Annotated in this window: 421 protein-coding genes, 3 tRNA genes, 10 pseudogenes and 2 riboswitches (2 of these 436 cut by a window edge); of the genes and pseudogenes, 247 read left to right on the forward strand and 187 right to left on the reverse strand. The window is 64.5% G+C overall.

Features of this window, described 5'->3' with window-relative positions; translation table 11 throughout:
* Positions 1-463, forward strand: the 3' portion of a protein-coding gene (locus AC50X7_RS00290; RefSeq protein WP_494977254.1) for a DUF4233 domain-containing protein. 5 nt of this gene lie to the left of the window's left edge; only the last 463 of its 468 coding nucleotides appear in the window; its start codon lies beyond the left edge, outside the window; the stop codon is at positions 461-463.
* Positions 464-516: 53 nt separating this feature from the next.
* Complete coding sequence (ndk, locus tag AC50X7_RS00295) at positions 517-936, forward strand: nucleoside-diphosphate kinase (RefSeq protein WP_104045198.1); 420 nt, start codon at positions 517-519, stop codon at positions 934-936.
* Positions 937-1029: 93 nt separating this feature from the next.
* Here ndk and AC50X7_RS00300 read toward each other — a convergent pair whose 3' ends face one another.
* Positions 1030-1713 carry a vitamin K epoxide reductase family protein gene (locus AC50X7_RS00300; protein ID WP_494977255.1) on the reverse strand — a complete coding sequence of 228 codons (684 nt, stop codon included), beginning with the start codon at positions 1711-1713 and terminating at the stop codon, positions 1030-1032.
* Between the two features lie 450 nt (positions 1714-2163).
* Between AC50X7_RS00300 and AC50X7_RS00305 the strand changes: the two genes are divergently transcribed.
* The 13 genes from AC50X7_RS00305 to AC50X7_RS00365 all read left to right on the forward strand — a co-directional run bounded on the left by AC50X7_RS00305 (position 2164) and on the right by AC50X7_RS00365 (position 15796).
* Positions 2164-5658 (forward strand): Rne/Rng family ribonuclease, encoded by a 3495-nt coding sequence (locus AC50X7_RS00305; protein WP_494977256.1) that lies wholly within the window; start codon positions 2164-2166, stop codon positions 5656-5658.
* A gap of 167 nt (positions 5659-5825) precedes the next feature.
* Positions 5826-5923: riboswitch (TPP riboswitch) on the forward strand.
* Positions 5924-5930: 7 nt separating this feature from the next.
* Complete coding sequence (thiD, locus tag AC50X7_RS00310) at positions 5931-7454, forward strand: bifunctional hydroxymethylpyrimidine kinase/phosphomethylpyrimidine kinase (RefSeq protein ID WP_494977257.1); 1524 nt, start codon at positions 5931-5933, stop codon at positions 7452-7454.
* Positions 7455-7716: 262 nt separating this feature from the next.
* Entirely contained in the window at positions 7717-8025 is a 309-nt protein-coding gene (gene rplU, locus AC50X7_RS00315) for a 50S ribosomal protein L21 (protein ID WP_091422877.1), read from the forward strand.
* Between the two features lie 59 nt (positions 8026-8084).
* Positions 8085-8348 (forward strand): 50S ribosomal protein L27, encoded by a 264-nt coding sequence (gene rpmA, locus AC50X7_RS00320; RefSeq protein ID WP_009372867.1) that lies wholly within the window; start codon positions 8085-8087, stop codon positions 8346-8348.
* Between the two features lie 116 nt (positions 8349-8464).
* Complete coding sequence (gene obgE, locus AC50X7_RS00325; RefSeq protein WP_307094835.1) at positions 8465-10054, forward strand: GTPase ObgE; 1590 nt, start codon at positions 8465-8467, stop codon at positions 10052-10054.
* Positions 10044-11195, forward strand: coding sequence for a glutamate 5-kinase (gene proB, locus AC50X7_RS00330; protein ID WP_494977258.1), 1152 nt, complete (start codon positions 10044-10046; stop codon positions 11193-11195). Before obgE ends, proB begins: the two co-directional genes overlap by 11 nt.
* A 26-nt stretch (positions 11196-11221) precedes the next feature.
* A complete protein-coding gene (locus tag AC50X7_RS00335; RefSeq protein WP_494977259.1) occupies positions 11222-12601 on the forward strand; it encodes a glutamate-5-semialdehyde dehydrogenase in 1380 nt (459 codons plus the stop codon).
* 78 nt (positions 12602-12679) lie between these two features.
* Entirely contained in the window at positions 12680-12910 is a 231-nt protein-coding gene (locus tag AC50X7_RS00340; RefSeq protein ID WP_163164071.1) for a hypothetical protein, read from the forward strand.
* A 1-nt stretch (position 12911) separates the two neighbouring features.
* Positions 12912-13580: a nicotinate-nucleotide adenylyltransferase gene (gene nadD / locus AC50X7_RS00345; protein ID WP_373461673.1), complete on the forward strand. Its 669-nt coding sequence runs from the start codon at positions 12912-12914 to the stop codon at positions 13578-13580.
* A gap of 7 nt (positions 13581-13587) precedes the next feature.
* A complete protein-coding gene (locus tag AC50X7_RS00350; RefSeq protein WP_494977260.1) occupies positions 13588-14901 on the forward strand; it encodes a hypothetical protein in 1314 nt (437 codons plus the stop codon).
* 48 nt (positions 14902-14949) lie between these two features.
* On the forward strand, positions 14950-15351 hold the full coding sequence (gene rsfS, locus AC50X7_RS00355; RefSeq protein WP_494977261.1) for a ribosome silencing factor: 402 nt from the start codon (positions 14950-14952) through the stop codon (positions 15349-15351).
* 115 nt (positions 15352-15466) lie between these two features.
* Positions 15467-15539, forward strand: a tRNA-Ala gene (locus tag AC50X7_RS00360).
* Between the two features lie 184 nt (positions 15540-15723).
* Positions 15724-15796 (forward strand) — tRNA-Ala (locus AC50X7_RS00365).
* Positions 15797-15883: 87 nt separating this feature from the next.
* Here the strand turns inward: AC50X7_RS00365 and AC50X7_RS00370 are convergent.
* The gene (locus tag AC50X7_RS00370) at positions 15884-17200 is read right to left on the reverse strand and encodes a class I SAM-dependent methyltransferase (protein WP_494977262.1); all 1317 of its coding nucleotides are present in this window, start codon (positions 17198-17200) and stop codon (positions 15884-15886) included.
* Positions 17201-17267: 67 nt separating this feature from the next.
* Here AC50X7_RS00370 and AC50X7_RS00375 point away from each other — a divergent pair, with 67 nt between their 5' ends.
* The 6 genes from AC50X7_RS00375 (at position 17268) to AC50X7_RS00400 (ending at position 24174) form a co-directional block, all read left to right on the forward strand.
* On the forward strand, positions 17268-18350 hold the full coding sequence (locus AC50X7_RS00375; protein WP_494977263.1) for an FAD-dependent oxidoreductase: 1083 nt from the start codon (positions 17268-17270) through the stop codon (positions 18348-18350).
* A 50-nt stretch (positions 18351-18400) separates the two neighbouring features.
* Entirely contained in the window at positions 18401-19555 is a 1155-nt protein-coding gene (locus AC50X7_RS00380; RefSeq protein WP_494977264.1) for a class I SAM-dependent methyltransferase, read from the forward strand.
* A 193-nt stretch (positions 19556-19748) separates the two neighbouring features.
* Positions 19749-20951: an ROK family transcriptional regulator gene (locus AC50X7_RS00385; protein ID WP_494977803.1), complete on the forward strand. Its 1203-nt coding sequence runs from the start codon at positions 19749-19751 to the stop codon at positions 20949-20951.
* A gap of 107 nt (positions 20952-21058) precedes the next feature.
* The gene (locus tag AC50X7_RS00390; protein ID WP_494977265.1) at positions 21059-22411 is read left to right on the forward strand and encodes an extracellular solute-binding protein; all 1353 of its coding nucleotides are present in this window, start codon (positions 21059-21061) and stop codon (positions 22409-22411) included.
* A 3-nt stretch (positions 22412-22414) separates the two neighbouring features.
* Complete coding sequence (locus AC50X7_RS00395) at positions 22415-23296, forward strand: carbohydrate ABC transporter permease (RefSeq protein ID WP_494977266.1); 882 nt, start codon at positions 22415-22417, stop codon at positions 23294-23296.
* A complete protein-coding gene (locus tag AC50X7_RS00400; RefSeq protein WP_494977267.1) occupies positions 23293-24174 on the forward strand; it encodes a carbohydrate ABC transporter permease in 882 nt (293 codons plus the stop codon). Before AC50X7_RS00395 ends, AC50X7_RS00400 begins: the two co-directional genes overlap by 4 nt.
* A 43-nt stretch (positions 24175-24217) precedes the next feature.
* On the opposite strand, the gene AC50X7_RS00405 is transcribed toward AC50X7_RS00400, so the two are convergent.
* Entirely contained in the window at positions 24218-24421 is a 204-nt protein-coding gene (locus AC50X7_RS00405) for a hypothetical protein (RefSeq protein WP_494977268.1), read from the reverse strand.
* A gap of 408 nt (positions 24422-24829) precedes the next feature.
* Between AC50X7_RS00405 and AC50X7_RS00410 the strand changes: the two genes are divergently transcribed.
* Both AC50X7_RS00410 and metE read left to right on the forward strand, forming a co-directional pair.
* Positions 24830-25795 carry a methylenetetrahydrofolate reductase gene (locus tag AC50X7_RS00410; protein WP_494977269.1) on the forward strand — a complete coding sequence of 322 codons (966 nt, stop codon included), beginning with the start codon at positions 24830-24832 and terminating at the stop codon, positions 25793-25795.
* Between the two features lie 57 nt (positions 25796-25852).
* Complete coding sequence (gene metE, locus AC50X7_RS00415; RefSeq protein WP_494977270.1) at positions 25853-28192, forward strand: 5-methyltetrahydropteroyltriglutamate--homocysteine S-methyltransferase; 2340 nt, start codon at positions 25853-25855, stop codon at positions 28190-28192.
* A gap of 52 nt (positions 28193-28244) precedes the next feature.
* Here the strand turns inward: metE and AC50X7_RS00420 are convergent, their stop codons facing one another.
* Both AC50X7_RS00420 and AC50X7_RS00425 read right to left on the reverse strand, forming a co-directional pair.
* A complete protein-coding gene (locus AC50X7_RS00420) occupies positions 28245-28748 on the reverse strand; it encodes a DUF2004 domain-containing protein (protein WP_307094849.1) in 504 nt (167 codons plus the stop codon).
* A gap of 45 nt (positions 28749-28793) precedes the next feature.
* On the reverse strand, positions 28794-29711 hold the full coding sequence (locus AC50X7_RS00425) for a LysR family transcriptional regulator (protein ID WP_307094850.1): 918 nt from the start codon (positions 29709-29711) through the stop codon (positions 28794-28796).
* A 127-nt stretch (positions 29712-29838) separates the two neighbouring features.
* On the opposite strand from AC50X7_RS00425, the gene AC50X7_RS00430 reads away from it, so the two are divergent.
* From AC50X7_RS00430 to AC50X7_RS00475, 10 genes are all read left to right on the forward strand, one after another.
* Positions 29839-31239 carry an NAD(P)/FAD-dependent oxidoreductase gene (locus tag AC50X7_RS00430; protein ID WP_494977271.1) on the forward strand — a complete coding sequence of 467 codons (1401 nt, stop codon included), beginning with the start codon at positions 29839-29841 and terminating at the stop codon, positions 31237-31239.
* Positions 31236-31961 (forward strand): DUF1365 domain-containing protein, encoded by a 726-nt coding sequence (locus AC50X7_RS00435; RefSeq protein ID WP_494977272.1) that lies wholly within the window; start codon positions 31236-31238, stop codon positions 31959-31961. Before AC50X7_RS00430 ends, AC50X7_RS00435 begins: the two co-directional genes overlap by 4 nt.
* Positions 31958-33355 carry a class I SAM-dependent methyltransferase gene (locus tag AC50X7_RS00440; protein ID WP_494977273.1) on the forward strand — a complete coding sequence of 466 codons (1398 nt, stop codon included), beginning with the start codon at positions 31958-31960 and terminating at the stop codon, positions 33353-33355. The genes AC50X7_RS00435 and AC50X7_RS00440 overlap by 4 nt, the downstream gene beginning before the upstream one ends.
* 127 nt (positions 33356-33482) lie before the next feature.
* Complete coding sequence (locus AC50X7_RS00445; RefSeq protein WP_494977274.1) at positions 33483-34670, forward strand: FAD-dependent monooxygenase; 1188 nt, start codon at positions 33483-33485, stop codon at positions 34668-34670.
* Positions 34671-34947: 277 nt separating this feature from the next.
* Positions 34948-35193 (forward strand): glutaredoxin-like protein NrdH, encoded by a 246-nt coding sequence (gene nrdH / locus AC50X7_RS00450; protein WP_013601222.1) that lies wholly within the window; start codon positions 34948-34950, stop codon positions 35191-35193.
* 128 nt (positions 35194-35321) lie between these two features.
* Positions 35322-35774, forward strand: a complete 453-nt coding sequence (gene nrdI, locus AC50X7_RS00455) for a class Ib ribonucleoside-diphosphate reductase assembly flavoprotein NrdI (RefSeq protein WP_494977804.1) — start codon at positions 35322-35324, stop codon at positions 35772-35774.
* Between the two features lie 20 nt (positions 35775-35794).
* Positions 35795-37915, forward strand: coding sequence for a class 1b ribonucleoside-diphosphate reductase subunit alpha (gene nrdE / locus AC50X7_RS00460; RefSeq protein ID WP_104045168.1), 2121 nt, complete (start codon positions 35795-35797; stop codon positions 37913-37915).
* A 92-nt stretch (positions 37916-38007) separates the two neighbouring features.
* Positions 38008-38982 (forward strand): class 1b ribonucleoside-diphosphate reductase subunit beta, encoded by a 975-nt coding sequence (gene nrdF / locus AC50X7_RS00465; protein ID WP_387546623.1) that lies wholly within the window; start codon positions 38008-38010, stop codon positions 38980-38982.
* A 236-nt stretch (positions 38983-39218) separates the two neighbouring features.
* The gene (locus AC50X7_RS00470) at positions 39219-40259 is read left to right on the forward strand and encodes an MsnO8 family LLM class oxidoreductase (protein WP_494977275.1); all 1041 of its coding nucleotides are present in this window, start codon (positions 39219-39221) and stop codon (positions 40257-40259) included.
* Between the two features lie 11 nt (positions 40260-40270).
* Positions 40271-40492, forward strand: a complete 222-nt coding sequence (locus AC50X7_RS00475; RefSeq protein WP_494977805.1) for an aldo/keto reductase — start codon at positions 40271-40273, stop codon at positions 40490-40492.
* Positions 40493-40503: 11 nt separating this feature from the next.
* Here the strand turns inward: AC50X7_RS00475 and AC50X7_RS00480 are convergent, their stop codons facing one another.
* The 6 genes from AC50X7_RS00480 to AC50X7_RS00505 all read right to left on the reverse strand — a co-directional run bounded on the left by AC50X7_RS00480 (position 40504) and on the right by AC50X7_RS00505 (position 44863).
* Positions 40504-41271, reverse strand: coding sequence for an SCO1664 family protein (locus AC50X7_RS00480; protein WP_494977276.1), 768 nt, complete (start codon positions 41269-41271; stop codon positions 40504-40506).
* A complete protein-coding gene (locus AC50X7_RS00485; protein WP_494977277.1) occupies positions 41271-41825 on the reverse strand; it encodes a DUF3090 domain-containing protein in 555 nt (184 codons plus the stop codon). The genes AC50X7_RS00480 and AC50X7_RS00485 overlap by 1 nt, the downstream gene beginning before the upstream one ends.
* A gap of 24 nt (positions 41826-41849) precedes the next feature.
* Positions 41850-42542, reverse strand: coding sequence for a histidine phosphatase family protein (locus AC50X7_RS00490; protein ID WP_494977278.1), 693 nt, complete (start codon positions 42540-42542; stop codon positions 41850-41852).
* An 84-nt stretch (positions 42543-42626) separates the two neighbouring features.
* Positions 42627-43793, reverse strand: a complete 1167-nt coding sequence (locus AC50X7_RS00495) for a cytochrome P450 (protein WP_494977279.1) — start codon at positions 43791-43793, stop codon at positions 42627-42629.
* Positions 43794-43807: 14 nt separating this feature from the next.
* Positions 43808-44170, reverse strand: coding sequence for a UBP-type zinc finger domain-containing protein (locus AC50X7_RS00500; protein ID WP_494977806.1), 363 nt, complete (start codon positions 44168-44170; stop codon positions 43808-43810).
* 111 nt (positions 44171-44281) lie between these two features.
* Complete coding sequence (locus AC50X7_RS00505; protein WP_494977280.1) at positions 44282-44863, reverse strand: dihydrofolate reductase family protein; 582 nt, start codon at positions 44861-44863, stop codon at positions 44282-44284.
* Positions 44864-45012: 149 nt separating this feature from the next.
* Here AC50X7_RS00505 and AC50X7_RS00510 point away from each other — a divergent pair, with 149 nt between their 5' ends.
* Entirely contained in the window at positions 45013-46779 is a 1767-nt protein-coding gene (locus AC50X7_RS00510; RefSeq protein ID WP_494977281.1) for an NAD(P)/FAD-dependent oxidoreductase, read from the forward strand.
* The gene (locus tag AC50X7_RS00515) at positions 46763-47647 is read left to right on the forward strand and encodes a hypothetical protein (protein WP_494977282.1); all 885 of its coding nucleotides are present in this window, start codon (positions 46763-46765) and stop codon (positions 47645-47647) included. The genes AC50X7_RS00510 and AC50X7_RS00515 overlap by 17 nt, the downstream gene beginning before the upstream one ends.
* Before the next feature lie 42 nt (positions 47648-47689).
* On the opposite strand, the gene AC50X7_RS00520 is transcribed toward AC50X7_RS00515, so the two are convergent.
* The 3 genes and pseudogenes from AC50X7_RS00520 to AC50X7_RS00530 form a co-directional block, all read right to left on the reverse strand.
* The gene (locus AC50X7_RS00520) at positions 47690-49555 is read right to left on the reverse strand and encodes a vWA domain-containing protein (protein ID WP_494977283.1); all 1866 of its coding nucleotides are present in this window, start codon (positions 49553-49555) and stop codon (positions 47690-47692) included.
* 430 nt (positions 49556-49985) lie between these two features.
* Positions 49986-50066 (reverse strand): annotated as a pseudogene (locus AC50X7_RS00525) (short-chain dehydrogenase); the annotation flags it as partial.
* A gap of 166 nt (positions 50067-50232) precedes the next feature.
* Positions 50233-50712, reverse strand: coding sequence for a DUF2087 domain-containing protein (locus tag AC50X7_RS00530; protein WP_494977284.1), 480 nt, complete (start codon positions 50710-50712; stop codon positions 50233-50235).
* Positions 50713-50954: 242 nt separating this feature from the next.
* Between AC50X7_RS00530 and AC50X7_RS00535 the strand changes: the two genes are divergently transcribed.
* Positions 50955-51227 (forward strand): hypothetical protein, encoded by a 273-nt coding sequence (locus AC50X7_RS00535; RefSeq protein WP_494977285.1) that lies wholly within the window; start codon positions 50955-50957, stop codon positions 51225-51227.
* On the opposite strand, the gene AC50X7_RS00540 is transcribed toward AC50X7_RS00535, so the two are convergent.
* Both AC50X7_RS00540 and AC50X7_RS00545 read right to left on the reverse strand, forming a co-directional pair.
* A complete protein-coding gene (locus AC50X7_RS00540; protein WP_494977286.1) occupies positions 51228-52124 on the reverse strand; it encodes an HNH endonuclease in 897 nt (298 codons plus the stop codon). It lies immediately after the preceding gene.
* A 239-nt stretch (positions 52125-52363) separates the two neighbouring features.
* Positions 52364-53212 carry a universal stress protein gene (locus tag AC50X7_RS00545; protein ID WP_494977287.1) on the reverse strand — a complete coding sequence of 283 codons (849 nt, stop codon included), beginning with the start codon at positions 53210-53212 and terminating at the stop codon, positions 52364-52366.
* Positions 53213-53355: 143 nt separating this feature from the next.
* On the opposite strand from AC50X7_RS00545, the gene AC50X7_RS00550 reads away from it, so the two are divergent.
* The 6 genes from AC50X7_RS00550 (at position 53356) to AC50X7_RS00575 (ending at position 59212) form a co-directional block, all read left to right on the forward strand.
* Positions 53356-53538 (forward strand): hypothetical protein, encoded by a 183-nt coding sequence (locus tag AC50X7_RS00550; RefSeq protein WP_494977288.1) that lies wholly within the window; start codon positions 53356-53358, stop codon positions 53536-53538.
* A gap of 935 nt (positions 53539-54473) precedes the next feature.
* Positions 54474-54902: a hypothetical protein gene (locus tag AC50X7_RS00555; RefSeq protein ID WP_494977289.1), complete on the forward strand. Its 429-nt coding sequence runs from the start codon at positions 54474-54476 to the stop codon at positions 54900-54902.
* Between the two features lie 120 nt (positions 54903-55022).
* On the forward strand, positions 55023-55211 hold the full coding sequence (locus tag AC50X7_RS00560; protein ID WP_494977290.1) for a hypothetical protein: 189 nt from the start codon (positions 55023-55025) through the stop codon (positions 55209-55211).
* Positions 55212-55279: 68 nt separating this feature from the next.
* On the forward strand, positions 55280-56209 hold the full coding sequence (locus AC50X7_RS00565; RefSeq protein ID WP_494977291.1) for a ribonuclease Z: 930 nt from the start codon (positions 55280-55282) through the stop codon (positions 56207-56209).
* Between the two features lie 88 nt (positions 56210-56297).
* Positions 56298-57740, forward strand: coding sequence for an APC family permease (locus tag AC50X7_RS00570; RefSeq protein ID WP_494977292.1), 1443 nt, complete (start codon positions 56298-56300; stop codon positions 57738-57740).
* A complete protein-coding gene (locus AC50X7_RS00575) occupies positions 57737-59212 on the forward strand; it encodes a protein adenylyltransferase SelO (RefSeq protein WP_494977293.1) in 1476 nt (491 codons plus the stop codon). Before AC50X7_RS00570 ends, AC50X7_RS00575 begins: the two co-directional genes overlap by 4 nt.
* 100 nt (positions 59213-59312) lie before the next feature.
* Here the strand turns inward: AC50X7_RS00575 and AC50X7_RS00580 are convergent, their stop codons facing one another.
* Positions 59313-60179 (reverse strand): LysM peptidoglycan-binding domain-containing protein, encoded by an 867-nt coding sequence (locus AC50X7_RS00580; RefSeq protein ID WP_494977294.1) that lies wholly within the window; start codon positions 60177-60179, stop codon positions 59313-59315.
* A 3-nt stretch (positions 60180-60182) separates the two neighbouring features.
* A riboswitch (cyclic di-AMP (ydaO/yuaA leader) is annotated at positions 60183-60355 on the reverse strand.
* Positions 60356-60652: 297 nt separating this feature from the next.
* On the opposite strand from AC50X7_RS00580, the gene AC50X7_RS00585 reads away from it, so the two are divergent.
* From AC50X7_RS00585 to AC50X7_RS00600, 4 genes are all read left to right on the forward strand, one after another.
* Positions 60653-61636: a dienelactone hydrolase family protein gene (locus AC50X7_RS00585; RefSeq protein ID WP_494977295.1), complete on the forward strand. Its 984-nt coding sequence runs from the start codon at positions 60653-60655 to the stop codon at positions 61634-61636.
* A gap of 123 nt (positions 61637-61759) precedes the next feature.
* A complete protein-coding gene (locus tag AC50X7_RS00590) occupies positions 61760-62116 on the forward strand; it encodes a TraR/DksA family transcriptional regulator (protein ID WP_494977296.1) in 357 nt (118 codons plus the stop codon).
* Positions 62113-62682 (forward strand): DNA alkylation repair protein, encoded by a 570-nt coding sequence (locus AC50X7_RS00595; protein WP_494977297.1) that lies wholly within the window; start codon positions 62113-62115, stop codon positions 62680-62682. The genes AC50X7_RS00590 and AC50X7_RS00595 overlap by 4 nt, the downstream gene beginning before the upstream one ends.
* On the forward strand, positions 62666-63109 hold the full coding sequence (locus tag AC50X7_RS00600; protein WP_494977298.1) for a DUF1810 domain-containing protein: 444 nt from the start codon (positions 62666-62668) through the stop codon (positions 63107-63109). Before AC50X7_RS00595 ends, AC50X7_RS00600 begins: the two co-directional genes overlap by 17 nt.
* 81 nt (positions 63110-63190) lie before the next feature.
* On the opposite strand, the gene AC50X7_RS00605 is transcribed toward AC50X7_RS00600, so the two are convergent.
* Positions 63191-64084, reverse strand: a complete 894-nt coding sequence (locus AC50X7_RS00605) for a glucose 1-dehydrogenase (RefSeq protein WP_494977299.1) — start codon at positions 64082-64084, stop codon at positions 63191-63193.
* 119 nt (positions 64085-64203) lie between these two features.
* On the reverse strand, positions 64204-64710 hold the full coding sequence (locus AC50X7_RS00610; RefSeq protein ID WP_494977300.1) for a metallophosphoesterase family protein: 507 nt from the start codon (positions 64708-64710) through the stop codon (positions 64204-64206).
* Between the two features lie 100 nt (positions 64711-64810).
* Here AC50X7_RS00610 and AC50X7_RS00615 point away from each other — a divergent pair, with 100 nt between their 5' ends.
* Positions 64811-65002, forward strand: a complete 192-nt coding sequence (locus tag AC50X7_RS00615) for a DUF1918 domain-containing protein (protein WP_494977301.1) — start codon at positions 64811-64813, stop codon at positions 65000-65002.
* A gap of 42 nt (positions 65003-65044) precedes the next feature.
* Positions 65045-65554, forward strand: coding sequence for an NUDIX domain-containing protein (locus AC50X7_RS00620; protein WP_494977302.1), 510 nt, complete (start codon positions 65045-65047; stop codon positions 65552-65554).
* Positions 65555-65566: 12 nt separating this feature from the next.
* On the opposite strand, the gene AC50X7_RS00625 is transcribed toward AC50X7_RS00620, so the two are convergent.
* The gene (locus tag AC50X7_RS00625; protein ID WP_494977303.1) at positions 65567-66244 is read right to left on the reverse strand and encodes an endonuclease/exonuclease/phosphatase family protein; all 678 of its coding nucleotides are present in this window, start codon (positions 66242-66244) and stop codon (positions 65567-65569) included.
* Between the two features lie 170 nt (positions 66245-66414).
* Between AC50X7_RS00625 and AC50X7_RS00630 the strand changes: the two genes are divergently transcribed.
* A complete protein-coding gene (locus AC50X7_RS00630) occupies positions 66415-67218 on the forward strand; it encodes a thioesterase family protein (protein WP_494977304.1) in 804 nt (267 codons plus the stop codon).
* A gap of 18 nt (positions 67219-67236) precedes the next feature.
* Here the strand turns inward: AC50X7_RS00630 and AC50X7_RS00635 are convergent, their stop codons facing one another.
* Positions 67237-67629, reverse strand: a complete 393-nt coding sequence (locus AC50X7_RS00635; protein WP_494977305.1) for a DUF2177 family protein — start codon at positions 67627-67629, stop codon at positions 67237-67239.
* Between the two features lie 16 nt (positions 67630-67645).
* Between AC50X7_RS00635 and AC50X7_RS00640 the strand changes: the two genes are divergently transcribed.
* The gene (locus AC50X7_RS00640; protein WP_494977807.1) at positions 67646-68392 is read left to right on the forward strand and encodes a lipoate--protein ligase family protein; all 747 of its coding nucleotides are present in this window, start codon (positions 67646-67648) and stop codon (positions 68390-68392) included.
* A gap of 127 nt (positions 68393-68519) precedes the next feature.
* Here AC50X7_RS00640 and AC50X7_RS00645 read toward each other — a convergent pair whose 3' ends face one another.
* Positions 68520-68777, reverse strand: coding sequence for a mycoredoxin (locus tag AC50X7_RS00645; RefSeq protein WP_387546736.1), 258 nt, complete (start codon positions 68775-68777; stop codon positions 68520-68522).
* A 129-nt stretch (positions 68778-68906) separates the two neighbouring features.
* Here AC50X7_RS00645 and AC50X7_RS00650 point away from each other — a divergent pair, with 129 nt between their 5' ends.
* Positions 68907-69668 (forward strand): SOS response-associated peptidase, encoded by a 762-nt coding sequence (locus AC50X7_RS00650; protein ID WP_494977306.1) that lies wholly within the window; start codon positions 68907-68909, stop codon positions 69666-69668.
* 39 nt (positions 69669-69707) lie between these two features.
* On the opposite strand, the gene AC50X7_RS00655 is transcribed toward AC50X7_RS00650, so the two are convergent.
* Complete coding sequence (locus AC50X7_RS00655; RefSeq protein WP_494977307.1) at positions 69708-70130, reverse strand: VOC family protein; 423 nt, start codon at positions 70128-70130, stop codon at positions 69708-69710.
* A gap of 19 nt (positions 70131-70149) precedes the next feature.
* On the opposite strand from AC50X7_RS00655, the gene AC50X7_RS00660 reads away from it, so the two are divergent.
* Positions 70150-70470, forward strand: coding sequence for a chorismate mutase (locus AC50X7_RS00660; RefSeq protein WP_307094919.1), 321 nt, complete (start codon positions 70150-70152; stop codon positions 70468-70470).
* Between the two features lie 18 nt (positions 70471-70488).
* On the opposite strand, the gene AC50X7_RS00665 is transcribed toward AC50X7_RS00660, so the two are convergent.
* On the reverse strand, positions 70489-70878 hold the full coding sequence (locus AC50X7_RS00665; RefSeq protein ID WP_307094920.1) for a hypothetical protein: 390 nt from the start codon (positions 70876-70878) through the stop codon (positions 70489-70491).
* Between the two features lie 133 nt (positions 70879-71011).
* Here AC50X7_RS00665 and AC50X7_RS00670 point away from each other — a divergent pair, with 133 nt between their 5' ends.
* The 6 genes from AC50X7_RS00670 (at position 71012) to pdxS (ending at position 79251) form a co-directional block, all read left to right on the forward strand.
* Complete coding sequence (locus tag AC50X7_RS00670; RefSeq protein WP_494977308.1) at positions 71012-71350, forward strand: DUF6504 family protein; 339 nt, start codon at positions 71012-71014, stop codon at positions 71348-71350.
* On the forward strand, positions 71347-74835 hold the full coding sequence (locus AC50X7_RS00675) for a DNA polymerase III subunit alpha (protein ID WP_494977309.1): 3489 nt from the start codon (positions 71347-71349) through the stop codon (positions 74833-74835). Before AC50X7_RS00670 ends, AC50X7_RS00675 begins: the two co-directional genes overlap by 4 nt.
* A 116-nt stretch (positions 74836-74951) precedes the next feature.
* Positions 74952-76961: a threonine--tRNA ligase gene (gene thrS, locus AC50X7_RS00680; RefSeq protein WP_494977310.1), complete on the forward strand. Its 2010-nt coding sequence runs from the start codon at positions 74952-74954 to the stop codon at positions 76959-76961.
* A 17-nt stretch (positions 76962-76978) separates the two neighbouring features.
* A complete protein-coding gene (locus AC50X7_RS00685; protein WP_104044569.1) occupies positions 76979-77566 on the forward strand; it encodes an HIT family protein in 588 nt (195 codons plus the stop codon).
* Positions 77556-78179, forward strand: a complete 624-nt coding sequence (pgsA, locus tag AC50X7_RS00690; protein ID WP_494977311.1) for a phosphatidylinositol phosphate synthase — start codon at positions 77556-77558, stop codon at positions 78177-78179. The genes AC50X7_RS00685 and pgsA overlap by 11 nt, the downstream gene beginning before the upstream one ends.
* A 145-nt stretch (positions 78180-78324) precedes the next feature.
* On the forward strand, positions 78325-79251 hold the full coding sequence (gene pdxS / locus AC50X7_RS00695) for a pyridoxal 5'-phosphate synthase lyase subunit PdxS (RefSeq protein WP_307094926.1): 927 nt from the start codon (positions 78325-78327) through the stop codon (positions 79249-79251).
* A 73-nt stretch (positions 79252-79324) separates the two neighbouring features.
* Here the strand turns inward: pdxS and AC50X7_RS00700 are convergent, their stop codons facing one another.
* From AC50X7_RS00700 to AC50X7_RS00710, 3 genes are all read right to left on the reverse strand, one after another.
* The gene (locus tag AC50X7_RS00700; RefSeq protein WP_494977312.1) at positions 79325-81337 is read right to left on the reverse strand and encodes a M3 family metallopeptidase; all 2013 of its coding nucleotides are present in this window, start codon (positions 81335-81337) and stop codon (positions 79325-79327) included.
* A gap of 154 nt (positions 81338-81491) precedes the next feature.
* Positions 81492-82244 (reverse strand): type 1 glutamine amidotransferase, encoded by a 753-nt coding sequence (locus tag AC50X7_RS00705; RefSeq protein WP_494977313.1) that lies wholly within the window; start codon positions 82242-82244, stop codon positions 81492-81494.
* Positions 82241-83533 (reverse strand): MurT ligase domain-containing protein, encoded by a 1293-nt coding sequence (locus AC50X7_RS00710; RefSeq protein ID WP_494977314.1) that lies wholly within the window; start codon positions 83531-83533, stop codon positions 82241-82243. The genes AC50X7_RS00705 and AC50X7_RS00710 overlap by 4 nt, the downstream gene beginning before the upstream one ends.
* Positions 83534-83624: 91 nt before the next feature.
* On the opposite strand from AC50X7_RS00710, the gene pdxT reads away from it, so the two are divergent.
* From pdxT to AC50X7_RS00755, 9 genes are all read left to right on the forward strand, one after another.
* Positions 83625-84335 (forward strand): pyridoxal 5'-phosphate synthase glutaminase subunit PdxT, encoded by a 711-nt coding sequence (gene pdxT, locus AC50X7_RS00715; RefSeq protein WP_494977315.1) that lies wholly within the window; start codon positions 83625-83627, stop codon positions 84333-84335.
* A 3-nt stretch (positions 84336-84338) separates the two neighbouring features.
* Positions 84339-85094, forward strand: a complete 756-nt coding sequence (locus AC50X7_RS00720; protein WP_494977316.1) for a YebC/PmpR family DNA-binding transcriptional regulator — start codon at positions 84339-84341, stop codon at positions 85092-85094.
* Positions 85095-85180: 86 nt separating this feature from the next.
* The gene (gene ruvC, locus AC50X7_RS00725) at positions 85181-85759 is read left to right on the forward strand and encodes a crossover junction endodeoxyribonuclease RuvC (RefSeq protein ID WP_104044563.1); all 579 of its coding nucleotides are present in this window, start codon (positions 85181-85183) and stop codon (positions 85757-85759) included.
* A gap of 100 nt (positions 85760-85859) precedes the next feature.
* Entirely contained in the window at positions 85860-86504 is a 645-nt protein-coding gene (gene ruvA / locus AC50X7_RS00730; protein WP_494977317.1) for a Holliday junction branch migration protein RuvA, read from the forward strand.
* Positions 86497-87585 (forward strand): Holliday junction branch migration DNA helicase RuvB, encoded by a 1089-nt coding sequence (ruvB, locus tag AC50X7_RS00735; protein WP_494977318.1) that lies wholly within the window; start codon positions 86497-86499, stop codon positions 87583-87585. Before ruvA ends, ruvB begins: the two co-directional genes overlap by 8 nt.
* 241 nt (positions 87586-87826) lie before the next feature.
* Positions 87827-88222, forward strand: a complete 396-nt coding sequence (gene yajC / locus AC50X7_RS00740) for a preprotein translocase subunit YajC (RefSeq protein WP_494977808.1) — start codon at positions 87827-87829, stop codon at positions 88220-88222.
* 103 nt (positions 88223-88325) lie between these two features.
* Positions 88326-90086 (forward strand): protein translocase subunit SecD, encoded by a 1761-nt coding sequence (secD, locus tag AC50X7_RS00745; protein ID WP_494977319.1) that lies wholly within the window; start codon positions 88326-88328, stop codon positions 90084-90086.
* Complete coding sequence (gene secF / locus AC50X7_RS00750) at positions 90086-91108, forward strand: protein translocase subunit SecF (RefSeq protein WP_307094935.1); 1023 nt, start codon at positions 90086-90088, stop codon at positions 91106-91108. The genes secD and secF overlap by 1 nt, the downstream gene beginning before the upstream one ends.
* A gap of 131 nt (positions 91109-91239) precedes the next feature.
* Positions 91240-93630 (forward strand): RelA/SpoT family protein, encoded by a 2391-nt coding sequence (locus AC50X7_RS00755; RefSeq protein ID WP_494977320.1) that lies wholly within the window; start codon positions 91240-91242, stop codon positions 93628-93630.
* Here AC50X7_RS00755 and AC50X7_RS00760 read toward each other — a convergent pair.
* The 3 genes from AC50X7_RS00760 to AC50X7_RS00770 form a co-directional block, all read right to left on the reverse strand.
* Positions 93511-94248, reverse strand: coding sequence for a hypothetical protein (locus tag AC50X7_RS00760; RefSeq protein WP_494977321.1), 738 nt, complete (start codon positions 94246-94248; stop codon positions 93511-93513). The genes AC50X7_RS00755 and AC50X7_RS00760 overlap by 120 nt on opposite strands.
* 111 nt (positions 94249-94359) lie before the next feature.
* Positions 94360-95949, reverse strand: a complete 1590-nt coding sequence (locus tag AC50X7_RS00765; protein WP_494977322.1) for a DUF349 domain-containing protein — start codon at positions 95947-95949, stop codon at positions 94360-94362.
* Positions 95950-96015: 66 nt separating this feature from the next.
* Entirely contained in the window at positions 96016-96828 is an 813-nt protein-coding gene (locus AC50X7_RS00770; RefSeq protein ID WP_494977323.1) for a peptidylprolyl isomerase, read from the reverse strand.
* A gap of 229 nt (positions 96829-97057) precedes the next feature.
* Between AC50X7_RS00770 and hisS the strand changes: the two genes are divergently transcribed.
* On the forward strand, positions 97058-98431 hold the full coding sequence (gene hisS / locus AC50X7_RS00775; protein WP_494977324.1) for a histidine--tRNA ligase: 1374 nt from the start codon (positions 97058-97060) through the stop codon (positions 98429-98431).
* A gap of 23 nt (positions 98432-98454) precedes the next feature.
* Here the strand turns inward: hisS and AC50X7_RS00780 are convergent, their stop codons facing one another.
* Positions 98455-99699, reverse strand: a complete 1245-nt coding sequence (locus AC50X7_RS00780; RefSeq protein WP_494977325.1) for an APC family permease — start codon at positions 99697-99699, stop codon at positions 98455-98457.
* 110 nt (positions 99700-99809) lie between these two features.
* On the opposite strand from AC50X7_RS00780, the gene aspS reads away from it, so the two are divergent.
* Together aspS and AC50X7_RS00790 are read left to right on the forward strand one after the other, a co-directional pair.
* Positions 99810-101588 (forward strand): aspartate--tRNA ligase, encoded by a 1779-nt coding sequence (aspS, locus tag AC50X7_RS00785; RefSeq protein ID WP_494977326.1) that lies wholly within the window; start codon positions 99810-99812, stop codon positions 101586-101588.
* A gap of 72 nt (positions 101589-101660) precedes the next feature.
* Positions 101661-102446: a GNAT family N-acetyltransferase gene (locus AC50X7_RS00790; protein ID WP_494977327.1), complete on the forward strand. Its 786-nt coding sequence runs from the start codon at positions 101661-101663 to the stop codon at positions 102444-102446.
* 111 nt (positions 102447-102557) lie between these two features.
* Here AC50X7_RS00790 and AC50X7_RS00795 read toward each other — a convergent pair whose 3' ends face one another.
* Positions 102558-103235 carry an acVLRF1 family peptidyl-tRNA hydrolase gene (locus tag AC50X7_RS00795; protein ID WP_494977328.1) on the reverse strand — a complete coding sequence of 226 codons (678 nt, stop codon included), beginning with the start codon at positions 103233-103235 and terminating at the stop codon, positions 102558-102560.
* A 72-nt stretch (positions 103236-103307) separates the two neighbouring features.
* Between AC50X7_RS00795 and AC50X7_RS00800 the strand changes: the two genes are divergently transcribed.
* From AC50X7_RS00800 to nusB, 14 genes are all read left to right on the forward strand, one after another.
* Positions 103308-104717 carry a replication-associated recombination protein A gene (locus AC50X7_RS00800; protein WP_494977329.1) on the forward strand — a complete coding sequence of 470 codons (1410 nt, stop codon included), beginning with the start codon at positions 103308-103310 and terminating at the stop codon, positions 104715-104717.
* A 168-nt stretch (positions 104718-104885) separates the two neighbouring features.
* Positions 104886-105512 carry a 30S ribosomal protein S4 gene (rpsD, locus tag AC50X7_RS00805; RefSeq protein WP_142031347.1) on the forward strand — a complete coding sequence of 209 codons (627 nt, stop codon included), beginning with the start codon at positions 104886-104888 and terminating at the stop codon, positions 105510-105512.
* Positions 105513-105657: 145 nt separating this feature from the next.
* The gene (locus AC50X7_RS00810) at positions 105658-106032 is read left to right on the forward strand and encodes a DUF948 domain-containing protein (protein WP_050054932.1); all 375 of its coding nucleotides are present in this window, start codon (positions 105658-105660) and stop codon (positions 106030-106032) included.
* Positions 106033-106049: 17 nt separating this feature from the next.
* A complete protein-coding gene (locus AC50X7_RS00815) occupies positions 106050-106292 on the forward strand; it encodes a hypothetical protein (protein ID WP_494977330.1) in 243 nt (80 codons plus the stop codon).
* Positions 106293-106420: 128 nt separating this feature from the next.
* The gene (gene alaS, locus AC50X7_RS00820; RefSeq protein WP_494977331.1) at positions 106421-109099 is read left to right on the forward strand and encodes an alanine--tRNA ligase; all 2679 of its coding nucleotides are present in this window, start codon (positions 106421-106423) and stop codon (positions 109097-109099) included.
* Positions 109100-109106: 7 nt separating this feature from the next.
* Positions 109107-109703, forward strand: coding sequence for a Holliday junction resolvase RuvX (gene ruvX, locus AC50X7_RS00825; RefSeq protein WP_494977332.1), 597 nt, complete (start codon positions 109107-109109; stop codon positions 109701-109703).
* The gene (gene mltG, locus AC50X7_RS00830; RefSeq protein ID WP_494977333.1) at positions 109700-111391 is read left to right on the forward strand and encodes an endolytic transglycosylase MltG; all 1692 of its coding nucleotides are present in this window, start codon (positions 109700-109702) and stop codon (positions 111389-111391) included. The genes ruvX and mltG overlap by 4 nt, the downstream gene beginning before the upstream one ends.
* Positions 111388-112248 (forward strand): shikimate dehydrogenase, encoded by an 861-nt coding sequence (locus AC50X7_RS00835; protein WP_494977334.1) that lies wholly within the window; start codon positions 111388-111390, stop codon positions 112246-112248. Before mltG ends, AC50X7_RS00835 begins: the two co-directional genes overlap by 4 nt.
* 26 nt (positions 112249-112274) lie before the next feature.
* Entirely contained in the window at positions 112275-113474 is a 1200-nt protein-coding gene (gene aroC, locus AC50X7_RS00840; RefSeq protein WP_494977335.1) for a chorismate synthase, read from the forward strand.
* A 57-nt stretch (positions 113475-113531) separates the two neighbouring features.
* Positions 113532-114041 (forward strand): shikimate kinase, encoded by a 510-nt coding sequence (locus AC50X7_RS00845; protein ID WP_494977809.1) that lies wholly within the window; start codon positions 113532-113534, stop codon positions 114039-114041.
* Positions 114038-115129 carry a 3-dehydroquinate synthase gene (aroB, locus tag AC50X7_RS00850; protein ID WP_494977336.1) on the forward strand — a complete coding sequence of 364 codons (1092 nt, stop codon included), beginning with the start codon at positions 114038-114040 and terminating at the stop codon, positions 115127-115129. The genes AC50X7_RS00845 and aroB overlap by 4 nt, the downstream gene beginning before the upstream one ends.
* Positions 115129-115647: a tetratricopeptide repeat protein gene (locus AC50X7_RS00855; protein WP_494977337.1), complete on the forward strand. Its 519-nt coding sequence runs from the start codon at positions 115129-115131 to the stop codon at positions 115645-115647. The genes aroB and AC50X7_RS00855 overlap by 1 nt, the downstream gene beginning before the upstream one ends.
* A 173-nt stretch (positions 115648-115820) precedes the next feature.
* Complete coding sequence (gene efp / locus AC50X7_RS00860; RefSeq protein WP_066276200.1) at positions 115821-116384, forward strand: elongation factor P; 564 nt, start codon at positions 115821-115823, stop codon at positions 116382-116384.
* On the forward strand, positions 116384-116794 hold the full coding sequence (gene nusB / locus AC50X7_RS00865; protein WP_494977338.1) for a transcription antitermination factor NusB: 411 nt from the start codon (positions 116384-116386) through the stop codon (positions 116792-116794). The genes efp and nusB overlap by 1 nt, the downstream gene beginning before the upstream one ends.
* 58 nt (positions 116795-116852) lie before the next feature.
* Here nusB and AC50X7_RS00870 read toward each other — a convergent pair whose 3' ends face one another.
* Positions 116853-118133 (reverse strand): PrsW family intramembrane metalloprotease, encoded by a 1281-nt coding sequence (locus tag AC50X7_RS00870; RefSeq protein WP_494977339.1) that lies wholly within the window; start codon positions 118131-118133, stop codon positions 116853-116855.
* Between the two features lie 178 nt (positions 118134-118311).
* Between AC50X7_RS00870 and pyrR the strand changes: the two genes are divergently transcribed.
* The 13 genes from pyrR to AC50X7_RS00935 all read left to right on the forward strand — a co-directional run bounded on the left by pyrR (position 118312) and on the right by AC50X7_RS00935 (position 133463).
* Complete coding sequence (pyrR, locus tag AC50X7_RS00875; RefSeq protein ID WP_159825916.1) at positions 118312-118899, forward strand: bifunctional pyr operon transcriptional regulator/uracil phosphoribosyltransferase PyrR; 588 nt, start codon at positions 118312-118314, stop codon at positions 118897-118899.
* On the forward strand, positions 118896-119921 hold the full coding sequence (locus tag AC50X7_RS00880) for an aspartate carbamoyltransferase catalytic subunit (RefSeq protein ID WP_494977340.1): 1026 nt from the start codon (positions 118896-118898) through the stop codon (positions 119919-119921). Before pyrR ends, AC50X7_RS00880 begins: the two co-directional genes overlap by 4 nt.
* Positions 119921-121267 (forward strand): dihydroorotase, encoded by a 1347-nt coding sequence (locus AC50X7_RS00885; protein WP_494977341.1) that lies wholly within the window; start codon positions 119921-119923, stop codon positions 121265-121267. The genes AC50X7_RS00880 and AC50X7_RS00885 overlap by 1 nt, the downstream gene beginning before the upstream one ends.
* Positions 121267-121788, forward strand: coding sequence for a PH-like domain-containing protein (locus AC50X7_RS00890; protein ID WP_494977342.1), 522 nt, complete (start codon positions 121267-121269; stop codon positions 121786-121788). The genes AC50X7_RS00885 and AC50X7_RS00890 overlap by 1 nt, the downstream gene beginning before the upstream one ends.
* The gene (gene carA, locus AC50X7_RS00895; protein ID WP_494977343.1) at positions 121769-123088 is read left to right on the forward strand and encodes a glutamine-hydrolyzing carbamoyl-phosphate synthase small subunit; all 1320 of its coding nucleotides are present in this window, start codon (positions 121769-121771) and stop codon (positions 123086-123088) included. Before AC50X7_RS00890 ends, carA begins: the two co-directional genes overlap by 20 nt.
* Positions 123088-126402 (forward strand): carbamoyl-phosphate synthase large subunit, encoded by a 3315-nt coding sequence (carB, locus tag AC50X7_RS00900; protein ID WP_494977344.1) that lies wholly within the window; start codon positions 123088-123090, stop codon positions 126400-126402. Before carA ends, carB begins: the two co-directional genes overlap by 1 nt.
* Positions 126395-127255: an orotidine-5'-phosphate decarboxylase gene (pyrF, locus tag AC50X7_RS00905; RefSeq protein ID WP_494977345.1), complete on the forward strand. Its 861-nt coding sequence runs from the start codon at positions 126395-126397 to the stop codon at positions 127253-127255. Before carB ends, pyrF begins: the two co-directional genes overlap by 8 nt.
* Positions 127256-127366: 111 nt before the next feature.
* Complete coding sequence (gene mihF, locus AC50X7_RS00910) at positions 127367-127684, forward strand: integration host factor, actinobacterial type (protein ID WP_494977346.1); 318 nt, start codon at positions 127367-127369, stop codon at positions 127682-127684.
* 48 nt (positions 127685-127732) lie between these two features.
* Complete coding sequence (gmk, locus tag AC50X7_RS00915; RefSeq protein WP_494977347.1) at positions 127733-128329, forward strand: guanylate kinase; 597 nt, start codon at positions 127733-127735, stop codon at positions 128327-128329.
* 14 nt (positions 128330-128343) lie between these two features.
* On the forward strand, positions 128344-128604 hold the full coding sequence (rpoZ, locus tag AC50X7_RS00920) for a DNA-directed RNA polymerase subunit omega (protein ID WP_003800778.1): 261 nt from the start codon (positions 128344-128346) through the stop codon (positions 128602-128604).
* Between the two features lie 35 nt (positions 128605-128639).
* The gene (coaBC, locus tag AC50X7_RS00925) at positions 128640-129881 is read left to right on the forward strand and encodes a bifunctional phosphopantothenoylcysteine decarboxylase/phosphopantothenate--cysteine ligase CoaBC (protein WP_494977348.1); all 1242 of its coding nucleotides are present in this window, start codon (positions 128640-128642) and stop codon (positions 129879-129881) included.
* Between the two features lie 87 nt (positions 129882-129968).
* A complete protein-coding gene (metK, locus tag AC50X7_RS00930) occupies positions 129969-131204 on the forward strand; it encodes a methionine adenosyltransferase (RefSeq protein WP_307094966.1) in 1236 nt (411 codons plus the stop codon).
* A 126-nt stretch (positions 131205-131330) separates the two neighbouring features.
* Positions 131331-133463, forward strand: coding sequence for a primosomal protein N' (locus AC50X7_RS00935; protein WP_494977349.1), 2133 nt, complete (start codon positions 131331-131333; stop codon positions 133461-133463).
* 28 nt (positions 133464-133491) lie between these two features.
* On the opposite strand, the gene AC50X7_RS00940 is transcribed toward AC50X7_RS00935, so the two are convergent.
* From AC50X7_RS00940 to AC50X7_RS00955, 4 genes are read right to left on the reverse strand one after another with little or no spacing between them, the layout of a single operon-like run.
* Entirely contained in the window at positions 133492-134601 is a 1110-nt protein-coding gene (locus tag AC50X7_RS00940) for a glycosyltransferase family 4 protein (protein ID WP_494977350.1), read from the reverse strand.
* On the reverse strand, positions 134598-135527 hold the full coding sequence (locus AC50X7_RS00945; RefSeq protein ID WP_494977351.1) for an alpha/beta fold hydrolase: 930 nt from the start codon (positions 135525-135527) through the stop codon (positions 134598-134600). Before AC50X7_RS00945 ends, AC50X7_RS00940 begins: the two co-directional genes overlap by 4 nt.
* 7 nt (positions 135528-135534) lie before the next feature.
* Positions 135535-136404, reverse strand: a complete 870-nt coding sequence (locus tag AC50X7_RS00950) for an aldo/keto reductase (protein WP_494977352.1) — start codon at positions 136402-136404, stop codon at positions 135535-135537.
* A 10-nt stretch (positions 136405-136414) separates the two neighbouring features.
* The gene (locus AC50X7_RS00955; RefSeq protein ID WP_494977810.1) at positions 136415-137347 is read right to left on the reverse strand and encodes a sugar-binding transcriptional regulator; all 933 of its coding nucleotides are present in this window, start codon (positions 137345-137347) and stop codon (positions 136415-136417) included.
* A 165-nt stretch (positions 137348-137512) separates the two neighbouring features.
* On the opposite strand from AC50X7_RS00955, the gene AC50X7_RS00960 reads away from it, so the two are divergent.
* The 3 genes from AC50X7_RS00960 to glpK all read left to right on the forward strand — a co-directional run bounded on the left by AC50X7_RS00960 (position 137513) and on the right by glpK (position 141732).
* Positions 137513-139324: a glycerol-3-phosphate dehydrogenase/oxidase gene (locus tag AC50X7_RS00960; protein ID WP_494977353.1), complete on the forward strand. Its 1812-nt coding sequence runs from the start codon at positions 137513-137515 to the stop codon at positions 139322-139324.
* An 89-nt stretch (positions 139325-139413) separates the two neighbouring features.
* Entirely contained in the window at positions 139414-140163 is a 750-nt protein-coding gene (locus AC50X7_RS00965) for an MIP/aquaporin family protein (protein WP_494977354.1), read from the forward strand.
* Between the two features lie 54 nt (positions 140164-140217).
* Positions 140218-141732: a glycerol kinase GlpK gene (glpK, locus tag AC50X7_RS00970; RefSeq protein WP_494977355.1), complete on the forward strand. Its 1515-nt coding sequence runs from the start codon at positions 140218-140220 to the stop codon at positions 141730-141732.
* Positions 141733-141936: 204 nt separating this feature from the next.
* On the opposite strand, the gene AC50X7_RS00975 is transcribed toward glpK, so the two are convergent.
* Positions 141937-144342 (reverse strand): PEP/pyruvate-binding domain-containing protein, encoded by a 2406-nt coding sequence (locus tag AC50X7_RS00975; protein ID WP_494977356.1) that lies wholly within the window; start codon positions 144340-144342, stop codon positions 141937-141939.
* Between the two features lie 293 nt (positions 144343-144635).
* Between AC50X7_RS00975 and leuS the strand changes: the two genes are divergently transcribed.
* The 5 genes from leuS (at position 144636) to holA (ending at position 152278) form a co-directional block, all read left to right on the forward strand.
* Positions 144636-147161 carry a leucine--tRNA ligase gene (gene leuS, locus AC50X7_RS00980; protein ID WP_494977357.1) on the forward strand — a complete coding sequence of 842 codons (2526 nt, stop codon included), beginning with the start codon at positions 144636-144638 and terminating at the stop codon, positions 147159-147161.
* Between the two features lie 56 nt (positions 147162-147217).
* A complete protein-coding gene (locus AC50X7_RS00985) occupies positions 147218-148198 on the forward strand; it encodes a DegV family protein (protein ID WP_494977358.1) in 981 nt (326 codons plus the stop codon).
* A gap of 67 nt (positions 148199-148265) precedes the next feature.
* Positions 148266-149174, forward strand: a complete 909-nt coding sequence (locus tag AC50X7_RS00990) for a ComEA family DNA-binding protein (RefSeq protein ID WP_494977359.1) — start codon at positions 148266-148268, stop codon at positions 149172-149174.
* A 45-nt stretch (positions 149175-149219) separates the two neighbouring features.
* The gene (locus tag AC50X7_RS00995; RefSeq protein ID WP_494977360.1) at positions 149220-151328 is read left to right on the forward strand and encodes a ComEC/Rec2 family competence protein; all 2109 of its coding nucleotides are present in this window, start codon (positions 149220-149222) and stop codon (positions 151326-151328) included.
* Positions 151262-152278 carry a DNA polymerase III subunit delta gene (gene holA / locus AC50X7_RS01000; protein ID WP_494977361.1) on the forward strand — a complete coding sequence of 339 codons (1017 nt, stop codon included), beginning with the start codon at positions 151262-151264 and terminating at the stop codon, positions 152276-152278. The genes AC50X7_RS00995 and holA overlap by 67 nt, the downstream gene beginning before the upstream one ends.
* Positions 152279-152405: 127 nt before the next feature.
* Here the strand turns inward: holA and rpsT are convergent, their stop codons facing one another.
* Together rpsT and AC50X7_RS01010 are read right to left on the reverse strand one after the other, a co-directional pair.
* Complete coding sequence (rpsT, locus tag AC50X7_RS01005) at positions 152406-152666, reverse strand: 30S ribosomal protein S20 (protein ID WP_011692086.1); 261 nt, start codon at positions 152664-152666, stop codon at positions 152406-152408.
* Positions 152667-152835: 169 nt separating this feature from the next.
* Positions 152836-153156 (reverse strand): type II toxin-antitoxin system PemK/MazF family toxin, encoded by a 321-nt coding sequence (locus AC50X7_RS01010; protein WP_494977362.1) that lies wholly within the window; start codon positions 153154-153156, stop codon positions 152836-152838.
* 382 nt (positions 153157-153538) lie between these two features.
* Here AC50X7_RS01010 and lepA point away from each other — a divergent pair, with 382 nt between their 5' ends.
* On the forward strand, positions 153539-155392 hold the full coding sequence (gene lepA / locus AC50X7_RS01015; protein WP_307094982.1) for a translation elongation factor 4: 1854 nt from the start codon (positions 153539-153541) through the stop codon (positions 155390-155392).
* 36 nt (positions 155393-155428) lie between these two features.
* Positions 155429-156658 carry a radical SAM family heme chaperone HemW gene (hemW, locus tag AC50X7_RS01020; protein ID WP_494977363.1) on the forward strand — a complete coding sequence of 410 codons (1230 nt, stop codon included), beginning with the start codon at positions 155429-155431 and terminating at the stop codon, positions 156656-156658.
* Between the two features lie 2 nt (positions 156659-156660).
* Here hemW and AC50X7_RS01025 read toward each other — a convergent pair whose 3' ends face one another.
* The 3 genes from AC50X7_RS01025 to AC50X7_RS01035 all read right to left on the reverse strand — a co-directional run bounded on the left by AC50X7_RS01025 (position 156661) and on the right by AC50X7_RS01035 (position 158656).
* Positions 156661-157164, reverse strand: a complete 504-nt coding sequence (locus AC50X7_RS01025; protein ID WP_494977364.1) for a 2'-5' RNA ligase family protein — start codon at positions 157162-157164, stop codon at positions 156661-156663.
* Between the two features lie 60 nt (positions 157165-157224).
* The gene (locus AC50X7_RS01030; RefSeq protein WP_494977365.1) at positions 157225-157644 is read right to left on the reverse strand and encodes a DUF4870 domain-containing protein; all 420 of its coding nucleotides are present in this window, start codon (positions 157642-157644) and stop codon (positions 157225-157227) included.
* Between the two features lie 157 nt (positions 157645-157801).
* Complete coding sequence (locus AC50X7_RS01035; RefSeq protein ID WP_494977366.1) at positions 157802-158656, reverse strand: DUF3097 domain-containing protein; 855 nt, start codon at positions 158654-158656, stop codon at positions 157802-157804.
* A gap of 176 nt (positions 158657-158832) precedes the next feature.
* Here AC50X7_RS01035 and hrcA point away from each other — a divergent pair, with 176 nt between their 5' ends.
* The 3 genes from hrcA to AC50X7_RS01050 all read left to right on the forward strand — a co-directional run bounded on the left by hrcA (position 158833) and on the right by AC50X7_RS01050 (position 161838).
* Positions 158833-159846 carry a heat-inducible transcriptional repressor HrcA gene (gene hrcA, locus AC50X7_RS01040; protein WP_307094987.1) on the forward strand — a complete coding sequence of 338 codons (1014 nt, stop codon included), beginning with the start codon at positions 158833-158835 and terminating at the stop codon, positions 159844-159846.
* 79 nt (positions 159847-159925) lie between these two features.
* A complete protein-coding gene (gene dnaJ / locus AC50X7_RS01045; RefSeq protein ID WP_494977367.1) occupies positions 159926-161053 on the forward strand; it encodes a molecular chaperone DnaJ in 1128 nt (375 codons plus the stop codon).
* Positions 161054-161055: 2 nt separating this feature from the next.
* Positions 161056-161838 (forward strand): 16S rRNA (uracil(1498)-N(3))-methyltransferase, encoded by a 783-nt coding sequence (locus AC50X7_RS01050; protein WP_494977368.1) that lies wholly within the window; start codon positions 161056-161058, stop codon positions 161836-161838.
* 19 nt (positions 161839-161857) lie between these two features.
* On the opposite strand, the gene AC50X7_RS01055 is transcribed toward AC50X7_RS01050, so the two are convergent.
* Positions 161858-162817 (reverse strand): GerMN domain-containing protein, encoded by a 960-nt coding sequence (locus tag AC50X7_RS01055; RefSeq protein ID WP_494977369.1) that lies wholly within the window; start codon positions 162815-162817, stop codon positions 161858-161860.
* 359 nt (positions 162818-163176) lie between these two features.
* On the opposite strand from AC50X7_RS01055, the gene AC50X7_RS01060 reads away from it, so the two are divergent.
* The 5 genes from AC50X7_RS01060 to AC50X7_RS01080 all read left to right on the forward strand — a co-directional run bounded on the left by AC50X7_RS01060 (position 163177) and on the right by AC50X7_RS01080 (position 168677).
* The gene (locus AC50X7_RS01060) at positions 163177-164265 is read left to right on the forward strand and encodes a PhoH family protein (protein ID WP_307094991.1); all 1089 of its coding nucleotides are present in this window, start codon (positions 163177-163179) and stop codon (positions 164263-164265) included.
* On the forward strand, positions 164262-164735 hold the full coding sequence (ybeY, locus tag AC50X7_RS01065) for an rRNA maturation RNase YbeY (RefSeq protein WP_494977370.1): 474 nt from the start codon (positions 164262-164264) through the stop codon (positions 164733-164735). The genes AC50X7_RS01060 and ybeY overlap by 4 nt, the downstream gene beginning before the upstream one ends.
* The gene (locus tag AC50X7_RS01070) at positions 164732-166063 is read left to right on the forward strand and encodes a hemolysin family protein (RefSeq protein ID WP_494977371.1); all 1332 of its coding nucleotides are present in this window, start codon (positions 164732-164734) and stop codon (positions 166061-166063) included. Before ybeY ends, AC50X7_RS01070 begins: the two co-directional genes overlap by 4 nt.
* The gene (gene era, locus AC50X7_RS01075) at positions 166047-167006 is read left to right on the forward strand and encodes a GTPase Era (protein ID WP_307094994.1); all 960 of its coding nucleotides are present in this window, start codon (positions 166047-166049) and stop codon (positions 167004-167006) included. The genes AC50X7_RS01070 and era overlap by 17 nt, the downstream gene beginning before the upstream one ends.
* 216 nt (positions 167007-167222) lie before the next feature.
* A complete protein-coding gene (locus tag AC50X7_RS01080; RefSeq protein WP_494977811.1) occupies positions 167223-168677 on the forward strand; it encodes an LCP family protein in 1455 nt (484 codons plus the stop codon).
* A gap of 72 nt (positions 168678-168749) precedes the next feature.
* Here AC50X7_RS01080 and AC50X7_RS01085 read toward each other — a convergent pair whose 3' ends face one another.
* The gene (locus AC50X7_RS01085) at positions 168750-170702 is read right to left on the reverse strand and encodes a M13 family metallopeptidase (RefSeq protein WP_494977372.1); all 1953 of its coding nucleotides are present in this window, start codon (positions 170700-170702) and stop codon (positions 168750-168752) included.
* Positions 170703-170953: 251 nt separating this feature from the next.
* On the opposite strand from AC50X7_RS01085, the gene leuA reads away from it, so the two are divergent.
* From leuA to AC50X7_RS01100, 3 genes are all read left to right on the forward strand, one after another.
* A complete protein-coding gene (gene leuA / locus AC50X7_RS01090) occupies positions 170954-172693 on the forward strand; it encodes a 2-isopropylmalate synthase (protein WP_494977373.1) in 1740 nt (579 codons plus the stop codon).
* A gap of 100 nt (positions 172694-172793) precedes the next feature.
* Positions 172794-173546 carry a DNA repair protein RecO gene (gene recO, locus AC50X7_RS01095; RefSeq protein ID WP_494977374.1) on the forward strand — a complete coding sequence of 251 codons (753 nt, stop codon included), beginning with the start codon at positions 172794-172796 and terminating at the stop codon, positions 173544-173546.
* A gap of 2 nt (positions 173547-173548) precedes the next feature.
* Entirely contained in the window at positions 173549-174391 is an 843-nt protein-coding gene (locus tag AC50X7_RS01100) for an isoprenyl transferase (protein ID WP_494977375.1), read from the forward strand.
* 22 nt (positions 174392-174413) lie between these two features.
* Here the strand turns inward: AC50X7_RS01100 and AC50X7_RS01105 are convergent, their stop codons facing one another.
* Positions 174414-175424: an alpha/beta hydrolase gene (locus AC50X7_RS01105; RefSeq protein ID WP_494977376.1), complete on the reverse strand. Its 1011-nt coding sequence runs from the start codon at positions 175422-175424 to the stop codon at positions 174414-174416.
* Between the two features lie 91 nt (positions 175425-175515).
* On the opposite strand from AC50X7_RS01105, the gene AC50X7_RS01110 reads away from it, so the two are divergent.
* The gene (locus AC50X7_RS01110; protein ID WP_494977377.1) at positions 175516-176586 is read left to right on the forward strand and encodes a quinone-dependent dihydroorotate dehydrogenase; all 1071 of its coding nucleotides are present in this window, start codon (positions 175516-175518) and stop codon (positions 176584-176586) included.
* Between the two features lie 115 nt (positions 176587-176701).
* Here AC50X7_RS01110 and AC50X7_RS01115 read toward each other — a convergent pair whose 3' ends face one another.
* A complete protein-coding gene (locus tag AC50X7_RS01115) occupies positions 176702-177304 on the reverse strand; it encodes a DUF3043 domain-containing protein (protein ID WP_307095001.1) in 603 nt (200 codons plus the stop codon).
* 91 nt (positions 177305-177395) lie between these two features.
* Here AC50X7_RS01115 and AC50X7_RS01120 point away from each other — a divergent pair, with 91 nt between their 5' ends.
* The 5 genes from AC50X7_RS01120 (at position 177396) to AC50X7_RS01140 (ending at position 182624) form a co-directional block, all read left to right on the forward strand.
* A complete protein-coding gene (locus AC50X7_RS01120; protein ID WP_494977378.1) occupies positions 177396-178835 on the forward strand; it encodes a dipeptidase in 1440 nt (479 codons plus the stop codon).
* 202 nt (positions 178836-179037) lie between these two features.
* Positions 179038-179427 (forward strand): HesB/IscA family protein, encoded by a 390-nt coding sequence (locus AC50X7_RS01125; RefSeq protein ID WP_104044002.1) that lies wholly within the window; start codon positions 179038-179040, stop codon positions 179425-179427.
* Positions 179428-179615: 188 nt separating this feature from the next.
* Entirely contained in the window at positions 179616-180488 is an 873-nt protein-coding gene (gene ctaC / locus AC50X7_RS01130) for an aa3-type cytochrome oxidase subunit II (RefSeq protein ID WP_307095003.1), read from the forward strand.
* Positions 180489-180498: 10 nt separating this feature from the next.
* Complete coding sequence (ctaD, locus tag AC50X7_RS01135; RefSeq protein ID WP_494977379.1) at positions 180499-182226, forward strand: aa3-type cytochrome oxidase subunit I; 1728 nt, start codon at positions 180499-180501, stop codon at positions 182224-182226.
* Positions 182223-182624, forward strand: coding sequence for a cytochrome c oxidase subunit 4 (locus AC50X7_RS01140; RefSeq protein WP_494977380.1), 402 nt, complete (start codon positions 182223-182225; stop codon positions 182622-182624). The genes ctaD and AC50X7_RS01140 overlap by 4 nt, the downstream gene beginning before the upstream one ends.
* Positions 182625-182761: 137 nt before the next feature.
* On the opposite strand, the gene AC50X7_RS01145 is transcribed toward AC50X7_RS01140, so the two are convergent.
* Positions 182762-183055 (reverse strand): HPr family phosphocarrier protein, encoded by a 294-nt coding sequence (locus tag AC50X7_RS01145; protein WP_494977381.1) that lies wholly within the window; start codon positions 183053-183055, stop codon positions 182762-182764.
* Positions 183056-183216: 161 nt separating this feature from the next.
* Here AC50X7_RS01145 and AC50X7_RS01150 point away from each other — a divergent pair, with 161 nt between their 5' ends.
* The gene (locus AC50X7_RS01150; protein WP_494977382.1) at positions 183217-183987 is read left to right on the forward strand and encodes a GntR family transcriptional regulator; all 771 of its coding nucleotides are present in this window, start codon (positions 183217-183219) and stop codon (positions 183985-183987) included.
* A 124-nt stretch (positions 183988-184111) separates the two neighbouring features.
* Here AC50X7_RS01150 and qcrB read toward each other — a convergent pair whose 3' ends face one another.
* The 4 genes from qcrB to ctaE all read right to left on the reverse strand — a co-directional run bounded on the left by qcrB (position 184112) and on the right by ctaE (position 188448).
* Positions 184112-185782: a cytochrome bc1 complex cytochrome b subunit gene (gene qcrB, locus AC50X7_RS01155; protein ID WP_494977383.1), complete on the reverse strand. Its 1671-nt coding sequence runs from the start codon at positions 185780-185782 to the stop codon at positions 184112-184114.
* A complete protein-coding gene (gene qcrA / locus AC50X7_RS01160; RefSeq protein ID WP_307095009.1) occupies positions 185760-186833 on the reverse strand; it encodes a cytochrome bc1 complex Rieske iron-sulfur subunit in 1074 nt (357 codons plus the stop codon). The genes qcrB and qcrA overlap by 23 nt, the downstream gene beginning before the upstream one ends.
* Positions 186834-186934: 101 nt before the next feature.
* Complete coding sequence (gene qcrC / locus AC50X7_RS01165) at positions 186935-187723, reverse strand: cytochrome bc1 complex diheme cytochrome c subunit (RefSeq protein ID WP_494977384.1); 789 nt, start codon at positions 187721-187723, stop codon at positions 186935-186937.
* An 86-nt stretch (positions 187724-187809) separates the two neighbouring features.
* Entirely contained in the window at positions 187810-188448 is a 639-nt protein-coding gene (ctaE, locus tag AC50X7_RS01170; protein ID WP_461190231.1) for an aa3-type cytochrome oxidase subunit III, read from the reverse strand.
* A 148-nt stretch (positions 188449-188596) separates the two neighbouring features.
* Here ctaE and trpD point away from each other — a divergent pair, with 148 nt between their 5' ends.
* Positions 188597-189655 carry an anthranilate phosphoribosyltransferase gene (gene trpD, locus AC50X7_RS01175; protein ID WP_494977385.1) on the forward strand — a complete coding sequence of 353 codons (1059 nt, stop codon included), beginning with the start codon at positions 188597-188599 and terminating at the stop codon, positions 189653-189655.
* A gap of 7 nt (positions 189656-189662) precedes the next feature.
* On the opposite strand, the gene AC50X7_RS01180 is transcribed toward trpD, so the two are convergent.
* Together AC50X7_RS01180 and AC50X7_RS01185 are read right to left on the reverse strand one after the other, a co-directional pair.
* A complete protein-coding gene (locus AC50X7_RS01180; RefSeq protein WP_139029459.1) occupies positions 189663-189944 on the reverse strand; it encodes an Lrp/AsnC family transcriptional regulator in 282 nt (93 codons plus the stop codon).
* A gap of 120 nt (positions 189945-190064) precedes the next feature.
* The gene (locus tag AC50X7_RS01185) at positions 190065-190466 is read right to left on the reverse strand and encodes a DUF3054 domain-containing protein (RefSeq protein WP_494977386.1); all 402 of its coding nucleotides are present in this window, start codon (positions 190464-190466) and stop codon (positions 190065-190067) included.
* A 103-nt stretch (positions 190467-190569) separates the two neighbouring features.
* Between AC50X7_RS01185 and AC50X7_RS01190 the strand changes: the two genes are divergently transcribed.
* From AC50X7_RS01190 to AC50X7_RS01200, 3 genes are all read left to right on the forward strand, one after another.
* Complete coding sequence (locus AC50X7_RS01190; protein WP_494977387.1) at positions 190570-190968, forward strand: VOC family protein; 399 nt, start codon at positions 190570-190572, stop codon at positions 190966-190968.
* A gap of 69 nt (positions 190969-191037) precedes the next feature.
* Positions 191038-191511, forward strand: coding sequence for a VOC family protein (locus AC50X7_RS01195; RefSeq protein ID WP_494977388.1), 474 nt, complete (start codon positions 191038-191040; stop codon positions 191509-191511).
* Positions 191512-191592: 81 nt separating this feature from the next.
* The gene (locus AC50X7_RS01200; protein ID WP_494977389.1) at positions 191593-191742 is read left to right on the forward strand and encodes a hypothetical protein; all 150 of its coding nucleotides are present in this window, start codon (positions 191593-191595) and stop codon (positions 191740-191742) included.
* On the opposite strand, the gene AC50X7_RS01205 is transcribed toward AC50X7_RS01200, so the two are convergent.
* Positions 191675-192064: a glycoside hydrolase family 95-like protein gene (locus tag AC50X7_RS01205; RefSeq protein ID WP_494977390.1), complete on the reverse strand. Its 390-nt coding sequence runs from the start codon at positions 192062-192064 to the stop codon at positions 191675-191677. The genes AC50X7_RS01200 and AC50X7_RS01205 overlap by 68 nt on opposite strands.
* On the opposite strand from AC50X7_RS01205, the gene AC50X7_RS01210 reads away from it, so the two are divergent.
* A complete protein-coding gene (locus AC50X7_RS01210; RefSeq protein ID WP_494977391.1) occupies positions 192029-192469 on the forward strand; it encodes a DUF1016 N-terminal domain-containing protein in 441 nt (146 codons plus the stop codon). The genes AC50X7_RS01205 and AC50X7_RS01210 overlap by 36 nt on opposite strands.
* A gap of 190 nt (positions 192470-192659) precedes the next feature.
* Entirely contained in the window at positions 192660-192932 is a 273-nt protein-coding gene (locus AC50X7_RS01215) for a hypothetical protein (protein WP_494977392.1), read from the forward strand.
* A 457-nt stretch (positions 192933-193389) separates the two neighbouring features.
* On the opposite strand, the gene AC50X7_RS01220 is transcribed toward AC50X7_RS01215, so the two are convergent.
* Together AC50X7_RS01220 and AC50X7_RS01225 are read right to left on the reverse strand one after the other, a co-directional pair.
* Positions 193390-193977 (reverse strand): DUF1349 domain-containing protein, encoded by a 588-nt coding sequence (locus AC50X7_RS01220; protein ID WP_494977393.1) that lies wholly within the window; start codon positions 193975-193977, stop codon positions 193390-193392.
* Positions 193978-194210: 233 nt separating this feature from the next.
* Positions 194211-195296, reverse strand: a complete 1086-nt coding sequence (locus tag AC50X7_RS01225) for an ATP-binding protein (protein ID WP_494977394.1) — start codon at positions 195294-195296, stop codon at positions 194211-194213.
* 105 nt (positions 195297-195401) lie between these two features.
* On the opposite strand from AC50X7_RS01225, the gene AC50X7_RS01230 reads away from it, so the two are divergent.
* Positions 195402-195596: a hypothetical protein gene (locus AC50X7_RS01230; RefSeq protein ID WP_494977395.1), complete on the forward strand. Its 195-nt coding sequence runs from the start codon at positions 195402-195404 to the stop codon at positions 195594-195596.
* Between the two features lie 297 nt (positions 195597-195893).
* Here AC50X7_RS01230 and AC50X7_RS01235 read toward each other — a convergent pair whose 3' ends face one another.
* The 5 genes from AC50X7_RS01235 to AC50X7_RS01255 all read right to left on the reverse strand — a co-directional run bounded on the left by AC50X7_RS01235 (position 195894) and on the right by AC50X7_RS01255 (position 199972).
* A complete protein-coding gene (locus tag AC50X7_RS01235; RefSeq protein ID WP_494977396.1) occupies positions 195894-196037 on the reverse strand; it encodes a hypothetical protein in 144 nt (47 codons plus the stop codon).
* A gap of 185 nt (positions 196038-196222) precedes the next feature.
* Complete coding sequence (locus AC50X7_RS01240) at positions 196223-196501, reverse strand: hypothetical protein (protein ID WP_494977397.1); 279 nt, start codon at positions 196499-196501, stop codon at positions 196223-196225.
* A 138-nt stretch (positions 196502-196639) separates the two neighbouring features.
* Entirely contained in the window at positions 196640-197353 is a 714-nt protein-coding gene (locus AC50X7_RS01245) for an ANTAR domain-containing protein (protein ID WP_494977398.1), read from the reverse strand.
* A gap of 9 nt (positions 197354-197362) precedes the next feature.
* Complete coding sequence (locus AC50X7_RS01250) at positions 197363-198106, reverse strand: GAF domain-containing protein (RefSeq protein WP_494977399.1); 744 nt, start codon at positions 198104-198106, stop codon at positions 197363-197365.
* A 492-nt stretch (positions 198107-198598) separates the two neighbouring features.
* On the reverse strand, positions 198599-199972 hold the full coding sequence (locus AC50X7_RS01255) for a protein kinase domain-containing protein (RefSeq protein WP_494977400.1): 1374 nt from the start codon (positions 199970-199972) through the stop codon (positions 198599-198601).
* A gap of 655 nt (positions 199973-200627) precedes the next feature.
* Between AC50X7_RS01255 and AC50X7_RS01260 the strand changes: the two are divergent.
* Positions 200628-200807: pseudogene (locus AC50X7_RS01260) on the forward strand (IS3 family transposase); the annotation flags it as partial.
* 159 nt (positions 200808-200966) lie between these two features.
* Here the strand turns inward: AC50X7_RS01260 and AC50X7_RS01265 are convergent.
* The gene (locus AC50X7_RS01265) at positions 200967-201650 is read right to left on the reverse strand and encodes a TetR/AcrR family transcriptional regulator (protein WP_494977401.1); all 684 of its coding nucleotides are present in this window, start codon (positions 201648-201650) and stop codon (positions 200967-200969) included.
* Between the two features lie 78 nt (positions 201651-201728).
* Between AC50X7_RS01265 and AC50X7_RS01270 the strand changes: the two genes are divergently transcribed.
* Positions 201729-202022: a hypothetical protein gene (locus AC50X7_RS01270; RefSeq protein ID WP_494977402.1), complete on the forward strand. Its 294-nt coding sequence runs from the start codon at positions 201729-201731 to the stop codon at positions 202020-202022.
* A gap of 414 nt (positions 202023-202436) precedes the next feature.
* Here the strand turns inward: AC50X7_RS01270 and cspE are convergent, their stop codons facing one another.
* Positions 202437-202640 (reverse strand): transcription antiterminator/RNA stability regulator CspE, encoded by a 204-nt coding sequence (cspE, locus tag AC50X7_RS01275; RefSeq protein WP_104046164.1) that lies wholly within the window; start codon positions 202638-202640, stop codon positions 202437-202439.
* 283 nt (positions 202641-202923) lie between these two features.
* Positions 202924-205548 carry an AMP-binding protein gene (locus AC50X7_RS01280; protein WP_494977403.1) on the reverse strand — a complete coding sequence of 875 codons (2625 nt, stop codon included), beginning with the start codon at positions 205546-205548 and terminating at the stop codon, positions 202924-202926.
* 183 nt (positions 205549-205731) lie between these two features.
* Between AC50X7_RS01280 and AC50X7_RS01285 the strand changes: the two genes are divergently transcribed.
* The 9 genes from AC50X7_RS01285 to AC50X7_RS01325 all read left to right on the forward strand — a co-directional run bounded on the left by AC50X7_RS01285 (position 205732) and on the right by AC50X7_RS01325 (position 213302).
* Positions 205732-206034, forward strand: coding sequence for a DUF4193 domain-containing protein (locus tag AC50X7_RS01285; RefSeq protein ID WP_494977812.1), 303 nt, complete (start codon positions 205732-205734; stop codon positions 206032-206034).
* 350 nt (positions 206035-206384) lie between these two features.
* Positions 206385-207575 carry a type III polyketide synthase gene (locus AC50X7_RS01290; protein WP_494977404.1) on the forward strand — a complete coding sequence of 397 codons (1191 nt, stop codon included), beginning with the start codon at positions 206385-206387 and terminating at the stop codon, positions 207573-207575.
* A gap of 17 nt (positions 207576-207592) precedes the next feature.
* Complete coding sequence (locus tag AC50X7_RS01295; protein WP_494977813.1) at positions 207593-208276, forward strand: class I SAM-dependent methyltransferase; 684 nt, start codon at positions 207593-207595, stop codon at positions 208274-208276.
* A 1-nt stretch (position 208277) separates the two neighbouring features.
* On the forward strand, positions 208278-209483 hold the full coding sequence (locus AC50X7_RS01300) for an FAD-dependent oxidoreductase (protein WP_494977405.1): 1206 nt from the start codon (positions 208278-208280) through the stop codon (positions 209481-209483).
* Positions 209480-210160 carry a peptide deformylase gene (locus AC50X7_RS01305; RefSeq protein WP_494977406.1) on the forward strand — a complete coding sequence of 227 codons (681 nt, stop codon included), beginning with the start codon at positions 209480-209482 and terminating at the stop codon, positions 210158-210160. The genes AC50X7_RS01300 and AC50X7_RS01305 overlap by 4 nt, the downstream gene beginning before the upstream one ends.
* A gap of 58 nt (positions 210161-210218) precedes the next feature.
* On the forward strand, positions 210219-211106 hold the full coding sequence (locus AC50X7_RS01310) for a putative RNA methyltransferase (protein ID WP_494977407.1): 888 nt from the start codon (positions 210219-210221) through the stop codon (positions 211104-211106).
* A gap of 158 nt (positions 211107-211264) precedes the next feature.
* A complete protein-coding gene (locus AC50X7_RS01315; protein ID WP_494977408.1) occupies positions 211265-211729 on the forward strand; it encodes an NfeD family protein in 465 nt (154 codons plus the stop codon).
* A 33-nt stretch (positions 211730-211762) separates the two neighbouring features.
* Positions 211763-212707 (forward strand): SPFH domain-containing protein, encoded by a 945-nt coding sequence (locus AC50X7_RS01320; RefSeq protein ID WP_494977409.1) that lies wholly within the window; start codon positions 211763-211765, stop codon positions 212705-212707.
* A 247-nt stretch (positions 212708-212954) separates the two neighbouring features.
* Positions 212955-213302: an RNA polymerase-binding protein RbpA gene (locus AC50X7_RS01325; protein WP_013600997.1), complete on the forward strand. Its 348-nt coding sequence runs from the start codon at positions 212955-212957 to the stop codon at positions 213300-213302.
* Positions 213303-213392: 90 nt separating this feature from the next.
* Here the strand turns inward: AC50X7_RS01325 and AC50X7_RS01330 are convergent, their stop codons facing one another.
* From AC50X7_RS01330 to AC50X7_RS01415, 18 genes are all read right to left on the reverse strand, one after another.
* Entirely contained in the window at positions 213393-214136 is a 744-nt protein-coding gene (locus tag AC50X7_RS01330; protein ID WP_494977410.1) for a polyprenol monophosphomannose synthase, read from the reverse strand.
* 95 nt (positions 214137-214231) lie between these two features.
* The gene (locus AC50X7_RS01335) at positions 214232-215887 is read right to left on the reverse strand and encodes an amidohydrolase (RefSeq protein WP_494977411.1); all 1656 of its coding nucleotides are present in this window, start codon (positions 215885-215887) and stop codon (positions 214232-214234) included.
* Positions 215888-215938: 51 nt separating this feature from the next.
* A complete protein-coding gene (locus AC50X7_RS01340) occupies positions 215939-218878 on the reverse strand; it encodes a DEAD/DEAH box helicase (RefSeq protein ID WP_494977412.1) in 2940 nt (979 codons plus the stop codon).
* A gap of 20 nt (positions 218879-218898) precedes the next feature.
* Positions 218899-219693: a twin-arginine translocase subunit TatC gene (gene tatC, locus AC50X7_RS01345; protein WP_494977413.1), complete on the reverse strand. Its 795-nt coding sequence runs from the start codon at positions 219691-219693 to the stop codon at positions 218899-218901.
* A gap of 48 nt (positions 219694-219741) precedes the next feature.
* Positions 219742-220014 carry a Sec-independent protein translocase subunit TatA gene (tatA, locus tag AC50X7_RS01350; RefSeq protein ID WP_307095033.1) on the reverse strand — a complete coding sequence of 91 codons (273 nt, stop codon included), beginning with the start codon at positions 220012-220014 and terminating at the stop codon, positions 219742-219744.
* A 32-nt stretch (positions 220015-220046) separates the two neighbouring features.
* Complete coding sequence (locus AC50X7_RS01355) at positions 220047-220394, reverse strand: hypothetical protein (protein ID WP_494977414.1); 348 nt, start codon at positions 220392-220394, stop codon at positions 220047-220049.
* Positions 220395-220404: 10 nt separating this feature from the next.
* Positions 220405-222411 (reverse strand): helix-turn-helix transcriptional regulator, encoded by a 2007-nt coding sequence (locus AC50X7_RS01360; protein WP_494977415.1) that lies wholly within the window; start codon positions 222409-222411, stop codon positions 220405-220407.
* A gap of 106 nt (positions 222412-222517) precedes the next feature.
* On the reverse strand, positions 222518-222913 hold the full coding sequence (locus AC50X7_RS01365) for an FKBP-type peptidyl-prolyl cis-trans isomerase (protein ID WP_307095040.1): 396 nt from the start codon (positions 222911-222913) through the stop codon (positions 222518-222520).
* 77 nt (positions 222914-222990) lie between these two features.
* Positions 222991-223953 (reverse strand): FKBP-type peptidyl-prolyl cis-trans isomerase, encoded by a 963-nt coding sequence (locus AC50X7_RS01370; RefSeq protein WP_494977416.1) that lies wholly within the window; start codon positions 223951-223953, stop codon positions 222991-222993.
* Between the two features lie 113 nt (positions 223954-224066).
* A complete protein-coding gene (gene pafA, locus AC50X7_RS01375; RefSeq protein ID WP_494977417.1) occupies positions 224067-225431 on the reverse strand; it encodes a Pup--protein ligase in 1365 nt (454 codons plus the stop codon).
* Between the two features lie 8 nt (positions 225432-225439).
* On the reverse strand, positions 225440-226150 hold the full coding sequence (gene prcA / locus AC50X7_RS01380; protein WP_494977418.1) for a proteasome subunit alpha: 711 nt from the start codon (positions 226148-226150) through the stop codon (positions 225440-225442).
* A 1-nt stretch (position 226151) separates the two neighbouring features.
* Complete coding sequence (prcB, locus tag AC50X7_RS01385; protein ID WP_307095045.1) at positions 226152-226973, reverse strand: proteasome subunit beta; 822 nt, start codon at positions 226971-226973, stop codon at positions 226152-226154.
* An 81-nt stretch (positions 226974-227054) separates the two neighbouring features.
* On the reverse strand, positions 227055-227258 hold the full coding sequence (locus AC50X7_RS01390; RefSeq protein ID WP_015937113.1) for a ubiquitin-like protein Pup: 204 nt from the start codon (positions 227256-227258) through the stop codon (positions 227055-227057).
* Between the two features lie 84 nt (positions 227259-227342).
* Positions 227343-229016 (reverse strand): depupylase/deamidase Dop, encoded by a 1674-nt coding sequence (gene dop / locus AC50X7_RS01395; RefSeq protein WP_494977419.1) that lies wholly within the window; start codon positions 229014-229016, stop codon positions 227343-227345.
* A complete protein-coding gene (gene arc, locus AC50X7_RS01400) occupies positions 229013-230764 on the reverse strand; it encodes a proteasome ATPase (RefSeq protein ID WP_458782030.1) in 1752 nt (583 codons plus the stop codon). Before arc ends, dop begins: the two co-directional genes overlap by 4 nt.
* Before the next feature lie 82 nt (positions 230765-230846).
* Entirely contained in the window at positions 230847-231911 is a 1065-nt protein-coding gene (locus AC50X7_RS01405) for a tRNA (adenine-N1)-methyltransferase (protein WP_494977420.1), read from the reverse strand.
* Between the two features lie 97 nt (positions 231912-232008).
* The gene (locus tag AC50X7_RS01410) at positions 232009-233175 is read right to left on the reverse strand and encodes a site-2 protease family protein (RefSeq protein ID WP_494977421.1); all 1167 of its coding nucleotides are present in this window, start codon (positions 233173-233175) and stop codon (positions 232009-232011) included.
* Complete coding sequence (locus tag AC50X7_RS01415; RefSeq protein WP_494977422.1) at positions 233168-233908, reverse strand: HAD family hydrolase; 741 nt, start codon at positions 233906-233908, stop codon at positions 233168-233170. The genes AC50X7_RS01410 and AC50X7_RS01415 overlap by 8 nt, the downstream gene beginning before the upstream one ends.
* Positions 233909-234058: 150 nt before the next feature.
* Between AC50X7_RS01415 and AC50X7_RS01420 the strand changes: the two genes are divergently transcribed.
* Positions 234059-234964 (forward strand): PAC2 family protein, encoded by a 906-nt coding sequence (locus tag AC50X7_RS01420; protein ID WP_494977423.1) that lies wholly within the window; start codon positions 234059-234061, stop codon positions 234962-234964.
* A gap of 84 nt (positions 234965-235048) precedes the next feature.
* Here the strand turns inward: AC50X7_RS01420 and mshC are convergent, their stop codons facing one another.
* Positions 235049-236326, reverse strand: coding sequence for a cysteine--1-D-myo-inosityl 2-amino-2-deoxy-alpha-D-glucopyranoside ligase (gene mshC, locus AC50X7_RS01425; RefSeq protein ID WP_494977424.1), 1278 nt, complete (start codon positions 236324-236326; stop codon positions 235049-235051).
* A 15-nt stretch (positions 236327-236341) separates the two neighbouring features.
* Positions 236342-237175 (reverse strand): undecaprenyl-diphosphate phosphatase, encoded by an 834-nt coding sequence (locus AC50X7_RS01430; protein WP_494977425.1) that lies wholly within the window; start codon positions 237173-237175, stop codon positions 236342-236344.
* A 52-nt stretch (positions 237176-237227) separates the two neighbouring features.
* Here AC50X7_RS01430 and AC50X7_RS01435 point away from each other — a divergent pair, with 52 nt between their 5' ends.
* The gene (locus tag AC50X7_RS01435; RefSeq protein ID WP_494977426.1) at positions 237228-238163 is read left to right on the forward strand and encodes an aldo/keto reductase; all 936 of its coding nucleotides are present in this window, start codon (positions 237228-237230) and stop codon (positions 238161-238163) included.
* 33 nt (positions 238164-238196) lie between these two features.
* Here AC50X7_RS01435 and AC50X7_RS01440 read toward each other — a convergent pair whose 3' ends face one another.
* Positions 238197-238469 carry a hypothetical protein gene (locus tag AC50X7_RS01440; RefSeq protein ID WP_494977427.1) on the reverse strand — a complete coding sequence of 91 codons (273 nt, stop codon included), beginning with the start codon at positions 238467-238469 and terminating at the stop codon, positions 238197-238199.
* A gap of 40 nt (positions 238470-238509) precedes the next feature.
* Here AC50X7_RS01440 and AC50X7_RS01445 point away from each other — a divergent pair, with 40 nt between their 5' ends.
* Positions 238510-238743: a DUF5703 family protein gene (locus AC50X7_RS01445; RefSeq protein ID WP_104043961.1), complete on the forward strand. Its 234-nt coding sequence runs from the start codon at positions 238510-238512 to the stop codon at positions 238741-238743.
* 28 nt (positions 238744-238771) lie between these two features.
* Here AC50X7_RS01445 and AC50X7_RS01450 read toward each other — a convergent pair whose 3' ends face one another.
* On the reverse strand, positions 238772-239929 hold the full coding sequence (locus AC50X7_RS01450; RefSeq protein WP_494977428.1) for an acyl-CoA dehydrogenase family protein: 1158 nt from the start codon (positions 239927-239929) through the stop codon (positions 238772-238774).
* 10 nt (positions 239930-239939) lie between these two features.
* Positions 239940-241244 (reverse strand): M20/M25/M40 family metallo-hydrolase, encoded by a 1305-nt coding sequence (locus tag AC50X7_RS01455; protein WP_494977429.1) that lies wholly within the window; start codon positions 241242-241244, stop codon positions 239940-239942.
* Positions 241245-241411: 167 nt separating this feature from the next.
* On the opposite strand from AC50X7_RS01455, the gene AC50X7_RS01460 reads away from it, so the two are divergent.
* A tRNA-Leu gene (locus tag AC50X7_RS01460) sits at positions 241412-241494 on the forward strand.
* Between the two features lie 139 nt (positions 241495-241633).
* On the opposite strand, the gene AC50X7_RS01465 is transcribed toward AC50X7_RS01460, so the two are convergent.
* The 3 genes from AC50X7_RS01465 to AC50X7_RS01475 all read right to left on the reverse strand — a co-directional run bounded on the left by AC50X7_RS01465 (position 241634) and on the right by AC50X7_RS01475 (position 244408).
* Positions 241634-242215 carry a hypothetical protein gene (locus AC50X7_RS01465; RefSeq protein ID WP_494977430.1) on the reverse strand — a complete coding sequence of 194 codons (582 nt, stop codon included), beginning with the start codon at positions 242213-242215 and terminating at the stop codon, positions 241634-241636.
* Positions 242216-242477: 262 nt separating this feature from the next.
* Positions 242478-242843, reverse strand: a complete 366-nt coding sequence (locus AC50X7_RS01470) for a hypothetical protein (RefSeq protein ID WP_494977431.1) — start codon at positions 242841-242843, stop codon at positions 242478-242480.
* Between the two features lie 224 nt (positions 242844-243067).
* Positions 243068-244408: a glutamyl-tRNA reductase gene (locus AC50X7_RS01475; RefSeq protein WP_494977432.1), complete on the reverse strand. Its 1341-nt coding sequence runs from the start codon at positions 244406-244408 to the stop codon at positions 243068-243070.
* Positions 244409-244603: 195 nt separating this feature from the next.
* Between AC50X7_RS01475 and AC50X7_RS01480 the strand changes: the two genes are divergently transcribed.
* Complete coding sequence (locus AC50X7_RS01480; RefSeq protein ID WP_494977433.1) at positions 244604-245305, forward strand: SGNH/GDSL hydrolase family protein; 702 nt, start codon at positions 244604-244606, stop codon at positions 245303-245305.
* 326 nt (positions 245306-245631) lie between these two features.
* Here AC50X7_RS01480 and AC50X7_RS01485 read toward each other — a convergent pair whose 3' ends face one another.
* On the reverse strand, positions 245632-246603 hold the full coding sequence (locus AC50X7_RS01485) for a glycosyltransferase family 9 protein (RefSeq protein ID WP_494977434.1): 972 nt from the start codon (positions 246601-246603) through the stop codon (positions 245632-245634).
* Entirely contained in the window at positions 246600-247742 is a 1143-nt protein-coding gene (locus AC50X7_RS01490) for a glycosyltransferase family 9 protein (protein ID WP_494977435.1), read from the reverse strand. Before AC50X7_RS01490 ends, AC50X7_RS01485 begins: the two co-directional genes overlap by 4 nt.
* A gap of 209 nt (positions 247743-247951) precedes the next feature.
* On the opposite strand from AC50X7_RS01490, the gene AC50X7_RS01495 reads away from it, so the two are divergent.
* On the forward strand, positions 247952-248254 hold the full coding sequence (locus AC50X7_RS01495; protein ID WP_104043953.1) for a DUF4193 domain-containing protein: 303 nt from the start codon (positions 247952-247954) through the stop codon (positions 248252-248254).
* A gap of 88 nt (positions 248255-248342) precedes the next feature.
* Here the strand turns inward: AC50X7_RS01495 and AC50X7_RS01500 are convergent, their stop codons facing one another.
* Complete coding sequence (locus tag AC50X7_RS01500; protein WP_494977436.1) at positions 248343-248807, reverse strand: GatB/YqeY domain-containing protein; 465 nt, start codon at positions 248805-248807, stop codon at positions 248343-248345.
* A gap of 131 nt (positions 248808-248938) precedes the next feature.
* Here AC50X7_RS01500 and AC50X7_RS01505 point away from each other — a divergent pair, with 131 nt between their 5' ends.
* From AC50X7_RS01505 to AC50X7_RS01520, 4 genes are all read left to right on the forward strand, one after another.
* Positions 248939-249679, forward strand: a complete 741-nt coding sequence (locus AC50X7_RS01505) for a M50 family metallopeptidase (RefSeq protein ID WP_494977437.1) — start codon at positions 248939-248941, stop codon at positions 249677-249679.
* 9 nt (positions 249680-249688) lie between these two features.
* Complete coding sequence (locus AC50X7_RS01510; RefSeq protein ID WP_494977438.1) at positions 249689-250780, forward strand: glutathione S-transferase family protein; 1092 nt, start codon at positions 249689-249691, stop codon at positions 250778-250780.
* A gap of 30 nt (positions 250781-250810) precedes the next feature.
* The gene (locus tag AC50X7_RS01515) at positions 250811-251920 is read left to right on the forward strand and encodes a serine hydrolase domain-containing protein (RefSeq protein WP_494977439.1); all 1110 of its coding nucleotides are present in this window, start codon (positions 250811-250813) and stop codon (positions 251918-251920) included.
* An 81-nt stretch (positions 251921-252001) separates the two neighbouring features.
* Positions 252002-253135: an FUSC family protein gene (locus tag AC50X7_RS01520; protein WP_494977440.1), complete on the forward strand. Its 1134-nt coding sequence runs from the start codon at positions 252002-252004 to the stop codon at positions 253133-253135.
* On the opposite strand, the gene AC50X7_RS01525 is transcribed toward AC50X7_RS01520, so the two are convergent.
* Genes AC50X7_RS01525 through AC50X7_RS01535 form a run of 3 tightly spaced genes read right to left on the reverse strand, consistent with a single transcriptional unit; the run spans position 253077 to position 256765 of the window.
* Positions 253077-254057, reverse strand: coding sequence for a MaoC family dehydratase (locus AC50X7_RS01525; RefSeq protein WP_494977441.1), 981 nt, complete (start codon positions 254055-254057; stop codon positions 253077-253079). The genes AC50X7_RS01520 and AC50X7_RS01525 overlap by 59 nt on opposite strands.
* Positions 254054-255391, reverse strand: coding sequence for a 3-oxoacyl-ACP reductase (locus tag AC50X7_RS01530; protein WP_494977442.1), 1338 nt, complete (start codon positions 255389-255391; stop codon positions 254054-254056). Before AC50X7_RS01530 ends, AC50X7_RS01525 begins: the two co-directional genes overlap by 4 nt.
* Before the next feature lie 9 nt (positions 255392-255400).
* A complete protein-coding gene (locus tag AC50X7_RS01535; RefSeq protein WP_494977443.1) occupies positions 255401-256765 on the reverse strand; it encodes an acetyl-CoA C-acetyltransferase in 1365 nt (454 codons plus the stop codon).
* On the opposite strand from AC50X7_RS01535, the gene AC50X7_RS01540 reads away from it, so the two are divergent.
* Both AC50X7_RS01540 and AC50X7_RS01545 read left to right on the forward strand, forming a co-directional pair.
* Positions 256764-257513 carry a TetR/AcrR family transcriptional regulator gene (locus AC50X7_RS01540; protein ID WP_494977814.1) on the forward strand — a complete coding sequence of 250 codons (750 nt, stop codon included), beginning with the start codon at positions 256764-256766 and terminating at the stop codon, positions 257511-257513. The genes AC50X7_RS01535 and AC50X7_RS01540 overlap by 2 nt on opposite strands.
* 60 nt (positions 257514-257573) lie before the next feature.
* Entirely contained in the window at positions 257574-259697 is a 2124-nt protein-coding gene (locus tag AC50X7_RS01545) for an acyl-CoA dehydrogenase family protein (protein ID WP_494977444.1), read from the forward strand.
* 83 nt (positions 259698-259780) lie between these two features.
* On the opposite strand, the gene glgA is transcribed toward AC50X7_RS01545, so the two are convergent.
* A complete protein-coding gene (gene glgA / locus AC50X7_RS01550; RefSeq protein WP_494977815.1) occupies positions 259781-260986 on the reverse strand; it encodes a glycogen synthase in 1206 nt (401 codons plus the stop codon).
* Between the two features lie 103 nt (positions 260987-261089).
* Between glgA and glgC the strand changes: the two genes are divergently transcribed.
* Both glgC and AC50X7_RS01560 read left to right on the forward strand, forming a co-directional pair.
* Positions 261090-262499, forward strand: a complete 1410-nt coding sequence (gene glgC, locus AC50X7_RS01555) for a glucose-1-phosphate adenylyltransferase (RefSeq protein ID WP_494977445.1) — start codon at positions 261090-261092, stop codon at positions 262497-262499.
* A 94-nt stretch (positions 262500-262593) separates the two neighbouring features.
* On the forward strand, positions 262594-264045 hold the full coding sequence (locus AC50X7_RS01560) for an SDR family NAD(P)-dependent oxidoreductase (RefSeq protein WP_494977446.1): 1452 nt from the start codon (positions 262594-262596) through the stop codon (positions 264043-264045).
* Positions 264046-264160: 115 nt separating this feature from the next.
* Here AC50X7_RS01560 and AC50X7_RS01565 read toward each other — a convergent pair whose 3' ends face one another.
* Genes AC50X7_RS01565 through AC50X7_RS01575 form a run of 3 tightly spaced genes read right to left on the reverse strand, consistent with a single transcriptional unit; the run spans position 264161 to position 267552 of the window.
* Positions 264161-265012 carry a transglutaminase family protein gene (locus AC50X7_RS01565; protein WP_494977447.1) on the reverse strand — a complete coding sequence of 284 codons (852 nt, stop codon included), beginning with the start codon at positions 265010-265012 and terminating at the stop codon, positions 264161-264163.
* The gene (locus AC50X7_RS01570) at positions 265009-265935 is read right to left on the reverse strand and encodes an alpha-E domain-containing protein (RefSeq protein ID WP_102975536.1); all 927 of its coding nucleotides are present in this window, start codon (positions 265933-265935) and stop codon (positions 265009-265011) included. The genes AC50X7_RS01565 and AC50X7_RS01570 overlap by 4 nt, the downstream gene beginning before the upstream one ends.
* 60 nt (positions 265936-265995) lie before the next feature.
* On the reverse strand, positions 265996-267552 hold the full coding sequence (locus tag AC50X7_RS01575; RefSeq protein WP_307095089.1) for a circularly permuted type 2 ATP-grasp protein: 1557 nt from the start codon (positions 267550-267552) through the stop codon (positions 265996-265998).
* Positions 267553-267665: 113 nt separating this feature from the next.
* Here AC50X7_RS01575 and AC50X7_RS01580 point away from each other — a divergent pair, with 113 nt between their 5' ends.
* Entirely contained in the window at positions 267666-268718 is a 1053-nt protein-coding gene (locus tag AC50X7_RS01580) for a YeiH family protein (protein WP_494977448.1), read from the forward strand.
* 33 nt (positions 268719-268751) lie between these two features.
* On the forward strand, positions 268752-271388 hold the full coding sequence (gene pepN / locus AC50X7_RS01585; protein ID WP_494977449.1) for an aminopeptidase N: 2637 nt from the start codon (positions 268752-268754) through the stop codon (positions 271386-271388).
* Between the two features lie 73 nt (positions 271389-271461).
* On the opposite strand, the gene lplAB is transcribed toward pepN, so the two are convergent.
* Together lplAB and AC50X7_RS01595 are read right to left on the reverse strand one after the other, a co-directional pair.
* A complete protein-coding gene (gene lplAB, locus AC50X7_RS01590) occupies positions 271462-272553 on the reverse strand; it encodes a lipoate-protein ligase LplAB (protein ID WP_494977450.1) in 1092 nt (363 codons plus the stop codon).
* Between the two features lie 114 nt (positions 272554-272667).
* Positions 272668-272925 (reverse strand): type B 50S ribosomal protein L31, encoded by a 258-nt coding sequence (locus AC50X7_RS01595; RefSeq protein ID WP_307095092.1) that lies wholly within the window; start codon positions 272923-272925, stop codon positions 272668-272670.
* Between the two features lie 522 nt (positions 272926-273447).
* Between AC50X7_RS01595 and sbnA the strand changes: the two genes are divergently transcribed.
* From sbnA to AC50X7_RS01625, 6 genes are read left to right on the forward strand one after another with little or no spacing between them, the layout of a single operon-like run.
* Positions 273448-274524, forward strand: coding sequence for a 2,3-diaminopropionate biosynthesis protein SbnA (gene sbnA, locus AC50X7_RS01600; RefSeq protein ID WP_494977451.1), 1077 nt, complete (start codon positions 273448-273450; stop codon positions 274522-274524).
* A 2-nt stretch (positions 274525-274526) separates the two neighbouring features.
* Positions 274527-277640, forward strand: coding sequence for a Pls/PosA family non-ribosomal peptide synthetase (locus AC50X7_RS01605; RefSeq protein ID WP_494977816.1), 3114 nt, complete (start codon positions 274527-274529; stop codon positions 277638-277640).
* Positions 277637-280261, forward strand: coding sequence for a non-ribosomal peptide synthetase (locus tag AC50X7_RS01610; RefSeq protein ID WP_494977452.1), 2625 nt, complete (start codon positions 277637-277639; stop codon positions 280259-280261). Before AC50X7_RS01605 ends, AC50X7_RS01610 begins: the two co-directional genes overlap by 4 nt.
* Complete coding sequence (locus AC50X7_RS01615) at positions 280261-281265, forward strand: TauD/TfdA family dioxygenase (protein ID WP_494977453.1); 1005 nt, start codon at positions 280261-280263, stop codon at positions 281263-281265. Before AC50X7_RS01610 ends, AC50X7_RS01615 begins: the two co-directional genes overlap by 1 nt.
* Positions 281262-282332 carry a 2,3-diaminopropionate biosynthesis protein SbnB gene (sbnB, locus tag AC50X7_RS01620; RefSeq protein ID WP_494977454.1) on the forward strand — a complete coding sequence of 357 codons (1071 nt, stop codon included), beginning with the start codon at positions 281262-281264 and terminating at the stop codon, positions 282330-282332. The genes AC50X7_RS01615 and sbnB overlap by 4 nt, the downstream gene beginning before the upstream one ends.
* A 52-nt stretch (positions 282333-282384) precedes the next feature.
* Positions 282385-283527 (forward strand): LuxE/PaaK family acyltransferase, encoded by a 1143-nt coding sequence (locus AC50X7_RS01625; RefSeq protein WP_494977455.1) that lies wholly within the window; start codon positions 282385-282387, stop codon positions 283525-283527.
* Between the two features lie 29 nt (positions 283528-283556).
* Here the strand turns inward: AC50X7_RS01625 and AC50X7_RS01630 are convergent, their stop codons facing one another.
* From AC50X7_RS01630 to AC50X7_RS01640, 3 genes are read right to left on the reverse strand one after another with little or no spacing between them, the layout of a single operon-like run.
* Positions 283557-284390: a TrmH family RNA methyltransferase gene (locus tag AC50X7_RS01630; RefSeq protein WP_494977456.1), complete on the reverse strand. Its 834-nt coding sequence runs from the start codon at positions 284388-284390 to the stop codon at positions 283557-283559.
* Between the two features lie 7 nt (positions 284391-284397).
* The gene (locus AC50X7_RS01635) at positions 284398-285183 is read right to left on the reverse strand and encodes a sulfite exporter TauE/SafE family protein (protein ID WP_494977457.1); all 786 of its coding nucleotides are present in this window, start codon (positions 285181-285183) and stop codon (positions 284398-284400) included.
* 16 nt (positions 285184-285199) lie between these two features.
* Entirely contained in the window at positions 285200-285985 is a 786-nt protein-coding gene (locus tag AC50X7_RS01640) for an ABC transporter ATP-binding protein (RefSeq protein WP_307095105.1), read from the reverse strand.
* A 369-nt stretch (positions 285986-286354) separates the two neighbouring features.
* Here AC50X7_RS01640 and serB point away from each other — a divergent pair, with 369 nt between their 5' ends.
* A complete protein-coding gene (gene serB / locus AC50X7_RS01645; protein WP_494977458.1) occupies positions 286355-287248 on the forward strand; it encodes a phosphoserine phosphatase SerB in 894 nt (297 codons plus the stop codon).
* Positions 287249-287395: 147 nt separating this feature from the next.
* Here the strand turns inward: serB and AC50X7_RS01650 are convergent, their stop codons facing one another.
* Together AC50X7_RS01650 and AC50X7_RS01655 are read right to left on the reverse strand one after the other, a co-directional pair.
* On the reverse strand, positions 287396-288160 hold the full coding sequence (locus tag AC50X7_RS01650; RefSeq protein WP_494977459.1) for an SDR family oxidoreductase: 765 nt from the start codon (positions 288158-288160) through the stop codon (positions 287396-287398).
* A 127-nt stretch (positions 288161-288287) separates the two neighbouring features.
* Entirely contained in the window at positions 288288-289013 is a 726-nt protein-coding gene (locus AC50X7_RS01655) for a beta-ketoacyl-ACP reductase (protein WP_163163647.1), read from the reverse strand.
* Positions 289014-289165: 152 nt separating this feature from the next.
* Between AC50X7_RS01655 and AC50X7_RS01660 the strand changes: the two genes are divergently transcribed.
* Genes AC50X7_RS01660 through AC50X7_RS01670 form a run of 3 tightly spaced genes read left to right on the forward strand, consistent with a single transcriptional unit; the run spans position 289166 to position 290742 of the window.
* Entirely contained in the window at positions 289166-289600 is a 435-nt protein-coding gene (locus AC50X7_RS01660; protein ID WP_494977817.1) for a DUF3099 domain-containing protein, read from the forward strand.
* Positions 289597-289866, forward strand: a complete 270-nt coding sequence (locus AC50X7_RS01665) for a hypothetical protein (protein WP_494977460.1) — start codon at positions 289597-289599, stop codon at positions 289864-289866. Before AC50X7_RS01660 ends, AC50X7_RS01665 begins: the two co-directional genes overlap by 4 nt.
* The gene (locus AC50X7_RS01670; protein WP_494977461.1) at positions 289867-290742 is read left to right on the forward strand and encodes an SURF1 family cytochrome oxidase biogenesis protein; all 876 of its coding nucleotides are present in this window, start codon (positions 289867-289869) and stop codon (positions 290740-290742) included.
* 7 nt (positions 290743-290749) lie between these two features.
* On the opposite strand, the gene AC50X7_RS01675 is transcribed toward AC50X7_RS01670, so the two are convergent.
* A complete protein-coding gene (locus AC50X7_RS01675) occupies positions 290750-292348 on the reverse strand; it encodes an ABC-F family ATP-binding cassette domain-containing protein (RefSeq protein WP_494977462.1) in 1599 nt (532 codons plus the stop codon).
* A 367-nt stretch (positions 292349-292715) separates the two neighbouring features.
* Between AC50X7_RS01675 and AC50X7_RS01680 the strand changes: the two genes are divergently transcribed.
* From AC50X7_RS01680 to AC50X7_RS01700, 5 genes are all read left to right on the forward strand, one after another.
* Positions 292716-293399 carry a hypothetical protein gene (locus AC50X7_RS01680; protein WP_494977463.1) on the forward strand — a complete coding sequence of 228 codons (684 nt, stop codon included), beginning with the start codon at positions 292716-292718 and terminating at the stop codon, positions 293397-293399.
* Between the two features lie 124 nt (positions 293400-293523).
* Positions 293524-293946, forward strand: coding sequence for an alternative ribosome rescue aminoacyl-tRNA hydrolase ArfB (arfB, locus tag AC50X7_RS01685; RefSeq protein ID WP_494977464.1), 423 nt, complete (start codon positions 293524-293526; stop codon positions 293944-293946).
* An 83-nt stretch (positions 293947-294029) separates the two neighbouring features.
* Positions 294030-295094 carry a spore photoproduct lyase family protein gene (locus AC50X7_RS01690; RefSeq protein ID WP_494977465.1) on the forward strand — a complete coding sequence of 355 codons (1065 nt, stop codon included), beginning with the start codon at positions 294030-294032 and terminating at the stop codon, positions 295092-295094.
* Between the two features lie 155 nt (positions 295095-295249).
* The gene (locus AC50X7_RS01695; protein ID WP_494977466.1) at positions 295250-296068 is read left to right on the forward strand and encodes a hypothetical protein; all 819 of its coding nucleotides are present in this window, start codon (positions 295250-295252) and stop codon (positions 296066-296068) included.
* Positions 296069-296335: 267 nt separating this feature from the next.
* A complete protein-coding gene (locus AC50X7_RS01700) occupies positions 296336-296872 on the forward strand; it encodes a hypothetical protein (RefSeq protein ID WP_494977467.1) in 537 nt (178 codons plus the stop codon).
* A gap of 295 nt (positions 296873-297167) precedes the next feature.
* Here the strand turns inward: AC50X7_RS01700 and AC50X7_RS01705 are convergent, their stop codons facing one another.
* Positions 297168-297605: a VOC family protein gene (locus AC50X7_RS01705; RefSeq protein WP_494977468.1), complete on the reverse strand. Its 438-nt coding sequence runs from the start codon at positions 297603-297605 to the stop codon at positions 297168-297170.
* Positions 297606-297859: 254 nt separating this feature from the next.
* Positions 297860-303286, reverse strand: a complete 5427-nt coding sequence (locus AC50X7_RS01710; RefSeq protein ID WP_494977469.1) for a peroxidase family protein — start codon at positions 303284-303286, stop codon at positions 297860-297862.
* Between the two features lie 499 nt (positions 303287-303785).
* Here AC50X7_RS01710 and AC50X7_RS01715 point away from each other — a divergent pair, with 499 nt between their 5' ends.
* The 6 genes from AC50X7_RS01715 to AC50X7_RS01740 all read left to right on the forward strand — a co-directional run bounded on the left by AC50X7_RS01715 (position 303786) and on the right by AC50X7_RS01740 (position 307841).
* On the forward strand, positions 303786-304517 hold the full coding sequence (locus AC50X7_RS01715) for a hypothetical protein (protein ID WP_494977470.1): 732 nt from the start codon (positions 303786-303788) through the stop codon (positions 304515-304517).
* 203 nt (positions 304518-304720) lie between these two features.
* Complete coding sequence (locus AC50X7_RS01720) at positions 304721-304954, forward strand: hypothetical protein (protein ID WP_494977471.1); 234 nt, start codon at positions 304721-304723, stop codon at positions 304952-304954.
* Between the two features lie 222 nt (positions 304955-305176).
* Positions 305177-305593 (forward strand): CBS domain-containing protein, encoded by a 417-nt coding sequence (locus AC50X7_RS01725; protein ID WP_494977472.1) that lies wholly within the window; start codon positions 305177-305179, stop codon positions 305591-305593.
* A 240-nt stretch (positions 305594-305833) separates the two neighbouring features.
* A complete protein-coding gene (locus AC50X7_RS01730) occupies positions 305834-306478 on the forward strand; it encodes a biotin transporter BioY (protein ID WP_494977473.1) in 645 nt (214 codons plus the stop codon).
* An 11-nt stretch (positions 306479-306489) separates the two neighbouring features.
* Positions 306490-307221 carry an energy-coupling factor ABC transporter ATP-binding protein gene (locus AC50X7_RS01735; RefSeq protein WP_494977474.1) on the forward strand — a complete coding sequence of 244 codons (732 nt, stop codon included), beginning with the start codon at positions 306490-306492 and terminating at the stop codon, positions 307219-307221.
* Positions 307218-307841: an energy-coupling factor transporter transmembrane component T family protein gene (locus AC50X7_RS01740; RefSeq protein WP_494977475.1), complete on the forward strand. Its 624-nt coding sequence runs from the start codon at positions 307218-307220 to the stop codon at positions 307839-307841. Before AC50X7_RS01735 ends, AC50X7_RS01740 begins: the two co-directional genes overlap by 4 nt.
* 15 nt (positions 307842-307856) lie before the next feature.
* On the opposite strand, the gene AC50X7_RS01745 is transcribed toward AC50X7_RS01740, so the two are convergent.
* The gene (locus AC50X7_RS01745; protein WP_494977476.1) at positions 307857-309035 is read right to left on the reverse strand and encodes a thiolase family protein; all 1179 of its coding nucleotides are present in this window, start codon (positions 309033-309035) and stop codon (positions 307857-307859) included.
* The gene (locus AC50X7_RS01750; protein ID WP_494977477.1) at positions 309025-310431 is read right to left on the reverse strand and encodes a class I adenylate-forming enzyme family protein; all 1407 of its coding nucleotides are present in this window, start codon (positions 310429-310431) and stop codon (positions 309025-309027) included. The genes AC50X7_RS01745 and AC50X7_RS01750 overlap by 11 nt, the downstream gene beginning before the upstream one ends.
* A gap of 59 nt (positions 310432-310490) precedes the next feature.
* Here AC50X7_RS01750 and ypfJ point away from each other — a divergent pair, with 59 nt between their 5' ends.
* Positions 310491-311369, forward strand: coding sequence for a KPN_02809 family neutral zinc metallopeptidase (gene ypfJ, locus AC50X7_RS01755; RefSeq protein ID WP_494977478.1), 879 nt, complete (start codon positions 310491-310493; stop codon positions 311367-311369).
* Between the two features lie 63 nt (positions 311370-311432).
* On the opposite strand, the gene AC50X7_RS01760 is transcribed toward ypfJ, so the two are convergent.
* From AC50X7_RS01760 to AC50X7_RS01785, 6 genes are all read right to left on the reverse strand, one after another.
* Entirely contained in the window at positions 311433-311765 is a 333-nt protein-coding gene (locus AC50X7_RS01760) for a metal-sulfur cluster assembly factor (RefSeq protein ID WP_104045508.1), read from the reverse strand.
* A 14-nt stretch (positions 311766-311779) separates the two neighbouring features.
* Entirely contained in the window at positions 311780-312568 is a 789-nt protein-coding gene (gene sufC / locus AC50X7_RS01765; RefSeq protein WP_307095136.1) for a Fe-S cluster assembly ATPase SufC, read from the reverse strand.
* A gap of 80 nt (positions 312569-312648) precedes the next feature.
* Entirely contained in the window at positions 312649-313008 is a 360-nt protein-coding gene (locus tag AC50X7_RS01770) for a non-heme iron oxygenase ferredoxin subunit (RefSeq protein ID WP_494977479.1), read from the reverse strand.
* 23 nt (positions 313009-313031) lie between these two features.
* Positions 313032-314315 carry a Fe-S cluster assembly protein SufD gene (gene sufD, locus AC50X7_RS01775; RefSeq protein ID WP_494977480.1) on the reverse strand — a complete coding sequence of 428 codons (1284 nt, stop codon included), beginning with the start codon at positions 314313-314315 and terminating at the stop codon, positions 313032-313034.
* A gap of 2 nt (positions 314316-314317) precedes the next feature.
* Positions 314318-315781 (reverse strand): Fe-S cluster assembly protein SufB, encoded by a 1464-nt coding sequence (sufB, locus tag AC50X7_RS01780; RefSeq protein WP_494977481.1) that lies wholly within the window; start codon positions 315779-315781, stop codon positions 314318-314320.
* Positions 315781-316623 (reverse strand): helix-turn-helix transcriptional regulator, encoded by an 843-nt coding sequence (locus AC50X7_RS01785; protein WP_494977482.1) that lies wholly within the window; start codon positions 316621-316623, stop codon positions 315781-315783. Before AC50X7_RS01785 ends, sufB begins: the two co-directional genes overlap by 1 nt.
* Before the next feature lie 106 nt (positions 316624-316729).
* On the opposite strand from AC50X7_RS01785, the gene AC50X7_RS01790 reads away from it, so the two are divergent.
* The 3 genes from AC50X7_RS01790 to AC50X7_RS01800 are packed head-to-tail and all read left to right on the forward strand — an operon-like array spanning position 316730 to position 319468.
* The gene (locus AC50X7_RS01790; RefSeq protein ID WP_494977483.1) at positions 316730-317698 is read left to right on the forward strand and encodes an ABC transporter ATP-binding protein; all 969 of its coding nucleotides are present in this window, start codon (positions 316730-316732) and stop codon (positions 317696-317698) included.
* Entirely contained in the window at positions 317695-318516 is an 822-nt protein-coding gene (locus AC50X7_RS01795; RefSeq protein ID WP_494977484.1) for an ABC transporter permease, read from the forward strand. Before AC50X7_RS01790 ends, AC50X7_RS01795 begins: the two co-directional genes overlap by 4 nt.
* Before the next feature lie 7 nt (positions 318517-318523).
* Entirely contained in the window at positions 318524-319468 is a 945-nt protein-coding gene (locus AC50X7_RS01800) for a COX15/CtaA family protein (RefSeq protein WP_494977485.1), read from the forward strand.
* Positions 319469-319690: 222 nt separating this feature from the next.
* Here AC50X7_RS01800 and AC50X7_RS01805 read toward each other — a convergent pair whose 3' ends face one another.
* The gene (locus tag AC50X7_RS01805) at positions 319691-320650 is read right to left on the reverse strand and encodes a heme o synthase (protein WP_494977818.1); all 960 of its coding nucleotides are present in this window, start codon (positions 320648-320650) and stop codon (positions 319691-319693) included.
* Between the two features lie 517 nt (positions 320651-321167).
* Between AC50X7_RS01805 and tkt the strand changes: the two genes are divergently transcribed.
* The 6 genes from tkt to pgl are packed head-to-tail and all read left to right on the forward strand — an operon-like array spanning position 321168 to position 329402.
* Complete coding sequence (gene tkt, locus AC50X7_RS01810) at positions 321168-323285, forward strand: transketolase (RefSeq protein ID WP_494977819.1); 2118 nt, start codon at positions 321168-321170, stop codon at positions 323283-323285.
* A 28-nt stretch (positions 323286-323313) separates the two neighbouring features.
* Positions 323314-324429 (forward strand): transaldolase, encoded by a 1116-nt coding sequence (gene tal / locus AC50X7_RS01815; RefSeq protein WP_494977486.1) that lies wholly within the window; start codon positions 323314-323316, stop codon positions 324427-324429.
* A gap of 6 nt (positions 324430-324435) precedes the next feature.
* Positions 324436-326070, forward strand: coding sequence for a glucose-6-phosphate isomerase (locus AC50X7_RS01820; RefSeq protein ID WP_494977487.1), 1635 nt, complete (start codon positions 324436-324438; stop codon positions 326068-326070).
* A 14-nt stretch (positions 326071-326084) separates the two neighbouring features.
* Entirely contained in the window at positions 326085-327656 is a 1572-nt protein-coding gene (gene zwf / locus AC50X7_RS01825) for a glucose-6-phosphate dehydrogenase (RefSeq protein WP_494977488.1), read from the forward strand.
* Positions 327653-328594, forward strand: a complete 942-nt coding sequence (locus AC50X7_RS01830) for a glucose-6-phosphate dehydrogenase assembly protein OpcA (protein ID WP_494977489.1) — start codon at positions 327653-327655, stop codon at positions 328592-328594. The genes zwf and AC50X7_RS01830 overlap by 4 nt, the downstream gene beginning before the upstream one ends.
* On the forward strand, positions 328584-329402 hold the full coding sequence (gene pgl / locus AC50X7_RS01835) for a 6-phosphogluconolactonase (RefSeq protein WP_494977490.1): 819 nt from the start codon (positions 328584-328586) through the stop codon (positions 329400-329402). Before AC50X7_RS01830 ends, pgl begins: the two co-directional genes overlap by 11 nt.
* Here the strand turns inward: pgl and AC50X7_RS01840 are convergent.
* The 17 genes from AC50X7_RS01840 to AC50X7_RS01920 form a co-directional block, all read right to left on the reverse strand.
* The gene (locus AC50X7_RS01840) at positions 329355-329750 is read right to left on the reverse strand and encodes an RNA polymerase-binding protein RbpA (protein WP_494977491.1); all 396 of its coding nucleotides are present in this window, start codon (positions 329748-329750) and stop codon (positions 329355-329357) included. The genes pgl and AC50X7_RS01840 overlap by 48 nt on opposite strands.
* Before the next feature lie 111 nt (positions 329751-329861).
* Positions 329862-330119, reverse strand: coding sequence for a preprotein translocase subunit SecG (gene secG, locus AC50X7_RS01845; RefSeq protein ID WP_307095161.1), 258 nt, complete (start codon positions 330117-330119; stop codon positions 329862-329864).
* Positions 330120-330169: 50 nt separating this feature from the next.
* On the reverse strand, positions 330170-330985 hold the full coding sequence (gene tpiA / locus AC50X7_RS01850; protein ID WP_494977492.1) for a triose-phosphate isomerase: 816 nt from the start codon (positions 330983-330985) through the stop codon (positions 330170-330172).
* 99 nt (positions 330986-331084) lie between these two features.
* A complete protein-coding gene (locus tag AC50X7_RS01855) occupies positions 331085-332311 on the reverse strand; it encodes a phosphoglycerate kinase (RefSeq protein WP_494977493.1) in 1227 nt (408 codons plus the stop codon).
* A gap of 10 nt (positions 332312-332321) precedes the next feature.
* A complete protein-coding gene (gap, locus tag AC50X7_RS01860; RefSeq protein ID WP_307095167.1) occupies positions 332322-333332 on the reverse strand; it encodes a type I glyceraldehyde-3-phosphate dehydrogenase in 1011 nt (336 codons plus the stop codon).
* A 262-nt stretch (positions 333333-333594) separates the two neighbouring features.
* Complete coding sequence (locus AC50X7_RS01865; protein ID WP_307095169.1) at positions 333595-334221, reverse strand: superoxide dismutase; 627 nt, start codon at positions 334219-334221, stop codon at positions 333595-333597.
* A gap of 99 nt (positions 334222-334320) precedes the next feature.
* On the reverse strand, positions 334321-335301 hold the full coding sequence (gene whiA / locus AC50X7_RS01870; protein WP_163163529.1) for a DNA-binding protein WhiA: 981 nt from the start codon (positions 335299-335301) through the stop codon (positions 334321-334323).
* Positions 335302-335310: 9 nt separating this feature from the next.
* Complete coding sequence (locus AC50X7_RS01875) at positions 335311-336327, reverse strand: gluconeogenesis factor YvcK family protein (RefSeq protein WP_494977494.1); 1017 nt, start codon at positions 336325-336327, stop codon at positions 335311-335313.
* Positions 336327-337250 carry an RNase adapter RapZ gene (gene rapZ / locus AC50X7_RS01880; protein WP_494977495.1) on the reverse strand — a complete coding sequence of 308 codons (924 nt, stop codon included), beginning with the start codon at positions 337248-337250 and terminating at the stop codon, positions 336327-336329. The genes AC50X7_RS01875 and rapZ overlap by 1 nt, the downstream gene beginning before the upstream one ends.
* A gap of 112 nt (positions 337251-337362) precedes the next feature.
* Entirely contained in the window at positions 337363-339420 is a 2058-nt protein-coding gene (uvrC, locus tag AC50X7_RS01885; RefSeq protein ID WP_494977496.1) for an excinuclease ABC subunit UvrC, read from the reverse strand.
* A 95-nt stretch (positions 339421-339515) separates the two neighbouring features.
* The gene (locus AC50X7_RS01890; protein WP_307095176.1) at positions 339516-340184 is read right to left on the reverse strand and encodes a lysophospholipid acyltransferase family protein; all 669 of its coding nucleotides are present in this window, start codon (positions 340182-340184) and stop codon (positions 339516-339518) included.
* Complete coding sequence (locus tag AC50X7_RS01895; RefSeq protein ID WP_494977497.1) at positions 340171-340887, reverse strand: HAD hydrolase-like protein; 717 nt, start codon at positions 340885-340887, stop codon at positions 340171-340173. The genes AC50X7_RS01890 and AC50X7_RS01895 overlap by 14 nt, the downstream gene beginning before the upstream one ends.
* A 79-nt stretch (positions 340888-340966) precedes the next feature.
* Positions 340967-343891 carry an excinuclease ABC subunit UvrA gene (gene uvrA / locus AC50X7_RS01900; RefSeq protein ID WP_494977498.1) on the reverse strand — a complete coding sequence of 975 codons (2925 nt, stop codon included), beginning with the start codon at positions 343889-343891 and terminating at the stop codon, positions 340967-340969.
* A gap of 47 nt (positions 343892-343938) precedes the next feature.
* Positions 343939-344319: a GntR family transcriptional regulator gene (locus tag AC50X7_RS01905; protein WP_494977499.1), complete on the reverse strand. Its 381-nt coding sequence runs from the start codon at positions 344317-344319 to the stop codon at positions 343939-343941.
* Entirely contained in the window at positions 344316-346133 is a 1818-nt protein-coding gene (locus AC50X7_RS01910; RefSeq protein ID WP_494977500.1) for an ABC transporter ATP-binding protein, read from the reverse strand. Before AC50X7_RS01910 ends, AC50X7_RS01905 begins: the two co-directional genes overlap by 4 nt.
* Positions 346130-347887 carry an ABC transporter ATP-binding protein gene (locus AC50X7_RS01915; RefSeq protein WP_494977820.1) on the reverse strand — a complete coding sequence of 586 codons (1758 nt, stop codon included), beginning with the start codon at positions 347885-347887 and terminating at the stop codon, positions 346130-346132. The genes AC50X7_RS01910 and AC50X7_RS01915 overlap by 4 nt, the downstream gene beginning before the upstream one ends.
* A 159-nt stretch (positions 347888-348046) precedes the next feature.
* Positions 348047-348826 carry a trans-aconitate 2-methyltransferase gene (locus AC50X7_RS01920; RefSeq protein WP_494977501.1) on the reverse strand — a complete coding sequence of 260 codons (780 nt, stop codon included), beginning with the start codon at positions 348824-348826 and terminating at the stop codon, positions 348047-348049.
* 95 nt (positions 348827-348921) lie between these two features.
* On the opposite strand from AC50X7_RS01920, the gene AC50X7_RS01925 reads away from it, so the two are divergent.
* The 3 genes from AC50X7_RS01925 (at position 348922) to AC50X7_RS01935 (ending at position 353418) form a co-directional block, all read left to right on the forward strand.
* Positions 348922-351468, forward strand: coding sequence for a DEAD/DEAH box helicase (locus AC50X7_RS01925; RefSeq protein WP_494977502.1), 2547 nt, complete (start codon positions 348922-348924; stop codon positions 351466-351468).
* 116 nt (positions 351469-351584) lie between these two features.
* Entirely contained in the window at positions 351585-352085 is a 501-nt protein-coding gene (locus tag AC50X7_RS01930) for a GNAT family N-acetyltransferase (RefSeq protein ID WP_494977503.1), read from the forward strand.
* A gap of 67 nt (positions 352086-352152) precedes the next feature.
* Positions 352153-353418, forward strand: coding sequence for an alpha/beta fold hydrolase (locus AC50X7_RS01935; RefSeq protein WP_494977504.1), 1266 nt, complete (start codon positions 352153-352155; stop codon positions 353416-353418).
* Between the two features lie 12 nt (positions 353419-353430).
* Here the strand turns inward: AC50X7_RS01935 and AC50X7_RS01940 are convergent, their stop codons facing one another.
* The 4 genes from AC50X7_RS01940 to coaE all read right to left on the reverse strand — a co-directional run bounded on the left by AC50X7_RS01940 (position 353431) and on the right by coaE (position 359558).
* Complete coding sequence (locus AC50X7_RS01940) at positions 353431-354807, reverse strand: MFS transporter (RefSeq protein ID WP_494977505.1); 1377 nt, start codon at positions 354805-354807, stop codon at positions 353431-353433.
* 105 nt (positions 354808-354912) lie between these two features.
* Positions 354913-355941 carry a TerC family protein gene (locus AC50X7_RS01945; protein ID WP_494977506.1) on the reverse strand — a complete coding sequence of 343 codons (1029 nt, stop codon included), beginning with the start codon at positions 355939-355941 and terminating at the stop codon, positions 354913-354915.
* A gap of 202 nt (positions 355942-356143) precedes the next feature.
* Complete coding sequence (gene uvrB / locus AC50X7_RS01950) at positions 356144-358240, reverse strand: excinuclease ABC subunit UvrB (RefSeq protein WP_494977507.1); 2097 nt, start codon at positions 358238-358240, stop codon at positions 356144-356146.
* A gap of 97 nt (positions 358241-358337) precedes the next feature.
* Positions 358338-359558: a dephospho-CoA kinase gene (gene coaE, locus AC50X7_RS01955; protein WP_494977508.1), complete on the reverse strand. Its 1221-nt coding sequence runs from the start codon at positions 359556-359558 to the stop codon at positions 358338-358340.
* Between the two features lie 52 nt (positions 359559-359610).
* Here coaE and AC50X7_RS01960 point away from each other — a divergent pair, with 52 nt between their 5' ends.
* Complete coding sequence (locus tag AC50X7_RS01960) at positions 359611-360300, forward strand: IMPACT family protein (protein ID WP_494977509.1); 690 nt, start codon at positions 359611-359613, stop codon at positions 360298-360300.
* On the forward strand, positions 360284-360832 hold the full coding sequence (locus tag AC50X7_RS01965; RefSeq protein ID WP_494977510.1) for a GNAT family N-acetyltransferase: 549 nt from the start codon (positions 360284-360286) through the stop codon (positions 360830-360832). The genes AC50X7_RS01960 and AC50X7_RS01965 overlap by 17 nt, the downstream gene beginning before the upstream one ends.
* A gap of 111 nt (positions 360833-360943) precedes the next feature.
* On the opposite strand, the gene rpsA is transcribed toward AC50X7_RS01965, so the two are convergent.
* The 3 genes from rpsA to polA all read right to left on the reverse strand — a co-directional run bounded on the left by rpsA (position 360944) and on the right by polA (position 366803).
* Positions 360944-362425 carry a 30S ribosomal protein S1 gene (gene rpsA, locus AC50X7_RS01970; RefSeq protein ID WP_104045544.1) on the reverse strand — a complete coding sequence of 494 codons (1482 nt, stop codon included), beginning with the start codon at positions 362423-362425 and terminating at the stop codon, positions 360944-360946.
* Between the two features lie 216 nt (positions 362426-362641).
* Complete coding sequence (locus AC50X7_RS01975) at positions 362642-363940, reverse strand: GNAT family N-acetyltransferase (protein WP_494977511.1); 1299 nt, start codon at positions 363938-363940, stop codon at positions 362642-362644.
* A 220-nt stretch (positions 363941-364160) separates the two neighbouring features.
* Positions 364161-366803 carry a DNA polymerase I gene (polA, locus tag AC50X7_RS01980; RefSeq protein WP_494977821.1) on the reverse strand — a complete coding sequence of 881 codons (2643 nt, stop codon included), beginning with the start codon at positions 366801-366803 and terminating at the stop codon, positions 364161-364163.
* Positions 366804-367023: 220 nt separating this feature from the next.
* Between polA and AC50X7_RS01985 the strand changes: the two genes are divergently transcribed.
* Together AC50X7_RS01985 and AC50X7_RS01990 are read left to right on the forward strand one after the other, a co-directional pair.
* Positions 367024-367500, forward strand: a complete 477-nt coding sequence (locus tag AC50X7_RS01985; RefSeq protein ID WP_494977512.1) for a hotdog fold thioesterase — start codon at positions 367024-367026, stop codon at positions 367498-367500.
* Between the two features lie 56 nt (positions 367501-367556).
* Entirely contained in the window at positions 367557-368954 is a 1398-nt protein-coding gene (locus tag AC50X7_RS01990; protein WP_494977513.1) for a DUF222 domain-containing protein, read from the forward strand.
* A 28-nt stretch (positions 368955-368982) separates the two neighbouring features.
* Here the strand turns inward: AC50X7_RS01990 and AC50X7_RS01995 are convergent, their stop codons facing one another.
* The 6 genes from AC50X7_RS01995 to AC50X7_RS02020 form a co-directional block, all read right to left on the reverse strand.
* Entirely contained in the window at positions 368983-369528 is a 546-nt protein-coding gene (locus AC50X7_RS01995) for a dihydrofolate reductase family protein (protein ID WP_494977514.1), read from the reverse strand.
* 73 nt (positions 369529-369601) lie between these two features.
* On the reverse strand, positions 369602-369823 hold the full coding sequence (locus AC50X7_RS02000) for a hypothetical protein (protein WP_307095205.1): 222 nt from the start codon (positions 369821-369823) through the stop codon (positions 369602-369604).
* Positions 369820-371175, reverse strand: coding sequence for an inorganic phosphate transporter (locus tag AC50X7_RS02005; RefSeq protein ID WP_494977515.1), 1356 nt, complete (start codon positions 371173-371175; stop codon positions 369820-369822). The genes AC50X7_RS02000 and AC50X7_RS02005 overlap by 4 nt, the downstream gene beginning before the upstream one ends.
* Before the next feature lie 152 nt (positions 371176-371327).
* Positions 371328-371837 carry an HAD domain-containing protein gene (locus AC50X7_RS02010; RefSeq protein WP_494977516.1) on the reverse strand — a complete coding sequence of 170 codons (510 nt, stop codon included), beginning with the start codon at positions 371835-371837 and terminating at the stop codon, positions 371328-371330.
* A 16-nt stretch (positions 371838-371853) separates the two neighbouring features.
* A complete protein-coding gene (locus AC50X7_RS02015) occupies positions 371854-372540 on the reverse strand; it encodes a hypothetical protein (RefSeq protein WP_494977517.1) in 687 nt (228 codons plus the stop codon).
* 55 nt (positions 372541-372595) lie between these two features.
* Positions 372596-373021 carry a VOC family protein gene (locus AC50X7_RS02020; RefSeq protein WP_494977518.1) on the reverse strand — a complete coding sequence of 142 codons (426 nt, stop codon included), beginning with the start codon at positions 373019-373021 and terminating at the stop codon, positions 372596-372598.
* 162 nt (positions 373022-373183) lie between these two features.
* On the opposite strand from AC50X7_RS02020, the gene AC50X7_RS02025 reads away from it, so the two are divergent.
* Positions 373184-373804, forward strand: a complete 621-nt coding sequence (locus AC50X7_RS02025) for an L-threonylcarbamoyladenylate synthase (protein WP_494977519.1) — start codon at positions 373184-373186, stop codon at positions 373802-373804.
* A 24-nt stretch (positions 373805-373828) separates the two neighbouring features.
* Here the strand turns inward: AC50X7_RS02025 and ligD are convergent, their stop codons facing one another.
* Positions 373829-374851: a non-homologous end-joining DNA ligase gene (ligD, locus tag AC50X7_RS02030; RefSeq protein WP_494977520.1), complete on the reverse strand. Its 1023-nt coding sequence runs from the start codon at positions 374849-374851 to the stop codon at positions 373829-373831.
* A gap of 69 nt (positions 374852-374920) precedes the next feature.
* On the opposite strand from ligD, the gene AC50X7_RS02035 reads away from it, so the two are divergent.
* Positions 374921-375598, forward strand: a complete 678-nt coding sequence (locus tag AC50X7_RS02035; protein ID WP_494977521.1) for an alpha/beta hydrolase family protein — start codon at positions 374921-374923, stop codon at positions 375596-375598.
* Between the two features lie 46 nt (positions 375599-375644).
* Here AC50X7_RS02035 and AC50X7_RS02040 read toward each other — a convergent pair whose 3' ends face one another.
* The 5 genes from AC50X7_RS02040 to AC50X7_RS02060 form a co-directional block, all read right to left on the reverse strand.
* Positions 375645-375797 (reverse strand): hypothetical protein, encoded by a 153-nt coding sequence (locus tag AC50X7_RS02040; protein WP_494977522.1) that lies wholly within the window; start codon positions 375795-375797, stop codon positions 375645-375647.
* A 152-nt stretch (positions 375798-375949) separates the two neighbouring features.
* Positions 375950-378583, reverse strand: a complete 2634-nt coding sequence (hrpB, locus tag AC50X7_RS02045) for an ATP-dependent helicase HrpB (protein ID WP_494977523.1) — start codon at positions 378581-378583, stop codon at positions 375950-375952.
* A gap of 25 nt (positions 378584-378608) precedes the next feature.
* Positions 378609-379226 carry a hypothetical protein gene (locus tag AC50X7_RS02050; protein ID WP_494977524.1) on the reverse strand — a complete coding sequence of 206 codons (618 nt, stop codon included), beginning with the start codon at positions 379224-379226 and terminating at the stop codon, positions 378609-378611.
* On the reverse strand, positions 379216-379527 hold the full coding sequence (locus AC50X7_RS02055; protein WP_494977525.1) for a hypothetical protein: 312 nt from the start codon (positions 379525-379527) through the stop codon (positions 379216-379218). Before AC50X7_RS02055 ends, AC50X7_RS02050 begins: the two co-directional genes overlap by 11 nt.
* Positions 379528-379681: 154 nt before the next feature.
* The gene (locus AC50X7_RS02060) at positions 379682-380197 is read right to left on the reverse strand and encodes a flavin reductase family protein (protein WP_494977526.1); all 516 of its coding nucleotides are present in this window, start codon (positions 380195-380197) and stop codon (positions 379682-379684) included.
* A 261-nt stretch (positions 380198-380458) separates the two neighbouring features.
* Between AC50X7_RS02060 and AC50X7_RS02065 the strand changes: the two genes are divergently transcribed.
* The 5 genes from AC50X7_RS02065 to AC50X7_RS02085 all read left to right on the forward strand — a co-directional run bounded on the left by AC50X7_RS02065 (position 380459) and on the right by AC50X7_RS02085 (position 385329).
* A complete protein-coding gene (locus AC50X7_RS02065; RefSeq protein WP_494977527.1) occupies positions 380459-381286 on the forward strand; it encodes a DUF4397 domain-containing protein in 828 nt (275 codons plus the stop codon).
* 504 nt (positions 381287-381790) lie between these two features.
* A complete protein-coding gene (locus AC50X7_RS02070; RefSeq protein ID WP_494977822.1) occupies positions 381791-382189 on the forward strand; it encodes a class F sortase in 399 nt (132 codons plus the stop codon).
* Complete coding sequence (locus AC50X7_RS02075) at positions 382186-382869, forward strand: RNA polymerase sigma factor (protein WP_494977528.1); 684 nt, start codon at positions 382186-382188, stop codon at positions 382867-382869. Before AC50X7_RS02070 ends, AC50X7_RS02075 begins: the two co-directional genes overlap by 4 nt.
* Positions 382856-383593, forward strand: a complete 738-nt coding sequence (locus AC50X7_RS02080; protein ID WP_494977529.1) for an anti-sigma factor domain-containing protein — start codon at positions 382856-382858, stop codon at positions 383591-383593. Before AC50X7_RS02075 ends, AC50X7_RS02080 begins: the two co-directional genes overlap by 14 nt.
* Positions 383594-383631: 38 nt before the next feature.
* Positions 383632-385329 (forward strand): alkaline phosphatase D family protein, encoded by a 1698-nt coding sequence (locus AC50X7_RS02085; protein WP_494977530.1) that lies wholly within the window; start codon positions 383632-383634, stop codon positions 385327-385329.
* Positions 385330-385365: 36 nt separating this feature from the next.
* Here AC50X7_RS02085 and AC50X7_RS02090 read toward each other — a convergent pair whose 3' ends face one another.
* The 4 genes from AC50X7_RS02090 to AC50X7_RS02105 all read right to left on the reverse strand — a co-directional run bounded on the left by AC50X7_RS02090 (position 385366) and on the right by AC50X7_RS02105 (position 389407).
* A complete protein-coding gene (locus tag AC50X7_RS02090; RefSeq protein ID WP_494977531.1) occupies positions 385366-387546 on the reverse strand; it encodes an elongation factor G-like protein EF-G2 in 2181 nt (726 codons plus the stop codon).
* A 33-nt stretch (positions 387547-387579) separates the two neighbouring features.
* Complete coding sequence (locus AC50X7_RS02095) at positions 387580-388005, reverse strand: ChaB family protein (RefSeq protein ID WP_494977532.1); 426 nt, start codon at positions 388003-388005, stop codon at positions 387580-387582.
* A gap of 112 nt (positions 388006-388117) precedes the next feature.
* Complete coding sequence (locus tag AC50X7_RS02100; protein WP_494977533.1) at positions 388118-388258, reverse strand: hypothetical protein; 141 nt, start codon at positions 388256-388258, stop codon at positions 388118-388120.
* Positions 388259-388462: 204 nt separating this feature from the next.
* On the reverse strand, positions 388463-389407 hold the full coding sequence (locus AC50X7_RS02105) for a 5'-3' exonuclease (RefSeq protein WP_494977534.1): 945 nt from the start codon (positions 389405-389407) through the stop codon (positions 388463-388465).
* A 128-nt stretch (positions 389408-389535) separates the two neighbouring features.
* Between AC50X7_RS02105 and AC50X7_RS02110 the strand changes: the two genes are divergently transcribed.
* Both AC50X7_RS02110 and map read left to right on the forward strand, forming a co-directional pair.
* A complete protein-coding gene (locus tag AC50X7_RS02110; RefSeq protein ID WP_494977823.1) occupies positions 389536-390819 on the forward strand; it encodes an MFS transporter in 1284 nt (427 codons plus the stop codon).
* 71 nt (positions 390820-390890) lie between these two features.
* Positions 390891-391673, forward strand: a complete 783-nt coding sequence (gene map / locus AC50X7_RS02115) for a type I methionyl aminopeptidase (RefSeq protein ID WP_494977535.1) — start codon at positions 390891-390893, stop codon at positions 391671-391673.
* A gap of 37 nt (positions 391674-391710) precedes the next feature.
* On the opposite strand, the gene AC50X7_RS02120 is transcribed toward map, so the two are convergent.
* The 3 genes from AC50X7_RS02120 to AC50X7_RS02130 all read right to left on the reverse strand — a co-directional run bounded on the left by AC50X7_RS02120 (position 391711) and on the right by AC50X7_RS02130 (position 396432).
* Entirely contained in the window at positions 391711-393717 is a 2007-nt protein-coding gene (locus AC50X7_RS02120) for a vWA domain-containing protein (protein ID WP_494977536.1), read from the reverse strand.
* Between the two features lie 65 nt (positions 393718-393782).
* A complete protein-coding gene (locus tag AC50X7_RS02125) occupies positions 393783-395171 on the reverse strand; it encodes a sigma 54-interacting transcriptional regulator (RefSeq protein ID WP_494977537.1) in 1389 nt (462 codons plus the stop codon).
* 592 nt (positions 395172-395763) lie between these two features.
* Entirely contained in the window at positions 395764-396432 is a 669-nt protein-coding gene (locus AC50X7_RS02130; protein ID WP_494977538.1) for a cyclodeaminase/cyclohydrolase family protein, read from the reverse strand.
* 207 nt (positions 396433-396639) lie between these two features.
* Between AC50X7_RS02130 and AC50X7_RS02135 the strand changes: the two genes are divergently transcribed.
* Positions 396640-396891, forward strand: a complete 252-nt coding sequence (locus AC50X7_RS02135; protein WP_494977539.1) for a hypothetical protein — start codon at positions 396640-396642, stop codon at positions 396889-396891.
* A 151-nt stretch (positions 396892-397042) separates the two neighbouring features.
* Here the strand turns inward: AC50X7_RS02135 and AC50X7_RS02140 are convergent, their stop codons facing one another.
* On the reverse strand, positions 397043-399418 hold the full coding sequence (locus AC50X7_RS02140; protein ID WP_494977540.1) for a beta-galactosidase: 2376 nt from the start codon (positions 399416-399418) through the stop codon (positions 397043-397045).
* 105 nt (positions 399419-399523) lie between these two features.
* A complete protein-coding gene (locus tag AC50X7_RS02145; protein WP_494977541.1) occupies positions 399524-400153 on the reverse strand; it encodes a dihydrofolate reductase family protein in 630 nt (209 codons plus the stop codon).
* Positions 400154-400420: 267 nt separating this feature from the next.
* Here AC50X7_RS02145 and AC50X7_RS02150 point away from each other — a divergent pair, with 267 nt between their 5' ends.
* A complete protein-coding gene (locus tag AC50X7_RS02150) occupies positions 400421-401017 on the forward strand; it encodes a dihydrofolate reductase family protein (protein ID WP_494977542.1) in 597 nt (198 codons plus the stop codon).
* A 17-nt stretch (positions 401018-401034) separates the two neighbouring features.
* Here AC50X7_RS02150 and AC50X7_RS02155 read toward each other — a convergent pair.
* From AC50X7_RS02155 to AC50X7_RS02175, 5 genes and pseudogenes are all read right to left on the reverse strand, one after another.
* Positions 401035-401362 (reverse strand): annotated as a pseudogene (locus tag AC50X7_RS02155) (aldo/keto reductase); the annotation flags it as partial.
* A gap of 86 nt (positions 401363-401448) precedes the next feature.
* Positions 401449-402342, reverse strand: coding sequence for an SMP-30/gluconolactonase/LRE family protein (locus AC50X7_RS02160; protein ID WP_494977543.1), 894 nt, complete (start codon positions 402340-402342; stop codon positions 401449-401451).
* Positions 402343-402531: 189 nt separating this feature from the next.
* Positions 402532-403098, reverse strand: coding sequence for an HNH endonuclease family protein (locus AC50X7_RS02165; RefSeq protein ID WP_494977824.1), 567 nt, complete (start codon positions 403096-403098; stop codon positions 402532-402534).
* Positions 403099-403368: 270 nt separating this feature from the next.
* On the reverse strand, positions 403369-404103 hold the full coding sequence (locus AC50X7_RS02170) for an HNH endonuclease family protein (protein WP_494977544.1): 735 nt from the start codon (positions 404101-404103) through the stop codon (positions 403369-403371).
* A gap of 588 nt (positions 404104-404691) precedes the next feature.
* A complete protein-coding gene (locus AC50X7_RS02175; RefSeq protein ID WP_494977545.1) occupies positions 404692-405285 on the reverse strand; it encodes a lytic transglycosylase domain-containing protein in 594 nt (197 codons plus the stop codon).
* A 259-nt stretch (positions 405286-405544) separates the two neighbouring features.
* On the opposite strand from AC50X7_RS02175, the gene AC50X7_RS02180 reads away from it, so the two are divergent.
* Complete coding sequence (locus AC50X7_RS02180; RefSeq protein ID WP_494977546.1) at positions 405545-406282, forward strand: hypothetical protein; 738 nt, start codon at positions 405545-405547, stop codon at positions 406280-406282.
* A 332-nt stretch (positions 406283-406614) separates the two neighbouring features.
* Here AC50X7_RS02180 and AC50X7_RS02185 read toward each other — a convergent pair whose 3' ends face one another.
* Positions 406615-408528 carry a coiled-coil domain-containing protein gene (locus tag AC50X7_RS02185; protein ID WP_494977825.1) on the reverse strand — a complete coding sequence of 638 codons (1914 nt, stop codon included), beginning with the start codon at positions 408526-408528 and terminating at the stop codon, positions 406615-406617.
* A 513-nt stretch (positions 408529-409041) separates the two neighbouring features.
* On the opposite strand from AC50X7_RS02185, the gene AC50X7_RS02190 reads away from it, so the two are divergent.
* Complete coding sequence (locus tag AC50X7_RS02190) at positions 409042-409563, forward strand: alpha/beta fold hydrolase (RefSeq protein ID WP_494977547.1); 522 nt, start codon at positions 409042-409044, stop codon at positions 409561-409563.
* A gap of 231 nt (positions 409564-409794) precedes the next feature.
* On the opposite strand, the gene AC50X7_RS02195 is transcribed toward AC50X7_RS02190, so the two are convergent.
* Positions 409795-410184: a heavy metal-responsive transcriptional regulator gene (locus AC50X7_RS02195; RefSeq protein ID WP_494977548.1), complete on the reverse strand. Its 390-nt coding sequence runs from the start codon at positions 410182-410184 to the stop codon at positions 409795-409797.
* A gap of 522 nt (positions 410185-410706) precedes the next feature.
* Between AC50X7_RS02195 and AC50X7_RS02200 the strand changes: the two genes are divergently transcribed.
* From AC50X7_RS02200 to AC50X7_RS02215, 4 genes and pseudogenes are all read left to right on the forward strand, one after another.
* Positions 410707-411483 (forward strand): DUF695 domain-containing protein, encoded by a 777-nt coding sequence (locus tag AC50X7_RS02200; protein WP_494977549.1) that lies wholly within the window; start codon positions 410707-410709, stop codon positions 411481-411483.
* 107 nt (positions 411484-411590) lie between these two features.
* Positions 411591-411740, forward strand: a pseudogene (locus AC50X7_RS02205) (MFS transporter); the annotation flags it as partial.
* Positions 411740-411889: pseudogene (locus tag AC50X7_RS02210) on the forward strand (transcriptional regulator); the annotation flags it as partial. The pseudogenes AC50X7_RS02205 and AC50X7_RS02210, both read left to right, overlap by 1 nt.
* Positions 411890-412122: 233 nt before the next feature.
* The gene (locus tag AC50X7_RS02215; RefSeq protein ID WP_494977550.1) at positions 412123-412794 is read left to right on the forward strand and encodes a response regulator transcription factor; all 672 of its coding nucleotides are present in this window, start codon (positions 412123-412125) and stop codon (positions 412792-412794) included.
* Here the strand turns inward: AC50X7_RS02215 and AC50X7_RS02220 are convergent.
* A complete protein-coding gene (locus AC50X7_RS02220) occupies positions 412781-414031 on the reverse strand; it encodes a sensor histidine kinase (protein ID WP_494977551.1) in 1251 nt (416 codons plus the stop codon). The genes AC50X7_RS02215 and AC50X7_RS02220 overlap by 14 nt on opposite strands.
* Positions 414032-415541: 1510 nt before the next feature.
* Between AC50X7_RS02220 and AC50X7_RS02225 the strand changes: the two genes are divergently transcribed.
* From AC50X7_RS02225 to AC50X7_RS02250, 6 genes and pseudogenes are all read left to right on the forward strand, one after another.
* Positions 415542-415691, forward strand: coding sequence for a hypothetical protein (locus AC50X7_RS02225; protein WP_494977552.1), 150 nt, complete (start codon positions 415542-415544; stop codon positions 415689-415691).
* 1228 nt (positions 415692-416919) lie between these two features.
* Positions 416920-417093, forward strand: coding sequence for a hypothetical protein (locus AC50X7_RS02230; protein ID WP_494977553.1), 174 nt, complete (start codon positions 416920-416922; stop codon positions 417091-417093).
* An 11-nt stretch (positions 417094-417104) separates the two neighbouring features.
* Entirely contained in the window at positions 417105-417701 is a 597-nt protein-coding gene (locus AC50X7_RS02235) for a class F sortase (RefSeq protein WP_494977554.1), read from the forward strand.
* Positions 417702-418916: 1215 nt separating this feature from the next.
* Positions 418917-419084 carry a hypothetical protein gene (locus AC50X7_RS02240; protein WP_494977555.1) on the forward strand — a complete coding sequence of 56 codons (168 nt, stop codon included), beginning with the start codon at positions 418917-418919 and terminating at the stop codon, positions 419082-419084.
* 445 nt (positions 419085-419529) lie between these two features.
* Positions 419530-419727, forward strand: a complete 198-nt coding sequence (locus AC50X7_RS02245) for a hypothetical protein (RefSeq protein WP_494977556.1) — start codon at positions 419530-419532, stop codon at positions 419725-419727.
* Between the two features lie 110 nt (positions 419728-419837).
* Positions 419838-420106 (forward strand): annotated as a pseudogene (locus AC50X7_RS02250) (transposase); the annotation flags it as partial.
* Positions 420107-420126: 20 nt separating this feature from the next.
* On the opposite strand, the gene AC50X7_RS02255 reads toward AC50X7_RS02250, so the two are convergent.
* Positions 420127-420264, reverse strand: coding sequence for a hypothetical protein (locus AC50X7_RS02255; RefSeq protein WP_494977557.1), 138 nt, complete (start codon positions 420262-420264; stop codon positions 420127-420129).
* Between the two features lie 343 nt (positions 420265-420607).
* On the opposite strand from AC50X7_RS02255, the gene AC50X7_RS02260 reads away from it, so the two are divergent.
* From AC50X7_RS02260 to AC50X7_RS02275, 4 genes and pseudogenes are all read left to right on the forward strand, one after another.
* A complete protein-coding gene (locus AC50X7_RS02260; RefSeq protein ID WP_494977558.1) occupies positions 420608-422197 on the forward strand; it encodes an FG-GAP-like repeat-containing protein in 1590 nt (529 codons plus the stop codon).
* A 30-nt stretch (positions 422198-422227) separates the two neighbouring features.
* Positions 422228-422332, forward strand: a pseudogene (locus tag AC50X7_RS02265) (IS481 family transposase); the annotation flags it as partial.
* Positions 422333-422722: 390 nt separating this feature from the next.
* Positions 422723-423198: pseudogene (locus AC50X7_RS02270) on the forward strand (DDE-type integrase/transposase/recombinase); the annotation flags it as partial.
* A gap of 2642 nt (positions 423199-425840) precedes the next feature.
* A complete protein-coding gene (locus AC50X7_RS02275) occupies positions 425841-426266 on the forward strand; it encodes a hypothetical protein (protein ID WP_494977559.1) in 426 nt (141 codons plus the stop codon).
* Between the two features lie 1211 nt (positions 426267-427477).
* Here AC50X7_RS02275 and AC50X7_RS02280 read toward each other — a convergent pair.
* The 4 genes from AC50X7_RS02280 to AC50X7_RS02295 form a co-directional block, all read right to left on the reverse strand.
* Positions 427478-427942 carry a hypothetical protein gene (locus AC50X7_RS02280; RefSeq protein ID WP_494977560.1) on the reverse strand — a complete coding sequence of 155 codons (465 nt, stop codon included), beginning with the start codon at positions 427940-427942 and terminating at the stop codon, positions 427478-427480.
* Between the two features lie 584 nt (positions 427943-428526).
* Positions 428527-430035, reverse strand: a complete 1509-nt coding sequence (locus AC50X7_RS02285; protein ID WP_494977561.1) for a tripartite tricarboxylate transporter permease — start codon at positions 430033-430035, stop codon at positions 428527-428529.
* The gene (locus tag AC50X7_RS02290) at positions 430035-430682 is read right to left on the reverse strand and encodes a tripartite tricarboxylate transporter TctB family protein (RefSeq protein WP_494977562.1); all 648 of its coding nucleotides are present in this window, start codon (positions 430680-430682) and stop codon (positions 430035-430037) included. The genes AC50X7_RS02285 and AC50X7_RS02290 overlap by 1 nt, the downstream gene beginning before the upstream one ends.
* Complete coding sequence (locus tag AC50X7_RS02295) at positions 430679-431659, reverse strand: Bug family tripartite tricarboxylate transporter substrate binding protein (protein ID WP_494977563.1); 981 nt, start codon at positions 431657-431659, stop codon at positions 430679-430681. Before AC50X7_RS02295 ends, AC50X7_RS02290 begins: the two co-directional genes overlap by 4 nt.
* Before the next feature lie 264 nt (positions 431660-431923).
* On the opposite strand from AC50X7_RS02295, the gene tcuA reads away from it, so the two are divergent.
* The 3 genes from tcuA (at position 431924) to AC50X7_RS02310 (ending at position 436320) form a co-directional block, all read left to right on the forward strand.
* Positions 431924-433417, forward strand: a complete 1494-nt coding sequence (gene tcuA, locus AC50X7_RS02300) for an FAD-dependent tricarballylate dehydrogenase TcuA (RefSeq protein ID WP_494977564.1) — start codon at positions 431924-431926, stop codon at positions 433415-433417.
* Between the two features lie 59 nt (positions 433418-433476).
* A complete protein-coding gene (locus AC50X7_RS02305; protein WP_494977565.1) occupies positions 433477-434166 on the forward strand; it encodes a GntR family transcriptional regulator in 690 nt (229 codons plus the stop codon).
* Positions 434167-435555: 1389 nt separating this feature from the next.
* The gene (locus AC50X7_RS02310; RefSeq protein WP_494977566.1) at positions 435556-436320 is read left to right on the forward strand and encodes a DUF1206 domain-containing protein; all 765 of its coding nucleotides are present in this window, start codon (positions 435556-435558) and stop codon (positions 436318-436320) included.
* A 253-nt stretch (positions 436321-436573) separates the two neighbouring features.
* Here the strand turns inward: AC50X7_RS02310 and AC50X7_RS02315 are convergent, their stop codons facing one another.
* On the reverse strand, positions 436574-437026 hold the full coding sequence (locus AC50X7_RS02315) for a hypothetical protein (protein ID WP_494977567.1): 453 nt from the start codon (positions 437024-437026) through the stop codon (positions 436574-436576).
* Between the two features lie 480 nt (positions 437027-437506).
* Here AC50X7_RS02315 and AC50X7_RS02320 point away from each other — a divergent pair, with 480 nt between their 5' ends.
* The 3 genes from AC50X7_RS02320 (at position 437507) to AC50X7_RS02330 (ending at position 439202) form a co-directional block, all read left to right on the forward strand.
* A complete protein-coding gene (locus tag AC50X7_RS02320; RefSeq protein WP_494977568.1) occupies positions 437507-437644 on the forward strand; it encodes a hypothetical protein in 138 nt (45 codons plus the stop codon).
* A 506-nt stretch (positions 437645-438150) separates the two neighbouring features.
* Positions 438151-438717 (forward strand): uracil-DNA glycosylase, encoded by a 567-nt coding sequence (locus AC50X7_RS02325; protein WP_494977569.1) that lies wholly within the window; start codon positions 438151-438153, stop codon positions 438715-438717.
* Positions 438718-438821: 104 nt separating this feature from the next.
* Positions 438822-439202, forward strand: a complete 381-nt coding sequence (locus AC50X7_RS02330; protein ID WP_494977570.1) for a VOC family protein — start codon at positions 438822-438824, stop codon at positions 439200-439202.
* A 1167-nt stretch (positions 439203-440369) separates the two neighbouring features.
* Here AC50X7_RS02330 and AC50X7_RS02335 read toward each other — a convergent pair.
* Positions 440370-440669, reverse strand: coding sequence for a DUF4193 domain-containing protein (locus tag AC50X7_RS02335; RefSeq protein ID WP_461189098.1), 300 nt, complete (start codon positions 440667-440669; stop codon positions 440370-440372).
* Between the two features lie 252 nt (positions 440670-440921).
* Between AC50X7_RS02335 and AC50X7_RS02340 the strand changes: the two genes are divergently transcribed.
* A complete protein-coding gene (locus AC50X7_RS02340; RefSeq protein ID WP_494977571.1) occupies positions 440922-441392 on the forward strand; it encodes a hypothetical protein in 471 nt (156 codons plus the stop codon).
* Between the two features lie 199 nt (positions 441393-441591).
* Here the strand turns inward: AC50X7_RS02340 and AC50X7_RS02345 are convergent, their stop codons facing one another.
* Positions 441592-441795, reverse strand: coding sequence for a helix-turn-helix domain-containing protein (locus AC50X7_RS02345; protein WP_494977826.1), 204 nt, complete (start codon positions 441793-441795; stop codon positions 441592-441594).
* A gap of 91 nt (positions 441796-441886) precedes the next feature.
* Between AC50X7_RS02345 and AC50X7_RS02350 the strand changes: the two genes are divergently transcribed.
* Positions 441887-442345: a hypothetical protein gene (locus tag AC50X7_RS02350; protein WP_494977572.1), complete on the forward strand. Its 459-nt coding sequence runs from the start codon at positions 441887-441889 to the stop codon at positions 442343-442345.
* Between the two features lie 108 nt (positions 442346-442453).
* Here AC50X7_RS02350 and AC50X7_RS02355 read toward each other — a convergent pair whose 3' ends face one another.
* Entirely contained in the window at positions 442454-443017 is a 564-nt protein-coding gene (locus AC50X7_RS02355; protein ID WP_494977573.1) for an AMIN-like domain-containing (lipo)protein, read from the reverse strand.
* Positions 443018-443512: 495 nt separating this feature from the next.
* Here AC50X7_RS02355 and AC50X7_RS02360 point away from each other — a divergent pair, with 495 nt between their 5' ends.
* From AC50X7_RS02360 to AC50X7_RS02370, 3 genes are all read left to right on the forward strand, one after another.
* A complete protein-coding gene (locus AC50X7_RS02360) occupies positions 443513-443767 on the forward strand; it encodes a hypothetical protein (RefSeq protein ID WP_494977574.1) in 255 nt (84 codons plus the stop codon).
* Between the two features lie 60 nt (positions 443768-443827).
* A complete protein-coding gene (locus AC50X7_RS02365; protein WP_494977575.1) occupies positions 443828-444025 on the forward strand; it encodes a helix-turn-helix domain-containing protein in 198 nt (65 codons plus the stop codon).
* Between the two features lie 605 nt (positions 444026-444630).
* Positions 444631-445272 (forward strand): class I SAM-dependent methyltransferase, encoded by a 642-nt coding sequence (locus AC50X7_RS02370; protein WP_494977576.1) that lies wholly within the window; start codon positions 444631-444633, stop codon positions 445270-445272.
* An 860-nt stretch (positions 445273-446132) separates the two neighbouring features.
* Here AC50X7_RS02370 and AC50X7_RS02375 read toward each other — a convergent pair.
* Positions 446133-446594 carry a hypothetical protein gene (locus AC50X7_RS02375; RefSeq protein WP_494977577.1) on the reverse strand — a complete coding sequence of 154 codons (462 nt, stop codon included), beginning with the start codon at positions 446592-446594 and terminating at the stop codon, positions 446133-446135.
* A 360-nt stretch (positions 446595-446954) separates the two neighbouring features.
* Between AC50X7_RS02375 and AC50X7_RS02380 the strand changes: the two genes are divergently transcribed.
* Complete coding sequence (locus AC50X7_RS02380; protein ID WP_494977578.1) at positions 446955-448151, forward strand: AI-2E family transporter; 1197 nt, start codon at positions 446955-446957, stop codon at positions 448149-448151.
* Positions 448152-448582: 431 nt separating this feature from the next.
* On the opposite strand, the gene AC50X7_RS02385 is transcribed toward AC50X7_RS02380, so the two are convergent.
* Both AC50X7_RS02385 and AC50X7_RS02390 read right to left on the reverse strand, forming a co-directional pair.
* Positions 448583-448990: a DUF302 domain-containing protein gene (locus AC50X7_RS02385; protein ID WP_494977579.1), complete on the reverse strand. Its 408-nt coding sequence runs from the start codon at positions 448988-448990 to the stop codon at positions 448583-448585.
* Positions 448991-449025: 35 nt separating this feature from the next.
* Positions 449026-449283 (reverse strand): metal-sensitive transcriptional regulator, encoded by a 258-nt coding sequence (locus tag AC50X7_RS02390; RefSeq protein ID WP_011777016.1) that lies wholly within the window; start codon positions 449281-449283, stop codon positions 449026-449028.
* A gap of 122 nt (positions 449284-449405) precedes the next feature.
* Between AC50X7_RS02390 and AC50X7_RS02395 the strand changes: the two genes are divergently transcribed.
* The 11 genes and pseudogenes from AC50X7_RS02395 (at position 449406) to AC50X7_RS02445 (ending at position 458767) form a co-directional block, all read left to right on the forward strand.
* Complete coding sequence (locus AC50X7_RS02395; RefSeq protein ID WP_494977580.1) at positions 449406-450026, forward strand: rhodanese-like domain-containing protein; 621 nt, start codon at positions 449406-449408, stop codon at positions 450024-450026.
* Positions 450026-450925 carry a sulfite exporter TauE/SafE family protein gene (locus AC50X7_RS02400; RefSeq protein WP_494977581.1) on the forward strand — a complete coding sequence of 300 codons (900 nt, stop codon included), beginning with the start codon at positions 450026-450028 and terminating at the stop codon, positions 450923-450925. The genes AC50X7_RS02395 and AC50X7_RS02400 overlap by 1 nt, the downstream gene beginning before the upstream one ends.
* A 28-nt stretch (positions 450926-450953) precedes the next feature.
* Entirely contained in the window at positions 450954-451295 is a 342-nt protein-coding gene (locus AC50X7_RS02405; protein WP_494977582.1) for a rhodanese-like domain-containing protein, read from the forward strand.
* Between the two features lie 32 nt (positions 451296-451327).
* On the forward strand, positions 451328-451624 hold the full coding sequence (locus AC50X7_RS02410; RefSeq protein WP_494977583.1) for a rhodanese-like domain-containing protein: 297 nt from the start codon (positions 451328-451330) through the stop codon (positions 451622-451624).
* Between the two features lie 51 nt (positions 451625-451675).
* Positions 451676-452040, forward strand: a pseudogene (locus AC50X7_RS02415) (thioredoxin family protein).
* Positions 452018-452446 (forward strand): rhodanese-like domain-containing protein, encoded by a 429-nt coding sequence (locus tag AC50X7_RS02420; RefSeq protein ID WP_494977584.1) that lies wholly within the window; start codon positions 452018-452020, stop codon positions 452444-452446. Before AC50X7_RS02415 ends, AC50X7_RS02420 begins: the two are co-directional and overlap by 23 nt.
* A gap of 123 nt (positions 452447-452569) precedes the next feature.
* On the forward strand, positions 452570-453982 hold the full coding sequence (locus tag AC50X7_RS02425; protein WP_494977585.1) for an MBL fold metallo-hydrolase: 1413 nt from the start codon (positions 452570-452572) through the stop codon (positions 453980-453982).
* A gap of 113 nt (positions 453983-454095) precedes the next feature.
* Positions 454096-455373: an MFS transporter gene (locus tag AC50X7_RS02430; RefSeq protein WP_494977586.1), complete on the forward strand. Its 1278-nt coding sequence runs from the start codon at positions 454096-454098 to the stop codon at positions 455371-455373.
* A 286-nt stretch (positions 455374-455659) separates the two neighbouring features.
* Positions 455660-455887 carry a hypothetical protein gene (locus AC50X7_RS02435; RefSeq protein ID WP_494977587.1) on the forward strand — a complete coding sequence of 76 codons (228 nt, stop codon included), beginning with the start codon at positions 455660-455662 and terminating at the stop codon, positions 455885-455887.
* 48 nt (positions 455888-455935) lie between these two features.
* Positions 455936-457750, forward strand: coding sequence for a glutaminase A (gene glsA, locus AC50X7_RS02440; protein ID WP_494977588.1), 1815 nt, complete (start codon positions 455936-455938; stop codon positions 457748-457750).
* 552 nt (positions 457751-458302) lie between these two features.
* On the forward strand, positions 458303-458767 hold the full coding sequence (locus AC50X7_RS02445; RefSeq protein ID WP_494977827.1) for a glycosyltransferase: 465 nt from the start codon (positions 458303-458305) through the stop codon (positions 458765-458767).
* On the opposite strand, the pseudogene AC50X7_RS02450 reads toward AC50X7_RS02445, so the two are convergent.
* A pseudogene (locus AC50X7_RS02450) lies at positions 458743-459417 on the reverse strand (Lrp/AsnC family transcriptional regulator); the annotation flags it as partial. The gene AC50X7_RS02445 and the pseudogene AC50X7_RS02450 overlap by 25 nt on opposite strands.
* Before the next feature lie 772 nt (positions 459418-460189).
* Positions 460190-461373, reverse strand: the 3' portion of a protein-coding gene (locus tag AC50X7_RS02455; RefSeq protein ID WP_494977589.1) for an FAD-binding monooxygenase. It continues 724 nt past the right edge of the window; only the last 1184 of its 1908 coding nucleotides appear in the window; its start codon lies off the right edge, out of view — the gene reads right to left on this strand; the stop codon is at positions 460190-460192.

Genomic DNA, 461373 nt, shown 5'->3' on the forward strand with positions numbered 1-461373 from the left:
CAAGCTGACCAAAGCCCAGCGCGAATGGCGGCCGGGGATGCCCAAGAAGCGTCGCTCCACCAAGGTGATGTTCGCTTCCACTGTGTTGCTCCTGGAAGCCTTCGTGATGTTCTTCGCCACCCTCGCGGTGTTCGGGTTGCGCCGCGGTGAGTTTCCGCCGGCACTGATCCTCGGCGTCGGCATCGGCATGAGCGTAGTAATGATTGTCGCCTGCGCCTTCCTCACCAAACCCTGGGGCATCGGGCTCGGGTGGATCCTGCAGCTTGTCCTCATCCTCACCGGGATCTTCGAGCCCGCCATGTTCCTGGTGGGCGCCCTGTTTGCACTGGCCTGGTGGTACGGGATCCGCACCGGAATCCGCCTCGACCGGGAAGCCGGCGAGCGTGCCCGCGAGCAGGCTGCCTGGGAAGCCGCCCATCCGGACCAGGCCGCCGGCCCCGGCCAGCAGCCCCCGTCCCCGTAAATAAGTCCCCGTAGACTTGACCCGAAACCCCATACCAACGCATTGGAGCAGTTGTGACTACTGAGCGCACCCTCGTCCTGATCAAGCCCGACGGCGTCGCCCGCAACCTCACCGGCGCCATCCTGGCCCGGATCGAAGCCAAGGGCTATACCCTGGCCGAGCTGAAGAAGGTGGACGCGTCCCGGGAGCTGCTGGAACAGCATTACGAGGAGCACGTGGGCAAGCCCTTCTACGAGCCCCTGGTCGAGTTCATGCTCTCCGGCCCCGTGGTGGCAGCAATCTTCGAAGGCCACCGCGTCATCGAAGGCTTCCGCTCCCTGGCCGGCACCACCGACCCCACCACGGCAGCGCCCGGCACCATCCGCGGCGACTTCGGCCGTGATTGGGGCCTGAAGGTGCAGCAGAACCTGGTGCACGGCTCCGACTCCACGGACTCCGCCGAGCGCGAGATCAAGATCTGGTTCCAGGATTAAGCAGTCCGGGATGCCAGATCCCAGATGACAGATAAGGCCGATGTTCCCGAGGAACATCGGCCTTATCTGTGATCTCGCGGGGCGTGTGGAAGCTTAGAACCCCGAGGTTCCGGCGAAAACCTGGATGAAGGCGAAGAAGATGGTGGCGATGACGGCTACGTAGAGCAGCGCAGTGATGATCCAGCCGGACTCGCCCGCGATGCGGGCTGCGTTCGCCGGCACCGGAATGACCCCCGCCGTGATGTTCCGGATGGTCACCCAGACGAACAGGGGAATCATGGCGGCCCAGACGATCATGCAGAACGGGCACAGGACGTGGATGTCGTAGAGCGCCTGCGACCACAGCCACACCACAAAGATGAAACCCAGCGTGACGCCTGCCTGCAGCCCTGCCCAGAACCAGCGCGCAAAGGTTGCCCCTGCCAGCAGCGCCATGCCTACCGTGATGATGACGCCGAACGCCACGATGCCGATAAACATATTGGGGAAGCCAAACAGCGAGCTCTGCCACGTCTGCATCACCTGGCCGCAGGAGATCCACGGGTTCACATCGCACACCGTGGTGTGGTTGGGGTCCTGAAGCACCGCGAGCTTCTCCAGGACCAGTGTTCCCGAAGCGAGCCAGCCGATGACCCCCGTGACCACCAGCAGCCAGCCGAAGGGCCGGTTCCGGGTCACCGCAGGGACAGTTTCTGCTGTCCTGCCGGCCGGGTCGCTGTCTTGGTTCAGGCTCCGTTCCTGGGCCGGGGTGCCGCTGAGGGGGGAGATGCTGGGCATTGGTGTGGCGTCCTTTTCATCCGGTGCTCCTTGCCTGATTGTAACGCCGGAGGCTGGAAGCACCGTCCAGAAGAGGGGAAGAACCCATGGAATTCGCGCTGCCTCCGACGTGATTTAGCTCGGGTATGAGAGAATGAACATGGCTGGAAGCCGATCCACATTCGGACTCCGGTCCGGTGGCTTGTTCCCAAGACCGCCAATGACGAGCAGGGCAGGCATCGGTCTCACCGAGGCAGTCTCCCGCGACTCCATTGAGCGGCACCTGGTTGTGGCATGTAGAACAACGGGTTTCAGAACATCCCGCCGGCCCCCACGGGCTGCCGCACCCCACTGCCGGTGCGAACCTGGGGGTATCCACTTGACTTCTGTCAACGCCTGCGGGTTTTGACAATATGTGCCCCAATGGGTGCCGGATGTGGCGGTACGTCAGGGGCAGGAGTGTTGCCACATATGGATAATGAACAAGTTTTTGCCGTTAACGACGAAGCAGCGGCCACGGAGGCCGACGCTGCCCCCAAGAAGGCCACGAGGACCCGCCGTAAGGCCGCTCCCAAGGCGGAGGTCTTGATCCCCGATGCAGGCCTTCCCGAAGCCGGTACTGCAGAAGGCACCCCCGCCGCCGCCGAGGCTTCCGCCGCCAGCGCTGCCGCAACCGGTGTTGCTGAATCCGGTGCAGTGGAATCCGGCGCCCCGGAGGCCAAGGCTCCCGTCCGGCGGACCCGCGCCCGGAAGAAGGCAGAAACCGCTGTGCCCCTCCCGGCTTTCGCGGAAGATGCAGAGTCCGAAGCAGTGTCTGGCCCGGATGCCGCTGCCGGCGCTGATGCCAGTGCAGGTGCCGACACTCTCGATCTCCCGGCCGCAGAGCCCGCAGTCGAGGCAGCCGAGACGAAGCCGGTCCGCCGCCGTCGGGTTGCCACCCGGAAGACCTCGGCACCGGCCGCCGCAGCGGAGCCTGCAACGGAACCGACAGATCTCCAGGCAGCTCCTGTTGCGGCCGAAGCGGTTGAGGCAGCTGCCGTGCCCGCAGCAGCCACCCAGCCGGCATCAGCCACCCAGCCGGCATCAGCCGAGGCTGCTGCTGAAGAAGCTCCCGCAGCAGAAGCTCCGTCAGAAGAAGCCCCGTCAGCACCGGCTGCAGAGGCGGCTCCGAAGGCGGAAGCCCCGCAGGCAGCAGCTTCCGGGGAGCAGGCACCGGCCGCGCCTTCCAGCCCCTTCGGCTCCTTGTTCATGGAACCCGCTTCCCCCACCTCCGTGCTGTTCCAGGCGCCGGACCTGAGCACCGTGGTGCGTCCGGTTCCCGCCGCCGTGGAAGAGGCACCGGAGGACGACGCCGATGAGGTCGATTCGGAGGACGCCAACGGCCGCCGCAAGCGCAGGGGCCGCGGCCGCCGCGGACGCAGCCGCATTGGTGAGCGTGAGGCCGGCGCCGGCCTCGAGGGCAGCGAAGATGCTGACGGCGATGCTTCCGACGACGCCGACGAAGAGTCGGCCGGGCAGGTCGAAGACGGCGTAACGTCCCGCCGTCGCCGTCGCCGCCGCCGTGGCGACCAGGACCTCGAACTGACGGGCGGGGGAGACGACGATCCGCCCAACACGGTCACCCGCGTCCGCGCGCCGCGTGCCGTGAGCGAACCGGCCGTCAGCAACCGCGTCACCAGCGTCAAGGGATCCACCCGTCTGGAGGCGAAGAAGCAGCGCCGGCGCGAGTCCCGTGACACCGGCCGCCGCCGCACCGTCATCACCGAAGCCGAGTTCCTGGCCCGCCGCGAGTCTGTCGACCGGCAGATGATCGTGCGCCAGCGCGACGACAGAATCCAGATCGCCGTCCTCGAAGACGGCGTCCTGGCCGAGCATTTCGTGTCGAAGACCCAGCAGGACTCGCTGATCGGCAACGTGTACCTGGGCAAGGTCCAGAACGTGCTGCCCTCCATGGAAGCCGCCTTCGTGGACATCGGACGCGGCCGCAACGCCGTCCTGTACGCCGGTGAAGTGAACTGGGAAGCCGTCAACCTTGAGGGCAAGCAGCGCCGCATCGAAAACGCGCTCAAGTCCGGTGATACCGTCCTGGTCCAGGTGACCAAGGACCCCGTGGGACACAAGGGCGCCCGCCTGACCAGCCAGATCTCCCTGCCCGGCCGCTACCTGGTGTTCGTGCCCGGCGGCTCCATGACCGGCATCTCCCGCAAGCTGCCCGACGTCGAACGCAACCGCCTCAAGCGCATCCTCAAGGACCGCCTGCCCGAGCAGGCCGGCGTCATCGTCCGCACCGCCGCCGAAGGCGCTTCCGAGGAAGAGCTGACGCACGACATCAACCGGCTGCGCGCCCAGTGGGAAGGCATCGAGAGCCAGTCGAAGTCCACCAAGATCCTCGCCCCGGAACTGCTTTACGGCGAACCGGACCTCACCATCAAGGTGGTCCGTGACGTCTTCAACGAGGACTTCTCCAAGCTGATCGTCTCGGGTGAGGAAGCCTGGGACACCATCGAGGCGTACGTTACCTATGTGGCGCCGGACCTGGTGGGCCGCCTCGAGAAGTGGACCAAGGACCAGGACATCTTTGCTGCCTGGCGTATCGACGAGCAGATCCACAAGGCCCTGGAGCGGAAGGTATTCCTGCCATCCGGCGGTTCGCTGGTGATCGACCGCACCGAAGCCATGACCGTGGTGGACGTCAACACCGGCAAGTTCACCGGCAGCGGCGGCAACCTCGAAGAGACGGTGACCAAAAACAACCTTGAAGCTGCGGAAGAAGTGGTCCGCCAGCTCCGCCTCCGCGATATCGGCGGCATCATCGTCATCGACTTCATCGACATGGTCCTCGAATCCAACCGTGACCTCGTTCTCCGCCGCATGGTGGAGTGCCTGGGACGCGACCGCACCAAACACCAGGTTGCCGAAGTGACGTCCCTCGGCCTGGTGCAGATGACGCGCAAGAGGATGGGCACCGGGCTGCTGGAAGTATTCGGCGAGCAGTGCGAAACGTGCGCCGGCCGCGGCATTGTCACCCACGACGACCCCGTGGAGCACCGGCGGGCCAACATCGTGGCGGCTGAGCACCACGTCCAGCGGTCAGACAGCCGTCCCGAAGCCCGCAGCGAAAGCCACCGCAACGACGCCCCGCGCATCGACAGCAGCCAGCCCGGTGTACGTCCGGACCGCAAACGGCGGCGGGGCCGCGGCGGCCAGCAGCCGGACATTGCCCCGGCTGTTGCCGTGCACGTCCACACGGTCCAGCCCGACCCCACGGACGCTGAGCGGCACGCCAAGGCGGAGGCTACCCGGTTGGCCCTAGCCAACATCGCCGCCGCAGCACATGCAGCCCACCTGCACGACGACGAAGTGGCGGCAGCCAGGCAGGCGGCTGCGGAGCAGCCCGCCCCTGCAGTGGAAGCTGCAAGGCGCGATGACGATACGCGTCCGGCTGCCGTGCTCACCTTCGGCGGTGAGAAGGTGGTGTTGCCCTTCGTTGAGCACGCTGAAGAGCAGCAGCCGAAACCGGCTCTGACCCTGGACCGGCTCGCTGAAGCCTTCGCCCACCTGGGCCAGCCGGCGGCAGCGGAAGCGCAGCCCGAGCAGGCAAAACCGGAGGAGAAGCCGGCGGAGCGCGGGGAACCGGTCCAGCCCGCACAGGTGCCGGTTGCTTCAGCCGCTGCTGCAGCACCCGCCAAGGACTACACGGACCACACGCTGGAGCAGTCCCGGCAGCGCCGGCCGCGGCGCAACCGCAGTGCGAGCCGTGCCCAGGGAGCTGCCAACGAAACCACGGTGCAGCACCATGAAAGCGTGGCGGCAGCCAGCACAGGCCATACCCACGAGGCAAAGGCCCCGGCGGCGGCCGGTACCGCTGACTCCAGTGGAGGAAGCGCAGGCACAGAAAAACCGGCAGCAAAGCCGGCGGAGGCGCCGATCATCCTGGGCGTAGGGGTGCCTGCCTCCGAGCTCTAGGAGCCACCAGTACGGAATGCCCGGTCAGCCACTGCAGTGGCCGGCCGGGCATCCTGCGTTAACTCCAGTAGATGAAGTGCAGTCTGGGCCTAAAGCAGGGAACGAAGAACAGGTGGCGGTCGCAATGTGTCACCTTCGGACTGCGCCTGGCAAAAAAGCTAGGCTGGGGAAACGACACGGGGTGCCGCGCAGAGAGCCGGCTGAGATCCACACCCGTTGAACCTGTCCGGTTAGCACCGGCGAAGGGATGTCTCTTGTCTGCGACTCTTGTAATGCCCACTGCCTCCCCGGCAACCTTCACTGCGGCACCAACAACACCAGGCCGGGAAATACCCCGGGTCCTCTCCATCGCCGGCTCCGATCCTTCCGGCGGCGCCGGCATCCAGGCCGACCTGAAGAGCATCGCAGCGCTCGGAGGCTACGGGATGGCTGCCATTACTGCCCTCACCGCCCAGAACACGCACCGTGTCCGGTCCGTTCACGTGCCCCCTGCCGCGTTCCTGGCTGAGCAGCTGGATGCCATCAGTGACGACATCGGCATAGATGCCGTGAAAATCGGCATGCTGGGCAACGCCGAGGTGATCGAGGCGGTGGGGGCGTGGGTCCGGAAGGTGCGTCCCGCCGTCGTGGTCCTGGACCCAGTGATGGTTGCCACCAGTGGCGACCGGCTCCTGCAGGAGTCCGCGGAAGCGGCACTGCGCGCGCTCCTGCCACTTGCCCACCTCATTACCCCCAACCTGGCGGAGCTCGCCATGCTCGTTGGCGGGGACCTGCAGGACAGCTGGGCCGGGGCAGTGGAACAGGGCCGCGCCCTTGCCGCTGCCACCGGCGCAACAGTGCTGGTCAAGGGCGGCCACCTGGAGGGCAACGAGTGCCCCGATGCGCTGGTCAGCACCACGGGCCTGCTCTCCAATGAAGTGGTAGTGGTGCTGGGGGAGCGGCTGGAAACCCGCAACAGCCACGGCACCGGCTGTTCGCTCTCGTCCGCAATGGCAACCGCACAAGCGCGGCTGGGGAACTGGGAAGCGTCCCTCCGGGAGGTCAAGCCCTGGCTCGCCGGCGCTCTTGAGGCATCCGAAGCGCTGGAGGTGGGAACGGGCAGCGGGCCCGTGCACCACTTCCATCACCTCCGGCCGCAGCCTTCCGAAGGGAGCTTCGCGGCACAACTCCGGGGCGAGGCGCAGCAATACCTGGATGACATCCATGCCTTGGACTTCATCCGCAACCTGGCTTCAGGCAGGCTGGAGGAGCATAAGTTTGCGTATTACCTTGCACAGGACGCCATCTACCTCAACGGCTATTCGCGCGTACTGGCCAGGGCGAGTGCGCTTGCACCCACCGAGGCAGAACAGCTCTTCTGGGCGGCCTCAGCAGGGCAGTGCCTCGAGGTCGAGTCGGAGCTCCACCGCTCGTGGTTGGCCACGCGGAAGGTCCAGCCCCGACTGGGCCCGGTGACCAAGTCCTACGTGGACCACCTGACCGCGGCATCGGCGTCGGGCAGCTACGCGGTTCTGGCGGCGGCCGTCCTGCCCTGCTTCTGGCTCTACGCGGAGGTGGGGGCAACGCTGCACGCCCAGTTCGTTGCCGCCGGCGAAGCTCCGGCGCACCCCTATGCCAACTGGCTGCGCACCTACGCCGACGAAGACTTCGCAGCTGCCACCCGAAGGGCCGTAGCAATAGTGGATGAAGCGGGGCGCAAGGCCTCCGCCGCGGACCGGGCGGCCATGGTCACGGCCTTCAAGCAGTCCTGCCGGCTGGAGGTGGACTTCTTCGACGCGCCGCGCCTCCACTCCTGACCACTCGCGGGCGGGTTGGCCGGTACTATGGTGGGGCATGGTGCGGACGCCGGAGTTGAACTGTGGTACCTATCGCAGACAACCGGCCGGGACCAGCCTCATTTGCGGCCGGAGACAAAATTAGCGTATTCTGGATCTTCGGTGCTTACGCCAACACTTGGGTTATGACCCCACGGCGTTGAGGCACAGCGAGAAACCAGGCTTTCATGGCCGGTTCCGCACGCAAATTTAGTAATAAACGTCGAGAGAAGTGAGTTCCCAAGTGGTGTACGCGATTGTCCGCGCAGGCGGCCGCCAAGAGAAGGTTTCCGTTGGAGACTTCGTTACCCTGAACCGCGTCGCCGGTGGAGCTGGCAGCACCATTCAGCTGCCCGCGCTGCTCCTGGTTGATGGTGACAAGATCACCACCGCCGCTGCTGACCTGGCCAAGGTAACTGTTACGGCTGAGATCCTGAACGACCTCCGTGGTCCGAAGATTGTGATCCAGAAGTTCAAGAACAAGACCGGTTACAAGAAGCGCCAGGGTCACCGCCAGGAACTGACCAAGGTCAAGATCACTGGTATCCAGTAACCTTCGTTACTGTTCAGGTTTTTCAGCAGATCCCCAGAATTTAGAGGCAGGCATTTCAAATGGCACATAAAAAGGGCGCGAGCTCCACTCGCAACGGTCGTGATTCCAACGCTCAGTACCTCGGCGTAAAGCGCTTCGGCGGCCAGGTTGTTTCCGCAGGCGAGATCATCGTCCGCCAGCGCGGCACCCACTTCCACCCGGGCGCCGGCGTTGGCCGTGGCGGCGACGACACCCTGTTCGCACTGACCCCGGGAGCCGTTGAATTCGGAACCCGCCGCGGTCGTCGCGTCGTCAACATCGTTGCTGCTGCAGCTGCAGAGTAACAAATAGTTCTGAAGCGGTGGAGCGGGCCAGATGGTCCGCTCCACTGTTCTTTTAACCGCATTACAATCGTCTTGGCGCCCCACGGCGTCCAGGAAACAGCACTGAGGAGATCCACGTGGCCAGCTTTGTAGACCGGGTAGTACTGCACGTATCCGGCGGTACCGGCGGCCACGGATGCGTTTCCGTCCACCGCGAGAAGTTCAAGCCGCTTGGCGGTCCCGATGGCGGCAACGGCGGCAACGGCGGCGACGTGATCCTTCGCGTGGACCACCAGACCACCACCCTCCTTGACTACCACCACGCTCCCCACCGCCACGCCACCAACGGCGGCCCGGGCATGGGCGACTGGCGCGGAGGCAAGAACGGCGAAACGCTCATCCTCCCCGTTCCGGACGGCACAGTGGTCAAATCCAAGGACGGCACCGTCCTCGCGGACCTCGTCGGCGAAGGCGCCGAGTACGTGGCCGCAGCAGGCGGCATCGGCGGCCTCGGCAACGCCGCGCTGTCGTCGCAGAAACGCAAGGCTCCCGGGTTCGCACTGCTCGGCATCGAGGGCGAATCCAGCGACATCGTGCTGGAACTCAAGTCGATCGCCGACATCGCCCTGGTGGGCTTTCCGTCCGCCGGCAAGTCCAGCCTCATCGCGGCCATGTCCGCGGCCAGGCCCAAGATCGCCGACTACCCCTTCACCACCCTTGTTCCCAACCTTGGCGTGGTCCAGGCCGGTGACGTCCGCTTCACCATCGCCGACGTTCCCGGCCTCATCGAAGGCGCCAGCGAGGGCAGGGGCCTGGGCCACCACTTCCTGCGCCACGTGGAGCGCTGCGCCGCGCTGGTGCACGTCCTGGACTGCGGCACCCTCGAATCGGACCGCGACCCCCTCGCCGACCTCGCCATCATCGAGGCGGAGCTGGAAAAGTACGCCGTGGACATGAGCTATGCGGGGCAGGACGGCGAAGTTGTTCCGCTCAACCACCGCCCCCGCCTGGTCGCGTTGAACAAGGTGGACCTGCCCGACGGCAAGGACATGGCCGAGTTCGTGCGCCCGGAACTTGAATCCCGCGGCTACCAGGTGTTCGAGGTGTCCGCTACCAGCCACGAGGGCCTGCGTCAGCTCGGCTTCGCCATGGCGGGCATCGTCAAGGCCGCCCGCGATGCTGTGGCCGCCGCGCCGCCCAAGGTCCAGCCGGCCGTGCTGCGGCCCCGGGCGGTCAACGAATCCGGCTTCAAGATCCGCCGCGAGGAGAAAGGCCTCGAGCCGCTGTTCCGCGTCCTTGGCGAGAAGCCGGAGCGCTGGGTCAAGCAGACGGACTTTACCAACGAGGAAGCCATCGGCTACCTGGCTGACCGCCTCGCCAAGCTGGGCGTTGAGACGGAGCTGTTCAAGCAGGGCGCCAAGCCTGGCGACACCGTGGTCATCGGCGGGGAAGACGGCGTCGTCTTCGACTGGGAGCCCACCATGATGGCCGGCGCGGAACTCCTTGCCTCGCCGCGTGGCACGGACATCCGCTTCGCCGATATCGGTGACCGTCCCACCCGCGGCCAGAAGCGCGAAGAGCAGCAGGAACGCAAGGACGCCAGGGCGGCCGCCCGTGCGGAGCTGGAAGCAGAACGCAAGGCCGGCATCTGGACCGAGTCCGTCAGCAGTCGCAGGGTCGCCAAGCCCCTCAAGGAGAGTGGGCTGGACGCAGGCGATGAATTCTAGGCCTGCAGCTGCGGAACCGCTTACCCGGTCCGTGGACAGGAGCGTCCTCGCCAACGCCGGCCGCGTTGTGGTCAAAGTGGGTTCGTCGTCGCTGACCAGCATCAAGGGCGGCATTTCGGAAGAGTCACTGACGGCTCTGGCAGACGCGCTGGCCGCCAAGCGGAATACGGGAACCGAGATCATCCTCGTGTCCTCCGGCGCTATCGCCGCCGGCCTCGCCCCACTGGGCCTCGCTAAACGTCCGCGCGACCTGGCCACCCAGCAGGCTGCCGCGAGCGTTGGGCAGGGCCTGCTGATGGCCCGCTACACCCAGGCCTTTGGCGCGCACGGGGTAACCGTGAGCCAGGTCCTGCTCACCGCTGATGACCTGATGCGGCGGAGCCAGCACACCAATGCATTCCGCGCCCTGGACCGGCTGCTCAACCTTGGCGTGGTGCCGGTGGTGAATGAAAACGACACCGTAGCCACCCACGAAATCCGGTTCGGCGACAACGACCGCCTCGCCGCCCTGGTGGCCCACCTGGTGCGGGCGGACGCGCTGGTGCTGCTGTCCGACGTCGACTCCCTGTACGACGGACCGCCGTCGCTCGGTGCAAAGAGGATCCCACTCGTTGAAGGCCCCCAAGACCTGGAAGGCGTGTCCATCGGCAAGACCGGCAAAGCCGGCGTCGGAACCGGCGGGATGCTGACCAAGGTGGAGGCAGCAACCATGGCCGCCGGCTCGGGCATCCACGCCCTGGTCACGTCAACGCCCAACGCTGCTGCGGCGCTGAACGGTGAGGACGTGGGCACCTGGTTCACCGTCAACGGAGCCCGCAAACCCGTCCGCCTGCTGTGGCTGGCACACGTGGCGTCCGTGCAGGGCCGCCTGGTCCTGGACGACGGCGCCGTGAAGGCTGTGCGGCACCACCGCACCTCCCTGCTGCCTGCCGGGATCTCCGCTGTGCACGGTGACTTCGAAGCGGGCGACGCCGTCGAGATCGCCAGTGCCGACGGCACCGTGGTGGCCCGCGGACTGGTGAACTACTCTTCGGGCGAGCTGCCCCAGATGCTGGGCAGGTCCACCCGGGACCTTGGCGAGGCGCTGGGGAGCGGCTATGACCGTGAAGTTGTTCATGTGGATGACCTCGTGCTGGTTTGAGCTCCGGGCTCGCCTAAACTTGGAACATGACTGAGGCCCTGATCCACACCACCGCCGAAAACTCCGGAAATACCGCTGCGCCTGCCGGCGCGCCGACCGTTGAGTCCCCTGCGCCAGCGGTTTCGGCTGAGGTTCCGCTTTCGTCCGGGGACGTCGAAGCAGCAGTCCACGCCATCGCTGACCGTTCCCGCCACGCCGCGCGCCGGATGGCAATGGCGAACCGTGCCTGGAAGGACCGCGCACTCCGGGCCGTAGGTGCCGCCCTGCAGGAGAGCACCGCTGCCATCCTGTCCGCAAACGCAAAGGACGTGACAGCAGGAAAGGCCAACGGCACCTCCGCCGCCATGCTGGACCGGCTCACACTGACCGAAGCCCGGATCGCAGGGCTCGTTGCGGCACTGGAGAACCTCGCCGGCCTGCCCGATCCGGTGGGCAATGTGGTCCGCGGACAAACCCTCCCCAACGGTTTGCGCCTACGGCAGGTCAACGTACCCATGGGCGTTGTGGCTGCCATTTACGAGGCACGCCCGAATGTCACCGTGGACATCGCCGGGCTGGCCCTCAAGAGCGGCAACGCCGTAATCCTGCGTGGAGGAAGTGCTGCGGAGGCCACCAACAAGGTCTTGGTGCGCCTGTTGCGCGAGGCACTCGAATCCGTCGGCCTGCCCGCCGACGCCGTCCAGACAGTTGACCAGTACGGCCGCGCCGGGGCCAACGTCCTGATGCGCGCCCGCGGCAGGGTGGACGTACTGATTCCCCGCGGCGGCCGTGAGCTGATCCAGGCTGTCGTGACCAACTCCGCCGTTCCTGTCATTGAGACGGGGGAGGGGAACGTGCATATCTTCATTGACGAGTCCGCCAATGAGGACATGGCCGTGGAGATCCTCCTGAATGCCAAGACGCAGCGGCCCAGCGTCTGCAATACCGTTGAGACCCTGTTGGTCCACTCCGGCTCAACGGTGCTGCCCGCCGTTGCCGCGGCCCTGCGCAAGGCCGGTGTCCGGCTGCACGCCGACGAGCGCATCCGGGCCTCGCTTCCCGCCTCGATTGAATCGGAACCGGCCACGGACGAGGACTGGGGCAGCGAGTACATGGACCTTGACCTTGCTGTTGCCATGGTGGACAGCCTGGACGAGGCTGTAAAGCACATCCGCACCTGGTCAACGGGGCACACCGAGGCGATCCTCACCAACGACCTCTCCAACGCCGAGCGGTTCATTGCCGAAGTGGATTCCGCCGCCGTCATCGTCAACGCCTCCACCAGGTTCACCGACGGCGGGGAACTTGGCCTGGGCGCCGAGGTGGGAATCTCCACCCAGAAGCTGCACGCGCGGGGTCCAATGGGCCTGACTGAACTCACTACCACCAAGTGGATCGTGCAGGGCGAGGGCCAGGTCCGCGGGTAGCAACGCGGTAACATAGACCAGAAGTCAGAAACGGCGGAGCTTTCCGCTGCCACAATCGTTTGAACCCAAGGGGAGAAAATGCTGTTCCAGCAGATTGCCACGACCATCGCCGAAGGCGAAGAACACGAACTCGCCCCGCTGTGGGCTGAGCCGTGGGTCTTCGGAGTGGTCATCTTCGCCATCCTGCTGGTGATGATGTTCATCACGCTGTCCTACTCGAACCTTGGCAAGCGCCACGCTGCCACGGAGGAGCACGCGGATCCGCACCGCCAGCACCCCAACAAGCACGATCACGGGCAGGGCCACTAACATTTCCCGCGTTCTTCACCACAACGGAGCCAACGGCAGGCTGCGCCTGGGCGTCATGGGCGGGACGTTTGACCCCATCCACCATGGCCACCTGGTGGCAGCCAGCGAAGTGGCGGCCGAGTTCGACCTGGACGAAGTGGTTTTTGTCCCCACCGGCCAGCCCTGGCAGAAGTCCCACAAACAGGTCAGCGAACCCGAGCACCGCTACCTCATGACTGTCATCGCCACAGCCTCCAACCCGCGGTTCACGGTCAGCAGGGTGGACGTTGACCGTCCCGGGCCCACCTACACCATCGATACCTTACGTGACCTTCGGGCCCAGCGCCCGGACGCAGATCTTTTCTTTATCACCGGCGCCGACGCACTGGCGCAGATCCTGTCGTGGAAGGACATCGACGAGTTGTGGTCACTGGCCCACTTCGTAGGAGTGACCAGGCCGGGGCACGTACTGGATGGTATGGGCCGGAAGGACGTCAGCCTCCTTGAGGTGCCCGCCATGGCCATCTCGTCGACGGACTGCCGTTCACGGGTGGCCGCGAACAACCCTGTGTGGTACCTCGTGCCGGACGGGGTGGTCCAGTACATCGCCAAGTACGGCCTGTACCTGGACGCCCCGGCGGCTGCCAATGCTCCAACCTCCGAAGCAAGCGAACCAGCCAGCACTGAATGAGTTCTCTATGAGTCAGGAACAGCCCCCCATCCGCAGCCGCCGGGAACTCCGGAAGGCCAGGGATGCGCAACAGCCATCCGTGCCCACGGCCACGGATCAGCTTTCGCCTGCCACGAAAAAGCCCGCCGCAAACCGCCCTGCACCGGGCACTGCAGCGCCGGCTCCTGAACAGACACACACCCAGCGTTCCTCGCAGATCCGCGCACGGGACCGGGCGGCGCTGCGCACCATCAAGGAATTGGAAGAAAAAGAGGGCCAGCTGGCAGCCGGAGGTCCCCCCACACGGCGCCAACTTCGCCTGCAGCAGCTCAAGGAACAGGCGCTGACCGCGGCCAACCCGGTCGTTGCTCCTGCCGGGCCCGCTGACCCGGGTGCCGGGGGTCCCGTCCTGCCGGCCCCCGGGAAGAGCGCGGCGGGGGAGCAGGATCCCCAGGAGGCAAAGGGAGCGCCTTCCCCGAGTACTGTGCCTGCCCGTAACAACGTGCCTACCCCCGGCGCGGCTCCTTCCCCGGCGTCGGCCGTGCCTGATGGAATGACCGTCGAACAGGCCTTGGCGGCAAGGTCCCTGATCGCGGAACAGGCCAAAAACCAGATCGCGAAGATGCAGCACATCGCTTCCCTCGATCCGGAAGCCGTGGATCCGGAGATTCTGGCGGAGCAGATTGCCCTGGCGGAACGCGCGGCGGTGATGAACCGGCGGGCCATGGCCAAACAGAAGCTGGCCGAGCAGACCGGCGTCCCTGCACCAACCACCGAGCCTTCGTCCGCCGCAGGACCTGCAGCCCAGCAGCAGGGACCGAAGCCACCACCCGTTCCGGCGCAGCGGCCGGCACCCTCCACCGCCAGCAACCTGGCAATGGTCACGCCTCTGGAATTCGTCCAGGTGCCGGGCGTGGACCGGCCGGTTATGAAGCCGCCGGCAACGAGCCACGTTCCGGTCACCACCCGTCCCGGTACAAAGGTCCCGTCGTCCGGCACCAGGAAGCGGCGCCCGGTCGGCGGCCAGCCGGCCACGTCCGACGCCGGATCCGGCCGTTCACAAATGATCGCCCGGGCTGAGGCTGCGGCCAAGGCTGCCGTACGCCCCAAGCCTGCTGTCCTGGCACCGGCTGTGGTGGCGGAGAACCACGCCGAGGAGGCATTCGAGGATCTGCCCCGCGTCCCGGCCCGGCAGGCCCACGGACTGGATCCGCTGGACGCTGCGACGGCAGGGCTGGCCCGTGCCACGCGGAACCGCATCCTCCAGTTCTGTGTCCTGGCTTTCGGGATCCTGGCCCTTGTCGCCGGCATTTTCCTGATCATCAGCGGAATGTCCCGCTAACCGGCACTGCCGGCACCACAAAGCGTTTTTAACCCAACAAGGAGTCCCGTGACTGCGTCAGATTCATCCATCAACACAGCCCGCGCCGCCGCCAAGGCAGCTGCGGACAAGATTGCCCAGGACATTGTGGCGCTGGACGTGAGCGAACGCCTCGCCCTGGCAGACGTTTTCCTCATCGCCTCCGCCCCCAGCGAGCGGCAGGTCAACGCCATCGTCGACGGCATCGAAGAAGAACTGGCGAAGCAGGATTTGCGCCCGATCCGGCGCGAGGGCCGTTCCGGCGGCCGTTGGGTCCTGCTTGACTACTCGGACATCGTCATCCACGTCCAGCATGAAGAAGACCGCGTCTTCTACGCATTGGAGCGCCTGTGGAAGGACTGCCCCGTCGTGGACCTCCAGCTGGGCGACGACGCCTCGGCGAAGGCTGCTTCCTCCACCGAGACGGAGTAATTGCGCGGGAACAAGCCGAATATGCCCGATTTGGAATTTTCGGAATTGCTGTTCTAAGATATTTGAGTTGCTTCGGGGAAACCCGAAATAAAAGCTCATCGAGCGGCAATAATTAGGGGCTGTGGCGCAGCTGGTAGCGCACCTGCATGGCATGCAGGGGGTCAGGGGTTCGAGTCCCCTCAGCTCCACCGACTATCCGCCGGAATCATCAGATTCCGGCGGATTTTTGTTTTGTCCCTGTGCCTGGCGGACCGGATTTGATGATAGTGACCGCACGGCCGTGGCAGAAGGCGCCGATTGGCGCACAGCACGAAATTGCATTAAGCTGATCAGGTTGCTTCGGCGGGACATCCTCCCACCGCAGCAAGGTCCGGGGCTGTGGCGCAGCTGGTAGCGCACCTGCATGGCATGCAGGGGGTCAGGGGTTCGAGTCCCCTCAGCTCCACCGGTCATCCTCCCCGCAGGAGGAAGCAAAAAGGAACCATCCTTCGGGACGGTTCCTTTTTGCTTACCCAAGAGTTATGGGACAGGTCTATAGCCATTGCGTCCGGCGCAGCGGAGGCGGGTCACCGCCGGGCCGCTGGACAAGAACCTGGTAGACGCCTGTCAGCCCGTTCTCGAAGCCCAGAGCACTGGACGCCATATACAGCCGCCACACCCTTGCCCGTCCAGGGCTGGTCAGCTTTGCCGCCTGCTCCCAATGTTCCTCCAGCCGGCTGACCCATGCCCGCAGGGTGAGCGCGTAGTGTCGGCGCAAAGCCTCCACGTCCACGATTTCGAAGCCTGCGGATTCCAGGGCGGCGGACATCTCGCCCAGGCTGATCATCTCGCCGTCGGGAAACACGTACCGGGGAATGAACGAATCAGGGTCCGGCGCGGTGGGGCCGGCATTCCAGGAAATGGCGTGGTTCAGCAGTCGTCCGCCGGGGCGCAGCAGGTTGAACAACGCCGCTGTGTAGCGGGGCATCTCCGCGCGTCCCACGTGCTCCGACATTCCGATGGAGCTGATGGCATCAAAGGGCCCATCCTGAATATCGCGGTAGTCCTGCACCCGGATGTCAACACTTTCGGTAAGTCCTGCGTCGGCTGCGCGTTTGCGTGCCATGATGGCTTGCTCCTGCGACAACGTGACGCCAACTACCGTGACGCCGTACTTTCCGGCAGCGTGCAGGGCGAAGCTTCCCCAGCCACAGCCAACGTCCAGCACACGCATGCCGGGCTTGAGGCCCAGCTTGCGGCACACCAGGTCCAGCTTTGCCTCCTGCGCGGCCTCCAGGCCGCGGGCAAGCCGGTGGCCATCGGGAACCAGTCCGTCCTCCTCTTCGGGCCACACGGCGCATGAGTACACCAGCGACGGGCCCAGGACCATTTCGTAGAAGTCGTTGCCCACGTCGTAATGGTGCGAGATGGCGGCGGAATCCCGTCGCCGGGAGTGGAGTCTGCCCTTTCGGGCAATTTGCGCTTCTTCCAGTGGAGGAGCAGGGTTAGGGCCGATGGCTCCCAGCCTCACGGCAGTCCGGACCAGCGTCCAGAGCTCAGCTACGGTGAGCGGCTTGAAGGGCCCCGGTTCTGCAAACTTGCCGGCCGAGCTCAAGGCCGTGAAGGCGGCAAAGACATCCCCCGGCGCGTTAATGTCGCCGGAGACGTACGCCCGGCTCAGGCCCAGCTGACCTGGCGACCAAAGTATGCGCCGCAGGGCACGCCGGGAACCGAACTCCAGCAGCGGTGCTTCTTCCGGCCCGGCTTCTGAGCCGTCCCATGCCCGCAGACGGAGTGGGATGTCATCAGTGCCCAGCACGATGGCAATGGCCTTTGCGAGTCGTGCGGCGTTCCCTTTGCTGGTGGTCATGGCAGTCCTCCCTGTGTCCTTGGGCCAAGACTAAGGTAGGCAGCCCCTGCACGACTATCATGGGTGGGTGAATTCTGCCCGCGCCGACGTAGTGGTCATTGGCGCGGGCCAGGCCGGTCTGTCCGCTGCCTATCACCTTCAGCGCCGGGGGCTGGACTTCACCGTGCTCGACGCCGAGGAAGGTCCAGGCGGTGCGTGGCGGCACCGGTGGAAGAGTCTCCGGATGGCAACCGTCAACGGCATCAGCGACCTCCCCGGCATCGCCCAGCCCGCCGTGGACCCCAGGGAACCGAGCTCGGAGTTCCTGACACGCTATTTCCGTACGTATGAGGAGGAACTGGGCCTGTCCGTCCAGCGTCCCGTCAAGGTAGCGTCGGTCAGCCGCGAAGACACGGACCCTGCCGGCAGGCTGCTGGTCAGCACCTCCGTGGGTGACTGGAGCGCAGCGGCGGTAATCAATGCCACCGGCACCTGGACCCGGCCGTTCTGGCCCATCTATCCCGGGCAGGCGACGTTCCGGGGCCGCCAGCTCCATGTGGCCGACTACGTTTCTGCCGCGGAGTTCGCGGGGAAGCATGTCATCGTGGTTGGCGGCGGAATCTCCGCCGTCGGGCTCCTGGACGAAATTTCGCGGGTCACCTCCACCAGCTGGTTCACCCGGCGGGAGCCGGTGTGGCGGGATGCCGACTTCGACGCCAGGGCCGGCCACGACGCCGTGGCCCTGGTGGAGGAGCGGGTGCGCCAGGGCCTGCCTCCGCAAAGCGTGGTGTCCGTGACCGGGCTCATCTGGACACCTGCCCTCCGTGCTGCGGCAGCACGCGGTGCCCTCAACCGGCAGCCCATGTTCACGGCGATTGAGCCCGACGGCGTCCGGCTGGCAGACGGGCGCTTCCTGGCAGCAGACGTCATCCTTTGGGCCACCGGCTTCCGGGCGGAACTCGAGCACCTCGCGCCGCTGCACCTTCGGGGACCGGGAGGAGGGATCGCGATGGAGGGAACCCAGGTGGCAGCCGAGCCGCGGGTCCATCTGGTGGGCTATGGACCGTCGTCGTCAACCATCGGCGCCAACCGGGCAGGCCGCGCCGCAGTAGCGGCGATTCTGAAGCTGCCGGGAATCAGGCCCACCGCGAGGACGGTAAATTGGGGCTGACGGCGGGAGTCGGACAAACTTTGCAAACAGGACAGGGCGGCAGGGACCAAGTGGCACCACAGACTCTCGAGGACGTTCTTCCGGCACTTCGGCGGCGGCCGGACGTGGAAGCACCCAACCTGCAGGCCTGGGATGCCACCGACCGCCTGCTGCTCGATTCCGCAGCCGCCCACGTGTCTGCCGGAAGCAGACTGACGGTCATCGGTGACCGCTACGGCGCGCTGACCCTGGGTTCCCTTGCAGTCCTCAACCCCGGTACGGTGCGCGTGCACCAGGACCTCATCACCGGCGAGCAGGCGCTCCGCCTCAATGCCGCGGAGGCATTCGGAAGCAGAGCCGAAAGTGGCCTGCCGTTTGTCCAGCTTCCCCTCGGACCCGAACTCCTGGAGGATGCGGGGACCGTCCTGCTGCAGCTGCCCAAGACCCTCGCCGAGCTCGACGAGATTGCGGCGGCAGTGGCCCAATACGCCTCCCCGGACGTGGTGCTCCTGGCCGGCGGCCGGGTCAAGCACATGTCCCTCGGCATGAACGCGGTTCTGGGGCACCACTTCAAATCCGTCACGCCGCAGCTCGCCCGCCAGAAGTCCCGGGTGATCGTGGCCACCGGCCCACAGGGGAGCGGCGCCCCGGAACCATTTCCCGTCGTTGAGCACCTGGCCGAAATCGATCTGGACGTCGCAGCCCATGGTGCCGTCTTTGCCGGATCCAGGCTGGACATCGGCACCCGGTTCCTGCTGACATTCCTGCCGGCCATGCGGCCCGTGCAGCACGCCATCGACCTGGGCTGCGGCACCGGAATCCTTGCAGCGATGTACGCCCGGCAGTATCCAGGCTCAACAGTGACCGCCACGGACCAGTCAGCCGCCGCCGTCGCATCCGCCCGCGCAACTGCAAAAGCGAACGGCCTGTCTGAGCAGATCCGCACTCTGCAGGACGACGCCATGGGCACCCTGCCGGACGGGACCGCAGACCTGATCCTCCTTAATCCGCCCTTCCACGTGGGCGCCGGCGTCCATGCGGGAGCGGGCCTGAAGCTGATAGAAGCGGCCGGGCGGGTTCTGGCGCCCGGTGGCGACCTATGGACCGTCTACAACCGCCACCTTGCCTATCTGCCGGCGCTTGAGCGGCACGTCGGCCCCACCGTTGTGAAAGGCCAGAACCCCAAATTCACTGTGACCCTCAGCACCCGCCGCGGCCCGCGGTGACCCTGCCCGGCGGGCAGGCACGGCAACGGGGGACGGCCGGGCGGCGCTGCGCCGCGCCGTCGGCCGCTCCTATGGGTCTGCGCCCATGCGTAACGTACGATTCAGACATCAGTAACTATGTGCCGGAGACGAAGGGGACGCCGTGACTGAGATCCGCCAATCCTCACCACGACGCGGCACCAACCTGCCCCGGATGGGGGACTTCAACCTCACGGTGATCCTCGACGCCATCCGCAGGACGGCCGGTGGGCTCAGCAGGGTGGAGCTCGCCCAGATAGTCGGTCTTTCGCCGCAGACCATCTCCAACATCTCCCGCCGCCTCCTGGACCAGAACCTCATTGTTGAGGCAGGCAAGGAGGGCAGTGGCCCCGGTAAACCTCGCACCATTCTCCGCCTCAACCCCGGCGGCATGTTCGCCGTTGGCGTCCACCTCGATCCCGCGGTGACCACCTTCGTGGTCCTGGATCTGGTGGGCGCCGTGGTACAGCACTCACGGATCAAGACACCCGGCGGAAATGATCCCGCCGCCGTCATTGCCACTATCGCGGCCGAGATCTCCCAGCTCGTGGCCGATTCCGGGGTGGACACGGACAGGATCGCAGGCCTTGGCGTGGCGGCTCCCGGCCCCATCGACGTGGACAACGGCACCGTGGTTGACCCGCCGCTCCTTCCGGGCTGGGACAGGGTGGAACTGCGCAACGCGCTCTCAGAAGCCACCGGCTACTCGGTCCTGATGGACAAGGACGTCACCAGCGCGGCGGTGGCGGAAACCTGGGCCGGCGGCCCCAGCGGAGCCGGCAGCTTCATCTTTATGTACATGGGCACCGGCATCGGGTGCGGAATCGTGCTGAATGACGAGGTGGTCCGGGGCACTTCGGGCAACGCCGGCGAAATCGGGCATATCGTGGTGGATCCCGACGGGCCCCCCTGCGACTGCGGCCTCCGCGGCTGCGTGAAGTCTTCCTGCATCCCGCAGGTGCTCGTGGCCGAGGCCGAGGCCGCCGGGATCCTGGACGGCTCCCGGTCCGGCAACAGCGGGGCTGAAATCCAGCAGAGTTTCTCCGCGCTGTGCGACCTCGCCGACGAGGGGAATGAACAGGCGCTGGCCATCATCGACAAGTCTGCGCTGCTGGTGGCGCGGGCAGCGTCCGTGGTGACCAACACGCTGGACGTTGAGCGGGTGGTGTTCGGCGGACCGTTCTGGAGCCGCCTTGCCGAACGCTACCTCGAGAAGATCCCGGCGCTGCTCGACGCCAACAGCGACACCCGGCTGATCCACCGTATCGAGGTGGTGGGGACCGGCGTGGGCGAGGATGTGGGGGCTATCGGCGCAGCCTCCCTGGTTCTGGAACACACTCTCGCGCCCCGCGCCCAAAGGCTCCTGCTGGAGAGCTGAGACGGTGGCCTTGCCTGGCGCCGGGCACCGATCTAGCATTTGCGTATTGCCGCGGCTGGGGCCCGCTGACAACGGGGGACCGCAGCCATTGATGGAAATGGAGCACCATGCGTCGGCCGGCCCTGAAGACCATGTCCCTGATCGCTTCCGCACTGATCGTCCTGACGGCCTGCACGCCGGCTTCTCCCGAGGACGGATCGAAGACGCTGAAGGTGGTCTATCAGAAGACCGATTCCTTCACCGCCCTTGAGACGATGTTCCAGGCGGCCAAACAGGAGTTCGAGGCCGCAAACCCGGGGGTCGCGGTGGAGCTGCAGCCCATCCAGGGCAACGACGACGACTACGGCACCAAGCTGGCCCTCGCGCTGAGATCGCCCTCCACCGCGCCGGACGTCTTCTACGAGGACACCTTCAAAGTCCGCTCCGACGTCGACGCCGGCTACCTCCTCAAGCTGGACAGCCACCTCGAGGGCTGGGAGGACTGGTCCAAATTCGACGACGGCGCCAAGGCGGCAGGGCGGGCGGATGACGGCGGGACCTACGCAGTGCCGCTGGGCACCGACACCCGGGCCATCTGGTACAACCGGAAGGTCCTCGAAGCCGCCGGGATCAGCGTCCCCTGGGAGCCGCGCAGCTGGCAGGACATCCTGGACACCGCACGCAAGATCAAGGCGAACGATCCCTCGGTGGTCCCGTTCAACATGTACGCGGGCAAGGGAACTGGTGAAGGAACCGTCATGCAGGGCTTCTACGAACTGCTGTACGGAACCGGGTCCACGCTGTACGACGAGGAAACCAAAAAGTGGGTGGTGGGGTCCGCCGGCTTCAAGGACTCCCTGGCCTTTCTCAAGACGCTCTACGACGAGGGGCTCGCCGTGACGCCGGCCCAGGCACTGGATGCGAACGTCTGGAAGAAGGTGTTCGGCGAATGGTTCCCGAAGGGAAAGCTGGGCGCCACCGTGGAAGGCTCCTACGCGCCGTCGTTCTGGCAGGACGGCGGCAGCTACGAATGGCCCGGGTATGAGCAGGAGATGGGCGTTGCCCCGTTCCCGACGCAGGACGGCCGCGCCCCGGGAGCCGTGAGCATGTCCGGCGGCTGGACGCTGGCCATCGGTGCCGGAACAAAGGAGCCCGACCTCGCGTTCAGCTTCCTCAGCACAGCGATGAACCGGGAAAATTCCCTTGCCTTCACGCTCGACAGCTCGCAGATCGCCGTCCGCAGCGACGTCGCCGACGATTCCGGCTACCAGGCTGGAAACCCGTTCGTGAAGGACGTCTCCGAACTCGTATCCGTTACCCGCTATCGCCCGGCAACGTCCGACTATCCACGAATTTCGGCCGCGGTCCAGGAGGCAACGGAGGCCGTGATCACCGGCGCCCGGGCGCCCGAACAGGCAGCAGCGGACTACGACGCAGCGGTGACGGACATCGTAGGTGGCGACAACACCGTCCGGAAGTAAGCGGTGCCGGCCCAAACCGGGGGACGCGGGCTGCTGCGCTACCTGCCCGTCCTGCCTGCCGTCCTGCTCCTGCTGGTTTTCCTCGCCGGTCCTGTGTTGTGGGCTTTCCACGCGTCCTTCACCAACGCCGGCCTGACAGGCCGCAACGCGCGCAGCCCGCAATGGATCGGGCTGGAGAACTACCAGCGGCTGCTGGTGGATCAGGTGTTTCCCCTGTCGCTGGGGCTGACGGTGCTGTTTCTTCTTGGTTCTGCTGTGCTGGGGCAGAACCTGCTGGGGCTGGCACTTGCCGTCCTCATGCGCCGTGCGCGCCGGACTGTGTCTGCCGTGGTTGGCACAGCGGTGGTCGCAGCCTGGGTGCTTCCCGAGATCGTTGCTGCCTTTGCCGCCTATGCCTACTTCAGCCGCGACGGGACGCTTAACCAACTGCTGGGCGGCCTGGGGCTGGACCAGCCGGACTGGCTCTATTCCTGGCCCATGGCAGCGGTGGTGCTGGCCAACATCTGGCGCGGCACTGCCTTCTCCATGCTGGTATACCGTGCGGCGCTGAACGATGTTCCCACGGAAGTGTCCGAAGCCGCCCAGATGGACGGTGCCGGGGGCTGGCAGCGGCTTGCCTTCATCACGTTGCCCATGATCCGGGGGAGCATCGCCACCAACCTGATGCTGATTACGCTGCAGACCCTCGCTGTCTTCACCCTGATCTGGGTGATGACCGCCGGCGGCCCGGCCAACGCCAGCACCACGCTGCCCATCCTGGCTTACCAGGAGGCGTTCAAGTTTGGCGACATCGGCTACGGGACTGCCGTTGCTACCGTGCTGATCCTCATTGGAGGCGTCTTTGGTGCTGTCTACATCCGGCTGCTGCGGGAGGCGAAGCCATGACCGCGCCCGTAAAAGCGTCCAGGGCTGTGCCTTCCGTCGAAACCCGCGGCCGGAGCCGCGGGCGGTCCCGCACCAGTACTCCCGCAGATGTGTCCCTGCTGCTGCTCGGCGCCTGCTTCGTGCTGCCGCTTTTCTGGCTGGTCCTGGCCTCCTTGGACGCCGAGGCAAGCCACGAAACGAGGGTTCCGGCACAGGCAAGCCTTGAAAACTTTGCCGCCATCATGTCGCCCGGGCTGCTGTTCCAGCCACTGTGGAACAGCCTGATGCTCTCCGCCGGCACGGCCGCCGTCACCCTCGCTGCAGCAGTGCTGGCGGCTTACCCGCTGTCCCGCTACCGGTCCCGGTTCAACACCCCGTTTATGTACGCCGTCCTCTTCGGCACCTGCCTACCCGTGACGGCCATCATGGTGCCGGTGTACGGATTGTTCGTCCAGCTCAACCTGCTGGACTCGATGCCGGCCACCATCTTCTTTATGGCCACCACCACCCTGCCCATGGCCATCTGGATGACCAAGAACTTCATGGACGGCGTGCCGCTGTCCCTCGAGGAGGCTGCCTGGGTGGACGGGGCGTCGAGGATGACCGCGCTGCGCACCATCGTCCTGCCGCTCATGCGCCAGGGCATGGGCGTGGTGTTCATCTTTGTGTTCATCCAGGCCTGGGGCAACTTCTTTGTCCCGTTCGTGCTGCTCCTGTCCGAGGCCAACCAGCCCGCTGCCGTGTCCATCTTCAGCTTCTTCGGACAGCATGGGGCAGTTGCCTACGGCCAGCTGGCCGCGTTCTCCATCCTGTACTCACTGCCGGTCCTGGCCCTCTACGTCATCGTGGCCAGGGGCGCCGGAAGCTCGTTCGCCCTCTCGGGCGCAGTGAGGGGCTGAACTGTCGCAACCGTGCAAGCAACCCGTCCGGTCCCGTGACCTGTCAGTCGATGTCCTCGAAGATCACGCCGTAGGGGAGGCTGTCATCGAGGTGGGCTTGGTGGCCGGTGGAGCCGGGGTTGTAAACAACGCGGACGCCGTGCAGCTTGTCCGCAGCTGACTGCTGAAGGACAGGCTTAACAGTGTTGATGAACATCTCGCTTTTATCGGCGAGAAACTCCTTGTAACTGGCTGGAAGCTCGCTCATGTCAAAAAGGATAGACCCGGGGAGGCCCCTGTGGGGAGGGGTAGATCCGCGGAGCTTGGACGCCAAAAGCGTGGGCCAGGACCACTGCCGGGGCGAACAATGTTCTGCACAGCAACGAAACAAGTCGTAAGACTGCGTCTTAATTCGGCGGGGAACTTGAATGCTTCTCCGGCCGCTCCTAGAGTTCTATACAAGTTACCGCGGTAACGTGTCAGCGATCCTCCGTTGCGGAGGGTGTGGGTGCCCCCATGTGGGCCTGACATTTGCTCACGGACAACTTCATTCCAGGCGTAACAGTCGCGGCTGCGTCCTTGTGGAGTTCTTCCGTGTTCCCCAAACTCAAATTCATTGCCGGTGTCCTGTCACAACTGACAGGCAGCCCTCAATGGCCCAAAGCCAAGGACGCAAATGTCGCCACCCAGCCTTATTGACACACATCCGAACCTCTCCGACGCCGCCCCGGTGGCGCTCTCCTACGAGCTGTTCCCGCCACGGTCGCCGAAAGCCGCGGAAACGCTCTGGACTACCATCCGCGAACTGGAAAGCACCGAGCCGGACTACGTCTCGGTCACCTATGGTGCCAGCGGCTCCAACCGGGACACCGCCGTCGAACTCATCAACCGGCTCCTGCTGGAGACCACCCTCCGGCCGTTGGCCCACCTGACCTGCGTGGGCAACACCCCGCAGGAACTGGCAGGGATCATCGGCGAGCTGCTGGATACCGGCGTGCGGGGCATCCTCGCTCTGCGCGGTGACCTTCCCCAGGACGGCGGTGAACCTGCTGCAGGCTCGCTGCGCTACGCCCAGGACCTGATCGAACTCATCCGCCGCGTGGAGCAGCGCCGGTCGGCACTGCTGTGCGCCGGAAAGATCGCGGTGGGCGTTGCGGCGTATCCCACCCGGCATCCGGAATCACCCAGTGAGGAGCACGACGTCGAGGTGCTGCTCGCCAAGCAGCGTTCCGGCGCCGATTTCGCCATCACCCAGGTCTTCTTCCACACCGACCAGTACGCGGACCTGCTCACCAGGGCCCGCCGTGCAGGGGTTACCATCCCCATCATCCCCGGCGTCATGCCGTTCACCAGCCTCCGCCGCCTGAACCGACTGGGCGAACTGGCAGGCGTGGAACCGGCTCCGGAACTGATGGCGCGCCTCGCCGCGGCAGACACCGACCTCGAACGCCTCCACATCGGTGTCAGCGCCACCGTGGACCTGGCCAAAGCAGCACTGGAAGCCGGCGCCCCCGGCATCCACATCTACACCTTCAACGAGCACCAAAGCGCGCTGGAGGTGCTGGACAAGCTGGCCCTTCCGCGGCGCAGCCGCACCGGCATCCGCCAGGCAACGGCCGCCAGCCGCCAGCTCGCCAGCTGAACACCTCTTCCATCCTCACTGCCGTAGACGCTACGGCCCACATACCTAGGAATTGTCATGCCTGAAAACAGCACACCCGTTACTCCATTCCCCACAGCTTCGGTCCTCGGCTACCCCCGCATCGGCCGCCGCCGCGAGCTGAAGAAGGCCGTTGAGGCCTACTGGGCCGGCAAGATCGACGGCGCCGCTTTGGACGCCGCCGCCAAGGACATCCAGCTGACCACCGCCAGGCGCCTGCAAGAACTCGGCCTCACCGAAGCCGCGGCCGTTCCCGGCACCTTCTCCTACTACGACCAGGTCCTCGACACCACCGCGCACCTCGGCGCAGTCCCGGCCCGCTTCGGCAAGCTCCTCAACGCAGAGGGACAGCTCGACGTCGACGGCTACTTCACGCTTGCCCGCGGCAACAAGGAACAGCAGCCGCTGGAGATGACCAAGTGGTTCGACACCAACTACCACTACCTGGTGCCGGAGATCGGTCCCGAAACCGCGTTCACCCTCGCCTCCACGGCCAAGGTTGACGAGTTCGCCTTCGCCCTGGCCAACGGCATCGAGACCCGCCCGTACATCGTTGGCCCGGTCACCTACCTGCTGCTGTCCAAGGCTTCCGACGGCGCCCCGGCAGGCTTCGCTCCGCTGTCACGCCTCGAGGACATCCTGCCCGTCTACGTCCAGCTGCTCGAGAAGCTTGCGGCCGCCGGCGCCGGCTGGGTCCAGCTCGACGAGCCCGCCCTGGTGGTGGACCAGGACACCCCGTCCGCAGAAATCGAAGCAGCCGTTGCCCGCGCCTACGAGGTCCTCACCGCTGCAGCCAACCGCCCGCAGATCCTGGTTTCCACTCCGTACGGCTCGCTGGACGGCCAGCTCGGCACGCTCGCAGCCACCAACATCGACGCCCTGCACATTGACGTCTTCAAGGGCGCAGTTCCTTCCGCCGCGGCGCTCGCCGGCCTGGGCAACAAGACCTTGGTTGCCGGTGTGGTTGACGGCCACAACATCTGGCGCAACGACCTCGCCGCGTCCGCCGCAAAGCTGGAGGAACTTAAGGCCGCAGCCGGCAGGCTCGCCGTCTCCACCTCCACCTCCACCCAGCACGTCCCGCACGACGCCGCCGAGGAGACGCAGCTCTCCGACCAGCTCCGCAGCTGGCTGGCTTTCTCCGACCAGAAGGCGGCTGAGGTCAAGACCCTCGCGTCCTACCTGGCCGACCCCGCCTCGGCCAAAGCGGCCATCGACGAAGCAACCGCAGTGATCGCCTCCCGCGCCACCGCCGAAGGTGTCCGCCGTTCAGACGTCCGTGCCCGCACCGGGGCCCTGACTGCCGCTGACTTCAGCCGCTCCGAATACGCGGTCCGCGAAGCCGCCCAGGAAGAAGCACTGCACCTTCCGCCGCTGCCCACCACCACCATCGGTTCCTTCCCGCAGACCCCGGAGATCCGTTCGGCCCGCGCCCGCAACAACAAGGGCGATCTCACCAACGAGCAGTACGAAAAGCTCATGAAGGACGAAATCAAGCGCGTTGTGGACCTGCAGGAGGAGCTCGGCTACGACGTCCTGGTGCACGGCGAGCCCGAGCGCAACGACATGGTGCAGTACTTCGCCGAGAACCTCGAAGGTTTTGACGTCACAGTCCACGGCTGGGTCCAGTCCTACGGCTCACGCTGCACCCGTCCCTCCATACTGTGGGGCGACGTCACCCGCAGCGCCCCCATCACGGTGGAGTGGGCCAAGTACGCACAGTCCCTCACCAGCAAGCCCATGAAGGGCATGCTCACCGGTCCGGTCACCATCCTGGCCTGGTCCTTCGTCCGCGACGACCAGCCGCTGGGCGAGACCGCCAACCAGGTGGGACTGGCACTGCGCGACGAAATCGCCGACCTTGAAGCCTCCGGCATCAAGGTCATCCAGGTGGACGAGCCCGCACTGCGCGAACTCCTGCCGCTGCGCAAGGCCGACCACGCCGCCTACCTGAAGTGGTCCGTGGACTCATTCCGGCTGGCCACCGCCGGCGCGGCAGACGCCACCCAGATCCACACCCACCTCTGCTACTCGGAGTTCGGAGTGATCATCGACGCCATCGACGGCCTGGACGCAGACGTCACCTCCATCGAGGCCGCGCGGTCCCGCATGGAGGTTGTGCATGACCTTGAGGCCCACGGCTTCGGCCGCGGCGTTGGCCCAGGCGTTTACGACATCCACTCGCCGCGCGTCCCCGGCACAGGAGAAGTCACCGAGCTCCTGAGCACTGCCGTCAAGCACGTGCCCACCCGCCAGCTCTGGGTGAACCCGGACTGCGGCCTGAAGACCCGCGGCTACACCGAGACCGAGGAGTCCTTGCGGAACCTGGTGGAGGCCACCAAGACGGTCCGCGCCAGCCTGCTGGCAACCGCCGGGTAAGACAACAAAAAGCGGTGGTTGAGCCTGAGGCCCAACCACCGCTTTTGCTTTATCAGGACCAGACGATCTCGTCGTCCACCACGCCGTCCTCGTCGGCTGACGCCACCAGGACCTCGTCGGTGAAATGCTCGCCCAGGGTGAAGTCCATCACGAAGTAGCGCTCAGGCTGGCCAGGGTAGATCCCCACATGGCCAAGCTTCAGTGCCTTCAGGAACACCGCATTGGTGAGCTGGCTGCGCTCCGTTACGCCGAAAACCTTCTGCAGGTGCTCGTCCTTGAGGGCGTTGCAGTGGAAGTGGAGGTACTCCTGGGGGCTGGTTCCTTCCTGCTCCAGCTCCTCGGCGATCATGTCCCGCACCTCATCGACAAGCTCGGGCAGGAAACGCAAACGGTAGTCCACCTTGCGCAGGGCTGCCTCGTCGAAGTGGTCATGGGCGGTGACGTTCAGGTCGATTTCCAGCGGATGGCCGCGTAGTTCATGCTTGGCGGCGATCGAGTGATCCTTGCCGTGGTTGAGCTCGATCTCTCCAAAGTGCTGGCTCGCTACCTTGTTCATACTTTCAACATAGACCCGAACTGCGGTGCATTCCAGCGTTCGGGCCTAATTCACCGCGGTGCGCATGCCAGCGAGAGTTTCTGCCAGCAGGTCGACAAACAGCTGAACCCGGGCGGTTTTCCTGTCATTGATCAGCAGCGCGAATACGTTGCGGGCCAGCCGGATCTCGGGAACGTCGAGCACCACCACGCCCTCGGGCCGGTGCCGCAGTGCCAGTTCGGGAACCAGCGCAGCGCCGAGCCCTGCCGCGGCCATCTCGAGGCTTGCGTGGAAGTCGTCACTGTGGGCCACCACGCGGGGATGCAGGTTGCAGCCCGCGAAGAGGCGTTCGATGACCATGGCATCGCTGGTCCCGGGGTGGTGCATGATCCACGGCATTTCGGACAGATGGTCCGCTGCCACCTTCGCGTCGGACCGGAAACCCCACCCGGCCGGCAGGACTACCCGGAAGTTGTCGTCCCCGATCCACTGCCGGTTGATGGTGTTCGGCCACGCGAATCCTGTCTGACCCACCTGGAAAACCACGGCAAGGTCCAGGTCGCCGCCGGTACGCAGCCCCTGGATGGTTTGGCCGGGTTCCGCCACGGATACTTTCAGGTCAATGCCCAGGTTCTTCCATGCCGGGTTCTTCAGGATCCGGGGCAGGACATAGGTTGCCAGGCTGGGAAAAATGCCCAGCCGAAGTTCCTGGTTGGCCGTGTCCTGGGTTTTGGAGGCAGCGGCCATCAGTGCCTCCATGTCCGTGAGCACTTTGGCAGCGTGCCGGGTCATCACGACGGCGGCTTCCGTAGGTACCACGCTGCGCGCGGAACGTTGGAAGAGGACCACGCCGGTGTCCCGTTCCAGCGCAGACATCTGCTGCGAGACTGCCGAGGCCGTGTAGCCCAGCGTTGACGCGGCGGCCGCGAACGAGCCAAGCCGCGTGACCTCCAGAAGGGTCTTTAGGTGTACCGGATTTACCACCTGCCCACAGTACTCCGCCGCCCAGCGCTCAAGAAGCTGCCGGGCCGGGACCCATCCGCTGCTACTGCTGCCCCGAATTGCCCTCTGTATATCCACCCTTGGCAAATGTTCAGCAGAGGAGCATAAATTGTCACCTGACCCAGCAGTAAACAGAGGCGAAAGACGGCGGGTTGCCGTCGTCGGCAGCGGCGTGGCCGGTCTAACGGCAGCCTACGTCCTCAACCGGCAGGATAACGTCACCCTGTTTGAGGCAGACGCCCGGCTGGGCGGGCATGCCCACACGCACGACATTCCGCAACCGGGCGGGACGGCCATCGGCGTCGATACCGGCTTCATCGTCCACAACGAGCGGACCTACCCCACCCTGCTGCGGCTGTTTACCGAGCTGGGGGTGGAGACCCAGGACTCGGAAATGAGCATGTCCGTCCGGTGCGATGGCTGCGGGCTGGAGTACGCAGGGGCGCGCGATGGCGGCCGCGGAATTATTGCCCGCCCGTCCAGCCTGCTGCGGGGCCGCTACCTGCTGATGCTGCTCGAGGTCACCCGCTTCTACCGCAAGGCACGGGCCCTCCTGCGCAGTGCACCCGTTTCAGCGGTCAGCCCGGACGCCGCCCCGCCTGAGCTGACGCTCGGCGAGTTCCTGGAACGGGAAAACTTCAGCCCGTACTTCATCTCGCATTTCATGACCCCGGTAGTCAGTGCCGTCTGGTCCTGCGACCCCACCACTGCGCTGGCCTACCCCGCACGCTACCTCTTCACCTTCCTGGATCATCACGGGATGCTGGGCGTGAAGGGCTCACCGCAGTGGCGGACCGTCACCGGCGGCTCCGCCCGCTACGTGGAGAAACTTGCAGCCACCCTGTCGGATGTCCGGGTCAGCACCCCTGTCACTGCCATCCGACGCCTGCCGGATGGTGTGGAGCTCGCGACTGAGCACGGGCTGGAAGACTTTGACGCCGTCGTCATTGCCACCCACCCGGCCCAGGCACTCGGGTTCCTGGCAGATGCCACGCCCGCTGAGAAGCAGGCACTGGGTGGAATGCCTTACTCGGTAAACCACACCGTGTTCCACCAGGATACGGCGGTCCTTCCTACGGCCGGCAATGCGAAGGCGTCGTGGAACTACCGCCTGCCGTCGTGCGACGCCCGGCCGGACAAGGTGCTGGTCAGTTACGACCTCAGCCGGCTGCAGCGGCTGGACCCCGTTGGGGGCAGGCCTTACCTGGTGAGCCTGGGGGAGTCTGAGCTGATTGCTGACGACGCCGTGCTGGAGCGCATGGTGTACGAGCACCCGCAGTACACCCCTGAATCCCTGCAGGCGCAGCAGGCGATCGCAGGACTCAGCGACAGCCGCATCGCCTACGCCGGAGCGTACCTGGGCTGGGGCTTCCATGAGGACGGCGCACTGTCCGGCGTCCGGGCGGCGGAATCTTTAGGCCGTTCCTGGAGTCATGCCGTAGCTGGTGATCCGCTCGAGTCCCCGAATGGCGGGAAGCGGGAACTCCTTTCCGCAACGGACTTTTCATGAGCGCGGCCATCTACCGCACGTCAATTTCCCACGTGCGGCGCACACCGTTGAAGAACGCATTCACGTACCGCAGCTACAGCTGGTTCGTGGACGTCGACAGGCTCCCGCGGCTTCCGTTCCTGCTGCGGCCGCTGGCCGTGTTCCGCGCGGGCGACCACCTCGGCGATCCGGACGCCACCATCCGCAGCAACGTGGAACGGTACCTGCAAGCCGAGGGGATAGAGCCCGACGGCGGCCCCATACGCATGCTGACCAGCGCCAGGGTCTTCGGTTACGTCTTCAACCCGCTGACCCTCTTCTGGTGCTACCGGTCCACCGGCGAGCTTGAGTGCGTGGTGGCCGAAGTGCACAACACCTACGGGGAGCGCCACTGCTACCTTCTCCGGACGGATCCGGCCGGGCGGGCTGCAGTCCCGAAAGCGTTCTATGTTTCACCCTTCAACGAGGTGGACGGGCAGTACCGCATGAAGCTGCCCGCGCCGGGGGAGCGCCTCGGGGTTTCCATCGTGCTGGCCCGCGAAGGCCACCGGCCGTTCGTGGCCGCCATGGACGGCACGCGCCGGCCGGCCACGCTAGCAAACATCCTGGCCGCGGCCCTGGCGGTACCGGCCGCACCGCTCCTGGTATCCGCACTCATCCGGGTACAGGGCATCAAACTTTGGGCCCGCCGGCTGCCCGTCGTCGCCAGGCCACACCACCCCTCACAGGAGGCAGTTCAATGACAATGATTGACGACAACCAAGCAGCTGCAATGACTGTCAGGAACAAGGCCAGAGACAAAGCTGCAGGCGAGCTGCAGGAAGCCGCCGCTCACTATGCCGCAGCCTGGACGGCAACTGGCGTGCCGGCGTCGCCCGTCATCATCGATCCGGAGGTATGGCCGGAAGTTGCCCAGCCGCCGTCGGGCCCTAAAGCGGCAGTGGCGGGCAAGGCCGCGGGACTGCTGTTCAAGGGGGCAGTAAAGCGGCTGCCCCTGCGTGTTGAGTACCCGGACGGTACGGTCCTGGGCGCCGGCGGCCTGGATGCCCCCGTGATGGTGATGGTCCGGCCGGAGGCGTTTGAAGTGCGGATCGGCGACAACGGACTGATCGGGCTGGGCGAGTCGTTTATGGCCGGGGACTGGGAGGCCAGCGATCTTGCCGGCGTCCTGGAAGTCTTTGCCGCCTCGGTAGGTACGTTGATTCCCGCGCCGCTGCAGGCCTTGCGCGCCTTGTACCTGCCGCGCACGCCGCGGCAGGAACTGAACGCTGAGCAGAACACCCGCAGCAACATCTCGCGGCACTACGACCTGTCCAACGATCTGTTTTCCACCTTCCTTGACTCCAGCATGAGCTACTCGTCCGCATTGTTTCCGCTCAAAGCCGGACCGCTTTCTGCTGTTGGCTGGGAAGCCCTCGCCGAAGCGCAGCAGGCGAAGATCGACCGGTTACTGGATAAGGCCGGCGTCGGTGCCGGGACCCGGCTCCTGGAGATCGGCACCGGCTGGGGTGAGCTGGCACTCCGGGCTGCGGCACGCGGCGCCACTGTCTACAGCGTTACCCTCTCCAGTGAGCAGCAGGCGCTCGCACAGCAGCGGATCGCAGCTGCCGGTTATACGGACCAGGTGACCGTGGCTCTGCAGGACTACCGTGCTGTGGAGGGGGAGTACGACGCCGTTGTATCCGTCGAGATGATCGAGGCTGTGGGGTACGAGTACTGGCCCATTTACTTCCAGACCATTGACCGCGTGTTGGCGCCCGGCGGGAAGGTGGCCATCCAGGCGATCACCATGCCGCACGGGCGAATGCTCGCCACCCGGAACGCCTACACGTGGGTCCACAAGTACATCTTCCCGGGCGGTTTCCTGCCGTCCGTCCGTGCCATCGAGGGCGTGACGCAGCAGCACACGTCACTGCGGGTCCGGGAACGGATGGGCATGGGCGACCACTACGCCGCCACCCTGCGGCTGTGGGAGGAACGGTTCCTGGAGCAGTCCCGCGAGGTGGAGGAACTCGGCTTCGACGCGGTGTTCCAGCGCATGTGGCTGTTCTACCTGTGTTATTCCCGGGCAGGGTTCCAGTCCGGCTACCTGGATGTGCAGCAGATTGTGCTGGATCGCCGGGAGGTCCAGCTCTAGCAACCAGGTCCCCGCTCTGGACAGCCTGCTAGTGCAGAGCCAACAATGAGGCGACGGGTGAGGCGGAACTCTGTGCTCCTGCCGGGCTCCTGCAGCCCGTGCTGAGCCGATCGTTTTGAGGCAGGACATGAAGGCCGTGATTGTCGGTGCGGGCATTGCGGGACTCGTCGCGGCCCGCCAGCTCGCCTTGGCCGGCTGGGATGCCGAAGTCCTCGAGCAGGCGGTTGGTCCGCGGCCCGATGGCTACATGTTGGACTTCTTCGGTCCAGGAGTGGAGGCGGCCGAGCGGATCGGCCTCTATCCGCGGCTCGCGGCGGCGGCCTACCGCGTCGAGGCAGCGGAGTATGTCGATGCCGCGGGACGCCCCACGTCGAGGCTCGACTACGGACACTTCGCCCGGCTGGCCGGCGGCAAGGTCCTGACCCTGCTGCGCCCCGATATGGAGCGTGCGGCGCTCGCGGCCCTCGACGACGTGCCCTCCGGCCGGGTGCGGCTCCACTATGGGGCGCCGTATACCCGGACATGGACCGATGGTGCCGGCGTGCAGGTCGCTGTGGGCGGCACCCCGGAAATGGCGCTAGCTGCTGACATCCTCATCGGCGCTGACGGCATCCATTCTGCCGTGCGCGGCCAGGTGTTCGGCCCCGGGGAGGAGTACCTGCGCCCGCTGGGCATGCGTGCCGCCGCCTTCATCGTCACCGAACCGCTACTGAATGCCCTTTTTGGGAACAGATTTGTCCTCACCGACAGCATCAACCGGGTGGCCGGGTTGTACGGCCTTCGCGCGCAGGAGGTGGCGGGATTCCTGGTCTACCGGGACGCAACAAGCACAGCAGGGGACCTGGGGCTGGACAGTCCGCGGGATCGGCTGCGCCGAGAGTTCGTTGGACTGGGTCCCGCGGTGGACCGGCTCCTCGAACTGTGTCCGGAGCATCCGTACGATGACGTCGTGGCGCAGGTTGTAATGCCGCGCTGGCACAACGGACGGGCCGTTCTTGTGGGGGACGCCAGCGGTGCCGTGTCGCTCCTCGCGGGCCAGGGCGGCTCGCTCGCAATTGCCGGCGCCGCGCGGCTGGGCGACGTTCTCGGACCTGTGACCTCACCGGCCGGTATCGCTTCAGCCCTGGCCGAATTCGAGCGGAGTTGGAGACCAGTGGTGGAGGCGGCGCAGGCCGCCGGGAGGCGCACCGCCTCATCGTTCCTTCCCGCAAACCAGGCCCAGCTCCTCCTGCGCCGGTGGACCGTACGGGCAGCCCGGCTGCCTGGCATTGACCGGCTGGTGGCCCGCCAGATCGTGGGGAGGACCACAAAGTAAGCAGGGGGAGCACAAGGGCCGACACGCCGTCTTTTCGACGACACGCTGGGCGTTAAATGTGGCTAAGTACTCCACAGGGTGTGGATTCCGTCCGCAAAAACGGCGGGATTCCGGACATTTTGAAGGCCCCTCCCTGTGGATTAAAGGTGCATTAAATGACATACTTGTAATACATCATCTTGGGGTTCCAAAGAGGCGTCTGCACTAGATGTAGTATCTACATACAGCTTGGGCGGGAACCCGGACGAGCAAGTTTTTCAGCAAAGGGGACAGGACCATGACCGTAACGGTTTACACAAAGCCTGCTTGTGTTCAGTGCAACGCCACCTACCGGGCGCTCGACAAAAAGGGCATCACGTACCAGAGCGTTGACATCTCCCAGGACGCCGAGGCACTCGAGCGCCTGAAGGCACTGGGCTACATGCAGGCACCCGTTGTGGTCACGGACCAGGACCACTGGTCAGGCTTCCGCCCGGACAAGATCGAGGAACTGGCGCTTTCCGCTGTTTCCTCCGTGGCCTAGGGGTCACTGCATTTCCTGCCGGCAATAATCAACCAGCTGAGGTGACTCCCACGGCAGCACCAGCAGCCCAGGAATTCCACACAGCACAGGAATCCCAGGCACCGCAGAAACTTCACGCGGCTCAGCGCGTGGACGGTTCCTCGCCGGCGCCGGCGGTTGTTACCGGCAGCCGGCTCATCTACTTTTCCTCGGCGTCCGAGAACACCAGCCGCTTTGTCTCCAAGCTCGGCCGTGAGGTGGCCCGGATTCCGCTGCTCGCCAAGGACGCACCCCTCCTCGCCACCCGGCCGTTCGTGCTGGTGGTGCCCACTTATGGCGGCACCGGGGGAGAGGGTTCTGTCCCCAAGCAGGTCATCCGGTTCCTGAACATTCCGCAGAACAGGCAGCTCCTGCGCGGAGTGATCGGTGCCGGCAACACAAACTTCGGGGACAACTACTGCATGGCGGGGGACATCATCGCCGCCAAGTGCGGAGTACCGCACCTCTACCGCTTCGAATTAATGGGCACGCCAGAAGACGTGACCCGCGTAAACAATGGATTGGACACGTTTTGGACACGACTGTCGCAGACACAGAAGTAACCAGGGCCCAGAAGCCTGAGATGCCCGCTGCTTACAAGGGCCTGGGTTATCACGAGCTGAACGCCATGCTTAACCTGTACGGCCCCAGCGGCGAGATCCAGTTCGAGGCGGACCGCGAGGCCGCGCACCAGTACTTCCTGCAGCACGTGAACAACAACACCGTGTTCTTCCACGACCTGGAAGAGAAGCTCGAATACCTGGTCAAGAACGACTACTACGAGCGCGAGACGCTGGACCAGTACACGATGAACTTCATCCGTGACCTGTACAACCGCGCCTACAAAAAGAAGTTCCGCTTCGAGACCTTCCTCGGTGCCTTCAAGTTCTACACGTCCTACACGCTGAAGACGTTTGACGGCAAGCGGTTCTTGGAGCGCTACGAGGACCGTGTCTGCATGGTGGCCCTGCACCTGGCCCGCGGCAACGAGCAGCTTGCCCTGCAGATGGTTGACGAAATCATCGAGGGCCGCTTCCAGCCGGCCACCCCCACGTTCCTGAACGCCGGCAAGAAGCAGCGCGGCGAGCTGGTCTCCTGCTTCCTGCTCCGCATCGAAGACAACATGGAGTCGATCGGCCGTTCCATCAACTCGGCGCTGCAGCTGTCCAAGCGCGGCGGCGGTGTGGCGTTCGCGCTGACCAACATCCGCGAGGTGGGCGCGCCCATCAAGCAGATCGAGAACCAGTCCTCGGGCGTCATTCCCGTGATGAAGCTCCTCGAGGACAGCTTCTCCTACGCCAACCAGCTAGGTGCCCGCCAGGGTGCCGGTGCCGTGTACCTGCACGCGCACCACCCGGACATCTACCGCTTCCTGGACACCAAGCGTGAGAACGCCGACGAGAAGATCCGCATCAAGACCCTCTCCCTCGGCGTTGTCATCCCGGACATCACGTTCGAGCTGGCCAAGCGGGACGAGGACATGTACCTGTTCTCCCCGTACGACGTGGAACGCGTCTACGGCATGCCGTTCTCCGACGTCTCGGTCACCGAGAAGTACTACGAGATGGTGGACGACTCCCGGATCAAGAAGACCAAGATCAAGGCCCGCGAGTTCTTCCAGACCCTGGCCGAGATCCAGTTTGAGTCCGGCTACCCGTACATCATGTTCGAGGACACCGTGAACCGGGAGAACCCGATTGACGGCAAGATCATCATGTCCAACCTGTGCTCGGAGATCCTCCAGGTTTCCCAGCCCACCACGTACAACGATGACCTGTCCTACGCGGACACCGGCAAGGACATTTCCTGCAACCTGGGCTCGCTGAACATTGCCAAGGCCATGGACTCGCCGGACTTCGGCCTGACCATCGAGACGGCCATCCGCTCGCTTTCGGCTGTGTCTGACATGTCCAACATCACCTCGGTGCCGTCCATCGCCAAGGGCAATGACCAGAGCCATGCCATCGGCCTGGGTCAGATGAACCTGCACGGCTACCTTGCCCGCGAGCGGGTCCACTACGGTTCCGAAGAGGGCCTGGACTTCACCAACATCTACTTCTACTCCGTGGTGTACCACGCGGTCCGTGCCTCCAACCTGCTGGCCATCGAGACAGGCCAGACCTTCGGCGGCTTCGAGAAGTCCAAGTACGCCTCCGGCGAGTTCTTCGACAAGTACACGGAGCAGGAATGGGTGCCGCAGACTGAGAAGGTGCGCGAGCTGTTCAAGAACGTCCACATTCCCACGCAGGCTGACTGGCTGGCACTGAAAGCTTCCGTTATGGAGCACGGCATCTACAACCAGAACCTGCAGGCCGTTCCGCCCACAGGCTCGATCTCCTACATCAACAACTCCACCTCCTCGATCCACCCGGTGGCGTCCAAAATTGAGATCCGCAAGGAAGGCAAGCTGGGCCGCGTGTACTACCCGGCGCCGTACCTGACGAACGACAACCTGGAGTACTACCAGGACGCGTATGAGATCGGTTACGAGAAGGTCATCGACACCTACGCTGCCGCCACCCAGCACGTGGACCAGGGCCTGTCCCTGACGCTGTTCTTCAAGGACACCGCCACCACGCGCGACATTAACAAGGCCCAGATCTACGCCTGGAAGAAGGGCATCAAGACCATCTACTACATCCGTCTCCGCCAGCTCGCACTGGAAGGGACTGAGGTGGACGGCTGCGTCAGTTGCATGCTTTAATCTTCAACTAAATTCTGCAGGTACGACGGCGGGCGCCCGCCCGCCGTCGTACGCTTTAACTTAGAGAAACAACCCAACGCTTAGGGGATGACATGACCGAGAAGGTCAAGCTGCTTAGCCACGTCGAGGCCATCAACTGGAACCGCATTCAGGACGACAAGGATGTGGACGTCTGGAACCGCCTGGTCAACAACTTCTGGCTGCCGGAGAAGGTGCCGCTGTCCAATGACGTCCAGTCCTGGAACACGCTGACGCCGGCTGAGCAGCAGCTCACCATGCGCGTTTTCACCGGCCTAACCCTGCTGGACACCATCCAGGGCACTGTCGGCGCAGTCTCGCTGATTCCGGATGCGCTCACCCCGCACGAGGAAGCCGTCTACACGAACATCGCGTTCATGGAGTCGGTGCACGCCAAGAGCTACTCATCGATCTTCTCCACGCTGGCCTCCACCAAGGAGATCGACGAAGCGTTCCGCTGGTCCACGGAGAACGAGAACCTTCAGAAGAAGGCTCAGATTGTCATGGACTACTACCAGGGCGATGACCCCCTGAAGCGGAAGGTGGCCTCGACGCTGCTGGAGAGCTTCCTGTTCTACTCGGGCTTCTACCTGCCCATGTACTGGTCCTCAAGGGCCAAGCTGACGAACACGGCTGACCTGATCCGCCTGATCATCCGCGATGAAGCCGTGCACGGCTACTACATCGGCTACAAGTTCCAGCGGGCCCTCGAAACGGTTTCTGCAGAGCGCCGGCAGGAGATCAAGGACTACACCTTCGAACTGCTCTTCGAGCTGTACGAAAACGAAGTCCAGTACACGCACGACCTCTACGACGGCGTCGGCCTGGCCGAGGACGTCAAGAAGTTCCTGCACTACAACGCCAACAAGGCCCTGATGAACCTGGGCTACGAGGCCATGTTCCCGGCGTCCGTCACCGACGTGAACCCGGCCATCCTCTCCGCCCTGTCCCCGAACGCAGACGAGAACCACGACTTCTTTTCAGGCTCCGGTTCCTCCTACGTGATCGGCAAGGCCGTCAATACTGAGGATGAGGACTGGGACTTCTAGTTCTCCCCCCACTCACCAAGTGTGTCCTCAGGTTGACGGAGACATGTTTTGAGGTATCACGGTACTTGGACATTTTTCAACTTAGATGGCCACGTCTCGCGGTAGTTGGCCAACTGCTCACACAGCTGGCCAACAGGGAGACCGACCTCCTTTTGAAGCCGGAGACAAGCTGCGGGGGACGTCCGTAACCGCGTTCCGGAACGGAATTCTTCCGCGCCCGGAGGGGTTCAAGCAGTATGGCCCTTCCCCGGATTTCCATTCTCGACCGTGCCAACGCCCGGGACGGGTTTCCTGCTTCGGACGCCCTGAACCGGGTGCTGGAACGGGCTCAGCGGGCCGAGGACTGGGGTTACCACCGCTTCTGGGTCGCAGAGCACCATGCCGTGCCAGGCATCGCCGGTTCCGTTCCGGCCGTGCTGATGGCCGCTGTTGCTGCCCGGACGCACTCCATCCGGGTCGGTTCAGGAGGCATCATGCTTCCCAACCACCAACCACTCGTGGTGGCAGAACAGGCGGCCACGCTGGAGGCTCTGCATCCCGGGCGGATCGACTTGGGCGTTGGCCGGTCTGTCGGTTTCACCCCGGCAGTCCGGAATGCGCTTCGCGCAGGGAAACAGGACGCGGAGCGGTTTGAAGACCAGCTGGCCCAACTGCTTGCTTACCTGTCCGGCGCCGCGCCCATCACTGCCCGGCCGCGGAATGATTCGGCTACACCGGTATTCGTGCTGGCCACCGGTTCGGGAATCGACATTGCAGCCCGCGCCGGCCTGGCTGTTGTGCTGGGCGGGCCTGCCGTGTTCCGGACGGATCAGAACGGCACACTCCCGGCGTTGGAAAGGTATCGCTCACAGTTCCGTCCATCACGTTGGTTCGAGCGGTCGTTTATCCTGGTTTCCGCCAACGTAGCGGTGGCCGCCACCCGCCAGGCGGCGAGGGAACTGCTTCTGCCCGAAGCCGTCGCGCTGGCCCGCTCCAGGACCACCGGCGAATTCGCTGCCTTGGCGCCCGTGGGTCCGACCGAGTGGACCGGCCTGAGTCTCCGGGAAAAGGAAGCGGTCGAAAGCAGCCTGTCCACATCGCTTTACGGCACGGCCTCAGAGGTGCGGACTCAAGTCCAGCGCCTTCTGGCGACCTCTGGCGCTAACGAGTTACTGGTCACAGGCGGAGCCTTCGACGTCGCGGCACAGGCGGAATCCGATCGGATCCTGGCCGGGATCTTCCCCCAAGACGAGCGCCGCAACTTGAACGACCGCCGTGGATTCGCGGCATCCCATTGACGCCCACCTCCGTGCTGGTCCGCATCGCAAACGAACACAATGGCAGCCCCGCGCAGATCGCCCTCGCCTGGGTGCTCAGGCAGCCGCTCGTCCTGGCGATTCCAAAAGCCTCAAACCCGCACCATGTTCAGGACGCGACGCCTTCGGGAACTCTATTCCCGGCGCACGCGGCCCGGCCATCCACACCAGGTCAGGAGAACCACCGGCGTGGAACAAGGCTGCGAAGCCTGTAGCCCTGGTGTCCTCAAAACAACGGCCAAGGCACCGCGGGCATCTCACCGCTTGGAGCCGGAAACCGCCCTGTCAACCGCAAGCGGGCGCAGCGCGCGGCGAGTGCGGCGATTTCTGCTGCATTGAGCAAGTCCGCCAGGTTTCGGCCCAGCTCACCGTGCAGTTCTTCGCTGACACGGTCGATGCCCTCCAGTTCCTGGACAGTCAGAGCGTCTCCCAGCCACCCCCACAGCACCGTGCGCAGCTTGTGGTGGCGGTGAAAGGTGAGCCCGTGGTCCACGCCGTGCCGCTGTCCGTCCGTCATGGCAAGGATGTGATCGCCCTTGCGGTCGGCGTTGTTGACCACGACGTCGAACACCGCCATGCGTCTGAGCTCTGGCGTGTCCTCGTGTATGAGGGCGACCGTTTGTCCGTTCTCGTCCTGACCCTCGAGGACGTGTTTCCACCCGATCTCCGGTAAATCTCCGGCCGCAACGAGATCCACTGCGTTCTGGTCGGGGTCAGTGTCCTGCCACAGCTGCACCATTCCTTTGCCTAAAGGACCATCGCGAAGCCAGGTGCGTGGCACCACGTTCCAGCCGAGGACCTCAGAAACCAAGTAGGCGGCGACCTCCCGGTGGGCAAGGAAGCCGTCGGGAAAGTCCCACAGGGGATTCTCCCCGGCTATCGGTTTATAAACGACCGTAGTGTCGCCGATGCTGCCCAAAAAGGTGGCGTTCGACGCCGTCGTGATCCGCCCGGTGAGCGTCAGCTCGGCAGTCAGCAGGTCGGGTGCCGGCATCAGACCTCGGGCAGGGTGCAGACGTGCCCGTCGGCGTCTACGGGGTAACCGCAGAGCGGGCATGCGGGACGCCCGGCACCCACCACCTCCCGGGTCCGCATGGCGAATGCGCGGGCGGTGCCAACCGGCATCCGCACCAGCAACTTTTCAGGCGCCTCAGCGCCGTCCTCATCAAGCAATTCGTCGTTGTCATCAGCATCATCATCGGTAATTGGGTAGGCCTCTATGACAACCTGCGCCGTCGACGGGTCCCAACCCAAGGTCATGGCACCGGTACGGAACTGCTCCGTGACGCCCTCGAGCTGGTCGTTGTCGACGAGTTCGACGGGAGTACCCGTGGGAACGCTGAAGGGGTTGCCCTCGAGGGTGCTGAGCTGATCGAGGATTTCGTCAATTTTCTCGGCGAGCTGGGCCGACTGCTGCTTCTCAAGGGCGATGCTCACAATTTGCTTACCTGTGCGTACCTGCAGGTAGAACGTGCGCGCCCCCGGAACGCCGACGGTGCCGATGACGACGCGGTCAGGCCAGGCAAACTCGTGAACTCGTGTGGGCATGTCAGTATTTTAGGCACATAAGGTCTACTGCGCCGTTTGCCCTGCGCCGCCACCCACTGGCGCATCGCCAGAGTTGAGGCCGTTCGACAGCCACGAGAGATCACCCGCATCGGTGTTCGTCGCGTAGACGCTCGGGCGAACAGCACCATAGTGCACAATCGACACGGAGCCAGGCCCCACGTTAATCCGCTGGAACAGGTCGAGGTGCATACCGAGCGCGTCGGCGAGGATTGATTTGATGATGTCACCGTGACTCACCGCCACCCACACGGCTCCTGGCCCGTACTCGGCGTCGAAAGCTGCATCGTGGCGCCGGATTGCTGCTACCGACCGAGCCTGCATCGCCGCCATGGATTCACCACCGGGAAAAACGACGGCGGACGGCTGCGACTGCACAGCCGCCCACAGGTCTTCCGTCGCGAGATCACTGAGCAGGCGGCCTTGCCACTGTCCGTAATCGCACTCGGTGAGATCGGGATCGGTCGGCGCAGAAGGATTACCAGCCTGGCGATCGAGGATGAGCTGGGCGGTCTCCTGACAACGCTCGAGGGGGCTCGATACCACCCCAACCAAGGGCACCACCGCGAGTCGGTCTCCGGTCAAAGCCGCCTGCTCGCGCCCGATCTGGTCCAAACTGACGCCGGCTCCCCGACCCGCCAGCAGGCCAGCGGCATTTGCTGTGGTGCGGCCGTGCCGCACGAGGATAACTGTCGCCATCCCTCCAGCCTAACCACCCGCCCGATGAACAGGGCCGTGACCAGCTGTGGCTACCAGCTGGCGTGGCGCAGCAAGTCATGCCGGTCAGGCCCGCTGCCAACTCACCGGGAGGGACTTCACCCCATAGACGATGGTGCTATCCATTCTTTCCAGGTGCGCCCCCTGTTCCAGGGAAAGCCCGGGCAGGCGGGACAGCAGGGCCTCCAGCACGATTCTGGCTTCGAGCCGGGCCAGCGGTGCACCGAGGCAGAAGTGAATGCCGTGGCCGAACGCCAGATGCCGGTTCTGGCCTCGATCAACATCGAACTCGGCAGGCCGCTCGAACTGCCGCTCGTCGCGGTTGGCCGAACCGATCCAAGCCACTATCGGTGCGCCGGAAGGAACCACTTGGTCTCCCAAGGTGGTCTCCGCGACCGTCAACCGGTACATGGACTGAACCGGCGATCGAAAGCGCAGCACTTCTTCGATGGTCTGGGGAATCAGGGCTGGCTCCCGGACCAAGCGGTTCATCGTGCCGGGATACTCAGCAAGGCATAATACGGCGTTACCGATCAGATTGGTGGTGGTCTCGTTGCCTGCGACGAGCAGCAAAGCGCAAAAACCGAGCAGTTCGGGCGCCGTCAGTTTTTGGCCGTCAATTTCCGCTGCCAGCAGGGTGCTGATCAGGTCCTGGCCCGAGTGGCCCCTGCGTTCGTCGATCAGGGCAAGGAAGTACTCCGCCATCTCCATGTTCGCTGCGGTGTGATTCTCACTGGCCGAACCGGTCCGCGTTTGGCTGACGATGACATCGGACCACCGTTTGAAGCGCTCACGGTCCTGTGCGGGGATTCCCATGAGTTCGGAGATCACTATGACAGGCAACGGGTACGCCAATTCCTTAATCAGGTCTGCGCTGTTGCGGTCCGCGATCCCCTCCAGTAGCTCGTCCGTGAGCCCGGCGATGCGGGGAGCCAGCGCGTCCACGGCTTTGGGCGTGAACGCCTGGGTGACCAAGGAGCGTAGCTGCCGGTGCCTTGGAGGATCGGTGGCGATCAGGCTTGAGGAAAACAGTTGGCCGCCTGCCGATGCATCGTCACCGCCCATGTGCGATGAGAACGTTGCATGTTCGGACAGTGCCCGCTGAACGTCGTCGTACCGGAAGACGTGCCAACTGCCGGATTGTTCGTCGAAATAGACAGGGGCAGTTTCCCGCATTCGTTCGTAGTGGGGAAAGGGGTCGAGCTGATGATCAGCGGAAGAGTTGAATTCCATGGCTGGCCTCTCGGTTACCGGTGCAGGTGTTCCCGCCAGTCTGCCGGCACTTTGTCGGCCGGTGACGGTGACGGCTGCTCCAGTGGCCTGGACTGGGGATCGGGAAGCCGCGGGCCGCGGAAGAACTTTTTTGTGGTCTGCTCGTAAAACCAGTCCTCCCCAGGTTCAAAGGACCTCATCACGGGGTGGCCCGCGGTGCGCGAGTGGGCACTGGCATGCTGTGAGGGTGATGAATCGCAGCATCCTATGTGGCCGCATTGGGCGCAGCGGCGAAGATGCAGCCACCACCCTGGGCCATCACCGCTGAGGCACTCCAGACAGCCTGTTCCACTGGGTGTGGCGGCGAGGCTGATTCCCGGAATAAGGCGGTCCTCCATGGAGTCCTCCATTGCCATCGCTCGGGTTTTGCTCAAGTCATTCCGCTTGCCCACCGTCGGGAGCTATTCTGGCAGACTCCCGGTGCCGTTGGAATGACCCGCTCTGATCGGTCAGCGGCGCACCTGATAGCGCAGGTGAAGCACCCGGTTGCCCTGAATCACAACGTCGGGATCCTCCAACAGGTGCTGCGCCTGGACCGACCCGAAGTAGCGCTTGCCGGACCCGAACACGACGGGTACGACGTCCATGCGTACCTCGTTGACCAGGCCCGCGGCAAGCACCTGGCCACCGACGTCGCCGGCGGCAACCTCGACGATGCGGTCACCCGCGAGCTCCTGCGCCTTGGTCACGGCCGCCTCGACGCCGTCGACGAAGTGGAACGGCGCCTCGGGGTCCCAGCCTTCGGGCTTCGGCCGGTGCGTCACGACGACCACATGGTCGACCCCGCCCGGAGGCTTCCCGTCCCAGCCGTCCGTCATGTCGAAGACGTGGCGGCCGGCGATTGTCGCCCCGATCTGGTCCCAGTACGGCCGGGTGTAGTCGTAGGACGTCTGCGACACCTTCAACTGGCCGCTTTCGTCCAACGGAACATCACCGCTCGTCAACCAATCGAACAGGGGCCCGGGCTGGTCGTTCTCGTCCGCGATGTAGCCATCCACCGACACCGAGCCATACATGACCACCTTGCCCATGGTGCTCTCCTTCGCTTTGGGGTGCCCCCAGATTAGCGGTTCTTTGCGGTTCGTGATCTGTCCCCAGGCAACGAACACACCTTGTCCGCGATGTCCCAGCGCGAGTATCGTGAGCGCCACCGAACCATTGAACCGGAAAGACGGCGGCCATGGATCACTCGGTTCCGGTCATGCTGATTGCCACCAGGGACACGACCTCTCGGCGCATTCTTGAAGATGAGTTACGTCGGCGCTACGGTGCCGACTACGAGGTGGTGGCCTGCGCCGACCACGCCCACGGGCGGGCTGTGCTTGAGGGGCTCCGGCGCTGGAACCGCCCGGTAGCCCTCATACTCGGGTGCTACGGACCGGCTGACCGTGGTGGGCTCGATTTCCTGCGGCGTGCCTATGGCTTTCACCCGGCCGCCAAACGCGGTGTTGTGGTGACATGGGGCGATTTTGCCAGCGCCCCCACTGTCTTCCGGGCGATCGCGCAGGGGTACGCCGAATTGCTGATCATACGCCCGGAACGGGTGCGCGACGAAGAATTCCACGGGGCAATTACTGACGCCCTCGACGACTGGCACCTGGCCCAGGGGGTTGGGTTCGAGGCGGTCCGGCTGATCGGGGAGGTAGGCGACGAAAGGACTCATACGCTGAGGGACTCCTTGAGCCGGAACCACATCCCGGTAGGCTTCCACGCTGTCGGGTCCGAGACGGCGGAACGGACCCTGGAGAGCTTGAACCTGCGCGACCCCGTGCTGCCGGTCATGGTGCTGGAGTTCACCGCTCCACCAATTGTCCTCGAGAACCCCAGCGACCTGGAGATCGCCGAAGCGATGGGGGTGACGCGACCGCCACCGGTGGACAAGATCTTCGATGTGGTGGTCGTGGGAGCCGGTCCTTCCGGTCTCGCCGCCGCCGTGTATGCCTCCTCCGAGGGCCTCTCCACCATGGTGGTGGAGGGAGAGGCTGTGGGAGGCCAAGCCGGCACCAGCTCGTTAATCCGCAACTACCCTGGCTTCTCCCGCGGTGTGAGCGGCGCCCACCTGGCCTACCGCTCATTTCACCAAGCCTGGACTTTGGGCACCGACTTCCTGTTCCTGCGGAAGGTGGAGGGGCTCCGCGTGGACGCTGCTTTGTACGTTGTGTCGATTTCCGATGGCAGTGTGGTGCGCTGCCGCACAGTCGTAGTGGCCACCGGCGTGGACTACCGTCGCCTGGGCATACCTCAGCTGGAGAACCTGGTCGGCAGGGGCGTCTTCTACGGGGCCACAGTCTCCGAGGCGCCGTCGATGGCCGGAAAGCACGTCTGCGTTGTGGGTGGCGGCAACTCGGCAGGACAGGCGGTTCTACACCTGGCGAAGTACGCGAAGAAGGTGACTCTGCTGGTGCGCGGCCCCTCTCTGTCGGCCAGTATGTCGGAGTACCTCATTTCCCAACTTGAAGCCACCCGGAACGTTGCGATCCGTTATAGCACCATGATCGTGGGGGCCCGCGACCAGGACGGATTCCTTGCCGCCGTCAAGGTCGCCGCATCCGGAACCTCCGACACAACCCCGAATGAGGAGATCGAAGCGGGCGGCTTGTTCGTGCTGATCGGTTCGGTGCCGCGGACCTCCTGGCTGCCCGACAGCATGGAGTGTGACCCAGCCGGGTTTCTGCGCACCGGCGCCGGCCGGCATGTCAGTAACACCGCGTCCGCTGGGCACGGCAGGTCACCATTGGCGCTGGAAACCAGCATGCCCGGCGTTTTCGCGATCGGCGATGTGCGGTCCGGATCGATCAAAAGAGTGGCTACCGCGGTTGGGGACGGCGCCACCGTCGTCTCGATGCTTCATACCTACCTGGCCGAGAACCCCTTGCCTGCCTCGCCCACTGCCCCTGGTAAGGCAGCCGCATCCGAGGAACTGCCCGGTGATGTCCGCTTCAACTGAGGTCACACCGTTGATTCCGCCGATGCGGTGGCTGCTCTACGTCGCTGCATTCCTCGTGTTTCTTGCCGGGCTCGTGCTGTTCGTGTTTCCGCTCCAGACTGATGAATTCTTTGCGTGGACCGTCAACCCGCCCATGACCGCGGTCTTCCTCGGGGCGGCATACTGGTCGAGTGCCGGCCTGGAGGTGGCAGGCGCCCGTTCGGCGGGTTGGGAATCAGCGAGGCTGGCAGTCTGGCCGGTGTTCGTCTTCACGACATTGACCTTCGGAGTCACCCTGCTTCATCTCGACCGCTTCCACCTGTCGCCGGACACTGCCCCCACCGCTCAAATAGCCACCTGGGCGTGGCTGGCAATCTATGCCATCGTGCCCATGGCGATGCTCGTCATCAGCTGGATGCAGATCCGGTTGCGGCCTCCTGCCCCAAAGTCCGTAACGGCGGGACGGCCAGTTCTACCCCCTGCACTCCGGCTGCTCCTGGCGGGAATCGCCGGGGTACTGCTGTTATATGGCGTGGCGCTCCTGGCGGTACCCATTGATGCGTCAACGTGGTGGCCATGGCCACTGACCGAGCTCACGGGGAGGGCGATCGGAGCGTGGCTGGTCGGTCTGGGCTGGGCGGCCGCGCAGGGCCAGTTGAGCGGCGACCTCCGCTCCGTCCGCCCCGTGGCCCTCACCTCCGTTGCGTTCGTCATTCTTCAGGGGCTTGCCCTGCTGCGGTATGGAGACGCGCTGACGTGGCCGAGCGCACCGGCGATCGGCTTCGTAACCGTACTACTTGCCATTGGAGTCGCGGGCGGATGGGCCCTCGAACTATCCGGTTCGCCGACAGCCCGGGCCGGAAAATCCGTGAGCGACCTTCCCGCATAGGCCTCGTCCTCAGGACTGGTCGGGCGGCGGCCAGCGCTTTGCCTAGAAACTCGTCACCAGTTCACCGAGCACCTCTTCGAGCCTGTTCGGGTCGGTCGCGTCGTAGTAGTGCGCCCCGCTGGCCCTGGCGATTTCCAGCAAAGTGGGGACATCGGCGTCGGGCCCGTAAGCGAGTGTGAAAACGAGCACCGGCTTCGAGTGGTTCTGATGGCTCAACTGTTCGGAGAGACCCCTTAGGTCTCCCGGATGCGTCGTATCATTTTTACCGTCACTCAACAGCACGATGGTGTTGATGAAGCTGTCTTTGTATTCCTTGGCTTGATAGCCCGCGAAGCGGCTCACCGCTTCGAAAAGAGGCGTAGCGTCCACGGCCTTGAGCTCGTTCACCTTGGCCATGAGGTCTTCTTTATTGGTCTTGAACGGGGCCACCGGGCTTATGATGCCGGGCGTCAAGGGGCCGTCGCCCACCTGGGAGAAAGCGGCCAGCCCAATTTCGTCCTCACCCACGAAATGGTTTAGTGCCTTGAGAAAGGCATCCTTAGCCCGTTGCAGCTTGGTCACTCCAGGTTCCTGCACCATCGACTCTGAGACATCCAGCAGGAACAAGGCCCTGGCCCGCTTTCGGACCTCAGGGAAGCTGTCCTGCACGGTAGAAAGCACCTCGGCCCTGGGCAGCGGCAGCGGCTGGAGCGTCTCAGCGTACCGTCCGGTCCCCGCCACCCCGGTATCCAGCTTGCCCTGGATGGTTCGGTACCCGGAGGCCTTGACAACGTCTTGGCCCTGTTCCGTCACCGCGAACGCGAGGAAATCCTGGGCCGCCAAACGCTGCTGGCTCTCCAGCCAATCTCCGTCAAGGACTACTGCCGGGTTGTCCGCCACGTACACGCCGTCCGAGGGGTAGATGGCACTGAGGGGCTCCTTGGGCGCGGGACCGGAGCGCTTCGCTTTTCCGTCCTCACTGACTACTCCTCGGTTGTAATCCCAGACAGATTTTTCATCCACGATCACGGCGGAAAGGAATTCCGAGACCTTCCCGGCGTCGTCAGCCTCCCTCGCGTGCCACAGGAAATGCTCGGGGGTAGCCATGTAGTGGCTGGTGCCCAGTTCCACGGCGCGCACTTTCTCCACCAGTGACGGTACGGCCAGGTTCATGTCGCTCAAACCGCCCACGCTGCCCCCGGCGGCACCGTAGGAAGCAGCAAGGGCCATCAGGCCCGACGTCGAGACCAGCGGACTGGCCTTTCCGAACTTGAATTTCCCCCAGTCGCCATGGCCGAGCCGCTGCCAGACGTCCTGCTCCTCGGTCATTTTGAAGACCTCAGACCACGACGGCGGTTTGCTGTCCCAGCCGAGGGCGCTAGTCATCGTCTCCGGCATAGCCACGACGATCGCACTCCTGGCGAGGCTGATTCCCTCCTGTGGGACAATCGCGCCCGCACCTTTCTCTGCGATTCCTAACCACGCGGAGGAGTCCGGCAGCCAGATCGAGGGCTTGTCGGCGGTTGGAATGCCCGGGAACTGCGCGGCAACCTTGCCGGCAGCGACTCCCGATTTTTCCTCGGTCACCGCCGGGGTCACGCATTTGCCGGCCACGCTGCGAGGTTTCACCGCGTACTCGGACGCCAAAGCCCGGACCATCTCGGCGTTCTCCAGCGAAGTAAGGATGTTCAAGGAGATGCAGGGAGAGGCTCCGGCGACGGCGGCGGGACTGTCCTGCGCCAAGGGTCCACCCGCTGGAGGTGTGCTGCCATTTCCCGCTGAAGTCTCACCTTCCCCCGAGGCGGCGGGGAAGATCAGTGCTCGCAGCACGAATGCGCTGCCCACAATGAGAAGTGCCACCATGGCCACCGCAGCAATCCAGATCCAGCGTGGATAGCTCGGGTCAGATGCTGCGTGTCGGCGGCCCATGCTCGTTTCCTTTGAATCCGCCGGGTTTCCCCGGTGTGAATGCAATCTCTGGAACTGGCCCGCGGCAACCACACCGCGGGTGCGCCTAGCCCCCCGCCCGGATGCCCCCCGCAACTGGATAAGCACTTTGAGGATAACCCCGACGGGTGCAAAGTGAGTGCTGAGGTTCGCATTTGATTGAAACTTGCGGGGCTGTTGCTCCAACAAATTCCTTCGGGTGGCCCAAGGGTGGATGCCAGGTACCGACGAAGTAATGCACACTAATCCTCGTGAAGTGAGGCGATCTCGTGGCCGCATTCTTGGTCTGCAGCACCCGATTTACGGTCGTGTGGCGATGCGGACCGGCGCGGGGATCTCCTCGTAGCGCGCCGCGAGTTCCCGACTCTTCGTCCGGCGCCCACTGAGCGCGCCAGTTCGGGCGCCTCGCCATTATTCCAACGACACCGTGCTTGGCCGCAGTGTAGGCGCCGTTGCCCAGGGCGGCGACCGTGCCGTGGATGGAAGCCATGTTCCGTCGTCGGATATTTCCCCTACGACACGCTGCGCTGCCTCGAGGTTGATGTCACTCACGACGACGATTGCGCCTTTGGCAGCCAACTCCTTGCTGACGCCGCAAACGGGGCGGGGGCAGCCTACAGCGGCATCGGGGGCCCCTGCGGCAAAACACTGACTGGACGCTAAATGCCTTCTTGCAGGGAGTATGAGGACCCGGAGGCAGTCCGTTCCAGCAGTCCGAAGTCCACCAAATAGCGGCGCAGCAGCACGACGTCGTCGGTATAGCTAAGCAGCCGTTCATTGACCTGCTTCTCCGTGAGACTTTCGCCGGGCTCGAACGCTTCGCTGATAATCCAGGCCAGGAGCTCCCGCCGTTGGGCCATGTTGGCCGGATACCTCTCGATCCTGCCCAGCCGCATGAAGCGGGCCGGCCCGGTCTGCGCCTGCCGCCGGGGCTGCTGAGCCAGAAGGTCCCGGAAGATCGACTCAGGCGCAACCAGTTCGTCGTCGGCATTACGCTCAACAAGCCCGGACCCAAGCAGGGCGGCGAGCGCGCGGTTTCGCCGCTGATCCTGCATACCGGCTAGCACGTCGGGAAGCTTTGCCCCCAGCACAATTTGTGCGTAGGCCGATCGGGCATCGCTGTTGGCGAGAGTGGCCATCACTCGCCGCCAATGCGGTCCGCCGTACCTGGTCACTCCGGTCACCGTTGTCCTCACTCTGCGCCGTCGCCCAACTGTGCTAATCGATGTGCTGAAAAGCGTAGTCCTGATGCGGGTGACTGCGTAACCGGGGGGACTGCCCTCCACCCCTCCGGCAGGGTCTGGATCAAGATGGGCAAGGGGTCTACATTGGTTCTTGGCTTATGCAGAAGGCCCATTTACCACAGATCCAGGAGGGGACCATGAGCCCCACACCAAAACAACCCCTAACCGACGACAGCATCCAAGTCCGCCAAGTTAACCATTACCAGTTCAGCTGGGTGGCCGGGGACGCCGGAAAGCCTGGCACCTGGACCCTTCAGTTGGTCCTTGACCAAGGGGCCTGGGAAGAAGTGCTCACGCTCGATGCGGAGGATGCCGAGGTTCTTCAGGGCCTCTTGAAACGTTCGGCAACGGTCTACTACGACGTTCGTCGGCGGACCCTGATGTTCGGGACCACACCGGCAGGGCAGTAATTAGCGCTGCCAGTCTTTCAGGCTTGCGCGCCCTTCGAGGATCCGCCGCGCATCCTCCTGGGCTTCGAGGGCCACGTCGCTCACCACCTCGCCCCTCATATGGCCGGCGGCGGAAATGATGGTTCGGAGTTCTGAGACTGTGCGCGGCGCGCCAGCGCCCACACCGCGATGGACCATCACATGGCAGTTGGGGCACAGCGGTACGAGGTCAGCAACAGGGTCCAGTTGGTACCCGCTCCCAAGCATTGCCGGCGGCACAACGTGGTGCACCTCGATGAACCCTGTGCCGATGTCGCCGTAGGCGGCCTCGAAGGAGAAGCCGCAGGCAGCGCAGGTGGTTCCGTGGAATGCCAGGCACACCCCGCGGGCGTCCGGATTTTGCTCGTAGCGGCTCACGTCAATGGTGCTCACAGCGTCCGGCGGGTAAGTTCCTGGTACCAGTTGTACAGGCTCCATCGCCGCCGGCCCGTGGTCCCGCCACAACCGGCGGAGGTCAGGGTCCGCTGCACGCGGAACGGCCAGGGTTGAGCGGGAGATGGCGTGGCGCCACACAACTGCAGGGACCGCCGCGCTGAGGACGTCAGGACGTATCTGCTCGCCAAGGGGGAGGAGTGCGTCAAAAGCGACGCTGACGTACCAGTCAGTGGCGTCAGGATCTTCGGGGTGTACGGCCTCAAACGCCTCGGACATCACCATTCCATGGCCGATCAGGCCGGTGCCGGCGTCGCTGCTGCCCTGCAGCAGGAGCCAGGCCTCGGTTCCCATCCGGAGGTTCCGGTTGTCGCCGACGCTCCAGCGGGCCAGGAACCTGCCGGTCCCGGCCACGTGCTCGACGACGGCGCGGTAGTCCCAGCGGTTCCGCCGGTTGGGGTTCCACCCAAGAATTACTGCCGCCACCACTCACCTGTTCCAGCACGCGTCGAGTAGCGGCCCCATAGCCTTGACCAGCGCGACCTAGATGGGTTCCTTGGCGAGCGCCTTGATCCTGTCCTCATCCGTCGTTCAATTCTCGCCTATGTTGGCACCCGAGTCCACGAACACGAACTCCTGGTTCAGGGCAGTCTTGTCAGCCGCGGTGAGTGGCTTGAGCGTGCGCCAGTTCCCACGCCCGCAACATCAGATCCGCAGCCCAGGGTTCAGTGCGGCCGCCGCGAGACGAGCACCGGACCATGGGAGTGGTGAAGAACGGCGTGGGCGATTGAACCGATAGTTTCCCTGACAAGGCCCTGGCCCTTGGTGCCAACAACTAATATCCCGGCACCCTGGGCTGCATTGAGGATGGCATGGGGGATAGAAGCGTCCGTAAGCAGTAGTTGCTCGATGTCGACGGCGGGGGCAAGGTTGCGTGCAGCCTCGACGGCGGCGCGCAGGACCTCCTCGGCGGCGGCTTCCGCCTCCTTATCGGCGCGGAAACGCTGGTACCCGGCGGGCGTGGGCCGTACATGGACGACGGTGAGGCTCGCCTCGGATGCCGACGCCAAAGTGCAGGCATCCTCCAGCGCGGCCGGTGAACCTGCTTCATCGACAGCCACCACAACCGGCCCGCCAGGGTGAAGGTCAGAACGGATGACGGCAACGGGGCAGGACGCGGTTGCCGCCAGTTCCAGGCTGACGGAACCCACGAGCAGGCCCAGAAAGCCGCCCAGCCCGCGGCTGCCTACAACAACCATTTCCTGGCGGGCCGAGATCCCTGCGAGTTGCTGGGCTGGAAGGCCGTGCAGCAAGGTGCACTCAACCTCCAGCCCCGGCGCGGCAGCGGTGGCGTGGACAAGGCCATCTTCGAGGACGGACTCGGCTGACCGTTCCAGTCCGCTGTTTGAAACGCCGGGAACGGGACCGAGGTGTCTGGTCAGCAGTGGCCACATGGAACAATGCACCACATGCAGCACCAGACCTCGAAGGCGTGCCTGCTGTGCTGCCCAGCGGACAGCTTCTGCAGCTTCACTTGAACCGTCATAGCCTGCAACGATGGCCTTTGCCTGCATGGTTCTTCGCGCTCCTGATCATGGGGGCATCCGGTTTGCTGGGCTTGCCATCAGTATCTACCTGTGCGCTTTTCGGCGGCAGTAGGATGCCTTGACTTCGTCTTCAGACTTGTCCCAAGACATCCCTTCGTGCTCCGGCGGAGGTGAATGAAAGGGCCGAAGACCTCCTGCGCGACTTTGTGGCCCGCGCCGATGAACTGCTGCACACCCAGGAACAGATAAATGGACTGCTGGGCGCTGTGGTTGCGCTCGCCGAGGATCTCAGTGCTGTTCCGGCTGGCCCCGGAGTTCTTCGCTGCCAGTCGTCGCTGGGAGTGCAGGCCTGAAGCCGGGGCAGGAGTTCCGGGTTTCCGCGGCGGTCACTGCGGTTCTGGAACCGCCGAGTCCCTTGTTGCCCCGGATCCCAGGCAAGTGTTCGAAGACGGGGTGGCGGAAAAGCTGGGTTCTGTGCTCGTGTGGGCTATGGGTCGCAGCAGTAACAACAACGGCCTCTTGCTTCTCGCCCGGCCGCAGGGTTCGCCTGCCTACAGTCAGTCAGAGGTGGATGCCAGCTCGCTCTTTGGAAGCAGGGCGGGATTGGCCCTTGATCTTGCGCGCGTCCACGAATTGCATGAACTGAGCCTCCTTTTCTCGGACCGGGAACGGATTGCCCGTGATCTGCATGATCTGGTCATCCAGCGGTTGTTGGCACGCTGCTTCTTCCTCGCCTGCGGGCAGGAGAGTACCCTTAAATCACCGTTTAGAAGTATGCGGCCGCCATCGCAGGCTGGGTGTGGATTACCCCAGCGTTCACGGAGGATTGCATCGTGGTCGCTCGAAGCCCTTCTGGCACTCCCGCCGTCAAAGGTGCTCTCTTCCGCGCAGTGACTCTGCCAAGTCCCGCCGCGGCCATGAGTCTGCCGGCAATCCCGCCGGCAGATCCGCCCGACATTTGAAAGGAGTTTCAGTGGATCCTGGAACGGCATTGGCGCTGATCGTGGGATACATAGCAGCCGCAATTGGTGTTTTCCTTTTATACTCGCCGGTCCTGTTTCTTGTGGTGGGCCTACTGTTGGCCACCGGCCTGTTGCAGTTAATTGCCTGGCCATTCCTTGTCCTGATACGCAAACTGCGCCGGAAGGCCGAACCGCCGCAGGACGGATCGTGGCTCCTGCATTGACGGGAACGACCCAAGGCGCGGCCCCAAAGCGGATTCACACAGGGCACCGTTCGTCAGTATGCTTACTATTACCCGTAAGCCGCTGACGAGAAAGGCATCACCATGACGGAACAGAACCTGCCTGACGACGATCTTGAAATTGTCGAGGAGAATGACGTGCTCCTGGACGAAACCCCCGGCGCGGCTTCATCCCTTGAGCTGGATCCTGTCACCAGCGGTGAGCCAGACAGCTACCCTGGTGCTGCGGAGAACAATCCGGACCGCTGGCAGGAGGATCCGTTGCTTCAGGGAGAGGTTTCCGGCGAGGAGGAGGATTTCCTTAGCGACCAGACACTGCGTGATGACATGAAAGCGGACCGTGACGGTGCCGGTGACGAATTGCCCGCGAGCACCCCGACTCTCGGCGAAGCGGTTGCCGACGTCGACTTCGGCGAAGACCCCACAGGCCGGGAAGCCGATGCCAGCGACGACCAGGAGAACTTCGGCGGCTCGCCGCTCAGCGAGTTCGACCCCGACGACCTGGAGCGCTGAAGCCCGTAACCGGGCATCAAAAGATGATTGCCCCGCCCTAGCCGGAAATCGAAACTGCGCTAAAATAATAAGCAGGCTGATGAATATCGGTTGGCAGGATCAAGACTTAGGGAGTTTCACATGAACTTGGGAAGCATGATCAGGAATGCCGCTGGACGATTCGCAGGCAGGTCCGGCACTGGCGGAACAGCCCGCGGCACCGGACTTAACGCCACAGGGCGGACCGCCAACACCACAGGTGCCGTAGGCGGCCGGCCCGGTACGAGCGGCATGGCCAGCAAAATTATGGGCATGCTCAAGCGGCGCTAAGCCATCACAACAAACCAAAAAGCAGGTCCCGGATAATTCCGGAACCTGCTTTTTGGTCCCCCAAAACTATGCGTGAACTCGTCATCCTCGGCACCGCCTCGCAGGTTCCCACCCGGACCCGCAACCACAACGGCTACCTGCTTCGCTGGGACGGCCAGGGGCTCCTCTTTGACCCCGGCGAGGGAACGCAGCGCCAGATGATCCACGCAGGCGTTTCTGCAACACAGATCACGCATATTTGCCTCACCCACGTGCACGGGGACCACTGCTTCGGCCTGCCCGGCGTGCTGTCGCGCATGGCGCTGGACGGTGTGGCCCACCCCGTCCACCTGCACTACCCGGCGTCCGGCGCCGAGGTGGTCCGCGCCCTGGTGTCCATCAGCTCGCCCGGAATAGACCTGCGGCTTCATCCGCACGGCGGGAGCGGGAATGTGGCAGAAGGCCTGGAGGTCCGGCCGCTGAAGCACCGCATCGAGACTTACGGCTACCGGCTGGTCGAACCGGATGGCCGCACCCTGCTGCCCGACCGCCTTGCCTCAGCGGGGATCACGGGGGCCGACGTCGGACGCCTCCAGCGCGAGGCCACCCTGGCCGGCGTCCACATCAACGACGTCAGCGTTCCCCGGCCGGGCCAGCGCTTCGCCTTCGTGATGGACACCGCTCCCTGTGCGGGCGCGGAGGACCTGGCGGACGGCGTCGACCTCCTTGTCGCGGAGTCCACCTTCAGCGACGACGACGCCGCGCTCGCCACCCAGTACCGCCACCTCACAGCCGGGCAGGCTGGAGCGTTGGCCGCCGGCGGTGATGTGGACACGCTCGTGCTGACGCATTTTTCGGCCAGGTACGACGACGTGACCCCGTTGGCTGCGCAGGCCGGCGCACGTGCAGCGGGGGCAAAGGTCATAGCGGCCCAGGACCTGCAGCGCATGGCCTTTCCGAAACGACGGCGGTGGCATCAAAACCCCGTGCTGACCAGCGGGGAGGGGCATGGGGGCTGAATATTGCCAAACCCAACCATGAGGTAGAGAGTGAATTATCCGGTAGGCAGCCCGGGCCAACCCGCCCAACGTGTTGTGGAGGTCGACAATGAGCAAAACTTCCGAAGAAGTCTTCGACGCTACTCCTAAAGGAACGGAAGCCGAACTTAAACGGGTCCTTGGCCCTAAGCTCCTCCTGCTCTTCATCGTGGGCGACATCCTTGGCGCCGGTGTTTACGCGGTCACGGGGACCATGGCCGGAACAGTCGGCGGCATCGTGTGGCTGCCGTTCCTGCTGGCCTTCGTGGTGGCTACGCTCACCGCCTTCTCCTACCTGGAACTGGTCACACAGTATCCCCAGGCCGCCGGCGCCGCCCTTTATACGCACAAGGCGTTCGGGATCCACTTCGTCACCTTCCTGGTGGCCTTCGCGGTGGTCTGCTCAGGCATCACCAGCGCCTCCACCTCCGCCAACGTCCTGGCCCAAAACCTCTTCGGGGGGTTCGAAATCAATGGATGGATGGGGCTTCCCGGGCAGGGCGTCATCACCGCAGTCGCCATGGCATTTATGGTGCTCCTGGCCGTCATCAACCTGCGCGGCGTGGGGGAGAGCGTCAAGTTCAACGTTGTCCTCACCCTGGTGGAAATGATTGCGCTGTGCATTGTGATCGGCGTCGGCTTCTTTGTGATGTCACAGGGCACGGGAAACCCCGGCGAAATCTTCGTTTTCAACGACTCCCAGGACAAGGGACTGTTCCTCGCGGTAACTGCCGCCACCTCCATCGCGTTCTTCGCCATGGTGGGCTTCGAGGACTCAGTGAACATGGTGGAGGAAACCAGGAACCCGGAGAAGATCTTCCCGCGCACCATGCTGACCGGCCTGGGAATTGCCGTGCTCCTGTACATGCTGGTGGCCGTCTCCGTGGTCAGCGTGCTGTCGCCCACGGAGCTCGAAAACATTCGGGAAGCCGAGGGCGCGGCTCTTCTGGAAGTGGTGCACAAAGGCTCACCCGATTTCCCGATTGACAGAATCTTCCCGTTCCTGGCCGTCTTCGCCGTAGCCAACACGGCGCTGATCAACATGCTGATGGCCAGCCGCCTCATTTACGGGATGGCGCGCCAACATGTCCTGCCGCGCGCCCTCGGGAAAGTGCTGCCCGTGCGCCGCACACCGTGGGCCGGCATCGTTTTCTCCACCGTCCTGGCACTGGGACTCATCCTGTACGTAACCAGCGATCCGGAAAGCAACATCGTGGCCAACCTTTCTGGAACCACTGCCTTCCTGCTGCTGTGTGTCTTCACGGTAGTGAACATCGCGTGTGTGGTGCTGCGGCGCAAGCGGGACCCTAACCGCAAGGTGTTCTTCACCTCACCGGGGCAGTTGCCGGTGGTGGCCGCCCTGCTGTGTGCCTTCCTTGCCGGCCCGTGGGTGGGCCGTAACGTTATTCAGTACCAAATTGCCGGCGGGCTGATGGCCATCGGCGTAGTGCTCTGGTTTGTCACGTGGCTGATCAACCGGAGAACGAACCACGAGGAGAGTCTCAAGAAATGACAGCTGCTGCTGAATCAACAGTCACCTTTGATGGGCGTTTTGCCAGGGAGCTGTCCGAGCTGGCTGTTCCCTGGCAGGCAGAGGAAGCGCCTGAGCCGAAACTGCTCGTTCTTAACGAAGGGCTGGCAGGGGAGCTGGGGCTCGATCCGGAATACCTTCGGTCACCGGAGGGTGTCCGGCTCCTGCTCGGGAACCACGTTCCGGAGGGATCGACGCCGGTGGCCCAGGCCTACGCGGGCCACCAGTTCGGCGGCTACTCGCCCCTGCTCGGGGACGGCCGCGCGCTCCTTCTCGGCGAGGTGACGGGCGTGGATGGACGGCTACGGGACATCCACCTGAAAGGTTCCGGCCGCACGCCCTTCGCGCGCGCCGGGGACGGGCGCGCCGTCGTCGGACCCATGCTGCGTGAGTACCTTGTGAGTGAGGCGATGCACGCCCTCGGCATCCCCTCAACGCGTTCCCTTGCGGTGGTGGCCACCGGCCGCCCGGTGCGCAGGGACACCATGCTGCCGGGAGCGGTACTGACAAGGGTGGCCAGCAGCCACCTGCGCGTGGGCAGCTTCCAGTACGCAAGGGCCACGGAAAAGATGGACCTCCTGCGCCGCCTGGCGGACCACGCGATCAGCCGGCACCACCCGGAAGCCGCCCGCGCCGGGAACCCCTACCTGGCGCTCTTCGAAAGCGTGGTGGCCGCACAGGCAAAACTGGTAGCGGACTGGATGCTGGTGGGATTCGTCCACGGTGTGATGAACACGGACAACATGACCATCTCCGGGGAAACCATCGATTACGGGCCTTGCGCCTTCATGGACGCGTTCAACCCTGCCGCGGTCTACAGCTCCATTGACGTGGGCGGACGCTACGCGTACGCCAACCAGCCGGTCATCGCGGAGTGGAACCTGGCCCGCCTGGCTGAGGCCATGCTGCCGCTCTTCAACGAGGACCAGGAACAGGCCGTGGCCCCTGCGGTAGAAGCACTCGGCAAGTTCCGCCGCCAATACAGCGAGGCCTGGTTTGCCGGGATGAAAACCAAACTCGGATTGGCAGAAGCCCCTGCCGGGAGCGCGGAGGCTGAAGAAGCCTCGGAACTGGTGGATGGGCTGGTGGCCCTGTTGAAGGACGGACCGGTCGACTACACGTCGTTCTTCCGGAACCTCTCCCAGGCGGCAAGGGGAAATGACCGCCCAGCCCGCGGGATGGTCCTTGACCTGGCTGCCTTCGACACATGGGCCGCGCGGTGGCGTGCCCTGCAACCGGACGCGGACCTGATGGACCGGGTCAATCCCGCCTACATTCCACGCAACCATCTGGTAGAGGAAGCGCTCGCCGCAGCAACGGACGGAGACCTTGATCCCTTCACCCGGCTCCTCGAAGTGGTCCGCGCCCCGTTCACTGAGCGACCAGGGCTGGAACGCTACACCGAGGGAGCGCCGGAGGACTTCGGCAGCTACCAGACCTTCTGCGGGACCTGAGCGCCCCCGGCAGCTGAGCACCGGCTCAGGAAGGCCGGAAACAAAACAGGGGCGGCAGCCGGGAAGAATCCCGCCTGCCGCCCCTCCTCGGGTGGTGTTACTACGCTACGCGGACGAAGGAAGCGCCGCTGAGCCAGCTGATGGAGTGGACCTCGGTCTTGAAGCCGTCTACGCCACCGCTGACAACCTGGCCGTTGCCGGCGAAGACGCCAACGTGACCGGCGGTGATCACCAGGTCACCGGGAGCCGGGGTGCCCACAGTGGTGCCGTACTGGTAGAACTGGCCCGGGGCCAGGTCGCCAACGCTCTTGCCCACGGAACGGAGAGCCTTCTCCACCATGGCGGTGCAGTCCTGCTGGACGCCCACCTGGCCGTAGGCGTTCGCGAGGATGGCTGCGCCGGTACCGGTGCCGGCGGCCGCGGGAGCTGCCGGGGCGGGTGCTGCCGGAGCAGGAGCGGTGGAGGCGTAGGACAGGTTCATTCCGGTGTTGGCCGGGGCGGCGGCAGTCACGGCCGGAGCCGGAGCCGGAGCCGCAGCTGCCGGAGCCGCCGGAGCGGCTGCAACGGAACCGGCGCCGGGGACCTTGATCTCGTCACCGGGGTAGATGATCGCGGAGATCGACAGCCCATTGGCGGACAGGACATCATTCAGGGCTACTCCGTGGGCGGCCGAGATGGCGCCCAGGGTATCGCCGGCAACAACGGTGTGCACGTTGCCTGCAGCTGCTGCGGGGGCAGCCACTGCAGCAGCCGGTGCTGCGTAAGCCTGGGTGTTAGTGGTCTCGGTGGTGTCCGGACCGGTTACGCCTGCGTGGGCCGGGGCGCCCACACCGAAGGCAATGCCGGATGCTGCTGCAACGGCGAGCGCCGGGCGGCCAAGGGACTTGGCTGAGACAGCCAGACCCTCAAGCGCGATTGAGCGGGCCGGAGTCGCGCGGTGACGGGCGGTAGTGGAATTTTTTGACACGGTTGATCGCCTCTCCCATGCCTGCGGGGTGAGCTGTCGGGTTCGGGTTGGAGATACCCGGCCGGGAGCAATTCCGTAATGAACGGTGTCGCTCTCGACTTAACCCCAAGGCCTCGCGTGAGGCCGGTGGAAACGTGGTTCCCCCGTCCCTGCCAGCTGGAAAGCGTTGGTTCCCGGGTCAGTGGCAGGGCTCGGCATACTGAGGGGAATGTCCCGTTTGGGAGGGACACCTGAAGACCCTAACCCGACTTCGGGTGCATTGTCACGTTTGGGTAACATGCGAGGTGCTTCTATCACATTCCGCAAATGACTGGAATTGGGTTTACCACGCGGCTGACCTCGCGAGATACTATCCTGTTACGGAAGCCGTGTTGCTTTGGTCACAAACTCGTAAATGGACTGGATAACGGGGCCGGAAGCTTGCCCCGGAAGCGCCGCGCGGAGGAGGATATGGCCACCCCCTAGGAGGCGCCGTGATTCAGCTTGGAAAGTACGAAAAGTACTTGATTGAGGAATTTTTTGACGACTACCGCGCCGGTACTCTGAGCCAGCGGACTTTCACCCGGCGGGTTGCCTTCATTACGGGCAGCATGGCGGCAGCCGCGGCGGCGATGCTGCTGGTAGGTTGCACTCCCAGCGAGGTACCGCGGAGCACCGACCCCATGCCCACACCGGAACTTTCCACATCGTCGGCCACCGGAACGGCCGGCGCAGGAGCCGCAGGTGCCGTCCCTGGGGCCAAGAGCCCGCTTTCCCTCCCGGAGGGCGCATCAGGGATGACGACGGCGACCATCCATTTTCCGTCCGGGGGAACCTCTATCAGCGCCTACCAGGCCAAGCCGGAGCGGGCAGGGCGCAGCCCTGCAGTGCTAATCTGCCATGAGAACCGAGGGCTGACAGCCCATATAGAAGACGTGGCGCGGCGCTTTGCGGGAGAGGGCTACGTTGCCCTGGCTCTTGATTTGCTGAGCCGGGAAGGCGGGACTGCGAACCTGGACCGTGACGCTGTTCCCGGTGCCCTCACCCAGGCAGGCGCCCAGCGTCACATTGCCGACTTCAAGGCAGCGGTGGAGTATCTCCGGGGCCAGGACTTTGTGGACGGCCAGCGCATCGCCATGACCGGCTACTGCTTCGGCGGCGGAATCACCTGGCAGGCAGCCACGGAGCTGGACGGGCTGAAGGCCACGGCCGCGTTTTATGGCCCCGCCCCCGACCTGGGCAAGGTGCCGGGCATAAAAGCGGCAGTTTTTGGAGTCTACGCTGAACGTGATGAACGCATCACCGCCGCCGTGCCTGCGCTCAAGGATGCGCTTGCGGCAACCAACGTTGTCCACCAGATCACCGTCTACCCCGGCGTGGAGCACGCCTTCCACAACGACACCGGCGACCGCTACAACGAAGCCCAGGCCACGGCCGCGTGGAACGACACCCTCGCCTGGTTTGGCCAGCACCTTTAGGCCCCGGCGTTCCTGCCAAACCCTGAGTCGGCGCGGAACTCGATCGCATAACCGATGAAGGCACGCCAGCCTTCAATGCGCGGCTGAAGCGGGTACCCGAACCACTCGCGCTAGGCTTTTGCCATGTCCGACTTTGAACGGTTCCGGATCCTGCTCGAGGAGGAGCGGGAGCGGAAGATTGCCCTCCTTCCGGCGCTCCGCGCGGACATCGCCTCCGCAAACTCGGCGCGCCAGGACTCGAACGTGGATGACGAACACGATCCGGAAGGCCCCACCATCGCCTTCGAGCTGTCCCAGGCCTCCGCCCTGCTGAAGCAGAGCAGTGCCGGGCTGGATCAGGTGGACGCAGCCTTGGCCAGAATCGCTGAGGGAACCTACGGGACCTGCGCCGTCTGCGGGGACGCCATCGCCGAAGGCAGGCTGGAGGCACGGCCGTGGACCCCGTTCTGCATCCGACACGCCTCGGCAGGCCGCCCATGAGCAGCGGCATGGATTGTGTGGCGGCTGCCGCTGTATTCGTTGACCGCACGCTGCAGAACGAGGGCGCCTGGTACCGGGCGGACGACGTCGAGGACCGGCTGGGCGGTCTACTGGCCTCCTACGGTTCCTCCGTCGGCGCTGTCCGGGGAATCATCCGCGACGCGCTGCGGAAGTACAAGGACCTCGACCACGATGGCGTGGTGCAGCTGGCATCAGCCCTGTGGGGGCTGCCCCGGCCCGGCGCCAGGGCAGTGTACGAACGCAGGCTCGCCGCCGTTGTCCTGCTGCAGTCCAAAGTGTCACTCCTGCGCCATTCGGACTTGACCCGCATCGAGGGTTTCCTGCGGACTGCCGGCACCCCGGAACTGACAGACCCCCTGCTGGCCGACGTCGTGGCGCCGTTCCTGGCACGGCTAAGCGGGCGCGACCGGCAACGCGCAGATGTTGTCCTTGCCCGTTGGCGGACCGACCCGGATGCCCGGCTGCTCAGCGCCGCTGGCTTCCTCGAGCCGCAATCCAGCCCCGAAGCCCCACCACAAGGAGACACCCATGAACGAACCCTATGACCTGGAACGATTTGTGGCCGCGCAGGACAGCGGCGGAGCGTATGACCAGGCGCTGGCAGAACTGCAGATGGGCAGTAAGTCCGGCCATTGGATGTGGTTTATTTTTCCCCAGATCGCCGGCCTGGGCCACAGCGACATGTCACGCCGGTATGCCATCAAATCCCTGGCTGAAGCCCGGGACTACCTGGACCATGCGGTGCTGGGTCCGCGGTTGTTCGACTGCGCCCTGGCCATCACCAACCATACCGGGCGCTCCGCGGAGGACATCCTCGGCGGCATCGATGCGCGGAAGCTGCACTCGTCCATGACGCTGTTCCTGCGCGCGGCCCCCGGGGAAACTGTTTTCAAAACCGTCCTTGCCCAGTTCTTCGATGGGCAGCCCGACGCCGCCACCGATGACCTGCTGGCGGACCAGGACGCCAGGTAAGGGCTGAGGATTAACGGCCGACGACGGTGCCTTGCGCATCCCGCATGAGGCACCGCCGTCGGCCTGTCAGTAAGACCTTGGCTACGGCGTGGGGTTGCCGCCATTGACGTTCAGCGTTTCCCCGACGACGTAGCTTGACTCCGGTGATGCCAGGAAGACATACGCCGGGGCGAGCTCCGCCGGCTGGCCCGCACGGCCCAGGGGAGTGGACTGGCCGAACTCCGGCAGTTCGTCCTTGGGCTGGCCGCTGCTGACCTGCAGCGGCGTCCAGATGGGTCCCGGTGCCACGGCGTTGACACGGATGCCCTTGGGTGCGAGCTGCTGGGCCAGTCCCTTGGTGAAGTTGTTGATGCTGGCCTTGGTGGTGGCGTAGTCCACCAGCGTGGGGGACGGGTTGTACGCCTGGATGGAGGTGGTGTTGATGATGGTGGACCCCGCCGGCATGTGCGGGAGGGCAGCCTTCGTCAGCCAGAACATCGCGTAGACGTTTGTTTTCAGAGTGTGGTCGAATTGCTCGTCGGTGATGTCGGCCAGCTCCTCCTGGGCCACCTGCTTGCCTGCATTGTTGACCAGGATGTCCACTCCACCGAGAACAGCCACGGCGGTGTCAACCACCTCGCGGCACACAATCGGGTCCTTCAGGTCGCCGGGAACCTTGACGGCCTTGCGGCCGGCGGCCTCGATGAGTCCCGCGATGCGGGCCGCGTCCTCCTCCTCCTCGGGCAGGTAGGACAGGACGACGTCGGCCCCCTCACGGGCGAAGGCGATGGCCGTGGCCGCGCCGATCCCGGAGTCCGCGCCCGTCACGATGGCCTTCCTGCCCTCCAGCCGGCCGGTTCCGCGGTAGGTGTCCTCGCCGAGATCCGCCTTGGGCTCCAGCTCCGCGTCCAGGCCGGGCTCGGGCTGGTCCTGCTTGGGCGGCGAGATTTTCCCGTAGGCGGTGACCGGATTGCGGAAGGTGTACTGGTCTGTCATGGTGGTCCTCCTGGTGCGTAGGGGTGGAACACGAAAAAACTAAGCATGCTTAGCGTTCCAGCCTAGGCAATTCGCCCGGTCCCTGCCAACCCGGGTTTGTGTTGCGGGTCCAGTCCGGTTTAGTCCCGCTGGACCGTGACGACCCTGACGTCCCTGACCGCGCCGGAATCCACCACCGCCGTCATGTAGGTGCAGGCAGGCTGACGGCGCCGGTCTGTGGGTGAGCCGGGATTCAGCAGCCGCAGACCTCCCGGAGCGGTGGTGTCCCAAGGTATGTGGCTGTGCCCGAAGACCAGTACGTCCGCGCCCGGATAAAGCGCCTCGGCCCGGGCTTCCCTGCCCTTCGCCTGGCCGGTTTCGTGCACCACGGCGAAGCGGACGTCCTCAAGCGTCACGGTTGCCGTTGCAGGCAGCCGGGCGCGCAGGTCGGGGCCGTCGTTGTTGCCGTAGACACCTATCAGGCGGCGGCTGCGGCGCTCAAGCTGGTCCAGCAGGTCCGCCGTCACCCAGTCGCCGGCATGGAACACCACATCGGCGCTTTCGACGGCGGCCCACACCTGCGCGGGGAGTTCCTTGGCGCGCTTGGGCACATGGGTATCGGCGAGCAGGAGAAGATTCAGCGGCATGGGGAAATCTTGCCATGCGGGCCCGGTGCCGGTTGCCCTTTCCCCTGGGTCTGTTCCCGCATGGCGGACAGTCGTAATCTTGGGGCTGGAGGTGATAGCCATGGAGGCAGCACAAGGAGACCGCATCATTGTTCACGGCAGGACGGTCGGTTCCACTGACCGGCACGGTGTGATTCTCGAGGTCCGGGGCCAGGCCGGAACGCCGCCCTACCTGGTCCGCTTCGACGATGGCCACGAAACCATCATGTATCCCGGCGGTGATTTCGCGGTCGAACGCGGCAACGGGCACTAGCGCCGCGGGGTGATGCGCCGCTCCACCTGTCAGACTGGAGCGATGGATCACTCACCGGCTTCAACACAGTCCTCCACGCCGCCTGTCCGCACGGGTCCCCGCGATCCCGGTGATGCCTGGGTGGAAGGGGAACGCGGCCGGTACTGGGGCAGGTTCGGCGCGGCCGGGGTGCTTGCCTATGACCCCGCCAAGGGTGTGCTCCTGCAGCACCGCGCCATCTGGAGCCACAATGGCGGAACCTGGGGACTGCCCGGCGGGGCGCTCCACGAAGGCGAGGACGCCGTCGTGGGCGCTTTGCGTGAGGCGTATGAGGAGGCTGCCGTTCCGGCGGAGAGTGTTGACGTGCTCTTCACGTCGGTGCTGGACCTGGGTTACTGGTCCTACACCACCGTCGTGGTCCGGGTGACGGAGCCGTTTGACCCGGTGATCAGCGATCCGGAGAGCATCGAACTGCTGTGGATTCCGCTGGCCGACGTGGAACGTCAGGAACTGCATCCAGGCTTCGCGGCGGCGTGGCCGGCCTTGCGGGAGCGGCTGGCCTCCGGAGCGTAGTCCGGACGCGGGTCAGTAGTCCGGACCGTATTCGGCGGTGACCAGGATGGGCAGGTGGTCGGAATTGCCGCGCGGGAGGGTCTCCACGCTGGTGATGTCCAGCCCCAGTGACGTGGCGAAGTCGAAATGGCCCTTGAAGACCTTGTAGCGGGTGTACGTGCGCCGGTTGCTCAGCGACAGTGCGTACCCCGAATTCTTCATGTGGACGTGCAGGTTCTTGGTGAAGAACGGGTAGTTGAAGTCGCCCACCATCAGCGTCATCAAGCCCTTGCCCATGCTCAGGAGTTCCGCATGGGCCGCATGGATCTGCTTCCGCCGCAGGGAGTTGGAGGCCGTCAGGGGCGCGGCGTGGAAGGAGCCGATCACCAGTTCGTGCTGCGTCTCGTTGTCCATCACCCTGGTACCGATAAGCCGCTCATGCGCCGGCGCCAGCACCCTGTCATGCATCGACTTTTTCAGTGCGAAGGACTGCGTATCCAAGGCCGTGAACCTGCTGGTGCGGTAATAGATGGCCAGCCCGAGCCGGTTCGCCTTGGTGGCGTCCGCGAGGTGAAGCGGGCCCAGGGTCTCCGGGAGGTCGCTGGAGTCCACCTCCTGGAGGCAAAGCGCATCAATATCGTGATTCCGTGCCAAAGCGAGGAGTTCGCCGCTCGCTTTGTGCTCGCGAAGGTTGTAACTGATGACGCGCAATGGAACACCTCTTCCGAGGGTTGCTGACAGGACCAGTTCCTGAGTCTACCCAGATGACAGCCGCCAGGCTCCAACATTTCGCCGCGTCGGAAAGCAGCCCCGGCCGGCGGCCCCGGGGCAAAACGATAGAGTTATTGCCAATTCACTGAAATCTCCTGGAAGGCCCGCCGTTGACCGCTGATCTGCCTGAACTGGCCGAGGGAAACTTCTATTACCAATCCCTGGGCGCCGGTCGTTTCCGTTCCACCATCCACGCCCAGGGCGCCTGGAACGTCCATGAGCAACACATGGCGCCGGCATCCGGGCTGATGGCCGACAGCCTTGAGCGCCACCAGCCGCGCAGCGGCATGCGGATGGCCCGCCTCAGCTACGAGATCCTGGGACTGATTCCCGGCGGTGAATTCCATATCGAAACCACCACGCTGCGGCCGGGGCGGACCATCGAACTGCTGCAGGCCGAGCTGGTGGCCGGCGGCCGGACGGCCATCCGGGCAACGGCCTGGCGGATGATCACCAGCGATACCTCCGAGGTGGCCGCGGTTGAAGACATAACCATTCCCGGACCTGATGAATGCAAGCCCTACGACGGCCCGTCAGTGTGGCCCGGCGGCTACATCCGTTCCCTGGAGATGCGTGTAGCCGAAGGGCACCGCCCCGGGGCCGGGAAGGTGTGGCTGCGCACTGACCACCCCCTGACGGACCGCGCTGACAGCGGCGACCTCGCCCGGCTGATGGGGTTGGTGGACACCGCCAATGGCATCGCCGCACGGGTCCCTCCGGGCAAGGACAGCTATGCATTCCCGAATTTGGACCTGCAGATCCACATGTATCGCCGCCCGGAGGGGGAGTGGCTGGGGCTGGACAACGCCGTCTCCTTCGGCCGGGACGGCATCGGCCTTACCTCAACGGTGCTGCACGACCTCCAGGGACCCTTCGGCCGGGCAGAGCAGATCCTGACCGTGCGCAGGACCTGAAATTCCGGCCGAGGCGGCTCAGCTCCGGCCCTGGAAGACCAGCCAGCCCGCGAAGGTGGACAACCCTGTGAGCGCCGCGCCCCACAGCATGTCCACCACAATCAGCTGCAGCGGCCACACCTTCAGGGTGGCCGCGTTGGTGAGGTCATAGGTGGCATAGGCAAAGGCGCCCAGCGCCGCACCGTAGCCCAGCGCGGTAAGCCAGCTGCCGCCGTCGAGCGCGGGACGGAGGGCAAAGAAGACAATCCCGGCAATGTATATGACGTAGAAGGCGACGGCGTACCCTAGGTTTGGCTTGTCCGCCAGCAAATCGCCGATGTGGCTCCGGTAAAACGGGTTCATCAGCTTAAGCCACACGCCGTCAATAACTGCGAACGCGGCGGCGACAACAAGGAATTGCAAGATGACCATAGGGGAGCTTAGCAACATGCACCACGCCGGACCGGGATCCCACACGCTCACGGTGGTGCGGCAGGAAGAGTCGCTCGGCGCGGCCCGCGACCTGGAATTTGGCCTTGAGCTCCTGGCCAAGGCGAGGGCGGGGGACATCGGCCCCACGTTGCGGCTGTACCGTCCTGCCCCCACCGTCGCCTTCGGCCAGCGGGACACGCGGCTGCCCGGCTTCGACGCGGCGGCCCAGGCCTGTCGCGACAACGGCTTTGAGCCGCTGGTCCGGCGGGCGGGAGGGCGCGCGGCTGCTTACCACCAGGGAACACTCGTGGTGGACCACATCGAACCGGACTCTGACGCCATTGCCGGATCCAAAAGCAGGTTCGGGTACTTCGGGGAGCTGTTTGCCGAAACGCTGCGCAGCGTAGGGGTGCAGGCGGGCGTGGGAGAAATACCCGGTGAGTATTGCCCCGGGGAATACAGCGTGCACGGTTCGGCTCCCGCCGGCGGCCCGCAGGTGAAGCTGGTGGGCACAGCCCAGCGGGTGGTGTCCGGCGGCTGGCTGTTCAGCTCAGTCATTGTGGCGGAGGACTCCGCCCCCATCCGGAGGGTCCTCACAGAAAGTTACGCGGCCTTGGGACTGGAGTGGGACCCGGCCACTGCGGGAGCCGTCAACGATCTTGTGCCCGGGGTGGATGTTGCCGCAGTGGAGGACGCGCTGCTGGCCACCTATACGGGCCATGCCACCCTTAACACCGCTGCCTTCAGCAGCCTGGGGGCTTGACCCGCACAGGGGGCCACTGCCCGGCTGTCAGAACGGGACCAGCACCGAAGTGCTGGTCCCGTTCTGTGTATTGCACGTCTCCCACGGCGGACGCGTGGGTTTCCGAACCTCTGGTTCGGTTTGCCGGCTAGGCCGCGAGGCGGGTCTTGACCTCGGCAGCGGACGGGTTGGTGGCCGCGGTGCCGTCCGGGAAGAGGACGGTGGGAACCGTACGGTTGCCGCCGTTGAGCTGCTCCACGAGTTCGGCGGTGCCTTCCACTTCCTCGATGTTGATCTCGGTGTAGCCGATGCCCTGCGAGTCCAGCTGCTTCTTAAGCCGGTTGCAGTAGCCGCACCAGGTGGTGGAGAACATGGTGATGGTGCCGGATTCGGGAGTGAAGTCCATAAGTTTCTCCTATGAGTCGGTCAGTGTTTCCTTACCGTCAACGGTAGCGCGAAGCCGCGTATTCCCAGCTACAGCGCGGCCCTGGCGTCCTTGGATGACAGCTCCTGCCGCCGATGGCATGCTGGAGCAATGTGTGGACGCTATGTAATGGCACGTGCCGTGGGGGACCTCTTGGCGGAGTTCGACGCCGAGCTCGAGGAGGAGGTGAGCATCCCGCCGTCGTGGAACGTTGCGCCGACTGACGATGTGCCTATTGTCCTGGAGCGTTTGATTGACGAGGGCCCGGAGCCCAGGCAGGTGCGCCAGCTTCATGTGGCGCGCTGGGGCTTGGTCCCGTCCTGGGCCAAGGACCCGGGCATCGGTTCGCGGATGATCAACGCCCGGAGCGAGTCCGTACTGGAAAAGCCGGCATTCCGGAAGGCTGTCCAGTCTCGCCGCTGCGCGGTGCCCGCGGACGGCTACTACGAATGGAAGCAGGGGACCGGGAAGGCGAAACAGCCCTACTACGTGCATCCGGGAGGGTGCCGCGGCCTGGTTTTTGCCGGGCTCTATGAGTGGTGGAACGATCCGTCCTGGCCCGCAGGGGAGCCCGGCGGCTGGATGCTTTCCACGTCCATCCTGACCACTGACACTCCGCCGCCGGGCAGCGAATCAACCGTCTTCGGCAAGCTGACCGCGCTGCATGACCGGGTGCCGCTGCCGATGGACAAGGCCACCATGCAGGTGTGGCTCGACCCGCACGCCGGCGACGCTGCGGCGCTGGTTGACCTGGTCCGGTCCGGGGTCAAGGACGTGGCGTCGGACTGGCACGTTGAATCAGTGGGCAAAGAGGTGGGCAACGTCCGCAACAACGGCCCCGAGCTGATCCGCCCGGTGGAAGCCCTCTTCTAAGCCGCGGCCAAAGCAGCCCCGGCCCGGCTGGCCGAGGGGCTAAACGCTGACGGATCCGGCGTCGTCCACTGCCCACGTGGGGTTGTAGGCCACTTCCCAGCGGAAGCCGTCAGGGTCTGCGAAGTACCCGCTGTAGCCGCCCCAGGGCTGGGTGATGGGCTCGGCGATAATGGTTGCTCCCGCTGCGGCAGCCTCTTCCAAGACCCGGTCAACATCCCCGGTACTGGGAAGGTTGTGGCTGAGGGTGATGCATGGGACCGGGCCGGGCTCGCTGACGCCGGCATCGGCCTGCATCTGGCGGACGTCCCACAGCGACAGGACCAGGCCGTGGTTCACCTGGATGAACACCACATCCCCAGGAAATTCGCGGTGGACTGGCCAGCCAAGGCCCTCAACATAGAAGGAGCGGGACGCCGGAACGCTGCGGACGCCTAGTGAAATGAAGTCGACTCTGGGCTGCATGGTTCGATACTGTCAGAGGATGGCAACAATTCAAGGGAACGATAGAGACGCACTGGCCGACAAGGAACAGCTCGCTGCCGTCCGGGTTGCCGTTGACGAGGTGGATGACCAGATTGTCACCCTCATTGCCCGCCGTGAACGGCTGATCAGGATCGCCGGAACCCTCAAGGGTGACGACGCCGAGGTCCGTGCCCCCGGCCGTGTGGAGCGGATTATCGAGCACGTCCGCTCGGCTGCTGTGAAGAAGGACATCGACCCGGACATCGTTGAGTCCACCTACCGGGCCATGATCTCAGGGTTCATCGAACTCGAACTCCGGGTCCACAAAGAAAACAGCTGAGCTTCTTCAGCCCAGCTGTTACAGGTTTTCCTCCACCGGAACGCCGGACTGGAAATCCCGGCCGTCCGCTTCGCTGAAGCCGGTCATCACGTGCCCTTTGCCGAGCCCGTTAATGGCTGCCAGCGGGAAATGGCCGGTGATGGTGTTGCCCGAGTGGGTGACCCCGGAAAGATCGTAGTTCTCCTCCGCGCTCTGTTCATGGTTGAACGAGAAGAAGGCGATCGCCTCCCCGTTCATGAACTCAATGCCCAGGCGCCGCTGTGATGAGTAGTCCGGGCTGGCAGCCACAAGCCCTACCACGTAGGCACCGGAACCGGGGATGTTGCCGTCTATGTCGAAAGTGGCCACGAGGGTGGAGTCCTGGGCTTTGATGCTGACCTGCTTGAGGAGTGCGTCATGGGTGCTCATGGCACAATCCTGCTCCCTGCCGATCGGTCCGTCCACCCCCGCCTAGGATTTGTGCCGCCGCTGGCTTAGACTTGAAGTATTCGAACACATATTCGAATGTGTCCTTATTTCTTGCTCTGTCAGGGAGGTGCCCATGGGGATGTTCAGCGAATCCGTGGACGTTGCCTGCAATCCGGAAGGCCAGCCGGTGAGCCTCCAATGGGCAGGGCGGCCCTATTCGGTCTGCGCCGAGCCAGTCCGATGGTACGAGCGCCGGCAGTGGTGGGCCGAGGAAAGCCGAGCGCCGCTGGGAACCGGTCCCGGACTGGTGGACCACGAGATCTGGCGGGTCCAGGTGCTTCCATCGGCTGCTTGTTCCGGCGCGTTCAATGACCAGGAAGAACCACTCACCCTTGACTTGACCCGCCATGTCCGGAGCGGCCGCTGGCGGCTCCTGCGGATCCATGACGCCCTGCGCCCGCGGACAGCATGAGCTTCACGCACCTCCACGTCTCCACCGCCTTCAGTGCCCACTATGGCGTTTCCTGGCCTGAGGAACTGGCCCAGGCCGCCGCTGCCGACGGCGCTACCGCGCTCGCCTGCACCGACCGTGACGGCCTGTACGGAACCGTCAAGCACCTGAAGGCGTGCATGGATGCGGGTATTGATCCCATAGTTGGGGTGGACCTGGCGGTTTATGACGACGACGGCGATCACCGCACCCAGCTGGCGGGCCGTGTGGTGGTGCTCGCCCGCGGCAACAACAACGGGGCCGGGTACCGTGCTCTGTGCCGGTTGGTGTCCGATGCCCATGCCCGCACCTCGGGGAAATCCGGGGGAACCGTGCCTGTGGCAGTCACCAGGGCGGAGCTTGCTTCCCGCACCCTTGATCCCCGGACCCTCAAACCCGTGCTGATGGTCCTGATCGGGCCGGATTCCGATGTTGGTCGTGCCATGGGCGGCCGCCGGTACCTGCGCCCGCGGACACTCTTCAAGCAATGGCTCGACGCCATGCCCGCCGGAACAGTGGTCACCGAGATCGTTTCGCAGCTCAGCGCCCCGGGGGCCCCGCTGAGCACCTCGCATGCCGTCCGGATGCTCAAGCTCGCGGAAGAACACAACATACCGGCAATCCTCAGCAACGCGGTGAGGTACTGCGCGGAGGACGGAGCCGCCACCGCCGACGTCCTGGATTCAGCCCGGACCCTCAAATCGCTGCCGGAGCTGGCCCAGGAGCCAATGCTCCAACCCAATGGCCAGGGCTGGCTCAAATCCGCCGCCCACATGCTGCAACTGGGCAAGGAAATCATCTCCGCCGCCGGATACGGTACAGCAGACCTTAAACAACTGATGGCACAAACGGAGGCGCTCGCCGATCTCTGCAGGATGGACCCCGTCACCGATATGGGCTGGAAACAGCCTGTGGTGCCGGAAGCTTCAGTCATCGGGATCAACCAGGATCCGCATCTTGAACTGGTGCAGCGCTGCCAGGCGGGAATCGGGAGGCGGTTCCCGGGTATTTCGGGAACCCGGGAAGAGGAAATGCGGTACCGGCTCGAGCACGAACTGGGCATTATCCAGAACCTGGGTTTTTCGTCCTACTTCCTTACAGTTGCCGAAGTTTCACGCATGATCCAGGACATGGGGGTGAGGGCGGCGGCCCGCGGATCTGGTGCATCAAGCCTCGTCAACTACCTGATCGACGTCAGCCAGGTAAATCCACTGCAGCATGACCTGATCTTCGAGCGCTTCCTTTCCCGGGACCGGGCCACCCTGCCTGATATCGACATCGACGTCGAAAGCGCCGAAAGGCATAACGTCTACCGCCGGATCTTCGAGCGCTTCGGCGCCGAGCGGGTCACGCTGATGAGTATGCAGAACGGCTACCGGGCAAGAGGCGCAGTCCGGGATGCCGGCTTGGCTTTGGGCATGGATGACGGCGACGTGGGGGACATCGCGAAACAGCTGTGGCGGTTTTCGGCCCGGAAATTCCGGGAGGCATTGCAGGAAAAGCCTGAACTGAGGGAATTTGCGGGCCGGGTGGAACAGCGCGATACCCACGGCAACCAGCAGTTGGACCTGCTGGTGGACCTGACGGAACGCCTTGACCGGTTGCCGCGGCATATCTCGATGCATCCCTGTGGTGTGATCCTGGGGGACGCAACCTTGCTGGACCGCACCCCGGTCCAGCCCAGCGGCCTGGGGCTGCCCATGAGCCAGTTCGATAAACACGATATGGATCCCATGGGCATGCTGAAGCTCGACGTCCTGGGTGTCAGGATGCAAAGCGCCATGGCGTTTGCGGTCCGAGAGGTCATCAGGATCCACTCGTCCAAAGAGGAAGTGGTGGCTGCAGGGAAACATGATGCAGGCCAGGACGGGTCCGGCCCGGATTACATCGCAGAAAACGGGCACATCGACCTCAACGCCATACCCCTGGATGATGAGGCCACCTTTGAACTAATCCGGAGCACACACACCCTGGGCTGCTTCCAGATTGAGTCACCCGGGCAGCGCGAACTGATCGGCAAGATGGCGCCGCGGGAGTTCAACGACCTCATCATCGACATTTCGCTTTTCCGGCCCGGGCCCATGAAATCGGACATGGTCCGGCCATTCCTGGAGCACCGGCATGGTTTTGCACCCGAGGTGTACCCCCACCCGGACCTGAAGCCCGTCCTGGCGGAAACCCACGGGGTGACCGTTTTCCATGAACAGATCCTGAAAACGTTCAACGTGATGACCGGCTGCGGCCTGGCCAAAGCCGATGAATTCCGTCGTGCCTTGGGCAACGAGGTCCTGGAACTGAATGTTGAGGAGTTCTTCCGCAGGGAAGCCCGGAAGAAAGGGTATTCCCCGGAAGTAGTGGACAACGTCTGGGGGACCCTGAAGGCCTTTGGCAGCTTCGGCTTCTGCAAAGCCCACGGAGCCGCTTTCGCCGTGCCCACCTACCAGTCCGCCTGGCTGAAGACGCATCACCCCGAAGCCTTCCTGGCCGGCCTCTGGGAACACGATCCCGGCATGTACCCCAAAAGACTGCTGGTGGCGGAAGCCAGAAGGCTGGGCATCCCCATCCTTCCCCTTGATATCAACCGCAGTAAGGGGGAGTACCGGGTGGAACGGGTCAGGCAGGGGCCCGATGCGGGAAAGCTGGGAATCAGGCTCAGCCTGAACGGTATTTACGGGCTGTCCGCCACTGAACTGAAAAGAATCGTGGCGGGCCAGCCGTATGACTCACTCGCAGACCTCCGCGCGCGCTCGCGGTTAAGCAAGCCAAGCATCAAACGTTTGGCCCAGCTGGGTGCTTTTGATTCCCTGCACCGTGAGGCCGGTGGGGTGGCCAACCGGGCAGACCTGGTCCAGCACCTGCAGCAGCTCCAAAGTGCGGGCAGCGGGCGGAAAGGGGTGGAGGTCCTTGAAGGGCAGCTGTCCCTGCCCCTGGGCGATGTGGAACTGCGCAACGTCAAGCCGGGGCTCCCGGAACCCAGTCTCATCGAAAACGTGCGGGCAGAGCTGGACCTGATGGCTGTGGACCTCAGCAGCCACCTCATGGACAGCCACCGGCCCATGCTGGACAGGCTGGGAGTCACCACCGCGGACAAGCTCCTGGGCCTGCGCAACGGGACGGAAGTCCTGGTGGCCGGAGTGCGGGTAGCCACCCAGACGCCCCCCATGCGTGGGGGCAGGAGGGTGGTGTTCATCAGCATTGACGACGGCACCGGTTGCATTGATTCAGTCTTCTTCCACGAGGCCCAGGAGAATGCCGGCCAGCTCCTGTTCGGAACCCGGCTGCTGCTGATCCGCGGCACTACCCGGAGGACGGGCCCGCGGGGAATCAGCCTCAGCGCAAGCATGGCCTGGGACCTCAGCCGCACCGAAACCCTGCCCTTCCCGGATTCGGAGACCAGTGCCCCTGACGGCCCGCATCCACTGGATGGAATCAGCAGGAGCCTGGCCATCACGGGATTCAACGGCTGAGCCTGCCGTGCGCCGCGTTGGTCGGCCCTTTGCTGAACCGATAGCATTGACGGTGGCTGGCTGTGGTCCCCGTACGCCACAAGCTATGAAGCCTTAACTTTGAATAGGAGACACCCGTGTCAGATGCCCAGCAGATCACCCTCCTCGTCGATGGCGAAGAGACCAAGGTGACTACCGGGACAACCGGTGCGGAACTCTTCTTTGAGCGCCGTGATGTTGTTGTTGCCCGCGTCAATGGCGAACTGAAGGACCTGGACCAGGAACTTCCGGAAGGCGCCAACGTCGAAGGCGTCACCATCGATTCCCCCGACGGACTGAACGTACTCCGCCACTCCACCGCCCACGTGATGGCCCAGGCCGTCCAGCAACTGCGCCCCGAAGCCAAGCTGGGCATTGGTCCTTACATCACCGACGGTTTCTACTTCGACTTTGACGTGGCCGAGCCCTTCACCCCCGAGGACCTCAAAACCCTCGAAAAGATGATGCTCAAAATCGTCAACCAGAACCAGAAGTTCGTCCGGCGTGTGGTCTCCGAGGACGAGGCGCGCGAAGCGATGAAGAACGAGCCCTACAAGCTCGAACTCCTTGGCAGGAAAAACGAGGCTGCCGAAGCCGGTGAGGGCGTTAACGTTGAAGTGGGCGCCGGTGACATCACCATTTACGACAATGTTGAGCGCAAGGAAGGGACCACCGTCTGGTGCGATCTCTGCCGCGGCCCGCACCTGCCCAACACCAAGCTGATTTCGAACGCCTTCGCCCTCACCCGCTCGTCCTCCGCCTACTGGCTGGGTAACCAGAAAAACCAGCAGCTGCAGCGGATCTACGGTACGGCCTGGCCCACCAAGGACGCACTCAAGGCCTACCAGGAACGTCTCGCTGAAGCGGAGCGGCGTGACCACCGCAAGCTCGGCGTCGAACTGGACCTGTTCTCCTTCCCCGACGAGCTTGGCTCCGGCCTGCCGGTGTTCCACCCCAAGGGCGGCATCATCCGCAAGGAGATGGAGGACTATTCGCGGCAGCGCCACGTCGAGGCGGGCTACGAGTTTGTCTACACGCCGCACATCACCAAGGGCCACCTGTACGAGGTCTCCGGACACCTGGACTGGTACAAGGAAGGCATGTTCCCGCCCATGCAGGTGGATGCGGAACTCAACGAGGACGGCACCGTGCGCAAGCCGGCCCAGGATTACTACCTGAAGCCCATGAACTGCCCCATGCACAACCTCATCTTCCGGTCCCGCGGCCGTTCCTACCGCGAGCTGCCCCTGCGCCTGTTTGAATTCGGCTCGGTCTACCGGTACGAGAAGTCCGGCGTGGTGCACGGCCTCACCCGTGTCCGCGGCATGACACAGGATGACGCCCACATCTACTGCACCCGCGAGCAGATGAAGGATGAACTCACCAAGACGTTGAACTTCGTCCTCGGCCTCCTCAAGGACTACGGGCTGAACGACTTCTATCTTGAGCTCTCCACCAAGGATCCCGAAAAGTACGTGGGAGACGACGCTGCCTGGGACGAAGCCACCAGGACCCTCGCCGAAGTGGCGCAGGAATCAGGGCTGGAGCTTGTTCCGGATCCGGGCGGAGCCGCGTTCTACGGCCCCAAGATTTCCGTGCAGGCAAAGGACGCCCTGGGCCGCACCTGGCAGATGTCCACCATCCAGCTGGACTTCAACCTGCCTGAGCGGTTCGAACTGGAATTCCAGGCCGCCGACGGCACCCGCCAGCGTCCCGTGATGATCCACCGTGCGCTGTTCGGCTCGATCGAACGGTTCATGGGCGTGCTCACCGAGCACTACGCCGGCGCTTTCCCCGCCTGGCTCGCCCCCGTCCAGGTGGTGGGCATCCCCGTGGCAGAGACGTTCAACGAGTACATGTTCGACGTCGTCGACCAGCTTAAGGCAGCAGGCATCCGGGCTGAGGTGGACACCTCCTCGGACAGGTTCCCCAAAAAGATCCGCACCGCCAGCAAGGACAAGATCCCGTTTGTGCTGATCGCAGGCGGCGATGACGCCGAGGCAGGCGCCGTATCGTTCCGGTTCCGCGACGGAAGCCAGGACAACGGCGTGCCCGTGGCAGAGGCAGTCAAGCGGATCACGGAAGCCGTCAGTAACCGGACCAGCTAGCGGAACGGAACAGCACCGTGCAGGAGAACACAGGCGCAGGATATCCAGGGGATGCCGGCGTTACCGACGACTTTGACCTCGCCGGTGTCCCGGACGCCTTTCAGCGCCTGTGGACTCCGCACCGCATGGCCTACATCAAGGGCGGCCAGCACCAGTTCAAGAACGAAAACGACTGCCCATTCTGCATCGGACCAGGCCGGACCGACGAGGATGCGCTGATCGTCTACCGGGGGAAGACCTGCTATGTGGTGCTGAACCTGTTTCCGTACAATCCGGGGCATCTTTTGGTCTGCCCGTACCGTCATATTCCCGACTACACCGACCTGACCGTCGAGGAGACGGCGGAGTTTGCCGAGCTGACCCAGACGGCCATGCGGGTCCTGCGGAAAGTATCAAACCCGGGCGGATTCAACCTCGGCATGAACCAGGGTGTGGTGGGCGGCGCCGGCATCGCCGCGCACCTGCACCAGCACATCGTTCCGCGCTGGGGCGGTGACGGGAACTTCTTCCCCATCATCGCCCAGACCAAGGCAATCACGCAGACCCTTGACGAGGTCCGCCAACAGGTCGCCGACGCCTGGCCCGGGGAGACGGATGCTGAATAGGCACGCCCGCGGGTTCTTCACCGCACTGTTCACCCCGCTCGCCCGCTGGCTCCTTCGGATCGGCGTCTCACCGGATGCGGTGACCATCATCGGTACCGCCGGTGTGGTGGTGGGCGCCCTCGTTTTCTACCCCCTGGGACAGCTCTGGTGGGGAACGCTGTTCATCACCGCGTTTGTCTTCTCCGATGTCCTGGACGGCATCATGGCCAGGATGCAGGCGGTGGGCAGCCGCTGGGGCAACTTCCTCGACTCCACCCTGGACCGGATCGCAGACGGCGCACTCTTCGCCGGTCTGGCCGTCTGGTTCTTCACCGGCGGCGCGAATGTTCCCATCGCCATGGCAGCCACCGTCTGCCTGGTCCTTGGCATGGTGGTCTCCTACGCCAGGGCCAAGGCGGAGTCACTGGGATTCACGGCCAACATCGGCATCGCAGAACGTGCAGAACGCCTCGTGTCCGTGCTGGTGGTCACCGGCTTTACCGGCCTTGGGCTGCCGCAGGTGGTATTGCTGGTGACGCTTGTGCTGCTCGCCCTTGCCAGCTTCATCACCGTGGTCCAGCGCGTGGTGTCGGTACGGCGCCAGGCACTTGCGGAACCTTTCCCGGCTGATTAAGACGAATTAAGCCGCCCGGGTGTGGTGAGACTAGTATTAGGACTGCCCGGTCAATGGATCCGGCAACCCGGTGTGTGTACAGATGGCATCTCCGTGCCGCCCTGCACGCCCGGCGAAGGTCATCTATCTACCCATAGGGGTTTTTGTGTCTACACCTGATGTAAGCAGCGAGGCCGGTTCGTCCGCGAACAGCGTCACGGGCAGCAACCGCGTGAAGCGGGGCATGGCTGAGATGCTCAAGGGCGGCGTCATCATGGACGTCGTAAACGTCGAACAGGCCCGCATCGCCGAAGACGCCGGTGCCGTTGCTGTGATGGCGCTGGAACGCGTTCCGGCAGATATCCGCGCCCAGGGCGGCGTGTCCCGCATGTCCGATCCGGACATGATCGACAAGATCATCGACGCCGTGTCCGTGCCGGTCATGGCCAAGGCCCGGATCGGCCACTTCGTTGAGGCCCAGGTCCTGCAGTCCCTCGGCGTGGACTACATTGACGAGTCCGAGGTCCTGACCCCGGCCGACTACATCAACCACATCGACAAGTGGAACTTCAAGGTTCCCTTCGTCTGTGGCGCCACCAACCTCGGTGAGGCCCTGCGCCGCATTAATGAGGGCGCGGCGATGATCCGGTCCAAGGGCGAGGCCGGCACCGGCGACGTCTCCAACGCCACCGGCCACATGCGTCAGATCCGCTCCGAGATTGCCAAGCTTGCGGCCCTGCCCGAGGACGAGCTCTACGTCGCGGCCAAGGAACTGCAGGCGCCGTACGAACTGGTCAAGGAAGTTGCCGCTGCCGGCAAGCTCCCGGTGGTGCTGTTCACCGCCGGCGGCATCGCCACCCCGGCCGACGCCGCCATGATGATGCAGCTCGGCGCTGACGGCGTGTTCGTCGGCTCCGGCATCTTCAAGTCCGGCAACCCCGCCCAGCGCGCGGCCGCCGTCGTGAAGGCCACCACCTTCTTTGATGACCCCGACGTCATCGCCAAAGCCTCCCGCGGCCTCGGCGAAGCCATGGTAGGCATCAACGTCGACGAGATCCCGCAGCCGCACCGCCTCGCCGAGCGCGGCTGGTAATTCGCGCTCCTGCTTGTGACGGCGGCGGGTCACCTTTTCCGGTGACTCGCCGCCGTCGTCGTGGGGAGCGGGGTTAGTCGAGGCCGCGGCGCTTTAGCAGGGGCTCCAGCCTGGCTTCACGGCCTCGGAGGGTCTTGAAGGAATCCAGGGGGTCGCGGCTGTTTCCCCGGGACAGCAGCTCCCGGCGGAAGCGTTCACCGTTGGTCCGGTTGAGGCCTCCGTTCTCTGTGAACCAGTCCACTGTTTCGGCATCCAGCACCTCGCTCCAGATGTACGAGTAGTAGCCTGCCGCGTAACCGGCACCGGCGAAGACGTGCTGGAAGTATCCTGTGCGGTAGCGCGGCGGAATCAGGGCATGGGCAATGCCGGCTGCCGCCAGGGCCTTGTCCTCGAAGGCAACGGCGTCCTGCGGTACCTCGGTGCTCCCCAGGACATGCCAGGCCAGGTCCAGCAGCGCCGCCCCCAAATACTCCGTGGTGGCAAACCCCTCGCCCCAGAGCCGTGATTCATTAAGTTTGTCGACGATGTCCTGCGGAAGCGGCTCCCCGGTGGCGTGGTGCTTTGCGTAGTTGGCCAGCACCTCCGGCCACATAATCCACATCTCATTGACCTGGGACGGGTACTCTACGAAGTCCCGGGGGACCGACGTGCCGGAAAACCGCGGGTAGGTCACGTTGGAAAACAGTCCATGCAGGGCATGTCCGAACTCGTGGAACGTAGTCCGCAGCTCATCCAGGGTCAGGAGCGCAGGTTCGCCTGCCGGCGGCTTGGAGATGTTGAGGTTGTTGATGACTACAGGCTTGGTCCCCAGCAGCGACGACTGTTCCATCAGGGAATTCATCCAGGCGCCGCCCCGCTTGGACTCACGGGTGTAGTAGTCGCCGAGGAACAGGCCAAGGGCGGTGCCGTCCTCGTTCCGGACCTCCCAGACACGCACATCCGGGTGGTAGCCGGAAAGGTCCTCCCGCTCGTGGAAGGTGATGCCGTAAAGCGTGGTGGCAGCGAAGAAGACCCCGTCCGTGAGGACCCGGTCCAGCTCGAAATAGGGCCGAAGGGCCTGCTCGTCCACGTCGTACTTTTCGCGGCGGACCTTGGCCGAGTAGTACGCCCAGTCCCAGGCCTCCAAGGGGTGTCCGGCTGCCTCAGCTAGAGCCGCGGCCTCGTGGTCCGCGTTGCGGACCGCCGCGGGCGCCATCCGGTTCAGCATCGACTGGACCGACTCAAAATCGGGTGCGGTCTGGAGGTCCACCACGAGTTCGGCGTAGTTGGCGAAGCCCAGCAAAGCAGCTTTTTCGGCGCGCAGGCCCGCCATGGACCGGGCGAGTTCGAGCACGTCGAGGTTCCCGCCGCTGCTGCCGCGGTCCACGGACGCCTCAAACAGCCGACGCCGGATGTCGCGGTTCTCCAGCGCGGCAAGGGCAGGCTGGTTGGTCGGCTGGATCAGGGTCAGGAGGAACTTCCCTTCGTGTCCTGCTGCCCGGGCCGCTTCAGCGGCACCCGCCACGTCGTCGGCCGGCAATCCCGCCAGGTCGGCGGAGTCCTCGAGCAGGAGGGCCGCGGACTTCATGGCCTCCTTGACGCGCTGGCCGAATTCGGTTCCCAGCCGGGAGAGTTCGGCGTTGAGCACCCGGAGCCGCTCCTGCCCTGGGCCATCCAGTTGGATGCCGGACTGCCGGAATTCCTTCAAATATTCGTCCACCAGGCGGGCCTGCTCCGGGTCAAGACCGGCCACATCGATGGCGGCGAAGCGTTCGTAGAGTGGCTTGTTCAGGAACACTTCGTCCTGATGGGCTGAGAACCGCGGTGAGAGCTGGGTTTCAAGATCCCGGATGTCCTCGGAAGCGTCGGCAGAGACAAGCGTAAAGAAGGCGGCGGCAGTCCGCTGCAGCAGCAGGCCGGAGCGCTCCATCACCACAGCAGTGTTGTCGAAGGTAGCGGGATCGGGATTCTCGGTGATCGCCCGGATTTCCGCCAGATGCTCAGCGAATCCTGCCTCTGCCGCTTCGGCGAAGTGGGAAGGCTCAATTTCCGTGAACGGTGGCAGAGCGAACGGAAGCGTGCTGGGAGTGAGCAGGGGGTTTGTCATAACGCAAATCTTCCATACGGGTCACGCCATCACAACGACCCTCAAATGCTCGTGGCGGCCTGGCACTTTACCTACAATGAGCGAGGGGGAAGGCCCCTTCTCTGCGTACCCGTCGTTCAACGTTCCGCCGTCGGCTTGCTGCACGTTGTGCGGGTCAGCGCGGGCGGCGGGCCGCGTGTTCCCTGGCGAGTTCCGCGAACCGGTCGTTCGGCTGCCCGGGGTCAAAAGACCCGAATTTTCGCTCGGCGGCGGTGCGGATCAGGAAGTCGGCAATGGCCGGGTTCTTCGGCAGCAGCGAACCGTGCAGGTAGCTCGCCACGATGTTGCGGTAGCGGGCGCCTTCGTGGCCATCGCTGCTGTTGTTTCCGGTGCCTTTGGCCACGGTACCGAGGGGGCGGACGCCGTTGCCGAGGGAGGTCTGGCCACTGTGGTTCTCGTAACCCAGCACCTCGCCAAACTCCGGCGTGGCCACCTTGACGTTGCCGATCAGGCGCTCATCAGTGCCGTGGGTTTCAACGTCAAGGACGCCGATGCCGGGGATGACCGCCCCGGTGCGTGTTTTGAAGAACCTTCCGAAAAGCTGGTACAGCCCGCAGATGACCAGCATCGGGGCGCCGTCCTCGGCCAGGTCCTTCAGCACTCCCGCGCGTGCCTGCAGGTCGTCCTGGATCACCAGCTGGCCGCTGTCCTGGCCGCCACCGCCCACAATGATGTCGACGTCCTCCGGGAAGGGGTCGCCGACGTTGTATTCGAGCAGCTCCGGCGTGTAGCCGTGCCACCTGATGCGCTGTTGGAGGACCAGGGCGTTGCCCCAGTCGCCGTAGATGTTCATGTCGCGCGGGTAGAGCTGCACCACCCGGATGGTGCCCTTGCTCTCCTGCGCCGGGTCGTTGCCTGCGTGGCTCAAGAGACAACCTCCACGGTGGTGATTTTGGACAGCTCGCGGCGGATGGCCAGCATTGCGGTGTAGGTGCAGAAGATGCGCTTCGGCTTGCCTCGGGCCTCCCTGATGAAGGCGGCAAGGGCCGGCGCAATCTCGGTCTCGACCCCGCCGATCCGTACTTCGTCATACTGCAGGCGCAGGGCCATGTCGTAGGCGCGGGAGCCGGTCACCTGGTCCACTCCGCCCTCGCGCAGTGAGTCGAATTCAACATCCCAGAGCCAGGACATGTCGCGGCCGTCGGCGTAGTTGTCGTTGATGGCGATCATGGTGGCGTAACCGCCGGCGGGGAAGGATTTCAGGCCGAGCCGGAACCCGCTGGGGTTCTTGACCAGGACGAGGTCCAGGGGCTGGCCGTCCACCGTCAGGCTTTCGCCGCGTCCGAACGCGGGCGCAACCTGGGCGAGTGCCGTCAGCAGGGTGTCGTGGTCGGCGGTGGCAGCGCCGCCGCCGCAAATGCTCCGCGCGAGGGTCAGCGCCGCGGCAGCATTGAAGATGTTGTACACGCCGCGCAGCTTCATCCCGGTGGAGACCGTCACGCCGTCGTACTCAAATTCAGCGGTGTCCGCACCTACTTTGCGGAGTACGACGTCGGCCGCGGGCTTCTCCGGCAGGCCTGCCGGAGCGGGGCTTCCGGGAGCGGCGCGCATGTCGTCGTCGTTCGGGAAAGTGCCCAGCAGTGAATCGTCCAGGCCAAAGTACTTGACGTCCTGCCCGGTGAGGGTGGCGGCAATCCTGGCTACACGGGGGTCCTCGCGGTTCAGCACCACAGCCCCGGTGGTCTTGGCGGCGATGTGCTGGAGCAGCTGTGCCGTCTTGTCGATCTCGCCGAACCGGTCCAGCTGGTCGCGGAGGACGTTCAGCAGCAGGCAGTACCGGGGCGGGACGCTGTTGACGAAGTGCACGGCGTGGGCCTCGTCCAGTTCCAGGACAGCGATGTCGGCGTCGAGCCGGCCGCGCCAGTCCACCTCACCCAGCAGCGCGGCGGCCACACCGCGGGTGAAGTTGCTGCCCGTGCGGTTGGTGAAGACCTTGAGTCCCTGGCTCTCCAGCAGCTCCACCACCATTTTGGTGGTGGTGGTTTTGCCGTTGGTGCCGCTGACCACGGCGACGCCGTGGGGGAGCGTGGTGAGCGTCCGGCGCATGAAGCCGGGATCGATTTTTTCGACCACGAGCCCGGGCAGGGCAGAACCGCCGCCCCGTAGCCGGGACACCCGGCGAACCAGCTTGCCGAGCGGAACACTGAAGTAGAGCATTGTTCGAATATATCCCAGCAAGGGCATGGAACGGCCGTCGGGGTGTGGTTACCGGCCCGGTAAGGAAGGCTTGGCCACGTATGCTGGGTGGATGACAAATTCCCCTTCAGCGCCTTTGGCGCGCCTTGGCTCCGGCCTCCGGATCGGCGTGCTGGCGCTCCAAGGTGACTTCCGCGAGCACCTCCGCGCCGTCGAGGCAACCGGCGCCGAGGGTGTAGCCATCCGCCGCCCGAAGGAACTGGACGGCCTGGACGGGCTGATCATTCCCGGCGGGGAATCCACGGCAATTGACAAGCTCGCCCGCGCCTTCGAGCTGGCTGAGCCCCTCCGGGAACGCATTGCCGAAGGCCTGCCTGTGTACGGTTCCTGCGCCGGCATGATTCTGCTTGCATCGGACATTGCCGACCCGGCCACTGACCTTTCCGGAGCACCGCAACAGACCTTCGGGGGCCTGGACATCACCGTGCGGCGCAACGCCTTCGGCCGGCAGCGCGAGTCTTTCGAAACCGACCTGGACTTTAAGGGACTGGATTTCAGCGCCACCGATTCCGGCGTTCCTCCTGTCCACGCCGTCTTCATCCGGGGCCCCTGGGTGGAACGCGTAGGCCCCGATGTGGAGATCCTGGCCCAGGTGGAACCGGCGGATCCGGAGCACGCGTCCCACGCAGTCCCGTTGCCGGGGACGGCTAGAATTGTTGCAGTGCGTTCCGGCCACCTGTTGGCCACCTCCTTCCACCCGGAAGTGACTGGGGAAAAACGCGTACACGAACTTTTTATCCGCATGATCAGAGGAGAAGCGTAAAGCATGTCAGGCCACTCCAAATGGGCAACGACCAAGCACAAGAAGGCCATCCTCGACAGCCGCCGTGCAAAGTCGTTCGCCAAGCTGATCAAGAACATCGAAGTCGCTGCCCGCATGGGCGGACCGGACCTCTCCGGCAACCCCGGCCTTGAGCTCGCCGTCACCAAGGCCAAGAAGACCTCCGTCCCGGCTGACAACATCGACCGCGCCATCAAGCGCGGCGCCGGGCTCACCGGCGAAGTGGTTGACTACACCGAGATCATGTACGAATGCCGGGGCCCGCAGGGTTCGGCGCTGCTGATCGAGTGCCTGACGGACAACAAAAACCGCGCGGCGTCGGAAGTCCGGTTGGCCATTTCCCGCAACGGCGGCACCATCGCCGATCCCGGCTCGGTCAGCTACCTTTTCAGCCGCAAGGGCGTGGTGTCCCTGCCGAAGAAGGACCTCACGGAGGACGACATCCTGATGGCTGTCCTCGATGCCGGTGCAGAGGAAGTCAAGGACAACGGCGATTCGTTCGAAATCCACTCGGAGCCTACCGACCTGCAGGCCGTCCGCGATGCCCTCAAGGATGCAGGGATCGAGTACGACACGGACGAGGCCGAGTTCGTTCCGTCCATGGAAGTGCCCCTGGACCTGGAGGCGGCCAGGAAGTTCATGAAGCTCGTGGATGCCCTGGAGGACCTCGACGACGTCCAGAACGTCTACAGCAACGCCGACCTCAGCGACGAAGTCCAGGCCGCCCTGGAATCCGAGTGACGCCCGGCCTTGCCCGCTGAATCCGGCTTGCCTGCTCGGGCCTGGGTGCGCGCAGAATCCTGCGCGCCTGCTGTCATCGGGTGCCCGTGACGCTGCGCGTACTGGGGGTTGACCCAGGGCTCACCCGCTGCGGCATCGGGGTTGTGGACGTGGAACGAAACAGGCGCGCCACCATGGTGGCCGTCGGCGTGGTGGGAACCTCGCCGGAGGAAACGCTGGACCAGCGCCTCCTGGTGATCGCCCTGGCCATCGACGAGTGGCTGGACCGCTACGAACCCCAGGTCCTCGCCGTCGAACGCGTCTTTTCCCAGCTCAACGTGAGCACGGTGATGGGCGTTGCCCAGGCGTCCGGCGTGGTGATTGCCGCCGCTGCGCGCCGCGGCATCCCTGTGGCGCTGCACACTCCGTCGGAAGTCAAAGCTGCCGTCACCGGCAGCGGCAACTCCAACAAGGACGCGGTGACCAAGCTGGTCACCAAAATCCTCCGGCTGGACGCGCCGCCCCGCCCGGCCGACGCCGCCGACGCCTTGGCGCTGGCCATCACTCACGCCTGGCGAGCAGGCAGCGGTGCGGCCGTTGCCACCACCGGGCCGGGGAGTTCTTCGCTGACGCCGGCTCAAAGAGCGTGGGCCGAAGCCGAAGCGAAGGTGCGGCGCGCACGTTGATTGTCCTGGCTGCTTGCTAGGGTATTCGTAAATATGTTCGGATAGCCGGTCCAGCCCTCTTCCCAAATGGCAGCCCGGCAGTACACCAGGAGCCAGGCCCTTGATCAGTTTCCTCCGCGGAACCGTAGCTCACGTTGGGCTGTCCACGGCCGTCATTGACCTCAACGGCGCGGGAATGAGTGTCAACGCCACGCCGCAGACCCTCAGCGGGCTCCGCACGGGGGAGGAGGGCCAGCTTTATACGTCCCTGATCGTCCGGGAGGATTCGCTTACCCTCTTCGGCTTCGCGTCCGACGACGAGCGTGAGGTTTTCGATGTCCTGCTCAGTGTGAGCGGGGTGGGCCCACGGCTGGCTTTGGCGGTTCTCGCAGTGCACGATCCCGAGGCCATCCGGGTGGCGGCACACACAGAGGACAGCAAAACGTTCACCAAAGTGCCGGGAATCGGCCCGAAGGTGGCCGGCCGGATCGTCTTGGAGCTCGCCGGAAAGCTGGTTCCGCATGGCTCCGCCGGTGCAGCCAATGCACCCACCGCTGCGGAAGCTGCCTGGAAGCCGCAGGTAGTCGCCGCCATGACCAGCCTCGGCTGGTCCGAAAAGGACGCTTCAGCGAGTATCGACAAGGCACTTGCCGATGATCCGGAGGTCTCTTTCCGCGGCAACGTACCGGAGATCCTGCGGACCACCCTTCGCTGGCTGGGCCAGGACGGGGCACGTGCCGGCAACCGCGTAGGCAGCCGTGGCTGAACCGTCCGTGGTGGCGGCGGGGGAGGAGCCGGAGGAGCGGGCCATCGAGGCCGCGCTCCGGCCCAAGAACCTGCACGACTTCGTAGGACAGCACCGGGTCCGCAAGCAGCTGTCACTGGTGCTGCAGGCCTCCCGGATGCGGGGCCGGAGCGCGGACCACGTGCTGTTTTCCGGTCCGCCGGGCCTGGGCAAGACCACGCTGGCCATGATTGTTGCGTCCGAAATGAACGCCCCGCTGCGGATCAGCAGCGGCCCCGCCATTCAGCATGCGGGAGACCTCGCGGCCATCCTTTCCTCCCTGTCGGAGGGCGAAGTCCTGTTCCTTGACGAGATCCACCGCATGTCCCGGCCGGCCGAAGAAATGCTCTACATGGCCATGGAGGACTTCCGCGTGGACATCGTGGTGGGCAAGGGGGCCGGCGCTACAGCGATTCCGCTCGAACTTCCGCCGTTTACCCTTGTGGGGGCGACCACCCGGGCCGGCCTGCTGCCCGGGCCGCTGCGCGACCGCTTCGGCTTCACCGGGCATCTGGAGTTCTATTCCGTTGCCGAGCTCGAGCTTGTCCTGCGGCGCTCCGCGGGACTGCTGGACCTCAAGGTCAACTCCGCAGGCTTCAGCGAAATCGCGGGACGTTCACGCGGCACACCCCGTATCGCCAACAGGCTGTTACGACGGGTACGGGACTGGGCGCTGGTCCACGGCATCGATCAGATCGACGCGCGGGCGGCATCCGCTGCCCTGGACATGTACGAAGTGGACAAAAAAGGACTGGACCGGCTGGACCGCTCGGTGCTGGAGGCACTGATTACGAAGTTTGGCGGCGGCCCTGTCGGGCTCTCCACCCTCGCCATCGCCGTCGGGGAAGAAACCGAGACCGTGGAAACCGTTGCCGAACCCTTCCTGGTCCGGGAGGGGCTACTGGGCCGGACGCCCCGGGGCCGGATCGCCATGGCTCCTGCCTGGACCCACCTCGGCTACGCCATCCCTTCCGGCGTTTTCGGGCAGGAGCCGCTGGACCTCTTCGAAACCGCCGGCGGGGACGCCGAGGGCACGGCAGGCTGGGCCCCGGATAGCCAATAACAGGCTCCCTTCAGTTTTTCCCTTTAGACTGGTATGACGCTCGGCACGTTCGGGTCTTTGTTCCCGCAGGCAGCACTACCGGCAGCCCGTGGACGGATGGCGCAAGTTCGTGCCAGGCCACACGTTCAAAGCGGACGGCGCTGTCAATCAGCTCTACGCAAGTACAGAATGGAACTTCCCCGTGTTCGGACATATCACTGCCCAGACCACCACTACGCAGCCCGGCGGCGGCATTGACATCATGTCGATACTGCTGTTCGCCATGCTCGGCGTCTTCATCTTTATGATGTTCCGCCGCAACAAGAAGACCCAGCAGCAGCAGGCGACGCTCCAGTCCCAGTTCGCCCCGGGCGTTGAGGTGATGACAAGCTTTGGCCTGTTCGGCCGCATCGTCGACATCGACGATGAAGAGAACAAGGTCACGCTGGAACTTTCCCCGGGCAACCTGGCCACCGTGCACCGCCAAGCCGTCACCAAGATCGTGGAGCCCGCAGCAACGCCGGAAGCTGTTTCCCCCGCCGTGCCGGATGACGCTTCATCCCTCACCGCCCAGGAGACCGGAAGCACCGGTTCAACGGCTGAAACGCCGGACGAAACCCTCAAGCGCCTCAATGATGAGGGCAAGAAGGACAACTAGTCCGGCTGGTTCTTTTACAACACCTCTACGGCTGCGGAACGCCGCCGGTGCCAGCGACAAGCACGCACCGGCGGTTCCTCCGTGAATAAGAGAAAGATCAACAATGGCACGAACTGGTTCTAAGAAACCAGGCCTCAGGGTCCTGGTCTGGCTCGGCGTAATCCTCGCCGTGCTGACTGCCGTCCTTGCGGGCGGCACCATGGCCGGCCAAGCGAGCTGGGCGCCCAAACTGGCGCTCGACCTCGAAGGCGGCACCCAGATGATCCTGGCGCCGAAGGTGGAGGGCGGTTCGGATATCAATGAAGAACAGCTCAACCAGGCTGTGGCGATCATCCGCCAGCGCGTGGACGGCTCCGGTGTCGCTGAAGCAGAAATCAGCACGCAGTCGGGGCGCAACGTGGTGGTCAGCCTTCCCGGTACCCCCTCGACACAGACGCGCGACCTGATCCAGGCCTCCGCCGACATGAACTTCCGCCCCGTCCTCCTCAACGGAGCGGGCGCACCGGTCCCGCAGGAGTCGCGGGCCCCTGAGGACCAGCTGCCCAAGCCGGCGGCGGAACCCACCAACGGCAGCGACACCAACTGGATCACCCCGGAGATCTACCGGCAGTTTGAAGCCCTGGACTGTGACAACCCGGCCCAGGATGAGCAGGAACGTTCGGATCCGGCCAAGCCGTTGGTCACCTGTGAGCCCGCTTCCGAAACGAACCCTGCCGTCAAGTACATCCTCGGCCCCGTGGAGGTCAAGGGCAGCAACATCGTCACGTCCTCCTTCCAGCTTCAGCAGGGCGCGCAGGGTGCCGTCACGAACGAGTGGGCCGTCAACATCCAGTTCGACGACGAAGGCACAGCCAAATTCAAGGAGGTCACCGAACGGCTGAACCAGTTCTACGTGGCTGCCGGCGGTGACACGGGCAACGACCCGAAAGCCCAGTTCGCCATTGTGCTGGATGACCAGGTCATCTCTGCTCCCCGCTCGCTCGCCGTCATTACGGACGGCCGCCCCCAGATCACCGGCGGCTTCACGGAGCAGAGCGCGAAGGCCCTGTCGGACCAGCTTCGGTTCGGCGCACTGCCCATCAGCTTCGAAATCCAGAGCGAGCAGCAGATCTCCGCCACCCTCGGTGGGGAACAGCTGCGCATGGGCCTCCTTGCGGGCGTGATCGGGCTGCTGCTGGTGGTGGTGTACTCGCTCTTCCAGTACCGCGCCCTCGGATTCGTGACCATTGCCTCGCTGGTGGTGGCCGGCATCCTGACCTACCTCGCCATCGCCATCCTGGGCTGGACCGAAAACTACCGGTTGTCCCTGGCGGGCGTGGCCGGCATCATCGTCGCCATCGGCCAGACGGCAGACTCGTTCATCGTCTACTTCGAGCGCATCCGTGATGAGCTCCGTGAGGGACGCGGCCTGGTGTCCGCCGTCGAAAACGGCTGGAAGCGGGCCAAGCGGACCGTCCTTGCCTCCAAGGCCGTCAACCTTCTTGCGGCCCTGGTCCTGTACTTTGTGGCTGTGGGCAACGTCCGTGGCTTCGCCTTCACGCTGGGGCTCACCGCCATCGCCGACCTCATTGTGGTGTTTATGTTCACGCACCCCACGCTGCAGCTGCTGGCGCGTACGAAGTTCTTTGGTGAGGGCCACCGACTGTCCGGCCTTGACCCCAAGCGCCTGGGCGCTGTACCGCTCTACCGGGGTGCAGGCCGTATCCGTACCCCCGAAGACAAGCCCGCAGCAGTGGTCCCCGCCAAGAACGCAGGTGCCCTAGCCGAGGCAGAACGCCGGATGACCATTGCCGAACGCCGGATGGCGCAGAAGCAGGAGCAGCTCGCAGGCTCCTCGAAGTCTGCAGCGAAGGAGAACAAGTAATGCCAAGCTTCGCTAATTTCGGCAACGAGCTCTATACGGGCAAGCGCTCCTATAACTTTGTGGGCGCCAAGAAGATTTGGTTCCTCATTGCGGCGGTAGCCGTTGCCCTGTCCATCCTGATTCCGGTGGCCAAGGGCGGGTTCAACCTCGGCATCGAGTTCCGTGGCGGCTCCGAATTCACGGTCTCGAACGTAAAGACCACTGACGCTGCGGTGGGCGAAAAAGCCGTTACCGATGTGGTGGAGGGCAGCGTGCCGCGCGTTGCCAACGTGGCGGGAACCACTATGCGGATCCAGACCGACAAGCTCACCGATGACGAGACCCTCCGGATCAAGGAGGGCTTGACCTCTGCCTATGGCGTTACGGACAACGAGGTGACGTCAACCTTTGTGGGGCCGACGTGGGGTGCTGACGTGACCAAGCAGGCACTGATCGGCCTGGTGATCTTTGTGCTCCTGGCCGCGGTGCTGATGGCGTTGTACTTCCGCACCTGGAAGATGTCGCTTTCGGCTATTGCCGGCATGGCCGTCACGATGTTTGTCACCGCCGGGGTGTATGCCCTCAGTGACTTCGAGGTTACCCCGTCCGCCATCATCGGGTTCCTGACTGTCCTGAGCTACTCGCTCTATGACACAGTGGTGGTATTCGACAAGATCCGCGAGAACACGGCCGACCTGGACGCATCAACCCGGCGCACCTTTGCTGAGGAAGTCAACCTCGCCGTGAACCAGACCCTGGTCCGCTCGATCAACACGATGATGGTTGCAATCCTCCCCGTCGGTGCCATCCTGTTCATCGGCGCAGGCCTGCTGGGCGCGGGAACGCTGCGCGACCTCTCGCTTGCGTTGTTCGTTGGCATCCTCATTGGAACTGCGGCCACGATCTTCATCGCCGCCCCCATGTATGCCTGGCTGCGCCAGAACGAGCCCGACCTGGTGAGGCAGGCCAAGCGCGTGGAGCACCGCCGGGCCGAGTCCTCTTCAAGGTCCGGATCAACAGCGGTGGAGCCAGCCCAAGCCTAAGCCGTCTCCGGGGCCGGGCAGTGTCAGGACCTTGACGCTGCCCGGCCCGTCGTGTTTTAAGAGGCCGGTTTAATAAGTCCGTGGCCTGAGGAATAGACTGAAGTAATTAAACGGTGGTGAGGGGTGCTTCATTGGAAGAACGTTCGGCGTCGGTGCCAACGGCACAAGGAGATAAAAGTCCCGCCGGTCCGCAGACCGGAGTGGCCGCTTCCGCGCGCTCAGGTTCTTTGGTCCCCGTGGACAACTCCGGTTCCCGCCCCACGTTCCCAGGCCGGCGGGAACGCACCCGCTCCAGGCTCGCCCGCCTGACGGGACGTGGCACAGCAAATTACTCGCCCATCCTCGAGCCTCTTCTGAGGACCGTCAGGGCCAACAATCCCAAAGAGGATTTCGACCTGATCCAACGCGCTTTCGACGTGGCGGAACAAAGCCACCGGGGGCAAAAGCGCAAGAGCGGTGATCCCTACATCACCCATCCGGTGGCAGTGGCCACCATCCTCGCCGAACTGGGACTGAGCGGAACTACCCTGGCGGCGGCCCTCCTGCACGACACCGTGGAGGACACCCCCTACACACTTGCCGATCTGAAGCGTGACTTCGGCCCCGAAGTGGCCATGCTTGTTGACGGCGTGACCAAACTGGACAAGGTCAGCTTCGGGGAAGCAGCCCAGTCCGAGACTGTACGCAAGATGGTCGTGGCCATGGCCAAGGACATCCGCGTGCTGATGATCAAACTGGCGGACCGGCTCCACAACGCCCGCACATGGCGCTTTGTCTCCGCCGAATCTTCGGCCCGCAAGGCCCGGGAAACCCTGGAAATCTTCGCCCCGCTGGCCCACCGCCTGGGCATGAACACCATTAAGTGGGAACTCGAGGACCTCTCCTTCGCTGCCCTTTATCCGAAGGTGTACGAAGAGATTGTCCGCATGGTGGGGGACAGGACGCCTGAGCGGGAGAAGAGCTTGAGCGTCATCCGGGACCAGATCACGGAGGATCTCCGCACCGCCAAGATCAAGGCAACCATTACCGGCCGCCCTAAGCACTACTACTCGATTTACCAGAAGATGGTTGTCCGCGACAAGGACTTCGACGACATCAACGACCTCATGGGTGTCCGGGTCCTGGTGGACTCCGTCCGGGACTGTTACGCGGCCCTCGGCTCCATGCATTCGCGTTGGAACCCGCTGCCCGGCCGGTTCAAGGACTACATCGCGATGCCCAAGTTCAACATGTACCAGTCGCTGCACACCACGGTGATCGGTCCCGGCGGCAAGCCGGTGGAGATCCAGATCCGGACCCACGAGATGCACCGCCGCGCCGAGTACGGCGTCGCCGCGCACTGGAAGTACAAGGACCAGCCCAACCGCACGGCTGTTGGCCCCGGCAGCCCCCGTGACGGCGACATGGGCTGGCTGCGGTCCCTGGTGGACTGGCAGCAGGAAACCTCTGATCCCGGCGAGTTCCTTGATTCGCTGCGGTTCGAGATCAACGCCCGTGAGGTGTTCGTTTTCACCCCCAAGGGTGAGGTCATGGCCCTGCCGGCCGGGTCCACCCCCGTGGACTTCGCCTACGCCGTGCACACCGAGGTGGGACACCGGACCATCGGCGCCCGGGTGAACGGGAAACTGGTTCCGCTCAACAGCGAACTGAACCACGGTGACTGGGTGGAGATTTTCACCTCCAAGGCCGAAGGTGCCGGACCCAGCCAGGACTGGCAGCACTTCGTCAAGAGCGCCAGGGCCCGCAACAAGATCCGTCAGTGGTTCAGCAAGGAACGCCGTGAAGAGGCGATCGACCGCGGCAAGGAACTGCTGACCCGGGCCATGCGGAAGCAGAATCTTCCGCTGCAACGCCTGATGACACATGAGGCCCTCGCCGCGGTGGCCCAGGAATTCAAGTACGTTGACATTTCCGGCCTCTACGCCGGTGTGGGCGACGGGCATACCTCCGCACAGTCGGTCATGGAGAAGCTCGTCGAAAGCCTTGGCGGCAATGAGAGCACCGATGATGACATCACCGAAGTCAGCGTCCCCACCCAGGTCACCAAGGCGCGGTTCTCCGATTCCGGCGTTGTGGTCCGCGGCGTCGGCGACGTCTGGGTAAAGCTCGCCCGTTGCTGCACTCCCGTGCCGCCAGACCCCATCCTCGGTTTTGTCACCAGGGGATCGGGCGTGTCAGTGCACCGCACAGACTGCACCAACATCTCGGACCTGAAGGACCAGCCGGACAGGATCGTCGACGTGGACTGGGCACCGACGCAGTCCAGCGTGTTCCTGGTGGAGATCCAGGTGGAGGCGCTGGACCGCAAATCGCTGCTCTCCGACGTCACGCGTGTTCTGTCCGAAAACCACGTCAACATCCTGGCTGCCAGCGTCCATACTTCCACGGACAGGGTGGCCATCTCAAAGTTCGCCTTTGAGATGGGGGACCCCAAGTACCTGCACCACGTCCTCAGTGCGGTCCGCCGCATTGACGGGGTTTTCGACGTCTACCGCACCACCGGGAACAAGCGCCGGACCTAGCCGGGCCAACTTCTCCAATGCGGCTTTTTTGTGGGGAACCCGCGGGCTCGCCTCTATTGCAAGAACCAGCAGGCGCAGGCGCACGTCGTTCTGCGGCCGGGCGAGCAGTCCCTCCAGGGTGGGGATGGCGCGTTCGGCCTCCACGTGGAGGGCGACGTCGAGTGCAGTCCGGAGGGGACTGGACACCATCAGGCCGCCGAGGCTGACGACGTCGAAGGGGCCAAGCTTCACCTCATGCAGGGTGCAGCCCCTGGTGTTCCGTAAGCTCGATACCCGCCGTTTGGAGTCCACCAGGAGGGCAAGCCGGTCCGGCTCACCGGCGCAGCCGTAGATCCACGCCGCGGTCATCCGGCCCGCTACTACCCGCTGGCGCACAGCCGCCGGCACGGCTCCCGCTGCTGCGCGTGCTCGCAGCTGCGGAGAAGCCTTGGCTCCCGGGACTGTGTAGCCGTGTTGGTGGAAACGTTCCAGCAGGCCGTCCGAGGCTAGGGTTTGTAACTCCGGAGAGGCGAAGGGCATGCCGGGGGCGTACAACTCAGGAAAACGGGGTGCTGCTTCTCCACCCTGGACATGGTCCTTGCCGTGGGTGGCGGAGGGAGGAGGTGAGGGAATCGCCATTCATCCATCCTGCCGCCGCAGCCCTTAACAGGCACAGGCCCGGTTCCGGGTATGTGGATAACCGGAGCCGGGCCTGCCAAGAGCGGCCGCCTGATGAGTCAGGCAGCAGGCTTAGGACAGTTCGCTGGCCGAGCGCTGGATCTGGTCGAGCCAGGCCTGGCGTGCTTCCAAGGCCTCCTGTGCAGCTTTGATCTTGCGCTGGTCGCCGGTTTTTTCGGCCTTGGCCAGATCATCCTGCAGTCCTGCAATAGCGGACTCCAGCTGGGAGAGGGCGCTGTTGGTGCGTGCCTTCCGCTCGGGGTTGGACCGCTGCCACTGCTCTTCTTCAGCGTGCCGCACCGCATCCTCTACCTTCCGCAGTCCAGCCTCGATGCGGCCCATGTCCGCGCGGGGGACCTTGCCAGCCTCTTCCCAGCGGTCACGAACGGACTGCAGGGCCTTCTTGGCAGCTGTCAGGTCCTTCACCGGCAGGATTGCGTTGGCCTCCGTCAGGAGGGCTTCCTTGACCGTGAGGTTTGCCGCGTACTCCTGGTCGATCTCGTCGTTGGCGGCCTGGCGGTTTGTGAAGAAGACGTCCTGGGCGGCGCGGAACCTTGCCCACAGGGCGTCGTCGTCCTTGCGGCTGGCCCGCGGTGAGGCCTTCCACTGGTCCATCAGGCGGCGGTACTCGCCGGCGGCGAAACCCCAGTCAGTGGAGGTTGACAGTGCCTCGGCTTCGGCGATCAGCTTCTCCTTGGCGGACTTGGCAGCGGAGTTGTTGCTGTCCAGCTGCGAGAAGTAGGCACGGCGGTGGCGGTCGAAGACGGTGCGGGCTGCGCGGAACCGCTTCCACAGGGCGTCCTCATTGCTGCGGCCCAGCCGGACTCCGCTCTTCTGGGCAGCCTTCCAGCTCTCGAAGAGTTCGTTCATCCTGGAGCTGGAGGTCTTCCACTGCGTCTGGGCCGGATCCTGGCCGGAAATCTGCTCGGCTTCGGCCACAATCGCCTCGCGGGCGGCGAGCTCAGAGGCGCGGACGGCGTCATGCTCAGCCTTCTCCGCCTTTTCCAGTTCAGCGATCTGGGTGGAGAGCTTGTCAAGGCGCGCCTCGGCCGACCGGAGGTCGCCCACCATGTTGCGCTCGGCCAGCTGCTCGCGAAGGTGCGTGACGGTCTTCTGCATGTCGGTGCTCGGAGCCTTGGAGCTCACGCGCTGCTCGAGCAGCACAATCTGGGCCACGACGTCGTCGTACTTCCGGGCGAAGTAAGCCAGGGCTTCGTCATCGCTGACGTCCGGGTACTGGCCCACGGGGTGCTCGCCGCCGTCGATGGTCAGGAAAACGTGTCCGTCGCCCTCAACGCGTCCCCATTTTGAGGCTTCCTCCAAGGACGTGGAGGGGACTGCGGCGGCTGGTGCTGCCACAGGTGCGGCGGCGGGCTTGGGGCGGGAGGCGAAGGCGGCCGGGGAGGGCGCGGGGCGGCGGGCCGGAGCCGGGGCACTGCTTTCGGGTGCGTTTTCCACGGGGGCTTCCGCAGCCGGCGCGTTGCTTTCCTGAGCGTTTTCCACGGGGCTTTCCGCTGGCGGAGCGCTGCTTTCGGGTGCGTCCTCCGCAGGAGCTTCCGCTGCCGGGGTGGTGGCTGCTTCAGATGCTGCCTCGTCGGCGGCGGGTGCCGCCGTCCCGGTCAGGTCTGTTGCTGTTTCGTCGGATTTCTGACTGTCTGTCACCGCTAAAAGTCTTTCGCTTGAAGGAAAATACTCAGGTCCTGCGCCGCAGCTCCGTGGCCGGGCCTCCTACTTCAGAGAAAACGAGTCTATCGTGACTGGTTCAACAGGTGCGCCGTCCGTGTCGCTGCTGCCCGGCGTAATTCCGGCAGCAGCTATATCCGAAACCACATCGAGGCCGGATGTCACCCTTCCCACCACCGTGTAGCCGCCGGCAGAGTCGGCCGGGATGACTGTGTCCTTGTAGACGATGAAGAATTGTTTGCCGTTTCCAAAGGCGTTGTTTCCCGTGCGGGCGACGGCCACAGTTCCGGCCGGATAAATATTGTCAGCGGGGGTGTTCTCCAGGGGTCCCCACGTGTAGGCAGGATCGCTTTGGCCCTCAGGGCCGGAGGCGCCGCACTGCAGCACCCCGAAGGTCTCACCCGTGGTGAGTCGGTGGCACGTTTTCCCGTTGTAGTAGCCCTCGTCGCTGAGGGACTTGAAAACAGCGGCGGCCTGCGGGGCTTTCGCACCGTTCAGCTCCACAGCGAGGGCAGAACCGTTGATGACCAGGTCACCGGTGAAGGTTTTGCCCGCAGCCGTTTCGGCAGCCGGAATATTCGGGCCGTTGGTCGCCTGCGCCGTGGGACTTGCAGATGCGGAGGCGGACGGGCTGGTCAGCCCCGCCTCGGCGGCGGCGAACTCCTCCTCGGTCGGGTTCCCGGCAAAAGCAGTGAACTGGAGTACGACGGCGAGCACCACGGCGGCGGTTCCGGCGCCGGCGGCAATGATGTTGTCCCGCCTGCGCCGCTTCTCCTGGTCCCGCCGCAGTTCGCGCTTGGCTTCCATCTGCTGGATGCGACGCTTTGCTTCGCGGGCGCTGCGTGAACTGGCCGCCAAGGGTCCTCCTTATGTGTCGGGCTGCTGCACGGCGGGGCGCGAGGCCCCGGGCGCAGTTGTCTGACGGCCTAGCCCTGCCGGTCCGCCGCATTAGAGATGCTGGCGGATGACGCATAAACTGACTGCCGCACATAGTTTATGCATGACTGGCTGGACTGCCGCCGTTCCTGGCCCGTTTCGGGATGCCGGGCAAGTCCCAGGCACTTCACCAATGAGGAGAAAATCCACCATGGCACGCACCGCCTCCCTGTCCGGATTCCCCGAGTGGCTTCCCGAGGAGCGGCTGGTGGAGCTGCATGTGCTGGACACGCTGCGCCGGGTGTTCGAGCTGCACGGTTTCGGTTCCATCGAGACCCGTGCCGTGGAAACAGTGGGGCAGTTGCTGCGCAAGGGTGAAATCGACAAGGAAGTGTACGGTCTCAGCCGCCTCCAGGAGGACGAGAGCGAGAACCCTGTCAAGGGTGGGAAGGCCGATCCGCACGCACTTGCCCTGCACTTTGACCTCACCGTCCCGTTCGCCCGGTACGTGGTGGAAAACGCTGGCTACCTCGCCTTCCCGTTCCGGCGTTACCAGATCCAGAAGGTATGGCGCGGTGAGCGTCCGCAGGAGGGCCGTGCCCGTGAGTTCACGCAGGCGGACATTGACGTGGTGGGGGACGGCGACCTGCCTTTCCGGTATGACGTCGAGATTGCGCTGGTGGTTGCCGAGGCCCTGAGCGCCCTTCCCATCCCGGACTTCCGCCTGCGGATCAACAACCGCAAGCTCGCGGAGGGCTTCTACCGCGGCATTGGGCTGGAGGACACGGCCGGCGTGCTGCGGAGCATCGACAAACTCGAAAAGATCGGCCCGGACAAGGTGGCTGACCTGCTGAAGGCCGAGCTGGGGGCCACCGACGAACAAGCCCGGAAAGCCCTGCAGTTGGCTGCGATCCGCACCGAGGACACGTCCTTTGTGGCACAGGTTCAGGCGCTGGGCGTCAGCAATGAGCTGCTGGATGAAGGCCTGAATGAGCTGGAACAGGTCATCGAGGCGGCCGTCCAGCGTGCCCCCGGCAAGGTGGTGGCTGACCTCAGCATCGCCCGCGGTCTGGACTACTACACCGGCACCGTGGTGGAAACCGTTTTGGTGGGCCACGAGCAGCTCGGCTCCATCTGCTCTGGCGGCCGCTACGATGCACTGGCTTCAAAGGGCAACCGGAAGTTCCCGGGGGTGGGCCTTTCAATCGGCGTCACGCGGCTGGTCTCCCGCATCCTCAGCCAGGATCTGGCCAAGGCTTCACGCTCCGTTCCCACCGCCGTGCTGGTTGCCCTCACCTCCGACGACAGCTGGAGTGCGGCGCAGGACGTAGCCGCCCAGCTCCGGAGCAGGGGAATTGCCACGGAAGTAGCGGCAAAGGCCGAAAAGTTCGGCAAGCAGATCAAGTTCGCTGACCGGCGAGGCATTCCTTTCGTCTGGTTCACGGACGACGACGGCACCCACCAGGTTAAGGACATCCGCACCGGCGAACAGGTGGTGGCGTTCCCGGAAACCTGGACCCCGGCGCCCGAGGATCTCGCCGTCCAGGTGGCCGCAACCAACCAAGTGGCCGCAGCAGCCGTTTAGCCCGTCCGCGCCGCCGTACGACGCTAGCGGCGGAGGCGCAGCACCAGCCAGCGTCCCGCCACGCCAATGGCCAGGACCGCCGTCATGGTCAGCACGGAGGCCGGGGGAAGCGTGAAGGCCAGCAGCAGGCAGGCAACGAAGCCGACCGCGTTCAGCCACTTGGGTGCATACCCCGGGTGCGGCTTCAGCGTGTAGGCAGAGGCGTTCGCTACGGCGTAATAAACAAGAACGCCGAAACTTGAAAAGCCCACCACAGTCATGACGTCGGCGGTCAGCAGAAGCAGGATAACGACGGCGGCCACGGCGACTTCCGCAACGTACGGAACAGTGTGCTTTCCGCCCACCCGGGCCAGCGGCCGGGGAAGGTCCCGCTCACGCGCCATGGCCAAGGTGGTGCGGCCCACCCCGGTAATGAGAGCAAGGAGCGCGCCCAGGCACGCGGCTGCAGCACCCGCCTGCACTGCCGGCGCGCCGGCCGCCAGTTGTGACTGCAGCACGGCTTCCAGCAACGGGGTCTGCGTGGCCGCCAGTTGTCCGCCGGGAAGGTGGTTGAGCAGCAGCAGCGCCAGCGCCAGGTAGATGGCGAAGGCGGCCGCCAGCGCGGCAAGGATGGCCCGCGGGATGGAGCGGGAAGGGTTCTTGACTTCCTCTCCCAGCGTGGCAATGCGGGCGTAGCCGGCGAAGGCGAAAAAGAGCAGGCCGGCAGCCGGCAGCACGCCGACCGGCCCGCCCGGGGAGCCTGGCGCCAGTGTAGCCGCAGCCGGATGCGGTCCAACAATCGCCGCGACAGCGACGAATACCAGCGTGGCCAGCACCACGCACAGCAGGATCCTGGTCAGCAGGGCCGTCCGGGTGATGCCCAGCAGGTTGACCACCGTTAATGCCACCACCGCCGAGATGGCCACCGGTACCGCGTAACCGCCGGCCGCATAGGTGCCGAACGTGAGCGCCATCGCCGCGCATGAGGCGGTTTTCCCGGTGACAAAACCCCAGCCCGCCAGGAACCCTGGCCACTCGCCGAGCTGTTTGCGGCCATACACGTAGGTTCCGCCGCTCGTGGGATGCTTCGCGGCCAGTGCAGCGGACGCCACGGCGTTGCAGTACGCCACAGCCCCGGCAACCACCACCGAAAGTACCAGGAGATTCCCGGCCAGCGCGGCGGCGGGCGCGAAGACGACGAACACACCGGCGCCCAGCATGGAGCCGAGTCCGATGGTGGTGGCATCGAAGGTGCCTAGCCTTCGTTGCAGTTGCTGATGCGCGCTCATGCGGTGACAGTCCCTTTGCAGCGGGTAAACTCGAACGGAATCGTTCCCTGAACGATCCTATTTAACTTTGCTGTTATCTTCCCGCTGTTACCCCCGCAGAAAGGCGTGCTGTGCTGCGCACACATGACCTCGGATCCCTTCGTTCCGAGCACATTGGACAAACCGTAACCCTGGCTGGCTGGGTGGGCCGCCGTCGTGATCACGGTGGCGTGGCCTTCGTTGACCTGCGCGATGCTTCCGGCGTCGCACAGGTTGTGGTCCGCGAGGAAGAAGTTTTCCATGGCCTGCGCAACGAGTATGTCCTACAGATCACCGGCACCGTCTCCAAACGGCCGGAGGGCAATGAGAACCCTGCCCTGGCCACGGGCGAGATCGAGGTCATGGCGGACAAGGTGGTCATCCTCAACACTTCTGAGCCCCTGCCGTTCCAGATCGACGAGCACGTTGAAGTGGGCGAGGAAGCACGCTTGAAGCACCGCTACCTGGACCTCCGCCGGCCCGGCCCCGCACGCAACCTCCGGCTGCGGTCAGAAGCAAACCGGGTGGCCCGTGAACTGCTGCACCAGGATGGCTTCGTAGAGGTTGAAACCCCCACGCTCACCCGTTCGACGCCGGAAGGCGCCCGCGACTTCGTGGTCCCTGCCCGCCTTGCCCCGGGTTCGTGGTACGCCCTGCCGCAGTCCCCGCAGCTTTTCAAGCAGCTCCTGCAGGTGGGCGGCTTCGAAAAGTACTACCAGATTGCGCGCTGCTACCGCGACGAGGACTTCCGTGCCGACCGTCAGCCGGAATTCACCCAGCTGGACATCGAAGCCAGCTTCGTGGACCAGGACGACATCATTTCGCTCGGCGAAAGCATCGTTAAGGCACTGTGGAAGCTGATCGACGTCGAGATCCCGACTCCCATTCAGCGCATCACCTACGCGGACGCCATGGCCCGGTACGGTTCGGACAAGCCCGACCTCCGCTTCGGCGTGCAGCTGACCGAACTTACCGAGTTCTTCAAGGACACGAACTTCGGCGTCTTCAAGGCTCCGTACGTCGGCGCCGTCGTGATGCCCGGCGGTGCCTCCCAGCCGCGCCGCACCCTGGACGGCTGGCAGGAATTCGCCAAGCAGCGCGGCCACAAGGGGCTGGCATACGTCCTGTTTAAGGAAGACGGCGAGCTCGCCGGTCCTGTCGCCAAGAACCTGACCGACCAGGAGCGCGAAGGCCTGGCCGACGCCGTAGGTGCCAAGCCCGGTGACTGCATCTTCTTCGCTGCAGGCGAGAAGTCCGCGGCCCGTGCCCTCCTCGGCGCTGCCCGTGTCGAAATCGGCCACCGCACCGGCCTGATCGACCCCAACGCCTGGGCCTTCTGCTGGGTGGTGGACGCGCCCATGTTCGAACCGGCAGCCGCAGCGGTGGCGTCCGGGGATGTGGCCGTTGGCGCCGGCAAGTGGACGGCCGTCCACCACGCTTTCACCTCGCCCAAGCCCGAGTTCCTGGACACGTTCGACCAGGACCCGGAGTCGGCTCTGTCCTACGCGTACGACATTGTCTGCAACGGCAACGAAATCGGCGGCGGATCCATCCGTATCCACGAGCGCGATGTCCAGGAACGGGTTTTCGAACTGATGGGCCTGGACCGGGAGGATGCCCAGACGAAGTTCGGCTTCCTGCTGGAAGGCTTCAAGTACGGCGCCCCTCCGCACGGCGGCATCGCTTTCGGCTGGGACCGCGTGGTGGCACTGCTGGCAGGTGTTGAGTCCATCCGCGACGTCATCGCTTTCCCAAAGACCGGCAACGGCTATGACCCCTTGACGGCGGCCCCGGCCCCGATCACGCCGCAGCAGCGCAAGGAAGCAGGCGTGGACTTCAAGCCGGGTGCCAAGCCCGCCGAAGGCAAGTAAGTATTACCCGTGTGACCTGAAGGCCTTCCCGGCAGGGAGGGCCTTCAGGTTTATCCGAAGACAGGAGACCCCATGGTGCACAGCCCTCCGGGTCGGCCGGCCCGCGCCTATGAAGCGCTGATGGACGCGGCCTGGCCCGCCGTCGAGCGTCACGATACGGGGGAGTGGGTCCTTCGTGCTGCCGATGGGGTCACCCAGCGGGCCAACTCGGTGTGGCCGCGGGACACCGCGGCGGAACCGCCGGATGCGCTGCGCGGGGCGGTTCAGTGGTACCGGCAGCGGCGGTTGCCCCTGATCTTCCAGATGACGGACACGCCTGCCAACTCCGGCCTGAGCGCCTTCCTGGACGAACAAGGGTTCACCCGCCAGTCGGAAACGCTGATCATGGCCCTGCCGGCCGGGACGGAGCCGGTGCCCGCAGCGGCTGCTGGGAAGGTCGACATCCTGGACCAGCCGGACGAGGAATGGCTGGACCTTTGGTGGAGCGTGGACGGCCGGGGCGGCCACGCAGAACAGGAAACTGTGCGGAGCATCCTGAGGGGATGCCCTGCCCTTTATGCGCTCGTGAGGGACGACGACGGCGGGCCGGCCGCCGTCGGCCGGCTCGCCCAGGTGGACGGTACGGGCGGGATCTACTGCATGGCCACGTCCCCGTCCCACCGCCGGCGGGGGTTCGCTTCGCTGGTGCTGCAGGCGCTCCTGTCCGAGGGAACCACCCGCGGCCTGGACCGCTTCTGGTTGCTGGTCACCGCAGCGAATCACGCCGCCCAGCAGTTGTACGGCCAAGCCGGGTTCAAGGAATCGGGCCGGTACCTCTACCGCCAGCAGCGGCCCCGCCGGGCGCTGACGGGCTGCTGACCACCTTGCTCCATGGCGCCGTTTCGACGGTTCCCTGCCCGCTCGACGTTCCGCCGCATCGAATTGGCAGGGAACCGTCGAATTGGGCTGACTGAAGCAGGGATGGTCGAGCTAGGACGCCGGGGGATCGCTGACCTGGATCCGGACCGCACACGCATCCGCCGCCGCCTTCTTCAGCACCGCGGTCCTGGGGTCCGGAACGTCAAGGTAGGCCAGCCGCGGGAACTTCGAATAGTCCCGCAGGGCCGGGTGTTCAAGGACAAGGCCCGCCAACGCCCTGTCGCCGCCGGGAACCATGTATTCGAAGGACCCGCTGCTGAACACCCGAAGCGTTTGCTCCGCAACAGCTTCCACCAGTGCGTCCGCCTGGTTGGACCGGCGCCGGGCAAACCGCTGCTGGGACTGTCCGCCCGCTGCCGTCCGGGATTGCACGTAGGTGGAGCCCACTTTCGACGCCAGCACCAGACCTTCGCTGGCCACCGCCACGCCATAACCTCCGCGCCGGACCAGCAAAAGGCCAAGCCGGCGCGGCTGCGACGCGAGGGACGCGAGTCTTTCCAAGGCGTCCGCGCCGCGGCCCGGACGGCCGTCGCTGGGCCACGGAGCCTGCAGGAGCGCTGCGGCGCCGTCATCCGCCAGAAGGCGCAGGCCGTCGTCGTCATCCCTCACCTGATACCCGCCGTGCCCCGCCCCGAACCTCTCGGCCCAGCCGCGCAGGCGGCTGCCCGGGACGAAGGCGGTGCGGACGAAGGAGGGCCGCTGCCCGCCGGCGGGGCTATGTGCGGACATGCGGGAATCCTTCGCTGAACGGCGGCAGCTTCCGCGCGGAAGCCCTGGATGAACTGGAAGTAGCCTATCTATGTGGAAGATCTCTTTGGGCATGGACCGGGCAATGATGACGACGACGACGGTCCCGTTGCCGTGGACAGCGCTCCCTCCAGCGCCGGTGCCAAGCAGCGGAGCCCGCTGGCCGTGCGGATGCGGCCACGTATCCTGGACGAGGTGATCGGCCAGCAGCACCTGCTGGGCCAGGGCTCGCCGCTGCGGCAGCTGGCGGCAGGCGCGGACGCAGCCGGACCCGCAGGCCCCACTTCATTGATCCTCTGGGGCCCTCCCGGCACGGGAAAGACCACCCTGGCCCACGTGATCGCCAGGGGTCCGGGCCGTAAGTTCGTGGAACTTTCGGCCATTACCGCCGGGGTCAAGGATGTGCGGCGGGTGATGGACGACGCACTGACCGCCCGGGACCTCTACAAAACCACTACCGTCCTGTTCCTCGATGAGATCCACCGCTTCAACAAAGCCCAGCAGGACGCGCTGCTGCCCGGCGTCGAAAACAGGTGGGTGGTCCTGGTGGCGGCAACAACCGAGAACCCCTCGTTCTCCGTGGTGTCACCGCTTCTGTCCCGCTCCCTGCTGCTGACCCTCAAGCCCTTGACCGATGCTGACATCGAAGGGCTCCTTCAGCGTGCCGTTGTGGACAACCGTGGGCTTGGCGGCAAAGTTAAGCTCGACGACGAAGCCCTGGCGCATCTCGTTCGGCTTTCCGGCGGCGACGCGCGGCGGGCCCTGACGGCGCTGGAGGCCGCGGCGGGAGTGGCGTTCGGGGATGTGGACGACGCCGGTGAAGGGGTGGTTCAGGTGGCGCTCAAGCACACCGAGCGTGCCCTGGACGTGGCCGCGGTCCGTTACGACCGGGCTGGTGACCAGCATTATGACGTGGCCAGCGCCTTCATCAAGTCCGTCCGCGGGTCCGATGTGGACGCCGCCCTTCACTATTTGGCGCGGATGCTCGAAGCAGGGGAGGACCCACGCTTCGTCGCCCGCCGGATCGTGATCTCAGCGGCTGAGGATGTGGGCATGGCTGATCCCACCGCCCTGCAGACCGCCGTGGCGGCAGCCCAGGCAGTACAGCTGATCGGGATGCCCGAGGGGCGGATCGTCTTGGCGGAAGCCGTGGTGCACCTGGCAACGGCGCCCAAGTCCAACGCCGCATATATGGGTCTCAACAAGGCCGTCGCCGACGTTCGTGCCGGCCTGGGGAACGGCATCCCCGCCCACCTGAGGGACGCGCACTACCCTGGTTCCAAGCAGCTGGGGCATGGCCTCGGCTACAAGTACGCCCACGACGCTCCGCACTCAGTGGCCGCGCAGCAGTACCCGCCGGATGACCTCGTGGGGAAGGACTATTACCAGCCAACGGGCAACGGCGCAGAGCGGGACATCGCGGTGCGGTTGGAGCGGCTGAGGAAGATCGTCAGGGGCAAGTAGGCACCGTGCTAGGATTGATGTTTGTCTGGCAAGGTCCGGGCGCCCAATCACTGGAACTTATCCGCTTGGTTGTGCCCTGAACCCAGTAGCAAAAGGCAGCGGTTGGCCCATGCTCTCCATGATGGAGGCCAGTAACACTGACACACCGCAGATATTGGAAGGACACAAGTGGCTAACAACACTCGTGCTCGCCGTCAGGCCCGCCTCTCGCGGTCCCTCGGCATCGCTCTGACCCCCAAGGCCGCCAAGTACATGGAGCGCCGCCCGTACGGCCCCGGTGAGCATGGCCGTGCCCGCAAGAAGCAGGACTCTGACTACGCCGTACGTCTGCGCGAAAAGCAGCGCCTGCGCGCCCAGTACGGCATCCGCGAAGCACAGATGACCCGTGCCTTCGAAGAAGCACGCCGCACCAAGGGCCTGACCGGTGAAAACCTCATCGAACTGCTCGAAATGCGTCTTGACGCCCTGGTCCTGCGTGCCGGCTTTGCCCGCACCATCGCCCAGGCCCGCCAGCTGGTTGTGCACCGCCACATCATGGTTGATGGCATCCGCGTTGACCGCCCGTCGTTCCGCGTCGGCGAGGGCCAGCTGGTCCACGTCCACAGCCGCAGCGAAACCATGGTTCCGCTCCAGGTTGCAGCAGCCGGCGCCCACCGCGACGTCCTGCCGGCCGTTCCGGCCTACCTGGACGTCAAGCTGGAAGCCCTGCAGGCACGCCTGGTCCGCCGCCCCAAGCGCTCCGAGGTCCCCGTGACCTGCGAAGAGCAGCTGGTCGTCGAATTCTACGCACGCTAAATTTCAGCAGCGTATCCAAAGAAGCCCGTGGCAAGCGCCGCGGGCTTCTTTGTATGTAAGGTACTTGGGGGACATCCGCGGAATGCGCTTTACGACGCATCCGCCGGGTGGAACGAACCACGGAATTTCTAGGAGATGAACGTCTATGTCTGGTGGCGATATTGCCGGCCTGATCGCTGCCGGAGTGTTTGCGCTCCTGGTGCTGTTGCTTGCGGTGCCCATTTTGAAGCTGGGCAAGGTCCTGGACGAGGTCCGCACGTCCATCCGGTCCCTCAGTGACGGCGCCACACCGCTGATGGACGAGGTCACGGCCACCGTGTCCACCACCAACCAGCAGCTGAAGAAGGTGGACGGCATTTCCTCGAACGTCTCCGACGCGTCAGCCAACCTGTCCGCACTTTCCTCGCTGGTTGCCGCCACGGTTGGCTCGCCGCTCATTAAAGTGGCAGCGTTCAGCTACGGCGTCCGCACCGCGCTGGCCAATCGAAAAAAACCCGCCGCCGGCCGCCGCAGCCGCTGAACTCCGGAGAACTTAGAATGAAACGACTTGTCTGGATGGGAATCGGCGTGGCGATCGGAGTCATCGCGTTCCGCAAAGTCACTGAGGCGCAGGCCAGCATGCAGTCCACACTTGGTCCGCAGGGCCTGAACCGGGCCGCGGGCCGGCTCGCCGACGGGGTCTACGACTTCGCCGACGCCATCCGCGACGGCATGCGTGAACGGGAAACGGATCTTCGAGCCGCCCTTGGGGTGGAATCCGGAGAACTGGTCCGCCGCTGACCCGGCAACCGGCCGGGCCCAGCCAGGCCGGCCTTATTGAACAACCGGCAGCAACCGTGCCCACGGAACTGCCAAGCGAACGAACTTCCACGCACGTGCGTGGACCAAGAAGGGTAAGTAAACAGCTCATGAAGTCGCAGGAGATCACTAAGCGCTGGGTTGACTTTTTTGTCAGCAAGGGCCACACCGCGGTTCCCTCCGCATCGCTGGTCTCCAGCGACCCCTCGCTGCTGTTTACGGTCGCCGGCATGGTTCCGTTCATTCCCTACCTCACGGCACGCGAAGAACCGCCCTACTCCCGCGCCACCAGCGTGCAGAAATGCATCCGTACCGGCGACATCGAGGAAGTGGGCAAGACCGCCCGGCACGGCACCTTCTTCCAGATGTGCGGCAACTTCTCCTTCGGCGACTACTTCAAGGAAGACGCCATCAAGTTCGCCTGGGAACTGCTGACCAAAAACGTGGACGACGGCGGCTACGGCCTTTCGCCTGAACTGCTGTGGGTGACGGTTTACGAAGAGGACGACGAAGCCAAGGATCTCTGGCTGAAGAACACCGGTGTTCCGGCCGAGCGCATCCAGAAAATGGGGAAATCGGACAACTACTGGCACACCGGCCAGCCCGGACCCGCCGGTCCCTGCTCCGAGATCTACTACGATCGCGGCCCCGCCTACGGCATTGAGGGCGGCCCGCTGGCGGACGAGAACCGGTACATCGAGATTTGGAACCTCGTGTTTATGCAGTACCAGATCGAGAACGTCCGTTCAAAGGAAGACTTTGATGTTGTGGGCGAACTGCCCAAGCGCAACATCGATACCGGCCTTGGCATGGAGCGCCTGGCCATGATCCTGCAGGGCGTCGAGAACATGTACGAGACCGACCAGGTCCGTCCGGTGATCGACAAGGCCGCGGAGCTCTCGGGCAAGGAATACACGTCAGCGGAAACGCCTGACGATCCGCACCACACGGACGACGTCCGTATGCGCGTGGTGGGCGACCACATCCGCTCGGCGCTGATGCTGATTTCCGATGGCGTGACACCCTCCAACGAGGGCCGCGGCTACGTCCTGCGCCGGCTCATCCGGCGTGCCGTACGATCCATGCGCCTCCTGGGCGTGGAACAGGCCTGCCTGCCGGAACTGCTGCCCGCCTCACGGGATGCCATGAAGGGCGTCTACCCGGTGGTGGACACCGACTTTGCCCGCATCAGCCGCATCGCCTACGCAGAGGAGAAGGCGTTCCTGCGCACCATCGCCTCCGGCACCGCCCGGCTTGAGGACGCCGTCAAGGAGTCCAAGGCCGCCAACAAACCACTCTCCGGCGCCGACGCATTCGCCCTGCACGACACCTACGGGTTCCCCATCGACCTCACGCTGGAAATGGCGGAGGAGGCCGGGCTCCAGGTGGATGAGGCAGCATTCCGCAGCCTGATGCAGGAGCAGCGCACGCGTGCCCAGGCCGATGCGAAAGGCAAAAAGGGCGGCCACGCAGATCTCAGCGCCTTCCAGGAGTTCCTCGCCCAGGGCGAGACGGTCTTCACCGGTTATACCGAGCTCGACGGCGAGTCCCGCGTCCGCGGCATCCTCACGGGAGGACGGCCGGTACAGCAGGCGTCCACGGGCGACGAGATCGAGCTCGTGCTCTCGGAGACCCCGTTCTACGCAGAGGCAGGCGGACAGGCCGCGGACACCGGCCTGATCACCGGCGACGGGTTCGTCGTCGAGGTCCTCGATGTCCAGCGTCCGCTGAAGGGCCTGAGCGTCCACAAGGCGATTGTCCGTGAAGGCGAAATCGGCTCGGACTCGCTGGTTCGTGCCGCCGTCGACCGCGAACGCCGCCACGCCGCCGAACAGGCCCACACCGGCACGCACATTGTGCACGCCGCGCTGCACCAGATCCTCGGGCCGGAAGCTACCCAGCGCGGGTCCTACAACAAGGCCGGCTACCTGCGCTTCGACTTCGCCTGGGGCGAGGGCCTGAGCACTGCCACCCGCTCGGAAATCGAAGAGGTCTCCAACCTCGCCATCCGGAACAACTACTCCGTGGAGACCAAGGTGATGGGACTGGCCGAGGCCAAGGCCCTGGGAGCCATGGCCCTCTTCGGCGAGAACTACGGCAGCGAAGTGCGCGTCGTGGAGATCGACGGCGCGTGGTCCCGTGAGCTGTGCGGTGGAACGCACGTGGCCAACACCTCGCTGATCGGCAGCCTCTCGCTCCTGGGCGAACAGTCGGTCGGTTCAGGAAACCGCCGCGTCGAGGCGTTTGTAGGCATGGAGGCATTCCGCCACCTCGCTGCCGAGCGTGCCCTGGTGACCGAACTGACCGACCTGCTCAAGGTCCCGTCCGGCCAGCTGGCCGACAGGATCGCCGCCACCCTTGCGAAGCTCAAGGCTACGGAGAAGGAGCTCGACAGGCTCCGCAAGGAACAGCTGGCTGCTTCCGCCGCCCAGCTCGTCAACAGCGCCAGGGATGCCTCCGGGGTCAGCGTTATTGCCCACGACGCCGGGCAGGTCAGCGGCGCGGACGACCTCCGCGGCCTGGCGCTGGACCTGCGGAACCGTTTGGGCTCCACCGCCGCTACGGTGGCTGTTGCCGGTGTCGCGAACGACCGTCCCATGATCCTGGTGGCCACGAATGAAGCCGCACGGGAATCCGGCGTCAAGGCAGGTGCCCTGGTACGGCTGGCCGCCGGGATCCTCGGCGGCGGCGGTGGCGGCAAGGACGACGTTGCCCAGGGCGGCGGAACGGACGCCGGCAAGGTGGCCCCCGCCCTGGCAGCCGTCGTGGACGCCATTTCAGGCCGATAACCCTCCTATGACCAATCCTTCTGTAGCCGGCGCCAGCCCCCAGGGCATCAAACTGGGGGTCGACGTCGGCACCGTCCGGGTAGGCGTGGCCATCTGCGACCGCGACTCGATCCTGGCCACGCCCTACAAGACGCTGGACCGGAATGCCAAGAAGAACTCCGACGTCCGGGTCATTGCCAACCTGGTCGAGGAACTTGGCGCGGTACAGGTCATCGTGGGCTTGCCCCGTACCATGAAGGGTGAAGAGCACGCGTCCGCGAAAATGGCCACCGAGTACGCAGAACTGCTGGCTGCAGAGCTGTCGGCACGGGCTTTGGCCGTGCCGGTGAACCTGGTGGACGAGCGCCTCAGCAGTGTTACCGCCCACCGCAACCTGCACGAAGCTGGCATGAGCAGCCGGAATCACCGTAAAGTAGTTGATCAGGTCGCGGCGGCAGGTATCCTCCAGCACGCCCTTGACATGCAAAAAGCCAGGGGAGCGGATGTCGGCCGACGCGTGACCGCGCCCTCCCCTTCCGTTGACCCGGGGGTCAGCAAAGTGGATGAGAGTGTCCACGTCACCCCGGTCACGGAGCAATCTTCAAATGATGGAAGGCAACAGTGAGTCCTGCCAATATTGATGACGCTTCCGGCCCCTTGGACGCCGGGGCAGCGAGGCCGCTGACCCGCAAGGAACTCCGGGCGCGCCAAAAGACCTCTGACACCGGACTCCAGGGCGTCGTGCCTGAGCAGGCTTACGAAACGGGGCACGACGTTCCGCCGCCGCCCTCCGGGCCGCCGGCCGTCGCCGGGCCTCTTCCAGAGGTCCCCGGGGAGCAGGCTGTTCCGGCCGCTCCACAGGCGCCGCCGTCCATCCAGCACCTTCATCATGAGGAGCCGCAGCTCCCGGGGCAGCGACTGGAAAACGATGAACATCACGACGACGGGCAGCACGTTGGCGTGCACCACGGGGACGAGCAGCGTCCCGGGGTTCAGCATGACGGCGTCCATCACAACGACGCCCACGTTTCCTACCCCGAGCCTGCCCTCGCCGGGCACCGCCATGCAGCGGATGGGCATTACGACGACGATGCCCACTATGCCGAGGGGCACCACTACGAGGAGGGCGTGCATCACGACGACGCCCTCCACCACGAGGGACACTATGACCAGGGGCATTACAACGATGCGCACCACGACGCCGGGGGCAACGAGTTCCTGCCCGCCGCGGCGGCGCCTGTAGTGGCCAAGCCGTCCAGAAAGGTCCGCCGGCGCCGCAGGTTGTTGGCGCTGTTCCTCACACTTGCCGTTTTCGTCACGGCTGTCGCTGTCGGGGCCCAGTTCCTGAAGCCGCTGCTAGGCAACGACAAGCCCAGCGACTTTCCGGGGCCCGGCTCAGGCGAAGTCACGGTGACTGTCGAGAACGGGGAAGGCACCCGTTCCGTTGCCAGCAAGCTGGAGGGAGAGCGTGTCGTCGCGAATTCCGACACCTTCCTCCAGGCATTCACCGCCTCCGGCGGGGTACTGGCCCCGGGCGACTACACCTTCAAGACCGAGATGAAGAACGCCGACGCTGTCAACGTCCTGCTCGGCAAGGACCAGGCCAAGGTGATCTACTTTGCCCTCAGCGCGGGCCTGCGGATTGATGAGTCCCTGCAGGCGATCTCCGAAGGCTCCGGCATCTCCATCCAGGATCTGCAGGCCCTTAGCAACCAGCCGGCCCAGTTCGGCCTCCCCAAAACTGCCAAGAACCTTGAAGGGTACCTGGCCCCGGGGGAGCACCGTTACCCACTTGGCACGTCGGCGAAGGACATCCTCCAGTCGCTGGTCAAGACCACCGTGGACGAGCTTGAGTCCCAGGGCATCACAGATCCGGCCAAGCAGTACAAGGCAGTCATCGTGGCCAGCATCGTGCAGGCCGAGGGTGGCCAGGCTGAGTACGGTGACGTGGCCGGTGCAATCTACAACCGGCTCAAGCCCAATGACCAGACCAACGGCTTCCTGCAGGTGGACTCTGCCGTCACCTACGGCCTGGGCACCAAGAGCTACAACTTCACGGACGAACAGCGCCAGGACAAGTCCAACCCGTACAACACCTACGCGAATCCGGGCCTGCCCCCTGGCCCCATCGGTTCTCCGGGAAAGGCAGCCATCGACGCTGCTGCCAAGCCCAAGTCCAACGACTTCCTGTACTGGGTAACCATCAACCTGGACACCAAGGAAACGAAGTTCTCCCGGACGCTGGCTGAACACAACACCTACGTTGACCAGTACAACGCCTGGTGCACGGCGAACGTTGGCCGCTGCGCATGAGCCTGCGGGCAGCCGTCCTGGGCCACCCCATCAGCCACTCAAAGTCTCCGGCACTGCATCACGCGGCGTACAGCCGGCTGGGCATCGGCATCAGCTATACGGCCATCGATGTCACTGAACAGATGCTGCCCTCGTTGATGCGGCAGCTTCGGGACCAGCCAAGCTGGCGCGGCCTGTCCGTCACCATGCCCTTGAAGTCGGCCATGGTCAGTGAGGTGGACGAAGTGCGCGGTGTTGCGCGGACCCTGGGCGTGGTGAATACCGTAGTTTTCGAGAAGCACGGGAGCGGTTCCCGGGCCATCGGGTTCAATACGGACGTCACAGGAATCGTTAACGCCGTTCGCCATGCAGGCGGGGGAACGCCCGTTGAGCCCGTTATCTTAGGCGGGGGCGGGACGGCGGCCGCTGCCGTTGCAGCCTTGACGGAACTGGGAGCCGGCTCGGCGCTGCTCTTCGTCCGTGATCCCTCCCGCACCCCCGAGGTCCGCGCCGCCGCAGAAAGCCTTGGCCTCTCCCTGGAGATCCGCCCCCTCACGGAGGCGGCGAAACCAACGGCCGCTGCCGACGTCGTTATTTCCACCCTGCCGCCACGCGCGGCAGACGGGCTGGCGGCAGAAATTGCGGCACTGAAGACTTCCACGTCCGGCGTTCTGCTGGATGTGGCCTACGATCCCTGGCCCAGCCTCATTGCGTCAGTGTGGGAGGCCGGCGGCGGCGCCGTGGTGCCCGGCCTCGAAATGCTGCTGTACCAGGCCGTGGAACAGGTGCGCCTGTTCAGCCACCTCGAAGAAGAAGTTAACGCATCTGTCATAGATGTGATGTGTGACGCAGTCGGCCTTCCCCGACGGGCGTTGTGACCGCCATACGTGGCAGGATGGAAAATATGTTGCGTTGGTTGACTGCCGGTGAATCCCATGGCCCGGCCCTGATGGGAATTATTGAAGGCGTCCCCGCCGGTGTGGAGATCACCAGCGGGCACATCGCTGATTCACTGGCCCGCCGCCGCCTGGGCTATGGCCGCGGCGCACGCATGAAGTTCGAACAGGACGTTGTGACCATCCTCGGCGGCGTCCGGCACGGCCTCACGCAGGGCGGTCCCGTGGCCATCCAGGTGGGCAATACGGAATGGCCCAAGTGGGAGCAGATCATGTCGGCCGATCCGGTTGCTGCCGAACTGCTCGCCGACCAGGCCCGCAATGCACCGCTGACCCGCCCCCGCCCCGGGCACGCCGACTTCACCGGGATGCAGAAGTACGGCTTCGACGAGGCCCGGCCCGTCCTGGAACGCGCCAGCGCCCGTGAAACTGCCACCCGCGTGGCCATGGGCACCGTCGCCGCGCAGTTCCTGAAGCACCTCGGCATCGAACTTGTCAGCCACACCGTCTCCATCGCAACGGTCACGGTACCCGAGGGGCGCCCGCTGCCGGTTCCCACGGACGTGCTGGCCCTGGACTCGGATCCGCTGCGCTGCTTTGACCGGGAAACCTCCAACGCAATGGTGGCCGAGGTGGATGCCGCGCACAAGGAGGGCGAAACCCTGGGTGGGGTGGTTGAAGTCCTCGCCTACGGACTCCCGCCGGGTCTGGGCAGCTACGTGCACTGGGACCGCCGGCTAGATTCCCGGCTCGCCGCAGCACTGATGGGCATCCAGGCCATCAAGGGCGTGGAGGTCGGCGACGGCTTCCTGACGGCCGCACGCCGCGGTTCGGCCGCCCACGACGAAATCGTCAGGGATTCCGACGGGCGCATCGTCCGCACCAGCAACCGGGCCGGCGGCATCGAAGGCGGCATGAGCATCGGCGACGTCCTGCGCGTCCGCGCGGCCATGAAGCCCATCGCCACGGTGCCCCGTGCGCTGAAAACCATTGACGTCAGCACCGGGGAAGCCGCGAAGGCGCACCACCAGCGCTCGGATGTCTGTGCTGTCCCGGCGGCCGGCGTGGTGGCTGAAGCCATGGTGGCGCTGGTCCTGGCCGAGGCGGTCACCGAAAAGTTCGGCGGCGATTCCGTGGCGGAGACCGCACGCAACATCAAGGGTTACCTGGACAGCATTCCGGCGTCCCTGGACTCGATCGGCCAGTAAGTGCCCCACAGCAACAAAACCGCGTCCCTGGGCCGTCCGGTGGTTCTCATCGGGCCCATGGCCGTGGGTAAATCCGCCATCGGCCAGCAGCTTGCCCATCAGCTCGGTGCCCCGTTCGTGGACACCGACGCAGTCATCGTGGCAGCCCATGGATCCATTTCCAAGATCTTCGCCGGACGCGGCGAGCACGCCTTCCGCGAGATAGAGGCGCGGACGGTGGCGGACGTCGTCGAGGCAGCGGAAGGCACGGCCACAGTCATCTCCCTGGGCGGCGGTGCTGTGCTTGATTCCGGAACCCAGCAGCTGATCAACAGGTGCACCGTGGTGTATTTGGAATGCGACGCCAGCACAGTTGCGGGCCGCATCGCCCGGAATTCGGGGCGGCCGCTGCTGGCGGGAGACGCGATGGGCCGCTGGACGGCCATGTTCGCCACCCGCAAACCCGTCTACGAACGGCTGGCAGACATAACCCTGGACGTGCGGCATGGCTCGGTTTCCGAGCTCGGACGCCGTCTTGAAGCAGCACTGCGGGACTACGCAGCTGCCCAACAGGAAGTTGAAAAGTGAGCGCGGAATCAACAGTCATCAAAGTCACCGGCGAATCCGCCGCTAACAACTACGACGTCGTGGTGGGCCAGGGGCTGCTGGGTGACCTCTCCAGCCTGCTCGGTGAGCGCGTCCGGCGGGTCCTGGTCATCCACCCGCGTGCCCTCCGGCTCACGGGCGACACCGTCCGTGACGAGCTCGCGTCAGCAGGTTTCACCGCCCTGACAGCAGAAATCCCGGACGCCGAAGAAGGCAAGCACATCCAGGTAGCCGCTTTCTGCTGGCAGGTGCTCGGGCAGAACGACTTCACCCGCTCCGACGCGATCGTCGCCGTCGGAGGAGGCGCCGTCACGGACCTGGCCGGCTTCGTCGCCGCCACCTGGCTGCGCGGCATCAAGGTCATCCACATGCCCACCAGCCTGCTCGGGATGGTGGACGCATCCGTGGGTGGAAAAACCGGCATCAACACCGCCGAAGGAAAAAACCTGGTGGGTGCCTTCCACCCTCCTGCCGCCGTGCTGGCAGACCTGGACACGCTGAACACCCTGCCGAAAAACGAGATCATCTCCGGAATGGCAGAAGTCATCAAGTGCGGTTTCATCGCCGACCCCGCCATCCTGGACCTCATCGAGAAGAACCCGGAAGGGGTGGTCGATCCGCAGTCGGCCGTCCTTCGGGAGCTCATTGAGCGGGCCATCGCCGTCAAGGCAAAAGTTGTCTCCGAGGACCTCAAGGAATCCGGGCTCCGGGAGATTCTGAACTACGGACACACTCTGGGCCACGCCATCGAACTGGTGGAACGCTACTCCTGGCGCCACGGCGCCGCCGTCTCCGTCGGCATGATGTTCGCCGCCGAACTCGCCCGCAGCGTCGGCAGGCTCAGCGACGCCGACGCCGACCGGCACCGAACCATCCTGGACGGACTGGGACTCCCCGTTACCTACCGCCGGGACAGGTGGCAAGGCCTGCTTGACGGAATGCGCCGGGACAAAAAATCCCGCGGCGACCTGCTGCGCTTCGTTATCCTGGACGGCGTGGCGAAGCCCGGCATCCTGGACGTCCCGGACACCTCGCTGCTGTTCGCCGCCTACCAGGAGATTGCTTCCTGATGCACGGCGACATGGAAGGCACAGCAGACTGGCCGGACGCCGGCTTCCCGGGCATTCGCATCAACCCCGAAACCCTGCTGCCGCAGATCGTGAATGAGGACACCTGCCGCCACGCGCTGGCGGTGTCAACGGACCCCGCCGACCACATCTTTGTCCTGCTGGTGGAAGGGCACTCTGCTGAGGCGGCGGAACTGCTGGCCGAAGCGCGTTTCAAGGATCCCGAATCCTTCAGGCTGCGGGCGTTCGAGGCCGAAGTGCTTCGGGTTTCGAACCGGCCGGACCGTGCCGTGGAACTGTTCCGGCAACTCCTCGCCGAGGTGCAGGGGACGCCCCGCGAGGCGCTGGTCCTGCAGTTCCTGGGCAAGACCCAATACACAGCGGGCCAGACATCCGCGGCAGTCGAATCCTTCGCCCGCGCCCTGGACCTGCGGGTGGCCGAGTCGGCCGACGCCGCCCTCATCTACTCATCTACAGTGGCGCTGCAGCGTGCCCGGGACGTCCTGGACCTGGCCTGCTGACGGTGTCCGCCTGGCCGTCCCGAAAGGGGCCGCGGATTAACCCGGTAGAATGGTTCTTGAATTTTTTTCGAAGACCCGATTTTTGACAAATACGCGCTGGCAGGCCGATTGGCAGGCCTGCCCGGCATACAACGTCTGACAACGCGACCAGGCAAAGAAACCAGAGGAAACCAGTGGCAACCACTAACGACATCAAGAACGGAACGGTCCTGAAGCTCGAGGGCCAGCTCTGGAACATCATCGAATTCCAGCACGTCAAGCCGGGCAAGGGCGGCGCTTTCGTGCGTACCAAGATGCGCAACGTGATGTCCGGAAAGGTTGTGGACAAGACGTTCAACGCCGGGCTCAAGATCGAGACCGCCACCGTTGACCGCCGCGATTACCAGTACCTTTACCAGGACGGCGCGGACTTCGTGTTCATGGACACCTCCGACTACGACCAGATCACGGTTTCCGGCGCTACCGTCGGCGACGCCACCAATTTCATGCTCGAAAACCAGATGGTCAACATCGCCATCCACGAGGGCAACCCGCTCTACATCGAACTGCCGCCGAGCGTCGTGCTCGAAATCACCTACACCGAGCCTGGCCTGCAGGGCGACCGCTCCTCCGCCGGCACCAAGCCCGCCACCCTGGAGACCGGCTACGAGATCCAGGTTCCGCTGTTCATCGAGAACAACACCAAGGTCAAGGTTGACACCCGCGACGGCAGCTACCTCGGCCGGGTCACCGAGTAGTGAGCGCACGCGGTAAAGCCCGTAACAGGGCCCTGGATGTTCTTTTCGAGGCCGAGCAGCGTTCGGTTTCAGCCTTAAACGTGCTCCGGGCACGCCGTGAGAAGACCGACCAGGTGGTCAATCCTTACACCCTGGAAATCGTTGAGGGTGTGCTGTCCCAGCAGGCAGCCATCGATGAATTCCTCGAAACGTACTCGCAGGGCTGGACCCTTGAGCGGATGCCGTCCGTGGACCGCATCATCCTGCGGATTGGTACCTGGGAGCTCCTCTACAACGATGACGTCCCGGACGGCGTGGCAGTGAGCGAAGCAGTGGCACTGGCCAAGACGCTTTCCACCGACGAGTCGCCGCAGTTCATCAACGGCCTCCTGGGCCGCTTGCAGCAGCTGAAGCCTTCCCTGCTGGCTTAGTTGCAAAACGCAAAGGGCTGGCCTCCACCACAGTGGAGGCCAGCCCTTCGCAATTAACTCAGCGGGCGACGGCGGCGCGCAGGGCAAGGACCCGCTGCAGCTGCTGGCGCTCTTCGGCCTGGTGCACTTGGACGTCGCGACCACTGAGGATGCGTTGGCGGGTATTCGCCAGCTGGGTGGCCTCCTTCAGGAATTCCTTCATCTGCCGCTTTTTGCCGTAGCTGCCCGCCCAGTTCAGGGCCGTACGCCGGCCGCCCAGCGTGGCCAGCAGCTCCACTTCGGCAGGGGTGAACCACCCCGCGGCGGAATATTCGAGCAGGCGCTGGCGGGTCAGCCGTTTCTCCGCAACACGCAGGAGGATGATGCCTGCGACGGCGAGGAAGAAGATGGGAACCTGCACCAGGATGTAATCCACCAGGAAGCCCTGGCCCATGCTGTTCCAGCGGTTGTGCAGGAACATGGCAGGCAGCAGCCCCACGACGAAAGCAGCTACCGAAGCGCCTGAATGCCAGCGCCGGGCGGCGAAGCCCATAATGAGCCCGGTGGTGCCGGTGAAGATCGCGTGGGCGAAGGGGGACATTACACCGCGGAGGAAGAACACCTGGGCGAAGTCGCTGGCCGGGTCTGCCGATTCCGCGATGGCCCTGCCGAAATACAGGATGTTCTCGGTGAAGGCGAAGCCACCGGCGATGGTGAACGCAAAGACCACGCCGTCCACCGGCCCGTCGAAGTGCTTCCTGGCCAGCAGGAGCAGGAGCAGCAGCCCCAGTGATTTGGCGAACTCCTCAACAATCGGGGCCTGCACAGTGGCCATGTAGGTCTGCAGGTCGGCTCCGTCCGACAATTGGAACCCCAGCACAAAGAACGGCTGGATGAGCAGTGTGACGGCGATGGACACCGCAGCGCCCCAGGTGAAGGCGAAGTACAGGAGCCGCTTTGGCTCGGGTTCCCACTTGTCGATGACGTACACGGCCAGGAGCACCACCGACAGGGGAATGAGCGAGGCCAGGAATCCCACCATGAACCCCGCCGGTCCCGTGTTCGAGAGCAGGAATGGCACCACCAGGAACAAGCTGAGGAAGGCCAGGGCACTGCCGCCGATGGTCAGTCCCAGCAACCCGCCGCTGCGGGCCCTGCCGGCCCGGACCACCGTTCCCTGGACCTGTGGCGGCACCACGGTATCCACGGGGCGGCCCTGATGCCCCGGCGCGGACCGGTAGTTCTCCGGCAGCACGTGCCCCATCCAGCTTGGGTTGGCATCGCGGGGGAGCGGTGCGCCGGCTCCGCGATACGGATCTTCGGGTTGCCCGGACGCCGGGTAGCGGGGATGCATCGACATACCCGAAAGCCTAGGTGGCTCCCGCCAACCGTCCAAGGATCCCGGCCACGAGCCCCGGGAGTGTGACCATCAACGCGTCCTCCCGGCACGGGTCCCGCCGGGCCCGTGTGGTAATTTTGGAACGCACATGATCCTTTTTTAATTCCGTCCTGTGAGGCGGGGAAAGGGGAGACGAGCGTTGACTTCTGTCACCAGCGCACCGGTTCCAGCCAGGGTTGTCCTCAGCCAGGCGGACATAGACCGGGCCCTCACTCGTATCGCCCATGAGATCCTCGAGGCCAACAAAGGTTCCCAGGACCTAGTCCTGCTCGGCATTCCCCGCCGCGGTTACCCGCTGGCCGCGAGACTTGCCGAAAAAATTGCCGCTGCTGATCCCGGCGTGGATGCCGCCGCGATCGTTGGCCAGCTGGACGTCACAATGTTCCGCGACGACCTCTCGCACCAGGGCACGCGTCCGCCGTACCCCACCAAGCTCCCGCGAACAGGCATCGATAACAAGGTGGTTGTCCTCATAGATGATGTCCTGTACTCAGGCCGCACCATCCGTGCCGCGCTTGACGCCCTCGTCGACCTGGGCCGGCCCCGCATCGTCCGGCTTGCCGTGCTGATCGACCGCGGCCACCGCGAGCTTCCTATCCGCGCTGACCACGTAGGCAAGAACCTGCCCACGTCATCCGCGGAGAAGGTCCGGGTCCGGCTCGAGGAAACCGACACGGCCCCGGGCGGTACTCCGGTCAACGAAGTAGTCATCGAGGGCCGCTCGTGAAGCACCTGCTCTCCACTGAAGACCTCAGCCTCACCAACGCCATCCGCATCCTCGACACCGCCGAGGAGATGGCAGCCGTGGGCGACCGCGAGGTCAAGAAGCTGCCCGCCCTCCGCGGCCGCACCGTGGTCAATCTCTTTTTCGAGGACTCCACCCGCACCCGCATCTCCTTCGAAGCCGCTGCAAAGCGGCTCTCGGCGGACGTTATCAACTTCGCCGCCAAGGGCTCCTCGGTCTCCAAGGGGGAGTCCCTCAAGGACACTGCCCAGACGCTGTCCGCGATGGGTGCCGACGCCGTCGTGATCCGGCACTGGGCTTCCGGCGCTCCGCACCGGCTGGCCGCGACCGACTGGATCGACGCCGCCGTCATCAATGCCGGCGACGGCACCCACGAGCACCCCACCCAGGCGCTGCTGGATGCATTCACCATGCGCCGGCACTGGGCACGCCTGGCCGGCACCGGTTCCGAAGGTGCCGACCTGAAGGGCATGCGCGTGGCCATCGCCGGTGACGTCCTGCATTCCCGCGTGGCCCGCTCCAACGTTTGGCTCCTGCGCACCCTCGGGGCCGACGTCACCCTCGTGGCGCCGCCCACCCTGCTGCCCATCGGCGTCGAAAAGTGGCCCTGCAAGGTGAGCTACAACATGGACGAAACCATCGAGCAGGGCGTTGACGCTGTGATGATGCTCCGCGTCCAGGGTGAACGCATGAACGCCTCCTTCTTCCCCAGCACCCGGGAATACTCCCGCCGTTGGGGCTTCGACGACAACCGGCTGCGGGCGCTGGACGCACTGGGCATGAAGGACACCATCATCATGCACCCCGGCCCCATGAACCGGGGCCTCGAAATCTCGGCGGCCGCTGCCGATTCCCCCCGCTCCACCGTCCTGGCCCAGGTGCGCAACGGCGTTTCCGTGCGCATGGCCGCCCTTTACCTGCTGCTCTCCGGGGACACCCGCGAACCAGCGGCCGCCCCCGCCCTGGCTAATACCGGCACCCATTCCACCAAGGAGAGCAACTGATGGCAGGCAACACCGGTACCTATCTGATCCGCGGGGCCTCGATCCTGGGCGGCGAGCCGGCCGACCTGCTGATCCGCGACGGCGTGATCGCCGAAACCGGCACCGACCTTTCGCCTGAAGGGCAGGGCAGTGATGCCACCGTCATCGACGGAGCCGGCCTGGTGGCACTGCCGGGCATGGTGGACGTGCATACGCACCTCCGCGAGCCGGGCCGCGAGGACGCCGAAACCGTCGAAACAGGCACCCGCGCTGCGGCCCTGGGCGGCTACACCGCCGTGCATGCCATGGCCAACAGCACTCCGGTGGCCGATACCGCGGGCGTCGTGGAACAGGTGTACGCCCTGGGCCAGAAGGCCGGGTGGGTGGACGTGCGTCCCGTGGGCGCCGTGACCGTGGGGCTGGCCGGCGAGCAGCTCGCCGAGCTCGGTGCCATGGCCGATTCCCGCGCGAGGGTCCGGATGTTCTCCGACGACGGCATCTGCGTCCACGATCCCGTCCTCATGCGCAGGGCATTGGAATACGTCAAGGCGTTCGACGGCGTGGTGGCCCAGCACGCGCAGGAGCCGCGGCTGACGGCGGGCGCGCAGATGAACGAGGGCGAAGTGTCCGCGGTGCTGGGCCTCGCAGGGTGGCCGGCAGTGGCAGAGGAAAGCATCATCGCCCGCGATGTGCTGCTGGCCCAGCACGTCGGCTCACGCCTGCACGTCTGCCATGTTTCCACCGCCGGTTCGGTGGAAATCATCCGCTGGGCCAAGGAGCGCGGCATCAACGTCACGGCCGAGGTCACCCCGCACCACCTGCTGCTCACCGACGACCTGGTCCGCAGCTATGACCCCGTGTTCAAGGTCAACCCGCCGCTGCGGACCGACGCCGACGTCCAGGCCCTCCGCGCAGGCCTCGCGGACGGCACCATCGACGTCGTGGGCACAGACCACGCGCCACACCCCAGCGAGCACAAGGAATGCGAGTGGGCGCAGGCCGCCATGGGCATGACCGGGCTGGAAACGGCCTTGTCAGTCGTGCAGCACACGATGATTGAAACCGGTCTGTTTACGTGGGCCGATTTTGCCAGGGTGACCTCAGTCGCCGCAGCAACGATCGGCCGCCTCGAGGACCAGGGCCGGCCGCTTGAAGCAGGGCAGCCAGCCAACGTCATCCTCGTGGACCCGGCCGCGCGCTGGACGGTTGAGCCTTCGAAGATGGCCACAATGGGCCGGAACTCCCCGTTCAAGGGCATGGAGCTGCCCGGCAAGGTTGTTGCCACGTTCTTCAAGGGACACCCCACCGTCCTCGACGGCGCCCTGAACACCCCGTACCCGCACGCCGCTTCCGTGGGCGCCGCCTGATGGACACCCAGCTGCTTTCGCTGGTCATCACGCTGGCCCTCATCGCGGCAGCTTTCGGCCTCATCTGGATGGGCTGGCGGAACCGCCTGAAGCGCCAGGCCGACGTCGAACAGTTGCCTGCGGTGCCCGAGGCGCCGGGGGAGCCGCACGCCAGCGCCGGGGGGCAGTACGTCGCCTCTACCACCGGCGGTGACTGGCTGGACCGCATCGCGGTGCACGGGCTCGGCATCCGGACGAATGCCACGCTGGGGGTCTACCCGCACGGTGTCATTTTTGACCGTTCCGGAGCGCTGGCGCTGTACATCCCCGCCGCGTCCCTCACCGGGGTACGGCTGGACAGCGGCATGGCCGGAAAGTTCGTTGAAAAGGACGGCCTCCTGGTCCTTTCATGGGTCCACGGCAGCCACGAGCTGGACACCGGCTTCCGGACCCGCCGCGCGGAGGACAGGAACGTTGTTTTCGCAGCACTTCAGGAATTGATTTCTTCGGCCCCCGCGGCTGATGCCAATAGTGGAAAGTAAAACAGTGACAACAAATACAGCAGTAACAGCCCCAGTTTCCGCTCCTGTATCAGCTCCCGCTGCGCTGGTGCTCGAAGACGGCCGCATCTTCCGCGGACGCAGCTACGGCGCCACTGGAACGGCCCTGGGCGAAGCAGTCTTCGCCACCGGCATGACCGGCTACCAGGAAACCATCACGGACCCGTCCTACGCCCGCCAGCTGGTGGTCCAGACGGCACCGCACATCGGGAACACCGGCGTGAACAATGAGGACGCCGAGTCCCGCCGCATCTGGGTGGCCGGTTACATCGTCCGCGACGCCGCCCGCCGCCCCTCCAACTGGCGCTCTGAGCGTTCGCTGGACGAGGAACTGGTGGAGCAGGGCATCGTGGGCATCCAGGGTGTGGACACCCGCGCCATCACCCGCCACCTGCGCGAGCACAAGACCATGCGCGCCGGCATCTTCTCGGGCGAGGCCGCCCAGGCCACGGACAAGGAACTTATCGACGCCGTGCTGGACAGCGCCCCGATGGAGGGCGCCCGGCTGGCCGAGGAAGTCAGCGTTGACGAGGCCTACGTTGTTGAACCGAAGGACCACGGCTGGGACGGGGACGCCCGCTTCAGCATCGCCGCCGTCGACCTCGGCATTAAGGCGATGACTCCGGTCCGGTTCGCCGAGCGCGGCGTCCGCGTCCACGTGCTCCCCGCCACCGCCACCCTGGAAGACGTCAAGGCCGTCAACCCGGACGGCTTTTTTATGTCCAACGGCCCCGGCGACCCCGCCACCGCTGACGCCCAGGTCAACCTGCTCCGTTCCGTCCTGGACGAAAAGCTGCCCTACTTCGGCATCTGCTTCGGCAACCAGATCCTGGGCCGCGCTTTGGGCTTTGGCACCTACAAGCTGCGCTACGGCCACCGCGGCATCAACCAGCCCGTGATGGACCGCCGCACCGGCAAGGTGGAAATCACCTCCCAGAACCACGGCTTCGCGGTGGATGCCCCGCTCGACGGCGCCACCCGGGCCCCCGAGGAACGCTACGGGCGCGTCGAGGTCAGCCACGTCAGCCTGAACGACGACGTCGTGGAAGGCCTCGCTTGCCTGGACATTCCCGCTTTCTCCGTCCAGTACCACCCTGAGGCAGCAGCGGGCCCGCACGACGCCGCCTACCTGTTCGACCGCTTCATCGACCTGATGGAAGGTACGCGGGACGGCAGGACCGCGAATCTGTCCAAGGACCCGGTCGACTCCGCGCATCCCGCGCAAGCGGACAACAACAGCGCGGACCACAAAAACGACAACAAGACTGAGGACAAGAAGTAATGCCGAAACGTACAGATCTCAAGAGCGTCCTCGTCATTGGTTCCGGCCCGATCGTCATCGGCCAGGCCGCCGAATTCGACTACTCCGGTACGCAGGCGCTGCGCGTCCTCAAGGAGGAGGGCCTGCGGGTCATCCTGGTGAACTCGAACCCGGCCACCATCATGACCGACCCCGAGTTCGCCGACGCCACCTACATCGAGCCCATCACCCCCGAGGTGGTGGAGAAGATCATCGCGAAGGAACGCCCGGACGCGGTCCTGCCCACCCTGGGCGGCCAGACCGCACTGAACACGGCCATCGCCCTGGACAAGAACGGTGTACTCGAGAAGTACAACGTGGAGCTTATCGGCGCCAACATCGCCGCCATCGAACTCGGCGAGGACCGCGAAAAGTTCAAGGGCGTGGTGGAGCGCTGCGGCGCCGAGTCCGCGCGCAGCCACATCATCCACACCATGGATGAGGCCCTCAAGGCCGCTGTTGACCTGGGCTATCCGATGGTGGTCCGCCCCTCCTTCACCATGGGTGGCCTGGGCTCCGGCCTCGCCTACAACGAGGACGACCTCCGCCGCATCGTGGGCCAGGGCCTGCAGTACAGCCCCACCAGCGAGGTGCTGCTCGAAGAGAGCATCCTCGGCTGGAAGGAATACGAGCTCGAGATGATGCGGGACAAGAACGACAACGTCGTGGTGGTCTGTTCCATCGAGAACTTCGACCCGGTAGGCGTCCACACGGGCGATTCCATCACGGTGGCTCCGGCCCTCACCCTTACGGACCGTGAATACCAGCGGCTGCGCGACATCTCCATCGCCGTCATCCGTGAAGTGGGCGTGGACACCGGCGGCTGCAACATCCAGTTCGCCATCGATCCTGCCACCGGCCGTGTGGTGGTCATCGAGATGAACCCGCGCGTGTCCCGCTCCTCGGCGCTGGCGTCCAAGGCCACCGGCTTCGCCATCGCCAAGATCGCCACCAAGCTTTCCCTTGGCTACACGCTGGACGAGATCCCCAACGACATCACGCAGAAGACCCCGGCGTCCTTTGAACCGACGCTCGACTATGTTGTGGTGAAGGTCCCGCGCTTCGCGTTCGAGAAGTTCCCGGCGGCGGACAACACCCTGACCACCACCATGAAGTCGGTGGGCGAGGCCATGGCCATGGGCCGCAACTTCACCGAGGCGCTGCAGAAGGCGCTGCGGTCGCTGGAGCAGAAGGGCTCCCAGCTGGACTTCAGTTCCGTTCCTGAATGGGAAGTGGCTGAGCTGATCGAGAAGGCCAAGCGCCCGACGACGGACCGGCTGCACCAGGTCCAGCGCGCCCTCCTGGGTGGCGCCAGCGTGGAGGACCTCTTCGAGGCCACCAAGATCGACCCCTGGTTCCTTGACCAGCTCCAGCTGCTCAACGAGATCTCCCGCGAGATCCGCCAGGCCGGAGCGCTCACGGCAGACATGCTCCAGCGCGCCAAGCGCCACGGCTTCTCCGACGAGCAGATCGGCGCTCTGACGCACAACTCGGAGGCCGTGGTCCGCGGCGTCCGGCAGGCGCTGGGCATCCGCCCTGTCTACAAGACCGTGGACACCTGCGCCGCGGAATTCGCCGCCTACACGCCGTACCACTACTCCGCCTACGACGAGGAGGACGAGGTGGCGCTGCACTCCAAGCCGTCCATCATCATCCTCGGCTCCGGCCCCAACCGCATCGGCCAAGGCATCGAGTTCGACTACTCCTGCGTCCACGCCTCCATGGCACTGCGCAAGGCCGGCTACGAGACGGTGATGGTCAACTGCAACCCTGAGACCGTCTCCACGGACTACGACATCTCCACCCGCCTGTACTTCGAGCCGCTGACGCTCGAGGACGTGCTGGAAGTCATTGCGGCGGAGGAACGCACCGGCGGCGTGATGGGCGTTTTCGTCCAGCTCGGCGGCCAGACCCCCCTCAAGCTGGCGCAGCAGCTGGCGGACGCTGGCGTGCCCATCCTCGGCACCTCCCCGGAAGCCATCGACCTCGCCGAGCACCGCGGCGCGTTCTCCCGGGTCCTCGACAAGGCCGGCCTGATTTCCCCGAAGAACGGCACCGCCGTGTCCTTCGAGGACGCCAAGAAGATCGCCGACGAAATCGGCTACCCCGTCCTGGTCCGCCCGTCCTACGTGCTGGGCGGCCGCGGCATGGAAATCGTCTACGACGAGCCCAACCTGTCCCGCTACATCGCCAACGCCACCGAAATTACCCCGGACCACCCGGTGCTGATCGACCGCTTCCTGGAGGACGCCGTCGAAATCGACGTCGACGCGCTCTTCGACGGCACGGACATGTACCTCGGCGGCATCATGGAGCACATCGAGGAAGCCGGCATCCACTCGGGCGACTCCGCGTGCGTCCTGCCCCCCATCACCCTGGGCGCGAACGTCCTCGAGCGGGTCCGCACGGCAACCCGGGCCATCGCCGAAGGCGTGGGCGTCCGGGGTCTGATCAACATCCAGTTCGCCCTGGCCTCCGACGTGCTGTACGTCCTCGAAGCCAATCCCCGTGCTTCCCGGACGGTGCCATTTGTATCCAAGGCCACCGGCGTGCAGATGGCGAAGGCGGCTGCCCTGATCGGCACCGGCGTGACCATCGGCCAACTCCGCAGCGCCTACAAGATGCTTCCCGAGGCGGGCGACGGCTCCACCCTGCCCCTGGATGCCCCGGTGTCCGTCAAGGAGGCAGTCCTGCCGTTCAGCCGCTTCCGCACCCTTGAAGGCAAGGTTGTTGACTCCCTGCTCGGACCGGAAATGCGCTCCACCGGTGAAGTCATGGGCATCGACAAGCACTTCGACACCGCGTTCGCCAAGAGCCAGGCGGCGGCCAACAACGCCCTGCCCACCGAAGGAAAGATTTTCGTTTCCGTGGCCAACCGCGACAAGCGCTCGGTGATCATGGGCGTCAAGCGGCTCTCGGATCTCGGCTTCGAGATCGTCTCCACCGGCGGTACTGCCGATGTCCTGCGCCGCAACGGCATCCAGGCCACGCCGGTCCGCAAGGTGGCAGAAGGCAGCAGCGCCGAAGGTGAAGGCACCATCGCCGACCTCGTGATCGCAGGCGAGATCGATATGGTCTTCAACACGCCCTCCGGCGGCGAAGCCCGCAGCGACGGCTACGAACTCCGTGCCGCTGCCACGTCGATCGGCATCCCCTGCATCACCACGGTGGCCGAATTCAACGCCGCTGTCCAGGCGATCGAGGCCATGCGAACCTACGAATGGTCCGTCACCAGCCTGCAGGAGCACGCCGCTGCCCTGGCCGAGTCCCAGAAGGCGGCCCTGCAGCATGCCTGACCAGGTATCAGGCGCCGGCCGGGAGTCCTTTGGCTCCCGGCTTGGCGCCGCCATGGCCGCCCGTGGCCCCTTGTGCGTGGGCATTGACCCGCACCCGTCCCTGCTGGCCAGCTGGGGATTGAATGACGACGTCGACGGCCTGCGCGCGTTTTCCCTGACAGTCCTCGACGCGGTGGCTTCCCTCGCTGCCGCCGTCAAGCCGCAGGTGGCGCTTTACGAGCGCCACGGCTCTGCCGGAATGGCTGTCCTGGAGGAAGTCCTTGCCATCGCCCGTGACGAAGGTGTGCTCACCATTGCCGACGCAAAGCGCGGGGACATCGGATCCACCATGGCAGCCTACGCCGATGCCTGGCTCCGAGACGGCTCGCCACTGGCGGCTGACTCGGTGACGCTCAGCCCTTATCTTGGCTTTGAATCGCTGCGCCCCGCCTTGGACCTCGCGGCCGAAACCGGGCGCGGCGTCTTTGTCCTCGCCCTGACGTCCAACCCGGAGGGTGCCTCGGTCCAGCACGTTGGGGGAGCGGACTCGGTAGCGCGACGGATCGCCCTCGCGGCCGGCGGCGAAAACCGGCGCTACCCGGGCGGGCTCGGTTCAGTTGGCCTCGTGGTCGGTGCAACCGTTGGCTCTGCCCTCGCGGACCTCGATGTGGACCTCGCCGCCATGCGCGGGCCGATCCTGGCGCCGGGACTGGGAGCGCAGGGCGCCACGCCGGCCCATCTGCGCGCCACCTTCGGCAGCGCCTACCCGCAGGTGCTGGGAACTTCCAGCAGGGAGATCCTTTCCGCCGGCCCGCAGCCGCAGGCATTGCGGGAGGCCGCCCAGCGCACGCTTGACGGGTTGCGGGTCGAATAGCTGCCGTTTCCCTCCGATGCATTGATTCGGGCAGCACCAAAGGGTAGTTTCAGGACATGTCCAACGGCGGCCGCCCTGGACGTAACCACCCAGATCCGGGGGTGTCCCACCATGGTGCTGCGACCCTTATCCGCATCGGAACGAACTGATGCCTTGAACAAGGCGGCGGCAGCCAGGGCAACACGGGCGGCGGCGAAGGAAAGCCTCAAGAACGGTGCGCGGACCGCAGCCGACATCATCAATGCCGCCGTGGAGGACGAAGCCATGGCGCGGATGAAAGTTTCTGAGCTGTTGGAGGCGCTTCCGGGCGTTGGCAAGGTCCGGGCCGCCGCCATCATGAAGCAGCTGGGTATTGCGGCGTCCCGCAGGCTCCGCGGCCTGGGCGTCCACCAGCGCCGGGCGCTGGTAGATTTTATAGACGAAAACTAGCGCGGATACCTCCGGCGCTTTCCCCGAACTCCGGCACCAAAGGAATACGTGAGTAAAAAACCTGGACTGACAGTCCTCGCTGGTCCGACGGCTGTTGGCAAAGGCACCGTGTCCACCTTCATCCGGGACAACTACCCCGAGGTCTGGCTGTCCGTCTCAGCCACCACCCGCGCACCCCGGCCGGGCGAAGTTGACGGCGTCCACTACTTCTTTAAGGCCAAGGAGGACTTCGAGCGGCTCGTCGCCGAGGGCGAGTTCCTGGAGTGGGCAGTAGTGCACGGCCAGAACACCTACGGAACGCTGAAGAGCACCGTGAACCAGGCCATCGCCGAAGGCCGGTCTGTGCTGCTGGAGATCGACCTGCAGGGCGCGCGCCAGGTCAAGGCAGCCGTTCCGGACGCCCAGTTTGTCTTCCTCGCGCCGCCGAGCTGGGACGAAATGGTCCGCCGGCTGGTGGGCCGCGGCACGGAAACACCCGAGGAACAGCAGCGCCGGCTGGAAACCGCTAAACTGGAGCTTGCTGCTGAACCGGAGTTCGACCATACCGTCATCAATGACGACGTTCGCCGGGCAGCGGACGAGCTAGTTTCACTCATGGGGCTGACCCCGCATCCGCACGGAGCGCCGGAACGGTCAGCCCGCTAATATTTGGAGAATTCGTGTCCACGAACCTTGAAGGCATCATCAACCCGCCGATCGACTCGCTGCTCGAAGCAGCAGATTCCAAGTACGGCCTGGTGATCTTTGGTGCCAAGCGTGCTCGTCAGATCAACGCTTACTACGCCCAGCTGCACGAGGGCCTGTTCGAATACGTCGGCCCGCTGGTAGACACCAAGCTGAACGAGAAGTCGCTCTCGATCGCACTGCGCGAGATCAACGAAGGCAAGCTGGTTTCCACGCCGATCGAAGCTGCAGAGTAAGACCTGCCGCCTGACGTGCAGTTGACGGAGGTCACGTGCGCATAGTCCTCGGAGTCGGGGGAGGGATAGCCGCCTACAAGGTGGCATCGCTCCTCCGGCTTTTTACTGAAGCCGGCCATCACGTCACAGTGATCCCCACCGAGGCGGCCACCCGCTTCGTCGGCACCGCCACGTGGGAGGCGCTGTCCGGAAATCCGGTCAGCAACAGCGTTTTCGACGACGTCCACCAGGTCAATCACGTCCGCCTGGGCCACGAAGCCGACCTGGTGGTCATCGCCCCGGCCACCGCTGACCTTCTGGCCAAGGCAGCCACGGGGCAGGCCGGCGACCTCCTCACCAACACCCTTCTGATGGCGCACGGCCCTGTGCTGTTCGCCCCGGCAATGCACACCGAGATGTGGCAGCACGCTGCCACCCAGGCCAATGTGGAAACACTGCGGAGCCGCGGCGTTGCCGTCCTGGAGCCGGCAACCGGCAGGCTGACGGGCTCTGATTCCGGCCCGGGCAGGCTGCCCGAGCCTGAGGTGATTTTCGAGGCCGCCATGGCCCTGGTCCAGGGCCAGTCGGACTACCAGCTGCCTCTGGCCGGACGGACCGTCACCATCAGCGCAGGCGGAACCCGTGAGCCCCTGGACCCGGTACGGTTCCTTGGCAACCGGTCCTCCGGCAAACAGGGAGTGGCGCTTGCCGTCGCCGCCCGGAACGCCGGCGCCACCGTCCGCCTGCTTGCGGCGCATATGGAAGTTCCGGCGCCGGCGGGCGTGGAAGTGGTCCCCGTGGAGACTGCCCTGCAACTGCGGGAGGCAGCGCTGGCAGCGGCGGCCGATTCCGACGTCGTGATTATGTCTGCCGCAGTGGCCGACTTCCGCCCCGCAGAGGTCTCGGACACCAAAATCAAAAAGCGCGATGACAGCGCCGACCCCGTCATCACGCTGGTCCGCAACCCGGATATCCTGCATGAATTGGTGGAACTGCGGAAGAGCGCCGGCCACGGAAAAGGGCAGCAGCTGATCGTTGGCTTCGCAGCCGAAACAGGCGACAGCGACGGCGACGTACTGGCCTACGCCGAAGCAAAGCTGGAGCGCAAGGGCTGCGACCTGCTGGTGGTTAACCATGTGGGCGCGGACAAGGTCTTCGGGCAGGACACCAATTCCGTTGTCATCCTTTCCCGGTCCGGTGCCGAACCACAGGAGGCGGCCGGAACCAAAACGGAAGTTTCGGCGGCCATCATCAGCCGGATCGGCTTTGAACTGAATCACGTTTCGCCCCGCGCCTGAAGTGTTCCAAGCCACGTTCGCTTAGCACAGGGACATCTGCTGACGTCTCCTGCGGGGAGGACGGATCCCAACCAGTAAGGTAGTTGAGTGACTTTACCGCTGCATCTTCCCCAGTCCCACGCGGCCACGCCCTCCGCGCTCCGGCTCTTCACCTCCGAGTCGGTCACCGAAGGCCACCCGGATAAGATCTGCGACCAGATCAGTGACGCCATCCTTGACGCCCTGCTGGACAAGGACCCGGAATCGCGCGTCGCTGTGGAGACCATGGCCACCACCGGCCTGGTTCACGTGGCCGGTGAGGTCACCACTGACGCCTACGTCGAAATCCCGCAAATCGTGCGCGAGACAATCCTGGGCATCGGCTACGATTCCTCGGCCAACGGATTCGATGGCGCCCGCTGCGGCGTCTCCGTGTCCATCGGTCAGCAGTCCAACGACATCGCCGGCGGAGTCTTCAACTCCCTTGAGGCCCGCGAAGGACGCCAGGAGGACGACTATGACCTCCAGGGCGCCGGGGACCAGGGCCTGATGTTCGGCTACGCGAGTGACGAAACACCCTCCTACATGCCGACGCCGATCTGGCTGGCGCACCGCCTCTCGGAGCGGCTCACCGAGGTCCGCAAGTCGGGAGAGCTTGCTTACCTCCGCCCGGACGGCAAGACCCAGGTAACCGTCGGCTATGACAAGGACCTGCCGGTCTCCGTCGAAACCGTGGTCATCTCCAGCCAGCATGCCGAAGGCGCAAGCCTCGAACAGCTCCGCGCAGACCTCGCCGCCATCGTCATTGAGCCGGTTCTGGCAGGTGCCAACCTGGACATCTCCCGCGCTGCGAACATCCTGAACCCGGCTGGTGAATTTGTAATCGGCGGTCCTGTTGGCGACGCCGGCCTGACCGGGCGGAAGATCATCGTTGACACTTACGGCGGCATGGCCCGCCACGGCGGCGGCGCCTTCTCCGGCAAGGACCCGTCCAAGGTGGACCGCTCTGCGGCTTACGCCATGCGGTGGGTTGCTAAAAACGTTGTTGCCGCCGGCCTGGCCAAGCGCGCCGAGATTCAGATCGCCTACGCCATCGGCCAGGCACGCCCCGTGGGTACCTACGTGGAGACGTTCGGCACCGAAACGGTTGACCCGGCCCGCATCAGCGCCGCCATCGCCGAAATCTTCGACCTCCGCCCCCGCGCCATCATCGACGCCCTGGACCTGAAACGGCCCATCTACGCCAAGACAGCCGCCCACGGCCACTTCGGCCGTGATGATCCGGACTTCACCTGGGAGCGCCTGGACCGTGTTGACGACCTGAAGGCGTTCTTCAACGCCTAAAGGGCCGGCGTCCGGCCCCTGCAAAAATGCCGGGACCTGCAGAAATGCCCGTACTGGGTGGAATGTCGGTGCCGGGTGTTTTACTTGCCAGGACCCGCCCGGTGATGCTGAACGGAGGTAGCCGAAGTGGTTGCTGACAATTCCGCACAACCTGCACTGGATCTGCCGGGCGCCGTGCAGCCGTCCCTGTTGCAGGGTTTCCCGTCCCGCCACCAGCCCATAGGCCGGCAGTTCGCGGACCACCTGCCGGTGGCCAGGGTGCTCGTGGAATCCTCCCTGCCCCACCTGGACCGGCCATTCGACTACGGTGTTCCTGCCGCCCTCGATGAGGATGCGCAGCCCGGCGTCAGGGTCAAAGTGAAGTTCAAGGGCCAGGACCTCAGCGGGTTCATCATGGAACGGGCGGCGGAGTCCGAGGCCGGACACACCCTGTTGCCGCTGGCGAAAGTTGTTTCCGCGGTTCCCGTCATGGCCCCGGAGATCCGCGACCTTGTCACCGCCGTCGCCGCCCGTTACGCGGGGACCGTCAGCGACGTCCTCCGTGTTGCCGTTCCGCCGCGGGTTGCGCGGCTGGAAAAGACGTATCCGCCTTCCGCGGAGCCCGAAGCGGAAAGCCCGGCTGAACCCGCCGGCGGCGCAGCGGACCCTTCCGCGGACAGTGCGTGGACAAGCTACCGGAACGGTCCCGCCTTCCTGCGGCACCTGAAGGACGGCGGCTCGCCACGGGCGGTGTTGAACCCACTGCAGGGCTACGGCTCCGCCGGCTGGCCGCAGTTGTTGGCCCAGGCCATTGCCGCCGCCTACGGCTCCGGCCGGGGAGCCGTAGTGGTGGTGCCGGACAACCGGGACCTCGACCGGCTTGAAAATGCGGTGGTGGCTCTGTTGCCGGACCAGGCCGTAGCCCGCCTGACGGCCGAGGACGGACCCACACCCCGGTACCAGAACTTCCTGCGGGTCCTGGCCGGAACCGCCCGCATCGCCATCGGGACCCGGTCCGCTGCCTACGCTCCGGTCAAGGACTTGGGGCTCGTGGTGTGCTGGGACGACGGCGACGACCTCCACATCGAGCAGCGTGCGCCCTACGCCCACGCCCGCGAAGTCCTGCTCCTGCGCGCCGAACAGGCAGGGGCTGCCTGCCTTCTGGCCGGGCATGCCCGCAGCACGGAGGTCCAACGGCTTGTCGAGACAGGTTGGGCCCGGCCTGTCGAAGCCGACCGCACGGTGGTCCGCCGCACCGTCCCGCGCGTGGTTAATACGGCGGACAGCTTTGAGCAGGAGCGGGATCCGCTGGCCAGGATTGCACGCCTTCCGGGCGCTGCGTGGCGGGCGGCCAAGGAAGGCCTCGAGCGGGGGCCGGTCCTGGTGCAGGTGGCCCGGGCAGGCTACGCGCCGTCGCTGGTGTGTGACAGCTGCCGGGAGCCGGCACGGTGCGGTGCCTGCCAAGGTCCGTTGGCTGTGGCCGGGGCCAGCGGAACCTCCGCCCTGCCCCAATGCCGGTGGTGCTCCACCCCCGCACCGGACTGGCACTGCACGCACTGCAACGGCCGCAAGCTCCGCAGGGGCGCAACAGGCGTGATCCGCACCGCCGAGGAGCTGGGCCGGGCCTTCCCGGGTAAAACCGTCATCACGTCCTCGGGCGACCAGGTCAAGGCACACGTCACCAGCGGCAAGGCCCTGGTGGTGGCTACCGTGGGAGCCGAGCCGATAGCAGAAGGGGGATATGCCGCCGCCTTGCTGCTGGACGGGGATTCCCTGCTCCGCCGGGAGACGCTGCGGGCGGGGGAAGATACTGTGCGCCGCTGGTTCAACGCCGCGTCCCTGGTGCGGCCTGGCGCTGACGGAGGCCTCGTGGTGGTGACCGCAACGGACACTGGCGCAGTGGGCGCGCTGCTGAGATGGGATCCGGCAGGCTACGCCCTGCGTGAGCTTTCCCTCCGGGAGGAGCTGCAGCTTCCTCCGGCGGTGCGCATTGCCTCAGTCACAGGCCCACGCGACGCCGTCCAGCATTTCTCAGGTGCAGTGTCGGCGCAACTGGAACAAACCGGCTTCCTCCTCCGCACTGCCGGCCCTGCGCCTCTTATTCTCACCGGCCCGCCCTCCACCCGCCGCCCTGCGGAGGATGTCCGGACGCTCCTGTTCTTTCCTTATGGCCAGGCCGCGGCGGTGACCCGCGTCCTGCGCGCAACCCGCTCCGCGACGGCCGCAAAGCGGAGCGCGGAACCGGTGCAGGTGCGTCTGGACGGGGTGGACGTACTGTAGCGGAGCCTGCGCGCTGCTTCGCTCCGCGTCACTGCGCTTGTTCGCCGCGGCGCTGGTTAAATTTGCCTCCGCGTTGCGCCACGATGTCGTGGGCCACGTCCACCAGCTGTCGGGCAGACTCATCCCAGTTGAACTCCCCGGCACGTTCGACGGAACGCCGTGAGGTTTCCTCCCACCGCTCCCGGTCCTGCAGCTTTTTTACGGCTTCCGCGAACTGCCGGGGCGAGGCAGGGTCAACGTAGCTGGCTGCATCGCCGCCCACTTCCCGGAAAATGGGGATGTCGCTGGCGATGACCGGTGTGCCCAGGGCCATGGCCTCGACGAGTGGCAGGCCGTACCCTTCAGCCCGCGAAAGGCTCACCAGTGCGGTGGTGGTTTTCAGGAACGAGGCGTACTCCTCGTCCGTGACGCCGTTATGGAAGACCACGCGGGCTCCGGGGGGAACTAGCTTCTCCAGTTCGGCGCGCCGCTGCGGGGTTACCCGACTAAGCAGGTGAAGCGTGAAGCCGGGCAAGTCCGCCATGCCGGCCACCATGGTTTCCACGTTTTTGTACGGCATAAACGAGCCCATGTACACGAGGGAAAGTTCGGCACCCGCTTCAGGGACGCGGGGCTCCTGAGCCGGCGGCGGCGCATTGCTGATGATCCGGACGGGTTTGCCCGTGAGCCGGTACTTGGCCATCAGGGCCTCGGTGGTCCGGCTGATGGTAACGACGACGTCGGCCCGGTTGAGGAGCAGGCGCTGCGGCCAGTACGCCTTGTGGTAGAGCCGCCAGAGCAGCCGCACAGGCGCGGGCAGGAAACCCGGGGGTGCGGGGTGCTCGTAATAAATGAGGTCGTGCAGGGTCAGGACCAGCCCGTACTTGCGGCCCCAGGTGCCCATCGTCTGCATCGGGCAGACCACCACATCCGCGCCCAGCGGATTGATCCTGCGGGCAACGAACAGTTCCGCGGGGGAGAGGGGGCTGTTAATCAGCGTGTGCGGCACGTCCGGCAGCAGGGCGAGCTGGCGGATGTCGGAGATCAGCATGGAAACATCAGCGATCTTCGAAGTGGCCGCGATCAGGCTGGCGCCGTAGCGGCTGATGCCGTCGTGGTGGTCGGTCCGGGTAAAACGGGCGTCGATGACAATCTTCACGCGGGGTGGTCCTTCAGGAAGCTGCGGATGTAGCTGGCGGCGGGCTCCGGCGTCTCGTAGTGGATCAGATGGCCAACGCCCGGAATGACCTGGAGTTCGCCGTCGGGCAGCAGGGCGGCGAGCCGGTGCTGGTCCGGCAGCATGGCGATTTCGTCCTTCTCACCGGCGATGAGCAGCACCGGCAGGGTCAGGCTGCCGGCCACCTCGGCCACGTGGCTGCTGACGGAGGCGGTGAACGATTCGAGGAGGCTGTCCCGGCTGGCAAACGCACTGAAGTAGGCGTGGTGCTGGCCGTGGATGAAGCGCCGGAGGTCCCGGTCGCCCGTCTTGGCCATGGTTTCGCTCATCACCCGGACAATCGCCGGGCTGCGCAGCAGGGCAAGCCCAAGCGGGCGGGGCAGGCCGGCGGCAAGCCGGTAGTACAGCACGGCCAGCCTTGTCATCACTCCTTTGGGACCTTCCAGCGCAGGCGCGGCGATGGGGTTGATGAGGATCAGGGGATTTACGGCGCGGGGATGGGCGGCCACGAAGTGGGCGGCAATGATGGATCCGAACGAGTGCCCCAGCAGAACGGTGTCCGGCCCCAGGCCGAGGGCCGCCATGAAGTTGGTGATGAACGCGCCGTAACCCGGCACTGTGTGTTCACCGGACCCAAAAGCGTCTGAGCTGCCGAAGCCAGGCAGGTCCGGCATGATGATCCTCATCTCCGGAAGCTGATCGGCCACCCGAAGGAGTCCGTGGTGGTCGCCGCGGAACCCGTGGATCACCAGGATGGTCCGGGTGTCAGGGGTCACCTGCACAGGCTCATAGGTCCAAAAGGCCACCTTCCCCCCTGGAAGCTGCACGGAAGAGTCGCGCGTGCGGCCCGCCAGGTCCGGGCTGAAGAAGGTGGGCGCGGGGGACTGCCCCGGGGATGTGGTTTTCATGCAGGTCCTAATTGACGTTGTCCGGGTGGGAACCGGTGCGCTGTCCGCGGTCCAGTCCGGCGAGCGCATCCATGTCCCTGGCCGAGAGCTGGAAGCCGAAGACGTCCAGGTTTTCCCGGATGCGCGCCTCGGAGCTTGCCTTGGGGATGGCAATGTTTCCCAGTTGTATGTGCCAGCGGAGAATGATCTGCGCCGCTGTCCTGCCGTGTTCGGCGGCGCATGCCTGGACCACGGGGTCGGCCAGCACGTGTCCGCGGCCCAGGGGGCTCCACGCTTCGGTCCTGATCCCGAGGTCATCGTGGATCTTCCGCAGCTCCTGCTGCTGGAGCCAGGGGTGCAGCTCGATCTGGTTGACCGCAGGTGTTACTTCTGCCGTCTGCAGGAGCCGCTCAAGGTGTGCAGGCTGGAAGTTGCTGACACCGATGGCCCGCACCTTTCCCTCCCGGTAGAGCGTCTCCATGGCCCGGTAGGTTTCGGGAAACAGTCCGCGCCGGGGGCAGGGCCAATGGATGAGGTACATATCCACGTAGTCGAGGCCCAGGTTGACCATTGAGCTGTCGAACGCACGCAGGGTGGCGTCGTAGCCATGGTGGTCGTTCCATACCTTGGTGGTAACAAAGATGTCCTCCCGGGCCGGTGCCGGGAAAAGTTCACCGGAACCGCCGCTGCCCGCCCGCGTACCGGGCTGGGAACTGATGCCGCGCGCCACCCCCGACTCGTTGCCGTACATGGCAGCGGTATCGAAGTGGCGGTACCCGGAACCGAGAGCCATGGCAACGAGTCCGGCCGCCTCGGATGACGGCACCTTGTACAGGCCGTAGCCCAGTTGGTCGATCAGCACGCCGTTGTTCAGGCTCAGCCGCGGGGAGATCCTCATAGCCATGACTCTACCTACTTGCCACAGCCAGCCCCTCCAGGCCCACTAAGCGCCGCGCGGTAGCCTCGTCGAGGATCAGGTCCGTAGCGAGGCGCGCGGCCAGTGCGCCTTTGAGCCCGTTGATCTTTGAGACTCCGGAAACCACGCAGATCCTGCGGCGGACCTGCCGAACTTCGGCGAGGGCCGGGCCGGTGGACCGTTCATTGAGGACGATCCCGTCTGAGGAACCGTCAGCACGGAAGAATACGGTTGCGACGTCGCCCACGACGTCGGACGTCGCCAGGGTGCTGAGGTCGCCCTCGTCCAGATATCCGCCGGCATAGACGTGGCTCGGGTAATCGGCGTCCACTGATCCGACGCCGAAAATTGCGATGCTCATCTTAGCCTGGAGTTCAAGGATGCGCTGCACGCTGCGTTCATTCCACATGGCAGTTTTGGTGGCCGCGTGGTCGAAAAAGGCGGGTACCGGGAACTGTTCCACGCGCGCACCGTAGGCACTGCCGAAGCGGCGCATGATATCGCTTGCGTAGGTAATGCCTGTTGTGTGTATATTGCCGGCACCGTTCAACTGCACCACCACGCTGTCGTGGGTAATCTTCCTCGTCAGGTGCCGGCTGACGGCGCTGAGGGTGGAACCCCAGGCGACACCGATTATCGCATTGGAATCCACCAGCGGACCGATGGTGCGGGCCGCCTGCATCGCCACCCGGTCCAGGGTTTCAGCCTCATTAAGTGTTTCCACCACGGGCACAACGTGGGCGTCAACCCCGTACCGGCGGCGAATCAGGCCCTCCAGCTCCGGTCCGGTGTCCAGAGGGTTGCGGATCTGCACCTGGACCAGTCCAGAGTCCCGGGCCGAGGACAAGAGGCGTGAAACTGTGGAGCGGGACGTGCGCAGCTCACGGGCGATGGCGTCCATGGTGAGGTCCTGCAGGTAATACATTTGTGCAGCTCGAAGGGCGTCGGCATGCCGGGAAGGGTCCACGGGAACTCCGTTCTGCACGTTTGTGCATATCGCTTGACTCCATTTTCCATTACTCCAAAGAATAGTTGAGAACGGTGGATCACTTAGCTGTGTCCGCGCCACACAAAGCCCAAGGGAGTTGTTTTGGGACCCAAGGATTTACCTGCCCGCCCGGGAGCACCAAAACCGGGAACCGAGCGCGCATCAGTGCACAACCTGCGGCTCCGTCCGCATGCCAAGGTGCTGGTGGTGGGTGGCGGGATCAACGGGGTGGGAACTTTCCGCGACCTGGCCCTGCAGGGAGTGGACGTTGCACTCGTGGAACGCGGTGACTACTGCCAGGGGGCCAGCGGCGCGTCCTCGCACATGATTCACGGCGGCATCCGCTACCTCGAGAACGGCGAGTTCCGGCTGGTCCGGGAGTCAGTGGTGGAGCGCAACCGGCTGCTGCGAATCGCACCGCACTACGTCAAGCCCCTTCAGACCACCATCCCCATCTTCAATACCTTCTCGGGAGTGCTTGCGGCCCCGCTGCGTTTCCTCACCCACAAGCAGCAGGGGAAGCCCAAGGAGCGCGGCGCCTTCCTCATCAAGCTGGGACTCAGCCTGTATGACTCGTTTTCCCGCGACGGCGGCACGGTGCCACGGCACCAGTTCAGGGGCCGCCAACGCGCCCTCGCAGAACTTCCCGGCCTTCGTCCGGACGTCAAGTATGCGGCCACCTACTTCGATGCTTCCGTGCACAACCCCGAGCGGCTTACGCTCGATGTCCTGCAGGACGGCGAAAAAGCCGGCCGCGCATCCGGTACCAATGCCCAGGGCAGCACCGCCCGTGCCAGCAACTACCTGTCATTGATATCCATGACCGGCGAGCCCAACCGCGGCACCGGAAGAGGCAGCACGGTCCGGCTGCGCGATGAGCTGACCGGTGAGGAGTTCGATTTCACCGCGGACGTCATCGTCAACACCACGGGCGCCTGGGTGGACCTCACCAACGAAGCCATGGGAACAACCTCCGCGTTCATGGGCGGTACCAAGGGTTCGCACATCGTGTTGGACACCCCGGAGCTCCTTGCCGCCTGCCGGGGACGTGAAATCTTCTTCGAGCACACGGACGGCCGGATCGTCCTCATCTATCCCATGGGGGACCGCGTCCTCGTCGGCACCACGGACGTGGACGCCGACATGGCCCAGGACCCCGTCTGCACGGACGAGGAAATCGAGTACTTCTTAGAACTTATCGGCCACGTCTTCCCGAACATTGCTGTCAAGCGCGAACAGATTGTCTACACCTTCTCCGGCGTGCGGCCGCTGCCCCGCCATGACGCAACCCAGCCCGGATTCGTTTCGCGGGATTACCGGATAGAGCGCCAGGGCCCCGGGAGCAGCGCCGGGCCGGGCGCCGTCGTCATGAGCCTGGTTGGAGGCAAATGGACCACCTTCCGTGCACTGGCTGAACACCTCACCAACGACGTCCTCGCCGAACTCGGCATGCAGCGGAAAGTCTCGACGGCGCAGCTCGCCATCGGCGGCGGCGCCGGCTTCCCCGCGGACGAGTCAGGCGTACAGAAGTGGATCAAGGAGCACATGACGGATGGCCGTGACGCGGACCGGACCGCCGGGTTGCTGACACGGTACGGAACACGGGCGGAATCGGTCATGGCACACCTCGATGGCGGGCCGGACCGCCTGCTGCACTCCACCCGCGAACTGAGTGTCCGTGAACTGGAGTTCATGGCGTCCCATGAGCAGGTTGGGCACCTCGTGGATGTCCTCATCCGCCGCACTTCCCTGGCCTTCCGCGGTCTTGTGACGGGGGAGCTGCTTAACGAGATGGCGGATGTACTCGCCGTTCCCTTGGGGTGGGATTCCGCAGCACGGGCAGCTGAGATCCGGCACGCGCAGGATGTGCTGCAGCGGTTCCACCGCGTAGAAACGCACAGCCTGGTCGCATAGGACAGGCTGGCTGCCGGGGCGCTGGACCGCCCCGGCCCACGGTCCTTCAACCCGCGAAGGACTGACAACAGAAAATAGAGGAGTCAAAGATGTCTCTTGGAATTGTTTTCCTTTCCGAAGTCTTCGGAACGGCGATGCTGACCCTGCTGGGTTGCGGTGTCGTCGCCAACGTCGCCCTGCGGGGAACCAAAGGCAACAGCGGCGGGTTCCTGATGGTCACCTGGGGATGGGGTGTTGCAGTTTTCGCGGGTGTCTATGTGGCCGCGAGGTCCGGCGCGCACCTTAACCCGGCGGTGACGCTTGGCCTGCTCGCAAACGGAGCCGAGGAATACGCCCCTGACGTTCCCGTGGATTTCGCGTCAACGCTGACCTACATCGGCGGGGAACTGCTGGGCGCGTTCCTCGGCGCCGTCGTTTGCTGGCTCGCCTACAAGCAGCACTTCGACGTCGAAGAGGAGCAGGCCAGCAAGCTCGCTGTCTTCTCCACCGGCCCGGCCATCCGCTCCAGTTCCTGGAACCTGGTGACCGAGATCATCGGCACCTTCGTACTCGTGTTCGTTATCCTCACCTTCGGCGGGACGCCCTCCGGCCTGGGACCGCTGGCCGTTGCACTGCTGGTTGTCGGCATCGGTGTATCCCTCGGTGGCCCCACGGGCTACGCCATCAATCCCGCCCGTGACCTCGGTCCGCGCATCGCCCACGCACTGCTGCCCATCAGGGGCAAGGGTTCCAGCGACTGGGGCTATTCCTGGATCCCGGTAGTCGGTCCGCTGGTGGGCGGTGCCCTCGGCGGCCTCGTTGCCCGGCTGGTTCCGATCATTGCAACAGCAGCAGCCTGACCTCCCACCTAAGCCACTGCCAAAAACAGCACCGACACAGACAAGGACGTCACCATGAGCCAGTACGTAATCGCCATCGATCAGGGAACCACCAGCACCCGCGCCATCATTTTTGACCACAGCGGCAGCATCGTCTCCTCGGGCCAGATGGAACATGAACAGATTTTCCCCAAGGCGGGGTGGGTGGAACACGATCCCGCCGAAATCTGGAACAACACCCGCGAGGTCATCGCCTCCGCCCTTTCCAAGGCCAGCCTGACTCGGCACGATGTTGCCGCCGTCGGCATCACTAACCAGCGCGAAACCGCCGTGGTGTGGGACAAGACCACCGGCGAAGCCATCTACAACGCCATCGTGTGGCAGGACACCCGCACCCAGGACATCGTGGACGAGTTGGCGAGGGACGGGGGAGCGGACCGGTTCAAGCAGAAGGTCGGCCTTCCGCTGGCCACCTATTTCTCCGGCACCAAGATCAAGTGGATCCTGGATAATGTGGAGGGCGCCCGGCAGAAGGCTGAAGCGGGCGACCTGGTCTTTGGCAACACTGACGCGTGGGTCCTGTGGAACCTCACCGGCGGGGTGGACGGCGGGGTCCACGTCACCGATGTGACCAACGCGTCGCGCACGCTGTTCATGGATCTGGACACGCTGCAGTGGGATGAGGAAATCCTCGGCATCTTCGGCGTTCCGCGGAGCATGATGCCGGAGATCAAGTCCTCTTCCGAGGTTTACGGCACGGTCCACACCTCGCAGCTTCTGCGCGAGGTTCCCGTGGCGGGCATCCTCGGCGACCAGCAGGCAGCCACTTTCGGCCAGGCCGCGTTCCAGACCGGCGAAGCCAAAAACACCTACGGAACCGGCTGCTTCCTGATCTTCAACACCGGTGAGGAAATCATCCACTCGAAGAACGGGCTGCTGACCACGGTGGGCTACAAGCTCGGCGACGCGGCACCCCACTATGCACTGGAAGGCTCCATTGCTGTCACCGGCTCGCTGATCCAGTGGCTGCGGGACAACCTGGGCATGATCAGCAGCGCCCCGGAAGTGGAAACCCTCGCTGCGTCCGTCAAGGACAACGGCGGCGTGTACATCGTCCCGGCGTTCTCCGGGCTCTTTGCACCGTATTGGCGTTCCGACGCCCGGGGCGCAATTGTGGGTCTCACCCGGTTCGTCAACAAGAGCCACATTGCCCGGGCAGCGCTGGAAGCCACGGCGTTCCAGACCCGCGAGGTGCTCGACGCCGTCAACGCCGACTCAGGCGTTCCGCTCTCGGAGTTGAAGGTCGACGGCGGCATGGTCGCCAACGATGCGCTGATGCAGTTCCAGGCGGACATCCTCGGCGTTCCCGTGATCCGGCCGAAGGTGGTGGAGACCACCGCCCTGGGCGCGGCCTATGCCGCCGGCCTCGCCGTCGGCTTCTGGAAGGACCTTGGCGAACTGTCCTCCAACTGGTCCGAGGACAAGCGCTGGGGACCACAGCTGGACCAGTCCGAACAGGACCGACAGATGCGGCTGTGGAAGAAGGCCGTTACGAAGTCCATGGATTGGGTGGACGAGGACGTGCGGTAGCGTCTTCCGCCACTTAAGGTGCGTGGCTGGGGCGCGAGGAAGGCGGCCCCTGCCCCGCCCGTCCCCTGCTGCTCCCAACACTCGCAAGCTCGCGTCGGGGCCCTCGCAGCAGTGGGCCCCTCACGAGTGCCCACCACACCATGGCGGAGAGTCACCGGCCCCTTTTTCCGGCAGGTCAGCTTGGTCCTCGTGGGGGACGCCCGCTCACTCCTCGTGGGTTTCGATGGTGCCTGCGCTGCCGTCTACTGTTACCAGTTGGCCTGTTTTGAGGACTTGGGTGGCGGTGCCTGTTCCTACTACTGCCGGGATGCCGTACTCGCGGGCTACCAGGGAGGCGTGGGCTGCCAGGTTGCCTCCGTCCGTGACCACCGCTGCCGCCTGGGCAAAGAGGGGAGTCCAGGCTGGTGCTGTTGCCCTGGCCACCAGGACCTCGCCCGGTTGGAACTGTGCAAAGTCCCCGGGGCCTTCGATGATGCGGACCCGGCCCCTGGCCCGGCCGGGGCTTGCGGGATGGCCCACCAGTGCACCACGGGGAAGGTTGGTGGTGCTGCGGGCCGCGTTGGCCATCCGGTCAAAGGTGTTGCCGAGCATCGGAAGCCTGCCCAGCACCAGCGGGGCGGCAAGCTTCCGTTGACGAAGCCAGACCCGGCGGCGGCTGGCCACGTTGTCCTGCTGCGGCGGCGCTTCCAGCCGCAGATCCTGCCGCGTCAGGAAGTAGACGTCGTCCGGGCTGTTGATGATGCCGGCCTGTTCCAGCTGCGTCCCAATTTCGGCGGCGCAACGGCGCAGCAGCGGCCAGCCCAGGGTAAAGTCCCGCACCTGTTCCTCCCGGAGCAGGGCATAGTGCTGGGCAACCGCAAGTAAATGGTCGAACCGGCGCAGCCGGCGGGAGTCCTCGAGGATCGATCGGCAAGCCTCCTCCGCTGCCCGTCGTCGGTTGGCCGCGGCAGCAGCGGCGGCGGCACTCCGGGCGTCACTAGCGGACGGGACTGCAGGGCCTGGCTCTTCGCCCGCCGTCGGGTGGTACCAGTCGAGGCTGTAGACGGCGTGGTCGTCTCTGGCCTGCAATTCCGGGGCAAGGCCGCCGAGCAGCACCTGGTAGCCGCCGCCGTCGTAAAGTCCCTGCTCCTGCCGGGTGGCTAAGGCGGGAGCAAGGTGCCTGCGCCAGAACCTGGCCAGGACCAGCTCCATTTTCCAGGCCGCCCCGCCTGTGGCGGCGAAGAACCAGAGATACTCTCCGGCCGCGCGTGCCACTTGTTCAATGAGGTCCATCCGCCCGGCCAGGGTTGGCGGCAGCGGGACATCCTTGTAACTGTCCACCAGCCTGCGGTAGGCAGGGAGGTGTTGGCTGCGCCATTCCAGCTCAAGGTCCCGCAGGACTTCGCGGTCTGCACCGGCGGGGTCGATCATGGGGCGGACCACGGAGTTGAAGAAGTAGGGCAGCGAGGGCGGCACGCCGCCAAAAATGAGGTGGGGGAGGGCCCGGGGTGTTGGCGGGGCCATGTAGTACCAGCCATTCACTGTGGCATTGCCCATGGGAACCCGAAGACCCGTCGAGTGGAAAACGGCATCGTTGTAGGCGGCATCCATGCAGGGAATGATCCAGTCCATAAAGAGCGGTGTGACAGGTTCCGGCAGCCATTCACCGAGCCGGAAGTTCCGGAGCCAGGCGCCCTTTCCCGGGGCCCGCCACACCGCCGGTTCCGGAACGGCTGTCATCGGACGCGCCTGCAGGACCTGGATACGCCCGGAACGGTCCATCGCCCACTCCACGTCCTGCGGGCAGCCGAAGTGCCGGGCGACGCTGCCTGCCAAGGCGGCGACCGCCGTCGCGCTTTGCCTCGTCAGTACAGAACCTGGCTGCGCGGCAGCACCACTCCTGCGGCTGACCAGTCCACTCCGCGCCAACCACTCCTCGCCGCGCTCCCACCCTCCCACCAGACTTTCCCCGAGCCCCTTCACAGCGGAAATCACCGTATCGTCCCGGGCTCCGGTCAAGGGATTCGCGGTGAAGGCAACGCCGGCAGCCGCGGCGTCCACCATCTGCTGCACGAGGACCGCCATGGTCCCGACGCCGGCGGGAGCTGCGTCGCCAGCGTCCGGCAGGGCGTCCGGATCGGCGTTTAGTCCAGCATGCGGGTGGTCAGGCGGATGCAGGCGGAGAAATTCCTGGTACGCCCGGACACGGCCGGCGTCAGCCGAACCGAAACAGCGGATGATGGCGGACGGAAGGTCTCCGCCCGGCACGTCCAGGTAACTTTCATACATCCCGGCGTAGGAGGCACCGGGCAGGTCTTCGGCCACGGCCGAGGAGCGGACCGCGTACGGTCCGGGGCCGGCCATGAGGGCGGCGGCCCGCAGCTGGCGGTCCCACGCAGCCTGGTTGTCTTTCGGCCGGGCGTCAAAAGCCGCGCGTGTGACGACGAAGCCGGGAGGAACGGGAAACCCTGCGGATTTGAGTTCGGACAGGGCTGCGGCTTTGCTGCCGGCCTCGTCCCGCGTCAGGGGAAGAGGTCCGTCCAGGCGCGGAAAAAGGGCACCGCCAGAGGGGCCGGCCCTGAAAGCAGCACCGGCGTCATCGCCCAACCCATCACCAGAGTCATTGCCCAAGGAGCCACCTGCGGGGAATGTAGCTGGATTGCCGGCTTAAGTTTAGTGACGCAGGGCGCCGGCGGTACAGGTCAGCCGCTCAACGTCCTGCCCCCGGGGTGCGCTAAAGTGGTTGCATGCGTGCGATCCTTCTGCTTAGTTAGCCGCCCGGCATCCGAAACAACGGATAACCGTGCGGCAGCCCCTCCATGGAGAGGGGCTTTTGTGTGTCCGGGCTTGTTTCCGGGCCGCCGGCAGGAGGATCAGGCCGTTATGGCAGCACAGATGCCGTAACAGAACAGAAGAGGGCAGCAGTGGGCGTTCAACCGGAGACAGAGACCGGAACAGCAGCAGTGTCGGCGGAGGTGCCCGAGGAGGGTACGTACAGTTTTGCCGCTATGGAGGCCAAATGGCCGCAGGTGTGGGAAGACCTCAAGGTCTTCACCCCTGTCGACGACGGGTCCCGGGAGCGGCGCTACGTGCTGGACATGTTCCCCTACCCGTCCGGGGACCTGCACATGGGGCACGCCGAAGCATTTGCCATGGGTGACGTTGTGGCCCGTTACCTTCGCCAGCAGGGCTACGACGTCCTGCACCCGATCGGCTGGGACTCCTTCGGCCTGCCGGCCGAGAACGCCGCCATCAAGCGCAACGCCCATCCCAGTGAGTGGACCTACGCCAACATTGACACGCAGGCCGCGTCCTTCAAGCGCTACGCCATCTCCGCTGACTGGTCCCGCCGGCTGCACACCTCGGACCCCGAGTACTACCGCTGGACCCAGTGGCTGTTCAAGCGCTTCTACGAGCGTGGCCTGGCGTACCGCAAGGATTCACCGGTCAACTGGTGCCCCAAGGACCAGACCGTGCTGGCAAACGAGCAGGTTGTCAACGGCGCCTGCGAACGCTGCGGCACCACCGTCACCAAGAAGTCCCTGAACCAGTGGTACTTCAAGATCACCGAGTACGCTGACCGGCTGCTTGATGACATGGATGAGCTGCGGGGCCACTGGCCCGAGCGGGTGTTGGCGATGCAGAAGAACTGGATCGGCCGTTCCGAGGGTGCGCACGTCAACTTCGTGATCGAAGGCGACGGCGGCAAGCCTGCCAAGGACGTCACGGTTTTCACCACCCGTCCCGACACCCTGTACGGCGCAACCTTCTTTGTCGTTGCCGCGGACGCGCCGCTCGCCGTCGAACTGGTTACGGATGAACACGCGGCTGCCCTGGACGAATACCGTGAGCAGGTCAAAGCGCTCACCGAAATCGAACGCCAGTCCACGGAACGGGAGAAGACCGGCGTCTTCACCGGCCGTTACGCCATCAACCCGCTGAACGGAGAGAAGCTCCCTGTGTGGGCAGCTGACTACGTCCTGGCCGACTACGGCACGGGCGCCATCATGGCAGTGCCCGCCCACGACCAGCGCGACCTCGACTTTGCCCGGAAGTTTGACCTCCCGGTACGTGCCGTCCTGAACACCGGCGAAGAAGACCCCGCAGTGTCCGGCACCGCCACCGCGGGGGAGGGCACGCTGATCAACTCCGGCGACCTGGACGGACTGCCCAAGGCTGAGGCGATCCCGGCCGCGATCGCCATCCTGGAACGCCAGGGCACCGGAGAGAAGTTCGTGAACTTCCGGCTGCGCGACTGGCTGCTCAGCCGCCAGCGGTTCTGGGGCACCCCCATCCCGATCATCCACTGCCCGTCCTGCGGCGAGGTTCCCGTGCCTGATGAGCAGCTGCCCGTCACTCTGCCGGCAGACCTCCGCGGCGAGGACCTGTCGCCGAAGGGGACGTCCCCGCTGGCTGCGGCAGAGGCCTGGGTCAATGTTGAATGCCCCAACTGCCACGGACCGGCCAAGCGCGACACCGACACTATGGACACCTTTGTGGACTCGTCCTGGTACTTCCTGCGTTTCGTCTCACCGGAGTTCACGGAGGGTCCCTTCGACCCGGCAAAAATCAACGACTGGATGCCGGTAGGCCAGTATGTGGGCGGTGTGGAGCATGCCATCCTGCACCTCCTCTACGCCCGCTTCTTCACCAAGGTCATCCACGACCTGGGCATGATCGACGCCGACGAGCCGTTCAGCGCCCTGCTCAACCAGGGCCAGGTCCTTAACGGCGGCAAAGCCATGAGCAAGTCCCTGGGCAACGGCGTCGACCTCGGCGAGCAGCTGGACAGGTACGGCGTGGACGCTGTCCGGCTCACCATGATCTTCGCGTCGCCTCCCGAAGACGACGTCGACTGGGCCGATGTTTCGCCCTCGGGCTCCGCGAAGTTCCTGGCCCGCGCGTGGCGGCTGGCGCAGGATGTCACCAGCGAACCCGGTGTTGACCCCGCATCCGGGGACCGCACGCTGCGGTCGGTCACGCACCGCACCATCGCCGACGCCGCGGCGCTGCTGGACAACAACAAGTTTAACGTGGTGGTGGCCAAGCTGATGGAGTTGGTCAACGCGACCCGGAAGACTATAGATGCCGGTGCCGGCGGGGCTGATCCCGCGGTACGGGAAGCTGCCGAGGCGGTTGCCGTCATCCTCAGCCTCTTCGCGCCTTACACCGCGGAGGATATGTGGAACGTCCTGGGCCACCCGGCCTCGGTAGCGAACGCCGGCTGGCCGGCCCACGACGCGGCCCTGCTGGTACAGGACACCGTCACCGCCGTGGTTCAGGTCCAGGGCAAGGTCCGGGACAGGCTTGAGGTCTCGCCCGACGTCACCGAGGACCAGTTGCGCGAACTGGCGCTGGCCTCGGACAACGTCCAGCGCGCCCTCGACGGCCGCGGCATCCGCACCGTGATCGTCCGCGCCCCTAAACTGGTCAACATCGTCCCGGCATAGGCCGGACCGGGCCGCCGGAATCCTCCGGCGGCCCGCTGTGACTCCAGGAGGCCCCTTTGCCACACCGCGACGCCGCCGCCTGGCCCTGGGTCCGCGCACGCCTGCTGGCCCGCCGCCGGCAGGAAATTCCGGCAACCCAGCCGGACGCCGTCGTACGTACTGCTGTGGTGACTGATTCTGCCGCCGCGCTGCCCGCCGACTGGGCTGCGGGCCTGAGTGGCGACGGACGGCTCACCGTCATTCCCATGCCGGTGATGGTGGGCGAGGAGATCTACGGCGAGGGCGAAGACGATATCTCGGAGACCATTGCGCTGGCCCTGGCCAGCGGGACTTCCGTGAAGACCTCCCGGCCCTCGCCCGGACAGTTTGAACAGGCCTACGCGGCGGCGCAGCGCAGGGGGTTTGAAGCGGTAGTGTCCGTGCACATCTCGGGCGGCCTGTCCGGCACGGCAGACGCCGCGCGGCTTGCGGCCGGCAGGGTGGGCATACCCGTGGAAGTGGTCGATTCCGGAACGGTCGGCATGGCCCTGGGGATGGCCGTCCAGGAAGCTGCGCGCGTTGCCGCCGAGGGCGCCGATGCGGAGGCAGTGGCTGCCGCTGCCGCCGGCCAGGCAGGACGGACCAAGGTCTATTTCTACGTTCCGAGCCTCGAGCAGCTCCGACGCGGAGGGCGGATCGGCGCGGCTGCTTCCTTGTGGGGCACGATGCTTGCTATTAAGCCCATCCTCGGTGTCGACGGGGGAAAGATCGTCCCGTTGGAGAAGGTGCGCTCAGCCGTCCGGGCAGTTTCCCGGCTGGAGGAGATCGTGGCCGCGGATGCTTCTGCCCGCACCGCTTCTGGGGACGTGCGCCTTGCCGTCCACCATTTCGGAAACCCAACGGAAGCGGAGGGCCTGGCCGAACGGTTGGCCGCTGCCCTGCCGCAGTGCCCTCCTGCCCAGATCAGCTCCCTTCCTGCCGTACTTGCTGCCCATGCGGGGCTGGGTGTTCTCGCCGTCATTGTGGGCGATAGCTTTGCCGTGGACGACGCCCCCTGACCACGTCCTTTCCACATAGCGGCCTTTTGCCCTGTTGCCTGCCGTGACTTGTTCTTAGCGTGGGGGAATGTCACGCCGCGATGCTGGAGCAGCAGGTGAACGGGCGCGCCACGCCAGGTCCCGGCTGCAGGCTACCCTGGGGGACAACTCCCGTGGGCTATTGCTTGGGGACGACGGCGGGCCCTCCTTCGAATACCGGGGCACTGACGGCGGGGAAAAAGGGAGCAGTGCCCTTACGGGGGAAGGTCCGGCCAAGGCCCCAGTCGACGTGGGCCCCGCAGTTCGCTGGCGCCTCAGTTTTCGGCTGGGCGTGCTCCTGGGCGTCCTTGCAGTGGCTGCCGGTGCCTGGTTTTGGTGGCAGGCGGAGTCCGGCCGGCCGGAGGTCCTGCCGCTCAGCGGCGTCAGTCCCGGAACCGCCGACCCAACAGCCGCGGACAGCGCCTCGGGGGAGAAGGACAGTGGTGGCGGCAGCCGTGCGGGTCCCGAGCCCGACACGCAGGAAAGTGCACCCTCGGGCAGGGTTGTGGTTCACGTTGCCGGGTCGGTGCTTCGGCCAGGAGTGGTGAAGTTGCCCGCCGGCAGCCGGGTACACGAGGCCGTTGCCGCGGCCGGAGGGGCCGGGCCCGGTGCTGACCTAAACCGCCTCAACCTCGCCGTGGTTGTGGAGGATGGACAAAAAATCCATGTCCCGCAGCGGGGCGAACCACTGCCAGCCGGGTCTGGGGATCCAGCCGGGCCGGCGGCCGGGGATTCCCCGGACGGAACTGCCGGAGGGCCGGCAGGATCGAAGATCAACCTGAATACCGCCGGGGTGGAGGAACTGGATGGTTTGCCGAAGGTCGGCCCTGTGCTGGCACAGCGGATCGTGGACTGGCGCAAGGAACATGGCCTGTTCAAAGCGGTCGAGGACCTTGACGCCATTGACGGTGTCGGTCCAAAGATGCTTGAAGCATTGCTGCCACTGGTGACCATCTGACACAAAGGCAAGGTGCAATGATGATGATGTGCGTCGGGCGGCGACATGGATAACAGAACAGCGGGGACCGGGTCGAGCCCCTGGAGCCGCTATGTAGAGTCGGCGGTCCGGGGGCATGCGGCCGGCGGGCAGGACGCGCAGCAAGCCGGCGCCATGGGACAGCCGTCGTCAGCAACCGGGGAGGGATCGGGGAAAGGTACCCCGGCCCAACCGCGCCGGAGGTTGCTGGGCGCCGGTGGCCCTGCCGGTTGCCCCGGAAAAAGCCTCGAACAGCTTTGGGTTTCGCAATCTGCCCGATTCCGGGACGGCGCCAGGAAAGCGCGGCAGGACGCAGACCCGGCTGGCGGCGAAACTCCACGCCGTCGCACCGACGTCCGGCTGGCACTGCCGGCCGCGCTCGTCTGGAGTGCCTCCGTCGCCGGGCTCTGGCTGCCCCCGATGGCCCTGGGCGGCCTCTGCTGCGCACTGCTCGTCCTTTCGGCCCTGCTGCTGCACCGTACCGTGATGCCCCGTGCACGCCGGGCGGCCAGGCTGGGCACCAGCAGACCGGCCCGGCGCAGCTTCCTGACCACTACGGCCGTCGCCCTCCTCCTTGCCGCAACGACGGCAGCGCATTCGGCGGTGGCAGCCACCCAGCGGCACGACGGTCCCCTCGCTGCCGCCGTCTCTTCGGGAAAATCAGTAGTAGCCATACTGGAAGTGGCAGGAGCGCCCCGTGCGCTGACTGCACCCAACCAAGCCGGCCCGCCTGCACGCTGGTCCGTACCTGTATGGACGCGGGAGGTCAGTACCGGCGGTGTTGTGCTGCGGACCCGGGCCCAGCTGCTGGTGGTCGGCGGCGGCGGTTGGGGCACTGTGGTGCCCGGCCAGCTGGTCCGGGCAACAGGAAAGCTGCGCCCCGCGGATCCCGGGCGGGAGGAAGCCGGCGCCCTTACAGCGTCCTCTGGACCAGGACCGCCGGCTGGTCCGCCAGTCCTGCAGGAAGCAGCCACGGAACTGCGGGCACGGTTCGTATCCGCTGCCTCTTTCCTGGCCCTGGATCCCCGCGGCCTGCTTCCGGGAATGGTCACCGGGGATACCAGTGCGCTCGATGAGGGCTTGAACGCCGCCATGAAAAGCGTGGGCATGACCCACCTGACAGCCGTCAGCGGGGCAAATTGCAGCCTGGTCCTCGGCGCGCTGCTGCTGTTGTGCCGGCGTTTCCGCTTGCCCCGGCTGGCCTCGGCTGGGCTGGCTGTGGCAGGACTCGGGATGTTCGTGCTTCTTGTTGGGCCGGATGCGAGCGTCCTGCGGGCAGCGCTTATGGGAGCGGTGGCAGTGGTGTCCCTGGCGGGTGGCCGGTCCGGGCGTGGCCTGAGCTTCCTGTGCCTTGCCGTGATCGGCCTCCTGCTGGTTGACCCGGGGCTGGGATCGAGTTTCGGGTTCCTCCTGTCCGTCCTGGCAACATTTGGAATCATCGTCCTGGGCCAGCGCATCATGGCGTGGGCCCCGGCATTCATTCCGCGCTGGGCAGCGGCTGCGGTGGCTGTTCCCCTGTCCGCCCAACTGCTCTGCGGGCCGGTGATTGTTGTGCTGCAGCCCCAGTTTTCCACCTACTCACTGCTGGCAAACGTCATAGCGTCGCCACTCGTGGCACCCGTAACACTGCTGGGGACCGCTGCCGTGCCCCTGGTGGTGCTGGTCCCGTGGGCAGGAACACTCCTGATCGCGGTGGCGGGTATGTTCAGTGCGGGGGTGGCGGCGACGGCCAGGTTTGCCTCGCAGCTTCCCGGCTCAGCCCTTCCCTGGCCCGAGGGTATGGCGGGCGTGCTGACCATGCTGTTCCTGTCGGTGCTGACGTTCGTTACCGTGTGCGCCGCACTCCGCCCGCACCGGCTTATCCGGTGTGTGGTGGCGTTGCATCAGCGCACCGTTTCCCTGATCGAAGTGCTGGAGCGGTACGCGGCCGGAAGCCTGAAGCGCCGCAACCGGGAACCGCTGCGCAGGTCCGCCCCGCGAGTGTTGCCAACGCGCGGTCCTGGCTTTGACCGGGCCGCCGGACATGGCAGGCTGGGATACTCCACAAAACTTTCCGGAAGGAAGCCCCGATGGCCGCTGCGCAGAAACGTGCAACCCGTTCGCCGGCGTCGAACGGCCCCACCTGGCGCGACGTAACCCCGGCTGCGGTCGTCCTGGTCACCGGACCTGAAGAATACCTCGGCATCAGGGCCATGGACCGTGTCCGTGCAGAGGTACGGGCAGCCGCCCCGGACGTTGAGGTCAGCCGCATCAACGCCGCGGCCTACGAGGCGGGGACCCTGCTTATGCAGGTCAGCCCGTCCCTTTTCGGCGAAAGCAAGCTCATCGAAGTCGAGGCTGTCGAGTCGATGAACGACGCCTTCCTCGCCGAGGCCCTTGCCTACCTCGGCCATCCGGAGTCCGACGCGGTCCTGGTGCTGCGGCACGGCGGGGGAGTCCGCGGCAAGAAGTTGCTCGACGCTATCAAGAAGGGCGGCTGGCCGGTAGTGGACTGCCAGCCCCTCAAAAAGGATGCGGACAAGGTGGCTTTTGTCGCCGCCGAATTCAAGGGGGCCGGGCGGAGAATCGAACAGGACGCCGTGCAGGCGCTGGTCAACGCCGTCGGAGCGAACCTTTCGGAACTGGCGGCAGCATGCAGCCAGCTCATCGCGGACGCCGGCACGACAGTGACCACCGACATCGTTGACCGTTACTACGGCGGACGGATTGAAGCCACCGCCTTCAAGGTGGCCGACGCCGCCATGGCAGGAAACGGCCCGCTCGCGCTGTCCACTCTGCGCCATGCCCTCGCCACAGGAGCTGATCCCGTTCCGCTCGTCGCCGCGCTGGCGGCAAAGCTGCGGACGGTGGCCCGCGTGGCTGGCGCTTCGGGTTCTTCAGCCCAGATAGCCGCTGACCTTGGGATGCAGCCTTGGCTCGTTGAACAGGCTCAGCGGGACGTCCGGCGATGGACGCCGGACGGCCTGGTCCGCTCCATCCAGGCCACCGCGGAGGCTGACGCCCAGGTCAAGGGCCTGTCCCGCGATCCTGTCTACGCCGTGGAACACGCGGTTACGGTGATCGCGATGTCCGTCCAGGGCAGGTAACCAGCGCCCGCGCCAAGCGGGCACTGGAACAAACGGCCTAACCCGAAACCGCACCCCGGTGGTTAAAGATGTGTGGCCGGTACCAACCGGTACCGGCCACAACCATCAGTTCAGGGAACTGGAAACCTTACAGTGCGTTGACCTTCTTGGAGATCGCCGACTTGCGGTTCGCTGCGTTGTTCTTGTGCAGAACACCCTTGCTGACAGCCTTGTCCAGCTTGCGGCTGGCAGCAACCAGGGCAGCAGCAGCTGCATCCTTGTCCGTGGACTCAACGGCGGTGTTGACGGCGCGGATGGCCGTCTTCAGCTCGGACTTGACTGCGTTGTTGCGCAGGCGTGCCTTCTCGTTGGTGAGGATGCGCTTCTTCTGGGACTTGATATTCGCCACGTGTGAACTCTCTTTTTAATGCGGAAATGGTCTAGAGGGCTTTCAGATTGGCCATTGACTGAGCGGCGTGGGGATACCTATGGCGGCCAACCATCAGTGGCCGTCGACCTGCACGGACACACAGCTATAAAGAATAGCAGGTCAGGCGCAGGCCTGGCCATTTGGGCAGCTAACTCCAGCCGTGTCGCCGGCGCAGCCCATCAGCCACCCGTTCAAACCGTTCACGGTCCAGTACGGCGCCTTCCCGCCGGATGCCGTCCGGCCGAAGCTGAACAATTCGGTCCAGCCGGGCTTCGCTGGGCCGGCCCTCCCGGTCCCACCCGCCGGTGCCGATGTCCACGTAGTCTGCTGATGCTCCCAAACCGGGCACCCGGTCCTTACTGGTGAGCATCAACCCAAGAAGGTACCCGCCGCTTTGGCCCACCAACAGCACCGGACGGTCCTTTCCGCGTGTGTGGTCCTCCTCGTAGGGGACCCAGGCCCACACCACCTCACCCGGATCCGGCTCGCCGTCCCGCTGTGGCGCGTAACGTCTGGCGTTGAAAGTCGCCGGGGTAATGTCCGTTCCGCGGACTGGCGGCGGAGGGTGCGCGGCGCGCTGGGCCGGGGGTGCCGGCCGGTGTGCCCCTGCCCGGCTTCTGCAGCACGCGAAGGCCGGCTTTGACGGCGTTTGCCAGGGAGCGGAAGTTGATAGCCATCCAGCAACCCTAGCGTCGGCTTCCATCGCAGGCATGGAACATCAAAGGGCACGTAATGCAGTGCCACCTGCCCGGACGTGGGACACTTGAGGTTCCAGATGTGCGGCGCGTCCGCAGGGTGCCGTTCGTGCGTCCTGGCGGCGCCCGCGTGAATGCCAACAGTAAGGACCCTGCGTGTCTCCCATGGCCCGCACCGCCCCGGTGCCCGCCGCGACAGATCCGGCTATCATTCGGAACTTCTGCATCATCGCGCACATTGACCACGGCAAGTCCACCCTGGCCGACCGCATGCTGCAGTTCACCGGCGTCGTGCAGTCCCGCGACATGAAGGCCCAGTACCTGGATCGCATGGACATCGAGCGTGAGCGCGGCATCACCATCAAGTCCCAGGCTGTACGCATGCCGTGGGAACTCGAGGGCACCAGCTACGCGCTGAACATGATTGACACCCCTGGCCACGTGGACTTCACCTACGAGGTTTCCCGCTCCCTGGCGGCCTGCGAAGGAGCGATCCTCCTGGTCGACGCAGCGCAGGGTATTGAGGCCCAGACCCTCGCCAACCTGTACCTGGCGATGGAAAACAACCTCACGATCATTCCGGTCCTGAACAAGATCGACCTCCCGGCCGCCCAGCCCGAAAAGTACGCGGCGGAACTGGCCAGCCTCATCGGCGGGGACCCGGAGGACGTCCTGCGTGTTTCGGGCAAGACCGGGATGGGCGTTGAAGCGCTGCTCGACAAGATCGTCCGCGACCTGCCGGCGCCGGAGGGTGATGCGAATGCCCCTGCCCGCGCCATGATCTTCGACTCTGTGTATGACACCTACCGCGGTGTGGTCACGTACGTCCGCGTGGTGGATGGGATGCTGCACCCCCGCGAACGCATCCAAATGATGTCCACCCGGGCTACCCATGAACTCCTCGAGATCGGGGTCAGCTCACCTGAACCCACCCCTTCCAAGGGCCTGGGCGTCGGCGAAGTGGGCTACCTCATCACGGGTGTGAAGGATGTCCGCCTGTCCAAAGTGGGCGACACCGTCACCAACCTCGCCAAGCCGGCCGCCGATTCGCTTCCCGGCTACGCCGATGCCAAGCCAATGGTCTTCTCCGGCCTGTATCCGTTGGACGGCACGGACTATCCCGTGCTGCGCGATGCACTGGAAAAGCTGATGCTCAACGATGCTGCCCTGGTGTACGAGCCGGAAACCTCCGCCGCGTTGGGCTTCGGATTCCGCGTGGGCTTCCTCGGGCTGCTCCACCTGGAAATCACCCGCGAGCGACTCGAACGCGAGTACAACCTGGACCTGATTTCCACCGCCCCCAACGTGGAATACGAGGTAACGCTGGAGGACAAAAAGGTGGTCCACGTGACCAACCCCAGCGAATACCCCTCCGGCAAAATCTCCGAGGTCCGCGAACCGATGGTGTCTGCCACCATCCTGGCCCCCAACGAATTCGTCGGCGCCATCATGGAACTGTGCCAGAGCCGGCGCGGCGTTATGGGCGGCATGGACTACCTGTCCGAGGACAGGGTGGAAATCCGGTACCGCCTGCCGTTGGCCGAGATCGTGTTCGATTTTTTCGACATCCTCAAGTCCAAGACCCGTGGCTACGGTTCCCTGGACTGGAAGGCCGACGGCGAGCAGGTGGCCGATCTGGTGAAGGTGGACATCATGCTCCAGGGCGAGCAGGTGGATGCCTTCTCCGCCATCACACACCGCGACAAGGCTTACTCCTACGGGGTCATGATGACCACCAAGCTGCGCGAGCTCATTCCACGCCAGCAGTTCGAGGTGCCCATCCAGGCCGCCATTGGCTCCAGGATCATCGCACGTGAAAGCATCCGCGCCATCCGCAAGGACGTCCTGGCCAAGTGCTACGGCGGCGACATCTCCCGTAAGCGCAAGTTGCTGGAGAAGCAGAAGGAAGGCAAGAAGCGCATGAAGATGGTGGGCCGCGTCGAGGTCCCCCAGGAAGCCTTCATCGCCGCCCTCACCACCGACGAGTCCAAGGACAAGGCCAAGAAGTAGTGAACAACGCGTCCGGCAACACCGGAGGCCCGTGCAATGCCTAGCACTCTTCCCCTCGGCGACCCGGCGCCGTCGGACGGTCTGCTGCCTGCCCAGGCAGTGGACGGTTCGGTGGACCGGGCGTTCGGCCTGTATGTGCACATTCCGTTCTGCGCGGTGCGCTGCGGCTACTGCGACTTCAACACCTACACCGCCACGGAGCTCGGAGGCGGCGCCTCCCAGGACGCGTATGCCGGCACGGCTGCCGCGGAGGTATCGATGGCGGCCCGAGTGCTGGCCGAATCCGGCCTTCCCGCCCGGAAGCTGAGCACAGTGTTCTTCGGCGGCGGCACACCCACCCTGCTTCCCGCGGAAGATCTCGCACTGATCCTCCGGAGGGCCATCGAGCAATGGGGAATTAACGACGGCGCCGAGGTCACCACGGAGGCCAACCCCGATTCCGTAACGCCGGAATCCCTCGCCATCCTCAAGGACGCCGGCTTCACCCGGGTCTCCTTTGGCATGCAGTCCGCCGTCCCGCACGTCCTCAAGGTGCTTGACCGTACCCACACGCCCAGCCGGGTCCCGCAAGTGGTTCAATGGGCACGCGAGGCCGGCCTCGCAGTCAGCCTGGACCTGATCTACGGAACACCGGGGGAATCCCTCACCGACTGGCGGTGCTCGCTGGAGACCGCCCTGTCCTACGAGCCTGACCACATCAGCGCGTACGCTCTGATCGTGGAGGACGGCACGAAGCTCGCTGCCCAGATCCGCCGTGGTGAAGTCCCCGGAATCGACGACGACGACCACGCCGACAAGTATGAGCTTGCCGACCAGCTGATCACCGAAGCAGGCCTCGGCTGGTACGAGGTCAGCAACTGGTCCCGCACCCCGGAGCAGGCGTGCCGCCACAACCTTGCCTACTGGCGCGGCGATGACTGGTGGGGGATCGGCCCGGGCGCGCATTCGCACGTGGGGGGAGTCCGCTGGTGGAACGTCAAACACCCCACGGCCTATGCCGGCCGCCTGGCGCAGGGAATGTCGCCCGCTGCCGGGAGGGAAACGCTGGATCCGGAAACCCGGAACGTGGAGCGGGTAATGCTCGAGGCGCGCCTGCAGTCCGGCCTGGAGGTTTCTGCCCTTGGCTCCGAAGGCCGCCACCAGGTCGCAAGCCTGATCGCGGACGGACTGGTGGAACCGCACGCAGCTTTCCGGGGGCGGCTCGTCCTCACCCTCAAAGGCAGGCTCCTGGCGGATGCTGTTGTCCGCCGCGTACTTCCCGCTTAAATTTACGGGGAGCCGCCGAGGGTTGTGGTGGTCCTGGTGGAGCTGTCCCAGAGGCGCGCCTCGATGCATTGCCCTTCTGTCCGCCCGTCCAGGGCATCCATAGCGGGGCCGAGCAGCTTACCGGGGATCCGGCGGGCGAGGGTGACGTGCGGCGTCCAGGCGTCCGGCAGGGTGTTTTCATAGGCGCCGACGCACCGCTGATGCAACTGCGCGTGCAGTTCGAGCAAACCCGCCGCCGGCACAACCAGCCGGGCCAGCACGTACTTGCCGGGACCGGCCGGGAAGACCACCAGGCCGGAAAACCTGATGTCGAGTGGCAGTCCATTCCACAGATCCTGCACGGACCCGACGTCCAGCACGGTGCCGGCGGCCAGCGTAATGTGCGGCCTGTTGCTCGGTGAGGTGTGCGCGGCGAGGCTCGGCAGGCCGGCTTCCGCGAGCCGTGCCCAATCCATCCTGATTGACAAATCGGTGGATTCCCCGAAGGTCAACTCGACGCTGCGCATACACCCATCATGCCGGACGCTGGCGTCATGTTCTTCCGGAAGGCCCGGAGCCTCCCTGCGCTACTTGATCCAGCGCAGGTTGTACGGGTAACGGTGCGGCTGGCCCTTGTTGACGTGGATGCCGGCGGCCACCGAGAAGCAGGTCAGGCCGATCCAGATCAGTGTGGCGATGACGGCAAAGACGTTGCCGATCACCGGCACGAAGACCAGGATGTTGGCGACCACTGCCGCGATGGTGGGCGGCAGGCTGAAGTTCAGCGCTTCCTTTGACTCCTGCGCCGTAAAAGGGCCGCGGTCACGGAAGATCAGGTAGATCAGCAGCGAAGGAACGCAACCCAAAATGCCGCCGAAGTGGGCCAGCGTAGCCCACTGCCGGTCTTCGCTGGCCGTCAGGGGCAGCGCATTCGCCGGAACGCCGTGGTACTCCGAACCGCCCCGGCCGCCCTGGCTGTCCCTGTGATCACGTGCGTTTTCTGCCACAGTCTGTTCCTTCTGAAGTGCAATGGTGCTGACTAGGAGTGCCATGTCTGCTGCGGGGTCCTGCGATCGCAGACACCGCTGTACCAAGAATACTGGGTGCAGCGGTATTAGCTGACCTCACCCACCGGCGGGAGCGCTAATCAGGCCCGCCCGCTGTTTAGGGGACAGTGAGGAAATCGATGACTTCTTCCACCCTGCCCAGCAGGGACGCTTCCAGGTCGGCGTAACTGCGGACGGCTCCCAGCAGCTTCTGCCACCCCAGGCCGATATCCTCTTTCGTCTCGTGCGGCCAGCCAAAGGCGGCGAGGACGCCGGTCTTCCAGTCCTGGCCGCGCGGCACTACAGGCCACTTCTCGATGCCAAGGACAGCCGGGCGGATGGCCTGCCACACGTCAACGTAGGGGTGTCCGACGATCAGCACATTCCCCGCAGCGCCGGGAGAGGCCATCACCGATCCGGCGATGCGGGACTCCTTTGAGTCGGGCACCAGGTGGTCCACAAGCACTCCCAGGCGCCTGCCCGGCCCCGGCCTGAAATCGGCCACGGCAGCAGCGAGGTCATCAATGCCGTGGAGCGGCTCGACGACGATGCCCTCCACCCGGAGGTCATCGCCCCACACCTTCTCGACAAGTTCGGCGTCGTGCTTTCCCTCCACCCAGATGCGGCTCGCCTTGGCAACCTGTGCTCGCTGCCCTGCCACACGGACAGAACCCGACGCCGTCCTGCCGCCTGCGGTGCCCGGACCCGCCGGCGACCGCGGCGCCGGGGGCATCAGGCGGATTGCCTGGCCTTCAAGGAGGAACCCGAAGCCCAGCCGGAAGGACCTGGACTTGCCGCGGCGGTCCTCCAGTGCCACCACGTGCATTCCTCCCGACTTCTCCACCCGGGTTACCGCGCCAACCCACCCGGACTGGACGTCTTCCAGCACCATGCCACGCTCCACGGGCACCTCGGGCAGTTGCGCCCTGGCAGGTGCGGACAGGTCCTGGGCTCCCCAGTTCTGGTAATGCATGGAATCACTCCGCCTCGTGCTGGATCCTGGCCCGGAATTTCGCCCGGAGCGGTACCAATGCTAACAACGGGACGAGTCATAATAGACTGTTAGCACTTAGGCATGTCGAGTGCTAACCCCTGTAGACACACGGTGCGGGCGGAACGGCTGCCCTGAACCCTTGATGGAGGTGGAGTGTGAGCGAGCCGCGCAAGCTGGAAGTACTGCGGGCGATCGTGGAGGACTACGTCCACTCCCGCGAGCCGGTGGGGTCCAAGGCCCTGGTGGAGCGTCACCATCTCGGCGTTTCCAGCGCCACCATTCGCAATGACATGGCCGCGCTTGAGGACGAAGGACTGATTACCGCCCCGCACACCAGCGCGGGCCGCATCCCCACGGACAAAGGCTACCGGCTCTTCGTCGACCAGATTTCCGCGGTGAAGCCGCTGTCCCAGGCGGAGCGGCGGGCCATCCAGTCACTGCTGGAAGGCGCAGATGACCTCGACGACGTCCTGGAACGCACCGTCCGGCTGTTGTCCCAACTGACAAACCAGGTGGCCGTCGTCCAGTATCCGCACGTTAATCGAGCACTGGTCCGTCACATCGAATTCGTTCTCCTTGCCCCCCGGAAGGTGTTGGTGGTGCTGATTGCCAACAGCGGCAAGGTTGAACAGCGGGTCATCGACGTCGGGCAGGACCTGGCTGACGATGCTATTGCCGCGCTGCGCGGCCAATTCCTTGGATCCCTGGCCGGCACTCCCTTGGCCCAGCTTGGGCAGTCACTGCCCGCAGTGGTGTCCGGCGTCGCCCCCGGACAGCGGCAGGCAGCCCAGGCGCTGGCGCACGGGCTGGAGGGCCTGGCCCACAGCAGCCGTGAAGACCGGATGGTGATGGCCGGCACGGCCAACCTGGCCCGTTCCAACGTTGACTTTCCGCTAAGCATCGGGCCGGTGCTGGAAGCGCTCGAGGAGCAGGTGGTGATGCTTCGCCTGCTAAGCGAGATGGCACAGGACCACCGCGGAGTGGCCGTGAGCATCGGCCGCGAAAACCCATACGACGGCCTGGCGGAGGCATCCGTCGTCGCAACGGGCTATGGCCCGGACAGCGTCGCCAAGATTGGCGTGCTGGGTCCCACCAGAATGGACTACCCCACCACCATGGCGGCAGTCAGGGCTGTGGCCCGTTACCTGTCACGGATTCTGGGACCCTGACCACAGTTCAGCGCCCCAGGGCGCACAGCAGTGTATGCAGTTCGACTGCAGGCAGAACAACAAGGAAGAGATACTAACTTTGAGCAGCCACTACGAAGTCCTTGGAGTCGCACCGGATGCCACCGGGGAAGAGATCAAGAAGGCCTACCGAAAGCTGGCCCGGACCCTTCACCCGGACGTCAATCCCGGTGAGGATGTTGCGGACCGCTTCAAGGCAGTGACCCATGCTTATGAAGTCCTCTCGGATCCCCAGAAGCGGCGGGTCTATGACACCACCGGAAACGAAAACGGCACGGACAACGGATTCGGCGGGGGAGCGTACGCCGGGCAGGGCTTCGCCTTCCAGGACATCTTCGACACCTTCTTCGGCGCCGGTGGCACTACCGGTCCCGCGTCGAGGGTGCGGCGCGGGCAGGATGCGCTCATCAGCGTCCGGATCGAGCTCCGCGACGCCGTGTTTGGAGTCAACAAGAAGCTCGAAGTGGACACGGCGGTGGTCTGCCCCACCTGTGAGGGCTCATGCTGCCAGCCCGGAACCCACCCCGAGCGCTGCGATATCTGCGGCGGCAGCGGCCAGGTCCAGAGGGCCGTGCGTTCAATCCTTGGCCAGGTCATGACTGCCGCTCCGTGCGGCACCTGCGAAGGTTTTGGAACCGTTATCAAAGACCCGTGCAACGAGTGCAGCGGACAAGGCCGCATCCGCAGCCGCCGTTCACTGACCATTAAGGTTCCTGCCGGCGTCGCCACCGGGACACGCATCCAGCTCTCGGGCCAGGGGGAAGCAGGTCCCGCCGGCGGCCCCGCCGGCGATCTCTACGTGGAGATCCGCGTCAACAACGACGCAACCTACGTCCGGGAAGGTGACGACCTGCACGCCACCCTCAACATCCCCATGACCGCAGCCGCCCTGGGCACCGACGTGACCCTCGAAACCTTCGACGGGGCCCAGGAGATCGACGTGAAGGCCGGCACGCAGTCCGGAGAGATCATCACCCTGCGCGGCCTCGGCGTCACCCACCTGCGCGGGTACGGCCGCGGTGACTTGAAGGTCCATCTCCAGGTCGAGACGCCCGCCAGGCTTGATGCGGCGCAGGAAGACCTGCTGCGCCAACTCGCCAAACTCCGCGGCGAGCAGATCACGGAGGGAAAGCTTGCTGCCGGCGGCGGCATGTTTGCCAAGCTCCGGGACCGGCTCGGTAACCTGTAGCGGTGAGCAACCCGGTCTTTTTCACCGCGCCCGGGTCTTTGGACGGGATGGTGCCGGACGGCGTCTTTGTCCTGGAGGGACCCGAGGCGCGGCACGCGGTCACGGTTAAGCGGCTCGCTCCGGGCGAGACGGTGGACATCGTTGACGGCGCCGGTACGCGGATGAGCGGCAAGGTTGCAGCCGCTTCCTCCTCCGGACTGGAAGTGGAATGCGCGTCCGTGATTGTTGAGGAGCGGCCACGCACCAGGCTCGTGCTGGTCCAGGCCCTGGCCAAGGGTGACCGGGACGAGCTTGCCATCGAGACGGCCACCGAACTGGGGATCGACGCCGTTATTCCCTGGCAGTCCGAACGTTCCATCGTGCGCTGGAAGGGTGACCGGGCAGCCAAGGCACACGCGAAGTGGCAGTCCGTTGTCACCGCCGCCGCCAAGCAGGCACGCCGTGCCTGGATTCCCGAGGTGCGGGCCGCCGTCGACACCGCCGGCCTCGCCGCCACCGTCGAGACGGCAGCCTTGGCCGTTGTCCTGCACGAGGACGCCGTACGCCCCTTGCGCGCGGTCTTGGAAACATGGCTGGAAACGGGCGCTGCTGAAGCTGTGCGGGAAGTATTCCTGATCGTAGGACCCGAGGGCGGCATCAGCCAGCGTGAAGTTACCCGGCTGTGCGGCCAGGGTGCCGTGACGGCCCTCCTGGGGCACCATGTGCTGCGCTCATCAACGGCCGGTCCTGCCGCCGTCGTTCTTGCCAGCGACGTTCTGGGCCGCTGGGCTGCGCCGGTACTTTGAGTTGCAGTATCAGCGGGGGCTAGCGGACCCTGAAACTCCGGGTGTCTTCGTTGCCGTCCTCCGGGCCTTCCGGATTTGAGGTCTGGGCCACCCGGAGCTCGAAGTCACCCTCGGGCAGGGTAAGGGCGAGGGTGAACACCCCCGCCTGGGCCGGATCCGCGGCTGCCGTAGTTTCGCCGGTCAGGAAGGGTGCCTTGTTCCCGTCTATCTCGGACCGCAGGATCTGCCAGCGGAGCTTGCCTCCCGGCACGGTGCTTCGCCCGGTGATCTTGACACTGCCGTCGCCCACTTCCACGTTTTCCTGCGGGTCGATAATCCAGACGGGAGCCACCAGTCCCGAGGTGCGGGCCATGAGGGAACCCAGCTGTACATGGTTGAAGGCGACATAGTCGGTGTGTCCGTCCACGAGGATCCGGACCCGGATCTGCTGTCCGGAGTCGATCAGCCCCGAGCTCGCGGCCGCCGCGGTGGCTGTATACACCAATTGCTGGATGGCCCGGGCGGCCATATCGGCGTCGAGGTTACTGTTGAACGCATCTTCCGAGACGTCCACCGTGATGACGTCCTTGCCGGAAATCGAGGTGGCCAGCTGGCTGGGGTTCTGCCATGGCGTAAAGAAGTCGGGATCCAGCGGCTTTTCGGACATCATGGCGCGCAGGGCTCGCGTCACGGGATTCTCCTGCTCGGGAACGTCCCGGAACTCCCGGTAAAGGAAGACATTGCTGTCGCTGCCGCCGATCCAGTAGACGGGCGCCTTATTGGAGGACTGGGTGGTTTCCAGAGGAGCGCTCGTGGAGGGGGCGCCGGATGTGCTTCCCGGGCCGGCGGGGCTGGCAGACAGTATGCCGGTGGGGGCCGGGCCCGGTTCGGCGATGCAGCCCGCAAGGGCAGGGATTACCACCAGGAGACCGGCAAGAACCGCCGAACGGGCGCCGTTGAAGGCTCCTCGGGCGCGGCGGGGCGCTGCGGTTTCCGGCAACTTGATTGCCCTGTCCTTTCCTGGTCGGTTAGGCCGATCCCCGGTCGGCCCTGGTGCTCCAGCATCAGGCTGGATTTCCAGCATTGCACAGCCACGGGAAGCATTCGTGCCGGGATGCGCTGAGCGGTCCAACTGCAACTGGAACGATATGAGGCCGATATGAAGTTGATACCTAAGGACGGGAACAGGCGTGGTGCCCGTGCCGGAGCGGACGCAGCGTGTTGGTGCGATATGGGGTCAGGAGTGCCTGCTGGCGTAGGATGGAAGGTACCGCTGGAAGCGACGGCAGCAGCCGCCGCAAACCAGCCAACAGCTATTGTTTCGACATCGAGGGGATCACAGGCCTGCGGGCCAGCACTATGACTGAATCAGCTAACGGAAAGCGCAGGCTTGTCACCGGCGAGGGCGCAGCGGGGGAGTTTCCCCACACACTCCCTGGCGTCCGTACCGAAGTAGTCCTCTTCGACAATTCCGACCAGATGGTTCAGTCGCTGGGCAGCCACGACGAGGCGTTGCGGTTCATTGAAGAACAGTTCCCTGCAGTCAATTTCCATGTCAGGGGCAACGAGCTCTCCATTAGCGGTCCGGCGGCGGACGTGCCGCGGATCATGCGGCTCCTGCACGAGGTCCGCGGACTCGTTGCCCGCGGTACCGTCATCAGCCCGGCCGTGCTGCAGCAGCTCGTGGCCCTTCTGCGTACCCAATCCCTGCAGAATCCCGTGGATGTGCTGACCCACGACATCCTATCCAGCCGCGGCAAGACAATACGCCCGAAAACGCTGAACCAGAAGAATTACGTTGATGCCATCGACGCCAACACCGTCATCTTCGGAATCGGGCCCGCCGGAACCGGCAAGACCTACCTGGCAATGGCCAAAGCGGTCCAGGCCCTGCAGCAGAAGGAAGTCAGCCGGATCATCCTGACCCGCCCGGCAGTCGAAGCTGGGGAGCGGCTTGGTTTCCTTCCCGGCACGCTGAGCGACAAAATCGATCCCTACCTGCGTCCGCTGTACGACGCCCTGCACGACATGATGGATCCGGAATCGATTCCGCGGCTCATGGCGGCGGGGACCATCGAAGTCGCGCCGCTGGCCTACATGCGTGGCCGTACCCTCAACGACGCCTTCATCATCCTTGACGAGGCGCAGAACACCACGCCCGAGCAGATGAAGATGTTCCTCACCAGGCTTGGCTTCGGATCCAAAATGGTGGTCACGGGCGACGTCACGCAGGTGGACCTGCCCTTCGGCACCCGGTCCGGCCTGCGCATCGTGGAAGAGATCCTGCAGGGCATCGACGATGTGAACTTCTCCGTCCTGGACGCGGCCGACGTCGTCCGGCACCGCCTGGTGGGCGATATCGTCAACGCCTACAGCGTCTGGGATGATGTCCAGCGCAGCCGGGTCAAGCATTCCGCAAGCCGGGAAAAGCGGGGGGAACACGCGTGAGCATTGAGGTGAACAACGAGTCCGGCGTCCAGGTGGACGAATCGCAGCTCGTTGCTCTATCCAGGTACATCTTTGAACAGCTTTACATCCATCCGCAGGCCGAGTTGTCCATCCTCCTGGTGGACGAGCCCGCGATGGAGAAGCTTCACATTGAGCTGATGGATGAGCCCGGCTCCACTGACGTGCTGTCCGTGCCGATGGACGAGCTGACTCCGGGCACCCCGGACCGGCCCACACCCCAGGGCATGCTCGGAGACATCGCAGTGTGCCCGCAGGTTGCCACTGTCCAGGCCCGGAACGCAGGCCACTCGTTGCAGGATGAAATGCTGCTGCTGACCACGCATGGCATCCTGCACCTGCTGGGGTACGACCATGCCGAGCCTGAGGAGAAGGCCGAGATGTTCGGCCTCCAGCGCGAACTCCTGTCCGGCTTCACCGGCAAAGAAGCGCCCGCCGAGACCACCCAGTGACCCCTTTGCTCCTGGTCGCGATGGCCTTGGCTTTCCTGGGCGTTGCGGCAGTACTGACGGCGGCTGAGGCCGCCTTCAACTTCCTCCCGCGGCACGACGCTGAAGAAGCACTCCTGAAGAGCCGCGGCACCGCCATGCGCCGGATCCTGGCGCAGCCCGTGGCTCACATCCGGGCGCTGCGGTTCTGGCGCATCTGGTTCGAAACGGCCTCCGCGGTGGCCGTCGCTGTCCTGCTGTACAGCCTGCTCGACAACATCTGGCTGGCCGGGCTGGCTGCAACGGGCATCATGGCCCTCCTGGGATTCGTCATCGTGGGCGTTTCTCCCCGCCAGCTCGGAAGGCTCCATTCGGCCGCCGTCGTTCGCTTCACGGCACCGATGATCCGTTTCCTCACCTGGGTGCTGGGACCCATCCCTAAGTGGCTCGTGGCCTTGGGAAGTGCTGCAGCCCCTGGCGCGCCCGGCGGCGATGAGGCGTTCTTCAGCGAGCAGGAATTCCGTGAGCTCGTGGAACGGGCCAGCGAATCGGACATGATCGAGGACACCGAGGCTGAGATGATCCAGTCGGTCTTTGACTTCGGTGACACCCTGGTCCGGGCCGTTATGGTGCCGCGCACAGACATCCTCAGCATCGAAGCGGGCTCAAGCCTGCGCCGCGCCATGTCGCTCTTCCTGCGCTCGGGGTACTCCAGGATTCCCGTCATCGGGGAAGACACGGACCATATCCTCGGCATCGTCTACCTCAAGGACGTAGCGGCGGTCCTCCACGAGCTGGCCCCCGGTGAGGAGCCGCCCCTGGTGGATTCGCTGGTCAGGGAGGTGCGGTATGTGCCCGAATCGAAGCAGGTCAGCGACCTGTTGCGGGAGTTGCAGAAGGAATCCACGCACGTGGCCATCGTGATCGACGAGTATGGCGGAACCGCCGGCCTTGTCACGCTCGAGGACCTGATCGAGGAGATCGTGGGCGAAATCGTTGACGAGTATGATACCGAAAGCGCCGAGGCCGTGGAGCTGGGCGACGGCTCCTACCGCGTGAGCGCCCGGATGAGCATTGATGACCTCGGTGAGCTTTTTGACATTGAGCTCGACGACGACGAGGTGGACACCGTGGGCGGCCTCCTGGCTAAGGCGCTGGGCCGCGTACCCATCGTCGGCAGCAGCGTGGAAGTTGACGGGGTCTCGCTGCGCGCCGAAAGGCTTGAGGGCCGACGGAATCGTGTCAGCCACATCATTGCGGCGCAGGTTCCAAAAGTAGACACTGACCTTGAAGACCTCCTCCAGGAGGCGGAAGCAACCCAGCAGGGAGTTCCACGTGAGCAAGAAAAATAAGGCCGCAGGCGACGAGGATTTCGGCGGCTTCCGGGCAGGGTTTTCCGTCCTGGTGGGCCGCCCCAATGCCGGCAAATCCACGCTGACAAACGCGCTGGTGGGCAAGAAGGTGGCTATTACCTCCGCCAAGCCGCAGACCACCCGCCACACAATCCGCGGGATCGTCCACCGCGAGGACGCGCAGCTGATCCTTGTGGACACGCCAGGCCTGCACCGTCCCCGGACCCTTCTGGGCAAGCGCCTGAACGACCTCGTAGCGGACACGCTCGCGGAGGTGGACGCCATCGGGTTCTGCCTGCCCGCCAATGAAAAGATCGGACCCGGCGACAAGTACATCGCCGCCCAGCTCGCCGCTGTTGGCCGCCAGCCTGTTATTGCCATCGTCACCAAAGCGGATCTGGTCGACCGGCAGGCGCTGACCGAGCAGCTGCTTGCTGTTGCTGCGCTTGGGCGGGAAGTGCTGGGGGAGGAAGGCTGGAAGGACATTGTTCCGGTGTCGGCCGCCGACGGCTTCCAGGTCAAAACCGTAGCTGACGTACTGATCAGCCACATGCCGCCGTCGCCCCCGCTGTACCCGGACGGCGAGCTGACCGACGAGCCGGAAGCCGTTATGGTCGCCGAACTGATCAGGGAAGCGGCGCTGGAAGGTGTCCGCGACGAACTGCCGCATTCACTGGCGGTGGTGGTCGAAGAGATCGTGCCCCGGGAGGACCGTCCGGACGACAGCCCCCTGCTCGATGTGCGCGTGAACCTTTACGTCGAACGCCCGTCCCAGAAGGCCATCATCATCGGAAAGGGCGGCAGCCGGCTTCGTGAGGTGGGCACGAACGCACGCAAGGGAATCGAGGCGCTGCTGGGGACCCGCATCTACCTTGACCTGCACGTGAAGGTGGCCAAGGACTGGCAACGGGATCCGAAACAGCTGGTCAAGCTGGGCTTCTGACGGTTTAATACGTACGGCCGCGGGGCCCGTCCGGGGATTTCCCAGCCTGGACCACTAAAATGGACCGAATTCGGAATCTAGAGGAAGGTTCACCACGTGGGGCGAGGCCGCGATAAGCGCGAAAACGGAGCTGACGTGTCAGCAGGGGGACCGGTATCCCGGCACGCGGAGGATGGCACCGTTGGGGCCGCCCGCCACCTTGGCCCTCTCCGCAGGATGCCGCTGTGGTTGAAAATCACCACAGCCGTGCTGTCGGTGGCCCTCGTGGGAGCCCTCGCGTTCGCGGGATTCTGGTTTTTGCGTCTCCAGAACAACATCTCCAAGGCTCCGTTGAATGCGGGCGGTGTCAATGCCGAACCGGTGAGCGGAGCGACTGGGCGGATGCAGATCCTGATCCTGGGCTCGGACACCCGCGACGGCAAGAACGCCGGGTACGGCACCGCGGACGATTCGAAGGGTTACGGCAAGTCCGACGTCATGATGCTGATGGACATTTCCGAGGACAACAAGCGCGTCAGTGTCATCAGTTTCCCGCGCGACCTGCTGGTGGACATTCCCGAGTGCACGGACGGGGAGACCAAAAAGACTTTTCCCGCACGCAGCGGTGTGATGATCAACGAAGCGATGAACGAGGCCGGTATTGGCTGCGCTGTTGACACCGTCAACCAGCTGACGGGACTGGAAGTGGACCACTTCATGATGGCGGACTTCAATGCGGTAAAGGAACTGTCCAAGGCAGTGGGCGGAGTGGACGTATGCATCAGTGACGCCGTCCATGACCCCGATTCCGGCCTCCGGCTTCCCAAAGGCACCTCCGCGGTAGAGGGTGAGATGGCCCTCGCCTTCTTGCGGACCCGCCATGCATTTGCCGACGGCGGCGACCTGGGACGCATCCGGGCCCAGCAGGGGTTCCTGTCCTCCCTGACCCGGAAGATCAAAGATGAGGGAACCCTGTCCGACCCCGGCAAGATGCTGAGGATCGCCGATGTCGTCACGCAGAACCTGACGGTGAACGAGGGACTCGCGTCAGTTCCCAGCCTGCTCACCATCGGTAACCGGCTCAAGGACATCGACATCAGCAAGGTCGCGTTTGTGTCGGTTCCCACCACGCCCGCCCTTATTGACCCGAACAGGCTCCAGATGGCCGAACCGGCCGGTTCCCAGCTGTTCGCCGCGATGCGGAACGATATTGACCTGACCGACCCCACCGCGCCGGCCACCCCTGCGCCCTCAAAAACCACTGCTCCACCCACGGCGGCTCCCAGTAAAACGGCCCCTCCGCTGCCGTCCTACGACAAGGCGATCCAGCCTGTTACGGTTGCCAACGGCAGCGGCGTGCCAGGCCGGGCACAGGAAATTGTGCAGGCCCTTATCGCCGGCGGATTCACCCAGGCGGCACAGTTTGAGGCGACCGCCGTGGAACAGTCCGTTGTCTACTATGGCGCCGACTATAAGGACGTTGCTGTTGACGTTGCCGCGAAGCTTAAAATCCCGGCGGCGCAGGTGCTGCCGGCTCCGGCAGTGTCGGGCGTCCAGGTTTACCTGGGTACCGACTTCACGTCCGGGGCCACCTACGGCGGCTCTGTGGCGCTGCCGAAAGACATCGTCAACCAGACAGCCGGAGACGCCCGCTGCCAGCAGGCCAACCCGTTCCTCATCGTGCCCAGCTAGCCGAGCCTGCGTCTGCGCGATTAATAAAGTGGGGCCCGCCGTACGTCAGAACGGCGGGCCCCAGTTTTGTTGTCACCAGATGCTGACGCGCTCCTCCGGTGGCATCCACATGCCGTCCTGGTCGGTGACCTCAAAGGCGTCGTGAAAGGCGTTCAGGTTCTTTGCGATCGCATTGGTCCGGAACTCGTTGGGCGAGTGCGGGTCCGTTGCCAGCCTGCGGATGGCCTCTTCGGTCCGGATCACCTGCCGCCAGCCTGCTGCCCAGGACGCAAAGAAGCGCTGGTGCCCCGTGAGGCCGTCCAGGACCTCGGGCTCCTTCCCGTCGAGACTGATCAGGTACGCCTTGTAGGCGATGGCCAGTCCGGCGAGGTCGCCGATGTTTTCGCCCAGCGTGAGGCGTCCGTTGACGTTATGTCCTGGTGCAGCGTACGGGGAGAGTGCATCGTATTGCGCCACCAGTTTGGCGGTGAGCTTTTCGAAGGCCTGGCGGTCCTCGTCGGTCCACCAGTTCCGCAGCGCCCCGCCGCCGTCGAACTGTGACCCCTGGTCGTCAAACCCGTGGCCAATTTCGTGCCCGATGACTGCCCCGATGCCGCCATAGTTCACTGCGTCATCCGCGTCCGCAGTAAAAAACGGGGGCTGGAGGATCGCCGCCGGGAAGACAATTTCGTTCATCATGGGGTGGTAGTAGGCGTTGACCGTCTGCGGGGTCATCAGCCACTTGTTGCGGTCCACCGGCTTGCCCACCTCATCAAGGTGCCGGTCGACGTCGGCATTGTGTGCCCTTTCCACGTTGCCGAGCAGATCGGTAGGGTCTATCTCCACCGCGGAGTAGTCGATCCATTCCTCCGGGTAACCGATCTTCGCGCGGAACCCCTCCAGCTTCCGCAGTGCCTCGGCCTTTGTGTCCTCGCCCATCCAGCCGACGGCGGTAATACTCCGGCGGTATGCCTCAATAAGGTTGGCGACGAGCGCCTGCATGCGGGCCTTGTGTGTTTCGGGGAAGTGCCGCGCGACATAGATCTGACCCACCGCTTCGCCGAGGCCGCCTTCCACCACGCCCACGCCGCGCTTCCAGCGGTCCTTGTTCCGCGGGGTGCCGCTGATGGTGGTCCCGTAGAACGCGAAGTTGGCGTCAACGAAGGCCGAGGAGAGGTAAGGGGCTGCGGCGCTGACAACCCGCATGGCCAGCCATTCCTGCCAGTGGGCCAGCGGCTCGGACTCGAGAAGGCCGGCTGCGCCGTCGAAGAACGGGGGAGTGCTCACCACGATCTCCTGCCGCTTCTCCTCATCAATCCCTGCAGCGTCGAACCAGATGGGAAGCAGCGGGAACAGGGCGGAGGCTTCGTCCGCGGTCTTCAGGTTGTACGTCTTTTGCGGGTCCCGAAGAGTGACGTTGTCCCAGTGGTGGGACGCCAGCCTGGTCTCAAGTGCTACCACCCGCCCGGCAGCAGCATCCGCGTCCGGAATGCCGGCCAGGCCAAGCATCGTCTTGACGTGTGCGCCATAGGCAGTGACCATCGGTGCGAACTTTTCTTCGCGGTAGTAGGACTCGTCGGGCAGTCCGAGACCGCCCTGGCCGGTGTAAAGAAGGACCCTGTCCGGGTTGCCGGCGTCCGGAGCGGGGTAGATGTAGAAGAGTCCGCCTACATCAGCCCGGAACAGGCGGCCTGCGAGGGCAACCAGGTCCGTCACGGAAGTGGTGGCAAAAACGTCCGCAAGCCGCTGGCGGACCGGTTCCATGCCCTTGGCTTCGACTGCGGCTTCGTCCATGAAGCTGTTGTAGAGGTCGCCGACCTTCTGCTCGATGCCGCTGGCGGCCGCGCCCTTCGCCGCTGCTTCTTCGATGATGTCGCGCACTGCGATCTCAGAACCATCCCGCAAAGCGGTGAAGGTGCCCTCGAGAGGCCGGTCATCGGGAATTTCGGTAGCCTTCTGCCAGGCGCCGTTCACGTGCTGGTAGAGGTCATCCTGCGGCCGGACGGTGTTATCAAAGGTGGACAGGTCGATCCCCGAAATGGGCACGAAAGCTCCTCTATACGCAGACGACGCCGACAAAATACCGGTCGGCGTCTGCATGGTGGACGTAACGGACGGTACTGCCCTTTCATCTTACGCACCCGTGTTACTCTCAAATGGTGCGTGCAGAGCTTCTTCTTCTTAGCTGCCGCGGCGAGGCCTCAGACGCGATCTAGCGCAAGGCCCACCCTCGCTGCGGAGTTTGTGTTGCCCGGCCACCCTTTCAAAGAAGAACCACAGAAAAGGCCCCGATAGTAATGCGAAACGCACAGAAGCCCTCCGGAATGCCCGCCCACCGCTACACCCCGTTCCAGGACCAGATTAAAGTTGAGCTGCCGGACCGCACGTGGCCGGACAAGCTGATCACCAAGGCCCCGCGCTGGTGCGCAGTTGACCTGCGGGACGGCAACCAGGCGCTGATCGATCCCATGAGCCCGGCCCGCAAGATGAAGATGTTCGATCTGCTGGTCCGTATGGGCTACAAGGAGATCGAGGTAGGTTTCCCGTCCGCGTCCCAGACGGACTTCGACTTCGTCCGCCAGCTCATCGAGGGCAACCACATCCCGGACGACGTCACCATCCAGGTCCTGACCCAGGCCCGCGAGCACCTGATCGAGCGGACGTACGAGTCCCTGGTGGGTGCCAAGCAGGCCATCGTCCACCTTTACAACTCCACCTCCGTCCTGCAGCGCCGTGTGGTCTTCAACCAGGATGAGGACGGAATCCTGGACATCGCGCTCCAGGGTGCGCGGCTGTGCAAAAAGTACGAAGAGACCCTCGTGGACACGCACGTGACCTACGAGTACTCCCCGGAGTCCTTCACCGGCACTGAGCTCGAATATGCAGTGCGGGTCTGCAACGCCGTCGCCGATGTTTTTGAGGCTTCTGCGGACCGCCAGGTCATCATCAACCTGCCCGCCACCGTGGAGATGGCCACTCCCAATGTTTACGCTGATTCGATTGAGTGGATGAGCCGCCACCTGCACCCGCGGGAAGGCATCATCCTGTCCCTGCACCCCCACAATGACCGTGGAACGGGCGTTGCTGCCGCCGAATTGGGCTACATGGCCGGGGCCGACCGGATTGAAGGCTGCCTCTTCGGCAACGGCGAGCGGACCGGCAACGTGGATCTGGTCACCCTGGGCCTGAACCTCTTCGTGCAGGGCATCGACCCCATGATCGATTTCTCCAACATCGACGATATCCGCCGCACGGTGGAGTACTGCAACCAGCTGCCCGTCGCCGAGCGCTCACCCTACGGCGGGGACCTCGTCTTCACCGCGTTCTCGGGCTCCCACCAGGACGCCATCAAGAAAGGCTTCGAGGCCCTCGAACGGGATGCAGCCGCTGCCGGCAAGGACGTCTCCGATTTCACCTGGCAGGTCCCGTACCTGCCGGTGGATCCCAAGGACCTGGGCCGCAGCTACGAGGCTGTTATCCGGGTAAACTCGCAGTCCGGCAAGGGCGGCGTTGCCTACCTGCTCAAGAACGAGCACAGCCTGGACCTTCCGCGCCGCGCCCAGATCGAATTTTCCGGTGTTATCCAGAAGCGTACGGACACGGTGGGCGGCGAAGTCAGCGGGGCGCAGCTGTGGCAGGTCTTCCAGGATGAATACCTGCCCTCCGGCAAGACGGACGGACAGTGGGGCCGTTACTCCCTGGGCTCCGTCAGCACCGAGACGGATGACGACGGCGGCATGACGCTTCACGCCGCCCTCACCGTGGACGGCGTCCAGGTCCGCCGCACCGGCACAGGAAACGGCCCCATCGCCGCCCTGCTGAGCATCCTCCGCGAAGACGGCATGGATGTCCGGGTGCTGGACTACAGCGAGCACGCACTTTCCGAGGGAGGCAACGCGATGGCAGCCGCCTACGTGGAGTGCGCAGTGGGGGAGCGCGTGCTGTGGGGTGTCGGCATTGACGCCAACACCAGCATGTCTTCCCTGAAGGCTGTCATTTCTGCCGTGAACCGGGCTGTCCGGGACGCCCAGGCCTGACGCGCGGGTGTTGTGTGTCCGGGATCCCACGGCGGCACAACACCACCCCGCCCGGTGGTCCGGCAGGCCAGTGCCCGCAAAAGGATGGGAAGATAAAGGCGTGGCCCAACCCTCTTTCGCTTCCCGCGCGTACCGGGACGACGCCGTCGTGCTCCGTACCCACAAACTGGGGGAGGCGGACCGCATCATCACTCTGCTGACCAAACACCACGGCCAGGTCCGTGCTGTTGCAAAAGGAGTCCGGCGCACCAGCAGCCGCTTCGGCGCGCGCCTTGAACCCTTTATGGTGGCGGACCTGCAGCTTGTGTCCGGAAAGACGCTGGACATCGTGACCCAGGCCGTTGCCAAAGGGGCCTACGGCGGAGACATCGCGTCCGACTACGGCCGCTACACCGTGGCTGCCGCCATGACGGAGACGGCGGAGAAGCTCACCGACGTTGACGGCGAATCCGGAACCGCCCAGTACAACCTGCTGGTCGGCGCCCTGGCGTCGCTGAGCCGGAACGAACACCCCGCCGGGCTGATCCTTGATTCCTACCTGCTGCGGGCACTCGCCACCGGCGGTTGGGCGCCCAGCTTCACGGACTGCGCCCGCTGCGGGCTGCCGGGCCCGCACAGTGCCTTTTCTGCACCGGTGGGCGGTATGGTCTGCGGCGGGTGCAGGCCGCCGGGCTCTCCGGCGCCGGCGCCGGAAACAGTGGTCCTGCTCGCGGCACTGCTGACGGGGGATTGGGCTGCGGCCGATGTTTCCCTACCCGTGCACCGCAAGGAAGCCGCCGGCCTGGTGGCTGCCTACCTGCAATGGCATCTTGAACGAGTACTGAAGTCCCTCAAACATGTGGAGCGCAGCTGACAGTGGCCCTGGGAAAAAAGAACAACGCACCCCGAAAGCGCAGTCAGCCGGTGGTTGCCCCGTACCCGCATCCCTCAGGCGCGGTGGCACCGTCCATCCCGGCGGAATTCATACCCCGGCATGTCGCGATCGTGATGGATGGCAACGGCCGGTGGGCCAACCAGCGCGGACTGCCGAGGATAGAAGGCCATAAGGCCGGCGAGCCTGCCCTCCTGGACGTTATGGCCGGGGCCATTGAGCTGGGCATTGAGTACGTCAGCGTCTATGCCTTTTCCACGGAGAACTGGCGCCGCTCCCCGGAGGAAGTCCGCTTCCTGATGGGATTTAACAAGGATGTGCTGCGGAGGCAGCGGAACCAGTTGGACGAGTGGGGCGTACGGGTCCGCTGGTCAGGCCGGCGGCCCCGGCTCTGGGGCTCGGTGATCCGGGAACTTAAAGAGGCTGAAGAGTTCACCGCCGGCAACAGCACCTGTACGTTGACCATGTGTGTTAATTACGGCGGCCGGGCAGAGATCACGGACGCCGTCTCAGCCATTGCCGCCGAAGTTGCTGCCGGCAGGCTCAAGCCCGGTGCCATCACTGAACGGACCATCCAGAAGTACCTCGATGAGCCGGACCTTCCGGACGTGGACCTGTTCCTGCGCAGCTCGGGGGAGCAGCGGTTGTCCAACTTCCTGCTCTGGCAGTCCGCCTATGCCGAGTTCGTGTTTATGGACACGCTGTGGCCCGACGTCGACCGCAGGACATTGTGGGCGGCGGTGGAAGAATACGCCCAGCGGGACCGCAGGTACGGCGGAGCAGTGGACGCGGCGAAGCCTGTCAACGGGGCGGGCCCGGCGCAGTAGCGCGGTCAGGAACATGGCCCCTTCAGGGCTGTCGCGGACTTTCTCCGTCCGCCAGGTCCCGGTCGGCCAGGTCCCCGTACGCGCGGAGCCAGCGCGCCAGCCGCGCATAGGCGTCGGCACGCACGGCGGCGGGGGAGAGGAACACATCGTGCAGGGCACCCTCGATTCGTTCGACCGTCACTGTGCGGCCAAGGGTGAGGGCACGGGCAGCAATGACGTTGACGTCCAGGACGGCGTCCGTTCGGCGCATTTCTTCGGACCAGAAGAGCCCGTTCGCGCTTCCCCGGGACAGCAGCACCAGGATGGGCACCTCGATGTTGAGGCCGCGGGCCACCTTCGTGTGGCCCGCGAGTACCGCACTGAGCCAACCGGCGCGCACAGGAAACGCCATGGGTGGACGGTAGCGGTCATCGAGCGTCCATTCCCCGTCCGCGGAACTGCTGATGGTGCGCCAGTAGAAACCCCGTTCAGGAAGCCTCAGCACAGCCTCGGGCCGGAAGCGGGCCACCGGTCCCACCATGCTTGAGGCCGCACGCCGGACCAGCGCGCTGCCATGCATCTCCAGCCAGGGGCTGTTAAGGATAAGTTGCGACACCGCCCCGGGATGCCTGCTGGCCCACAGCGCCGCTACCAGCCCTCCTGTTGAATGCCCCATCAGGGTCAGCGGCCGGGCAACACCCTCGTGGCGGATCAGGCGCCCTGCCGTCTCAATCTCGGCGTCATAGTCGGTGAGGTTGGAGACGTAACCGCCCGGAGACTCCGGACGCAGGCTGCGGCCGTGGTTATGCATGTCCAGTGCATAGAAGTCGTAGCCGGCCGAGGACCAGAAGCGGGCAAGGTCGGTGTTGAAGAAATAGTCACTCCAGCCGTGCAGGAAGAGGACCGCCCTGCGGGGCCCGGACGAGGGGAGGACTTCCTCTACGGCAGGCCGGAACCGTACAAGGGTGGCAGTCCGCTCCACGCCGTCAGTTCCGCCGGCGGTAAAGGCATGGAACTCGAATTCCTCGCCCAGGATGTCCCGCTGCCATTCCATGGCTTTATGCTATTCCGCCATCGGAACAGTCTGCGTCATTTTGATCTGTGCTCATTTTGGTGTGTGCCCGCCAAGACGGAAGACTGGAGGCATGCGCGTTTACCCCACATTCTTCAGGCTGGCCTTTTCATGGATGGACGCCGAGCGCGCCCACAAAATCGGCTTCAAGGCCATCAGGTTGGCGCATCGCTCCGGCGCAGGCAGGGCCCTCGAGAAACTGACGGCACCTGCACCGTCGCTTCAAACCACGGCCTTCGGCCTGACCTTTCCCTCGCCCTTCGGCCTTGCGGCAGGCTTTGACAAGGAAGGCCACGGGATAGAGGCGCTGAGCCAGCTCGGGTTCGGCCATGTCGAGGTGGGCACCATCACCGGCCAGGCCCAGCCGGGCAACGAAAAGCCGCGCCTCTTCCGCCTGGTGCAGGACCGTGCCGTAATCAACAGGATGGGATTCAACAACGACGGCGCCACGGCCGTTGCGCCGCGGCTCAAGGCAGCCCGTGCAGGACTTCAGCGCAGGCACCCCGGGGTGCGTCCTGTCATCGGCGTCAACATCGGCAAGACGAAGGTGGTTGAACTGGCGGATGCCGTGGAGGACTACCTCGTGAGTGCCCGCAGCCTTGCGCCGGCCGCTGATTACCTCGTGGTTAATGTCAGCTCGCCCAACACACCCGGCCTTCGGCTCCTGCAGGACGTGGAAACGCTCCGGCCGCTGCTGACCGCCGTCGGACGGGAGGCCGACCGGGCAGCGGGCCGCCACGTTCCCCTGCTGGTGAAGATCGCCCCGGACCTGAGCGACGAGGACATCGACGACGTCGCCCGTCTTGCCCTCGACCTGAAGCTGGACGGCATCATCGCCACCAACACCACCATCGGCAGGACAGGGCTGGCTTCCCCGGCGGAGCAAGTGGAAAGGTGCGGTGCGGGCGGGCTCTCCGGTGCTCCGCTCAAACAGCGGTCCCTTGAAGTGCTGCGCAGGCTCAAACAGGTGACCGGGGACGCCCTTACCCTGGTGGCGGTTGGTGGCGTAGAAACAGCGCAGGATGTCCAGGAGAGACTCGATGCCGGGGCAACCCTGGTCCAGGGCTATACCGCTTTCCTCTATGAGGGGCCGTTCTGGGCATCCCGGATCAACCGGCAGTTGGCGAAGAACCGGCGTCCCTAGGGCAGCGCGCGCTGGAGCGTTCCACGGGCCGGCAGCCGGCACCCGCTTAGCTGTAACGAAACCCCGGCGAAAAATCCGCCGGGGTTTCGTTGTTTGTTGAAGGGGGACGCAGGCGTCAGGCCGGGTACTGTCCGCGCTTGACCTGCGGCTTGGGCAGCCGCAGCTTGCGGAACTGGAGGGAGCGCATGGAGCCGTACCAGACAGTGCCGCGTTCCACCTCGCCGAATTTTTCGGTCAACCGCTTGCGGAGCTTGCGGGACAGGATGAAAACGTCCACGAAGACGGCCAGGAACATCACCCAAAAACCACCCAATACATAAATCATCAGGTCGCTGGACGCCGGCACCACCAGGGATACCAGGACAAATACCAGGGCGCCGAACATCAGGTATTCCCCGAGGCTGAACCGGGCGTCCACGTAGTCACGGGTGAACCGCTTCTGGGGGCCCTTGTCACGCAGCGGCAGGAACTTCTCATCACCGGTGTCCAGGGCCTGGCGCATCTTGAGCCGCTGGTCCTGGATGACCTGGCGCTCGGCGGCCTTTGACGCTTTACGGTCCTCCGGCACCAACGGGCGCTTGCGCGCGGCCTCCTGGGCCTTCCGGGTTGGCGTAGGGGCTCCCTTGCCGGCTATGCCGTTCTGCCGTGCCGCAGCTTCCGCTGCCAGCTGGTCTGCTATTTCCTGCGCCGAGGGCGCTTCCTTTTTACGTCCGAACACCTGACCAGAATACCTTGCGGGACGGTCGGGCCCTCCTGCCCGAGGCCAGGGCTGCCACGGCCTTGAATGTGACGAGGGTAATGTTTTTGCCATGACCTCATCTGCAACGGCTACCCCCAACAATATTGACGGCCCCACACCTTTGGCCCTCAACTCAAACCCGGTCACGGAAGACCTCCGGGCAGCAATCGACAGCTCATATGACGCCACCCTGGCGCGCCTTAAGGAACTGGTCGCAATTCCGGGGATCGCCTGGCCCAGCTTTGACCGGGCGCCGCTCGAACGCAGCGCCGAAGCCGTGGCAGAGCTCCTCCGCGCCACGGGCCTTGAGGAGGTGCAGGTCTTTGGCTGTAACAAGCCGGACGGCACTCCAGGCGGCCCCGCCGTCGTCGCCCGCCGGCCTGCCGCGGAAGGCAAGCCGACCGTTCTGCTCTACGCGCACCACGATGTCCAGCCTGCGGGCGACGAGGGTCTGTGGGAGACTTCACCCTTCACCGCTGTTGAGAAGGACGGGCGTCTCTATGGCCGCGGCGCCGCGGATGACAAAGCCGGCATCATGGCCCACATCGCAGCCTATGCAGCAGTGTCCGAGGTCCTGGGAGCCGGCCTGGGCCTCGGCGTGACGTTCTTTTTCGAGGGCGAGGAGGAAGCAGGCTCTCCCACGTTCCGTCCTTTCCTGGAGGCCCACCGGGAGCTGCTCCGCGCTGCTGTCATCGTCGTCGCCGATTCCAGCAACTGGAAGGTGGGCGTTCCGGCCCTGACAACAAGCCTGCGCGGGCTGGTGGACGGGACCATCGAAGTCCAGGTCCTGAAGCACGCGGTCCATTCAGGGATGTTCGGGGGACCTGTTTTGGACGCTCCCACCCTGCTGTCCCGCCTGATCGCCACCCTCCATGACGACGACGGAAACGTCGCCGTCCAGGGGCTCGTCGCCTTCGACAATGCGACGGTGGAGTTCCCGGAGGCCGACTACCGCGCGGATGCGTCAGTGCTCGACGGCGTCCGCCTCGCCGGCTCGGGCAGCATCGCATCGCGCCTCTGGACCAAGCCGGCGCTGTCCATTATCGGGTTTGACGCGCCTGCCGTGGATGTAGCTTCGAATACGCTGCTGCCGAGGGCGCGGGCCAAGTTCAGCCTGCGGCTGGCACCGGGGCAGGTCCCCGAAGAAGCGATGGAGGCCGTCCGCAGGCATGTGGAGGCGCACGCTCCCTTCGGTGCCAAAGTCACCTTCACGCCTGGAGAAAGCGGCAACCCGTTCCAGACGGACACTTCCTCGGCCGCCGCCGGGCTGGCAATGTGGGCCCTGGGCGAGGCGTGGGGTGTTCAGGCAGTGGAGACAGGAATCGGCGGGTCCATTCCGTTCATTGCCGACCTCACGGAGCTGTACCCGGACGTGCAGATCCTGGTGACTGGGGTGGAAGACCCGGACTCCAGGGCGCACAGCGCCAACGAGTCACTGCACCTTGGTGATTTCCGGAATGCGATCCTCGCCGAAGCATTGTTGCTGTCCCGCCTGAACGACGGACTCTAGAAACCGGGGCACTCAAGCGGCGGCGCTGAAGCGATGGCCCGGGAAGCGGCCCGGCGGGAACAAGGAAGGGCCTTCCATGGTTACGTCAGGAGTTAGAGCTACAGGTGCGCCACGCGTAGCATGTAGCTATAGCCCATACCGAATCCGTAGGGGCAGGCACCGCTGTCGCGGAGCCGCCAGACCGTCCTAAGAAGGTAGGCCAATGAGCACCGCAACCAATGAGAACAGCACCCAGACCACCAGCGCGGCCAGTGAAGAACTTCCCGTCCACGAGGTCAACCTGACCGATGTCGCGGCAGGCAAGGTCCGCAGTCTTCTCGAGCAGGAAGGCCGCACGGATCTGCGGCTCCGGGTTGCTGTGCAGCCTGGCGGCTGCTCAGGACTGATCTACCAGCTCTACTTCGACGAGAGGCTCCTGGACGGAGACGCTGTCCGGGACTACGACGGCGTCGAAGTTGTTGTGGACAAGATGAGCGTTCCCTACCTTAGCGGTGCCAGCATCGACTTTGAGGACACCATCGCGAAGCAGGGCTTCACCATAGACAACCCGAACGCCGGCGGCTCCTGCGCCTGTGGAGACTCCTTCCACTAAGCCGGTTATTTCGCCCGACGCCGGCGCCGCGCCTCCTGCCGTTCAAAACGGATGGAGGCACGGCGCCGACGTGTGGGCGAAACGCCCGGGGGAGCGGTAAGCTCTACACCGAGTAGTAAAACTTTTAGTGTGCCCGCGGCGCCGATGGCTGCCCGGACAACAGCAGCAACAAGTAGGAAGGGCCGTCTGTGAGTTCGCAGAACCGAACCGGCAGCCGACGCAAAACGATCACCACGATCACAAGCTTGGCAATTGCCGGCGCGTTGGTTTTGACCGGATGTTCGCCAGAGGTAGAGAAAGGGTGGCTGCCCACGGAACGTGGCACCACCAGCAACAGCGACCGCATCATGGACCTCTGGGTCAACTCATGGATCGCCGCCTTGGCTGTGGGCATCATTACCTGGGGCCTGATCGTTTGGTGCCTCGTGGCCTACCGGCGCCGCAAGGGCACCGTGGGCTTCCCGCGCCAGACAAGCTTCAACCTTCCGCTGGAAGTGTTCTACCTGACCATTCCGCTCTTTATGGTTCTGGTGTTCTTCTACTTCACGGACCGTGACCAGCAGGCCATTGATGACCGGTCACAGCCCGCCGACGTCGTTGTCGATGTCCGTGGCAAGCAGTGGGCCTGGGACTTCAACTACAAGGCCGGCGACGTCATCGAAGAAGACGTCCACGAGGCAGGCGTCCAGGCGCACCTGACCGGCAACACGATCGACAAGGAACAGCTCCCCACGCTGTACCTGCCCGTCAACAAGTCCGTTGACCTCGAACTCAACTCACGGGACGTGATCCACTCCTTCTGGGTTCCCGCCTTCCTGCAGAAGCGCGACATGATCCCGGGCAAGACCAACTACATCCGGTTTACCCCCACTAAAGAGGGCACCTACGACGGCAAGTGCGCCGAGCTCTGCGGCGAGTACCACTCTGAAATGCTGTTCCGCGTCAAGGTGGTTTCGGAAGCTGAATTCCAGGCACACCTGGATGAGCTGAAGGCCGCCGGCAATACGGGCCTCCTCGGTGTGGAGTACGACCGCAACCCGAACCTGAACGAAATTAAGTAAGGGGAGCGACGTGGCTACGTACACTCAATCCGCACCCACCGGAGTTCTCACAGCTCCAGTGGTTCCCAAGTCCAAGGGACGCATCGTCGTCAACTGGATCACCTCCACCGACCACAAGACCATCGGGTACATGTACCTGATCGCCTCGTTTGTGTTCTTCTGCCTAGGCGGCGTTATGGCGCTGCTCATCCGCGCCGAACTGTTCGAGCCGGGTATGCAGATCCTGCAGACCAAAGAGCAGTACAACCAGCTGTTCACGATGCACGGCACCGTGATGCTCCTGATGTTCGCCACCCCGCTCTTCGCAGGCTTCGCGAACGTGATCATGCCGCTGCAGATCGGTGCGCCGGATGTTGCCTTCCCGCGGTTGAACGCCCTGGCTTTCTGGTTCTTCCTCTTTGGTTCCACCATCGCGGTGTCCGGCTTTATCACCCCGCAGGGTGCAGCATCCTTCGGCTGGTTCGCTTACGCTCCGCTGTCCAACACCACCTTCAGCCCCGGCATTGGCGGGGACCTGTGGGTGTTTGGCCTGGCGCTGTCCGGGTTCGGAACCATCCTCGGTGCGGTCAACTTCATCACCACCATCATCTGCATGCGCGCACCGGGCATGACCATGTGGCGCATGCCGATCTTCACCTGGAACACCCTGGTCACGGCCATCCTCGTGCTCATGGCCTTCCCGCCGCTGGCCGCGGCGCTGTTCGCCCTTGGTGCAGACCGCCGCTTCGGTGCGCACATCTTTGATCCGGAAAACGGCGGCGCAGTGCTCTGGCAGCACCTGTTCTGGTTCTTCGGCCACCCCGAGGTGTACATCATCGCGCTGCCGTTCTTCGGCATCGTCTCCGAAATCTTCCCGGTGTTCAGCCGCAAACCGATCTTCGGTTACAAAGGCCTGGTTTACGCCACCATCGCGATTGCTGCCTTGTCCGTCACCGTGTGGGCCCACCACATGTACGTCACCGGCGCGGTACTGCTCCCGTTCTTCGCCTTCATGACCATGCTTATCGCAGTCCCCACGGGCGTGAAGTTCTTCAACTGGATCGGCACCATGTGGCGGGGCTCAATCACGTTCGAGACCCCCATGCTGTGGAGCATCGGGTTCCTGATCACGTTCCTCTTCGGCGGCCTCACAGGCATCATCCTGGCCTCCCCGCCGCTGGACTTCCACGTCTCTGACTCCTACTTCGTGGTGGCGCACTTCCACTACGTGGTGTTCGGGACCGTGGTGTTCGCGATGTTCGCAGGGTTCTACTTCTGGTGGCCCAAGTGGACCGGCAAGATGCTGAACGAACGCTTGGGCAAGATCCACTTCTGGCTTCTGTTCCTCGGCTTCCACGGCACCTTCCTGATCCAGCACTGGCTTGGTGTGGAGGGCATGCCCCGCCGGTACGCCGACTATCTGGTGGAAGACAACTTCACCTGGATGAACCAGTTCTCCACGGTTGCCTCATTTGTCCTCGGTGCTTCCCTGATTCCGTTCTTCTGGAACGTCTACATCACCTGGCGCAGTGCCGAAAGGGTGCAGGTGGACGACCCCTGGGGCTTCGGCGCCTCGCTGGAGTGGGCCACGTCCTGCCCACCGCCGCGGCACAACTTCACCTCGCTGCCCCGGATCCGTTCCGAACGGCCAGCGCTGGACCTTCACCACCCCGAGCTTCGACAGGTCCACACCGTCGAGTCACCGGCTCCCGCGGCCTCCACGCTCGGTAACGCCGACCAGAAGGACACTGCACAGTGAAAATTGAGTCATGGATCTTTGGTTCCGGAGTCTTCTTCTTCGTACCTGTTTCGGTGATTTACGGTTTCCTCACCGACTGGGGTGAGTGGGTTGGTATCCTCGGAATCCTCCTGGTCGGCGGCCTGGCCGGCATGATCGGCGGATACCTCGGTTTCACCGGTAAGCGCATCGGCCTTCGCCCTGAGGACCGCAGCGATGCGGAGATCCACGAGGGGGCAGGCGAGCAGGGGCACTTCAGCCCCTGGAGCTGGTGGCCGCTGGTCCTCGGCCTGGCTTGCGCCACAGGTTTCCTGGGACTGGCAGTAGGTTTCTGGATCGTGTACATCGCGGCCGGCCTGGCGGTTGTGGCACTGATCGGCTGGGTTTACGAATACAGCCGCGGCGACCACGCCCACTAGCTAAAACGAGAACTACGACGACGGGCCCCACCTTTTGGTGGGGCCCGTCGTCGTAATCCCTGTTATTGTTCCGTGCCTGATACCTGGACTGGCAAGCCGGGTACGAGCCACAGACAGAACGGCGCCTTACACGGCTCTTATTCGGCCCCCTGTGACTCCAGCAGCTCGCCGAGCGCCCGAAGCGCCTCCTCAGCCCTGGCCTCACTCAGGGTGCCGCTGAGCGCCGAATCCTCGATGCCCAGTTCCACTTCGCAGCCATGATGAAAGTCCGCCGTCATCACTTGAAGAAGGGAGCGGGCATCCACGCCGCCGGTGCCCGATTTGGTGATGGTCACGGGAAGACCGGTATCAGTCACCGCCCTGACGAATAGTGCTGCCGGGCGTGCGTGCAGTCCGATAGGGGCTGTGACCACGGCCTTGTGTGTTGGCAACGGGACTCCTTCTTCATGACGGCCCCATCCGTCTGGTGGATTTTCCTGTCCAATATAGCGGGCTGAATGCCGGTTCCCCGAATAAGCGCGGCCACTGGCGGCCGGTGGTCTAGACCTGCCCTAAAATGGCAGGGTGAACTTAAACCCAGGGGAGACGAGCCGTGGCAGCTAGCACCGCGGCGATCGCCGGCGAAATCGACCGTACCAGCGGAACTGCGATTTATGTCCAGCTGCGCGAGATCCTCCGTACCTACATCGCCGAATCGTGCCGGCCCGGTTCCGCGCTGCCTTCTGAGCGCGACCTCGCCGAGCGGTTCGGCCTGGCGCGGATGACCGTGCGTCAAGCTATTGATGCGCTGGTAGGGGAAGAAGTCATCGAGCGGGTAGTGGGCCTTGGCACCTTCGTGCGCCGGCCAAAGCTGGACCTGCAGGTGAAGCTGACCTCATACAGCGAGGAGATGCAGCGCCGTGGCATGGTTCCTGCGGCGAAGGTTCTCAGTTTCGAACAGATCGGCGCCAGCGCTTTCCTGGCCCGCGAACTCCAGCTGGATGAGGGAACGCCTTTGGTCCGTTTCCGTCGCCTGCTTCTGGCGGACGGTGAGCCTATGAGTGTGGACGAGAACTTCATTCCTGCCCACCGTGTTCCCGGCCTGCTGGACGGGGAGCCGCCCACGTCGCTGTACAACGTGCTGAGCGAACAGTACGGCCTGGTGATGGAGTGGGGCGAGGACATGATCGAGGCGACCGCAGCTTCCCCGTCCACGGCACGGCTGCTCAACGTCGAAGTCGGCTCACCGTTGCTCAAGATCCAGCGCCACGCATTTGTCGCGCGCACAATGGTGGACTATTCCGTCTCCTATTACCGCGCCGACCGGTACAAACTGTGGGTCCCGTTGCAGCGCCCAGGTGCGCGGCGGTCCCGTAATCACTGAGCACCGCTTTGCAGGGACCATAAGTCACTTGCACGCCACAACAGCCCCTGACGCAGGGTAGCGGGAACATTGAAGGCCCGGTCCTCTCGGACCGGGCCTTCAATGTTTGAACGAAGCTCTGTGCCTAGTGGCTCAGGCTCTTCGCTGCTTCAGGAGCTTCCACTGCTGCGTGGCCGTGGCCGTGGGCCGCTTCCAGCTCGGCGGGGGTAGCCGGTGCAACACGGTCCTCGAAGAACCACTTGGAGAGGAACGCGCGGCGCTTCTCCTTGCGGGTTACTACACCGTGCTCGTTCGGTACAGCCGGAAGAACGGTCGGTGACTCGAAACCCACCAGCTTGTAGCGCTTGTACTCGTCCAGCGGTGCATGCACCTCGATGAACTCCCCGTGCGGGAGGCGGACAATACGTCCGGTTTCGCGGCCGTGGAGGGCGATCTCCCGGTCCTTGCGCTGAAGGGCCAGGGCCACCCGCTTGGTGACGAAGAAGGCGATGAACGGGCCAATGATGAACAGGGTCCGCAGCCAGTAGGTGACGTCGTTGAGTGATACGCCGAAGTGGGTGGCGATGAGGTCGGAACCTGCAGCGGCCCACATCACGCAGTACCAGACGAATCCGGCCATACCGATGGCTGTGCGCGTCGGGGCGTTGCGGGGACGGTCCAGGACGTGGTGTTCACGGTCGTCCTTGGTGATCCAGCGTTCAATCCACGGGTACATAAACATCACGGTGAACAGGATGCCGGCCGGCACGAGGGCGGGCAGCAGGACGTTGAAGCTGAAGACGTGGCCGAACCACACCTGCTCAACTTGCCAGTTCCCGAGAGTCCCCGGCATCAGGCGCAGGGCGCCGTCAACAAAACCGATGTACCAGTCAGGCTGGGTTCCGGCGGACACGGGGGAGGGGTCGTAGGGACCGTAGTTCCAAATCGGGTTGATCGTGAAGAAACCGGCCATCAGTGCCAGGACACCGAAGACGATGAAGAAAAATCCACCGGCCTTGGCAGCGTAGACGGGGCCCAGAGGGTAGCCGACCACGTTGTTGTCGTTGCGACCGGGGCCGGGGTACTGGGTGTGCTTGTGCACGACCACCATAAAGAGGTGCAGGACGATCATCAGCAGGATCAGTGCCGGCACCAGCAGGATGTGCAGCATGTACAGGCGGCCGATGATGGCAGTGCCCGGGAACTCTCCGCCAAAGAGGAAGAACGAGATGTACGTGCCGACGATCGGAATGGACTTGACCACGCCGTCGATGATGCGCAGGCCGTTGCCGGAGAGCAGGTCGTCGGGGAGGGAGTAGCCGGTGAAGCCTGCGGCCATCGCCAGGATCAGCAGGACGCTGCCCACAACCCAGTTCATTTCGCGCGGCCTGCGGAAGGCCCCGGTGAAGAAGACCCTCAGCATGTGCACGGCGATGGAGGCCACGAACAGCAAGGCTGCCCAGTGGTGGACCTGGCGCATAAACAGGCCGCCGCGGACGTCGAAGGAGATGTCCAATGACGAGTTGTACGCCACGGACATTTCAACGCCCTTGAGCGGCACATAGGAGCCGTCGTAGTGCGTCTCCGCCATGGACGGGTCAAAGAAGAATGTCAGGAATGTGCCGGAAAGCAGCAGGATGACAAAGGAGTAAAGTGCCACTTCGCCAAACATGAAGGACCAGTGGTCCGGGAAGACCTTGCGGCCGAATTCACGAAGAATTCCGGAACCGCCAACACGCGAATCGACGAAGTCGGTGATCCGGCCTGTCTTGGTTTTGGCGACGAAAGCGGGCTCAGCTGTTGACGCTGCGCTCATGCATATCACGCTCCCAGTAACTTGGTCCTACAGGTTCTTTGAAGTCGCTGGTGGCGACCAGGTAGCCCTCGTCATCAACTGCGATGGGCAGCTGAGGGAGAGGACGGCTGGCAGGGCCGAAGATCACCTTGCACTCTTGCGTGAGGTCAAAGGTGGACTGGTGGCACGGGCACAGCAGGTGGTGCGTCTGCTGCTCGTAGAGAGCAACGGGGCAGCCAACGTGGGTGCAGATCTTGGAGTAAGCAACGATGCCGTTGTAGCCCCAGTCCTCGCGGCCCGCGGAGGGGTTCAGCGATTCCGGGTCCAGGCGCATGAGCAGGACAACGGCCTTGGCCTTCTCGTTGAGCTTGCCTTCGTGAAGTTCGTTCAGGCCTTCCGGGATGACGTGGAATGCCGAACCGATGGTGACGTCTGAAGCCTTGATGGGCGTCCCGTCAGGGTCACGGGCGAGGCGCTTGAGCTTGCCTTCCGCGGGGGCCCACAAGGTGTGGGCCAGCTTGTTGTCCGGGCGCGGTCCGAGGTCGCCGAAGATGGCAACCGCCGGCAGCGGCGCGAGCGCAACTGCACCAAGGAGGGTGTTCCGGATCAGCGGACGGCGCTTGATGCCCGTCTCTTCCACGATGTCGTCGACGATCCGGACTGCCGCCTGGCGGTCCTCTTCGTAACGGATGGCGTGGCGCTCTTCGGACACTTCATGGTCCGGCATCAGGGCCTTGGCCCAGTGCACGATGCCGGTACCGATGCCGAGCATCGCGAAGGCCGTGCCAAGGCCCAGCAGCATGTTCTGGAGCCGGATGTTGGCAATGGTTGAATCAGCACCGCCCAGATCAATGGCAAAGTACGCCACCAGGAAGATCAGGGTTCCAACAACAGAGATGCCAAATAGTAAGGCGACCTGCCGTTCTGCCCGCTTTGCGGCCTTCGGGTCCGTGTCAGCCAGGCGCAAACGGTGCGGAGGAATTCCAGGGTCCTGGAACTTCTCCACCTCATTCTGACCAGCCGTAGCTACGGTGCCCGAGTGGTTCGGACTGCCGTCACTATGGTTGCCCATAATTCGCCTCATCCTTCTCTCGTCCCGGCGGGTGCCGGGTTAGTTTCTAATATCAGACTGCTGACTGATCAGCAGAAGTTGTACAACCGCTCGCGGAGGTCCTAGGACGTCCGCGAGGTCAGCCAGATGGTGAAAGCGATGATGACGCCAAGACCTGCGACCCAGACGAAGAGGCCTTCGGCCACGGGGCCGAGCGAACCGAGCTCAGCGCCGCCGGGCGAGCCGGTGGTTTCAATCTGCTTCAGGAAGGTGATGATGTCGCGCTTGCCTTCAGGGGTGATGTTGGAGTCACTGAAGACCGGCATGTTCTGGGGGCCGGTGACCATGGCCTCGTAGATGTGCTTGCCGGAGGTATCTTCCAGTGCGGGTGCGAACTTGCCCCGGGTCAGCGCACCGCCGGCGGCAGCAGCGTTGTGGCACATGGCGCAGTTGGTGCGGAAGAGTTCGCCACCGACGGCGGCATTGCCCTTTTCATCGAGCAGGCTTTCCTCAGGGATTGCCGGGCCGGCACCCAGGGATGCAACATAGGCTGCAAGCTGGTGGGTCTGCTGATCGTTGAACTGAACGGGCTTTTCCAGGGCCTGCGGGCCGTTCATCTGCATGGGCATGCGGCCTGTTCCCACTTGGAAATCAACAGACGCGGCGCCTACACCGACGAGGGACGGGCCATCAGGTGAACCGCTGGCACCCATGCCGTGGCAGGTGGCGCAGTTGGCGGCAAACAGCTTGCCGCCTTCCTCCACGTCATTTGCGCTGAAGGTGGTGGTGGAAGCCTTGGCCTCGTTGACGGTGGTGGCTACGGCGTACAGCCCACCAGTGATGAGGAGCCCCATCAGAAGCAGCGCGATTGCTGCCAGTGGGTGACGCCGCTTTTGCGAGAGTGCCTTCACGTGGTGGTTCCTTTATTCGATCCTGCGCCGGCTCCTGGAGCCGCTACCTGAAATTCTGCCTCTTGTAGAAAAAGAATCAAAGCTGGCTACTTGAGTACGTAGATGACCAGGAAGAGGCCGATCCAGACGACATCCACGAAGTGCCAGTAGTACGAGGTGACAATTGCAGACGTTGCTTCGAAGTGCCCGAACTTCTTCGCGGCAAAGGAACGGCCCATGATCAGGAGGAAGGCCACCAGGCCGCCGATCACGTGGAGGCCGTGGAACCCGGTGGTCATGTAGAAGGCTGAACCGTAGGCGTTGGAGGAGAGCGAGACGTGCTCGGAAACCAGCATCGCGTATTCCGTGGCCTGGCCGGCAACGAAGAACGCCCCCATCAGGAAGGTCAGGGTGAACCATTCGTTCATGCCCCAGCGGGCGAACTGGAAGGCCCCTCCGGTTCGCCGAGGCTGCAGCCGCTCGGCGGCGAATACGCCCATCTGGCACGTGAATGAACTTGCCACGAGGACGATCGTGTTGGCGAGCGCAAAGGGAAAGTTGAGCTTGGCTGTCTCAGCCGCCCACATTTCACCGCTAGTTGAGCGCAGAGTGAAGTACATGGCGAAGAGACCGGCGAAGAACATCAACTCGCTGGACAGCCACACTACGGTTCCAACGGAAACCATATTGGGGCGGTTCAGCGTGGGGTGCGCCGGGGAACTGGGGGCATGGGTCGCAGATGTCACATAGACATTATGTCTGTAAAAGTCCGTGCTGCCCAACGCAAACCGCCTTTTGGGGGGACTTTTTCTACAAAGACGCGAAATCGCCCCAAAAAGCTCCTCCGACCGTTCACATTGGTCACGCCCGGCCATCCCTCGATAGCATCAGCAGGTGACTTCACAGGCATCTGCAGCGTCGGCGGACAACACTTGGCCGCGGCTGATCTCCGCACTGATCAATGGCAAGGACCTCACGGCGGACAGCACCGCCTGGGCCATGGACACCATCATGTCCGGTGAAGCGACGCCCGCCCAGATTGCGGGATTCCTGGTTGCCATGAGCGCCAAGGGTGAGACCGTTGCGGAGCTCTCAGGCCTGGTGGATGCCATGCTTGCCCACGCTAATCCAGTCTCAATCACGGGTGAGAAGCTGGACATCGTCGGGACGGGCGGTGACCAATTGAACACTGTCAACATCTCCACCATGGCGGCGCTGGTGGCTGCCGGAGCAGGCGCCAAGGTGGTTAAGCACGGCAACCGGGCGGCGTCGTCGTCGTCCGGTTCGGCAGATGTGCTGGAAGCCCTGGGCGTCCGCCTTGACCTGTCTATCGAACAGGTGGCGCGCAATGCGGAGGAGGCAGGAATCACGTTCTGCTTCGCCCAGGTGTTCCACCCGTCCTTCCGCCACACCGCCGTACCGCGGAAAGAGCTGGCCATACCCACAGCCTTCAACTTCCTCGGCCCGCTGACCAACCCAGCCAAAGTCCAGGCCTCCGCAGTTGGGGTTGCCAACGCCAGGATGGCGCCGCTGGTGGCGGGTGTCCTGGCCCGGCGTGGGAGCCGTGGCCTGGTGTTCCGCGGAAACGACGGGCTCGACGAACTGACCACCACTGGTCCCTCTACCGTCTGGGAAATCCGCGACGGCGCTGTGGCTGAGATGACCTTCTCGCCGTCGGACCTCGGAATCAAACCGGCAACCGTGGAGCAGCTCCGCGGCGGTGACGCGCAGGCCAACGCCGCCGTGGTCCGCGAGGTCCTCGCGGGCAAGGAAGGTGCGGCACGCGATGCCGTTCTCCTGAATGCCGCAGCCGGCCTCGTGGCATTCGACACCAGTGCAGACGGTCCGTTCCTCGACCGCATGCAGAAGGCATTCAGCCGTGCAGCCGAATCCATTGGGACGGGCGCTGCCGCGGCCGTCCTCGAGAAATGGGTGTCGCTGACCCGCCGGTAATTCCCGGCTACTGCTCAAAGCCCAGGGCGAAGGCTGCGTCCAGATCGTGCTGGGAGTACGCGCGGAACGCGATGTGCGTTGTTGTGTGCACCACAGCAGGTACCTTGGACAGGCGGTCCGCAATCACGTCCGCCAGGTCCTCATGCCGGGGCACCCTTGCCACCGCAATCAGGTCCCATTCGCCGGTGACCGAGTACACCTCGCTGATGCCCTCAATCGCGGAGATCTCCTCAGCCGTTTCAGGAATGCGGGCAGCGTCAGTCTTGATCAGAACGAATGCGGTGATCACGATAAATCCTTCCGGATCTGTTGCGCCGTAGCAGAGCCCGGCAAGCTTTCAGTGCTGCCAGCCTATTACATCCGGGCGCGCTGCCGGCCGGCCCTCCAGCCACCCCCCAGCTGACTTTTCTCAGGCGCTCCTCAGCCGCCTGGCCCCTGCCCACGCCAGCCGCCACCCCACCAGCAGCAGCCCCAGGCTCAGCAACGCCACGATGATAAACGGCAGCACCACGGTCTGTCCGGTCAGCAGGCGGAGCACCATGCCCCCCACCAGGGCTCCAAGCCATACCGCCAGCCCGGTCCGGTGGACGGACAGCGGGTTCCGCCATGCCCTTGAAACCAGCCATCCAAGCGCTGCCCCGGCCAGGAAGGGCCAGGCGGTCAGCAGGACGCCGGTAACCACGTCGCCGCGCTGGTGCGCATCACGTCCGACGGCGGCGAACACCAGGATGAGCACGGCGTCGGCAATGGCTGCGGCGGCTATGTGGGGTCGCGGAGATGAAGGAAGGGGCCGCTGAATCGAAGGCGTCATGGCTTCGAGCCTAGCAACGCAACGGGAGGGGCTTCCGGTCGGACCCTTGCCCGCTCCTCGATGTTTGGGCAGGCTGGACAGACAAGGGACGGAAGGAGGCACCATGCGGTTGATTCAGGTTGCCCAGTACGTGGAAGATCTCCGCCGGGCAGCTGCGTTTTACGCCGAACTGCTGGCGGTGCAACCCACTGCGGTGTTCGATCCGCCCGGCCTTGTCTTCTTTGACCTGGAGGGCGTGCGGCTGCTGCTGGAACCGGGCGCCCCGCGGGCTCTCCTGTACCTCCACGTTCCCGATGTCAGGGCGTCCGTGAACGAACTCCAAGCCAGGGGAGTGGAAGTGGTGGATGCGCCGCAGGTGATTTACAGCCATACTGACGGCCGCCTGGGACCGGCGGGTACGGATGAGTGGATGGCATTTATCCGGGACAGCGAAGGCAACACGCTGGGGCTCGTCAGCCAGCTGGCTACCGGACAACCGGCCTCCGGAGGGCCCGGCGCCTGAAACCCCTGCGCTGATTACCGTTGTCCAGCCGTGGCTGCAGCACTAGGCTCAAGCCCGAAGGGAGCAACTATGCCACGCACCATCGGGACATGCCTCTGGTTTGGGAACCAGGCGGAAGAGGCCGCACAGTTCTACACCTCGGTGTTTGATGATTCGAAGATATCGAACGTTTCGCGGTTTGGCGAAGGTGCGCCGGGTCCGGCAGGCCAGGCCATCGCCGTCGAGTTCGAGCTGGAAGGCCGCGGTTTCACGGCGCTCAATGGTGCGCGGGGCTCCAGTTTCACCGAGGCTGTTTCGTTTGTGGTCAATTGCGAGGACCAGGACGCTCTGGACCGCCACTGGACGGCACTGGCCGACGGCGGCAGCGAAAGCATGTGCGGCTGGCTCAAGGACCGCTTCGGAGTGTCCTGGCAGATCGTTCCGTCTGTACTGGGCTCCTTGATTGCGGGACCCGATCCGCAGGGTTCGCAACGGGCGATGCAGGCGATGCTGGGAATGCGAAAGCTGGACATCGGAGAGCTGCAGAAGGCATACGACGGCTGACATCGGCGCTGCTGCTCGTGTCTGAATACCCGCTCCTGTCCGGGGAACGCTCCCGGACATCTGGCGGTAGCATCAGGTCAGATGAATAAACCGTTGTGGATTTGCTGCCTCCTGGGCGCCGCCGTCGGAATCACTTTGGGCCTTGCCGTCTTCGACAGCCCGTTTATCGGCTTCGCCCTGGGATTGGGCGTTGGTGCTGTTGTGGGCGCTGCAATCGGGCCGCGGCGCTGACCTGACCGTGCCCCTTGCAGGAAGTCACCGCTGCAGCGTTCCGCGGTGTCATTGAAAGTTCGACGGCGGCGCCGTGCTCCCAGCGAATTGCCACGGTGATACCTGGCCGGGCAACCAGCCCGCTGACGCTGCCCGGGGCAAACTCCGCCGGGAACGCAGGCAGCACGTGCCGTTCTCCCGCGTGGCACTGCAGAAGCATCTCCGTGACTACTGCGATGAACCCGAGCTTTCCGTCCACCTGGAAGGGTGGGCGCGCCGCGAATAGATTCGGATACAGGCCGCCGGAGTGGTTCACGGCCGTCGTGGCGACGGGCCTGAACATAAGGCGCAGCAAATCCGCCACCCGGCCGGGTTCCCGGAGCCGGCCTTGGACGCTGAAGGGTGGGGGAGTGGGGTCATGGGCAGGCTGGTCGAAGACCTGGGCGCAGAGTTTCCCGACATGAAGGGCTTGTCACGGTCGAACCTGCAGTACATGCGCAGCTTCGCTGAGGCCTGGCCTGCCTTCGATCCAAATGTCCCACAGGCTGTTGGACATTTGCCGCGGGGTCACATTCGCACCATCATCGACAAACGCCTCGAGCCGGAGGCAAGGGACTCGTACGCCGCCGCTGCCGCCCACGGATGGTCCCGTAACGTCCTCATGAACATGATCATGAACAAAACCCTGGAACGCACAGGTACGGCGCCTTTCGCAGTCAAGTACCGTCCGGTCGAAAAACGATGCTGACGCCTTGATGGCTGCTCTCTTTGGCCAGGCGTGCGTGATTCGAGGTCTTCAGCTGGTTTTGGGTTCTTATTTTCAGCAGTGCCACGTGAGGCTCGACTCTCTTGGAGCGAAAAAGGAATAGGGAAGCCTTCCAGCGCCTTGTTGCTGATGGGGCCGCTTACCGTTGGCTGCCTCATTCGAAAGGACCCTCTTGCCCACAGCTTTCATTCCCTTCACCATGCGCGCCTCAGCCCGTAATGACCACCGCGGCACCTTCCGCACTGACATTGAACGACTGGGCGCCGGACACCGGCACTGGGCGCCACTTGACGTGCTCAGGTCGACGAATACCCAGGCTGTTTTCCGCGGTGCCGTCCCGAAGGGCGCACACACCGCAACTGATGCGAGCCTCGCACGTTTCCTCCAGGACCGTCTTGCCACTGTGGACATCCATCTGGACCTCAGCGTAACGATCGAGCGATAGCCGGCCCCAAAGCCCCGGACCACGGTCCGGGGCTTTTCCTGTGCCCGTTATAGTCACGAGTCCGGTTGGGCCAAAGGAAGGGCCAAAGGAGCAACGATCGGCGTGGCGTTAGAATAGGGCGAAATTTCCCTTTTATTGACAGTTGGCCATGATGTTCTCACACTCTGACAGTCGAATGGCAGGAAACCGAGGTGCGGTAGCCCGAGAATCATCTAAATAGGCCAAAAATCGGGACTCGAGAGACTCGCTTGCGGCAGGAGCTGACGAATTCCCCTCTGTTGCGACTCGACAGGTGTCTGAGAACAAGACCGAAGCCCCGCCGGCCAGGTGAATCCTCCCCTGCGAGACCGCCTTACGTCAGGCTGGGGTGTACCCCCAACACACAACCTAAACGGGAACGAGGCCACTCCGGGGTTCTTTTCGCGGACTGCTCCGGCAACCCTGTTTCTTAGTACGCCTAAGCCTCGGGGTGCAAGCTCTCGTCCGGGGCAGTCATTCGCCAGGACGTGAAGTGCACGGTGAGGTTATCGCGCGAAGGGGCGCAGCAGAACGGCCCTGCGGAGACGACAGCTTCCGGGTCAAGAGGCGCTACCCGCACCAGCCGCCATGGCTCGTAATCAACCCGAGCCCGGACGGTCAGGGCGTTGCCGGACCTACTGGCCCGGACAGTGACGTGCCGGCCGTCCCAGCCGGGAACCGGGGACAGGGACCAGTCAGATACGCCACGCGTCACGACCGCGCCGAGGCTTTCCTCGCCGTCGCTCCACTCGATGCCCGTCTTGATCCATGTCGTGTCATCGACACGGACGAAGATCCCGGCTTGGTCGAACTGGGCCGAGAAATCGAGATGGAAAGACACCTCCATGGCAGTGTCCTGCTCGAAAGGGGCGAGGAGGGCGTGTTCGGTGTCGTGAATGAATCCGTACGAAGTGACGCGCCAGGCGTCACTCTTCTCGATTGCGGTTACCCTCATGCCGTCGTCGGCAAGCTCGAAATGCGCGGGTTCCGTAGTCCAGGTTCCCTCGGTCCAGGCAATATCAGTCATCGTGTCAAGTCCCTTCTTGTCGGCATGGGATGCGGGGTCAGCACCCATTGAGGAAATTGCCGTACCGCGCCGAGACGAACGCAATGAGGCGGAAAAAGGTTTCACAACCATCGCCGACCGGGGACGGAGCCTTCAGGCTAGTCTTCAGCAGATTTGCTTCGCGTACGCCGTGGCCACGGAAGCGACCACTCCCCGGGCCTTTCAAAAGGGCCGATAATGGAGATTCTGTCAATCTACTCGCGGAGGTATTGGCGGAGTCCGGGGATTGCGAAGTCGACTTTTCCGTAGCCGGCGGACTCGATCAGGCCTGCGGCGATGAGCCTGTTCCGGTACTTGGAAATGACGTTGGGTTTGGCTTTGAGGATGGCGCCGATCTGGCCGGCTGCTGAGGATCCGTCCTGGGCGGCCATCGCGTTCAGGAACTCGCGGTCTCTGTCCGAGATGTCCGACAGTGCTGACTCGACGACCACCAAGGTGTTCCGTCGTTGGGCAGCAGCGATTCCACGCTGAACGCCGGTTTGGTCGAGTCTCCATCCTGCCTTGTCGGCTTCCAGCCAGAGGTAGTAGCCAACCAGTTGGATCAGGAAGGGATACCCTTCAGTGGCTTCGGCAGCCTCAGTGACGAGGTCGGGGGAGATGCTGATGCCTCCCTGACTGAAGAGCTCGCTGTACGAGGCGGTGACTTCGGCGATGGCGGCTTCGTGGAGATTGATCCTGTCGGCCCGCCGCAGGAAGGTGGCTACGCCTTCATTGAGGAGGTCGGACACGGCGGATGGCAAGCCGGCGAAGATCAGGCCGATGGGCAGCCCGTCGCGGATGAAGTGCTGAACGTCGGCGGCCAGCTGGGCGATCTCCGCCCTGTCGACGGCATGGATCTCGTCGATAGTGATAACGAGTCCGGTGCTCTTGGAATCGAGCAGGCGCAACAGTTCGTTCCCGGTCCGGCGCCAGTCAACGGACCGTTCCGGAGGGAGTTGGGTTGTCAGACCGAACCCGGCAGCGGAGAAAGCGGTGATCTTCCGGGATGGAGGCCCGTCCCCGAGTTCGTCGAGGAGGCGGAGCATGTCATCGCCGACTCCGGCGAGGAAGCCGGGTGTGGCGGTCCGGGAGATCACGGCCCAGCCGTGATTTCTGGCGATTCCTTCGGCTTCGCTCAGCATGACCGTCTTGCCGATGCCTCTGGAGCCGGTGATGATGGTCAAGAGCCCGGGCGCTCCGGAACCCTGCTGCAGGCCGTATTCGAACTCGTCCAGCAGCCCGGCCCGGCCTACCAGTTCGGGAGGTGTTGCCCCGGCCGTCGGCTTGAAGGGGTTCTGCACGGCACCCTCCTTGGGTGAAAGTGGGTGAAACTGGTGAAAGTGGTGAAACTCCTGCCACGATAGGCCGATCCTTGGATCAGAGGCAAGACCGGTTCAGGGGAGGCGGTGTCTGGGCCAGGAAACGAGGCCATCCTGCGGCTGGGCCTGCACCGACTGCCAGCAAAAGACTTCCCGCACCTGCGGAGGCTGGGTCCGGTCCTCACGGAATATGACGGCGCCGCCGAACTCGATCAGGGGCTCAGCATCCTGCTCAGCGGCCTCAGCAACCAGCTAACTACCCGTTCGCAACATCATTTTTGAACTAGGCCGGTACCATGTTCAGCTGTCCCGCAATGTCTGTTCCCGCCGATCCAGTGTGCGGGTCCTTTGCTGCGTGGGTTACGTGCACCTCAGGTACGCGCACCTGGTCAATGGCCACGTCGAACCTTGGCGGCCTTCCCCAAGTGGTCAGGCTTGTGCCCATCCCGCAACCACGTCAATGCCGACACCGCGGCGGAGGGTTGCGGGGGCAAACTTCCTTTGTTGCGAGGAGCAGATCCTGACAGATCAGGAAGCGATAAGGCGGGGTACCTGTTCTTCCGCTGGTGGTGGAAGTGGTCAGACTGTTGCCGGATAGCTGGCCAGGATGTAGTCGGTGGCTGCCGGTCCTGTCATGCGTCGTTGGTTTCGGCCCGGGTTGACCCCGCAGCGTCTCATGGCGGACCGGAAGGCGATGTCCTCGACAGGGGAGATGTCGTTCAACAGGCACCAGCTTATGTACAGGCCATAGAAGCAATCCGCTTCCAAGGCACGGTAAGTTGTATCCGCGACTGTGGCCTCGAGAAGGAACCGGTCAAAATGCCTGATCTCCGTCGAGGTTTCATTCCGCGAGGACATTGCGACAAAAATATCTGTTGCCGGCCGTTGCGCGGTTCCCTCGGCCGCTGTCATTCGGAGCGGCGATCGGGATAGGTGAGGGAATCGGTGGCATCGAGGACTTCAAGCGATGTCATGCGTGCCGCATTCGCGACGTCTTTGATGCGGGCTCCGCGCGTGATGGCGCTTGCCACCGCTGCCTGAAGTTCGGGCGCGGAATGTTCGTGTTCGAAGTCTGCGGAGAAGTTAAGCGCAGCTGCTTCTTCGACCGCCCGCAGCGGATCAGTAGTCACATCGTGCGCTGATGTCGGCAGGAAGGCATTCGGCATGCTCGGGTGGTTTCGTTGCATCAGGGCCCCTCCGGAAGTCGCACACATATAGGGCGCTGCCGGGGTCCGGGGCAACACACGTAATCTTAGGGGCAAAGGCAGTATCTGAAAAGGCGGCGGCGGGAAGTGCTGTCCGACCGCCCAGCGGCCCACCGTGGGCTAAAGACGAAGAGTCTGTTCGATGACTTGAGTAGCCGTGTCATTCAACGTTTGGTTGTTTGAACGGGCAAAACTCCGTAACCGCTTGAACGCCTCGTCCATGTCCACTCCGGAGGTGTAGGCGATCACACCCTTGGCTTGCTCAATCAGAACCCGGCCGTTCAATGCACGCTGCAGCTGTTCATTGACGATCGCCGATTCCCTGATCGTCCGCTCCTGCAGGATGCTGATCGTGGCCACATCCACCAGCGCCTGGCCGATCGCTACATCTTCGTCGGACAGGCCGCCGGGTTTCTCGCCAAAAAGCCCCATAGCTCCAATGGTTCGGCCATGAACGCGCATCGGCAGGGCATGGACCGAACGGAATTCCTGGGAAAGCGCGGCCGCCTGAAATTCCGGCCAGCGGCCGGTCAGGGCTTTTATGTCTTCCACGACAACGAGCGTGCCGGTACTGTAACTTTCCACGCAGGGCCCTGACCCGGCCCGGAGCTGGAGGATTTCGACGAGCTGGCTGCGTTCGCTGGTCGAGGCCAGGAGCTGAAGTTCGCCGTGCGGATCGGCAAGAAGCAGACCCGCCGCGGCCGCGTCCAGCAGGTCGACGGTGGCCTCGACTAGGGCGTGGAGGAGATCCAGCACGTCGTAGTCAGCGACCAACGTGTCCGTAATCTTTACGAAGGCCGCGCTGACCCGTTCCGCACGGCTCTTGGTCACCATGCGGCAAGTTTACTGCAGCGGAGAGTTGTCGTTCCCGTCATTTTCCGGGGCAAAACTCAGGTGGCCCTCCAACACTGCCGAAGCAGCTTCCCGCAGCGGCATTCCATTGGCAAATGCGTGGGCGCGCAGCAGCAGCAGCGCTTCGGCGGCGGTTGTTCCTGCTTGCGCCAGCACCATGCCAGTTGCTTGATGGATTTCCCGCCGCGACATCATCCCGTTGTGCTCAGACGGATCCGTCTCGGGCGAGTCCGCCTCGAGAATTCGCCGCAGCAGGTACCAAGCGGTGTGACCGGCAAGCACCAACGCCCTCGTATGGTCGTGGTAGCTGAGGCTGCCGGGTTTCATGCTGTAAAGCTCTACGACTCCCACCTCCAAGGCGCCAAGATTCAACGGAAAAACAAACATCGCGGCGACCCCTGTATCCAGGACTGCCTTATCAAAAACCGGCCACGAGTACTGATGAGAATGGACGTCGGAGACGAGGACAGGTAGCCGCGTTCGGAGCGCCTCCCACCGGGGACCTTCCCCGAGGTCAAATTGCAACTCATCCAAGCGGGCCGCCAACTCGTCGCTGGCCGAGACAAGGGACGCCGCTGGGGTGCCGCTGAACATGGATACGGCAACGCCGGTTACCGGCAGCTGCTCGAGAAACGGGGCACACAAGTTGGTGCTGTCCGGCCCGGCCCCAGCTAATCCGCCCGGCTCAACCACCGGCCACCAAACCCCGACCAAGCGCATGCGGGCCCACACCATATACATCATCCATGATGAGCCTTAAATCCCCGACATCCTCCCGCGACGGACGGGTGCGTAAATGAAACCGCGTAGACGGCGGTTACGGCCAAGGATAGACCCGGCAGCAAAACTTCGCAGTCTGAGCCAATCCCGCAAGTTTACCGCGCACCCCGAAGACCAACTCTCTCAACCTGGAATCAGATTGTGGCATGGCGCGCATAGGGCGCCCTGCCGGCAGCGGTGTGCAGCGCTACACATGAAACGCACGCTGCAAGGGTTCCGGCACCCCCTCTGGTCGCCCCGGTTAGAGCCGATAGTTTATCTTCGCAACCTGCATCTTCTTGCAGGCGCTCCATGCGAGTGGGGCCGCCAACACGCCTACAATTCCCTGGTGGTCCGTGTAGCGGAACCCCGGCCAAGAGCGGTAGGACAACAAAGGTGCCAGCGGGGGAGTGGTTACGTCCATGAGCTGCCAGGCGGATTTTCGAAGTCGACTAAGTCAGTTGCCCATTAGTGCAGGTTGAGGCTCCGTCTGGTCTGCAGCCGGAGTTCCAGGTCGTTCATGACGATAGCTGCCAGGTTTTCGAGCGTCTGGGTGTCTTCACTGCTGAATTCTCTTGGCTTTTGGTCCAGTATGCAGAGGGTGCCGAGGTTGTAGCCATCAGGCGTGCGGAGCGGCACGCCAGCGTAAAACCGCATGCCCGATTCCCCCGCGACCAGAGGGTTAGCCAAGGTGCGTGGATCGGTGGCAGCGCTTTCTACAACCCATGCATGGTCCTGAAGGATGGCTGAGGCACAAAGTCCGGGATCCCGGCCGATCTGCTCAATGTCGGTGCCGTGCCGCGCCTTGAACCAGATGCGGTCGTGGTCAACGATGCTGACAATGGCGACCGGGACCGAAAACAAACGCGCGGCAACGGCCACAACCTTGTCAAAGGTCCCGTCGGGGAGCGTGTCCAGGATTCGGTACCGGTGAACGGCCCTCATCCTGGCCTCTTCGTTCTCTACAGATTCCACGGATCCGGTACGGCGCCTGCCTGAACTGCTGGCGATTTCCTGTCGTAATGCCAATGACACTTCCAGAGCCGCCGGGCGGGCGGCAGGATCGCGGGCAAGCATAAAGGTCAGCAGTCTGACCCACTTGGGTGCGATGTCAGCCGGGATCTGGGGATCACGCAGCAACCGTGCCAGTGCTGACTGGATAGGTGCGCCCGGGTAAGTCACCTTCCCGGTCAGTCCTTCCAACAGCACGAGGCCAAGCGCATAGACATCGCCGGCCGCGCCTGATGGTTCACCAGCCGCCTGTTCCGGACTGAGGTAATGGGGAGTGCCGGACGAATCCCCTTCGAAGGTTTCGTGACCTTCTCCCAGCAACAGAGCGACACCAAAGTCGCTGAGCTTTGCTCGGTTTCGGCTCTCGCCGCCGGTGCCTTCGACGAGCAGGACATTCGCGGGTTTGACGTCCCGGTGCACGATGCCGTGGTGGTGGATGTAAGCCAAGCCATCAGCCAGATCCTGCCCGATAGCAGCCATCCGTGCGGCCGACATCGGACCGGAAGCACCCCTGCTCCGGAGGTCAGGGCCCCGAACGAGTTCCATCACCAAGTAGCTGCGCGGATCCTGCGGATCACTTAGATCTGCACCGGCGTCGAGAAGGGTCACAAGCGCCGGGTGGCTCATCCCCGCCAGGATGCGCACCTCCGCTTCCTGCCGGCGGACCTGCTCCAGGTCACCGTCGTGCCGGCGGAACACTTTCACCGCAACGTCCCGCCGAAGTAACTCATCAACGGCACGGTAGACGCTCGACTGCGCTCCCACACCAATCAATTCGTCGATCCGGTACCGGCCGCTGAGCAGGTACCCGCTCTGTATCGACCCTGCCATCATCATCCTTACGTCCTGGATTCATCACCGGGCGTGCAGACGTCCTCGGCTCTCCGCCTCAGCGGTCCGCGGGAGACCGACCGTGGCCGGTAGGGACTGATAAAGCAGCTTGGGCTATATCGTAAACGAGTTCCGCCACCCTTGGCAGACCATCCATCTGTGCCCTACAAGGGCACGCCGGAAGAACAAACCGTGGGGGCGCTTGAGGATGATCTTTGAATCCGTGCCCGAACCTCAAGATTTCCTGAAGCCAATCATCCCAAGAAGTTGGTACTAGCTGGGCGCAGGCGCCGGCGCGTTAGGCGTCGAAGCTTCCCTGGAGTTGGCGTGCTCGTGCCAAGAAAGACCCCCGCTCTGGAAGCTCTCCCCCGGGCATTTTAAAACGCTGATAACCGGCCTTCCGTCACCCTGCCTCGACTTGGACTATCCCCTTACTTCCAAAAGCATGGTGCCGAAACTAGAAGGTGACTTGAGCGGTCCACGGCTGGGGTCATTTCAGGTTATCCATGGCTAGAAGTGGGAGCCGTTGGGGTAGCTCCCTGTTAACAGTAGCGGTGGATAACCTATAAGAATTGTCCCTGGCTGTGGGCGGCGGAAGCATACTCTTCCCGGCCTAGCGGAGGGCCAATTCCCACTGCTTAGGCTGCGGATGAGTTCGCTGCTGCAAAAGAACGTTCTGGACCGTCAGCGGTGGCTCACCAGGCAGGACCTCCGACTGGCCATCACGACCTGGATCGAGAGGACCTACCACCGCCGGCGACGGCAAAGACGGCTGGGAAAACTCACGCCCATCGAATATGAAACAATCAACCGGACCGCGCTCATAGCGGCCTAAGACCCCGAGTCAACAAAAGCCGGGGCAGTCCCGAGCAGCAGATCCTGAAGGCTGTCCAGCGCAATGATCTGCTGTGTGAGTGCGGTTTGCGCCTGCGCAGTCTGGTTCTTGTCACATCAACCGCAGCTTTACAGAACGTCTACTATCGGCCAGATGACTCTAGGGGTCGGAGGGGCTTGTCTCATTGTGAGGCCCGGGGGAGCCAAGGAGTTGTAAGCAGAAGGCGTCGCCCAGCCATCGCTCGTACTCTTCGTCGGTCCAGCCGCGGATTGGGACCAGGAGTTGCCACACGTTTGGATGGTTAAGTGTCCAGAGGATGTCAGTTGCCCGCGAGATGTTCAGGGATGGGGCGAGGGATCCGCTGGCATGGAGTTCCTCGATGATGGCGCGCTGCACGTCGAGGAGTTTCGCTTGGATGCCTGCCCAGAGGTCGGCGATCTCGGGGTCGGCTGACGCGGCGGTTCGGATCATTTCCAGTAACGCTCCGGACCGGGTCTTGACACGGCGTGCCTGCGCGGCGACCAGACGAAGCTTCCGTTCCGGGTCGGGTTCCTTGACCAGGGCCTGGTACCAGTCCCGTTCCAGAACGGGCAGCTTTGCTTCTTCGCCGCCGAGGCGGGCGTCCCACAGCGTGTGCACCAGTGCGGCCTTGGTGTCGAAGTAGATGTAGATCGTCTTCAGTGCCACGCCTGCTTCTTCGGCGATTGAGGGCATCGATGTTGCGGGGTAGCCCTGGCGCTCAAAGAGCCGCTGGGCAGCTTTGAGGATCGACTTGCGGGTTGCCTCGGCCTGCTCCCGGCGGCGGGGTGATTCGTACCTGCGGCTCTTGACCGTTGTTCCCATGCGAGTAGAATACCAACGTAATGATTACATGGTACGGGTATTCAATATCCGGGGATTGTATGGGAAGGACGATGGTCAATGGCAACTCTACGAATCGAGCTTCAGGTTCGTGACTATGAGGTGTGGAGGAGCGCCTTCGAGAAAGACGCCGCCGGACGTGAGCGCTCCGGAGCGCGGGGCTACAGGATCTTCCGCCCTGCGGAGCAGGACCGTGAGGTGATGTTGGATATTGACTTCGACTCGGTAGCCGAAGCCGGCGCATTCCTCGGCACGCTGCGCACCAAAGTGTGGCCGTCCCCGGAGAAGTCTCCGGCCAAGATCGGCGAGGCCAAAACGCACATCCTGGAGATGGTCGAGGCCCGGGAGTACTGATCAACCCGCAGAAACCTGTGCTCCAGGCAATTTATCCTGCACCTGAACGCCAGCGGCACCCCTGCTTCGAGAGGACGCTCGCGCATTGGCATAAAGGCCGGGCACATCCACTTCAGCGGTGTCCCAGAACCTAGCCCATCAAGGGGGGCTTAGAACGAACAGCTTTACACAAGTTCTGCCATCAGGGAACGGTGTCGGCGTCGGGGGAGTGTCAGAGCGCCACATCTCCGACTGCGTGATCAGCTCCGTGGCAGACGGGCGCTCCCTTGAGCTCGCTTTCGTTGATCGCCCGCCGATGCTGGCGCCTTAGTCTGGCGGGCCTTAATCGTGTTCATGCGGAGCTTGTTTACGGCAGGGGCGTTGTGGGAACAAAAAAGCTGACCGGCTTGTGCCGGTCAGCTTTTTGACCACCGCTTAGAGCGGCTGGATGTTCTCCGCCTGCGGACCCTTAGGGCCCTGGGTGACGTCGAACTGAACCTTCTGGTTCTCGTCGAGGGAGCGGTAACCGCTGGATGCGATTGCCGAAAAGTGTGCGAACACGTCAGCGCTTCCGTCGTCGGGGGCGATGAAACCGAAGCCCTTTTCGGCGTTGAACCACTTGACTGTACCTGTTGCCATGCTTGTTTCCTTCACGGGTCGCGGGCCGGATCCGCTTTTCGGATTGCCGTCCCCGCCACTCACATATTGAGCCTATGTGGCAGCAGTGGGGGCGGGCAAGAGAGTGGTCAAAGGCTGGACGCCCGGAGGACGGCCACACGAGGTTGCGGCAGCCTGACTTCTTCTTGAGTGGTTGTGACGTAACGTCGGCTATTTGGGAGCGGCAGGTGAAAGGCAGCGTGGGGGGAAGATCGCGTTCCGTTCCCAGCGGTGTAACGAGGGCGGGGATGGCCTGTTCAGGTACTCATACGGGAGCGACGGTTCCGGCTTGTATTTCCGGCTGCGGTGCTTGGCATTTTCGGAGCCACTTTTCCACCAGTGCCATGGCGCGGGTGGCTGCCACCCAATAAAGCACACCCGCAGCCAGGGAAGCGATGACAGCTATGCCCTTGTTCGCCGGATCGACAAGCGGGTACACGAGCCAGTGGGTCACGTAGATGTATAGGGATGCGCTGGCCAGCAGGGCGGTGAGCCGGTGCAGTCCGCGGGGGACGGCCAGGGTGGGCAGCCAGAGCAGGATGAGGAAGCCCACCAGGATCGTCGCGCTGCGGTACTGGTCGTCGAAGGATTCAGGGATGGTGAGCAGGGCTATTGCTGTCACGGTTGCCCTATGCCACAGGGTCCGCGATGCGGCGGCGGCCCAGCCAAGGCCGAACAGCCACAGGACAGGGCCCTGGCCCGGATAGCGGCTGTCGACAAGGTCGAAGAGCAACGGCAGGTCAACCGCTATCAATCCCAGAGCGAACCCCCAGGGCCATCTGCGCTGGGCGCGGTCAGCGGCTGGAATCGCCAGGAGTGCGGCTAGGCCTAGCAGAATGTGGACCAGGATCTCGATGAACCAGAACCGGGAGTAGTCGGTCCATCCTTCAGGACCCAGCAGGGGGTTCAGCAGGAAAACGTTGGCCCAGGTATAGGTATCGGTCACCGCGAAGGCGAAACTGATGACCGCAACGCTCGGGACGACTATCCGGGCAACGCTGCGCAGTTGCCGCCGGAGCCGCGCGCGGCGGTTTCCGGTGAGCTGGAAGCGCGCATAGTTAAAGCCTGCGACGGCGATGAGTACGTGGGCGGTCCCTTCCCAGTGGAAGAACCCTATGTGCGTGGAGACGATGAAGATGATGGCGATGGCCCGGAGGACGATCCCGGTTTCCATGGGGGCAAGCATCCGCCGCTGCCAGCGCCGCGACGTTCGCGCGACGGGACTGGTCCGTCGGCTTGCAGATTCACCTGCGGCTACGGACGGCGTGCCGGGCGGGGTGGGTGAGAGTTCGCAGACCGGCATTAGGTGCCAGCCCTGGGGGATGTATCCGAGGCAACGCTCCAGCCTTACCGACGCTGCCACGTAGGACAGCGAGTCGCCGCCCAGGGAAACGAAGGTGTCAGTATCGGCAATGTCCTCCTGTTCAAGGACTTCCGCGAAGATCGTCCGCACGTCAGCCGGGCGTGCCGGGGGTTCCGATGCAGCGGCAGTGCCGCTGGGACGCTCTCCTTTCTGGGACGCCAGGGCAAGGACGCCGGGGTAGTCCGGCTTTCCGTTCGCGAGGCGCGGTATGGACTTCACGGGATGAAGCTGGACCGCCGAGCGCGGCAGGCCCAGGTCCTGGGCAAGTGTTTTGGCCACCAGGGCAAGGTCATGACCACCTTCCACTGCGGCAACCAAGAAGTCGTCCGAGCCTGCAGCCGCGGCCGTGAGGCCAAGGTCAGCCAGCCGCTGTTCCACCTGTCCCAGGTCCACCCGGAGGCCAACGATTTTGACGAACCGGCTGCGCCTGCCAACGATTTCGTAGAGGCCATTGGGCCAGCGCCTGGCTAGGTCGCCGGTGTGAAGTTCTGTGGTGACCCGTCCGAGGGCAAGGTCTTCGGGCTGTTCGGCGTAGCCGAGCATCACGTTGGGTCCTATGTAGATTAGCTCGGAGTCCTCGAGGCCGGGGACGGGCTCGAGCCGGAAGGATCCGCCGGGCACGGCCACGCCGATGGCGTGGGGGTGTTCTGCTGCCAGGTCCGGAGGCAGGTAGGCCATCCGGGCGGTCGCTTCGGTCTGGCCGTACATGACAAACAGGTCCCAGCCCTGCCGCCTGCCCAGTTCCGCGTAGGATCGCACTCGGTCTGGATCGAGCCGGCCGCCCGCCTGGGTGATGTAGCGCAAGCTGGGCAGGTCCATGCGCTCAAAGCCCACCCGTTCGAGGAGATCGAAGGTGTAGGGCACGGCAGCGAAGGATGTCACCTTTTGTGTGCGGACCAGTTCCCAGAAGCACGGGTCGACCACGGAGAGATCGGTCAGCGCCAGCGAGGCGCCGACCAGGAGGTGGCTGTTCACCACACTCATCCCGTAGCAGTAGGAGAGGGGGAGCGTGGTGGCCGCAGTGTCGCCGGGGCGCAGGTGCAGGTACTGCGCTATTGCCGCGGCGTTGGCCTGCACGGAGTCAGCGGACAGGCGTACGAGTTTGGGTGAGCCTGTGGATCCGGAGGTGCTCAGCAGGAGCGCAAGCTCCGGGTGCAGCTCATGCCGGGTTTCGTCCCGCCGGATGTCCAGGACCGCCTCGCCGTTGGATGCGGGGACCACGATGTCCGGATCGTACGCGGCAATCAAGGTCTCGGCGGATATCCCGCCAGTTGTGGGCAGGATCAACAAGGGGTTGCCGGAGGACAGGGCGGCGAGGTAGACAACCAGGGACGGCAGGGAATTCTCCGCCTCGAGGGCGATCAACCGCCGAGCGGGGCCGAAGCTACGGGCCATGTCCTCGACACGGCGTCCCAGTTCGCCGTAGCTCACTGAATGGTTTTTGGTCCTGATGGCGGTGCGGTCTCCGAAGCCGGCCAAGTGGGCGGCGAACGAGACTCCTCCTGCCAGTTCTGGCTGTACAGTCACGCCCTGCACAGTAGAAGGCAAACCTAACCTAACTCAATTGGACTTTATCCCCGGCCACAAAAGTTACACCGGGCGAACAGCTGCCCCCAACACCCCTCGTAGCTTTCAACGGGGGAACAAATGGTGCCTGGGTGTACGTTGCAGTGTCGTCAGAATAGAACGTCAGAAATGAGAAACACTCAAGTGGCAGCCGATTACGACGAACTCCGTTCCGACGTCAAGGAATCCCAGGATCGTTCGCTGGAGGCATTGCAGTCTGCGAACGCCCCGGATGCCCGCAGCGTCATCACCGAACTGGACGAAGCCGATGCACTCGATGAGGGCCTGACCCCAGGGGGAGAAATTGTCTCCGAGGAGCTCATCGTCCAGGTCATTCCCCAAGCCGCGGACGAGTTCACCTGCTATTCCTGTTTCCTGGTCCGGCACAGGTCCCAACTGGCACGTGAGAGCAACGGCCATTCATACTGCATCGAGTGCGAAGGCTAGGCGGACGTTTCTCCAAGCTAAGCACTCGGAAAGTTCGTCCAAACTGATTCCCCAGTGAACGCCAAGCTTCGGGTGGGCATAATGTGACCGGAGCTTCGCCACTTTACAGCGCTTCTCACTGGCTCCATTGACCGCAGTACAGGGGTGGACAAGGAGCTGGCATTTCCACCCCTAAGCCCCTCTCAGCTCCAGCTTTACATAATGTAGATTATCGGCGTTTCTGGAGGTGGCGTGGGAGGGGCAGGAATGTGCCCACTGGCAAGCAAAAGCAAGCGCACCTGCAGCCTCAGCCGAAAGCCATGAATCCGCAGGTCATTGTCTTATTCCGGGCGCTCGTTAAGAATGAGTCAATGACGGTCTATGTGCGATCACTGGAAACTGCAGTTCCGAAAACGATTCTGATCCAAACAGAAGCCCGTGACGTGTTTGCGGCCCAGCCAGGCTTGACGAGGCTCGGCTCACGCCTGGTCAACACCTGTTTTGATTCTGCTGCCATTGATACGCGCTTTACCGCCGTGGACGAACTCACACCGAATTCCCGCTCCGACGATCCGCAGTTCTTCGATCCTGACACCGGCCTGCTGCTGAATCCCAGCACAAAGGTCCGCAACGACATCTTCGGCCGCGAGGCAACAAAACTCTTCGTGGAAGCCGCCCGTGCAGCAGTCAATGCCGCCCCGGAACTGGATTTACTTGACATAACTCATCTTGTGACCGTGTCCTGTACGGGCTTTTTCAATCCCGGCCCCGACTACAAAATCGTCCGGGAACTGGGCCTGGATCCTGCCGTCCAGCGCTACCACCTGGGATTCATGGGCTGCTATGCCGCGTTCCCGGCACTCCGGGCCGCAAAACTGTTCTGTGAGGCCGACCCGCAGGCCGTAGTCCTGGTGGTGTGCGCCGAGCTGTGCTCCCTGCACGTCCGCACCTCAAACGATCCGGACACCATTATGGGCTCAGCACTTTTCGGCGATGGCGCGGCGGCCGCCGTCGTCACTGCACGCAGCGGCTCAGAGGAAAAGTCCCTGCTCCAGCTTGACCACTTCGAAACCGTGCTCACACCGGTCGGCGAAGACTCGATGGCGTGGAACATCGGCGATCATGGATTCGAAATGATTTTGGGGAATTATGTCCCGCACATCATCGATGACCACATCGTTGGCGCCCTGCAGCCCCTTCTTGCCCGAGAGCCGGAACTGGAGGCACTCCCCTACACGTCCATCCGGCATTGGGCCATCCACCCGGGCGGCCGGAGCATCCTGGACAAGGTTCAAACCCGGCTAAGTCTCACCGACGAGCAACTGGTTCCGGCACGCGAGACGCTGCGCAACTACGGAAACATGAGCAGCGCCACCGTGCTGTTCGTCCTCAAGCACATCCTGGAACAGGACCCCGAGGACGGGGACGAACGCATCTGTTCCATGGCCTTTGGCCCGGGACTCACGGTGGAGACTGCGCTGTTCACCAAACTGCGTCAGGCTGCGGCCGCGGACATGGGCCGGGTGCCCGGACACGCCGCGGCAGAAGTACCCGTAGCCTGATCCCCTTGGACCTGCTGATGCGGCAGCGCGCCGTCGAGGCCGTGGAACTGATGGACGACCCGGACTGCGACGCCCGGCGCCTGCAGAACACCTACCGCCAGTTTGGGGTGGTCAACCGCGCACTGTCCGGGTGGCGGAGCCTCTACGTGCGGGAGCTTCGTCCCTTCATGGCCGCGCATAAGACTCCCGCCACGCTGTTGGACATCGGCTCCGGGGGCGGCGACCTCGCGCACCTGCTGGCGGGCTGGGCCCGACGCGACGGACTTCCGCTGCGTATTGCCGGCATAGACCCTGATGCGCGGGCTACCGCCTATGCGCGGGGGCGTCCGCCCAAACCTGGTGTCGAGTTCCGGCAGGCGCACAGCGCCGATCTTGTCCGGGAGGGCGAATGCTTTGATTTCGTCATTTCAAACCATGTCCTGCACCACCTCTCGGCGGACGAACTTCAGCAGCTGCTCGCCGACTCGGCAGCCCTTTCCACCAGGAAAGCGCTGCACAACGACCTGAGGCGCAGCCCCGCCGCGTACGCGCTCTTCTCAGCCGCCGCCCTGCCATTTCACCATTCCTACATCCGGAAGGACGGACTGACATCCATCCGCAGGAGCTACACGCCGTCCGAACTGGCCGCCCTCGCTCCCCCGGGCTGGCACGTCGAACCCACCACCACGTTCCATCAGGTCCTGACCCTGCGCAGGACCTGAGATGGCAGCGGCAACAGACGTGGTGATCATCGGTGGGGGTCCGGTGGGCCTCTACCTGGCCGCCCTGCTGCTTCAGGACGGCGTCAGCGTCAAGGTTCTTGAACAGAGGCAGGCCCGGAACCTGCACTCCCGGGCCATCGGCATCCATCCGCCCGCCCTTGAGGCTTTGCAGCAAGTGGGGATTGCGTCCTCCGCAGTTCGGGAGGGAATAAAAATCCGCGAAGGTATGGCGGTCAGCGGCGGAAAAACAGTAGGCATCATGCCATTTGCGGCGGCTTCGGACGCGTATCCGTTCGTGCTGGCCCTGCCCCAGTTCAGGACAGAAGAGCTGCTGGAAGAGCGGGTCCGCCACCTGGACAGCGGCGCCCTGGTCAGGGGCGTGCGGGCCGCTGCAGTGAAGGACGACGGCGGGTCGGTCACGGCCGTTGCGGAACCCGCCGGGGGCGGCAAGGGAGGAGCGGCCGCCTTCGCGGCGTCCCTCGTGGTGGCGGCCGACGGCGCCCGATCGCCCATGCGCGACCTCTTAGGGGTACCGGTGTGCCGGAAAATGTATCCCGACCACTACCTCATGGGCGATTTCCGGGACGCGGGGCTTTACGGGGAACGGGCGGTGCTGTTCCTTGAACCGGGCGGAATCGTTGAGTCCTTTCCGTTGCCGGGCGGAATGCGGCGGTGGGTGGTGCGGCTGGGAAGGTCTGCCGGTACTGCCGGGCCGGATGAGTTGGCACAGCTGGTCCTGCGCCGAACCGGGATCCTCCCGGATGCCGGCACCAACACCATGGTGAGCGCCTTCAGCGTCCGGTCCACCGTCGCCAGGAGCATGGTGGCGGGGCGGGTGTTCCTGCTCGGCGATGCTGCCCACGAAATCAGTCCCATTGGTGGCCAGGGCATGAATCTGGGCTGGCTGGATGCCCAGGCCCTCTCCCCCCTCATCCGGGCGGCATTGGCGGGCGGAAGCCTGGACCACATGAATGAGGAGCTTAAGGAGTTCCAGGCACGGCGGCAACGTGCGGCGGCAGTGGCCAAACGGCAGTCCGAAATCAACATGATGCTGGGACGGCCCCTGCCCCGGCCGTTATTGAACCTCCGAAACCTGGGGATGAGCGCCGCTGCTGCCACTCCGGCGGTCAACCGATGGGTCGCGCGGCGCTTCACCATGCAGGGGCCGAAGTTCGTGTCCGGCCCGGCCGCTAGGCTTTCCCCATGAGCCAAAGCCTGCCCGAGACCGCATACACTGCAGAGCAGATCCGCGAAAACGTGGAGCTCATACTGTCGGCCGGCGCTCTCCCGCCCATCGTGCAGGCAGGCCACCCGGCGCTCAGGCAGCGCGCAGCCGCCTTCGACGGCCAGCTGTCGGACGACGAACTGGAGCGGCTGATTACCCTGATGCGGCAGGTGATGCACGAGGCTCCGGGCGTTGGGCTGGCAGCGCCCCAACTCGGAATACCGCTGCAGCTGGCCGTCATGGAGGACCAGTACGACGTCGACCCTGAGGCTGCTGCCCTCCGTCGCCGAAGCCCGCTGGAATTCCTCGCCGTCCTGAACCCCCGCTACACGCCGCTGGGCCCTGGCGTTGCGTCCTTCTACGAGGGCTGCCTCTCACTCAACGGGCTTCAGGCCGTGGTGGCCCGTCACGAAAACGTGCTTCTTGAGTTCCAGTCCCCCGACGGGGCCGCCATGCAGCGGGAGTTTTCCGGCTGGCAGGCCAGGATCGTGCAGCATGAAACCGACCACCTGCAAGGTGTGCTGTACGTGGACCGCGCCCAGCTTCGGTCCCTGAGCAGCAACGCCGAATACGCCGCCCACTGGGCCGAGCCAGGCATCAGCAAGGCGCAGCAGGGGCTCGGTTTCGACTCCGGCCCCGCCGGCATCAGCGCCGGCTGACCTTGCAGCGCACCCTGCGCCGGAAAGAACCGGATATGGGAGCCATAGAATGGTTGCCATGCCCTCCACCACTGACCTTTTACTGCTGTGCCCGGTGTGCCGGGAACCGCTGGAACTTCTGGCTGCTGCCCCGGCGGGTCAGAGCCGCCTGGCCTGCCGTGCCGGCCACAGTTACGACGCCGCTCGCCAGGGCTACTTCAACCTGCTGGTCGGGAAGGGCACTGCCTTCGAGTCCGACACTGCGGAAATGGTCCAGGCACGCTCCGACTTTTTGGAGGCGGGGCATTACGGGCCTCTGGCAGCTGCGGTGGCGGCCGCCGTCGTTCCATGCCTGTCCGAAGAACGCGCCGCGGTCGTGGACGCCGGAACGGGAACCGGACACTACCTGAGGGCGGTGCTCGACGCTGCCGCGGCACAGCGCCGCCGCCAGGTGGCTGCCGTAGGCCTGGACATCTCCAAATTCGCCCTGCGCCGGGCCGCACGGCTCAACCCCGAGGCTGTGAACCTGGTGTCCGATGTCTGGCAGCCATTGCCGTTGGCAGACAAGTCGGTGGACGCCATAACGGTCGTATTTGCACCCCGCAATGCCGCGGAATTTGCGCGGGTACTGCGGCCTGCCGGACGGCTGGTGGTGGTCACACCCCGGACCGGTCACCTCGCTGGCATCGCCGCGGTCACCGGAATGCTCGGCATCGAGGAAGGCAAGGAAACCCGGCTGGCCGAAGCGATGGGCAGCCATTTCGACGTGGAAAGAAGTACCGACATCGAGATTCCGCTGGCACTGACCCGGCAGGAAGCGGCAAATCTCGCTTTCATGGGTCCGGCGGGCCACCACCTCCAGCGGGAGGACCTTTCGAAACGACTGGAGAGCCAGCCGGAGCCCGTTCAGGCCCAAGCGAAGTTCCGGCTGACGGTCTTTCGGCCCAGCAAACCCGCTGCGACGTAACGACGGGGCCCAGCAAACCCGCTGCGACGTAACGACTTGGCCACTATCCCCGCACGACCGCTGAGAGCCAGCCCACAGTGGACGGGGCCGCACTAAGATTGGAGGACAGTTACTGGCGGGTGCGCGCGTTCGGCTCCCCGTAGCGAAGGGGGAGCACGTTGTTCGAATGGCTCGGGGAAAACTGGTGGGCATTGTGGCTCACCGCCTTCCTGGCGTTTGCCGTGATCGAGATGATCACGCTTGACCTGTTTTTTATCATGCTCGGCGGAGGAACCCTGGCCGCACTGGTAGCCGACTTCGCGGGCGCCGACCTCTGGCTGCAGATCGTGGTCTTCTGCGTGGTGTCCCTGCTTATGATCGCCTTCGTCCGGCCAGTGGCCCTGGCGCACCTGAAGAACAGTCCGTCTGAGCAGCGCACCAACGTGGACCGGCTCATCGGTGAGCAGGCCGTGGTGATGGAGCCCGTGACATCCGACGGCGGCCTGGTCAAGATCGGCGGAGACATCTGGACCGCCCGCTCTGCAGGCGGCGTCCTTCCCGCCGGCAAAAAAGTGGTGGTTTCCGCTATTGACGGAGCCACGGCAGTGGTAACAGCGCCGCCGGAAGCAGCAAGCCAGTCCTGATACAGCCTGAACAAATGGGGAACAAGGAGATGTATGGATAACGCAGGAGGAACTGCATTGGCCATTGTGCTGGTGGTCCTGATCGTGTTTGTGATAATCGTGCTGGTGCGGTCGGTGCGGATCATTCCGCAGGCGCGCGCGGGCGTGGTTGAACGGCTGGGCAAGTACCAGCGGACGCTTAATCCAGGGCTGACCATCCTGATTCCGTTTGTTGACCGGCTCCTGCCGTTGCTGGATCTCCGTGAGCAGGTGGTTTCGTTCCCTCCGCAGCCGGTGATCACCGAGGACAACCTGGTGGTTTCCATCGACACCGTTGTCTACTTCCAGGTCACGGACCCGAGGGCCGCCACCTACGAGATCGCCAACTACATCCAGGCAGTCGAACAGCTCACCACCACCACGCTGCGCAACGTTGTGGGCGGGCTGAACCTTGAAGAAGCACTTACCTCCCGCGACCAGATCAACGGACAGCTGCGCGGGGTCCTGGACGAGGCCACCGGCCGCTGGGGCATCCGTGTCTCTCGGGTGGAACTCAAGGCGATCGACCCGCCCCACTCCATCCAGGACTCCATGGAAAAGCAGATGCGTGCAGAGCGTGACCGCCGGGCAGCCATCCTGACTGCCGAAGGCACCAAGCAGTCAGCCATCCTTACCGCCGAAGGCCAGCGGCAGGCGTCCATCCTGGCCGCGGAAGGTGACGCCAAAGCGGCCATCCTGCGCGCTGACGGCGAGGCGCAGGCCATCCAGAAGGTCTTTGACGCCATCCACAAGGGCAACCCGGACCAGAAACTGCTGGCGTACCAATACCTGCAGACCCTTCCAAAGCTCGCAGAGGGTTCTTCCAACAAACTCTGGATCATCCCGAGCGAAGTCGGCGAGGCCCTGAAGGGGATTGGCAACGCTCTTGGCCGAACAAACCCTGATCCTGCCGTGGCGGGACTGTTCGACGAAGTGGGAGCCAAAACCTCCGAGCCTTAGGTCAAGGCCACGAACGGCACAATGAGGGGATCCGTAGCTGCTGCGGATCCCCTCAATTTTGGCCGGGGCGGCATGACACCGGTATAATTGGGTATTTGTCCGGCAGGAGCAATCCGCTGGAACAACCGAGCTTCGCAATGCGTTGAATCTTAAGATGCAGCACAGAGCAACACAGTAGTCCGGCGGTGCTTCTTAGCCACCGGCTAGCGCGGGGTTTCACTCCGCCATCCGACCAGAGGGAGAAAACATGAGCGATCGCAGCCTGCGGGGCATGCGCCTTGGTGCGCAGAGCATGGAGACCGAGTCCGGAGTCGAGCCGGCTCCGCGCCAGCGTGTCGAGTACCGGTGCGAGGACGGCGAGCAGGTCTTTGTTACGTTCTCCTCTGAGGCCGAGATTCCCCCGGTCTGGGTTTCCAAGACCGGCAAGGAAGCGCTCCTGGTCGACGGCGAACGCCCGGACACCAGCAACGACAAAGCTGTCCGCACGCACTGGGACATGCTGCTGGAACGCCGCTCGCTTCCGGAACTGGAGCAGATCCTTGAGGATCGGCTGACCATCCTGCGCGAACGCCGCGGAGAACGCCGCTCCGCATAAAACTGTCGAGATGCACCAAGGGCCGTCCCCCACACTGTGGGAGACGGCCCTTCGTTTAGGCGCTTAATCGGGACGTGCCGGCGGGAGAGCTCACGGCTGTACGGGCGACTTCTTGCGGGTGAGGGTGTTCCAGCGGGCTTGGAGTCCCCACTTGGTGACGTTGATCATTGCCTCCACAACGATGTTGCCGCTCATTTTGGAGGCCCCGAGTTCGCGCTCCACAAAGGTGATGGGCCGTTCCTCGATCCGCAGGCCCATGCGGGACACCCGCCAGGCGAGGTCCACCTGGAAGCCGTAACCGACTGAGTCCACCTGGTCCAGGTTGAGCTTTTCCAGCGTCGTCCGGCGGAACGCGCGGTAGCCGCCGGTAACGTCCTTGATCTTCAGGCCCAGCATAAGGCGGGCGTACGTGCTTCCCACCCGCGAAATGGCCTGCCGGTACAGCGGCCAGTTGACGACACTTCCGCCGGGAACCCAGCGGGATCCCATGGCAAGATCGGCGCCCTGGTCAATAGCTTCGAGGAGCTGGGGAAGCTGTTCGGGCTGGTGGGAACCGTCCGCGTCCATCTCCACGAGGACGTCGTAGCCAGCGTCGAGTCCCCACTTGAAGCCGGCGATGTAGGCGGCGCCCAGGCCTTCTTTGCCCTTCCGGTGCAGGACGTGCACCTGGGAGTCTTCGGCAGCGATTCCATCTGCGAGCTGCCCTGTGCCGTCGGGGCTGTTGTCATCCACTACCAGCACGTCCGAGGACGGGACGGCTGCGCGAAGCCGCTGCAGGGTGATAGGCAGCGATTCCAGCTCGTTGTAGGTGGGGATGATGGTGAGGACGCGCACAGAGGGCCTTCCTGGAGGGAACGGTCGGTGCACCCGCTCACGAGCGAAATCGCTGGCAGGCGCAGCTACCCATTATAGGGCGGAGGGCGCGGGGGTCAGGAACGCAGGGCAGGGTTGGCGTGCAGCTCCAAGCCGTCCCTTACAGTCTGCAGGCAAACCGGGTCCGAGCCGGTGTCCAGCGCAGGCAGCAACGGTGTGCGGGCCCTGGGGTCGGTGCTCCACGACTGCACCCTGCCGTCGGCCACTTGCACCATCAGCTCCTCTACCTCCCAAACAGCGAAGCTGGCGGGAGCTCCGGGGACCAGCTGGCCCGCCATGGGATTGTGATACCTGGCTGCCCGCCACCCGGCACGGGTGTGTCCCAGGAAAGCCGCGCGAGCCGAAATCCGCTCGTCTTCATTGTGGTGCTCAAGGCAAGCCCTGACGCTGGACCAGGGGCGCAGCGGCGTCACGGGGCTGTCACTGCCGAAGCAGACCGGAACCCCGGCAGAGTACAGGCTGGCAAACGGGTTCATGGCCCTGCTCCGCTCCCCCAGCCGCTTCTCGTAGAGTCCTCCCGGACCACCCCAGGCAGCGTCAAAGGCCGGCTGGGCACTAACGGTCACGGAGTAGCGGGCAAGCGTTGCAACGGCTGCTGCGTCCACCATCTCCACGTGTTCAAACCGGTGGCCGGCGGCCCGGATCCTTTGCTCCCCCACTTCGGCGGCCGCCAGCTCCAAAGCTTGTAGTGCGGCATCCAGCCCGGCATCGCCAATGACGTGGAAACCACCTTGGATCCCGGCGAGGGAACAGGCTGCAAGGTGGGCCGCTGCCTCCTCGACTCTCAGGTACAGGCTGCCGGACTCGTCCGGGGCGTCGCTATAACCGGACCTCAGGGCCGCCGTCCGTGATCCTAAGGACCCGTCGATGTTCAGGTCTCCGGCCAGGCCCCGGACGCTGACGCCCAGCTGGTCAAGAATGCTGCGGGCGTGTTCTTCCGATGTGGCCAGTTCACCCCAGTAAGGCAGTACCTCAGGAGCGGGGGTGTCCCCGTTGCTGTTCCAGCTATACGCCACCCGAAGATCCTCCGCACCCCCGATGTGCGGCGCTCCGATCTCTGCCACTGCCACGTAGCCGTTGGCGGCAGCCTCGGCCAGGGCGCGGCCCTGGTGCCGGCGGAGCACCTCTGCCGGGAGCCGGCGGGTTGCCTGCCGGGCCGCCGCGTGCGCGGCCCGCCGGACCCTTGCGCCGCCGTCGAAACCATCAAGCCCGCGGAGGCCGGCCGAGGCTGCCAGGGACGTCGAGACCAGGGCAGAGTGGACGTCAACGCGGGCCAGGTAAACGGGGCGGCCCCCTGCAGCCCGCTCCAGTTCCTCCGCGCTGGGCAAGGTGGCGTCGGCCCAGGTGGTGTCATCCCAGCCGTGACCCAGGACCGGGCCGTCGCCGGGCGCGGTGGCCACGGCGGCCAAAAGGTCTTTTGCCGAGTTCAGGCCCTGCAGGGCCAGGGAATCCAAGGCGATCCCGGTTTCGGTCAGGTGCATGTGTGAGTCCACGAAACCGGGGGCAACCAGTGCGCCGCGGAGGTCGATGACCTCCATGGAGCTGTCCTGGATGGAAGACGCTGCCTGTTCCGATCCCACCCACGCCACCGTGTCTCCGTCCACCAGCATGGCGGTGGCAAACGGGTCGGCGGCGGTGTAAACGGAGCCGTTGCGGTAAAGCACCGGGCTGGTTTTGGAGCGGGATCCGGGCAGGGATTCGGGACGGGGCATGGGTAAGCAAAACTCCTGGAGATAGGAAGGCCGGCAGCAGCAGGCGCTGGATCAGAGGACGGAAGAATAGGCCACAACGCCGCGGCGGACCAGCGAGATGGCGTCGGAGCAAAGGCGTGCGAGACGTGGGTCCAGGCCGGGAATCTTTGCCAGTTGGTCCAGCAGGTCAACCACCTGCTTCACCCAGCGGACAAAGTCCCCCGCTGCGAGGTCCGTACCGCTCAGGACGTCCTGCAGGTGCCGGCCACGCGCCCACTTGTAGATCGGCCACACCAGGCCCAGCTCGGGCTCGCCGGTCAGCGGAAGCTTGTTTTCCTCTTCCGTATCCTCAAGGGCGGACCATTCCCGGACAACGATGTCCACCGAGGTCTCCAGGGAGACGCTGGGCATCCGCGGCCGCATGCCGCGGTCCTCGCGCTTGGCCTGGTACACCAGGACGCTGGCGAGGGCTGCGACTTCCACGGCGTCCAAGTCATCGAAAGCGCCCAGCCGGAGGGACTGGGAAATCAACAGGTCCTTTTCGCCGTAGATCCGCCTCAGCCTGTGCCCGTCGGGGCTGATCATCAGCCTGCCGTCCGTGGTCGGTTCGAGGTAGCCGTAGGAGGACAGGACATCGCAGACCCGGTCGAAGGTCTTGGCGATCGTGTTGGTGCGGCCCTGGATCTGCCGGACCAGCCCGTCCGTCTCCCGCCGGAGCTTCCACCAGCGCTCGGACCATCGTGCGTGGTCCTCCCGTTCGCTGCACCCGTGGCACGGGTGGCCGCGGAGGGCGCGTCGAAGGTCCGCGATGCGCTTCTCCTGGTTGGGCAGGGACGTGGCGAGGCCGAAATCGTTGTTCCGGTTATTGCCCGGGGCCGGCGGGCGGTTCTCCCGCAGCGCGTTCCGTGCGGAAGATGCGAGGTCACGCCGGGACTTGGGAACCTTGGCGTTGAAGGACTTGGGGATGCGGATGCGCGTCACCGGCGCGATGGGACCTTCGAGGTCATCGGTCCCGATGCGGCGCAGCTGGTTGTCCAGCGTCAGCACAGCTGGCCGCGGTTCCCGGCTGCTGTGGTCCGAACTCAGCACAATGGCCGGTCCAGGGGCCCGTCCGCCCGGGACATGCACTACGTCCCCCGGAAGCAGGCGGGCCAACGAATCATCGCTGAGTGACTTCCGGGCGCGCGACTTGGTGCGGGAAGTCGCGTTTTCGGCGTCGGACAGCTCCCGGCGCAACCGGGCGTACTCGGTAAAGTCTCCGAGGTGGCAAGTCATCGATTTTGCATAGCCTGCCAGCGATTCCTCGCGGCTGCGGACCTGCTTGGCCAGGCCCACCACCGAGCGGTCCGCCTGGAACTGCGCGAAGGAGGATTCCAGAATCTCGCGTGCCCTGGCCCGGCCGAACTGGGCCAGGAGGTTAATGCTCATGTTGTAGGTGGGCCGGAAGCTCGAGTTCAAGGGGTAGGTGCGCCGTGACGCCAGGCCGGCCACCGCCGTCGGGTCCGTCCCCGGCTGCCACAGAACCACGGCGTGGCCTTCGACGTCGATGCCCCGCCGTCCGGCACGGCCGGTCAGCTGGGTGTACTCCCCCGCAGTGATGTCCACATGGGCTTCACCGTTGAACTTGTCCAGCTTTTCGAGCACCACCGAGCGCGCCGGCATGTTGACGCCGAGGGCGAGTGTCTCCGTGGCGAACACAGCCTTGACCAGGCCGTCCGCGAAGAGCTTCTCCACGACCTCCTTGAAGGTGGGCAGCATGCCGGCATGGTGCGCCGCGAAACCGCGAAGCAGTCCGTCCCGCCAGGTCCAAAAGCCCAGGACTTCCAGGTCGTCCGGTGGAATGTCATGACCGGCCTCGTCAACGCGCTCCGCAATGATCCGCTGCTCCTTTTCGGTGGTGAGCCACAGTCCGGAACCTACGCACTGGGCAACGGCAGCGTCACAGCCGGCCCGGGAGAAGATAAAGGTAATGGCCGGGAGGAGGTCCATGCGGTCAAGGCTTGCGATGACCTGCGGCCGGCTGGCCGGGCGCACCCCCCGCTCGTCGCCGCCCCGGCCCGGGCGGTCATTCCCGCGCCTGCCGCGCTGGCCGCGGCCGCCGGGACCACCGGGCCCAGACCTCGCGCGGAAGCTCTGCATGCTTTCGCTGCGGGCAACGGTGAGGAGGTCGGGATTGACGTCAAAGCCCCGGCTTGCAGAAGCTGCCTTCCTGGAGTCCGGCTGCGCTTCGTCGGCATCCACCGGCGGAGCGATTTCGTCGAAGGTGGTTTCCCCTGCAAAGAGGTCCATGATCTGCCGGCCCACCATGACGTGCTGCCAGAGCGGCACGGGCCGGTGCTCGGACACAATGATGTCCGTATCGCCGCGGACGGTATCAAGCCAGGCGCCGAACTCCTCGGCGTTGGAGACGGTGGCGCTGAGGGAGGCCACCTGCACTTCGCTGGGGAGGTGGATGATGACTTCTTCCCAGACGGCACCGCGGAACCGGTCTGCAAGGTAGTGCACCTCGTCCATTACCACGTACCCCAGGTCGCCCAGGGTCGCCGAATCGGCGTAAAGCATGTTGCGCAGGACTTCAGTGGTCATCACCACCACGGGAGCATCGCCGTTGATACTGGTGTCACCGGTCAGCAGGCCCACGCTGTCGGCTCCGTACTTGTCGCTGAGCTCGGTGAACTTCTGGTTGCTCAGCGCCTTGATGGGTGTGGTGTAAAACGCCTTCAGGCCGCGTTCGAGGGCCAGATAGATGGCGAACTCGCCAACAATGGTTTTGCCGGCCCCCGTAGGAGCTGCAACCAGCACGCCCCTGCCCTCCTGCAGGGAGAGGCAGGCCTGCCGCTGGAAGTCATCGAGTTCGAAATCGAGGGTGCGGGAGAAGGCTCCGAGGTACGTGGCTGCCTCTGCCCTTCGTTCAGCGCTGAGACGGTACTTTTCCGCCGGGGAGAGCTCTTCAGGATCGCTCGGACCGGTAGAGAATGGCCTGGGCTGGAACGAACCGTCGGTGGAGGACATACCCCAAGCCTAACGGGCGCTTAGAGGTTCTTCAGCTCACTGCCCGGGGTGGCGACGTCCGCTGTGGCCTCGGTTTCCGCTGCCCGCTTGGCCTGCCGGCGTGCCCTGCGCTTGTCGTTCATCAGGCAGACCCCAATGGCGGCGAAAAAGAGCACCAGCAGCGGGCCTGCAAGCATAAACATGGAGATGGCGTCCGCGCCGGGGGCCGCGATGGCCGCCAGGACAAACACCAGGAACACGGTGATGCGCCAGGCCTTGAGGATGGTTTGGCCGGAGATAACTCCGGCCATGTTGATACCCACCAGCACGACGGGGACCAGGAAGGCTATGCCCAGCACCAGGACCATGCGGGTCACGAACTCGATGTAGGTGCGCGCATCAATCACGCTGGACGAACCGTCCGGCGTGAACTGGGTCAGGGCCCGGACCACCTGCGGCACCACAAGCCATCCCGCCCAGATACCGGCAAGGAACAGCGGGACGGCAGCGGCCATGTAGCCCAGTGTGTAGCGCCGCTCCTTGGACGTGAGGCCCGGGGTGATGAACGCCCACAGCTGGTAGATCCAGATGGGACTCGAAATGACCACCCCGATAAGGAGCGACATCTGAAGCTTGAAGTCGAACGGAGAGGCGATGGTACCGAAGTTGATCGCCGAGAGCCCACCGGTCTGCTGGGAGATGCGGTTGACCGGATCAGCCAGCGCCTTCAGCAGCGGATCGTAAAGTATCCAGCCTCCGATGCCGCCAATGACGACGCCGATAGCCGACTTAATCAGCCGGTTCTTCAGCTCTTTGAGGTGGTCCCAAAGAGCCATCCGCCCCTCGGGGTTGGCTTTACGGGCCCGCGACAGTGCCACTGGGGGTCAGGCGCGGTTCGACGGCGGAACGTCAGTGCCGTCGGTCGGCTCGCCGGGCTTCGCCTGGGGGTGGTTCACGATGGTGCCTTCCACCGGGCCTGAGGCGTCAGTGGATTCGGTCTTGCCGTCGTTCTTCATTTCCTTGACTTCGGACTTGATGATCCGCATTGACTGTCCGAGGCTGCGGGCCATGGCCGGAAGCTTGGGTGCGGCGAAAAGAAGCAAAGCAACAACAATGATAATTACGATGGGCCAGGGGCCATCAAAGAGTCTTCCCACGGGAAATCCTTTCGTCTAAGTACACTTTACTTCTAAGTGAAGTCCAGATCGCCGAGTGCCTGCGGCTGGCCCCGGTCCGTCTTGCGCTGCACTCGTTTGAGGCGGCGTTCTTCCCGTCGGAATGACTTGGATGCTTCGTAATCATGTCGCATGACGGTCGGGGAGGCAAAAACTGCGGAACCAGGGTGCTCCTTCGCCGGATCCGGGTCTGCGGCGGGCTGCTCAATGGGGCCCAGCTGCCCCAGCTTGTCGCCTGCGGCGCCCAGATCCTTGAGGGTGGCCATGACTTGGCGGAACAGCCGGATGCCCAACAGGACATAGAAGAGCAGTGACACCGCAACAAGCGCCACCCATATAAGGATCCAGGACCACCAAGGCATGCTGAGAAGTCTAGCCGCCGTACCTGGCCAGCGCCGCCGCCAGCCAGGTGCGGGCCGCGTCGGCAAGCTCCGCGGGCGCCAGGATCCGGGCGGAACCGCCGTGCTGGGCCACGAACATCGGAAGCCATGCCGTGTTGCCGAACCGTATCTCAGCCACCAGCCCGCCGTCGTCGAGCTCTGCGGTGCGTTCCGCGTAGTAGTCGTCCGCGAGCCCCCTCCCCTGCCGGGTGAGCTGGACGGTGACGATCGTATCGTCGTCTTTGGCGGTAAAGAGTTTCGCCGGAACCCCCTTGGCGGGCGTGGTCCCTGCCGGCACGGGCCTGCCATTCGGGTGAATGTCCTGAACGCGGTCCAGGCGGAAGTTCCTCAGCCCTTCCACGGAGTGGCAATAGGCCTCGAAGTACCAGATGTTGTCCAGCGAGTAGAGGCGCAGCGGGTCCACGTCGCGTTCCGAGACGCTGTCCCGCTGCGGAGCCAGGTACCTCAGGCGCAGCTGGGACCCCGACTCGATGGCCTGCCGTACGGTGGCGTGCGTTGCGGCATCAGCAGGCGCCACTTCCGGCCCGGCAAGGGAGGCTGCACGTAGCCCCTCCTCGCCGGCTGCCGCCAGGAGCTTAAGCGTTACTGATTCCAGTGCGCCGCCCTCTGCTAACTCCGGCAGGCCGTTCAGCGTCTCCAACCCGGCCAGGAGGGCGCAGGCCTCCTCAACGGTGAAGCGGACGGGTTGGGTCAGGTCCAGGTCCTGGGTGATGTAGACGTGGTCGTCCTCCCACTGGATGTCCAGCAGGTCGTCGGGGTATCCCTCCGGCAGGCCGGAACAAATGAGGATCTGCAGATCATCCTCCAGTTCCTTCCTGCTGACGCCGAAGTGCTCAGCAACATCCTGAATGTGCAGGCCCTGATTGTGCACCAGGAAGGGCACCAGCTGGAGCATCCGCTTGAGCTGGTCCTCCGAGGTGCGCGCGCGGACGGGACGGGCGGGCACAGCCGCGAACTGGAACTGGGGAACGGCGGCGGCACTGAAGTCAGCTGCGGCGCGGAGCCTGCGCCGCACGGCATGAGCCAGTTCGGCGGGAGCCGCGGCCAGAGCGTCAGGGCCATAGGACGCCAGCTTTTCAGCCAGGACCTCCGGGTCCCGGTACTGCAGGCTGATCCGCTCGTAGCCGGCTTCGGGTCGCTGGAACGGGGTATTGTCCTGGGCAGCGTCCGGCGCATTGCCACTTTCAATGGCGCGGCGACGCAAGGCAAGCAGGCGCCCCTCCCGGACGTCCACGACGGCGGTGCGCAGCGGCAGCTCCGGCAGGCGGTCCAGTTCCTGCCGGATGTTAAAGTCGCGCGGGGGCGTGAATTGCTCCCGTTCAAGGGTGGTGACCGCACTGGTGAAGCGGGAGAGCCGGAAATGGCGGGGTGCCTCCCGGGCACGGTCGTAGCCCGCGAGGTACCAGTGCCCGAAGCGGCTTCCCAAGCCCCAAGGCTCTACGGTCCGTTGTTCCTCGGTTCCGGTGCTGCCGGCAAGGTAGGTGAACGCGACGGGGTGCTTGGCATGCATCGCTGCAACCAGGTCGTCGAAGGCCTGGCCCGCGGGTTTGATCCTGGGTTGAACCCCGGCGGGCAGTTGGACGTCCGCCATGGCACCGGACGCCTGCAGCTTCCGCAGCGCACTCTGGGCGGCTGTGCCCAAGGCAGCACGCTCCCAGAGTTGGGAGGCCAGGAGAAGTACTGTCCACTCCTCCGGTCCGAGCTGGACGTCAGGCAGGCGGTTGGATTCCTTGCCGATGCGGTAGCGGGTGGTGGCGGGGTCATCCTCGCTCCAGCCCAGGTCGGTCAGGGTTTCGACGTCAAACCCGAATTTGCGAAGATCGCTTTTGTCCCGTTCGAACATGCGGCCGAAGGATGCCTCATTGCCGGGGGTGTCACGGTAGATCGTTTCGCGCAGTTCACTGCGGCGCAGGCCGTACCTGGTGTTGAGCAGGGCGATCAGCAGGTTCAGGAGGCGTTCAGTACGGGATGCGGACACCCTCGTTACGTTACTAAACTCCGTGCCGGAACGCAGGAAGCGCGGCAGCAACAGGATGTGGTGGTCCTGTTCCTGCCGCGCTCCTGGCGGATTGCTGTGCCTGTGGTCAGCGAACGCCCACGAGGTCAACCACGAAGATCAGGGCTTCGTTGGGTTTGATGGCTCCACCGGCGCCACGGGAACCGTAGGCAAGCTCGGAGGGGATTTCGAGGCGGCGGCGGCCACCTACCTTCATGCCCAGGAGGCCCTGGTCCCAGCCCTGGATGACCTGGCCGACTCCGACGCGGAAGTCCAGCGGCGCACCGCGGCCCCAGGAGGCGTCGAATTCTTCACCGGTGGACCAGGCTACGCCCACGTAGTGGGTGGAGACCGTGTCTCCGGCCGTGGCTTCGCGGCCGTCGCCTTCGATGAGGTCGGTGATGACGAGTTCCGTGGGCACATCGCCCTCGGGGAAATCGATTTCGGGCTTCTGGCGGTCAAAGTCGCGCTGTCCAAAAGACATGGTTGCTCCTAGGTGTTCGGCAGATGATGTGCTGCTGTTGGATGCCGCGGCGGGGGCCGGGCCTGTTGCCATTGTTGCTACTTGGCTCCGAGGATGTCCACTACGAAGACAAGGTCGCCCTTGGCCTCGCCCTGGCCGGCATCGCCGTAGGCCAGGTCCTTGGGGATGACCAGCAGGACGCGTGAGCCCACGGTCTTGCCGGCAAGGCCCTGGGTCCAGCCCTTGATGACGCCGGTCAGCGGGAAGCTCGCAGGCTCGCCCCGGTCAAAGCTCGAGTCGAATTTTTTGCCGCCCACGAGGGTGACGCCGACATAGTTCACTGTCAGGGTGTCAGATTCCTTCACGGTGGCGCCGTTGCCCTTGATGAGGTCCTGGGATACCAGCGCGGTGGGAGCGGCGACACCCTTGACGTTGATCTCGGGGATGCCGTCTTTCTCGGTGACGGCAGGCAGGCCGGCGGGCGGGGTCACCGTTTCACCTTCGGGCTTCTCCAGGGCAGGGGTTACGTCCGAAGCGGAAAGCACCTTGATAATGAGGAGCTGCGTGGGCTCGGTGGCGGCTGACGGGCTCGGGCTGGCACCGCCGGAGGGGCTGGGGGCGGCAGCAGCGGCCCGTCCGGGAACGGCGAGGGCAAGGCTGGAACCGACCTTGGCGCCAACTAATGCGTTGTAGATGACCTCGCTGCCGGTTTTCAGTTCCTCGTTGAGCTCCAGGGGCTCGGGCTCACTCGGGAAGGTGTCCTCGAGCGTGGATCCGTCCGTGCCATTCAGGGCAAGGATGGAGATGTTGGCAATTTGGTTTGCCTTCACCGTCTCGCCGTCACCCTCGGTGACCACTTTGATGGTTGGTTCAGCGACTTCGAGCGGCTTGGCGAATTCCACGCCGGGAGCTTTTTTGTCCCCGTTGTCGGTCAGTTTGAGGGAGTCGAACTTTGCAGTCTCACCAGCAGACTTGCTGGTGGGCTCCGACTCTGCTGTCGAACCGCCACAGGCGGTCAGCATCAGCAAAGCGGGAAGAAGGAGTGCTAGTAGTCGGCGCACGTAAGAGAACTTTCGTCGGGGCAAGATGGAGGCGGTGGTCCGCAGCTCGGCGGGCGGCACCGCGTGCAGGCCCTCGAAAGGGCTCTATCAAGAATAGCCCCTGAAGCTGGGTGTCAGCCCATAGAGTCGAGAAGGGCATCCACGCGGTCATCGACGCTGCGGAACGGATCCTTGCACAGGATGGTCTGGTGCGCCCGGTCGTTCAGTTTCAGGTGCACCCAGTCCACGGTGTAGTCCCGGCCCAACTCCTGCGCCCGCCGGACAAAGTCGCCGCGGAGCTTCGCGCGGGTGGTCTGGGGCGGCGCGTCGACGGCGTCCTTGATGACCGTGTCGTCCACGATGCGCCGCACTGCCCCACGGGACTGCAGCAGGTAGTAGAGGCCGCGGCTTCTGGAGATGTCGTGGTACGTCAGGTCGAGCTGGGCTATCCGTGGGGCGTCCAGGCCGAGGCCGTGACGTTCCCGGTATTTGTCCATCAACTTCTTCTTGATGGCCCAGTCGATCTCGGTGTCGATGCCGCGGGTGTCGCCGCTTTCGATCGCCTTCAGCGTACGTTCCCAGAGGTCGAGGATCACCGGGACGTGGGGGTTGTGGGCGCCGTGTTCCTTGACGAACGCTGTTACTTTTGTGAGGTACTCCTGCTGGATCTCAAGTGCGGTGAGTTGGCGTCCATTGGCGAGCCGGACCAGTGCCCGGCCGCTGAGGTCGTGCGAAATTTCGCGGATGCTGCGGATGGGGTTTTCCATCCGCATGTCGCGCATGATGACTCCGGCCTCGATCATTCTCAGGACGAGGTCCACCGTGCCCACCTTCATCAGGGCCGTGGCTTCAGACATGTTGGAATCACCGACTATAACGTGAAGCCTGCGGTAGAACTCGGCATCCGCGTGCGGTTCATCCCGGGTGTTGATGATGGGCCGGGACCGGGTGGTGGCTGAGGACACGCCCTCCCAGATATGGTCCGCCCGCTGGGAAAAGGCGAAGGTTGCCCCGTGCGGCGTTTTCAGGATCTTCCCGGCGCCGGCGATGAGTTGCCTGGTGACCAGGAAGGGGATCAGGATCTCGGCCAGCCGGGAGAACTCTCCCCGGCGGGGAATAAGGTAATTTTCGTGACTGCCGTAGGAGTTCCCGGCGGAGTCCGTGTTGTTCTTGAACAGGTAGACCGTGCCGTTGAATCCCTCGGCTGCGAGGCGTGCCTGTGCCTCGTCCACGAGGTCGTCGAGGATCAGCTCCCCGGCCCGGTCGTGGGCGATCAACTGCGCGAGGTCGTCACACTCGGCCGTGGCGTACTCGGGATGGGACCCAACATCGAGGTACAGCCTGGAGCCGTTCGTAAGGAAAACGTTGGATGAACGGCCCCAGCTGACCACCTTGCGGAAGAGGTACCGGGCCACCTCCTCCGGGGCAAGAGGCCTCGAGTCGGGGCTGGAATAGGAAATCCCAAATTCCGTTTCGATGCCGAAGATTCTCTTGTCCATCTGTCCTCCTAGGCCAGCAGTGCAGTGATATCCGCGTCATCAAGCCGGCGGAAGGCGCGCCGCGAGCCGCGCGAGGTCTGGGACGACCTGTCCAGGACGGCAACTTCCACAGCCTTCGGGGGCAGGGCCTTCGGCTGTTCGCCGCTCTCGGCCGCCGGAACCAATGCCCCCATTGCAAGGCGCAGGGCGTCGGCAAAGCTCAATGAACTGCGCCACCCGTCCTCGATGGCTGCGGAAACCTTGTCGGCTTGTCCGCCCATCACTACAAACTGGTGCTCGTCGGCGATGGAGCCGTCGAAGGTCAGGCGATAGAGATGGTCCTCCGCCTGGGTAGGACCTACCTCCGCTACTGCGAGTTCAACCTCGAACGGCTTCTGCTCCGCGGTGAACACGGCGCCGAGGCTTTGTGCATAAACACTGGCGAGGCCGCGGGCGGTAACGTCCTCCCGGTCGTAGGAGTAGCCCCGGACGTCCGCGTACCTGACCCCGGCCTGCCGAAGGCTCTCAAATTCGTTGTACTTCCCGACTGCGGCGAACGCTATCTTGTCGTAAATCTCGCCAATCTTGTGCAGGGACGGCGATGGGTTCTCGGCCACCAGCGCAATGCCGTCGGCGCAACTGATGACAGCAACGGACCTGCCGCGGGCTATGCCCTTCCGTGCGAAATCCGCACGGTCCTTCATCAGTTGTTCAGGCGATACGTAAAACTGCTGGGTCATCTCAAGCCTCCCGTCCGGCGCTGGTGCGGGCTTCGATGACAGTATGCGCGGCCGCGGCGAGCACGTTTTCCGCAACCCGCCGGGCCCCGGCCCGGTCCACGGTGTAGATGACCGGCCACAGCTGACGGACCGTGTCCGGTCCTCCCGTGGCGGAATCGTCGTCCGCCGCGTCGTAGAGGGCTTCGACGGCGACGGAGACCGCTTCCGCCTCGCTCAGGTTTGGCCGCCACAGCTTCTTCAGGGCTCCACGGGCAAAAACGGAGCCGGAGCCGACCGTATGGTGCTCGTGTTCCTCGTACCGGCCGCCGGTGACGTCATAGGAGAAGAGCCTTCCCACGCCGGCGCCGGTATCGAACCCGGCGAAGAGCGGCACGACGGCGAGTCCCTGCATGGCGAGGGGCAGGTTGCCGCGGATCATCGCTCCGAGCCTGTTGGCCTTACCCTCCAGGCTGAGGAGGGTGCCCTCAATCTTCTCGTAGTGCTCGAGTTCCACCTGGAATAGACGGGTGAGGTCAATGGCTATGCCGGCAGTGCCCGCGATGCCCAGGACGGAGTAACGGTCAGCGGGAAAAACTTTCTCAATGTGCCTGCTGGCAATCACATTGCCCATGGTGGCCCGCCGGTCCCCCGCCATCAGCACTCCGCCGGCGTAGCTCATGGCCACAATGGTGGTGGCGTGCGGAACCTGCAGCGGCGCGGTCCCGGGCGCAGCTGACTGAACTCCCCTGTTGTACGGCAGGAGTTCGGGCCGGTCCCGCTGCAGATGTTCCGTAAAGGACGAGGTGGCGTTGGCGGCTACCTGGTGGGCGGTTGATTCCTGCACTCATGCACTCCTTGAACGTAATTCTTCAACGTCGGTACAGATTCCGGCCGTCCGCGGCTTCCGCCACCTGCCGGGTCCCGGTTACTGACCGCCCTTTTGGACGAATGCGCGCACGAATTCCTCGGCGTTGGATTCGAGAACTCCGTCGATCTCGTCGAGGAGGTCGTCCACGCCTTCGGTTGATGCTGATGCCTGCGCTTCAGGCGGCGCCGGCGGGGCCTCGGGAATGTCCTCGTCGACCTGGCTGTCGCGCGATTGCGGCTGCTGCTGCTCCTGGCCTGCCATTGTTACCTCTCCCTTTCCTGCCGTCGGATCCGGCGGATCCTCCGATATGCCCATCCTGCCACGATGCAGGCCGTCCGGCGCGGTTTATGCCGCAGGCGGAGCGCTGTTGTGTCCCAGGAGCTCCGCGAGGAACGGGCCCGCTTCCCGGTAGCGCTGGAACAACGCTCCGGTCAGGGCTTTGGTTCCCCGAAGAGGCTCCCGGGTGGGCACTCGCTGGAGCCTGCCGTAGCCCGGCACGTCGAAGATCACTGAGTCCCAGCTGGCACCTACTACGTCCTTGCCGAAGTTGCTGATGCACTTTCCGCGGAAGAACGCACGGGTGTCCGCCGGCGGCTCGCCCACGGCGGCCGCTATGGCGCCGTCGTCGACAATCCTGTCCATGCGGTTCCTGGCAAGAAACCGGTAGTACAGGCCCTTTTCCGGCCTGATGTCCGCCCACTGGAGATCAATGAGCCCGAGCCGGGCGTCGTTCCACGCCAGGCCGTCGCGATCCCTGTAACCCTCGAGGAGCGAGAGCTTGGCCAGCCATTCCACCGAGCTGGCCGCCGCGGCCTTGTCGCTGTCCAGCTGCGTAAGTACGGTGGCCCAGCGGTCCAGGACGTCATGGGTGTGCCCGTCGCCGTCGATGGCATCACCGACACCTGTATCCTGCGCCAGCTTGGCGGCGGCTTCGTGGTACATCCACTGGAGGTCGAGTGCCGTGACGCGACGGCCGTCCATGAGCCGCATGGTTCCGGTAAGGGACGTATCGTGGCTCACCGTTTGGAGGGCGGCCACCGGCTCGTAAACCTCAATCTTTGGCGCGAGCCCCGCCTCGATGAGGCTGAGGACCATGGCCGTGGTCCCGAACTTCAGGTAATTGGAGACCTGGCTGAGGTTGGCATCTCCAATGATGACGTGCAGGCGGCGGTATTTGTCGGCCGTCGAGTGCGGCTCATCCCGGGTGTTGATGATGGGACGGCGGATGGTGGTTTCGAGGCCCACTTCTGCCTCGAAGAAATCGGCCCGCTGGCTGATCTGGTAGCCAGGGGTGGAAGCGTCCTGGCCGATCCCCACCCTGCCGGACCCGCAGAGGATCTGGCGGCTGATGAAGAACGGCGTCAAACCGCGGACGATGTCCCCAAACGGAACGGAGCGGGGCGTGAGGTAGTTTTCATGCGACCCGTAGGACACCGATTTGTTGTCTGTGTTGTTTTTGTAGAGGTTCACCTGTGGCAGGTCGGGGTCCAAGGCCAGACGCCGTACTGTTGCCAGCGCAACGAGATCACCCGCGGCGTCCCACGTGACGGCATCACGCGGGTTCGTCACCTCAGGGCTTGAATACTCGGGGTGGGCGTGGTCCACGTACAGCCTGGCACCATTACCCAGGACCATGTTCATCAGGAGGGTTCCGGACTCATCCTGTCCGTCGAGCTCCAGTTCCTCCCGGCCGTAGGCCAGCGCCACTGCTTCCGCGTCCAGCACCGGCGGCTGGTCGGTCAGCTGGCTGGGGTGGGCCGAGCCCCTGTCCACTGTCCAGCCCCTTGCATCGTGGAGGGGCTCTTCGTCGGTGTAGTCCCACCGCGTTTCCGCTCCGCCGGCGGCACGCTGGCGTGTCACCTGGGCATAGGCCTGGACCACCCGCGCGCTCATCATGGTTGCGTTCGCCGACGGGGCGGACGGAGCATGGATCCCGTATTCGGTTTCTGCTCCCATGACACGCATGGCCCCGCCCGCGGGGAGGGCGCCCCCGGCGGCGGGCTCCGGCGCAGCCGTCACAGATACTGCCCTGTGGTGGGCATCGTTTCGATCGATTTTCCAGGCTCCTGGCCGGCCTTGCCCTGGACGATGGTGCGGATGTACGTGATCCGCTCACCCTTCTTGCCCGAGATCCGGGCCCAGTCGTCCGGATTGGTGGTGTTCGGCATGTCCTCGTGTTCACGGAACTCGTCCACCACGGCCCGCAGCAGGTGCTCGATCCGCAGCCCCTTCTGGTGCGTGGTGAGCAGATCCTTGATGGCGTACTTCTTGGCCCGGTCCACCACGTTCTGCACTACGGCACCGGAGTTGAAGTCCTTGAAGTAGAGCATTTCGGTGTCGCCGTTGGCGTACGTGACTTCCAGGAACTCATTTGATTTGTCCGTGGAGTACATGGCTTCCACCGTGCGCTGGACCATGGCGTCCACGGTGGCCTGGACGTCGCCGTCGTGCTCTGCAAGGTCAGACTCGTGGAACGGCAGATCCGTGGTGATGTACTTGTTGAAGATGTCCGCAGCAGCCTCGGCATCCGGGCGGTGGATCTTGACCTTTACGTCCAGCCGGCCTGGCCGAAGGATGGCCGGATCAATCATGTCCTCGCGGTTGGACGCGCCGATGACGATGACGTTGTCCAGCCGCTCCACGCCGTCGATCTCACTCAGGAGCTGGGGCACGATGGTTGTTTCGACGTCGGAGGAAATGCCGGTTCCGCGGGTGCGGAACAGCGAGTCCATCTCATCGAAAAACACCACTACGGGGCTGCCGTCCGAGGCCTTTTCGCGGGCGCGGGAGAAAATGAGCCGGATATGGCGCTCCGTCTCGCCCACGTACTTGTCCAGGAGCTCGGGGCCCTTGATGTTGAGGAAGTAGCTTTTCAGGTCCACGTTTCCGGAGCGTTCGGCGGCACGGGCAGCAAGCGAATTGGCCACGGCCTTGGCGATGAGGGTCTTGCCGCAGCCGGGAGGGCCGTACAGCAGGATGCCCTTGGGGGCCTTCAGGCCGTGTTCCCGGTAAAGGTCCGGGTGCAGGAACGGCAGTTCGACGGCGTCACGGATTTGTTCGATCTGGGGTCCCAGTCCGCCGATGTCCTCGTAGGTGATGTCCGGGACCTCCTCCAGGACCAGGTTTTCCACCTCGGACCGCGGCACTTTTTCAAGTGCGTAGCCGGTCCTCGAGTCGATGGAGAGGGCGTCGCCCACCCGGAGCTTTTCGGCCAGGAGGGCACCCGAAAGCCGGACCACCCGCTCCTCATCGGCACGCCCCACCACGAGGACGCGGTCGGAGCCGAGCATCTCCTTGAGCGTGGCCAGCTCGCCTGCACGCTCGTAACCGAGTCCGGCGACGACGAGGAGCGCCTCGTTCAAGAGGACCTCCTGGCCCACGGCCAGTTGGTTGATGTTCACCAGCGGGCTGATGCCCACGCGCATTTTCCGGCCAGCGTTGAAGATGTCCACTGATTCTTCAGTGGCGGCCTGCCCGCTGCTGCCCGGCGAGGGCTGCCTGCGCGGGTTCAGCTGAAGAATGGTGCCGAAGCTGTAGGGAGGCTGTCCTTCCTGGTCCAAGGCGTTTTTCAGCCGAAGGATCTCGGCCTTCGCGGCCTCAAGCATCGTAACCAGCTTGGTGTTGTTCTGCGTTGCCGCAGCCAGCTGGCGGTCGATGTGCCTGAGCTTGTCCCTGAGGATGTTGACCTGGCGGTCCGCAACCGAGAGGTCGTTGGCGGCAGACTGCTCTGCCGGTGTACGTCCGGAGTCCTGGTTTGGCGTCTCCATGATGTATCAGCCCCTTCCTGCGCTTCTATTAAGACCTTAGTCCCAAGAAGGCGGGTAGGGAGGGAGACTCCCGAAATATGGACTAGTTCGTGATCTCCGGCGTGTCCTTGACGTTGGTCCCCGCAATGGCATCGCGGGCGGCGCGCCGAAGCTTCTTGTCGGAGACCAGCCGCTCCCCCACAGCACCCGGCGTCCAGGCGTTGACGTCCTCTTCGTTGAAGTCTGTCTTGGAGGGGCGCCGCTTAACGGAGATGCCGGTGACGCCGTCGGCCAGCCGGCGTGTGACCAGCAGGAACCCCGTGTGGGCCACCATGCGGTGGTCCGGGCGGACGGCGAGACCCTCGAGGTGCCAGCCGCGGACCATGGACTCCCAGGCGTCGGGCTCGGTGAAGCGGCCGTCTGCGCGGATGGCCTCGGCCGTCCGGGAGAGCTGCGTAACGGTAGCCACATAGTTGATCCACACGCCGCCCGGCGCCAGGACTGTAGCCACGGCATCGAGGCACTCCCAGGGCGCCAGCATGTCCAGTACCACGCGGTCCACCGAGCCGGGCGCCTCGCTCCGCACAACTTCCTCCTGGAAGTCACCCAGGGAGATCTGCCAGGCGGGGTGCGGGCCGCCGAAGATGGTCTCTACGTTCCCGCGGGCGATGTCCGCGAACTCTTCACGCCGTTCAAAGGAGTGCAGGTAGCCGTTGTCTCCAACAGCCCGCAGGAGGGAGATGGAGAGGGCGCCGGAGCCAACGCCCGCCTCCACTACCCGGGCGCCCGGGAAGATGTCGGCCATGGTGACGATCTGCCCGGCGTCCTTGGGGTAAACCACGGCAGCGCCGCGGGGCATGGAGAGGACGAAATCGGAGAGGAGGGGGCGGAGGGTCTGGTACTGCTGGCCAACGTTGTTGACGACTACTGACCCGTCCATCTTGCCGATGATTTCATCGTGGTTCAGGAAGCCGCGGTGGGTGTGGAAGGCCCCGCCACTTTCGAGGGTGACAGTGTTCATGCGTCCCCGCTCGTCCGTGAGCTGGACGCGTTCGCCTTCCCGGAAGGGTCCGCGGCGACGGGCAGCTCCCACCGGCTGCGAGCCGCTGGCGGCAACACCGGCTTGGGCTGCTGCTGTGGCTTCGTTGACGGCAGTTTCGCTGCTCATGATTTTCCTCGCTCCTGTAAAACTGTTGCGCCCCCGCGTCAATGACCTCAAAGACATTGTGGCTTCTGCGGCGGCAATGCACGACCGGCAGGTAACTCTACCGGTTCCGGCCCTGCGGTTGCCTACCGGATTGCTGGCGCCGGCCCGTGATCGCGGACAATACGGCGTCCTGGGAGAGTAGCCCGGTAACCCTGCCGTTGTGGTCCACCACGGCGTAGTCCCGCCCTTCGAGCTGGGACAGGAAGTGGAGAAGTTCCTGCCCTTTCGACCATTCCGGCACATACGCGCCGACGGCCAGGGCGTACGAAACAGCAGTGATGGGAGTGGTCCCCGCCGCAGAGGCGGGAACCGATGCAAGCGCCGAAGGATCAACCACGGCCTCTGGGCGTCCGTCAACACCGCAGACCACTACCGCGGTTGAGCCCGGTGGACCAAGCTGGAGGGCGTCCTGGACCGACGCAGTGGCAGGCAACCCTACGGCCGGCGTCGACAAGCCGGCCGCACTGACCAGGTGAAGGCGCCCGCGCAGCGTTCCCTGCTGAATGGCTGCCGAAGCACCCATCCACAGGAAACCGCCCACAAGGATAGTGATCATGAGCAGGCTGAACTCCGGCGAATCACCGGCAAGCAGCGGCCGCAGGATGAACCAGTAGCCGAGGGCAATAACGATGAGGCGTCCGCCCCATCCTGCTGCCACCGTCCCTTTGGCCTGGCTGCCGGTGGTTTTCCAAACGACGGACTCCACCAGCCTGCCCCCGTCCAGCGGGAGCCCCGGCAGGACGTTGAAGACGGCAATAAGGAAGTTCGCCCACATAAAGATGTTCGTGAGGATTTCGGCGACGCTGCCGAGGGTGGCACCGGTCAGCATCAGCCAGGCTCCGGCGGCCAGGACAAAGTTGGCGGCGGGGCCGGCAAGGGCCACCAGGACGGACCGTCCGGGGGTGGCAGTGAAGCTTTCGAACTGCGTATGCCCGCCCCAAAGGTTGAGCACGATTTTCTGCGTTGGCCACCCGTAGATCTTGGCCGTCAGGGCATGGGCCAGTTCGTGGACCAGGACCGAGATGAGCAGCAGGACAGCGTAGGCGAACGCGACGACGTAGGCGCTGGCACCAAGGGCCGGGTTGCTGCGGTCAAGTACCGGCCCGTAAACAATCACGGTGAAGGCAGCGATGAGGAACCACGAATAGGCCAGGACAACAGGAACACCGGCAATCCTGCCCAGCGGGATGCCTTCGCGGCGAACCGGAGCCGCCGTCTCAGTCATGAAGATTCACCGGGACTCCCGCGGGTATTGCAGCGGACGGCGCCGCTGAGCGGGCCAGAACCAGGTCCTCGAGATCGGCCAGCGAGCGTTCCGCCAGGGACTCCCACAACGTGTACCGGCGGTCCTCCGGCAACGGGACGATGTGGGGAATGGCAACGGTGGCCACGCCGGACGCCACTGCCGCCGCCACGCCGGGTTCTGAATCTTCCAGCGCCACGCAGTGGTGGATGCCCAGGTCAGGGTCCTCCTGCTGGAGCAGTTCCACCGCTTTCAGGTACGCCTCGGGGTGCGGCTTTCCTTGAGTCACGGTGTCCCCGGTGACCACCACCTCGAAGTATGGCCGCGGCAGGCTGGCCACCACTTCCCGGGCGAGCGGCCCCTCGGACATGGTGACAAGGGCGCACCTGACACCGGCAAGGTGGAGGTTTTCCAGGAGTTCCCGGGCACCCGGGCGCCACGGCACGCTCTTCCTGACACTGGCCACCACTTCAGCGGTGAGGGTGTCGATGATTTGGCGGATCCCGAGATCGACGCCGGCCTGTTGGAGGAGGCCGGCGGAGAACGTTAGGGACTGTCCTACCAACTGCATGGCCTGTTCATGGGACCACGTCCCGCCGTGGGCTTCCACCAGCGCATGTTCAGCCGCTATCCAGTAGGGCTCCGTATCCACGATGGTGCCGTCCATGTCCCAGAGGACGGCTTTGAGTGGGGAACTGGAGGCTGGCAATCGCATGCCCCCAGTCTACGGGGACAGTCTGTACGGGGGCTGTGGCTACGCCCTCGGCGAATACAGCCGGCTTTGCTGCCGTTTGGCCACAGTTAGGCGCGCTTCTCGGCGCTTCATTCAATGCAAGACCCTGCCCCTTGGACGTAGGGTGAAGAAATGAATAGCTTCGAGGGAGACACCACCGAACCGGGTGCCATACCCGCCCGTGAGCGGTTCCTGCAGCCTGTGGCTGACGGGCAGCGTGTCACAGTGATGCTGGCCGCCTTTGAAGGCTGGAACGACGCCAGCGAAGCCGCGAGCGACTCACTGCGGTACCTGAACAAGCTGTGGGGCGGCAAGAAGGTGGCGTCCATAGACGCCGACGAGTACTACGACTTTCAGTTCACCCGCCCGACTGTCCGCCGGAACGCCGCGGGCGAACGCAAGATCAAGTGGCCCTCCACGCGGATCTACAAGGCCAGCGCGCCTGGTTCGAACGTGGACGTCATTTTTGTCCAGGGCACCGAGCCGTCCTATAAATGGCGGGCCTACACCGCCGAACTCCTGGTGCACGCAGAAGCGCTGAACGTTGACTACGTTGTCCTGGTGGGCGCCCTGCTGGCAGATGTACCGCACAGCCGGCCCATTCCGGTGAGCACCTCCTCGGACGATGCACCGCTGCGGGAACGCATGAACCTGGAAGCGTCGCAGTACGAAGGCCCGGTAGGAATTGTGGGAGTGCTTTCAGAAGTCGCGCTCCTGGCGGGAATCCCCACGGTCTCGCTGTGGGCGGCCGTCCCCCATTACGTGGCCCAGGCGCCGTCGCCGAAGGCGCAGCTGGCCCTCCTCCACCGGATAGAGGAGCTCCTGCAGGTTCCGCTGGACACCCATGAGCTGGCTGAGGAAGCCGACGCGTGGGAACGGGGCGTGGACGAACTGGCCACCGAGGACCCGGAGATCGCCGCCTACGTCCGTCAGCTTGAAGAGGCAAAGGACACGGCAGACCTTCCGGAAGCGACCGGCGAGTCCATTGCCCGGGAGTTTGAGCGTTACCTCAAACGCCGCGGGCAGGACAGGCCGTAAGGCGCCCGCTCCCGCGGCCGCCCGCCGGAGGAGGCCCTTACGCAGAAGGCTCCCCTGCACCAGTCGCCCTGACCGGCGGCTTGGTCAGAGGCGGATGCCGAGTAGGGCGTCGACGGCGTCCCGCACCAATGCCTGGTCCTCGCCGCTCACAGGGCCGGCGGCAGAGTTGGACTGGCGTGCCCAGCGGGAAACAGCCGCAAGCGCGGCGGGTGCGTCAAGGTCGGAAGCCAGGGCGGCGCGCATCTCTGCAATGAGGGCTGGCCCCGAGCCGGCAGGAGCGTGGCCGAGTGCCGTGCGCCATGCGGCAAGGTCGGCTTTGGCGGCCTCGAATCCTTCGTCCGTCCAGGACCAGTCCGAGCGGTAGTGGTGGGCGAGGATGGCGAGCCGGATGGCTGCCGGGTCCTCCCCCACTGCGCGCAGTTTTGATACCAGCACCAGGTTGCCCTTGGACTTGCTCATCTTTTCGCCGTCCAGGCCCACCATACCGGCGTGGGCGTAGTGCTTGGCGAGCGGGACCCCGGCGAGTGAGTATGCGTGGCCGGCACCCATTTCGTGGTGCGGGAAGATCAGGTCCGAGCCGCCGCCCTGCACGGTGAAGGGTGAGGGCAGGTATTTCTGCGCGATGACCGTGCATTCGATATGCCAGCCCGGTCTGCCTGGTCCCAGGCTCCCGCCGGGCCAGCTCGGCTCGCCTTCCCGCTCCACCCGCCACAACAGCGGGTCCAGGGCCTGGCGCTTCCCGGACCGGCCGGGGTCACCGCCTCGTTCAGCAAAGAGCTCCAGCATCTCGCTTTCCGAAAGGCCGGAAATGGATCCCAGGGACCACGCGTCCGGTGACGCGGACTGCTTGCCAGCTGCTTCGACGTCGTAATAAACATCTCCGTCCGGCTCCCCGTTGGTGCCCTGCACCTTGTAGGCCAGCCCCAGGCTGACGAGCCGTTCCACCTCGGGCACGATCAGCGAGATGGATTCGACGGCGCCCACGTAGTGGTCGGGGGCGAGGACGTTAAGTGCCTGCATGTCTGTCTGGAACAGCTCGATTTGGCTTGCCGCCAGGTCGCGCCAGTCCACCCCCGTGGCCGTGGCGCGTTCCAGCAGCGGATCGTCAACGTCCGTCACGTTCTGGACATAGGACACGTCATGGCCGGCGTCGCGCCAAACCCGGTTGAGGAGGTCGAACGCCACATAGCTTGCAGCGTGGCCCATGTGCGTGGCGTCGTACGGCGTGATGCCGCAAACGTACATGGAGGGCCGGCCGTCTGTTTCCAGGGCCACCTCCCGGCCTACGGCGGTATCGAACAACCGGATGGCTGGCATGCTGCCGGGCACGTCGGGAACAGGGCGGGAGATCCAGGATTTCACACGCCAAGCCTAGTGCTAGGCACTGATGACATTGAAACCGAGAAGGAGGTACAGGGCGAGGCCCAGGAAGATCCGGTACCAGACGAACAGGCGGTAGCTGCGGGTGGAGACGAATTTCAGGAACCAGCCGATGATGACGTAGCCCACCACGAGGGCGATTACTGTGGCCAGGGCTGTTTCCGGCAGTCCGTAGGGGCCGGTGATGCCCTCCTTGGTGAAGGTTTTGTAGAGCTGGAAGAGCCCGCTGCCGAACACCGCGGGAATGGCCAGCAGGAACGAGTACCGCGCGGCCGCTTCGCGGGTGTAGCCCATCAGGAGGCCTGCGGTGATGGTGCCACCGGACCTGGACACGCCGGGAATGAGCGCCATTGCCTGGGCGAAGCCGTAAAGGATGCCGTGCTTGTACGTCAGTTGGCTGAGGTCCCGTTCCTGTTTGCCCACTGCGTCCGCGACGGCAAGGAACAGGCCGAACACAATCAGCATGGTGGCGACGATCCACATGCTGCGGAGCACTGACTCGATCTGGTCTTGGAACAGCAGGCCCAGGACAACAATGGGCAGGCTGCCCAGGATCACAAGCCAACCCATCCTGGCGTCAGGGTCCTGCCTGGAGACTTTTCCGGCGAGGGAACCGGACCATGCCTTCACAATCCGGACGATGTCCCGCCAGAAATAGATCACTACCGCTGTTTCGGTGCCCAGCTGGGTAATGGCGGTGAAGGCTGCACCGGGGTCGGCTGCATTGGGCAGAAACTGCCCCACGATCCGCAGATGGGCGCTTGATGAGATCGGTAGAAATTCGGTCAGTCCCTGCACAAGGCCCAGCAGGGCCGCCTCAAACCAGTTCACGCTAAGACCCTACGGCAAGGGCAGTGCTGGTTCTGCCCGTAAGCTTGCTGCTATGCAGCAGCGTTACGTCGGCAACAGTGGATTGCGAGTTTCGGCCCTATCCCTTGGCACCATGTCTTGGGCCGGCGAGACCGACGAACAGGACGCCTCGGAGCTCCTGCGCACCTTCCTGAACGCAGGCGGCCGGCATGTGGACACGGCTGCCTCCTATGCCGACGGACGGTCGGAGGCGATGGTGGGGTCGATGCTGGGGGACGTGGTTGCCCGCACGGAGATCTCCATCTCCACCAAAGCGGGACTGACGACGCCGGATGGGCGCCGCGGCGTGGACACGTCACGGAACGCAATGCTCACCGGCTTGGAGGCCAGCCTGGCCAGGCTGGGCACGGACTACGTGGACATCTGGTTCGCTGAGGCCTGGGACGGCAACGTGCCCCTGGAGGAAACGCTGTCTGCGTTGGAGTATGCCGTCCGCACCGGCAGGGCCAGGTACGCCGGAGTGTCGAATTTCAACGGCTGGCAGACGGCCAAGGCCGCGGCCATCGCAGGTTTTCCCCTCGCCGCCGCCCAGGCTGAGTACTCGTTCCTGCAGCGGCGGCCGGAAGCTGAGCTGATTCCAGCAGTTGAGGATGCAGGCCTGGGCCTGATGGCATGGGCGCCACTGGGCCGTGGGGTGTTAACCGGGAAGTACCGCGGCAGCATCCCCACCGGTTCCCGGGGAGCATCTGCAACGGAAGCCGGCTACGTGGAGCCTTACCTTGACGGGAAGGCGTCCAGGACCGTCGAGGCGGTGTGCATGGCGGCCAAGGGACTGGGCCGGAGCCCCCAGGACGTGTCTCTGAGCTGGCTGCTGTCCCAGCACGGGGTTGCGACGGCGATAGTGGGCCCGCGCACGCCTGCTCAGCTCAAGGAGATCCTGGATGCGCAGCTGTCGCCGCTGCCGCCCGAGATTGCCTGCGCCCTGGAGGACGCTTCAGCCCTTGCCTAGGGCTGGTCACAACGTCCGCGGTGCCGCTGCCTGTCAGACGTTCCGGTCCTCGACGATCTCAAGGTCCTCGTCATCCACGTCGCTTTCCTCTTCCTCGTCGTCCTCGTCATCAAAGACCTGAAGCGGCGTGACCTCGTTATAGGCCTCGTAGAGTGCGTCCTCATAGACTTCAAAAGCATCGGCGACTGCGAAAAACGCCGCCTCCACGGAGGGGTCCCCATCTCCGCGGCGGTTCGATGCTGCTATAAGGTGTTCTTCCAAAGCGGTGGCCAAGGACTGAAGCGCGACACGCGGATCGATGCTCATGCCTTCACGTTAGCCGGAAAAGGACGAAAATGGAGAGCAAATGAAGGAACAATTTCTCACCAGCTCGGTCCAGCGGGAACGGGATTATGCGAAGCAGTACGAGTACCTTGTACTGACGGTCAGCCCTGTCGATTCACTGCACGAGGCCAGGCGCCGCCTTGTGGAACACTCCGAGTACGGCAAGTGGGAGCTGCAGCGCAGCAAGCTGTATGTCGGTGGCGGCAGGCGGTTCTGGCTCCGCCGCAGGGTGATGCAGGTCCAGCGGACCGTCTAGAGCGAAGGGTCCAGCGGACCGTCCAGTCCTAGTCCTCAAGCGGCCCCAGCCAGGCGGTGGCCACGGTGTTGTGGGCGGATTCGTCGTCGGACGGATGGAACATGCCGGCCAGAACGTCCCGGTAGAGCCGTTCCAGTTCGGAACCACGGAAATAGCTTGATCCGCCGCTGACCCGGATGGCCAGGTCAACAACGCGGCGCGCGGTCTCAGTGGAGTTGACTTTCAGGCCTACGAGTTTGGGGAACCACTGCGGACCGTGATCTGCGAGGGCATCGACGTCGGCAGTTACGGAGGCCAGCTGCGGGTACAGGTTGTCCATGGCCATCGCGGCTTCCGCGACCTTCCAGCGGATGTCCGGGTCCTGTGCGTAGCTCCGTCCTCCGTTCTTGAAGGACGTCCGGCGCTTCACGGTTTCCACCCCGACTGCCAGCGCCCGCTCCCCCACGCCGGTGTAGACGGCGGCCAGCAGCGTCTCGAAGCACGCGAAAATGGCGAAAATCAAAGGATCGCGGTTGGGCCCTACGGGGAGCTTGCGGAAGATCCGGTTTTCGGGGACGTAAACGCCCTTTAGGACGGTGGTGTTGGACTGGCTGGCACGCATGCCCAGGGTGTCCCAGTCGTCGAGGACACGGTAGCCGGGTGTCTCCCGTGTGATGAAGCCGTGGACGAGTTCGCCTTCACCGTCCTGGGCCGACGAATCCTTGCCGAAGATCCCCAGCCGGGTCCACGCCGGCGACAGGCTGGTGAAAATCTTCGTGCCCGTGAAGGTGTAGCCGCCGGGCTGTGGCTCTGCCACGGTGCGGGAGTCGAAGAGCACCGCATCGTTTCCTGCCTCGGAGTTGCCGAAAGCGAAGATTTCGCCCTGGGCGGCTTCCTTTAGGACAAAGTCCAGGGAATCGTCCCCTCTTGCCTGAAGGACCTGCGCGACGCCGGTCCACACCAGGTGCATGTTGACCGCCAGAGCGGTGGCGGGGGCAGCCGTTGCCAGCCTCCGCTGGCACTGCGCCGCCGCTTCGAGCCCAAGTCCCTTCCCGCCGTCGGCCGCGGGGACAAAAAGCTTCAGGTACCCCGCCTCGGTGAGTTCCTGCAGGTCCTCGCAGAAGAACGCGTTGTCCCTGTCGTATCCGGCCGCTCGGCTGCGGATCCGCTCCAGGAGGGCGTCCGGCAGCACTTCTTCCGGTGTCATGGCCGCCTGCTCAGTAGTTGGTGAGCAGGGTGTTGAGCACCCTGGCGCCGAACTTGAGGGAATCGGCCGGGACGCGCTCGTCCACCCCGTGGAACATGCCGGTGAAGTCCAGCTCGTCCGGCAGCATCAGCGGGGCAAATCCGTAACCGGTGATGCCCAGCCTGCTGAGCGACTTGTTGTCCGTGCCGCCGGAGAGCGTGTAAGGCAGCACCTTGGCGCCGGGGTCCTCGGAGTGCAGGGCGTCGATCATGGAATCCACCAGGTTGCCGGCAAAGGGAACCTCAAGGGACACGTCGTTGTGCACATAACTGACGTCCACCCCGGTTCCGGCCAGCTCCTTGACGATTTCCAGGACGTGCTCCTCCTGCCCGGGCAACGTGCGGCAGTCGATGAGCGCCTCTGCTGATTCGGGGATGACGTTGTGCTTGTAGCCACCCTTCACGAGCGTGGGGTTGGTGGTGTTCTGAAGGGTTGCGCCGACGAACCGGGCCACCGTGCCCAGCTGGTTCAGCAGGAGATCGGGATTGTCGGCGTCGAACTCCACGCCGGTTAGTTCCGTCACTCCGTCCAGGAACTGCCTGGTGGTGGGCGTCAGTTCGATGGGCCACTTGTATTCACCGATACGGGTCACGGCCGCCGCGAGGCGGGTCACCGCGTTGTCGGTGTTGATTTGGGAGCCGTGGCCGGCCCTGCCATGGGCCACGAGGCGGAGCCAGGAGATGCCCTTCTCGGCAGTCTGCAGCAGATAGGTGCGCTGCCCGCCGATGGTCGCCGAGAACCCGCCCACTTCGGAGATGGCTTCGGTTGCGCCCTCAAAGAGCTCCGGACGCTTGTCCACGGCGTAGCGGGCACCGTACGCCCCGCCGGCCTCTTCGTCCGCAAAGAAGGCGAAAATGATGTCCCGCTTGGGCTTTTTACCCGTGCGGGCAAAGCTTCGCAGGACGGCGAGGATCATGGCGTCCATGTCTTTCATGTCGACGGCGCCGCGGCCCCAGATAAGCCCGTCCTTCAGTTCCGCTCCGAACGGGTCCACGGACCACTGGTCCTTGAGGGCGGGAACCACGTCAAGGTGGCCGTGCACCACCAGGGCGCTGGCGGAAGGATCCTCGCCGGCCATCCGCGTAATTACGTTCGCCCGCCCTGGTGCTGACTCGAGAATTTCGGCCTCCAGGCCCACTTCCTCGATGAGCCCTGCAGCGTATTCAGCCGCGGCCCGCTCCCCCGGCCCGGACCCGTCACCGAAATTCGAGGTATCGATCCGAATGAGTTCCTGGCAGATACGGACAACTTCATCCTCGGGCAGGACATCAGGCATGGAGGGCTCCTCATTGGGAATGACTGCTTGCAGGGCTTGATTGCTGCCCTCAGCCTACCCATTTGGCCCGATTCGATGTTTCGGGAAAGTTCGTGTTAGAGTTTTTCTCGCTGCTTCGGAGAAACGCGAAACGCTGAAAGGCGGAAACGGTCCCCGAAATACCACCTGCGCGGGTGGCGGAATGGCAGACGCGCTAGCTTGAGGTGCTAGTCCTCGAAAGGGGGTGGGGGTTCAAGTCCCCCTCCGCGCACAAACGGAAGCCCCGGAAAATCCATGATTTTCCGGGGCTTTTTTGTGTTGGCGATCCCCGGCGACGGACGGCTGGACCAGCACCGGCCACCTGCTGCTTGCTCTTGCTTATTGGACCTTGACCCCAGTGGGCTGCACTCCTACGTTGCGGCGTTGATGAAGCCGACGATGATCGCGGTCCACCATGCGGCTTGCGAAATAGCTGCACCAAGCATCAGATGTATGCGTTGGCCCATGGGCAGCCCGCTGAACGGCGTGATGGGTGACAGCCTGACCAGCCGGCGCATAAGCGGTATCAGCATCAGGCCATTCAGCGTCAGCACCAGCACAGCAAAGAGCTTGGCCATCGTGAGGGGCGAGGCGAGGTTGGGCTCCAGGAAGATGCCTGTGACCATCATTCCGGCCAATCCGCCCCAGATCAGCGGGGTCGCTGCGCCGTCGAGTCGAACGGTTTCGCTCAGCGCCCGGCGTCCCAAAAGCCACAGAAACCCATGCCAATCCACCAGCAGCACCGCCCCGAAAGCTGCCACCATGGACAGGATATGCGCCGCCAGAGCAACAAAACGTACCGGGCTGGCGACGTCCATAAGGGTGGAAAGGTAGACCGTGAGGCCCCAAACAGCGACGGCCACGGCAACGAGTGCCGTGACCTGTTTGCGGCTGGACTTTTCGGAAATGGGCCGTTCCAGGTAGTTCGGCGGCACTGTGATAGTCGAGCGCATTATTGACCCCGGTCTTCCTCTTCGTGCACTCCCCGCCTGCGCAGTCTTCTCCTGTCATCTCTACGACGCGCGGTGGGGCGTTTCGGTTCACCAGATTGTTATGCGGTATTTCTCAGGCAGCGGAGCGTACAGGGGCACTTCCGCTATTCAAGGATGGCTTCCTGCCGGGCGGTCTCCGTCCTCGGCGCATAAGGAAGCCCTGGAAAATCACTTGATTTCCCGGGGCTTTCTTGCGACTGCAAATTATGGACAGTGCCTGTCCCTAGTGCCTCTTGCCTGCTTCAGTACTTGTGATGTTGAAAGACGAATCAAACTTCACGGTCACTGGCGTTCCGTCCGCTTTCCGGATATGCGCTTCGTAGGCCGCACCATCTGCATCGGTTTCGACGCGGAGGACAGTCGCCCCTGGATTCGCGGCCTTCGCGGCCGCTTCCACGCGGGCGGCCGTGTCACCCGTCAGAAGCTCCTCCGTGATCCCGTTGGCCCGATGGGACCCTTTTCGATCGGAGGAGGACAGCGACGTTGAGGTCGATGCTCCGTCCGGAACCGCCATGGCGAGATACATGCCGCCACCTGCCACGGCCGCCGCCAGGGCCGCCCCGACTGCGACATTTCGAACTGTTTTCATCACACGCTCCTGATTCTGCGATCAGGCGCATCGTTGCTTCAGCTGACCGCTTGTCATTCCTGGCCATTGCACCCCAGCAATGCCTCAGCGCGGTTTATCCGGGTAGGGACACTGTGGATTCTACGCATGAGTGCGGGTGGCGACTAGGAGCAATCAGACAACGTCAGAATGGCGAAGAGCAGGGTACGAAGCGCGGACTGAGTGGGGGTTTCTGCGCCGCGGGTTCAGACGCATTCACGGAGAAGCCCGTCCCTGCCGGGAACCTCCACGCTGATGCCGAACAGGGCCTCCAAAGCTGCCGTGTACTCATCCCCACGACCCGCCGCAGCCAGTTCCCTGGCGCGGATCGTGGGCCCGTGGAGCAATTGCCGTACAACCCGCCGCAGGGCCGAGGCCGTTTCCTCGGCTGGAACGCCGTCCCCGTTCTGCCTTTTGACCCGTTCCATCTCCCGGTCCAGGACATCATTGAGGTGGTTGCGCAGGGCCACGATAGCGGTGTCGACTGCGCGGACCGACTCCTGTTCGTCAAAGCGGCGAGCTGCCTGCCGAACCAGACTCCAAGCGAAGTGCAGCTCCTCGGCATCCGCGGGTGGAGCCGCCTGGCGCACGGTCTCCAAGGTTAGCAACTCAACGCCCCGCAGGTCAGCTACTTCGGGGTCGAAGTCGCGGTTGGGAGCAAGATCCAAAACAATAAGCCTGCCGGACACAGACTGCCTCGATGCCATCATCGATGTGCCAATGCGGGTCCCAGTGCCGCTGCAACCGATAAGAATGTCAGCCCCGCTGATGGCTCCCTGCAGCTCTTCCGAAGTGAGTGCCCTTGCCGCGCGGGTAGCCGCGAATGCCTCCGCCCTGCCCGAGGGAGAATAGACCCCAACGGCCGTGCCCTGTCCCCTGCCCAGCAGTTCCATGACGCAAGCGGCATAGGACCCGCTGCCAATAAGGACCACGGACAGGTCTGAAAGTTTCGCCGGAGCCAACCGGGAGACGGCCAGGTCGAGTGCCACCGAAGCTACCGACCTGCCGGCGGTGCTGATCCGCGTCCTGGCTCCTACGTCCTTTGCTGTCCGGGACGCGCTTTGAAACAGGCGGCTGAGCCGACCCGTCGCCGTGCCCGACGCCTGCGCCTCGGCAAGGGCACGACGAACCTGGCCGATGATGTGGCGCTCACCCACCACGAGGGAAGCAAGGCCGCAACCGACAGCAAAGAGATGCTCCGCTACTGCGGGACCGGAGTGGTATTCGAACAGTGCCCGTAGGTCCGGCAGTGGAAGTCCGGAGCACTGGCCGATGGTACGCAGTACCTCTGAACACGCCGTCGGCAGGTCACTGGCGCCGGCAATCTCACAGTAGATTTCGAACCGGTTACAGGTGGACAGAACTACACAACCTGACACACCCGTACTGCGGTCAAGCAACTCCCGGGCAATGTGTGCGGATGCGGACTGCAGCCGGGCGGTGGAATCAGCCTGGAGGTATCTGTATCTCGCCGCAAGCACCACCAGGACCGGACGCCCGGCTCGGACTTCAATCCCTGGCTCCGCGGGCGGAAAGTGTTCTGCCACTGCCGTTCCTTCCCAATGACAATGCAACTGTCCTGTGACAGGCTTCAGCATCTGATGCACCAGCGTGATCTGGAGACCTTTGGGAATTCTTTAAGCAGCGCTTCGACCGCGTGTTTCCTGCCCCACACGCCCGATCAGCCTGCCGGCGCTCTTCCACCCCTCGCCGCAATCGGCGCCGGAGTGCAGTATGTCCTCATGGAGGAAATTTTCGGAGTCAGCCCTCAGGGCCCGGGCCACGTCGTCCTGCTTGGCGATTCCATCTTTGACAATGCCGCCTACGTGGACGGTGGTCCGGACGTCATCAGCCAAGTGCGGCAGGAACTGCCTGGCTGGAAATGCACCCTGCTGGCCATCGACGGGGACGTCATTACCGGCGTCGCCCGCCAACTCCACGCGCTCCCCGCCGACGCCACCCACCTTGTGGTGAGCGTCGGCGGAAACGACGCCCTGGGCTATGCGCCGTTATTGCAGGAGCGTCCGGGCTCAGTTGCCGAAGCCCTGCTCCTCCTTGATGCCGGAAGGGACAGGTTCGACGCCGACTACCGGGCCATGCTGCCCGCAGTCCTGGCACAGGGCCTTCCGACGGCGGTGTGCAGCATTTACGACACACCCCCGTCAGAACCGAACCAGAAGGTCATTAAAGCTGCACTGTCCCTCTTCAACGACTCCATCACAAGGGCAGCCTTTGCCAGCGGCACACCGCTGATCGATTTGCGCCTCATCTGCAGTGAAGACGGGGACTACGCCAACCCCATCGAACCGTCATCGCAGGGCGGACGTAAGATTGCGCAGGCCATAGCAACCCTGGTCCAATCCGGCTGCCCCAACCACCACTCAGTGGTTGTTGCTGGACCGGCCCGGCCCACATCTGCTACCCCACCAGACCAGGTGGGCTGAACAGGCTCCCGTGGCGTTCGTGCCTAGTGCGGCCTTAGCCTGTGGGTTCGCGCTTGCCTGCTGCGTCCCGTCAGCCGGGATCCGCGTGCCACCGGCCTGTACTTGACCCGGCGTCTTCCAGCCCGGTCTGCCCTCCGCTCCTGGCGGCGGGCCTTCCTCTCCGGCCGGTCTATGCCGGACAGCATAGCGAGGGAGCCAGCGATCCAAAGGAACGCCATTGTTAACACCAAGGTAATCTCCAGCTCAGCGCCCATGACTAATCTTAGGACTTCAGGGCCCCCGGCAAGAGCCCCAAAGTGGGCCGGCCACCGGACTGCAACCCTGCCCTACAACACGCCCAGTTCCCGCACCGCAGCCAGAACATCCTGCACCGTGACCGCCAGGAGCGCGGGATCCGGCTCGACAGCAAAGGTGTCGCCCCGCCGCAGTTCAGCACGGGTCAGGACAACGTGCGGACCCGGGGGCGGACCCCAGATCTCGGGGGGAGCCGGCCCGAACAACACCACCGACGGTGTTCCGTACGCGGACGCCAGATGCGCAGCTCCGGTGTCCGCCGAGATCACCAGGCGGGCCGCGGCAATGGTCGCGGCAAATTCAGCCAGGCCGAGCCTCCCCGCCAGAACCGCGTCCTCCGCCAGCCCCGATCGGCGGCACACATCCAGGGCCCGATCCCTTTCACCGCTGCCGCCCGTGAAGACGACATTGTGCCCGGCCTGGTCAAGGGCGGAGGCGACCGCTGCAAAGCGCTCCGCGGGCCACAGGCGGCTGCCGTAGGCGGCCCCCACGTGCAGGACGGTGGCACCTGGAACGGGGCTGGGCACGTGTGGAGTGTTCAGCTGGATATCCAAGGGGTCCGCTTCGATGCCGTGCCATTCCAGGAGCTTCGCCCAGCGTTCCCTCTCGTGCAGTTCATTCCGCCACGGCGGTCCGTCCCGGTACTGGCTCCGATGGCCTATGGTCTGCCGGGCCTGCAACGCCTCGATCCGTCCCTGGCTTTCCGGTCCGCTGCCGTGCAGGTTCACTGCCACATCCACGACGCCGGGTTCCATTGCCAGGGGTTCGTCCAAACCGTGTGTAGGGAAAAGTTCGTAACCACCTACGAGCCCCAGCGCCTCCGAAAGCCAGCCCTGCGCCGCGTACCGCAGCCGGTGTTCCGGGAACGTGCGCCGGAGCGCCTTCAGGGCCGGTACTGCGACGAGCAGGTCCCCGAGCTTTAACGCCCGAAGCACCAGGAGCTCAGGTTTTCCATCGTGTAGTTCCATGGCTTCCTGTGCTGCCGCACTTTCTGCGGCGCTCATGGGCGCTGCCTGACCAGCTCTGTGGCCGCGAGACTTCGGACATCCTCGTGTACGTCTCGCGCTTCAATGCCGGCCACCATCGAGTCGTCGTGGGCGCAGCGCGGGGCAGTCCAGCCCACCTGGGTTACATCTATGCCACAGGTGGCGCAGGCGGTGACCCAGGAGGCGTGGATCCGGTGCAGGCTCCGCCCCAAGGCACCGGCATTGATGACGTTGCCGGCCCAGAAGATTCCCACAGTGGGAACCCCGAGTGCCTGCGCGAGATGCCGCGGACCGCTGTCATTGCCGACTACCACCGCCGCACTCGCCAGCAACGCGACCAAACCTCCCATGTCCAGTTCGCCGGCCAGCGACCGGACACGGCTTGAGGCGGCCAGTTCGACGATGCGGTCGGCAATTTCCTTCTCGCTCCCGTCCCCTACTACCACCACCTGGAAACCGTCCGCGGCGCATGCCACAGCAAGTTCAGCGAACCGATCAACCGGCCAACGGCGGCGGGGATCCGTAGCGCCGGGGTGCATTACCACCAAAGGCTGGCCGCCGTCGTCGACCGTTTGGACAGGGGCGCGCAGTCCCTCTGCAGGCGCCAGCCGCGCCTCGAGATCAACGGGGAAGGCGCCGGCGAACCCGGCCACCTCAAGCGCACGCAGGGGTTCGTGCTGGTAATAGAGGTACGGCACTGTCCGTTCCAGGCTTGCCGCGTCCGGCGTGCGCGTCCCCACCGTATGCCGGGCACCCAGCCCGAGCAGGAAGGGGTTGGAATACCGCCCACCGCCGTGGATTTGAACCGCGAGGTCAAAGCGGCGTGCCCGCATCTCCTCGAAAAACCGGTCCAGCTCATTCTCGTTCTCCGCCCCTGGCCGGACACCTTCCGAAAAGGGCAGGACCTGAACCTCGTCCACTGGGCTCTTCGTGGCAGCGATCAAAGCCCGGTGCGCCGGAGTGCCGAGAAGTGTGATGGAAGCCTCAGGGTATGCCGTTTTTAAAGCGGCAATGGCGGGAATGGCGAAAATCAGGTCGCCGAGGCCGCCGCCCCGCAAGACGACTATCCTTGATACTGACTCGAACTTATCCAGAACCGGACCAACGCCCGTGCCGGCCCGCCCGGCGCCTCCGAACTCTGCAGTGAGCTGCTCCACATATACCCCTTTGAATAGTGCGAAAGACCGCAGCGTTCGCCGCGACCTCCCTTGGCCGCGCAGCCACAGTAGGGTGATGAACCTTGAGGCCGCTTCGTTTAACCTCTACCCAAACGGCGGTCAATATACTCCCGCTATTGGGGAATACCCGGATGATGCTGTACGTTTCATACGCGACAGACGAACCAAAGAAAAGAGAAGCACCTAAATTGGCAACCGATTACGATGAACTGCGTTCCGACGTCAAGGAATCGCAGGACAACTCTCTCGAGCAGCTCCAGTCAGCTAACGCTCCTGACGCGCGCAGCGTTGTCCTGGAGCTGGACGAAGCTGACGGCCTCGACGGCGCGGGCGTACCCGGCGGCGAGTTTGTCGCTGAGGAGCTCGTGGTGCAGGTCATCCCGCAGGCAGAGGACGAATTCACCTGCTACTCCTGCTTCCTGGTCCGCCACCGCTCGCAGATTGCGCGCCAGAAGGACGGCCACACCTACTGCACAGAGTGCGAAGGCTAATCAGGCAGTCAGGCGGGACGGCTCAAGCAGCCGCTCCCTCAACTGAGCAAAAGGCACGCCCGCCAATTGGTGGACGTGCCTTTCGGCTTTAAGCGAGCTTTTGCCGGACCAGCTGGCTCACTTCCTTGCCGTCAAAGCGCCCTGCAACCTTCGCGGTCACGGGCTTCATCACTTCGCCCATCTGCCGGACCGTCAGCTCCCGGCCCTCAGCGCGGAGCCCTTCGACAACCTCGTCCACAATTGCCTCAACCTCCGCCAGGGACAGGGGCTTGGGCAGGTAGGACTCGATGACCTCCGCTTCGGCGATTTCCGCCGCCGCACGGTCCGGCTGCCCCGCTTCCGCATAAATGGCCGCCGTGTCCCGGCGTTTCGCCGCTTCCTTCTGAAGCAGGGACGTCACCTGCGCGTCATCGAGCTGCACGGGCGTCTTACCCGACTTTTCACGGGTCTCAATCTCGCCCAGGACGTTCCGGACGGTGGTCAGCGCAGTCTTGTTGCGCTCCTTCATATGGATGACGACGTCGGCCTGCAGCCGTTCCTTCAAATATGACACGTTTCCTCTGTTCCTGTGTTTCCTGTTGCATTCGGATGGGGCGGCACACGGCGCCGCGTCAGCGTCCACCCATCCCTAGTACCGTAGGGGCTTATGGCTGAAATTGACCACTCATTCCCGGACACCTTTCGATGAACCTCCCGGATAACCCCTGGAACACGTTCATCAGTGCCTTCAGCCGCACAGAGGTTCCCGTCATTACGTTCATTGAACTGGTGCTGGCGGTCTGCATAGTGACTGCCCTCTCGATCCCCCGCCGGTCCTGGAAGTACGTTGGCCTGCTTGCAACTGCCACCCACGAACTGGGACACGCCGTCGCGGCCGTCACGAGCGGCCAGCGGCTGTCCGGAATACGGCTTCGGTTTGACCACTCAGGCACCACTACCACGTACAGCCGCAGCAAACTTGCCACCGTGTGGTCCTGCTTCTGGGGCTATCCGGTGCCTGCCGTCGTCGGCGCTGCGTTTGTGTGGTGCGGGTTCAACGGCTGGGGGCCGGCTGCCCTTGCGGTCAGCACGGCGGCCCTTGCAGCCACACTGCTGTTCCTGCGCAACCCCGCAGGTTTCCTGATCACCTCCGCCGCGATCGCCGGCAACATAGCCCTCATTTTCCTGGTGCAGGCCGGATTTGTGGGCCACGTGTCCGTTATCCTGGGCCTGGTGCTGCTGGTGGGCGCTGTCCGGGACCTCATCAAGCTCACCCACGTGCACCTGCGGCGGAGGGACCGGCTTGCCAGCTCGGACGCCTACCTGCTGTACCGTGCGACGGCTATTCCTTCGGGCGTCTGGATTATCCTGTTCACGGTCCTCGTTGCGGGGTCCTGGCTGGTCGCGTGGCAGCCCATCTCTGCGATCCTGCCTCCGGGCGATTAGGGTGGATTCATGAGCCAGGAAACGGAAAGCACCCACCAGACGGCAAGCGCCAGCACCACTGAGCACAGCACCCGCGGCGCCTATGTAACGGGCGGAGCGGAGTTCAACCGCGACACGAATTACATCGAGGACCGGATTACCTCAGACGGGAGACCGGGCCTCAACGGGGAGCCAGGTTGGCCCGCAGAGGCGGGACGCTACCGCCTCATCGCTGCCAGGGCGTGCCCCTGGGCCAACCGGACGGTTATTGTCCGCCGCCTCCTGGGACTCGAGGACGCCATCTCCCTCGGCCAGCCCGGCCCGACCCATGACGCGCGGTCCTGGACATTTGACCTGGACCCCGACGGCGTTGATCCGGTCCTGCGGATCGAGCGCCTCCAGGAGGCCTACTTCAGGCGCTTCCCCGGTTACCCGCGGGGCATTACCGTACCGGCGGTCGTCGAGGTAGCCACCGGCGCCGTTGTCACCAACAACTTTCCGCAGATCACCCTCGACTTCTCCACGGAATGGGCAAAGTTCCACCGCCCCGGCGCGCCCCAGCTATATCCCGAGCACCTTCGGGAGGAGATCGACGCGGTCAACAAGCGGGTATTCACGGAAGTCAACAACGGGGTCTACCGCTGCGGCTTCGCTGGCTCGCAGGAAGCCTACGATTCCGCCTACGCCAGGCTCTGGGCCGCCATGGACTGGCTGGAAGAGCGGCTCTCCCGGCAGCGATACCTGGTGGGCGACACCATCACGGAAGCCGACGTACGGCTGTTCACCACCCTGGCGCGGTTCGACGCCGTCTACCACGGCCACTTCAAATGCAACCGCCAGAAACTGAGCGAGATGCCGGCCCTTTGGGGCTACGCACGCGACCTCTTCCAGACCCCCGGCTTCGGCGACACCACCGATTTTGTGCAGATCAAGCAGCACTACTACATCGTGCACGAGGACATCAATCCCACCGGCATCGTCCCCGCCGGCCCTGCGCTCGGCGGTTGGCTCGAGGCCCACGGGCGTGAGTCCTTGGGTGGCCGGCCCTTCGGGGACGGGACCCCGCCGGGGCCTGTGAAGCCGGGAGAAGAAGTTGCCCCCGGACACGGAGCGCAGCGCTGAAGGAAACCGCTTTCTAGCTAGACTGGCCGGATGCAGACATCTCAATGTTACGTAGCGCCCGGCTACGAAAACGTACTGGACCTCTTCGAATCGTTCCTGGTTGAGGACCCGGACTACAGTGCGCAGCTCGCCGCCTACCATCACGGGAAGCAGGTGGTGGGACTCACCGGTGGACCGGACATGGATGAGCGGACGATAACCGGCGCCTACTCCTGCTCCAAGGGAGTGGCAGCCATGGTGGTGGCACTCCTGGTCCAGGACGGACTGATTGACCTCGACGCCACAGTTGCCCACTACTGGCCGGAATTCGCGGTCCATGGCAAGGACCGGCTGCTGGTGCGTGAGGCTTTGTCCCATCAGGCGGGGCTTCCCGGCGTGGAGGGCGGCTTTGCACTGGACGAGTTCACCACTCCCGGTGCTGCCGCCCGCCTGGCCTCTGCCCGGCCCGCTTGGCAGCCCGGGCGGCAGTTTGGCTACCACGCCCTGACCATCGGGATCCTCATGGAGGAGCTGTGCCGCCGCACGGCAGGAGAATCGCTGCAGGAGATGTACCACCGGCGGATCCGGACTGCATTGGACATCGACTTCTTCCTCGGCCTGCCGGAGGAGCTGGAGCCCCGCTACCGGGATGTCCTGTATACCACTGACCCGCAACAGCCCTGGCTCGATCCGCTCAGCCTGGACGGCCTGAACAGCAACGCGGCAGTCAGCACCATTATGGAGCTCCCGAACATCCGGGCTGTGCGCGGCGCAGGCATGTCGGCGGCCGGCGGCGTGGGTTCCGCCGAGGGCTTGGCCAGGCTTTACGCAGCAGCCACCACCGGGATCGACGGCGCGAAGGCATTTCTGAGTCCTGCAACGGTGGAGCTGATGTCCCAGGAACAGGTCTGGGGACTGGACCGATCCTCCGGCCTGGACAACGCTTTTGCCGTGGTGTTCATGAAGCCGCATCCCTCCAGGAACTTTGGCAGTCATCGTGCTTTCGGACACGAGGGCGCCAACGCCGCCCTTGGCTTCGCGGACCCCGCCTACGGCCTGGGATTTGGCTACATTCCCCGGCGTGCGGAGGAGGGACGAACACCCGGGAAAGCCCACCAGTTGGCCGCCGCCGTGCGCCGTTCAGCAGCGGCCTGGTCCTGAACCTTACTGGCAGGACGCCTTTCTTGCCCTCCTGACCAGCAGCTTTGTCCCCGGCCGCACAGGCGCCCTAGTGTGGATTGGATGGGCAATTCTCAAGCACGTCCGGCAGTCCGGTGGGCCAAGGGGACCCAGTACCTGAAGCAGGCAGGGGAAAGACTGTCCGCGGCGTTCGCTGCGCAACGCCTGCAATTGGCGGCCAAGGCTGCCCTGGCGGCCGGCCTGGCCTTCCTCATCGCCCCGGTGATGCCTGGGGCCGCAGCCAACTACCCCTACTACGCGCCGCTGGGAGCGCTGGTGGCCATGTACCACAACGTGGCCGGCTCGGTGCGGAATGGGCTCCAGGCCCTGGTTGGGCTCACCGTGGGAATTGGCCTCGCTGTCATCCTGGTGAACATCGCCGATCCCTCGCCCCTGACGGTGGCTTTGTTCATGGGTATCGGCGTGCTTCTGGGCGGGATAAGGGGCATCGGCTCCGGCAGTGACTGGATTCCGACGGCGGCGCTGCTGGTCCTCCTGGTGGGAGGCAACAACGCCGACGACTTTTCCTTTGGCTATCTCGTGCAGATGGGCGTCGGCGTTGGCGTGGGCATCGCGGTTAACTTCCTGGTTTTTCCCCCGCTGCACCTGAAGGCGGCGGCAGCCAGCCTGGACAGCCTCCGTCTTGCCCTCGGCCAACAACTGACGGACATGGGTGCAGCATTGAAGGAAGAGTGGCCGCCCGAGCATGAGGAGTGGTCCCGCCGCTCAGAGGAACTGGCATCAGCCACCCGCTCCGTACGGCACCTCGTCAAAGAAGCTGACGCCAGCCGGCGCGCCAACCCCCGGCGCAAGCTCCATCCCCGGGACATTGATGTGGACTACCGCAACCTTCGTCAACTGGAGCGGGTGACGTTCCATATCCAGGACATGACAGACGTGCTCTCCGATGTGATCTGGGAAAGCGATGTGCCGTACACCGTTCCCCTGCAGGACAATGAACCGCTTGCCGATGCCATTACAGCCACCGGAAACTTGCTCTGTTCCGTCAGCGATGCGGACACAGAGGAGCAGGAGGAACTTCTCAGGGCTGCCACCGCGGCGGTGGAAACAGCAATGGCTGCCACCGCCGCCTGTGAACTGGATGAGGGCGCCGTTCCCGCGTCCGAATCCATCATCCTCAGCCTTCACCGGATCCTGCGTGCTGTCCGGCCGGGTGCCGAGGGACCGCCGTCGTAAGAACGGGGGCCTGGAAGGACCTGACGGAGCCGTTGAAATGCCGACGGCCGGAGCGTGGGTTCCATGCGGCGAAGTCCGAACGTTCCCATGTTCCCGCCGTGCCCTGAACCGTACTGATGTCCAGCGCAACCCGGCAGGGAAGGAAGACCGGCGCCTCGAAGTCCACGTCCCATATAAACGAATCCCCGCGGACGGCGCCAACGTCGGCGAGCGCCCTGGCGGCAAGGTACATGCCGTGGGCTATGGAGCGCCGCATCCCCAGCGCTTTGGCTGACAGCACGCTGAGGTGGATGGGATTGAAGTCACCGGACACGGCTGCGTAGGCCCTGCCGGTATCGACGCCCAGCTGCCAGAGTCCGGTAGGGTCAGGTGCCGTGAAGCCGGTCCGGACCGCGGCGGCTGAGGGCTTGTCGATACCCGGCAGGAAAACTCCCTTGGCGAGGTACGTTGACGTACCGAGCCAGGAAATGTCTGCCGTCCCTGCCAAGCGCGCCTCGGCCACCACGTCCACTTGTGTCCCCGCGCGGTGGCCACGCAGGTTTTCCACGTGCGCCGTGATGTCCAGGGCGTCGGTGAAAAGCACCGGCGACCTCTGTTCCACGCTGTTCCGCAGATGGATCATGCCCAGCAGCGGGAGCGGAAAGTCGTCCCGGTTCAGCACGCTCATCGCAAGCGGGAACGCCAGGGCATGGATAAAACCGGCCGGCAGAACGTCGCTGGCAGTTTCGCCGATGAGGTGCTGGTAGGCAGTGAGGTTCCCGACGTCCACCGCGACCCCGCGGACCTCGTGGCTCTCGGCCGGGAGAACGGAGCCGTCATGCGTCCCAAGCAGCCGGCGCCGGGCGGCCTGGGCTGCCGCATTCACGTAGAGCTTCGAAAGCGACGGCATCTCCCCCAAGATCACCGGTTGTGCGGGCATCATGCCCCCATCACATACTGTCCGCAGACCCGCAGTACCTCGCCGTTGATACCGCCGGCGGCGTCGCTGGCGAGGAAGGCGATGGTTTCGGCAACGTCGGTTGGCTGCCCGCCCTGCTGCAGCGAGTTCAGGCGCCGGCCCATCTCCCGGAGGACCAGGGGTACCTTGGCTGTCATCTCGGTTTCAATGAAGCCGGGCGCCACGGCGTTGATGCTTCCCCCGTAGGGAGCGAGCAGCGGCGCGGTGGCACGGACCATGCCCATGACCCCGCCCTTGGACGCCGCATAGTTTGTCTGGCCCCGGTTTCCTGCGATGCCGCTGGTGGAGGCAACGGCGACGATCCGTGGAGAAGCGCGGAAATGTTCGGACGCCAAAAGCGCTTCGTTGATCCGGAGCTGGGCGGCGATGTTGATCTCAATCACCGAGTTCCAGCGGTCCTCGTCCATGTTGGCCAGGAGCTTGTCCCGGGTGATGCCGGCGTTGTGGACCATAATGTCCAGCCGCCCGTGCCGCTGGACGCAGTGCTCAAGGATCCGCTGTCCGGCGTCCTGTCTGCTGATGTCCAGCTGGAGCGCCGTCCCGCGGACCTCGTTGGCCACCGCTGCCAGCTGCTCACCTGACGCGGGGATATCCACCAGCACCAGGGTGGCCCCGTCCCGGTGCAGGGTCCTGGCAATTGCCGCGCCGATGCCGCGGGCTGCTCCTGTGACGACGGCGATCCTCCCCTTCAGGGGCTTGTCCAGGTCCTGGGGAGGCTCCCCAGCCGTGGAGACTGTGACGAACTGACCGTCCACAAAGGCGGAGCGGCCGGATAGGAAGAACCGGACTGCCTCCAGTGCCCCCGGACTCGCCGTCTGCACGTCCGGTGCCAGGAGGATGCCGTTTCCGGTGGCACCTGCCCGCAGTTCCTTCGCCAGCGAGCGCAGGAACCCGTCCACCCCCTGGCGCGCGGCTGCTGCTGCCGGGGAGGTTGCGCCTGACGCCGGCCGGGACACGGTAATGGCGCGGCCGCCCGGAGCCAGGTCCCGGAGGGAGGCTGCCGCGGAAAGAATTGGCTTCCCCAGGTCTTCCGGCCGTTCCACTTCATCCAGCACCAGGATGATGGCGCCAAGCTTTTCCCGCGGAACGGCGTGCCGCCGGACGTCAAGATCCCAGGACAGCAGTGCGGCAGCCAGGCTGTCGGCACCGGCAGTATCTCCCTGGACCAGGATGGGCCCGGTGATCATCGGGCCACCGGGCTCGTACCGGCGCAGGACCGCTGGCTGTGGCAGGCCGAGCTTCTTGGCCACATTCCTGCCCAGGCCCTGGTTCACGAACTGTGCGTATTTGTCTGTCATCCGTTCCCCCTACAGTGATTCGAGAATCGCAACGACGCCCAGGCCGCCGGCGGCGCATACCGATACGAGGCCCCGGGCAGGACGTCCCTCGGCGGCGGCCTTGTCATGCAGCATCTTGGCGAGTGAAGCAACAATCCGGCCACCGGTGGCGGCGAACGGATGGCCGGCGGCAAGCGAGGACCCGTTGACGTTCAGCTTTGAGCGGTCGACTTTCCCAAAGGCACCCGGCAGACCGAGCCGCGTCCGCCCGAATTCCTCGTCCTCCCAGGCGGCCAGCATGCTGAGGACCGTCGCTGCGAAGGCTTCGTGGATCTCGACGAAATCAAAGTCGTCGAGCGTGAGCCCATGACGGGAGAGCAGCCGGGGCACGGCGAACACCGGGGCCATCAGCAAGCCGTCTTTGCCGTGCACAAAATCCACCGCCGCTGCTTCGGCGTCCACCACGGCGGCGAGCTTGGGCAGGTCGCGGGCATCGGCCCACTCCTCCGAAGACAACAGGACAGTGGAGGCGCCGTCAGTCAGCGGTGTGGAGTTCCCGGCAGTCATGGTGGCGTCGGCGCCGAGGTTTTTCCCGAAGACGGGCTTCAGGGTGGCCAGCTTTTCCTGGGAGGTGTCTGCCCGCAGGTTGCCGTCGCGGGTCAGTCCCCGGTAAGGGGTGAGCAGGTCGTCAAAGAACTTGGCGTCATAAGCGGCCGCAAGGTTCCGGTGGCTGTTCAGGGCGAGTTCATCCTGTGCCTCGCGCGAAATTTTCCACTGTGCTGTGGTCAGCGCCTGGTGCTCCCCCATGGACAGGCCGGTCCGCGGCTCGGACGTTCCGGGCGCCAGCGGTGCCAGGTCCTTTGGCCGCAGGCGGCTGAGGATCTGCAGCCGCTGTGGAAGGCTCTTGGCCCGGTTGAGGTCGAGGATTACCTCACGGAGGCCTTCGCTGACCACCACCGGCGCGTCCGACGCGGAATCCACCCCGCCGGCGATCGCCGAGTCGATTTGGCCCAGCTTAATCTTGTTGGTCAGCCCCACCACCGTTTCCAGGCCTGTGGCGCACGCCTGCTGGAGGTCGTAGGCGGGGGTCTCCGGGGAAAGGGCAGAACCAAGGACGGCCTCACGCGTGAGGTTGAAATCCCGTGAGTGCTTGAGCACTGCACCCGCGGCCACTTCCCCGATCCGTTCGTCCTGCAGGCCAAAACGTGCGATCAGCCCGTCAAGGGCTGCTGTCAGCATGTCCTGGTTCGAGGACTTGGCATAGGCCCCGCCCGATCGAGCGAACGGGATTCGGTTGCCGCCGACAATGACTGCGCGGCGGTGCGCACGGGCGGCGGCAGCGGCGGAAGTCCAGGCCGCGTCAGGTCCGGTGGTGGGCTGTCCGTCAATGGACATGGGTATCTCCTCGGGTCACGTTCGATTACCGATACCCAGCGTACCTGATACGCTGGGTATCGTGAACATCCAGCAAACGTCCCCCGCTGCCGCCGCGCCCGAAGACGGGCGCTCGTCACGCTGGCAGAGCCACCGGGAGGAACGGCGCAGGGAGCTGATCAAGTCAGCGCGCCGGGCGGTACACACCCTGGGAAGCGACGCATCCATGGAGGACATAGCTGCCGCAGCAGGGACGTCCAAGTCTGTCTTCTACCGCTACTTCGGCGACAAGGCCGGACTCCAGCAGGCAGTGGGCGAAGTTGTCCTCAGCCAGATGCAGCGGCGGATCCAGGAGGCTGCGCAGAGCGCCGTCACCCCGCGCGAAGGCTTGTTGGCAATGGTCACCGCTTATCTGCAGATGGCCAGTACGAGCCCCAACGTCTACACCTTCGTCACACGGCATGCCACTGAACCGGACAGCCCCCAGGACGCCGCAGCCGGCTCCGCTGCCCTTGGGCACTTCTTTGACGCCGTCGCCGACATGATTGCCACCCCGATGCGATCCCACTTGGGCGATGGCAAGGAGGCCGTGATCGGCTACTGGCCCAAAGCTGCGATCGGACTGGTGCGGAATGCGGGCGAACAGTGGCTCAGTACCCCTGACTCTGCAACGAAACCCGGGCAGGAAGCGATGGCACGGCAAATTACGGCTTGGCTGTGCGTCGGCATTGCCCCCGAACTGCCCAAGCTGTCCGTCCCTGACGCCTGATCCCCCTTGCTTAGCCGCAGCACCACCAACCCACCTGTCAGACCAACGAAGGACATTGACATGACTGAACTAGTGGACCGTCCCGCCGGAAACCGGCAACGCCCCGCCCCAACGGCCGCCCCCTCCGGAACCGCCCCGCGAACAGCCTCCGCGCAGCCTGCCGTCGACGTCGATGCGCTGGGCGGTCAGCTCCTTGGCAAGTGGGCCGCAACCCGGCTTCAGGCCAGGAGCCTCGCAGCACAGCCGGAGCTGCACAAGGTCGAAGGGCTGACGCACACTGAACACCGTGAGAGGGTGTTCGGGCAGTTGAAGTACCTCGTGGAGAACGAGGCAGTGCACCGCGCGTTCCCCAAGGCGCTGGGCGGCTCCGATGACCACGGCGGGAACATCGCCGGCTTTGAGGAGTTGGTGGTGGCGGACCCGTCACTGCAGATCAAGGCCGGCGTCCAATGGGGACTCTTCGGTTCGGCGGTGATGCACCTCGGCACCGCCGAACACCACTCCAAGTGGCTTCCAGGGATCATGAACCTGGAAATCCCGGGCTGCTTCGCCATGACGGAGACAGGCCACGGCTCTGACGTGGCCAGCATCGCCACCACCGCTACCTATGACCCCTCCACCGATGAATTCGTGGTGCACACGCCATTCCGGGCAGCGTGGAAGGACTACATCGGCAACGCGGCCACGGACGGCTTGGGTGCAGTGGTGTTCGCCCAACTGGTCACCCGGGGCGTCAGGCACGGCGTCCACGCGTTCTACGTGGACCTGAGGGACCCTGAAACAAAGGAATTCCTGCCCGGTATCGGCGGTGAGGATGACGGCATCAAGGGCGGCCTTAACGGCATCGACAACGGCAGGCTGCACTTCACCAACGTCCGGATCCCACGCACCAACCTGCTGAACCGCTATGGCGACGTGGACAGCGACGGAAGATACAGCTCCCCCATCGCCAGCCCCGGCCGCCGCTTCTTCACCATGCTGGGCACCCTGGTGCAGGGCCGCGTGTCCCTGGACGGCGCAGCCGTGGCCGCCTCCAAAGTGGCTCTGAAGGCGGCCATCCAGTACGCCACCGAACGCCGCCAGTTCAACGCCTCGTCCCACACGGAAGAGGAAGTGCTTTTGGATTACCAGCGCCACCAGAAGCGCCTGTTCACGAGGCTGGCCAGCACCTACGCTGCCAGTTTTGCCCACGAGCAGTTGCTGGAGAAGTTCGACGACGTTTTCTCGGGCGCCCACGATACGGACGAAGACCGCCAGGACCTGGAAACGCTCGCTGCTGCGCTGAAGCCGCTGAGCACCTGGCATGCCTTGGATACCCTGCAGGAGTGCCGCGAAGCCTGCGGCGGCGCCGGGTTTCTGATCGAAAACCGCTTCGCGTCACTGCGGGCCGACCTCGACGTGTACGCCACCTTTGAGGGCGACAACACCGTGCTGCTGCAGCTCGTCGCCAAGCGGCTGCTGGCTGACTACGCCAAGGAATTCCGGAGCGTCGACTTCGGGGTGCTGGCCCGGTACGTCGTGGGCCAGGCCACCGGAGCCGCCATCCACCGCACCGGCCTGCGCCAGGTGGCCCAGTTCGTGGCTGACACGGGATCGGTGCAAAAGGCCGCGATTGCCCTCCGCGATGAGGAGGGGCAGCGTGCGCTCCTCACCGACCGGGTGCAGACCATGGTGGCCGAGGCTGCGACAGCGCTCAAGGGTACGGGCCGGCTGTCACAGGAGAAGGGCGCGGCCCTGTTCAACCGGCACCAAAACGAACTCATCGACGCTGCCCAGGCACACGCCGAACTGCTTCAATGGGAGGCGTTCACGGACGCGCTCCGCGATGTCACCGACCCCGGCACTAAAGCGGTGCTGACCTGGCTGCGCGACCTGTTCGGACTTTCCCTGATCGAAAAGAACTTGTCCTGGTACCTCATGAACGGCCGCCTTTCCATGCAGCGGGGACGCACCGTGGGTGATTACATCAACCGGCTGCTTGTGAAGCTCCGCCCGCATGCCGTGGACCTCGTGGATGCATTCGGGTACGGCGAACAGCACGTGCGGGCGAAGATTGCGACGGGCGCCGAGAAGGAACGGCAGGACGAGGCACGGACCTACTTCAGAAGCCAGCGCGCCAGCGGCCAGGCGCCCGTGGACGAGAAGGTGCTGCTGGCCCGCACCGCCGCAGGGAAGCGCAACTGACCGTCACCTGACGGCAGGAATGACGACGGCGCCGCTCCCCTTGCGAGGGTGCGGCGCCGTCGTCGTTCCTTCAGAGGAGCCGGCTAGCTCTGTGCCGGAAGCACCGAGCGGTACACCTCGAGGGTTGTTTCGGTGATCGACTCCCAGGAAAAGTGCTGTTCGGCGCGCAGCCGGCCGGCCTGTCCCATGGCGCGGGCCCGCTCGGGGTCCGAGACCACCTCGGTGAGGGCGGCGGCGAACTCGGTGACGAACTTTTCCGGGTCAAGGGGCGTACCGGTACCGTCAGTGACCTGCTCCAGGTCCACGAGGAGCCCGGTCCGGCCGTGCTCCACCACCTCGGGGATGCCGCCGGTGGCACTGGCCACAACGGCTGCGCCGCAGGCCATGGCTTCCAGGTTTACGATGCCCAGCGGTTCGTAGATGGAGGGGCAGGCGAAGGCCGTCGCATGGCTGAGCACCTGGATGAGCTCATTGCGGGGCAGCATGCGTTCAATGAGGACAACGCCGGTCCGCTCCCGCTGCAGGTTCTCGATCAGGCGCGCAGTTTCCGCGGCCAGTTCCGGAGTGTCGGCCGCGCCCAGGCAGAGGACCAGCTGGACGTCGGCGGGAAGCTTCGCGGCGGCCCGCAGAAGGTAGGGAACCCCCTTCTGGCGGGTGTTTCTCCCCACAAAGACAACACTCGGCTTGTCCGGATCAATGCCCAGTGCGCGGACGGCGTCGCTGTTCTCGTCGCGGTTCCACAGCTCGACGTCGATGCCGTTGTGGACCACCCGCACCTTGGCCGGGTCCACGTCGGGGTAGCTGCGCAGGATGTCCTGCCGCATGCCCTCCGATACGGCGATGATGGCCGCTGCGGCCTCGTAGGCGGTCTTCTCCACCCACGAGGACAGCGCGTAGCCCCCGCCGAGCTGCTCGGCCTTCCAGGGACGGAGCGGTTCAAGGCTGTGGGCGCTGAGAACATGCGGAATCCCGTGCAGCAGGGACGCAAGGTGGCCTGCCATGTTGGCGTACCAGGTATGCGAGTGGACCACGTCCGCGCCCTCGACGTCCGGGACGATCCGCAGGTCAACGCCTAGTGTCTGCACAGCCGCGTTTGCCGAACCCAGGTCCTCCGGCACGGAGTAGGAAGTCACCCCGGCGCCATGGTAATCGGCGTCGCGGGGAGCCCCGAAAGCACGAACGTGCAGGTCAACATGCTTACTAAGCACCCTGCTCAATTCGGCCACGTGGACCCCGGCGCCACCATAGATCTCCGGCGGGAACTCTTTAGTCACAATGTCTATTCGCACAAGCACCAAGGTAGTCCTTCACGCTTAACTGTTCTAGTGTGAAGGAGTCCGGGCATGCCGGACTGTCTTGGGGAGTTACGAAGGCGTACAGGAGCGACCAATTATGCCGTTGAACAAAAGAGTCCTGGCCATTGTCCTTGCAGGCGGCGAGGGAAACAGGCTGATGCCGCTGACGGCAGACCGGGCGAAGCCTGCCGTGCCCTTTGCGGGAAGCTACCGCCTGATCGACTTCGCCCTGTCCAATTTGGTGAATTCCCGCTACCTGCAGATCGTCGTTCTCACGCAATACAAATCCCACAGCCTTGACCGCCACATCTCGGAAACCTGGCGCATGTCCACCCAGCTGGGCAACTACGTGGCCTCTGTCCCGGCCCAGCAGCGGGTGGGCAAGAGCTGGTTCCTCGGCAGCGCCAATGCCATCTACCAGTCCCTGAATCTCATCCACGACGCCAACCCGGACATTGTGGTGGTTGTCGGCGCTGACCACGTCTACCGCATGGACTTCGCGCAGATGGTGGCGCAGCACGTCCACAGCGGCGCCAAGGCCACGGTGGCCGCGGTGCGGCAGCCGCTGCACATGGCCGACCAGTTCGGCGTGATCGAAGTGGACCAGGACAATCCCCAGAAGATCGCCGCCTTCGTGGAAAAGCCGGCCACCACCCCGGGGCTCGCGGCCGACCCCTCACAGTTCCTTGCCTCCATGGGCAACTACGTTTTCGACGCCGACGCCTTGGTTGCGGCGCTGCACGTCGACGCCGAGCGGCTCGACACCAAGCACGACATGGGCGGCGACATCATCCCCTACTTCGTGAACCAGGGCGAAGCGGACGTCTACGACTTCACCCTCAACGACATCCCCGGCTCCACCGAGCGCGACCGTACGTACTGGCGCGACGTCGGCACCATCGACTCCTTCTACGACGCCCACATGGACCTCATCTCCCCGTTGCCGGTCTTCAACCTGTACAACTCCGAATGGCCCATCTACACCCGGCAAAGCATCTCCCCGCCGGCCAAGTTCGTCCGTGGGCAGAACAACACGGTGGGCACCGCGCTGGACTCCATCGTGTCCAGCGGCGTGGTGATCTCCGGCGGTGTGGTGGAAGGGTCCGTCCTCTCCAATGACGTCTACGTGGCCACCAGCAGCCGGGTCATCGATTCCGTCCTGATGGATAAAGTACAGATCGGCGCGGGCGCCGTGATCAACCGGGCCATCATTGACAAAAACGTGAAGGTGCCTGCTGGGGCTGCAATCGGACTGGACCCGGAGCTGGACCGCTCCCGCGGTTTCAAGGTCACTGATTCCGGCATCACCGTCCTGTCCAAGGGCCAGGAAGTCCCCGAGCCCGGTGAAGCGGAGCGCAAGCTCGCGGCCGCCAACCTGCATCTGGTGCCCAACGCCGTCAAGGCGGCAGCGGAACAGTACCCGGACGTTCGCGAGTCCGTTGACAAGGTGGCCAAAACGCACGCTGCTGCAGCGGCGGAAACAGCGCCCAGCGCACGTATCTCCTGAGCGTGCCCGGGGTGCGCCCGGCAGGGCGCTCCCCTTCGGCCGGCCCTTCTCACCGTGGGGCCGGCACGCAGGCCCAGCCTGTAAAATTGGCCTAATGAGCTTCCCCGATCTGACGCCTGAGGAAATCCAGGCCTGCCTCAAGGTCCTCAACACGATCCACGCCTACGACGAGGAGCATCCGGACTACGTCTCGGTGCGCCGCGCCACCGGGAAAATGTTCAAGGCCGTCAAGCGGCACCGCCGTGTCACCAAGCGCGACCTGATCTCCGAGGCCGACCGGGCCGTGCTCGCCCAGACAGCCACCGCAGCCCCGGACCGGATCGACGACGAAACCCGGGGGAACAAGCTTGCCCCCTCCGCCACCGGCAAGGTTGCCGGCCACCTCATCCGGTCCCGCCCCTGCTACATCTGCAAGCAGCACTACACCCAGGTTGACGCCTTCTACCACCAGCTCTGCCCGGAGTGCGCCGCATTCAACCACGGCAAACGCGACGCCCGCACCGACCTGACGGGCCGCCGCGCCCTGCTCACCGGCGGACGCGCCAAGATCGGCATGTATATCGCGCTCCGGCTGCTCCGTGACGGCGCCCACACCACCATCACCACCCGGTTCCCCAAGGACGCGGCCCGCCGCTTTGCCGCAATGGAGGACAGCGGCGAGTGGCTGCACCGGCTCCGCATTGTGGGCATCGACCTGCGCGACCCCGCCCAGGTGATGGCCCTGACCGACTCGCTCAACGAGGCCGGCCCCCTGGACATCATCATCAACAATGCAGCCCAGACGGTACGGCGGTCGGGCAACGCCTACAAGCCGCTGGTGGACGCGGAGGACGAACCGCTTCCCGCGGCACTCGAGCATGCCAACGGCGGCCCCGAGCTCGTGACCTTCGGCCACGCACACGACAAGCACCCCCTGGCCCTGGCCAGCAGCGTCACCGAGCATCCGGTCCTCGCCGGCGACGCCATCACCTCACTGGCGCTCTCCACCGGTTCCGCCTCGCTGGAACGCATCGCCTCGGGAACAGCGATCGACGCCGGCGGGCTGGTACCGGACCTGGCCACCATCAACAGCTGGACGCAGGTAGTGGACGAGGTGGACCCGCTGGAAATGCTCGAGGTCCAGCTCTGCAACGTCACAGCCCCCTTCCTGCTGGTCAGCCGGCTCCGCCCCGCCATGAAACGGTCCACAGCGCAGCGGAAGTACATCGTGAACGTCTCCGCCATGGAGGGCCAGTTCTCGCGCGCCTACAAGGGCCCCGGCCACCCGCACACCAACATGGCCAAAGCGGCTCTGAACATGATGACGCGGACCAGCGCGCAGGAAATGCTGGACACCGACGGCATCCTGATGACCGCCGTCGACACCGGCTGGATCACCGACGAGCGTCCCCACTTCACCAAGGTCCGGCTTATGGAGGAAGGCTTCCATGCGCCGCTGGACCTGGTGGACGGGGCAGCGCGGGTCTACGATCCGATCGTGATGGGCGAACACGGCGAGGACCAGTACGGGGTGTTCCTCAAGGACTACAGGCCAAGCCCCTGGTAGTGGCACGGAGGCGGCGTTGCCAGGACAGCGCCGGAGTATGCCGGACTAAACGCCGGAGGCGTCCGCAGATGCGGACGCCTCCAAGTGAAACAGCTGCCGGTCAGGCCGGGCGCCATCAGGCGAGCTGGGTGATCTCCACGCTGACGTTCAGTGCGGACCCGCCGCCACCGGACAGGATGCCCTTGAGCGGGGACACGTCGCGGTAGTCCCTCCCCCTGGCCACGGTTACGTGGAAGTCACCGGCAGGCTTGTGGTTGGTGGGATCCCAGCTCCGCCAGTCGCCGTCCCAGAACTCCAGCCAGGCGTGCGACTGCCCGGCCACGGTTTCGCCGATGCCTGCGCTCGCCCGCGGGTGCAGGTACCCCGAGACGTACCGGGCCGGGATACCGCAGCTCCGCAGGGCTCCGATGGCGAGGTGGGCGAGGTCCTGGCAAACGCCCTGGCGCTGGCCCCAGGCCTCCTCGGCATTGGTGGTGACGGCGGTGGAGCCGGACATGTACGTCATCTCGCCGCGCATCCATGCGAAGACGGCCATCGCGGCGTCGTGCGGGTTTTTGTCCTCTACCACGCCGGGGATGATGCCCAGGACCTCGTCCCCGGGACCGCTCAGCCTGGACTGGGGAAGCCAGTCGCTGAACGTATTGAGGGTCTCGGGTGCGGCAAGGACGTCCCAGCCCACAATGTCCGCCTCGGAAGGAATCTTTTCGGCGCGGTGTACTTCCACCGTGATGTTGGACACCACTTCGAGGTGCTCATGCGGCATCTGCACGTCGAAGGCCGTGACCCTGGTCCCCCAGTAGTCCCGATAGGTGCTCACTGCTGCCTGCGACGGCGAAACCTTGACCACCGATTCCAGCACCACCTGCTGGGAATCCGTCAGGGGCGTCATCCGGGCCTCGTTGTAGGACAGGGTGACCCGCTTGTTGTACTTGTAGGCCGTCTTGTGAACGATGCTTAGCCGGGTCATGAAACTTCTCCCACCCAGGCCAGTTCGTCCGCCTGATTGAAGTACTTACGGGAAATGGCGTCCGAGGCCTGGGACACTGCCTTCTGCACGCGTTCCATGTGTTCGGGGAGTTCGGACATGAGGTCGTCCGTGCGGTGGAACTCGAGGAACGTGCGCGCCTGCCCCACGATCCGGCGGGCGTCGTTGATGAAGCCCACACGCTGCGCGGAGGGATCCAGTTTGGCAAGGCACTCGTCGGCATCCCGCAGCGCATACACAATGGACCGCGGGAACAGCCGGTCCAGGAGCAGGAACTCTGCAGCGTGCTGGTCGCCGAAGGCGGCCCGGCGGGTGCGCAGGAAGGATTCGTAGGCGCCGGCGCACCTGAGCATGTTGACCCAGGACATTCCTGCGGACAGGACGTCGCGGGTGGACAGCATGCGGGCGGTCATGTCGGCCCGCTCCAGGGAGCGCCCCAACACCAGGAACAGCCAGCTTTCATCATGGCTCACCGTGGTGTCCGCCAGGCCGCTCACCATGGCGGTGCGTTCCAGCGTCCAGTTGCAGAACCGGTAGGTACCCACCACGTCCTTGCGGTGCTGGCTCAACCCGTAGTACGTGGTGTTGAGGCTCTCCCACAGGCCGGAGGAGACCGTTTCGCGGGCGCGGCGGGCGTTTTCGCGTGCGGCTCCCAGGGATCCCGCGATGGACGTGGCGCTGGTCTTGTCGTACGCCAGGGCATGGAGCAGTTCCGGCAGGCCGAAGTCCTCGCTCTGCGGGCGGGCGCCCATAACAGCCAGAAGCTCCTGCGCCACGCTTTTCCGTTCGTCCATGGGCAGGTGGTTCAGCCGCTCCAGGTGCACATCGAGGATGCGCGCCGTGCCGTCGGCACGCTCCACATAACGGCCAATCCAGAAAAGGGACTCGGCAATACGGCTAAGCATTCGCGGCTACCTCCTGCGGGCCCGACACTGGAAAAGACAATCGATGGATCACGGCCCGGTTCACTGCTGCTGCTCCGACTGGCGGTCGCGCCAGTTGCTTTCAACCGGCCACACGGACACGCGTTCGCGCACCGAAATGGACGGCCGGGGCAGGGTCTCCACCGGCACCTGGGGCGAATCGGCAAGGACCCAGGTGTCCTTGGACCCGCCGCCCTGGCTGGAGTTCACAATCAGCGAGCCTTCCTTCAGTGCCACGCGGGTAAGGCCGCCGGGCAGCACCCAGACGTTGTCGCCGTCGTTCACTGCGAAGGGCCGCAGGTCCACGTGGCGGGGGCCGAACTTGTCTCCGCCCAGCGTGGGGACGGTGGAGAGCTGCAGTACCGGCTGCGCGATCCAGCCGCGGGGGTCTGCGATGACCCTCTGGCGGAGGGCGTCCAACTCGTCCTTGGAGGCGTCGGGGCCGATGACCAGACCCTTGCCGCCCGAGCCGTCCACAGGCTTGACCACGAGTTCTGACAGGTTGTCCAGAGTGTACTCGCGGGCTTCCTTCTCCTCCAGGCGGAAGGTGTCCACGTTCGCGATGATGGGTTCCTCGTTGAGGTAGTAGCGGATGAGGTCCGGGACGTAACTGTAGACCAGTTTGTCATCCGCGACGCCGTTGCCCACTGCGTTCGCGATGGTCACCCCGCCTGCCCGGGCTGCGTTGACGAGTCCGGGGCACCCGAGCATGGAGTCGGCCCGGAACTGCAATGGGTCCAGGAAGTCGTCGTCGATCCGCTTGTAGATGACGTCCACGCGCTGCTCACCGGCGGTGGTGCGCATGTAGACGCGGTTTCCACGGCAGATGAGGTCGCGGCCTTCCACCAGTTCCACGCCCATCAGGCCGGCGAGCAGGGTGTGCTCGAAGTAGGCGCTGTTGAACACGCCGGGGGTCAGGACGACGACGGTGGGATCGTCAACGCCCGCGGGTGCGGTTTTACGCAGGGCCGAGAGGAGCCGGCGGGGGTATTCCTCAACCGGGCGGATGAGCTGTTGGCCGAAGGCTTCGGGCAGGCCCTTCGCCATGGCACGCCGGTTTTCCAGGACGTAGCTGACCCCGGAAGGAACGCGCACGTTGTCTTCGAGGACCCTGAAGGTTCCGGCTGCATCACGGACGACGTCGATGCCGGAGATGTGCACCCGCACGCCGCCGGCCGGTTCGAAGCCGTGGACCTGGCGGTGGAAATGTGCACTGGTGGTCACCAGTTGCCGGGGTATCACGCCGTCGGACACCACGTTCATCTTGTCGTACACGTCGTTGAGGAAGGCCTCAAGCGCGTGCACGCGCTGGGCGACGCCGCGTTCCAGCACATCCCATTCCGCGGCGGGAATGACCCGGGGAACGATATCGAGCGGGAAGGGACGCTCCTCGCCGGCAAAGTCGAAGGTGACACCGCGGTCCAGGAAGGTGCGCGCCATCGAGTCGGCACGGGCACTGACATCGGCAAGGGAGAGCTTGCGAAGGGCGTCCGCCACCTGCCCATAAGAGTCACGGGCCTGTTGCCCGGGGGCGAACATCTCGTCGTAGGCTCCGGTCCGGCCGGCGGCCACGGAGTAATCCTGGAATAGGTCTGACATGTCCAATAGCCAACCATCTTTTTGTTTCGAATTCATTACTGCCATCCATTCTGGCGTGTTGGCGGACGTGGTCCGGTTCGTGCATCCCGTGTCTTTTCCGGCACAGTAGGTGAGTGCCAGTCCGCAGAAGCCTCCCCACCCCCGGCCCGGGCATCCCTGGAGGCGCCGACCGGCTGCTTCCGGGCCTGGCTACGGCAGCCGTGGCACTGGCCGCCGCCTTCCTGGTCCACTGGCTCGTTCCAGCCCTCCCGGCCATGACCCTGGCCGTGGTCCTGGGCGTCCTGGCGGCCAACCTGCCGGCGACGGGCGTCTGGACTGCCGGCAGGGCACGCCCGGGGCTGGACTTCGCCGGAAAGCACCTGATGCGCGGCGGGATTGTCCTGCTGGGCCTGAAGGTGAGCGTTATGGACGTACTGGGACTGGGCTGGCTTGCCCTGTTGCTGATCGCGGCGGTGGTGGCCGCCGGCTTCGGCGGAACCTACCTGATCTCCCGGCTGTTCGGGCTTCCGCCGGTGACGTCGCTGCTGGTGGCAACGGGGTTTTCAATCTGCGGCGCTTCCGCAATCGGCGCCATGGCAGCCGTCCGCCGCATCCGGCACGTGGACACCGTCCTGCCGGTGGCGCTGGTGACGCTCTGCGGAACCCTCGCGATCGGTGTCATGCCTCTGCTGATCCATCCCCTGCAGCTCAGCGCGCCGGTTTTCGGTGCCTGGATTGGCGCCTCGGTGCACGACGTCGGCCAGGTGGTGGCCACGGCGCAGACCGCCGGGACTGCGGCACTCGGCATCGCCGTCATCGTCAAGCTCACCCGCGTGCTGCTGCTCGCACCCGTGGCAGCCATCGCGGGAGCGCACCAGCGCCTGACTGCGAAACCCGGCCCGGGGGCGGATGGCAATGCGAAGCTCCCGCCGGTGGTGCCCCTGTTTGTCCTGGGCTTCGTCGCCATGGTGGGTCTCCGCTCCGCCGGTTGGCTGCCGGGAGGATGGCTGGAGGCGGGGGCGGCGGTTCAAGACATCCTGCTGGGCGCCGCGCTGTTTGGTTTGGGCTCAGCGGTGCGGATCCGCCTACTGCTGCACACCGGTGGCCGTGCGCTCCTGGCGGCCCTGGTGTCCTGGCTCCTTATTGCCCTCCTGGGACTTGCGGCCGCCCTGCTGATCGCCGCGTGATTTTGAACACCGGGCGCGTGCTTAGATAGCTGGGTGTTAAATGAGAATCTGCAGCGCAATGAAGCCGCCGAACGTTCAGCCCTGATCAGCACCACCAGCTACGACGTAGCGCTGGACGTGCGGCGGGCAGCGGACCCGGACGTTGCAGGCTATCCAAGCCGCAGCATCATCAACTTCACCGCCGAGCCAGGCTCCTCGACGTTCCTGGATTTCATCGGCGAGGTCCACAGCGTGCTCCTTAACGGCCAGGAACTCCGCGTGGAGCACGCGGTGGGCGGCGCCCGCATCAAGTTGGAAAACCTGCAGGCAGAGAACCAGGTGACCGTCACCGGTACCGCCTTGTACAGCCGCACGGGCGAGGGCATGCACCGCTTCGTGGATCCCGCCGACGGCCAGTGCTACCTCTACACACAGTACGAGCCCGCGGATGCCCGCCGGGTCTTCGCGAACTTCGAACAGCCCGACCTCAAAGCCGCCTTCACTTTCCATGTGACGGCACCCGCCGAATGGCACGTGGCCTGCAACGGCGCGGAAGTGAACCGCACGCTCCTTTCCAGCGACCCGGCCGCGGCATGCTGGGACTTCGCCAGCACCGAACCCATGTCCACCTACATCACCACCGTGCTGGCCGGCCCCTACTTCAAGGCCGAGGACCGCTGGCAGGCAACGCTCGACGACGGCACCCCCCTCGACGTGCCGCTCGCCCTGTACTGCCGGGCGTCGATGGCGGAATCCTTCGACACCGGTGAGCTCTTCCGTCTCACCAAGAACGGCCTGGACTTCTTCAACCGGCTCTTCGACTACCCCTACCCCTGGGGCAAGTATGACCAGGCCTTCGTTCCCGAATACAATCTCGGCGCCATGGAGAACCCCGGCCTGGTGACGTTCACCGAGAACTACGTCTTCACCTCACGTGCCACCGACGCCCAGTACCAGGGCCGCGCCAACACCCTCATGCACGAGATGGCGCACATGTGGTTCGGGGACCTGGTGACGATGCAGTGGTGGGATGACCTATGGCTCAAGGAATCCTTCGCGGACTACATGGGCACACTGGGCGTTGACCGGGCCACCGATTGGGACACCGCCTGGGTCAACTTCGCCAACAAGCGAAAGGCCTGGGCCTACGTCCAGGACCAGCTGCCCACCACGCACCCGATTGTGGCGGACATCCCGGACCTTGAGGCCGCGAAGCAGAACTTCGACGGCATCACCTACGCCAAGGGCGCTTCGGTGTTGAAGCAGCTGGTGGCCTACGTGGGGTTCGAGTCGTTTATCGCCGGGTCCCGCGGGTACTTCCGCAAGCACGCCTACGGAAACACCTCCCTGGCCGATCTGCTTGCGGCCCTCAGCGCCTCCTCCGGGCGGGACCTGGCGGGGTGGGCGCAGCAGTGGCTGCAAACCTCGGGCATCTCCACGCTGTCCCTGGACATCGCTGCAAATGCGGCAGCCGACGACGGCGTGCTGGGCCGGGTGGCAATCGTCCAGAAGGCAATGGACCCGGTCACCGGAAGGGAAGAACTCCGTCCCCACCGGCTGCGCGTGGGTTCCTATGATTTTGATGCCGACGGCGCTTTGGTGCGGACCGGAAGCATCGAGACCGACGTTGTGGGTGCACGGACAGAGCTTGCAGAGCTGACGGGGCAGCCGCGGCCCGCGCTCCTGCTCGTGAATGACGACGACCTTACCTACGCCAAGGTCCGGCTCGACCCGGCGTCAGAGGCCACGGTCCTGGCCTCCTTGGACAGGATCAGGGACCCCATGGCCCGTGCCCTGTGCTGGACGGCGCTCTGGAACTCGGTCCGGGACGGTGAAAGCGCGGCTGCGCGGTACGTTGACACGGTGGCTACCTTCGCTCCAGCGGAAACTGGCATCGGTGTCCTGTTGAACATCCTCGACAACGCAAGAACCGCCGTCGAACGCTACACGTCTGCAGACGACCGGAAAGCCGTGCGGGCCTCCTTCCTGGCGACCGCTGCTGCAGAACTGGACCGCGCCCAGCCGGGCTCGGACCAGCAGCTGGCGTGGGCTCGGACGCTTGCCACCCTCAGCAGGCACGATGACGCGATGCTGCACCGGCTGAGGGGCCTGTTGGACGGAACATCCCCGGTATCAGGCCTGGCAGTTGACGCCGAGCTGCGCTGGCAGCTTTGGCACGCCCTGGCGGCGAACGGGCAGGCAACGGTCGCCGAGCTCGACGCTGAACTGGCCCGCGACACCACAGCCTCGGGACGCGCCGGGCACACTACAGCGCTCGCCGCCCGGCCCGATCCAGAGGTCAAGGCAGCGGCATGGAAAGCGGCCGTGCAGGGGAACGACCTGTCCAACCAGCTGCTGACCGCCACCATCAGCGGCTTCATCACCGCCCCGGAAGGACTGCTTGAACCTTACGCGGAGCCGTACTTTGAGTGCCTTCGCACAGTCTGGGACGGGCGCAGCATCGAGATCGCGAGCCGGATCGTGCGGGGCCTGTATCCACTCGCGCGGGACTTGGCCGAGGGGGCGGAACCGGCAGACCATCCGGTAATCCTGCAGACCGACGAATGGCTGGCCGAGAACGCCGACGCACCCGGCGCCCTGCGCCGGATTGTCATTGAACAACGCAGCCACCTTCTGCGGGCGCTGACGGCGCAGGCGGCCGTCCTCAAAACCCCGTCCGCTGCTCCGTAACCGCCCTTCTCGCCGCTCATAAGGGCACCTGCGGAGCAATCGATGGGATAAGGCCCGGATTCCCTGGGTCTCGTCAGGGGACCCGGTGAAGCCATTCCTCCGTGCCGAACTTGCTTGCCACACGCTCGCGGGCGCTGGCCAGTTCCGTCCCGGTCAGCTCCGATGGCGTGGCGCCATACCGCTCGCTGAAGACTTCCATCATGGCCGCGATGATCTCGGCGCGCGCCAGACCAGTCTGCCGGCGGAGGGGGTCCACCCGCTTCTTCGCACTGCGGGTGCCTTTATCCGAGAGCTTTTCCTTGCCGATGCGGAGTACCTCCACCATCTTGTCGGCGTCGATGTCGTAGCTCATGGTGACGTGGTGCAGCATGCCGCCGTTGGCGAGGCGCTTCTGGGCCGCGCCGCCGATCTTGCCCTGGTCCGTGGCAATATCGTTCAGCGGAATGTAAAAGGCCGTGATGCCCAGTTTTTCCAGCGCCGCCATGACCCACGCATCGAGGAAGGGATAGGAGTCGGCGAAGCTGAGCCCGTCCACCAGGGTCTGCGGCAGATACAGCGAGTAGGTGATGCAGTTGCCCGCCTCCATAAACATCGCTCCCCCGCCGCTGATGCGGCGGACCACGTTGATGCCATGCTTCGCCACACCGCCGGCGTCCACCTCGTTGCGGTAGGACTGGAAGCTGCCGATCACTGTTGACGGTTCCTGCCAGTCCCAAAAACGAAGCGTGGGGTTGCGGCGGCCGGCGCCCACCTCCTCGGTGAGGACCTCGTCGAGGGCTACGTTGACTTCGGTGGGCAGGACTGTGGGCGGAATAAGGTTCCAGTGGTGGTCCGCCCAGGACGTGGCTTTCGCCAGGGCACGCCGGACCGCAATCGCCACGGCGTCGGCAGAAAAGCCGAACAGGGCTGCGCCTTCCGGCAGCGACGCGGTGACGACGGCGGAAAGCTCGGACGCCGTCGTCGTGTCCGGCAATCCCGTGAGCCCCCGGTTGATGTCCAGGAGCGCCTCGTCGGGCTCCAGGAAGAAGTCTCCGCTGAGGGAGACGGCGGCGAGCCGGCCGTCCACCACGTCCAGGTCCACCACCACGAGTTTGCCGCCGGGTACTTTGTACTCGCCGTGCCGGCGGGCGGCGGAACCATCAGTTGGGACGGGCGTGGCAGTCATACGTCCCATCCTGCCCCAGAAAGGCCGGGCCCCTAAAACGCGGCCTGCCGCTAACGCGGAAAAGCCCGCACCGTTGCCGGTGCGGGCTTTCGCTTGAAGCTTGGGGGAAGTGAGTTACTTCTTGCCGCCGAAGCCCTTGAAGCGAGCGTTGAAGCGCTCGACGCGGCCTGCGGCGTCCATGATGCGCTGCTTGCCCGTGTAGAACGGGTGGGACTCGGAGGAGATTTCGACGTCGATAACCGGGTAGGTGTTGCCGTCTTCCCACTCGATGGTCTTCTTGGAAGACACGGTGGACTTGGTCAGGAACTTCGTGCCGGAGGCCAGGTCATTGAAAACAACAGCTTCGTACTTCGGGTGGGTATCAGACTTCATAATGGGACCTTTGTTCGCACAACTGGATTTTGCCAGCTGCCAGGTATGAATGGAATGGCCGCCTCCATGCCCGAAAGACGCAGGGCAGCCAGCTATCAATACTAGCGGAAATGAAGGGTGCCCGCGAACTGCCTGCCGGGCTTGGCCGCGGTGCCGCCTTTATCAGTGAGCGGGGTTGCGAGCGCGAGCAAGTAGGTACTCACGGGGCGTGCGAGTGCGTGTAAGCAGGTACTCACGGGGCGTGGATACAGGTACTCGAAGTGGTTGCGGTGGGCTACGTAACCTGCCTACTGTCAAGTACAGGTTTGAAGCCTCAACTGCATCTCGGAGTATCCGCGGTGGGGAAGCCAGGTATTGCTGCTGGGGGAAATAGCGGCGGCCGCAGTGCTCCATTCGTGCCGCTCTGCGCGGCTCTTCTTGAAAAATGAACCGGTTCGGACGCAGATGTCCGGCACCCTTCACACAAGCTGGCAGGAACATCCCTAACCCTGACCAAGCTCATGGCAGGAACGAGGGAAAAACATGCCGATTATCAAAGATCCCCACCTGTTCAACGAGCAGAGCCTGTTCGTTGACCTGGAAGGGGTGCTGGGCTGCCGCCTTTATTTGAAGATTGAGGGGTTCAATTTTGCCGGCTCAATTAAGCTCAAGCCCGCGCGGGAGATGGTGGAGCGCGCCGAGCGGGAGGGGCTGATCGGCCCCGGCTCCATCCTCGTGGAGTCCTCCTCGGGCAACCTCGGCGTAGCGCTCAGCATGATCGCCGCCAGCAAGGGATACCGCTTCGTGTGTGTGATCGATCCGCGCTGCAACCCGCCAACCCGGCAACTCATGGAGTCGCTCGGGGCACAGGTGGACCTGGTCACCGAACCGGATCCCGTCGGCGGTTTCCTCGGTGCCCGGCTCAACCACGTGCTGGACCTGTGCGCATCCGACGAACGGTACGTGTGGCTCAACCAGTACACCAATCCGGGCAACTGGGGAGCGCACTACCGCTGGACTGCCCCCGAGATTGCCCATCAGTTCCCCGACTTGGACGTGCTGTTCGTGGGAGCCGGGACAACGGGCACCTTGATGGGTTGCGCGCGGTACTTCCGTGAGCATCGGCCTGATGTCCGGATTGTCGCGGTCGATGCCGCAGGATCGGTGTCGTTCGGCGGCCAGCCGGCCACCCGCCTGATCCCGGGACTCGGCATGAGCGTGCGGCCGCCGCAGCTCGACGAGTCCTTGATCGATGACGTGGTGATGGTCGAAGAACTGGACACGGTGCGCGCCTGCCACCGCCTCGCGGCCGCCGGGTTCATGCTGGGTGGCTCTACCGGGACCGTGGTTCACGGTGCCATGTCCTGGCTGGCTGACCACGACGCCCAAGACCTGACGGCGGCTGCCATCTCCCCGGACATGGGCCGTCCCTACCTGGACACTGTCTACAACCCTGACTGGGTGCACGATCATTTCGGCGCCGAAGCGCTGGCAACCGACGATGTGACAGGGGCTCCGGGCCAACCGTCCGACACCGTACCGGAGCCACAGCGCCCTGCACGCGTATCCGTGGCCGGTTACGTCGCCGCCACCGCCGCACTAGGGAATTTCCTGCAGTGAAAATGCGTCTGGACAACCTGCAGGGCGCTCCGCGTTCCACATCTTCCATCGATCCCCTCCTTCCTGAGACAACCGCGGCTCCGGTCGGGAACGGCTTTCCAGCCACTCCGGTCACGGGTGCGGGCGTTGTCCTGGAGCGCCGGCTGGCGGATCTGCTCGCATCGGTGGTGAAGAAGGACGAGGTTCCCGTGGATGCCAACTTCTTCTACGACTTGGGCGCGGACTCGCTGGTCATGGCGCAGTTCTGTGCCCGGGTGCGCAAGCAGCCGGACCTGCCAGCGGTGTCCATCAAGGACATTTACCAGAACCCGACGATCTCGGCGCTGGCCGCGGCCTTGGCGCCGGCGGAAGAGGCGACGGCACAGGTGCAGGTTCAGAACCGGTTGGCGGAGGTGCTGTCCGGCGTGCTCGAGGTCGAGCACGTGCCGGTGGACGCCAACTTCTTCCAGGACCTGGGCGCGGACTCGCTGGTCATGGCGCGGTTCTGCGCCCGGATGCGCAAGCAGCCGGACCTGCCTCCGGTGTCCATCAAGGACATTTACCAGAACCCGACGATCTCGGCGTTGGCCGGGGCCCTGGCGCCGGCGGAAGAGGCGACGGCACAGGTGCAGGAGCGGCTGGCCGAGGTGCTCGCCGGCGTACTCGGCATCCAGCAGGTACCGGTGAACGCCGACTTCTTCCAGGACCTGGGCGCGGACTCGCTGGTCATGGCGCGGTTCTGCGCCCGCATGCGTAAGCAGACGGACCTGCCGGCGGTATCGATGAAGGATATCTACGGTAACCCGACCGTCTCCGCCCTCGCCGCGGCCTTGCAGGTTCCCTCTCAGCAGGACCGGTTGCAGGAGGCTTCACCGGCCGTGGCTTCGGTGCCCAAAACGCCGCGGCCCATGGACGCCCGGACATGGGAATATATCACCTGCGGTGCCCTGCAGGTGCTTGTCTATCTCGGCTACTGCGTGGTCGCCGGACTGCTCACGGTCGTTTGGTACCAATGGGTTTTCCCTGAAGCTGGGTCGGGCAACCACCACTGGCTGAGCCACGGAACAGAATTCTGGGAAATCTACCTCCGGTCAACGGCCTATGCCGCGGCAGTGTTCGTGCTGATGTGCATCCTTCCCGTGGCGGCTAAGTGGATCATCCTTGGGCGTTTCCACCCCGGGGAAATCCGCCTGTGGAGCCTGGCCTATTTCAGGTTCTGGCTGGTAAAGACCTTGATGCGAACCTCCCCCTTGGTGTTACTGAAGGGGTCCCCGCTGACCACCTTCTACCTGCGGGCCATGGGCGCCAGAGTGGGCCGCAACGTGACGATCATGACCACCCGCCTGCCGGTCTGCACCGACCTCCTCACCATCGGGGAAGGGACGGTCATCCGCAAGGACGCAATCCTCAACGGCTACCGCGGCCACGGCGGCGTCATCCAGCTGGGCGCGCTGACGCTGGGCCGGGACGTCATCGTCGGCGAGGGGAGCGTTTTGGACATCGACACTGCATTGGGAGACGGGTCGCAGTTGGGCCACCGCTCCACCCTGTACACTGGCCAGTCCGTGCCCGCCGGCGAGCGGTGGCACGGGTCGCCCGGCCGGCGCACCGACGCGGACTATGGCGGAGTCGAGGCCAAGCCCTACTCGCCCTGGCGCCGGGGATGGTTCGCGACCTCCCAGGTGATCAGCATGGTTGGCCTGGGCCGTATTCTGCTGGCTCAGGCGGTCATGTTGGCTGTCATGGCGAACCCCAACGTTGCGGCACTCCTGGAGACGCAGGCGTTCGCATTCACCAACTGGGTCTTTTACGCCGACGCCATCACCTATGCCGGTCTTGCTGTCTTCGGTGGCACCATCGTGTCTTTGCTCATCGTCACCACCATCCCGCGGGTGGTTCAACTCGCCATCAAGCCGGACACGGTGTATCCGCTGTTTGGTCTGCGGCACGCGGCGGAGCGGGCGGTGTCGAGAATGACCAACAGGCCCATGCTGACGGGATTGTTTGGCGACAGCTCATACGTCGTGAACTACGTGCGGGCCATCGGGTACAAGCAGCCGCAGGTCCAGCAGACCGGCTCGAATCTGGGCACGGTGTTCAAACACGACAACCCGTACCTTTCGACGATAGGCACCGGCACCATGATCGCCGACGCGGTGTCCTTCATGAACACCGATTTCTCGGCGACGTCGTTCAAGGTCAGTCGGGCGGCTATCGGCGCACACAACTTCCTGGGCAACGCAGTGCTCTATCCTGCCGGGGCCAGGACCGGGGACAACTGCCTGCTGGCGACCAAGGTGATGGTCCCCCTCGACGGACCAATGCGCCATGACGTAGGTCTGCTAGGGTCACCGCCGTTCGAGATCCCCCGCTCGGTCCTCCGGGACGCCCTCCCCGAAGAGCATGCGAACCGTGCGCACTTCCGCCGGGACCTGGCAGCTAAGAACAGGCACAACCTGCGCTCGATGGTCCTCTTGATACTGGTGCGGTGGCTTAACATTTCGCTGGCCACGATCATCATGTTCGCCGCCCTCGACCTGTCCGACCAGTTCGGTTTCCTTGCCCTCAGCGTGGCCTTCGTCGTGATGCTCGTGGTTGGCTTGCTGGTTCCCATCGGCATCGAGCGTCTCGCGACGGGACTGAAACCCCTTCAGCCCCAGCTCTGCTCCATCTACAACCCCTACTTCTGGTTCCACGAGCGGTACTGGAAGATGTCGCTGCAGAGCCGATACGCAGGCCTCCTCAACGGGACGCCGTTCAAGCCCCTGGTCTGGCGTCTGCTTGGCGTACGGATCGGAAGCCGGGTTTTCGACGACGGCTGCGGCATCATCGAGCGGACCCTGGTCACAGTCGGCTCCCGTTGCACCCTGAACGCCGGCTCCACCCTCCAATCCCATTCCCAAGAGGACGGCATGTTCAAGTCGGACCACATCGTTGTTGGCGACGACGTCACCCTCGGCGTCTCCGCGTTCGTCCACTACGGCGTGACCGTCGAAGACGGCGCGGTGGTCGCCGCCGACTCCTTCGTTATGAAGGGGACCGTCCTCACCCGCGGGTCCCTGTGGGCCGGCAATCCGGCAGAGGAAGCCCGCGCCACCGCCACATTCCCCGGCGTCCTGGAAAGGACACTGTCATGACCTCCAGCCCCGCGCTCAGCTGCCGCACGGCCGGCCACTCGTTCGATTCGGCCCACGGCGGGCTCTCCCTCCCCGCTGCCGCGTCGACGACGATCCCCAGGTGGACGCAGGATCCACAGCCGGGCCAGGAGCTGGTCGAGCTGCCGGTACCTGAGGACCTGGGTACGGCCGTGCGGACGCTGGCCCGGAGCCTGCAGGTGGCTCCCGGCTCAATCTGGTTGGCGGCACACGCGAGAGTGCTCCAGGCCCTGTCCGGCGAAACGGAGATCATCACCGGTTGCATGGATGCGGCCGGGACGTGGCAGTGCAACCTGGATCTGGCCCACCGGTCCTGGCGAGGCGTCGTCTCCGACGCGGACGGCCGCCAGTTTCGGGCCGATGGGGAGCAGTTAAGCGCCGGGCAAGCTGGTCACGAATCGGCAGCCCCTGGCTACGAGGTGTTGTTCGGCGGCCTTCGGAACGACGATTCCGGTCGACATACCGGGTTGCCGGCCGGCACGGTGCTCGATGTGTCGGTTCGGACCGCGGCCACAAGCCAGGTGCTTAGCCTGAAGTACCGTCTGGATGTTCTCGACGCAGATGCCAGCCGCCGCATCGCCGGCTACTACCTGGCCGCGCTCCGTGGCCTGGTGGCAGACCCGGAGGCGGATCCCCTCGACACCGACCTGGTCGGCCAGGAGGAGCGGCGTTTCCAGCTTGAGCAGCTCGCCGGGCCCGAGCGACCCCGGCCGCAGCGCCGTTTCCACGAGCTGTTCGAGGAGCGGGTCAGCCAGCATCCCGAACGTATCGCGGCCGTTCAGCACGCGCGGGAGTGGACGTACGCAGAGCTGAACGCCCGCGCCAACCGGATTGCCCGTGCCCTGCTCGCGCGCGGGCTGCGCGCGGAGGACATCGTGGCGGTCGTCGCCGAACGGGATCTGGAGTGGATGGCCGCTGTAATCGGCATCTTCAAAGCCGGGGGCGCATACCTGCCGATCGAGCCGCACTTCCCGGCCGACCGGATCGCCAGGACGCTCACGCGGGCCGGGGTCCGGGTAGTGCTCACCGAAGGCGGCAGCACCACCACCCTCGATCAGGCACTGGCAGGAATGCCTGCAGTTATGAAGCTTCTGTTCGAGGACATCGAAAGCGACGGCTACCCCGCTGACGACCTCAACATGGAAATCCGTCCCGATCAGCTCGCTTACGTCTACTTCACTTCCGGGTCCACTGGTGAGCCGAAAGGCGCGATGTGTGAGCACGACGGCATGGTGAACCACCTGTACGCCAAGATCGAGGACCTGGGGATTCGCCCTGGGGACGTCATCGCCCAGACCGCCCCCCAGTGCTTCGACATCTCGCTGTGGCAATTGGTCTCGGCGCTGCTCGTGGGCGGCCGCACACTCATCGTCGGGCAGGACCGCATCCTCGACGTCGAGCGTTTCATCGACACGGTGGAACGGGGCGCGGTGACGGTCTTCCAAGTCGTCCCGTCGTATCTGGACGCCGTGGTGGCCTACCTGGGCGGCAAACCTCGCGCCTTACCGCTCCTCCGCTGCGTCTCGGCGACCGGGGAGGCTCTAAAGCGTGAGCTGGTCCGCCGCTGGTTCGACGTGATGCCGAACGTCAAGCTGGTCAACGCCTACGGGCTGACGGAAACCTCCGACGACACGAACCACGAAGTGATGAGTGCAGCGCCCGCGGGCGGCTCCGTGCCACTGGGCCCGCCAATCCCGAACGTCCGGATCCATATCCTTGACGAGCGGCAGCGGCTGGTGCCGCTTGGAGCGCCGGGAGAGATCGCCTTCTCGGGGGTGTGCGTGGGCCGCGGCTACGTCAACGACCCGGAGCGTACTGCACAGGCCTACTCCACCGATCCCTACGTTGACGGCGCGCGGCTTTACCGGGCTGGCGACTACGGCCGCTGGTCCCCGGACGGCAAGCTGGAGTACCTGGGCCGGCGGGACAATCAAGTCAAAATCTCCGGGTTCCGCATCGAGATCGGCGACATCGAGAACGCGCTGCTGCGGGTTCCCGGCGTCCGCGACGGTGCGGTCGTCGTGGGCGAGGGCGCCGGGCAGTCCAAGTTCCTCGTGGCGTTCTACTCCGGCGATCTGCCGCTTGAGGTTGACGAAATACGCAGCGAGATGGCCGCGCGTGTACCGGGCTACATGGTTCCGTCTGCGTACCGGTGGCAGGAGAGGCTGCCCCTGACCGGCAACGGAAAGATCGACCGCAAGGCCTTGACCCGCATGGCATTGGAGGTTCTCCCCGAGGCCGGAATCGCCCGGGAAGCCCTTTCCGCAACCGAGCAGCGGCTCGCCGAGGCATGGGCGACGGTGCTCGGCCTGCCGGTGGGCCGGATCGGCGGGCAGGACTCGTTCTTTGCGCTGGGCGGGACTTCGCTGTCCGCGGTGAAGCTCGCCGTTCTGCTCAAGCGCGCAGTGTCGATCAAGGACATCATGCAGACGCCCATCCTGGCGGACTTGGCGGCACTGCTCGAAGCCTCGTCCCTGGCCGGCGCTGCCGTTTCTTCCGTCCCGCGGCCGGCAGGAGCCGCCGCGGAGCCCGACTCCATGGCCGGGGTGGGAGGACCGGTTGGCCACTCCCGCCAGCTACCCATGAAAGGAAAGGACCTCTGATGCCGTCTCCTACACCCAGGATGCAGTTCGATGTGGAACGCCGCCCTGGCCGGGCGCCGATGCTCACCGTCGAGGATGGCCCCGGCCCCGTGCGATGGGCCGAACAGAACCGTGAGGCGCTCCGTGCGGCTGTGGATGAGCACGGCGCCGTCCTGGTCCGCGGCCTGGGCCTCCGGGATCCGGCCGAAGTGGCGGATGCCTTCCAACAACTGGTTTCTGGCGGCCTCATGCCGGACCGTGAGGCGTTCGCCACCAGGCAGCCCTACTTGGACGGCGTGTACTCATCCCTCACATGGCCGGCAAACCAGCCCATGTGCATGCACCATGAGCTCAGTTACGCGCTCGAGTTCCCCGGGTTGATGCTCTTCGCCTGTCTCCGGGCACCGAGCGCCGGTGGGGTGACCGGCGTGGCGGACGCCCACGCCGTGCTCGATGCCATACCCCCGGACATTGTTCGGCGGTTCGAAAACGAGGGGTGGCTGCTCGCCCGCAGCTATAACGAAGACATCGGCGCCACCTATGAGGAGGCGTTCGGGGTTTCGAACCGCGCCGACGTCGAGAGCTACTGCCGCGCGCACGAAATCGAGTTCGAGTGGCAGAGCGACGGGGAGCTGCGCACCCGGCAACGGCGCCCCGCAGTTGTCCGGCACCCGGTGACCGGCGAGCGCTGCTGGTTCAACCAGGTGGCGTTCCTGAGCGAATGGACGATTGCGCCCGAGGTGCGGGAGTACCTGGTGGACGTCTACGGTCCCGACGGGCTGCCCTTCAACACCCGCTTTGGCAACGGTGACCCGATCGAAGAGGAAACCATCGCCCTGCTGAACGAGGTCTACGAGGACCACACTCTTCGAACCCCCTGGGAGACAGGGGACCTCATGCTGGTCGACAACGTCCGCATGGCGCACAGCCGCGAGGCCTATGAAGGGCCTCGGGAGATTCTGGTCGGCATGGCCGAGCCGCGCAACGTATTCGATCTCGATACCGACACCAAGGACGGTGCATGATGACAAAATTTGCCACTTCCCCGATCACAACGGCCTTGGAGCCGAAGACAGTTCCGCCTTTCGCGGTCATTGCCGGGGCCCAGGTACAGCAGGTGCTCCAGGGGCGGGAGAAACAGGTCGTCGAGCTGGTTGAGCAAACCTACCTTGTTCATGCAGCGGGAGACTCGGTAAACCCCCCGTCTTACTTCCTGCGCTTCCCGGACCGACCCACCTCGCGCATCATAGCCCTGCCCGCCTCGATCGGCGGACCGGTAGAGGTTGACGGCATCAAATGGGTCTCCAGTTTCCCGGACAACGTCGCGTCAGGGATTCCGCGCGCCTCAGCGGTGTTGATCCTCAACGACCAGGCGACGGGCTACCCCTTTGCATGCATGGAGGGCTCCATTATCAGCGCCTCCAGGACCGCTGCATCGGCCGCCGCGGCTGCTGACTGGCTCAGCCGGGGACGCGGGCGTCCCCGGCGCATCGGGTTCTTCGGGGTTGGCCTCATTGCCCGGTACATCCACACCTTCCTGAACGGAACCGGCTGGTCCTTCGACGAGATCGGGGTGTTCGACCTCTCGGGCGAGAGCGCGGAGGGATTCAAGGGCTATCTCGAACGCAGCGGCACCAGAGCCCGGGTCACCGTACATGAGGGCCCCGAGCAGCTGATCAGAAGCAGCGACCTCGTCGTGTTCGCCACGGTGGCTGGCCAGCCGCACGTGCATGACACGACGTGGTTCGACCACAACCCCCTGGTGCTGCATGTGTCCCTGCGCGACCTGGCGCCGGAGATCCTGCTGGCGTCGACCAATATCCTCGACGACGTGGATCACTGCCTGAAAGCCGGGACATCGGCCCACCTCGTGGAGCAGATGGTCGGCCACCGGGACTTCGTGGACGGCACCTTGGCCGACGTCATGGAAGGCAGGGTCTCCTTGGCGGACGACCGCCCCATTGTGTTTTCACCGTTCGGCCTGGGCGTACTCGACCTGGCACTGGGCAGGTACGTTTACGACGAACTTGCCGCCAGTGGCCAGCTCCGGGTGGTCGAGGATTTCTTTTCCGAGTTGCGTCGGTACGGCTAACCCTGCGGTGCAACCCGCATTCATCGATTCGCACTCAACGAGGAGTGACACAATGCTCTCCCTACCGCAGATGCTGGGGAATGTGTCCAAGGCCTACGTCCAGTCCCCTGAGGACTGGGCACGGTCGGTCACCGACGTCCTGCGGGACGCCGCGATCTACCACCAGGCTGGAAACGGCTTCTACCGCGCCCAGTGTGACGCCCTGGGGGTCGACCCCGCCACGATTAACGACATCAGCGACCTGCAATCCCTGCCACTGTTGCCGGTCAGTATGTTCAAGCGTCCCGACGCCAAGGTGCTGCTCACCTGTTCCCTGGCCGACGTCGAGACCGAAACCCGCTCCAGCGGAACCCGCGGTGTCCCGTCCGTCACCCCCCGCAACAGCGAGACGTTGACCCTGGCGCTGGTCGCCCTGACCGGGACCTACCGGGCGTTTTTCAACCTGTCCGGTGGCGCGGGACTTTTCTTGAATCCTTCGGACCCCGAAGCCTCGGAAATGGGACTGCTCAAGGACTTGAACATCCTGAACAGCGTCTTCGACCACCACGCATATCTCGTTGCCGACGAGGCGTTCGACGCCGGGGAGGCCCTGGAGCACCTGCGCCGGTGGGAGGGTCATATGACACGCCACATCGTCAGTCCGCCGTTCCTCGTCGACCGGCTCCTCCGGTTCCTTGAGCGGGAGAACATCAGTGTGCGCTTGGACCCGTTCAGCATGATCATCACCCTCGGCGGCTGGAAGCGGCACACGGCCGAGGCCATCCCTGATGAAAACTTTCGGGAGCGGTGCCACGACTTGCTCGGCGTGCGCGCAGTGAACATGCGTGACATGTACGGGATGGTCGAGTCGAACATGCTCGCCGTCGAATGCCACCTGCATCGTAAGCACGTTCCGCCGTGGTGCTACATCTCCATCCGGGACCCTGGCCAGAGTGGCAAGGAGATCGCCCCTGGGGAGACCGGTACCATCGCCGTACTGGACGCCCTCAGCACCAGCTACCCCGGTTTCCTCCTCACCGACGACATGGGCGACGTCGAGACCGGCACCTGCGGGTGCGGCAGAACCGGCCAAGTCATCAACTTCCGCCGCCGGGGGCAGGGCGGCGGGCTTGGCCGCTGCCCCGTCAGCATCGAGCGCTACCTCGGTTCGGGCACTCCCGCGAACTATGAGACGCCGGCGCTTGTGAAGGCCTAGCTTAGGAACCGCAGTTGGGGCGGTTCCGCCTACCGGGTCGCGTAGAACGCAACCGCCGATGAGGCGGCAACATTCAGCGAATCCACGCCATTCATCATCGGAATCGTCACGCGCGCGTCGAGCAACCGCTCAGTCTCGGGCTTTAGCCCGTCACCTTCGGTACCGAAGACCAACACCAGATTCTGATGATCCTGCGCCACCAGCTCATCAAGAGTGATGGCCCCCTCCCCCAGAGACATGCCTGCAACGAAGTAGCCCGCCTCTTTCAGCTGTTCGATACTGGCCGGCCACGATTCGATCCGCGTCCATGGCACCTGGAAGACCGTGCCCATTGACACGCGGATCGAGCGGCGGTAGAGCGGGTCAGCACATTGCGGCGTCACCAGCACGCCGTCGACGCCGATCGCTGCGGCGCTGCGAAAAACCGCACCTACGTTTGTATGGTCCGTAAGGTTCTCCAGGATCGCGATCCTTGATCGCCCTCCTGCACGACCGCGGTCGGACTCCTGCGCACTGGCCAGCAGTTCCGGCAGCGGTACCGGCGCGGGCCGCTGCATGGCAGCCATGGCACCGCGGTGAAGATGGAAACCGGTGATCTCCTCCAGCAGGGCCGCGCTGCCGATGAAGGCCGGGACGTGGGGGTAGGCGTCGAGGATGTCCTGAAGGTCGTGCAGCCACTTTTCCGCGAGGAAGAAGGACCGGGGCTGGTGCCCTGCGTCCAGGGCGCGGCGCAGCACGCGGGAGGATTCGGCGATGTACATGCCCTCCGCAGGCTCCCGGATTTTGCGCAGGTGCACATCCGTGAGCTGGGTGTAGTCGGACACCCGGGGGTCGGCGGTAGATTCGAGATAGTGGATTGTCACCGGGTGATTATTTCAGCAGATTCGCGATCATGAATCCCAGCGCCACCAGCCCCAATACGAAGATCACGGCGCGCAGCACCTTCGGGGACAGCCGCCGCCCCACTTTGGAGCCCAGGATGCCGCCGATGCTCGAACTGACGGCGATCAGCAGCACCACGAGCCAGTTGATGCGGTCGAACGCGAACAGCAGATAGGAGACGGCGGCCACAAGGTTTACGCCGAGCACCAGGATGTTTTTCATGGCGTTGGCGTTCTGGATGGTGCCTGTGAGGAAGACCCCCAGGATGCCCACCAGCAGAATTCCCTGCGCAGCTACGAAGTAGCCGCCGTAAACACCGGCGAGGTAGACCAGGACCACCAGGAGGACACCGTGCCGCTTGTCCCGCACGGCGTGCTCCGGGTTCTCCTCCCGGTTGCGGACCCACGCCTGCATGCGCGGCTGGAACACCACCATCAGGAGGGCCAGCACCAGAAGGACGGGCGCAACGTAGTGGAAGACTTTCTCGGGCAGGTGCAGGAGCAGCCATGCGCCGGAGACGCCGCCCAGGAGCGAGGCAGGGAGCAGCCGCATGAGCTGCCGGCCGCGGCCCTGCAGTTCACGCCGGTAGCCGAAGGCGCCGGCTGCGGTGCCAAAGACAAGCCCCATGGCGTTGCTCATGGAAGCCACCACCGGGGTGACTCCCAGAGCGATGAGCACGGGGAAGGTTACCAGTGTGCCGGAGCCAACAACGGCGTTGATGGTGCCGGCCCACAGGCCGGCGATGGACACAAAGATGCTGCTGAGAAGGTCCAAGGTGCTGCGCTGCTGCCTAGCGGCTGGCGACGGCGGTGTACCGGCCCGCGTTGACGGACACGTCCAGGTCCAGCCCGAACGTTGTACTGAGGTGTTCGGCGGTCAGGACCTCGGTGATGGGACCTGCGGCGACCACTCCGCCGTCGCGCAGCAGCATGGCGTGCGTGAATCCCGGCGGGACTTCCTCAAGGTGGTGCGTCACGAGGACCATGGCCGGTGCTGCCTCGTCCCGGGCGAGCTCTCCGAGCTTGTGGACGAGCTCCTCGCGGCCGCCGAGGTCCAGGCCGGCAGCGGGCTCGTCCAGCAGCAGCAGTTCCGGGTCGGTCATAAGGGCGCGGGCGATCTGGACCCGCTTGCGCTCACCCTCAGACAACGTTGCGAAGGTCCTGTTCAGGAGCGGGCCCATCCCCCAGTCGTTGAGCAGGCGGAAGGCCCGCCGCTCGTCGTCGCGCTCGTATCCTTCACGCCAGCGGCCGGTGACGCCGTAGGCGGCGGTGACCACAACGTTGAGGACGTTTTCGTGTTCCGGGATCTGGGTTGCCAGGGCGGCGGAGGAGAGGCCAATGCGGGGGCGGAGTTCGAAGACGTCCACACGGCCCAGGATCTCGTCCAAAATCCCGGCCTTGCCACTGCTCGGATGCATGCGCGCGGCGGCAATCTGAAGGAGAGTGGTTTTGCCTGCGCCGTTGGGGCCGAGGATTACCCAGCGTTCGCCTTCATTGACTTCCCAGTCAACCTTGTCCAGCAGAGTCTTTTTACCTCGGACAACGCTGACGGAAGCCAATTCCAGAACATCACTCATAGGAGTAGACACTAGGACAAAAAAGAGGCCGACTGATAACCGGTGCCGCATAGTGCCGCAAGCCCGCTCGCCAGTTGTCAAGACCCGCCGGCGACGCGGCTTGTCCTAAGGCTGCGCACCAACGTGGGAAGGATCAGTTCCGCGAATAGGAGTCACGGGAATGCTTGCTGCCGCCGGCCTTGAAACCGTCGCAAACGAGAGACGAACCGACCCTTGCCATCGGCCCCACGCAGCCGTCAGCGCGCGTCTCGCGACTCAGCCCGCCAGGCTAGGAATGGATTCAACCACGGCCTGGCGGGAGTGGCTCGAGCAGCACCATCCAGCGCAATGAATTCAAGGAGCGCCTCCCCCGCTACTAAGATTGCAGGCATGACTTCGAACGTGACTGCCGTCAGCTATGGCCTGAATGTGACCCCAACCGCGCTGGAGCAGCTGCGTTCCGTCTTCACGGCACAAGGCGCCGACGTGCTGTCCGAAAACGACCATGGCGACGCGCGCTACCAGGTCCACGTGGCTGAACTACAGCTTCCGGACGCAACTGAAGCAGGTCTCGCCGCGCTCCGGGGCGCCGTTGCCGAGGCATCCATCACCGGGCTCGACACCGCATTGGTTCCTGCAGGCCTCCGCGCGGCCGAACGCAAGCTCCTGATCCTGGACGTGGATTCCACCCTGATTCAGGACGAGGTCATCGAACTCCTTGCCGCCTACGCCGGCAAGGAGGAAGAGGTGACCGCCGTTACCGAGGCTGCCATGCGTGGCGAGGTGGACTTCACCGAGAGCCTTCTCACCCGGGTTCAGGTCCTCGCAGGGCTGCCGGCCGACGTCGTCCATTCCGTCTATACAGAAGTGAAGCTGAGCGAGGGGGCCGCCGAACTCGTGGCAGCTTTCAAGGCAGCGGGCCATGTGGTGGCTGTAGTGTCGGGCGGGTTCAACCAGATCCTGGAGCCGATTGCCGGCGATCTGGGCCTGGATTACTGGCAGGCGAATGAGTTGGAGATTGTCGACGGCGTCCTGACCGGCAAGGTGCTGGGCGCAGTGGTGGACCGGGCCGCTAAGGAAAAGTACCTGCGCGAGTGGGCAGCCAGCGAGGGTATCGCGCTGGAGCACACAGTGGCCGTGGGTGACGGCGCCAACGACCTGGACATGCTCGGGGCTGCCGGAATCGGCGTCGCCTTCAATGCCAAGCCAGCCGTGCTCGCCGTGGCTGATGCCGCCGTCACCATGCCGTACCTCGACGCTGTCCGCCACATCGCAGGCGTCTAATCCCTTATTACGAATAAACCGCGAGATGGGCCCACGCCCGCACGGTTCCCTGACCGAGCTTGCGAGGTTAGGGGGCGGGTGGGGACGTCGCGGCAGTGTCCGGAAGGAACATTGCCGCGACGTGTCATCTCGCGGTGTGCATGCAGCCTAGCTCGCGGGCTCGCCGGTGCCCTTGCCGAAGTAGTCTGCGCCGCCCGCGTATTCGGTGTGGCCCGACTCGACGTCGGCCGTAACCATCCCGGCCACCACCTCCGCGAACTCTTCAACGGAGTACAGCTTGCCTGCTTCCGCGCGGCGCGCTTCGATGGCGCCCGGAGTGGAGCGGTCCAGGAGCGTTGCGGTAACGGTGCCCTCGATCATGTCGCCGGACACCACCACCAGGGAGATGCCCTTCTCGGCCAGGCTGGGGATGAGTTCGCGCAGTGCGTCCTCCCCGGCACGCTTGCTGCGGGCCACGGGCTCGTAGGCCTCCATGGTGGGCACGGTGTTGATGAAGTGGGCCTGGTGGCTGGTGACGAACACCACGCGGGAGCCTTCACGCATCAGGGGCACTGCCGCGTTCAGCATGTTGATCTGGGCATCGCGGTTCAGTTTGAGCGCATAGTCCTCGCCCATGCCGGTTTCCATTCCGCCGGAGGCGTTCAGCACCAGGATGTCCAGCGTCCCGAAGTTCTCCATGGCGGCGGAGGCCAGGGCCTGGACACCTTCCTGCGTTGTGAGGTCAGCGCCCACGGCCACGGCACGTCCACCGGCGGCTTCAATCCCCTGCACTACCTTGTTGGCGCGCGGCGCCTTCTGGCGGTAGTTGACCACGACGGCGGCACCCTGGCTTGCGAGGTTCCTGGCTACGTCAGCGCCGATGCCGCGTGATGATCCGGTGACGATGGCGGTCTTGTTGTCCAGCAGTCCCATACGAGCTCCCTTTGTTCATAACGTCTAAATCCCTGATGGTCTGGAGTCCATCATGCCAGCGGTCGCTGATGAATCGCTTGTGTGACCTCCACAAAGAAGCACCCCGCGCCTAGTGCGCTGGAAGGGGTCAGTGGCCCATGCCCAGGCCGCCGTCCACGGGGATGACAGCGCCTGAGATGTAGGCGGCTTCCTCGCTGGAGATCCAGCGGACCACGTTGGCAACCTCGGTGGCCTCGGCAAAGCGGCCTGCCGGAATGCTGGACAGGTAGTCCTTCTGGGTGGCTTCGGGAAGTTCAGCGGTCATGTCCGTGTTGATGAAGCCAGGAGCCACAACGTTGGCGGTGATACCGCGCGAACCCAGCTCACGGGTCAAGGAACGGGCAATCCCCACCAGGCCGGCCTTCGAAGCCGAATAGTTGATCTGGCCGGGAGCGCCGTACAGGCCGGACACGGAGGAGATCAGGACAACCCGGCCCTTGCGCAGGCGGATCATGCCCTTTGAGGCACGCTTGATGACCCGGAACGCGCCGGTGAGATTGGTGTCGATGACCGACGTGAAGTCGTCTTCGCTCATACGCAGCAGCAGGGTGTCCTTGGTGATGCCGGCGTTGGCCACCAGGACCTCCACCGGGCCGTGGGCAGCTTCCACTTCCTTAAAGGCTGCGTCCACGGACGCCTCATCCGTGACGTCGGCCTTGACGCCCAGGATTCCCTCCGGCAGCTTCGACTCGCTGCGGTAGGTCACGGCAACCTTGTCCCCGTTGGCCAAAAACGCTTCCGCGATGGCCAGGCCGATGCCGCGGTTGCCGCCGGTGATCAGGACACTGCGGGGGGCGGTGGCTGCTTCAGTCATTTAAAAAGCTCCGGGTTTCTGCGGCGCGCTGAGCCGCTGTAGAAGGGGGTGATTTGGCTGACTTCGATCTTAGCGTCCGCCCACGGCCCGGTTTGGGTGCCACTGCCGTTGGTGAGAGAATTAACGCAAGCCTTTGGAGCGTGATAATCGCCGTGACCCTTGAAAACCATGCGGGACAGACCGCGCCCGGAGAGCCGGAGCGGTTCTCCGGCGACGCGGAAGTTCACAGCATCACGGACGCTGGCGCGGCCCATTCCGAGGACATGCGCCAGCGCATGATCAAGTACGCGGTGGCCATGGGTATCCGCATGGTGTGCCTGATCATGATCTTTGTGGTGGACGGCTGGTTTAAAATTATTGCGGTTGCCGGTGCAGTGTTTTTGCCTTGGATTGCAGTTGTTATAGCCAACGGCGATGACAAGGCCGAAGGCCACAGCGACCTGCTGCTGGATTCTGCGCCCTTGGCAGAGATTGAAAGCCCGCCCGCTCCGTCCGACGACGACGAGCACGGCAGCGAGGTCCTGCAGGGCGAGCTGATTATTGACGACGACGAAACACCATTCGGGCAGGAGCGGCGGGCATCATGAGTATTTTCGACTTCGCTGCAGGAGCGGGTCCCACCGCAGCGGAAGCCGCTGCGGTCTGCTCCCGGAAGGCGTGCCGGTCCCAGGCCTCCTGGCAGCTCCTGTGGAACAACCCGAAGATCCACACCTCCGAGCGCCGCAAGATCTGGCTGGCGTGCGGAGAGCACCGGGACTGGCTGGAGGACTACCTGCAGACGCGGGGGCTCTGGAAGGAAACAGTTGTGCTTGAGGCTGTTGCCCCTCTTGGTTCCCTGGAGCAGGACAACTGAATGTACCGTTTCCTCTTTTCCAGCAAGTGGCTGGGTTACCTTCTGCTGGCTGCCATCTTCGCTTCCGCCTGTGTTTTCCTGGGCCGCTGGCAGATGGACCGGCGCGCGGAGACCCTGGCGGAGATCAACCGGGTTGTCACCAACTACTCGGCGGCCCCTATCCGCTTTGCTGATGCCAGGGAACAGTTCGACCGGCTGGACCCCGCCATGGAGTGGACCCAGGTGGAGTTGAAGGGCTCGTACCTCATCGACGGGCAGCGCGTGGTTCGGAACCGTCCCCTTAACGGCCAGCCGGGCTACGAAGTGGTGGTCCCGTTCCGCCTGTCAACAGGCGAAACCGTGGTGGTTGACCGGGGGTGGCTGCCCATTGGCAGCAAAAATCCCGGTAGCCCCGACTCGGTGCCGGCTCCTCCGGCAGGTGAGATCACCGCCGTCGTCAGGCTGAAGCATCCGGAGCCGGACCTGCAGCGCGGCGCGCCGGAAGGCCAGCTGGCCTCCATCGACCTCGCCGCCTACTCAGCGCAGCTCGGGTATCCCCTGCTCACCGGGGCATACGGCCAGCTCGCCTCCGAGACTCCGCCAGCCGCGGAGATGCCGCTGCCGTTCCCGAAGCCTTCCACCGAGGAGGGCACGCACCTGTCCTACTCGCTGCAATGGTTCGCGTTCGGCGTGCTGATGTTCGTGGGCTTTGGATATGCTGCCCGCCAGCAGGCCCGCAACGCTGAAATTGACGCCGATGACGACGACGAGTCGTCAGAGGGTGTGCTCCATTCGGCTGCCGCGGCAGCCCGCCGTCGTCCGCCCGCACCGCGGAAGCGGAAGAGGGCGACGGCGGAAGAAGAGGAAGACGCCCTGCTCGACGCGCAGGGGTACTAGCGCACGGCTACGCCAGCGTGATCAGGTCCAGGTAATCTTCGTTCCAGTGGTCCTCGATACCGTCGGGCAGCAGGACGACACGCTCGGGGTTGAGGGCTTCGACTGCCCCTTCGTCGTGGCTGACCAGGACGACGGCGCCGCTGTAGTTCTTGAGGGCACCCAAAATTTCGGCGCGGCTGGCCGGGTCGAGGTTGTTGGTGGGCTCGTCCAAAAGCAGGACGTTCGCGCTGGAGGCCACGATGGTGGCCAGCGCAAGGCGCGTCTTCTCGCCGCCGGAGAGGACGCCGGCGGGCTTCTCGACGTCGTCGCCCGAAAACAGGAACGAGCCGAGGATGCCGCGCACCTCTGCGTCCTTCATGTCGGGAGCAGCGGAGCGCATGTTTTCCAGGACGGTACGGTCGACGTCGAGCGTTTCGTGTTCCTGGGCGTAGTAGCCCACTTTCAGGCCGTGTCCGGCGATAACGTCGCCGGTGTCAGGCTTGTCCACGCCGGCCAGCATCCGCAGGAGGGTGGTCTTGCCGGCGCCGTTGAGGCCAAGGATGACCACTTTGGAGCCGCGGTCGATAGCCAGGTCCACGTCGGTGAAGATCTCCAGCGAACCGTAGGACTTGCTGAGGCCTTCGGCTGTGAGCGGCGTCCGGCCGCAGGGCGACGGGTCCGGGAAACGCAGGGCTGCCACCCGGTCCTGCTCGCGGACGGCCTCCAGCCCGCTCAGCAGACGCTCGGCGCGCTTGGCCATGTTCTGTGCGGCGACGGCCTTGGTGGCCTTGGCGCGCATCTTGTTCGCCTGATCGAACAGGACCTGGGCTTTCTTTTCAGCGTTGGCGCGTTCGCGCTTGCGGGCACGCTCGTCGGTTTCGCGCTGCGTGAGGTAGCGCTTCCAGTCCATGTTGTAGAAATCGATCTGTGCGCGGTTGGCGTCGAGCAGGAAGACCTTGTTGACGGTGGCCTCGAGCAACTCGGTGTCGTGGCTGATCACGATGAGCCCGCCCTGGTGGTTTTTCAGGAAGTCACGGAGCCAGGCGATGGAATCGGCGTCGAGGTGGTTGGTGGGTTCGTCGAGGAGCATGGTCTCGGCGTCCGAGTAGAGAATCCGGGCGAGCTCCACACGGCGCCGCTGGCCACCGGAAAGGGTTTTGAGAGGCTGGTTCAGCAGGCGGTCCGGCAGGGCGAGGTTGGAGCAGATTGCCGCTGCCTCGGCTTCGGCTGCGTAACCGCCGGCCGCCAGGAATTCGGACTCGAGCCGGTCATAGCGGTTCATCGCCTTGCGCTGTACCGCAGCATCCTCGCTGGCCATCTCTTCGTGGGCGAGGCGGAGCTTGCCGACGGCGATGTCGAGGCCGCGGACGGACAGGATGCGGTCCCGTGCGAGCTGCTCCATGTCCGGGGTGCGGGGATCCTGGGGCAGGTAGCCGATCTCGCCGGTGCGGGTAACTTTGCCGGCGGCAGGGAGGCCCTCCCCCGCGAGCACGCGTGTAAGCGTCGTCTTCCCGGCACCGTTGCGGCCCACCAGGCCGATCTTGTCTCCCTTGTCGATGCGGAAGCTCACCTGGTCCATCAGGAGCCGGGCGCCGGCGCGCAGTTCAAGATCCTGGACAGTAATCACAGCAGGTAAAGCCTTTCACAGCAGGGATAAGCCGCAACCCAGAGCGTCTGTGGTGGGCGTGGGCGGCAATGGCCGGAGAACGGCCCATCCAAGTCTACCGTCCGCGCCTTCTCCGCAGAACCGCGGCAGGGTGGCAGCCAGGGCACTGACTGCGCCAGCGGCTGCGGCCATGGAAGAACCTCGTGGCGGTCGAGGACATTGCCCAAGGATTTCCCAAGCGCCGCAGGCCAAGCTTGCACAACATTAGAGCCCCGGTGTTGAGACCACGGGATCAGGGCAAGTAGACCGGCGGAAGAGGCGCGATGTCGCTCACTCCTCCTTTCCGGCCAGCAGGATGACCCTACTCCGCGACTACATGGGAGACGACATGAATTCTCAACCAAACCATTTCACTAATCGAGGCCTAAGCCGCCGCCAGTTCGGCTTGGTGCTGGGTGGTGGCGCTTTCCTGCTGCTGGCCGGCGGTACCTATGGAGTTGCCGGGCGCAATCCGCAGAACACAACCATTAGCGTGGCCACGGGATTTGGATCCCTGGCCATTGTTCAGGCCGGACGCCTTGCCCGGCTCGATGTCCAAGGGCAACCTGCTTTCAAGACCTTGGCGGCCGCTGCTTCGCGCATGAAGGCCGGTGGGGGCATCGGGGGCGGCACGCAAATCCAGCGTGTCAGCACTGCGGGACAGCCCGGTGCCGACGTACATGGCCACGACGCCGGATCGTTGGGTGACCCCGCGGGGCCGGTACCGCTGAACCTCACCTGGGCCGACGTCGTGGTGCTCGAAGTGCAACTTCAGAATGCCGGGGCTGAGCCGGTGCTTTTCAGTCCGGGGCAGCTCCGGTTGAAGCTGGGCTCGTCGACTGTAACGGTTACTCCGCAGGACTCCGACCGTAATCCCGGGCCGATAGCACCGCACTCCTCGGAGCACCTACTGATCAGTTACCTGGCGCCGCGCGATTCCCCGGAGCTGGAGCTGGACTACTCTGACGAGCAGCAGGACCGTACCTACCGGCTGGCTCTGCCGCCCCTGACCACGAACGAGGCGAAGTCTTGAAAACATTGGACTTCCATTTCTACATGGGTTGCAGCGCGAAGGTGGACGGCCTCAGGGTGATGGCGACCCGCACGGTGGCAGTTACCGCCTCGTGAAGCTTCCGGATCCATGCAACGCTGGTTGCATGGATCTGGAGGTGTCGCCCGAGCTCACGATTCCCGCGGCTGAACTCGAGTGGCGGTTTTCGCGTTCGTCCGGGCCGGGCGGTCAGCATGTCAACACCTCGGACAGCCGCGTGCAGCTCTCCTGGAACGTCAGGGACTCCGCTGTACTTTCGGGCGGCCAACGGACGGTTCTGGTCCGGCGGCTCGGATCCCGTTTCGTCTCCGGAGCGCTTACTGTTACGGCGTCGGAGCACCGCTCCCAACTCCGCAATCGCGAGATCGCCCTGACCAAACTCGCCCACCTTGTGGCAGGGGGCCTTGCTCCTGAAGTGCCTGGCCGCCGGGCGACAAAGCCCACCCGCGGATCGAACCGGCGCCGGCTCGCGGCTAAGGAAAGGCGGTCTGCAACGAAGCAGCAACGGAGGCGGCCAACCGCCGATTAGACACCTGACATGTTCGCCGCGAAGCCATGATGCCGTGGGCTTAATCTCCGGCGGCATCGTCACCGTCTTGGGAGAATGAACTGATGGAATTCAACCGGCTTTTGCAGATACGGCGCATCTACGCGCAGCCTGCTGCGCTGGAGCTTCCCAGGGGCAAGGAGATCATCGAACGCTGGCCGGACGCCGACGTCGTGCTGGTCGACAATCATTGGAACATCCCTGAAGTCCACGGTGATGAAACGAACGTTCCTCGCTGGTCCCGGATCAAGACGGAGTCGCTGGTCCTCGGCGTCAAGAAGGCGCTGACCGTCAAGCCCAACGGCAGGTCGGCAGATTTTATTGCCCCCTCAACCGCGAACGGCTGTGCGATGGCATGCGCTTACTGCTACGTGCCCAGGCATAAGGGGTACAGCAACCCGGTGACCGTGTTCGCGAACATCGGCCAGATCGCCGGGGCGCTCGAGCGGCACGTCACTCGCCAGGGCATGAAGCTTGAACCCAACCAGTGCGACCCCGAACTGTGGGTTTACGACATCGGTGAAAACAGCGACTGCTCAGTGGACGCGTTGATCAGCGACAACGTGGAGGATCTCGTCGCGCTTTTCCGCGATCTGCCTACCGCCAAGCTGTCCTTCGCCACCAAGTACGTGAACCCGGCGATGCTCAGCTGGGACCACGGCGGCCACACCAGGGTCCGCTTCTCGCTCATGCCCGCGGATCAGGCGAAGTCCATTGACGTTCGGACTTCGCCGGTGGCTGAACGCATGGCCGCCATCAACGACTTCGTCGATGCCGGGTATGAAGTGCATGTGAACTTCTCCCCCGTCATTATCACGGACACCTGGCTCAGTGATTGGGAGCAGCTGCTGCGCCAGCTCGATGCCGCCCTGACACCGGCCGCAAAGGCCCAGCTCGCGGCTGAAGTCATCTTCCTGACCCACAACGAGCGGCTCCATGAGGTCAACCTTGGGTGGCATCCGCAAGCCGAAAAGGTGCTGTGGCGTCCGGACCTTCAGGAATCGAAGGTCTCGTCCAACGGCTTCACCAACGTCCGCTACCGTTCAGGAAGCAAGGGGCGCTATGTGCGGCAACTGACCGCGCTCATTGAGGAGATAGCGCCTTACTGCCGCATCCGCTACGCCTTCTGACGTCCGGGGCGGAAAACGACGTGGCCCCGCCTTAGCAGGGTTCCTCACGGTCTGCGGTACCGCACCGCCTCCTCCCGAATTGGCGCTGTGGCCTCCAGTATTGGGGCCCCATCCCCTGCCCGGGTCCGACGGCAGCGCGCTAGACTGGACCGATCATGATCGGTGCCCGTACCCGACTTCTGGCCTGGCTCATTGCCCTGGCGGCCTTCCTCGTGGGCTGCGCGCCCTCGATCGGTCTCGATGATGCCGACCCTGAGCGTCCCACCACCGCGTCTCCTGCCCCGCCAGCCGCGGGCCACGTGGCCCTCGCCCCCGAATCTGCCCCGGCCCCCAGCCCGGCGCCAGTTACGACACCTACCCTGGTGCCGCCCCGGCCGTTCGCCTTCAACCTCTACCAGGAGGGTGACTTCGTGCCGCAGTACACCTTCGACTGGTGTGTTGCGGCGAGCATCCAGATCGCGCACAACCTCATCGACGACACCGGAGGGGGCACGTGGGCCGATTCCGGCCACCAGGGCGAACTGTGGGAAATGGCCCGGGCACGGTCGTCCAACTCGTTCAACGGTGCCAACCCAATGGGCTGGGCACAGGTGCTGACCGAAGCTGGAATGGGGCCGTACTCCGTGGTCAGCGTCGCTGACTACGACGATGCGCTGCGGACGGCGGCGCGTGCCATCGCTGAGACGGGCCGGCCAGTAGGGCTGGTCATGTGGAGCGGCCGCCACGCGTGGGTGATGAGCGGGTTCGAGTCGCTTGGCGATCCGATGCAGTTCCCGAAGTTCTCGGTGACGGGCATCCGCGTCCTGGATCCGTTGTACCCGCACGGCAGCGGGCGATGGGGTCCATCACCTGCCCCCAACAGCCTGCTTACCCCAAAGCAGTTGGCCACGCAGTTCGTTATCCGGGAGCCGCGGCGCTGGAGCACCGACCTTCCGACCGGCTACATGCTGGTGCTGCCACGAGTAAAGGCCTGATCCTCGGCTTCGAGGATGCTGGACTTCACCGCACCAAGCGAAATTTCCCCCGAGCCTCCCTACTACCCGCGCGTAACGTAGCGATGTGTTCTGGAGTAGGCGCATACTGGATACGCCGCTCAATTCGATGGACAATTATTCGTCCGAGCAGCCCATTCACCGGCGTTTCCCGGGGAAATCTGCCGGCATCCTGGCGAAGGTGGGGAAACTCCCACGCTTCGCATCCCTTACAGAAGACAATGGTCTCAGAGGGGTAGAAGAGCAACAATGAATCGCACCAAGACGGGGCTTCTGTCGATGGCCGCCGCTGCAGCACTTGCCCTCGGCCTTGCTCCCGGAACTGCGGTGGCCCATGGAGGATCCGGGCACGGCGGCTCGGACCACAGCGACGACTGGCGGGACAATGACGATCAGCGCCGGCTGGTAAGAATCCTGCGCCACGTTACCGACGACTACCGCTGGCTGGAGAATGCGAAGGAAGACGGCTACAAAAAGATCACTGAATGCATCGAGCATCCCCGTGAGGGGGCCATGGGCTTCCACTACGCGAAGCAGGGACTGATCGATAGCAAAACCGACGCCCGGAAGCCTGAGGTTCTCGTTTACATGCCCAACAAGTATGGGCGGTACAAACTGGTAGCCGCTGAATTCATATCGACGGCGGCCAAGCGGCCTTCGATTGCCGGCATCAAATTCGAGAACGGGCCGTTCCCCGGCTCCTTCGCGCTCCACGCGTGGGTGTGGAGGGACAACCCGAACGGTATGTTCGCCGCCTACAACCCGGACCTGCACTGCCCGAAGTAGGGCTTTCCCTAGGGAAGATTGCGTCCATGACCAGCGGATATTACGCCGCGCCGCGCAGCAGCCCTCCCCCGGTAACGCCGGTTATCTGGCCAGCCTGACCGGGGGAAGTTGCGCGGCACATCAGTCCGTAAGATCTGGAAGATTCGTCTAGTTTGATCAATTCGCGTAGTACCGGAGTGGGGCGCCAACATTTTCCTGCCCGGTACGCGACCGTTATTCGAACGACTCGTTCTGCCCCTTTTCGGCAAGCCGCTGGAGTTGCCAGTATTTCCCTGCCTGCGGGGCTATGCGGCCCTCAGTTTTTCTTGAGTTCCTCGGCGAGCATCACAAGGATGCCGCTGGGACCGCGGACATAAGTGAGCTTGTACACGTCCTGGTAGGTCGCCACGCCCCGAAGCGGATGGCAGCCGTGCCTCGCGGCTATCTCCAATGCTTGGTCCAGGTCATCGACGGAGAACGCTACGCGGTGCATGCCGATCTCGTTAGGACGAGTGGGCTCCGACTCGATCGCTTCGGGGTGAATGTACTCGAAGAGCTCAAGGCGACCGTGACCGTCAGGCGTTTGGAGCATAACTACTTTGGCGTGGTTGCCGTCCAGGCCGACGGCAGTGTCGGTCCACTCACCACTGACCGTGTCACGGCCGACGACCGTGAGACCGAGGTCGGTGAAAAAGGAGATCGTTGCTTCAAGGTCGCGAACGGCGATGCCGACGTTCTCAAATTTGATGGCCATGCGCTGCACGTTACCGAGCCAGGCCGAATACCTCCAGTAGTCCCTGAAACGGACGTGACAGTGTTGAACAGATCGAAGACCCCAATGGCATAACCATCGCCCACGTCCCTGCATGGATCCCGGCGGCACAAAACCACACCCGGGCCTCCCCCGCGCTGCGGCCGCGCGGTGTGGTGGAAGGTCCGGGTGTGGTGCTATGGGGAGCGGCTGACGGGTCCTTGTGGAAACTGCGAGCCACCCAAGGGAGGGGACCGCTATAGTCCGGTTCCCGTGGTAAACGTCCAGGATCGGGTCATGAACGGGTTACCGGCCAGGTCGCGAACGGCCGATGTCCCACCCGTGACAGTCACCCGATACTGCGTATTTGTGAGCAGCGTTCCCGTTGGGTTGATGGTCAGCCCACGGTTTGAAGTGTTGAACGCCATCGTCGCAGGAATGACTGCACCTGTGGACACTCTCGTCAGACGAACCGTGGTGGAGTTGAACCCAGTGATGTTCTCGCTGAAGAACGCCGTCAGGTTGCCGTTTCGGGGTTGTCCAGTAGCACCTGCACCACGGAAAATCGAAACAATGGTCGGGACTGGGCCCGTGGTGAAAGTCCAACTGCGGGTGGCGAGCGGGTTCCCCGCCAGGTCGCGAACAGCCGATGCTCCGCCAGTCACGGTGATCCGGTACTGGGTGTCATTCAGCAGCGAGCTGTTCGGGTTGATGGTCAGCCCGTGGTTTGCTGTGTTGAAAGTGAGCGCCGCAGGCAGCACCTCGCCGTTGGACACCCGCGCGAGCCGAACCGTGGTGGCATTGATCCCCGTAAGGTTTTCACTGAAGAAAGCCGTCAGATTGTCATTCACGTTCGCCCCCGTTGCACCCTCTCCACGGAAGACCGAAGTAAGGGTGGGTGCGGGGCCGGTGGTGAACGTCCACGTCGTAGGTGCAACCGTGTTGCCTGCCATGTCCCTAATCCCGGAGATAGCCGCAGTGTACGTGCTGTCAGGCAGAAGGTCTGCTGACGGATTCACCGTCGCCGTCCGGTTCGTAGCGTTGTAGGTTACAACCGCAATAAGGGGAGTACCCGTAGTGTTGTTGTTTCCGAGCCGCAGGGCGAACGTTGAGTTACCAACGTTCGTAACCGCTTCACTAAACGTCGCAGAAACGTTGCTCGTCGAGCTCACTGCGAAGGTAGCCGGACCCGGCGTCCTCGACGTGATCGTCGGAGCAATATATTCAGTGAGGAGAGTCAAGGGGCCGGACGGTGCCGAGAAGTCGCTGATGCCGTGTTCGTTCTCGGCTGCGACCCGGAAGCGGTATGTGGATCCATTGGTCAGTCCGGTCAGCACCAGGCTGGTGGCGTCCGCGCCAGCAAGCCGGTCAGCACCGACCTGCACGTTAGCAGAATCGAAAACCCGCACGCGAAAGCCCGTAGCCAGGCCCCCTGCAGCCGGCGTGAAGCTGACCGTCGCCTGGCTGTCGGCTCCGACTGCCGAGACTCCGGTAGGAACACTCGGTACAACTGAGTCCGCAAAGACCAGGGTTTCGATGTTCCGGAGGGTGTCCGTTCCGTCTGGGCCGGCGTTGTTGTGGGTCACCGTGGTTACCCCGTTCTCTTCCGTGACGGTGTAGTTCACCTCGATGTCGGAGAACACGGCCTTGTCCGTTCCACCACTGGTGGAGAGGATTTCCCTCACTGCCTCGATGTTGCCAGGGTCGACCTTGCCCGCATAGACGTCCGCCTGGAGGGTGGCCCCGGTCAGGGCACCGGCCTCGTTCTTCAGGTACTGGGCCGTCATACCCGTGGCACTGCCGATCACTTCGCCGGCGTCGTTCTTGACGCTGAGCCGGACGTTCAGGTAGCGGTCACCATCGATGATGTCGTTGCCTCCACGGCCTTCGATGATGTCGCTGCCGCCGCCGCCGAGGAGGATGTTGCCGTCGGCCCAAGCCATGGCGTTCTCCGAGGAGTCCAAAATCGGGCAGCTCTGGGAGGCCGAGGCGGCAATAACGTCCGCGATGCGGGTGGTCCGGACTTCTTCCGGCACCAGTTCGCTGAGGCCGGCGATACGGTTCACCCCGTGCACATCCAGGACGTTGCAGCCGATAAAGCCTTCGCCCCCGAGTTCGCTCGGGATGATGTCGTCGCCCCGCAGCTTGTCATTCAGGGGGCCTCCGGAGAGCGCCTCCACTTCGTTGTAGCGGTCGCGGACGCCTATCTGGAGGATATCCAAAGGCAGGATCTGCAGGTTGAGGTCAGCGTCCTGCGGCTGTGGATCATGCAGGCCGATTTCCCAGTCGTAACCGGAGCCACCAGCGGCCTTTTCGATGCCCGGGCCTGCGAGGCCGATGTCGTCCCCGCCTTCCATGTCGTAGTCATCGTCACCGCCCTGGCCAATCAGGATGTCGTGGCCCGGCTTTTCCGAATCGTCCAGGAAGAACAGGTTGCTGGAGTCACCGATCAGCAGATCAGGGCTTTCGCCGCCTTCCATCCAGTCATCGCCGCCACCGGCGATGACTGCGTCCATGCCCTTGCCGGCAATGGCGAAGTCATTGCCTTCACCGGCGAAGGTTTCATTGTCGTTCTCCCCGCCGTTGGTGAAGTCACTGCCGTCACCGCCCATCAGGATGTCCAAGCCCGGGCCGCCGTCGATCGCGTCGTTGCCCGGGCCGCCCTTGTGGATGTCGTCGCCGGCGAAGTCAGTGATGATGTCGCTGCCTTCGCCGCCGAGCGCGACGTCGGCCCCGTCGCCGCCCTCAATGATGTCGTTGCCTTCGCCACCCCAGAAGGTGTCATTGTCGACGCCACCGTAGATACGGTCGGCTCCTGCGGTGCCGTTGTAAACCCCTTGGCCGTTAATGCCGGCGGGGTCCTCGGAGTTTGAGGCGCGGTACTTGATCGTGCCGTCGGGCATGCGGATAAGAAGCGCGGTTTCGTTGCACTCCGAGTCCGCGTCGTCCGCCACGGTATTGCCGGAGAGCGTAAAACCATCCCGGGTGCCGGCCAGGTTCTTCAGTTCGAACTTGCAGTCGGCGGTGGCGAAGGCGTCCGCCTTCAGCGCCTGGGCGTTGGTGTTCCGCATTACCAGTTCAGCGAAGGAGTTGCCTTCCAGCTGTGCCCGCAGGTTCATGCCAGGGGTACGCGCCAAGTAGTACAGACGGTCCCCGTTCTGCAGTTCAGTCATCTGCTTCTCAAACACGTAGTTGAACGTGCTGCCCAGCAGCCCGCCGAACAGGTTGGTCCGTTCCGCCAGGCCGCCGACCCAAAGGTCGACGTCTTCAAGACCCGTCCTTGTCGATCCTTCTGCATCTGCCCATGTTTCACCGATACCGTTCATGAACGCTGCAGCGTCCTCCGGTGGAACATCCCCTGCGATGGTATCCGGGTTGACGATGGCGCGGGCAGCTGCGCGCTTGGCTGCCAGCGTGGATGCCCCAGTGATGGTGGGGTGCTTGCCGTAGGCCGCCACGAAGTTGATCAGGGACTGGGGGTGCTTGAGGTTCTCCCCGAAATCGATCCAGTTCACGTAGGGCTTGAGCTGGCCGTCGTTGGTGGCCTCGTGGATTTCCTTACGCAGCGCATTCAGTCTGGGGATGCCTTCAGAGCGGGCGCGCGTGATGTTGATGGCGGCGAGGTCCAGAGGGAGGCCCAGCAGGTTGTTCCGCAGGGTTTCCGTGACGTATTCGTCCAGTTCGTTGCCGGCCTGGTCCGACATGCCCATGACGACGCTGCCCGCAGCCTGCTCAGGGGTCAGCTTGCCGGCATCGCCGCCGTCAAAGTAGGCCGGCGGATTCAGGAAGCCCTCCAGCAGTGAAATGTCATTCACCGAACCGGCGATGTCATCCGAGGTCCCGTAGGTCCCGTCGGTTCCGGGTTTGTGTTCGTTGCGCCGGGAGATGGTCTCGGTGAGCATCGAGTGGCCGAACCGGTAGACGGCGTGGGCAAACTCGGCCGTGACGGCCGGGTTGATATCGGTTTCGGTGAAGGCGAATGGCTGGAACGGGTTGATGGCCGGCTGTACCTTGCGTGCGAAGTCCTCGAACACAATGTGCTGGTATTCCATCTCCGTGATGAAGCGGGCTGCCTGGAAGATGCGCTCCCCGTAATCGAACGTGGACCCGCTGACCGCCTCATAGCTGGCGCGAAGTGCGGCATTCTCCGGCTTCGCCAGCGTGGCTTTGACGTCATCGACAAGCCGGTCGTGCTCTGAATGGAAAACCTGGTGAATGGCAGTCAGGCCGATGTTTTCGTTGACACGCCCGTCACCGGCAATGAAGTGGGCGTTGAGCATCTCATCGTCGTACGTACCCGCGGGCTGGCTGGCAAAGTCAGCCGAGGCCGTCGAATCCTCGTCCGGCTGTGGGGCAACAGGCGGGGTGTCCGGTCGGTGGTCCGTGTCCTTGGCCGACGGGTCGGCATTATGCGCGATATCGGTCAGGAACGGGGTGTTGAAGTAACGCACGTTTGCCGGCACAAGGGTCCCCGCGCCTCCGTTGGCAGCCGGGTCGATTTCCACTTCCCCTGTTGCCGTTACGAACTTCGGGAAACCGTTGGCTCCCGGAATGAAATTCCCGTAAAGGTCGACGGCCAGCATCGGAACGTTAAGGACGTCTTTGTCCAGCAGTTGGATGCCGAGCATCTCGCGCGCCTGCTTTTTCGTGGATTCCCACGTAGCCATGCCGCTTGCTTCCGGCGTGCCGGGCATGCCCCCGAGCATCTTGCCGGTGGACACGGGCTGGCCGGCAGCGTTCTTGGCGTATTCGCGCAGGAAGACCTGGTGGGAGGCGTGTGAGGTGTAGGTCTGGCTCTGATCCACCCATGGGGAGTCCGTGTTCAGGGCGTCCTGCACGTCGTCGCTGGTGTCGTTCGGAGTGCCGTTGTCCTGGTTCTGGCCGCGGGTGAGGACCATGAAACGGAGCTGAGGGGGAAGGTTATCGGCCGTAGTGGCGATGTTGTGGTCCGGCCCGGCGATCAACGGATCATCGGCCTTCAGTGGTACGTAAACCGTTCCTCCTCCCTTCACCGTCTGGTCGATGCCGTGGTCGAAGAACTGCCCGAACAGGGTGAACATCGAGTTGTAGGGTGGCGACAAGCCGACGTCGGTGGTGACGTTGGGGATAAAGAGCGTGCTGTGGGACGGGACGCAACCGGCCGGAGCAGCTGCCACCGGCGGTTCAGCGAGCGGATCGGGGTCCGTGGTGCAGGGCTTGACACCTTCATTGCCCTGAGTGCGCACGGGATTGCCGGCAGCCGAAACGGCGGCCGGGTTGGTCGACGTCTGGTCCACGATCAGGTTGCTGATGACGCGCGGCTGGGAATCGAAGACGTCCCCGGATTTCTGTGAGTAGCTCGTGTCCACCGCCGTTCCGCGCGGATTGGCAGTGCCGCTTTCAGCGTCACGGAACGACTTGGACGTCAGCCGGGGGAATACCAGGTCGGCGGCGCCGAAGGTTTCCTGGCCGGGCTGGAGGTTGTTGCAACTCCCGTCCACGGTCCGGAGACCGAACGACAGCAGGGGGCTGGCCAGCTGGTTCGGGCCGGTGCCCACGAGGGCGCCGCAGGGCCCGGTTTCCGACGTCGTGTTCACGACGTGGGCCTCGGCAATTTTGATCTGTTTCAGGATGAAGGACAGATCCGAGGGAGTTACGGTGAATCCGGCGCCGACAGGTGCCTGTACCGCGTTGGCCGCCACCACAGGCAATCCCATCGCCGCGGGCATCACAAGTGTGGTTGCCGCCGCAACCACCCTGAAGGAAACCGGCTGCTGACGTCGTTTGTTGCGTCGCAGCTGCCGGTTCAAAGGCACATCGGTGAGGGCTGCGGATCGACTTTGATCCGCGCCGCTGTCTGACTTCCAGCCAAAGAGTTTCAAGGCACACCTACCGCTAGGAGGGGGGATAGAACGGTGCCATCGTCGGATGGGAGCCTCGTAAAAACCTTGTGCCAACGGCTGGTTGGCACGTGAAGCACCCAATCCGGGGTTCCAATCGACCGATTTATGCACAAGGGTGCTGTCGCCAGTTGAAAGCGACAGTCGCGCAGTGCACGGCCCAAGGCTGGTATCGTTATGTGTTCGTAACAATCTCGACTGAATTGCGTGTGAGTATATGCCTCCGGAATCCGCTAATGACGACAAGCCAAAACAGTTCCTTGGGCTAAGTGGCACCCAGACTATTGGCTCGGCTTTGGCCGCGGTGACCTCCGCATTGGTTGGGTCCTTCCTTGGCGTTGCCGGAACACTCATCGGAGCCGCCCTCGGCTCTATTGTTGCCACAGTAGGCGCCGCGCTTTATGCCCGAACACTGAGTTCGGCCGCCACCATGGCACTCACTAAAATCCCTCAGCGAGGCAGGCAGGGCCGGCAAGCTGACGACGGCGACGTACTCGCCGCCGTCGCTCCGGCCGGGAGTGGCGAACTTCAAGCCAAACCTGCGGGTAAGCGGCTCACCCTCAGGACCTGGATCAAGGTCGGGGCAGCCAGTGCTGCCGCATTCGTTCTTGCGATGGTCGGTCTCACCGCGGTCGAATTCGGCACCAATCAGCCCATCTCCAGCCTTGTCTCCTCGACGTCGAGCATCGACGACGGTGCGGCCGAGCGCACGACCACGCTCGGTACAGCATTGAGCGGCAACACGGCTGTCCCTGGCGAGACAGACACACCGACTGAAAACGTGGGGCAAGTCCCCGGGCAAGTCGAGAACAGCCCGCACGAAGAAGGTGGCCTGACAACGGACGACAACTCCGGTAGCGGGGACAGCGGCTCGATCGGAACCGAAGATCCGGGAGCGAACGAAGTAGGCGACACCCTGCCAGCGGACCCCGCCCCCGAAACCGAACAGGGCCTGGAGCCTGCCCCCGGGACCGAACCAACCTCGGAATCTGAAATCTTTTCGGATCCGGGATCGGCCGAAGAGACCACACCGTGAGAGCAGAGATGGGGACAATGGCCGGATGCTTGGGGTCCCTCCCGCGTTCCCGCCAAGACTCAACTCCAGGCATCTTTTTCGGAACAGCCAGGGGTCTGTCGGGACGATTCACACGGATCTAGAATGGAGCCGTCCGCGATGCTCATAGGGCGGCGCTGCTGAGCGGATACCGAAGTGCGGGTACATGTCGGGAAGGGCCAGCCATGGGCAGTGCGTCGGGGAAACCGAATCAGGCGCTATCCGAAGGGGCCCCGGCGAGCCCCCTCCCCGCCCTGCGGATCCTCGCCCGCACCGAAGTCGTCGTCATTGGCCTGGTCCGCATCCTGAGCCGCCTTATCGCCCCGAAGCCTGCTGGTCCCATCCTCAGGACGGGTTTCGGCATGCACCGCGCGGCACCTCTGGTGCTCAGCGAAGCCTTTGTCGAGGCCGCACGATAGCCCGCTTTGAAGCAGAAGCTGCAAAAGGGAAGGAGGCGGGTTATTCAGGAGACCCGGGACAGAGCTGTATTTCAGTGCCAGGCAGGTCGAGGTGGCCTGCGGAAATTCATCGACTTTGTCGAATCACGCGGCAAGAGGAACCGGTCGCGGATTCTGAAGCCGGGGGAAAACCCCGATACCGGGAATGCCTGCCCCCGGGCGCAAGCTAAAGAGGAGAATGCCATGACCACAGCACGTGAAATTATGACCGGCGGCGTTGAATGCATCGGTGAAAAGGAGACGTTGGAGGCAGCGGCACGGAAGATGAAAGACCTAAACGTCGGCGCCCTGCCTATTTGTGGAGAGGACAACCGCCTCAAGGGCATGATCACGGACCGGGACATCGTGATCAAGTGCTTTGCGGAGGGCGGAGACCCACGTACGGCGAAGGCCGGGGATTTTGGTCAGGGCAAGCCGGTGACAATAGGCGCCGACGATTCCATCGAAGAAGCGATCAGGGTAATGGGAGAACATCAGGTGCGCCGGTTGCCGGTCATTGACGGCCATGACCTGGTGGGGATACTTACCCAGGCGGACGTTGCTCGCCACTACCCGGAGGACAGGGTGGGGGAACTTGTCGAACTCATCTCCTTTTACTGACGCGCCAAGGGTTGTTCTCGGACAAGTCCGAGGTAATCGCACCATTCGATGTCTGAATTAGTTCCCGGTAGCGTCTGACCCCGGAAAGCCCGCAGGTCCCCCAACGGTGGGCTTTCTTTGTGCCCACCCCTCAGCGGCCGGTGTCGCCTTTAGTAGGGCATCTACAAAATAGCGGCACGCGACCCCCAGTAACGTCGGCAGTACATTAGATTCCGCTTGTACAACCCCGACAGGACCACCATGAGTAACACCGACACTGCCGTCAAAAACTCCATCCCCAGCCGGCGCCGCCGCTGGAACGCCACCGACCTCGGGCTGATCGCCGTCTTCGCTGCCCTCGTCGCGGGCGCCGCGCTCGTGCCCGGACTGGCCGTCAACGGCTTCGGCGTCCCCATCACCTTCCAGACCCTTGCCGTGATGCTCACCGGACTGGTCCTTGGCCCGGGACGCGGCTTCGCCGCCGTCGGACTCTACGTCCTCCTTGGGCTCGCCGGCTTGCCCATCTTCAGCCAGGGCCGCAGCGGCCTGGGCATCCTTGCAGGCCCCTCCGCTGGGTACATCATCGCCTTCCCCATCGCCGCGCTGGTGGTCGGATGGCTGGCCACCGTGGTGATCCGCAGGATCACCAAAACCCGCGCCCTGTGGCTGTTCCTGTCCGCCACCATCACCAGCGTTGTGTTCGTGCACTCACTCGGCATCGCCGGGATCGTCCTGAACACCAAGGCCACCCTCGAACAGGCCTTCCTGAGCGATGTCGTCTTCTACCCGGGAGACGTGGTCAAGAACATCCTCGCGGCGGTTATCGCCGTCGCCCTCCACCGCGCCTTCCCGGACATCCTGGTCCGCCGCGTGCGGCGGAGCGTGCCCCGGCTCACGAAGGCCTGAGGCGAACACCGATGCCGGTAGTCACCTTTGACCAGGTAACAGTTGCAGTCGAAACGGACCACAGCGCGGAGCCGAAGGTCCTTCTTGACGCACTCAACCTCAAGCTCAAGGAACGCCGCGTTGGCGTTATCGGCGCCAATGGCTCCGGGAAGTCCACGCTGCTGCGCCTGGTCAACGGCCTCGTGCAGCCCACGGCGGGCACGGTCTCGGTCGACGGCGACGATACAGTCCGTGCCGTCCGGAACGTCCGCAGGAACGTCGGCTTTGTCTTCACCGATCCACTATCCCAGCTGGTGATGCCCACAGGCCGGGAGGACGTGGAACTGTCACTGCGCCGCACCATCAAAAACGGCGCGGAGCGGCGCAGCGCGGCCGAGACCGTCTTGGAGCGGCTGGGGCTTCTGCGCCTCGCCGACCAGAGCATCTACGAACTGTCCGGCGGCGAACGCCAGCTGATGGCGCTCGCCGCCGTACTCGCCGTGGACCCCGCCGTACTGGTGCTGGATGAGCCGTCCACCCTCCTGGACCTCCGCAACCGGGAACTCCTTCGCAAAACGCTGTACGGACTGGAACAGCAGATCATCATGTCCACCCATGACCTCGACCTCGCCCCGGAATTGGACCGGGTACTGGTCATCGAAGACGGAAAGGTCGCGTTCGACGGCGGCCCGGCGGAGGCTGTGGCAGCGTACCGTACCCTATGCACAAACGGCCTGCAGGCCCACGAACCGGGCAGCCGATGAGGGGCCACGGCTTCCTCCTGGCCAACTACGTGCCGGGGAATTCCTTCATCCACCGGTCACCGCTGGCGCTGAAGTTCCTCCTGGTGTTCGGCTGCGGCCTAGCGTCGTTCATCATCCAGGACTGGCGTATTTCCGGCGCGGTACTGGCAGGGCTCGTCGGCCTCTTCCTGCTGACGGGCGCCGGAGTCAAACGACTCTGGAGCGCCGTCCGCCCGCTCGCCGCCGTCCTGCTGATGATCGGACTCTTCCAGTGGTGGCAGCTGGGAGCACCCATTGCGGCCCGTATCGTCCTGAACATCCTGGTGTGCGTGGTGGCGGCGTCGCTGCTGACCGCCACCACCCCGGTGCAGGCGCTCCTGGATGGAGTGGTCAAAGCGGTGGGTCCGTTCAAGAGGTTCGGTGCGGATCCCGAGCGGTTCGCCCTCACCATCGGCATCATGCTTCGGAGCATCCCCTACATCGCCGGTACGTTCGCCGACGTCAGGGATTCAGCCCGGGCAAGAGGGCTGGAGCGCAATCCGCGCGCCCTGATCCTGCCGGTCTTCATCACTTCCGTGGCCTTCGCCCGGCAGACAGGTGAGGCGCTCGCCGCCCGCGGTCTGGGCGAAGCCGAGGACTAAAACCCAACAGGCGGTCTACAGGCGCTCGTACCGCAGCAGCGCAGCCGTGCCCATGCCGCCGGCGATGCTGATCATGGCCAGTGCCAGGGTCTCCGGTCCCCCGGCCCTGCGGGCCTGGGCCAGCAGACGGGTCACCAGGACAGCACCCGACGCGCCGTACGCGTGGCCCAAAGCCAGCGCCCCGCCGTCGAGATTCACCAACTCCGGGTCAATCCCCAGCTCGTCAAGGCAGGCAAGGGTCTGGGACGCGAACGCCTCATTGAATTCCACCAGGCCCAGCTCATCCACGCCCACGCCCGCCGCAGCCAGCACGTTGCGGGCTGCAGCGGCGGCACCGACACCAAGCAGCTGAGGGTCCACCCCCGCCGTCCCCGTACCAAGCACGAGCAGGCCGTCCGGCACCCCCAGGTCCCGTGCCCGCTGCAGGGACGTGATGACGACGGCGGAGGCGGCGTCCGCGTCGAAGCAGGAGTTTCCCGCGGTGACAGTTCCCCCGTCCACGAAGGCGGGCGGGAACCGTGCCATCACCGCGGCAGTAAGCTTGCGCCGCGGCCCGTCATCGGCACCAACAGTCCCGGCGCTGGTATCCAGCGGGACCAGCTCGCCGTGGAAAGTCCCGGCTTCTGCGGCGGCAAGAGCCAAGCGGTGGCTGCGCAGGGCGAACGCGTCCTGCCGTTCCCTGCTCACGCCGAACCTTCGCGCCACGTCTTCCGCGGCGACACCCATATCCGGGTCACCGTAGCTGTCCGGGACAAACTGGGCCCGGGCGTAGAACTCCGGCACGCCGTCGTCGTTCCGGTGCGCACGCAGGGGGGCGGTACTGGTGCTTTCCACTCCCCCGGCAAGATACAGCGGATTGCCGCCAGCCGCCACCAGCCCGGCGGCGAGCACTATCGCATCCAGTCCGGAGCCGCACTGGCGGTCCACCGTAAGCCCGGGAACGCTGACCGGCAGGCCCGCTTCCAGCAGGGCAAGCCTGGCTACGTTTCCGCCCCCGCCCACCGCATTGCCGATCAGCACATCGGTGACAGCGCCCAACGCCATCCCCGGACCCGCCACGAGCTCCCGCAGCACCGGCGCCAGAAGCTCGTGGGCCCGGAGGTAACGCAAAGCGCCGTTGCCGCGGCATACAGGAGTGCGGCGGGCCGCGACGATGACGGGCTGGCGGTCCGGCGGAAGGAGCTCAGGCGCCAAGGTTCCGGATCCTGTGGTCTCCCGAGCTGATCCAGTCCAGCAGCAGCTTCCGGCTGACTTTGCCGCGGTCCGTGGTGGGCAGTTCGGTCACCGCATAGTACTGAAGCGGCCACTTGTCCCGGGCCAGGATGTTCTCCAGTCCCGCCTTCAGCTGGGTTGCAGTAACAGCACCGGCGGAGGGAACGATGCCGGCCACCACCCGCTGGCCCCGAAGGTCGTCGGGCATCCCGGCGGCGACGGCAGCGGCAACGCCAGGCACGGCTGCCAGCGCCAGTTCCACCTCGTGCGGATAAACGTTTTTGGCGGCAGTGAGGATCATGTCCGCACGGCGCCCAAGGATGTGCAGCTCCCCCGCCTCGACGTAGCCTTGGTCCCCCACGGTGAACCAGCCGTCAAAAGACCGCAACGCCTCGCCGTCATCGCCCCAGAGGTAGCCGTTGCTGACCATCGCGCTGCGCACGCAGATGTTACCGGCGGCCCCGTCCGGAAGCCGCGTCCCGGCGTCGTCCAGGATCCTCACGTCCACACCGGGAAAGGGTCGCCCGATGCCCGTCCCGCCCATTGCCGCGGCTGCCCCGGCAGGAAGGCCCACCCCCGACACAAAGCTCAGCTCCGAGGCGCCGTAGTACTCGAAGATGGTGGCGTTCGGCGCCCAGCGGCGTGCCGCTTCGAGGGTCCGGGCGTCAAGCTTCGAGCCGGCGCAGATGATGGTGCGCACCCCGGACCCGTCTACGCATCCCGTGAGGCCCCGCTCGCTCAGCATCCTCAACATGGTGGGCACCAGCACCAGGCGGGTGACGCGGTCATGCGTGATGGCCGCGTGGATGTCGCCGACGTCGAACGTTTCAAGGGTCTGGAATTCCGTGCCGGCGTAGAGGCACTCGGCCAACGCGTAAAGGTTCAGGCTCGCGGCCAGCGGACCCGGGGCCAGCGTCACATCGCCCGCGCTGAGCCCGAAGAACTCGATCGACGCGTCGAAGGATTCCTGCCAGGACCGCCGGGACCGGGTGAAGGCCTTTGGGACCGACGTGGTGCCGGACGTGAGGCCAATGAGGAAGGTGGCCTCCGGCGCTCCGTCAGCCAGGTCATCGTCCGGGGACACCGCTGCGGGCTGCGCGGCTGACTCGGCGCGGCGGCTGATATCCTCCTGCAACGAGGCAGGCCAAGCGGGATCGAGCACTGCGCACTGGCGCCCGCCGGCCAGGGCCGCTGCGAACTTCACAGTGAAATTTACCGAGTTGGCCTCAGACAGGGCCGTCACCGCCTTGGTCTCGGGGACCAGGCCGGCGGCTGAATCGCGGAGTTCCGCCCAGGTGAGGCGGTGACCGGCAACCACGACGGCGGTGTCGTGCGGCCGTTCTTCGGCCCAGCGCTGGATTCGGTTGAGGAAAGGCATCGGATCAACTTTACCGGCATGCACCGCTTGAGATTCAGGTCCATGGGTATTGTGACTTTATGAGTTTCAACGACAATGTGCAGCTGGATCCGTCGCAGGTCCAGGACCGGCGAGGCATGGGCCGCGGAGTGAAGGTGGGTGGCGGCATCGGCGGCGGGCTCATCCTGCTCATCGCCACGCTCCTGGGTGTCAACCCGCAACTCTTGGAGGGCCTGGCAGGGGCCGGGCAGGAGCCTCAAAGCCAAGGGACCGCGCCTGCCTGCGACCGGGGGGCGGATGCGGACGCCCGCGTGGACTGCCGCATCACCGGCACCGTCAACAGCCTGAACGCGTTCTGGCCCGCCTATCTGCAGCAGTACGACGTGCAGTACCCGCGGCCCAAGACGGTGCTCTTCGAGCAGGGGGTCAATACCGGCTGCGGTACGGCTTCCAGCGCTGTTGGTCCGTTCTATTGCCCGGCCGACACCACCGCCTACTTCGATCCCGGCTTCTTCCAGGAACTCGTGGACCGCTTCGGTTCCTCGGGCGGTCCGCTGGCGCAGGAGTACGTGGTGGCGCACGAGTTCGGGCACCACATCCAGAACGTCCTGGGGAACCTGGACCGGGCACAGCAGGACCCGCAGGGCCCTGAGTCCGGCGCCGTCCGGGTTGAACTTCAGGCCGACTGCTACGCCGGATTGTGGGCCAAGCATGCATCTACCCAGCCCGGTCCGACAGGCGAGCCGTTCCTGGAGGCGCTCACCCAGCAGGACCTGAACGATGCACTGTCCGCCGCCTCTGCCGTCGGTGATGACCGGATCCAGGAGGCAGCCACCGGACGGGTCGCCCCCGAAGCATGGACGCACGGCTCCAGCGAGCAGCGCCAGCGTTGGTTCTACAAGGGCTACAACACCGGCGACATCAGACAGTGCGACACCTTCTCCGCGCGCACCCTTTAACGATCGCGACGACGGCCGGTTACCCTCCGCAGGGAAGGTAACCGGCCGTCGTCGTAAGCGGTGTCAGATGTTGAAGCCGAGGGCCCGCATCTGGTCTTTGCCGTCGTCGGTAATCCGTTCCGGACCCCACGGCGGCATCCACACCCAGTTCAGGCGCCAGTCATCAACGACGCCGTCGAGGGCCTGGCCAACCTGCTCCTCGAGGACATCGGTGAGCGGGCAGGCCGCAGTGGTCAGGGTCATGTCGATCAGCAGCGCGCCGTCGTCATCGGAGTACTTCAGTCCGTAGAGCAGGCCGAGGTCCACAATGTTGACGCCGAGCTCGGGGTCGATGACATCCTTCAGCGCCTCTTCGACGTCCTCAAGGCTCGTGCGGGACACGTTGATTTCGGTCATGGCAGGTTCCTTTACTAGGCCTGTGCGGCGGCGGGCGCAGCGGCAGTGCCGGAGCCCTTGGCGTAGCGGTCGTAGCCTTCTTCTTCCAGGCGGTCGGCCAGCTCGGGGCCGCCTTCCTCAACAACCTGGCCGTCCACAAACACGTGCACGAAGTCAGGCTTGATGTAGCGCAGGATCCGCGTGTAGTGCGTGATGAGCAGTGTGCCCATGTTGCCATCGGCGTGGGCGCGGTTGACACCCTCGGAGACAACCTTCAGCGCGTCAACGTCCAGGCCGGAGTCGGTCTCGTCCAGGACGGCGAACTTGGGCTTGAAGAGTTCCAGCTGCAGGATTTCCACGCGCTTCTTTTCGCCGCCGGAGAAGCCTTCGTTGACGTTGCGCTGGGCGAAGTCGGCGTCGATTCGCAGCTGCTCCATGGCAGCCTTGACGTCCTTGGTCCACGTGCGGAGCTTCGGGGCTTCGCCGTCGATCGCGGTCTTGGCGGTGCGCAGGAAGTTGGTCATGCTGACACCGGGGACCTCCACCGGGTACTGCATGGCGAGGAAGACGCCGGCGCGGGCACGCTCGTCAACGCTCATTTCCAGGACGTCTTCGCCGTCGAGGGTAATGGAGCCGCTGGTGACGTTGTACCGCGGGTGGCCTGCGATGGTGGAGGCCAGCGTGGACTTGCCGGAGCCGTTGGGGCCCATGATGGCATGGGTTTCACCGGTCCGGATGGTCAGGCTGACGCCCTTCAGGATTTCCTTGGTGCCCTGCTCCGTCTCAATGCTGACGTGCAGGTCCTTGATCTCAAGAGTAGACATGTGTCTTGTTCTCCTCTGCACCGTGCCTGGCGGCTGCGGTGCGGTTCTCTGTCTGGAAGTTGGTTCGTAATTCTTTGGTGCTAGCTGAAGTTGGGGGCTTCGGCGCCGTTGAGGATGTTGGTGAAATCCACGTAGACCTCGTCTCCCCGGATCTCGACGGCGAACACCGGAACGGGATCGTAGGCCGGCAGCTGCAACGGTTCACCGGTGCGCAGGTCGAACTGCGAGCCGTGGCCCCAGCATTCGATGGCGCAACCCTCCACGTCACCCTCGGACAATGAAATGTCCGCGTGCGAGCAGGTGTCACCGATTGCGTGGATTTCCCCCATGGAGTCCTTAACGATCGCCACAGGGTAGTCGTCGATCAGGATCCGCAGCGCCTGCTTCAGCTGGATTTCATCCACCTTGCAGACAAGCTCGCCCTTTGGCTGGTCAGTCATCAGTAAACCGTGCCCCGTACCTTCTAGTTTTCCGTCAGCGCGAGTTCGCGCTCGACAGCGTCGGTCAGCCGCTCCTCGATGGAGGGAACCTTGATCTGCTGGATGATCTCGTTCAGGAAGCCGCGGACCACGAGGCGGCGGGCAACATCCTCCGGGATGCCGCGGGCCATCAGGTAGAACAGGTGCTCGTCATCCATCCGGCCGGTGGCGCTGGCGTGGCCGGCACCCTCGATCAGCCCGGTCTCGATTTCGAGGTTGGGCACGGAGTCGGCACGGGCGCCGTCGGTCAGCAGCAGGTTGCGGTTGGCCTCGTAGGTGTCGGTGCCTTCTGCCTCCTTGCGGATCAGGACATCACCAACCCACACTGCGTGGGCATTGCGGCCCTGCAGCGCGCCCTTGTAGAGGACGTTGGACTTGCAGTTGGGCACTGCGTGGTCCACGAACAGGCGCTGTTCCAGGTGCTGGCCGGCGTCAGCGAAGTACAGGCCGAACAGCTCGGCTTCGCCGCCGGGGGCGGTGAAGCGTGCCGACGGCGTGACGCGGACCAGGTCGCCGCCGAGGCTCACCATGACGTGCTTGAGCTTGGCGTCGCGGCCGATTTTTGCCTGCTGGGAGGAGGCGTGGACGGCGTCGTCGTTCCATTCCTGCAGCGAGATCACGGTGAGGTTGGCGCCGTCTTCCACGATGATTTCGACGTTCTCGGAAACGACGGCGGAGCCCCTGTGGTTCAGGACAACAACTGCCTTGGAGAACTTCTCTGCCACGATCACGAGGTGCTGGGCGGCGGCGTCGAGGGAGGTGCCTTCGATGTCGACGGAGATCTCCGTCAGGGCTTCGAATTCCGACGGGATGGTCACCACGGTGGCCCCGGCGAAGTTTTCCCACGCGTTGGCGGACACCCGGTCCTCGGGGATACCGGCGGTGCCAATCCGCTGGTCGTCCCGGTTCACGCTTTCCACAATGACCTGCTCCGGACCGTTGACTACCACGGTGGGAGCCGCGCCGGACAGGACCTCGGCGTGCAGCCCGCGGAGGCGCTTCAGCGGGGTGAAGCGCCAGTCCTCCTCCATGCCGGTAAGCGGCTTGAAGTCGGCAAGCGTGTAGGACGTCAGGCGGCCGGCACGTGAGCTGTCCGGAATGCCTACACCGCCGCCGTGGGAGTGGCTCTTGGCCGAGGCGCCCGCAAGGGGGGCCTTGGAGCCGGCATTGATCGGCGAAAGGCTCTCGCCTTCTTCGGTGAAGCCGTCAATGAACGGCTGGGCTGAGGGCGCGCCGATGCGTGCCTTTTCAGTAGTGATTTCAGTCATCGTTATCCGACGGACCCTTCCATCTGCAGTTCAATCAGGCGGTTCAGCTCAAGTGCGTACTCCATGGGGAGCTCGCGGGCAATGGGCTCGATGAAGCCGCGGACGATCATCGCCATGGCTTCGTCTTCGCGCATGCCGCGGGACATCAGGTAGAAGAGCTGCTCTTCGCTGACCCGGGAAACAGTTGCCTCGTGGCCCATCACAACGTCGTCCTCACGGATGTCGATGTACGGGTAGGTGTCCGAGCGGCTGATGGTGTCAACCAGGAGCGCGTCGCAGCGAACGGTGTTTGCGGAGTGCTTGGCACCTTCGCGGACCTGGACCAGGCCGCGGTAGGCTGCGCGGCCGCCGCCGCGGGCCACCGACTTGGAGATGATGGAGCTCTTGGTGTTCGGAGCGATGTGGACCATCTTGGAGCCGGTGTCCTGGTGCTGGCCCTCGCCGGCAAAGGCGATGGACAGGGTCTCGCCCTTGGCGTGCTCACCCACGAGGTAGACGGCCGGGTACTTCATGGTGACCTTGGAACCGATGTTGCCATCGACCCATTCCATGGTGGCGCCCTCTTCGCAGATGGCGCGCTTGGTCACCAGGTTGTACACGTTGTTGGACCAGTTCTGGATGGTGGTGTACCGGACGCGGGCGCCCTTCTTGACGATGATTTCCACCACGGCAGAGTGTAGGGAGTCCGAGGTGTAGATCGGAGCCGTGCAGCCTTCGATGTAGTGGACGTAGGAGTCCTCGTCGGCGATGATCAGAGTCCGCTCGAACTGGCCCATGTTTTCCGTGTTGATACGGAAGTACGCCTGCAGCGGGATGTCTACGTGGACGCCCTTGGGGACGTACACGAAGGAGCCGCCGGACCAGACGGAGGTGTTCAGCGAGGCGAACTTGTTGTCGCCCACCGGGATGACAGTGCCGAAGTACTCCTGGAAGATCTCCGGGTGTTCCTTCAGTGCGGTATCGGTGTCCAGGAAGATGACGCCCTGGGCTTCGAGGTCCTCGCGGATCTGGTGGTAGACAACCTCGGACTCGTACTGGGCCGCAACACCGGACACGAGACGGCTCCGCTCAGCTTCCGGGATACCCAGCTTCTCGTACGTGTTCCGGATGTCCTCGGGCAGGTCCTCCCAGGTGGCAGCCTGCTTCTCGGTGGAGCGGACAAAGTACTTGATGTTGTCGAAGTCGATGCCCGACAGGTCCGCGCCCCAGGTGGGCATGGGCTTCCGGTCGAAGTACTTCAGGCCCTTGAGGCGCAGGTCAAGCATCCACTCCGGCTCGCTCTTCTTGGCCGAAATGTCCCGGACAACCTCTTCGTTGAGCCCACGGCGTGCGTTGGCACCGACGTCGTTTTTGTCAGCCCAGCCGTACTCGTAGTTGCCGATGCCGTGGAGCTCGGGATTCTTTTCGAGAATCTCCGAGATCACAGTGTTTTCGGCTACCGCTTTCTCTGATAGTTGGTCCGTCATCACGGCCTTTCTTGCTGATGGTTGGTTACTTCATTCAGGCTGGCGGGGGCTGCCGGGGGTCGCACGGACTCGTGGGCAGACAGCCGGCCTGTTGGTATATGGGTAGTGCAGACGTGTCCGCCGCGGGCCAGTGTGGAGAGGCGCCGGACGTCGACGCCCACCAGCCTCGAGAACACTTCGGTTTCCACGTCGCAAAACACGGGGAACCGGGCGGCGAGCTGCTGGATGGGGCAGTGCCCCTGGCACAGCTGCACGCTGGACAGGGCCGCCGGCAGTGGGGGCTTGGCCTCGATGGAAGCGGCGGAGGCCACGAAATTGTCGCGGCTCAGGGCGTCCGCCAAAGCTTTGGCGCGGTCCGTGATGTCCGGACCGGCCGCGTCAATTTCCGGAGCGTAGCGGCGTTCCATCTCAGAGAAGCGCTCGACGGCGAATGCCCGCACCGCGTCCGGGCCGGCAACTTTTTGCAGCTCCTGGAGCGCCAGGGCGGCAATGCCCAGGTAGTCGTTTCCGAGGCTCGACTGTCCCTGGGAGCTGAGGACGTAGCGACGTGCGGGACGGCCTGCCCCGGCGCCGGACTTGGCCACCCGCTTGACTTCGATAACGCCTGCACGGGCTAAATGGTCCAGGTGCCGTCGTACCGCCGCCGGAGTGAACCCCAGGAGGTCCCCGAGTTCAGCGGCGCTGACGGGTCCATGTTCCAGGACGGCCGAGAGGACGCGGTCCCGGGTACGCTCATCGGCGTCAGCCACCGGACCGAGAGCCGGACGGCCGCGGTCATCGGGAGCCCGCGAGGCCCCGTGAGCTGCAAAAGGCACAGCAGTAGCGTTGGTCATGGAATACACAACACAATAGTGTCGTAATTTAGTCCCGTGTTCCAGTAAGGACAGGCTGACCTGAGCAAGCCGCTCCAAGGACTTCAGAAAATACTACATCCCGTAGAATACTGTGGTGCGATCCCCCCAATCCCCGGTTCTGTCCATCAACGGGCTAGTTAAGGATGTAGGCCCGCTTGCAAGCCTGGACGGAAAAATGCTTCGGGTAGTGAGCGGTGTTTCCCTCGTCGCCGAACGCGGGCAGGTCACCGCCCTGCTGGGCGCCAACGGCGCGGGAAAAACAACCACCCTCGAATGTGCGCAGGGCCTTCAGAAGCGAAGCGGCGGCGACATCTCGTTGCTGGGCCAGGACCCCGCAACTGCAGGGGCGGAACTCCGCTCACGCGTGGGTGTGATGCTTCAGGACGGCGGGCTGCCGCCGTCGTCCAGGCCCGTACCCCTGCTGCAGCACATCGCCGGACTGTACGCACAGCCCTGGCCCGTGGACGACCTTATTGAGCGGCTGGGTATTGACGCGTTCAGCCGGACTACCGTCCGCCGGCTTTCCGGCGGACAAAAGCAACGCCTGGCCCTTGCCGCCGCGCTGATCGGCAGGCCCGAAGTCCTGTTCCTTGACGAGCCCAGCGCCGGCCTGGACCCGCAGTCCCGTCAACTCGTGTTCGACCTGATTTCCGAGCTGCGCGACGCCGGGATGGGCATCATCCTCACCACGCACCTGATGGACGACGCCCAGCGGCTGGCCGACTACGTCTACATCATCGACGGCGGCCGGAACGTCGCCGAGGGAACGGTCCAGGAACTGCTTCACCGCAGTCCAGCCGTGGAAGCGGGCGCGGACCACATCCGGACGCTGGAGTTCGAGGCGGTTCCGGGCCTGGATTTTGCCGCCGTCCTGCCGGACGGCATCGATATCGCCGAAACCCGCGCAGGCAGCTACTGCGTTACGGGCACCCTGACTCCCGGCCACCTCGCGGCACTCGCGGGCTGGTGGGAAGCGCACGGCATTATGCCTGCTTCAATGAGCCTGCAGGCGCGTAGCCTTGAAGACGTCTTTCTGGATATCTCGGGAAAGGGCATCCGATGAAGGGGACAGCCTCCGGCGCAGCCGGCGCCACTCCAGGCAACGCCCCGATCGCCCCTTTGGGCGGGGTCTCGGGCCGGCAGCAGCCCGCTTCCCTGCTGCGCCGCGTGCTGCTGCAGGGCAAGTACGAGGCCTTGGCCATGCTCCGGAACGGCGAGCAGCTGATCCTGGCAGTGGTGCTGCCGCTCCTGGCGCTTGTAGGCCTGACCGTGACGCCGTTTTTGGACGGGCTCGGGGGCAACCGCGTCGACATCGCCGTACCGGGAATCCTGGCACTGTGCGCCATGTCCACCGCGTTCACCGGCCAGGGCATCGCCACCGGCTTCGACCGGCGGTATGGCGTGCTCCGCTTCCTTTCCACCACTCCCCTGGGCCGCGGCGGACTGATCGCCGGCAAAGCACTGTCAGTGCTGGCAGTCCTCTCCCTGCAGGTGGCCGTCGTCAGCGCAGTGGCCTTCTCCTTGGGATGGCGGCCGCAGGCAGCCGGCTGGGTGCCCGGCCTGTTCCTCCTGGCACTGGGCGCCGCCGCCTTTACCGCCCTGGGCCTGCTGGTGGCTGGCACCGTCCGGCCCGAAGCTACCCTCGCCATCACCAACCTGCTTTGGATCCTGTTGGGCGCTCTGGGCGGAATCGTCCTCCCGGCGGAACGCCTGCCTGCCGGCGCCCAGTCATTGGTGGAGTTCCTGCCCTCCGGCGCACTCGGTGAATCGCTGCGCGAGGCTTTCCTTGCCGGCACGCTGAATGGCGGCGCCACCCTCATCCTGCTGCTTTGGACTGTCATCGCCGGGGCAGCAGCCATCCGTTGGTTTAAGTGGAATTGAGATATCCGTGAGCACGGCTGCACGCCTCCCCCAGTTAGTTAACCGGCTGTCCTCCCGGCTGCCCCGCACCGTGGACGTCCGGGTCCGCCGCCTCGCGGTGGCCTCACTGATCGGCCAGACCGCTTTGGTGGTCACCGGCGGGGCCGTTCGGCTGACCGCCTCCGGCTTGGGCTGCCCCACCTGGCCGCGCTGCACTGACACATCCCTGGTGAACACCCCGGAAATGGGCATCCACGGTTTTATCGAGTTCGGCAACCGACTCCTCACCTTCGCCCTGGCCGCCGTCGCAGCCCTGATGCTGGTGTACCTGTGGAACCTCCGCAAGGAAAGGCGTGACCTTTTCCTGCTGGCCCTGGGCCTTCTGGCCAGCATCCCGGCGCAGGCTGTAATCGGCGGCATCACCGTCCTCACGAACCTCAACCCCTGGGTGGTTGGCCTTCACTTCCTGGTATCCATGGCGCTGGTGGTGTTTGCCACGCTGCTGGTGAACCGGGCCTTCGGCCGGACTGGACGGTTCCGTACTTCCTCCCATGCTGCCCTGCCGGGCGTTATGCGTCCGGTGACTGCCGCCGTCGCGCTCTTCTCCACCCTTGCCGTGATGCTGGGCGTGGTGGTGACCGGGGCCGGGCCCCATGCAGGCGATGCGGACGCCCCGCGCAACGGCCTGGACTGGGACCTGTTCTCCCACATCCACGCCGTTCCGGCCTACCTGGTAACGGCCGGCACGATGGTGGCACTCGCGCTGGTGTTCCTGCGCCGTATCAATGGGCCCTTCCGCACCGCCATCCTGGGACTCCTCGGCGTGACGCTCCTCCAGGCCGTGATCGGCTTCACCCAGTACTACAACGGCATTCCGGCACTGCTGGTGGCGGCGCACATGCTCGGCGCCGCGCTGCTGATGGTGGCGGCGACCAACGCCTGGGACATCGCCCGGTCCAGCCCACAGGCATAGCCCCCCGCTATATCCCCCAACGCCAAGCACCCCGGTTCCTAACGAACCGGGGTGCTTCTGTCCCTAACGACGCTCTATCACCTTCTGCACCGTTTCCCGAAACGCTCTCCCACCTAGGGGTGCAACAAACCCTCCTCCATCAGCGTGAGGAAGGGTGCAGGAGCCCGGCAGAAACAGAGCGTCGGGTGAGTACCGGTCATAAGTGCGAGAGCGTCGGGGTTCTCAGCCGGCCATGACCGCCGGCCCGATGAACGGATCAACCGCAAGGGCAATAAAGAGCAGGGTGAGGTAGCTGATGGAGCCGTGGAAGACCTTCATGGCCCGCTTGTCCGTGATGTCCTCGCGGTGGGCCCGGTTGTAGAGGGAATGCGACTCGTACAGGAACCAGGCCCCGGCCACTACGGCGGTCACCGTGTAGACCCAGCCTGCCCCGCCGGCGGGAACCATCAGCAGCGAGCAGGCCACCATGGCCCACGCGTAGAGGACCACCTGGACAGATACCACCTTGGCGCCGGCGATGGCTCCGAGCATGGGGACGTTGGCGTTCCGGTAGTCCTCGCCGTAGCGCATGGACAGCGGCCAATAATGCGGCGGGGTCCAGAGGAAGATGACCATAAAGAGGATGACTGCGGGCCACTCCACGGAGTTGGTGACAGCCGCCCAGGCAATCAGTACCGGGAAGCAGCCTGCCGCGCCGCCCCAGACGATGTTCTGAGCGGTCCGGCGCTTGAGGATGATCGTGTAGATCACCACGTAGAAGAAGATGGCGCCCAAGCCGAGCCAGGCGGCCAGCGGATTGGCGCCGAACCAGAGAATCGCAATGGCGGCCGCGCCCAAAAGCCAGGAGAAAATCAGCGCTTCACGCGGCGTGACTTCACCGGTGACCAGCGGACGGTTTTCCGTGCGGTGCATCAGCTTGTCGATGTCGCGGTCGATGTAGCAGTTGAAGGCCCCGGCGCTGCCCGCGGCGAAGGCGCCGCCCACGAGCGTTGCCAGGATCAGCCCGATGGATGGGAAGCCGCGCTCCGCATAAATCATCGTAGGCAGCGTGCTCACCAGCAGCAGCTCAATGACGCGCGGCTTGGTGAGGGCGAGATACGCCTTGGCCTTACGGGCAATCCCGGCTTTTGAAGCCCGGGATGCGTTCAGCGGCGTATCTGTAGTGCTCACGGTGGCAGTCACCCGTTCTGTTGGCAGTTCTGTCTGGCTGTCCAGCTGTGTCATGGGCCCGCCCGTCCGGGCGCCGGCGGAACCGGAATTATTGATTCGCGCCTTGGCCGGGAAGTCTCGGGGAGCTGAAAAAAGGTCCCCCGCCCGGCGCTGGCCTCCAAATATCATACCGTGCCTGGCCCCTCCCAACGGCCCGCCATTTGGTGCTGGTGATCGCTCGCGCATGGATTCGAGCAGATTAACTCAGCCTCACTTCCGGCGGATTCACATAAGCCGAAATTGCGTCCACAACGTGAGATTTCCGCCGCCCGAGGAGTGGAATAGAGCTAAGCTGTCACCAGATCAGCACGCAGCAGGGAAGCAGTGGAAAACGCATTCCGGAACTGGCCAGTGGCTGAGTGGAAAAATCAACGTTTCGATGGTGAACGGCTGGTACACACCGCAGCGGGCGCCCTACAACGTGCCTTCCCGCGGATCCGGTGTGCCGCCTGCCATCAGCACAGAGAGGGGCCCGGTTTTCGTGCCACATTTGGAAGAGCAAGAACTGTCTTGGACCAGCCTGGACCAGCGCGCGGTGGATACCATCCGCGTACTGGCTGCAGACGCCGTGGAGAAGGTGGGCAACGGCCACCCCGGAACGGCGATGAGCCTGGCGCCCGCCGCGTACCTGCTTTTCCAAAAACTGATGCGCCACGATCCGCGCAATCCGGACTGGCTGGGCCGCGACCGCTTTGTCCTGTCCCCGGGCCACACTTCGCTCACCCTTTACATCCAGTTGTTCCTCTCCGGTTACGGCCTGGAGCTGAAGGACCTTGAGGCGCTGCGCACCTGGGGTTCGCTGACCCCGGGCCACCCCGAGTACAAGCACACCGCCGGCGTGGAAATCACCACCGGCCCGCTGGGCCAGGGCCTGGCGTCCTCGGTTGGCTTCGCCTACTCGCAGCGCCGGATGCGCGGCCTGTTCGACGCCGATGCCCCCGCCGGCGAGAGCCCGTTTGACCACACCATCTGGGTCATCGCCTCCGACGGCGACCTCCAGGAAGGCGTCACGGCCGAGGCTTCCTCGCTGGCCGGCCACCAGGAACTGGGCAACCTCGTGGTTGTCTACGATGAGAACCACATCTCCATCGAGGACGATACCGACATCGCCTTCACCGAGGATGTCCTGAAGCGCTACGAAGCCTACGGCTGGCACGTCCAGCGCGTGGACTGGACCAAAACCGGCGAATACAAGGAAGACGTCCAGGAGCTCTACTCGGCGCTCCTCGCGGCCAAGGCTGAGACGTCCAAGCCGTCCATCGTGTCGCTGCGCACCATCATCGGCTACCCGGCGCCCAAGAAGCAGAACACCGGCAAGATCCACGGTTCAGCACTCGGTGCCGAGGAAGTCGCAGCCCTGAAGGAGGTCCTGGGCTTTGACCCGGCCAAGTCCTTCGACGTGGACCAGGACGTCCTGGCCCACGCCCGCGCCGTGGTGGACCGCGGTGCTGCCGCCCGCAAGGAATGGGAAGAGTCATTCAACGCCTGGCAGGCCGCCAACCCCGAAGGCGCAGCCCTGCTGCAGCGCATCGAGGCCAAGGAACTGCCGAATGATGTTGACGCTGCCCTTCCGGTCTTCCCCGCCGGCAAGGACGTCTCCACCCGCGCAGCCTCAGGCAAGGTCCTCAACGCCCTCGGCCCGGTCCTGCCCGAACTGTGGGGCGGTTCGGCCGACCTCGCAGAGTCGAACAACACCACCATCGAGGGCTCGCCGTCGTTCGTTCCAGCGTCCAAGCAGACGGACGCCTGGAAGGGCAACCCCTACGGCCGGGTCCTGCACTTCGGTATCCGCGAGCACGCTGCCGCCTCCATCGTGAACGGCATCAGCCTGCACGGCCGCACCCGGGCGTTCTCCGGCACCTTCCTGATCTTCAGCGACTACCAGCGCCCCGCCATCCGCCTCGGCGCGCTGATGGGTGTCCCGTCCCTGTACGTCTGGACGCACGACTCCATCGGCCTGGGCGAGGACGGCCCCACCCACCAGCCGGTGGAACAGCTCGCCACCCTGCGCGCCATCGTGGGCCTGGACGTTGTCCGCCCCGGTGACGCCAACGAAGTGGCCGTTGCCTGGAAGACCATGCTGGAAAACCACTCCAACCCGGCCGGCATCGTGCTGACCCGCCAGAACATCCCCACCTGGGAGCGCGGCGAAGGCGTAGCCGACGGCGACACGTTCGGTTCCGTCGCCGGCGTCGCCAAGGGCGGCTACGTCCTGGCCGAAGCGGCCAAGGACGGCGCCACCGTCCCGGCCGACGTCATCCTCATCGGCACCGGCTCCGAGGTCCAGCTGGCCGTCCAGGCCCGCGAAGCCCTGCAGGCCGAAGGCATCGCCGCCCGCGTTGTCTCGATGCCCTGCGTCGAATGGTTCAACAAGCAGGACCCCGCCTACCGCGAGTCGGTCCTGCCGGCCGCCGTCAAGGCCCGTGTTTCCGTTGAAGCAGGACTGTCCCTGGGCTGGAAGGAATTCGTCGGCGACGCCGGCCGTTCCATCAGCCTCGAGCACTACGGCGCTTCCGCCGACTACAAGCGCCTCTTCCAGGAGTTCGGCATCACCGCAGAAGCAGTTGCCGCGGCCGCCAAGGACTCCCTCGCCGGCCTCCAGGCCTAAATCCCGATTTCCTAGGAGATACAGAACAATGACTACTCCCACCCAACAGCTGTCCGACGCCGGAGTTTCCATCTGGCTCGACGACCTTTCCCGCGGACGGCTCGACACCGGCACCCTCGCAAAGCTCATCGAAGAGAAGAACGTGGTTGGCGTGACCACCAACCCGTCAATCTTCCACGCCGCCATCACGACCAGCGCCGACTACGACGGCACGATCGCAAAGCAGGCAGCAGCCGGCGCGTCCGTCGAGGACACCATCTTCGAGATCACCACCACCGACGTCGCAGACGCCTGCGACCTGTTCGCACCCGTGGCTGCAGCCACCAACGGCGTGGACGGCCGCGTTTCCATCGAAGTTGACCCACGGCTGGCCTGGGACACCGCCGGAACCATCGCCGAAGCCAAGCACCTGTACAAGAGGGTCAACAGGGACAACGTCCTGATCAAGATCCCGGCCACGCTCGAGGGCCTCGAGGCCATCACCGCCACCCTGGCCGAGGGCATCAGCGTCAACGTGACCCTGATCTTCTCCCTGGAGCGCTACCGCGCGGTCATCAACGCCTTCCAGACCGGCCTGGAGCAGGCCAAGGAAAACGGCCACGACCTCTCCAAGATCCACTCCGTTGCCTCGTTCTTCGTCTCCCGCGTGGACGCCGAAATCGACAAGCGCCTCGACGCCCTGGGCACCGATGAGGCCAAGGCACTAAAGGGCAAGGCCGGCCTGGCCAACGCCCGCCTGGCCTACCAGGTCTACGAAGAGCTCTTCGCCACCGAACGCTGGGCCCTGCTGGCCGAAGCCGGCGCACTCCCCCAGCGTCCCCTGTGGGCTTCCACCGGCGTGAAGGACCCGGCCTACCCGGACACCCTCTACGTCACCGAGCTGGTCGCCCCCGGCGTCGTGAACACCATGCCCGAAAAGACGCTTGACGCCACCTTCGACCACGGCGTGGTCACCGGGGACACCGTCACCGGCACCTACACCGAAGCCAACAACACCCTCGACGCGCTCGAAAAGCTCGGCATCTCCTACAACGACGTCGTGGCAATCCTTGAATCGGAAGGCCTGGACAAGTTCGTGGCCAGCTGGAAGGAACTGCTCGGCGACGTCGAGGGCGCCCTCGCCTCAGCACGGAAGGCTTCCTAACCACCAATGAGCACACTCAGCTACGAAGCCACAGGTGCCGCGCAGCAGGCACTGGAACACCACCTCCCCACCCTGGTGGAGGACCGCATCGCCACCCGGATCTTCGCGAAGGACCACACCCTCTGGGGTTCCGACGCCGAAGCAGAGTCGGCCATCCGGCTCGGCTGGGTTGAGGCGGCCACCGTCTCCCAGCCGCTGGTAAAGGAGATCCTGGAACTCCGCGATGCCCTCCGCGCCGAAGGCGTTACCCGCATCGCGCTTTGCGGCATGGGCGGGTCCTCGCTGGCTCCGGAGGTCATTGCCGGCACCGCCGGCGTCGAGCTGACTGTGCTGGACAGCACGGACCCGGACCAGGTCCGTGCTGCCCTGGCGGACCGGCTGGCGGAGACGGCCATTGTGGTCTCCTCAAAGTCCGGTTCCACCGTTGAGACCGATTCCCAGCGGAGGGTCTTCGAGAAGGCGTTCAACGACGCCGGCATCGATGCCGCAAGCCGCATCATCATTGTCACCGATCCCGGCTCCCCGCTGGATAAGGCCTCCCGTGAGGCCGGCTACCGTGCGGTCTTCAACGCCGACCCCAACGTCGGCGGCCGCTTTTCCGCCCTCACCGCTTTCGGCCTGGTCCCCTCGGGCCTGGCCGGAGTTGACATCCAGGCCTTCCTGGATGAGGCCGAGGAAGCAGCAGAGATTCTCAACGAGGACGCTCCCGAAAACATCGGGCTGTCCCTCGGAACAGCGCTCGGCGGCACCAGCCCGCTGCGCAACAAGATCGTCATCGCCGAGGACGGTTCCGGCATCGTGGGCTTCGCCGACTGGGCTGAGCAGCTCATCGCCGAGTCCACGGGCAAGTTGGGCACCGGAGTACTGCCCGTGGTGGCCGGCCCGGACTCGCCGGAGGTCTCGTCGGATGCCGCCGATGTCCTGGTGGTCCGGCTGGTAGCCGCGGACGCCGACGTCGAACTCGGCGAGAACGAAGTTGCCATTGCAGGCGGGCTGGCCACCCAGATGATGGTCTGGGAGTTCGCCACCGCTGTGGCCGGACGCCTGCTGGGCATCAACCCATTCGACCAGCCGGATGTCGAGGCAGCCAAGATTGCTGCCCGCGGCCTGCTGGACGCGCAGCCGAAGCCGACGCCTGCAGCCTTTGTTGACGGCGCCATCGAGGTCCGCGGCGGCGACTGGCTCGCCGGAGCGTCCACCGCCGAAGAGGCAGTGCGTGCCTTGCTGGAAACCCTCCAGCCCGACAGCTACCTCAGCGTCCAGGCCTACTTCGACCGGCTCGCGTTCGCGCAGCTCGAGGGCATCCGCGACGAACTGGCAGCCGTTTCCGGCCGTCCCGTGACGTTTGGCTGGGGCCCCCGGTTCCTGCACTCCACCGGGCAGTTCCACAAGGGCGGCCCGGCCATCGGCGTGTTCCTCCAGGTCACTGCTGAGGCAGCCGAAGATCTTGCCATCCCGGACCGTCCCTTTACCTTCGGGAAGCTGATCTCGGCGCAGGCCGCCGGTGACGCCCAGGTCCTGAGCGAGCACGGCCGTCCGGTGCTTCGCCTGCACCTGACCAACCGGGCAGCCGGTGTGGCACAGTTGCAGGACATTATTGCTGCGCTGTCCGCCAGGTCAGCCTCCGTTACCGAAAGCTAAGGCACAGAAGCACCATGCCAGAAACTGAATACGGCAGGACGTCCGGCACGCGTGCCGGGAAACCGTTGCGGAATCCGCTCCGGGACCCCCGGGACCGCCGCCTGAGCCGGATCGCCGGTCCGTCATCGCTGGTGCTCTTCGGAGTCACCGGTGACCTTGCCCGCAAGAAGCTCATGCCGGCCGTGTACGATCTGGCCAACCGTGGGCTGCTGCCTCCCAGCTTCGCGCTGGTGGGCTTCGGCCGCCGCCCCTGGACGGATGAGGACTTCGCTGCCGAAGTGAAGGCCTCGGTGCAGGCCTACGCGCGCACCCCTTTTGACGAGGCTGTGTGGAACCAGCTCTCCGAGGGCATCCGGTTTGTCCAGGGTGAGTTCGACGACGACGGCGCGTTCGAGCGGCTCGGCGAGACCATCAAGGAGCTCGACGACGTCCGCGGCACCCGGGGGAACCACGCGTTCTACCTTTCGATCCCGCCCAAGGCGTTTGAGCAGGTCTGCCGGCAGCTGTCCAAGCACGGCCTGGCCCAGGCCGAGGGTGACAAGTGGCGCCGCGTGGTGATCGAGAAGCCGTTCGGGCACGACCTCGAGTCCGCCCGGCAGCTGAACGACATCGTCGAATCAGTGTTCCCGGCGGACGCGGTGTTCCGGATCGACCACTACCTGGGCAAGGAAACGGTCCAGAACATCCTGGCGCTGCGGTTCGCGAACCAGCTGTTCGAGCCGTTGTGGAACGCGAACTACGTGGACCACGTCCAGATCACCATGGCCGAGGACATCGGCACCGGTGGCCGGGCAGGGTATTACGACGGCGTGGGCGCGGCCCGCGACGTGATCCAAAACCACCTGCTCCAGCTCCTGGCCCTGACTGCGATGGAGGAGCCCATTTCCTTCAACGCCGATGACCTGCGCGCGGAGAAGGAAAAGGTCCTCGCCGCCGTCAAGCTTCCCGAGGACCTGTCCACGCACTCTGCGCGCGGCCAGTTCACCGGCGGCTGGCAGGGCGGCGAACAGGTCCAGGGCTACCTGGAGGAAGAAGGAATCCCGGCCGATTCCACCACCGAGACTTTCGCCGCGGTCCGGGTGGACATCCACACCCGCCGCTGGTCCGGTGTTCCGTTCTACCTGCGGGCGGGCAAGCGCCTGGGACGCCGCGTGACCGAAATCGCCGTCGTGTTCAAACGCGCCCCCAACCTGCTGTTCCGAGACCACAGTGAAGATGACTTCGGCCAGAACGCCGTGGTGATCCGGGTCCAGCCCGACGAAGGCGTGACCATCCGGTTCGGCTCCAAGGTCCCCGGCACGCAGATGGAAGTCCGCGACGTGACCATGGACTTCGGCTACGGGCACTCCTTCACCGAATCCAGCCCCGAGGCGTACGAGCGGCTGATCCTGGACGTGCTCCTGGGCGAACCGCCGCTCTTCCCGCGGCACGAGGAAGTGGAACTGTCCTGGAAGATCCTTGACCCGTTCGAGGAGTACTGGGAGCAGCTGAACGAACAGCCCGAGCCGTATGCCCCGGGCAGCTGGGGCCCCGCCTCTGCTGACGAGCTGCTGGCACGCGACGGACGAACCTGGAGAAGGCCATGATTGTAGACCTGCCGGACACCACCACCTCGAACGTTTCCAAGAAGCTGATGGCCCTGCGCGAACAGGGCGGCGTGATCGCCCTGGGCCGGGTACTGACCCTTGTGGTGGTCACCAAGTCAGGGCTTGAGGAAGAAGCGATCGAGGCAGCCAACGATGCCAGCCGCGAACACCCCTGCCGGATCATCGTGCTGGCCGACGCCGGGGCAAACGCCGAGGATAAGCTGGATGCCCAGATCCGCGTTGGCGGTGACGCGGGCGCGTCAGAAGTGATCGTGCTGCGCGGTTACGGCCAGCTCGCCCACGAAAGCGAATCCCTGGTCGCCGCGCTGCTGCTGCCGGACGCACCCATCGTGGCCTGGTGGCCGCACGGAGCGCCGGAAAACGCCTGCGAAACCTCCATTGGCAAGATCGCACACCGCCGGATCACCGATTCGGCGAACGAACCGGACCCGCAGGCTGCGCTGGAGAAGATCCACAAGACGTACCGGGCCGGGGACACGGACCTGGCCTGGACCCGCCTGACCAACTGGCGGATCCAGCTCGCCGCCGCCCTCGACGAGGTGGACGCGTCGCCGGTGACCGCCGTCGCCGTGGAAGGTGCCTCGGACTCCCCCAGCACCATCCTCCTGGCCGCGTGGCTCACCCTGAGCCTGGAAGCACCCGTGACCATCGTGGCGGACCCTGCCGGGACCGGCATCCGCCGCGTCCGGCTCACCCGCCCCGGTGGCGACGTCCAGCTGTTCCGCCCGGGACTGTCCGTGGCCGAGCTGACCCAGCCGGGCCAGCCCGCCCAACGGATCTCGCTTCCGCGCCGCAGCCTCCGCGACTGCCTTGCCGAGGAGCTGCGCCGCCTGGACCCGGACGAAGTGTTCGGGGAAGTGATTACTATGGGACTGCCACGTACCAATCTAAGGAGTGTCCGACCCAGTGAGCGTTGAGCCAAGAGTAAGCATTCATCCTGATTCGTCCGTGCTGATGGCGGCCATTGCGGCCCGCCTGATTACCAAGCTTGTTGATGTCCAGGACAAGTACGGTGAAGCTACCGTGGTCCTGACCGGCGGCACGGTGGGTATCGGCACCCTGAAGGCTGTTGCTGACTCTCCGGCGGCTCCCGCCGTCGACTGGTCCAAGGTCAACTTCTGGTGGGGCGATGAGCGGTTTGTCTCCTCGGATGACGCCGACCGGAACACGAAGCAGGCATTCAACGCCTTGCTCTCGCACATCCCGGTGGACCCGGACCGGATCCACGAACCGGGCTCCTCGGACCAGTTCGCTACTCCCGAAGAGGCCGCCGAGGATTATGCCCGCCAGTTGCGGGACGCGGCCGCCTCAGAACACGCTGCCGATATGTCCGATGACCGGCCGGAACAACCGGCTGCACTCCCCCGCCTGGATGTAGTCCTGCTGGGCGTGGGGCCGGACGCGCATGTCGCATCGCTGTTTCCCGAGCAGGCCGGCATCCGCGAAAAGGAACGGACGGTGGTGGGTGTGCGGAATTCGCCCAAGCCCCCTCCCCTGCGCGTTTCCCTGACGCTGCCGACGATTAATACGGCCGCTGAAGTATGGATGGTTGTTGCGGGCGAGGACAAAGCCGGTGCGGTGGGGTTGGCGCTTGCCGGCGCAAACCCTGTGCAGGTTCCCGCGGCGGGTCCGCGGGGAACTTCACAGACCCTGTGGCTCATCGATGAAAACGCCGCGTCACGCGTCCCGCAGCAACTCGTCCGGAAGGACGCCGCGGGCGCGTAGTCTTTCCAGCGCTCCGGCCAGGAGGTCTTCGGCGTCCTGGCTGGAGCGCCGCTCTTTAACGTATTCCAGGTGGCTCTTGAAGCCGTCCTCAAAGGAGTCCGCCTCAGCAGCCGGCACGCCGTCCCTCGCTGCCGCCGCGCCGCATCGCCGGCAGTCCCACACCGCCGGAAGCTGGTCCTCCGGAAGCTTGAGGAAGACCAACTGCGTTTCGTGCCCCTTGGCGCACCAGTACGACACCCGGATGCGCGGGAGGGTTTTTCCGTGGTCCTCGGCGGCCTGGAGGCTGGTCCCTGTCCCTGCCGTGACACCTGCCCGGGTGCCCCGGAAACCTGAGCTTGGATGTACCATCGGTGGCTCCCGCCTCTTAAACAGAACTGTGGCTGCCGGAATCCGACAGCCACAGTTTAGTTCGCAGATCTGCGTGGCGGCAGTGCCGCCCGAATCCTTTTTAGCAGTGCGTCAGGAGTCGCCGCTGCCCGTGAACCGCATAATCAGCCCCAGGGCGATGATCACGATGCCCCAGGTCACGCCGAGGATGACGGTGAACCTGTTGAGGTTGCGCTCGGCCACGCCTGAGGAGCTCAGCCCGGAACTCATGCCGCCACCGAACATGTCGGACAGTCCGCCGCCCCGTCCCTTGTGGAGGAGGATAAGCAACGTCAGCAGGAGGCTGGTGATGCCAAGGAGGATCTGCAGAATGACATGAAGAACGTCCACGACGGCCTTTCAGAAAGTTGGAATTGCGGGAGTATGCGCGGCGGGACGGACTAGTCCGTCACCAGGTGACTCTCGAACCTGACAATATTAGCAAACTCCGCCGGATCGAGGCTCGCGCCGCCCACCAGCAGGCCATCCACGTCCCGTTCCTTCAGGATTGCCGCGGCATTGTTGGCCTTGACGGATCCGCCGTACAGCAGGCGGGTCTTCGACGCCACGTCAGCTCCGAACAGCGACTCGAGCTCGGCGCGGATGGCGGCGCACATTTCCTGTGCATCTCCCGGTCCCGCTACTTCGCCTGTGCCGATGGCCCAGACGGGCTCGTAGGCCACCACAAGCTCGCTGGCCTGCTCCGGGGTAAGGCCTGCAACACCGGCGCGGAGCTGGGCCAGGGTGTGGTCCACGTGGGTGCCGGCCTGGCGGATCTCCAGGCCTTCTCCGACACAGAGCACGGGAACCACGTTGTGCTTGAAGGCGGCCTTCACCTTGGCGTTCAGGACGTCGTCGGACTCGTTGTGGATGGTCCGGCGTTCGCTGTGTCCCACCAGGACGTACCTGCAGCCCAGCTTGTTCAGGAACTGGCCGGAGATGTCACCGGTGTAGGCACCGGAGTCGAACTGCGAAAGGTCCTGGCCGCCGTAGGCAACTTCCAGGTCATCGCCCTGCACCAGGGTCTGCACGCCGCGGAGGTCGGTGAACGGCGGGAAGACGGCAACCTCAACCCGGCTGTAGTCGTGCTTGGCGTCGGAGAGGGTCCACGCGAGCTTCTGCAGGAGGGTGATGCCCTGCACGTGGTCCATGTTCATTTTCCAGTTGCCCGCGATAAAGGGCTTGCGGTCGAAAGCGCCGTTCGTTGACGTTGTCACATATTCTCCAAAAGTTTTGTTAAGTGTTCGGCCGGCAGGCTGCCGCGGGGCAACCTGCCGGCCGGAGGACGATAGGGCAAGTACTGCTGCCGGCTGTTCTTACCGGTCGAGGACGCTAAGCCCCGGGAGTTCCTTGCCTTCGAGGTATTCCAGGCTGGCACCGCCGCCGGTGGAAATGTGGCCGAACTGGTCATCAGCGAAACCGAGCGTTCGGACGGCAGCAGCCGAATCGCCGCCACCCACCACGGTGAACGCGCCGGTTTCGGTCAGCGACTGGGCAATGGCGCGAGTGCCGGCGGCGAAAGCTTCGAATTCGAAGACCCCCATCGGACCGTTCCAGAAGACGGTCTTGGCGCCCTTGATCTTGTCGGCAAAGACTGCTGCCGAGTCCGGTCCGATGTCCAGGCCGATGCCCTCTGCTCCGAAGCTGCTGCTTTCGATGGCGTCCGCGGCAACCGTCTCATGCGCGGCGTCGGCGGCGAACTTCCCGGCCACCACGACATCCGTGGGCACCACAAACTCGGTGCCGGCGTCGGCCGCCCGCTTCAGGTAGTCCTGGACCACGGGGATCTGGTCCTCCTCCAACAGGCTGGAGGCGACCTTGTGGCCGGCTGCGGCGAGGAACGTGAACAGCATGCCGCCGCCCACCAGGATGGTGTCCGCCTTGCCGAGCAGGTTGTCGATGACTGCAAGCTTGTCCGAGACCTTGGAACCGCCGAGCACCACCACGTAGGGGCGCTGGGTGTCCGCGGTGAGCTTGCGGAGCACTTCCACCTCCGTGTGTACGAGGTCGCCGAGGTAGGACGGGAGCCTAGTGGCGACGTCGTAGACGCTCGCGTGCTTGCGGTGCACAGCACCGAAGGCGTCGTCCACGTACGCGCCGTTGCCGCCGGTCAGTGCCACCAGCTCGTCAGCAAAGGCGCCGCGCTCGGCGTCGTCCTTACTGGTTTCGCGGGCATCGAAGCGGACGTTTTCCAGAACCAGCACTTTGCCGTCCTGCAGCGAGGCGGCAGCTTCCTTTGCCGAGCTGCCTACCGTGTCCGCGGCCAGGGTGACCTTGAAGCCCGCCAGTTCCGCCAGGCGGTTGACGGCGGGGCGAAGGGAGTACTTTTCCTCCGGGGCGCCCTTGGGGCGTCCGAGGTGGGCTGTTACCAGCACGCGGGCACCGGCGTCCGTGAGCTTTCCCAGCACTGGCAGTGAGGCCCTGATGCGGCCGTCGTCAGTCACTGTAGAGCCGTCGAGCGGCACATTCAGGTCGCTTCGAACCAGAATGTACCGCCCGCGGACACCTTCAGCGATCAGTTCGTTGAGGGTGTGAGATGTCATGTGTCTAACCCTAGCCCAGCTTGGCTGCCACAAGCTCCGTGAGGTCAACGAGGCGGTTGGAGTAGCCCCATTCGTTGTCGTACCAGGAAACAACCTTGACCTGGTTGCCGATCACCTTGGTGAGGCCGGAGTCGAAGATCGAGGATGCGGGATCGCCAACGATGTCCGAGGAGACGATCGGCTCGTCCGTGTAGGTCAAGAAGCCCTGCAGGTCCTCGGACTCCGCTGCGCGCTTGAGGACAGCGTTGACTTCCTCAACGGTGGTCTCACGGGAGACTGTGACGGTGAGGTCGGTGGCGGAGCCGGTGGGGACGGGGACGCGGATGGCGTAGCCGTCCAGCTTGCCCTTGAGTTCCGGCAGGACCAGGCCGATCGCCTTGGCTGCACCGGTGGACGTGGGAACCATGTTGACTGCGGCGGCGCGGGCGCGTCGCAGGTCCTTGTGCGGGCCGTCCTGCAGGTTCTGGTCCGCGGTGTAGGCGTGGACCGTGGTCATGAGGCCACGCTCGATGCCAAACTCGTCGTTAACCACCTTGGCCAGCGGGCCCAGGCAGTTGGTGGTGCAGGATGCGTTCGAGATGATGTGGTGCGTGGCGTTGTCGTACAGCTTGTGGTTAACGCCCATCACGATGGTGATGTCCTCGTCAGAGGCCGGGGCGGAAATCAGGACCTTCTTGGCGCCGGCGTCGATGTGCTTCTGTGCATCGGCGGCCTTGGTGAAGAAACCGGTGGATTCGATGACGATGTCCACGCCCAGCTCGCCCCACGGGAGGTTGGCGGGATCGCGCTCAGCCAAAACCTTGACGACGTTGCCGTTGACGACGATGTTGCCGTCCTTGACCTCGATGGTTTCCTTCAGGCGGCCGCCGACGGAGTCGTACTTGAACAGGTGTGCCAGCGCCTCGGGGCTGGTGAGGTCGTTGACTGCAACGATCTCCAGGTCCGCGCCCTGTGCGAGTGCTGCGCGGAAGTAGTTGCGGCCAATACGGCCAAAGCCGTTGATACCAATACGGGTCGTCACTTTTTCAGTCTCCTTGGTGCTTGAAAAGCACAACTAGTTGAGCGGGCTATCAAGCCAACTAACAGATCCCGCACGCCATTGGGCAGAGATGATTTACAGACGGAGGGCGACCAGCCTCATTGCTGAAGGCTAACCGCCTTCCGTGACCTATCTTACGTTTAACTGGGTCCGCCCCCGCAAGTGCGGGGGCGGACAGTCCACATTCCGGCCGGTTTACGCCCTAAATGTGAACTTTGTTACAGGCACGTGAAGCGGGTCACAACTACCGAAGGGTGATGAGTCCCGTGGCGTTGGTGCGTGCAGCCTCGAACCGCTTGGCGACGTCGGCCCAGTTCACAATGTTCCAGAAAGCCTTCACGTAGTCGGCCTTGACGTTGACGTAGTCCAGGTAGAAGGCGTGCTCCCACATGTCCAGCATCAGCAGCGGGGTGGTACCCAGCGCCGTGTTGCCCTGCTGGTCGTACAGCTGCTCGATGACCAGGTTCCCGCCGATGGGCTCATAGGCCAGGAAGCCCCAGCCGGAACCCTGAAGGCCAAGGGCGGCGGCCGAGAACTGGGCACGGAAGGCGTCGAAGGAACCGAAGGCGTCATCGATGGCCGCTGCCAGCTCACCTTCGGGCTTGTCCCCGCCGTCCGGAGACAGGTTGTTCCAGAACACGGAGTGGTTGACGTGTCCGCCGGTGTGGAACGCGAGGTCCTTGGACAGCCGGTTGATGTTGGCGAAGTTACCGGACTCCCGGGCTTCGGCCAGCTGGGCCAGGGCGTTGTTGGCGCCTGCCACGTAGGCTGCGTGGTGCTTGCTGTGGTGCAGCTCCATGATGCGCGCAGAGATGTGCGGCTCCAGGGCGGCGTAGTCGTAGCTGAGTTCGGGCAGTACGTACTCGGTCACAAAATCCTCCAATATCGTGGACACTCGGTCCGGTTGCTAACTCTCGGATTGTGCATCCGGGCGTCTGGCACCCGGAATCTTTTTGATTCTAAAGTGCTGTCACTCGTCCAGCATTTCGGGCGTCACATTCGCATCCGTACCCGGGATGCCCAGGTCCTGGGCCCGTTTGTCCGCCATGGCCAGCAGCCTGCGGATCCGCCCCGCAATGGCATCCTTGGTCATTACCGGATCGGCCAGGCGGCCAAGCTCGTCCAGGCTGGCCTGCTTGTGTGCCACCCGCAGCTCACCGGCGTACTTCAGGTGGTCCGGGACGTCGTCGCCCAAAATCTCCAGGGCCCTGTCCACGCGTGCACCGGCGGCAACGGCAGCCTGGGCGGAGCGGCGGAGGTTGGCGTCATCAAAGTTGGCGAGCCGGTTGGCGGTGGCGCGGACTTCCTTGCGCATCCGGCGTTCCTCCCAGACCATCAGCGCGTCGTGGGCCCCCATGCGAGTGAGGAGGGCTGCGATGGTGTCGCCGTCGCGGATGACCACGCGGTCCACTCCCCGGACTTCGCGTGCCTTCGCCTGGATGTCCAGCCGGCGTGCGGCGCCCACCAGAGCCAGGGCCGATTCCGGGCCCGGGCAGGTTACCTCCAGCGAGGAGGAGCGTCCGGGCTCGGTGAGAGAGCCGTGCGCAAGGAAGGCACCGCGCCATACAGCTTCGGCATCTGCAGCAGAGCCGTTGACGACGGCGGACGGCAGCCCCCGCACGGGGCGGCCGCGGCCATCGAGGAGGCCTGTCTGGCGGGCCAGCGCCTCGCCGTCGCGCACTACCCGGACGACGTACCGGCTGGCGCGCCGCAGTCCCCCGGCGGAAACCACGATGATCTCGCTTTGGTGGCCGTAGACTTCCGCGATGGCGGCCCGGAGGCGGCGGGCGGTGGAGGCCAGGTCCACTTCGGCCTCGATAACGATCCTGCCGGAAATGATGTGGAGTCCGCCGGCAAAGCGGAGCATGGCGGAGACTTCGGCCTTCCGGACTGATGACTTTTTGATGTCCAGACGGGACAGTTCTTCTTTGACTGATGCTGTCAGTGCCATGGCACCTTCCTAACTGTTCCCGAAAATGTCGTTGTACGCCGTGGCCAGACGCAGGGGGTCGTGGACGGGTCGGCGGCCCGACGCCCCTACTTTACCCAAGACCACCTCGGCGCCGATCATTGCGGCGGCCTTCTCGAACTCCTGACGGTCGGGAACAGAGGCCGGATCGGCCAGGACAACATCGACGCTGAACTCAGGGGCATAGCGGCGCAGTACATGCAGATGGTCGGCAGCGGTCATGCCCGAGGTTTCCTTGGTGTCCGTGGCCAGGTTCATGGTGAGGCAGCGCTTGGCCGGCGTGTGGCACAGTGCCTGCCGCATTTCGGGGAGCAGCAGGTGCGGCAGCACCGAGGTATACCAGGAGCCCGGTCCCAGGATGACCCAATCCGCGAGTTCGATGGCCGTCAGCGCTTCAGCGCAGGCGGGCGCGGCTTCAGGCAGGAGACGCACCTGCTCCAGCGAACCGGCAACGGCGCAGCGCGCCTGTCCCTGGATGGTCAGCAGCTGCGACGTTCCGTCGGGAGCGGTGACCCGGACGTCGCCTTCGATGGTCAGCGGCTCCGTGGACATGGGCAGGACCTGGCCGCGTGCACCGAGCAGCGCGCCGGCCCACCGCAGCCCTGCGACGGCATCACCGAGCAGTTCCCACAGGGTAACGATAAGCAGGTTCCCCGTGGCGTGGTCGTCCAGCGAGCCGCCCGGCCCCTTTCCGGGGCGGAAGCGGTGCTGCATCACGTCACGCCAAGTGCGTCCCCAGTCTGTGTCGTCGCACAGGGCGGACAGCGCCATCCGCAGGTCTCCCGGCGGGAGGACGCCGTACTCGTCGCGCAGACGTCCGGAAGAGCCGCCGTCGTCCGCCACCGTGACGATCGCCGTGAGTTCAGAGGTGAGCAGGCGCAGTGCCGAGAGCGACGCCGAGAGGCCGTGGCCGCCGCCCAACGCAACAACGTTCGGCCCCTTATCCTGCTGGGTTGCCGCCGTGCCGGCAGGCGGAACCAGCGGCAGCGCCCCGGTAAACAGCGACATTACTCGCGGCCCAGGTCCCGGTGCGTGGTGGTCACCGTGACCCGCGGGTATTGGGCCAGCTTCTTGGAGAGTTCGACGGCGACTGCCACCGAGCGGTGTTTGCCGCCGGTGCAGCCCACGGCGATGGTGGCGTAGTGCTTGTTCTCGCGGCGGTAGCCGTCCAGGACCGGTTCCAGTGCCATGACGTAGCGGTCCACGAAGTTCTTGACACCCTCGGCTTCGAGCACGTAGTCGCTGACATCCTTGTCCAATCCGGTGTGCGGACGCAGCTGCGGCACCCAGTGCGGGTTGGGGATAAACCGGACGTCTGCCACGTAATTTGAGTCCACGGGCAGGCCGTACTTGAACCCGAAGCTCATAACGTTCAGGCGCAGGGCCACCGGGCCGGTCTCACTGAAGAGTTCGGTGATGGCGGTGGCGAGGCCGTGGACGTTGTAGCCCGAGGTGTCCAGTACGACGTCGGAGCTGTCGCGCAGTTCCTGGAGCAGGTCGCGTTCGGCGGAGATGCCGTCGAGGATGCGTCCCCCGCCCTGCAGGGGATGGGGCCGGCGTCCCTGTTCGAAGCGGCGGACCAGGACGTCGTCACTGGCGTCCAGGAAAAGGACGCGGAAGGTAACACCGCTGGCGGCCAGCGCCCCGAGGGCCGCGCGGATGTCCGCGAACAGGCCCTTGCTGCGGACGTCGATGACAACGGCAAGCCGCGGGATGGACTGCGGCGCGTGGGAGACGAGCTCGGCGAGGGTGCCCAGCATTTGCGGCGGCAGGTTTTCCACGACGTACCAGCCGTGGTCCTCCAGCGCGTCAGCCGCGGTGCTCCGCCCCGCTCCGGACATCCCGGTGACTACCAGCAGTTCCGCTTCGAGCGGCTTGACGGGAAGCATCCCGTCCTGCCCTGCTCCGGATTCCGCCGTTGTGTCTGCCATTAAGTCCGCCCCGTTTCTGCTGTTGTTCTCCGGGGTGGCCCGCGTCGGCGGGTACCCCGCCCTCAACCCTAGCTAAGTTTCTTTGAACAAAGCCAAGTTTCAGCGGTGTCCGCTAGGTTTCGATGACTTCGCCGGTGGTCATGTTGATGGCCGGCACGTTTGCTGCCTCCGGCCCGGTGGCGGAGAAATGGTTGACGATGGCGCCCGCGAGTGCAGGCCCGATCCCCTTAGCTTCGGAAAGCTCCGCCACCGAGGCCGCCTTAACTCCTTTCACTGATCCAAAGTGCGCCAGGAGGGCTTTTCGCTTGGATGCGCCGAGACCCGGTACCCCGTCCAGCGCGGAGACGGTCATGGCCTTCCCGCGCTTCTGCCGGTGGAACGAGATGGCAAAACGGTGGGCTTCGTCGCGGATCCGCTGGAGCAGGTACAGCCCCTGGGAGGTCCGGGGCAGGATCACCGGGAAGTCGCTGTCCGGCAGCCAGACCTCCTCCAGCCGTTTAGCCAGGCCCACCACATACACATCGTCAATGCCCAGATCAGCCAGCGCGCGGGCGGCGGCGTTGACCTGGGGCTTGCCGCCGTCCACCACCACGAGGTTGGGCGGGTAGGCGAACTTGGCCCGCGGCGCCGGCGTGGTGGTGTCCAGCAAGGCGTCGTCCTGGGGCAGTCCCTGCGGGCCGGCATCCTGCGGCAGTCCCTGCGCACCCTGCTCCAGCTCGCCCGGTTCCTGCCCGTTGGCGTTGAGGACGGATTCGTCCACCTGCCCGGACTTGTCCTGCAGGTAGTAGCGGAACCGCCTGGTCAGGACGTCGTGCATGGCGGCAGTGTCGTCAGTGGCGGCGGCGCCGGTGATGGAAAACTTCCGGTAGTCGGATTTCTTCGGCAGGCCGTCTTCCACCACCACCATCGATGCCACCACGTTGGTGCCCTGAACATGGGACACGTCGTAGCACTCGATGCGGAGCAGCGGTACGGGGAGGTCCAGCGCCTCCTGGAGTTCCTGCAGCGCCTGCGACCTGACTGTGAGGTCACCTGCCCGCCGGGTCTTGTGCAGCTTCAGGGCGTGCTCGGCGTTCTCCCGCACCGTGGACATCAGCGCGGCTTTGTCCCCGCGCTGGGGTACGCGGATGTCAACCTTGGCGCCACGCAATCCACCCAGCCACTCGGTGAGTTCCGCCTGGTTGGTAGGGGCCACGGGCACGAGGACTTCCCGGGGCAGCCGTCCATGGCTCTGCCCTTCGTCCCCATAGACCTGCTGCAGGAGGTGCTCCACCAGGTCGGGGGTGGTGGAATCCTCCACTTTCTCAACAACCCAGCCGCGCTGGCCGCGGACCCGGCCGCCGCGGACGTGAAACACCTGAACTGCGGCTTCCAGCTCGTCCTCATGCAGGGCAAAGACGTCGGCGTCGGTGTCCTCGGCGAGCACCACGGCGTTCCGCTCAAAGACCTTGCGCAGCGCCGTGATATCGTCCCGAAGCCGGGCTGCCCGCTCGTAGTTCAGCTCGGCCACTGCCTCCGCCATCTGCTTTTCGAGCTTGCCGATGAAGCGTTTGGCCTCCCCGCCCATGAAAGCGCAGAAATCTTCCGCCAGGGCGCGGTGGTCTTCGGGGGAAACCCGCTTCACGCAGGGTGCGGAGCACTTGTCGATGTAGCCCAGCAGGCAGGGCCGGCCGCTGGCCTCAGCGCGCTTGAAAACACCGGCACTGCAGCTCCGCACCGGAAAGACGCGGAGCAGGGTATCCATGGTTTCCCGGATGGCTCCCGCGGTGTAGGGGCCGAAGTAGCGGGTTCCCTTCCTCCTGTCTCCGCGCATGACCTGCACGCGCGGATATTTTTCGCCCATGGTGACGGCGAGGTAAGGGTAGGTCTTGTCGTCGCGGAAGACCACGTTGAACCGGGGCTTGAATTCCTTGATCCAGGTATATTCCAGCTGCAGCGATTCCAGCTCGCTGCCCACCACAGTCCATTCCACGCTGCTGGCCGCGTGCACCATGGCGTAGGTTTTCGGCAGGAGTCCGGCAGGATTGGCGAAGTACGAATTCAGCCGGGAGCGGAGGCTTTTAGCCTTGCCCACGTAGATGACCCGTCCGTTGGGGTCGCGGAACCGGTACACCCCCGGGTTGGTGGGAATCTCGCCCGTTTGGGGCCGATAACTTGCTGGATTTGCCACCTATCTATTCTACTGAGACAGGCTGGGTGCCATTGACACGCGAGGGTTTGCCGTGCTCCGCCCGGCCTCAGCAACGGCGTATGCCGTCCGCTTTCCTACTCCGCGATCTTGCTTTGGTTGTAGCTGGTGGAGCGTTCCTGGCCGCTGAGCTCGGCAATGGCATCCATGATGCGGTCCGTCACTTGCCGGCGCGCAGGCAGCGAGTGGTCCGGTCCCGTCTTGTCGAAGTACAGCGGCTCCCCCACCTTCATAATGAAGTGCTGCGGCCGGACGCCCTTCTCGCCGGCGCGCTGAAGATTTTCCGTCCCGATCAGGCCCACCGGAATGACGGGCGCACCGGTGGTCAGCGCAAGCCAGCCCACGCCGGTCCGCCCGCGGTAGAGGATGCCGTCCCGGGACCGGGTGCCTTCGGGATAGATCCCGATTCCCTTGCCCGACTCCAAGAGATCCATGAGGGTCCTGAGAGCCTGGACGCTGGCGGCCTGCTCACCGCGTTCCACGGGGATCGAACCTACGGATTCGAAAAAGGCCTTCATCGCCTTGCCCTTGACGCCGCCGGTGGTGAAGTACTCGGCCTTGGCGAAGAAGGCCACGGGGCGGGGCATCAGGGCCTGCACGATGACACTGTCAAAGAAGGACAGGTGGTTGGGCGCCACAATGAAGGGTCCGTCGGTGGGGACATTCTCGATGCCGACGACGGTGGGCCGGCAGGTGCCGGCGATCAGGGTACGCGTGGTCCAGCGGACGGCCTCAAACATTTCCATCGTTGGTCACCTCGCTCATGGCGGCACTGTGGATCGCCTGCAGCCGGTCGATGGCGGCAACCAGCTCCGCTGCGGTTTCCACCACGGCCACGGCTCCTGCGTCTTCAAGTTCCCCGTTCGGGGCGAAGCCCCAGGCCACGCCGATGCAGTCCAGTCCGTTGGCAATGGCGCCCGAGACATCCTGGGCCCGGTCGCCGACCATCAGGGCGTGCTGGGTGCCCAGGTCTTTCAAGGCAGCCGCAATGATTTCCGTCTTTCCGAGCGGAACGCCGGCCACGGCCGATTCGTTGTCCGCCGAGCCGTGGATGCCGTGGAACAGGCCGTCGATCCCGTGGTGCTCCAGGACCGTGCGGGCCAGCCCCTGGGGTTTCTGGGTTGCGACGGCGATGGGCCCGCCGGCGGCAACATAGGACTCGAGGACTTCGCGGACCCCCGGGTAGATCCGGCCCTGGCCGATTCCGGTGGCCACATAGTACTCCCGGTAGCGGCGGATCACCTCGTCCAGCAGCTCCGCAGGAACCTGGGCCACGTTGAGCAGCGAGTCGCTCAGCTTGGGGCCGATCATGGCTTCGAGCAGGTCCTGGCCGGGAACCGGAAGCCCCACCCCGCGAAGGGCCGAAGCAATTCCATCTGTTATCCCACCGGCCGGATCGACAAGAGTGCCGTCCAGGTCAAAGATCACGGGCACTGTTGTTTGAGTCACCGGGTTAGTTTCTCACGACAGCACACGTGCCTGAAACTCGCATACGCGTAGCGGAATACTTCGGAGTGCTTTGGTCCCTTTACGGCAGGATTTCGGCCAGGAAGGCAGCAGTGTGGCTGGTGGTGGACTTGGCGAGCTGTTCGGGCGTGCCCGTGGCGACGATCTGGCCGCCTCCCGAACCGCCGTCAGGACCCAGGTCCACAATCCAGTCGGCACTTTTGATGACGTCCAGGTTGTGTTCGATGGTAATGACGGTATTGCCCTTGTCCACCAGCCCCTGCAGGACCATCAACAGCTTGCGGATGTCCTCGAAGTGCAGGCCCGTGGTGGGCTCATCAAGGACATACACGCTGCGGCCGTTGGACCGCTTCTGCAGTTCCGCGGCAAGCTTGACGCGCTGGGCCTCGCCGCCGGACAGCGTAGTGGCGGGCTGGCCAAGGCGGACATAGCCAAGGCCCACGTCAACCAGGGTGTTCAGGTGGCGCGCAATCGGAGAGAAGGCGGCGAAGAACTCCGCGCCCTCCTCAATGGGCATGTTGAGCACGTCCGCGATGGTCTTGCCCTTGTAGTGCACTTCCAGGGTTTCGCGGTTGTACCGGGCGCCGTGGCACACCTCGCACGGAACATAGACGTCCGGCAGGAAGTTCATTTCGATCTTCAGCGTTCCGTCACCGGAGCACGCCTCGCAGCGCCCGCCCTTCACGTTGAAGGAGAACCGGCCCGGCAGATAGCCGCGGACCTTCGCTTCGGTGGTCTCGGCGAACAGCTTGCGGATGTTGTCAAAAACGCCCGTGTACGTGGCCGGGTTGGAACGCGGCGTGCGGCCGATGGGGCTCTGGTCAACGTGCACCACCTTGTCCAGGTGTTCCAGGCCCTGGACGGTCTTATGCCGGCCGGCAACCTGCTTGGCGCCGTTGAGCTTGTTGGCCAGGACCTTGTACAGGATCTCGTTCACCAGTGTGGACTTGCCGGAACCGCTGACGCCGGTCACGGCCGTAAAGAGGCCCAGCGGGAACGCGGCATCCACGTTGACGAGGTTGTTCTCCCGCGCGCCGACAACCTTCAGTTCACGCTTTTTGTCATACTTCCGGCGTTTCTTGGGGACGTCGATTTTCTTGCGTCCGGAGAGGTAGTCCCCGGTGAGTGAAGCGGTGTTTTCCAGCAGATCCTTGTACGAGCCGGAGTGGACCACCTGGCCGCCGTGCTCGCCGGCGCCGGGTCCGATGTCCACCACCCAATCCGCCACGTGGATGGTGTCCTCGTCATGCTCCACCACGATGAGTGTGTTGCCCATGTCCCGGAGCCGGGTAAGCGTATCGATCAGGCGCCGGTTGTCGCGCTGGTGCAGGCCGATGGAAGGCTCGTCCAGGACGTAGAGCACACCCACCAGGCCGGAACCGATCTGGGTGGCCAGCCGGATTCGCTGGGCTTCGCCGCCGGACAGTGTGGCGGACGGCCGCTCGAGGTTCAGGTACTCCAGCCCGACGTCGAGCAGGAAGGTCAGGCGCGCCTGGATCTCCTTCAGCACCTGGTGTGCAATCTGCGCCTCACGGCCGGTGAGCACCAGGTTGTTCAGGAAGTCGGCGCAGTCACGCATGGGCAGGGCGGCGACGTCGGCAATGGACTTGCCGTTGATCAGCACGGACAGGGAAGCCGGGTTGAGCCGGGCGCCGTTGCAGGCAGGGCAGGGAATCTGCCGCATGTACTCTTCGTAGCGGTCCCGGGCCCAGTCCGAGTCGGTCTCGCCGTGCTTGCGGTGGACGTACTGGATGGCACCCTCGAACCCGGTGCTGTACTTCCGTTCCCGGCCGAACCGGTTCTTGTACTGCACCACAACCTTGTGGTCCTTGCCATGCAGCACCGTCTGGCGGACATCGCTGCCCAGCTTCTCCCACGGGGTTTCCATGGAGAAGCCAAGTTCCTTTGCCAGGCCTTCCAGGAGCCGGTTCCAGTATTCGGTGGTGGCGGTGCCCAGGGACCACGGAGCGATGGCCCCTTCGGACAGTGACAGCTCCGTGTTGGGAACGATGAGTTCCTCGTCGACCTCCAGCTTGGTGCCGATGCCGCTGCAGGCCGCGCAGGCGCCGAAGGGGTTGTTGAAGGAGAAGGACCGCGGCTCGATTTCGTCGATGGCCAGCGGGTGTTCGTTCGGGCACGCCAGGTTCTCGGAGAAAGCCCGGAGCCGGTGCGGATCGTCCGCCTCCAGGTCCACAAATTCGGCCAGGACCCTGCCCTCGGCGAGGCCAAGCGCGGTTTCTATGGAATCGGTCAAGCGCTGGCTGATTCCTTCCTTGACCACCAGGCGGTCCACCACAACTTCAATGGTGTGCTTAAACTGCTTGCCCAGCTTCGGCGGGTCGCTCAGCTGGACGAGGTTGCCGTCCACGCGTGCACGGGAATAGCCCTTGGCGGTCAGCTCCTTGAAAAGGTCAACAAACTCCCCCTTCCGGCCGCGGACCACGGGAGCCAGGACCTGGAAACGTGTTCCCTCGTCCAACTCAAGCAACTGGTCAACAATCTGCTGGGGCGTCTGCTTGGCTACGGGCTCGCCGCACACCGGGCAGTGCGGCCGGCCCACGCGCGCCCAGAGCAAACGCATGTAGTCGTAGATCTCGGTGATGGTTCCCACGGTGGAGCGGGGGTTTTTGCTGGTGGACTTCTGGTCGATGGAGACGGCTGGGGAGAGCCCCTCGATGAAGTCGACGTCGGGCTTGTCCACCTGGCCGAGAAACTGCCGTGCGTAGGCGGAGAGCGATTCGACGTAGCGGCGCTGGCCTTCGGCGAAGATGGTGTCGAACGCGAGGGATGACTTGCCGGAGCCGGACAACCCGGTGAAGACGATCATGGCGTCCCGGGGAAGGTCCAGATCCACGTTGCGCAGGTTATGCTCGCGGGCACCCTTGACCACGAGACGGGAAAGGTCGGGGCGCTTCGGCGGCGTGGAGGGCGCTACGGTGACTTCAACGGATTGGATGGCAGATTCTTCAGCTACGGCTTTAGGCACTTACTAATGCTAATCGAAAACTTCTTCGAACACTCACGCGTGAGCCGTCAGCCGCCGTCGTACGCCGCGGCGAGCAGCTGTACCGCCTCAGCGAACGACGCTCCCTGGGCTTTGGCGGCGGCAGCATACGCCGCGGCAGCCTCTGAAAGCCCGCCGAGACGTTCGTCACGTGCGCACACCACCGTGCCGTTCCTCCCGCGTGTGGCCACGACGCCGGCTGCCTCGAGCTCCTTGTAGGCCCTGGCCACCGTGTGCGGGGCGACGTCCAACCGCTCGGCCAGCGCCCTGACAGCGGGCAGCCGTGTTCCTGGCGGAAGCTTCCCGCCGTCGGCCCAATGGATGACCTGGAGCCTCAGCTGCTCGAACAGCGGCACCGAGCTGGCCGCGTTGGGCTTCCACGATCCCGGGAAGTCGGCCACCGTTTTCAAATGCCGGCCTCCAACGCGCCTTTCCGTCCCGCCTGCCGGGAGAACTGCGCGTTGTAAAGCCGGGTGTAGTAGCTGTTGGCGGCCAGGAGGTCATGGTGGCGGCCCTGCTCGACGATGTGTCCGTGGTCCATGACCACGATTAGATCAGCGTCGCGCACAGTGGACAAACGGTGGGCGATAACAAAGCTGGTCCTGCCGTGGCGCAACCGCTGCATGGCCTGGCGGATCAGCAGTTCCGTCCTTGAGTCCACCGAGCTGGTGGCTTCATCAAGGATCAGCACTGCCCGGCCGGCCAGCTGCGCCCTTGCGATGGTAATGAGCTGCCGCTGGCCTTGGCTCAGCCCGTCGCCGCCGTTCTCCAGCACCGTGTCGTACCCCCGGGGCAGGGACCTGACAAAGCGGTCCACGTAGCTGGCCTCCGCCGCGGCCAGGATGTCGGCTTCTGCCGCGCCCGGATGTCCATAGGCGATGTTCTCCCGGATGGTCCCCGCAAAGAGCCAGGCGTCCTGGAGTACCACACCAAATTGTGCACGCAGGAGGTCCCGTGGAATGGCCGCGATGTCCTTCCCGTCGATGGTGATGCGGCCCGAATCCGGTTCGAAAAAACGCAGCAGGAGGTTGATCACGGTGCTCTTGCCGGCCCCGGTGTGCCCCACGATCGCCACTGTCCGGCCCGGTTCCACCGCAAAGGTCAGTTCGCGGACCGCCGGCGCTGCTTTGCCGTAGCCGAACGTCACGTCGTCGAAGACGATACGCGCGCGCGTAGGGACGACCCCACCTGATGCCGGCGGATCGGCGGGCTCCTCCCCCGCGTCGAGCAGGGCGAAGACACGGGCTGCGGAGGCCACGCAGGACTGCATGAGGTTGAGCATGCCTCCGATCTGGCCAACCGGCTGGGTAAATAGCCTGCTGAACTGGATGAACGCCTGGATGCCGCCGATGGTCATGGCTCCGGCGATGACCTGGAGGGCCCCTACTACTGCCACCGCGATGTAATTCAGGTTGGACATCAGGACCATCAGCGGCTGCACCACCCCGGCCGAATACTGTGCCCGGGTGGCGGCACGTGCCAGCCTCTCGTTGCTGCGGGCGAAGACTTCCGCGGCCTGGGACTGCTGCCCGAACGCCTTGATGACCTCGTGGCCGGTGACAAACTCCTCCACGTGCGCATTCAGTTGGCCGGTCTCGGTCCACTGGCTGGCGAATTGGGTTTGGGATTTCCTGGCTACCAGCCAGGTGATAAGGGTGGAAAGGGGAACGGTGGCGATGGCAATGGCAGCCAGCAACGGCGAGATCCACAGCATCATCGCCAGCGAGCCGCACAGCATCAGGAAGGCCATGATGAGTTGTGTCAGGAGCTGGTTCAGGGCCTGGGTGATGTTGTCGATGTCGTTAGTGGCACGGCTGAGGACATCGCCCCTGGAGCGTTCCCCGAAGTAGTTCACCGGGAGCCTGTGCAGTTTTTCCTCTACTGACTCCCGTAGGCCGTACATCAGGCCCTGTACCGAGTGGGCGGTAAGCGCCCCCTGGATCCAGTTGAAAAGGGAGGTGCACACATACATAAACGCCACCACCGCGAGTATGGCTCCAAGCCCTTCCTCGTCCAGAGCACGGCGCAGGACCCCTTCGACAACGACGTCGGTGGCGTCCCCAAGATACTTGGGCGCGGCGACGTTCAGGCCGGCGAAGGCGCAGGTGGCGGCAACTGCGCCCAGCATTCGCAGCCGAAAGGGCCGCAACAGGGCAAGGAGCCGGCGTGCGGTGGGCCAAAACCGTACGGGGGCCGCCTCCTCGACGCCGTCTGCCCCACTCATGGGCGTCCGTCCAGTGCCAGTTGGGATTCCGCTATTTCACGGTAGGTGGCGGATGTTTCCAACAACTCCTGGTGCCTACCCTGCGCGACGACGCGACCGCCGTCGAGCACCAGGATCAGTCCTGCGCCTTCAACGGCGGAAATACGCTCGGCGACCACTACAACCGTTGCAGCGGCCAGCGTGGTCTGCAGTGCCTGCCGCAGCCTGGTGTCGGTGTCATAGTCCAAGGCTGAAAAACTGTCATCGAACAGGTACAGGGAAGTTTTGCGGAGCAGGGCGCGGGCAATGCACAGCCGCTGCCGCTGGCCGCCCGAGAGGTTGGTGCCGCCCTGGCCCAGCGGCGTGTCCAGCCCCTCCGGCAGGTCCCGCATGAAGCGCATGGTCTGGGCGGTCTCCAGGACTTCCCAGAGTTCCTCATCCGTTGCCTCCGGCGCGGCCATGCGAAGGTTGCTGGCGATGGTGCCGGTGAAGAGGTGGGAGCGTTGGGGGACTATCGCCATGGCTGCGCGAAGGCTGTCCAACGAAACGTCCTTGATGTCCACACCCCCCAGGCTGATGGTCCCGGCCGTGGAATCGAGGAAACGCGGGATCAGGTTGACGAGGGTGGACTTTCCGCTGCCGGTGGAGCCGACAATCGCGGTCGTCGTGCCCGGACGGGCGGTGAAGCTGACACCGGCAAGGACGGGCTCCTCTGCCCCCGGGTAGGAAAAGGCCACTCCATTGAACTCCAGGGTCCCGGGAGGCGCGGGATGGGACGGTTTTCCATCAGCCGCGGTGGCGGGACGTTCCAGGGTTTTCGGGTGCAGTGGTTCCCGTACTGAGGGCTCCGTGTCCAGGACTGCGGTGATCCGCTCGGCGCAGACCGCTGCGCGGGGTGCCGTCATCAGCACGTACATGGACATCATGATGGCCACAAGGATCTGCAGGTTGTAGGAAATGAACGCTGTTAGTGCCCCCAGGTTCATCAGGCCAGCCTGGATCCGGTGGCCCCCGAACCAGACCACAGCCACTGAGGAGAGGTTGACTACCAGCATGACCATCGGGAGCATGCCGGCAACCAGGAGAGCGGACTGGAGGTTGTTGGCAGTAAGGCTGCCGTTGACCCGGGCGAAGCGGCGGATCTCATGGTCCTGGCGGACAAAGGACCGGATGACGCCGGCACCGATGATCTGCTCGCGGAGTATTCCGCCGGCCCGGTCCAGCAGATCCTGTCCTTCCCGGTAGAGCGGGATCAGCCTCCGGACAATGAGGTACATGATCAGCAGGAGCAGCGGCACGATGACGATCACCACCGACGAGAGCACCACGTCCTGCTGCAGGGCAAGGACCACGCCGCCAACCCCCATGGCCGGTCCCGCTACCAGCATGGTGAATACCAGCACAGCGAACGCCTGGATCTGCTGGGTGTCATTGGTGGCACGGGTGGTCAGACTTTGGGTTCCGAAGACTGCAACATCCTGCGAGGACAGCGATTGGATCCTTGCGAAAATCCCGCCCCGCAACTGCCGCCCGATCCGCATCGCAACAACGGCAGCAAGGTATCCCGCCCCAATGGCGGCCGCCGCCTGGAGAACGGCGATCACGGCCATAACTACGCCCAGGCGGGAGATCACGGCGGGTTGGCCCGCCACAATTCCGTCGTCGATGATGGCTGCGTTTACTGTCGGCAACAGGAGGTTCGCCCCGGCCTGAACCAGCTGTAGGAGGACAATGGCGGCCACGGCAAGTTTATGGTCCGCCAACAGCTGCCTCATCAATGCGATCAGCACCATACCTCCACTGCGCTCAGGGAAGCCGCCAACGGCGGTGCTGGCCTCCCCCACGGGCCAACTCCGCAATTGTAAGCCACATCACTTACCTTTGCTGTCACACGCCATCACGTTCGGCAGAAAACCTCCAGCGATTGGTTTTCGTCAGTCATTCTTGCGCCCAACGGCGAAAATCCTGCGGAAAGGGAACACCGTTCCGTGCGGGCCCTGCGGGTAAGCCTCCCTCAGTGCGGCAGCGTATTCGGCCTCGAACTCTGCGCCGTCCTCAGGCGGCAGGACGGCCAGCACGGGCCGCAGGGCAGTGCCGCGGACCCACTCCAGGACGGGGTCCGGACCGGTGAGCACCTGCTGGTAGCTGGTCTCCCAGGCGTCCGCCGTGAAACCGGCGTCGAGCAGGATCCGGAGGTAGTCCGCGGGCTCACCCACCGACTCACCGCCCCGCAGCACCCCCTGCAGTATGGGCGCCCACCGGGAGGACCCGGCCAACCCGCGCATCAGTGCATGGGACGGGGCATTGAAGTTGCCCGGGACCTGCAACGCAAACCACGAGCCGGGACGGAGCGCCGCCAACCAGGAGCGCATCATGTCCTGATGGCCGGGGACCCACTGCAGGGCCGCGTTGCTCACCACCACCCCGGTCTCCTCAGAGGGCATCCACTCGGCAATGTCCATGAGGCCAAATCGCAGGAAAGGCGTTCCCTGGGCAACAGCCTCGGCTTTGGCAAGCATCTCGGCCGAGGAGTCCAGGCCCACAACATTGGCGCCGGGCCAGCGCTCGGCGAGGGTGGCTGTGAGGTTTCCCGGACCACAGCCCAGATCCACCACCTGCGCGGGCGACTCCGCGTGGACCCGGCCCGTCAGGTCGAAAAACGGCCGGTCGCGGTAATCGCCGAACTGGACGTATTTTGCCGGATCCCATTTCATTGCTGTCTCCACGTTCTGGTTCTGTCACGGTACGGCGAAGCCTAACCCGCCGGCGGCGGAATTCCGGGCGCGTCCGGGCACTAAGCTGGAAATCAATGAAACTCGTTGACCAGCTGCCCCTTCTGCCCGCCCGGGACCTGCCCGTGTCCGCCGTCGATCCCGACGCCCTGTACACCCGGTTCGTTGAATGGACGGAAAGCCGGGGGCTGGAGCTGTACCCCGCCCAGGACGAAGCGATCATGGAGCTGGCAACCGGGGCCAACGTCATCCTGGCCACGCCCACCGGGTCGGGGAAGTCCCTGGTGGCCATTGCAGCACACTTCCAGGCCATGGCCCAGGGCCGGCGCAGCTACTACACCGCACCCATCAAGGCACTGGTATCCGAAAAATTCTTTGCCCTCTGCGATATCTTCGGCGCGGAGAACGTGGGAATGATCACCGGCGATTCCGGTGTCAACCAGGACGCACCCATCATCTGCTGCACGGCCGAGATCCTGGCCAACACTGCCCTCCGTGAAGGGGCAGCAGCGGAACTGGGTTCTGTGATCATGGACGAGTTCCACTTCTACTCCGACCCGCAGCGCGGCTGGGCGTGGCAAGTGCCCCTGCTGGAGCTCCCCCAGGCCCAGTTCCTCCTGATGTCCGCCACACTGGGTGACGTCAGCAGGTTTGAAGAGGGCCTGACCGGCCTGACCGGGCGCCCCACCACCACGGTGAGCTCGGCGGAACGGCCCATTCCGCTGCATTACTACTACCACGAGACTCCTGTGCACGAGACGCTTGAGGAGCTGCTCTCCACCAAGCAGGTGCCGGTTTATGTGGTGCACTTCAGCCAGATTGAAGCGATCGACCGCGCACAGACACTGATGAGCATCAACGTCTGCACCCGCGAGGAGAAGGACAGGATTGCAGAGCTGATCGCCAACTTCCGGTTCGCCGCCGGTTTCGGGAAGACCCTCAACCGCCTCGTCCGCCATGGAATCGGGGTGCACCACGCCGGCATGCTCCCGAAGTACCGCCGCCTGGTGGAGCAGCTGGCACAGGCCGGGCTGCTGAAAGTGATCTGCGGCACGGACACCTTGGGGGTGGGCATCAACGTCCCCATCCGCACCGTGCTTCTGACCGCCCTGAGCAAGTACGACGGCGTCCGCACCCGGCAGCTGAACTCCCGTGAGTTCCACCAGATTGCCGGCCGCGCCGGGCGCGCAGGCTACGATACCGCCGGCACGGTGGTGGTCCAGGCCCCCGAGCACGTCACGGAAAACGTGAAGGCGATGGCCAAGGCCACCGCCAAGTTCGGGGACGACCAGAAGAAGCTGCGCCAGGTGGTGAAGAAAAAGCCGCCGGAGGGTTTTGTGTCCTGGGGCGAGCCCACCTTTAAGCGCTTGGTCGAATCAGTGCCGGAGCCGCTGAACTCCAGCTTCACCGTGACCCATGCGATGCTCATGAACCTGATGGAGAGGCCCGGCGACCCCTACGCTGCCGCCCGGCGCCTCCTGACGGAAAACCATGAGACCCGGTCCTCGCAGCTGCGGCTCATGAAGAAGGCGCTCGGCATCTATCGCGAGCTGCTGGCCGCCGAGGTGGTGGAGCGGATTCCGCCCGAACAGCAGGGACGGGACGGCCGCACTGTCCGCCTCACCGTGCACCTGCAGGCCAACTTCGCGCTCAACCAGCCGCTGTCCCCCTTCGCGCTGGCCGCACTGGAGCTCCTTGATCCGGAGTCGCCGTCGTACGCCCTGGACGTAGTGTCCGTGATCGAGGCGACGCTGGAAAAGCCGCGCCAGATCCTCTCCGCGCAGCAGAAAAAAGCCCGCGGCGAAGCGATAGCGGCAATGAAGGCCGACGGCATCGAGTACGACCAGCGCATGGCGATGCTGGAGGAAGTCACGTACCCGCAGCCCCTTGCTGAAATCCTCGGCGAAGCGTTCGAGGTGTACCGCAAGGCCGCCCCCTGGGTGGGCGATTTCGAACTGGCGCCAAAGTCAGTGGTGCGGGACATGTACGAGCGCGCCATGAACTTCGGCGAATTCGTCCAGTTCTATGGCCTTGCCCGCTCCGAAGGCATCGTCCTGCGGTACCTGGCGGATGCCTTCAAGGCGCTGCGGCAAACGGTGCCGCAGGACATGCTGCGCGAAGACCTGGAGGATCTTATTGCCTGGCTGGGTGAACTGGTCCGGCAGGTCGACTCCAGCCTGCTCGATGAGTGGGAGGAGCTCGCATCTGGCGCAGCACCCACCCCGCACGACGCACCGCCGCCTCCTCCGCCGTCGCTCACGTCAAACATCCGTGCCTTCCGGGTGATGGTGCGCAACGAGATGTTCCGGCGGGTGGAACTGTTCGCGGACGAGGACGCTGCAGCCCTGGGCGAACTCGACGGCAGCGCCGGCTGGGACGCCGACCGCTGGGAAGACATTTTGGACGACTACTTCGACGAGCACAACGACATCGGCATCGGCCCGGACGCCCGCGGCCCTGGGCTGCTCATCATCACCGAGGAACCCGGCGTGTGGAAGGTCCGGCAAATTTTTGACGACCCCGCCCGGAACCACGATTGGGGCATCTCTGCCGAGGTGGACCTCGAGGCCTCGGATGAAACCGGAACTGCAGTCCTGCGGGTGACGGACGTCAACCGGCTCTGACCGGCGGAAGTGTGCAGGCTTTCGGGTGGCGCCGCACTGTAGGGAGCCGCCATGGAGAGACCGCCTTGCAGGACCGACTGACTGCAAGGCGGCGGTCCCGGCGGTAAGCTCGAACAATGAGTGTAATCCGCCCGGCAACCCCGCAAGACGTCCCCGCGATTCTCCGCATGATCCACGAACTGGCGCACTACGAGAAGGAACCGGACGCAGTCCGGAACACCCCTGAGATGCTGGAGCAGGTGCTGTTCGGCAGCAACCCGCGGGTCTTCGCGGCCATGGCCGCGAACGATCGCGGCGAAGTCCGTGGCTTTGCCCTCTGGTTCCTGAACTACTCAACGTGGGAAGGTGTCCACGGGATCTACCTGGAGGACCTCTACGTCAGCCCGGAAGCGCGCGGCGAAGGGCACGGCAAGGCGCTGCTGCAGCACCTCGCCGGGATTGCCGTCGACAACGGCTATGCCAGGGTGGAGTGGAGCGTGCTGGATTGGAACGAGCCGTCCATCAACTTCTACCGTCGCCTGGGCGCCCGTCCCATGGACGGCTGGTCCACCTTCCGGCTCACCGGTGATGCCCTCGAGCAGTTCGCCAGTACTGTGCCGGCCGCCGCCAATGGCTGACGTGCAGTTAGCGGCCGCACGCGGGCAGGTGCGGCACGAGGTCCGGGCCAGACATGAATTCCGTGGCATGCGCACCGTTGAGCACTTTTTCACGGTGCCTTTGGACCACTTCTCCACGGACCCCGGGACCATCACCGTCTTCGCCCGCGAGTACGTCTCGGCCTCCCACAGTGAGGAAGATGCCGCCAGGCTGCCCTGGTTGCTGTTCCTGCAGGGCGGTCCGGGCGGCCGCGGCAACAGGTTCGGTTCGCTGGGCGGCTGGAGCAAGGCCGCTGCCAAGGATTTCCGGATCCTGATGCTGGACCAGCGGGGCACCGGGCTGTCCACCGCCCTTGACCGGAACACCCTGCCCTTGCGCGGCACGGCGAAGGAACAGGCGGCCTATCTGGAGCATTTCAGGGCTGATTCAATCGTCGCAGACGCCGAACTGATCAGGAATGCGCTGGGTTCACCGCCTTGGGGTATATACGGGCAGAGCTACGGTGGCTTTTGCGCGCTCACCTACCTTTCGTTTGCCCCCGAAGGCCTTTGCGAGGCGTTCATCACCGGCGGCCTGCCCCCGCTGACCCGCCCGGCTGAGGACGTATACCGTGCCACCTTCAAGCGCGTGGCCGCACGGAACGCCGAATACTTTAGCTGGTATCCCGAGGACCGGTCCACTGTCGACCGGATCGCGCGCCATCTGCGGAGCACCCCGGAGTTCCTGCCCGACGGCGGTCCCCTCACCGTGGAGCGTTTCCAGATGGCGGGTGCCTTCCTGGGCGGCAACACCCGGGTGGACAGCCTGCACTACCTGCTGGAGGACGCGTTCACGGAGACCGCCGGCGGCAGCAGGCTCTCAGATCCCTTCCTCGAACAAATGCAAGGGATAGTGTCCCGCCGCTCCAACCCGTTGTACGCCCTGATGCACGAGTCCATCTACGGCCAGGGCGAAGCCACGGACTGGTCTGCCTGGCGGGTGCTGCGTGAGTATCCGGAGTTCGAGCCGGACGCGGACCCGCTGCTGCTCACCGGCGAAATGGTCTACCCGTGGTACTTCGACCAGGACCCCGCCCTGCGCCCCCTGCGCGAGGTGGCGGAGCGGCTGGCAACAAAATCAGACTGGAAACCGCTCTACGACGTTCACCGGCTGGCCGTCAACACTGTGCCCGTGGCCGCCGCCGTCTACTCGGACGACATCTACGTGGACCGGAACCTGTCCTTGGAGACGGCCTCAGCCGTCCGCGGGCTTCAGGTCTGGGAGACCGGGGATTTCCATCACGACGGGATCGCCGACGACGGCGAGGGCATCTTCACCCGCCTGCTGGGCATGGCCCGCTCCGTTCGCAGCTGATCCAGGGTACCGCTAACCTCCGGTGCCAACTGACCTACGCCGGCGCGCCACCACTGTGACCGCGGCCGCCGCGAGGACAGCCACACCCACCAGGGCTCCCGCCATGTTCAGCCCCAGGTAGCCGGCCTGGCTCAGGACCAGGCCGGAGGTGGCCCCGCCCACCGCGCCGGCGATCCCCATCAGCATGTCTGAGACGCCCTGGACGACCACCCGGGAATCCTGGCGGACGCTCTCGGCCAGGAGGGTGGAGCCGGAGATGGTGGACGCCGACCAGCCCATGCCCAGCAGGACCAGCCCCACAGCGACGGCGGCGGTGGAGTCCTGGCCGAACCCGGCCACCGCGACGGCGGTGATCAGCAGGCCGAAGCCGATCATGATGGTTTCAATCCTGCCCGCCCTGTCCGTCAACCAACCCATCACCGGCGACAGAGCGAACATGCCAGCGATGTGCAGGGAGATGGTGAATCCGATGACCACCACGACGTCCCCCGACGCCGTGTGCCCGGCATGCGACGCGGCCGGCCCTTCCACAAGGTGCTGCAGGTGAAGCGGCGTCATCGACATAACGCCCACCATCACAGCGTGGGCCCCGACGACGGCGGACACGGCGAGCAGTGCCATCCGTGAGCTGCGGATGGCCTGCATCCCCCGCGCCAGGGATCCGCCCGCCGGCGTCGCAGGGGCCCGTGCCAAGGGTGTCTGTGGTGAGGGCGCTTGCTGGGCGGAGTCCTGCGGGGCGGGAAGCGCGACGGATGCGAGGCTGCGGGCGAGCAGCAGGGGGTCGGGTCTCAAGCCGGCGAAGAGCAGCACAGTGGCCACGAGGAGACCTGCCCCGGAGATGATGAACGGGCCCGCTACCGGCGGCAACCCGAGCGCCTCGCCCACCACGGTCCCGGGCTGGATCAGATTGGGGCCGGCCACAGCGCCAACGGTCACAGCCCAGACGACGGCCGAGAGGGCACGGCCACGGTGCTCGGCATCAGCGAGGTCGACGGCGGCGAAACGCGCCTGCAGGCTCGCGGCCGTCCCTACCCCAATACCGGCTGCGCCGAGCACGAGCAGGACAAACACGCCCCAGACCACCGACAGAACCATCAGCAGAGTGCCCAGCAGGGCGGCCGAAAGCCCCGCGACCTGGCCTATCCGGCGTCCTCGGCGGTCGGCAAGGGCGGCGAGGGGCAAGGCAGCCAGCGCGGCGCCCAACGTCATGACCGTGGCCACGGCACCCGCCCAGGCACTTGATCCGGAGAGCTCCACGGCAAGGATGGATCCGATGGAAACCGTGGCCCCGGTTCCGATTCCGCCGAACACCTGGGCCGCACTCAGCAGCACCACGGTGCGCCGTTGCACCTGGCGCACTCCGCTTTCCGTCATCAAAGTGCCGGCCATGATCAGAGCATAGTCCTCGGCGTCCGGCTCTTAAAGAGCCACTTTAAAGCCGGCAATCCCGGCCGCAGGGCGGCCGGGATTGCCCGTGTGCAGAAACGGAAGGAACTAGTCGACGTCGCTGTGGCTCTTCCGGACGTCTTCCTCGAGGCGCGGGTCCAGGTGTGCTTCCTTTGCCTTGGAGCTGAGGAGGCTGGCAACCACCGCGATGACAATGGTGCCCACGATGACCGCCAGGGACACAAACGTGGGGATCTCGGGAGCCCACTCGATGTGCTGGCCGCCATTGATGAACGGCAGTTCGTTGACGTGCATGGCGTGCAGGACCAGCTTGACGCCGATGAACGCCAGGATGAAGGACAGTGCGTGCTTCAGGTAGATCAGGCGGTTCATAAGTCCGCCCAGCAGGAAGTACAGCTGGCGCAGGCCCATCAGCGCGAACAGGTTCGCCGTGAAGACAATGAAGGGGCTCTGGGTCAGGCCGAAGATCGCGGGGATGGAGTCGACGGCGAAGAGCAGGTCAGTGAGGCCGATGGTGATGAACACGATCAGCATGGGGGTGAAGACCTTCTTGCCGTCCACCGTGGTGCGCAGCTTGCCGCCGTCGAACTTCTCCGACATGGGGATGACCTTGCGGATCTGGGCGATCAGCGGGTTCTCGCGGTCTTCTTCGTCCTCGCCTTCATCCTGGGCCTGCTTCCAGGCGGTCCAAAGCAGGAAGGCGCCGAAGATGTAGAACACCCAGCTGAACTGTTCGATTACGATGGCGCCAAGCAAAATGAAGATGCCGCGCAGGATCAGGGCGATGATGATGCCCACCATCAGCACTTCCTGCTGGTACTTCCGGGGTACGGAGAACCTGGCCATGATGATGATGAAGACAAACAGGTTGTCAATGCTGAGGCTGTATTCCGTAACCCAGCCGGCGACGAACTGTCCGCCGTATTCAGGGCCGGTAAAGGCGAACATGGCGCCGGCGAATGCCAGGGCGAGGCTGACGTAGAACGCCACCCAGAGGCCTGCCTCCTTCATGGAGGGTTCGTGGGGGCGGCGAACCACCAGGAGAAGGTCGATCAGGAGGATCAGGCCGAGGACGACTAACGAGCCGACCTCGAACCACACGGGTAATTCGAGCACAGGGCAGCCTTTCGCAGGTACAGAGATGCAGTGTAAGTCTCTCCGGCCTGCCTGTGCACTTGGTGCTGATGTGGCGGCCCGCTACGCCCGGCGGGGCAACTATGCCCTGCGTGTTGACGATCGTAGCGCTTGGGATACTCCCCTACGTGGCATTAACTGTACCGCAGGCCGCTGCCCGGACCATTCAGCGTTGACGATTGTGTCAGGCGTGCCCGGCTGCCTGCATCTGGCGCAGTTCCTTCTTCAGTTCGCTGACCTCATCCCTGATGCGCGCTGCCACCTCAAACTGCAGCTCCGCTGCGGCCCCGTGCATCTGCTCCGTGAGCTGTTCGATCAGGCCCACCAAGTCCTCGGCGGGTGCGGCCGCGAGGCCGTCGGAGCGGACCTGGGCAGTACCCTTCGCCGCAGACTTGCGCTTGCCGCCCTTGGCCAGGCGGTTGTTGCTGAGCAGTTCCTGGGTGTCAGCGTCTTCCTTGGCCAGTTGGTCTGTGATGTCGGCGATCTTCTTCCGCAGCGGCTGCGGATCGATGCCTCTCTCCGTGTTGTAAGCGACCTGAATGGCGCGCCGGCGGTTGGTTTCATCGATGGCGTGCGCCATGGAGTCCGTGATGCGGTCCGCGTACATGTGCACCTGGCCGGAGACGTTGCGGGCGGCGCGGCCTATGGTCTGGATGAGTGAAGTGGAGGACCGCAGGAAGCCTTCCTTGTCGGCGTCCAGGATGCTCACCAGGGAGACCTCGGGCAGGTCCAGGCCTTCGCGGAGCAGGTTGATGCCGACCAGGACGTCGAAGGTGCCCATCCGGAGCTCGCGGAGCAGCTCCACGCGGCGCAGGGTGTCCACATCTGAGTGCAGGTACTCCACCTTCACGCCATGGCCCAGCAAGTAGTCCGTGAGGTCCTCCGCCATCCGCTTGGTGAGCGTGGTGACCAGGACCCTCTCATTCCTATCGGTGCGCGTTTTGATTTCGCCCAGCAGGTCATCGATCTGGCCCTTGGTGGGCTTGACCACCACCTCGGGGTCGATCAGTCCGGTGGGCCGGATGATTTGCTGGACCGTACCGTCCGCTTTGCCCAGCTCGTACTTGCCGGGAGTCGCGGAAAGGTAGACGGTCTGGCCCACCCGCTGGAGGAATTCATCCCACTTGAGCGGACGGTTGTCCATGGCGGACGGCAGGCGGAAGCCGAAGTCCACGAGGTTTCGTTTGCGGGACATGTCGCCTTCATACATGGCACCGATCTGGGGGATGGTCACGTGGGACTCATCCACCACCAGCAGGAAGTCGTCCGGGAAGTAGTCAAGGAGGCAGTGCGGAGCGGTACCGGGGGCACGGCCATCAATGTGCGATGAGTAGTTCTCGATGCCGTTGCAGAAGCCCATCTGCTGCATCATCTCGAGATCGTACGTGGTGCGCATCCGCAGCCGTTGCGCCTCGACGAGCTTGTTCTGGCTTTCCAGGACCTTCAGCCGGTCGGCGAGTTCGTCTTCAATCCGCTTGATGGCCTTGGCCATCCGCTCAGGCCCCGCCACATAGTGCGAAGCGGGGAAGACGTACATCTCCTCTTCATCCCGGATCACTTCGCCGGTCAGCGGGTGCAGCGTGTGGATGTTCTCGATTTCATCTCCGAAAAACTCGATCCGGATGGCCAGTTCCTCGTACATGGGGATGATTTCCACGGTGTCGCCGCGGACTCGGAAGGTGCCGCGGTGGAAGTCCATGTCGTTGCGGGCGTACTGCATGGCGACAAATTTCCGGAGCAGGTGGTCACGGTTCATCTCCGCCCCCTTGCGGAGGGTCACCATGCCGGCGATGTATTCCTCCGGAGTACCCAGGCCATAAATGCAGGACACGGTAGCCACCACAATGACGTCGCGGCGGGTCAGCAGGGCGTTGGTGGCGGAGTGGCGGAGCCTCTCCACTTCCTCGTTGATGGAGGAGTCCTTCTCGATGAACGTGTCCGTCTGCGCCACGTAGGCTTCGGGCTGGTAGTAGTCGTAGTACGAGACGAAGTACTCCACCGCGTTGTTGGGCAGCAGTTCACGGAATTCGTTGGCCAGCTGCGCTGCGAGGGTCTTGTTCTGGACCATCACCAGGGTGGGCCGCTGGACCTGTTCGATCAGCCACGCCGTGGTGGCGCTCTTGCCCGTACCGGTGGCGCCGAGCAGCACCACGTCCTTCTCGCCGTTCTTGATACGCTCCGTCAGTTCGGCAATGGCGGCAGGCTGGTCGCCGGCCGGCTTGAACTCGCTGATGACCTCGAAGGGCGCTACAACACGGTTGACTTCCTGCGCAAGGCTCATGGTTCTAATTTACAGTGGGGCACCGACACTGAGGGGGCAAGTCCGTTACGGGCGAACACCGGACCCAGCAGCGCGGGAAGAGTGCCAACGAGGCAGGTCAGGACACCGGCGACGCCGGCTGCCAGCCGGACTGCTTGGCCCACCGTTCAAGGGGTTCTTCAATGGACGTGAACCAGTCTTCCTTGGCCGCCGCGTAGTCCTCCGTTGATGTGTCCCCGGCGTGGGCGGCAGCGAGTCTGCGCTTTAGTGCCAGGTACTCCGCCGCCGCTGCCGGTTCCGCCCGCAGCCAGTCGCGGAAGCAAAGGGCGAAGCGCCAGCCGGGCGAGCCGGCGGCCCTGATGTGCAAATTAACCGGCCGGCCCGGATCGGCGTTCGCGTGCATGCGTTTCCGCCAGTCATCAGGGTTCGGGTGGCCGCGCTTGGGGTTGTCGGTGGTGATCCCCGGAATCACGGGGAATCCGGCCGCGGCCAGCGCTGGTGCAAGGGCGTCGGCAATGTCCAGGTCCGGGACGGTGAGCTGCAGGTCGATGACGTCCTTGGCGTCCAGGCCGGGAATTGATGTGGAGCCGATGTGGTCACCTGCCACCATGTCCTGCTGCCCGGCAGGAGTGGCTTTGATAATCCTGTTCATCAGTCGCCGGGCTTCGCTCGCCCAGTCGACCCGCGCCGACACCAGGACCGGTCCCCCGGCCCTCGCTGCCCTTTCTCCCGCCGACAGGTTCCGGGCAAAGGGCGCCAGGCGGTCATCCCACAGCCGATCTACGTCTGCCACCAGCTGCTCCAGCGTGCCCGAGTTGTCGAGGACGGCGTCAGCCACGGCGAGGCGTTCCTCCCGGGTTGCCTGGGCCGCCATCCGGGAGCGGGCTGCCTCAGCGGTCATCCCACGGTGCTCCAGCATCCGCTGCAGCCTCATCTCATCCGGGGCGTCCACCACCATAACCAGATGGAAGTCCGCGCCTTGGCCTGTTTCCACCAGCAGCGGGATGTCCTGCACCACCACCGCGTCCTCCGGGGCTTCCGCCACAATGGCGGCCGCCCGGGAACGGACCAGCGGGTGGACAATTCCGTTCAGCGCGGCGAGGCGGGCGGAGTCGCCGAATACCAGGGCCCCGAGTTTGGGCCTGTCCAGCCTGCCGTCAGCGCCCAGGACGTCCTCGCCGAATTCCGCCACAATCCGTTGCAGGCCTTCGGTGCCGGGTTCCACCACCTCCCGTGCCAGCGCATCGGCGTCCACCAGCACTGCCCCGCGTTCCCTCAGGCGCGCGGCGACTGCTGATTTTCCTGAAGCGATTCCACCCGTCAACCCAATCTTCAGCACTCCACCACCCTAACCCCACCAAGCCCAGGCGGTGGGGCCTAGACTGGGCCGGGTGCAAGAGCAAGCGAGCCGGGCCACCAGCTACACCACCCTGGCGTCCGGTCCTGACTTCCGCCACGAAATCGAGATCAAGCGCTCAAGGTTCATTACGGTGCTGCGCCGGGCTGACACCGAGGAAGCCGCGCGGGACCTGGTGACAGGCCTCCGCCGCGAGTTCCACGACGCCCGGCACCACTGTTCCGCATTCATCCTCGGCCCCGACCGGGATATCCAGCGCTCGAGTGACGACGGCGAGCCCTCGGGAACCGCCGGCGTCCCCATGCTCGAAGCCCTCACCAAAAGGGAAACGATGCCCGGGGCGGCCGACCTCAGTGACGTAAGTGCCGTCGTCGTCCGCTACTTCGGCGGAATCCTGCTGGGGGCGGGCGGACTGGTGCGCGCGTACTCGGAGTCCGTGTCCTCAGCGTTGTCCCTGGTGCCGCTGGTGCGGCGCAGCCGGTTGCGGATCTGCTCCGCGGAAGTGCCCCATGCTGCTGCCGGCAGGCTCGAAAACGATCTCCGGACAGCGGGATTCGTGATGGCGGAAACAAGCTACGGTGCACAGCACACGGTTCTGCGTGTGGCAGTACCAGACAACGCCCGGACGATCGCAGATGCGGCGGACCGCCTCCAGTTGTTGACCTCGGGCAGTGCTTCCCTCAGCCCGGAAGGGACGGAGTGGGTGGATGTCCCGCTTCCCTGACGTGTCCTTGGTGGACGTGGATGAATCAGTGCTGGAGCAGCTCCTCGCGTTGGCCAAGCGCGACGCCTCCCCAGACGAGGTGGCTCCCCCGCTGGGCGGCCCGGGCTGGAACCTGGAGCGTACGGCGTGGTTTTTCAGTTATCACCGCGCCGCTGCCCAGGGCCTTACCGGCCATGCCGGGTTGAAGACGTGGGGCATTCTCGCCGACGGCAGCCTGGCCGGGTCCATCCGCCTCCGCCGCCTTGCGCCCGGCAGTGCCGACTCCGGCAGTTATGAATCCGGTGACGCTGTCTTTGGCAACGGCACAACTGTTGCAGAAACAGGCATCTGGCTCGGCAGGAGTTTTCGGTCCCGCGGCATCGGAAGCGCAGCGTTCCGCCTGGTCCTGAGCGAGGCCCGCAGCGCCGGGGTCGCCCGGGTCACCGCCCGCACCTTGACCGGAAACCTCGGCGCCCAGCGCCTCCTTGCCTCCGCCGGCGCCGTACTCAGGCCCGACGACGACGGGACGGTCAGCGCCGTCGTCGTACTTTAGGCTTGGCTGACCCTAGAGCTCAGCGGACCAGCAGCGCACTAACGCAACAGACCCCCTGCCTTGTGGGCAGGGGGTCTGTTAGGTGGCCCGGAAAGTGCGGACCGGAGGCAATTAGTTGCCGGTCAGCTTCTCGCGCAGTGCTGCAAGAGCCTCGTCGGAAGCGAGCGTGCCGCCACCGGTGTTGGACTCGGCTGCAGCCGGCTCAGAGGAGTAGCTGGTGGTGCCGGAGTCGCTCTCGCCGGACGTTGCAGCTGCAGCGTCGTCGGCAGCGTGCTGGGCAACCTGCTTCTTGTGGGCTTCCCAGCGGGTCTGGGCGTCAGCGTACTGCTGCTCCCAGGCGGCGCGCTGGTTCTCGTAGCCTTCAAGCCACTCGTTGGACTCGGGATCGAAGCCCTCGGGGTACTTGTAGTTGCCCTCTTCGTCGTACTCTGCGGCCATGCCGTACAGAGCCGGATCGAATTCGGTGCTGTCGGCGTCGACGCCCTCGTTGGCCTGCTTGAGGGACAGCGAGATGCGGCGGCGCTCGAGGTCGATGTCGATGACCTTGACGAACAGCTCGTCGCCAACGGAGACAACCTGCTCTGCCAGCTCCACGTGGCGCACGGCCAGCTCGGAGATGTGGACCAGGCCTTCGATGCCGTCTTCGACGCGGACGAACGCACCGAACGGAACGAGCTTGGTGACCTTACCCGGAACAACCTGGCCGAGGGCGTGGGTGCGGGCGAAGGTCTGCCACGGATCTTCCTGCGTAGCCTTGAGCGACAGGGAGACGCGCTCGCGGTCCAGGTCGACCTCGAGAACCTCGACGGTGACTTCCTGGCCAACTTCGACAACCTCGGACGGGTGGTCGATGTGCTTCCAGGACAGCTCGGAAACGTGAACCAGGCCGTCTACGCCGCCCAGGTCCACGAAGGCACCGAAGTTGACGATAGAGGAAACGACGCCGGGACGGACCTGGCCCTTTTCCAGCTTGTTGAGGAACGTGGAGCGGACCTCGGACTGGGTCTGCTCGAGCCATGCACGGCGGGACAGGACCACGTTGTTGCGGTTCTTGTCCAGCTCGATGATCTTGGCCTCGATCTGCTGACCGATGTACGGAGCCAGGTCGCGCACACGGCGCATCTCGACGAGGGATGCGGGCAGGAAGCCGCGCAGGCCGATGTCGAGGATAAGACCACCCTTGACAACCTCGATGACGGTACCGGTGACAACACCGTCTTCTTCCTTGACCTTCTCGATGTCGCCCCAGGCACGCTCGTACTGAGCGCGCTTCTTGGAGAGGATCAGGCGGCCTTCTTTGTCTTCCTTGGTGAGCACCAGGGCTTCGACCTGATCGCCAACGGAGACAACGTCTCCGGGATCAACGTCATGCTTGATGGACAGCTCGCGGGAGGGGATGACACCTTCGGTCTTGTAACCGATGTCGAGCAGGACTTCATCGCGGTCGACCTTGACGACGGTACCTTCGACGAGATCTCCGTCGTTGAAGTACTTGATGGTCGCGTCGACTGCTGCGAGGAAGTCCTCAGCGGTACCGATGTCGTTAATGGCGACTACGGGGGTACCGGGCTTCTCGGTGGAGGTGATGGTCATGTAGTAGGGGCTCCGTTGTGGATAGTTAGTCGGTCAGGCAAACCGGCGCGCCCGCGTTATGGAACGCAGGCGCGATTTGCGGTGAATCCGACGGATCCTCCGGGTCATCCTGATTTTGTGGATTTCAGAAAGCGTGCACGTGGTACACGCCCGTTTATTCTAGTCGCTGCGCGCAACACGGGTCAAAGCGGCCCGCCTCGCCTGAGGTGCATGCCCTCAGAAGTGCGTGAGGCAGTGTGTTGCCCGCTCGACGGCGAACATCTGCCTGGCCTTCAGTGCTGAGCCGGCCGTATTCTCCAGGATCCGGCCTGCTGCCGTTAGGGTGACGGGACATACGGCGCCCAGGTAAATCGAGGACAGCGCCGAGACATCCAGCACAAGGTCCGCTTCGGGGGTCTCCGGAAGGCGCTCGATGGCGGCATTCCCGCTTTGGACCTGCAGGCCGAAAGTTCCTTCCGTGAGGCCCAGGGAGTCATGGACTTCGAGGACCAGCCGGCCGTCCGCCGGGTACTGCCTGGCCTCCAGTGCCTTGGCGGCGTCGAGGATGCGGAGCCACAGCATGTCCCGGCTGTCCGAAGAATCGATGCAGCGAGGGTCTGCAAGGGCCCAGGTTAACGGGTCATCCAGCGGCGCCTCGTCCCACGAAACGCGCTCCACCAGGTCGATGGCGCCGAGGAACTGCCAGAGCTCCAGGTAGGCGTCGTTGCCGGCGGCCACCAGGTCCACCACTTCCACGGTGTAGGGTTCTGTGTCCCAGCCGAGGAATTTGTAAGAGACGTAGCCGTCCACGGCTCCGTCCGCCGAGTAGTGGAGCGCCACTTTGATGGCGGGATCCTCCTTGCCATCGCGACCGAGCGCTCCCGACGCCAACTGCCGGTACCAGTCCTGCCGGCCGAGGGACCCGGGAGTAAGTTGGTGGACACGCTCAAAAACCTCCGGTGCGAGCTGCAGCAGGGCCGTGGGGTCGGCAATTTCCACGCTGCCCGTGGGCCGGTGCGCCAGGCTGAACCTCGCAGTGGTGTCAACCTTGATGGAACGTTCGAAGCTGGCGACTCCGTAACCGAAGCGCCCGTAGATGGTTCCTTCCGAGGCGGTGAGGGCCGCCATCGCGATGCCGTCCTCCTTCGCGAGGCGCAGGTCTTCGCTCATCATCCGGCGCAGCAGCCCACGGCGGCGGTGCGAGGTCCGGACGGTTACCGCTGTGACCATTTGGGTTTGCAACATGCGGCCGAAACCGATGTTGAGGTTCTTGCGGAACGTGGCGAACGTGGCTACCGGCACCTCAGCAGGCAGCGATCCCGGCGCTACTGCGCCCGTTTGGTAGACGCCAGTAAGGACCCGGCCGTCCGTCTCGTAGGTGGCGAGTGACTTTGCCACGTGTTCGGGCGTGCGCGTGGACTCGTGGAACCCGAAGGACACCGCGCGGGACCAGGTCTCCGCCTCCGCATAACCGTCATTGTCTTTGGACACCGCGCCGAAGCGCCGGATTTCATATTTCCCGCTCAGGTCAGCCATCCGTCCGAGCCTAACCAATGAATCCGGCACCTGGCCAACAGCGACACTGTTCCGGGCCGGCAAAGGCGAAACCGTTGGCCGGCATGAACTCGCTGTGCAGGCGGAGCAGGTCCAGCCCGGGGACCTTCTGGCCGCCGCCTTTGCGATGCCGCCCTGCACGTCCGCCGGTCCGATCCAGAAGGCGGCCGGATCTGGTGCCGCCGGTTCTATAGCCGGGTTTCTAGTGCCCGGCGTCGTACCAGCTGGGACCCACACCGATCTGGACCTCCAGCGGAACGGTGAGGTCGGCCGCGGCTCCCATCTGTTCCGTGACGAGCTTCTCCGCGGCTTCCCGCTCCCCCGGAGCGACTTCGAGGACCAATTCGTCGTGGACCTGCAGGAGCATCCGCGACTTCAGGCCTTGCGACTTGAGCTCTGCATGGACACCGAGCATAGCGCGTTTGATGATGTCCGCGGCCGAGCCCTGGATGGGGCTGTTGAGGGCGATGCGCTCCGCGTTTTCCCGCAGCTGCCTGTCGGTGCTGGTCAGGTCGGGGAGGTAGCGACGGCGTCCCTCAATGGTGGCCGTGTAGCCGTCCACACGGGCCTGGTCCACGACGCCGCGGAGATAGTCGCGGACTGCCCCGAACCGGTCGAAGTAATCCTTCATCAGGGTGCGGGCCTCGTCCACGGAGATTTCCAGCTGCTTGGACAGGCCAAAGGAGGTTAGGCCGTAAGCCAGCCCGTAGGACATGGCCTTCACCTTGGAGCGCATGGCGCTGGTGACTTCCTCGGTGGGCACGTGGAAGATGTTGGAGCCCACGAACCGGTGCAGGTCCTCGCCATCCTTGTAGGCCTGGATGAGGCCGGCATCACCGGACAGGTGCGCCATGATCCGCATTTCGATCTGGGAGTAGTCCGCGGACAGCAGGCATTCGTAGCCGTCGCTGACCACAAAGATCCCGCGGACGCGGCGGCCTTCCTCACTGCGGATGGGGATGTTCTGCAGGTTGGGGTTGTTGGACGAGATCCGGCCCGTAGCCGCGACGTTCTGGGCGTAGGTGGTGTGGATCCGGCCGTCCTCGGCAACGGACTTCTTCAGCGACTCCAGCATCTGGCGCAGCTTGGAGGCTTCCCGGTGCGCCATGAGCTGGACTAGGAACTCGTGGCCGGTTTTCTCCAGGAGGTTCTTCAGGGACGCGGCGTCCGTGGTGTAGCCGGACTTGATCTTTTTGGTCTTGGGCAACTGGAGCTCTTCAAACAGCACGGTCTGCAGCTGCTTGGGGGAACCAAGGTTGACCTCATGGCCGATCGCCGCGAAGGCCTGCTCCTGGGCGCTGTCAATAACCCTGGCGAGGTCTGCGAGCTGTTCGTCCATCCGGGACATGTCGATCCCGATGCCTGCGAGTTCCATGTCGGCCAGGACCCGGCTGACCGGAAGTTCCAGGGTGGACAGCAGCTCCTCGGCACGGCGCTCCTTCAGCTCCGCTTCGAAGAAATGGCTCAGTTTAAGGACAACGGCGGCTGCCTGCACCAGTGCGCCCGCGGCTGCTTGGTCGTCGCCGTCGAAGGAAAGCTCGAGCTGGCCGGCTTTCGCAGTGGCGGCGGGAATCCCGACGTTGAGGTGGTGCTGGGCAAGTTCGGCAAGTTCGTACGTGCGGCGGTCCGGCTGGATGAGGTAACCGGAGATCGAGGTATCGTCCACTACGCCGCCAAGCTCCAGGCCGCGGGAAGCCAGGGCTTTCAGTGCGGCCTTGAATCCGTGCATGACCTTCGGCGCTTCGGCGTCCCGCAACCATGATGCCAGGACATTTTCCGCCTCGGCGTCCTGGGCAGAGAGGTCGACATAAGCGGCAGCACCATCGCGTACGAAGGCCAGTCCGGCAGCATCCTCTCCGATCCGTCCGGGCACCAGGTCAACAGCCACAGCGTGGCGCTGGCCCGCCCCTGCATCCAGGAATTCGGCGAGCTCAGCGGCCCCGGAGGGCGTGATGAAGTCAGGGGTTTCAATGATCGCACGCTCAGGGGCGGGAGCATCGTCGTCGCCGTAAAGGGCGAAAAGCCGGCCGCGGATGGCCTTGAATTCGAGCTGGTCGAACAGGTCCTCGAGTGCAGCCTGGTCCGGGCGGGGCTCGTACAGCTCATCAAGCGTGACGGGAAGTTCCAGGTCCGTGTGAAGCTGGTTCAGTCGGCGGTTGCGCTTGACGGCGTCGACGTTCTCCCGCAGCGCGTCACCCACCTTGCCGCCAATGGAGTCCACGTGTTCGAGGACTCCCTCAAGACCGCCATACAGGTTGATCCACTTGGCTGCCGTTTTGGGACCGACGCCGGGCACTCCCGGGAGGTTATCGGCCGTCTCCCCCACCAGCGCGGCGAGATCTGAATACCGTGAAGGGCTAACGAAGTACTTGGCTTCGATTGCGGCGGCATCCATGCGGGGGATATCGCTGACGCCCTTCTTCGGGTAGAGCACAAAAACGTTGTCCGTGATCAGCTGGAAAGCATCCCGGTCCCCCGAAACCAGGAGGACCTCGAAGCCGGCCTTCTCGCCCATGGCGGCAAGGGTGGCAAGAATGTCATCAGCCTCGTAGCCGGGCATCTTGATGGTCTTGATGCCCCAGGCTTCCATCACCTGGCCGATGAGGTCGATCTGGTTGTTCATCTCGCGCGGGGTTTCGTTCCGGCCCCCCTTGTATTCGCTGTACTCGGCCTTTCGGTGCGTGGACGAGTCAGAGACGTCAAAAGCCACGGCAATGTGGGTGGGCTGCTGTTCCTTGATGAGGTTGATCAGCATGGAGGTGAAGCCGTGGATGGCGTTGGTGTGCTGCCCGTTCGCCGTGGAGAACTTGTCTGCAGGAAGAGCGAAGAAGGCGCGGAAAGCCATCGAATGCCCGTCCAGCACCAGCAGCCGAGGCTGGCCCGTCATGGGAACCACGGGGGCGGCAGTCGCCGAAACCGAGCCACCGGCCTGAACCGGAACCGTGTCCTGAACAGCAGCGTCCTCAAGGGCAGTGGAGCCCTGCGGGGCGGTGTCCTCCTGCAGGACATTGGACGGGAAAGGGGCCGGTTTGGTTGTTTCACTCACAGGTGCCAGCCTAGTTGCCATGATGGACAATTTCACGCCCGGGCCCTTTGCCGATGAGCTCACCGCCGCCGGTGTGCCGGACCACCTGCATGCCTGGCTGGGCCAATTCGGGATCGGCGCCCTGGTGGTGAAGATGGGCATCCGGTTCCTGGAGATGAGCCCGGAACGGACAGTGGCCACCATGCCTGTGGAAGGCAACACCCAGGTGGCCGGAATCCTTCACGGCGGCGCTCACGTGGTGCTGGCCGAAACACTCGGATCATTCGCGGCGGGCATGCACGCCGGGCCAGGCCGCCACGCCGTGGGCATTGAGGTGAACGCCACACATCACCGGTCCATCACAGCGGGAACGGTGACGGGCACGTGCTCCGCCATTCACCTCGGCCGGACACTTGCCACCCACGAGATTGTGATGACGGACGAGCAGGGGCGCCGGTTGTCCACGGCACGCATCACCAACATGATCCGGGATAACGCCGCACCGCGTCAGGGCTAGAAACCGTCCGCTGGCACTTCGGCCGGAATGTCTGACCCCCTTGTCATGATGGGTTTATGGGTACAGCGGCGGTAGCGAAGGCGTTTGAGGACATCAATGCCGCTCTTGCCGTGCTCAATGCCGAGGCGAAGGGATGCGGTTCGGAGCCGTTCTCGGCTGCTGATCCGCTGGCAGGGCTGGCTGATGGCTGCCTGGACATTCTTACCGGTGCCTCAGGGGTCCAGGCCCGGATGTCGGCGTTAGTGGTCAACGCTACAGGGACGTACGCCCAGACCGCGCGGGCGGCCGCTCCGCCCGACGCACCTGTGCAGGGACAGGAAATGGCTATCGCCGCGGAAGTCGGCAGCCTCCTGGCCCTCAGCAGCCGGGCCGCCGGTGCCCTGCTGGCCCAGTCCCACGCCCTGACCACCTCCCTGCCCCGGACCCTGGCAGCCCTCGAAGCAGGGACGATCCCGTGGCGGCACGCCCAGGTCATGGTCGACGAAACCGCCACCCTCGACCCCGCCGGCGCCGCGGCCCTGGAAGGGCACTTCCTGGACCCGGACACCCCGAAACCCGCCACGGCCGCCGCGATCGGGGACATCCCGGCCTACCGGTTCAAAACCAAAGCCCGGACCTGGCGGGAACGCCACCACATCGAGTCCATCGAAAAACGCCACGCCAAAGGTGTGGCAGACCGGCGGGTGGAATACCGGCCCGACCAGGACGGCATGGCCTGGCTCTCCGCCTACCTGCCCGCCGACCGGGCCGTAGCGGGCTGGAACCGGCTCACCGCCATCGCCAGGGGTATGCAGAGCCCCATCGAACACCGCACCCTGACCCAACTGCGGGCCGCCCAGTTCGCCGAAGCCCTGCTGAACAGCGGGACCAGGATCAGCGCCGGAACTACTGCCGGCAGCGGCGACGGCGCAGGCACAAATGCCGGCCCGGACACAGGCGCCGATGCAGGCGCAGACACGGATCGTGAACCTGAAGAAACGGATTGCGAACCATCGTCATCGATCCAGCCGCAGGTTCTGGTCACCGTGCCCGTGTTCTCCCTGCTGGGCCTCACCGAAGAACCGGCAATGCTGGACGGATACGGCCCCATCCCGGCATCCATGGCACGAAAACTCCTCGCGGACGGGGCAAGCTCGTTCCACCGCGTCCTCGTCGACCCCCGCGATAGCGCCCCACTGGAAATCGGCCGCACCAGCTACCGCCTCACCAAACCCATGAAAGGAGCCGGCACTACAAAGCCGAACACCACCACTGGGAACCAGCACACTGGCCCCACCAACTACAGACCGTGCCGGGCGATCCTCCGCGCAGCGACGTGGATTTCATCCGCACCGGATACTCTCTCGGCGAAGAAGACATTGCACGGTTCCTTCGCGCCCACGGCGGATAAAGCCGCAGGCGCCGCCGCCAGGTTCGGGTTACTTAGGCGCCGCCGCCAGGTTCGGGTTACTTAGGCGCCGCCGGGCGTTGGGAGGCGGTGGGCTAACGATCGCTCAACTCGTACCGCAGCTCAACAATGCCCCTGCCCATGGCGCGCGTGGCAGTCAACTCAAGTGGCGGCGTCGGGCCCGTCAATGGGAGGAGCCGCTTGCCATCTCCAAGAACCACGGGAATGACGGAGAGGATGAGCTCATCCAATAGACCGGCATCGGCGAACTGGGCGGCGAGGTCTCCACCGCCCACCACCCAGACGTTCTTGCCTGCCGCATCGGCCCGGAAGTCTGCAGCGAATTCGCTGACACTCCCTCGCACGAATGTGAGGTCCGCCCCGGGAGGTGCCTGGTACTCATGCCGGGTGAAGACGTAGCAGGGAGTATCTGGATAGGGCCACGTTCCCGGTTCGTGTTTCATCAACCAGGCATAGGTGCCGCCGCCCATAACAATGCAGCCAATGCCCGCCATGAACGTCTCGTAGCTTTCCTTGCCGCCCTCAAAACCGTCGAACTGAAGGAGCCAGCCAAGATCATCTGTGGAGGTGGCAATAAAACCGTCAAGGGACGCGGCTACAAAATACTGGATCCGTGACATGGCACCAGCCTAGTGATCCGCCCCGGCCTGGCCAACGGCCCGGCGGTTGTTCCTCTGGTTCTGGCAGCGCCTGCTAGCCGGAGAAGTACGGAATGATCAGGTAAAGACCGAAGAGCACGGCGAGTCCGCACAGGCCGAAACAGAGGTACGCAAGGGACCGCTTCACGCCGGGTGACGCCTGACGCACGTCACCTGCGATGGCCGTGAGTCGAACGCCAAGCGAGTAGAGAACCACCACGGTCACTGCGGCCGCCAACGTGGCACCGGCCACGGTCAGCAGTTCCAACCACTTCATCGTTGGGCATCCTTCGTAGTAACGGCTTCGGCTTCGGTATTGGCCCCAGCACTGGTGTTCGCTTGAGTGCCGGTATTGGCCCCAGCACTGGTGTTGCCCTGGGCGCTGGTGCTGGTTTCAGCAACGGCGTTGGACTCAGGGTTGGCCTTGGCGTGGGCCTTGGCCTTGGCACGCGCACGGGCCATGGCCTTCTTCTTGGCGAAGCGCACGGCCTGGCCGGCCTCCTCCACCTCGATGGCATTGTGATGGCCCACGGCCGACTTACGTGAGTAGAAGAACATAAACAGAACGGCGGCGGTGCCGGCGACGGCTGCAATGAGGACGCCCACCACCCCGGTCTTGACCAGCAGCGCTGTCAGCGCGCCGACTATTCCGGCCGCGGGAAGAGTGAAGAGCCAGCCCAGTGCGATCTTGCCCACCATGTTCCAGCGGACACTGGTTCCCCTGCGGCCCATGCCGGAACCGATAACGGAACCGGACGCCACCTGGGTGGTGGAGAGTGCGAAGCCGAGGTGTGAGGACGCGAGGATGGCAGACGCGGTGCTGGTCTCGGCAGCGAAGCCCTGCGCGGGCTTCACTTCGGTGAGCCCGGCACCCATGGTCCGGATGATGCGCCAGCCGCCGGCGTAGGTGCCGATGGCGATGGCAAGGGCACAGGCCGCGATTACCCAGAACTGCGGACCGGAGCCCGGCGTCTGGGTGCCGGCAGCAATCAGGACGAGCGTGATGATGCCCATGGTTTTCTGGGCGTCGTTGGTGCCGTGGGCCAGTGCCACCAGGCTGGAGGTGAAGATCTGTCCGGTACGGAAGCCGCCGCGTTTCTGGGTGAGCTTGCTGCCGGTCTCGGGGTCATGCCGCGCCGTCAAAGCATAGGCGAGGCGCGTGCAAATGTAGGCGACGATGCCGGCGATGAGCGGCGCGAAGATCGCGGGCAGGATGACCTTCTGGAGCAGGCCCTCAAGATTGATGGAATTAAAACCGATGCCGGCGATGGCTGCACCGATCAGACCACCGAACAGGGCATGCGAGGAACTCGACGGCAGACCCTTCAACCACGTGATCATGTTCCACAGGATTGCTCCCATGAGGCCGGCGAAGATGATCTCCGGCGTGATCTGCACGCCCTCGGATCCTTCACGGATGATGCCGCCGGAGACCGTTTTGGCCACTTCCGTGGACAGGAAGGCACCCACCAAATTCAAAATGGCCGCGAGTGTGACCGCAGTCTTCGGCTTGATGGCACCGGTTGCGATGGGCGTGGCCATGGCATTCGCTGTGTCGTGGAAGCCGTTCGTGAAGTCGAAAAATAGTGCCAGTCCGATGACCAGCGCCACCATGAAGGTGATATCCACCTGTTGCCCAATCTGCAGAGTCGACGTTCAGCAGTTTCTTTCCCCCGGCTGCCTTGCACAGCATAATTCACCAGCTGTTTGCTTGGAATGACCTGCGCTGTTAACACAACCGGCGTGAAACCCTATCGATCGTACGCGTACCCGGCATGAGGTCAAAACAACGGTCCTTGCAGAAACGACCGTATCCGCTCCAGTTCCGCCGGCTCGATTCCGCACCTGGGGTTCGGCGACAGCGTGAGCAAGCGCCTGCCCATGACCGCCGCCCAGGCCTGGGCTTCCGCCTCGAATGCAAGCTGGTCATCCGCCCAGGCAACAGCAGCGGGTCCCGTCGCTTCAACGTCGGCCTGGATGGCACGGAGCTTCCACCATTCGGGTCCGCTACCGGAACCTTCAGCTGCCAGGAAGGGCCAGCGGCCACCGTCCAGGCCGATGGCCGGACAAAGGTATTGGGGCGCCAGTTCCTCCCAACTCGTCAGCCAGACGCACCGCAACTCCGGCAATGCAGCCAGGCTGTTCAATTCCTTCACGAGCTCACCCGCGAACGCCACCGGCAACAGGCCGGCGTCAGCACGCCTCCACGGGGTTCCCCAGCCGTTGCGCCCTTCGGGACCGAAAGGACAGATGACGCCGTCGACGTCGAGGTAGAACGTGCAGACGGCCACGGCGTCTCCCGGCTGATCAGCCGTGGTGGGAATCTGAGGGCCGCGCGCCGGGGTCCAGCATGGGTGCGATCTTGTCCTCAAGAGCCGCCACTGTCACGTCGGGCAGCACGATGAGGCCGTCCAGCTCCCGGCGGGCCCGCTTGTACGCGGCCTGGCGTTCTGCCGGCGTGGCGGCATGGTTTTCCGCGATTTTCAGCAACTGCCGGGCGGTGGCAAGCCGCGCCCGCTCGGGCCCGGAGAACTTGCTGTCCCTGATGCGCCTGGCTTCACGCTCGGCCACGTCCAGCGCCACGCTGAAACCATCCACCGCGTTCCGGTACGCCTCGAGGCGGGAGTGCGACGTTATGTCCGCTGCTGATACCGGCCGAAGCCCGTCAGCTTCTCGCTTTGCCCGGAGGAACGCCACCGTCAGGGGTTCCCGCACGTCTGTCATGAGCGGGAAATCGATTAGTTTGCCCACGTCGAGTTCGTAGTCCAGCCAGCGCTTGTTGGTGGCATCATGGGCGGCTATCAGTGACTCGACCTCCGCGGCAGAGGCTCTTTCCGCCTCACGTGTCTGGTTCCTGAGCTTGTACAGCTCCACCTTCCGCTGGTGCCGGCGGTCCGTGGCCTTGCGCCACGAGTTCGCCCAGTGACCGGCAAAAGCCAGGGCGGGGAAAACGAGCCACCATTTATCGTCAAGGATCTCGAAGAGGGACTCCACGCATACATCCTCGCACTGCGTGGCGCCCCTCCTCAAGGAAGCACTGCCCGGGGGGCTACCCGGCTGCCTGCGGGTTGTTGACGTTTACCAGCCAGGCCACACCAAAGCGGTCAGTGCACATTCCGAAGACGTCTCCCCACGGTGCCTGCTCCATGGGCACAGTAACGTTGCCGCCGTTGCCGCTGAGCTTTTCGTAGTAGCCGCGGAGTTCCGTTTCGTCATCACCGCTGAGCGAGATGGAGATGGACGACCCTCCGCTGAACTCCATGCCGTTAGGCGTGTCCGCACCCATCAGCACCAGGCCCTGGGTGGTGGTCAGCATGGCATGCATGATTTTCTCCGCCTCCGCAGGGTCCTCACTGGCTTGGAACTCACCGAAGGTGCTGAGCGTCAGCTCGCCGCCGAAAACCGACTGGTAGAAGTTCATGGCTTCGCGGGCATTGTCGCGGAACCCGAGGTACGGGTTGAGGGTGGTGGGCATGGCTGGATCTCCTTGAGTCGTACCGAAAGGGATGGAACCAGACAACATCCTGCCCCAAGTGACTGCCCTCCGGGTAGGGGGCGGCTGCCCCTATTGGCTGGTGGGGTACGCCCCGGCCGCGAATGCGTGCGGCGGCCGGGCGGGGAACGTAGGCTCGGGTGCATGGCCAGATACTTTGACGTTCATCCCCAGGATCCCCAGCCCCGCGCCATCACCCAGGCAGTACGGATAGTGCGCGACGGCGGGCTGATCGCCTACCCTACGGACTCCTGCTATGCGCTGGGGGCACAGTTGGGCAACAAGGACGCACTGGACCGGATCAGGGCCGTCCGCCGGCTGGACAGCAAGCATCACTTCACGCTGGTCTGCCGGGACTTCGCCCAGTTGGGGCAATTTGTGAACATCGGCAACGACGTCTTCCGCAGCATCAAGTCCGTAACTCCGGGGAGCTACACCTTTATCCTGCCGGCCACCAAAGAAGTTCCGCGGCGCCTGCTGCATCCCAAAAAGAAAACTGTGGGCGTCAGGATCCCGGACAACCGTGTAGTGCAGGCCCTGCTGGCCGAGCTCGGCGAGCCGCTGCTCTCCAGCACCCTGCTGATGCCGGACGAGGAGGACCCGCTGACCCAGGGCTGGGAAATCAAGGAGCGCCTGGACCACCAGGTGGACGCCGTCATCGACGCCGGCGACTGCGGATCCGAACCCACCACGGTGGTGGATTTTTCCAGCGGCGTGGCAGAGGTGGTCCGGCGCGGGACGGGTGACCCGTCCCGCTTCGAATAGGCCCGCTAAACCTGCTTCCAGTCGCTAATCCTGCTTCCGGGCACGGCTGGGCTGTACCCGCGGCGGCTCCCCCGGCATCTTTGGGTAGTCGGGCGGGAAGGGCATCTCCTCGAGGCCGTCCTTAAGATCCCGGTCCCACCACTCCAGCAGCGTGTCGATCTTTCCCGGGTTGCTGTTCATGTCCGCCCAGGGGTCCCCCACGGTCTTCAGCCGGTCCGGCACGGTGAGAATGGTGAAGTTCTTAGGGTCGGCAGTCTCCAGCTCATCCCAGGAGATGGGGCATGACACCGAGGCGTGCGGGAGCGCCCGCGGGCTGTAGGCGCCGGCGATGGTGCGGTCACGGTTGGCCTGGTTGAAGTCGAGGAAAATCTTTTCTCCCCGTTCTTCCTTCCACCACGCGGTAGTGACTTTCTCCGGCATCCGGCGTTCCACTTCCCGGGCGGCCGCAATGACGGCATGCCGCACGTCAAGGAACTCGCGGGCGGGCTCGATGGGCGCGTACACATGCAGTCCCCTGTTGCCGGAGGTCTTGATGAAGCAGGTAAGCCCGGCCTCGGCCAGGACTTCCTTAAGCACCAGCGCGGCGGGGACGGCATCGTCGAAATCCGTGCCGGGCTGCGGATCCAGGTCGATGCGCAACTGGTCCGGGTTGTCCGTGTTCGCGGTACGGGAGGGCCAGGGGTGGAACACGATGGTGTTCATCTGGACCGCCCAGATGGGCGCGGCAGGTTCGTCCAGCACGAGCATCGGATGGGAACGGGCGCTCGGAAAGACCACCTTCATCGTCCGGATGAACTCGGGGGTTCCTTTGGGCGGATTCTTGGAGAAGAACATCTCGCCATCAACGTTGTCCTTGTACCTCTGCAGCGCCACCGGCCTGTCGCCGTTGGCGGCGATGAACGCCTCCCCTACGTCGACGAAATAGCGTGCAAGGTCGAGTTTAGTGATACCGAGGTCCGGCCAGAGCACCCTGCTGGGACTGGAAATGCGCATCTCGCGCTCACCGTGGGGGCCCGGAACCGTGATGGTGGTCTGTTCGCTCGCCATGGGGACAACCTACACCCCGGCCACGGAACGCGAACGGATTTGGCCCGCCGGGTCCGGCATGATGGAGGCATGCCCGTCTCAGAAGTGCCCCTGACCCTCGCGGTGGGCGACGTTACTGTCACTGCTGCGTACGCCCGCCCGGATAACCCGTCCGCAACCGTCGTGGTGGCCCACGGAGCCGGGGCCGGCATGGAGCACCCGTTCCTACGCGGGTTTACATCAGCGCTGAATGAGCTGGGGACAGCCACGCTGCGGTTCAACTTTCCGTATCGGGAAGCAGGCCGGAAATTTCCCGACCGGCCGCCGGTGGCGATAGCCACGTGGCGTACTGCCATGGCCGTGGCGGCGGAGCGGGCAGCAGTCCATAACGACGCCGGCCCGATATGGGCTGCCGGCAAGTCCTTTGGCGGACGGATGGCATCCATGGCGGTGGCCGACGGGATGGAAGCCGCCGGGCTCGTGTATCTGGGCTATCCCCTGCATCCGCCGGGCAAACCTGACAAGCTGCGGGACGAGCACCTGTACGGGCTCACGGCGCCCATGTTGTTCCTGCAGGGCAGCCGTGACACGTTCGCCACAGCGGAGATCCTGGCGGGCGTGGTGTCACGGATCGGGAACAACGCCGTTCTTCAGTGGATGGAGGGCGGCGACCATTCCTTCGTTGTCGCCGGCCTGAAACGTACTGCTGACGAAGTGGGCGCCTCCCTCGCCGCGCCGGTGGCCACCTTTATCCGCGACCACTCCTGATGAGGGCCGCCGGGCAGGTGCCACGCGGAGCACGGCCAGGCGGCCGTTACACAACGTCGTTCTGCCACCAGCCTTCCCACGCGGCGGAGCTCAACTGTCCTTGTGGGGAATCCGACTTTCCGTCGCCACCGCTGTAGGATCGGCTGTCATCATTACGCTGGCCGTCGAGCAAAAGGTTGAGGCTGGTGAGGAGAAACATCTGCACGTCCTTCGAGTCGGGGTGTGGACAACGTCGTCCAGGTGGAACCGAGCCTAGCCATCGGTTGTTTCAGTCCATCGACGCGAGGTTTCGACTGTGTATCGGAGATCTCACGCCGCCCTCCATCAAGCCGGGATCCGCCCTTTGGGTGGCTATTTCCTCCGCTTGACGTGTGCGGTGGCCGGGGCCGTCCAGGGGTCCTCGGGCCAGGGATGCTTGGGGTAGCGGCCGCGCATTTCGGCCCGGACCTGCGCATAGGGGCCGGACCAGAACGACGTCAGATCATCCGTTACGGCCAGGGGCCGCCGGGCCGGCGACAGCAGGTGGAAGAGGACCGGTACCTGGCCGTTCAGCAGCCGCGGTGTCGCTGCCCATCCAAAGCACTCCTGCAGCTTGACGGCCACCACCGGCCGCCCAGTGTCGTCGGCAACGTCAGGGTACTCAATCCGGATACGCGATCCGCTTGGCACCTTGAGCCACTCCGGGGCTAGGTCTTCGAGCCTGGCCGCCTCGGGCCAGGGCAGCAAACGGCGCAGCGGATCGCCGAGGTCGATGGCGCGTGCGGCTGCTCCGCCGGCGAGGGCTTCAAGTTCCGGTCCCAGCCATTCCTCCAGCCGCAGAAGCAGCGCCTGATCGGCAACGTCCGGCCACGGCGCACCCAGCCCGCGGTGCAGGAGGGCCAGACGGCGGCGCAAAGCGTCGGCCGCCGTCGACCAGCCAAGGACGCCAAGGCCTTCCTTCTGCAGTGCGCCCGCTACGGCCGCGCGCCCCTCGGCAGGTGGTGGCCGGACCGGCGTCGACGCCAGGACGATCGCGCCCAGGCGCCGCACCCTCCGGGCCGAGACGCGGCCGGCCGTAAATTGCGCCTCGACGGCGTCAGTGAGGAGGTGCGACGCGGCAACCTCCGCCAGTTGGGGTGAGAGCGGCGCCGCCGAGCGGATAACGGCGCCGGTTCCGGCAGAGTCCCTCCCGTCGGCCCGCGTCACTTCCGCCACCGCCAGCCATTCATGGCCGGACAGTGGGCTGCCGGCGGGCAATCCGGCGCGGGTCCCGGAGGACAGGAGGTAGCGGTTGGGGACGTCCCCTTCCACCCTGCGTGCCACCCGGTCGGGGAAGGCGAGTGCGACGACGGCGCCCACCACCGCCGCGCCCGTGACCGTCGCGGGCGGCGGGGCAGTAGCGGAAAGGGCGCGTTGCTTCGCCAGGGCTGCCAGGCGGCGGGTTTCTTCAGTCCAGCGCCGCGCTTCCGGCCCTGTTTCGTTCCGCATCTGGGACAGCAGGCGGGTCAGGTCAGCGCCGGGAGCACGGTAGTCACCCGTCACCAGTGCCACTGCTTCCGCGGCCGGCACGTGTCCCGCGAATGCCGCCCCGTCAAGCAGGGCCCGGGCCAGCCGGGGATCAGCCGGAATGGTCGCCAGGAGCCTTCCCTTGGCGGTGGGCAGGCCGTCCTCTGTCACTGCACCAAGTTCGCGCAGGACCTCCATCGCCTCGTCCATTGCCTGCTGTGGCGGCTGGTCGGGCAGGGCGAGCCCCAATCCGCGCGGGGAACCCCAGGAGGAAAGGAGCAGCGCCGCCGCTGTCAGGTCGGCCACCTTAATTTCCGGCGTTACGTGGGCCGGGGCGGCACCGAAGGCCTGCTGGTCGTAGCAGCGGACCACCCTCCCCGGACCCTGGCGTGCTGCGCGCCCGGCGCGCTGATCCGCAGAGGCACGGGAGCAGGAAACGGTCACCAGTCCGCTCATGCCCCTGCCGGCGTCGCGCCGCGGCTCCCGGGTGAGGCCGGAGTCGATGACCAGACGGACTCCCGGGACAGTAAGGGAGGACTCAGCGAGATCGGTGGATACGATGATCCTGGCACGGCCGCCGGTTACCCGGCCCGAAACCGCGCGGTCCTGCTCGGCCGGACCCACCTGCCCATGAAGTTCAAGGACATCGACGGCCGGTCCCAGCCGGTTGCGGAGCCCTGCCGCCACCCGGGAGACCTCCCGCGCACCGGGGACGAAGACCAGGGCATCCGTTGAGCTGTCTTCGCTGAGCGCAAGCGTGAATGCCTCTGCCGCTGTGGCGGCAAGGTAGTCGAGGAAGGCGGGTGCGACTCCCCTGCCGTCGAGGCGGGCTCCCGCAGCAGGCCGCCACTCCGTCTCCAGTGGGTGGAGCACCGAGGGACTGTCCACGACGGGAACCGGGATCCCGTCGTCGGTACGGAGCAGGGCGGCGAACCGGGGCGCGTCGAGGGTTGCGGACATGGCGACGACGGTGAGGTCCGCGCGCAGTTCCCGGACCTCGGCGAGCATGCCGATGAGCAGATCGGTCTCAAGCCCCCGTTCGTGGACCTCGTCCAGGACCACGGCGGCTACCCCGTCGAGGCCGGGGTCGGACAGGAGGCGGCGCAGCAGGATGCCGGGCGTCACGAACTCGATGAGCGTTTCGGAAGTGGCCTGCCGCTCACCGCGCACCGTATACCCGACCCGGCTGCCCAACCGGCTGCCATCCAGGACCGAGAGACGGCGCGCCGCAGCACGGGCAGCAACCCGGCGTGGCTGCGTGACCACCACGCGCCCGGTACCCTTCGCCGTGAAATTCGCGAGCAGCGGCGGAACGAGAGTGGTTTTCCCGGTCCCTGGCGGCGCCTGCACTACAGCGGCGCGCGAACCGCCTTCGCTGCGGCCGGGGAGGGCTTCGGTCAGTCTTCCCGCCGAGTTTGCAAAGGCCAGGCCTGCGCCGATAACCCCGATGTCAAAGGGTTTACCGGCGGTTGGCTGCTGCTGCCTGCCCCGTGAAGTCATCCGTCCATTGTGCCCGGAAGTTCGCCTACGGCTTTCCCTGCCCCTTGCCCTTGCCCTTGCCGTTGGCTTCCTTTGCGGGTTGCGGCAGGACCGGTGCTTGCTGGACGGGCGCAGGAACAGGGGCGGGAACTATGACGGGTGCCTGGGGCTCAACCTGGACTGGCTGCAAAACCTGGGCGGGCTCTGGAGCCGCGGAGGTATCAGCGGCACCCCCCGTTGACGCCGCAGGGGGCTTGGCGGTGCCCCTCGTGGGTGCCACGGCCGGCGACACTGCTGCGACTTGGCGGGTGATGTCCGCACGGACCGACTCCACGGCTGCCTCAATTCCCCGGTACCTGGACAAGGAAATCCGCCCCTGCCCGGCGGCGTCGTTCAGGTCCTTCTCCAGCGCCTCCAACGACGCCAAGGCACCGTCCATTCGGTTTTCAGCTGCAGCCTGGCTGATGGTCAGGACCCGTACCTGCAGTCCGCGGAGCGTGGCTTCATCCGAATCAGCGGGCCGCAGGAGCGGGGTGGCAGCAACCAGGGCCGCCGCAAGGCCGGCCGCTGCCGTCAGCGCGGCGGCGGCCCGCCAGTAGCGAAGGCGCTTCGGGCGCTGTTTGCCGTCTTGAGTATCATGCGGAGGCTGCGTTTTAGGCGGCATGCCTGCCCCGCAGCGGTGCCATCGCCGGGGGCCTCGCAGGCAGTACGGTGACCGTGGCCATGTGTGCAGGCGCCGGTACGGCACCCGCTTTCTCCTGGTCTGCGGAACGTCCGGTCACAAGGCGTCTCGTTGCGTTCCGCAGCAGGATGGCGATTGAGTAGCCGAGGCCCAGCCCCAACAGCACATGGCCGGCAAGATACTGGCCCCCATTCCCGGCAGCGCCAAAGGGGGCACTCAGAGCCGCGGCTGCTCCAGCAGTGGTCACCGCCAGCGCCGTGGCGGCAGCAAGAACTGTGCCCATGGCCCTACTCCTATCCTCATTTAATCAGCAAGCTTACTAGTATTGATCAGCAAGCTTACTACCTGATCCCGGTGAAGCAAGAACCATCCCCCATGAGTCGACCCCGGCAGGCTGCCCGCCTTGGGGTGGTTCAGAGGGCATCCGCGGCCTGAGTCTAGCGGGCCGCCTCGAGCAGGTAGCCGGCCGGTGCAATCCCGGCGTAGCGGCCCTTGAAGAACAACAGCGGCTCGGCGTCGTGCCGTGCGCTCAGATGCCGGACGGCAGCCACCACAATGGTGTGGTCACCGCCGTCGTACTCCGCATGGAGCCTGCAGTCGATCCAGGCCAGGGCATCGTCAAGGACGGGGTTGCCCAGCGGCGAGGCTGAGTAACCCACGCCGGCAAACTTGTCCTTTCCCGACTTGGCGAACTGCCCCGCAAGGTACTGGTGCTCTGCGGGGAGGATGTTGATGGCAAAGGACCCCGCCTGCCGCAGCACCGGCCATGTACTTGAGGTCCTGGCGGGACTAAAGGTCACGAGTGCCGGCTCGAGGGACAGCGCTGCAAACGACTGGCAGGTAAACCCCGCCGGCCCGTCCTCAGTGGTGCTGGTGATCACCGTCAAACCGGTGGCAAAAGCTCCAAAGATGTCCCGAAGCCGGCGCGGAGCAAGATCTGCGGTGCCCGTCATGGATTGCCCTCTCGTTGAATCGTTACCTCACCAAACCATCAGCCCTTCTTCCAATACAACCGCTGTGCAATGAACGGACGCGGACGGAAATGGAGGGTCATGCCGGTACATCCGCCGTAATGCGGGGAGCTGTCCACCTCCAGCAGCCGCTGAAATCTATTTCAGGAATTTTCCATGCATCTGCATCCAGATGGGCTTCGCCGCCGGTAGTAGGGGTGTAAGCAAAAACCGCCCGCTCAGCGGGCCGCAGAAGGAGAAATCATGCGCACCAGCATTTTCGCATCAGGAGCAGTGGCAATCGCGGCAGCACTGGCTTCCGCCGGTCCGGCACAAGCGGCGGAAGGAGATGCCCAGCTGTCCGTCCTGCACGGAGTCCCGGGCCTGACAGTTGACGTCTGGGTCAACGGCGAAAGGACCCTGGACGACTTCACTCCCGGTACGCTGGCCGGTCCGCTGGCTCTTCCGGCCGGAAACTACGCCCTTGCCATCACCGCCGCCGACGCGGCGGACGCAACGGCTGCCGTCATCGGCCCGGTGGATGTGACCCTCGCTGCCAACGGCAATTACACGGCGGTGGCCAACCTGGACGCAGCCGGCAAGCCGACGGCAAATCTCTTCACCAACGACGTCTCGCAAATTGAACCCGGCAAGGGCAAGCTGACCGTCCGGCACACAGCTGCAGCTCCCGCCGTCGACGTCCTGGCCGCCGGCTCCGCGGTCATTTCCAACCTGGCCAACCCCAAAGAGCAGACCCTGACCCTGGATCCCGGGACCATCCCGGCAGCTGTGGCAGCAGCAGGGACCACTCAACCAGTGATCGGCCCGGCTGATGTGACGGTCGCCGAAGGCACCCACACCATCGTGTACGCCTGGGGCAGCCTGACGGACCAGAACCTGCAGCTCGCAGTGCAGACCATCGAGGGCCTGCACTCGGCTCCGGGAGCTGTACCGGGTGGACGTTCGGGTGCTGCTGACCAGGGAGCCACGGGGCAGGCCATTGCAGTTGCCGGCATTGGAGTTGCAGGGATCGCACTCCTGCTGGGTGCGGCTGCGGCTTCCCGTTCGGCGGCCATGCGCAGGGTGAGCTGAGCTCACGGCTACAGGTGGGCAGGGCGACCAGCCCTCGGCGCTGACCCCCAGACCCCGGCCGACCGGCATTCCCCTCCGGTCGGCCGGGCTCGGCACGTCCGCCCTTGACGTCCTCCCGGCAGGAAGAGGCCGCGGATTTCCAGCAGGCCCGACAGAGGGAGCAGTTCAATGAGAAGCACGACGACGTCGCAACAGACCCGCGTTACCGCGAACGTTGCGGACGTGGCCGCCACGCCTGTAGCCGCCACAGCGCGCAGGGCGACGGCCGCCGTCGTCCTGACAGCGGTGGCCCTGCTGTCCGGATGCGGCGCACCGGCAACGCCAGGGCCGGAAGCTGCCCCGACCGCCGCAACCTCCGGTGCCGCCGCCCCGGCCGCTTCCCCTGCAGCCTCAAGCGCACCCGCCGCGGTGCCCGACGTTCCACTGCGCCGGGCCACGCCTGCCCCGGCCGCTCCCCGGGACCCCGCACCGCGCTTCCTGACGGTCGAGGGCACCACCATCAGCATGGACATCGTGGACGTCAGCGTCTCTCCGGACGGCGCGATGGAGATTCCCGAAGCCTTCGACCAGGCCGGATGGTACCGGCATGGACCTGCCCCTGGCGCAGCCGCCGGGGCAGCCGTCGTCGCGGGCCACGTGGACACCACCTCGGATGTGGCTCCCCTTTCGCAATTGAAGGGCCTGGCGGCGGGTACACGCGTCACCGTCGAACGCCACGGCGCACCGGCACTGATTTACCGGGTGCGCTCGGTTGAGCTGATGGCCAAGGACAAGTTCGACGGCGGTTCGCTCTTCCGCCGCGACGGGCCGCACCAGCTCAAGCTCGTGACCTGCGGAGGCCGGTGGCTGGACGAGAAACAGGACTACAGTGACAATGTCATTGTCACTGCGGAACTGGAATGAGCCGCTACGCAGCCCTGGCACTCAACGCCGAGGAGGGGAAGGAGGCCGGTTTGGCACCTTCTGGCCAGGCGCCCTCCGGCGATGAGCAGGGTAGGGGCAGGGCTGCTTCCCGCCCATCCGCCCTCGGCGGCTGGAACCCGCAGCTTAACCTCTCCTTCTCCGCCGGCGACGAAACCGCGCTCGCCGAGGCCTACCGCCAGTTCTCCCCCCTGGTGTACACACTGGCGCTCCGGGCGCTGAGGAACCGGAGCGCAGCCGACGACGTCACCCAGGAAGTCTTTATCCGCGTCTGGAAGTCACGGTCCACTTTCGACCCCCACAAGGCGGAACTGCCCGCATGGATTGTCGGCATCACCCGGAACGCCGTCACCGATGCCCTGAGCGCGTCGGCCCGGGAAAGCCGCAAGGTGCTGGCGGCCGCCGAACTCCAGCCCGGGGCCGAGGATGCGGCGGCTTCCGCTTCCGCCGAAGTCCTGGCCGACCGGCTGCTGCTGGACGGGGAGCTTAACCGGCTCGGCGAACCCCAGGGTTCCATCATGCGCCTGGCGTTTTACGACGACCTGACCCATGACCAGATTTCACGGCAACTGAACCTTCCCCTTGGTACGGTCAAGAGTCACATCCGCCGCAGCCTTAGCCACTTGAGACACAGATTGGAGGTGGATCATGCAGCACCTTGACCCGGAAGTCCTGAGCCTGTTCGCCCTGGACGAGCCCGTTGACGCCGGCAGCGTCGACCACCTCCGCTCCTGCCAGGAATGCGCAGCCGAGTACGCTGCCCTGCGCCGGGCCGTCAACGCAGTCCGGACCACCCCCGATGCCGGCTCTTTGGAGCGTCCGGGCGCGAACGTGTGGGAAGGGATCCACCAGACCCTGGGACTCTCCGCGGCGGTTGCGGCGGATCCGCTTGGAGCCGCCGGCGCTAAAGAAGCGCCCGTTGCGGAACCAGAGCCCGTCAAGACCCGCAACAATGTGGCCTGGCTCCGCCGGCCGGCCACGTGGGTGGCAGCAGCCGCGGCCGCCGTCGTCATCACCACCGGGGTTGTTGTCGCCGTCAACCAGTCCGTTGCCCCGGTTCCGCTTGCCTCGGCGCGCCTGGAACCGCTGGACCGGTTCTCCGCCACGGGATCCGCCACCGTGACCGAAACCAGCGACGGTTCCCGGACCATCGAGGTGCAGCTGGACAAGACCGAGGCCCGGGGCTACCAGGAAGTCTGGCTCATTGCCCCGGACCTTTCCCGGTTGGTGAGCCTGGGGATCATGAACTCGTCGTCCGGCCGCTTCGACGTTCCGGCAGGGCTGGATCTCTCGGGCTACCCCATCGTGGACATCTCCGATGAACCGCTCGACGGCAATCCGGCACACTCCAGTGTCAGCATCGTCAGGGGCACCCTCAGCTCCTGACCATGGCGCCGCCGCCGCGGAACGGGTACAACTTATTCATGACATCGCCCCTGGTGCTCGGCCCCATGATGAGATACGTGGATGAAACCTCGGCGAGCATCTGGGCGGAGACGCACAGCGCCTCGGAGGTGACGGTCCGCGCGGGAGGAAACGACTGGGCGGCCCGCACCTTCGCTGTTCACGGCCACCACTACGCACTGGTGGAGGTGACCGGGCTGGAGCCGGGAACTGTCACTCCCTACACTCTCGAGGTTGACGGGACCCAGGTGTGGCCTGATCCGGAATCCGACCTGCCGCCGTCGAAAATTGCAACCCTGGCCCCCGGCAAGCCACTCCGGATGGCTTTCGGCTCCTGCCGCACCAGCGTTCCGCACGATGCGTCGGGCAACCGGAGCCACGGCGTGGACTCCCTGCGCGCCTATGCGCTGCGGATGGCATCCGACGGCGGCACGGCATGGCCCGATCTCGTGGCTTTCCTCGGAGACCAGGTCTACGCCGACTCAACCAGCAAACAGATGCAGGAGTTCATCCGCTCCCGGCGGGACATCGACGAGCCGCCAGGGAAGGAACTCAAGGACTACGAAGAGTACGCCCACCTTTACAATCTGGCGTGGTCCGATCCCACAAACCGTTGGCTGTTATCCACCCTTCCCAGCACCATGATCTTTGATGACCACGACATCCGGGATGACTGGAACTCCTCCCAAACGTGGAAGCAGGAGATGGCGGCAACCCCGTGGTGGCAGGAGCGGGTAGTTTCGGGGCTGGCTTCGTACTGGGTCTACCAGCATCTGGGGAACCTTTCCCCGCAGGAGCGGGCGCAGGACGCCATGTGGCAGCGGGTGGTCCGGCACACTGGCGACGACGAGCCGGACATCAGTGCCGAGCTGGACCAACTGGTGGAACGCGCCGATGCCGCCCCCGAGACCTACCGGTGGAGTCTCTGCCGGGACTTTGGTGACACCAGGCTGATTGTGCTGGACTCACGCGCGGCGCGTAATCTTTCTCCGGACCGGCGGGCCCTGCTGGACGACTCGGAAATGGCCTGGCTTGATGACTGCATGCGGGGCGGTTTCCGGCACCTGCTCGTGGCCACGTCGCTGCCGTTCCTCCTGCCGATGGGACTGCACTACGTGGAGTCCTGGAATGAAGCCATTGCCGAGGGCGCCTGGGGAAAACTGCCCGCCAAGGCCGCTGAAAAGCTGCGCCAGGCTTTGGACCTGGAACACTGGGCAGCCTTCCAGAAGAGCTTTCAGCGAGTGGCCGCCATGGCCGCCGAAGTGGCCGACGGCAAACGCGGGAGCGCTCCGGAGACAGTGATGTTCCTGTCCGGGGACGTCCATTTCTCCTACGTCTCGGAAGTGCGGCGGGCAACCGGGAGCAGAATCATCCAAGCGGTGTGCTCTCCTATCCGTAACCCACTGCCGCGGCTGATGCGATACGTCACGGGCCTTTCGTCCTACGGGCTCTCGGCATCCCTGGGTGCTTTGGCGGCGCGCTCGGCAAAGGTTCCGGACCCGCCTTACAAATGGTCGGGCATCAAGGGGCCGTGGTTCGACAACAACCTGGCGTGCCTTGAGGTCACGCCCGAAGGCATGGACCTTTGGTGGCAGAAAGGCGTGGTGGAGGGCGGTGACCAGCTCCACCCGCAGCTGGAGCGCGTCGCGTCCCTCACCATCGCTGCCAGGAAAATCAAGCCCAGCAGCGTGGAGCAGCACGCCCCGCAGAGACCCTGACCCTTCAAGCGCCATAACCCTTTTGAAGTCCCAGGATCACCTGCCGGCCCCGGCAGCGGCCAGGTTGCCGGGGACGGGATCATGCCGGATGTACTGGCGGCTGAAGGTGCCGGTGCCTGCCGTCAGGGCACGCAGTTCCACCGCGTATTTCAGCAGTTCCTGGTCCGGCACTTCCGCCGTGATCTCGGTCCGGTCCCCACCGGAGGAGGTGGTGCCCGTCAACCGGCCGCGGCGCCCCGAAAGGTCGCTCATCACCGTCCCCACATGCTCGTCCGGGACGCTGATCGCCACGGACGAGACAGGTTCCAGCAGTTGGATATTTCCTGCGGCAGCAGCTTCCCGTAAAGCAAGGGCTCCGGCTGCCTGGAAGGCCGCGTCCGACGAGTCGACGCTGTGTGCCTTGCCGCCCACCACGGTCACGCGCACATCCACCACCGGGAAGCCGGAAGCAACACCCTTCTGCATTTGCGCACGCACGCCCTTCTCAACGGAAGAAATATACGTTCCGGGGATCACGCCGCCCACTGTCTTATCGATGAATTCGAAGCCCGTGCCCCTGGCCAGCGGCTCAACCTCGATATCACAGACGGCATACTGGCCGTGGCCGCCGGACTGTTTGACGTGGCGCCCGTGCCCTGCGGCGCGGGCTGAAAAAGTTTCCCGCAGCGGCGTCACGACGTCCACGGCGTGCAGCTTCACGCCCTGGTCGCGCAGCCTGTCCAGCACCACTTCGGCGTGGGCCTCCCCCATGCACCAGAGGATCAGCTGGTGCGTCTCGGAGTTCCGTTCCACCCGGAGGGTAGGGTCGCCGGCAGCTACCTTGCCCAGGCTGCGGGCAAGGGCGTCCTCGTCGCCATGGGAATCGGCTTCAATGGCAACCGGCATCAGCGGCTCGGGCATCTCCCACGTGGCCAGCAGCAGTGGCTGGTCCTTGGCCGAAATGGTGTCCCCGGTCTCGGCGCTGCCCAGTTTGGCTACGGCGGCGATGTCGCCGGCAGTACAGAAGGGCACGGGCCGAAGGGTGGCTCCGAGCGGGGAGTAGAGGTGGGTGAGGCGCTCGTCGGTGTCGTGGTCCTGGTGTCCGCGGTCCGCCAGCCCGTGTCCGCTCACGTGCACGGGGGTGTCCCCGCGCAGCGTGCCGGAAAACACCCGGACCAAACAGACGCGGCCAAGGAAGGCGTCCACGGTGGTGCGGACCACCTCGCCCGCCAGCGGCCCCTCAGGGTCGCAGGAAAGGGCGCGGACGGGCGCTCCTGCCAGGTCAGTTGCCCGCGGCAGGCTGCGTTCCGGCGGCGAGGGAAACGCCGTCGTGAGCAGCTCCAGCAGTTCCGCTGTACCCAGCCCGGTGAGCGCCGAGGCGGGCACCGCGGGAAAGAAGGAGCCGCGGGCGACGGCGGTTTCCAGGTCCGCGATGAGGACGCCGGCATCGATGTCCTCGCCCCCAAGGTAACGCTCCATCAGCGTCTCATCTTCGCTTTCGGCAATGATCCCCTCAATAAGCTCGGCCCGTGCAGCATCGGCCGCCGCGATCTCCTGCGGCTCCCCGGTGCGTGCCGTGGCACCCGCGGTGCCCGGCGAATATTCGTAGACTGTCCCGGACAGCAGGCCCAGGAGACCGCTGACGTCCCCATCGGAACTGACGGGGACGTACAACGGAAGCACCGTGTCGCCGAACGCCGCCCGGCAGGCGGCCAGGACGCCTTCGTAATCAGCCCGGGGATGGTCCAGCCGGGTGATGACCACAGCGCGGGGCATCCCCAGGTACTGGCACTCCTGCCAGATCGCGGTGGTGCCCGCATCCACGCCGTCAACGGCTGACACGGCAAAAAGGACGGCATCGGCGGCGCGAAGGCCTGCACGGAGCTCGCCGATGAAGTCAGGATAGCCGGGGGTATCGAGGAGGTTGATCTTCATCCCGGCCACGGGCAGCGGGACCACTGACAGCGCCACGGAGCGCTGCTGGTGGATGGCGGCGGGATCGGAATCGCTCACGGTGGTGCCATCAACCACCGAGCCCTTCCGGGTGATCATCCCGTTGGCCTCAAGCAGTGCCTCGACAAGGGTGGTTTTGCCGGCACCGGAGCGGCCGACCAGTGCCACATTCCTGACCGTGGCCGGGTCCCGCGGCGAGATGCCGGCAGAGCCGTTGCCCGGGCGCCCTTCCGGCCCGCCCCGTCCTGCGGTGCCTGCTGCGTCCTTGGTGCCTTTGACCGACATCGGAACCTCCTGGCGTCTTTGCCTGGTTGTTGTCTATTTTTCCCGTGCCTTGCGTGTTGCGGCCTCGTTTGCCTTTTGCAGCGCTTTGACGAGTTCGTCCTTGTCCATCTTTGAGCGGCCGCCAATGTCCAATTCACGCGCGCGCTCCAGCAAATGTTTTTTGGAGGCGTTGGCGTCAACGCCGCCGGCAGTGGGCGCCACTGCGTCGGGTCCTTTTTCCGCCCGTTCATCCGAGGGGCCGCGTTTCTCCTTGGGCTCCCAGTGGTCCCCCACCTTTTCGTAGCTGTGCTTCAGGGAAGCGTAGGCGGCGCGGGCGGCCCGGCTTTCGTCATCGTCGTAGGACTCCATGGCGGAATCGTAGGTTTTCGCGAACGTATCCTGCGCCTTCTGGTCCGAGCGCTGCAGGGTTGAGGGAAGCTCGTCCTTGCGGGCGTGGTCGTTCTTTCCCGTCTTCGGCATTGCACTCACCGCGCTTTCGTCAGCAGGCTGGTGGTCCGGACACACCAAGCTTAGCCACGCCCCGGTTGGCTTGTCTGCTGGGGGGCCGGACATCCCCGTGCAGAAGGCGGCATCAGTTGACCTCCGGCCATTGGTCGGGGTCGTAGCCGTAAAGGCGCGGACGGCGGAACTCTTCCTTGGGGGCGGCAGCAGGGGCATCCGCCTGCAGTTCCGCATCGTCCGCATCGGGTGCGTCGCCGCTACCGTTTTTCATTGCGTCTCCGTTGGCATTGCCGCGCCTGTCCGGGCTGTCAGCCATGAGCATTCCAATCCCCCAAATGGAGCGGCCCGGCTGCTTGAACCACTGAAGCCCACCCTAACGGGGGGAATGCCGGCCCAACATGTCACTTTTGCTCAAGAAATGGACAGTTTCTCCAGTGCGCCCACGGTCAGCGTCAACCGCACGCGCGCTGAACCTTCAGCTTGGCCTGGTGCGGTCCAGCGCGTCGAGCAGCCGCATGACCGATCCGCCGAGGTTCCATTCAGTGGCGAGGCGTTCCAGTTCTGCGCGCGCCTCCCCGGTGACGGGGTGCAGCTGGGCGCCGGCTTCCTCCAGTGAAGGCAGGTCAAGGTTCCGCACCAGGCGTACGACGGCGGGCGCGGCCATAAGGTAATCGGCGGCGGCATCGAGCTTGGCCCGGACAGGTGACGACAGGCCCCCGCGCGGGTCAGCTGCTGCTTTCAGCAGGTTTTCGAGGGTGCCGTACTTCAGGAGCAATGACGCTGCTGTCTTTTCCCCGATCCCGGCCACACCCGGCAGGCCATCTGAGGCGTCGCCACGCAGGGTGGCGTAATCGGCGTACTGCTGAGGCAGCACGCGGTACTTCCCCACCACCACGGATTCGGTCATGATCTTAAGGTTCTTCATGCCTCGCGCGGTGTAAACCACCCGCACCTGGCGGGCGTCATCGCAGACCTGGAAGAGGTCGCGGTCCCCGGTGACCACATCGACAGGGAGGTCGGCGTGGCTGGCGTAGGTGCCCACAACGTCGTCGGCCTCGTGGTGGGCAGCACCGACGATGGCGATCCCGGCCAGGCCGAGTACGCGCCTGATCATGGGAAGCTGCGCCTCGAGGGCATCCGGAACTACCTCCACGTCCGGGGCGTCCGTATTGGCCTCCGCCACACGGTGGGACTTATAGGTGGGGACAAGGTCTACCCGCCACTGCGGCCGCCAGTCGTCATCCCAACATGCGATGAGGTGCGTCGCCCCGTAGTCCGTCGTCAGCCGGGCGATCATGTCCAGGAGCCCGCGCACAGCGTTGACGGGCGTCCCGTCGGCGCGGCGGATGGAATCGGGCAGGCCGTAGAAGGCACGGAAGTACAGGGAGGCGGTATCCAGCAGCATCAGGCGGTCAGGCATACCCTGATCCTGACATGGAATGCGGCTGCCCGGGGGCTGGCGCGGCGCGTCGCCTCTGGCACAAGGAGCCTATACGGGGCGAGAATGGCCTCGTGTTCCTTGCACGGAAGGGCCGGGCCGGCGAACCGATGAACGCCGCGGCCCGGAGGATCCAGCGCATCTATCTGACGCTGACGCTGGGCAATACCCTTGCGGCGTCGTTCATCTGGGGCGTCAACACGCTGTTCCTGCTGGACGCGGGCCTCAGCAATTTCGAGGCATTCGCTGCCAACGCCTTTTTCACCGTGGGAATGGTGATTTTCGAGGTTCCCACGGGAGTCGTCGCCGACGGCTGGGGCCGCCGGGTGTCGTTCCTGCTTGGCACCGTAACGCTGGCGGGGTCCACGTACCTCTACTACCTGCTGTGGCAGTTCTCCGCCCCGTTCCTGCTGTGGGCTGTGGTGTCGGTTTTGCTTGGCCTGGGTTTCACCTTCTTCTCCGGTGCGGTTGAGGCCTGGCTCGTTGATGCGCTGCGCTACTCGGGCTATGAAGGCGGACTGGAAGCCGTGTTCGGGCGGGGGCAGATGGTTGCCGGCGTCGCGATGCTCGCCGGCTCGGTGGCCGGTGGCGTGATCGCCCAGGCCACCGACCTCGGTGTGCCGTTCCTGGTGCGGGTGGGCCTGCTGCTGGCCATGTTTGCGGCCGCCTTTGGCTTGATGCACGACGTCGGATTCACCCCCGAGCGCTCAACGCACCCGTTGCGCGCAACACGGGCGGTGCTGTCCGCTTCGATCGAGCATGGTTTCAAGGTGCGCCCCGTCCGTTACGTGATGCTGGCCGCGCCCTTCAGCGCCGGCGTCGGAATTTATGTTTTCTATGCACTGCAGCCATACCTGCTGGAGCTCTTTGGCGATCCCCGCGCGTATTCCATCGCCGGGCTTGCGGCCGCCATCGTGGCCGGGGCGGAGGTGGTGGGTGGCTGGCTCGCGCCCTACGTCCGAGGACTGTTCCGCAAGCGCACTTCGGTGTTGATCCTCAGCGGCAGTATCAGTGCATTTCTTCTGGTGGTGCTCGGCTTTACCCGGGTGTTCTGGCTGGCTTTGGTCCTGTTGACGTTGTGGGCAGTCATCGATTCCGCGTCCATGCCGGTGCGGCAGGCATATATAAACGACATGATCCCGTCAAAGGAGCGCGCCACCGTGCTCAGCTTTGACTCGCTGATGGGATCGAGTGGGGGCGTGGTGGTGCAGCCGGTGCTCGGCAGGAGCGCTGACCTGTACGGCTATCCGATGTCGCTGGCCCTGGCGGGAATCTTCCAAACCCTTGCGGTTCCGTTCCTGGTGGCCAGCCGGCGGCAAGGCTCCCCGGCGGACCGGGCCAGCTCGTCACCGGAGCACCCGGACAAGGGACCGGCCGAGGAAACCCTCCCCTGACAGACCACCAGGCTACTGCCGGATTGAGGATAATAGCCGGGACAGTTATCAGTGCGTGGGAAAGGCGCCGCATGATCGAGATCCTGAACTCCGCCGAACTGGACCGGGCAAAAGAAGCAGGCGCCCTGGTTGCTGACATTTTGCAGGCACTTAAGAGCCGGAGCAGGGTGGGCACCAACCTCCTGGACATCAACCAGTGGACCAAGGCCATGATCGTCGAGGCCGGAGCAGTGTCCTGTTACGTCGACTACGCGCCGTCCTTTGGCCGCGGGCCGTTCGGTCACTACATCTGCACTGGCGTCAACGACGCCGTGCTGCACGGACTGCCGCACGACTACACGCTTGCCGACGGCGACCTGCTGACGCTCGACCTCGCCGTCTCCAAAGACGGGGTGGCTGCAGACTCTGCCATCAGCTTCATCGTGGGCGGGTCAAAGCCGCTGGAGAGCATCACCATGATCAACGCGACCGAACGCGCCCTGTACGCAGGGATAGCCGCCGCTGGCCCCGGTGCCCGTATCGGTGACATTTCCCACGCCATCGGCACGGTCCTCAGCGAGGCAGGCTACCCGGTCAACACCCAGTTCGGAGGCCATGGCATCGGATCAACGATGCACCAGGACCCGCACGTCCCCAACACGGGACGGCCCGGACGTGGATACACCCTCCGCCCCGGGCTGTTGCTGGCACTGGAGCCCTGGGTCATGGCGGACACCGCTGAACTCATCACTGATCCCGACGGGTGGACGCTCCGGAGCGCGACAGGCTGCCGGACAGCACACAGCGAACACACGATCGCGATCACCAACGACGGAGCCGAAATCCTCACCCTGCCGACGCAGGCGCACGCGTGAGGCCACGCTACTGAATCAACGCCCCCGGGCAGGGCATTCAGGTAACCCAGTCGGTCTCGCCGAAAGCCCGCCCGCGGAAGTGCGCCCGCAGGTACTCCCCCACCACCGCGGCCCCGAGCCCCCCGACGTCGGGCGCGGCCACCCTGCCCCCGACCCGCCGCGCCATGCGCTGGATGAACCGTTCAAGGCTCGGGTCGTCGCCGAGCCGGAAGAACGTGACCTGCGTTCCTGCCCGCCCGAGCCGGTCCAGCTCAGCGACGGTGACGCGGATGGTTTCCGGGTCCGAAGGCCAGCAGAACCACGGTTCGCCCTCCGGCAGCAGATGCGCGGTCGGTTCGCCGTCAGTCACCACCAGGAGGACGGGCTGCATGGACGGGTGCCGGCGGAAGAAACGGCCGGCGAGCAGCAGTCCGTGATGCAGGTTCGTTCCCTGCTCCCGCCGCACCGGCAGGGCCGTCAGCCCGCCGATATCCATGGACTGCGCGTAAAGGCCGAACGTAATCAGCTCCAGGCGGTCTCCCCGGAAGCGCGTGGAGACGAGGTGATGCAGGGCAAGGGCAGTGCGCTTCATCGGCACCCACCGGCCCTCGGCCGCCATCGAGAACGACACATCAACGAGCAAAACGACGGCGGCCTGGGTGCGGGCCTCTGTTTCGCTGACCTCGATGTCAGCCGCCGTGAGGTTCACTCCTGCGGCAGTGTTTCCGCCGTCCGCCGCGATGCGTCGAATCGCGTTGGTCAGGGTCCGAGTGACGTCCCACGGCTCGGCGTCGCCGAACTGCCACTGGCGGCTGGAACCCGTCTGATCCCCGGCGGCCCCGGCCACCCGCGTGTCCCGCCGCCCCTGCCGGCCGGACAACTGCTTCGCAGTGTCCCGCAACAGGGACTTGCCAAGCCGCCGCATCGCCTGCGGAGACAAGCGGAGGTCGCCGTCGGCTCCCCGGCGGAGGTAGCCGCCGTCCTGCATGGCCCGCTCTATCTCCCCGAGCGTGCGGGCGGCCACGACGGCGTTTTGTCCAAGCTGCCGGGCGAGGGCGTCCAGGTCCAGATCGCCGAGATTTGATCCGTTGTAGGACTGGGACAGCTGTTCGGCCAGCCCGTCCAGTTCGGCGATGTCCTGGAGCACGCCGGTGCCGTCGCCCAGGCCCAGGCCTTCCTGGCCCTCGAAGCGTTCGGAACCGGTCCAGTCCTCGCCGGGGCGCAGGGCCCGCAGGCTCGAATCGAGCTGATCAAGCTGGGCCATCAGTTCGGGCGAGCCGAAGGCCTGGGCGGACAGCCGCATCAGCTCATCGCGCTGTTCAGGGGACATGGATTGCAACAGCCGCTGGGCCGCCGCCGCGCGCTTGGCGAGAGCGTCAATCAGCTCCTCGACGGACTCCGGGTTTTCCGGAAAGAAGCTGCCGTGCCGTGCCATGAACTGCTGGAAGTCCGCGTCGGTGTCCTCGCCGCGCCGATGTTTGTCCAACAGCCCGTTCAGGTCCCGCAACATTTCTGCCACGCCCGCCCGGTCCTCATCCGTTGCGTTTTGAAGCGCCTGCTTCATCCCGGCGAACCGCTGGTCCAGGACTTCCCGGCCCAACAGGTCCTTGATCCGCTCGTAGGCCTCGCGCGCGGTGCTGGACTGCCAGTCGTAGGAGGCGAGCTCGTTCACGGCGGCCGCCGTGGACTGCGGCAGGTTCTGCAGCTGCATTTCCCGGAAGGCCCGGTCTGTGTTCTCCATCATCGCGTCGCGGGCGAGCTGCTTGCGTTCCTCCAGCACCGCCGTCTCGAGCAGCTTCTGGACCTCGTTAAGGGTGCCGTCCAGCCGGTGCCGGTTCAGGAGCTCACTGCGGCGCTGCTGGACGCGCCGGGCGAGGTCGTCCAGGCCTTCCCGGTTCCGGCCGCCGCGCCGCAGGAACTCCTCCAGAGCACGGCGGGGCGAGTAGCCGGCCATCACGTCCTCGGCGACGGCGTCGAGCGCCTCTGCGAGGTCAACCGGCGGCGCAAGAGGGTCCGGCCCGCCCGTGTACCTGCCGTACCTGGCGGAGTGGTTGTGGATGCCCATGACGCCTCCTGGTTATTCCTCCGGCCGTGCTGCTGCTGGCCGACCAGTTCCCGGCCGCGCTGCTGCTAACCGTAGATGGTTTCCTCGTCGTCGGATTCCTTGGAGATCCGGCGGCCAAGGTAGAGGCCCTCCAACGCGAGTTCGATGGCGGCGGCGCGCTGCCCGTCGTTAGTCGCCCCGAGGCGGCCGCTGATTTCGTCATAAAGTCCCGATCCGTTGAGGGACGGCAGGTTGTCGAGGAACTCCTGCGCCGTGACGTGCTCGCCCGTGGTGACGGTGGTGTGGCCGTCCAGGGCGGCGACCAGCGGACCAAGATCAATGCCTTGATAGTGGGCCCGCACGGCTTCGGCTGTGGCGGTGCGCAGGAGGTGGTCCAGCACGGCCTGTTCCCGGCCCTCCTCGCCCGACTCGAACTCGATCTTGCCCATGAGGACGTCCACCGCGGTGCCGACGTCAACGATCCTCGCAACGGCCTCGCCCTCCCCGCGCACGCTGGCACGGCGGAGCGCTGCTGCGGCGACGGTTTCAGCTCCTGCGATGCCGAACCGCGCCGATACTCCCGAGGTCTGGTTGATCGCCGGGGATTGCCGGAGCGCGCGGGTGTAGCGGGCGAGGATCTCGAGGATGACGGACGGGACGTCGGCCACGAGCTGCCCCTCCTGCCGGATCACCGCCACTTCGTCGTCCAGCTCTATCGGGTAGTGGGTGCGGATTTCGGCACCGAACCGGTCCTTCAGGGGCGTGATGATCCGGCCGCGGTTTGTGTAGTCCTCCGGGTTGGCGGAAGCGACGACGAGCACGTCCAGCGGCAGCCGCAGAACGTAGCCGCGGATCTGGATATCGCGTTCCTCCATGACGTTGAGCATCGCCACCTGGATCCGCTCGGCGAGGTCGGGCAGCTCGTTGATGGCAATGATCCCCCGGTTGGAGCGCGGGACCAGGCCGTAGTGGATGGTCTCCGGGTCGCCCAGCCGGCGGCCCTCGGCCACCCGCATCGGGTCCACGTCACCGACGAGGTCGGCAACGGACGTGTCCGGGGTCGCAAGCTTCTCCACGTACCGCTCGGAGCGGTGGCGCCACGCCACCCGCAGCCGGTCCCCTTCAGTGAGGGCACGGGCGCGGGACTGCTCGGTGATCGGCTCGTACGGGTGCTCGTTGAGTTCCGAGTCCTCGACCACCGGGGACCATTCGTCCAGGAGCCCGGCCAGTGTGCGCAGGAGCCGTGTTTTGCCCTGCCCCCGTTCCCCCAGCAGGACCACGTCGTGCCCTGCGATCAGGGCACGCTCGAGCTGGGGAAGGACGGTGCGGCTGAAACCGTACAGCCCCGGCCACGGATTCCGGCCGGCGGCGAGCGCGGCGAGCAGGTTGTCGCGGATTTCGTGGCGCAGGTCCTTCTGGGTATGGCCGGCGGCACGCAGTTCACCAACGGTGAAGATATCGGGTCGATCACTCACCCCTCCACGGTAGACCGACGTGTGCCGTGAATCGAGGAAAATTTCAGATCGCTGCCCGCAGGGTCATCAATCGCCCTACGCTTAGGCAGATCAGTGCAGCAATGCCGGAGCCAAAGGCCACCCTTCTCCTCCTGGTCCGTCACGGGGAGACGCCCACCACGGGACTGGTTCTGCCCGGGCGGGCACCGGGGCTGTACCTGTCCGAGCGGGGCCACGCTCGCCGAACTGGCCGGCTTGCCGCAGTGGCGGGAAGTGCAGCAGAGTCCGTAGACTTTCCGCTTCCCCGGCGGCGAGAGCTTCACCGAAATGCCGGCGCGGATGGTTGGCGCACTTGAGGTGCTGCGCGGCACCTGGACCTGTTCCAGCGGATCGTGATCAGCCGGGCCTCGGTGTCGGCCATCTCCTATACCAACGGGCAGCCGCCTGCTGTACTGATGGTGAATTCGCCGTCGGATCCGCTGAGCGGGCTGAGGACGCCGTGATTTCCCGCGGGCTGGATGGGCACTGGCGATGAAAAGGATCCTCAGGTGCAGGCGCGGGACCTGCAGCTGGGCTAAGCCGGCACATTCAAAGGTCCCCGGCTCGCACCCTTCTAGTCCAGGGCGCCGGTGTCGGTGGGGGCGGCGCGGTGATCCACCCCGGCCGTCAGTTCGTCGATCCGGTCAAGGGCCGAATTAAGCTGCTGGACAGTTGTCCACAGAACTGGATGCTCTTCGCGGATCCCTTCGAGCGTGGCACCGGCGGATCGAAGCGTTGCGAGATCGAAACTGACGTTCGTGCGCGCACCAGTCACTGCCGCCCGGAGGGCGCCGAATGCGACGGTGACGTCGGCGATCAGCGCCGGGTTCCCGTGGGAAGCGAGCCAGCCAAGGTCTTCGATGGCTGCCATGGCCCGTTCGCCCAGCACGGCCGACGCCTTCGCAGCGTTCACGGACGCGTGGTGGATCGCGTCATCGCGCTCCTGCCCTGGTTCCAGGCGGAAAGCCGCGCCGAACGCCTCGGAGGCGGCAGCATCGTCGTCGGCCAGTTGAAGGGCAGCCTCGCGGAGCGCACGTGCACGCGCATGGATATCCGTCAGCTCCCCGCCCTGGTCCTGGCTTGGTTCTGTGTAGCCGGCTACCATGGACGCCAGTGACGCGGCAATGGCGAGCATAACCCCCGTTCCTGCCCCTCCGCCCGGCGACCCCTTGGACTCTGCCAGCGCTTGCGTCCATTCCTCTACCGTTGAGCTTTGGGTTGTCACCGCTTCAGATTCAGCCATGGCTCCTATTGTGCCCCCTCATCAGTTGTTTGCTCGCGGCGCCACGGGAAGGCGCCAGGCGGCGCCCGAACGGTCGGGTTGGCCGCGCGTCACTGATTCCTCGGGCGATCTTGAGCTAATTTGGGCGTACCCATGCCGTTTCCTGATAGTCGTTGAGCAGGATCAAGGTAACGGGGTGTGCGGAGAATACGAGTAAGGGGAAATGCCATGACACAGGATGGTCCTTCGTCAGAATTTTCTTACGGAGACGAGCTGGGCAGGGCAATGCCATCGATGGGCACCCTGGTTATCCGCACCTGGAACGAACCGGACCAGTCGCAGCGATTTCGCGCACGCGTGACGTCCAGCCAGTCCCCCCACCTCGGAGCCAAAAAGGTATACACGGTGGACCCGGAGGAAGTCCTCACTGCGGTCCGCCAATGGCTTCACCCCCAGTCCGAGGCCCCGCGGGAGGCCTAAGGACTTTCCGTTTGGCCTGCTTTCAGGGCGATGTCCGCTGCGAGGCGCCGAGTTGCCTCCGACGAGGTTTCCGCCTTGGCGGCGATCGCTTCCCTTCGCATCGACTGGGCTCCCTCCGCCACGAAACGTCGATGCTGCCGGAAGGATTCGGTCAGGCGGGATTCTCCTGCCACGTCGTCCAGTGGAGCAGCTCCGCTTTGTCCAGGGCGGCCAGGTCGCCGTCCAGGGCGTCACGCCGCTGCTGGGCTTCCAGCGGCAGCCCAACCTTCGCGTCCTTCGGGAGCGGAAGGATCTGGAGCTGGAGCTCCGAGTCAGGGCCGATGCCGGCGTCGTGCGTGTCAATGGCCCAGGGGGAACCGTCCCAGAAGCGGTCGGCAACCCATGAGCCGTCAACGAGCAGCCGGGCAACGTCGCCGGCCCACTCGATCTCCAGTTCGCTATGCCCCTCTCCGCCAAGGAAGCCCGCCGTCGTCAGGTCAATCCTGTAAACCTCCGCCAGTTCCGCGATGGCGGCATCACTGGGGGCCGCCGCCCGGCCGGCCAGGGAACCGAACGAAGCAGGGACCGGCTTTGCATTGCGGATCCGTTCTGCACCGAGTGCCGCCCGCATGCGTGCAGTTTCCGGCACCGTTATGTCGACGTCCTCGAACTGGCCGGTCCCGCTCGCGTACTGCCGGACGGAAGCACACCCGAGAGACCTGCCGGCCAGGAGCCCGATCTCACCGGCCCAGAGCGGGTCAGCTGACAGGAGCAGGTCTCGTCCGCGTGGTGTCTCAAGAACCCACGCCTGGTCAGCCAGCTCAGAGGGTAGAACGAGAATATTCATGGACCCTTCCGTGGACTTCACAGTCAGGGTGGCTGGTTCTGCGGCATCGACGCCGTAGACGTTGTCACCCAGGGCAAAAGCAGGCCCTTCAACCGATGTTCCCTCGGGCAGGCACAACTGCGGCATTATTCCGGCGTCGGCGGCGAGAACCAGGGTTGGTGAGGAGGCCGGGCCCAAAAGGGTAAGCGGTGATGCCGTGGCCCAGTTAAGGCGCATTCCCGCTATCTCGAGGTTCACCGGCCAAGTGGTGATTGTTCCGGAGGGGATGGAGACGGGCTTGGCGGGAAAGGTTACCGTGTCCTCGCTGAGTGACAGGCTGAACTGGGCTGCCGCGTAGTCCGGCAGCGGGAGGTGGGGCTGGTGCCAGGAGATGAATACAAAGCCCGAATGCCCGTCCGAGCGCATCGCCCACCGGAGCGTCTCCGAGTCCTCAATGCCGGCCGGCACCTCGTCCGGGAGCGTCGACGGCATCGGTGCCAGACGGTCGCCGAAGGCGGCAAGGAACGCGTGCTGCCTGCGCAGCAGGCCGAAGCTGGGAGCCAGCCTGCCGGTGGCGCCGATTGGGGCGTGGAAGTCATAGTCGAACACCGGAAGATCGTTCGGGTACCCCGTTGCCTGCGATTCCTGGAAGCCGCCGGGGGGATTCGTGCCGCCGGCGAACATGTAATAGCCCTGCCAGCCGGAGCCGCTGCCGATCTTGTTGTTGGCTACGGCAGCCACATCCTTGCCTCTGGGCCACGGCCTGCGCTGATAAGCAGTCGCCATGCCGCCGGTCAGCTCGCAGGTGGCTGCCGGGTAGAGGGCGGACGGCGAGCGCGGCGGTGCTGCATCGCTGCCGGAGAAGCGCTCGCGAAGGTCGGCGCCGATGCCGGGATCGTCCCACTGGTGGCTGAAGAAGTAGTGCTGCCGGAACGTGGGGTCCCAGAGGGCATCGGCGTCCACCCAGAATCCGTCACCGTACCCTCCGAAGACCGGCAGTACCGCCTCCTCCGGGATATCAGCCCCGCCCCAGGCAGTCGCCGTCCAGATCGGGGCGCTGAGTCCGGCTGCGCGGGCCAGTTTCTTGAGCTCGTTGATGTGTCCGGGCTGGTCGTAGAGTTCGTTTTCCAGCTGGATGCCGACAACGTTGCTGTCCGGCCCGGTCAGCCCCCGCAGTTCCCCGCCGAGGCGGTTGAACCAGCGTTCCACCAGGGCGAGGTAGGCAGGGTCGTTGGTGCGGTGTTCGACGGCGGCCGCCTGCACCCAGTCCGGGAAGCCGCCGTTGCGGACCTCGCCGTGGGCCCAGGGCCCGATACGCAGGACTACGTCAATGCCAAGAAAGTCGCACAGACGGACGAAGGCGGCAACGTCGAGGTTGCCATCGAAGCGCGCCTCACCCTCGGATCGTTCGTGGTGGATCCAGAAGACATAGCAGGCTGCTACCGTGATGCCGCCGGCCTTCATCAGCCGCAGCCGATCTTCCCAACGGCTGCGGGGCAGCCTGCTGAAGTGGATCTCGCCTGACACCGGCACCGCGGGACGGCCCGCGCATTCGATGTAGTGGCTGGTAAGCCGCCACCTGCTGTGGGGATCCTCGATGTTGCTCATGGGTGGGAGTTGCAGGCCCAGTTCGTGGGGCCGGTGGGTGGCCTTCAGGAGTTCAACGCTGCCGGCCATTTCGAGGGGGCCCTGTTGCTCCAGGGTGCTGTCATCAAAGCGCATGTGTGGATTCTTTCAGCTTCGGGGGCGGTCCGGATGAAGCTGTTCATGCGCGCGGCTCCGACCTGATCCCCAAATACTGGTGACCGCAGGCCTCCTGCAACAGCGTCAGCGGCCGGATGGCGGGCCGTTGAGGATGGTGGGGACGTACTCAAGCAGCTGGAGGCGACCGTCAAAAGTCCTGCTGTCCGCCATTTCCAGCGAGACGTCCGGATAACCGTCGTAGATGCGCTCCCGCCCCGTCCTGCCTGTAATCACCGGGAACACGACCAGCCGGAACCTGTCCACAAGGCCGGCGGCCAGCAGCGAACGGCTGAGGCTTAGGCTGCCGAGGGTGCTCAAGGGCTTGGTGCCGGTCCGTTTCATCTCCCGCACGGCCTCGACCGCGTCAGCCGCCACCAACTCCGAGTTCGGCCACGTGAGGGGCGCCTGCAGGCTGGAGGAGAAGACGACCTTAGGCACGGCGGCCAGTCCAGTGAGGCTGGCACCCTCCTCCTCGGAAAATCCAGAGCCTTCCGCCGCGGCCTCATCGGACATGCTGGACATTAGCCGGTACGTGTTCGCGCCCATCAGGAAGGTGTATTCCTTCTTCCCTTCCCCCTCGAGCCAGGCAAGGTATTCGGGCCCCTCCATGCCCCACCAGCCAGGCCATCCCTCGGCCGAGGCGTACCCGTCAAGGGAAATAATGAGGTCAACCATAAGTTCAGCCGATGACGCCTCAGAAGAGTTTTCGCCCATGACCGTCTCCTTTGATGGCAGGTGCCGGCAATGCTATCCCCGCGGGGATAGCACCGACAAGGGACCGGAGCGCGGGTCGCAGCGCTGGGCGTTCCCGGCGCTCTGGTCGAGATCAGCGCTGTTGTCGCCGTGTTCCAGTAAGCAAGGACCTGAATCCGCCCAGCCGAAGCGCCCGATCATCGCGCCCCTTCCGGCCGCCGTCGAACGCCAATAGCATGGCCCGTATCGATTTACGCCCCAAACAAACGGCCACCGCTGAAGGAAGCCATGAACAGCGTCACCTGCGATCTCACCGTATCCCTCGACGGATTCCTTGCCGGCCCGAACCAGAGCCATTCCAACCCCTTGGGCGAAGGCGGGGAGGACTTGCACCGGTGGCAGTTCGAGGAACCCGAGGACAACGCCGCGGCGCTGGAGGGGATCCTCTCCGCAGGCGCGTACATCATGGGCCGCAACATGTTCGCCGGCCCGGGGGCAGGGCCCTGGGATGAAGACTGGCGCGGCTGGTGGGGCGAAGAACCTCCGTACCACGCCCCAGTCTTTGTCCTCACGCATCATCAACGCCCGCCCGTGGAGATGGAGGGAGGCACCACGTTCTATTTCGTGAACAACGGAATAGAGTCGGCACTTAACCGGGCGCGGGAAGCGGCTGCCGGCAAAGACGTCGCTATAGCTGGAGGCGCCGAGACTGCCCGCCAATTCCTTTCGACCGGACTGATCGACGAGCTGCGGCTCCACATCGCGCCGCTCGTCCTGGGAGGAGGCGAGCGGCTGCTCGACGGCATCGGGAACCTAAAGCTTGAACCGACGGAAGTGAGCGGCACCCGCCTTGTAACGCACGTTCGCTACCGGGTTATCCGCTAATACCTAACGTCCACCCTCAGCTGTCCGGTGGTCCGGGCGCCCAGGATCACCGACGTGACCGCCAGCCTTGTTGCCAGCCAGGCCAAAGCCACCTGGGTAGGGCTTACTCCGCGCGCCGCGGCGATGTCCTCCACAGCCCGGAACAATTTCAGATTCGATGTCCCGGACCAGCAGGCTGTACTGGCGCTGCAGGCTCACCGGCGGGTGCCAGCCCTCGGCGCGGGCGACATGCACGGCCTTGGTCAGCTGCCACCCCAGAAAGTTGGAGAAGCCGTAATACGTTATTTTGCCCCGGCTGACTGCGTCGTCGAGGAAGCGCAGGGTCTCCTCCAACGGGGGTGATGGGGTCCCGGTCATGGTTCCCAGCGCGTAGGTAGAAACGACGACGCCGGTTCGGCCCAGGGTTCGGTATTGCACGCTTGCACTCGTGATCAGTGGTTGGTGACCTGATGATTCGAGGCCGCCGCATCGCGTGTGGTGGTGCGGATTCGGTACAGGCTGGTGGTGGCGGTGATGTAAAGTTCCTGGCCGTCCGGGCCGCCGAAGCACAAGTTCGATACCCTCTCGGGCACGGCCACGGCGCCCAGGAGTTCGAAGGACGGTGAATAGACCCGGACGGCGGGGCCGGCAGAGGTCCAGATCCTGCCTTGGACGTCTACCCTCAAGCCGTCAGCAGCATGGCCTTCTTCAAGCTCAAGAACTGTTCCGCGGGAGTCGCAAGCGCCGTCGCGCACATCGTAGGCGGCAATCCTCAGCGGCACCCCGCGACCGGGACCGGCCGTGTCCGCGACGTAGAGGACCGACTCTTCCGGTGCGAAGGCGAGACCGTTCGGGTAGACGAGGTCGGTGATCACCGGAGTGAGGGTTCCCGATGCAGGCTCGAACCGGAAAACGTAACAGCCGCCGTACTCCTGCTCTCCCTCGTTCCCTTCCTTCGTGCCGGGAAGGATCCCGTACGGCGGGTCGGTGAACCAGATGCTCGAGTCCCGGGCAATCACGACGTCGTTGGGTGAGTTCAGCCGGCGGCCCTGGAAGGAATCAACCAGTCCTGTCACTGTTCCCTGGCGGTCGCGTTCAACCCGGCGGCGTCCGTGGCTGCACTGCACAACACTGCCATCGGCGTCGAGGGTCCGGCCGTTGGTAAATTGAACCCCGACTGCGTATTCCCCGGTTTTCCCCGTGGCCGGGTCGAACTCGAGAATACAGTCATTCGGGATATCGCTCCAGCGCACAGTCTGCGACGACGGGACCCACACGGGGCCCTCAGCCCATACCGATCCCGTAAACAGACGCTCCAATCGGCCAGTGGTCAGTCCAACACCCATTGGAACCCCTTCTGTGTATCCCTGCCGCTGCTTACGAAAGCGCCCGCGGCGGCCGCCCAGGGTCCGCAGGCATCACGGGAAACGATAGCGCGAAGGGATCCACAACCACGGTAGGGATGGGCCCTGCTCTTCCGTGGTCCTTTATTCGGGCGGGGTGTATTGGGAGTCCGAGTGCCTGTTGAGGCCTCCCTATACCCTCGTGACGGAGAGCCGCATGGGCGCGCACCGATCAGCGTGCCTGATCAGCGCTGCCTTTTCCGCTTTATCCACAGTCAGCCTCCAACGGGCCTTCACGGTGGTCCACTGTGCGATGTACAAGCACACGTTAGCCGGCGGCAGCCACTGCTCAGGCCCGGAAGCCTGCTTGGAGGAGTTCAATCTGCTGGTCTGGGCGCTCAACGAGCCCGCGTACCCAAGGTCGTTATAGAACGCGATTCGGCGCGCCTGCGTCCACGCCCTGGCGCCCGAACCCCATGCCTCGTGCACGGGCACCATATGGTCGATCTGCACGGTACTTGCTGAGGTGTGCGTGCGATTATCGAACGTTGTCACCCATTTACCGTTTGCCACGGTGCAACGACGAGAAGTGGTGTAATTAGGGGCGACTTTGCTCTCGGAAATAAGAACTTCTGCCCGAGTGTTCTGGCAGTCCCTGTTCTGGTCATTCCATTGCCCGAAATATCGGTTCCGGTCATACCCGGCGTTGTTCTCTGCCGCTACGGGCAGTGCGCGAACTGCTGCGCGAAGATTAGTCACGTAGGTAGGAGTGCTGGCCTCCGCTGGTGCAGAGATGCCTGTGAAGAGCAGTCCGAAGGAGAGCGCTGTGACAAGCGCCAATCTGATTTTCAATGTGTCCCCAATGGAATGCTGGAGCGCCCTCCGTGAGCGCTGAATCGAGTTTCGCAGGGGGCACGGGCCTATTCCTCAAAAATGCGCTTAAACTGCGGAACTCTTTCGGGAACGAGCATCTGCATCGGAAAAATCGTTCTCGGTCGACATGACCGGCAGGGAGGCTCCGGCGACTCCTTAGGTCTGCCTGCAGCGTTCGAGAATCCCGGTTATGGTGTCGTGCTCCGCCTGGGTAACCCAGAGGTCGTACTTGGCCTTGACGGCAGTTTGGCGTGCTACGTACTCACATCGAAAGGCCCTGTTGGGCGGTAGCCAGGTGGCCGCGTCCTTGTCACCTTTGGCACTGTTAGTCGGGCCATCAGCTGCCATAAGGTTCAGGGCGTCATTGGCGAGTTGCTTGCGCTGGTCGGCGCTGAGCTGCTGTGCGCCTTTCTGCCATGCGTCGCTGAGTGGAACGATGTGGTCTATCTGGACCTTCGAGCTCGTATTTTGGCCGCGTACGAAGTTAATGGTCGTGCCGGTGTACTTGTCGGCCAGCGTCCCAGTGGTGACCACACAGCCGTTGGTACCCGGCTTGAACGTTTCGTTGGTCAGATCCCTGGCGAGGATGTCATTTCGGGTGTCGCACCCGTTGTGGTCCGTGTCGGACCACGCCGGTCCAAACTCGTCCCGGGTGTAGCCAGTCTTAGGCGCGCGTCCCTTCACCGGGATGCTCTCCAATTGGACGAGCGCGTTGGCGGCGCCACTGCTAGAGGCCGGACCCGCTGGAGCTGACGCACCGGCAGCGATGCTTGGAGGACGATCAATGACCTCAAGGGCGTTGGCTGCAGCATCACAACCTACTAGTGACCCGGCCACCATCAAGGCGGTCACGGCGGTCAGGATTTTCGCGGGAGAACAGGCGGTCTTCATGGTCCTAATTGTTAGAAGGGGTTGTTCCACGCTAACTTCGACAACCGCCCGCCGCGGGTAGGCGTGTCCGTGGTGCCCGCCACACGCCAGTCCCTTTGTCGGTCCGCTTAGGTCGTCATGCTCGGGTGATTGTTACAACCGGGCAAAGAGGTGCATCGATGGCCCCGGCTCAGTTCGCGCTGGCCAGTTTGACTTTCGAGCGGGTACCGATGAGGACGAAGCGCCCCCATTTCACGCTCAGGGATTCAGCAGGCGCTGGCTTTTCACATTCATGCCTGCGCAAGACGAAAGTACCAACAAGGAATGACCCGGGACGTCAGCGCCATAACTCGCCCCTGTCGAACTCTCCACCAGTTAGCGCAGAAATGCCGTCATCGTAGCCGGGAAGCTTTTGTGTCCCTTGCAAACACTGGAAAGTCCCGAAAACCTGCGGAGTCCCGAGCAGTACACCGGCTGTAGAACGCGATCTGTAGCCAAGTTTGTGGACAATATCCACAACCTTTTCCTTTCGCTTTGACGAATGATTCGTAGACTGAACATCCGACGCTTCTTCGCATGCAGGAAGGCATGGACTAACAGATTGTGGACTCATCCCGCGGTGTCTGCGTTGGCTGCGTATGCCGTGGCCTGGTCACGCACCTGCCGGATGTAGGCATCGGACTGGTTGTAGGCGTAGATCGCGGCGGTCCACCCGTCCGTGGTGGTGAGGTCACGGCCGTCGGCGCACAGATAGGTCGCCGCACTAAGGGCGGCATCATCGATATTGAACGGATCTGCCGTTCCATCCCCGTTCCCGTCCCGCCCGACGAGCTGCCATGTCGAAGGAATGAACTGCATCGGTCCCACGGCCCGGTCCCAGCGGCTATCCCCGTCGAGGGCACCAGCGTCCGTGTCGGCGATAGCGGCGAATCCGTCACCATTAAGAACCGGGCCCACAACAGGGCGGCTTACAAGCCCCTCGACGGTAAGGGTCCCGCCGCCGTACGTCCCGTGTGCTGTTTCGACAAAACCAACGGCCGCCAAAGTGTTCCACCCCATCCCGCAGGTAGGAGCAACAGCACTAACGGTCCCAGCAGCGGCAACATACGCCCGCAGCGCGCGTTCAGGGATGCCGGTCTGCCCTGCTGTCCGCACAAGCCAAGCGGCATCCGGGCTTCTGATGACGTTCACGGCGGTGGTCATGCCAGTGGACAGCTTTTCGAGTTCAACATCCGCGCGAGGCGGTGGAGAAAAGGCACGCCGGGCATCGCCGGGTTGCCCAAGCGCCCAAAACGAAGACGCGAAAATGACACAAACTGCAAACACGACAAAAACCAAGAGGCGTCTGAGACCGAGCACCGACTAATCAAACCATCCCCAGCCCTCCACGGTTGACGAGGGGCTTGCCTCCGCACGAAGTTTTCGCCCCCGGCGCAGGTCCCCCAAGTTGTACTCCGGCCCCTTGGCCCAGCGGGTGGTCCCCTACGCACACACCGTCGCCCACTACCTGGCCAGCGACATCGCCCCCCCTCGGGCAGGCAAAAAGCCCCACGCCGGCACCATCGCCGCGCTCACCGGGGTCCTCGCCGCACAGAGCATCACCATCCGCGACGGACTCTTCGTCGGCGACGAAACCTTCTCCCCCTACGACGGCGAACCCGGCACCAGCCTCGCCCTGCCCATCAACTCCACCCAGACCAGCGCAATCAACGCCGAATTCATCTACCGCGGCAGCTTCATTGAACCCACCGACCGGATCACCCTCCCAACCGCCGGCCAAACAGCAGCCAAAGTGGCCGCCGTCGAACACCACATTCACACCATCGCCTCCCAGCCAACCGACACCGCGCTCCAGCAGGGCAGGAAACTCTGGGCAGGCATGCTCGACTCCAAAACCTTCCCGAGCGAGGACAAATGCCACGCGCTTCGTTGCCAACCTGCAGTTCCCGGCGATCCGCGACCGGCTTATCGCCGACGTCCCAGGAGTCGACGAACCCATGCAACAAATCCTGTTCGCCCAAACCGAAGCCGCGCCGAAATAGTCACGCATCGAATGGGCACAACAACTGCTCCTGCACGCCTACACCCGCACCCGCGCCAAACACGCAGCACCAGTCCTCACGGCCATTGGCTACATCAACTGGTGGGAAGGCAGAGGCAGCAAAGCGCACCACTTCCTCCAACTCGCCCTCGACACTAACCGAACACTACTGCGCTAGCTACTCCAACCTTCTTCGCGGTACCAGCGGCGACTACCCGATTCCCCCCGCAGCCTTGGTTGACAAAAGGTCCATTATCGGCGTTCAGAAATGCACGGGCGAGAGAGCTTACAACTGGCCCTTTAGAAGTTGTCGAACGGTAGAAACGTGCTGTGAGGCGCACCGAGGGCCAGGGCTGGTGCTGTGGTTCTCGGGCAGGTCGTGCAAGACCTCGTGGAGTGTGAGCGCGCGCGGTCCGTGTTGCATCGCAGGGTAGACAGCGAAGCGCCCCAGGAGAGTCGGCTCCGGGGGCGCTTCTGGGCGTTGCGGTCAATTAGGCGAGGCACCCGCCGAGCCCGATCGTCCCGTCGATGACGGTGATGCGGTCCAGGGCTACCTTGTACTGGGCCTGCAGGCGGGCGACGACGACCTTCTGGGCGGCGACGGCGTCGCGGTTGACCTTCTTGGCGCTCTCGAGGGTCCGCAGGGTCGCGGACTCGGTGACGATCTTGGCGTCGAGAGCGTTCAGGTCGGATTTGGCGGCGGTCAGGGCCGCCTCTTTGTCGCTGATCTCCTTATTGAGCGTGTTCAGCGAGTTTTGCAGCGGGGTGAGCTGGTTCTGCAGGGACAGGATCGCGTTCTCGGCAGCGGTGATCGAGGTGTTTAGCGTGTCCAGCGTCGTGACCTGCTTGGCGACCTCACCGTCGAGTCGGGTGACCTCGGCGGTCTCGTTGGTCACCGCGGTGTTGGCGGCGGTGAGGGTGGCCTGCAGACCGGGCAGGGCGTCCTCGAGCGCCTTGAGCTCGCCCTGCTTGGCGGTGGTCTCCGCCTTGGCGGCGGTCAGGTCTCCGGTCAGGCCCGGCAGGGCAGCCTCGAGCGCAGCGATTTCCGCCTTCTTCGCCGTGACCGCGGTGTTGGCGTTGGTCAGGGCGGTCTTTGCGGCGGTCTGGTCGGCCTTGGCGTCGGCCAGGGTGGAGGTGGCACTGGTCACCTGCCCGTTGGCGCCGGCGAGGCTGGTCTGCAGGCCCGGGAGCTGCTGCTGCAGGTTGCTGCTCTCCTGCTGCTTGGCCGACAGCTCGGAGCTCAGGAGGGCAAGCTGGCCCTGCAGCTTCGTCAGGTCGCCGTTCAAGGCGGTGATCAGCGCCGTCTTGTTGGTAGCTGCCAGCTCGGCGGCGGCGATCTCCGCCTTCTTGGCGGTGATCGCCGCGTTCAGCTCCTGCTTCTTCTTGTCCGAGTTGCCCTTGAGTGCAGCGAGCTCGGCCTCCAAAGCGGTCAGCTGCGTCTTGAGCGCGGCTGCGTCGGCGACCGGCGTCGCGTTCGCGCCGGCGATCTCCTTCTCCTTGGCGGCGATCCCGGCGTTCTTGGTGGTGATGTCACCCTGCAAACCCGCGATTTCGGTTTTCAGCACAGGGAGCCTGGCCGCGATGGTGCCGATCTGCTGGGTGAGGGTCGTCACGCTCTGCTCGGCCAGGCGCAGGTTCTCCTCAGCCCTGACCACGGTGGCGGTCGCGGCGGCGGCGTTGGTGTCTGCAGTCTTGGCGGTCGCCTCCAGCGCCGGGAGCGCCGCCCGGGCGTCGGTCAGGTTCTTCTCCGCCGCGTCCACCAGCACCTGCGCCGCGTCACCCTGAGTGACCAGACCGGCCAGCTCCTGTGTGGCCTTCTCGATCGCGGTCATCTGGTTGTTGACCATGGTCTGCGCTGCCGTCGCCGCGCCGGTCAGGGTCTGCAGGCGGGTCGTCGCCGCGGCCAGGTCGGCCTCCTTAGTCGCCTTGTCGGCGAGGGCCTGGGTTCTCTTCGTGCTGAGGTCGGTGAGCTCAGTCTGCGCGGCTGCGAGCTGTGTCTGCAGCGTTGTGATCTGGTTCACCAGCGTCGTCTTCTGGCCCTGGAGCGTGGTCAGCTCGGTGTTTGCTGCAGCGATCGCGGCAGCCAGCGTGGCCTTGTCGGCCTCGAGCTTGGTCAGTGACATAGTCACCGTGTCGAACTTACCGACGAGCGTGGCGTACTGAGCGTCCAGCGAGGCGATCTCCTTCTCCGCTGCGGTGATCTGTGTCGTCAGGGTGTTCTGCGTGGTGACCAGCGTGGCCCGCTCGGCGGTCAGCGTCGCGATCTGCTCAGCGTTCTGACGCCCCGCGGCCTTGAGTAGGTTCGGCTGCACGTTCCCGCGGTGCGCGAGTTGGTTCGTCACACCGTTGCAGATGCCCGATACAGGGGCGGTCTCGGCCGACGCCTGCGGCGCGAGAACCAGCATGCTGGTCAAGACACCCGGCAGGACGACAGCGCTTGCAACGCGGTGGACAAGGACGGCTTTTGCACTAGTGGCGCGCACAGTTACTCCTGGTGATTTCGCGGTAGGTCCGGTCGCGACGCGAGCCGAAGCTTCCTTGCTCATGGCGTGGCTATAGCGGGTTTGGCTTAGCGGCGCCTTCTGCTCAGCGCCGCCAAGCACAGAGACCGTCAGGGGTACCCCAACCTGATCCTGGCTAACTGATCCAGCTTTCAGTTGCACTTCCGTGCATTCCAGGTCTTACCCGCACCACTGTCCACTGCCCGGATCAAGACCCGCCACAGTAACCGTCAATTGTTCATCAAGATCCAGCCCACCCAGATAAAGGTCACGACAGGAGGAGGTCAAGGTTGAGGGTGGTGCACCTGCCCGAATCTGTTACCTGCCCAGAGACAACAACGCCCGAGCCTAAGAGCCCGATGGCTTTCACCTACGCGGAGAGTTCACCGAGTGGTACGGCTGCAACCACATGTACGCGTGGCCTGCCGTACCGCCGCAGCGGTCGATCTGCCCGCCGTGCTGACGGCAACGTGGGCGGGTTTTCGCGGGAAAACTTTTTTCTCCGATACCCGCCATGAACTGAAAAAGTTGCGCACCAGCTGCCTCGTTCTGCAGTGCTCCGACGATCGGCTTGCCCCGCCGGAAGTGGGCGCCTACCTGCACAAAGATCTGGAACACAGCACCCTGATGCAGCTTCGGGCCACCGGACATTGCCCGCATCCCAGCGCCCCGGAGGAAACGCCCCGGGCGGTTCTGCACTACTTCGACACCTTCTCGCAAGAGACGCCGCCAGCCAACCACGCTCAACCCGAAGCCTTCTTCCTGCCCGCACTAAGGAAGCTGGAGCGAAGCCCTCCACTGCCGGTCCAGCCCCACGCCACGGAAGACCGACAGCTTGGAAAGGGTCCTTATCGGCGTTCGAATAACGGCCCAGCGTTTCGACGCTACGCGCCTTCCCGATTAAAGGCTGTGCTTTTGTCGCCGGAGGATGCCGATTAAGACCAGGGATCAAGGGCCCAGCACCGCCGACTGACGCCGTGACACTCCTAATGGTCCGCCGTCCTGCTTAACTGCGCTCCCCTTGCCAGATGTATAAGCCACAAGACTTAGTGATGATCCACGCGCTGCGGTGAGTGTGGAAGACCTCCGACTGGAGTGGGGCTTGTCTAAATATTCAATCCCGTAAAGGGAGGTCTTCAATGTCCGAGAAGAGGCAACGGCGGGGGTGTTTTAGAGGTAGCTGCAGATCCGTGCGGACTCGCAAGCTTCGGGGTTGGCGGCGGTCACGGTGCGGTGGAGTTCGGCAACTGTAGTCCTGAGGGCGGTCAGTTCGGCGATTTGCCGGTCCAAAGCGTGCAGTTGCTGGGTCAGTTGGTCTCGTACCTGTGTGCACGGGGCGTATCCGGCGTCGCGAATCTGAAGGATTTCCTTGATCTGGGCCAGTCCCAGGCCGGCGTCTTTACTGCGCCTGATGAATTCGAGGCGGCTGACCGTCGCCGGGGTGTATTCGCGGTACCCGCTGTCGGAGCGCCCAACGTGAGGCAGGAGACCTCGTTCTTCGTAGAACCGCAGGGCCTTCGTCGTCATACCAGCCGCGGCGGCCGCCTCCCCGATACGCATGTTCCTTACCTTTCGACTGATTCGACCGGCTTCTGACCTTCCGCCATAGGGGAATGTTAGCCTCATCGGCCCGCGCTCCGGGGAACAGAGCTTGACCTTCCCCCACGGGGAGGGTTGAGAGTCGGTGAGGACATGCATTCACGCAGCACCGGGATGAGTTCCGGCGCCGCTCAACCCGGGAGGTATCGTGACTGAGATCACCGAACATGAGTTTGACCTCGAGTCCCGCGCCGAAGTGAGCTGCCAGATGTGGCTCCGTGACGGCAGCCAACAGTGAATATTCAACGGCGGAACGATACAGATCACATGCACGCTATCTATGCATTCTGGCGGTGGTGGTCAGCAGAAGGTGTGGGGCACCTCAGTGATGCCGTCACGACAGGTGATTACCGGGACCTTCCGAACACTCTTGATGCCATGGTCACAGAGATCGGCCCCGGACTCGGCTGGGGGACCGGTCCGGGCATCCATGCAAAGCACCAACTCTGCGTCTCTGGCGGTGGTGATCCCAGACTGCGGGTTTTGACCGAACGATGGCGGCGGGCGGCTCCCCCGGCCACGCCGATATGGGAATTCGCCGCGGCCAGGCAGCCCCAACCCGGTATGTTCGCCGTCAACGTCGAAGTTGCCGGGACATCGATCAACGCTGGCCTGAGCCGGGTCTCCGTGACCCTGGACATGGAACGGGCCGTTGCCCACGTCTGCATCCACCACCCGGTCTTCCCCCGGCTAAACCCCGGCAACCGCCACCAACTCGCATGCCTTCTGCTGGACTGGCTGCTCGGAGAAGACAACGTCGAACGATGGATCGGCACCATCAACACCGTCGAGACCCCGCCCCCGGACAGCCTGCCAGCGACAGACCTCCCCGGGATCATCGAAGCCATGACCACCCGGCACACGCACACCGGCTGGACCCTGAAGGACGCCGGAAGATCCCCGGGACCGCGCACGATTGTGAGAACCCTGCGTCCCCTACGGTGGATCGACCATCCCTTGCTGGACCTGCACACGGCCATCCAGATCGGTTACCCGCAGACCCGGCACGACGGGTTACCGGACTACGACGAAGCAATAGACCTCCACCGAATCGAAGCGGACCTGGCCGCAGCCCTCGGACCCCGAGGTTTGCTGGTCGCTGCCCACACGTCAAATGGCTGGCATACCCTGCACTACTACACCGACTCCGAAGACCAAAACGACCGGGACATTATCGACCGCTTTGCTGAAACCCGGCCGCACGTCGAAGTGACCCACACCCACGACCCCGGATGGGCTTTGATCCACCCGCTCACTTAACTGCATTCTCCAAACGCCGGGAATCCCCCCGGGTACAGTGACGCCCATGGCAACTCGAACGCCCACCAGCTCCCGGGCCGTCGAGTTTGGCTAAACGGCATCGTGGCCTCCTCACCCCGTCGTCGCGGCTTCTACGCAGCGCCTCAACTGAGGAGAACCGACAGTATGTGTTCACCGCTCAGTTCTCCCTCTCGCATGCCTGCTACATCATCACCTACCCTCTCGCCGGCTGGTTCGGCGCAGCCGCAGGGCTCGGTCCAAGCTCCGGCTGAGCGGCCTGGCAGACACCCGCAAGGACGGCCGGCACGTCATGTACTCCCTGCTCGACGGACACCTGATCCGGCTGATCCAGGAAACCAGCAACCACGCAGACCACCAAGTCACCGGCGAACCCGCCCACGCCTAGCCACACCCAATCGCCCTTCCCGAAGGGGGCCGGCTTCACCTTCGTAAAGGCAGGACTATGACCCGACACGCGCCCCTGCGCTTTGTGCGGACCGGGTCGGAGTAAATTTTGCTTTCCCTGCGAACCACGGAGCGTCATCTCTTCGGAGGCTTCATCCGGCAACCTTCTGGACTCTTCATTCGCTCAGCCGCACACTGATGCTTGTCGCAGTACAGCGAGAGGATGTCAAAACGGTGCGGGTTCTGCTTGTGGAAGACGAAGTTCTCCTGGCTGAGACAATCAGGCAGGGGCTGACGGCCGCCGGCTTCGTCGTGGACGTTTCCCATGACGGTGTTGATGGTCTGTGGGCCGCCACGGAGAACGTCTATGACGTCGTCGTACTTGATGTGATGCTTCCGGGCATGCATGGTTACGCGGTTCTGAAGCAGTTGCGGGAGCGGCAGAACTGGGTGCCGGTGCTCATGCTGACGGCTAAGGACGGTGAATACGACCAAACTGATGCCTTCGATTTGGGGGCGGATGACTACCTGACCAAGCCCTTCAGCTTCCTGGTGCTGGTCGCGCGGCTGCGGGCAGTCATCCGCAGAGGGGCGCCGGAACGGCCGGTGACTTTGGCAGTGGGTTCGCTGAGGCTGGACCCGACAACGCGACGCGTGACGCGGAACGGCCAGGACGTCTCCCTGACTGCCCGGGAGTTCGGTCTGCTCGTCTACCTGATGCGCAAGCCGGACGAGGTCTTGTCGAAGGCTCAGATCCTCGAGAACGTCTGGGACCCGGAGTTCCGGGGCGGGGACAATGTCGTTGAGGTGTATATCGGGTATTTGCGGAGGAAAATTGATGAGCCGTTCGGCCTTAACTCGCTTAGGACGATACGGGGCATGGGGTACAGACTCAGCGCCGATTAGAGTCTGGTGGGCACATCGGCAGGGGGCACGGCGCCAGCCGGGCCGTTGGTGGGAAACTGACCTCAAAGCGGCACCAGCCCTGTGAGGTCTCGGTGGCAATAACCCGGCCATCGTGAGCCTCCACGATGCCACGGGTGATCGCAAGACCCAGGCCGCTTCCGCCCTGGTGGCGTGACCGGCTTTCGTCCAGGCGGACGAACCGGCCGAAGATCCTTTCCCTGTCGGCCACCGGTACGGGGGTTCCATCGTCATCGATGGTTACAACCACTGTCTGAACCATGACCGACAGCTTCACGGCGATGGTCCCTGCGGCATGGCGGTCGGCGTTGTCGAGCACGTTCCGAAAGGCCTGACTCAGCCGGAGCGGATCTCCTGCAATCTTGGCCGGAACCAGGTCAGCGACGATCCGGTGCTTGCTCGTGGCGTTTACCCTGCGCAGTTCAGTGGCCAGCACATCGTCGAGGTCGACATCTTCACGGCGCATGACCAGTCCTTCGTCGTCCGCCTTGGACAATGTTAGGAGGTCTTCCACTAGGCCCTGCAACCGTTGCGTCTCTTCGGCAAGGATCGGCTGCATGCCCCGCCAGGTCTCCCCGGAGGGGTCAGCGGTGGAGATGTCCAAGCCTGTGCGGATTGTCGTGAGCGGGCTCCGCAATTCATGGCTGGCATTGGTGATGAACTGGCGTTGCCTTTGATCGGCTGTTTCGATCCGGTCCAGCATGGAATTCATTGTGACGGCCAAGGCCTCCAGCTCGTCGCGTGTCCCCGGGACGTCGACCCGCTCGCTCAACCTTGCTGCGTCTATGTGGCTGACTTGTCTACGGATCGTGTCCACCTGGCGCAGTGAACGCCCGACGAGGAAATGCACGGACAGGCCCACCACGCCCAGCAGCAGTGGCATGCCAACCAGTAAAAACCCGCTGACAATCCGGACCGTGTCCGATTGGGGCTGAATCGTCCTCCCCGCCAGAACCCAATACTTGCTGTCCTCGTCATCGACGCCCAACACCACAAGGTAGCGCTCGTCTGCGTCACCTAGGAGTCCGGGCGCCGAGACGTTATCGGACGCGATCTGCTCGGCAGCCGGTCTGAGAGAACTGAGCGGAGCCGCCAATAGCCCGGGCTCCGTCGCCCCGATAACAGTCCCCGTCTCGTCGATGATTTGCACCAAGGGGTCTTTATTCACAGTGCCGGCGACCGCCAGAATGGCTTCTTCGGCATCGTGGCCTTCCATCATGACCGCTACGTCCTGGACCCTGGTCCGTAGCATGCTGTCGGTACCGGAAACTAGCGCCGACTCCAGTGTCAGGAGCAGCAGTAGCCCTCCGGTCAGCATAGCGACGGCGACGACGGCCACCGCCGCGGCAGTGGACTGCCACCGGAGTCCACGCCGCACCTCACGCCCTCGCCAAGTTTGCTCTAGTACCCGCACCGGAAGCGAAGCGCCGGACGACGGACTCGGTTGAACCATAGTCCAAGGATTCAACCTGAACCGTCACGATGCAATGAGGGCCTATGCCGGTCTCAGGCTCCTCTCAGGAGCCTGGCCGCATCATGGAAGGGAACGCTTCGGCGACCGAACACGCCCGAACCGCGGCGTCAAAGTGGCTCACTTTTTAGCCCGCGAAATGGCTCACTTTTCGACCATCCTGACAATTCGTCAAGTACCTGCAAGAGAGGAAGTTTGAAATGGAGATATCGAACCAGTGTCCGGTTGCTGGCTGCGGGGAGACAGGAGTGAAGTTATCGCCTCATCATGACCCATTTGGACCAACTACTTTTGACGTACTAGCGGCCCGACGGATGGAACTTGCCTGTCCGCTTCATAGTGAACTCCTGTGGGGTCTATACAGGAAGCAGGTAAGTGCAGCCATGATTGCTGCTTCCCGACGTGGAACTGCTGCTGCGCATACTGATGCTGTAGCAAGAGTGTCATGGTGTCTGAACTCCCACAATGACGCCACATCAAAAGCAATCGCGTCTCTACTGGCACTGGAAGAGAGCGCATAAATGCTCTTCACCCTTGGAACCCCGCTTCGGCATGTTCTTTACGGTTGCGTGGTTATTGGCCACTGAGAACTGGAAGGCGGACGGCGGACGCGCGAATGTCGGGCAGCAGGCCGTCAGCGTCTCGGGTGGCTGACTCCCGGTGAGGTGGCGCGGGGCCTGGCTCTGGCGGAGACAACCCCTGGCCCGTTGATCATGGTGGTCCAGTTCGTCGCGCTCCTTGGGGCGTTCCACGACCCCGGCCCCTCGGGCCTTGGGGCGGCGCGCTCCTCGCAGCACTGCTGACCATATAGGTCACCTTCGTGCCCAGCTTCCTGTTCATCCTCCTCAGCGCCCCCTACGTCGAACGGCTCTGGCAGGCGTGCACTTTTACGCGATCAGCAGGTTCTGTTGGCTCTGCCCACTCTCAGCTTCTTCTCAGGCGTTATCGGGGATTATGGAATAACTCCCGATGGATGAACCTGCCAGCTTTGACCAGCGGGATGGACAGTCGGGTCGGGCACGACCATCCCCCCAGTGGCGCCCGCTCCGGCTGTCCAACACTTGCATTCTTCCCGCTGGCTGCCGCGTGAATCACTGCTAATTCCAGCCACGTCGCCTCCTTCCAAGAGGGGACGATGGGGCTGGACATTGGGTGTTTTTATGGGTGGTCCCGATGAATTCCAGGTTTGTCCAGCACCCTGAGCTGCATGCCAATATTGATCCGGAGTAGCCCAAGACTGAAAGTTGAGGGGATAGTGATGGCTGAAAACCCACAGCGACCTCCATCGAGCGTGGTGCTTTGGATCGTGATGATCCCGCTCGCGGCGGTTATGGTGGCCGCGGTCACTTTCATTGTTGTCACTCAACTTGTCCCTGTCATTGGCGAAGTATGGGAAGCGTTGTTCTAGACCTGACCTTAAGGGACGAGGCCGTCGGCCCCCGGCGTGCGGGTCCCTTCCGGGCGATCGGGGAGGTGCTGCCGGCCTGGCGGCTACTTCATGTCAGGCCCGCACCAGCAGGGCGAGCAACGCTTCGCCCGACCCTTGTGGGAGGCTTTGCCGGGGCCGATCCGTCCGAATACAGCATGTGGGAACAGTCGTGGCGCGAAGGGGTTCTATCGAGTTGAAGTACACCCCAACCTGGCGTCAACATCGCCTGACAAGGGAGGATTAGTCCTGTGGGCGGGGTCTGACTTGTTCTCGGCGGCCCGCCCAGTCACGATGTGAGACAACCACCGCCTGCCCCAAACGGGCTTTACTAATCCAGGTTCTTTGGGCTATTTTGGCGATTCTCGAGCTACCCACCCCCGCTTCCTTCCCCTCCGACTGGCAAAGTGACGGAGCCAGAACTACTCGCGATTAGCTGCGACCCCAGAGTGCTGGACATGACTATGTCCAGTTTGTCCGAAGTAGAGCTGGCCAGGCTGCTGGACGCCCTCTACCGAGACTTGGATACCTTGAGACCGGAAAGGTCGTTTATGGCACGGACAGCTCCTCGCGACTGGAAGGCATGCTCCGGTGCAAGGGCCGGGTATCCCGCTTCCAGGAAACGCGTACCGATTACTCGAGCTCCCAGCAAGTAGAGATCGTAGGGTTATGACAGGAGCTGGCGGCGACGGTGTTCGCCTGAGACCACGAACGCCTCCCCCAGCCGTCGCCAGCTCCCACATGTCGGATGGGCAGTAGGCTCCCTCCCGAGGCAAAGCTCAAGATTTGAACAATAACTTTCATTGATGGACAAGTTTGCTTCCGTCCCACCCCATGGCTTTCTAAAGTGTGCTTACACGCACGGTCAGGGTTATATCCATGATTACAAACGTCAAGGGGGACGGATGAGCGCAAGTATTCCGCTCGTATCCAAGGAGGCAAATACCGAGTTTCCGCCGAAGGACCGGACTCCTGTTCCCACTCCACCCAGGAAAATCTCAGCCAGAATTCGCTCAGTTCAACAACAAACTCGGCATTCTATGCGCCGGGAACATGAGGTCCAGCGGGTGATCCGGGATCTCGCGGCCCTTGCAGCCAGGCATCAACCGCAGGTTTCATAGGCCGATGGCAACGATCGTGGGTCTTGAGGGAAACTGTTTGGCTCCCGGCGTCCCGTAGCCTTTCGGCTGATCGACGTCAGAGGCCGAAGATGGAAAAGCGCGGGTTTGTTGCCCCTGTCCCTGCCCCCATGATGGCCGCCGCAGAAGTGGAGCCGGCCATGCTCCCGGGCCTGGCACTTCTCGCCGGGCTCCTCGCTGCTGGCATCGCAGTACCGTCAGTGGTCGCCATGAGGATGCGTCGCCTGGAGCGCAGCCGCAAGTAGGCACACGAATTTTGGAAACACAAAAAAGGCCCAGCCAGCGCCGGCCCATCCGCCGGCGCCGGCTTGCCGTTCCTGCCGTGGCCGGAGCGGGCCTGGCGGCCGCTCTATTCCTGACGCCGTCAAACGCTGTTCCCCCGAACGACGGCGGCAGCGCCGCCGTCGTTCCTTCCACTGCTCCTGCTCAGGTGAGCACCCCAAGGGCCACTGCTGCCCGCAGACCGGCTCCGCCCGCAGCAGCAGCGCCCTTGAAGATTTCGATCGAAGCCGCAGGCCTTGACGTGCCTGTGCTGCCGCTGACGCCCAGCGCGGAGGAGTTGTCTTCAGAATCGCTCGTGCCGCCGCTCACGGTGGATGCCTACTGGCTCACCAGCTACGGGGTGCCGGGCGCAGGCTCGACTAACACGACGTACATCGTGGGGCACAGCTGGGACGGCAGGGACGCCCCGTTCAACCGTCTCAGCGACAACAGCCTCGTCGGCAAGGCGGTCACCGTGACTACCGCGAAGGGGACGCTGAAGTACGTGGCGGACTCATTGATGACGTACGACAAGAACACGCTCAAGGACAGCGACATCTGGAACAACCGGGTGGATCACTTGGCCGTTTGAAAGGAAGGCAGGGAAGCCATAGGGACGACTGCGCTTCCATAGGCTAGATCTAACTGAGCTTGCCCATATAAAGAACCCTCTACGGTCCTCGCTTAACCACTTCGAGGACGTGGGCAAAGTTCTGTTCGAGTGTGGGCTCCGGGATAGCCAGGCGTCGCAACGCGACTCGAACGCCGCCGGCGTTAGTCGGCGGGGGCACCATGGCATCCGAAGTAACTGGCATATATTCTGCGTACCTTCGCGGCATTCCCCCTGGCAGTTTCTGCAGAGGTTCGGCGGGACCTTCGGGGATGCTCATGCGGTCATCCTAAGCGCACCCATTTCGCGTTGGTCAGATCCCCGGGAACCGAACCTCGCGAGACAATCGTGGGCCGAGAAACGAGCACTAGTCGGAACCGCCGCAGTGTAGACAGGTACTTCCTCCTCGAACGTTCGCGCCAGTCATGGTGGGTCTCGGCTTTCCGGGCATGGTCCCGGTGCGAGCCCGTCGTCGCGCACAACTCGTCCAAAACCTGTTTCTTCGCCCCGCGGTCCGAGCGAGCGTGGCGGGTGGCAATCGCCTTAGTGACAGCACGGCGTTTGCTCATCGAAAGCTCCATGGCTCACATTGCCGAAACGGCGGGCACCATCTCCGGCGGACATGCCGCTACGCGGGCATTCTCAGATGACTCTTCGACTACCGCCAAGCGGACATCTTTGATGAGTCAACGCGGGTCCTTGACACCGGCCAACCTGCAAGCTGTAATGGTGGCCTCTACTCAGCAGCCCTCACGGGATGGGATCTGCCATGGACGAGTGACCAACACGGAACTGCGCTGCCGACTCGGGCGATGCCTCGAAATACACTGTCGCCCTGGCCCAGACTTGGTCACTACTCTTTTGGGCCCGGGGACGCCACGTTTCCGTAGTAGGGAGAATCTGATGTTAGGCACCAAAACACGTCTCGCTGCAGTATCTTTAGCCGTCCTCGGAATGACGGCCATCACCCCACCCGCTAACGCGGCCCCCGCCACGCTCGTGAGCGTGGGGCCCGGATCCCTAGTCGCTGATGGAGCCTCGGTCGATGTTCCGGTGACGTTTATTTGCGACACGGACCCGACCCGTCTCATCGCTGTTCCGATCGTCGAGGTCAATCAACGAGTCAGTGACGGACGCATAGCCAACGGCTTTGGAAGCAAAGACACCAGCTGCACAAGACAGGAACAGACGATTACCGTGAGGGTCATCCCTCGCGTGATGGCCTACAACCCGGGAACAGCGGTCGTTACGGTCATGCTGCAAACCTGTGACGTCCAGTTCCAGTGCGCCGGCGCTACCTTCACTACCGAAATCCAGCTCGAAGAATCGGGAGGCGCCCAGATTCCTCCGGTAGCCTCCGAGTAACAGGCAATCCCGGAAAGGCGGTCCGTAGCGGCCGAACCGGGTTCAGAACGCACCGTCGTCCTCCTCTTTAACTGCCCTGGGCAGGAATTGAACCTGCGACCTTCCCCTTAGGAGGGGGACGCTGTATGCGCCCGCCCTTGGGGCGTCGTGACACCAGTTCTTTTCCTGGCTTGCTCGCTACCAGCGGGACCAGCAGCTCCACCAGCGAGGGTTCAGTCCGATGGTGCGCATGCCGGCACCAGTCTTCGTCGCCCCGATGGAGTACTGGTTCTGACCGTCCCGTTTCCAGGCCTTGTTTATCCGCGCAGTCGGTGGCTTAGGCAGCAGATCGATGTCAGCCACAGTCAGGGCCCTGCCTCTCCAAATCGAGTGCCAGTTATAACGAGGAAGTTGATGAAGACCTTGTATCGCTCCCCATCCCCTCCAAGATGAGACTTAACTCAGCATGAGTGAGAAACATGGCCTCATCCTCGGCCTTTTCAATATCGGGAAGCTGGACCCCGCGGCAGGGATTGCGGGAGATGTCCCCAGCATCTCCGCGGTGTTCATAGCGGCCGAAATCAGGCCGTGCACATTATGGATGGTCTTGGGTGCCGTGCCCTTTGCCATCATCGACTTCACCCAGTGTGCGATCAGCCGGTAATCCATTTGTCCACCGGCACGTGACCGATGACGGGCCAGTATGCAGGGGACCGCCCCCGGCTTTTTGACGCCTTGACCTAGCGAGCGGGTGCTCGTGGAAGGATGCTGACCATGCCCACGGGTTATGGGGCGGAGTTCCGCCAGGATGTTATTGGTGTGGCCCGCAAGGGCGAGGCGCCGCTAGCGCAATTTGGGAAGGATTTTGGGCTCTGGGTCACGACGCTGGATCGCTATAGCCGAGCGTAAAGAATCCGGCGGGGCCGACAGCCTCGGAGTCGGCCGAGATGCGGGAGTTGAAGAAGCGGAACCGCCTGTTGGAGCAGGAGAACGAGATTCTGCGCCTGTCGGCTGCCTATCTTGCCAGGGACATCAACCCAAAATGATCCTTCTATGGCTTGTGTCAAGCCATGACGGTCTGCAACTGCCGGAAGATGGACCGGCAGACGTGGCGTTTGAGGTTCCGGCGGATTTCACGGTTTGATTTTCCTGTTGCCTTGTTGCGGGCCAGATAGTCCTTGGTTTCGGTGTCGAAGCTCACGCGGGTGCGGACGATGACGACGAAGGCCCTGTTGAGCTAGCAGGCGCCGGAGCGGTTGAGGCGGTGCCGGGTTGTGTTGCCTGAGGACGCCGGGCGCGGGGCGACGCCGTCGACTGCAGCGAATGGCTGGTGGCTGACCTCTCAGGCCAATACATCTAGCTAGCGGCCCGCCGCCCCCCAATCGTAAACTGAGTGAGAGCGAAGGAGCGGCGGCGATGGACGCTGAAGTTCGTCATTTAGAGCTTGAATCCCATGCGCTGGGATCCGGGGGGCTGGTAGCCGTGGCCCTGGGGCGGGACATCCGCAGTTGCCGGCCGGGAGCATCCGAGTGCGGGCGGCCAGTATGACCCGGACATCGGGGATGCGGGCCCTCACGGCCGTGCTCGCGTTCCTCGCACTCCTCCTGGGTTTCGTCCCCGGCGCGCCTTCCGCCCAGGCTGTGTCCCTGAGGGGCCACGACATCTCGTGGCCGCAATGCTCGAGCGCGGCTGGCGGCTTTGGTTTGCCCCTGCCGCCCGCGTCGTCCCAGTTCGTCATCATCGGCCTGACGAAGGGGCTGCCCTTTACCGAGAACCCGTGCCTGGCAAGCCAGGTAGGCTGGGCCAGGACCAACAACAAGCCCGCGCAGGCGTACACCATGGCGTCTTTTCCCACGCCTGCACAGCTCGCCACCTACAGGGCGCAGGGCCCCTGGTCCTCCACCACCCGCGCAGGCCAGCTGTCCAACGTGGGGTACGCCGAAGCGCGGTTCGCCATAGCCAGCCTGGCCCGGGTGGGCTTTGCGCCACGGGTGGTGTGGATCGACGTTGAGCCCCGGCCAGCCCAGCCCTGGCCCACGGCTACCGCAGCCCAGCAGCGCGAAAACCGGTACATCATCGAGGGCATCATGCGCGGCCTGCGGGATGCGAAATTCTCGTACGGCCTCTACTCGTTTGCGTCAGGGTGGGCCAGCATCACCGGCTCGTGGCGGCTGCCAGGGGTCCCGGTGTGGGCAACGGCCGGCAGGCTGGACTATCCCGGCGAGGCGCTGGACCGCTGCCGTCAGCCAAGTTTCTCGGGTGGACGTGTCTACATTTCGCAGTGGTACGACGACACCCGGGACTACGACCTGACCTGCGATCCCTATGCGTTCACGCCTTTGCCCATTCCGGCATCGAGCCTCTCCGGGTCGACCGCGGACTTCAACAGCGACTGGAACACTGACATCCTCGCCCGCCTGCCAGCCACCGGCGAGTTGCGGATGTACCCCGGGAACGGACGCGGAGGCCGGCTCCCCGGCGTGTCCATCGGCAAAGGCTGGAACATTATCAACTCTCTCGAGACGCCGGGCGACTTTAACGGGGACGGCGCGCTGGACGTCCTCGCCCGGGAAACTGCCACCGGCTACCTGTGGCTCTACCGCGGCAACGGCACCGGCGGCTTCCTGTCCCGGGTCCGCATCGGCAACGGCTGGAACATCTTCAGCGCCATCGTCGGCCCCGGCGATTTCAACGGCGACCAGCGCGTCGATGTCCTCGCGAGGGAAACCCGCAACGGGAACCTGTGGCTGTACCGCGGCAACGGCAGCGGCGGCTTCCTGCCCCGGGTTCTCGTCGGCGGTGGCTGGAACATCTTCAGCGCCATCGTCGGCCCAGGGGACATGAACAGCGACGGGGCAGCCGACGTCCTGGCGCGGGAGCGCGCGACGGGTGTCCTGTGGCTGTACCGCGGGAACGGCGCGGGTGGCTGGCTGCCCCGGACCAGGGTGGGCAGCGGATGGAATGTGATGACCGCCGTCGTAAGCCCTGGCGACTTCAACGGCGACCGCCGTCCCGACCTGCTGGCCCGCGACGGTGCCGGCGTGTTGTGGCTCTACCCCGGCAACGGCACCGGCGGCTTCCTCTCGCGGGTCCAGGTGGGTCCGGGCTGGAACGGGCTCTCACCGCTCTTCTGACAGCCCCCGGTTTGATGCGGCTTCACGTCCGCCTTCTGGGACCGCACAAACGTTGCCTTCGCCGCCGCCGGGATCACCGTCCGCCGGGTCGTGACCGACAACGGCTCCTGCTACCGCGCCCAAACTTTCGCGGACCATACACGAAGCAGCTCGCTACTTGTCATTCTGAACTTCATAGTCGCTGGGCCGTTCTCCTGCACTACCAAGTCGCTACCCCGGCTTGTAATGCGAGATTCCCTTCCACACCCAGGTCAAATAAGGACCCTCAAAAGCAGACATACGCGTGGACACTGTCCACACGCCCTGTGGCAGGACAAATCATGCACCCGCAGCTCCCGCTGACGTCTCAGAGGAGCCCCGCAAGAAGAGTTTCTTACCAAAGGGGACTGCCCCCGGTTTTGTTGACTCCTTGACCTCTCGAGTTTGTGCTCGTGGAAAGATGCTGACCATGCCCACGGGTTATGGGGCGGAGTTCCGCCAGGATGTTATTGATGTGGCCCGCAAAGGCGAGACGCCCCACTGCCGGGGAAGCTCTACCTCTGCGCGGTGAAGGATGTCTATTCCGGAAGGATCGTCGGCTACTCGATGGACTCGCGGATGAAGTCCTCGCTTGCCGTCGCCGCCCTGGAGAACGCGGTGCGCTCACGCCACCCCGCAGGAACAGTGGTCCACTCGGACCGCGGGTCCCAGTTCCGCTCTCGGCGCTTCGTCGAATCACTCCGCCACCACGGCCTCACAGGATCGATGGGCAGGGTCGGTGCGTGCGCGGACAACGCCGCGATGGAATCGTTCTTCTCTCTGCTGCAAAAGAACGTCCTGGACCGTCAGCAGTGGCTCACCAGGCAGGACCAGCGCCTGGCCATCACAAACAGGACCTGCGCCTGGCCATCACGACTTGGATCGAGCGGACCTACCACCGCCGGCGGCGGCAAAGACGGCTGGGAAAACTCACGCCCATCGAATATGCAACAAGCAATCGGACCGCGCTCACAGCGGCCTAAGACCCCGAGTGAACAAAAGCCGGGGCAGTCCCCAAGAACAAAACCGGTACCTCTACGCAGGTGCAAACCCCATCAACAACACCGACCCCAGTGGGCTTTGTACGTCAGCTTGTCCGCAACCGCACGCTTAATCGTCTGCCAAGGTGTCTCTCTTAACTGGGCCAACGATGGGATCTACCTCGGCCACACAACCGGAATTGGAGTTCGGGCTGAACTGGGGGCTGGCGTAGCAGGGAGCCTTATTGGAGGATTGGGTGGCTCAGACGTTCCCGCGGTCGAGTGTGCTGGTCTATGGGCTGGCGGTGCTTGGGGAGGCTTCGGGCTGGACACGACGGCCCCTGATGCGTATGGCGGGTTAGGCGCCAGCTTTGGAGGCGGTTACTCGCTCAACTTCACCGACTACTAGAAAATATTCAAGAAAGAGTCTCTGGTGTCCCCTCTCGTACTCTCGGGCCTTGCAGCTTTCTGCGTCGGCTTCCTCCTGTTGGCCGCGGCTGGTCCTATGTCTGGGTTTGCAGCAAAACACCCAATAATACTGGAATCGGAAAGTAATAGAGAACCTTATCGAAGACGTAAACTTTTTATAGTGAGTTTCGTAGCGGGCGCTTGGGTACTCATGGGGGCCGGATTATGTTTGTTTGCCCTGATCACGGGAAATTAAGCTTCTGCAAATGACGGAGTAGAGCAGTTCAACCCAGTGCTAGAGAGGACAATACTAATTTTGCTCAGAAGTTAGGCGGCAGTGGTGGCTGGGTCTGGTTCCTTATTCTCATTTTTTCGGAATCTCGACGATTATTTGGACCCTTAAGGAAGTTTTCCATCTTTACTAGCACCGAGCACGACCCCAGAGAGGTCGTTGAGGGCGTATCCGTAAAATCGCGTGGTGGAAAAGGCAAAGCCTCAGAGGGATGTACAGAAATTGCGGTGAGCATGGATGCTATTCTGTGCATCCGGTGCGGACGGTTGGCATGCCGACATTCATTGGATCGGAATTTTAGGTCGGCACTGATCTCGTCGAAGCGGTCGGCCTCGGCGGGTTGCTAGGCAAAGCTTTTCCATAGTAGATTTGATCAAGGAGCCGTCTTGCTAATACTCGCCACACTGCTCTTAGTCGCGCTAGCTTATGGCGCATTGGCCCTAATTTTTCTTCCTATGTTCGTGCAAGTGAGCTCGACAAGAAACACGTGCCACGAAAGAACTGGATACTTGCCGGCATTTTGGTGGCAACCGGGATTTGTCTTGGGCTCCTCGGGATGCCTGCGCTGAGCGCCTAACCCGGCGACTTCTAGACGTGGGAACCCAAGTGGGATGGGTATATTCACTGCACTCTGTCAATCTGGACCCGTCGGTCCGGCCGCCAATCAGGTAGCTGCTGCCGCACTAATCCGCTCCGGCTTACGCGCGCTCACACCTGTCTCATAACTAACGATGAGTACTCAATTTTTGCCTGAAGGTTGCAAGACATAGTTATGAGAATTGCCCTTGCCACCGCACGTCCAGAATTCCGCCGAAAATCTGTGACCGTGCAGGTGAGGCGCCTGTTCACTCGTTGAGACGTCTCGTTTCCCAAGGGTTACGAGACGGTTTACTGGCTCCATTCGGGGGACCTTCACTGAGCGATAAATCGGGCAGGCCATACGGGCTTCCGGACACCAGCTTTCACCAATGCGAGAGTACGAGGGATTGCGCCCTTCCATCGCCCCCCTTTCGGGGCGTTATGCGGACGGGCCTATTACGGACGTTTTTTTAACGCTCGGGTATGGACGGGCGGATAGCCTGCAACCTTCTTGAGGCATCCCGATTAGTGCGCTCGGTGTTGGCCGCTGTTACGCTGACGGCACTGCTAGCCGTCGGACGGACGCTTGCGTCCACCACGGCAGCCAAACGAGGAAAAATTGGCTCTCATTTGAGGCACAAGAGGTGATGACTTGAGCACCAGAGGGAAGCTGAACCTTACCGATATTGAGGAGACAAAGGATGCGCGCTAGGAAGTTGGGTTTAATTCTTCTCGCTGGCGGGATTGCGCTTTTCGTCATTATCGGCATTAATCAATTCTTCCGGGGTGACCTTCTCAGCAGCGGAATAAATGTTTTGTGCTCCCTTTTGGCCGTAGCGGCCCTCCTTTACGTAAGGAAAGCACCTACCCACTAGCGACTGGACGCTCCCTGACCAGCGTCCCCTTGCCCCTACGGCACTGGCCACCTCCAGCAGCAGTTCGACGGGTACCGTTGCTTCATGCCGCTTCAATCTAAGAACCGACTGACTTTCCAGATGCGGACGTCTGCTCTCGGTCCTGATGGCGCCGTCCTCGACCCTGACGAGCCGACTCTCGACCAGATGGAGTTTTTGGACATTATCGTCGATGGCAAACCGCTAAGGGACACGCTGCACGTCAGTTCGGAGGACGATCGCCCGGCGCAGCACACCACGTTCCTCCGTGAAGCCCGACCCGAACTTGCTATCCCTCAAATCGACCGTTGGTTAGGCAGAATCAACGGAGACTTTGATGAGGGACGCATTGCCCTCTTCGTCTGTTGGTCTGCGCAGGGCCGACAACGATCCCTCCGCGTACCAGCGTTAGCGCGAAGATAGAGTAACCGCATGGAAGCGCCTACTGATATTTGTTCTGAGCAGGTACAAGCGTGATTGAGCTTCCTGCCCTCATTGCGGCACTCTCGAATGTTCTTCCGTCTCATGTTCCGATGACGAAGCGGCCCGATCCGGTGGATCCGCAGGACGTCCTTCTAGAGTGGAGACCGAAAGCCATGGGGGCCAGCATCCTTGATGTTGGTTGGGAAGCCAATGGAGGCGACATCCAGATCGGATTCGGCAATCGGTACTTCGATCTGTATCCCCCGAAGAAGGGCGCACCAGATGGTCGGCTCGAAGACATTCTCGAGTACGCCGAAGCCATCTCTTTGGGTCCGCTCGTCACTTTCAGCGAAACAGAAGGGAGCAGGCGAGTGGAGACGACTGTTTTCGGCTGCCGATCCGGACCGCGGTTCTACAGGGCTCACGGGAGAGCAACTGGTGAGCCGGACATCTACCTTCCTTACGCACCATGGTGACCGAGAACGTGCGTCCTATAGGGGTTCCTGTCCCAACCGGGTGTCTCGAAACTTCTGCGACTCGAAACCCTAGGGTTATGAGACGGCAAGGTACCTCAGTTGAGAGACGCTCAGCGGGAGGCAAATCGGACAGGTCATACGGGCTTCCCGACACCAGCCCTCACCGAGACGAGAATCCAGGGGTTGCGCCCTTCCATCGACCGGCTAACGGGACGTTATGAGGCTTCTATGCGGGATACCTCTTGTCGGACGGTAGGCTAGTCGCCAATTGCTTGGCTGGGCTTTGTTTTGGCCATGGCAATGATTCAATGATGCGGGAACTTTCTGCCGAGCAATTCTGCGTATGGCTTGCTTCATCGATAAGCACTAGGGTTCCGCATATGACGCCTCGGCTCCTCGGGATTGCTCTTCTATGTGTTGGCACGCTCATGGCCCTGATTGCAGTGGTGGGAGTGACGGAACCCAGGCTGGCGCACATCCACTGGGCTTTCCTCATTACGGGATCATGCGGTGCGGTGTTGATGATTTGTGGCTACTTCATCGGAAAACGCAAGAGCTGGGACTGAAACCGAGGCGTCGGAAGGATGCTACGACACGCTGGTTCCCTGCAATGAGGATCCGAGTGTGGAAAAGGCCATTGTGAGCACCGACTTGCCGGACCGAGAAGTTTTGCGAGCGGGTTCTGCAAGATCACCAAGAAAACCTAGGTACGATGCGCCTGACGTAAGGCTGGCTTCCTGCTCGGGCGGAGCAAGGTGTTCGGCCCGTACTGGCAGCGTCCCAAGGCGCATCCAGGATAGGTGTGCCGGCCGGCCCCACGCCTCCAGTGAAACATCCGAGTCCGGTGGGACTGTCTGAATAACGGTGGATCCATGGTTGGCCTGGCACGCCTCACATCCTTTTCTTGAAATAGGTTGCTAATGGGGGCACTGCGATGGCGGCCGCGACAACGAGTCCAACTGTCTGCGGCACAAGCCCTGCCTCTGGAAAGGGTGCTTGCAGTAGAAAAATTACGACAATGCCAGCAATCAAGCCAGAAGCACAAATCAGTATCATCTTTCCGAAGCCTGAATCGTTTGCCGTGTCGGCCTTTCCGATTGTTTGACCGCAGTTACGGCGTACCTGGAGGAATGATTTTGCCGCGGAGGGATGGTCCTAAGAGACCTTATCTAGCTCTTCACTTATGCGCTCAATTTAGTAGAGAGTTCACATCAGACGTATCGAAAAAGCAGGTGAGTTATGGGCATCTCTGCCCTGCCCATGATGTGGGTATCCACCAAGAGAACATGAGCGTCTGGAGGCACCTCATCCCACGCTGCCAACGCAACATTTTTGTCGCTTGCCGCCAGGCGCGGCAGCTCCAAACCGACGTGTAAAGAGCCTGCAACTTGCCGTGCGCTGATTGACAAGCGAGCCTGAAACGGCCTCCGCTCACCAACGGGACCAGTCGGCACGTCCAGCAAAGTTTCTGCCGTGCCTGCAACTGCCACCAGGCTTAAGCTCTCAAGGTCCACCGCTCCTGATCCCAACATGTCTGCATCAGTCCATAACGTGATCCCGCCAGTACTTTCTTGAACGAATGCCATCCCCGTCATCCATGAAGCATTTGCAGCGGCTGTGAATGCTACGACAGCGTGAATGCATTGCACGCTGCTGGATCCAATGAGTATTTGCATCGTTCTCTCCTTGCCCCGTGGGACTGTCAGTCTAAGGGTGGTCCGACGATTGCATTTAGTTGCTTCCTCCTTCGAAGTTAATGGCGAAGGAAGGACACGATGAAACTGACGGCAGCGGATTCGGCTGAGAACAGCCGACCCCTTCTCAAAGCCTGCTTCGGTGTTTCGAAACCTCTGCGCCTCGAAACCCTAGGGATTTGACGGCGGGGCCCTGATAACTCATTAGAGGTTCGTATCTGAGCCACGAAGAGGGCTCGCTAAGGAGTGTCGACGTAAGCGGTAGGTAACCCTGACTGGTGATCGTAGGTCCTCCCATCGGGCAGGTGGTCAGACGACCATGGGGTTCATCTCCACCCTTGTCACCGGTGTTCGACAGCCTAATGCGAGGGACGATCGATGGGGAGTAGAGGAAAGGCCAGGTTGCATACCTTGCGTTAAGAATTTTCGGCCCGACGTCACGTCGTGTCAGCTTGTGGACGTGGAGGCAAGGAGCCTGACCAAGCAACGGTAAAGCCCCTGACCCTCCTGATTGCCGGGGCGGGCGATCAGGAGGGCCAGGGGCTCCCGTCCTTTACTCAGGAGAACTACACTTTGCGCCTGGCGCGGTGGCGGAGGTGCTGGACAGCGCTGAGGACCAGAGCCGCGGCCAGGACCGTGTAGAGGGTGATGGTGATGGGGCTTCCCACCAGGATGCCCAGATCTCCTTCGGAGACCGCGAGTGCACGGCGCAGTTCTGTTTCTGCCATTGGCCCGAGGATCACTGCGATCAGGACGGGTGCCAGGGGGATGTTGTAGCGGCGCATGAGGAATCCGACGAGTCCGATGGCGACGAGTAGCCACAGGTCCAGGATCGCGGAGCTGACTGCGTAGACGCCGAGCATGGAGAAGACTGTGATGCCGGCGTAGAGGTAGTGCTTTGGGATGCTGAGCAGTTTGGCCCAGACGGAGGCGAACGGGATGTTGATCATCACCAGGATCACGAGACCCACGAACAATGATGCCAGCAAGGTCCAGACCAGATCACCGCTTCGCTCGAAGAGCAGGGGGCCGGGCTGCATGCCGTACTGCTGGAAGGCGGCCAGCATGATTGCGGCAGTTGCGGAAACCGGTAGTCCCAGTGCGAGCAGCGCGCCCATGGCGGTGCCAGCGGTGGCGTTGGCTGCGGCTTCCGGAGCTGCGAGGCCGCGGATGGAACCGGTGGTGCCGAACTCCGGATCGTTCCGCCGCTTGGCCAACTGCTTCTCGGTGCCGTAGGCCAGGAAGGTGGGCACTTCCGCGCCGCCGGCGGGGATCAGCCCGAACGGTGCCCCGAAGGCGGTGCCCCGGAGCCACGCCGGCAGGGCCTTTTTGAAGTCGGCCAAGCTCAAGCGGGCGCGGCCGCTGGTTTCAATGTGGGTGGCTACCGGGTCGCGGTGGATGCGTGAGGCGATGTGGAAGACCTCGCCGAGAGCCAGGAGACCGACGGTGATAACGATGACGGAAATTCCGTCGAAGAGCTGAGGCATGCCCAAGGTGTACCGGGCGGTGCCGCTGGGGCCATCAATGCCGACAAGTGCCAGGGCGAGGCCGATCCCGAGGGCTGCGATGCCGCGGATTACGGATTCGGAGACGACGGCGGAGATGGCCAGGAAGGCGAAGACCGCCAGGGCGAAGTACTCGGCCGGGCCGAAGATCGTGGCCATTTTGACCAGGGTGGGGGCAAAGAAGACCACCAGGGTGGTGGCTATGAGGCCGCCGATGAAAGCTCCGATGGCGCAGGTGGCCAGGGCCTTGGCGGCTTGGCCGCTTTTGGCCATCCGGTGTCCCTCGAAGGTGGACGCGATGGCGGATGAGTGGCCGGGAGTATTGAGCAGGATCCCGGAGGTGGAGTCGCCGAAGAGGCCGCCGAAGTAGATGCCGGCGAACATGATGAAGGCCGCGGTCGGTTCGAGTGAGAAGGTCACGGGGAGCAGTAGTGCTACGGCCATGGCGGAGCCGAGTCCGGGCAGGACGCCGACGGCGGTGCCGAGCAGGGCGCCGATCAGTACCCAGAGGAGGTTGATGGGGGTCAGTGCGCTGGCGAAGCCGCCCATTAGGAGTTCGAGTTGTTCCATTAGAGGATCCCTCCTATGAAGCCGGAGGGCAGGCTGAGGCCCAGCCCGGCGCCGAAGGCCAGTTGAATGATTGAGGAGAACAGCAGGCCCACGCCGATGTCGAAGTACCGTCGGTGGCTGCCGAGGGCGTAGGCGACGATCCAGAACAGCATCGTTGCGCTGATGATCCAGCCGAGGGGTTCCAGCAGAGCGACGAAGGCCACGACGCCGGACAGCATCAGGCCTACCGTCCGCCAGTCCGAGTACGTCTTCCAGGTGTTGGCAGGGCCCTGGGGTTGAGCATCGTCATACGCTTCGTCTTCTTGCTTTCCCAGGTGCCCGAGGTCGTGGAGCATGTCCGCGGAGAACTGTCCGTGTCCGGGGTGGATGGAGTTGTCCGGGACCTTCGGTGAGCGAAGGATCTGGATGGCCAGCAGGGTGGCCACGAGGTAGAGGACGATGCACACGATGATGGGGAAGAACTGCGGTCCGGGGGCTGATTTGCCCTGGACGTTCATGGTCGCGGTGCCGATGGTGAGGAAGATGGCCACGGCGTAGAGCACGGCGACGACAGCGAATTCGCTGCGTCCTGTTCCGAAGCGGCGCTTGGGTTTGCCGTGGGGTTCCATGGCGGAGCCTGCTGCCGGCTGGTTCTGGGTGAGGCTCATAGGCCGAGGTCCTTTACGATTTCTTGGGCCGTTGCAACTTCGTTGGTGATGAACTGTTCGAATTCTTCGCCGGTGGCGAAGGTGTCCGTCCAGTTGTTGCGCTTCAGGGCTTCTTGCCAGTGGGCGCTGCTGCGCATCTCGGTGATGATGTTGATGAATTCCGCTTTCGCTTCGTCCGTGGTTCCGGGTGCTGCGACGAATCCGCGCCAGTTGGACATCGCCGCGTCGACGCCCTGTTCCTTGAAGGTGGGCACGTCCACGCCCTCGAGCCGCTCTGCGGAGGAGATGGCCAGGGCACGCAGGGTTCCCGCTTCGATCTGGTCGCTGACTTCGTTGTAGCCGGACATGCCGGCGGCCGTGGTGTGGGACAGGAGGGAAGTCAGTGCTTCGCCGCCGCCGGAGTAGGCGATGTAGTTCACGTCCTGGGGATCCATGCCCACGGTCTTGGCCACCATGGCGCTGAGGAGATGGTCGATTGAGCCCAGGGATCCGCCGCCGATCGAGGTTCCGCCGGGATCTTTCTTCCAGGCGTCCAGGAAGTCATCCAGGGTTTTGAACTTGGAGTCGGCCGGAACCACGAGGGCTGCGTAGTCATCAGCGAGCCGGGCGATGGGAACAACGTCGGCCATTGATTCCGGGTTGTCTCCGAGTTCGATGGCCCCCACCATCACCCCGCCGGTGACCAGGAGGGCGTCTTCGCGCCCCGGGGTCTGGACGAACTGGCTCAGGCCGATGGTTCCGCCAGCCCCGGGCACGTTGACGACCTGGGCGTTGTTGACCACGCCGCCGCTCTTGAGCGCCTGCTGTCCTTCGCGGGCAAAACCGTCCCAGCCGCCACCCGGTGCTGCCGGGGCGATCAGGGTGAGCTTGTTCCGGGCCGTGCTGGTTCCGCCGGCTGTTCCGGCGTTCAGGAACGCCAGGGCGGCCAGGACTGCCACGACCAGGCCGAAAACGGCATTTCGTAGGGGATTCTTCATGGTTCTCGTTCCGTAACGACGTTGTTGGGCGGGGCGAAAGTACTCTGCCGGGGCTAGAGCCTCAGCCGTATGCCGGTGCTCCCATGTTTAGGGCATCCACCGTGGGATACTGCTGTACACAATGAAATACATTTATACCTGTGATCGCAGTCACCGGCAAATCGCTCTGTGATGACCACCGTGCTCAGTCTGTGACAACCATCTTGCGCTAATTGAATACGTTTGTATACAGTTGGATTCATCAATCCAGTGAAAGGACAGCCAATGTCTATCGGTAATGGAGCCGGACCCCAGAGTGCGGACAGCGTTGACGTGATCGTGGTGGGCGGAGGAAACGCCGGATTCACGGCCGCGCACGCCGCCGCCGTGCGGGGACGAAAAGTGGTCCTGCTGGAAAAGGGTGAGAAGGACATGGCCGGGGGCAACAGCTTCTACACGGCCGGCGCCACCCGCATCGTCCACAATGGTCTCGATGATTTGCAGGGCTTGGTGGAGCCGGATGAGCGGCATGGCCGCACCGTTGTTCCCCCCTACAGTGCTGAAGAATACGCCTCGGACCTGGAGAAGGTCACCGGGGGCCGGAACGACCCCGCGCTGACGGAGGTTTTGATCGCGGAGAGCCAGTCCACCCTCCGGTGGCTGAACACCCTGGGCCTGAAGTACCGGCTGATGTACGAGCGTCAGGCCTATGAGCGCGCAGACGGTTCCTACCTCTTCTGGGGCGGCCTGCACGTGGGCAACGTAGGCGGTGGTGAGGGCCTGATCGAGGATCACACCAGGGTTGCTGGCGAGCTGGGCATCGATGTCCGCTACGGCCACTCGGCGCAAAGCCTCATCCTCGAGAAAGGACGCGTTGCCGGCGTCGTAGTCAAAACCGCTGACGGCGAGCAGCGCCTGAGGGCAGAGTCCGTGATCCTCACCGCCGGCGGCTTCGAGTCCGACCCCCAGTGGAGGCGGGAGCACCTGGGCGAGGGCTGGGAAAACGCCAAGGTCCGGGGGACCCCGTACAACACCGGCGACATGATCGCCGCAGCCCTGGCGATCGGCGCGACCAAGGGGGGCGACTGGAGCACCTGCCACAGCGTCCAGTGGGACGCCTTCACGGCAACCAACGAGAGCAACCGCGAACTCACCAACAGGCTGACCAGGCAGAGCTACCCGCTGGGCATCATCGTCAACACCGACGGCAAACGATTCCTGGACGAGGGCGCGGACTTCAGGAACTACACCTACGCCAAGTACGGCAAGGAAATCCTCAAGCAGCCCGGCTCAGTGGCCTACCAGATCTTCGACGCAACCCTGCGCCCGATGCTCCGCAGCGAGGAATACGACATGCCCGGCATCTCCGTGGAGGTCGCCGACACCATCGAGGAACTGGCCGCCAAAATCGGCCTGAACCCGGAGAGCCTGTCCAAGACCGTCACGGACTTCAACAATTCCATCGACCGCTCCGTCCCGTTCGATCCCACCATCAAGGACGGCCGGGCAGCGGCGACCGAGCCGGTCAAGAGCAACTGGGCCGCCCCCATCGAAACCGGACCCTTCTACGCCTACGGCGTCACCTGCGGGATCACCTTCACGTTCGGCGGCATCAAGTCAGACACCCACGGCCGCGTCCTGGACACCAACGGCAAGCACATCGAAGGACTCTTCGTGGCCGGCGAAATGCTCGGCGGACTCTTCAGCACCAACTACCCGGGCGGCACCGGACTTGCAGCGGGCTGCGTCTTCGGGCGGCGGGCCGGCGTTCTGGCGTAAAGTTCGATTCGAGCCAGCGCCCCGGTAACAACCACTCCAATTCCTCAAGGACCAGCCACGTGACGGACACAGCACCCCCCCGCATCGACGGAGAAAGCATCTTCCAGAGCCTGCGCAGCGAAATCCTGTCAGGAGTGCACCAGCCTGGAACCGCTATTCGAGAAACATCGCTTGCCACCCGCTTCGGCGTCTCCCGGACACCCGTCCGGGAGGCGCTGTCCCGTCTCCAGCAGGAACGGCTCCTGGAGCGTGTGGCCAGGGGTCTGCAGGTTCCCCAGGTGGACCCACAACAGGTCATCCAAATTTATGACATGCGGATTCTCCTCGAGGAGGAGGCTGCCCGCCAGGCAGCCCGTGCCAGGCAGTTCCCCGATCTGATGCGGCTTGAGGCGTTGCTGCAGCGCGACCGGGAACTTCAGGAACCGGATGACCACACCAGGATCACCACCAACCTGGAGTTCCACGCCGCCGTCTGGAACTGCGCCCACAACCCTGTCCTCCGGGACCTGCTGGACAGGCTGTCAACACACCTCATCCACGCACCGCGTTCCACCCTCTCCACGGGAAACCGCTGGGCAGAAGCCCTGGACGAGCACGAGGCCCTGGCCCGTGCCATCGAACAGCAGGACAGCGATGCCGCCGGAGAAATCGCCCGGCAGCACATGGAAACAGCGCGCACACTTCGTCTTCAGCTTCTTCGGGAAACAGCCCTGCAACAACCGCTGACTAACAACGGTTCCCGCCGCTAGGTCCACTGACACCTGCACGCACCCGACCGGTTGATATCGGCGCAGCGTCTCGTCGGCAAGGATCACGGGCTCGAACCACATCGCCAGAACTTCGCAGACCGCCGGATACCGTTCCGGCCATGCGTGAGTCCAATTCCTGCATCCCATCGCAACAGGCAGCCCGAAAGACGGGCGCGGGACAGGGCTTACGCGAGGGAGGTGGGGCAGCAGAATGCCGCCCTGCCTCCTCCAAATTTATCTCCGAGATCCAACAGCGCGCAGCCACCACATCCGGCTACTCAAAGACACGGCATGACACCGTCCCTGCACCTGCCCGGGCGAAAGCCGGGAGCCCCCCGAAAACCGGAACCCACCAGCATCTGGTCCAAACTTTCACGATCCGACTACGTAGAAATCTACCGTCAAGGCGAGGTCATCGCACAAGGAAAAATAGACATGCTTGCCCTCGACGGCAGCGTTCTGTGGCTTAACCAGGACGAAGGAAAAGGCCGAGTCATGTTCATGCAAAATGAAGGCCTGCGAATCTACAAACTGCCACGTGCCGACCCCATACCCTCAACCCCTCAGTGAAGAATCGCACCCGAAAGGATCCCGCCAGACTCCATACGCCAGCTCTTCAGCCTTGTTTAGAAAGTCGGCCACCGGCGGCCGGGGCGACATCTAGCGCTGCGAAAACACCGCCATTATCGCTGTGATTCACACCTCTTTGGTTCAAAGCTCGCGAATTTTCGCTTACTGCTAAGGCACTGCTTCGTCTCAGCAGTGTGTCTCACATGAGGTGTTCTCAAATGAATAGATGTCCACCTTTGATGATCATTTGTAGAATCGCCGGAGGACACCGGATACACCAGGGTCAGCACAGTGGACCAGAACGCGGATCTGCAGCATGCGGCATTTACTGCGGCCGTCTACCGCCGGCTCTTGACCCACCACCACGGCGTAAGCGAAACGAGCCAGCCGGCCCTGAACTAGACAGGATGTTGAACTATGTCATCAGCGTCCTTGGTGCAGGTTCAGATCACCTCGAACAAGCGCGCCATCGTGGACGGCCCGCGACGTCCGCGCAGCTGACGAGCCAGTGTGGGTCTTTCAGACGCAGGCCGTCGCCCTGGAAGAACGGGCATTGAGTCCGACTGGCCGTTCCTCCGGATGCGTTTTGCTGCGAAAGCCGCGGCCCAGCGCGGCGCATGGCTTCCGGGCCGAACAGGCTCCCGCAGAGGCTGCTTCGCTGGGCTTCGGCCAGGCCTGTCTGTGCGTGTACTCGCGTGACAGAATAAGCGTTACGCACCACCGTATCTGCACCTGAGCTTGCGCCGAGGATCAGAAATGAAGAGAGAGCTGAAGGACGCCGCGAACGCGGTCGAGGATGCATCCAACTCGAGGGCTCTCGTGATTGCCGCCAGGGCAGGTTTTGCTGTTAGCGGCCTGTTGCACCTGCTGATCGGGTTCGTCGCCATCCAGTTGGCATTAGGCACGGCGGGAAAAGCTGGACCGGCAGATCAAGCCGGTGCAGTCGCCCAACTCGCCTCCCAGCCGCAGGGTCTGCTGCTGCTGTGGGCCGGATTCGCCGCCTGCGTTGCTCTGGCTCTCTGGCAAGCCAGCAACGCCGTCTTTGATTACGGTCAGCTGGAGGCGCGGAAGAAAGTGGGAAAGAAGCTTTCCGCAGCTGGCAAGGCGGTGGTGTTCGCAATCATCGCCCTGACGTTCGCTGCCTCCGCCAGCGGAAACAGCAAGACCGGTGGACAGTCCACCAGCGATTTCACGGTCTCCATCATCAAGGCGCCCGGGGGTGCGTTCCTGCTGATCGCCATCGGGGCCGCGATCGCCATCGCCGGCCTTGTCTTCGTGGTCTTCGGAGTCAAGGGATCCTTCAAAAAGGATCTGCAGTTGCCACCCTCCGGCACCGCCCGGTCCGTCGTGACGGGGCTCGGAGTGGTCGGCTATGTAGCCGAAGGCATCGCCCTGTTTCTGGTGGGATTGCTGTTCATCATTTCCACCGTTAATGCCAGCCCTCGGGAGTCCACCGGCCTGGATGGCGGGCTGAAGGCGCTGCGCGAGCAACCGTACGGGGTCTACATGCTAACCGCCGTCGGCGCCGGTCTGATCTGTTACGGGCTCTACCTGATGGTGAAGGCCAAATTCGCGCGGATGTAAGCTTCCCGCCCGGCCAACTAGAGTTTCGAGACAGTTGGCCCCAGCGGTGCGAAGAAGAAATCACAGAATGCCGCCGTTTACCGGCAAACTCCACACGACCTGTCGCTGCGGTACTGCATGATACTTTCAGCATTCCGATCAGAATGAGACTTGGAGGAATCATGAGATCGATAGCTAAACGGTGGTTATTCATAGTCGGTGCTACAGCAATAGTTGCATTGTGCGGCGCGGCAACAGGACGGTGTACCCAGCATCACCGCCGCTTTGAGCTGGGGATACTGTCCTCGATATAACGCGTAACCCACTGTTGGAGTTGCTCGATGTTCCAGCTACGTGTGGTGACGAGGAGAACTTCGCGGTCTTCACGGACGGCGCCTGAAATTCCTTCTTCCTTCACCAGGGCTTTGATCAGCCGATCCACCTCCCGGGAATACTCGTGGGCGATGTCCTCACGCAACGACACCTCAAGCTCCCGCCCGCGGAGCTCGTCTTCGCCCAGGTCCTCGACCTCGACGAGTGGTTCATCATCAACAACAGCCTCCTTGTCTGCATCGTTCGGCTGTTCGATGACTGCTGCCGCGATGCGAGCGAGCTTGTCGTCATCTGATGGGCGCCGCCCGCTGGCCTGTCCTCGGGCAATGCCTGGGACAAGGGCAGCAAGTGGCACCTCCTCGTTGTCGTGGGCCAGCACCGGGTGTTCTGCCACATGTAGGACTTGATGCGGTTGTATCCGACCCGCCACTGGGCCTGGGGAGCTGCTTGCTCCACGCCCGGCACAAGTATGAGATGACGCCATCGATGATTTCAATTGACGCGGGCGCCAACGTCGGTTCCGTGACAATGCCGTACCGGATCCAAGTGGGTCTCGCCGAAATTTCTGGATCAAGGGTTTCCGTTGTCCGCTCTGTTAGAACCGATTTGACCCAGCGCCATAGGGGAATGAGGCTTTCTACCGTCCCATCGAGGCTAACGGCGTGGTCGGAGCGGTGAGCTAGATATTGAGTCAGATTCTCCAGCGCGTGCGGCCGCTCATCCAGGAACTCCTGCAGCGCTGCGGCAGCCTCTTGCTTCAAAGTGCCACACTGCACTGTCGATGCCTGTTCCCCCCCGTCCGGACTAGTACCGAGTCTTTCTCGATCTGCCGAGTGATACTCGACTGGTACTTTACGTAGCCTGATTTCACTTCATGGGCCACGTCGTCGATGTCCACTATGTCAAGGCCAGCGCTGCTGAAACCACGGTCAGGTACCACCTGGCCATCGCAGCCAGGCTCCATCCCCGCATCAGGGCTGAGCATCAGGCTGCGTTTCCTGCATCTCCGTAGCGGCTGACGACCGCCGGCCGGCGGAACCTAGAAGACATCATCGCGTTGTGCAAAGCCGAAGGCCGGTTGCCCACCAGGCGGTCAGCCCGCGAAAAAACCCTGTCTGCTTGGCTGCACCATCGCCGCCAGGAAGCAGCACAGGGCACCCTCTCCCCTGTCTATGCTGAGGCTCTCAATGTCATCCCGGGTTGGAGCAGGCCATCTACAAGGCAGGCTGATGATGGAGCGCGCTGGAAGCAGCGCCTGGCTGAAGTCTCTGTCTACAGGGCGGCCGGCAATGACTGGCCGCGGCACAACAAGACTAACGACCAGGCAGAACGGGTACTGGGTGTGTGGCTGCACGTCCAACCCCAACGCATCAACGACCGAGCCGGGAAGCTGGACCAAGCCAAGAAGGCCCAGCTCGACGAGGTAATTCCTGGGTGGCGGCTGGGCAGGGCTAGACGAGGCGCCAACAGCCAACCACACAGCCTGTCTCCGACGTCTCGCACGGCTAGTATCCAATGATGGTCAAACAGATGAGGAACCCGGCCTTCAAAGCTGAACAGTTTGCCGGGGTGCACCTTCCGCACGTCACCGCCGTGAACCAGTTGGTCGAGTCGCTCCGCCAGCCTGAGCCTTCGGCCGGCCGAGGATGGGTCCCGTACGTGGCGCCTCTGCATGGCGGCTCGGAGGCAAGGATCCTGAGCATCCTGCGCGACCCCGGCCCAATGACCCATGAGATCAAGGGCTCCGGAATGCTGTGCGTGGAAAACGACGACGACTCTGCCGCACTTCAATGCGAACTGCTCGCCTCGGTGGGCCTGACGCCGGCTGACCTGACCCCCTGGAACGCCTACCCGTGGTACCGGCACGACCAGTCCAGCGGTCTGAGGAGCCCGCAGATCACGGAAGGACTGGAGCCGTTATCACGGCTGCTGGAGCTGATGCCACGTCTAAGAGTCGTGCTCCTTCAGGGCGGCGAAGCGCAGACCCTGTGGAAGCGGTTCGCCCGTAAGGCAACCCAGAGTCGCTGCCCGGTATGCAGCAGTGGAAACTTATCACCCTGGAAGGACTGCGCTCAGAGATCCTGATCCGGCAGTTCGGGAGGCCCGGGCCAACCGCCGCTTCGAGGCATTCCGCGAGCTCCGGCACATCTTGGACCGGGGCTCAGGTCACGACCTGTAGGTTTGTGGTCATGAGTGAACCCGTTGGACAGCTTGCGTCCATTTCTCTTGATTGCCCCGACACCGCTGTGCTTGCTGGTTTTTACTCCCAGCTTTTGGGACTTGAAGAGGCCTTCGCTACTCCCGACAGAGGTGTTGTTGCCCTCGCCGGAGCCGGCCCGATGCTGACGCTGATGCGTGTGGACAGCTATGTCCCGCCAACGTGGCCCGAAGGTCCACAGCGCCAGCAGCTTCACCTGGACGTCGCGGTGGAGCACCTGGAAACGGCGACAGATGCGGCCATCGCGTTGGGTGCCACTGAAGTGGCGCACCAGCCCGCTCCGGACCAGTGGCGTGTGCTGCTGGACCCGCCCGGTCATCCCTTCTGCCTCACGGTCGTCCGTCCCGATTAATTCCGGACCTGCCGCGGAGCGGCAGGACTAATTAGGTCGGCGTCCCACTTCTGCTCTTGGTCTGCCCGGCATTTCCTCACTGTGCCCTGCGGAGGCTTTCTTCGACGGCTGTTTCGTACCAAAAGATAGCAGACGGTTCCGGCGCAGAAGTATCAAGGTTCCGGTAAAGGGCGTCCACCAGTGCTGCTAATTCATCGTCCGACATGCAGGACGTAGCTACCTCCGGCCCGTTGGGATCGTTGAGAATCCTCTTTAGCTGCGCGTCTGTCATCGTCAGCTGTTGCCGCTTCCCTGCGGCGAAGCCCTCACGCTGCTTCTCTGGCGCTTGCCCTCATATACGGCCCGCGGCAAGGTCTGCGTCAGTCTCGGGCCCCGCATCATCGCTCTGGCACAGTCAGCGAAGGCTGAGACTCGTCCCCTGACGTTTTCGCGGAGCGCCATACGCCGACGCCGGCAAGCTCATCAGCCAGCCGCCGCAAAAGCACTTGCAGGCGGGGTGAGGCGCTTTCAATGCCGGTATCCAAACCGGCCACCGCCCTTTGCAGCGCAGCCTGCACCCAGGCGTGGCCCATTCCCTGCCCTTGGTCAAGTGGGAGATGAGGTTTTCAGAAAGCCAGTGGACTTGCTCGGTTTCAGTCATTCGTTCTGCCGTGCGCATGGGTGCCTCCTGTGTGCGACAGATGGCCACAGCCTACGGCGGGCAGCAGCAGAGAAACAGGCGGTGTTGGAACGATTTGCCAGTATGACAGTTGCTCTCAGGCGGCGGCTCTGGCCAATCCATCAGCTGCGTTTTTCGACCGGCCTGTACTTCTCACCGAAGGAGATCAGGGAGTTCTGAAGCAGCGTCATGCTGCCCAAAATGTCCACCGGCCTGGAATGAGGTTCTGCCGGCAGTGGGCTGACCATCCAGGCGGCGAACACATTATGGGAATCTTCAGACTCATCGCGTGGTCAAACAGCCGCAGCACCGGTTCGTGAAAGAGCCCGTCTTTGAGCTGGAAGCCAGGGCAGAACGTTCCCTCACCGATGAAGACCCGGACTGCACGGCACATGGCTTCCGAATCGCCGAGAGACTGGAGGTGAGCCTCCAGTTCAGAGGCAGGCGGCAGGGTGAATTCTTCGCGGATGCTATCCCAAATATGCTCTGGGACAGCCGGCCAAAACCGCTCAGCCCTCACATTCGACGCAGTAGGCATGGCCGTCCTTCTCGCGCGCTTTCTGCGAACGGTGACGGACCAGGAAGCACGAATAGCAGGTGAACTCGTCATCGGCCTGGGGAATGACCTGCACAACGAGCTCTTCGGCAATAAACTCGCCGCCGGGGGTCAGGCCATCCAGGGCATCAGCCTCATCGAGTTCCTGAACCACGGACTTCGCGTCCGGTGCTTTGGCGGACTTCAGGGCCTCCAGGGAGTTCTCCTGGGATTCCTTGACGTCGGTGCGCAGTTCGTCGTAATCGGTTGCCACGGAGGCGCATCTCTCTTCTCTGTTGATCTGGTATTACAGGTCCTGCAACGTACAGGAGGCAGCATGAATTCCCCAAACAGCTCATGCCTCCGCAGGCCGGTGTTTTTCGTTAGGGTGAGGGCTATGTGTACGGCAAGTCGCCTGCAAATCATCACGGCTGCTCGGGACCCATCTTGGCGGATGCCGTACACATTACGACCAGAAGAGGTCTCTGAACTTGGACCACAGGAAACACCAGCAGGAGAAGCAACAATGGTCTATGACCGGGAGCGTATGAGGCGTGAGGACGCCGTCTACGCGGAGCACAAGAAGGCTGTGGCCGCTGGCGAAAAGCGCGTCCTGCGCACCACCAGTACCGGCGAGCTGCACAGCTACCCGGCCGACGAGATCGGGTTCACGCCCGGACGCGGGCAGGCCCAGGTCAGCACCTGGTGGGGCATGGGGATCATCACGGTCGTCCTGGGACTCGCCCTGATCGTCGGCATATGGCTTTTCCAGCGTCCGCTGTGGGAGGGCGGACTACCGGACTGGGGCGCCCTGTGGCTGATCGGCTTCGCCGGACTCATGACGCTCTACACGTTCAACCTCGCCCGCGACGAGTACCGGGCCACCAAGCTCCGCAAGCTGCGTGGCTCCCCGAAGCCCGGCACTTCCGGCCGCGTCGACATCAACCTTTTGGAACTCGGCCAGGACAGCCCGGACCAGCCCGGCCCGTCCCGATAGGATTCGACTCATGCTCAACCAGGACAAGCAGTTCCGGGTGAGCCTCTGTCCCAGCGTGGCCGCTTTATAAGAACCGGCCGCCCACCAATCACAACGCGGACCCATACAGCGGCTGGCAGGTCCGGGAATCCGTCTCTATGCTCCAGCCGCAGCGTACCGGCACTTGAAAGTGTTCCCGAAAGTCCTGTTTGGCTCAGAGTCACGAGTCGCGGGCTACCGTCGGCAGATCACCCACCTGGCAATCGAGCTCTTCACAAATCGCCGTTAGGGTCGAGAACCAAATTGCCTTTGCGCGGTCGTTCTTGAGGACCGACAGATTTACCAGGCTAACTCCGACCCTCTTGCTGAGCTCTGTCAAAGTCATGCCACGTTCTGCCAGAAGCTCATCCAGCCGGCAGTGGATATTCGACCGTTCAGCCGGCCCAGACCAGCCCCTCGGTGTCTTTCTGTAGCCGACGGCCGTGCTAAAGACCGCAGCAACCAGGAGCAGGGCGATGCCCAGCATCAACGGGGCCGTATTGAATCTATATGCTTATGAGCAGACATTGGTCGCGGCATGTGACCGCACGGATCGGAAGGCAGCAGAGATGACGGACTCTGCTTCAGTACCATTCAGCACGGGCAGTCCGGACAGCAGTGATGTCACTTTGATACTGCCTGATGAGATCATCAATAAGCGCAATGCGGCTCACGTTCCGACACTGCTGATACTGCTGGCGATAGCCGCCATGGTAGTTGTCCTTGCTATGACGCAGGACCCCATTCCGCTTCTCATCCTGTTCGTGGGATCAATGGTCGGGCCTGGTTGGATTCGGCTGGCCGTTGGCACCATAGGGCGGGGGCATCAGTCGGCGCGGCCGCTGGGCATAGTTGCCAAATGGTCTGTTCCTGTCCCTGCCGTCGGCTGCCCCGCTTCAGTGAGCCCGGCGAGCCTCTTGCTGGTTCCTGGCTAAATATCGCCGTAACGGTGCAGGCAATGCGGCGCCCCGCCTCCCCCTGGGAGCGGGGCTTCGCTGTCACCTGGCTTTATAACCTGGTTCTATCGGCGGTAGCATCGGCCGTCACAGCTGCTGTGACCAATGGTGGGCGACGTCGATCACGAGCTTGGATCCGCTACCGGGACCTGCAAGGGTGAAGACCTTGAAGGGCAGTCGGGCGCGTACGCCGAGGCCCAGGCTGGTGCGGCCCTCGAAGCTTCCTGCCCAGGCAACCTGCCTGAACGTGTTGTAGTTCGAAACGTTGGTCACCTCGGACCGGTTGGCCGGCACGAAGGTGGCCTTGCCCGTGGCGCTGTCATAGCTGGGCGAGTGGGCGGTGACCTGCAGGAATGCACCGCCCCTCAGCTTGATCGGCAGTCCGGACCCGTCCTGTACGACCTTTGAGACGTAGCGGACGTTGTAGCCGGCCGCCTTTCCGTTGATGTCGATCACCATGCGGTCGAAGCAGGGGTGCTGCCCCGATCGAATGTTGGTTACTGATGCGGCGCTCATGGCTTGGTTTGACTTGGCCAGCGAACTCCAGGCCAGTCCGCAGTTGGAAGCGGTTGCGGAGGCGAACCCCGGAGCCAGGAGGCTCAGCCCGAGTGCCATGATGATGGCAGTCAGCCAGGCGGTTATTTTTTTCATGTGAGTACCCCTTTCGGGTGTCAATGAGTGATTAAGTGACTCAAGAGTATGGGCGTCAATAGCCCGAAACGAGGGATGTTTCCGGTTCTTCGTGCAACCGTTAAGCGGCCGAAAATTCGATCACGGGACCGTAATTCCAGGGCGCATTTCGGGGCCGCCGAAAGACGTTTGTGGCCCTTTCTCCACGCGGCCGTTACTGCCGGTAACAGACAAAACGCGCCGGTAGGCAAGGGTGGGCACTCCGGGCCCGTAGATTGGCAAACTTTCCTTCCCCCACGAACACGCTCCTCATATAGCGCGAGAGAAAAGCAGGTACTCAGCCTGCTTACAAGTAGACCGTCGGTCAAAGTCGGGTACCTGTTACCCCTGTGACTCCTGGGGCAGGAGGGTTAGCGTGGGCCTCACGGTGCTACCGGCGCGGAACCATTCTCCGCAGGAAAACCGGGCCCGCACCACCAAGTGACTCAGCGTTTACCTCAAGGAGGACTGATCATTATGTGGGAAATACCTGCCAGCACGTCCACCCCGGACACCCAGCCCCGCCGGATGTCCGCATTCTTCCAGGAAACCATAGCCCGTGCACGCGCGCTTGCCATTCCCTACAAGCTCGGCGACGTGGTCATCGGGGAGGACCCTTTCAACGGCCGAAGGGAAGGTGTGATAGTGGCGAAGAACGGAACCCTCGTGGGGCTACAGACCGCAAGCCGCACTTTCTTCTACGACTACCGTCAGCTGCGGCGGGCCGACTAGCAAAACCCCCGCACCGTCTGACCAACAACCACGATCCGAAGCTTAGGAGCTCCGATTGACATGTCGACCGAAAACTTGTCCAGCCCGTACCTCACCATCGCCGAAGTGGCCGAAGCCATGCGGGTGTCCAAGATGACCGTGTACCGACTGGTCCGAGCCCACGCATTGGCTTCGGTGCGCTTCGGGAGGTCTTACCGCATCCCTGAAAACGCCTTCGCAGAATATCTCAGGAAAGCCGGAGACTCCGCGGGGTCCTGAAACCGGCCGCGCCCCATCGCCCCCGGCCTGTCACAAGTCCTCCTCATCCAGCCCCAGGCGGGTGATCGTCTGCGGCAACTTGTCCTGGAAACAACTGCTTTTCGAAACGCTCCTCCCGCCCCGGAAATCGGGGTGGCGGCTGCTGTTGGGGGACCTTCTTCGAGGGCGGGTGTCGAGATTCGCGTATAATCCGCTCGGCACCTGCGGCCCTTGCCTGTCTCAGGAACTCTTCGCAACGACAACTGTCTTGAGCCCTGTGTCTCCGGACTTGAAGAGCGATGGCCTTGCCTGAAAGCCGGACAGCCACCGGGCAAGACCTGCTCGGTTTCAGTCAAATGTTCTGCCGTGCGCATGGGCGCCTCCTGTGGCGATGAATGCCCATAGCCCATGGCCGGGAAGCACTAGAAAAATGGGCCCTACTGAAACCCTTCCACAACCTGTGGAACAGGGCCCAGGCGGGGGCTCTCACTGGATCGAGATGCTGCGAATGCCGGGTAATGTGGCTGTCCCGTAAATTTCTAAAACTGGCGCCATAATTCCCCGTCACAAGGGCAACTTTGGGTACGAGGCCAGCAGCGAAGAAACCCTGCTTCCCGGAGGCTGCAATGAACCAGACCAACAACGCAGACATCACGAAAGCCTTCAACAAGAACGCCCGCTTTTATGACCGGTGGATGACCTTTTTCGAGCGCTATATCGCCCATGGGGCCCGGGCCTGGGCCGTGTCGATGACCCACGGGACGGTAGTCGAGATAGGGGTGGGTTCGGGTTTGAACCTCCCGCTGTACGGACCCAAGGTGAAGCACGTAACGGGGTTCGACCTCTCTGACAAGATGCTTGCAATCGCCCGCCGACGCGTACGGGAAAAGCGAATCGACCGCATCGACTTACATCACGGCGACGTGCAGACCCTGGACCTGCCGCCGGAAAGCGCGGACACCTTTATTTCCACCTTCACGTTCTGCACCATCCCCGATCCGCTGGCCGCCAGCCGTGAGGCCTACCGTGTACTCCGCCCGGGCGGAGTATTCGTCCTGACCGAACACGGGCGCTCCACCCGTGCCCTGGCTCGCAGGGTCATGCGGGCAATCGAACCACTAATCATCCGCTTCAGCGCCGAACATATCACCCGTGATCCCGTGCCGTACCTGACGGGCGCGGGCTTCACCATTACCGAAGTCCAGCGCGGCGGACCTGGCGGCATCGTCTTTCGGATACTTGCCCACAAGCAACCGCTTGGAGAATAAGCCGCAGTAGCTCCACTAGATGTCGAAGTCAGCAGCGTGTAACGTCTAGGTCTGGAAGCCCGTCGGCCCCCAAGTGGCGGGCTTTCTTTGCGCCCAAAATGTAGGGCCGTGCCGGTGGAAGATCCTCCCTAAATTGGCTCCCATCAGTCGCGTTGGCGGCTCCCAATTAGTACTGTCACTGATACCGCGCGGTCGAACACGGCCGTTGCACCCCAGTTCGTCGAGCTTCGCCCAGCAAAAGTACTACAAATATGAGCGCCGAGAACCATCCCAGGTTCTTGTCAAAGGGCATCATCAGGGACCCTGACGAGGAGTCCGGTCTACGCGACGACGAGATGTACGGGTCTACTTGAGCTGGTGTTCCCTCAACAGAAAGCAGCCAGGCTCCGACCAAGCCTTTTGGGCTGCAATAAGGGAACTCGGCTACAGCAGGAATTACCACGATGATGGCCACCACGTTTGGCCTGGCTTACGATGACGGGCCCTGCAGCGGTGGATTACATCCTGTCCCGCCAGCCCAGTCTCATCTGCCCCGTCATAGTTTCAGGGCCCCATCTGGCACGCCATGATGCTCGCCTCATTATACGGGGATTGATTGAGGGGCCGACGGCGACTGGGGGGGGTATGAACCGTCTCTTGGATAGGTTCACTTCGCCGCCGACCCGGCCACACGCCACGCTTCCACGCGGCAAATCGACGTCCCCTCCGAGAAACGATATCCCACTCCAACTTTTTCTGTCACGGCTAGAAGGGGTACCCAATCTCTCAAAGGGGCAGGGGCGGGGAGCTGCTCGCGACGTCATTGCATGGAACACGACCGTCCGCCTTTCCTCTCTCGGGCGTCCTTCCTGTTGGTCCGGCTACCGGGTCCACGCAGTAGGAACCTTGGCCATCACCAGGGGATCCATGCTTTCGGTGCGATTGACTTTTGTCTCTCTACTACGGGGATGGTCGCCGCTGATGATAGTCACTCCCCCGGTTAGCGCAGTTTTGAGCCAGAGGGCGGTCTCCGGGTCCTCGGGGTTGAATTGCCGTGACCACACCAGGCTGTTGTCGACCAGCAATGAAACGAGTCCCTCGGTAGAAGCCCGGCACTGGATGCTGCCGTCAACTGGCTGCGCTTTGAGAACGACGTCTTCAACATCAACATTGCGCGCGGGCCTGAACCCACGTTCCAGCAACTCCTGACTCAGCAAAGGCCACTGCTCGACGTCCGGCTGCCTGACGGAAGTGGTGGGACGGGCGGCAGCAAACGCCAGAATCGCATAATGCAGAATCCCAAACGAGCCCTCAATCCCGACCGTCAGTGGGACTCCCTGCATCTCCGTACTCCGGCCCAACAAGCCAGGACTCCCGCACTGGACCTTCGGCCGGTCAGCGATACCTTCCCATGCTCTGCTTAGCCCGGCACCCCCGCGGAACAGCAGGAGCACGGACGACGGCGGCAGCGGAGACCGGGCTGGGATCGAAGACCACTCGTTCAGTGTCAACCGCGCCCCGATGGCAGAGCTGAACGGCCCCGCCGCTGCGAGCCGTCCGTTGGTTCAGCAAAGAGACTTCGTGAGAGGTTTAGGTAGCCTGCAGGGCGGTTCCCGCATGTCGGGACATCGCTCTGCGGGAAAACGTCACTGAATTGACCCCTCGCACCGACAGCACTTGATGATCCAGTAGGAGATAACCGAATGCACACTCCAGAACGGGCAAACCCGTGGCAGGACGATCTCGGCCGTGTGAGCATCAGGGCAGGCCAGACGTTGCTGCTGCTGGCCCTCGCTACGGTGCTCGTATACGCGCTGATCCAGGTGCGGCTCGTGGTCATTCCGCTGCTGCTGGCACTGATACTCGCTGCCGCCATCGCGCCCCTGGTGAACTGGCTGCGAAGGAAAGGCTGGCCCAGTGCGGCCGCGACCGGCTTCTCCTTCTTGTTGCTTCTGCTGACCCTGGGTGGACTCGTAACGGCTGTCGTTTTCGCCGTGGTCGGTCAGGCAGGCGAACTTGCGCGCAGCGCCACCGAAGGATTCGACCAGGTCTACAGCTTCGTCCGAAACGGCCCGATTCCGGTCGATGACCAACAGATCCAACAGGCACGCGATGCCATGCTGGACTTCGTCACCAGCAGCACCGCGGGCGCCGGCGTTGTCACCGGCCTCAGTGCCGCCGGAACGTTCATCACCGGGGCCCTGCTCATGGCCGTGATCCTGTTCTTCTTCCTCAAAGACGGCGAACGCATCTGGGCGTTCGTCCTGCGCGCGTTCAGGGGCACACGATTAGTCAAAGCCAGACGCGTGGGACAGGACAGCCTGGCCGTGCTCGGCGGATACGTCCGCGGGACCGCAATCGTGGCCGCCGTGGACGTATTCTTCATCGGCCTGGCCCTGATTATCCTCGGAGTTCCGCTCGCGCTGCCTTTGGCCGCCATCGTGTTCATCGGCGCCTTCATCCCGCTGGTTGGAGCCACCCTCGCCGGCGTGCTGGCCGCTCTCGTTGCCCTGGTGGCCAACGGGCCGGTCACCGCCCTGATCGTGATCATCGTCGTGGTCGTCGTTAACCAGCTCGAAGGCAACTTCCTGCAGCCGGTGGTCATGGGCCGAACCCTCAGTGTGCACGCCCTCGTCATTCTCCTGGCCCTGACCGCCGGCACCATCCTCGCCGGCATCATCGGCGCCATCCTCTCCGTCCCCTTAGCGGCTGTCAGCTGGGCCGCTATCAAAGCATGGAACGAAAAGCAGGACGATGAAATCACCGCCGAAGACGTGTCAAGAGCCGAACACGACACAGTCCGGGATGCACAAGGTCAACTCTCCAGCGCGCGAGAACCAACGAACCAGTCATCACGGGAAGCAGCAGCATCCAAAGGCGCCGCAGGAAACGAGGACTAAACCACGCAGACTCCAAGTCCGGACTAGGATGACTTATTCGCCAGCGCCAACGGACGGTCGGTGGAATTCATCAGCCTCTTTGGGCGGCAAAGGGGAGCGCATGCACGTCCGGGCCCGGCCGTAAACGACCTGACACGCAGCGGGAATATGCTGCTAACCAGTCGATGGTCACCGTCCCAGCAGCTTTTAGGGCGTGCGCCTTGAAAACTGCGATTGGCACCTTTGGACTTCACCGCCGAGGCCGTGCACACGCACGACACAAACGAGGACCTGATTCGGTCCACACAAAAGGGTTCCCTACCGGCCATACGGTAGGGAACCCTGCGTGTGTAAGGCAGTTGCGGGACCTGCTGCGGGGATGAGCAGGCCTGGACCGTTTGGTGCCTGCGGCACTACAAGGGTGCCCTCGTTGTCAGGCACTACTTATTCCGTTAGTTGCTCAAGGCGGCAAGGGCCTGTCGCAGGCTACTGCCGGCATCGTCTGCGACCTCTTTAACAGCCGGCGAAGCGCTGAGCTGGACCATGGTCTGCGGGTCGATGGCCTCGATGATGGTCGTTCCTGCATCTTTGCCTTGACGTACGACGACGTTGCAGGGCAAGAGCGCGCCGATTTCGGGCTCGGCAGCAAGGGCGCGGCTGGCCAGGCCGGGGTTGCAAGCACCAAGAATGACGTAGTCGCCGACCGCGTCAGCGGCTTCGGCGCCAAGCTTGGCCTCGAAGGTGGAACGGACGTTGATCTCGGTAAGAATTCCGAACCCCTGGGCTGCCAGGGCCTCCCGGGCGCGGTCGACGGCTTCGGCCCACGGAAGAGTGATGGTCGTGCTGAGTGTGTACGTCATGGTTGTCCTTCGGGTTAGCTCGGAACTCGGACTGGTCAGGCGAGGGAGAGGAAGAGCTTTTCCAGGTCTTTTTTGTCCATCGTTGCGTCCTTCTGGACGATGCACTGCTCCAGGCCCGTGGCGATGATGGCGAACCCGGCCCGGTCGAGTGCCTTGGACACGGCTGCGAGCTGGGTGACGACGTCCTTGCAGTCCCGGCCTTCTTCAAGCATGCGGGTAACGGCAGCGAGCTGGCCCTGGGCACGCTTGAGCCGGTTGATCACGGGCGTCAGTTCTGAGGGATTGAGTTCCAAGTCTTTCTCCAAATGTCGATGGCTTCCTTCAATCCTATACCCCCGAGGGTGTTTTGACTACCCCTGGGGGTATTTGTAATACTCGGTGGGGTATCCATCCTTCCCCCACCGAGAGGCCAGCAATGACTTCCCCTTCCACGGCTCCGGCCATTACCGCCCTTGCCCCTGAGACCCTGCGCAGCTGGATCACCGAGTACCAGGACCTCGTGGTGATCGATGTGCGCTCGGCCGCTGAGTTCGAGTCCATGCACATCCGGGGCTCCTACAACGTGCCCCTCCCGCTGCTGTCCGAGCACACCGATGAGCTCGCTGCCCGCCTGGGCAGCCGGGTTGTTCTGGTCTGCCAGTCCGGGGCGCGCGCCGAGCAGGCACGCCAGCGGCTCGCCAAGTCCGGCATCGACACCGCCTACGTCCTGACCGGCGGCGCGCCCGGCTTCGCTGCCGCCGGCGGCGACGTCGTCAAGGGCAAGGACCGCTGGGACCTGGAGCGTCAGGTCCGCCTCGCCGCAGGTTCCCTCGTGGTCCTGGGCCTGGCGGGCGGCAAGTTCGTTTCCCCCAAGATCCGGATGCTCGCCGGCGCCATCGGCACCGGCCTGACGTTCTCTGCCGCCACTAACACCTGCGCCATGGGCCAGGCGATCTCGGCGATGCCGTGGAACAAGGCCGCCACGGAGCCCACCCGCGAAAGCGCCATCCTGACCCTTCCTGTCGCGAACAACAAGAGCACGGAAGCCGCAGCCTAATGACCACCACCCTGATCCTCGTTCTTGCCCTGTCGGTGGTCATCGGACTCTCGCTCGGCGTCCTGGGCGGCGGCGGATCCATCCTGACCGTCCCCATCCTGGTCTACGTGGCAGGGTTTGAGGCCAAAGAGGCCATCGCGGCCTCGCTGTTCGTCGTCGGCGTCACCTCCGCGGTCAGCGTGTTCAGCCACGCCCGCGGAGGCAGGGTGATGTGGCGGACGGGCCTGATCTTCGGCGCGGCCGGCATGGCCGGCGCGTTCGTCGGCGGCCTGCTCGGCGGGCACATCCCGGGCCAAATCCTGCTCATCGCCTTCGCCGTCATGATGGTTGCCACCTCCGTGGCCATGCTGCGCGGGCGGAAGAAGAAGAACGACGCCGTCGCCGCACCCGTCAAGCACGAACTGCCCCTTGGCAGGGTACTGCTGGACGGCGCCGTCGTCGGGCTCATTACCGGCCTGGTCGGCGCGGGCGGCGGATTCCTCGTGGTCCCGGCCCTGGCACTTTTGGGCGGCCTGCCAATGTCCGTCGCCGTGGGCACCTCCCTGGTGGTCATCGCCATGAAGTCCTTCGCAGGACTCGCCGGATACCTCACCACCGTCCAGCTCGACTGGGGCATCACCCTCGGCGTGACAGCCGCAGCCATCGCCGGCACCCTCGCCGGTTCCAAACTCGCCGGCCGCATCCCCGAGGCCGCGCTGCGCAAAGCCTTCGGCTGGTTCGTCCTGGCCATGGGAACCTTTGTCCTCATCCAGCAAGCCCCGGCCGACCTGCGCTGGTTCATCGCCGCCGGAATCGCAGCCGTCACGGCAGCCACCGCCGGCATCTGCTGGTTCTTCATCAGCTCCTGCCCCCTGCGCAACCGCAGCAGCCGGCCCAGCAATATCCCCTCACCCGCCTGACCCGCCGCACGACAGCAAGGAGAACACCATGGGTGTCATCAACTCCCTGAAAAAAGTTTTCAGCAAGCCCTACAAGACAATCTCAGTAGCCGAGGCCAAGGAACTGTTGTCCTCAGGTGCCGCGCTGATCGATGTCCGGTCCGCCCAGGAATGGCGGACGGGCCGGGCACCACAGGCCAAGCACGTCCCCCTGGACCGGCTTCAGACCAGCACAGCCGGCATCAACAAGAGCCGGCCCGTGATCGCGATGTGCGCCTCCGGGGTCCGCTCCGCATCAGCAGCCCGGCTCCTCGCCTCCCAGGGCTATGAAGCGTATTCCCTCCGCGGCGGCATGGGCGCCTGGCGCCAGGCCGGCGAACCCGTCCGCTAACAACAGCCCACACCCTTTCGAAGGAGAATCCCATGGCTGAAATCACCATCAATGAAACAGAGCAGCGCCGCTCCACCGCCCGCATCCTCGATGTCCGCGAGGACTTCGAGGTCGCCGAAGGCATGATCCCCGGCGCACTGCACATCCCCCTGGGCCAACTGCAGGCACGCCTGTCCGAACTGGACCCGGCAGTGCCCGTCATTGCGGTCTGCCGCAGCGGCAACCGCAGTGCCGCCGTGGCCGACGCCCTCAACGGCGCCGGCTTCACCGCGGACACCATGGCCGGCGGCATGATCGCCTGGACCCGCGCAGGCCTGCCCACCACCTAAGCCCCCCACCACCAACCGCTTAAGATAACTCCCCGGAAGGACACGAAGACGATGGCAACCATCGACATCACCGAACAAAGCTTCGCCGAGACGCTGGAGAACAACGAGATTGTTTTCGTTGACTTCTGGGCAGCCTGGTGCGACCCCTGCCGCATGTTCGCCCCCACCTACGGAGCGGCCGCAGAACGGCACCCGGACATCACCTTCGCCAAGGTCGACACCGAAGCAGAACAGGCCCTCGCCGCCACAGCCAGCATCACCTCCATCCCCCCACCCTCATGGCCTTCAAGAACAAAACACTGGTCTTCTCCCAACCCGGAGCCCTCAACGCCACAGGCCTGGAAGAAGTCATTCAAGGCGTGAAAAACCTGGACATGGACCAGCTCCGTGCGGATGCCGCCCAGCAACGGGCCTAAATCAGGGTCCGGGCCGGAACCGTGGCGCACCATCACAGCCGACGGCCTCGCCGGCATCTGGCCCGCCGCCGCAGTATTGGACGTCCGGAGCCGGGAAGAGCATTCCATAGCCTTCATCCCGGGCAGCCTGAACATCCCACTGGATGAACTGGCCTCCCGCCTCGCAGACCTGCCGGACACCACCCTCAACCTGCTGTGCGGCTCAGGCAAGCGCAGCAGCCAGCCTGCCCGGATGCTCAACGAACGCGGATACAACACCGTGAATATCGCCGGCGGGATCACCGAGTGGTACCGCAACGGCCACCCCATCACCTACGCGCCAACAGTGACAGAGCGCCCCCAACCCGCAGGACGCCGACCCCTGGCCGCTGCCCTGACCCGGGTTTTCAAGCGCACCAACCGGTAGTCCCTGAGCCTAAACCCCCGCGGCACACCCAACCTTGCGGTATACCCCCCAGGGTATTAGACTTGATACCAGAGCCCGACGAAAAACTTCCCCCTCCACCCCTCACTTGAAGGAGAGCACCAGATGCTTATCGAGCGCATTTACGATGAAGACCTTGCCCAGGCCAGCTACCTGATCGGCTGCCAGGCCAACGGGACCGCCGTTGTTGTCGACGGCCGCCGCGACATCGCGGTCTACCAGGACCTGGCTGAGAAGAACGGCATGAAGATCATCGCCGTCACCGAAACCCACATCCACGCCGACTACCTCTCCGGCACCCGCGAGCTGGCCGCCGCGACCGGTGCGAAAATCTACGTCTCCGGCGAGGGCGGGCCGGACTGGCAGTACAAATTCGACGGCGAACGCCTCTACGACAGCGACACAATCACCATCGGCAACATCAGCATCAAGGCTCTCCACACCCCGGGCCACACCCCCGAGCACCTGTCCTTCCTGGTCACCGACGGCGCGTTCAGCGACCAGCCCGGTTACCTGCTCTCGGGTGACTTCGTCTTCTCCGGAGACCTTGGCCGGCCGGACCTGCTGGATGAGGCAGCCGGCGGCATCGACACCCGCTTCGAGGGCGCCAAGCAGCTGTTCGCCAGCCTGCGGGACAAGTTCCTGACCCTGCCGGACTACGTCCAGGTCCACCCCGCCCACGGCGCAGGCAGTGCCTGCGGCAAGGCACTCGGCGCCATCCCCTCCTCCACAGTCGGCTACGAGCGGCTCTACGCCTGGTGGGGCCCCTACCTCGCCGCCAACGACGAGCAGGGCTTCATTACCGAACTCCTCGACGGCCAGCCCGACGCCCACGCTTACTTCGGCCGCATGAAGCGTGAAAACCGTGAAGGCCCTGCAGTCATGGGCGAACGCACCCCGCTGCCAGAGCTCGCAACCGGCATTGTCGCTGCAGGCCTGGCAGAGGAGACACTAACCTTCATCGACACCCGCCCCAACAGCGAAGTCCACGAAGGCACCGTCCCCCGTTCCCTGAACGTGCCGGCCGGCAAGTCAGTGGCCAGCTACGGCGCCTGGGTGGTCAACCCGGAAACGGACAAGAACCCGCTCGTGCTCTTGGCCCAGGACCAGGAGCAGGCTCAGGACATGTGGGACCACCTGGTCCGCGTCGGCATCGACAACGTCGCCGGCTACGTCACCAGCATCGAAGGGCTCCCCACGACCACCCCGAAGCTGATCCAGCCCGAGGAACTCGACGGCTTCGACGCGGCCATGGTGCTGGATGTCCGCAACCGCACCGAGCACACCTCCGGGCACATCCCCGGCTCCCACCAGCTCAGCGGCGGCCGCCTCATGTGGCACCTCGACGAACTGCCCACCGACGGCACCATCGTGACCTACTGCCAGTCCGGTGTCCGGAACTCCGTGGCCGCCAGCGCCCTGCGCCGGGCCGGGTACGACGTCGTCGAACTCGACGGCAGCTACGCCGCCTGGGACGCCTTCCAGCAGACCCAGCGCAACGCCGTGACCTCAGCCTAAGCGTCCACCCCAGACCGCCCGGGCCGGGCCCCCTCCACCCCAGACCGCCCGGGCCGGGCCCCCTCCAGCCCGGGCACCTTACTTTAACCCGCACAAGGAATGGAGCGCCGCGAATGCCGGGCAGCACCCTCCCGAGCCATAGCCCTGGATCCAAGGGCGCCGTGCTCGGTCTTCGGCAGAACCTGGCGCAGTTCATGCTGCTGGTGGCCATCAACGCCCTGGTCGGCGGAACCCTCGGGCAGGAGCGCACCGTCCTGCCCCTGCTCGCTTCCCAGACATTCCATCTGGACCTGTACACAAGCGCGCTAACGTACATCCTCGCCTTCGGTCTGTCCAAAGCCGCGACGAACTACTTCGCAGGAACACTCTCTGACCGGTACGGCCGCAAACCCGTCCTCATCGCGGGCTGGATGGTAGCGATCCCCGTACCGCTCATGCTCATCTTAGGCCCGTCGTGGGCATGGATCGTGGCGGCGAACGTGTTCCTCGGCATCAGCCAAGGCCTGACCTGGTCCACAGCAGTGATCATGAAAATGGATCTGACCGGCCCGAAGCAGCGCGGCCTCGCCACGGGTCTAAACGAAGCGGCAGGCTACCTCGGAGTCGCCGTCACAGCTCTGGCCACTGGGTACATCGCCTCCACGTACGGGCTCCGGCCCGGCCCGTTCCTCCTCGGCGCCGCCTACATCGCCATCGGACCAGGCCTGTCCGTCCTGGCCGTGCGCGAGACCCGGCACCACGCCAGGGCCGAGGCTACCCAGCACGTCAGTACACACAGCAGCACACACGCCGGCCCCACCACCGGCCAGATTTTCACCCTCACCAGCTTCAAAGACCGCTTACTCTCCGCAGCCAGCCAGGCAGGCCTGGTGAACAACCTCAACGACGGCCTCGCCTGGGGCCTCTTTCCAGTCCTATTCGTCAGCTCCGGGCTCAACCTGAACCAGGTAGGGATCCTGGCCGCCGTTTACCCCGCGGTCTGGGGCGCCGGGCAACTCCTCACCGGAGCCGCCTCCGACCGGTGGGGCCGCAAATGGTTCATCGTGGCGGGCATGATCGTCCAAGCCGCGGGACTCACGCTGGTCGCCTCATCCCACAGTTTCGGTCTTTGGCTCATCGCCGCAGTGCTCCTGGGGCTTGGAACAGCCATGGTCTACCCCGCCCTCCTAGCCGCAATCGGAGACGTCGCACACCCCACCTGGCGGGCTCGCTCCGTCGGCATCTACCGCCTGTGGCGCGACGGCGGCTTCGCCGTAGGGGCACTCCTGTCGGGCCTTCTCGCAGACATACATGGGATTCCGGCTGCCATCGCCACTGTCGCGGCACTCACCGCCGCCTCTGTCTTAGTGGTTGCCGTCCGAATGCGCGGCAACGACCACATAACGGGGTAGAAACTATCGCTCAGCCTGACCCGCGGCCCGCACGATTCCGCACAAAACGGACTCCTATCAGCGACATATAGCGACAACAAAACGCCGCCAAGTACCGTCAAAACCCACATCTCAACAATGTGTCTCACTTGAAATTTGCTCAACAAACGGGAAAGAGGCCTGCGATGAACTAGAGAGAGTCGGTTTGGGGAGTATCGCGGAAGCAGCGCCCGCAAGCCGGTCGACCACCACCCTGGGAGCCTCCTCCTTCAATCCGTCATTTTCAGGAGTCGCCTGCACTAAGTTCATGGCGATCGGGCTTGGTGCTGCTCTACTGCTGCCCTTTATCCCGAGCCGCCTCGCCGGTCTGGCCCTCGCAGGGTTCTCCGGCGACCTGCCGGCCATGTACGTCCGCACACCCGGGATGACCCATGACGACGACATCCGCCCCACCCAGGAGTGCACGCCCGTTGCCAAGATGTGTGGATGCTCGGGATCGCCCTCGATCATCATGGACAGCCGTAGGAGGCGCTGAATAATACGGAATTGAGCACCGCGCATACCTCCCCATAGTGTTGCTCCTATGGAATCTCCAATCGAAGGCTACCTGGCGCGGATTCATCGGGAGATTTCGGAACTGAAGGACGGAAAGCCTTACAGCACTATTCCGGCCATGGCGAACGTCAACCCTGACAACTTCGGGATCTGCCTCACAACAGTGGACGGGTATATCTACGAGATCGGGGACACCCGGGAAGAGTTCAGCATCCAGTCCATCTCGAAGCCCTTCACCTACGGTCTGGCACTGGCGGACCTCGGCCTGGACAAGGTGGACGAGAAGGTTGACGTCGAGCCTTCGGGGGATTCCTTCAACGAGATCTCCCTCGCCGAAGGGACAGGACGGCCGGCGAACGCAATGATCAACGCCGGTGCCCTCACGGCGACCTCTCTGATCAAAGCGTCGGGCGGCAACACCCGGATCAAGCGCATCGTCAACACGTACTCGGCCTTCGCAGGAAGAGAACTGTCCATCGACGAGGAAATCTTCGCCTCGGAACTGAAGCATGGTCACCGGAACCGGGCATTGGCGTACCTGTTGCGGTCCTTCGATATCATCGAGAATGACCCGGTGCCGGTCATCGAAGACTATTTCCGCCAGTGTTCCGTCCTGGTGAACTGTTTGGACCTCTCCCTCATGGCGGCAACCCTTGCCAACAGCGGCCGGAACCCCATGACCGGGAAACAGGTGATGGAGATCTTGCCGGTGGAGCGGGTCCTCTCGGTCATGACCACCTGCGGAATGTATGACGACGCCGGATCCTGGATCAGTACCGTCGGGATGCCTGCGAAGAGTGGAGTCGGGGGCGGGATCATCTCTGTGCTCCCCGGCCAGGTGGGCCTGGCTGTCTATTCCCCGCCGCTCGACGAGCACGGCAGCAGCGTGCGCGGCATAGCAACGAGCCAGCGGCTTTCGCAGGATATGGAGCTCCATTTTGTCCGCGCGGCACGTGTCGGCAAGTCCGCAATTCGCTCGAGCTACGACATGTCGGCTGCTCCCTCGGGTATCCGGCGTAGTGACGAGGCTACGGACCTCCTCCGCGACCATGGTCACCGCGCCCGTGTGGTTGAGCTGAACGGCGACCTCCTTTTCGCCGGCACGGAGTCGATGGTCCGGGAATTGAGCAATCTGAACGATGAGGTGGAGCTCATCATCCTCGACTTGCGTCGTGTGGACGAGGTTGCGGACGTATCGATGCGCCTCCTTGCCGAGGTTCGTGAGAACCTCGTCGCTGATGGCCGGGAGCTGGTGCTGATAGATGCGGAAGGTACGCTCGCCGATGCTTTTCGGGACGTCGACCGTGACGTCCCGACTTTTGACACACGGACGGCAGCTGTCGAATGGTGCGAGAACCGGCTCATCGAGACCTATGGCACCGAGCTGGATTTGCCGAGTCAGGTCAACATCGCGCAGTGTCCCGCCCTGAGTCCGCTCAGCGATGAGGACATCCAAAAGCTCGCCGACCGGATGGAAGACCGAACCTACAACGACGGCGACGTCATCCGCCGCATCGGGCAATACTTCGGTGGAGTGTTCTTCATCCTGTCCGGCGGCGTCACCACGTCGGTGCTCGGTCCCAGCGGGCACCGGGTGAAACTGACTACGCTGAGTGCGGGGATGACCTTCGGAGAACTTGCGCTGGGCAGCGATGATCGGCAGGAAACCACGGTGAAGGCCACAGGAAAGGTCACCATCAAACTCCTCACGGCGGACGCGATATCGCGATTGGAGTCGGAGGATGAGCGGCTTGCGCTCGAATTGTGGAAGGCCCTGACCCGAGACGCCTACACCCGGGTGGACCTTTATCTCAGGGAAACGGCAGTACGGATCCGGGACTGATTCCTGTGACTATCAGCGCCGGTCGGACGGGAGCTACCCATCATTACGGCATCAATCCACTCGCCGTCCCAGTCGTGGCCTGCTACTACGCCCGCCGTGTTGCGCGTGTCGTCTTGCACATGGATACCGCCACCGTCTCGTATCCCTTGGGAAACGAGACGTCTCCCGACTGCCTGTACGCACCGTGCCCGTAGGTGTATCCCGGGACCCGTCGATTCTTCCAACTACATATCGCAACGCGGTGCCTCGGCATCGACACTCATCATTAGTTGCGAGACGACGAGGGCCACCGCTACATTCCATGACTGCGTCCAGATAAAGCACGCCCCAATCTGACAAGCATTTCCTTGCCTCGACTACAGAAGCAGTGGGAACTGTTTTCCGCTGCCGCCAAGACGCAACGCAATGCCCTGCAAAAGGTCCGGGCCCATCACAAATTGAAGGTGTAGCATCCCAATCGGGTGGGCCGGGAAGCCTGGTCGGCGGCGACGTCGCCCCGCCTTTGGGCGGCCAAGGAATCCGTTGAAGGAGCCTGCCATGCATGTCTTGATTATGTCTTTCGGTACCCGCGGCGACATTCAGCCCTATGCAGCCCTCGCCGGTGCGCTTGCAGGCGCGGGACATGACGTCACCCTCGCTGTTCCTGAAGCGTTTGCGGAGTTCGTGCCACATGCCGGACCCGGGACCATTACCCACGAGCCCGCGGGCTCGACGATGCTGCGCCTTGTGCAGGAGGTTATGCCCGAGCTGAGTGGTCCCCGGGATGCATTGCGAACTCTTGGGATCATGACGTCCGCGATGCGGGAGTTGAACGCGGAGTGCTGGGCTGCAGCCCAGGAGGCGCGCCCCGACGTCGTCGTGTACCACCCCAAATGTCTTGCCGGGCCGCACATCGCCGAGGCACTGGGGGTACCCGGGGTCCTTTCCCTCCCGTTGCCGTTCTTTACCCCTACGCGTGCGCACGCCATGCCGTTCTTCGGAGGCGCCTCGTTCGGTGCGACCACAGCCCTCAACTGAACCTGCTGGTTGGCCAACAGCCATTCACTGCGCCGCCTCGCCGTCGCTTCCGAGACACCGACCCGGCGCCCTAATGCTTCAAAGCTCATCCGGCCGTCGGCACACAGTGCATCGATCAGCTCGTTGTCCTGTCGACTCAACTCCTGCGGCGCCTCCAAGGCGCCCGAGTCAGCCGACCGGCCGGAGAGGAATGCCTCCACGCGGTCCGTGCTGAGGAGCTCTGGCCGCCATCCCCGGATTGTCCGAAAGTAGCGGAGAACTGGGTAGCTCGTGGAATCCCGGAGACCGATGGTGGAAGGCAGTTCATCCGACAACACATTGCCCATTTGCGCTGGCTCGGTGAGGATTTCTGCCACACAGTCTCCCGTACCAGTTGTGGTGTATACGAAAGTAGTGTCGGCCCGCTGCGCGAGTGCCTGGGCGGCCGCCCGAACGGTACCTGGGGTACAACGCATCTCCACGAGCACCGCAGCCGGCTTAGGCCGCACCCCCACCACGGCAACAGCGCCCGACTCCAACAGTTGCGGTCCGCGACGAGCGACAGTCCGTTCAGCTTCCCCAAGCACGGCTGCCACCTTGCTCCATGGGCAACGCGGGTCCAGTTGGAGGGCAGCAACAATCTGCCGCTCCAACGCGTCAAGCACCACCATTCGAGCTCCGTTCATGCCTCGGTCAATTTCATCACGGACGCGCACCAATTGATTGGTGTGACCTCTCAACCCTCGAAGCACCAATCTTCGCCGGGGAGCTCAATCGTCTATTACCGTACTAGGAAGGAAAACGGCGGCAGAGCTGCCATGACGCCGGTCAGGTGTCCCTTGAAGGAGATACCGCTCGCGATTGGCGCGCTCGGAGCCGGTTTGGATACACCTTGGACCCGCGAGTAATCTCCGCGATCCCGGCGTGACTGGTCAAAAGGTTCCGGGCTACACCACGCCGTGCTGCAGGCCTTGACCAAGAGCGGATATGACAGATCTAGCCATGTGAGACCGCATGCCGGCGGTAAGCATCGATTGCACCGCCTGCGCAAAGCTGCAGCACCGTACCACCCATTGCTTGAGCACTGTGGGCCCGCAGCCCTCCACTGCTCCAGATTTGTATCTGAACATCTCATCTCCTCATCGGGCTATGCGAGTGACGTTTCTCGGAGGTCCAGTTATGGACTCGGCTCGGCTCGTCGCGTCGGGTCCTTAGACGGACTGGAGCCCGGCCGGCCATCTGCCATTCGGGGACCAACCCGGACCAGGCTCGAGGCCCTCGCCACTGACGGCCAGACCCGGGCACCGCAAGCCATAGGTGCCAACGACGTGGCGCACTGTTCGGGGCGCAGACACTGCGTCCCGTACCCTCGGGTTTGCCGCCGGCATTCGCCTCACCCCTGTTACTACCAAGTGCTGAGTGCTTGGCAGGAGCACCTTGCAACTATGCAGGTGGGAGTGGCGATGCCATCTGGTTATTCAGCAGGGGTGCGAAGAACGCGCCCAGCTCAGCCGTCGCCGTGAGCGGAAGGACGTTGGCGACGTATTGGTCCGGCCGCACCACCACCACCACACCGCCGCGGTCCAGTCCGCGTAGTTCGAAGATGTCGGCGGCGGGGTCGGTGGCGTACACCTTTTCGTAGTCGGTCAGCTTGAACGGGCCGACCTGCGGCTTGAACACGGCGGGAACGGCGCCGATGTCCACGGCGGTGTGCGGCTGCTGGTAGACCACCTTCACGTCGAACCAGGCGTCCGGATCAGCGTCCGACGGCGTCGCAGCCAGCGGTGATTCCGGCGCGTGTGCGATCCACTCGGCGAAGTCCGCCACGCCTGAGTGCGCACCTGCCGGTGCCGCGTCGGCGAAGACGTAGATGCGCCACCGGCCGTCCGCGGTGGCGTGGTGGCCGAGGTGCAGCGGGTTGGTGTCGCCCACCCGTACCGCGGGTGCGGACTTGAAGCGCTTGCCCACCGGGAATCCGGTGGCGAGGTGCTGGTGTTTTGCCTGGGCTACCAGCATGGATGGGGCGTATTCGGTCATGAATCCGGCCGGGAACTCGGCGGTCCGCACGTAAAAGTCTTCGAGGTCCGAGGGGTTTTCGAACTCCTCGGGCTTCTTGGCCATCATGGTGGACCATTCTTTGTCGAAGTCGATGAGGTTCTTCGCCACCACCTGCCGTTCCGCGGAGTAGGTGGCGAGCAGGCTCTCTGGGCTGCGGCCTTCGAGCACGTGCCCAAGCTTCCAGGCGATGTTGAAGCCGTCCTGCATGGAGACGTTCATCCCCTGGCCAGCCTTGGCGCTGTGCGTGTGGCAGGCGTCGCCGGTGATGAACACCCTCGGGGTCCGTGTGCCGCGGTCCTCCGGCAGGACGTCGTCGAACCTGTTCGTGAGCCGGTGGCCCACTTCGTAGACGCTGTGCCACGCAACGTTCCGCACATCAAGCGTGTAGGGCTGGAGGATCTCGTTGGCCTTCTGGATGATTTCCTCGATGCTGGTGTTCCGGACCGCGCCCTTGTCGTTGGAGTCGACTTCGCCGAGGTCGACATACATGCGGAAGAGGTGGCCACCTTCACGTGGAATGAGCAGGATGCTCCCGCCTGAGCCGGACTGGATGGCGCACTTGGTACGGA

It is taken from the genome of Pseudarthrobacter sp. Hb11 (genome assembly GCF_059383655.1).

Coding starts and splice junctions, on each gene's coding strand:
- AC50X7_RS00300 (WP_494977255.1), bottom strand. CDS start 1,713: ATGCCCAGCATCTCCCCCCTCAGCGGCACCCCGGCCCAGGAACGGAGC.
- AC50X7_RS00305 (WP_494977256.1), top strand. CDS start 2,164: ATGGATAATGAACAAGTTTTTGCCGTTAACGACGAAGCAGCGGCCACG.
- thiD (WP_494977257.1), top strand. CDS start 5,931: ATGCCCACTGCCTCCCCGGCAACCTTCACTGCGGCACCAACAACACCA.
- rpmA (WP_009372867.1), top strand. CDS start 8,085: ATGGCACATAAAAAGGGCGCGAGCTCCACTCGCAACGGTCGTGATTCC.
- proB (WP_494977258.1), top strand. CDS start 10,044: ATGAATTCTAGGCCTGCAGCTGCGGAACCGCTTACCCGGTCCGTGGAC.
- AC50X7_RS00335 (WP_494977259.1), top strand. CDS start 11,222: ATGACTGAGGCCCTGATCCACACCACCGCCGAAAACTCCGGAAATACC.
- AC50X7_RS00340 (WP_163164071.1), top strand. CDS start 12,680: ATGCTGTTCCAGCAGATTGCCACGACCATCGCCGAAGGCGAAGAACAC.
- AC50X7_RS00350 (WP_494977260.1), top strand. CDS start 13,588: ATGAGTCAGGAACAGCCCCCCATCCGCAGCCGCCGGGAACTCCGGAAG.
- AC50X7_RS00370 (WP_494977262.1), bottom strand. CDS start 17,200: ATGACCACCAGCAAAGGGAACGCCGCACGACTCGCAAAGGCCATTGCC.
- AC50X7_RS00385 (WP_494977803.1), top strand. CDS start 19,749: ATGGGGGACTTCAACCTCACGGTGATCCTCGACGCCATCCGCAGGACG.
- AC50X7_RS00390 (WP_494977265.1), top strand. CDS start 21,059: ATGCGTCGGCCGGCCCTGAAGACCATGTCCCTGATCGCTTCCGCACTG.
- AC50X7_RS00400 (WP_494977267.1), top strand. CDS start 23,293: ATGACCGCGCCCGTAAAAGCGTCCAGGGCTGTGCCTTCCGTCGAAACC.
- AC50X7_RS00405 (WP_494977268.1), bottom strand. CDS start 24,421: ATGAGCGAGCTTCCAGCCAGTTACAAGGAGTTTCTCGCCGATAAAAGC.
- AC50X7_RS00410 (WP_494977269.1), top strand. CDS start 24,830: ATGTCGCCACCCAGCCTTATTGACACACATCCGAACCTCTCCGACGCC.
- metE (WP_494977270.1), top strand. CDS start 25,853: ATGCCTGAAAACAGCACACCCGTTACTCCATTCCCCACAGCTTCGGTC.
- AC50X7_RS00420 (WP_307094849.1), bottom strand. CDS start 28,748: ATGAACAAGGTAGCGAGCCAGCACTTTGGAGAGATCGAGCTCAACCAC.
- AC50X7_RS00435 (WP_494977272.1), top strand. CDS start 31,236: ATGAGCGCGGCCATCTACCGCACGTCAATTTCCCACGTGCGGCGCACA.
- AC50X7_RS00440 (WP_494977273.1), top strand. CDS start 31,958: ATGACAATGATTGACGACAACCAAGCAGCTGCAATGACTGTCAGGAAC.
- AC50X7_RS00445 (WP_494977274.1), top strand. CDS start 33,483: ATGAAGGCCGTGATTGTCGGTGCGGGCATTGCGGGACTCGTCGCGGCC.
- nrdH (WP_013601222.1), top strand. CDS start 34,948: ATGACCGTAACGGTTTACACAAAGCCTGCTTGTGTTCAGTGCAACGCC.
- nrdE (WP_104045168.1), top strand. CDS start 35,795: ATGCCCGCTGCTTACAAGGGCCTGGGTTATCACGAGCTGAACGCCATG.
- nrdF (WP_387546623.1), top strand. CDS start 38,008: ATGACCGAGAAGGTCAAGCTGCTTAGCCACGTCGAGGCCATCAACTGG.
- AC50X7_RS00470 (WP_494977275.1), top strand. CDS start 39,219: ATGGCCCTTCCCCGGATTTCCATTCTCGACCGTGCCAACGCCCGGGAC.
- AC50X7_RS00480 (WP_494977276.1), bottom strand. CDS start 41,271: ATGCCGGCACCCGACCTGCTGACTGCCGAGCTGACGCTCACCGGGCGG.
- AC50X7_RS00485 (WP_494977277.1), bottom strand. CDS start 41,825: ATGCCCACACGAGTTCACGAGTTTGCCTGGCCTGACCGCGTCGTCATC.
- AC50X7_RS00490 (WP_494977278.1), bottom strand. CDS start 42,542: ATGGCGACAGTTATCCTCGTGCGGCACGGCCGCACCACAGCAAATGCC.
- AC50X7_RS00495 (WP_494977279.1), bottom strand. CDS start 43,793: ATGGAATTCAACTCTTCCGCTGATCATCAGCTCGACCCCTTTCCCCAC.
- AC50X7_RS00500 (WP_494977806.1), bottom strand. CDS start 44,170: ATGGAGGACCGCCTTATTCCGGGAATCAGCCTCGCCGCCACACCCAGT.
- AC50X7_RS00505 (WP_494977280.1), bottom strand. CDS start 44,863: ATGGGCAAGGTGGTCATGTATGGCTCGGTGTCGGTGGATGGCTACATC.
- AC50X7_RS00510 (WP_494977281.1), top strand. CDS start 45,013: ATGGATCACTCGGTTCCGGTCATGCTGATTGCCACCAGGGACACGACC.
- AC50X7_RS00515 (WP_494977282.1), top strand. CDS start 46,763: ATGTCCGCTTCAACTGAGGTCACACCGTTGATTCCGCCGATGCGGTGG.
- AC50X7_RS00520 (WP_494977283.1), bottom strand. CDS start 49,555: ATGGGCCGCCGACACGCAGCATCTGACCCGAGCTATCCACGCTGGATC.
- AC50X7_RS00530 (WP_494977284.1), bottom strand. CDS start 50,712: ATGGCCACTCTCGCCAACAGCGATGCCCGATCGGCCTACGCACAAATT.
- AC50X7_RS00535 (WP_494977285.1), top strand. CDS start 50,955: ATGAGCCCCACACCAAAACAACCCCTAACCGACGACAGCATCCAAGTC.
- AC50X7_RS00545 (WP_494977287.1), bottom strand. CDS start 53,212: ATGCAGGCAAAGGCCATCGTTGCAGGCTATGACGGTTCAAGTGAAGCT.
- AC50X7_RS00555 (WP_494977289.1), top strand. CDS start 54,474: ATGACGGAACAGAACCTGCCTGACGACGATCTTGAAATTGTCGAGGAG.
- AC50X7_RS00560 (WP_494977290.1), top strand. CDS start 55,023: ATGAACTTGGGAAGCATGATCAGGAATGCCGCTGGACGATTCGCAGGC.
- AC50X7_RS00565 (WP_494977291.1), top strand. CDS start 55,280: ATGCGTGAACTCGTCATCCTCGGCACCGCCTCGCAGGTTCCCACCCGG.
- AC50X7_RS00570 (WP_494977292.1), top strand. CDS start 56,298: ATGAGCAAAACTTCCGAAGAAGTCTTCGACGCTACTCCTAAAGGAACG.
- AC50X7_RS00575 (WP_494977293.1), top strand. CDS start 57,737: ATGACAGCTGCTGCTGAATCAACAGTCACCTTTGATGGGCGTTTTGCC.
- AC50X7_RS00590 (WP_494977296.1), top strand. CDS start 61,760: ATGTCCGACTTTGAACGGTTCCGGATCCTGCTCGAGGAGGAGCGGGAG.
- AC50X7_RS00595 (WP_494977297.1), top strand. CDS start 62,113: ATGAGCAGCGGCATGGATTGTGTGGCGGCTGCCGCTGTATTCGTTGAC.
- AC50X7_RS00600 (WP_494977298.1), top strand. CDS start 62,666: ATGAACGAACCCTATGACCTGGAACGATTTGTGGCCGCGCAGGACAGC.
- AC50X7_RS00605 (WP_494977299.1), bottom strand. CDS start 64,084: ATGACAGACCAGTACACCTTCCGCAATCCGGTCACCGCCTACGGGAAA.
- AC50X7_RS00610 (WP_494977300.1), bottom strand. CDS start 64,710: ATGCCGCTGAATCTTCTCCTGCTCGCCGATACCCATGTGCCCAAGCGC.
- AC50X7_RS00615 (WP_494977301.1), top strand. CDS start 64,811: ATGGAGGCAGCACAAGGAGACCGCATCATTGTTCACGGCAGGACGGTC.
- AC50X7_RS00620 (WP_494977302.1), top strand. CDS start 65,045: ATGGATCACTCACCGGCTTCAACACAGTCCTCCACGCCGCCTGTCCGC.
- AC50X7_RS00635 (WP_494977305.1), bottom strand. CDS start 67,629: ATGGTCATCTTGCAATTCCTTGTTGTCGCCGCCGCGTTCGCAGTTATT.
- AC50X7_RS00640 (WP_494977807.1), top strand. CDS start 67,646: ATGCACCACGCCGGACCGGGATCCCACACGCTCACGGTGGTGCGGCAG.
- AC50X7_RS00645 (WP_387546736.1), bottom strand. CDS start 68,777: ATGGACTTCACTCCCGAATCCGGCACCATCACCATGTTCTCCACCACC.
- AC50X7_RS00650 (WP_494977306.1), top strand. CDS start 68,907: ATGTGTGGACGCTATGTAATGGCACGTGCCGTGGGGGACCTCTTGGCG.
- AC50X7_RS00655 (WP_494977307.1), bottom strand. CDS start 70,130: ATGCAGCCCAGAGTCGACTTCATTTCACTAGGCGTCCGCAGCGTTCCG.
- AC50X7_RS00660 (WP_307094919.1), top strand. CDS start 70,150: ATGGCAACAATTCAAGGGAACGATAGAGACGCACTGGCCGACAAGGAA.
- AC50X7_RS00665 (WP_307094920.1), bottom strand. CDS start 70,878: ATGAGCACCCATGACGCACTCCTCAAGCAGGTCAGCATCAAAGCCCAG.
- AC50X7_RS00670 (WP_494977308.1), top strand. CDS start 71,012: ATGGGGATGTTCAGCGAATCCGTGGACGTTGCCTGCAATCCGGAAGGC.
- AC50X7_RS00675 (WP_494977309.1), top strand. CDS start 71,347: ATGAGCTTCACGCACCTCCACGTCTCCACCGCCTTCAGTGCCCACTAT.
- pgsA (WP_494977311.1), top strand. CDS start 77,556: ATGCTGAATAGGCACGCCCGCGGGTTCTTCACCGCACTGTTCACCCCG.
- AC50X7_RS00700 (WP_494977312.1), bottom strand. CDS start 81,337: ATGACAAACCCCCTGCTCACTCCCAGCACGCTTCCGTTCGCTCTGCCA.
- AC50X7_RS00710 (WP_494977314.1), bottom strand. CDS start 83,533: ATGCTCTACTTCAGTGTTCCGCTCGGCAAGCTGGTTCGCCGGGTGTCC.
- pdxT (WP_494977315.1), top strand. CDS start 83,625: ATGACAAATTCCCCTTCAGCGCCTTTGGCGCGCCTTGGCTCCGGCCTC.
- AC50X7_RS00720 (WP_494977316.1), top strand. CDS start 84,339: ATGTCAGGCCACTCCAAATGGGCAACGACCAAGCACAAGAAGGCCATC.
- yajC (WP_494977808.1), top strand. CDS start 87,827: ATGTCGATACTGCTGTTCGCCATGCTCGGCGTCTTCATCTTTATGATG.
- secD (WP_494977319.1), top strand. CDS start 88,326: ATGGCACGAACTGGTTCTAAGAAACCAGGCCTCAGGGTCCTGGTCTGG.
- secF (WP_307094935.1), top strand. CDS start 90,086: ATGCCAAGCTTCGCTAATTTCGGCAACGAGCTCTATACGGGCAAGCGC.
- AC50X7_RS00760 (WP_494977321.1), bottom strand. CDS start 94,248: ATGGCGATTCCCTCACCTCCTCCCTCCGCCACCCACGGCAAGGACCAT.
- hisS (WP_494977324.1), top strand. CDS start 97,058: ATGGCACGCACCGCCTCCCTGTCCGGATTCCCCGAGTGGCTTCCCGAG.
- AC50X7_RS00780 (WP_494977325.1), bottom strand. CDS start 99,699: ATGAGCGCGCATCAGCAACTGCAACGAAGGCTAGGCACCTTCGATGCC.
- AC50X7_RS00790 (WP_494977327.1), top strand. CDS start 101,661: ATGGTGCACAGCCCTCCGGGTCGGCCGGCCCGCGCCTATGAAGCGCTG.
- AC50X7_RS00795 (WP_494977328.1), bottom strand. CDS start 103,235: ATGTCCGCACATAGCCCCGCCGGCGGGCAGCGGCCCTCCTTCGTCCGC.
- AC50X7_RS00810 (WP_050054932.1), top strand. CDS start 105,658: ATGTCTGGTGGCGATATTGCCGGCCTGATCGCTGCCGGAGTGTTTGCG.
- AC50X7_RS00815 (WP_494977330.1), top strand. CDS start 106,050: ATGAAACGACTTGTCTGGATGGGAATCGGCGTGGCGATCGGAGTCATC.
- alaS (WP_494977331.1), top strand. CDS start 106,421: ATGAAGTCGCAGGAGATCACTAAGCGCTGGGTTGACTTTTTTGTCAGC.
- ruvX (WP_494977332.1), top strand. CDS start 109,107: ATGACCAATCCTTCTGTAGCCGGCGCCAGCCCCCAGGGCATCAAACTG.
- AC50X7_RS00835 (WP_494977334.1), top strand. CDS start 111,388: ATGAGCCTGCGGGCAGCCGTCCTGGGCCACCCCATCAGCCACTCAAAG.
- aroC (WP_494977335.1), top strand. CDS start 112,275: ATGTTGCGTTGGTTGACTGCCGGTGAATCCCATGGCCCGGCCCTGATG.
- AC50X7_RS00845 (WP_494977809.1), top strand. CDS start 113,532: ATGGCCGTGGGTAAATCCGCCATCGGCCAGCAGCTTGCCCATCAGCTC.
- AC50X7_RS00855 (WP_494977337.1), top strand. CDS start 115,129: ATGCACGGCGACATGGAAGGCACAGCAGACTGGCCGGACGCCGGCTTC.
- AC50X7_RS00870 (WP_494977339.1), bottom strand. CDS start 118,133: ATGTCGATGCATCCCCGCTACCCGGCGTCCGGGCAACCCGAAGATCCG.
- AC50X7_RS00885 (WP_494977341.1), top strand. CDS start 119,921: ATGGCAGGCAACACCGGTACCTATCTGATCCGCGGGGCCTCGATCCTG.
- AC50X7_RS00890 (WP_494977342.1), top strand. CDS start 121,267: ATGGACACCCAGCTGCTTTCGCTGGTCATCACGCTGGCCCTCATCGCG.
- carA (WP_494977343.1), top strand. CDS start 121,769: ATGCCAATAGTGGAAAGTAAAACAGTGACAACAAATACAGCAGTAACA.
- carB (WP_494977344.1), top strand. CDS start 123,088: ATGCCGAAACGTACAGATCTCAAGAGCGTCCTCGTCATTGGTTCCGGC.
- pyrF (WP_494977345.1), top strand. CDS start 126,395: ATGCCTGACCAGGTATCAGGCGCCGGCCGGGAGTCCTTTGGCTCCCGG.
- mihF (WP_494977346.1), top strand. CDS start 127,367: ATGGTGCTGCGACCCTTATCCGCATCGGAACGAACTGATGCCTTGAAC.
- AC50X7_RS00945 (WP_494977351.1), bottom strand. CDS start 135,527: ATGAAAACCACATCCCCGGGGCAGTCCCCCGCGCCCACCTTCTTCAGC.
- AC50X7_RS00950 (WP_494977352.1), bottom strand. CDS start 136,404: ATGAGGATCTCCCCGCGGCTGAGCCTGAACAACGGCGTGCTGATCGAC.
- AC50X7_RS00955 (WP_494977810.1), bottom strand. CDS start 137,347: ATGTATTACCTGCAGGACCTCACCATGGACGCCATCGCCCGTGAGCTG.
- AC50X7_RS00965 (WP_494977354.1), top strand. CDS start 139,414: ATGTCTCTTGGAATTGTTTTCCTTTCCGAAGTCTTCGGAACGGCGATG.
- glpK (WP_494977355.1), top strand. CDS start 140,218: ATGAGCCAGTACGTAATCGCCATCGATCAGGGAACCACCAGCACCCGC.
- AC50X7_RS00990 (WP_494977359.1), top strand. CDS start 148,266: ATGTCACGCCGCGATGCTGGAGCAGCAGGTGAACGGGCGCGCCACGCC.
- AC50X7_RS00995 (WP_494977360.1), top strand. CDS start 149,220: ATGGATAACAGAACAGCGGGGACCGGGTCGAGCCCCTGGAGCCGCTAT.
- holA (WP_494977361.1), top strand. CDS start 151,262: ATGGCCGCTGCGCAGAAACGTGCAACCCGTTCGCCGGCGTCGAACGGC.
- hemW (WP_494977363.1), top strand. CDS start 155,429: ATGCCTAGCACTCTTCCCCTCGGCGACCCGGCGCCGTCGGACGGTCTG.
- AC50X7_RS01025 (WP_494977364.1), bottom strand. CDS start 157,164: ATGCGCAGCGTCGAGTTGACCTTCGGGGAATCCACCGATTTGTCAATC.
- AC50X7_RS01035 (WP_494977366.1), bottom strand. CDS start 158,656: ATGCATTACCAGAACTGGGGAGCCCAGGACCTGTCCGCACCTGCCAGG.
- AC50X7_RS01060 (WP_307094991.1), top strand. CDS start 163,177: ATGACTGAATCAGCTAACGGAAAGCGCAGGCTTGTCACCGGCGAGGGC.
- AC50X7_RS01080 (WP_494977811.1), top strand. CDS start 167,223: ATGCCGCTGTGGTTGAAAATCACCACAGCCGTGCTGTCGGTGGCCCTC.
- leuA (WP_494977373.1), top strand. CDS start 170,954: ATGCGAAACGCACAGAAGCCCTCCGGAATGCCCGCCCACCGCTACACC.
- AC50X7_RS01105 (WP_494977376.1), bottom strand. CDS start 175,424: ATGGAATGGCAGCGGGACATCCTGGGCGAGGAATTCGAGTTCCATGCC.
- AC50X7_RS01110 (WP_494977377.1), top strand. CDS start 175,516: ATGCGCGTTTACCCCACATTCTTCAGGCTGGCCTTTTCATGGATGGAC.
- AC50X7_RS01120 (WP_494977378.1), top strand. CDS start 177,396: ATGACCTCATCTGCAACGGCTACCCCCAACAATATTGACGGCCCCACA.
- AC50X7_RS01125 (WP_104044002.1), top strand. CDS start 179,038: ATGAGCACCGCAACCAATGAGAACAGCACCCAGACCACCAGCGCGGCC.
- qcrB (WP_494977383.1), bottom strand. CDS start 185,782: ATGAGCGCAGCGTCAACAGCTGAGCCCGCTTTCGTCGCCAAAACCAAG.
- qcrA (WP_307095009.1), bottom strand. CDS start 186,833: ATGGGCAACCATAGTGACGGCAGTCCGAACCACTCGGGCACCGTAGCT.
- AC50X7_RS01185 (WP_494977386.1), bottom strand. CDS start 190,466: ATGACGCCTTCGATTCAGCGGCCCCTTCCTTCATCTCCGCGACCCCAC.
- AC50X7_RS01190 (WP_494977387.1), top strand. CDS start 190,570: ATGCGGTTGATTCAGGTTGCCCAGTACGTGGAAGATCTCCGCCGGGCA.
- AC50X7_RS01195 (WP_494977388.1), top strand. CDS start 191,038: ATGCCACGCACCATCGGGACATGCCTCTGGTTTGGGAACCAGGCGGAA.
- AC50X7_RS01200 (WP_494977389.1), top strand. CDS start 191,593: ATGAATAAACCGTTGTGGATTTGCTGCCTCCTGGGCGCCGCCGTCGGA.
- AC50X7_RS01205 (WP_494977390.1), bottom strand. CDS start 192,064: ATGTTCAGGCCCGTCGCCACGACGGCCGTGAACCACTCCGGCGGCCTG.
- AC50X7_RS01220 (WP_494977393.1), bottom strand. CDS start 193,977: ATGACTGATATTGCCTGGACCGAGGGAACCTGGACTACGGAACCCGCG.
- AC50X7_RS01240 (WP_494977397.1), bottom strand. CDS start 196,501: ATGCAACGAAACCACCCGAGCATGCCGAATGCCTTCCTGCCGACATCA.
- AC50X7_RS01245 (WP_494977398.1), bottom strand. CDS start 197,353: ATGGTGACCAAGAGCCGTGCGGAACGGGTCAGCGCGGCCTTCGTAAAG.
- AC50X7_RS01250 (WP_494977399.1), bottom strand. CDS start 198,106: ATGGTGTGGGCCCGCATGCGCTTGGTCGGGGTTTGGTGGCCGGTGGTT.
- AC50X7_RS01255 (WP_494977400.1), bottom strand. CDS start 199,972: ATGGCAGGGTCGATACAGAGCGGGTACCTGCTCAGCGGCCGGTACCGG.
- AC50X7_RS01265 (WP_494977401.1), bottom strand. CDS start 201,650: ATGGGAACAACGGTCAAGAGCCGCAGGTACGAATCACCCCGCCGCCGG.
- AC50X7_RS01270 (WP_494977402.1), top strand. CDS start 201,729: ATGGCAACTCTACGAATCGAGCTTCAGGTTCGTGACTATGAGGTGTGG.
- cspE (WP_104046164.1), bottom strand. CDS start 202,640: ATGGCAACAGGTACAGTCAAGTGGTTCAACGCCGAAAAGGGCTTCGGT.
- AC50X7_RS01290 (WP_494977404.1), top strand. CDS start 206,385: ATGACGGTCTATGTGCGATCACTGGAAACTGCAGTTCCGAAAACGATT.
- AC50X7_RS01295 (WP_494977813.1), top strand. CDS start 207,593: ATGCGGCAGCGCGCCGTCGAGGCCGTGGAACTGATGGACGACCCGGAC.
- AC50X7_RS01300 (WP_494977405.1), top strand. CDS start 208,278: ATGGCAGCGGCAACAGACGTGGTGATCATCGGTGGGGGTCCGGTGGGC.
- AC50X7_RS01305 (WP_494977406.1), top strand. CDS start 209,480: ATGAGCCAAAGCCTGCCCGAGACCGCATACACTGCAGAGCAGATCCGC.
- AC50X7_RS01310 (WP_494977407.1), top strand. CDS start 210,219: ATGCCCTCCACCACTGACCTTTTACTGCTGTGCCCGGTGTGCCGGGAA.
- AC50X7_RS01320 (WP_494977409.1), top strand. CDS start 211,763: ATGGATAACGCAGGAGGAACTGCATTGGCCATTGTGCTGGTGGTCCTG.
- AC50X7_RS01325 (WP_013600997.1), top strand. CDS start 212,955: ATGAGCGATCGCAGCCTGCGGGGCATGCGCCTTGGTGCGCAGAGCATG.
- AC50X7_RS01335 (WP_494977411.1), bottom strand. CDS start 215,887: ATGCCCCGTCCCGAATCCCTGCCCGGATCCCGCTCCAAAACCAGCCCG.
- AC50X7_RS01340 (WP_494977412.1), bottom strand. CDS start 218,878: ATGTCCTCCACCGACGGTTCGTTCCAGCCCAGGCCATTCTCTACCGGT.
- tatC (WP_494977413.1), bottom strand. CDS start 219,693: ATGGCTCTTTGGGACCACCTCAAAGAGCTGAAGAACCGGCTGATTAAG.
- AC50X7_RS01355 (WP_494977414.1), bottom strand. CDS start 220,394: ATGCCTTGGTGGTCCTGGATCCTTATATGGGTGGCGCTTGTTGCGGTG.
- AC50X7_RS01365 (WP_307095040.1), bottom strand. CDS start 222,913: ATGTCTTTTGGACAGCGCGACTTTGACCGCCAGAAGCCCGAAATCGAT.
- pafA (WP_494977417.1), bottom strand. CDS start 225,431: ATGGACAAGAGAATCTTCGGCATCGAAACGGAATTTGGGATTTCCTAT.
- prcA (WP_494977418.1), bottom strand. CDS start 226,150: ATGACCCAGCAGTTTTACGTATCGCCTGAACAACTGATGAAGGACCGT.
- AC50X7_RS01390 (WP_015937113.1), bottom strand. CDS start 227,258: ATGGCAGGCCAGGAGCAGCAGCAGCCGCAATCGCGCGACAGCCAGGTC.
- arc (WP_458782030.1), bottom strand. CDS start 230,764: ATGGAGACGCCAAACCAGGACTCCGGACGTACACCGGCAGAGCAGTCT.
- AC50X7_RS01405 (WP_494977420.1), bottom strand. CDS start 231,911: ATGAGCAGCGAAACTGCCGTCAACGAAGCCACAGCAGCAGCCCAAGCC.
- AC50X7_RS01410 (WP_494977421.1), bottom strand. CDS start 233,175: ATGACTGAGACGGCGGCTCCGGTTCGCCGCGAAGGCATCCCGCTGGGC.
- AC50X7_RS01415 (WP_494977422.1), bottom strand. CDS start 233,908: ATGCGATTGCCAGCCTCCAGTTCCCCACTCAAAGCCGTCCTCTGGGAC.
- AC50X7_RS01420 (WP_494977423.1), top strand. CDS start 234,059: ATGAATAGCTTCGAGGGAGACACCACCGAACCGGGTGCCATACCCGCC.
- AC50X7_RS01435 (WP_494977426.1), top strand. CDS start 237,228: ATGCAGCAGCGTTACGTCGGCAACAGTGGATTGCGAGTTTCGGCCCTA.
- AC50X7_RS01440 (WP_494977427.1), bottom strand. CDS start 238,469: ATGAGCATCGATCCGCGTGTCGCGCTTCAGTCCTTGGCCACCGCTTTG.
- AC50X7_RS01445 (WP_104043961.1), top strand. CDS start 238,510: ATGAAGGAACAATTTCTCACCAGCTCGGTCCAGCGGGAACGGGATTAT.
- AC50X7_RS01450 (WP_494977428.1), bottom strand. CDS start 239,929: ATGACACCGGAAGAAGTGCTGCCGGACGCCCTCCTGGAGCGGATCCGC.
- AC50X7_RS01455 (WP_494977429.1), bottom strand. CDS start 241,244: ATGCCTGATGTCCTGCCCGAGGATGAAGTTGTCCGTATCTGCCAGGAA.
- AC50X7_RS01465 (WP_494977430.1), bottom strand. CDS start 242,215: ATGCGCTCGACTATCACAGTGCCGCCGAACTACCTGGAACGGCCCATT.
- AC50X7_RS01470 (WP_494977431.1), bottom strand. CDS start 242,843: ATGAAAACAGTTCGAAATGTCGCAGTCGGGGCGGCCCTGGCGGCGGCC.
- AC50X7_RS01480 (WP_494977433.1), top strand. CDS start 244,604: ATGGAGGAAATTTTCGGAGTCAGCCCTCAGGGCCCGGGCCACGTCGTC.
- AC50X7_RS01485 (WP_494977434.1), bottom strand. CDS start 246,603: ATGAGCGCCGCAGAAAGTGCGGCAGCACAGGAAGCCATGGAACTACAC.
- AC50X7_RS01505 (WP_494977437.1), top strand. CDS start 248,939: ATGAACCTCCCGGATAACCCCTGGAACACGTTCATCAGTGCCTTCAGC.
- AC50X7_RS01510 (WP_494977438.1), top strand. CDS start 249,689: ATGAGCCAGGAAACGGAAAGCACCCACCAGACGGCAAGCGCCAGCACC.
- AC50X7_RS01515 (WP_494977439.1), top strand. CDS start 250,811: ATGCAGACATCTCAATGTTACGTAGCGCCCGGCTACGAAAACGTACTG.
- AC50X7_RS01520 (WP_494977440.1), top strand. CDS start 252,002: ATGGGCAATTCTCAAGCACGTCCGGCAGTCCGGTGGGCCAAGGGGACC.
- AC50X7_RS01525 (WP_494977441.1), bottom strand. CDS start 254,057: ATGATGCCCGCACAACCGGTGATCTTGGGGGAGATGCCGTCGCTTTCG.
- AC50X7_RS01530 (WP_494977442.1), bottom strand. CDS start 255,391: ATGACAGACAAATACGCACAGTTCGTGAACCAGGGCCTGGGCAGGAAT.
- AC50X7_RS01540 (WP_494977814.1), top strand. CDS start 256,764: ATGGGTATCTCCTCGGGTCACGTTCGATTACCGATACCCAGCGTACCT.
- AC50X7_RS01535 (WP_494977443.1), bottom strand. CDS start 256,765: ATGTCCATTGACGGACAGCCCACCACCGGACCTGACGCGGCCTGGACT.
- AC50X7_RS01545 (WP_494977444.1), top strand. CDS start 257,574: ATGACTGAACTAGTGGACCGTCCCGCCGGAAACCGGCAACGCCCCGCC.
- glgC (WP_494977445.1), top strand. CDS start 261,090: ATGCCGTTGAACAAAAGAGTCCTGGCCATTGTCCTTGCAGGCGGCGAG.
- AC50X7_RS01560 (WP_494977446.1), top strand. CDS start 262,594: ATGAGCTTCCCCGATCTGACGCCTGAGGAAATCCAGGCCTGCCTCAAG.
- AC50X7_RS01565 (WP_494977447.1), bottom strand. CDS start 265,012: ATGACCCGGCTAAGCATCGTTCACAAGACGGCCTACAAGTACAACAAG.
- AC50X7_RS01570 (WP_102975536.1), bottom strand. CDS start 265,935: ATGCTTAGCCGTATTGCCGAGTCCCTTTTCTGGATTGGCCGTTATGTG.
- AC50X7_RS01575 (WP_307095089.1), bottom strand. CDS start 267,552: ATGTCAGACCTATTCCAGGATTACTCCGTGGCCGCCGGCCGGACCGGA.
- lplAB (WP_494977450.1), bottom strand. CDS start 272,553: ATGACTGCCACGCCCGTCCCAACTGATGGTTCCGCCGCCCGCCGGCAC.
- AC50X7_RS01595 (WP_307095092.1), bottom strand. CDS start 272,925: ATGAAGTCTGATACCCACCCGAAGTACGAAGCTGTTGTTTTCAATGAC.
- sbnA (WP_494977451.1), top strand. CDS start 273,448: ATGCCGATTATCAAAGATCCCCACCTGTTCAACGAGCAGAGCCTGTTC.
- AC50X7_RS01605 (WP_494977816.1), top strand. CDS start 274,527: ATGCGTCTGGACAACCTGCAGGGCGCTCCGCGTTCCACATCTTCCATC.
- AC50X7_RS01610 (WP_494977452.1), top strand. CDS start 277,637: ATGACCTCCAGCCCCGCGCTCAGCTGCCGCACGGCCGGCCACTCGTTC.
- AC50X7_RS01615 (WP_494977453.1), top strand. CDS start 280,261: ATGCCGTCTCCTACACCCAGGATGCAGTTCGATGTGGAACGCCGCCCT.
- sbnB (WP_494977454.1), top strand. CDS start 281,262: ATGATGACAAAATTTGCCACTTCCCCGATCACAACGGCCTTGGAGCCG.
- AC50X7_RS01625 (WP_494977455.1), top strand. CDS start 282,385: ATGCTCTCCCTACCGCAGATGCTGGGGAATGTGTCCAAGGCCTACGTC.
- AC50X7_RS01640 (WP_307095105.1), bottom strand. CDS start 285,985: ATGAGTGATGTTCTGGAATTGGCTTCCGTCAGCGTTGTCCGAGGTAAA.
- serB (WP_494977458.1), top strand. CDS start 286,355: ATGACTTCGAACGTGACTGCCGTCAGCTATGGCCTGAATGTGACCCCA.
- AC50X7_RS01650 (WP_494977459.1), bottom strand. CDS start 288,160: ATGGGACTGCTGGACAACAAGACCGCCATCGTCACCGGATCATCACGC.
- AC50X7_RS01655 (WP_163163647.1), bottom strand. CDS start 289,013: ATGACTGAAGCAGCCACCGCCCCCCGCAGTGTCCTGATCACCGGCGGC.
- AC50X7_RS01665 (WP_494977460.1), top strand. CDS start 289,597: ATGAGTATTTTCGACTTCGCTGCAGGAGCGGGTCCCACCGCAGCGGAA.
- AC50X7_RS01670 (WP_494977461.1), top strand. CDS start 289,867: ATGTACCGTTTCCTCTTTTCCAGCAAGTGGCTGGGTTACCTTCTGCTG.
- AC50X7_RS01680 (WP_494977463.1), top strand. CDS start 292,716: ATGAATTCTCAACCAAACCATTTCACTAATCGAGGCCTAAGCCGCCGC.
- arfB (WP_494977464.1), top strand. CDS start 293,524: ATGGATCTGGAGGTGTCGCCCGAGCTCACGATTCCCGCGGCTGAACTC.
- AC50X7_RS01690 (WP_494977465.1), top strand. CDS start 294,030: ATGGAATTCAACCGGCTTTTGCAGATACGGCGCATCTACGCGCAGCCT.
- AC50X7_RS01695 (WP_494977466.1), top strand. CDS start 295,250: ATGATCGGTGCCCGTACCCGACTTCTGGCCTGGCTCATTGCCCTGGCG.
- AC50X7_RS01700 (WP_494977467.1), top strand. CDS start 296,336: ATGAATCGCACCAAGACGGGGCTTCTGTCGATGGCCGCCGCTGCAGCA.
- AC50X7_RS01705 (WP_494977468.1), bottom strand. CDS start 297,605: ATGGCCATCAAATTTGAGAACGTCGGCATCGCCGTTCGCGACCTTGAA.
- AC50X7_RS01720 (WP_494977471.1), top strand. CDS start 304,721: ATGGGCAGTGCGTCGGGGAAACCGAATCAGGCGCTATCCGAAGGGGCC.
- AC50X7_RS01725 (WP_494977472.1), top strand. CDS start 305,177: ATGACCACAGCACGTGAAATTATGACCGGCGGCGTTGAATGCATCGGT.
- AC50X7_RS01730 (WP_494977473.1), top strand. CDS start 305,834: ATGAGTAACACCGACACTGCCGTCAAAAACTCCATCCCCAGCCGGCGC.
- AC50X7_RS01735 (WP_494977474.1), top strand. CDS start 306,490: ATGCCGGTAGTCACCTTTGACCAGGTAACAGTTGCAGTCGAAACGGAC.
- AC50X7_RS01740 (WP_494977475.1), top strand. CDS start 307,218: ATGAGGGGCCACGGCTTCCTCCTGGCCAACTACGTGCCGGGGAATTCC.
- AC50X7_RS01750 (WP_494977477.1), bottom strand. CDS start 310,431: ATGCCTTTCCTCAACCGAATCCAGCGCTGGGCCGAAGAACGGCCGCAC.
- ypfJ (WP_494977478.1), top strand. CDS start 310,491: ATGAGTTTCAACGACAATGTGCAGCTGGATCCGTCGCAGGTCCAGGAC.
- AC50X7_RS01760 (WP_104045508.1), bottom strand. CDS start 311,765: ATGACCGAAATCAACGTGTCCCGCACGAGCCTTGAGGACGTCGAAGAG.
- sufC (WP_307095136.1), bottom strand. CDS start 312,568: ATGTCTACTCTTGAGATCAAGGACCTGCACGTCAGCATTGAGACGGAG.
- AC50X7_RS01770 (WP_494977479.1), bottom strand. CDS start 313,008: ATGACTGACCAGCCAAAGGGCGAGCTTGTCTGCAAGGTGGATGAAATC.
- sufD (WP_494977480.1), bottom strand. CDS start 314,315: ATGACTGAAATCACTACTGAAAAGGCACGCATCGGCGCGCCCTCAGCC.
- sufB (WP_494977481.1), bottom strand. CDS start 315,781: ATGACGGACCAACTATCAGAGAAAGCGGTAGCCGAAAACACTGTGATC.
- AC50X7_RS01795 (WP_494977484.1), top strand. CDS start 317,695: ATGAAGGGGACAGCCTCCGGCGCAGCCGGCGCCACTCCAGGCAACGCC.
- tal (WP_494977486.1), top strand. CDS start 323,314: ATGACTACTCCCACCCAACAGCTGTCCGACGCCGGAGTTTCCATCTGG.
- AC50X7_RS01820 (WP_494977487.1), top strand. CDS start 324,436: ATGAGCACACTCAGCTACGAAGCCACAGGTGCCGCGCAGCAGGCACTG.
- zwf (WP_494977488.1), top strand. CDS start 326,085: ATGCCAGAAACTGAATACGGCAGGACGTCCGGCACGCGTGCCGGGAAA.
- AC50X7_RS01830 (WP_494977489.1), top strand. CDS start 327,653: ATGATTGTAGACCTGCCGGACACCACCACCTCGAACGTTTCCAAGAAG.
- AC50X7_RS01840 (WP_494977491.1), bottom strand. CDS start 329,750: ATGGTACATCCAAGCTCAGGTTTCCGGGGCACCCGGGCAGGTGTCACG.
- AC50X7_RS01855 (WP_494977493.1), bottom strand. CDS start 332,311: ATGACATCTCACACCCTCAACGAACTGATCGCTGAAGGTGTCCGCGGG.
- whiA (WP_163163529.1), bottom strand. CDS start 335,301: ATGGCACTGACAGCATCAGTCAAAGAAGAACTGTCCCGTCTGGACATC.
- AC50X7_RS01875 (WP_494977494.1), bottom strand. CDS start 336,327: ATGTCGCTGTTTACCGGGGCGCTGCCGCTGGTTCCGCCTGCCGGCACG.
- rapZ (WP_494977495.1), bottom strand. CDS start 337,250: ATGGCAGACACAACGGCGGAATCCGGAGCAGGGCAGGACGGGATGCTT.
- AC50X7_RS01890 (WP_307095176.1), bottom strand. CDS start 340,184: ATGGAAATGTTTGAGGCCGTCCGCTGGACCACGCGTACCCTGATCGCC.
- AC50X7_RS01910 (WP_494977500.1), bottom strand. CDS start 346,133: ATGAGTGGGGCAGACGGCGTCGAGGAGGCGGCCCCCGTACGGTTTTGG.
- AC50X7_RS01915 (WP_494977820.1), bottom strand. CDS start 347,887: ATGAGGCAGCTGTTGGCGGACCATAAACTTGCCGTGGCCGCCATTGTC.
- AC50X7_RS01920 (WP_494977501.1), bottom strand. CDS start 348,826: ATGAAATGGGATCCGGCAAAATACGTCCAGTTCGGCGATTACCGCGAC.
- AC50X7_RS01925 (WP_494977502.1), top strand. CDS start 348,922: ATGAAACTCGTTGACCAGCTGCCCCTTCTGCCCGCCCGGGACCTGCCC.
- AC50X7_RS01930 (WP_494977503.1), top strand. CDS start 351,585: ATGAGTGTAATCCGCCCGGCAACCCCGCAAGACGTCCCCGCGATTCTC.
- AC50X7_RS01935 (WP_494977504.1), top strand. CDS start 352,153: ATGCGCACCGTTGAGCACTTTTTCACGGTGCCTTTGGACCACTTCTCC.
- AC50X7_RS01940 (WP_494977505.1), bottom strand. CDS start 354,807: ATGGCCGGCACTTTGATGACGGAAAGCGGAGTGCGCCAGGTGCAACGG.
- uvrB (WP_494977507.1), bottom strand. CDS start 358,240: ATGAGCCTTGCGCAGGAAGTCAACCGTGTTGTAGCGCCCTTCGAGGTC.
- AC50X7_RS01965 (WP_494977510.1), top strand. CDS start 360,284: ATGTCCCGCTTCCCTGACGTGTCCTTGGTGGACGTGGATGAATCAGTG.
- rpsA (WP_104045544.1), bottom strand. CDS start 362,425: ATGACCATCACCTCCACCGAGAAGCCCGGTACCCCCGTAGTCGCCATT.
- AC50X7_RS01975 (WP_494977511.1), bottom strand. CDS start 363,940: ATGGCTGACCTGAGCGGGAAATATGAAATCCGGCGCTTCGGCGCGGTG.
- polA (WP_494977821.1), bottom strand. CDS start 366,803: ATGGCTTTCCGCGCCTTCTTCGCTCTTCCTGCAGACAAGTTCTCCACG.
- AC50X7_RS01985 (WP_494977512.1), top strand. CDS start 367,024: ATGATGGACAATTTCACGCCCGGGCCCTTTGCCGATGAGCTCACCGCC.
- AC50X7_RS01990 (WP_494977513.1), top strand. CDS start 367,557: ATGGGTACAGCGGCGGTAGCGAAGGCGTTTGAGGACATCAATGCCGCT.
- AC50X7_RS01995 (WP_494977514.1), bottom strand. CDS start 369,528: ATGTCACGGATCCAGTATTTTGTAGCCGCGTCCCTTGACGGTTTTATT.
- AC50X7_RS02000 (WP_307095205.1), bottom strand. CDS start 369,823: ATGAAGTGGTTGGAACTGCTGACCGTGGCCGGTGCCACGTTGGCGGCC.
- AC50X7_RS02020 (WP_494977518.1), bottom strand. CDS start 373,021: ATGCCCACCACCCTCAACCCGTACCTCGGGTTCCGCGACAATGCCCGC.
- AC50X7_RS02025 (WP_494977519.1), top strand. CDS start 373,184: ATGGCCAGATACTTTGACGTTCATCCCCAGGATCCCCAGCCCCGCGCC.
- ligD (WP_494977520.1), bottom strand. CDS start 374,851: ATGGCGAGCGAACAGACCACCATCACGGTTCCGGGCCCCCACGGTGAG.
- AC50X7_RS02035 (WP_494977521.1), top strand. CDS start 374,921: ATGCCCGTCTCAGAAGTGCCCCTGACCCTCGCGGTGGGCGACGTTACT.
- AC50X7_RS02040 (WP_494977522.1), bottom strand. CDS start 375,797: ATGTTTCTCCTCACCAGCCTCAACCTTTTGCTCGACGGCCAGCGTAAT.
- hrpB (WP_494977523.1), bottom strand. CDS start 378,583: ATGACTTCACGGGGCAGGCAGCAGCAGCCAACCGCCGGTAAACCCTTT.
- AC50X7_RS02050 (WP_494977524.1), bottom strand. CDS start 379,226: ATGCCGCCTAAAACGCAGCCTCCGCATGATACTCAAGACGGCAAACAG.
- AC50X7_RS02055 (WP_494977525.1), bottom strand. CDS start 379,527: ATGGGCACAGTTCTTGCTGCCGCCACGGCGCTGGCGGTGACCACTGCT.
- AC50X7_RS02060 (WP_494977526.1), bottom strand. CDS start 380,197: ATGACGGGCACCGCAGATCTTGCTCCGCGCCGGCTTCGGGACATCTTT.
- AC50X7_RS02065 (WP_494977527.1), top strand. CDS start 380,459: ATGCGCACCAGCATTTTCGCATCAGGAGCAGTGGCAATCGCGGCAGCA.
- AC50X7_RS02070 (WP_494977822.1), top strand. CDS start 381,791: ATGGACATCGTGGACGTCAGCGTCTCTCCGGACGGCGCGATGGAGATT.
- AC50X7_RS02075 (WP_494977528.1), top strand. CDS start 382,186: ATGAGCCGCTACGCAGCCCTGGCACTCAACGCCGAGGAGGGGAAGGAG.
- AC50X7_RS02080 (WP_494977529.1), top strand. CDS start 382,856: ATGCAGCACCTTGACCCGGAAGTCCTGAGCCTGTTCGCCCTGGACGAG.
- AC50X7_RS02085 (WP_494977530.1), top strand. CDS start 383,632: ATGACATCGCCCCTGGTGCTCGGCCCCATGATGAGATACGTGGATGAA.
- AC50X7_RS02090 (WP_494977531.1), bottom strand. CDS start 387,546: ATGTCGGTCAAAGGCACCAAGGACGCAGCAGGCACCGCAGGACGGGGC.
- AC50X7_RS02095 (WP_494977532.1), bottom strand. CDS start 388,005: ATGCCGAAGACGGGAAAGAACGACCACGCCCGCAAGGACGAGCTTCCC.
- AC50X7_RS02100 (WP_494977533.1), bottom strand. CDS start 388,258: ATGAAAAACGGTAGCGGCGACGCACCCGATGCGGACGATGCGGAACTG.
- AC50X7_RS02105 (WP_494977534.1), bottom strand. CDS start 389,407: ATGCCTGACCGCCTGATGCTGCTGGATACCGCCTCCCTGTACTTCCGT.
- AC50X7_RS02110 (WP_494977823.1), top strand. CDS start 389,536: ATGAACGCCGCGGCCCGGAGGATCCAGCGCATCTATCTGACGCTGACG.
- map (WP_494977535.1), top strand. CDS start 390,891: ATGATCGAGATCCTGAACTCCGCCGAACTGGACCGGGCAAAAGAAGCA.
- AC50X7_RS02120 (WP_494977536.1), bottom strand. CDS start 393,717: ATGGGCATCCACAACCACTCCGCCAGGTACGGCAGGTACACGGGCGGG.
- AC50X7_RS02130 (WP_494977538.1), bottom strand. CDS start 396,432: ATGGCTGAATCTGAAGCGGTGACAACCCAAAGCTCAACGGTAGAGGAA.
- AC50X7_RS02135 (WP_494977539.1), top strand. CDS start 396,640: ATGACACAGGATGGTCCTTCGTCAGAATTTTCTTACGGAGACGAGCTG.
- AC50X7_RS02140 (WP_494977540.1), bottom strand. CDS start 399,418: ATGCGCTTTGATGACAGCACCCTGGAGCAACAGGGCCCCCTCGAAATG.
- AC50X7_RS02145 (WP_494977541.1), bottom strand. CDS start 400,153: ATGGGCGAAAACTCTTCTGAGGCGTCATCGGCTGAACTTATGGTTGAC.
- AC50X7_RS02150 (WP_494977542.1), top strand. CDS start 400,421: ATGAACAGCGTCACCTGCGATCTCACCGTATCCCTCGACGGATTCCTT.
- AC50X7_RS02160 (WP_494977543.1), bottom strand. CDS start 402,342: ATGGGTGTTGGACTGACCACTGGCCGATTGGAGCGTCTGTTTACGGGA.
- AC50X7_RS02170 (WP_494977544.1), bottom strand. CDS start 404,103: ATGAAGACCGCCTGTTCTCCCGCGAAAATCCTGACCGCCGTGACCGCC.
- AC50X7_RS02175 (WP_494977545.1), bottom strand. CDS start 405,285: ATGACCACCGCCGTGAACGTCATCAGAAGCCCGGATGCCGCTTGGCTT.
- AC50X7_RS02185 (WP_494977825.1), bottom strand. CDS start 408,528: ATGCTGGTTCTCGCGCCGCAGGCGTCGGCCGAGACCGCCCCTGTATCG.
- AC50X7_RS02195 (WP_494977548.1), bottom strand. CDS start 410,184: ATGCGTATCGGGGAGGCGGCCGCCGCGGCTGGTATGACGACGAAGGCC.
- AC50X7_RS02220 (WP_494977551.1), bottom strand. CDS start 414,031: ATGATGGAAGGCCACGATGCCGAAGAAGCCATTCTGGCGGTCGCCGGC.
- AC50X7_RS02225 (WP_494977552.1), top strand. CDS start 415,542: ATGGCTGAAAACCCACAGCGACCTCCATCGAGCGTGGTGCTTTGGATC.
- AC50X7_RS02230 (WP_494977553.1), top strand. CDS start 416,920: ATGGAAAAGCGCGGGTTTGTTGCCCCTGTCCCTGCCCCCATGATGGCC.
- AC50X7_RS02245 (WP_494977556.1), top strand. CDS start 419,530: ATGAGTGAGAAACATGGCCTCATCCTCGGCCTTTTCAATATCGGGAAG.
- AC50X7_RS02260 (WP_494977558.1), top strand. CDS start 420,608: ATGACCCGGACATCGGGGATGCGGGCCCTCACGGCCGTGCTCGCGTTC.
- AC50X7_RS02280 (WP_494977560.1), bottom strand. CDS start 427,942: ATGCAAATACTCATTGGATCCAGCAGCGTGCAATGCATTCACGCTGTC.
- AC50X7_RS02285 (WP_494977561.1), bottom strand. CDS start 430,035: ATGGAACAACTCGAACTCCTAATGGGCGGCTTCGCCAGCGCACTGACC.
- AC50X7_RS02290 (WP_494977562.1), bottom strand. CDS start 430,682: ATGAGCCTCACCCAGAACCAGCCGGCAGCAGGCTCCGCCATGGAACCC.
- AC50X7_RS02295 (WP_494977563.1), bottom strand. CDS start 431,659: ATGAAGAATCCCCTACGAAATGCCGTTTTCGGCCTGGTCGTGGCAGTC.
- tcuA (WP_494977564.1), top strand. CDS start 431,924: ATGTCTATCGGTAATGGAGCCGGACCCCAGAGTGCGGACAGCGTTGAC.
- AC50X7_RS02320 (WP_494977568.1), top strand. CDS start 437,507: ATGGGCCACGTCGTCGATGTCCACTATGTCAAGGCCAGCGCTGCTGAA.
- AC50X7_RS02325 (WP_494977569.1), top strand. CDS start 438,151: ATGGTCAAACAGATGAGGAACCCGGCCTTCAAAGCTGAACAGTTTGCC.
- AC50X7_RS02330 (WP_494977570.1), top strand. CDS start 438,822: ATGAGTGAACCCGTTGGACAGCTTGCGTCCATTTCTCTTGATTGCCCC.
- AC50X7_RS02340 (WP_494977571.1), top strand. CDS start 440,922: ATGGTCTATGACCGGGAGCGTATGAGGCGTGAGGACGCCGTCTACGCG.
- AC50X7_RS02350 (WP_494977572.1), top strand. CDS start 441,887: ATGCCCAGCATCAACGGGGCCGTATTGAATCTATATGCTTATGAGCAG.
- AC50X7_RS02355 (WP_494977573.1), bottom strand. CDS start 443,017: ATGAAAAAAATAACCGCCTGGCTGACTGCCATCATCATGGCACTCGGG.
- AC50X7_RS02360 (WP_494977574.1), top strand. CDS start 443,513: ATGTGGGAAATACCTGCCAGCACGTCCACCCCGGACACCCAGCCCCGC.
- AC50X7_RS02365 (WP_494977575.1), top strand. CDS start 443,828: ATGTCGACCGAAAACTTGTCCAGCCCGTACCTCACCATCGCCGAAGTG.
- AC50X7_RS02370 (WP_494977576.1), top strand. CDS start 444,631: ATGAACCAGACCAACAACGCAGACATCACGAAAGCCTTCAACAAGAAC.
- AC50X7_RS02375 (WP_494977577.1), bottom strand. CDS start 446,594: ATGCAGGGAGTCCCACTGACGGTCGGGATTGAGGGCTCGTTTGGGATT.
- AC50X7_RS02380 (WP_494977578.1), top strand. CDS start 446,955: ATGCACACTCCAGAACGGGCAAACCCGTGGCAGGACGATCTCGGCCGT.
- AC50X7_RS02385 (WP_494977579.1), bottom strand. CDS start 448,990: ATGACGTACACACTCAGCACGACCATCACTCTTCCGTGGGCCGAAGCC.
- AC50X7_RS02395 (WP_494977580.1), top strand. CDS start 449,406: ATGACTTCCCCTTCCACGGCTCCGGCCATTACCGCCCTTGCCCCTGAG.
- AC50X7_RS02400 (WP_494977581.1), top strand. CDS start 450,026: ATGACCACCACCCTGATCCTCGTTCTTGCCCTGTCGGTGGTCATCGGA.
- AC50X7_RS02405 (WP_494977582.1), top strand. CDS start 450,954: ATGGGTGTCATCAACTCCCTGAAAAAAGTTTTCAGCAAGCCCTACAAG.
- AC50X7_RS02410 (WP_494977583.1), top strand. CDS start 451,328: ATGGCTGAAATCACCATCAATGAAACAGAGCAGCGCCGCTCCACCGCC.
- AC50X7_RS02420 (WP_494977584.1), top strand. CDS start 452,018: ATGCCGCCCAGCAACGGGCCTAAATCAGGGTCCGGGCCGGAACCGTGG.
- AC50X7_RS02425 (WP_494977585.1), top strand. CDS start 452,570: ATGCTTATCGAGCGCATTTACGATGAAGACCTTGCCCAGGCCAGCTAC.
- AC50X7_RS02430 (WP_494977586.1), top strand. CDS start 454,096: ATGCCGGGCAGCACCCTCCCGAGCCATAGCCCTGGATCCAAGGGCGCC.
- AC50X7_RS02435 (WP_494977587.1), top strand. CDS start 455,660: ATGGCGATCGGGCTTGGTGCTGCTCTACTGCTGCCCTTTATCCCGAGC.
- glsA (WP_494977588.1), top strand. CDS start 455,936: ATGGAATCTCCAATCGAAGGCTACCTGGCGCGGATTCATCGGGAGATT.
- AC50X7_RS02445 (WP_494977827.1), top strand. CDS start 458,303: ATGTCTTTCGGTACCCGCGGCGACATTCAGCCCTATGCAGCCCTCGCC.